We start from the raw sequence: 461,373 nt of genomic DNA, 5'->3' as shown, positions 1-461,373 counted from the left end.
CGCGATGATCCGCGCCCTGCACCGCGCCAGCGGCAGCGACGACGCGTGAGCGACCAACCGGAGAACCCGCAATGAACTACATCGGCAAGGAAATGCGCCGCGTCGACGGCTACGCCAAGGTCACCGGCAAGGCGCGCTACGCGGCGGAATTCCAGATCCCGCACCTGACCCACGGCTACATCCTCACCAGCACCATCGCCAAGGGCCGCATCGTGCGCATCGACACCCGCGCCGCCGAGGCCGCGCCGGGCGTGATCAAGGTGCTGACCCACCTGAACGCGGTCAAGCCGGTGTCCGACGCGGTCAAGAAGAAAGGCGAAGACCTGTCGTTCCGCGCGCTGGTCGACGACCGCATCCATTTCAGCGCGCAGCCGATCGCGGTGGTGGTCGCCACCACGTTCGAACAGGCGCGGCATGCGTCGCGGCTGATCCAGGTGGAGTACGCGGCGGAAACGCCAAGCACCGATGTCGAAGCGCTGCTCGGCCATGCGCACGATCCGACCCCGGACAAGTCGCCGAAGCCGCGCGGCAACCCGGCCGCGGCGTTCGCCGCGGCCAAGGTCAAGGTGCAGGCCGCGTACACGATGCCGATCGAGCACCACAACCCGATGGAACCGCACGGCGGCATCGGCTACTGGATCGGCGACACGCTGACCGTGATCAACAAGAGCCAGAACGTGCACCAGGATCGCGAGCAGCTGGCCGGCTATTTCGGCATCGCGCCCGAACAGGTCAACGTGGTGTCGCTGTTCGTCGGCGGCGCGTTCGGCTCGTGCCTGCGCCCGAACTACTACACCTTCCTGCTCGGCGCGGTGTCCAGGGCGGTCGGCCGCCCGGTCAAGATCGTCTACACGCGCCGGCAGATGTTCAGCGGCCACGGCTACCGCCCCTACTACCGGGTGGAGCTGGGCCTGGGCGCCGATGCCGCCGGCAAGCTGCAGGCGATCCGCTACCGGCACGTGCTCAACACCTCGCGCATCGAGGCGTTCAACGAGACCTTCTTCCGCAACGCACGCTCGCTGTACGCCTGCCCCAACGTCGAGGACCGTTTCGAAGTGGTCGAAACCGACCTGCCGACGCCGCAGGCGATGCGCGCGCCCGGCACCATCAGCCAGATGTTCGGCATCGAGTGCGCGATGGACGAACTGGCCTACGCGCTGAAGATGGACCCGCTGCAGCTGCGCCTGGCCAACTACGCCGAGACCGATCCGGAGACCGGCAAGCCGTTCTCGAGCAAGGCGCTGCGCGAATGCTACCGGCTCGCCGCCGACACCTTCGGCTGGAGCAAGCGCAATCCCGAACCGCGCTCGATGCGCGACGGCCGCCTGCTGGTCGGCTGGGGCATGGCCACCGGCACCTGGGCGGCGATGCAGATGCCGGCGCTGGCGCGGGTGGTGCTCAAGGCCGACGGCAGCGCCCAGGTCGGCAGCGCCACCGCCGACATCGGCCCCGGCACCTACACGGTGATGACCCTGATCGCCGCCGAGTACCTGGGCCTGGACGCCAGGCGCGTGCAGTTCGAACTCGGCGACACGCGCCTGCCCAAGGCGCCGTCGCAGGGCGGCTCGTGGACCACCGCCAGCGTCGGCAGCGCGATCCACGGCGCGGCGCGCGAGATCCGCGGCAAGCTGCTGGACCTGGCCAGGCAGGACGGGCAAGCCGCGTTCGCCGGGCTGGACGTGGACAAGGTGGAACTGGCCGAGGGCCGGCTGCAGCCGACCGGCAAGCCCGAGGCCGGCCTGGACGTGGCCAGGCTGATGCGCCAGCACGGCTTCCAGGAACTGGAGGTGGTGCACGAGTCCAAGCCCTCGGCCGAGCGCAAGAACTACGCCACCGCCGCGCACGGCGCGCAGTTCATCGAGGTCAAGGTCGATCCGGACACCGGCATGGTGCAGGTGACCCGGGTCATCGAGGCCACCGCCTGCGGCAAGATCATGAATCCGCTGACCTCGCACAGCCAGGAGATCGGCGGCGTGGTGATGGGCATCGGCATGGCGCTGAGCGAAGGCACCGAGGTCGACCATCGCTATGGACGCATGCTCAACGCCTCGCTGGCCGACTACCACGTGCCGGTCAACGCCGACGTGCACCAGATCGAGACCATGTTCGTCGAGGAAGACGACACCATCGTCAACCCGCTCGGGGTCAAGGGCATGGGCGAGCTGGGCATGGTCGGCATTCCCGCGGCCATCGCCAACGCCGTGTTCCATGCCACCGGCAAGCGCATCCGCGAACTGCCGATCACCCCGGACAAGCTGATCGGCTGAGCGCAAGAGCGGTCATCGCCGTGCCGCGCGGTGTCCGCTTATGCCATCGCGCCCACATGCCCTGCAGGAGCGGCTTCAGCCGCGACCGGTTGCCGGATACGCCGGGTCGCGGCTGAAGCCGCTCCTACAAATATCGATCGACCACGACGGCGCGCACAGGACAGTGGCGCTACGGATCCAGCCAGCCGCGCTCCACCGCCGCCAGCACGTCCTGCGGCGTATCCACGTCCAGCGCCAATGCCGGGGCGACGATGCAACCTAGGCTGTCCAGCGCCAGGCTCTCGAACAGCGCGCGCAGGCCTTGATCGCCGGACAGCGGCAGCTCGCGCCAACTGGCCTGCGCCACCACCGCCGGCATGCCGCGCACGCCGGCGTAGGCGCTGACCGCGCAGCCGGACGCGGCACGCGCCGCCGCCTCCAGCAGGTCCTGCAGATGCACGGCCTCCAGCGCCGGTTGGTCGCAGCCGAGCACCAGGCTGTGGCTGATCGACGCATCGTCGCGCACCGCCGCGCGCAGGCAGTCCAGGCTGCCGCCCATGCCGGTGGCCCAGTCCGGATTGCGCACGCATTCCACCGGCAATCCGTCCAGCGCCGGGCGCAGCGCCTCGGCCTGCGCGCCCAGCACCACCACGCAGCGCGCCGGCGCGGTGGCCAGCGCCAGGCGCGCGGCGCGGCGCAGCAGCGGCTCGCCATCGCGGGTCAGCGCCTGCTTGGCATGGCCGAGGCGGCGGCTGGCGCCGGCGGCCAGGATCAACGCGGCGTGGGCCTGGCTCATCGCGCACCACCCTCGGCATGCAAGGGCATCGGCGCCGGCGACACCGCGTCGTCGCTGCGCGGGCGTGGCGGCCTGCCGCGCGCCTGCGGCACGGCGCTGAGCCGGGGCTGCGCGGCGCGGGTGGACTGCAGCTGCGCGGCGATGCTCAGCGCGATCGCCTCCGCGCCGCTGCCGCCCAGCCGCAGCCCGATCGGCGAATGCAGCCGCGGCAGCAGTTGCGCCCGTTGTTGCGGCCCCAGCAGACGGAACAGATCCTCGCGGCGCCGCGCCGGCCCGAGCAGGCCGAGGAACGGGATCGCGCTCGCCGCCAGCGCATCCAGCGCCTCGCGGTCCAGTTCGAAATGGTGGTGCATCACCAGCGCCGCATCGCTGTCGGCGCAGTCGGCCAGCGCGCGGGTCGGCGTGCACGCCAGCGCCAGGTCGGCCAGCGCGGCCTGCGCCGCCCAGCGCGGCCGCTGCTCGACCAGCGTGGTCATCCAGCCCAGTTGCCGCAACAAGGGCAGCAGCAGCGCGGTTTCCGGGCCGGCGCCGAACACGCTGACCCGCGGCGGCGGCGGCACCTGCACCTGGCCGCTGCACGGCGCCGCGCCCGGCGCGGCCTGCCACGGCAAGCGCCACTGCAGCGCCTGCCCGGCGACCGCGGCGGCGATGCCGCCGTCGGCCTGCAGCGCCAGGGTCAGCGCGCCGCGCCGCTGCAGCCATGCCTGCGCCAGCGCCTCGATCCCGGGCAAGGCCAGCAACGGCAGCAGCGCCAGGTGCAGGCGGCCGCGGCAGCCCACCGCCGAACCGGACAGCAGGTCTTCGTCGTCGCGCGTGTCGATCTCCATCCATGCCGGCGTGCCGGTGGCGGCCACGTCCGCCGCGGAACGCGCGATCTCCGGTTCCAGGCAACCGCCGCTGAGCCAGCCCTGCTGCGCGCCGTCGGCGCCGAACAGCGCGACCGCGCCGGCCTGCGCGTAGGTGGAGCCCTCGCGGGCCATCACCACGGCCAGCACGGCAGGCGCGCCGCGCATGCATGCGTCGACGGCATCCTGGAAACAGTGTCTGGCTGCGGACATGCGGCGCCATGGGCTGGGTAGGGAATCCCAGCCTAAGCAGCGGCCTGTGGTGACGAGGTGACTTGGCCGCGCCACAGGCGGCATGCGCCGGCGCCGGCGACGCCGCGCGGTCGCCGCTGGCCGGCAAACCAGCAGGATTATGCAATCGGCGTTGCGCTGCGCCCCGCATCATCTGCGGCGCCGCTTTCGACGCAGGGACCGCAATGGACGCTCACACGACGCTTACCGGCATCGCCGATCCTGTCCGGCGGCGCCTGCTGCTCGGCGCCGCCGCGCTGACCGCCCTGCCCCTGGCAGGCATCGCCGCGCCGGCCCGAAGCGGCTCTTCCCCCACGCCTGCGGCCAGCCCGCGCGCCTCTCAGGACACAGCCATGCCATACATCACCACGCAAGACGGAACCGAGATCTTCTACAAGGACTGGGGCAGCGGCCAACCGGTCGTGTTCCACCACGGCTGGCCGCTCAGCGCCGACGACTGGGACGCGCAGATGCTGTTCTTCGCCGCCCAGGGCTACCGCGTCATCGCCCACGACCGCCGCGGCCATGGCCGTTCCACCCAGACCGCGACCGGCAACGACATGGACACCTACGCCGCCGACGTGGCCGCGCTGGCCAAGCACCTGGACCTGAAGCAGGCGATCCACGTCGGCCATTCCACCGGCGGCGGCGAAGTGGCGCGCTACGTCGCCAGGCACGGCGCCGGCCGCGTGGCCAAGGCGGTGCTGATCGGCGCGGTGCCGCCGATCATGCTCAAGACCGCGAACAACCCGGGCGGCCTGCCGATCGAGGTGTTCGACGGCTTCCGCGCGCAGCTCGCCGCCAACCGCGCGCAGTTCTACCAGGACGTGCCGGTGCCGTTCTACGGCTACAACCGCGACGGCGCCAAGGTCTCGCAGGGGATCAAGGACAACTGGTGGCGGCAGGGCATGATGGGCGGCGCCAAGGCCCACTACGACTGCATCAAGGCGTTCTCGGAAACCGACTTCACCGAGGACCTGAAGCAGATCGAGGTGCCGGTGCTGATCCTGCACGGCGACGACGACCAGATCGTGCCGATCGCCGACTCGGCGCTGCTGTCGGCCAAGCTGGTCAAGCACGCCACGCTGAAGGTCTACAAGGGCTACCCGCACGGCATGTGCACCACCCACCCCGACGAGATCAACCAGGACCTGCTGGCCTTCTTCAAGGCCTGACCCACCGGCCGGCGTGCGCGCAGCGCGTGCGCCGGCCAGCCGCGTACGCCGCTGCGCGCTGCCGTGCGCGGGAGCGGCCGCACCCGCGCTAGTGCAGGTGAAAGCGCTCGAAGCGCTGCAGCGCCGCGTCGATCGCCGTCTTCAGCGCGGGCCGCTGCGGCACCAGCCAGGTCCATTTCTGGATCAGCAGCCTGCCCGCCTGGCGGTCCATCTTCAGGTCGAGCGCGGCGACGATGCGGTCGCCGACCAGCACCGGCAGCGCGAAGTAGCCGAGCACCCGCTGCGCCGCCGGCACGTAGGCCTCGAAGCGATGCTCGTAGCCGAAGAACTGCTGCAGCCGCTTGCGCTGGATCACCAGCGGATCGAACGGGGACAGCAGATGCGCGACGGCGGCGTCCGGCACCGGCGGCGCGTGCTCCAGCAGCGCCGGTTCCGCCCACAGCGCGGCCTGCTCCTGCCCTTGCAGATGCACCGGCAGCAGGCGCCTGGCGGCGACCGCGGCGGCGATCAGCGCGCGTACCGCCGGCTTGGCGCCGGCATTGCCGTAGCAGATCGAATCCACGCCGACGAGGCCTTGTGAGCGCAGCGCGCGTCGCAACAGGTACTGCGCGTGCTGCATGTCGCTGGCCGGGCGCGGACGCCGTGTCCAGCCGAAATGGCGCGCGGCCAGTTCGTAGGTCTTGAGCATGCCGCTGCGCTGGCCGACCACCAGGTCGCCGCTGAAGAAACCGTAACGCAAGGCGGTGCGCGAGGGCTTGCGGCTGCCCCAGGGATGGGTCTTCTCGACCAGCACGTCGTCGTCGATATCGCGGATCGACAACGGCCCGTCGTTGCGGATGCGCCGCAGCAGCCTGGCGTAGTCGGCGGGATCCACCGTGCCGGCCGCATCCGCCTGCGCGCGGTAGCGCGCCATCTGCGCCACGTACATGCGGTAGTCGGCGACCGGCACATAGGCCAGCGCATGCGTCCAGTACTCGAACACCGACTTGTCCTGCGCCTGCGCCTGCTCCAGGTCCTGCCTGCGGTAGGCGGGGATGCGGCTGTACAGCACGTGGTGGTGGCTGCGCTCGATCACGTGGATGGTGTCGATCTGCACGTAGCCCAGGTGCGCGGTGGCCTGGCGTACCGCCTCGGCGCCCGCGCCGAACGGTTCCGGGGTGGTCAGCCGCTGCGCATCCAGCCACAGCGCGCGCGCCCGCGCGGCGGCGATCGGGAACGAGGCGGTGCGTGTGTTCGGCATCGGGACGGCACTCCGGCAAGCGCAAGGCGCCGCAGAGCATAGCAATGCCGGCGATACCCGATCGCGCCTGCGCGCCTTCGTGCGTCGCCGTGCCCGGGCGAGGCGCACCGTCGCTGCGACTGCACGCGCGCCGCGCCATGCGGCGGCAGGCCTTCGACCGATCGGGACATGCCTGCCCGCCTTGCCCGCGAACGCTGGCGACACGCCGCCCATCCCGGCCCACCCGGCGCTTGCCAATTACATGCATATGCACGTATTTTGCCGGGCATGGACGACACCGCTCCCTGCCGCTGCACCTGTTTCCTGCTGCGCCGCGCCGCGCGCCGCACCTCGCAGGTCTACGACCGCGAACTGGGCGCCGTGGGGCTGAGCCTGAACGAGTATTCGATCCTGCGCCGCGCCGGCACCGCGCAACAGCTCGGGGCACTGGCCGAGCGCCTGGGCATGGACCGCAGCACGCTGTCGCGCAATCTCAAGCCGATGCAGGCGGCCGGCTGGATCGAGCAACGCCGCGGCGACGATGCGCGGCAGAAGCTGGTGGTGGTCAGCGCCGCCGGCCGGCGCCTGCTCAAGCGTGCGCTGCCGCACTGGGAGCGCGCGCAGGCGCGGATCGACGCGCTGGCCGGCGATGCCGCCATCGGCGCCCTGCACCGCCAGCTGCGGCAGCTGGAACGCGCGCTGCGCACCGATCGCGAGGACGCCGCGGCATGAGCGCCGCCGCGCCGCACGCGCAGGCCGGCCGCCACTGGGGCCTGCTGATCGTCGCGTCGGCGACGCTGATGCTGACCATGGGCGCGCGCCAGACCACCGGCCTGTTCGTCGAGCCGATCCATCGCAGCAGCGGCGTCGGCATCGCCGCGATCAGCTTCGCGCTGGCGGTCGGCCAGTTCGTGTGGGGCGCGGTGCAGCCGGTGTTCGGCGCCATCGCCGACCAGCGCGGTCCGCTGCCGGTGCTGTGGCTGGGCGGCGTGTTGCTGGCGCTGGGCCTGGGCCTGGCGCCGTGGCTGCCGAGCGAATGGGGCCTGATCGTCAGCCTGGGCCTGCTCGCCGCGGCCGGCGCCGGTGCCGGCAGCTTCTCGGTGCTGATCGGCGCCACCGCGCATCGCCTCGCGCCGGAACAGCGCTCGTTCGCCGCCGGACTGATCAACGCCGGCGGTTCGCTCGGCCAGTTCCTGTTCGCACCGCTGGTGCAATGGATGATCGGCGCCGCCGGCTGGGCGATGGCCATGACCGGCATGGCGGCGCTGTCGCTGCTGACCCTGCCGCTGGCCTGGCCGCTGCGCCGCAAGGGCCAGGCGCAGGTCGCGACCACGACCGCGACGGCGGCCGCGCCCGACGGCGGGCTGCGCGCGCAGCTGCGCATCGCCCTGCGCGACCGCAGCTATTGGTGCCTGCACCTGGGTTTCTTCACCTGCGGCGTGCACATCGCCTTCCTGGTGACGCACCTGCCCGGGGAAATCGCGTTGTGCGGGCTGGCGCCCAGCGTCTCGGCCATCGCCATCGCGCTGATCGGCCTGTTCAATGTCGCCGGCAGCCTGATCGCCGGCAAGCTCGGCGAGCGCGTGCGCATGAAGTGGCTGCTGCTGGCGATGTACGCCAGCCGCGCGGTGCTGATCGCCCTGTACCTGCTCGCGCCGCCGACGCCGCTGACCTTCTACCTGTTCGCTGCCGCGCTCGGCTTCACCTGGTTGGCGACGGTCCCGCCCACCGCCGGCCTGATCGGCAAGCTGTTCGGGCCGCGCTACCTGGGCACGCTGTTCGGCCTGACCCTGCTGTCGCACCAGATCGGCGGCTTCTTCGGCGCCTGGCTCGGCGGCGTGGCGCTGGAGCGCTTCGGCAACTACCAGTGGATGTGGTACGCCGACATGGCCCTGGCCGTGGCCGCAGCGCTGGTCAACCTGCCGATCCGGGAACCGCGGCCGCTGGTGGCCGCGCGGCCCGCCTAAGCCCTGCCGGCGGCAATGCGCCTGCGCGGTGCCGGCGCCGGGTTCGCCTCCGCGCGATAGCCGCGCACGAACAGCGCGACCGCGCTTTCCACGCACTCCGCGCCCGGCCGCTGCGGCACGAACGGCGCGCCGGTCAGCAAGCCGCGCAACACCGACGCGCTGGCGATCAAGCCGAAGAACTGCGCGGACGCCTGCGCCACGTCGGCGATCGCCAGGCTGCCCTGCCGGATCTCGGCGCGCAGGAATCGCTGCATGGCGCGATCGTAGCGCTCGAAACACAGGTCCCAATACGTATCGGCACGCTGCAGCGACAACTGCGTGGACAGCGCGAGCATGCGATGGATCGCCTGCAGCATCGGCGCGGCCGTCATCTGCATGAGGTCGTGCGCCACCGCGGTCAGCCGCAGCTGCAGCGGCCCGCCGCTGGCGAGCAGCGCATCCCAGCGGTCCGGCATCTCGCCCACCATCGCGTCCACGGTGGCACGGAACAACGCGTCCTTGTTGGCGAAATGCGCATAGACGGTGGCCTTGGATACGTCCGCGCAGGCGGCGATGGCGTCCATGTTGGTGTTGTCGAAGCCGTTGCGGGAAAACAGTTGCCGCGCCGCGTGCAGGATCGCGGCGCGCTTCTCGCGCGCGGCGCCGTGGGCGCGCCGCCGCGCCCGCGCGGGCACGGCCGTCTGCGGCGGCATCGCTAGCGGTCCACCGATGCCGTCGCATCCGCGGACGTGGCCATCTCCACCCAGCCGCCGCCCAGCGCCTTGTAGAAGGTCACCAGGTTGGTGAAGCGCGACAGCCGCGTGTTGATCAGGGTCTGCTCGGCGCTGTACAGCGTGCGCTGCGCGTCCAGCGCGCCGAGGTAGCTGTCCACGCCGCGCTCGAAGCGCGCCTGCGACAGCCGGTAGCTGTCGGCGGACGCGTCCACCAGCGCCTGTTGCGCCTGCAGCTGGCGGCCCAGCGTGTTGCGCTCGGCCAGCGCATCGGAGACCTCGCGGAACGCGGTCTGGATCGCCTTCTCGTAGTTGGCCACGTCGATGTCGCGCTGCACCTTGGCCACGTCGAGGTTGGCGCGGTTGCGGCCGCCGTCGAAGATCGGCAGCGAGATGCTGGGCGCGAAGCTCCAGCTGCCGGAGCCGCCCTTGAACAGGCCGGACAGGCCGGCGCTGGCGCTGCCCGCCGACGCGGTGAGGCTGATGCTCGGATAGAACGCGGCGCGCGCGGCGCCGATGTTGGCGTTCGCCGCCTGCAGGGTGCGCTCGGCCTCCAGGATGTCCGGGCGCCGTTGCAGCAGTTCCGACGGCAACCCGGCCGGAATGCCGGCCAACACGTTGGCGTCGGCGCTGGCGCTGTCCGGCAGCGCGGTCGGCAGCAGTTCGCCCGGCACCTCGGTGCCGGCCAGCAGGCGCAGCGCATTGCGGTCCTGCGCCACCTGCGCGGTGTAGCGCTCCACGTCCACCCGCGCGCTTTCCACCGTGGTCTGCGCCTGCCGCAAGGTCAGCGCCGAGGCCGCACCGAGTTCGAAACTGCGCTGCTGCAGCCGATAGCTCTCGCCCTGGCTGGTCAGCGTGTCCTGCGCCAGGCGCAGCAGGTCCTGGTCGGCGGCCAGGGTCAGGTAGGCGGTGGCCACCTGCGCGACCAGGCTGATGTGGGTGCTGCGCTGCGCCTCGGTGGTGGACAGGAACTGCTGCAGCGCCTGTTCCTTGAGGCTGCGCACGCGGCCGAACAGGTCCAGCTCGTAGGCGCTGATGCCGAGCGTGGCGCTGTAGCTGTGCGCCACCAGCGGTTGCCCGGTGCCGGACAGGTCGCCCGGGGTGCGCGAGCCGCTGCCGCTGCCGCCCAGGTCCACGCCCGGCGCCAGGTCGGCGCGCTGCACCCGGTACTGCGCCCAGGCCTGGTCGATATTGAGCGCGGCCACGCGCAGGTCGCGGTTGTTGTCCAGCGCCAGCTCGATCACCTGCTGCAGCTTGGGATCGGTGAACACCGCGCGCCAGCCGATGTCGGCGACGGGCACGCTGCCGGCCTGCGCATCGGCCGGCGCGGCGCCGTCGAACTGCGCCGGCACCGGCGCCGCCGGGCGTTCGTAGGCCGGCATCAGGCTGCAGCCGGCGAGCGCGGCGGACACCGCCAGCGCCAGTGCGGAAGACAGGGAACGGGACATGTCAGGCTCCTTCCGCGACGCGCGCGGCGGACGGGTCGTCGGGCGTGCCGGCGCGGCGCTTGAACAGGCCGCACACCAGCACGAAGAACAGCGGCACGAAGAAGATCGCCAGGACCGTGCCCGACAGCATGCCGCCGATCACCGCGGTGCCCAGCGCATGCTGCGCGCCGGCGCCGGCGCCGCTGCCCAAGACCAGCGGCACCACGCCGAGGATGAACGCCAGCGAGGTCATCAGGATCGGCCGCAGGCGCATCCGCGCCGCTTCCAGCGCCGACTCCACCAGGCTCTTGCCGCTCTCGTGCAGTTCGCGGGCGAATTCCACGATCAGGATCGCGTTCTTCGACGCCAGGCCGATCGTGGTCAGCAGGCCCACCTGGAAGTACACGTCGTTCATCTTCCAGGTCAGCACCGCGCCGAGCAGCGCGCCGAGCACGCCCAGCGGCACCACCAGGATCACCGCGAACGGGATCGCCCAGCTTTCGTACAGCGCGGCCAGGCACAGGAACACGATCAGGATCGACAGGCCGTACAGCAGGCCGGTCTGGCCGCTGGACGCCTTCTCCTGCCGCGACAGGCCGGTCCACTCGTAGCCGATGCCCGGCGGCAGCTTGGCCGCCGCGGCCTCGACGATGGCCAGGGCTTCGCCGCTGGACGCCGCGCCCGGCATCGCCATGCCCAGGATCTCCACCGACGGCACGCTGTTGTAGCGCTCCAGCCGCGGCGAACCCATGCTCCAGCTGGCGTTGGCGAAGGAATTGAACGCGACCATGGTGCCGGCGCTGTTGCGCACGTACCAGCGGTCGATGTCCTCCGGCAGCATGCGGTACGGCGCATCGGCCTGCAGCATCACCTTCTTGACCCGGCCCTTGTCGATGAAGTCGTTGACGTAGGTGCTGCCCCAGGCGCTGGAGAACGTGCTGTTGATGTCGGAGATCGACAGGCCCAGCGTCTCCGCCTTGTGCGGATCGATGTCCAGCTTGAACTCGGGCGTGTCCTCCTGCCCGTTCGGGCGCACCGCGACCAGCCGCTTGTCCTGCGACAGCTCGGCCAGCAACTGGTTGCGCGCCTGCATCAGCGCGGCGTGGCCGAGGTTGGCGCGGTCCTGCAGCATCAGGTCGAAGCCGGTGGCGTTGCCCAGTTCCGACACCGCCGGCGGCGCGAACGCGAACACCTTGGCGTCGCGGATGCCGGCGAAGAACTTGCCGGCCTTGGCCGCCACCTCGGTCACGCTCTGGCCCTTGCCGGTGCGTTCGTCCCACGGCCGCAGCTTGACGAAGGCGAAGCCCACGTTCTGCCCGCTGCCGGCGAAGCTGAAGCCGGACACGGCGAAGATGCCGGCGACCGAATCCTTCTGCTCGACCAGGAAATGCTGCTCGACCTGGCGGATCACCGCGTCGGTGCGCGCCGCGGTGGCGCCCGGCGGCAACTGCACCAGGGCGAACAGCGTGCCCTGGTCCTCGTCGGGCAGGAACCCGACCGGCAGCTTCATGAAGCCGACCACCACCAGCGCCAGCAGCACCGCATAGGCGATCATGTAGCGCCAGCCCTTGCCCAGCATGTGCCGCACGATGCCCTGGTAGCGGCCGTTGCCGCGGTCGAACACGCGGTTGAACCAGCCGAAGAAACCGGTGGTGGCCATGCCGTGCTGCTTGGCCGGCTTGAGCAAGGTGGCGCACAGCGCCGGGGTCAGCACCATCGCCACCAGCACCGACAGCGTCATCGCCGCGACGATGGTGATCGAGAACTGCCGGTAGATCACCCCGGTGGAACCGCCGAAGAACGCCATCGGCACGAACACCGCGGCCAGCACCAGGGCCACGCCGACCAGCGCGCCGGTGATCTGCCCCATCGACTTGCGCGTGGCCTCCTTGGGCGGCAGCTGTTCCTCGTTCATCACTCGCTCGACGTTCTCCACCACCACGATGGCGTCGTCCACCAGCAGGCCGATCGCCAGCACCATCGCGAACAGGGTCAGCGTGTTGATGGTGAAGCCGAACACGGCCAGCACGCCGAAGGTGCCCAGCAGCACCACCGGCACGGCGATGGTCGGGATCAGCGTGGCGCGGAAGTTCTGCAGGAACAGGTACATCACCAGGAACACCAGCACCACCGCCTCGATCAGGGTGCGCACCACCTCTTCGATCGAGATGCGCACGAACGGCGTGGTGTCGTACGGCTTCTGCACCTTCATGCCGGGCGGGAAGAACTTCTCCTGCTCGGCCATGCTGGCGTCGATCGCCTTGACCGTGTCCAGCGCGTTGGCGCCGGTGGCGAGCTTGATCGCCAGGCCGGCGGCGGGCTTGCCGTTGTAGCGGCCGACGGTGTTGTAGCTCTCGCTGCCCAGCTCGATCCGGGCCACGTCGCGCAGGCGCACCTGCGAGCCGTCGGACTGCGTGCGCAGCAGGATGTCCTCGAACTCGGCGGCGGTCTTCAGCCGCGTCTGCGCGGTGATGGTGGCGTTGAGCTGCTGGTTGGCGGCGGCCGGCAAGGCGCCGAGCTGGCCTGCCGAGACCTGCGCGTTCTGCGCCTGGATCGCGGTCTTCACATCCAGCGGGGTCAGGCTGAAATTGCTCAGCTTGTTCGGGTCCAGCCAGATCCGCATCGCGTACTGCGAGCCGAACAGGGTGGTGTCGCCGACGCCTTCGACGCGGCTGATCGCTTCCTGCACGTTGGCGGCCACGTAGTCGGACAGGTCCGAGTCGCTCATGCTGCCGTCTTCGGAGGTGAAGGCCAGCACGTTGAGGAAGTTGGTCGCCGACTTGGTCACGGTCACGCCCTGCTGCTGCACTTCTTGCGGCAGCAGCGGCGTGGCCAGCGACAGCTTGTTCTGCACCTGCACCTGCGCGGTGTCCGGATCGGTGCCGTTGTCGAAGGTCAGGGTGATGGTGACCTGGCCACTGGACTCGCTGGTGGAGGCCATGTAGCTCAGGTGGTCCAGGCCCTTCATCTTCTGCTCGATGACCTGGGTGACGGTGTCCTCGAGGGTCTTGGCCGAGGCGCCGGGGTAGTTGGCGGTGATCGCCACGGCCGGCGGGGCGATGCTCGGGTATTGCGCGATGGGCAGGGTGACGACGGAGAGGATGCCGGCCAGCATCACGATGATGGCCAGCACCCAGGCGAAGATCGGGCGATCGATGAAGAAGCGTGCCATGACGGTGGACGCCCTCAGTTCGCCGCGCGCGGCGTGGCCGCGGCGGCAGCGGGCGCGGCAGCCGCGGGCGCCGCGTTCGCGGCCTTGGGCTGCCACGGCACGGTCTTGACCGTCGCCCCGGGCTGCGCCCGCGACAGGCCGTCGACCACCAGCTGCTCGCCGGGCTTGAGCCCGCTGCGCACCAGCCACTGGTCGCCGACCGTGCGATCGGTCTCCAGCACCCGCAGCTGCAGCTTGTGGTCGGCGCCGACCACGTACGCGGTCGGCTTGCCCGCGCCGTTGCGCGACACCGCCTGCTGCGGCACCAGGATCGCCTGGTCCTTGGTCCCCTCCTGCAGCACCGCGCGCACGTACATGCCGGGCAACAGGTCAGCGTTGGGATTGGGGAACACCGCGCGCACGGTGATGGAGCCGGTGTTCTGGTCGACGGTGACGTCGGAGAACTCCAGCCGTCCCTGCAACGGATACGGGCTGCCGTCCTCCAGCAGCAGCGACACCTTGGCCGCGGTGGCGTCGGCCTTTTCCAGCTCGCCGCTGGCCAGCGCCTGCTTGAGCCGCAGCAGCGAGGCGCTGGGCTGGGTGACGTCGACGTAGATCGGGTCCAGCTGCTGGATCGTGGCCAGCGCCGTGGACTGGCTGGCGGTGACGAGCGCGCCGGCGGTCACGCTGGACTTGCCGATGCGCCCGGAAATCGGCGCATCCACCCGCGCATAGGCCAGGTTGATGCGCGCGCTCTCCACGTTGGCCTTGGCCGCGGCGACGTCGGCCTCGGCCTGGCCCAGCGCGGCGTCGGCATCGTCGTTGTCCTGCTTGCTGATCGCCGAGACCTTGACCAGTTCGCGGTAGCGCTCGGCCTTCAGCCGCGCGGTGCGCAGCGTGGCCTGGGCCTTGCCCAGCGCGGCCACGTAGCTGTCGTAGGTGGCGCGATAGGTGGCCGGATCGATCTGGTACAGCGTCTCGCCGGCCTTGACCTCGCCGCCTTCGCGGAACTTGCGCGCCTGGATGATGCCGTTCACCTGCGGCCGCACGTCGGCGATCAGGTACGGCAGCGTGCGCCCGGGCAGTTCGGTGGTCAGCGCGACCGGCCGGGTGGCGACGGTGAGCACGCCCATCTCCGGCGTGCCCTCCTGCGGCGGCGGGCCGCCCGGGGGCGAACCGCACGCGCTCAGCAGCAGGGTGGCCGCCACGGCCAGGGCCAGCGGTAGACGAGAGGACAGGACAGGGCGCACGGGAGGATCTCCGGATGGGAACGCAGGCAGGCGGGAGGAAAGGTAAACGGTACGGTTCGGTATACTATTCCTGCGATCTGGCGTCGTCAATCATTTCTGCCCTCCCGGTATACTTAAGCGCCCTTGCCCACGGCAGAGCGATGCGCGTCAGGACCGAAGCCAAACGCGAGGCGATCGTCGAGGCGGCCGCCGAGGTGTTCCTGGAGGCCGGCTTCGAGGGCGCCTCGATGACCCAGATCGCCACCCGCGCCGGCAGCTCCAAACGCACCCTGTACGGCTATTTCCCGTCCAAGGAGGAGCTGTTCGTGGCGGTGGCGCACAGCGTGGCGATCCAGTTCATGGATCCGATCCTGGCCGCGCTGACCCAGTCCACGGACGATCTGCCGACCGCGTTGCAGCGCATGGGCGAGGACACCCTGGCGTTCCTGTGCTCGGCGCAGTCGGTGCAGGTGTGGCAGACCATCATCGGCGTGTCCGGCCGCTCGGACATCGGCCTGCTGTTCTTCGAGAGCGGCCCGGACCACGGCATGCACCGCCTGGGCGTGTTCCTGCAGACGCAGATGGACCTGGGCCGCCTGCGCCGCGCCGACCCGACCATCGCCGCCCGCCACCTGGCCGGGCTGCTCGAAGCGGAAACGCTGATGCCGTGCCTGTTCGGCGCACTGAAGAACCCTTCGCCGGGCTACCTGCGCGAGGCGACGCGCCGCGCGCTGCAGGTGTTCTTCGGGGGCTATGGGGCTTAGCTGGGAATTCGCAGCCAGAGGTGCACGGGTAGGAGCGGCTTCAGCCGCGACAGGCTCCATCGGCAATACCTGTCGCGGCTGAAGCCGCTCCTACAGGTCGATCGCAATCGCACACCCTCTCCCCCGCAACTGCACCACTCACTCCCCGCGGTACTGGCTCTCCGACACAGGCTCCAGCCAGGTCACCGGCGAGCCGTCCACCGCTTCGGCGATGGCGATGTGGGTCATCGCCACCTGCGCGCTGGCGCCGTGCCAGTGCTTGACCCCCGGCGGGATCCACACGATGTCGCCGGGGCGGATCTCCTGCGCCGGCTTGCCCCATTCCTGCACGCGGCCGACGCCGGCGGTGACGATCAGGGTCTGGCCCAGCGGATGGGTGTGCCAGGCAGTGCGCGCGCCCGGTTCGAAAGTGACCGTGGCGCCACCGATCCGCGCTGGCGCCTCGCCCTGGAACGGCGCATCGATGCGCACCGTGCCGGTGAAATAGGCCGCCGGCCCCACAGCCGACGCGGTGCTGCCGGCACGGCTGACCCTGATCGGCCTGGCCTCGGCGTCGGGAACCGCAGCGGCCATCATCGACAGCGACATGGCGGTGGCGAACAGGTCCATCGGCGTCTCCTTGCGTGGAAGTCTGCAACGACTGTAGGCGCGCTACGCCGGCGGCACCAGCCGCCCAGACGCATGCCGTCAGAAGCAGCGCTCATCAATCGCGTGCCGGCGTTGAAGCCGACGCAGGCGATCGCCCATGATGGCCGCGCATGAATGGCATGCCCTGCTCCGGCACCCGCGACCATGGCCCGCGAAACCCTCAACGACCTGCTGGCCTTCGTCACCGTCGCGCGCGAAGCCAGCTTCACCCGCGCGGCGGCGCAGCTGGGCCTGTCGCAGTCGGCGCTCAGCCACAGCGTGCGCGGGCTGGAAGCGCGGCTGGGGGTGCGCCTGCTGACCCGCACCACCCGCAGCGTGGCGATGACCGAGGCCGGCGAACGCCTGTTCGACACGCTGGCGCCGCGGCTGGAGGAGATCGACGCCGAGCTGGCGGCGATCGCCGAATTCCGCGACCGCCCCGCCGGCACCATCCGCATCACCACCGCCGGCCACGCGGCCGACGCCTATGTCTGGCCCAAGCTGGCGCGGGTGCTGCCGGCCTATCCGGACCTGAAGGTGGAACTGACCGTGGACTACGGCCTGGCCGACATCGTCGCGCAGCGCTACGACATCGGCATCCGCCTCGGCGACCAGGTCGCCAAGGACATGATCGCGGTGCCGATCAGCCCGCCGCTGCGCATGGCGGTGGTGGCGGTGCCGGACTACTTCGTGCACCGCACCGCGCCGCAGGCGCCGGCCGAGCTGGCGCAGCACGACTGCATCGGCTTGCGCCTGCCCACCCACGGCGGGCTGCTGCCATGGGACTTCGCCAAGGACGGCCGCGACGTGAAGGTGCGCGTGGACGGGCAATGGACCTTCAACGCCAGCGCGCCGATCCTGCGCGCGGCGCTGGCCGGCGCGGGCATGGCGTTCCTGCCGGAAACGATGGTCCTCGAGCACCTCGCCGCAGGACGGCTGCGCCGCGTGCTGGACGACTGGTGCGATACCTTCGACGGCTACTACGCCTACTACCCGAGCCGCCGCCAGTCGTCGAGCGCGTTGAAGGTGGTGATCGACGCATTGCGCCACCGGCAAGCCGATCGCCCGGCGACTGCCGCGCGCAGCTGAGCGCGCGAACGCAGGCGCAGCGCGCTGCACGCCGCGCGTGCACGCTGCAGCGGGTCTGCGTGGACGCATGAAGACCGTTTCCGGCCTGCGGCCCATCGTTCGCCGTTCGCGGTTCGCGGTTCTCGGCGACACTCAGCACAGCGCGCTCCGCTCGCGGCGTGCGCCACCACCGGCACCGCAGCGCCGCGCGACCGACGCCAGCCTCAGCGGCCGACCAGCTTCTGCCGCTCCGGGCTGTAGCGATCGCCGACGATGGCCACTGCATCCAGCGCCTCCTGGATCCGCGCCAAGTCCGCCGCTTCGAGCTGCAGTTCGACCGCGTCCAGGTTCTCCTGCAGCCGATGCAACTTGGTGGTGCCCGGGATCGGCACGATCCACGGCTTGCGCCCCAGCAGCCAGGCCAGCGCCACCTGCGCCGGCGTGGCGCCCTTGTCGGCCGCGATCGCCTCGATGCGCGCCACCAGCGCCTGGTTCGCGCGCCGCGCCTCGGCGGCGAAGCGCGGCACGGTGTTGCGGAAATCATCGGCGGCGAAGCGGGTGTCGGCGCCGATCGCGCCGGTCAGGAAGCCCTTGCCGAGCGGACTGAACGGCACCAAGCCGATTCCCAGTTCCTCCAGCACCGGCAGCACGGCGTTCTCCGGCTCGCGCCACCACAACGAATACTCGCTCTGCAGCGCCGCCACCGGCTGCACCGCATGCGCGCGGCGGATCGTGTCGACCCCGGCCTCGGACAGGCCGAAGTGACTGACCTTGCCCTCGGCGATCAGCGCCTGCACGGTGCCGGCGACGTCCTCGATCGGCACCGCCGGATCGACCCGGTGCTGGTAGAACAGGTCGATGCGGTCGGTGTTCAGCCGCCGCAGGCTGGCCTCGGCGACCGCGCGGATCCGCTGCGGACTGCTGTCCAGGCCGGCGTTGGCATCGCCGTCCCTGAAGCCGAACTTGGTCGCGATCACCACCTTTTCGCGGTAGGGCGCCAGCGCCTCGCCCAGCAGTTCCTCGTTGGCGAACGGACCGTAGGCCTCGGCGCTGTCGAAGAAGCTCACGCCCCGCTCCACCGCCGCGTGCAGCAGCTGCACCGCCTGCTTGCGCTCGGTGGCCGGGCCATAGCCGTAGCTCAAGCCCATGCAGCCCAATCCCAGCGCGGAGACCTGCAATCCGCTGCGACCCAACTGACGCGTTTTCATTTTTTGCTCCTCCGGCAAGGCCGGTGTTGATCGATAGGCGTGTCGGTGCACAGCGCCGTATCCGCCACACACGGTACTGCGCCGGCAACGTCGGATTGGAGAGCCGCGCTTGCAATCGGTCATGAACCACGCTCATCAGTGCTACGAACGCGTCGCGCCAGGTGCCGGAGTCAGCCCGCGCATGGAGCCTGTCCGGTCTGCAGCGCAACTCGCGTCACTGATACGACACCCACCGCAAAGGAGTTGCGCCATGTCCGTTCGTGTCTTTCTCGCCATCCTGCTGTGCGCCACGCTGGCCGTACCGGCCCATGCACAACCCAGCCAGGGCAATGGCCGTCCACCACCGCAGCCAACCAAGCCGATCCAACTCGGCGGCACTGTGACCTACGGCCCGGAATCGTTCGAACTGATCGCACCCAAGGCGCCGGTCCAGGCATGCAGTTCTCCGGCCTTCACCGCAGCCGAGATCGAACGTGCGGCGCCACGCAGCATGGTCGATTTCGTCGTCGCCGCGCCCGGCAAATCGGCAACGTCCACCCGCTCGGTCAAGCTGCCGGCGCGAAACGGACGCACGGCACAGACCATCCCGCTGACCACCTATGTGCAACAGCTCAACGACGTGGAGCGTTTCTACAACCAGCACGGGCTGACCCTGCGCCACGGAGCGCTGGCCGCACCCAAGCGCGCTATCGGCGGGCTGAGCCGGCAGCTGCCGGCATGCAAATCGCGCGACGACTTCCCGCGCTTGCAGAGCCAGGCCGCCCTGATCCGCTATCGGCTGATCGATGCGCCCGAGCACGGCACGCCCGGCGGCGGCGGCGTGGGCAATGTTCCCGAACTGAAACCGAATCCGCGCGGCCCTGGCGACGTGATGCACGGCGGGATCGACCTCGGGATCGGCCGCGTGTTCGACCCGGCGACACTGACCTTGGAAGGAAAGCTGCGCTATCGCGCCTTCGGCGCTGCGCTGCCGGCATTGGACGGCGGCGCGCCCTTGGGCGTGACCCAGCCGATGTCCGGCTCGGCCTGCCCCGTCGCCTGCACTTACAAACTGGACGAAACCGCCTTCCTGACCCAGGCCGCGAAGGATCTGATCGAGCGCCCGAACGAAGTGGTCGCGACCAAGTACGGCTGCAAGGTGCTGACCTGGTCGATGAACAACGCCCAGGATTGCCCGAAGGATCTGAAGTTCAAGATCTCCGACACGACGCGCCGGCAATCCTGGGAAGCGCAGGGCCTGGACGTGGGTTTCTTCCTGGCCCACTACACCGACGTGTGCGCGGCTTTGAAGAAGATCGGCCCGGCACAGGCCGCGAGCCTGTACAAGCTCAACCAGAGCAGCAAGGGCAACGAGAGCGTACAGACCGGCGCCGCCGCTGCCAGTTTCTTCGACGGTAGCCTTGCCTACAGCAACACCGGCATCGCCGATTGCGTGCTGCAGATGGGATCGTCCAACAGCCTGTTCGGCGCCCGTTTCTGCCTGCGCTACGGCACCGAGGACACGTACAGCCCGCCCAAGGGCTACCACGTGCGCAACAGCGCCGGCATGGTCACCGGCGTGACCCTGTTCGGCAGCGATTTCGATCTGGTCAATGGCGATGCCGTGGTGCTGTGGAACCAGCCGGCGCCGCTGCCGAGCATGGCCAATGTCGTCCCGCCGACCACCAGTTCGACGCTGCCGGAGAAGGACGAGGTCAAGACCTTCGAAGGACCCGGCGCGCATTTCGCGATCGGCCCGGTGCCGGTGTCGATCCGCAGCTTCGCCCAAGCCAGCCTGCAGATCGGCAAGCCGACCTCGCAGTTCGTCGCGCCGCCGATGGCCAAAGGACAGCCCGGCACCGGCCTGATTCCGATGCGGGTCGGCGGCACGGCCGACGTTTCGGTAGGCATGGAGGCCGGCATCGACGCCTTCGTCCTGTCCGCCGGCGTCAGCGGCAAGCTGTCGGTACTCAACAACGCGGTCACCGGCGGCATCACCTCGGCCATCACCCCGAGCAAGAACGAGCTGCTGGTCAGCAAGGACTACACGTTCCAGTCCACCGCGCTGAAAGGCAGCATTTCCGCCTACGTGGAAGTGGACCTGTTGCTCTACAGTGAGCGCTACGAGATCGAGATCGTGTCGTTCCCGGGGATCACCAAGACCTGGCCGCTACAGAGCGAAAGCTGGGGACCGATCCGTGCGGTGATCCCGTCCAGCGCAGTCACGTCCAAGCCCTGCGCGAACTAGAGGCGCAACGCGCCCGGCAGCATTGGCCCCGCTGCCGGGCGCGGCCGCGACGACGTTGGCTCCATGCCGCGCTGGCGGCGCCAATGGTGTACCGCAGTGCCACCAGCCGATTGCCGACCGCATCCGTCCGCGCGCCGCTGCGCATGCCGCCAGGATGACCGTGACCGCATGCGCGGGGTATCCCGCTTGCATCGGCGAAGGCGACAAGCGCGCACCGGCCAACGATTCTCTGTGCGCAGCGCCGCCGGTGCAGCCGGACGTCGCAATGCGGCATCGCCGCAACCGGCATGGCGACCGCAGCGGATCGCAGCGTTTTCCGCGGCGCCGCCATGCACGCGGGACGCTTCATCGGCGCCTGGCGCAGTTCGTCCGATCCTGCCGTCGCCGGTCGGGCCGACCACGCCTGTCCGCCGGCGCCGCCGCAACAATGCGCTCACCGCCCCGATGCCGCTGCCCCATGTCCACGACTGCCGCCCACCACGTCTCCGCTGGCGCTTGCGCCGCGTCCGCAACCGCGGCATCGCCGCAATCGGCTGCCGCTACAGCCGCGAACAGGTCCCTGCGCCGGGCGGCGGCGGCATGGGTGTGCATCGCGGTCGCCAGCCAGATGGTGTTCGCCACCTACGTCGCCATGTTCTACGGGCGCGCGGCGCTGGCCGGCGCCCCGGAGCGCTGGAACCGGGTGCTGCCGCACGGCTATGTCGCCGGCGACCACCTGTTCAACGGCGTGCTCGCCTTGCACCTGCTGCTGGCGGTGGCGATCGTGCTGGCCGGCACCGCACAGTTGCTGCCGGCGCTGCGCAGGCACGTGCCGGCCGTGCATCGCTGGAACGGACGGCTCTACCTGCTGTGCGCGCTGGCCCTGAGCCTGGGCGGACTGGCGATGATCTGGGTGCGTGGCGGCGCGGCGGGCGACATCGGCCAGCACCTCGGCACCAGCGTCAATGCGCTGTTGATCGTCGCGTTCGTGGCCATGGCCTGGCGCGACGCCCGTGCCGGACGCATCGCCGCGCACCGGCGTTGGGCGCTGCGCCTGTTCCTGGCGGTCGGCGGCGTCTGGTTCTTCCGGATCGGCCTGATGTTCTGGCTGGCGATCAATCGGGGACCCGCAGGATTCGATCCGGACAGCTTCGTCGGTCCGGCGCTGACCACGCTCGCGTTCGCGCAGACATTGCTGCCGCTCGCGGTGCTGGAACTGTACCTGCATGCGCTCGACAGCCGCCGCCGCGCGCTGCAGTGGCTGGCGACCTGCACGCTGGCGCTGATGAGCCTGGTCACCGTGATCGGCACCGCCGCCGCGACGGTCGGGATGTGGTGGCCGATGCTGCGGCCGGCCTAGAGCGTGTCGGTGCGCTGCACCGGTACGCTCGGCTATGCTCCCGCCCATGCCTGGTTCCGTTCCGATCTCCGCGCCGCAGCGCCGCCCCGCGCTGCTGACATGGGCACGCATCGTGCCGGTGTTCGTCCTGTCCGGCGGGCTCGGGCTGCTGCTGAGCCTGAGCTGGGACTCCACGCTCTCGGCGCTGAGCCGCGCCTTCGCGCTCGGTGCCGCCGCGCTGCTGGCCTACGCCGTGCTCGAGCGATGGCCGCGGCGGCTGCCGGCCTGGCTGGCGCGCTGGACGCTGCAGGTACTGGGCGTGGCGCTCGCGATTCCGCTGACCACGCTGCTGATCTACGTCGGCCTGACCAGGCATGGCGCGCCGCCGTTCTGGCAGGACCAGGAGCGGCTGTCCGGCTTTCTCATGCTGACCGTGACCGGCGTGCTGATCGCACCGTGGACGGCGCTGGCCGCCCTGGTCAGGCAGAAGGACGCGCTGGCCCGCCATCAGGCGCTGGCCTTCGAACTGGAACGCAGCGAACTGGAACGCGAGGCGCTGGATGCGCGCCTGCACCTGTTGCAGCGCCAGGTCGCGCCGCATTTCCTGTTCAACACCCTGGCCAACGTGCAGGCACTGATCGACATCGGCTCGCCCAAGGCAGCGGAGCTGATGCGCAGCCTGATCGCCTACCTGCACGCCGCGGTGCCGCGGCTGCACGAACCGACCACCACCCTGGGCGAGGAGCTGGCGCTGGTCCGCGCCTACCTGGAATTGATGTACATGCGCATGCCGGATCGGCTGCAGTACGCGATCGAGACGGACGCGTCGCTGCACGCCGTCCGCTGCCCGACCCTGACCCTGCTGACCCTGGTGGAGAACGCGGTCAAGCACGGCATCGATCCGGCGGAGGACGGCGGCCGCATCGTCATCCGCATCTGGCGCGACGGCGGCCGCTGCCATCTGCGGGTGGAGGACAGCGGCGCCGGACTCGGCGCGAGCGGGCAAGGCCTGGGCACCGGCCTGGCCACCTTGCGCGACCGGCTCGCGCTCAGCTTCGGCGCCGGCGCGGACCTGCAGGTGGCGGCGCATCTGCCGCACGGCACGCGCGCCGACATCGGTTTCCCGCTGGCGGCGGACGCCTGATGCCCACCCCGCCGAGCGCACTGATCGCCGACGACGAGCCGTTGCTGCGCGAAGCGCTGAAACGGCAACTGGCGCGCCTGTGGCCGGAGTTGCAGATCGCCGCCGAGGCGCGCAACGGCAGGGACGCGGTACGCCTGTTCGAGGAGCGGCAGCCGCAGATCTGTTTCCTCGACATCCAGATGCCCGGGCTGTCCGGGGTCCAGGCCGCGCAGCAGATCGGCCGCCGTGCGCACATCGTGTTCGTCACCGCCTACGACGACTACGCGGTGCAGGCGTTCACCGAGGGCGCACTGGACTACCTGGTCAAGCCGGTGCAGGACGCGCGCCTGTCGGCCACCGTCGAACGCCTGCAGCAACGGCTGCAGGCCGCGCAACCGGCCGCCGATATCGCCGAACAGCTGCGCCGGCTGGCGCTGCAACTGGCGGTGCCGGAACCGCGCGCGCCGCTGCGCTGGCTGCATGCCCAGGCCGGCAACACCTTGCGCCTGATCGCGGTGGAGTCGATCGACTACCTGCGCTCGGACAGCAAGTACACCTGCGTGGCATGGCGCAACGAGAGCGGCCAGGCATGCGAGGCGATCGTCGCCACGCCGCTCAAGGAACTGGCGGCGCAACTGGATCCTGCGTGCTTCCAGCAGGTGCACCGCTCGGTGGTGGTCAACCTGCATGCGATCGGGCACGTGGTCCGCCACGACAACGAAACCGCGCAGATCCATCTGCGCGGCCGGCCGGAAACCCTGCCCGTCAGCCGCAGCTATCTGCCGCTGTTCCGGGCGATGTAGCGGCCGCAGGCAACGCGCGGCGGGCTAAGCAACCGCATTGCAAACGCGTGCCGCGGCGGCGGCAGCGCGCGGGTTCGACCGGCACGGCCTGGCGCATCGCCGTGCCTCGCTACCAGTCCATGAACACCAACCGATTGCCGGACGGATCGGCGAAGAACAGCGCCTGCCCGCCGGGATACTCCAGCGGCCCTTGGTAGCAGTCGGTCGCGTTGCCGCCGACGATGTCGCCCTGGCGCAACTGCGTACCGATCCGCGACACCAGCGCGGCGATGTCGGCCTGGCCGATCTCCAACTGCGGCGACTGCGCGCGCAGGTAGCGCAGCACCGCGGGATCGTCGCAGCGCTGCAGGCGCAGGCCCGGCCCGGCCGCCAGCTGCAGCAGCGCGCGCCGCGGATCCGCCTCGTCGCTCAACGCCACCGCATCCGCGGCGCACAGGCCGGCCGCCACATAGAACGCGGCGGCCTGGCGTACATCGGCAACCAACAGCGGCACGACGAGGTGGTGCATGGGAGTCCGGTGGCTGGCGAGGTCAGGCAACACGCGTAGCGTACCGGCAAGGCGTGCGGAGCGCTGCGTGCCATCGTGTGCGCGCCGGCCGCTTCCGTCCGCGCACGGCGATGCGCGCCGCCAGGATAAACCGTGGCCGCATGCGCGCGGCATTCCGCTTCCATCGGCGAAGGCGACGACGGCATACCTGCCACCGGATACCTGGTCGCAGAGCGCCGCCAGCGCAGCCGACGTTGCAGCGCAGCATTGCAATAATCGTATGGCCGCCGCGATTTAAATCATTGGTCGCCCGCCGACGGCGCCGCCTATCCTCGGCCCTGCGCCGGCGCCGCGGCCTCGTTGGATGGCGCTGCGCCAAACGCGGCAACGCGCACGACGGCTGCGCCGCGCTGCCGCGGCAAGGCACGCCAACGCAGGCTTGCGCGCCCACCGACACACGCACCGCACCACCGCTGAGGAAGCACGCACAATGGCAGGACCGATGGGGCCGGCGGCTCCGCTCTCCCACTCCGCGCCGATCGCCGGCAATGCGCCGTCCTACCGCGCCGCGCTGTCGCTGCTGGCCTCGCTGTTCTTCATGTGGGGCTTCATCACCGTCATCAACAACACGCTGCTGCCGCACCTGCGCAGCGTGTTCGAGCTGAGCTACACCCAGGCCACGCTGATCGAGTCGGTCTGGTTCATCGCCTACTTCTTCGCCTCGCTGCCGTCGGCCAAGCTGATCGAGCGCATCGGCTACCAGCGCGCGCTGGTGATCGGCCTGGGCATCATGGCGCTTGGCGCGCTGGGCATGATCGCGGCCGCGCGGCTGGTCTCGTACGGCATCACCCTCGGCTCGCTGTTCGTGATCGCCAGCGGCATCACCTTGCTGCAGGTCGCGGCCAATCCGTATGTCGCCGTCATCGGCAGCCCGGACACCGCCTCGGCGCGGCTCAACCTGGTGCAGGCGTTCAACTCGGTCGGCACCACGCTGGCGCCGCTGTTCGGCGGCTACCTGATCCTGGGCCGTTCGGCCTCGGGCACCGCCAAGGGCGAGGCGGTGCTGACCCAGGCCGAACGCCTGGCCGACGCGCAGTCGGTGCAGCTGCCCTACCTGATCGTCGCCGTGGTCCTGGTGCTGCTGGCGGTGGTCATCGCCCGCTTCAAGCTGCCCGCGCTCGGCCAGGCCACCCAACGCGCCACCGGCGCGCAGCGCGCCAGCCATTCGCTGTGGCGGCACCGCAACCTGGTGCTCGGCATCCCGGCCATCTTCATCTACCTGATCGCCGAGATCGGCGTGTCCAACCTGTTCATCAACTTCGTGTCGCAGCCGCACATCGGCAACCTCACCCACGAACAGGCGTCGCATTACCTGTTTTTGCTGTGGGGCGGGATGATGGTGGGCCGTTTCGCCGGCAGCGCGCTGATGCGCCGCATTGCGCCGGAAACGGTGCTGGCGCTGTTCTCGGTCGGCGCGTTCGCGGTGATTCTGCTGACCGTGTTCAGCACCGGCCACGTCGCGATGTGGTCGCTGATCGCGGTGGGCCTGTTCCACTCGATCATGTTCCCGACCATCTTCACCCTCGGCATCAAGGGCCTGGGCCCGCTCACCGAGGAAGGTTCCGGCCTGCTGATCATGGCCATCGCCGGTGGCGCGCTGGTGGTGGTGCAAGGCTGGCTGGCCGACCACGTCGGCCTGCAGCAGGCCTTCCTGCTCACCGCGGTGTGCGAGCTGTACGTGCTGTTCTATGCGCTGTGGGGCGCGAAGACGCCGCCGCAGGCACGCGCCTAGCGGCGGCGGTCGGCCCCAGCGACAGGACGCGGCGCCACCAGGCGCGCTGCGGCGCGCCGGCGCTGCCCCCGATGACGCCGCTCCCCCAAATCGAAGGACAAGCTAGGCGCAGCCTGGCGCCGCTGTGCAGGAGAATGGCAGCGCGCCGCCACTGCCTGTTGCCGTGGCGATGCGGCTCTCGCGGCGCCGCCGCGACGCCCGCGCGCCAGCCCCAAGCCAAGGGATGCCGTTGCCATCGTGCGCGCAAGCACAGCGAGCGAGGTTGCATGCACGTGGTGGCGGCGTGGCTGTGCGGCGCGCGCCTCGACGCCAGCACGCGGGCGATCGCGCCGGCGCGTGCCGGCCCGGCAGCGGCAACATCGGCGCGACCGGCCCTTGGCGGACAGGCCCCTCGGCGCCCGGATTGCTCACACATCTCCTTCAAAAACAATAGTTTGAAATGAAAAAAAGCGCTTGTCGCGGCACCACGGAATGGGTACGCTGCGGCGGTCGAAAGAGAGCAGGCCGGATGGTAGCCCGGCCGTCGCCGCACCCCGCGGCGGCATCTCAGCCAATCGGGCACCCGCGACACCAGCCACCGGCAACGCCGGTCGACGCAGGTGTGTCCGATGGGGTCTCGCATGTCTCCCGGCACGCCTTCTCGGACACAGAAGGAGCGAACATGCACAAGACCACCGACCCGATCCGCTCCACGCACGCGGCCCCCGCCACGCCGCTGGCGTGCGCGCGACTGCAGCCGCGGCCGCGCTGGCAGCGCGATGCGCTGGCGGACCTGCCGATCTGGCGCTGCGACGTGGCCACCGGCAAGCCGGAGCTGCCTGCGCTGCTGCTCGCGGTGTGGCTGCCCAACAGAGCGCGGACCTGGGAATGGGAAGTCATCGATCCGCGCGGCGATACCAGCATGGCCGAGGGCGGCAGCGAGTCGCAGGCGCTGGCGCGGGCGGCGGCCGAAGCGTGGACACGGCTCCGCTTCGGCGATGTGCTGGATCGTGGCTGATGCGGGCGGCGCAAGCTCCGCGTACCGGTGCAACGGATCGAACGCGCCGGCACGACAAGGGTCCGGCGCTACACCAAGGCGTAGCGCCCTAGCCGGCGCAGCGCGCGCATAGCCCGTGCACTTCCAGGGTCTGCGCCTGCGGCTGGAAGCCCAGCGCCTTGGCGCGCTGTTCCAGTTGCGCGACCACGTCGCGGTCCTCCAGCTCGACCGCGCTGTGGCAGCGGTCGCAGATCAGGAACGGCACCGAGTGCTGCGCGCTGCTGGGATGGTGGCAGGCGACGAAGGCGTTGACCGACTCGAGCTTGTGCACGAAGCCGTTGGCCATCAGGAAATCCAGCGCGCGGTACACGGTGGGCGGCGCGTCGGCGCCCACGCTCTTGCCCTCGCGCACCCATTCCAGCAGGTCGTAGGCCTTCACCGGGCGCCCCGCCTCGGCGATCAGGCGCAGCACGTTGGCGCGGATCGGGGTCAGCCGCAGCCCGCGTTCGCGGCTCACCCGCTCCACCACCTTGACGAAGTCGTCGGCGTCGTGGACGTGGTGGTGCGGCTCGGTGCAGGCGGTCTTCTTGCTGGACATGGCGGTTCTCCGGGGAATCAGCTTCCCGCTGGGATCTTGATGAGCGCGGCGTCGATGCGTTTCAAGGCCTGCTCGCGGCCGGCCAGGTACACCGTGTAGGAGATGTCCGGGCTGACCTGGGTGCCGGTGATGGCCACGCGCAGCGGCTGCGCCACCTTGCCCATGCCGATCTCCAGCGCGGCGGCGGCATCGTGCAGCGCGGCGGACACGCCGTCCACGCTCCACTGCCCCAGCGCGGCCAGCAGTTCGCGCGCCTTGCCCAGCGCCAGCTCGGCGCCCGGCTTCAGGTGCTTGGCCACCGCGGCCTCGTCGTAGATCTCCAGCGGCCGGTACCAGACCACCGCCTTCTCGGCCATGTCCTTCAGCGTCTGCACGCGCTCGCGCAGCGCCAGCACCACGTCGGCGGCGGCCGGGCCGGTCGCCGGGTCGATGCCGAGCTTGGCCAGCTGGTACTCCAGCTGCGGCGCGATCGTGGCCGGGTCGTCGGTCTTCAGGTAGTGCTGGTTGACCCAGCCGAGCTTGGCCATGTCCAGCCGCGCGGCCTTGGAATTGACGTCCTTGACGTCGAACAGGTCGATCAGCTCCTGGCGGCCGAACAGTTCCTGGTCGCCGTGCGACCAGCCCAGCCGCGCCAGGTAGTTGATCAGCGCGTGCGGCAGGTAGCCGGCGTCCCTGTACTGCATCACGTCGGCCGCGCCGGTGCGCTTGGACAGCTTGGCGCCCTGCTCGTCCAGGATCATCGGCATGTGCGCGAACTTCGGCACCGGCGCGCCCAGCGCTTGGTAGATGTTGATCTGGCGCGGGGTATTGTTGATGTGGTCGTCGCCGCGGATGACCTCGGTGATGCCCATGTCCCAGTCGTCCACCACCACCGCGAAGTTGTAGGTGGGGTAGCCGTCGGGGCGGAAGATCACCATGTCGTCGAGCTCGCTGTTGGCGATCTCGATGCGGCCCTTGATCAGGTCGTCGAACACCACGCTGCCGCCGTCCGGGTTCTTGAAACGGATCACCCGGTTCGGATCGTCGCGGTACGGCAGGTTCTGCTCGCGCGCGGCGCCGTTGTAGCGCGGCTTTTCCTGCTTGGCCATGGCCGCCTCGCGCATCGCGTCGAGCTCCTCGCGGGTCTCGTAGGCGTAATAGGCCTTGCCGGCGGCGAGCAGCTGCTCGGCCACTTCCTGGTAGCGGGCGATGCGCTGGGTCTGGTAGACCGGGCCTTCGTCGTAGTCCAGGCCGAGCCAGTCCATCGCTTCCAGGATGGCGTCGATCGCCGCCTGGGTGCTGCGCTCGCGGTCGGTGTCCTCGATGCGCAGCACGAACTCGCCGCCGCGGTGGCGCGCCTCCAGCCAGCAGTACAGCGCGGTGCGCGCGCCGCCGATGTGCAGGTAACCGGTGGGACTGGGGGCGAAACGGGTACGGCAGGCCATGGAACGCTCGGAGCAAACGGGAATCGGGCGATTTTACCCCGCCAGGCCTTGTGTTGCCCGGAGGCGGTGCGGTGCCGGCTCCGACATCGCATGGACACCTTTCGCTGTGGGAGCGACTTCAGTCGCGACGGGCGTTACCGGAAAAGCCCCGTCGCGACTGAAGTCGCTCCCACACACGATCCATCGATGGCCGTGATCTGCGCTAGCGCAGCAGATCGCCATGCACCACGCATTCGCCGTCGCTGCGCGCCGGCCCCGGCGCGTCGTACAGCACCAGCCACGTCGGCACGCCGCCGGCCAGCGCCGGCGGCAGGTTGCACAGCGCTTCGGCGCGGTCGCTGTCCTCGCCATGCGGCAGCTCCAGCGATTTGACCAGTTCGCGCTGGAACCGTACCGGCGCGCGGTTGGCGGCCAGCGCCGCGCGCGCGCCGGGCCAGCGGAACAGGCGGATCTCGCCGTTCAGCACCATGGTCGGGCCGGCCAGCAGGTACAGGTCCTCGCCGTGGAAATGCAGGTCGCGCACGCCGAGTCCGCCCAGTTGCAGGAAATGCTTGCGCAGCAGGGTGCCCGCCTCGTCCAGCGGCACCAGCCGCAGGTGGTCGTGGTGGGCTTCGACCGCGATCTCCAGCAGCCCGGCCCAGCCGCGCAGCACCGGGCCGCGCAGGCCCAGCAGCAGGCGCTGGCCGTCCACCGCCATGCCTTCGATATCGAAGCCGTTGTCCTTGCCGGGGATCTTCAGATAGGCGCCGAAGTGCGGATCGTCCTCCAGCAGCTCGGTGAGCTGGTTGTGCCTGGCGTCGCCCTTCAGCCGCAGCGCGCGGCGGCCGTCGGCGGCGTCGCGCACCAGCTGCGGCGCGCCGTCGGCGGCGCGCTCGATCGGCAGGCAGGCGAGCAGGCGCCGGTTGGCGTCGAGCTTGAGCTTGGCCAGGCGCTTGCCGTTGTCGGCGTCGTCGCGATCGGGCTTGGCGTTCTTGCGCTTCATGCCGTGCGAGCCGACCACCCACAGGTAGCCGGGCGACAGCGCCATGCCTTCCAGGTCGGCCTCCTCGTCGTGGTCACCGGGCAGGTCGAGCAGGTCGCCGAGGGCGAAACTGCGGCCATCGCCGAAGCGCAGCGCCTCGTCGCCGACCGGCGCCAGGGCGTGCAGGCGATCGACCGCGCAGGCTTCGTCGCCGGCCACCCACAGCCAGTCGTCGGTGAAGGCGGCGCCGGACAGGTTGGCGTGGACCAGCGCGCCGGGCGCGAATTCCAGGCGCACGGCATGCGGCAGCAGGGTCTTGGGCATCGAGGGAGTGCACCGGTTGGGTCGGAAGCGCAGCAAAGCGCATCGCGCGTTCGCATGGCGTGTGCTGCCCGGGCTGGCCGCGGCGCCTTGCGTTCGCGGCGGCGGTTCGAGGCCGTGCGCGCAGCGGCGGCTGACGGACCTGCCTGGGCCTACTCCGGGACGGACGGCCCGCCGACTTGGTCGAACCCGGCCAGCTCCGCGCGCACGATGGCCGGGGCCAGCTGGCCGCGCCAGTCGCGGTCGTTGGCGACCTGGGCGCGGGCGCGGCTGGCCTCGAACGCGGCGAAGTCCAGGTCGGCCAGCGCCCAGACCTGCTCGCCCTGGGTCTGCGCGACGATGCCGTCGGCCGGGAAACCGGCGTCCATCGGCGCGTAGATCGCCGCCTCGCCGGTGTTCACGTCCAGCGCCGGGCTCCATTCGGCCAGGCCGGCGGTCACCGACTGGGCGACGAAGATGCGGTTCTCCAGCGCACGCGCCAGGCAGCCGATGCGCACGCGGGTGGCGCCGGCCTCGGTGTCGGTGCAGCTGGGCACCACCAGCAGGCGCGCGCCGGCCTCGTACTGGGCGCGCACCGGCAGCGGGAACTCGCTGTCGTAGCAGACCGCCACGCCGGCGCGCACGTCGTCGCCCGCCGCGAACACCTTCAGCGCGTCGCCGCCGTCGATCAGGCCGGTGGCCTTCTCGAAGCCGGTCAGCTGCAGCTTGTCCTGCCAGCCGTGGCGGCCGTCGGGCGCGAACCAGTAGGCGCGGTTGCGGTAGCGGCCCTCGCCGCTGGCCAGCAGGAAACTGCCGGCGACCAGGTGCAGGCGATGCCGCTGCGCCAGCTGCGCGAACAGCGCCAGGTACTGCGGGTGCAGCGCCTGGATCGCCGCCAGCGAGGCCGGCAGGTCCTCGGACACGGCGCTGGCGAAGGTCGCGGCCAGTTCCAGCGACAGGTATTCCGGCAGCACCGCCAGCTGCGCGCCGGCCTGCGCGGCCTGGCCGATCAGGGCCGCCTGCTTGTCGGCGAAGGCGGCGAAATCGACCGGCGCGCCGATCGGGTACTTGGCGACGGCGATCTTCATGCGGCGGGCTCCAGTGGCCGGGTCCAGAAACTCAGGGTGTGCAGGATCTCGCCGCGCTCCAGTTCGTCCCACGCCAGCTGCATGCGCAGCGACGGCTGCCGCAGGTAGCCGCGCTTGTGCCAGAACGCGTCGTTGCCGCGGTAGCCGGGCGGACGCCGCGGATCGTCGGAGTCGCGGTCCACCGCGCAGAACGCGGTCAGGGCGAAGCGGCCGAGCGCGCGCGCATGCGCTTCGCGATGATCGAAGAAGGCGTGGCCGACGCCGCGGCCGCGATAGGCCGGCAACAGCACCGATTCGCCGAAATAGAACACGTCCGACACCGCGATGGGGCTGCCGGCGAAGGCCGCGCCGAACGCCTCGGCATCGTCGGCGAGCGGCAGCCCGGTGGAGGCGCCGATCACGCGGTCGCCGTCGCGCGCCAGCACGAACACGCTGTCGGGCGACGCGGCGTAGGCGGACAGATACTCGCGCTCGTAGTCCAGGTCGCCGGCGTACAGGTACGGCCAGTCGCGGAACACGGCGATGCGCAACCGCGCGACGTCGTCCAGGAACGGAGCGATCTGCGCGCCGCGCAGGCGCTGGATGGGGAGCGGAGAGTCCATCCGTGGACTCTACCGCAGGCGTTTCCCTGGCGCTGCCGGCTTGGCGCTGCCCTGCTCGATTCACTCCTGCCGCCATCCCTGGCGCGGGGCCTCCTTGCCCGGTCCTGCGTGGTGCCGCGGCGTCCATGGCCGCGATGGCTTGCGCCGTCCATGGCGCCCTCCCTGGCGTCGGGCCTCTTGCCCGCTATTGCGTCCTGCGGCGGCATCCGTAGCCGCGATCGCCTCATGCGATCGGATTTGCCCGTTCCCTCCATGGCGCCGTCCCTGGCGTCGGGCCTCCTGCCCGGTGGTGCGTCCTGCGACGGCATCCGTGGCCGCGATCGCCTCGTGCGATCGGGTTTGCCCACTCGCTCCCTCCATGGCGCCGTCCCTGGCGCCGGGCCTCCTGCCCGGTGGTGCGTCCTGCGGCGGCATCCGTGGCCGCGATCGCCTCGTGCGATCGGGTTTGCCCACTCGCTCCCTCCATGGCGCGGTCCCTGGCGTTGGGCCTCCTGCCCGCTGTTGCGGCGGCGGCGTCCGTGGCCGCGATTGCGTCGCGCTATCGCCCTTGCCGGTCCATGTCGGGTGCCGGTGCGTGACCGCGACCGGCGATCACGCTGGCCGGCAGCGCGCACGCCAGGCGAAACGGCGCTCGTGCCAACGCCGTCGCGCGCTCATCTCCACCATCGGCACAGCAGCGCCGCCTGTGCCGGCAGCACCAGCAACCGCGCGCGTCCTTGCGCTTCCCAGGTCACGAACCCGGGGCCGTGGCTTGCCTGCGCGTCCTGCGCGGCGGCCTGCGCCCAGGCCGAGTCGCGGCGCAGCGCGCGCCAGGCGCAGTAGCGCCACGGCTCGGCCTCGCCCGGCAAGGCGGCGCGGGCCTGCAGCGCCGCCGCCAGGAACGCCAGGCCGTGCGCGGCCAGCGCGTCGCGGCTGCGTTCGCTCAGCCGCAGCCACAGCGCGCCGCCGCGGTCGGCGGCGGTGACCAGCGCCGCCTGCGCGCTGCGCGCCAGCGCGGCGCCGGCATTGCCGCGGTGCAGGCCGCGGGTGTCCAAGGCGTCCGGCAACAGGGTCTGGACGCGACGATGCAGATGGGTGTGCGCCGACATGGCGGGGTCCTGGTCGCGTGCCGGCTCAGCGCAAGGCCGCGCCGAGTTCGTACCAGTCGATCCTGCGGGTGATCCACATGATCGCGGCGAGGATGCCGAACAGCAGCAGCGAGCCCATCAGCAGGGCGTTGTCTTCCGACGCCAGCAATCCGTACAGCGCGCCGTACAGCACGGTGAGCATGCTGGCGAAGGCGGCGGCGCGGCCGCGGCTGCGCAACACCCCGGACAGGTAGAAGAACTGCAGGCCGATGCAGGCCACCGCCGAGACCAGGTAGGCCTGCCAGAACGGGATGTGTTCGGACAGGCTGAGCAGCAGCAGGAAGAAGATCGCCAGCGCCAGGCCGACCAGCAGGTATTGCAGCGGATGGATCGGCAGGCGCTTGATCAGCTCGAACAGGGCGAAGGCGACGAAGGTCAGCACCACGAACAGGATGCCGTACTTGCTGGCGCGATCGGCCTGGGTGTAGACGTCGACCGGATCGACCAGGTCCACGCGCAGCGCATCGATGTCGCCGCCCGAGAACAGCTGCGCCTGCGCGCCGGTGGCCAGCGACGACAGCGCCCAGCTGGCCTGGAAGCCCTTCTCGCCGATGCTGCGCTCGTTGGGCAGGAAGCGGCCGCCGAACAGCGGATGCGGCCACGGCGAGCTCAGCGCGATCTGGTTGTCGTCGCCGACCGGCACGATCGACAGCCCCTGGGTGCCGTCCAGAACGAACTCCATCTCCACGCTGTGCAGGTCGGTGAGCCGGCCCTGCTGCGTATCGGCCAGCGCCGGCAGCAGCGCATGCACGCCCTTGGACAGGCCGGCCAGCGCCCGCGACCCCGGCTGCAGCGCCAGCGCCTTGCCGTCGGTACGCAGATTGGGCGTACCGACCAGGCCGCGCACGTCCTGGATGCCGATCACCAGATAGGGCTGGCCGTAGCTGCGGCCCTCGACCGCGTCGTAGTCCAGGTCGTCGAACTGCGCCTTGAGCCGCGCATGCCAGCTGTACACCTGCACCTTGAACAGCCCGATGCTGCGTTGCGAGGGCTTGAGTTCGCCGTCGATCGCCAGATGCCGCGGCGTCTGCAGGTCGTAGCCGGTCTCGGTTTCGCGCTTGACGCTGCGCTTGCCGTCGGCGTCGACCACCGCGACATCGCGCACCTGGGTCCACGGGATCACCCGCAGCGGGCCGAGCAGGCGCTGCTCGCCGGCCTTGCTTTGCGATACGCGCTCCACCGCCTGGTCGCGGTAGCGCTGGCGGTCTTGCACGGTGCCGCGGATCATCAGCAGCGGGATCAGCAGCAACAGGATCAATCCGCCGATGGTGGCGAATCGCAGGACGAGCTTGAGGGATTTCATCGACGGTCCTCGGTGATGGAGGACGCCAGGGTGCCGCGCCCGCGTGTGCGGGGTTTGAGGCGAATTTGAAGCGAGTGTGAAGTGGGTGGCGTGCGCGCTGGATGCCGGACTGCACAGCCCATCCGCCGATGCGGCCGCTTTCGCGCCCGAGGTCGGGGCGAACGCTTGGTGATCGACCTTGTCGGGGCTGAAGCCCCTCCTACAGTGCACCCATCAGGCCGCGAAGGCCCTTGTAGGAGCGGCTTCAGCCGCGACGAGCGAAGCCAGGAACCGCAACGCCATCATGTCCCTGCCGGGGCCAAAGCCCCTCCTACAGCGCACTCCCGAGTACCGAAGCCCCCCCCCTGTGGGAGCGACTTCAGTCGCGACGAGCAAAGTCGCGAACCACAACGTCGTCAGTCCCCTGTCGGGGCCGAAGCCCCTCCTGCAGCACACTCCCGAGTACCGAAGCCCCCCCCTGTGGGAGCGACTTCAGTCGCGACGAGCGAAGTCGCGAACCGCAACGTCGTCAGTCCCCTGCCGAGGCCGAAACCCCTCCTGCAGGGAGACCGGATACGCAACGCCGCCACTCACCCCGCCGGCAGCGACAGCCGCGCCACCGCGCCGCCCTCCTCGCGGTTGCGCAGGCTCGCCTCGCCGCCGTGCAGCCGCGCCACCTCGCGCACGAACGGCAGGCCCAGGCCGGAGCTGCGCTGCCCGCTCGCCGGCCGCGCCAGCGAATAGAAGCGCTCGAAGACCCGCTCCAGCGCGTAATCGGGAACGCCCGGACCGGCGTCCTCCACCAGCAAGGCGATGCGCGCGTCCGCGGCGCGCTCGGCGCGCAACACGACCGTGCCGCCGGCGGGCGAGAACGCGACCGCGTTGTCGAGCAGGTTGTGCAAGGCCTGGCGCAGCAGGTAGGGATCGCCGGCCAATGCCAGTTCCGGCTCCGGCGTGCCTACCTGCAGCCGCACGCCGCTGGCGCGCAATGGCGGCGCCAGCGCCTCGGCCAACTGCGCGAACAGCGGCGCCAGCGCGATGCGCTCGCGCCGCTGCAGCCAGCCGTGCTGCTCCACCTCGGCCAGCGCCAGCAGCTTGTCGATGGTCTCGGTGAGGCGCTGCTGCTGCTCGGCGATGTTGCGCACGAAGCGTTGCCGCTCCGCGTCCGGCAGCGGCTCCTGCAGCAGTTCGGCGGCGCCGCGGATCGCCGCCAGCGGGCTCTTCATCTCGTGGGTCAGCGACTGCACGTACTGCTCGACATAGGCCTTGCCCTCGAGCTTGCGCCGCATCGTCTCCAGCGCGCGGCCGAGGTCGCCGATCTCGTCGCGGCGCGGCGGCGGCGGCGGCACCGGCTCGCCGGCGCTGACCGCCTGCGCGTAGCGGTTGAGCCGGCCGATGCCGCGCAGCAGGCCCCAGGTCATCAGCAGCCCGATCAGCGCGGAGATGCCGATCAGCCAGGCGCCGCGCAGCAGGATGCTGCGCTGGCTGGCGACGATGAACGGCTCGATGCTGCGGTTGGGCTGCGACAGGGTCAGCACGCCGATCAGGCGCCGGCCGTCGGCCGGATCGTAGATCGGCGCGGCCACGTGCATCACCGTGTGGTTGGGGTCGCCGTCGCCCTCGGCGCTGGAGCGTGCGCCGTACTCGCCGCGCAAGGTGCGGTAGACGTCGTTCCAGCGCGAGTTGTCGCGGCCCAGGTCCTGTCCGCGCGAATCGAACACCACCACGCCGGCCGCATCGGTGATGGTGACCCGGTAGTCGACGCTGCGCTTGGGGAAGCGCCACACCATCGCGCGCGGATTGCGCCGCTGCGCCGCGCCGAGGTCGCGGGCGAAGGCGCCGCTGTCGATGCGCCCGGCCTTCAGGTCGCTGGCGGCCATCTGCGCCAGCACGTTGGCCGCGTCCACCAGGGTCGACTCCATCGCCTGGCGCACGCCGGGCTTGACCTCGTTGACGAACACCCGCATCACGAAGAACGCGGCGACGCCGACGATCAGGAAGAAGCCCAGGAACAGCTTCAGCCCCAGCCGCATCTCATTGCTCCAGCGCGTAGCCGAGGCCGCGATGGGTGCGGATCGGATCGTGCGCGGCGCCGGCCGCGCGCAGCTTGGCGCGCAGGGTCTTGATGTGGGTGTCCACGGTGCGGTCGGCGCTGTCGGCGCTGCTGTCCCAGCCGCGGTCCATCAGTTGCGCGCGGCTGAGGATGGCGCCGGGCCGCTGCAGCAGCGCGGCCAGCAGCGCGTATTCGTAACGGGTCAGGTCCAGGGCGACCGCGTCGTAGTGGATGCGGCGGCCGTCGCGGTCGATCGCGAACGCGCCGTGGCGCTGCCAGCCCGGCGCCGCCTCCGCGCTCGCCGCAGGCGCCGGCCGCCGCAGCCGCGCACGCACCCGCGCCACCAGTTCGCGCGGCGAGAACGGTTTGGCCATGTAGTCATCGGCACCCAGCTCCAGGCCGAGCACGCGGTCGATCTCGTCGTTGCGCGCGGTCAGGAAGATCACCGGCACCTGGCTGAAGCTGCGCAGTTCGCGGCACACCTCGAAGCCGCCGATATCCGGCAGGCCGACGTCGAGCACCACCACGTCGATGCCGCCGGCGCGCGCCTGCGCCAGCGCCTCGCGCCCGAGCAGGCAGTGCCGCACCTGGTAGCCCTCGCTGCGCAAGGCGTACAGCACGGTATCGGCGATGGCGGATTCGTCCTCGACGACGAGGACACAGGGGGCGGCGGGCGCGGACATGGCGCGCAGCATAGCCGCAACCCCCGCCCGCCCGTACACTGCCGCGATGAACTATCGCCACGCCTACCACGCCGGCAACCATGCCGACGCGCTCAAGCACACCGTACTGCTCGCGCTGATCGATGCGCTCAAGCGCAAGGACAGCCCGTTCTTCGTGCTCGACACCCATGCCGGGCGCGGCCGCTACCTGTTCGCCGCCAGCGAGGCGCGCAAGACCGGCGAGGCCGCGGCCGGGGTGCTCAAACTGATGGGCCAGCCGACCCTGCCGGAGGTGCTGGAACGCTACCTGCGCGCGGTGCAGGCCGACAATCCGGTCGGCGCCCTGGTCGCCTATCCCGGCTCGCCGCTGCTGGTCGCCCAGGCGATGCGCGAGCAGGACCGGCTCGCCGCCTGCGAGCTGCAGGCCGAGGAAGCGGCCGAGCTGAAGGCGCTGTTCGGCAACGACCGCCGCGTGCAGGTGCATGCCGGCGACGGCTATGCGGCGATCAAGGCGTTCGTGCCGCCCAAGGCCGGCGCGACCAAGATCGGCCGTGGCCTGGTGCTGATCGATCCGCCCTACGAATCGCAGGACGCCGAATACCCGCTGATCGCCGCGGCCCTGCGCGAGACCCTGACCCGTTGGCCGCAGGCGATGTGCGCGGTTTGGTACCCGATCAAGCAGCGCCGCAGCCTGCAGCCGTTCTTCCGCAAGGCCGCGGCGATGCCGGCCAAGTCGGTGCTGCTGGCCGAATTGCAGGTGCGCCAGGACGATTCGCCGCTGCGGCTCAACGGCAGCGGCATGCTGCTGCTGAATCCGCCATGGCAGTTCGAGCAGGCCCTGGCGAGCGCGTTGCCGGCACTGAAGACGCATCTGGGCGAAGCCGGCGCATCGACGCGCCTGGAGTGGCTCAAGCGCGAGGAGTGAGGCGGCGCGTGGGGCGCCCGCCACCTCGCAACCGCGCACGGTGCCGGGTCAATAGCAATCCCAGTTGTAGGCGACCCGGCTGAAATCGGCGCGCTGCAGGTCGGCCGGATCGATGAAGAAGTTGGCGATGCCGCTGTCGCCCCACATCATCTCCTCGTCGCTGTCCAGCTGCAGCAGCAGGACCTGCGCGTCCTGCGCCTTGCGCGGATCCTCCTGGGTGAACTCGGGATAGCCGCCGAGCTTGTGCCCGCTGCGATTCAAGGCCTCGTACAGCGCCTCGTCCACGTCATCCTGCGCCAGCGCATGGCGGCCAGCGTAGGCAGCGGCGATCTCGTCCAATGGCCGCCCCAGCGCCTGCTCGACGTGCACGTCGCTGCTGCCGATGGTTTCCTCGCCGGCCGTGAACTGCATCGCCCGCGGATGCGCCGGATCGAACGGCAGCGTGTCGGCGGCCGGCAACGGCACCTCGGCCTGCCGCGCCGAGGCCTCCGGCCGCGGCCAGTACACCACGCGGAAATTGCGTTGCGCGCTCAAGGCGGCCAGGTCGTTGCCGTCGTCCAGGTTGGCGCCATAGAAGTCGTCGCCGCCGATGAAGAACTGCAGCATGCCGTGCGTGGGATAGCCGCGCAGCGGCGGCAGCTTCGCCAGGTCCACCTGCGCCAGCAGCGCCAGCGGCTGGCCGCGGGCGTCGCGCGGGTACGGCTTGTCCGCGGTCCAGTACGGCCGCCCGCCGACCTTGCTGGCCAGGCGATCGTCCTGCGCCATCGGCTGCAGGCGCACCTGCGCCACCGGCCTGCGCGTGGCCTCCAGGCGTTGCCGGTACGGCGCCAGTACCGCGTCGGCCTGCACCTGCGCCTTCGCGGCGGGCGCCGCGTGGGGCGATGGCGCGAGCGGCGGCGACACCTGCATGGTGCGCTTGAGCCACCAGCCGCCGCCCAGCACCAGCCCGCCCAGTGCCGCGACCAACCCCAGGGTGATCACGGTGGACAGCAGCACAGCGTTCGAGGTCTTCATTCCGTTGTCGCCCGCGATGGACCGGGCGCCACTGTAGCAATGCCGCTCAAGTGCCGGAAGCGACCGCGGCGGCGCCCGCCTCCGGTTCGAAGAAGCTCCAGCGCACCGTCGGGAACTGCTGTTTCAACTCGCGCTCGATGCGGGTGATGTCGGCGAGCAGCGCCGCCGCATCGTGCTTCTGCCGCAGCGTGGCCTGCACCGACACCATCACGTCCTCGCCCAGTTGCATCGCGATCAGGTGGATCACCCGCTCGATCTCCGGCTGCGCCTGGAAGAACGCATGCAATTGCCGCTGCAGGGCCGGGTCCACGCTCTGCCCGATCAGCATCGCCTTGATCTCGATCGCCACCAGCACCGCGACCACGACCAGCAACGCGCCGATGGCGATGGTGCCCAGCGCATCCCACAACGGATTGCCGGTCAGCACCGTCAGCAGCACCGCGGCCAGCGCCAGCGCCAGGCCGAGCAGCGCCGCCATGTCCTCGCCGAAGATCACGATCAGCTCGGCCTGGCGGCTCTCGCGGAACCAGGTCCACAGCGAGCGCTCGCCGCGCACCTTGGCGATCTCCTGCAGGCAGGTGCGCAGCGACACGCCCTCGGCGACCAGCGCGAACCCCAGCACGCCCACCGCCCAGCCCCAACTGCTCAGCGGCTCGGGTTGCAGCAGCTTGTGCACGCCCTCGTACACCGAAAACATGCCGCCGATGCAGAACAGCATCACCGCCACCAGGAACGACCAGAAGTAGATCGCGCGGCCGTAGCCCAGCGGATACTCGGCGCTGGCCGGGCGCTTGGCCTGGCGCATGCCCAGCAGCAACAGCAGCTGGTTGCCGCAGTCGGCCAGCGAATGCACGGTCTCGGCCAGCATCGCGCCCGAGCCGGTGGCCAGCGCCGCCGCGCCCTTGGCCAGGGCGATGGCCAGGTTGGCACCGAGCGCGAAGAAAATGGCGCGCCGCGAATCGCCGCTGCCGGACATGGCCTATCCTTATCGAAAATCCCCGCATAGGGTAGGCAAACGCGGTGAGCGCAGCGTTCACGGCGCCCGCCCCGGGTAATGCGAGAATCCAGGATTCGTCGAGGAGCATCCGGCCATGGCTACCCGCAACCGCATGCCTCCGTGGCATGAAAACTTCACCTTGCCCAGCGGCCGCGAGCTGCTGATCCGGCCGATCCGGCCGGAAGACAGCGCACCGCTGCAGGGCGCCTTCAGCCTGCTCGGGCCGACCGAGATCCGCGAGCGCTTCCTGCATTCGGTGCAGGAACTGACCGAGGACATGGCGCAGCGGCTGACCCATCCCAATCCGAAGACCGAGCTGACCCTGGTCGCGGCCGAACCGCTGCCGCCGGGCGAAGCGGTGGTCGGCGCGGTGGCGCGCGCGGCGATCACGCCCGGCACCCGCGAGGCCGAGTACGCGATCCTGGTCAGCAGCTTCGTCGCCGGCCAGGGCCTGGGCCGGCAGCTGATGCGCAAGCTGGTCAAGTGGGCGCGGCGCAAGTACCTGGACCGGCTCTACGGCGACGTGCTGGAGAGCAACCTGCCGATGCTGCAACTGGCCGAGTCGCTGGGCTTCCAGCCGATGCCGCACCCCGACACCCCGGGCCTGGTCCGCGTGGTGCTGGAACTGGGCAATTGAAAGCCCGGGACCCGGGACTCGGGACCGGGGACCCGGAAGAGCAGGAGCCAAAGCCGCATATGGCGCTCTGCTTTTCCGGGTCCCGAGTCCCGAGTCCCCGGTCCCGAGCTTGCTAAACTAGTCGGTCCATGGCGCCTCTTTCCTTCCCCGTTCCGCCGCTGCCCAAATCCGGCCAGCTCCGCGCCTTCTGGCGCGCCCCTGCGTCCTCGACCGCACTGGCCTGGCATATCGCCTGCGCCGCCGCGGCGCATCGCGGGCCGCTGCTGGTGGTCGCGCGCGACAACCAGAGCGCGCACCAGATCGAAGCCGACCTGCATACGCTGCTGGCCGGCGACCAGCAGCTGCCGGTGGTGCCGTTCCCGGATTGGGAAACCCTGCCCTACGACCAGTTCAGCCCGCACCCGGACATCATCAGCCAGCGCCTGTCGGCGCTGCACCGGCTGCCGACGCTGCAGCAAGGCATCGTGGTGGTGCCGGTGCAGACGCTGATGCAGCGCGTGGCGCCGTTGCGCTACATCGTCGGCGGCAGCTTCGACCTGCGCGTGGGCCAGCGCCTGGACCTGGAGGCGGAAAAGCGCCGCCTTGAGAGCGCCGGCTACCGCAACGTGCCGCAGGTGATGGACCCGGGCGATTTCGCGGTGCGTGGCGGCCTGCTCGACGTGTACCCGATGGGCGCGGAGACCCCGTTGCGGGTCGAACTGCTGGACGAGGACATCGACTCGATCCGCGCCTTCGACCCGGAATCGCAGCGCTCGCTGGACCACGTGCAGGCGGTGAAGATGCTGCCGGGCCGCGAAGTGCCGATGGACGATGCCAGCGTCGAGCGGGTGCTGGCCACGCTGCGCGAACGCTTCGACGTGGACACGCGGCGCAGCGCGCTGTACCAGGACCTGAAGGCGCGGCTGGCGCCGTCGGGCATCGAGTACTACCTGCCGCTGTTCTTCCAGGAACCACGCAGCGCCGGCGCGCCGGCGCGCGATGCCACCGCCACCCTGTTCGACTACCTGGGCGAGACGGCGCTGCCGCTGCTCGCGCCGGGCGTGGGCGCCGCCGCCGACGCGTTCTGGGCGCAGACCCAGAACCGCTACGAGCAGCGCCGCCACGACGTGGAGCGCCCGCTGCTGGCGCCCGAGGAGCTGTACCAGGCGCCGGACACGCTGCGCGAAAAGCTCAACGGCCTGCCGCGCATCGAGGTGTGGGCCGCCGACCACCCGCGCATCGGCGACGCGCAGGCGCTGGGCGACCAGCCGTTGCCGCCGCTGCCGGTGGCGGCCAAGGACGCGGCGCCGGCCGAAGCGCTGAAGAGCTTCCTCGGCAGCTACGCGGGCCGCGTGCTGATCGCCGCCGACTCGCCGGGCCGCCGCGAAGCGCTGCTGGAAGTGCTGGCCGCGGCGGACCTGAAACCCGAGGTGATCCCCAATTTCGCCGCATTCCTCCCTTCTCCCACCGGGAGAAGGTGGCGCGAAGCGCCGGATGAGGGTACGCCGCCCGCGCGGTCCTCGTCGAAGCAGGCGGCTGCTTCGTCCGCGTCCTCCACCGCCGCGCGGAAGCAGACCGCGAGCGGGCATACCCTCACCCCAACCCCTCTCTCCCACGGGGACTCCCTTCGGTCGCCGCAGGGAGAGGGGCTCGGCGGCTCCGGTGGACTCGATGTTGCGCCGGCAGCATTCGCCATCGCGGTGGCGCCGCTGGACGACGGCTTCGCGCTCGACGATCCGCGCATCGCGGTGCTCACCGAACGCCAGCTGTTCCCCGAACGCGCCGGCCAGCCGCGGCGCACGCGCCGCGCCGGGCGCGAGCCGGAAGCGATCATCCGCGACCTCGGCGAGCTGACCGAAGGCGCACCGATCGTGCACGAGGACCACGGCGTCGGCCGCTACCGCGGGCTGATCGTGCTCGATGCCGGCGGCATGCCCGGCGAGTTCCTGGAGATCGAATACGCCAAGGGCGACCGCCTGTACGTGCCGGTCGCGCAGCTGCACCTGATCAGCCGCTACTCCGGCGCCTCGGCCGAGACCGCGCCGCTGCATTCGCTGGGCGGCGAGCAGTGGAGCAAGGCCAAGCGCCGCGCCGCCGAGAAGGTGCGCGACGTGGCCGCCGAACTGCTGGAGATCCAGGCGCGGCGCCGCGCCCGCGCCGGCCTGGCGCTGCAGGTGGACCGGGCCATGTACGAACCGTTCGCCGCCGGCTTCCCGTTCGAGGAGACCGGCGACCAGCTGGCCGCGATCGAGGCCACCCTGCGCGACCTGGGCAGCAGCCAGCCGATGGACCGCGTGGTCTGCGGCGACGTGGGCTTCGGCAAGACCGAGGTCGCGGTGCGCGCCGCGTTCGCCGCGGCCAGCGCCGGCAAGCAGGTGGCGGTGCTGGTGCCGACCACGCTGCTGGCCGAACAGCACTACCGCAACTTCCGCGACCGCTTCGCCGACTGGCCGCTGCGGGTGGAGGTGCTGTCGCGCTTCAAGAGCGCCAAGGAGATCAAGGCCGAGCTGGAGAAGGTCGCCGACGGCGGCATCGACGTCATCATCGGCACCCACCGGCTGCTGCAGCCGGACGTCAAGTTCAAGGACCTGGGCCTGGTCGTGGTCGACGAGGAACAGCGCTTCGGCGTGCGCCAGAAGGAAGCGCTGAAGGCGCTGCGCGCCAACGTGCACCTGCTGACCCTGACCGCCACGCCGATCCCGCGCACGCTGAACATGGCCATGGCCGGGCTGCGCGACCTGTCGATCATCGCCACCGCGCCGCCGAACCGGCTGGCGGTGCAGACCTTCGTCACCGCCTGGGACAACGCGCTGCTGCGCGAGGCGTTCCAGCGCGAGCTGGCGCGCGGCGGCCAGCTGTATTTCCTGCACAACGACGTGGAAAGCATCGGCCGCATGCAGCGCGAACTGAGCGAGCTGGTGCCCGAGGCGCGCATCGGCATCGCCCACGGGCAGATGCCCGAGCGCGAGCTGGAACGGGTGATGCTGGATTTCCAGAAGCAGCGCTTCAACGTGCTGCTGTCGACCACGATCATCGAATCGGGCATCGACATCCCCAACGCCAACACCATCGTCATCAACCGCGCCGACCGCTTCGGCCTGGCCCAGCTGCACCAGCTGCGCGGCCGCGTCGGCCGCTCGCACCACCGCGCCTACGCCTACCTGCTGGTGCCGGACCGGCGCAGCATCACCGGCGACGCGCAGAAGCGGCTGGACGCGATCGCCTCGATGGACGAGCTCGGCGCCGGCTTCACCCTGGCCACCCACGACCTGGAGATCCGCGGCGCCGGCGAACTGCTCGGCGAGGACCAGAGCGGGCAGATGGCCGAGGTCGGGTTCAGCCTGTACACCGAGCTGCTGGAACGCGCGGTGCGCAGCATCCGCCAGGGCAAGCTGCCGGACCTGGACGCCGGCGAGGAAGCGCGCGGCGCCGAAGTGGAACTGCACGTGCCGGCGCTGATCCCGGACGACTACCTGCCCGACGTGCACACCCGCCTGACCCTGTACAAGCGCGTCTCCAGCGCCCGCGACAGCGAGCAGCTGCGCGAGCTGCAGGTGGAGATGATCGACCGCTTCGGCCTGCTGCCGGATCCGGTCAAGCACCTGTTCGCGATCGCCGAGCTCAAGCTGCAGGCCAACGCGCTCGGCATCCGCAAGCTGGAACTGGGCGAGAACGGCGGCCGCATCGTGTTCGAGGCCAAGCCCCACGTCGATCCGATGACCATCATCCAGATGATCCAGAAGCAGCCCAAGCTGTACGCGATGGACGGGCCGGACAAACTGAAGCTGAAACTGCCGCTGCCGGAAGCCGCGGACCGCTTCAACGCCGCGCGCGGCCTGCTGGCGGCGCTGTCGCCGCGCTGAGGCGGCAGGGGCTGGCCGGCGAACGCGCGCCGATCAAGGCCGGCAGCCAGCGCCTGCTCGGCCATCCGGCGCCGGACGATGCCGGCGACCTGCAGCGCAGGTTGGGCCACTGCGCGAACGAGGTCGACACGTTGTTCGCCACGCTCGAACGGATCGCCGCCCTGCCCGACGATGTGCAGACCGCCGCGTTCGCGCCGCTGGCCCAGACGCTGCAGCGGCTGGCGACCGACCTGGACAAACGCACCCAGGCCCTGGGCGAGGCCCGGCACGCCTACGCGAAGAAGCACGCCATCCAGTTGCGCAAGCACTGAGCCCCACACACGCCAGTGCAACACCCGAAAACGGCCGGTCTCCCCGGCCGTTTTCTTTTGGCGCGCGCGTCGACGCTGCACTGGCACGGCGCATGCATCCGTTCCCCGGTGGCGGAGCCGCACACCCATGCAACTGGAATGGGTTGCCGCTCATTAGCCTGAACAACTCAGCCTTGTCAAGGTTTTGCGAGACAAATGCGCCGTTCGGCCTAAATATTCCGAAAAGGCGCCGATATCTGCTTACAGCAAGCCCCGACCGGCTTGTCCGCACCCGCGCCGCGGCCCGGGATTTCGACGTACCCACTGCCGAATCGGAGACATGCCATGCGCTCGAAACTCCCGGACTCCCCGCCCCTGCCGCTGCAACTGAGCGTGGAAGGCGACATGACCATCCGCCGCGCCGGCGAACTGAAACCCCTGCTGCTGCCGGCGCTGGAGCATCCCGGCGGCCTGCAGCTGCAGTTGCAGGCGGTCACCGAAATCGACGCCACCGGCATCCAGCTGCTGCTCGCCACCCAGGCCGCGCTGCGCGCGCTGGGGCGGCCGTTCCAGCTCGACGGCTGCAGCGCGCCGGTCAACGACGCGCTCGACCTGCTCGGCCTGCGCGACACGCTCGCGCCCGGCGCCAGCGACACCTTCCACTGATCGGCGCCAGCTCATGAATCTCGCTCAACTGCTGCAGACCTTCATCGCCGAGAGCCGCGACCTGCTCGAGGACATGGAACGCAACCTGCTGGAAGCCGAACGCGGCGAAGCCGGCCCGGACGCGGTCAACGCCATCTTCCGCGCCGCGCACACCATCAAGGGCTCCGGCGGCCTGTTCGACCTGGCGCAACTGGTGGGCTTCACCCACGTGGTGGAGAGCGTGCTCGACCTGGTGCGCGAGAACGCGGTGGCGCTGGACTCGGAGCTGATCCAGTTGATGCTGGCCTGCTGCGACCACATCCGCGCGCTGGTGGAAGCGGCGGCCGGCGCCGAGGCCGACGAAGCGGTGCTCGCCGCCGAGGGCGAGCCGCTGCTGGCGCGCCTGCACACCTACCTGCAACCGACCGCCGCGGCGCCGGCCGCCGCCACCGCGGCCGCGGCCGCCGTCCCGGCGCAGACCGGCTACTGGCGGATCTCGCTGCAGCTGTTCACCGATGCGCTGCGCTTCGGCAACTCGCCGCTGCACCTGATCCGCTGCCTGCGCAGCCTGGGCACGCTGGAGGCGGTCCGCACCCGCCACGAGCGCGTGCCGGCGCTGCCGGACCTGGACCCGGAAGCCTGCTACCTGGGCTTCGACATCCTGCTGCGCTCGGACGCGCAACAGGCCGCGATCGAGGACATCTTCGAATTCGTCCGCGACGACTGCGAGCTGCAGGTGCTGGCGGTGGATCCGCACGGCGACGCCGCCAACCTGGAACTGCCGCTGCTGGTCGCCGAGGCCGGCAACCACGCCCACGCCGACGACTTCGCCAATTTCGGCAGCCCCGCCGCAGCCGCCGCGCCTGCCGCGCCCACGCCCGCACCAACCGCCGCCGCCACGCCGGCGGCGCCGGCCAAGGCCGCCACGGCCGCCGCGGCACCCGCCGCCGCGCGCAGCGAAGGCGGCTCGATCCGCGTCGATGCCGACAAGCTCGACCGCATGATCGACCTGGTCGGCGAGCTGATCATCGCCGTCGCCAGCACCGGCGCCAACGCGCAGCGCACCGGCGACGCGCAACTGCTCGAATCCACCTCGATCCTGGCCGGGCTGGTCGAGGACGTGCGCGAGAGCGCGTTGCAGCTGCGCATGGTCAAGATCGGCGGCACCTTCAGCCGCTTCCACCGCGTGGTCCACGACGTGGCGCGCGAACTGGGCAAGGACATCGTGCTGGTGGTCAACGGCGAGGACACCGAGCTGGACAAGTCGGTGGTGGAAAAGATCGCCGATCCGCTGACCCACCTGGTGCGCAACGCCATGGACCACGGCATCGAGCCGGCCGAGCTGCGCCAGGCGCGCGGCAAGCCGGTGCGCGGCACGGTGCGGCTGAACGCGTTCCACGATTCGGGCAGCATCGTCATCCAGATCAGCGACGACGGCGGCGGCCTGAACCGCGAGCGGATCCTGGCCAAGGCGCTGGAGCGCGGCCTGATCGAGCCGGGCCGCAGCCTGTCCGACCGCGAGGTGTTCGCGCTGATCTTCGAGCCGGGCTTCTCCACCGCCGAGAAGGTCACCAACCTGTCCGGCCGCGGCGTCGGCATGGACGTGGTCAAGCGCAACATCACCGCGCTGCGCGGCAGCGTGGACATCGCCAGCCAGCAGGACGTGGGCACCACCATCTCGGTGCGGCTGCCGCTGACCCTGGCAATCATCAACGGTTTCCAGGTCGGGGTCGGCAAGTCGGTGTTCGTGGTGCCGCTGGACGTGGTCGAGGAATGCGTGGAATTCGCCCCGAACTACCAGAGCGACTACATCGACCTGCGCGGCGGGGTGCTGCCGTACGTGCGCCTGCGCTCGCTGTTCGGCATCGCCGGCGCGCCGCCGGCGCGCGAGAGCATCGTGGTGATCCGGCAGGGCGCGCAGCGCTTCGGCCTGGTCGTGGACACGCTGCTGGGCGAATGGCAGACCGTGATCAAGCCATTGGCCAAGGTATTCGCCGGGGTCAAGGGCATCAGCGGTTCGAGCATCCTCGGCAGCGGCGGCGTCGCCCTGATCCTGGACGTGCCTTCGCTGCTGACCCAGGTGGAACCCGCGACAGATTCGCTGGCGGCCTGACGCCGCCCCGCACGCCGGTGCCGCCGCGCACCGCATCACTCCCAGACGCTAGCCAGGAACCGCTGCCATGTCCTATCGCTCAAGGATCGCGACCACGTTGTTGACCACGACGGCGATCGCCGTCGCCCTGCCCGCCGCCGCGGCAGTCGCCGCGCTGCTGCTGCCGCTCGCGCAGGGAACGGCGCTGGCCCTGGTCGCGGCCGCGACGCTGGCCTGTGCCGGCCTGCTGGGCTGGGCCGCGCTCGCCGCGGCGCGCACGCTGAACCTGGCCACCGCCGGGCTGGACGCGCTGGTGCGCGGCGACCTGGAGCGGATCGTGCCGGCAGCCGCCGCAGCCGACAACGAGGTGGCGCAGCTGCTGCGCACGGCGCAGGCCGACCTGCGCCAGTTCCATGCCGACGTCGTGCACATGGCCGGCGCGCATGCGGCCGGCGCATGCGATGTGGCGCTGGACGCGACGCGCTGGCCCGGCACCCACCGCGACCTGGCCGACAACATCAACAAGATGGTCGCCGGGCACATCAGCGTGAACAAGCAGGCGATCGACTGCGTGGCCGAATTCGGCCGCGGCAACTTCGCCGCGCCGCTGGCCGCGTTCCCCGGCCAGAAGGCGTTCATCAACGAGGTGGTCGAGCAGGTGCGGCGCAACCTGCTCGGGCTGATCGCGGAAATGCGGCGCATGTCCGACCAGCACGAGGCCGGCGAGATCGACGCGGTCATCGACAGCGCGCAGTTCCAGGGCGATTTCCGCGGCATGGCCGACGGCATCAACCGCATGGTCGGCGGGCATATCGCGGTCAAGAAACTGGCGCTGGGCGTGGTCGCCGAGTTCGGCCGCGGCAACTTCGACGCGCCGCTGGCGCAGCTGCCCGGCAAGAAGGCCTTCATCAACGACACCGTCGAGCATGTGCGCGGCAACTTCAAGCAGCTGATCGCCGAGATCAACCGCATGTCCACCGAGCACGACAAGGGCGACATCGACGTGGTCATCGACACCGCCAGGTTCGAGGGCGACTTCGCCACGATGGGCGACGGCATCAACAAGATGGTGGCCGCGCACATCGCGGTCAAGAAGCTGGCGCTGGGCGTGGTCGCCGAATTCGGCCGCGGCAACTTCGACGCGCCGCTGGCGCAGCTGCCTGGCAAGAAGGCCTTCATCAACGACACCGTCGAGCACGTGCGCGGCAACTTCAAGCACCTGATCGCCGAGATCAACCGCATGTCCGCCGAGCACGACAAGGGCGACATCGACGTGGTCATCGACACCAGCAAGTTCGAAGGCGACTTCGGCGCGATGGGCGACGGCATCAACAAGATGGTGGCCGCGCACATCGCGGTCAAGAAACTGGCGATGGGCGTGGTCGCCGAGTTCGGCCGCGGCAACTTCGATGCGCCGCTGGCGCAGCTGCCGGGCAAGAAGGCCTTCATCAACGACACCATCGAGCAGGCGCGCGGCAACCTGCGCAGCGTCGGCGACGTGATCAAGGTCATGGGCGCGGTCGCCGAGGGCGATCTCAGCTGCAAGGTGCAGGGCCGCTACGAGGGCGCGTTCGCCGACATGCAGCGCTACGTCAACGCCACCATCGACAAGCTCACCGGCATCGTCAACGAGGTCAACGGCAATGCCGCGACCCTGGCCAGCGCCTCCGAGCAGCTGTCGGCCACCGCGCAGTCGCTGAGCCAGGCGGCCAGCGAGCAGGCCGCCGGGGTCGAGGAGACCAGCGCCTCGCTGGAGCAGATGACCGGTTCGATCTCGCAGAATTCCGAGAACGCCAAGGTCACCGACGGCATGGCCGCCAAGGCCTCGCGCGAAGCCGCCGAGAGCGGCGAGGCGGTCCGCGCCACGGTCGCGGCGATGAAGGAGATCGCCAGGAAGATCGGCATCATCGACGACATCGCCTACCAGACCAACCTGCTGGCGCTGAACGCCGCGATCGAGGCGGCGCGCGCCGGCGAGCACGGCAAGGGCTTCGCGGTGGTCGCCGCGGAGGTGCGCAAGCTGGCCGAACGCAGCCAGGTGGCCGCGCACGAGATCGGCGACGTGGCCGGCTCCAGCGTCGACCTGGCCGAGAGCGCCGGGCGCCTGCTGGACGGGATGGTGCCGTCGATCCGTCGCACCTCCGACCTGGTGCAGGAGATCAGCGCCGCCTCCGAGGAACAGACCTCCGGGGTCGGCCAGATCAACTGCGCGGTGGTCCAGCTCAGCCAGACCACCCAACAATCTGCAGCCAACGCTGAAGAATTGGCCGCCACGGCCGAAGAAGTGAGTAGCCAGGCCGAACAACTGCAGACGCTCATGAACTTCTTCAAGACCAACCCCGCCAGCGCCGCGTCCGCCCCGACCCCGTTGCCGCGCCGCGCGCCGGCAGCGGCAGCGCGGGCGCCGCGCCTGCGCGCCTTCGCCGGCAGCGCCCCGGCGGCGGCGCGGCTGGACGAAGCCGCCTTCGAGACCTTCTGAACCCCGCACCAACCCACCCGGAACCGGCCGCGACACGGCCGGGACGCGCCACCCCATCACCCACCAGGTACACCGTCATGTCCAACGCCACCTCACTCTCCTCCAAGCTATGGACTGGCTCCTGCATCGCGGTACTGCTGCCATTGGCAACCAGCGCGGCCGGCTTCGCGCTCGCGCTGCCGCCGGGCCAGGTACTGGCGCTGGCCGTCGCCGCCGCGGTCCTGGGCGGCGCGGTGCTCGCCTATGTGGCCTACACGGTCTCGCGCTCGCTGCGGATCGCCACCACCACCCTGACCCGCTTCGCCCGCGGCAATTTCGAGGTGGTGATGCCGACGGTGCGCAACGACCAGGCCTGCGAGATCCTGCTGGCGCTGCGCGAGGTGCAGTCCGGCGTGCGCCAGATCGGCGACGAGGTCGGGCGCATGTCGCGCGAGCACGATGCCGGCGACATCGACGTGGTCATCGACGGCCAGCGCTTCGAAGGCGACTTCCGCAGCATCGCCGAGGGCATCAACCGCATGGTCGCCGGCCATATCGCGGTCAAGAAGAAGGCCATGGCCTGCATCGCCGAGTTCGGCCGCGGCAACTTCCAGGCGCCGCTGGAGAGCTTCCCCGGCAAGAAGGCGTTCATCAACGACACCATCGAGCAGGTGCGCCGCAACCTGCTGGGGCTGATCGCGCAGATGAACCAGATGTCCGCCGAACACGACGCCGGCGACATCGACGTGGTCATCGACAGCCAGCGCTTCGAAGGCGATTTCCGCACCATGGCCGACGGCATCAACCGCATGGTCGTGGGCCACATCGCGATCAAGAAGCTGGCGATGGGCGTGGTCGCCGAATTCGGCCGCGGCAACTTCGATGCGCCGCTGGCGCAGTTGCCCGGCAAGAAGGCGTTCATCAACGACACCATCGAACAGGTGCGCGCCAACCTGCGCGCGCTGATCCGCGACACCAACCTGCTGGCCGAGGCCGCCGGCGCCGGGCGCCTGGACGTGCGCGCCGACGCCGGCCTGCACCACGGCGACTTCCGCCGCATCGTCGACGGCATCAACCAGACCCTGGACGCGGTGATCGGCCCGCTCAACGAAGCGCGCCAGGTGCTCAAGGCGATCGAGGAAGGCGACCTGACCCGCACCGCCGGCATCGCCTGCCAGGGCCAGCTGAAGGAGCTGTGCGACAGCATCAACGCCACCGTCGCGCGCCTGGCGCAGGTGGTCGGCGAGGTCAACATCAATGCCGAGGCGCTGGCCAGCGCCTCGGAGGAAGTCAGCGCCACCGCACAGTCGCTGAGCCAGGCGGCCAGCGAGCAGGCCGCGGGCGTGGAGGAAACCAGCGCCTCGCTGGAGCAGATGACCGCCTCGATCGCGCAGAACACCGAGAACGCCAAGATCACCGACGGCATGGCCGGCAAGGCCGCGCGCGAAGCCATCGAGGGCGGCGAAGCGGTGCGCTCCACGGTCGCGGCGATGAAGCAGATCGCGCAGAAGATCGGCATCATCGACGACATCGCCTACCAGACCAACCTGCTCGCGCTCAACGCCGCGATCGAGGCGGCGCGCGCCGGCGAACACGGCAAGGGCTTCGCCGTGGTCGCCGCGGAAGTGCGCAAGCTGGCCGAGCGCAGCCAGGTCGCCGCGCAGGAGATCGGCGACGTCGCCACCTCCAGCGTCGAACTGGCCGAGAACGCCGGCAAGCTGCTCGACCAGATGGTGCCGTCGATCAAGCGCACCTCCGACCTGGTGCAGGAGATCACCGCCGCCTCCGAGGAACAGACCTCCGGCGTCGGCCAGATCAATGCCGCGGTCGGCCAGCTCAACCAGACCACCCAGCAGGCCGCGTCCAATTCCGAGGAACTGGCCGCCACCGCCGAGGAAATGAGCGGCCAGGCCGAGCAGTTGCAGCAGCTGATGAGTTTCTTCCGCACCACCCAGACGGCGGCGCCGCGGCGCCCGGTCGCGGTAGCGCGCGCCAGCAAGAAGGCGGCGCCCGCGCGGACACGCGGCTACGGCGAGGCCGGGCTGGCGCTGGTGACGACGACCCCGGACGAACTCCATTTCGACAGCTTCTGAACGAACGCGACGCCCTGCCTTCGGTTCCCAACAGATCCCGCCCGCGGTCCGGACGGCTCCCACATTCCACATTCAAGAGATCGCGCTTGTGTTCGCCAACATGAAAATCGGTACAAGAATCGGCCTGGGCTTCGCCTCGGTCCTGCTGTTGATGCTCGGCATGGGCCTGTTCGCCACCGACAAGCTGGCCCAGGTCAACCAGTCCTCGACCGACATGGCCGAGAACTGGATGCCCAGCATCCGCTACGTCCAGCAGATGAACACCAACACCTCCGACCTGCGCGTGGCCGAGCTGCAGCACGTGATCAGCGAAAACCCGCAGGACATGGCCAGGCTCGAGCAGGTGATGGACGGGGTATTGGCCCAGTACGCGAGCAATCGCGACCACTACGTCAAGCTGATCTCCTCGCCCGAGGAAAAGGCCGACTACGAGGAATTCGCGCGCACGTTCGACCAGTATCTGGTCCTGCACAATCGCGTGCTGGAGCTGTCGCGCGGCCTGAAGACCAGCGAGGCGATGGCCCTGCTCAACGGCGAGCAGCAGAAACTGTTCGACGACTCCTCCAACGTGCTGGACAAGCTGGTGGAGATCAACGTCAAGGGCGGCGAAGCCGCCAGCGCGCAGGGCGATGCGCTGTACGCCAGCGCGCGCGGCTGGATCATCGCGGTGATCGCGGTGTGCGTGCTGCTCGGCGCCGGCATCTCGGTGTTCATCGTGCGCGGACTGATGCGCCTGCTCGGCGGCGAGCCGGCCTATGTGGCCGAGATCGCCAACAAGGTGGCGCAGGGCGACCTGGCGCTGGACGTGAGGATCCGCGCCAACGACACCGGCAGCGCGCTGTACGCGATGCGCAGCATGGTCGAGCGGCTGAAGCTGGTCATCGACGGCCAGCGCCGCGTGGTCCAGGCCGCCAACCGCGGCGATTTCTCCGAGCAGGTCGCCCTCGACGGGCTGGCCGGCTTCCAGCGCGAAATGGGCCAGGGCCTGAACGACCTGATGCAGACCACCGGCAACAGCATCCAGGACGTGGTGCGGGTGATGGGCGCGATGGCCCAGGGCGACCTGACCCAGAGCATCGACAAGCCCTACGACGGCGCCTACGCGGAGATGAAGAACTACGTCAACGACACCATCGCGCGCCTGTCGCAGGTGGTCAGCGAGGTCAACGGCAATGCCGAGGCGCTGGCCAGCGCCTCGGAGGAAGTCAGCTCCACCGCACAATCGCTGAGCCAGGCCGCCAGCGAGCAGGCCGCCGGGGTGGAAGAGACCAGCGCCGCGATCGAGCAGATGACCGCCTCGATCGGGCAGAACACCGAGAACGCCAAGGTCACCGACGGCATGGCCAGCAAGGCCTCCAGCCAGGCCATGGACGGCGGCGAGTCGGTCCGCGCCACGGTGCAGGCGATGAAGCAGATCGCGCAGAAGATCGGCATCATCGACGACATCGCCTACCAGACCAACCTGCTCGCGCTCAACGCCGCGATCGAGGCCGCGCGCGCCGGCGAGCACGGCAAGGGCTTCGCCGTGGTCGCCGCGGAAGTGCGCAAGCTGGCCGAACGCGCGCAAGTGGCGGCGCAGGAGATCGGCGACGTGGCCGGCTCCAGCGTCGAGCTGGCCGAGAACGCCGGCAAGCTGCTCGACCAGATGGTGCCGTCGATCAAGCGCACCTCCGACCTGGTGCAGGAAATCACCGCGGCCTCCGAAGAACAGGCCTCGGGGGTCAACCAGATCAACACCGCGATCGGCCAGCTCAACCAGACCACGCAGCAGGCGGCCTCCAATTCCGAGGAACTGGCCGCCACCGCCGAGGAGATGAGCGGCCAGGCCGAACAGCTGCAGCAGCTGATGAGCTTCTTCAAGCTCGACACCGCGCAGCGGCCGGCACGCCGCGCCGCGCCGGCCGGCGCGCGCAAGCCGCTGCAGCCGGCGCGCGCGCCGGCGCGCAAGCCGGCCGTGCGCTTCGCCGAGAGCCAGCTCGCGCTGGCCGGCGACGCGCCGGACGAAACCCACTTCGACACGTTCTGAGGACAGGCCATGACCGCACACGAATCGTCGGTGCCGTTCGGCGGCGCCGATCTTGCTCCCAACCAGTTCCTGACCTTCCTGCTCGGCAAGGAGATGTTCGGGGTCGGCATCCTCGGCATCAAGGAAATCATCGAATACCGCACGCCGACCGACGTGCCGATGATGCCGCCGGCCTTGCGCGGGGTGATCAACCTGCGCGGCGCGGTGGTGCCGGTGGTGGACCTGCAGCAACGCTTCGGCCGTCCCGCCAGCGACGTGACCAAGCGCACCTGCATCGTCATCGTCGAGGTCGCCAACGGCAACGAGCGCCAGGTGCTGGGGCTGCTGGTGGATGCGGTCAGCGAAGTGCTGGAGATCGCCGCCGCCGACATCGCCCCGGCCCCGGCCTTCGGCGCCGGCATCCGCCGCGATTTCATCCACGGCATGGGCAAGGTCGGCGAGCGCTTCGTGATCCTGCTCGATGCCGACGCCGCGCTGTCCACCCAGGAGTTCGTCGCCATGGCCGGCATCGAGTCGGGTGTCGAGGAAGGCATGGCCGCCTGAGTTCCCCGCGCGGCGCGGTGCATCGCGCCGCGCCCAGCCCTTGTCCACCGACGGAATCCGCATGCCGCTCGTCCACGAAATCGCCACGCTCAGCCAGTTCGGCACGGTCCTGGTCGTCGACGACAGCCACGTCCAGCGCGAACACGCGCTGGCGCTGTGCCTGCGGCTGGGCGCGGCGGCGGTGGAAGGCGTGCCCGACGGCCATGCCGCACTGGCGCGGGTCAGCCAGGGGCCGGCGCCGGGGCTGCTGATCGTGGACCTGGAAATGCCCGGCATGGACGGCGTGCAGTTGCTCGACGCGCTGGCCCGCTGCAACGTGCGCGTGCCGATCGTGGTCGCCTCGCAGCGCGGCGCGGCGCTGATCGACTCGGTGCTGCAGGTCGGCCGCGCCAACGGCCTGCAGGTGCTGGCCGGCCTGGAGAAGCCGCTGCGCGCCGCCGAACTCGACGCGGCGCTGCAGACCCACCCGCAACCGGCCCCGGCGACCCGCACCGACGCCACCCTGGACGGCGGCACCGACGCGGCGATGCTGCACGAGGCCGTGCGCCGCGGCGACATCGAAGTGGCGTACCAGCCCAAGGTGGACATGCGCAGCGGCCAGGTCAGCGGCGTGGAAGCGCTGGCGCGCTGGCGGCATCCGCAGAACGGGCAGATCGCGCCGGACCGGTTCATCGCCCTGGCCGAACGCGAAGGCCTGATCCACGCGCTGACCGCCAGCGTCGCCGACCAGGCGATGGCGCGGCTGGCGACCTGGAAGCAATCCGGCTTCCGCCTGACCCTGGCGATCAACCTGTCGCCGTGCCTGCTGCAGGAGCCGGGACTGCTCGACGAACTGCACGGCCAGCTGCGCCGCCACGGGCTGGTGCCGGCCGACGTGATCCTGGAGATCACCGAAAGCTCGCTGGTCGAAGCCAGCGCGCTGGGCATGCTGGCGCGGCTGCGGCTGCAGGGCTTCGGCCTGTCGCTGGACGACTACGGCACCGGCTTCTCCTCGTTGCAGCAGCTGACCCGCATTCCCTTCACCGAACTGAAGATCGACCGCATCTTCGTGCACGACGCGCACCGCAGCCGCAACCTGCGCACCGTGCTCGAATCGGCGCTGGGCATGGCCCAGCGGCTGGGCCTGAGCACCGTCGCCGAAGGCATCGAAACGGTGGAGGACTGGCAGCTGCTGCAGGAACTGGGCTGCGACCTGGGCCAGGGCTATCTGCTGGCGCGGCCGATGGGCGGCGGCGCGCTGACCAACTGGCTGCTCGAGCACCAGGCGCGGCTGCAGGACCACGGCCCCACTTCGGCGCAAGCGCCGCATCACTGACTCCCGGACCATCATGACCAGCACCGACACCATCACCGAGCAGGAATTCGGCAAGTTCCAGCGCTTCATCTTCGACGCCGCCGGCATCACCATTTCCCCGGCCAAGAAGGCGATGCTGTGCGGGCGCCTGGGCAAGCGCCTGAAGGCGCACTCGCTGCAGACCTATACCCAGTACCTGAAGCTGCTGGAAAGCCGCGAAGGCAGCGGCGAGGTGCAGACCGCGATCGACCTGCTGACCACCAACGAGACCTATTTCTTCCGCGAGCCCAAGCACTTCGAGCTGCTGCGCAAGCTGGCCCTGGAGCACAAGGGCGGCGCGCCGTTCCGCTGCTGGAGCGCGGCCAGTTCCAGCGGCGAGGAGGCCTACAGCATGGCGATGGTGCTGGACGACGCGCTGCAGGGCCGCGCCTACGAAGTGGTCGGCACCGACATCAGCACCCGCGTGCTGGCCAAGGCGCGCACCGGCCACTATCCGCTGCAGCGCATCGAGCACATGCCGCCGGCGCTGCTCAAGCGCTACTGCCTGAAGGGCCGCGGCGAGTACGAGGGCAGCCTGCTGATCGACCGCCGGATCCGCGACAACGTGCGCTTCCTGCACGCCAACCTCAACGCGTCGCTGCCCAACCTCGGCCAGTTCGACGTGATCTTCCTGCGCAACGTGATGATCTACTTCAACGGCCAGACCAAGCGCGAAGTGGTCGCGCGGGTGCTGTCGGTGCTCAAGCGCGGCGGCATCTTCTGCATCGGCCACTCCGAAAGCCTCAACGACATCAACAACGACGTCGTGCAGGTGGCGCCGTCGGTGTTCCGCAAGCCATGAGCGCCACTGCTGTCTCTACAAGGAACGACCGATGACGACGACGATCAAGGCCATGGTGGTCGACGATTCGGCGGTGGTGCGCCAGGTCCTGGTGGCGGTGCTCAACGACGCCCCCGGCATCGAGGTGATCGCCTCGGCCGCCGACCCGCTGCTGGCGATCGACAAGATGCGCCAGCAATGGCCGGACGTGATCGTGCTGGACGTGGAAATGCCGAAGATGGACGGCATCACCTTCCTGCGCAAGATCATGAGCGAGCGCCCCACCCCGGTGGTGATCTGCTCCACGCTCACCGAAAAGGGCGCGCGGGTGACCATGGACGCGCTGGCCGCCGGCGCGGTGGCGGTGGTGACCAAGCCCAAGCTCGGCCTGAAGCAGTTCCTCACCGACTCGGCCGAGGAACTGGTGGCCACGGTGCGCAGCGCCGCGCGCGCCAACGTCAAGCGCCTGGCCACGCGCAGCGCCGCGCCGCCGGTGGAAGCGGAGGTCAAGCACACCGCCGACGTGATCCTGCCGGCGCAGGGCGGACGCCCACTGGCGCAGACCACCGAACGGGTGATCGCGATCGGCACCTCCACCGGCGGCACCCAGGCGCTGGAGGAAGTGCTGACCGCGCTGCCGCGGGTCAGCCCGGGCATCGTCATCGTCCAGCACATGCCGGAGAAGTTCACCGCCGCGTTCGCCGCGCGCCTGGACACGCTGTGCCAGATCTCGGTGAAGGAAGCGGCCAACAACGACCGCGTGGTCCCCGGCCGCGCGCTGATCGCGCCCGGCGGCAAGCACATGCTGCTGCGCCGCAGCGGCGCGCAGTATTTCGTCGAAGTGGTGGACGGGCCGCCGGTGAACCGGCACCGGCCGTCGGTGGACGTGCTGTTCCGCTCCGCCGCGCGCGCCGCCGGCGGCAATGCGCTGGGCATCATCATGACCGGCATGGGCGACGACGGCGCGGTCGGCCTGCTGGAGATGCGCCAGGCCGGCGCGCGCACCGTGGCCCAGGACGAACAGAGCAGCGTGGTGTTCGGCATGCCCAAGGAAGCGATCAAGCGCGGCGGCGCGGAGAAGATCCTGCCGCTGGGATCGATGGCGCGCGAGATCGTGCAGCAGCTGACCTAGCCTGGTCTCGGATCAGGATGCGGTTGCTTGTGGGAGCGACTTCAGTCGCGACGGGCTTTCCTGGTAACGCCCGTCGCGACTGAAGTCGCTCCCACAATGATTCCCAGCCTGCGTCGCTACAACTGCGACTCCAGCGGCAACCAGCCGATGACCCGCGCCGCGGCGCGCCGCCACACGCCCGCTTCCGGCTCGTGCGTCCAGGTCCGCGGCGGCCGCGCCGCCCCATCCTGCCAACGCAGTTCCCCGTCCTGCAGTGCCAGCCGGTAGCTGACCGGCGCCGACACCTTGGCCCGGTACAGCCGCTGCAGTTCGGCCGCCGCGGCGCGGTCGCGGAACAGCAGGCCCATCTCGGTATTGAGATTCATCGAGCGCGGATCGAGGTTGAACGAACCGATGAAGCCTTCGCTTGCGTCGACCACGAACGCCTTGGTATGCAGGCTGGCGCCGCTGGAGCCGAACAGGCTGCCGCCCGGGTCGCCCTGCGGCTTGAGCTCGAACAGCGTCACGCCCTGGCGCAGCAGCGGCACCCGGTAGCCGGCATAGCCGCCGTGCACCGCGACCACGTCGTTGGCCGCCAGCGAATTGGTCAGCACGCCGACCGCCACGCCGCGCTCGCGCAGCTGGCCGATCCAGCGCAGGCCGTCGTCGCCCGGCACGAAGTACGGCGAGATCAGCGCCAGTTCGCGCTGCGCGCGCGCCATCTCGCCGACCAGCCGCGGCGTCATCCAGTCCGCGCGCGGCGGCGCGCCTTCGGCCTTCTCCGGCGGGTCGAACACGATCGCGGCCTCGGCGCTCCAGTGCAGCGGGCGCTCGCCCTCGACCAGATTGCGCACGCTGGGCGCCTGCCGCAGGCGCTGCGCATAGGGATGCGCGCGCGCCGAGCCCAGGCCCGCGTCGATGCTGGCGCGCAGCCTCGACAGCGCCTCAGGCTCGGCCTGCACCAGCGCGCCGAGCGGCACCGCGCTGCGGCTGTTCCAGTAGGCGTCGAAGATCTGCGCGGCCTGCGCCACCGCCGGCCCGACCACCGCCACATCGGTGTCCATGAAGTTGGTGTCGCGCGCCGCATCGAAGTATTCGTCGCCGACGTTGCGCCCGCCCACCACCGCCACGCGCCCGTCGGCGATCCAGGCCTTGTTGTGCATGCGCCGGTTGACGCTGAAGAAGCGCAGCACCAGCTCCACCCCGCGCATCAGCGTGCCTTCGCGGGCGCGGGTCGGGTTGAACAGCCGCACCTCGATCGCCGGATGGCTGTCCAGCGCGGCCAGCACCGAATTGCTGCCGTGCACGTTCATGTCGTCCAGCAGCAGGCGCACGCGCACGCCGCGGTCGGCGGCGCGCAGCAGCTCGTTGTAGAGCAGGTTGCCGGTGAAATCCGCATGCCAGATGTAGTACTGCAGGTCCAGGCTGCGCCCGGCCGCGCGCGCGGCCGCCGCGCGCACCGCGAACGCCTCGACGTTGTCGGGCAGGATCACCATGCCGCTGTGCCCGGGATGGGCCGCGGTCAGCGGCGCCACCACCCGGTCGATCGGGGTCTGCAGCGCGGTCGCGGGCAAGGCATGGCTGGCCGGGCCCTGCGCGCGCTCGGCGAAGCGGCCGTAGCCGTACAGCGTCGCCATCGAGGCCAGCACGCATGCCGCCAGGGCGATGCCGCTCCATTTCAGCGCCTTCTTCATCTGCGGGCTCCCCGGGGAATCGGCGCAGTGTAGGCAAGGCGCCGTGCACGCCGCTGCATGCTGGCGCGCTCAGCCCGAGTTGATGTGCTCCTTGCAGTACAGCCGCCGGTAGGCGCTCGGGGTCATGCCCAGGCGCTGGCGGAAGATGCGGCGGAAGTAGCCGCCGTCGCTGAAGCCGGCACGCAGCGCCACCTCGTCGACACTGCAGGTGTTCACCAGCAGCAGCTTCTCGGCGAAGGCGATGCGCTGGCGATGGATCGCCTCGGTCAGCGTGGTGCCGAACGCGCGGCGGTAGATGCGGCCCAGGTAGTCCGGGTTGCAATGCAGTTGCGCGGCCAGCGCGGACGCGGTCAGCGCGGTGTGGAACTGGGTGCCGATCAGCTGCTTGGCACGGTAGGCCAGCGCCACGCCGGCGCGGTCGCTGTCGTGCGGATCGGGCCAGGCGCCGGCCACGCATTGCAGCATCGACAGCACGATCGGCTCCAGCATCGGCAAGGTGCGCCGTTCCTCCTGCTCGCTGAGGAACCAGCGGAACAGGCCGACGAAGCGCTCCGGATCGCGGATCGCGGTGCGTTGCGGCATCGACAGCAGCGTCGCGCCGGCCGTGTCCGCCGCCGCCGGCTCCAGTTCGAAATGCACCCAGTAGAAGCGCAGCTCGTCGGAGAAGCGGCCCAGGCCGGCGTGTTCGCGTCCCGGCCACAGGATCAGCGTCTCGCCGGGACCGATGTGGAAATCGCTGTCCTGCTCGCGGATCGACAAGGTGCCGCGCTCGACGAAGATCAGCTCGTAGGACTGGATCACCCGCGCCGGATGCGCGCCGATGCCGCGGGAAATGAACAGGCCGCCGTTCTGGACCCGGATCGGATAGGCCACTGCGAGTTCGAGCATGTCGGAAGCGTCTCCCCAGCGAGAATGGCACGCTGCACTGCAGCAAATAATGCGCGGTATCGCCGCGTGCGCCGCCACGATCGCGCAGGTCGGAATCGTACCGTTTTTATACCGCGCCGGCTCTTGTCCCGGCCCTGGCGGCATGCGACTTTGGCGTGGCGCCGGCACCGGCGCCTGCCAGGAACCGACCCGTTGAATGCGACCGCCGTTGGCCCCGTTGCCGCAGGCGCCGACCAGGCCGCCGCCACGCACCGACTCTCGCGCCTGGAAAAGTTCGGCTACGGCCTGGGCGATGCCGGCGGCACCATCGTCACCTGCCTGATCGCCAATTTCCTCACGTTCTTCTACACCGACGTGTTCGGCCTCACCCCTGCGCTGGTCGGCACCCTGTTCACCGTGCTGCGCATCGCCGATGCGGTATCCGACCCGCTGATGGGCGTGCTCGCCGACCGCACCCGCAGCCGCTGGGGCCGCTTCCGCGGCTGGCAGCTGTGGATCGCGCTGCCGATCGGCATCGCCTGCGTGCTCACCTTCAGCACCCCGCAGCTGAGCTACGCGGGCAAGGTCGCCTATGCCTTCGCCAGCTATTTCCTGCTGTCGCTGTGCTACACCGCGATCAACGTGCCGTACTGCGCGCTGATCAACAGCATGACCGGCGACCACCGCGAAGTGGTGTCGGCGCAATCGTGGCGCTTCGTGCTGTGCGGCATCGCCGGCTTCCTGGTCTCGGTCGGGCTGCCATGGCTGGTGCGCGCGCTCGGCGATGGCGATGCCGCGCGCGGCTACCAGCTCGGCGTGGGCCTGCTCAGCCTGCTGGCGGTGGCGATGTTCCTGTGCTGCTTCTTCGCCGTGCGCGAGCGCGTGCCGGTCAGCCTGCTGGGCGAGGCCGGCATCGGCCAGCACCTGCGCGGGCTGCTGCGCAACGACCAGATGCGGCTGGTGCTGCTGATGTCGTTCCTGCTGATCAACGTGTTCAACATCCGCGGCGGCGGCTATCTCTATTTCATCACCTACGTGCTCGGCGGCGGCGCCGGCTACACCTCGCTGTTCTTCGCGATGGTGGCGCTGGCCACGGTGCTCGGCGCGATCGTGGTCAACGCGCTGTGCCGCCGCTTCGATCCGCTGGCGCTGTACCTGCACACCAACCTGGCGCTGGCCGCGCTGGGCGTGCTGCAGTGGTGCATGCCCACCGGCCCGGCGCAGCAGACGCTGTGGCTGGGGCTGATCTTCGTCAACTGCCTGGTGCTCGGCTTCGCGCTGCCGCTGCACTTCTCGATCATGGCCTTCGCCGACGACTACGGCGCATGGAAGAACCGCATCCGTTCCTCCGGCATCAACTTCGCCTTCAACCTGTTCTGCATCAAGCTGGCCTGGGCCTCGAGCGCGGTGGTGATCAGCTACCTGTTCGTGCGCGTGGGCTACCGTGCCGGCGCCGAGCACCAGACCGCCGCCTCGCTGCAGGCGATCACCCTGCTGGAAACGCTGATCCCCGCCGCCATCCACCTGCTGCTGGCGGCGGTGATCTACCGCAGCCGCCTGCGCCGGCCGCTGCTGGCCGAGGTCGCCGCCGACCTGGCCGCACGCCCGGTGCACTGATGCCCTCCCCTCTCTCCCTCCCCAGGATCGCCGCCTCCATGCCGCTTTCGCTCGCCCCGCCGCCCGAACTCCCGCTCGACCGCCTGCGCATCGCCGATCCGTTCTGGCAGCGCTACCAGCGCCTGGTGCAGGAGGTGGTGCTGCCCTACCAGTGGGACGCGCTCAACGACAACGTCGCCGATGCCGAGCCCAGCCACGCGATCGAGAACTTCCGCATCGCCGCCGGGCGCAGCGACGGCGCGTTCTACGGCATGGTGTTCCAGGACAGCGACGTGGCCAAGTGGCTGGAAGCGGTGGCCTACCTGCTCGCGCAGCATCCCGATCCGGCGCTGGAGCGCGATGCCGACGCCACCATCGAGCTGATCGGCGCCGCGCAGCAGCCCGACGGCTACCTCAACACCTATTTCACGGTGAAGGCGCCGGAGCAGCGCTGGAGCAACCTGGCCGAATGCCACGAGCTGTACTGCGCCGGGCACATGATCGAGGCCGGCGTCGCCTACCACCAGGCCACCGGCAAGCGCGCGCTGCTGGACATCGTGTGCCGGCTCGCCGACCACATCGACGCCACCTTCGGCCCCGGCCCGCAGCAACTGCACGGCTATCCCGGGCATCCGGAGATCGAGCTGGCGCTGATGCGCCTGTACGAGGCCACCGGCGAGCCGCGCTACCTGGCGCTGGCCCGCTACTTCGTCGAGCAGCGCGGCACCGCGCCGCACTACTACGACGAGGAATACGAAAAGCGCGGGCGCAGCTACTTCTGGGGCGGGCACGGGCCGGCGTGGATGATCCAGGACAAGGCCTACAGCCAGGCGCACGTGCCGGTGGCGCTGCAGACCACTGCGGTCGGCCACGCGGTGCGCTTCGTCTACCTGTACGCAGGCGTGGCGCACCTGGCGCGGCACAGCGGCGATGCCGCATTGCGCGCGACCTGCGAGCGGCTGTGGGAGAACACCACGCAGCGGCAGTTGTACCTCACCGGCGCGATCGGCGCGCAGAGCTACGGCGAAGCCTTCAGCGTCGACTACGACCTGCCCAACGACACCGCCTACAACGAGAGCTGCGCCTCGATCGGGCTGATGATGTTCGCCAACCGCATGCTGCAGCTGGCGCCGGACAGCCGCTACGCCGACGTGATGGAGCGTGCGCTGTACAACACGGTGCTGGCCGGCATGGCGCTGGACGGGCGCCACTTCTTCTACGTCAATCCGTTGGAAGTGCATCCGCCCACGGTGCACGGCAACCACGGCTTCGACCACGTCAAGCCGGTGCGCCAGCGCTGGTTCGGCTGCGCCTGCTGCCCGCCGAACATCGCCCGCGTGCTGACCTCGCTCGGCCACTACATCTACACCCGCTGCGACGACACCCTGTACGTGAACCTGTACGTCGGCAGCGATGCCGCCTTCGAGGTGGACGGGCACACGCTGACCCTGCGCCAGCGCGGCGACTATCCGTGGCAGGAACAGGTGGAACTGAGCGTGGACTGCGACGCGCCCATCGACGCCGCGCTGGCGCTGCGCCTGCCGGACTGGTGCCGCGCGCCGCAGCTGCGGCTCAACGGCGAAGCGGTCGCGATCCAGGCGCACCTGCAGCACGGCTACTGCGTGCTGCGCCGGCACTGGCAGCGCGGCGACACGCTGCAACTGCACTTGCCGATGCCGGTGATGCGGGTCAGCGGGCATCCGCGCGTGCGCCATCTGGCCGGCAAGGTCGCGCTGCAACGCGGGCCGCTGGTGTACTGCCTGGAGCAGGCCGACAACGGCGCGCAGCTGCACCAGCTGCGCCTGCCCGCCGATGCGGCGATCCGCAGCGCACCCGGCAGCGGCACGCTGGCCGGGCAGGTACTGCTGCTGGCCGAGGGCGAACGCCTGCACGGCCACGACGACGCGCAGGCCGACGCCCTGCCGCTGTACCGCTACGACGCGCCGCCGCCGTCGCGGCAGGCGCAGACCCTGACCTTCGTGCCCTACTTCGCCTGGGCCAACCGCGGCGAAGGCGAGATGCGGGTGTGGGTGGACGCGGGCGGCGACGGCTGAGGCCTGCCACCGCCGCGCTGCGCGCTCACAGATCCGCGAGGATCTGCTGACGCCGGCGCTCGTATTCCGCCTGGTCGACCAGGCCTTGCGCGCGCAAGGCCTCGAGCGCGCGCAGCCGCGCTTCCACCGATGCCGCGGGCGGCAGCGGCGGCGGCGCAGCGGCCTGGCGCGCCGCCTGCGCACGCCGGTCGGCGCGCATCGCCAGCCATACCGCCGCGAAGACCAGCACCGGCAGCGCCAGCAGGACCAACAGAATCACGAAGTGCCAGACGCTGAAGCCGAACATCCCATCCTCCTTGATGCGGCACGCGCTGCGTGCGGACTACTTGGCCTTGCCCTGGTTGGCCACCGCCTCGGCCGCCTTCTTCGCCGCTTCCGGATCGCCGAGGTAGCGGTACGACTGCACCTTCAACGCGTCGTCCAGTTCGAACAGCAGCGGGATGCCGGTGGGGATGTTGAGTTCCAGGATTTCCTCGCGCGAGACCCCGTTCAAGTACTTGTACAGCGCGCGCAGCGAGTTGCCGTGGGCGGTGACCAGCACGGTCTGCCCGGCCTTGAGCTGCGGCGCGATCGCGTCGTGCCAGTACGGCAGCACGCGTTCGAGCGTGGTCGCCAGCGACTCGGTGGCCGGCAGCGCGTTGCGGTCGAGGGTGGCGTAGCGGCGGTCGTGCAGCGGATGGCCCGGATCGTCCGCGTCCATCGGCGGCGGCGGGATGTCGTAGGAACGGCGCCAGATCTTGACCTGCTCCTCGCCGTGCTTGGCCGCGGTTTCGGCCTTGTCCAGGCCCTGCAGGCCGCCGTAGTGGCGCTCGTTGAGACGCCAGCTCTTGTGCACCGGCAGCCAGTCCTGGTCCAGTTCCTTCAGCGCGCCCTGCAGGGTGTGGATGGCGCGCTTGAGCACCGAGGTGTGCGCCACGTCGAACTGCAGCCCCTCCTCGCGCAGCAGGCGGCCGGCGGCGGCGGCTTCCTGGCGGCCTTGCTCGGTGAGATCCACGTCCACCCAGCCGGTGAAACGGTTATCCAGGTTCCACTGGCTCTGGCCATGGCGCAACAGTACGAGTTTGCGGGTCACTGCGACGGTCTCCGTTGGGGGAATGCGTGGGTCGTGCGGCCCTGGATTGTAGCGGGATGTGACGGCTGGGAATGGGGAAATGGGAATGGGGAATGGGAAACGGCTTGGCGTTCCAGCGCGCCTTGCCGTCTGGCGATCTGTCGCGGCTGGAGCAACTCCTACAAGGGCGCGCCGGGCCGCGCTACGCCGGAACGCAAGCGGATCGGCGCTGACGACCGTCACCCTCTTGTCGAGACCGCGACCTCTCGTCGCCAGACATCGATCAGGAGCATGCTTCGACGATTCCCCATTCCCGTTTCCCCATTCCCAGCTCCTCCACGCCACGGCCACGATCGCGGCGCGATCATCGGCGCATGGGCACTTCTTCGCACAAGGTCTTCGGCGACTGGGACGGCAGCATCGTGCAGGCGCGGGCGCTGCAGGCCACGCTGGCCAGGCAGGTGCGGCTGCAGGACGAGGTGACGGACCCGCCGCGCTGGCTGGCCGGGTTCGATGTCGGTTTCGAGGACGAAGGCCAGACCACCCGCGCCGCGGCCGTGCTGATCGATGCCGAGACCTTGCAGCCGCAGCAGGCCGAGATCGCCCGCGTGCCGACCTCGATGCCCTACGTGCCGGGCCTGCTGAGCTTTCGCGAACTGCCGGCGCTGCTGGCCGCGCTGGCCTTGCTGCGGCAGCGTCCGGACCTGGTGTTCGTGGACGGCCAGGGCATCGCCCATCCGCGCCGGCTCGGCATCGCCGCGCATTTCGGCGTGGTCAGCGGCCTGCCCAGCATCGGCGTGGCGAAGAAGCTGCTGGCCGGGCGCTACGACGAACCCGGGCCGCAGGCCGGCGACCGCAGCCCCATCGTGCACCGCGGCGAGACCGTCGGCTGGGCGCTGCGCAGCAAGCCGCGCTGCAATCCGCTGATCGTCTCGCCGGGCCACCGCGTCGCGGTGGACAGCGCGCTGCACTGGACCCTGCGCTACCTGCGCGGCTACCGGCTGCCGGAGCCGACCCGCCTGGCCGACCGGCTGGCCTCGCGCCGCGACGAGGTGGCGCTGCAGGCGGCCGCGAGCGGGCAGCTGTTCTGAATCGGGCTGCTGCGCAGAAAATGCGTCGAGCGCCGCCTGCAAGGCGCGCCGCGCAGCGGCGACTACGCGTATCGATCCTGAGCAGAGCGACGCGGTGCGCCGCCGGCCATGCGCCGATCGCGCACGGCCGGCGGCAGGCGTCAGCGGCGGCTTACCGGTTGCCGATGTTGATCCCGCCGTTGACGATCTGGATGTACATGCCGGCCGGGCGCGGGCGCGCGAAGAACTGCAGGTTGACGCTGGCCAGGCCGGTGCCGCCGGCGCAGTTGGCCGAGGCCATGCCGATCACGGTGTAACGGAGATTGGTGCGCAGCGTCGGGCCGGCGACGCGGCCGCCGTTGTTGACCGCATAGCATCCGCTGCCCTGCCCTCCCGACACCAGCAACGCCTTGGCGTTCCACAGGTTGTTGATGATGACGGTGGGGACATTCATATCGGGAATGCCTTGCGCCTGCGCCGGGACGGCGACCAACGACGCCAACGCCATCGCGATCGACAGCACGGCGTTGAAGGTGTTGCTGGATTTCGACGAATGGATCATCAGGGGGTTCTCGCTTGTTGGGGGACGGATGCAGCGAGCGCGCTGCCACGCTGCGGCCGGGGCGGCCCCGGCCGGCAGCGCCCGATTATTCCCGTTCGCCGCCGATAATTTCACTCAAAGTTACAAATTTGCAGACAAAAAATGCGCGCCCTCCCGCACTATGCGATTTCGCCCGTCCGGCATGCCGGCCACGCATGCCGTCTGCGGCGCGGCGGCATCGCCGTCCTGCGCGGCATCGCCCCGGACGCGGTGCAGTAGACACGACGGCCCGGGACAGTCCGTCTTGCCGCCACGCTCCCACCTCGGCCACCGCGCATGCGAAGCTCTTGCCCCTTGTTCCCAGCTCCGCGAGGCCGCGCATGCCCACCCTGATCGCTCCCCGCGTCCACGACATCGGCGGCTTCGAAGTGCGCCGCGCGGTGCCCAGCCTGCAGGCGCGCAGCGTCGGCCCGTTCGTGTTCATCGACCACATGGGCCCGGCGATCTTCGAACCCGGCCGCGGCGTGGACGTGCGCCCGCATCCGCATATCGGCCTGGCCACGGTGACCTTCCTGTGGTCCGGCGAGATCGGCCACCGCGACACGCTCGGCTCGGACCAGGTGATCCGCGCCGGCGACGTCAACTGGATGACCGCCGGCCGCGGCATCGCCCATTCCGAGCGCACGCCCGCGCCGCTGCGCGCGCAGCCGCATCCGCTGCACGGCATGCAGACCTGGGTGGCGCTGCCGAAATCGGCCGAGGAGACCGCGCCGGCGTTCTACCACCACGCCGCCGCCAGCCTGCCGCAGCAGCGCCGCGACGGGGTGTGGCTGCGGGTGATCGCCGGCCGCGCCTACGGCGAGGAATCGCCGGTCAAGGTGTTCGCCGACACGCTCAACGTGGCGCTGGACCTGGACGCGGATGCGGAACTCGACCTGGACACCGGCCACGTGCAGCGCTCGCTGTACGTGCTGGAAGGCGAGGCGCAGCTGGACGGCGTGGACATCCCCGCACGCTACCTGGTGCTGCCCGAACCCGGCGCGCGCGGCCGGCTGCGCGCCAAGACCCCGCTGAAGGCGATGCTGATGGGCGGCGAGCCGCTGGATGGGCCGCGCCACCTGTGGTGGAACTTCGTGTCCAGCTCCACCGAGCGCATCGAGCAGGCCAAGCAGGACTGGCGCGACGGCCGCTTCGGGCTGATCCCCGGCGACGACCAGGAATTCATCCCCCTGCCCGAGCCGGGCAAGTGACGCCGGCCGGCGCGGTCGCACGCGATTGGGTCGCGTTGCCGCGCGGCCAGGCACTGCGACGGGGATGCCGCGGCTTGCGGGAGCGGCTCCGGGCCGCCCAGGACCGCCCGGAGTCGCACCCTCGGCGCACGACGCACGGAGTGGAAACGCGCTAGCTCGCCGTCTTGGCCGCGACGCGCCCCTTCACCTGCACCACGTCGTCGGCCAGGTCCAGCGCCAGCTGCTGCAGTTGCTTGGCCAGGGCCTTGTTGGCGACGCCTTCGCTGGCCTCGAGCAGCGTGTAGACCGCCTGCAGCTGGCGCAGGCCTTTGGGCGGCACCTTGATCACTTTGCCGCCGACGAAGACGAAACCGCCGCCATCGACACCGACGCCGGGCGACTGGTAGCTGGCGACGAGGACGACCTTGTTGTGCAGATCGATGATGCTGGGCATGGGCTGTACTCCTTTACAGGGATGGGAAGGACGACGTCGCCGATCACCGGCTGGCGCGACGGCGTCCCCTGCTCCAACGCAGTGCGCGCGCCGCGGCGGCCATTGGCCGCTGACCGCATTCAGGCGGCGTCCCCTGGGCCGCCGCCGGATCGCGCGCGCTTCGATCCGCATCCCAATTGTCAAGTGCCGCCAGCTGGGCTATGGTTCGGCCAGCGGCCGGGACTGCAGCCGCGCACCGGGACACGCATTGCGTAGGGGTATGCACTGCACGCGGATCCCGCAATGGACTGAGGGTGACGTGCCGTGCCGGCCTGCGTCGGCGTGCGCTGAAGATCGATGCCGCCGCATTGCGGCGGCACATGGGGACATCGCGAATGAGGGTTGCAAACTGGCTCACCGGCCTGTCGGTCCTGCCTGCCATGCTGGCGGCGGCCACGGCCATGGCGCAGCAGGCGCAGAACTGCCCGCAACTGCCGCCGCAGGCCAACCTGCAGTGGAACGAGCGCAGCGACAAGGGCTTCATCGTATGCCGGGCGACGGGCGCCGACGGCCGCCAGGTGCTGGGCATGATGCTGACCTCGCGCGACCCGAACATCCCGCTGGCGCGCAACCTGCGCGAAGAGAAAGGCAGCATCGCCGGCGAGAGCGTGCACTGGTACCGGCCCGATCTGGGCGGAGTCGACGCGCCGGGCCTGGCCTCGCGCCGGGTCACCGTGGTCGAGCTGAGCAAGGACCACTACGCGCAGGTCTGGATCGACGCCAGCGACGCGCAGGAACTGCAATCGCTGCAGTCGCTGGTGCAGGGCCTGGACATGCGCCCGACCAGCCTGGCACTGGATCGCTGAGGCAGGCCGGCGTTCGGCGCATGGCCCCTTGTGGGAGCGACTTCAGTCGCGACGGGCTTTACCGGGAAGGCCCGTCGCGACTGAAGTCGCTCCCACACTGTACTGCCCGCCACAGCTCAGAAAAAGCTAGAACCGCCCCTCCTGGAAATCGACGAAGGCCTGCATCAGCTCCTCGCGGGTGTTCATCACGAACGGCCCGTGCCGCGCCACCGGCTCGCGCAGCGGCCGGCCGGCGACCAGGATCAGCCGCGCGGCGTCCGCCCCGGCCTGCAGCTGCAGCAGGTCGCCGCCGCCGAGCACGGCCAGGGTCTGCGCCGGCAACGCGCACGCGGCCTCGCCCTCGCCCAGCGTTACCTCGCCTTCGTAGGCGTAGGCGAACGCGTTGTGCCCGGCCGGCAGCAGCTCGTCCCAGCGCGCGCCGGCGTCCAGCGCGATGTCCAGATACAGCGGATCGGTGGCCGGCTGCGCGATCGGCCCGCGCACCGCGCCGACCTGGCCGGCGATCACTTTGACCGTCACCCCCGGCGCCAGCTGCGCCAGCGGGATGCGCTCGGGCGCGAACTCCTGGTAGCGCGGCGCGGTCATCTTGTCGCGCGCCGGCAGGTTCACCCACAGCTGGAAGCCGCGCATGCGCCCGGACTCCTGCTCCGGCATCTCCGAATGCACCAGGCCGCGGCCGGCGGTCATCCACTGCACGCTGCCCGGGGTCAGCAGGCCTTCGTTGCCGTGGTTGTCCTTGTGCCGCATGCGCCCGTCGAGCATGTAGGTGACGGTCTCGAAACCGCGGTGCGGATGGCTGGGAAAACCGCCGATGTAGTCCTCGGCGCGATCGGTGCCGAATTCGTCGAGCAGCAGGAACGGGTCCAGCTCGGGCAGGTCGGCGCCGCCGATGACGCGGGTCAGCCTGACCCCGTCGCCATCGGCGGTGGCGCGGCCACGGATCGTGCGCGCGATGCGCGCGGGGGCGGCGGTGAGGGTGTCGGTCATGGCAGGCGATCTCCTGGTGAAGCACCGAATATGGGCGTGCCGCGGCCGGCGGCCAATCGCGATCGGCGCAACCCATCGTTCCACCGCGGCGCCGCCGGCCGTCCGCGCCCGGCCGCGCCCGGCCGCGTCGAGTGCGTCGAGTGCGTCGGGTGCGCCGGCGTGGCGCGTTGCGGAGCGATGCGCGTGCCGATGCCGATGCCGATGCCGATGCCGGCGCATGTGCCGGCGATACCCGCTCTCGTGCGAGGGACTCCGGGTGGCCTTGGGCCATCAGTCCCGACTGCAGCCAGGCCCGGCGATCCCATCGCCATGCGCTTGCACCCGATGCCCCGCAGCCGATGCCGATCACGATCAGGCAGGACCGTCTCGACTCGCCGCCGCCTGCCCGTCGCCATGGCCGCGGCAGGCGCCGCCGCCAGCGCATGCCGTGCCGCGACGCAATGGTCGAACGCCGCGGCCTACGACCAAAGTACTAGGGCCAGGGCCTGTCCCGGCATTGACCCCCCAGGCCATCGGGGCGACCCTTGCTGGAATCTTGTGGGGGAGCGATCTGCATGAAAGGGTTTTCCAAACTGGCCTGGGCCGCGCTCGCGGTGCTGGCGGCGTTCTGCCTGGGCACCATCGCCCTGCGCCGCGGCGAACACATCAACGCGCTGTGGATCGTAGTCGCCGCGGTCTCGATCTACCTGATCGCCTATCGCTTCTACAGCCTGTTCATCGCCACCAAGGTGATGCAGCTGGACACCACCCGGGCCACCCCGGCGGTGCTCAACAACGACGGCCTGGACTACGTGCCGACCAACAAGCACGTGCTGTTCGGCCACCACTTCGCCGCCATCGCCGGCGCCGGCCCCCTGGTCGGCCCGGTGCTCGCCGCGCAGATGGGCTACCTGCCCGGCCTGCTGTGGCTGGTGGTCGGCGTGGTGTTCGCCGGCGCGGTGCAGGACTTCGTGGTGCTGTTCCTGTCCAGCCGCCGCAACGGCCGCTCGCTCGGCGACCTGGTGCGCGAGGAGATGGGCCAGGTCCCCGGCACCATCGCCCTGTTCGGCGCGTTCCTGATCATGATCATCATCCTGGCGGTGCTGGCGATGGTGGTGGTCAAGGCGCTGGCGGAGAGTCCCTGGGGCATGTTCACGGTGATCGCGACGATGCCGATCGCGATCCTGATGGGCGTGTACATGCGCTACATCCGCCCCGGCAAGATCGGCGAGATCTCGATCGTCGGCCTGATCCTGCTGCTGGCCGCGATCTGGTTCGGCGGCAAGGTCGCCGCCGATCCGACCTGGGGCCCGGCCTTCACCTTCACCGACGTGCAGATCACCTGGATGCTGATCGGCTACGGCTTCGTCGCCTCGGTGCTGCCGGTGTGGCTGCTGCTGGCGCCGCGCGACTACCTGTCCACCTTCCTCAAGATCGGCACCATCGTCGCCCTGGCCATCGGCATCCTGGTGGTCATGCCCGACCTGAAGATGCCGGCGCTGACCCAGTACGCGCACAACGGCATGGGCCCGGTGTGGACCGGCGGCATCTTCCCGTTCCTGTTCATCACCATCGCCTGCGGCGCGGTGTCCGGCTTCCATGCGCTGATCGCCTCCGGCACCACGCCCAAGCTGCTCGCCAACGAAGGCCACATGCGCTACATCGGCTACGGCGGCATGCTGATGGAATCCTTCGTCGCGGTGATGGCGCTGGTCGCCGCCTCGATCATCGAGCCGGGCGTGTACTTCGCGATGAACGCGCCGGCCTCGATGGTCGGCAGCGATGTCGTCGCGGTCGCGGCCAAGGTCAGCGAATGGGGCTTCGCCATCACCCCCGAGGTGCTCGAGGCCACGGCGCGCGACATCGGCGAGACCACCATCCTGGCCCGCGCCGGCGGCGCTCCGACCCTGGCGGTGGGCATCGCGCAGATCCTGCACCAGCTGTTGCCGGGCGAGGACATGATGGCGTTCTGGTACCACTTCGCGATCCTGTTCGAAGCGCTGTTCATCCTCACCGCGGTCGACGCCGGCACCCGCGCCGGGCGCTTCATGCTGCAGGACCTGCTCGGCAACTTCGTGCCCGCGCTGAAGCGGACCGAGTCGTGGGGCGCCAACATCGTCGCCACCGGCGGCTGCGTGGCGCTGTGGGGCTACCTGCTGTACACCGGGGTCAAGGATCCCTACGGCGGCATCCGCACGCTGTGGCCGCTGTTCGGCATCTCCAACCAGATGCTCGCCGGCATCGCGCTGATGCTGGGCACGGTGGTGCTGTTCAAGATGAAGCGCGACCGCTACGCCTGGGTCACCATCGTGCCGGCGCTGTGGCTGCTGATCTGCACCACCTACGCCGGGCTGATCAAGATCTTCGATCCCAATCCGGCGCAGGGCTTCCTGGCGCAGGCGCACAAGTTCCAGGACGCGATCGCCAGCGGCACCGTCACCGCACCGGCCAAGACGGTGGCGCAGATGCAGCAGATCGTCACCAACGCCTACGTCAACACCGGCCTGACCGCGCTGTTCCTGTTCGTGGTGTTCTCGATCCTGATCTACGCGGTCAGGACCATCCTCGCCGCGCGCCGCACCCCGCAGCGCAGCGACAAGGAAACCGCGTACGTGGCGCTGCAGCCGCACCAGATGGCGGACCTGTGATGCGCAACGACCTGGTCCCGGTCGGGCAATACCAGGCGCACCGCCGGCTGTGGCGGCGCCTGGTGCAGACCGCGCGGCTGTGCTGCGGCATCCCCGACTACGACAACTACGTGCGCCACGTGCTGGAGAAGCATCCCGACCGGCAGCCGATGGACTACAAGACCTTCTTCCGCGAGCGCCAGGAAGCGCGGTATGGCGGCAAGAGCGGGTTTCGGTGCTGTTGAGTGAGATGCCGGGATTTGTGATTCGAGATTCGGGATTGGTGACAGCGGGAGTCCGGTGTCTGCGAGCATCACGGCCTCGGAAGCACGTCATGACGCTTCGGTGCGTGAACATGCGCTGCGACTTACGTTGAACACGGACCACTACGCAGGCAGGAGCGACTTCAGTCGCGCCAGGCAGCACGGAGAAGAGGCTCACGACTAATGAGGAGAAGCGGTCCATAGCCGCTCTCGCCATCCACCACGCTCCACGGCGAAACGCCAGCGAGCGGCGCAGCCAGGGCATGTCGTCACCACCCGGCAGCACGTTCGTCGCGACTGAAGTCGCTCCCACAAGAACATGCGGCCAGCTGGCTGGGTGCACTGTGGGAGGGACTTCAGTCCCGACTGCTTCCTGCTCGACGCTACGCCGCCGCCGCGCGCACCAGCTCGGCGTAGACCTGCGGCAGCTGCCGCATATGCTCCATCACCGCGGCTACGCCGAGTTGGCGCAACGTGTCGGCGTGGCCCGCGGGGATGTGCGCGGCGCCGGTGAAGCCGATCACGGTCATGCCGGCGGCCAGCGCCGCGCTGGCGCCGGTGGCGCTGTCCTCGATCACCAGGCAGCGCGACGGCGTCGCGCCCAGGGTGTGCGCGGCCAGCAGGTAGACCTCCGGCGCCGGCTTCGGCCGCGCCACCATGTCGGCGCTGAAGATATTGCCGCCGACGCGCTCGGCCAGCCCCGCGCGCGCCACCGACGACACCACGCTGTGGCGCAGGCTGTTGGAGGCGACCGCCAGCGGCAGCGGCAGCGCCAGCAGCGCCTCGCGGACGCCGTCGATCGGCTGCACCTCGGCGGCGATCAACGCTTCCGAACGTTCCCGGATTTCCTCGAACAGGCCCGGCGGCAGGGTCACCGCGAAATGCCGCTGCACCCGTTCCACGATCTCGTGCGCGGTCTGGCCGAAACTGCCGGCGAGGTAGGCCTCCAGCTCGGCGCGCGGCACGTACGCGCCCAGCGCATCGAGCATGACCCGGTCGGCCAGCACCTCGCTGTCGACGAGCACGCCGTCGCAATCGCTGATCAACAGGTCGAAGGGTGTGGCCGTCATCGCAGGCTCCTCGGCGAAACCCGCATTATGCCAAGCTGCGCATGTACGCCGCCTGCGCGCGCACGCGCAAGCGCCAGCCGCGGCTGGCGCGGGCTGGTGCCAGGCGACAGCGCACGTGTGGCGCCTTGCGCAAGCAGGCCACCGCCACGCTGCCGGCGCAAACATTAGTTTCGGGTTAAACGGCGCCTCGCCGTGCCCGACCGCGCCCCCGTTCTGCCTGCACGGTCACAAAACCTTACCGAAACGGCGCCGGGCAGCTGCTAGCATCGGCCACGGTGGCAAGGATCGTCGCCACCGGCAACAGGAACGCGAACAGGAAAGGAGCCATCCATGCGCAAGCAGTTCCCCGCCCTGATCGCTCTTGCGACCTCGATGTTCTTCTCGGTCTCATGCGCCGCCCCGCCCGGCGCCAAGGAGCAATCTGCCATGTCAGCCACGCTGCAGGATCACTCGGTCGCGTTCCGCGATCCCCACCTCGCCGACATCGCCGCCGCCGTCGCGCGCGGCGATGCCGCCCGTATCGCCGCGCTCGCGCCGGGCGTGGACCTGGCCGCGCACGGCGACCAGAACGTCACCCTGCTCGAATACGCGATCTGGAACGAGCAACCGCGCGCGCTGAGCGCGCTGCTGGATGCCGGCGCGAACCCGGCCGAACCGGGCATGGACCAGGAGACCGTCGTGCACATGGCGGCCATGGCCAAGGACCCGCAATACCTGAAGATCCTGCTGCAGCACGGCGCGCCGGCGGACCCGGTCAGCGCGCGCGGCAACTGGACGCCGCTGTTCCGCGCGGTGCAGAGCAAGCGCGACGAGCAGATCCAGTTGCTGCTGCAGGCCGGTGCCGACCCGCGCCGGGTCGACGCCAGCGGCAACTCGCTGCTGCACCTGGCCGCGCAGAGCAGCGCCGGCAATCCGTGGGTGCTGAAACTGCTGCAGGCCGGGGTCGATCCGGGCCTGCGCAACGCGCAGCAGAAGACCTTCCAGGCGTATTTCTTCAACACGCCCGAGCGCCTGCTCAACAGCACCGCGCAGCAGACCCGCGCGGCGGTGCGCGACTGGTTGAGCGCCCACGACATCCCCCTGGAAGCGGCCCGCTGAGGCGGCGTTCGCAGCACACGCAAGGAACCGCGCATGAGCCAGAACGATCTCTCCGACAACGCCGCGTCCGCCCCCTTCGCCGAGGCCGTTCGCGGCCAGCAGCCGCAGGCGGTGGACACGCAACTTCCCACCTTGCTGCAGGACCTCTACGGCACCGCCGCCCAGCGCCGCGCCGGCGGCGCGGAAAGCTTCGCGCCGCTGCCCGGCGGCTGGAGCCGCCTGGACGATGGCGCCGTGCAGCGCGCCGGCATCGACCCGGGCATGCTGCACGATGCCAAGAGCGGCTTCGACGCGGCCTTCTACCGCAACGACCAAGGCAACGTGGTGCTGGCGTTCTGCGGCACCGACGAAGGCAAGGACTGGAAGCACAACATCGGCCAGGGCCTGGGCTTCGCCGACGCGCAGTACGCCTCGGCGATCCAGCTCGGCAGCCAGGCCAAGCAGGCCTTCGGCGAAAACCTGATGATCTCCGGGCATTCGCTCGGCGGCGGCCTGGCCGCGGCCTCGGCGATGGTCAACGACGTGCCGGCGGTCACCTACAACGCCGCCGGGGTCAACGACCGCACCCTGGAGCGCGAAGGCCTGGATGCGTCCGCGGCCAAGGCCTATGCCGCCGATGGCCTGATCCGCGGCTACCACGTCAAGAACGAACTGCTGACCCACCTGCAGGAAGACAGCATCCCGTTGAAGTGGGCGATGCCCGACGCCGCCGGGCACCAGATCCAGCTGCCGGACCCGGACCCGCTGTCGTTCGGCCAGCGCCTGGTGCCGGGGATGATGCTCAAGCATCGCCTGGACCTGCACGGCATCGACTCGGTGATCAAGGCGCAGGAACTGGACTCGCAGAACCACGCGCAGACCCAGGAACACGCGCTGCCGACCGGCAGCCGCCTGTTCAACGACGCGGTGGTGCAACTGGACGGGCAACGCGAGCGACTCGGCCTGCGCGACGACGCGCAGTTCCTCAACACCGCCGCCAGCGTCGCCGCACAGGCCGGCCACGATGGCCTGAAACAGATCGACCAACTGGTGCCGAGCCGCGACGGCGACCGCCTGTTCGCGGTGCAGGGCCGCGCCGACGACCCGGCGCATCTGCGCAGCCAGGTGCAGACCGCGGCGGCGGCCAACGAACCGGCGCAGGCCAACGTCGGCCAGTTGCAGCAGCAGAACCTGCAGGCGAACGTGCCGCAGCAGGAAGAGCAGCAGCGCCGGGTCGCGCTGCAGCAGTAGGCCGCACGCAATCCCCTGTAGGAGCGGCTTCAGCCGCGACCGGATCTATCGGTAAAGCCTGTCGCGGCTGAAGCCGCTCCTACAGGGTTGGTGACGGTGCGCTATCCCGCGCCCGCCATCGCGCGCAAGGTGATCCCGACCAGGTACGCCAGATAGGTGCCGGTGGCATAGCCCATCGTGCCCAGCAGCACGCCGACCGGCGCCAGCGCCGGGTGGAACGCCGCGGCCACCACCGGCGCCGAGGCCGGGCCGCCGACGTTGCTCTGCGAGCCGATCGCGAAATAGAAGAACGGCACCCGCAGCAGCTTGCCCAGCGCCAGCAACAGCAGGATGTGCACGCACAGCCAGATCAGCCCGAGCAGGAAGATCCACGGTCGGTCGAACAGCGCCAGCAGGTCCATCTGCATGCCGATGCAGGCGATCAGGAAGTACAGCAGCAGCGAGCCGATGCGCGAGGCGCCGGCGCCTTCCAGCGTGCGCGCGCGGGTGAAACTCAGCAGCAGGCCGATGGTGGTGGACAGCACCACCACCCACACGAACGGCGAGCCGAGGCTGAACTGCTTGGCCCAGCCGACGTTGGCGTCGAACCACGCCGCAGTCGGCGCCGCGATCGCATGCGCCAGGCCGACCGCGCCGAACGCGATGCCGACGATCAGCATCAGGTCGGTCAGGCTGGCCACGCGTTCATGCTGCGCCTGGAACTGCGCGATGCGCTGTTTCAGGTCGTCGATGCCGCTGGTGTCGGCGCCGCTGCGCGCGTCGATCGCCGCCGCGCGCGGGGCGAGGAAGATCAGCAGCGCCATCCACACGTAGCCGACGCCGACATCGACCACCGCGAACTGGCCGAAGGTGGTGGCATCGACGTCGAACACCTCGCGCATCGCCAGCATGTTGGCGCCGCCGCCGATCCAGCTGCCGGCCAGCGCGGCCATGCCGGCCCAGGTATCGCCGGCCACCGTGGCCGGGTGCAGCCACTTCATCAGCTGGAACGCGACCACCGCGCCTAGCATGATGCTGAAGGAGGCGCCCAGGTACATCGCCACCAGCTTCGGGCCCAGGCGCAGGATGCCCTTCAGGTCGATGGTGAGGGTCAGCAGCACCAGCGCCGCCGGCAGCAGCACGTCGCGCGCGACCGGGTCGTACAGGCGGTTGTGCTGCCCGTCGATCAGGCCGACGGTGTTGTAGATGCCGGGAATCAGGTAGCACAGCAGCAGCGCCGGCACCACGCCATAGAAGCGCTTCCAGAACCCGCGCGGCCGCGCCGCGGTCCAGAACACCGCGCCGAGCGTGGCGGCGATCAGGCCGAAGATGACGATGTCGTTGTGGATCATGAGGAGGCCGGGACTCGGGACGGGGGACTCGGGACGCGCAAGAGCAACGCCGGATGGCGCGGACGCGAGCGCCGCGCCATCGATCGACGCAGCGGATGGAATGGCTCACTCATCCGTGAGACCCGTCCCGAGTCCCGAGTCCCGAGTCCCGAGTCCCGAGTCCCGAGTCCCGAGTCCCGAGTCCCGAGTCCCAATCCCGAGTCCCAATCCCGAATCCCGAATCCCGAATCCCCAATCCCCGCCTCATCACTGCCCGATATGCTGCTTCAACCACCCATTCACCGTGTCGTGCCACAGGATGCTGTTCTGCGACTTCAGCACCCAGTGGTTCTCGTCCGGGAAGTACAGGAACTTCGACTCGATGCCCTTGCGCTGCAGCGCGCTGAACGCGGCCAGGCCCTGCTCCACCGGGATGCGGAAATCCTGCTGGCCGTGGATCACCAGCATCGGCACCTTCCACTTGTCCACGTGCAGCACCGGGTTGAACTTCTCGTAGCCGGCCGGGTTCTGCCACGGCGTGCCGCCGTTCTCCCACTCGCTGAACCACAGTTCCTCGGTGGCGTAGCCCATGGTGCGGTTGTCGAACACGCCGTCGTGGTCGACCAGGCACTTCCACGGCTGGTTCCAGTTGCCGGCCATCCAGTACACCATGTAGCCGCCGTAGCTGGCGCCGAGCGCGCAGGCCTTGTCGCCGTCGAGGAACTTGAACTGCTGCTGCGCCGCGGCCCAGCCCTTCTGCAGGTCTTCCAGCGGGCGGTCGCCCCAGTGCTGGCTGATCGCGTCGGTGAACGCCTGGCCGTAGCCGGTGGAGCCGTGGAAATCGATCATCACCACCGCGTAGCCCTGGCCGGCGTAGGTCTGCGGATTCCAGCGATAGCTCCAGCCGTTGCCGAAGCTGCCCTGCGGGCCGCCATGGATCAGGAACGCCACCGGATAGGTCTTGCCTTCCTGGTAGTTCCACGGCTTGACCACGTAGCCGTGCACGGTCTCGTCGTTCCAGCCCTTGAACGAGAACTGCTCGTAGTCGCCGAACTTCACGTCGGGCAGCATCTCGCCGGCGCTGGGGGTGATCGCGCGCATCTCGGTGGCGCCGGCTTCATGCATGATCGGCGCGGTGAACAGCTGGTTGCCGGTCTGCAGCGAATTGGTCATCACCGCCAGGGTGTCGCCCTTGATGTCGAACTCGGCCACGCTGTTGCCGCCGACCATCTGCGACACGCCGCCGTCGGCGACGTCGATCTCGAACAGCGGATGCAGGCCCATCTCCTGCGCCGGCACGTACAGGGTCTTGCCGTCGGCCGATACCTGGATGCTGTCGGCCGAGCGGTCCCAGGTCGGCGCGATCTCGCGGGTCTTGCCGCTGGCCAGGTCCATCGCCATCAGCCCGAAGCGGTCGGCCTCGAAACCGGGGCGCTTCATCGCGCGGTAGTACAGGGTCTTGCCGTCGGGGGAGAACACCGGGCCGGCGTCCCAGGCCGGGTTGGACGCGGTCAGGTTGACCGGTGCCGCCCTGCCCGCCGCGTCCAGCCGGTACAGGTCGAAGTTGGTCGACCACGGCTCCTCGCGCCCGGCCACGCGCACGCTGGCCACCAGCGACTGCCCGTCCGGCGCCCAGGTGTAGTCCTCGCTGCCGCCGAACGGCTTGGACGGAATGTCGCCGGCCAGGGTGACGCTGATCGCCGACGCGCCGACCACCGGCTTGGCTTTCGCGTCGCCGGGCAGCGGCGCGACGAACAGGCTGTTGCGGCGGCCGTCGTTCCAGGTGTCCCAGTGGCGCACGAACAACTGGTCGAACACCACGCCGCTGGCCTTGGCGTTCTTCTTCGCGTCCAGGCGCTTCTGCGTGCAGCCCAGGTCCGATCCGCAGTCCTGGAACACGCCGGCGCTGAAGGCGACGCGGTCGCCCTGCGGGGCGATGCGGTAGCTGTCCACGTCCAGCGCGAAATCGGTGAGCTGGCGCGGCGTGCCGCCGGCCAGCGGCAGCGCGTACAGCTGCTGGCGGCCGGACTTGGCGCTGAGGAAATACACGGTCTTGCCGTCGGCCGACAGTTCCGGCGAATTGACGTTCCAGCCGTCCGGGGTCAGCCGCTTCGGCGGCGCCGCATCGCGGGTGCGCAGGTTGCGCAGCCACAGCCCGGTGCTGGACTTGTCGCTGGCCTTGTCCACCTGCCGCTTGGCGAAGATCACGGTGCCGCCGTCCGGGGTCAGCAACGGCGAGGACACCCGGTCCAGCGCCACCATGTCGCGGACGTCGAAACCGCGGGTCGCCGCCAGCGCAGGCAGCGCGGTCAGCAGGCACAGGGGCAGCAAGGCGTAGCGCAAGGTCATCGGGCGTCTCCGGAATACGGCAAAACGTCGATGGTAGGCGGGTGGATGGGCGCGGTGCAAAGGCATGAAGTCATGGAGGGGCCGGGAGTGGGGATTCGGGATTGGGGATTGGCAGGAGCGCGGCGCCGCTGCCTTTCCGTACAGGGCTGCTGCGGCAGCGGATTGGAGGCGGTGCTGCACCGTGCCGCAGCGCCTGTGTGCGGCCGCGACGGATGCGGCTTTTTTGTGCGCAAGCCGGCAAACACATGGAGGGGCCGGGATTGGGGATTCGGGATTGGAGATTGGCAGGAGCGCGGCGCCGCTGTCTTTCCGTGCAGGGCTGCTGCGGCAGCGGATTGGAGGCGGTGCTGCACCTTGCCGCAGCGGCTGTGTGCAGCCGCGACCGACGCAGCTTTTTTTGCGCGCAGGCCGGCAAACAAACGCATCGCACGCCACGTGCCGCCGCCATAAAAACGAAGCCCGGCGCGTGGCCGGGCTCCGTGCATTGCTGGGCTGTGTGTGCGCGTGCTTACGCGGACGGCGGTGCCGTCGGTTCGCCCTTGTAGCCGGTGCGGTACAGCAGCCAGCCGACGAAGGCGAGCAGGACCAGGCCGTACCACTGATTCAGATGGAACGCTTCCGGCAGCGCCAGCACGTCGGCGTGGCCGGAGACCACGATCGGCACGGCGATGGCGATGCCCATCAGCGCCTCGCCGGTGATCAGGCCGGCGGCGAACAGCGTGCCCGGACGGTGCACGCGGTCGCGGCCTTCCTCGTCGTCGGCGCGGATCTTGTGGACGCGCTCGACCAGATAGGTGATCAGGCCGCCGATGAAGATCGGCACCATCAGTTCCAGCGGCAGGTAGATGCCGATCGCCGCGGCCAGCACCGGCACGCGGAAGCGCTTGCCGCTGCGCTTGAGCCATTCGTCCAGGGCGATGATCGCCGCGCCGACGCCGGCGCCGATGGCGATCATCGTCCACGGCAGCTCGCCGCCGAACAGGCCCTTGGCCACCGAGGCCATCAGCGTCGCCTGCGGCGCCGCCAGCGAGTTCGGATGCTCCGGCGTCGCCGCGCCGATGCCGTAGGCCTGGGCCAGCAGGTTCAGCACCGGCGCCATGATCAGCGCGCAGGAGAACGCGCCGATGGCCAGCATCAGCTGCTGCTTCCACGGCGTGGCGCCGACCAGGTAGCCGGCCTTCAGATCCTGCAGGTTGTCGCCGCCCACCGCTGCAGCGCAGCACACCACTGCGCCGATCATGATCGCGGCGACCGCGCCGATCGGCGCACCGCCGATGCCTACCGGCGCCAGTCCGCTCTTGCCCAGCAGCAGCACCAGCACCGCCGAGGCGAACAGGATGGTGGAGATGGTGATGCCCGACACCGGGTTGTTCGACGAGCCGATCAGGCCGGCCAGATAGCCGGACACCGACACGAACAGGAACCCGGCGACGATCATGATGATGGTCATCGGGATGCTGACGTGCCACTGGCCGACGATCGCCTGGTACAGGCCCAGCAGCGGCAGCGTGCACAGCAGCAGCGCCACCAGCATCCACTTCATCGGCAGGTCGCGGTCGGTCTCGGCGACCACCGTGCCGGCGGTGCTCTTGCGCGCGGCGGCGAAACCGCTCCTGACCCCGGACAGCAGCGACTTGCGCAGCGAGAACAGCGTCCACACGCCGCCGATCAGCATCGCGCCCACGCCCAGGTAGCGCACCTTGGCCGCCCAGATGCCGAATGCGGCCTCGGCCGCCGGCGCGGTGGCCAGGCTCTGCGCCAGCGCCGGGTCCGAGCCCATGAAGAACTGCTGGTACAGCGGGATGGCGATGTGCCAGGACAGGATCGAGCCGGACAGCACCACGATGCCGACGTTGAGCCCGACGATGTAGCCCACGCCGAGCAGCGCCGGCGACAGGTTGGTGCCGACGTAGCCGACCAGCTTGCTGCTGCCCAGGTAGGTGGCCTGCGCCCAGGTATCGGGGATCACCCGCAGGCCGCTGGCCGCGGCCAGCTTGACCAGGCCGCCGATGGTCGCCGACAACGCCAGGATCTTCAGCCCCGGCCCCGGGTTGTCGCCGGCCTTGAGCACTTCGGCCGCGGCCTTGCCCTCGGGGAACGGCAGCGGATCCTCGACGATCATCGAACGCCGCAGCGGCACCGAGAACAGCACCCCGAGCAGGCCGCCCATGCCGGCGATGCCGAGCACCCACCAGTACTTGAAGTCCGGCCAGTAGCCCATGATCACCAGCGCCGGGATGGTGAAGATCACCCCCGCCGCGATCGACGAACCGGCCGAGGCGCCGGTCTGCACGATGTTGTTTTCCAGGATGGTGCCGCCGCCGAGCAGGCGCAGCACGCCCATCGACACCACCGCCGCCGGGATCGCGGTGGCGATGGTCAGGCCGGCGAACAGCCCCAGGTAGGCATTGGCGGCCGACAGCACGACGGCCAGCACGATCGCCAGCACGACCGCGCGGAAAGTGAGCTGACGCGGCGCAGCAGCGTTGTTCATGGTTACCCCTGAAACGACAAAAACGTTTTCCACGCTAGCGTCTGGGGCTGGGCAAGTCCAGCATCCTGGCGCCCAGCTTGTGGCACATGCCTGGGAGGCGGGGATTGGGGATTGGGGATTGGGGATTCGCAAATGCAGCGGCGCCCCGGCGGCCGGTGGTCAGCCCCTCTCCCACCGGGAGAGGGGTTGGGGTGAGGGGACGGGGCGAAGCCTCGCACTGCTTCCCCCCCATGAGGCTGCGCCCGCACCCTCATCCGCCCCTACGGGGCATCTTCCCCCGAAAAGGGGGCCATGGTCCCGGTGGGAGAAGGAACCGCGATAGCCCCTCTCCCATCGGGAGAGGGGTTGGGGTGAGGGTACGGGCGAAGCCTCGCACTCTGCTTCGCCCCCATGAGGCTGCGCCCGCACCCTCATCCGCCCCGGCGGGGCACCTTCTCCCCAAAAAGGGCCATGGTCCCGAAGGAGGAAATATCGCCACGCTGCCGTGACTCAGCCAAGCGCCTCCGGCACGCCTATACTCCGCCGCTGCCCTTCCCGCCCCAGGCCAGCCGTGTCCGCCACCGCCCTCTCCGCCCGCGACGCGCGCGACGATTTCCTCGGCCATCCCAAGGGCGTGTACATCTGTTTCTTCACCGAGATGTGGGAGCGCTTCTCCTTCTACGGGATGAAGGCGCTGTTGCTGCTGTACCTGACCAAGTACCACCTGTTCGGCGACAAGGCCGGACTCGACCTGCTCGGTGCCTACGGCGGCCTGGTGTACTGCGTGCCGGTGATCGGCGGCCTGCTCGCCGACCGCTGGCTGGGCATGCGCAAGGCGGTGGTGTTCGGCGGCATCCTGCTGGTGCTCGGCCACGTCGGCATGGCCTTCGAAGGCCATGCCGCCACCCGGGTCGGTGGCGACGTGGTGCGCGATACCGCGTCGCTGGGCGTGACCTACCTGTCGCTGGCGCTGATCATCATGGGCGTGGGCTTCCTCAAGCCGAACATCTCCACCATCGTCGGCAAGCTGTACGCGCCCGACGATCCGCGCCGCGATTCCGGCTTCTCGCTGTTCTACGCCGGCATCAACCTCGGCGCGCTGTTCGCCTCGCTGGTGTGCGGCTTCCTCGGCGAGGCCTACGGCTGGCGCTACGGCTTCGGCGCCGCCGGCATCGGCATGCTGCTCGGCCTGGGCATGTTCCTGTGGGGCCAGAAATACCTGCACGGCCATGCCGAGCCGGCGCAACCGGCGCTGCTGCGCCAGCGCGTGGCCGGGCTGCCGCGCGAGTGGACGATCTACCTGGTCGCGGTGCTCGGCGTGCTGCCGGTGGCGTGGCTGATGTGGGCGGCGGCCAACGGCGCCTTCAGCCTGGGCGGCGAGATCTCGCTGGCCTTGCTGCTGATGCTGGTGGTGCTCGGCGGCGTGCTGCTGTGGTTCGCCTGGTTCACCGGCACCCAGTGCACGCCGGTGCAGCGCCAGCAGATGATCGCGTTGATGGTGCTGATCGCGATGGCGCTGGTGTACTTCACCCTGTACGAGCAGACCTATGGCTCCTGGGTCACCTTCACCGACCGGCTGATGACCAAGGACATCGTGCCGTCGCTGGTGATCCGTGGCGGCACCCCGCTGCCGTGGTCGATCGCCTCGCTGCTGCTGGCGCCCCTGGGCTTCGTCGCCGCGGCGTCGCTGTCCGACCGCAACCCGGAGTCGGCCGCGCCGCGCCTGCTGTTCATCGCGGTCAGCGTGCTGATGCTGCTGTTCCTGGTCCGCGACTGCCTGGTGCTGCCGCAGACCGCCGGTTCGCTGACCTACCTGGGCGCGCTGTTCCTGGTGCTGCTGGCGCCGCTGTTCGCGGCGCTGTGGGCGTGGCTGGCGCGACGCGGGCTGGAGCCGTCCAAGCCGGCCAAGTCGGCCATGGGCCTGCTGCTGGCCGGGCTGTCGTTCGTGCCGCTGGCGCTGGCCGCGCAGCAGGTCGGCGCCAGCGGGCAGATGGCCAGCGTGTGGTGGCTGGTGCTGGCCTATCTGGTGCTGGAAGCCGGCGAGATGTGCCTGTCGCCGGTCGGCCTGTCGGCGGTGACCCAGCTCGCCGTGCCGCGCGTGGTCAGCCTGATGATGGGCACCTGGTTCCTGGCCACCGCCTTCTCCGAGGCGCTGGCCGCGCTGTTCGGCAAGCTCGCGGCGATCGACGTGCCGGAAGGCGAAACCCTGCACATCGCCGACGCCGCCGCCAAGTACGCGCACCTGTTCTGGCTGATGCTGTGGATCGGCCTGGGCTGCGCGCTGCTCGCCTTCCTCGCCGCGCCGCTGCTGCGGCGGATGATGCACGGGGTGCGCTGAGCGCATCCCGGCGCGGGCGCCGCCATGCGCCGGCGTTTCACAACGCGGCCGCGCGTACGTCATGCAGATTGCAGGCACCGCCTGCGCAGGCGCCCGGTACCGAGCCGGGCGCCCAGACCACATCCATCGCATGGGAGCACTGCAATGAAGAGCACGAAGTGGAAGATGTTCGCCGCGCAGGCCGTGGCCTGTCTGGCCCTGTGCCTGGGCACCACGGCGGCGCAGGCCGCCTGCCCGTATCCGTTCCGCCTGAGCGGCAACATCGATCAACAGTGGAAGCAGGTGACCAATTCGGCGTGGAACAAGATGCTGCCGCGGCAGTGGGCCGACAACGGCTTCCACTTCTACAGCCGCGTGCGCGATCGCGGCCCTGCCGACGGCATCAACACGCCGTCGGACCTGGAATCGGAAATCCTGAAGAAGGTGCGCGAGGAACCGGAAGGCACGCCCAATCGCTGGCAGATCGTGCTGCCCATCCTCAACTCGAAGGGCGCCAACCTGCGCGTCATCTACGACTACGATGGCGGCAAGACCTCCAAGTGCCAGCTGGTGACGCTGAGCTACTGAGGTGATGCGATCCGCGGCCCGACGATGAAGTCGGGCCACGGGTCGGTCTTCGTGGCTTGCGGGTGTCCGCGCGCCGAGTGCGTCAGCGGCGCGGACACCGGCAGCGGCTAGCGCGCAGGCGCCGGTGCGGCTTGCGCACCGCCCAGCGAGCGGCTCAGGAACGCCAGCAACCGGGTGTAGAACTCACGGCGGTGTTCCTCGGTGTAGAAGCCGTGGCCCTCGGTCGGGACATACAGCGTCTCCACCGGCACGCCAGCCTTCTTCAGCGCCGCTTCCATCTTCTTCGAGTGCTGGATCGGCGCACGTTCGTCCTCGCCGCCGGCCGCCAGGAACACCGGCACCTTGATCTTGTCGGCGAGATTGACCGGCGACACCGCGGCCAGTTCGGCGCTCGATCCGACCCATTCGCGCAGGAACGTCTGATCGGAGTCGCGCTGGTAGGTGTCGCCCCTGACGTACATCATCGGCAAATCGTAGACGCCGACATAGCCGGCCGCGCAGCGGTACAGCGACGGTTCCTTGGCCACGCCCATCAGCGAGGCATAGGCGCCGTAGCTGGCACCGTACATGCAGATGCGCGCGGGATCGGCGATGCCCTGGGCGATCGCCCAACGCGTGGCGTCGGTCACGTCGTCCTGCATCGCACCGCCCCATTGCCCGCCGCCAGCCTGGTGGAAGGCGCGTCCGTAGTTGCCCGACCCGCGGTAGTTGACCTGCAGCACCGCGTAGCCGGCGCTGGCGAGGATCTGCGCGTCCTCATCGAAAAGGCCACTGTCGAACACGCCGAACGGGCCGCCGTGCGGCATCACCACCATCGGCACCTTGCCGGCCGCGGCCGCCGCGGGCAGGGTCACGAAGCCGTGCAGCGGCAGGCCGTCGCGCGCCTGCAAGGCGATCGGCCGCACCTCGGCCAGCTTCGGCGGCTGCAACGCGGCACGGCTGGCGAACGCGAAATCCGCCTTCTTCGCCACGGTGTCGAACAGGTAGAACTCGCCGGGATTGCGCCCGGACTGCACCTGCACCAGGTTGAGCCGGCCATCGCGGGTGCTGGAGGTCACGTAGACCGCCTGTCCGGGGAACGCCGCTTCCAGCGAGCGCTGGGTCTTGGCCTCGGGCGAGGTCGGGTCGAAGAACAGGCTGCGCGGCTTGTCGGCCAGCACCTGGATCCCCACCGGGATACGGGTGCCGTGGCGGTACATGATCCGGTACCGATCGACCAGGGCATCGCGCGCCACTTCCTTGCGCTCGTTGCTGTCCACGTTCCAGGCCACGATCGCGTCGCTGCCCTTGTCCTGCTGGACCTGCAGATACGCGATATGCCCGTCTTCGGAAAAGCCGATCGGAAATTCGGCGTGGTGGCTCAGGTTCTCGTCGTTGAGCAGGCGCCAGTCGCCGCCTTGCGCGTCGCGGTAGAACAGCTTGTTGGCATTGTCCGCATCGGCACCCCAGGCAAAACGCACCTTGCCTTGCTCGTCGCTGTAGAAGTTGGCCCCACGCACCTTCGGCGAGCCGACCAGCGGCCGCCGGCGGCCGCTGTACACGTCCAAGATTTCGGTACGGCTGTACGGATCCTGGGTGACACTGAACGGACGTACCTGGATCACGACATTGCGGTCGTCGCCGGGCAGCGGGCCGACCCAATCCGCGATGACCTTCTCCACCTTCTTGGTCTGGATCAGCGTGCCCGGGCCGTTGCCGGTGACGCGCTGGCCCACCAGCAGTTCGGCCGCGCTGCCATCGACATTGATCGCGAACAGTTCCCCGGTCCCCCAAGGCCGATCCCGCGCGCCCATCTTCTGGGCCATGCTGAAAAGCACGCGCGTATCGTTGACCCACTCGAAGTCGGAGACGTGGGTGTTCTTCTCCATCGAGAAACTGCCGACGATCTTGCTGTCGGAGCGGCGCATCACCGCCAGCGCGGTGCGGTCCGCCAGCGGCACGGTGGCCGCGTAAAACTCGCCCGTCGGCGACAGCTTCAGCTCGCCGACCTGCTCCTTCATCAGGAACGGCGCCAGATCCACCTGCGCCTGCGCGCTCCCCGTTCCGATCCCCAGCCCCAGCAAACAGCACAACGCGACTGCCCCCAGTCTCCCGCTCATCCCTATCCCCTGTATCCATGTGTTGGTTTGGCTTGCGGGCGAAGTGTAATACGCCGCAATGGCGGCGGAAGCGGCCGACGCGGCCATCGCGATAAAAACGCCGCCGAGCGCTACGCGCGCCCGGCCAGGATCAGGCTTCTGGCCGCGTCGATCAGGCTGTCGCGCGCCGGACGCGCCGACCAGCCAAGCACACGCGCCGCCTTGCTCGCGTCGTAATCGCGGTAGCGGCACAGCTCCGGCGCCAAGCGCTGCAGTCCGGTGCCGAACAGCCGGTCCAGGCATGCGCCCAGGCCCGATGCCATGCGCGTGGGCATGCGTGCGGCGTACTGCGGGAACCGCGCGCGCAGCAGGGTCGCGATCTCGTCGACTTCCAGGAACTCGCCGGCCGCCAGGAAGCGCTGGCCAGCGGCGTCCGGATGCAGCATCGCGCGCAGGTGCAGCGCGGCCAGGTCGCGCACGTCGGCCACGTTGAAACCCAGCCGCGGCAGCCGCCGCACCCGGCCGTGCAGCAGGCACTCGAGCAGGTGCGCCGACGCCGGACAGTCGGCGCCCAGCAGCGGACCGTGCACCGAACCGGCCAGCAGCGTGGTCACGTCCATGCGCCCGCGTCTGCGTTCGGCGAACGTCCACGCCGCGCGCTCGGCCAGGATCCGTAGCTGCGCCCGCGGGTCCAGGCGCACCGCCTCCAGGTCGGTCCAGCAACGCTCGTCGGCGCAACGCGGCGCCCCCCGCGACGGCAGCGCCGCCAACGCCGGCGCGGTCATCACCACGCGTTGCGCACCGGCGCGATCGGCCGCGTCCAGCACGCGCCGCGTCGCCTGCTGCGCGAGGTGCGCCAGCTCGCGGCGCCGCGGTTGGCCAACCACGCTCGGCGCGGCGTTGTGCAGCACGAACGCGCAGCCGGCGCTGGCGCGATCCCAGCCGGCATCGCGCAGCGCATCGGCGGCGACGATCTCGAGCCGGTCGGCGGCGCTGGCATGCAGCGCGATCGCGGCGCGGATCTCCGCCTCCCAGCGCGGATCGGCTACCGCGGCATGCACGCGGTAGCCCTCGCGCAACAGCGCGACGACGAGCCAGCGTCCCAGATAGCCGAAGCCGTCGGTCACCAACACCCGCGGCGACGGCTGGCCGCGCCCCCGCGCCGCTTCATGCCAGGACGCGGCCATGCTAGAACGCACGACTCAGGCTGAGGCTGCCGAACACCGCCGGCTCGCGCTGCTGGTCGAATTCGCGGGTGCGCCGGTACTGCGCCAGCGTCGCCCGCCAACGGCCGCGCATCAGCACCGCGCCGACGGCGAGATCGCCCACCCAGGGGCGCGCGTCGATGCGCTGCCCGGACTGCCCTTGCAGGGTCAGGTCGTGCGCCATCCAACGCGCATCGACACCGACGAACAGATGCCAGGCCCATGGTCGCGTCACCCATCCGGGCCCGGCCGGCGCGCTGTGCTCGCCGGCCGGACGCAACGGATTGCTGCCGAAATCGTCCGGCAGCCGCTTGCCGAAGCGCCATTCGAACCCGGCGTTGGCATAGCGGGCGAAATTGCCGACGCTGCCGCCGGCATGGCCGATGCCGTCCCAGCCCCATGCGTCGCCGTGGACCGATCCCGGCCAGCGCCGCAGGCGTTCGTGCACCAGTTGCAGCACCGGCCGGTCGCGCAGTTGCCGGTCCCAGCCCTGGAAGCGCTGCAGCCCGAACAGGCCATGCACCGCGTCCTGCACCTCGCGCCCGCGCGCCGACGGACCGACCATGCCGATGCGCAATTGCGTACTGCGCAGGCTGCGCGCATCGCCGAGGTTGTAGCCAAGACCGAACATCGCCACCGCCGCGTACGGGCGATCGTCGAGGATCGGATCGGAGCGTTTGCCGTCGCTCGGCGTGAACAGGCCCTGGCCGAGGCTGACGCTGAGCTGCTGCCGGGTGAACCGGCCGGGGAACCACCGCTCGGTGCGCGCATTGAGCCAGCGCGCGACGCGAGCGCGACACGGATCCTGCGCCGCGCCGGCCAGGTCCGGCAGCACCACGCTGGCCACCGCGCCATTGGTATAGCCCTGGTCCTGCTGCGCCATGCCGAGGAAATCGTTGTCCAGGCGCAGGTCGAACACCGCCGCTCCACGTTCCGCCGCAGGCGTCGCGCACGCCTGCGCCGCGGCCAAATCCGGTGCGGCCAAGACCACAGCCAACCACAGCCACTGCGGGCCAAGGCGCCGCCACCGACCTCCCCGCGCATGCGCCGCACGCGGTGCACGGCAGTGCAGCGCGCGCTCAGAACACATGCACATAGCCCAGCACGATGCGCGACTGCAGCGCGCTGCCGACCAGGGGACTGGCGCGGACCTGCGCACCGAGCCGATCCACGCCCACGTCCAGGAACAGCGAATCGCGGTGCGCCACGCGATACGCCACGCGCAGCCCGGCCTCGACATCGAGGCTCGCGCCGGGGCGATACGCCGGGCGCTGCGCACGCGCTTCCTGCGCACGCACGCCGTAGTAGTAGTCCACGTAGCGACGATCCAGCCACACCGCGCCCAGGCGCGGGACCAGTTCGAACAGGCCCAGGTCGAACACGCGCTCGACCGAAATCCCGACGCGCTGTCCGCGGCTGTAGCCGGACACGTCGTGCATCCATTCCAGCGTGGCGTCGGCGATACCGGTCCGCCACGTGCCCGAGCCGCCCAGCCACAGCCGATCCTTGCGCCGCTGCATGCCATCCAGAAACGGCGAGTCGGATGCGGCGTAACCGTCGTGCGACAGCCGCGCGGTCAGCGACAACGCCACCGGCCCCAGCGACGGCGGATTGAAGCTGAGCGCCGGGCCGTACAGGCTCCACCACTTGCTCTCGTAGACCGGCAGCGGCAGCGCGATCGTCTGCGCGCCGATCCCGCGATACGGCTTTTGCACCGTCATCGCGGCCATGCCCAGGCCCCAGCGCGCGCCATGCGCCGGCACGCTGTCGTCGTCGTCGGCCGCCGCGGCCCACGCTGCGCGCACCGGCAACACCAGCAATGCCGCGAGCACGATCGCCGCGGCCACGCCGCGCCACACCAGCATCGCCAGCGACGCGCGCCGCCGCGGCGGAATGTCGGGAAGATCGTACAGTGCCTGCAATCCAGGACGCAGGCGATGCGGCAGCTGGGGCGGAGTCGGTCGACGCGGGCGCATGGGGATGTCCTGATCGAGGGAAAACGAAGCGGAAAGCAGGCCTGCACCGCGCGGCGCGCGCAGCTGTCGCAGCGGCAGACATCGGCGCGCGTGCGTGGCCGTCGTACTGCACGCTTGCGCTGGCGACCTGGCGCTGCGCCCGCCGCATGCCGCGGCGGCATCAGTCCAGGCGCGCGACCAGGTCCTCGGCGCCCTTGCGGATGCCCGCCTTCGCCGCGCCCAGGCCGCCGATGCTGGCCTTGACGTTCATCGCGTTCGGATACTGCTTGGACACGTAGGCGCTGAGCAGGCGATTGCTGGTGGCGTCGTAGACCTCCACCGCGTAGCTGACCGAGCCGGACAGGGCGCCTTCCTTGCCGCGGATCGACTGCACCACGTTGTAGGGGCCGCCGGCCAGATCGAACTTGGTCACCGTGCCGGCCACCTGCGGCGTCTTCTTCGCGCCGGTCAGGGTCAGCGCCACGCGCAGCGAACCCGGCCGCGGCCGGTTCGCCAACGGAAAGCGCGCCTGCAGCGCCTCGCCGAACGCGGTGCGCATGAACTGCGCCAACTCCGCCTTGTCCTGCTCGCTCACCTTCTCGTCGAACTGGTTGTCAGGCCCGCGATAGATCGCCACCGACTCGAGTACCGCACTGTCGTAGTCGCGCCAGTCGGCCCCGGCCGAATAGTCGTAGGGAACCCGGCCGGAACGGTCGCCCAGGTTCGGCCGCAACTGCTGCGACGAAGCGAGCCCGGAATAGACGACCGGGCGCGTGCTGGCGCAACCGGCCGATCCCAGGCAAAGCGCCAGCGCCAACGGGCACAGCAAGGAGGAAGTTTTCATGGACAGACCCTTTTCGTGGATGCGACGAGACAACCGCGCCGGCGGCGCATGGACGTGGCAGTGCGGCATCGCGGCCGCCGGCGGCGGCCAGCCGCAGTGGGCAGGCGCATCGGGCGAAGGCAAAATTAAACCGTACTGTACGGTTCAATATTGGGAGTGAATTTCCTTGCTGTCAAGAAAAATGTACAGTCGGGTTCACTTTAGGAGGTGCAATGAAAGTTCGAACCGAGGCCAGGCGCGAGGCCATCGTCGAGGCGGCGACGAAACTGTTCCAGGAATTGGGCTACGAGCGCGCCTCGATGAACGAACTGGCCAAGCGGCTGGGCGGCTCCAAGGCCACCCTGTACGGCTATTTCGCGTCCAAGGAGGAATTGTTCAGCGCCGTGGTCCGCGCCGCCGCGACCGCGCATCTGTCCGACGCGATCCGGCGGCTGCAGGCGCCGCTCGCCGGCCAGACCGACCTGCAGTCGATGTTGCTGCACTTCGGCGAATGCATGCTGCAGGTGGTGACCAACGATGCCGTGGCCATGGCGGTCTACCGCATGGTGGTGGCCGAAGCCGGCCGCTCCGAGGTCGGACAGCTGTTCTACCAGGCCGGCCCCAGCGAATCGGTGGTGGCGGTGGCCGCGGTACTGGAGGCGGCCATGGCGCGCGGCGAACTGCGCCAGACCGACCCGACCATCGCCGCCCTGCACTTCCTGGCACTGCTCACCGCGGAAGTGGAAGTGCGCATCTACCAGCGCGATCCGCCGCCGCTGTCGCCCTCGGCCGTGCGCAAGATGGTGGAACGCGCGGTCGAGCTGTTCCTGCTCGGCGCCGCCCCGCGGCAGGCCGCCAGCGCCGCGTCGCGCAAGGCCGGCAAACCTGCGGCACGCAAGCAGGGCCGCAGCTGATCGTTGCGCGGCGGCGCGCCCACCCGGCCGTGGCCGGCACGGCTACAGCGCGCGGTAACGGAAATCGCGCAGCCGGACCTGGCCGCTGCCGGCGCTGTAGATGCCCAGCTTCAGGCTGAGGAAGCCACCGAACACGTTGTGATGCAGGCCGGACACCTCCATGCGCGTGGGATGCAGCGCCCAGCTGCGGCCGTCGTCGCGCGAGGTGTGGAAGGTGATCACGTTGCGATCGTTGCTCACCCGCAGCCGCAGGGTGCGCGCGGCATTGGGCAGGCGCGCCCAGCGCAGCTCCTCGGCATACTGGTAGGTCCGCAGGTCCTGCGGCGTGAATCCCACGCCGACGAAGGCCTTGTGGTTGTAGAACAGCAGCAGCCCGCCTTCGGCGTCGCCCAGCAAATCCAGGGCGATGTCCGCGCGATAGGCGCGGTCGCCGACCGTGCAGGTCAACGGCGCGCTGTCGAGCGGCGAGTGGCCCGCCGCCGCCAACAGCAACGCCTGGTCGGCATAGCGCAGACGCGCCATCTTCTCCGCCCGCGGCGCATGGAACGCCCATTGCACGCCGATCCTGTCGGTCGAGAAATCGTCCGACAGCGGCATCCCGGCCGGTCCGGCGCGGCCACCGGCCGGCTTGGCGAGCGGCACGGACAGGTCGCCGCCGCGGGCACGGAACCAGCCATCGTCGGTCCACTCGATCGGCTCCAGCAGGGTCTGCCGGCCCAGGGTGCGGAAGCCGTTCTCGTAGGCGTGATAGATCATCCACCAGTCGCCTGCCGGGCCTTCGACCAGCGAGGCATGGCCGCGCGACCACCAGGGCTCGGCGTCCGATCGCGTGCGCACCAGCGGGTTGTGCGGGCAGTGCTCCCACGGACCATGGATGGATCGGGAGCGCGCGGCGATCACCATGTGCCCGGTCGCCGGCCCTGCCGTTCCGCCCACCGCGGTGACCAGATAGAACCACGGCCCGCGGCGCAGCAGCTTCGGCCCCTCCGGCGCGAAGTTCTCCGTCACCCACTCGTCCGGATAGCGCCAGGGCTTGTAGGCCTCTTCGAGCGGGCCGTCGGTGGCCAGCCCGTCGTCGCGCAAGCGGATCCTGCGGATGCCGTTGAAGAACAGGTAGCGCTTGCCGTCCTCGCCGACCACGTGGCCCGGATCGATGCAACCGGCGATCTGCAGATCGATCGGCGCGCTCCACGGCCCCTCGATGCGGTCGGCCCAGATCACATGGATCGACCAGCCGGCACCGTCGCGGTCGGCCGGCAGATAGATGAAGTAGCGTCCGGCGTGCTTGCACAGGTCCACCGCCCAGATCGTGCCCAGCGCCTCGTGCAGGGCCGGACCGACCGGCGTCCAGTTGACCAGGTCGGTGGAGTGCCAGATGACCAGGCCCGGATAGGACTGGAACGACGAAAACGTCATGTAGTAATCGGCGCCATCCTTGAGCACGGTCGGATCGGGATGGTCGCCGGCCACGACGGGATTGAGATAGGTGCCGTCGCCCAGGTCGGCCTTGCGCTGCCCTTCGACGCCGCGGGCCCAGGTCGCCGCAGGCGCGCCGTCCGCGCATGGCGCCTGCCGCGCGAACGACGGCAACGGCGCCGTGGCCGCGCCGGCGACGCAGGCCTTGAACAGGGTTCGACGGGTGAGGCTGGGCATGGGCGCGATCCGGGCAAGGACAGGACTCCAGGCGATGCTGGCACACCTGGGCGACGTCCTGCGCACCGGCATGGCCTGCGTGGTTCTGCGTCGGACCAGCGCAATGGTCCGGCGCGCCGCGCAAACATCGCCAGGACCGGTGCTGGCCGGGCGCTTGGCCGCATGCGCCCAGCCAATCGCGTCCCCGGCGGCCTGGGCGCACCGCCGGCCGCCAGCGTTCGCCGCGCGCCACATGCATAACCGCGCCATGGCCGGGCGTCGTCGCCACGCGCCCCGGACGCGGCGCGGCAGCCCAACCCCACTCCCCCGGCTAACCCGACAAATCATGTGCATATTGCACATTTAATGCGAAGCGCATATGCTGCCGCCCAATTGAGTGCATTTTGCACATATGACGAGGCATCATGAACGAACGAAACGAAGAAGTGGATGTGCTGATCTGCGGCGCCGGCGCCGCGGGCCTCACCCTGGCCCTGGAGCTGGCGCGGCGCGGGGTCGGCTTTTGCCTGATCGACAAGATCGACAAGCCGTTCGGCGGGTCGCGCGGCAAGGGCATCCAGCCGCGGACGCTGGAGATCTTCGAGGACCTGGGCATCGCCAATCGGCTTGCCGCGGTGGGCGGTCCCTACCCGCCCGAGCGCGAGTACGGCGAGGACGGCGGCGACCATGCCGCGGCTGCCGAAACATCGCCGCCGGTACGAGCCTCCGAGCCGTACGCAGCGCCGTTGATGGTGCCGCAGTTCCTGACCGAGCGCGTGCTGCGCGAGCGGCTGGCCGAATTCGGGCATGCCCCCCGCTACGGATGCGAACTGGTGGATCTGCAGCAGGACGCCGAGGGCGTCACCGCCCGGGTGGTCGATGCGGCGGGCACGCACAGCATCCGCGCGCGCTTCCTGGTCGCCACCGACGGCGGGCGCAGCTTCGTGCGGCACGCGCTGGCAGTCGAGTTTCCCGGCAAGACCCTCGGAGTTCGCGCCATCGTCGCCGACGTCGCCCTGCGCGGACTGGACCGCGCGTATTGGCATCGCTTCAACGAGGCGTCCATGCAGCGCCGCGTCTCGCTGTGCCCGCTTGCCGGCACCGATCTGTTCCAGGTGCAGGCGCCGATTCCGCTGGAGGGCGAGGTCGACCTGTCCGCCGCCGGGCTCGATGCGATGATCGCGGAACGCACCGGGCGCACGGACATCCGCATCGACCAGGTGTTCTGGGCGTCCGCCTACGTCATGAATGCCCGCCTGGCCGACCGCTATCGCGTCGGCCGCGTCTTCCTGGCCGGCGATGCCGCGCACATCCATCCGCCGACCGGCGGACAGGGCCTCAACACCAGCGTGCAGGACGCCTACAACCTGGGCTGGAAGCTGGCCGCGGTGATCGCCGGTGCCGCCGACGCGTTGCTTGACAGCTACGAACAGGAGCGGCGTCCGATCGCCGCGGGCATGCTCGGCCTGTCGGTCAAACTGCTGGACGCGGCCAGGCAAGGCGACATGCGCCGCGGCCGCCAGACCCAACAACTGGATCTGTACTACGCCGATTCGGCGCTGGTGCAGCCGGCCACGCCTTCCGCCAGGATCGCCGCGGGCGCGCGCGCGCCCGATGCGCCGGTGCTCGGTGCGGCAGGCCAGGCGACCCGACTGTTCGAGCTGTTCAAGGGGCCGCACTGGACGCTGCTGGGCTACGAGGTCGAACACGCGGCGCTGCCTGCCCATCGCGGTGTGCAGGCGTATACCGTTGGCGAGCGAGGCGACCTGCGCGATGCCGGCGGGCACGTCGCCGACGCCTATGGCATGGCGCCGGGCGACATGGTGCTGGTGCGGCCCGATGGCTACATCGGGATGACCGCGCAGCTGGGCGAACCCGCTGCGCTCACCCGCTATCTGGCAGCCGCCGGCGTCTCCTAGCCACGCCCGTCGGCAGGCCATTGGCAAAACGCCAATCGTCCGCACCGCGTCACCGCGCCTACGGGACGATCGTGACCACGCCGTTCCTCAATCGCGACTGGCTGTCTGCGTCATGCGCGAACAGCGTCACCACCGGACGGCGACGGCAGAGCTCGCGCAATCGGGCGGTGCTTTGCCGATGCTGCGCCGCGTCCTGCGCCACGCCATCCAAGGTCCCGTCCAGCAACGCCTGCTCGCTGTAGGCGGCGTCGCCGGCAACGAGCACGACATGCGTCTTCAGATCGACCGCGACGCACAGGTGGCCCCTGGTATGGCCGGGCGTCGGCAGCAGCCGCACGCGGCCATCCCGGGTAAGACAGCTGCTGCGCTCGAAGTTCTCCCATGGGCCATCGTCGAACTCCACCGTGCGCGGAAGCAGCCAAGCCGGATAGTGCATGTTGAGATAGCCGCTCAAGGGCCCGGTCGCCGCCAGACTGGCGTCGGCTTCCACTGCGGACATCACGATGTCGCTGTGCGGGAAATGGTGCAGGCCACCGGCATGGTCGCCATGCATATGCGTCATCACCACCCAGCGGACATCGCTCGGCGCGAATCCGAGCGCCTGCAGGCGCGGACCCACTTCCTCTTCCGGCTCCACCCAGCGACGCTCGCAGAAGCGCATGAACGGATGCCACCAAGGCTGATATCCCGGATCGTTGGCATGCGAGCTTTCGCCGGTATCGACCATGATCAGGCCCTCGGGGTGCTCGATCAGGGTGCAGCCGATCGGCAGACGCGGCGACCACTGCCGGTCCAGTAGCACGCTGGCGACCCGCCGCGGCCGGACATTGCCATGCGCGCGCTGGTGCGCCGCCTTGATCTGGACATCGCCGGTCTGAATGCAATGAATTTTCACCACCAACTCCTCTGCCTGTCGCGACGACCTGGATCTAGCGGCTGGACGGGTCGGCTGCGCCCGGCGCAGTGGATGCGCGCGCGCTCGGCGCCGCACCGCCACCCCCATCCGCGGCCGCTTCGGAGGGCGGCGTGCCCAGCGCGCGGAACAAGCGCGCGCTGTCGCTCAACCTGGAGGCCTGCGCTCGGATCTGGTCCAACTGCATGCTGCGGTACTGCAGCTCGCTGGCGCGCGTGGCGTACTCGCTGACCGCCCCCAATTGCGCCCGCCTGGCCATGTCCTCGTAGCCACTGCGCGCGGCCGCGGTGGCGCGCGTCGCGGCGTCCAGCACGCCGGCGTCGGCCTCGAGCGCGACCAACGCGTCGGCGACATCCTGGAATGCCGCCAACACGGTCTTGCGATACTGTTCGGCCGCCGCGGCGAATGCGTCCTGCGCCCCGCGGCGTTGCGCACGCAGCGCACCGCCATGGAAGATCGGCGCGGTCAGCGAGGCGCCGAGGCGCCAGATGTTCGGCGTCGCGCCCAGCGCGTCCCAGTCGTAGGCGCCGCGGCCGAACTGCGCCGACAGGGTCAGCTGCGGAAACATGCGCGCCGTGGCCGCACCGACGTCGGCCGACGCAGCGCCGAACAAGGCTTCCGCGGCCTGGATGTCGGGACGCGCGTGCAGCAGATCGGACGGAACCAGCACCGGAATTTGCTGCGGCACGGCCAGCGCGGCCAGCGCAATCGGGGTAGGCGCCTGATCCGGCGTGCGTCCCAGCAGCACCGCGAGCGCATGCCGGGCCGATGCTTCCTGCTGGCGCAACATCGGCAGATTGATCGCCGTTGCCGCAGCGCTGCGTTCGGCCTCCAGCGCTTCGTCGTGACCGACGGCGCCGAGCGCATCGCGGCGGCGGGCGTCGCCGGCCTGGCTCTCGGACAACGCCACCAGGCGCTGCGTCGCCACGATCTGTTCGTGCAACGAGGCGATGGTGATGGCCGCGGTCACGATGTTGGCCGCCAGCGCTCGCCGGCTCTGCGCCAACTGATACGCCTGGGCGTCCACGCGATACGCGGACGCGCGATTGGCATACCGATTGGCATGGAAAAGGTCGAGCGTGTAGCCGACCTGCAACTGCCCGACGAAGCTGTCGTAAAGCGAGGTCGGGGGACTGATTCCGGGCAAGCCGAGCTGGCGCTGGCGCGCCCCCGACGCGCCGGCATCGATCGACGGCAGCGTGGAACCGCCCACCTGTGCGCGCAGTTGCTGCCTGGCCGCGTCCAGGTTGTGCTGCAGCGTCGCCAGGTCGGGGCTACGCTGCAGTCCCTCCTGCACCAGCGCGTCGAGTGCGGGAGACCCGTAGCGCATCCACCAGGTCGGCACCCGCTCGCTCTGCGCGGCTACGGACGGCGGAGCCGCCGCCGAGGTCGCAGCAGCGGCATCGGCATCGGCATCGGGGACCGCATAACGCGCGGGTATCGCGACAGCGGGCGGGGATACGCTGGGCGCGAACGAAGCGCAGCCGACCATCAACAGGAAGCTGGAACCGCAGATCGTCCTGGCGACGGCAGCGGACTTGCGTACGAAGGGCATGGTCAGGCTCCCGACAGCGTGGATGCCGGGGCGACGGATGGCGTCGCCACCTCGACCCTGAACCAAGCCGCGTACAAGGCCGGCAGGAAGAAGAGCGTCAGCACGGTGGCGATGGTGATGCCTCCCATCAGCGACGTCGCCATCGGCCCGAAGAAATTGGAACGCAGCAACGGAATCAGCGCCAGTACCGCGGCCGCGGCAGTCAGCAGGATCGGCCGGAAGCGGTGCATCGTCGCCGCCATGATCGCGTCGGCCCGGCTCTGCCCCGCGCGCACGTTCTGCTCGATCTGATCGACCAGGATCACCGAATTGCGCATGATGATGCCGAACATCGCGATGACGCCCAGCAGCGCCACGAAGCCGAACGGCTGATGGAACAGCAGCAGCGATGCCACCACGCCGATCAGACCCAACGGCGCGGTGAGCACGACCATCAGTACGCGCGAAACGCTTTGCAGCTGGATCATCAGCAGGGTGAAAACCGCCACGATCATCAACGGGACCTGCGCACCGATCGAATCCTGGGCTTTCGCGCTTGCTTCCACCGACCCGCCTATTTCCACCGTATAGCCGACCGGAAGCCCGGAGCGCAGGCTCGCCAGCGACGCATCTATCGCGTTGGTCACATCGATGCCCTGCGCGCCGGCGACCACGTCGGCCTGGACGGTGACCGTGGGCAGCCGATCGCGCTCCCAGATCACGCCATATTCGAGATCGGCATGGAATCGGCCGATGCTGGACAACGGAACCGCGCCATGCGGCGTTGCGATGGCCAACGACGCCAACCGCGAGGGATCCAGCCGCTGATGGCGTGGCGCACGCATGTCCACCGCGATCAGGCGGTCGCCCTCCCGGAACTGGGTCACCGTGGCGCCGGTCGAGGACAGTGCCAGGAAGCTGGAGACGTCCTGCGACGTGATCCCGAGTTCGCGGGCGCGCTTCTGGTCGATGTCGAAGCGCAGCGAACGCTCGGAAGGTTCGTCCCAGTCCAGTTGCACCGTCTGCGTTCGCGGTTCGGCGCGGATGACCGCCATCACCCGATCGGCGATCTGGCGCACCTTGCCGATGTCGCCGCCGCTCACGCGGAACTGCACCGGAAACCCGACAGGCGGGCCGCTTTCCAGGCGTGCCACGCGCGAGCGCACCGCGGAAAAGTCCCTTTCCAGCAGGCCGTCGAGCCAGGACGCGAGCGCGTCGCGCTGCTCGGTCGACTTGGCGGTGATGACGAACTGGGCGAAGTTGGGCTGTGCGAGCTGCTGGTCCAGCGACAGATAGAAACGTGGCGCGCCTGCGCCGACGTAACTGACCGAGTGAGCGATTTCCGGGCGCTTGGCGAGCGCGGCTTCCAGCCGCTGCACCTGCCGAGTCGTCGCGTCGATGGATGCGCCTTCCGGCAAGCGCAGGTCGACCAGCAGTTCGGGCCGCTCCGATGTGGGGAAGAATTGCTTCGGCACCAGCGAGAACGCCGCCATCGACGCAGCGAACAGCAGCGCGGTGACACCCAGCACCACGAAACGGCGCTCGATGCACCAGCCGACCCATCCGCGCAAGCGCCGATAGAACGCGGTGTCGTACAGCGCGTGCGCGTGATCCGTCTCCTGGTGGGGCGTGTCCGCGCGCTTGCGCTGCGGCAACATGTGATAGCCCAGCACCGGAATGAGGATGACCGCGGCCACCCACGACACCACCAGCGCGATCGCCGAGACCTCGAAGATCGAGCGGGTGTACTCGCCGGTGCTGGACTTCGCCAATGCGATCGGAAGAAACCCCATCACCGTGACCAGGGTGCCGGTGAGCATCGGGAAGGCCGTGCTGGTGTAGGCGAAGGCCGCCGCGCGCATGCGATCGAAGCCCTGCTCGAGCTTCACCACCATCATCTCGATGGCGATGATGGCGTCGTCGACCAGCAACCCCAATGCGAGCACCAGGGTGCCCAGCGATACCTTGTCGAGCCCGATGTCGAAGACATGCATGAAGAATGCGGTGATCGCCAGCACGATCGGAATCGAGATCACCACGACCATGCCGGTGCGAAACCCCAGCGTCACCAGGCTGACCAGGAGGACGATCACCACCGCCTCGGCGACCGAGCGCAAGAACTCGTCCACGGACGCGGACACGGTGCTGGGCATGCTCGATACCTCCGCCAGCGCCAGCCCGGCCGGAAGTTTTTCGGCGAGTCCATGTGTTGCGGAGGCCAGCGCCTTGCCCAACTGCACCACGTCGCCACCCGGCTGCATGGTGATGCCGATACCCAGCGCCGGCTTGCCGTTCAGGCGCATCTGGCTCTGCACCGGATCGTCGTAGTCGCGCCATACCCGCGCGATGTCGCCCAGGCGAAAGCTGCGCCCGTTCACCTGCAGCAAGGTCGCGGCGATGTCGTCCACCGTGCGGTACTGGCCGCTCGGCCTGACGAAGACACGGTCGTCGGCGGTATTGAGCATGCCGGACGCGGCCAGGTCGTTTTGCGCAGCCACGCTTTGCGCGAGCTGAGTCGGCGTGATGCCCAGCGTGGCGAGGCGCGCGTTGTCGATCTCGATGTAGATGCGCTCGGAAGGATCGCCGAAGTAGTCGACCTTGGCCACGCCAGGCACGCGCAGCAGGACCGTGCGCATTTGATCGGCGTAACGATGCAGCTGCGCCGGGGTGAATCCGTCCCCGGTCAAGGTGTAGATGTTGGTGTAGACATCGCCGAACTCGTCGTCGAAAAAGAGGCCCTGCACCCCATGCGGCAGGGTCGTGGCGATGTCGCCCACCTTCTTGCGCACCTGATACCAGGTCGGCTCCACCGCTTTGGCCGGTGCCGATTCCTTCATGTTGAAGAACATCAGCGACTCGCCCGGCCGCGAATAGCTGCGCAGGAAATCCACGCCTGGCGTTTCCTGCAGCTTGCGCGCGATGCGATCGCTTACCTGGTCCTGCACCTGCTTGGCGGTGGCGCCCGGCCAGAAGCTGCGGATCACCATCACCCGGAACGTGAACGGAGGATCCTCCGACTGCGCGAGCTTGCTGTAGCTGAAGATGCCGGCGATGGTCGCCATCGCAATGAAATAGATCACCAGCGCACGATGGCGGAGCGCCCAACTGGAGAGGTTGAACCGGTCGCGGTCCGGGGACGCCGTGCTCATGCGCCGGATTCCGGTGCATCGATCGCCTTCACCGGGCGGACCTTTTCTCCGGCGCTGACCGCATGCACGCCTTGCTGGACGATGCGCTCGCCGGGCGCCAGGCCGGCCGACAGGATGACGCTGCGCTCCTCGTAGCGCGCGACGGTGACCTCGCGCAGTCCGAGCACATCGCCTTTGTCGATCACCCACACCGCCGGGCGCGGCCCCTTGTGGAACAGCGCCGTGGCCGGGATCTTGATGGCGGTGCCGGCCGCCGCCGGCGCCGCGGGAGCGAACGCCACCTCTGCCGACATGCCGAGCCGAACGTCCGCATGCTCCGGCAAGCCGAGTTTGATGCGGTAGGTGCGGCTTTGCGGATCGGCAGCCACCGCGATCTCGCGGACCACGCCGTTCAACTGCTGTCCCGGAAGCGAGGGCAGCGTCACACGGGCGATCGCCCCGGTTCGGATCCGGGCGACATCGCGGTCGGCCACCTCCGTCACCGCATCCATCGCGCCCGACCAGGCCAGCTGATACACCGCTTGCCCGGCGCCGACGTTCTGCCCTGTGGCCGCGTCTTCGGAGGTGATGCACCCGTCGTGCTCGGCCTTCAACGAGGCATAGCGCGCTTGATTGTGTGCCAGCTCCAGCTGCTGCCCGGACTGCCGCTGCTGCGCCAGCGCGGACGCGTAGGCGTCTTCGGACTGGTCCAGCTGCGCCTGCGCGATCAGCGCTTCGGCCGCCTGTGCCCGATCGCGCTCGACCTGCGTGGCGGCAAAGGCAAGACGGTGCTGGGCCGCGGCCGCCTGCGCCTGCGCGATCTCGACGTTGCGGTCGAAATCGGTGGCATCCAGCAGCGCCAGGACTTGCCCGCCGCGCACGCAGTCGCCCAGACGGACCTTGCGCTCGAGGATCTTCCCGGCCACCCGGAACGAGGTCGGGGTGCTGTAGCGCGGCTGGATCTCCGCAGGCAATGGCCCGATGGCGGCCCCATGCCCGACCTCGACCACCCCCATGACCACCGCTTTGGGCGCGGCCGCGGGCGGATCGGCGCTGTGACACCCGGCCGAGACGGCCGCGCACAGGCAAAGCGTGGTCCAACGGAGGAACTCTGGGAGGCTTTTCATGTCACGGATGCCTGGATGCGCCGATTGATCCGCTGCGGATCCTAATGCACAACAAATTCAAATACAACGTGTATTTTAAAAGGCATGCATCCGTTGACCGACGCTGTCGGTTGGGGCGGCTGACATGTGCCGCGAGCGAGCTTCCGGCCAACCGCTGCACCGAAAGGTCGCCGGGCCGAGGGGGGGCCGTTAAGCTAAACGCTCCTGCCAAGCCGTTGCGCGCGTATCCGGTGCGGGCCCTTCCAGGCCGCCATTGCCACGAGGACACCCAGACCACACATGCAAAAGCAGCACGCCATCAAACCCAAGCGGTTGACGCGACAAGAGAGCAAGGACCTCACCCGCGAGCGGTTGCTGGAAACCGCGCACACCCTGTTCCTGGAGCAGGGCTACGCCGGCGCGACGATCGAGGACATCACCGCCGCCGCGGGCTTCACGCGCGGCGCCTTCTATTCGAACTTCGATGGCAAGCCGCAGATTCTGCTTGAACTGCTGTTGCGCAGCTACGCGTCGATGATGAGCGAGGCCCATGAGATCGCCGCGAGCGGCAGCGACGGTGAGCAGATGCGTTCGGCGCTGCTCGCCTACTACGGCAAGCTGCTCGATCAACGCGAGTACTTCCTGCTTTGCGCCGAGGCCAGGCTGCTGTCGATGCGCGACGCCGATTTCCGCCAACGCTTCAACGAGTTGATGGAGCATGAGCATGGCCAGATCGTCCAGCTGATGGATGCCTTTCGAGCGCACCCCGGCATCCGCACCGGGATGCCCTCGAACGTCCTCGCGATCGGTTTCGCCGCCCTTCTGCAAGGGGTTCAGGCCTTCACCACGTCGACGCCGGACTTTCTCAGCAACCCACTCGCACAGGCCACCCTGAGCGGATTCATGGATCAGATCCTGTTCGATCGCCAGTGACGTCTGCGGACAGCCGCCCGGTTCTTCGCCAGCGTCCAGGCGCGCCGCAGCGCACTGAACTCCGAAACGCGCAAGCCATCGCATGGCGCGTCGGGCCAGCCCGTGTCGGCGGCATCGGGATTTCGGGATCAGGGCACGATCAGACGCGCACGCTGCGATCGGCCCGACGCTGGGCAAGGCCGATGCCACGGGCTTCGATCGATTCGGGAGGCCATCCCCGCGGGCGCCGGCATGCCTCCATGTGGCACGCCGAAACGGCCGCGTCCCGTCGTCGGGCACTGCCTGCTCCGATCGCCGGAACCGGCACCCTGCAAGGTCGACGGGTGCAGCGCACGCGTCACTTCTGACGATCTGCCGGGACGGCGTCCTTGATGCCGTCCGCGAACTTGCAGATCAGACGTACCAGTTCCTCGACGTCGCGCTCTTCCCAGTCGGCAAACACCGCAAGGCCCATCCGCTGACGCGCCTCATCCACGCGATCGGTCATCGCCTTGCCTTTCTTGGTGACGACAGCCTCGCGAACGCGCCGGTCCACCTCGTTTTCCCGGCGATTCACCAGGCCATGTTCTTCCAGCTTCGCAACCTGCCGGCTGACGGTGGTGTAGTCGCGCCCAACGCGATCTGCCAGTTCAACGACGCCGATCGGGCCAAGCCGCTCGACCAGCACCAGCAGGGGAAACAGCGCCCTTTCCAGGGCGATCCCCGCCTCGCGGATCATCGCCTCGTCGCGCTGAGGCCGGTTCATGACGCCGACGATCTCCAGCAGCGCCCCGTGCAGGGCGCGGAGCCGATCCGCCTTCTGGGTGTTTTCTACCTTCTTCATCGATCTTAAGTCGGCCTTCATGTATTAGGTGCAATATACACACATTCCGCACTGGACGCCGAGCCGGCTGGCAGACGCCACCTTACACATCCTGCGGTCCATCGACTCGGCAAGCGTGTCGGTGGGCCGGCTGCCCTCAAGGTTGATGGCAGATTGCGGATCGACGCGCGCCCTTGCGGGCCGCTCGGAAAAGGCGTGCCAGCCAGCTCTCCATGGTGCGCGAATGGTTAGTCCCGTCCATTGCCAACGCTGCAGCGCCCTCCGTCACCCGCTTCCCAGAATTGGACTCGCCACGGCCCGCAGCCACCGGGGTCGACAACCACCGACCGCTCGCTTTTCCGAGGCATCCCCATGGACATCGATGTGAACAATCAAGCAGCACCACAGCGCTGGGTCGAATTCCAGGCCACGAACCGTTTCCGCCGCGCAATCCGCGACTTCGACTCCAAGACCATCCCGGAGGAAGACGTCCGCGCGTTGCTGGGCGAAGCGGTATTCGCGCCGTCGAGCGGGAATCTACAGCCGTACCAGTTCCACTGGATCCGGAGCGCGCAGGCCAGGTCCGACGTTGCAGCGGCATGCGATGGCCAGAAAGCGGCCAGTTCCGCTACGGATCTCATCGTTGTCGTCGCCAGCCCCGACATCGCAAGGCGCACGGCGCATGCCCAGCTTTCCCATGTCGAACGCTCCGCAACGCTCGAGCTCAAATCCAAGGCGTACCACCGCAAGCAGGCGGGGAAATTCCTGAAGATCCTTGGCATTGGCGGGCTGCCCGTGTGGTCGCCCATTCTGGCGGTCGCCGCATTGATTCGTCCGGCACTGTCGCTGCTGCCGGTCGGCCATATCGGCAGTCGCCATTGGACCGCACGCAATGCGGCCTTTGCCGCACATACGCTCATGCTTGCAGCGGCTGCGAGAGGAATCGACTCCTGTCCGATGGAAGGGTTTTCCGCGAGCAACGTCGCCAAGGCCCTGAATCTTCCGCGCGGAACCGTCATTCCGCTCATCATCGCGCTGGGATATCGCGCAGACCATGCCAGGATCGAGGAACGCTGGCGTCGCCCGATGGACGAGGTCGTGGTGACGCATTAGCCGGATGCCACAAGGAGCTTGGCGCTCGGCCACGCCGGGCGCCTGCACGAGGGCCGGAACCCACTGCTGGCCAGCGACATGGCCATCGACTGGGACAATTGCGCCAACAATCCCGATTGCCCCCCCTGCCGTCCCCTACCCCCGTGGCGCAGCAGTGGAGCCACGCAACATCAAGCTGAAATCCAGCGTCTGCTGCAGCGGCACGTCCACCCTTTCGATGATGGCGAGCAGCAGGTTGACCGCGCGGACACCGATCTCGCGCATGGGTTGCCTGACGGTCGTCAATGGCGGCGTGAGGTAACTGGACGATGCCAGGTCGTCGAAGCCGACGATGGACAGGTCGTCCGGCACGCGGATGCCAAGGTCCCGGCAGGCCGCCAGGGCGCCCAGCGCCATCTGATCGCTGAAGCAGAAGATCGCGGTCGGCGCGGGCGCACGGGCCAATAGCGCCATCGCAGCCGCATGGCCGGATTCCACGGAGAAGTCGCCCGGCACGACGGTCAGGTTGCGCACACGGCCGCGCGCCTTGCCGCAGGCCCGTGCCCCTTGCAGCCGTTGCTGGTGCAGGGGGTTGTCGGGCGGGCCGCCCACCACGGCGATCCGCTCGTGCCCCAGTCCATACAGGTGTTCCATCACCGCGCGCGCGGCGGCCGCGTTGTCGATGTGGACGCTGGGAATGCCCAGCGCCGGGTCGAACTCGCATCCGTTGACCACCGGCGCGGCGGCGCCCAGCTGCTTGACGATCGCGCGCGCCGTCGGCGGGAGGCGGTGCCCCAGCACGATCAGGCCGTCCGCCTCGTTGCGCCGGAGCATCTGCGCGTAGCGCTCCTCGCGGTCGGGCTGGTGCTGGGTATCGCCCAGCAGGACCGCGTAGCCGACAGCCTGCGCTGCATCCTCCGCGCCCTGCAGGATCTGGGCAAAGAAGGGATTGGCGATGTCCGGGACGGTGACCAGGAGCTTGCCGCTGCGCTGGGTCTTGAGCGTCCTGGCCACCGTGTTGGGGACATAGCCCAGCGCGGCGGCGGCCTGCTCGATGCGCGTGCGCGTGGCCGGCAGGACTTTTTCCGGCCGGGAGAGCGCCCGCGACACGGTGCCGGCGGTGACGCCGACGTGCTTTGCGATGTCGTAGATGGTTGTTGCCATGACCTTGCTTCTTGTTTCTGCTGTGCAGTGCACAACGGGTCTTGCGGGAAGCCCATGCTAGGATGATTCAATCGATTGCATGAGGGCGAATCACGTTGAAGACGCTCAAAGGTCCGGCACTGTTCCTGGCACAGTTCATCGCCGACACACCTCCCTTCGATCGCTTGGACACGCTGGCCGAATGGGCCGCGGGCCTGGGTTATTCTGGCGTACAAGTACCCACCAGCGCGCCCCACCTGTTCGATCTGGCCCAGGCCGCGCAGAGCCAAGCTTACTGCGACGACGTCGCCGGCATGCTGGCCGGGCATGGCCTGCAGATCACCGAGCTGTCCACCCACCTGCAGGGGCAGCTGGTCGCCGTCCACCCCGCCTACGACCACCTGTTCGACGGATTCGCCCCGCCGGACAAACGCGGCGATCCCGCCGCCCGCCAGGCCTGGGCGGTGGAGCAGCTGCTGCTGGCCGCCAAGGCCAGCAAGCGCCTGGGGCTGACGGCGCATGCCACGTTCTCCGGCGCGCTGGCCTGGCCTTACTTCTACCCCTGGCCGCAACGCCCGCCCGGGCTGGTGGAAGCAGCGTTCGCCGAACTCGGCCGCCGCTGGCGCCCCATCCTGGATGCCTTCGACGCCTGCGGCGTGGACCTGTGCTTCGAGATCCACCCGGGCGAGGACCTGCACGACGGCGCGACCTTCGAGCGCTTCCTCGATGTGGTCGACCACCACCCGCGCGCCAGGATCCTGTACGACCCCAGCCACCTGCTGCTGCAGCAGATGGACTACCTGGGCTTCATCGACCGGTATCACGCGCGCATCGGCATCTTCCACGTCAAGGACGCGGAGTATCGCGCCAGTGCGCGCAGCGGCGTCTATGGCGGTTATCAGGACTGGATCGATCGTCCGGGGCGGTTCCGCTCGCTCGGCGACGGCCAGATCGACTTCAAGGCGATCTTCTCGAAGTTCGCGCAATACGATTTCCCGGGCTGGGCGGTGCTGGAGTGGGAGTGCTGCCTGAAGCATCCGGAAGACGGCGCACGCGAGGGTGCCGCGTTCATCCGCGACCACATCATCCGCGTGACCGAACGCGCCTTCGACGACTTTGCCGACAGCGGCGCCGATCCGGAATCGCTGCGCCGCATGCTGGGGACCTGAGCCAATACCGCCTGGGAGGGCAAGCCATGACGCACACCATGTCGCGCTTGGGCGCGATGATGTTTCTGCAGTTCTTCATCTGGGGGGCATGGTTCGTGACCCTGGGCACGTACCTGGTGCAGGGCCCCATGCAGGCCAGCGCGAGCCAGGTGGCGACGGCCTTCCTCAGCCAGTCCATCGGCGCCATCCTGGCGCCATTCCTGGTCGGTCTGATCGCCGATCGCTACTTCGCGGCGCAGCGCATCCTCGCGGTGCTGCACCTCGCCGGCGCGGTGCTCATGTGGCTGGCGTCCACCGCGACGAGCTTCGGCATGTTCTTCGGCTGCGTCATGGGCTACATGCTGCTGTTCATGCCGACGCTGGCGCTGGCCAACAGCGTGGCGATGCGGCACATGCAATCGCCCGAAAAGCAGTTCCCGCCGGTGCGGGTGGCCGGCAGCGTCGGCTGGATCGTGGCGGGCGTGCTGATCGGCTGGCTGGGCTGGGAACAGGCGCACCGGCTCGAGCTGACGTTCCGGATGGCGGCGATGGCATCGCTGGCGCTGGGCCTGTATGCCTTCACCCTGCCGCACACGCCGCCGCTGGCGCGACAGCGCGACGCCGGGCTGGGGCAGATCCTGGGGCTGGACTCGCTGCGGCTGCTGAAGTCGCGCTCCTATCTGGTGTTCTTCCTTGCGTCCATCGCCATCTGCATCCCGCTGGCGTTCTACTACAACTTCACCAACCCGTATCTCAACGATCTGGGCGTGCGCGGCGCGGCCGGGCTGCAATCGCTGGGCCAGGTGTCCGAAGTGCTGCTGATGCTGGCCATGCCGTTCCTGTTCGTGCGGCTGGGGGTCAAGACGATGCTGGCGGTGGGCATGGCGGCGTGGGTGCTGCGCTACGCCATGTTCGCCTTCGGCGATGCGGGCGGCGGCTTCTCGCTGCTGGTGATCGGCATCGTGCTGCACGGCATCTGCTACGACTTCTTCTTCGTCACCGGCCAGATCTACACCGATGCGCATGCCGGCCCCGCCGCGCGCAGCAGCGCGCAGGGGTTCATCACCCTGGCCACGTACGGCGTGGGCATGTTGATCGGCACGTTCCTGTCCGGCGCGGTCGTGGAGCACTACACCACGGCGGCGGGTCCGGACTGGCAGCGGATCTGGCTGTTCCCGGCAGGCGTGGCGTTGGTGGTGCTGGTCGCCTTCCTGTTGCTGTTCCGCGACCGGCCGGCCGCCGCCGTGCCCTCCACGCACTGAGACCCCATCCGATGAGCAAGCTTGGAATCGCCATTGTCGGCACGGGCATGATCGGCGCCGTGCATCGTCGCGCGGCGCTGCTGGCCGGTGCCCAGGTGCGCGGCATCGCCGCCTCTTCCCCGCAACGCGCACGCGACGTGGCCCAGTCATGGGATGTGCCGCGCGCTTATCGCGACATCGAGGACGTGGTGGCAGATCCGCAGGTGCAGGTCGTGCACGTCTGCACGCCCAACCATCTGCACCGCGCCATGGCGCAGGCGGCGCTGGAAGCCGGCAAGCACGTGATCTGCGAAAAGCCGCTGGCCACGACGCTGGAAGACGCCCAGGCATTGGCGGCATTGGCCGCCGCGACCGGGCTGGTCGCCACGGTCCCCTTCGTCTACCGCTACCACCCGGTGGTCCGCGAGGCGCGCGCACGCATCGCGCAGGGCGAGCTGGGGCCATTGCGCCTGATCCACGGCAGCTACCTGCAGGACTGGCTGCTGGACCCCGCCAGCAACAACTGGCGCGTGGACCCGGCGCTGGGCGGCGCCTCGCGCGTGTTCGCCGACATCGGCTCGCACTGGTGCGACCTGGTGGAATGGGTCGGCGGCGAGCGTTTCGTCGAGGTCAGCGCGGCGTTCGCGACCGTGATCGCCGAGCGCGGCGCCCTCACCGGGCAGAGCTTCAGCACGCCGACGGCGGGTGGCGCGATGCAGGCGGTCTCGAGCGAGGACGTGGCCGCGGCGATGTTCAGAACCGGCGCAGGCACGCTGGCGTCGTTGACAGTCAGCCAGGTCTCGGCGGGACGCCGCAATCGCCTCTGGTTCGAGATCGACGGCGCCAGGGCCAGCGTGGCGTTCGACCAGGAGGACGCCGAACGGCTGTGGATCGGCCTGCCCGACCAGCGCGAGGAAACCTTCGTGCGCGGGCCGGGTGCCGGCAGTGCCGAACAACGCCGGCTGTCGGTGTTGCCGGCCGGGCACGCGCAGGGCTACGGCAATTGCTTCGAGGCGTTCGTCGCCGACACCTATCGCGCCATCCAAGGCGAGCGGCCGGAAGGCCTGCCCACCTTCGACGACGGGGTGCGCTCGGCGCTGATCGTCGATCGCGTCATCACATCGGCCAGAACGCGCGGCTGGACATCCATCGATTGAATCCCGGGAGGACTTCTTGATGAACACACCGACACGCAGGACCGCGACCCTCGCCCTGCTCTTCCTCGTCGCCCTGCCCGCCTTCGCACGCGACGCCGCCGGCCCGCAAAAGCCCATCGCGGTGCAGATGTACACGCTGCGCAACGCCGGCTCGCTCGACCAACAGCTGAAGATCGTCCACGACGCGGGCGTGGGCGCGGTGGAAACGGTCGGCACGCAGGACGTCAGCGCCGTGGAACTCAAGCGGCTACTGGACAAGTATTCGATCAAGGCGATCTCGTCGCACGTGCAACTGGCGGATCTGCGCAAGGACCTGGACGCCGCAGTCGCCTTCAACCGATCGATCGGCAACACCACGCTGGTAGTGCCTTACCTGGACCAGAAGGATCGGCCAACCGATGCAGCGGGCTGGACCGCATTGGGCAAGGAACTGGGCCAACTCTCGAAGCGGGTGCGGGCCAAGGGCATGCGCCTGGCCTACCACAACCACGACTTCGAGCTGGTCGACTTCGATGGCAAGACGGGCCTGGAGCTGCTGTTCGCAGCGGCCGGCCCCGATCTCGAGACCGAGTTGGACCTGGCCTGGGTTGCGCGCGCAGGCTACGACCCGGCGGTGATGCTGGGCAAGTTCAAGGGCCGCATGTTCGCGGTACACGCCAAGGACAATGCCCCGAAAGGCCAGGCCGAGGACGAGGGCGGCTTCGCCGCCGTGGGCCGCGGCGTACTGGACTGGAACGCGATCCTGCCTGCCGCGGCGGGTGCCGGCGTGCGCTGGTACATCATCGAGCACGACCGTCCGCGCGATCCGGCCACGGTCATCCAGACCGGTGCCGACTACCTGCGTGCACACCTGCCCGCCAGCCTGCCCGCCGGCACGCATCGCTAGCGCGCAAAGGAGTCCCGCTTGAAAACGATCCTGACGATGGCCGCGGCGCTGCTGGGGGCGACGCTTGCGACCACGGCGTGGTCCAAGGACGAGCCGACGGCCGGCGCGCAGCTCTACGCAACACACTGCACGGCCTGCCACGGCGCCAATCGCGCGGGCGTCCCGCCCACGTTCCCCGCGCTCACCGACGTGGGCAAGCGGCTGCAGCCCGCGCAGATCAAGGAGAAGATCAGCAAGGGCGGCGGGTTGATGCCGCCCTTTCCCCAGCTGTCGCAACAGGAGGTCGACGACCTCGCCAGCTTCCTGGCGCAATAGGATGCCGGCGCCAACTGCGCGCCGGCGCTACAGCTCGCGCACCCAGATGTTGCGGTAGCTGACCTTGGAATCGTGCTCCTGCAGGGAGATCGGCGCGCACGCATGCGGCGAGTACGAAGGCGCGCCGATGTACTCGGTCTTGCCCGACAGCACGGTGTCGTCCTGCACCAGCACGCCGTTATGGAGGACGGTGATGCGGGCGGGTGAGGTGAGCCCGCCCCCCTGCGAGAAGCGGGGCGCCTTCCAGATGATGTCGTAGGCCTGCCACTGGCCTGGCGCACGCGACGCGTTCACCAGCGGAATGGCCTGCTTGTAGATTGCGCCGGCCTGGCCATTGGCATAGGTCGGATTGTTGTAACTGTCGAGCACCTGCAGCTCGTACAGCTCCTGCAGGAAGATGCCGCTGTTGCCTCGCTGCTGGCCTTCGAACCCCCGGGTCGCGGTGGGCGTGCGCCACTCGACATGCAGTTGGATGTCGCAGAAGCGCTGCCTGGTGCGGATGCCCTTGCTCCCCGGGACCACGGTCAGCGCGCCGTCGGCGACGCTCCAGGGCACACGTCCGCCCTGCTCCGACTCCCAGGCGGAGAGATCCTTGCCGTCGAACAGCACGATCGCGTCGGAGGGCGCGCCGCCCGGGGGCGTGGCCACCATCGCGGGCACGGGTTTCCACACCTCGGTCTTCTTCGGATCGCGCGCGGGGTCGTCGCTGGCCTGCGCGAACGCAGGCGCCGCGGCCAGCAGGCAGGCCGCCATCAGGAGGGGTCTGGTCATCGTGTTCCCGGGAAAGTGGCGCATGGGCGAATCGTTGCGGTCCATCAGTTGGTCGCCCAGGCGGGCGTACCGGGCGCATAGGCCATGTCGCCGTCGTAGCGGCCCGGCACGGCGACGTAGCGCAGCACTTCGGTCGCGGCGACCTTCGAGGTGAAGAAGCTGAAGATGGCCAGCTGCTTGATCATCGTGAAGTAATGCGGCATCGCTTCCGCCATTTCGGCGGTGCCGGTATCGGTCGTTTCGACGACATGTTTCCTGGCTTCTGCATCCAGGGCGCGCAGCAGCTTGGTGCGCGCCTGCGGCGCCAGCGACACGAAGCGGCCGCCGGCGCGTTTGTCGATCTCGAGCAGGCCGGCGCGGAACGCCGCCTGCTGCCGGGCGGTGTAGCAGTCGCTGACGAATTGCGCCATGAACGGGCCGGCGCCGGCTTCCTTCGCCCCGGGCGTTGCGGTCCGCGGCAGGATGGTCTCGGCGATCTCGTCCAGCGTGCCGACATCGGCGGCGGAGAAGAGCGTCTTCGCCCCCGCGGCCGGCGCCTGTCCATGGACGAGCGCGGGCAGGCCGACCATGGCCGCGCCCGTGGCGGCGACGATCATCTTCAGCAGTTCGCGGCGTTCCATCACAGGTTCCCCGCTTTCAGTTCGCGCACCGCATGGTCCGCTGCCCGTGCGGTCAGCGCCATGTAGGTCAGCGAGGGATTCACGCAGGCGCTGGAGGTCATGCAGGCGCCGTCGGTCACGTAGACGTTCGGCGCATCCCAGACCTGGTTGTGCTGGTTCAGCACCGAGTTGCTGCGGTCGCGGCCCATGCGGGCGGTGCCCATCTCGTGGATGCCCTTGCCCGGGGCGTAGTCGTCGTCGTGCATCTGCACGTCCTTGACGCCGGCGGCCTCGAACATCTCCGCGGCATCGGCGGCCATGTCCTTGCGCATGGCCTTTTCGTTCGCGCGCAGGGACACATCCATCGCCAGCACCGGCAACCCCCATTTGTCCTTGCGCTGCGGGTCCAGGCGAATCGTATTGTCGTGGTGAGGCAGCATTTCGCCGAATCCGGTCATGCCGATGCGCCATTCGCCCGGCAGGGTCAGCGCGTCCTTCAGGTCGGCGCCGATGTTCAGCTCGGCGATCTCGCGCGACCACCCGGTGCGGCTGGCGCCGCCCTGGTAGCCGAACCCGCGCAGGTAGCCGCGCCTGTCCGCGGCGACGTTGCGGAAACGCGGAATGTAGAAGCCGCAGGGCCGACGGCCGAAGTAGTACTTGTCGTCGTAGCCCTCGACCCGGCCGGAGGCGCCGGCGCCGAAATGATGGTCCATCACGTTGTGCCCCAACTCGCCGGACGAGGAGCCCAGCCCGCCGTCCCAGACGTCGGTGGCCGAGTTCATCAGCAGCCAGGTCGAGTTGAAGGAGGATGCGTTGAGGAAGATGACGTTGGCCGTGTACTGATAGGTCTGTCCGCTCTCGGCATCGATGATCTCCACGCCCCGCGCACGCTTGCGGTCCTTGTCGTAGAGCACTTCCTTGACGATCGAGAAGGGCCGCAAGGTCAGGTTGCCCGTCTTCATGGCCGCCGGCAGCGTCGCCGACTGGGTCGAGAAATAGGCGCCGTAGGGACAGCCCAAAATGCACTTGTTGCGATACTGGCAGTTGACGCGGCCCTGCTCGACCTTGGGCTCGGTGATGTTCGCGGTGCGCGAGTGGATCAGGTGCCTGGTCCCGCCGAAGGCCTTCTTGATCCGCGCGGCCACGTCCTTTTCGACGATGTTCAACGGGATCGGCGGCAGGAACTCGCCGTCGGGCAACACGTCCAGGCCCTCGCGCGTGCCGGCGATGCCGGCGAACTTCTCCACGTAGTCGTACCAGGGCGCGATGTCGGCGTAACGGATCGGCCAATCGGTGGCGATGCCGTCCTTGAGGTTGGCCTGGAAATCCAGGTCCGACAGGCGATAGCTCTGCCGTCCCCACAGCAGCGAACGGCCGCCGACGTGATAGCCGCGGTACCAGTCGAATCGCTTGATCTCGGTGTAGGGCGATTCCTTTTCGTTGGCCCACATGCCCTGCAGGTTCTCGACCAGGCCGTAGTCGCGCTTCAACACCGGATAGTCGGCCTTCATCGCCTGGGTCGGCCGGTTGTGGTGCGGAAAATCCCACACCTCCTTCATCGCGTTGACATAGTCCTTGACGTGCTCGATGTTGCGTCCGCGTTCCAGCATCAGGACCTTGAGGCCTTTCTCGGTCAGTTCCTTCGCCGCCCAACCGCCACTGATTCCGGAGCCGACGACGATGGCGTCGTAGTGATTGTCTGCCATGGGTTCTACTTCACCTGGGTGGATAGCGTTTCAGACGTCGCAGAGGCGGATCGCCTCGCGCAGCGAGCCGACGGGATCCGGCGCCGCAGGCATGAATTCCTGCGCCAGATAGCCATCGAAACCGGTATCGCGGATCGCGCGACAGATGGCGGGATAGTGGAGTTCCTGATCGTCTCCGATCTCGTGCCGGCCAGGCACGCCCGCGGTGTGGTAATGCTTGAAGCACGCGTGATGCTTGCCGATGGTGGCGATGATGTCGCCCTCCATGATCTGCATGTGGTAGATGTCGTACAGCAGGCCGAAATGGTCCGAGCCGATCCGCCGGCACAGCTCCACGCCCCATGCCGAGTGGTCGCACAGGTAGTCGGGATGATCGACCCTGGAGTTCAGCAGTTCCATCACCAGCACGACGCCGCGCTTCTCGGCATGCCCAAGGATGCGCTTGAGTCCCGCTTCGGCGTGGGCCATGCCTTCCTGGGGGTCCATGCCGTTGCGATTGCCGGAAAAACAGATGAGGTTGCGATAGCCGGCATCGGCCACCAGGTCGATGTGCCGCGTGTAGCGCTCGACCAGCTGGTCGTGGAACTGGCTGCCGGCGAAGCCCTTGTCCAGGCCCATCTCCGCGCCGTTACACATCGCGCTGTACACGCCATTCGCCTTCAGCGTGGGCCAATCCGCCGGGCCGACCAGATCGATGGCGGCGAACCCAATGTCCTTCACCGTCTGGCAAAGCTGGGCGATCGACTGCTGCGGAAACGTCCAGCGGGCCACGGAATGCTTCAGGCTGCCCTTGCGCGGCATGGCCGCGGCAAACGCAGGCAGCATGCCCGCAGCGCCGAGGCCAAGGCTCCCGGCGACAGCAACGCGCAGCGCATCCCGCCGCGTGAACCCCGGGGCCGGCGCCGGCCCGCTCGATTGGATAGACATCCGTTTTCCGGCCTCCCAACCGGTATCAAATGCTGAGGATTCGCCGCGATTCAATCGATTGCACCATAGAGTAGGGAATCGCTTTTTTGCAAGCCGCAGTGCACTAAACCCATGCTGCAGGGCACAACGCCTGTCGCGCCAGTCGCTGCATGACGGTGATGGAATATCGGGCGACGCAGGAGATGTGCTGCTAGGTATGCAGCGGAAAGAGGGCATCCGTGAACCATGGCCCGCTACGCAGGCGAAGCATGGCGAGAACCCGGTGCAACCGTCGTTCCTCCTTGAGGCGATGGCACTGGATTGCCTGGATGATGGTTGGGGTGGCCGGTTCAACGACGAGTTTCAGGCCGGTTCGCCACGCCGGCCACGCGCATTCACGACACTCGACCCGTTCCGGCCGGGCTGGCCCCGCCCGTGAGCGACAGCATGGAACTCGGCACGAAAGACCGCGCCAAGTCGTTGCTCGAGCCGGCCGCTCGTGAAGCCACGCTGGCGATCAACCTGCCCGCGAAGGCAAGGACAGAGAGGCACTCGCCGCTTGCGGGCACGCTTCGGCCCGACATTCCCCAAGCCTGGGAAGGACGATGCCCATGACCACCCCGATCGACCGATACCGCCTGGCTTCGACCTTCGTCGGGGTACAGGACGCGAACTCGCGCTGCAGATTCGCCGCGCCGTTCAGTCGATCGATCCTCCTGGCACGCGAGGCAATGTCAACAAAGCCCACTGGATCGAGGCCTTCCGCGCTTGCTCGCCCGATCGCGACAAGGTCGAGACGGGCTTTGCGATCGAGGGCGCCGGCGGCCGCAGCGAACAGATCGAGATCATCGTCTTCGATCGACATTGCATGCCGACGTCGCTCGACCGACAGCCGCATCGCTACGCCCCCCGCCGAAGCGGCGTACGCCGTAGCCGTCCCAGCGACACTTCGACAAGAACGACTTCACAGCTGTGGGCAAGCCCCATTAAGCAAAAGAAAAGCCCCTTGAAAAGGGGCTCTTCTCGGACCTCTAGCAACACTTACCGCTGAGTGTTCGTCAGAACGGAATATCGTCGTCTGCGAAATCGTCCATCGGCGCGGCCTGCTGCGGCGCCGGCTGCTGCCGGCGCGGGGCGTAGTCCTGGCCGCCGCCGCCCTGGTTCGGGCGCTCCTGGCGCGGTGGTGCCGAGCGCTGCGGACGGTCGCCGCCGCCCATGCCGCCGCCACCGCCGCCTTCGCGGCCGCCGAGCATCTGCATCTCGTCGGCGACGATGTCGGTGGAGTACTTCTCCACGCCGTCCTGGCCGGTGTACTTGTCGTAACGGATCGAGCCTTCGACGTAGACCGAGCTGCCCTTGCGCAGGTACTCGCCGGCGATCTCGCCGAGCTTGCCGAAGAACACCACGCGGTGCCATTCGGTGCGCTCCTGCTGGTTGCCGTCCTTGTCCTTGCGCACGCTGGTGGTGGCCAGGCTGATGCGGGTGATCGCCATGCCGGCCTGGGTGTACTTGGTGTCGGGATCGTTGCCGAGGTTGCCGACGAGGATGACTTTGTTGATGCCGCGGGCCATGGAATTCTTCCGTTTCGGGATGGTGAACCCGCTCGGGCGCGGGCAGGTCGGATAGGGGTCGTCCGCGGGGGGAGCGGACGCAGACAGTGAATTATACCGGGCTCTCGACGGATATCAGCCTTCACCCGGTTCAGGCGTCGGGCTTGTCCTCGCCGGGGTGGCCTATAATCCCCGCATTCCCCCTAGTCCGACCGCATGAGCCTCGCCGAAGACCTCCGCCCCGCCCTGGGGCTGCCTCAGATCCAGGCGCTGGCCGCGCCCGACATGAGCGCCGCCGATGCCCTGATCCGCCGCCGTCTGGCCTCGGACGTGGTGCTGATCAACCAGATCGCCGAGCACATCGTCTCCGCCGGCGGCAAGCGCCTGCGGCCGATGCTGGTGATGCTGGCCGGGCGCGCCTGCGGCGGCGACGGGCCGATGCACCACCAACTGGCGGTGATCGTCGAGTTCATCCATACCTCCACCCTGCTGCACGACGACGTGGTCGACGAATCGGACCTGCGCCGCGGCCGCAGCACCGCCAACGCGCTGTGGGGCAACGCGCCCAGCGTGCTGGTCGGCGACTTCCTGTACTCGCGCAGCTTCCAGCTGATGGTCGAGCTGGACAGCATGGCGGTGATGCGGCTGCTCGCCGACACCACCAACCGCATCGCCGAGGGCGAGGTGCTGCAGCTGCTGCACGTGCACAACCCGGATACCGACGAGGCCGCCTACCTGCGCGTGATCGAGCGCAAGACCGCGGTGCTGTTCGCCGCCGGCACCCGGCTCGGGGCGATGGCCTCGGGTGCGTCCGAAGACGTGCAGCAGCGCCTGTACGACTACGGCATGCACCTGGGCTACGCGTTCCAGATCGCCGACGACGTGCTCGACTACACCGCCGATGCCGCCGACCTGGGCAAGAACCTGGGCGACGACCTGGCCGAAGGCAAGGCCACGCTGCCGCTGATCCATGCGATGGCGCACGCCGACGACGCCACCCGCCAGCGCCTGCGCCACATCGTCGAACAAGGCGATGCGGAGGCGATGCCGGAAGTGCTGGCGGCGATCCAGGCCAGCGGCGGGCTCGACTACAGCCGGCGCCGCGCCGCCGAATACGCCGCCGCCGCCGAACGCGCGCTGGACGGCCTGCCGGAAAGCGAGGCCGTGGCCGCACTGCGCGGGCTGGCCCGCTACGCGGTCGAACGCAAGCATTGATCCGGCGCGCTGTGCGCGCCGGACGGGATGTGGGAGTGGGAATTTGGGATTCGCAAAGGCGCGATCCTGCCGCTTTTGCGAATCCCCAATCCCGAATCCCTAATCCCATCGCTCTTCGAAGAAATCGTGCAGCATGCGATAGGCACGCTTCGCCGCGCGCGGGTTGTACTGGCAACCCGGCGGGCTGTTGGCGTCGGCCTCGGCGAAGCAATGCACCGCGCCGCTGAAGTTGACGAACTGCCAGTCGGCGCCGGCGCCGTTCATTTCCTGCTCGAAGGCGGCGATGTCGTCGCGGCTCACGCTCTTGTCGTCGGCGCCGTTGAGCACCAGCAGCGGCGTCCTGGCGCTGCCCGCGGCCGCCGGCGCCGGCGTGGACAGGCCGCCATGCAGGCTGACTGCGCCGGCCAGCGGCGCGCCGGCACGGACCAGTTCCAGCACGGTGCTGCCGCCGAAACAGAAGCCGACCGCGCCGATCCGCGACGCGTCCAGCGGCGCCGATCCGGCCTGCGCCTTCAGCACCTCGACCGCCTTCAGCGCACGCGCGCGCAGCGTCGGCGGATCCTTCTTCAACACACCGGCGAACTGCCCGGCCTCGGTATCGTTGGCCGGACGCTTGCCCTTGCCGTAGACGTCGGCCACCAGCACCACGTAGTCGTCGCCGGCCAGCTGCTTGGCCTTGTCGATCGCCGAGGCGTTGACCCCGCGCCAGTTCGGCACCATCACCAGGCCCGGGCGCTTATCCTTGTCTGCATCGTCGTAGACCAGCACGCCGCTGAAGCTGTCCTTGCCGACCTTCCATTCCACCGGCTTGGCCTGCATCGCGGCCCAGACCGGGGCCGCCGCCAGGCCCAACATCACCGCCGCACCCCACTGCCATCGCTTGTTCATGCGCCTGCTCCATCGGGGAAAGAACCCGCAGTGTGGCAAAAGATGGCCGCCGGCGGGTCGCGCCATCGCCGGAACGAGGGTTCAGCTTTCCAACTGCCGGCCGATAGCGCCTAGCGGCGAGGCGCCGCTTCGTCACCCCACCCACTGCACAAGGATGTACCTCCGCATGAAGGCCCTGCTGCACATCGCGCTGCTCGCTTCGACCCTGCTGCCAACCCAGTACGCACAGGCCGCCAACACCCCGCTGGACGACACTTTCACTGCCTTTGCGCGATGCGATGCCAGCTTCTTCGGCAGCCTGCACAGCAATGCCGAAGCCTGGAAGGCCTATGCTCCCCTGAGCAGCGCCAACGGCATCAGCTGGATTGCGGTCGGCAATCGCGCCGGTCTGGTCGACAATACGGTGGCCCTGCGCGGCGCGCCGACCCTGGGCGGGCTGAAAGTGGATGCCTACTTCGACAAGGCCTCGGAAATGGGCGACTTGGGCTATTACCTGTACTGGGGCTTCATCGTCGATGCGCCGCTGGAAACCAGCCTGAAACAGCTGCTGCCGCTGATCGAACACCCGGAAACGGTGCGCGCCACGCGCGGGCTGCATGCGCGCAGCGAAGTGCGGGTGGGCGACGCATGGCGTGCCACCTATGACCAGGGCGGCGTGGCCTCGGGCAAGCGCCTGCTGGAGCGCGTGCTGATCCTGGAATCCGAGGCACCGGGGAAAACCACGGTGAGCTGCTCGCTGCAGGGCGCAGTGGACGCCACCGTGCTGGAACAGCTGCGACCGGACATTCCGCGGGCGGACTACCCGCAGCCGCCCGCCACGGCGCGCATCGAAGACGTGCCCTTGCCTGCCGGCGTGCGCGATGGGCTGGACGTGCCGCTGCTGGCCCCCAGATTCACCTCGCTCAGCTACAGCTACGTCTCGACAAGGGACGGCAAGCCGGACAGCCTGCCGCCCACCGTCGTGGAAATGACGGTCGCAGATGGACTGATGAACCGCACCGAGATCTACAGCCCGCGCTTCCGCGTGCAGCGCCAGATGAAGGCCGCACTGTTCCAGCTCAAGTCGCTGATGAGTGGCGGCGATGGCCGCGTATTGCTGACCCAGTCCTTCAAGCTCGACATTCCCAAGTCATGGGAGCCCGGCGCCACGATCAGCGCCAAGGCGGTGATGACCCACGTGCCGGCACGCCGCGGCGACGAACCGTCGGAGGTGACCGTGTCGTGCCGCATCGGCGAGCGCTACCCGGCCTCGCGCGTGTTCGCTTCGCTGCAGGGCGATGCCATCGCCCTGGACTGTTCGGACGAGAAGTCGCGCAGCATCCGCGCCTTCCTCGAAGACCTGGGGATCGCGGTGACCCTGGAAGGGTCGTCCGGCAAGAGCCAGTACGCCAACACCATTTCCGACTTCAACGTCGTCCGCTGAAGGCTGCCGGGATCGGGCGGTTCACTCGATCCCGATGCCGGCAATCGCCGTGATCGCCTCCGGGTCGAAGCCGGCCAGCTCGGCGAAATGGCGGCCGCGCGCCACGTAGTCGCGGTAAGCGCCGAAACTGGGCGCGCCCGGCGACAGCAGCACCACGCCGCCTTCGGCGCCCAGCGCCGCGCGCGCCAGCGCCACCGCTTCCGGCAGGTCCGCGGCGGCATGCAGGCCGAAGCCGCCGGCCGCGGCCAGCGGCGCCAGCAGCGCGTGGATGCGCGGACCGTTGCCGCCCATGGTGACGATCTCCAGCGGCGCGCCGTGGCGCATCGCCGCGGCGAACGCCTGCCAGTCCAGGCCGCGGTCGTGGCCGCCGACCAGCAGCGCGATGCGGCGCCCGCGGAAGCACTCCAGCGCCGCCAGCGTGGCATGCGGCGTGGTGCTGATCGAATCGTTGACGTAGGCCACGCCGTCGCGCTCGCCCAGCGTCTGCAGCCGGTTCGGCAGCGGCCGGAACTGCGCCGCGGCCGGCGCCAGCGCCGCCGCGTCCAGGCCCAGCGCCTCGATCGCCGCCAGCACCGCGCACAGGTTGCCGCGATTGTGCCGGCCCGGCAGCGGCACCCGCGCACTGTCGAACACCGCCACCTCACCGCGATGCACGACATCGCCGCGCATATGCCAGCCGTCTTCGCGATTGAACCAGCGCACCTCGCTGTCGGGCAGCGACAAGGCCGCCAGCTGCGGATCGGCGGCGTTGAGCAGCGCGATGCGCGGCCGCGCCTGGGTCACCAGGGACAGCTTGTCGGCGACGTAGCGCGCCTGGCTGCCATGCCAGTCCAGATGTTCCGGGAACAGGTTCAGCACCAGCGCCAGCTGCGGCCGCGCGCCGCTGCGCGCCACCTCGCCGGTCTGGTAGCTGGACAGTTCGATCGCCCAGTAGTCCGGCGGCTGCGGCGGCGCCAGCACTTCCAGCAGCGGCAGGCCGATGTTGCCGACCAGGCCGGTGCGGTGGCCGCCGGCGCGCAGCAGGTGCGCCAGCAGCGCAGTGCTGGTGCTCTTGCCCTTGGTGCCGGTGATGCAGACGCTGCCCGGCACCACGCCGTCGGCGCCCGCGCGCTCGGCGAACCACAGCGCGGTGCCGCCGAGAAAGCGCGTGCCTTGCGCCGCGGCGGCTTGCGCCTCGGGCCGATACGGGCTGATCCCGGGCGACTTGATCACCACATCGAACGCGGCCAGCCGCTCGGCACTGGCCTCGGTTTCCACACGTAGCGCTGGATCGCCGAGCGCGACGAGTGCCGGCACTTCATCGGCCGAGCAGAACACGGTCAGCGGCTGCAGCGAATCCCCAATCCCGAATCCCGACTCCCGATCGCGCAAAGCGCGATACGCCGCCCGGCCCTCGCGGCCCCAGCCCCACAGCGCGACCCGCAACCCCTCAAGCTGCGAAATTCGCACGCACGCGTTCCCACAGCTCGGCCGGAATGCGGTGCTGCGCGTCCAGCGCCAGCAGCGGCTCCACGCGCAGGTCGCCGGCCTCCAGCTGCGGCTGGATCTCGCGGATGAAGCGCGCCACCAGCGCGTCTTCCTTCCATTCCGCGCGCGCCGCCAGCGTGGCCATCGCCGCGCGCGATTCGCGGCCCTCGCCGACGCATTCGAACGGCTTGTGGTCCTGGAATTCCAGCAGCGCATCGAAGCCCGGCGCCTGCGCCGCATCGTCGAGCAGATTGCGGCCGAAGATCCGCACCAGCCGCGTCTTCGGCATGAACGGGGCCAGCGCCAGGAACACGAAATGGCACTTCGGGCACACCCCGCACCAGCGGTGCGCCGGGCGCTCGCCGAGGATGTGGAAGTTGCGGTTGCAGCTGGAGAAATGCGCGTCGTAGTGGTCGTTCCTGGCGAACTGGCGCGCCACCGCCAGTTCCGACAGCGGACGCAGCAGCGAGTAGTAGTGCAGGTCCGCGGCCACGTAGCGCTGCACGTGCGCGCCGAATGCCTGTTCGAACGCCCAGCCCTTGGACCACTGGTGGTTGACCTCGCCGGTGCCGGCGATCTGGCTGCCGTAGCTGGCCGAATGCTCGTTGGAGAACACCACCTGGCCGGCGTCGTGCAGCAGCGCGGCGAACACCAGGATCGCCGAGTTCACCGCGGTCACCGGGATATGCCCGTTCCACGCGCCCTGCCGGTTCAGTTCGAACAGCTCCGGCGCCAGCGCGCGGCCGATGTTCAAGGTCGGCAGCGCGGTGCGCTCGGCGCAGGCGCGGATCAGCTGCGAACCGCCGATCCAGGCCACGGTCTGTTCCACCCCGGCCGCGCGCAAGGCCTCGATGCTGACCAGCGAATCCTTGCCGCCGCCGATCGCGACCAGGGCGTGCGGGCGCAGGCCCAGCGCCGCGGCGCCCTGCCCGTCCGTCGCCGTCGCCGTCGCCGGAAAGCGGATCCGCTCGCGCAGGTCCAGGCCGTTGCGGTAGGCGAACTCGCCCAGCCCGTGCAGGTACACGCTGTCCAGCAGCGCGGCGGTGTCGGCGTCGATCGCGTAGCCGTCGATGGCGATCCGCGGCGGCACCGCGGCCTTGTAGTAGCTGACCCCGGCGATCAGGTGCAGCAGGCGCAGCGCGTGCTGCACCGCCTGCGCGCGCGCCGCGTCGAGCACGAACGGCGCGCCGGGCACGGTGATCGTCTCCACCAGCTCCGGGCCCTGGTCGAAGGCATAGACCAGGCGCGCGACGCCGCTGTCGGCGTCGAATTCGCAACGCACGAAGCGGAACGTGGTGATCTGCTGTTTGTCGAAAGCGGTCATGGCATATCCGGAAGCGGGCGCACCGGCATTCGCGCCGAAGCGCGGCGGGCCGGTCGCGGTGCGCGCGGCGGCGCGAGAAGGCGGGTCTCAGGCGGCAGGCGCATCGATCACGTCCTCCCGCGGCAGCTCGCGCTGGTTGTAGGTGCTGGCCATCGCGTAGCCGTAGGCGCCGGCGTCGTCGATCAGCATCACGTCGTCCGCCGCGGTGGCGGCCGGCAGGCGGCGGCGCTTGCCGAACACGTCGCTGGACTCGCAGATCGGCCCGACCACGTCGAACACCGCATCGGCGTCGCGGTCCAGCCGGCTCAGGTTGGCCACGTCGTGCCAGGCGTCGTACAGCGCCGGGCGGATCAACGCGTTCATGCCCGCGTCCAGGCCGACGCGGCGGATGCCGTCCTTCTCGACCACCTGGGTGGCGCGGGTCAGCAGCACGCCGCATTCGGCGACCAGGTAGCGGCCCGGCTCGATCGCCAGGCGGAACGCCGGATGCACCGACTTGACCTCGGCCAGGCCCTGCGCCCACGCGTCCAGGTCGAACGGCTCGTCGTCGGCGCTGTACGGGATCGGCAGGCCGCCGCCGATGTCGATGACCTCCACGCTGCCGATGCGGCGCGCGAAGCCGGCCAGTTCGTCGCACATCCGCCGCCAGTGCTGCGCGGTCTCCACGCCGCTGCCCAGGTGCGCGTGCAGGCCGACGATGCGGATGTCCAGCGCGCGCGCGGCCTCGACGAATTCGTCCACCCGCGTCGCCGACAGGCCGAACTTGGAGGCCTTGCCGCCGGTGTTGACCTTCTCGTGGTGGCCGTCGCCATGGCCCAGGTCGATGCGCAGCCACAGGCTGCGGCCGCGGAACAGCTCCGGCCAGCGCTGCAGCAGCTCGACGTTGTCCACGGTGACGGTCACGCCCAGCGCGAACGCGGCTTCGTATTCGGCCTTCGGCGCGAAGCTGGGGGTGAACAGCACGCGCCGCGGCGACAGCTCCGGCAAGGTGTTGAACACCCGCTGCAGTTCGCCGTGCGACACGCATTCCAGGCCGAAATCCTCGGCGACCAGCGCCTCCAGGATCGCCGGGTGCGAATTGGCCTTGATCGCGTAGTAGCGCTGGTCGATCGGCGCGATCGCCTTGAGCGCGCGGGCGCGCGCGCGCAGCGTCGGCAGGTGGTAGACGTAGCGCGGCGTGCCGGCGTCGGCCAGGCGCAGCAGGTGCTCGCGCTGCGCATGCCACCACGGCGTCGACCGCGCGCGCACGCTGCCGGTGATCTCGCGCCAGCGCGGGCCGAACACCTCGGTCTCCTCTACCGGCATCGCGCCGCTGTCGATCAGCTCGGCGTGCAGGATCGGCAACAGGCCATCGGCGTCGGCCTCGTCGATGACGAAGGTCAGGTTCAGGTCGTTGGACGACTGCGAGATCATGTGCACGCGCTCCTTGCCGAACGTGGCCCACACGTCCGAGAGCTTGTGCAGCAGCGAGCGCATGCCGCGCCCGACCAGGGTGATCGCCGCGCACGGCACGATGATCTTGACCCGGCAGATCTCCGCCAGGTCGGCCGACAGCGCCGCCAGCACGTCGGTGTTGACCAGGTTCTCGCTCGGGTCCAGCGACACGGTGACGTTGGTCTCGGCCGAACCGATCAGGTCCACCGACAGGCCGTGCTTGGCGAAGCGCGCGAACACGTCGGCCAGGAAGCCGACCTGCTGCCACATGCCGATGCCTTCCATCGACACCAGCACGATGCCGTTGCGGCGGCTGATCGCCTTGACCCCGGGTACGGTGCGCGCATTGCCGTCGATGCTGGTGCCGGGCAGCTCGGGGCGCTCGGTGTCCAGGATCGCCATCGGCACGCCGCCGTCGCGGCACGGCTTGATCGAGCGCGGGTGCAGCACCTTGGCGCCGGTGGTGGCGATTTCCTGCGCCTCGTAATAGTCCAGCCGGGTCAGCAGGCGCGCGTCCGGCACTTCGCGCGGGTTGGCGCTGAACATGCCCGGCACGTCGGTCCAGATCTCCACCCGGCTGGCGCCGAGCAGCGCGCCGAAGTACGCGGCCGAGGTGTCCGAGCCGCCGCGGCCGAGGATCGCGGTGCCGCCGTCCTGGTGCCGCGAGATGAAGCCCTGGGTGATCAGCATCCGCGCCGGCTGGGCGACGAAGCGCTCGCGCCAGGCGCCGTCGGATTGCCACTGGCACGACACCGACAGGCGCTTGGACCATTCGCTCTGGTTCGGCTGCGGCGGCAGCGCGTCCAGCCACTGGCGCGCGTCCATCCAGCCGAAATCCAGGCCGCTGGCGCGCAGGTAGGCCGCGCCCAGCGTCGAGGACAGCAATTCGCCCTGGCCCAGCACCTCGGCCTGCCAGTCCAGCGTGCGGCTGGCCGCGCGCGGGTCTTCGAGCAATCCGCGCAGCGCCGCCAGGCGCTCGCCGAGCACGCTGTCCGCGTCCAGTTCCAGTTCGCCCAGGAAGTCGCGATGGCGCTGCTCCAGCGCGGCCACGCGCTGCGCGCTGTCGGCGCTGCCGTCGGCGATCGCGGTCAGCTCGTTGGTCACCCCCGACAGCGCCGACACCACCACCAGCACCCGCGCGCCGGTCTCGTCGGCGCGTTTTTTCGCCAGCTTCCCGATCGTGTCCCAGCGATGACGACGCGACACCGAGGTGCCGCCGAACTTGAGGACGATCCAACGATCGACGTGGGGGGAAGAGGACATTTCGTGTGTGGGGTCTGGTGGAGGGAAAGAGGCCCGGAACGCCGGGCGGAACCTGCGATTCTATGCCAAGCGCGGCGTCCCTGGCGCTTGCCGGGAAAGCCCGCGTGCGCCGGCGCGTCGTGCGTGCGCGCCGCGGTTGCTAAGCTGCGCGCCCCCACTTGCGAGTGCCCTGCCATGACCCTGCGCCGTTTCCTGCAACTGGATGTGTTCTCCCCGCGCCCCGGCGCCGGCAACCCGCTGGCCGTGGTGCTGGACGCGCAGGGGCTGGACGCCGCCGCCATGCAGGCGATCGCGCGCTGGACGCGGCTGCCGGAAACCACCTTCGTGGTCCCGGCCACCCAGCCCGGCGCCAGCTACGGCATCCGCATATTCAGTCCGCAGAAGGAGGTGCCTTTCGCCGGCCACCCCAGCGTCGGCACCGCGCACGCGGTGCTGCACGCCGGCGTCGCCGCGCCCAGGGACGGCCTGCTGGTGCAGGAAGGCATCGCCGGGCTGCTGCCGCTGCGGGTGGACGTGGATGCCGGCGTGCGCAGCATCGCGATCCGCACCCCGCGCGCGCAGGTGGCGGAAATCGCCGACGCCGCCGATCCGCGCCTGGCCGCCGCGCTGGCCGGCTGGACGCTGGGCGCGCAGCCGCCGGTGCGCATGGACGGCGGCCGCTGCTGGTGGCTGGTCGAAATCGCCGACGAGGCCACGCTGCGCGGCCTGGCGCCGGACTGGGAGGCGATCGCCGCGCTGGCCGAAAGCACCGCCAGCATGGGCGTGTTCGCCTATGCGCGGGCCAGCGGCCAGGCCTACGACCTGGCGGTGCGCGCATTCGTCGGCAACGGCCGCCGCTTCGAGGACGCGGCCTCGGGCGCGGCCAACGCGGTGCTCGCGGCGTGGCTGGACCATCGCGCCGCCCTGCCCGGCCGCGACGGCCGCTACGTGGTCAGCCAGGGCCGCGAGGTCGGCCACGACGCCTTGCTGACCCTGAGCGTGGACAGCGCCGGCGAGGTCTGGTCCGGCGGCCAGGTGCAGACGGTGATCGACGGATCCATCGACTGGCGCTGAGCTGCGGACCGAGCGCCGGTCCGTCTCGGCAGCGACAGGCGCCCTTGGTGGTCATTGACCGGCCGCGGCCGTCAAGGCGACCGCGGCCGGTTGTCGCGGACGCCTCACCCGAGGCGCCCAGTGCCGATCAGTCGGGCAGCACGTCCACTCGGACGCGGATGCGGTCGCCCGGAGGCTGCGCGCTGCGGGTGTGGTAATAGCGGCCGCCGTACTCGTAGGTCACGTCATAGCCGTCCACCCGGTCGTAGCTGTCGTTGCGGTAGGCGACCGGTTCGCAGACGCTGACCGAGCCGGTCTGCACCGTGGTCCGCGCATTGCTGTCGTAGATCGAGCGCCCTGCCAGGCCGCCGACCATGGTGCCGACCGCGGTGCCGACGAAGCGCCCGCTGCCGCCGCCGACGCGGCTGCCCAGCAGCGCACCGGCGATGCCGCCGACCACCGTGGCCGCGCTGCGTCCGCCATCGGTGCCGCGGTAGCCGTCGCTGCCGTTGTAGTAGCCGCCGCCGTAGCCGTTCTCCACATATCCGCCGGAGGCCGGATGTTCGTAGCAGCGCTCGGTGGTCTCGCGCGGGCCGCGCACGTGCACCAGGATCGGATCGGCGCGGACCACGCGCGCGTACTCGTAGCTGCCGCTGCTCGGGTAGCCGCGGTCGCGATAGTCGTCGTAGCGGCCGTAGTCCTGCGCAGCGGCGGAACCGACCACGCCCACGGCGAGCGCGGCGGTCAGAAGACGGGTCGAGAGCTTGTTCATGTCGAAGGTTCCAGGCGCGTGGATCGCGCAACCGCATGCTCGGTCCGCGCCGGTGAAACAAGACTGAATTGGGACCGCTCGGCGGAGACTGTTTAGCGCGGCGACAGCTGTTGCCGGAGGCGGGCGAACATCTGGCCCGGCAGGCGACGCAGCTGAAACCGCTCCCAACGCACTGCGCAAAAAAAGCCGCGCCTGCCACTGGTGCAGGCGCGGCTCGATGCGGTGTTGCGCCGCGAGCCTGGCGACACGCGCCAGGCGGCGCGCTCAGCCCAGTTCCGCTTCCAGGCTGATCGGCACCGCGCTCAGCGCCTTGGACACCGGGCAATTCTGCTTGGCGTCGTCCGCCAGCGCGCGGAACTGCGCGGCCTCGATGTTCGGGACCACGGCCTTGACCTTGAGCCGGATCTGCGACAGCTGCGGACCGCCTTCCATCGACAGGTCGACCTCGGCGCGCGTGTCCAGCGCGGTCGGCGGGAAACCCGCCTCGCTGAGCTTGGCCGACAACGCCATGGTGAAGCAGCCGGCATGCGCGGCGGCGATCAGCTCTTCCGGGTTGGTGCCCTTCTCGTCGCCGAAGCGGCTGCTGAAGGCATAGCGGGTGTTCTCCAGCAGCCCGCTCTGCGGCGTGCTCAGCTGGCCCTTGCCGGTCTTGAGATCGCCTTCCCAATGTGCGGTGGCGTGACGCGAAATGCCCATGCTGTGCTCCTGTCGGTGGATGAGGCGGGCACCATAGACCAGGATCCGTTACGGACTTGTGCGGCGCAGCGCGCGCCGTTGCCGCCGTGCGCGCTACAGTGGCGCTCCGCCATGCGCCCCGGCCGCTCCAGCGGCAGCTCCATGGGACCTCCGTGACGGCCTTCGATCCGGCGTCATGGAGAACGGCCTCATGCGCTACCGCACCCAGGACATCCGCAACCTGGCCCTGGCCGGCCACCCCGGCAGCGGCAAGACCACGCTGTTCGAAGCGTTGCTGCATGCCGGCGGCGCGCTGCAGGCGCCCGGCAGCATCGAACGCGGCAACACCGTGTCCGACCACGACCCGCTGGAACGCAGCCGTGGCCATTCGATCGACAGCGCGATCGCCGCGATCGACCGCGACGGTCTGCACCTGAACCTGATCGACACCCCCGGCTATCCGGAATTCCGCGGCGCCGCGCTGTCGGCGCTGGCGGTGGTGGAGACCGCGCTGATCGTGGTCGACGCCGCGCGCGGGATCGAGCACGGCACCCGGCGCCTGCTGCAGCGCGCCGGCGAGCGCCGGCTGTGCCGGGCGATCGTGGTCAACAAGATCGACCAGGACGGGGTGGACTGCGCAGCGCTGCTGGACCAGCTGCGCCGCGAGATCGGCAGCGAAGTGCTGCCGGTGAACCTGCCGGCCGGCGGCGCCGCGCGCGTGGTCGACTGTTTCGCCGGGCACGACGAGGACAGCGACCTGGGCCCGGTCGCCGACTGGCACCAGCGCATCATCGACCAGGTGGTGGAGATCGACGCCAGCACGATGGAGCGCTATCTGGAGCGCGGCGAGGCCGGCGTGCGCGCCGAGGAACTGCATGCGGCGTTCGAGCAGTGCCTGCGCGAGGGCCACCTGATCCCGGTGCTGTTCGTGTCCGCGCGCAGCGGGGTCGGCGTGGACGCGCTGCTGGAGGTCGCCGCGCGGCTGCTGCCCAGCCCCATCGAAGGCAATCCGCCAGCGTTCGTGGCCGCCGGCACCGACACGCCGCAACCGATTGCGCTCGCGCCCGACCCGGACGCGGCGCTGGTCGCGGATGTCTTCAAGATCGTCAACGATCCTTTCGTCGGCAAGCTCGGCGTGCTGCGCGTCTACCAGGGCACGCTGCGGCGCGAGATGCCGCTGCTGGTCGACGACGCGCGCAAGCCGGTCAAGGCCAGCCACCTGTACCGCCTGCACGGCAAGGAGCATCTGCCGGTGGAGCAGTTGCCGGCCGGCGACATCGGCGCCATCGGCAAGGTCGAGGCGGTGCATTTCGACGCGGTGCTGCACGACCACCCCGCGCCCGACGGCCTGCACCTGGCGCCGATCGATTTTCCGCGCGCCATGTTCGCCCTGGCGATCGCCCCGGCCAGCCGCGGCCAGGAACAGAAGCTCGCGCTGGCGCTGGACAAGCTCGCGCAGGAGGATCCGGCATTCCGCGTCGAACACGCGCAGGAGCTGAACGAGACGCTGATCCACGGACTGTCCGAGCTGCACCTGCGGGTGATGCTGGAACGCCTGCGCGAGCGCCACGGGGTGGAGGTCGTCACCCACCCGCCGCGCATCGCCTACCGCGAGACCATCGCCGCCAGCGCCGACGGCCACCATCGGCACAAGAAGCAGAGCGGCGGCGCCGGGCAGTTCGGCGAGGTGTTCCTGCAGGTCGCGCCGCTGCCGCGCGGTGCCGGCTTCGCCTTCGTCGACGCGGTCAAGGGCGGCGCCATTCCCGGGCAGTTCCTGCCGGCGGTGGAAAAAGGCGTGCGCCAGGTGCTGGCCAGCGGCGCGCTGGCCGGTTTCCCGCTGCAGGACCTGCAGGTCACGGTGGTGGATGGCCGCCACCATGCGGTCGACAGCAAGGAAGCGGCCTTCGTCAGCGCCGGCCGCAAGGCCTTCCTGGACGCGATCGGCAAGGCGTCGCCGCAGCTGCTGGAACCCATCGCCGCGCTGGACATCAGCGTTCCCGAGGCGCAGGCCGGCGACGTCACCGGCGCGCTCGCCGCCAAGCGCGCGCGCATCCACGGCACCGACCGGGTCGGCAGCGACGTGGTGATCCGCGCGCAGGTCCCGCTGTCGGAGCTGGACGGCTATGCGGCGGAACTGAAATCGCTGACCGCCGGACAGGGGCGTTACGCGCTGGATTTCAGCCACTACGACGCCGCACCGGCGGCGCTGCAGCAGCGCCTGGTCGCGGCGTGGCAGGGCCGCGCCGAGGAGGAATGAGCCGGCCGCGCCCGACGCTTTCCCGCCGCGAGCCGCCCCGGCGCCTCGAAAAAACCGATGCAGGAGGCTTTTTCCGCGTCTTTTTGCGATTTACCTATTGGCGCGGCGTAGCACATGCCCTACATTTCGCCATGCCGACGGGGTCGGCGCGACCCAACCACCTATCGTTTACGGAATCAGGACATCATGGCAAAGACCGCGAAAAAGGCTGCCCCGAAAAAGGCAGCGAAGAAAGTAGCCACCAAGACCGCCGCCAAGCCGGCCGCTCCCAAGCCGATCAAGGAAGCACTGAGCAAGTCGGCGCTCGTCGCCCACATCGTCGAAGCCAGCGGCGTCGTCGCCAAGGACGTGCGTTCGGTCCTCGCCTCGCTCGAGCACGCCGTGGCCGGCTCGGTCAGCAAGAAGGGCGCCGGTTCGTTCACCCTGCCGGGCCTGCTCAAGATCACCGCCGTCAGCGTGCCGGCCAAGCCGAAGCGCAAGGGCATCAACCCGTTCACCAAGGAAGAGCAGTGGTTCGCCGCCAAGCCGGCCACCACCAAGCTGAAGGTGCGCCCGCTGAAGAAGCTCAAGGACGCCGCGCTCTGAGCAGCGACGCCTGATCCAGGCAAGCACACCCGACGAGACGGCCCACGCCGTCTCGTTTTTTTTGCGCGCTCGCCGCCGCCTGCGGCCGGATTGACAGGCCGCTAAGGCGAGGCCCGCTATACCTGTGCCTCCACTCGACAGGAATGCGTGCATGAAGCTACAGGGCTTTCTCGACCAACTGCTGCAATCGGCGCAGGGCGCCGCCGGACAGGCCATGGCCAAGACCGGCACGCCCGCCTCCGCGGGATCCTCCGCCAAGAGCGGCGGCCTCGGCGGCATGCTCAACGCCGACTTCGGCAAGGGCGCCCTGAGCGGCGGCGCGCTCGGCCTGCTGCTGGGCAAGAACCGCACCACGCGCAAGCTGGCGACCTACGGCGGCCTGGCCGCGCTCGGGGTCATGGCCTACCGCGCCTACGGCGACTACAAGCGCCAGCAGCTCGGTGCCGCCGCGCCGGAGGAACCGCAGACCCTGGATCGCTTGCCGCCGCTGGAAGTGGAACAGCACAGCCAGGCCATCCTGCGCGCGCTGGTCGCCGCGGCCAAGGCCGACGGCCATATCGACGCCCGCGAACGCGAGCTGATCGAAGGCGAATTCACCCGCCTCGACGGCGACGCCGACGTGCAACGCTGGCTGCACGCGGAACTGGAGAAGCCGCTGGACCCGGCCGAAGTGGCGAAGGCCGCGACCACGCCGGAAATCGCCTCGGAGATGTACCTGGCCAGCCTGCTCGCCGCCGACGAGCAGAGCTTCATGGAACGCAGCTACCTGGACGAACTGGCGCGCCAGCTCGGCATCGACGACGCATTGAAGCAGCACCTGCAGCAGCAGGCCGCGGCACACGGCAACTAGCCGCAGATGACCGCGCCAGCCTCGCCCGCGCGGCGGCTGCGCCGTTGGATGCTGCGCGTGGCGCTGCTGGCCAGCACCGGCCTGGCGCTGGCGTGGGCCTGGCAGCAGCCGTGGGCGCTGCGTGCGCGGGTCGGCTGGGAACTGGCGCGGCAACCGCCGCCGACCGCGTTGCGCATGCCGGTGCAGGGCGTGGACCCGCGCCGCGTCGCCGCCACCTTCGGCGCGCCGCGCGGGCGCGATCGCCAGCACGCCGGCGTGGACATCTTCGCCAAACGCGGCACGCCGGTGCTGTCGGCGACCCGCGGCATCGTCGTCGCGGTCGCCGACCGCGGCCTCGGCGGCCGCCAGGTCTGGGTCATGGGTCCGGCCCGGCAACGCCATTACTACGCGCATCTGCAGGACTGGGCGCCCGGCCTGCAGGTCGGCGACCTGGTCGAGGCCGGCGACCCGCTGGGCGAAGTCGGCGACAGCGGCAATGCCCGCGGCACGCCGCCGCACCTGCACTACGGGGTCTACGCCGAAGGCGGCGCCTACGATCCGCTGCCGCTGCTGCGCGCGGCGCGCTGAACGGAACAGAGCGTCGCGGCCACCCCTATCGTGGTCGCGGCGCACGGAGCCTATCTTGGGATCACCCACTTGCCGTGCGCACGCCCATGACCGCCACCCAACGCTACCGCATCACCGTCACGCCGATCGAGGCCGACGGGCTGCAATGCCAAGGCCGCTGCACCATCGAATTCGAGGCCCGCTGCCGGCAGGACTGGATGCGCCTGCTCGAAGCCGCGCAGCGCCATCCCGGCCTGCGTGGCGACGAACGCGCCGCGCTGACCATCGGCACGCAGCTGCTGCGCGGGCTCAGCGAGCGCAGCGACAGCGAGGCGCAGGCGCTGCTGGCGCCGCTGCGTCCGTCGCTGGATGCGATCCTGGCGCGGCTGGCGCCGCCAGCCGCGTGAGCCGATCGGCCCCCGCATGCGTGGGCGGATCGCCACCACCGCCCTTTTCCGCTAATCGCGCATTCACCCGCTGCGGTTATGTTGACCCCCTGACTCCGCCAAGGCATCACTCCTCATGAAGCTCCGCCTGCCGACCTTGCGCGCCGCCGCGCTGCTGCTTCTCGCTGCCGCATCCCAACTGCAGGCCGAGCCGACGATCCAGGGCAGGCAGGTCAGCGTCGGCGCCGCCGACGTGCAGCACTACCTGGACGGCAGCTTCCCGCAGACGCACAAGGCGCTCGGCGGCCTGGTCAAGATGACCATCCGCGATCCCAAGCTGTCGCTGCCGCCGGGCGACCGCCTGAAGATGCAGTTCGACCTGAGCATGGCCACCGGCGGTGGCGCACCGACGCCGCTGGGCACGGTGCTGCTGACCAGCGGCTTGCGCTACGAACAGCAGACCCAGGGCTTCCACCTGCAATCGCCGACCATCGACGACTTCCGCCCGGCCGCCAACGGCGGCAAGCTCGACGCCAACACCCGCGAGCTGCTCAATGCCTGGCTGGGCGACTACGCGCGCAAGGAACCGATCTACAAGCTGGATCCGGCGCTGGCCGCGGTGATGGGCAACGTGCAGATCGAATCGGCGGCGGTGGAGAACGGCAAGCTTGTGGTGCATTTCAATCAGGACATCGGCCAGCTGGTGCCGGCCGGCGCGCTGTCGGGGCAGTGAGGCTGCGCCGCTGCAGGTGATGCGGTGACGCTGCGCCCCGCGGACCGGTGCGGAGAAGGAGCTTGAGCATCGGCCTCGGTGCGAGTCGCAAGGCGTCTTCGCCGCGACGATCGACAGGGAGCGCTGCCGGAACCGAATCGGTAGCGGACGGCGTCTGGCTTCGGATGCCGTCCGTCGCGGCTGAAGCCGCTCCTACAGGGAATGCGGCCAGCCGACTGGGTGCACCGTAGGAACGGCTTCAGCCGCGACACGTTGCTCGACTCGATCGATTCTCGGCTCGAGCGACCCGACTGTTCATTCCCGGTCGGGGGCTGAAGCCCCTCCTACATAAAAGCGGCGGCCCGCAGGCCGCCGTCTATCGTTGCGGACGCTGGCGCCGGCTCAGCCCAGCGCCTTGGCCACCGCCGCGGCGAAGGCCGGGATGTCGTCCGGCTTGCGACTGGTGATGAGATTGCCGTCCACCACCACTTCCGCGTCCTGCCAGCGTCCGCCGGCATTGCTCAGGTCGGTCTTCACCGACGGCCACGACGTCACCTGCCTGTCGCGGACCAGGCCGCTCTCGGCCAGCAGCCAGGGGCCGTGGCAGATCGCCGCGACCGGCTTGCCGGCGCTGGCAAAGGACTGGATGAAGCGGATCGCGGAAGCCTCGGTGCGCAGGTTGTCCGGATTGATCACCCCGCCGGGCAGCACCAGCGCGTCGTAGTCGCCGGCATCGGCCTGCGCCAGGCGCTTGTCGACCGGCACGCTGTCGCCCCAGTCCTTCTTGCTCCAGCCGCGGATGCTGGCGCCGTCGCCGGGCGCGATCACATCGACCTGCGCGCCCCACGATTCCAGCAGGCGCTTGGGTTCCTGCAGTTCGGACTGCTCGAAGCCGTCGGTGGCCAGGACCGCGACGTGCTTGCCGGCCAGGGAAGGTGCTGCGCTCATGGGAAACTCCTCTACAGGGGGAGCCTCACCGTAGGAGCGCCGCGGTTGCCGCCTCGTGAACCGGGCGTCTAGGCGACGTGCATAGGCCCGCTCAGCGCTTGGGCTGCAGCATGGTGCCGGTGCAGTTCTTCGACCCGCAGCGGCATTCCCAGATCTTCTTCAGCCGCGGCGTATGCCGTTCGCCCAGGGTGATGCCGTAGTTGTAGGTCAGCTCCTCGCCCGGCTTGATCGCGCGCAGCGCCTCGATCACCACCTTGTCCTGGCGCCGGTCGTCGCCCTCGGCCTCGATGATCACCGCCTCGCAGTTCGGCGCGCAGCTGTGGTTGATCCAGCGCGCGTCGTTGCCTTCGTAGTTGGCGTCGATGACGTAGTCGTCGCTGAGCGTGAACAGGAAGGTGTGCCCGGTCTCGACGTCGCCGGCCTCGTCGCGGTCCACTTCGGCATGGGTGCGGCGGCGGCCCTTGTACTCGATGACCCGCTCGCCTTTCTTGAGCGGCAGCACGGCGAACACGCCGTTGCCATGGATACGGGACTTGCGGGCGGCGATCTTGCGGGGCATGCGGCGGTCCGGAACGGGAAAGCGGTGATTCTGGCGCACATCGGCGGCGATCCCAAGCCCCGCGGATCGCGCCAGGCCGCGGCGCCGGGGCCGCTGGCGGCGCCGATCGCCGCGATAGGGAAAAACATGAACACGCGGCTTGGACGCCGGCGGCGTAAAAGCGTACAATTTCGGTCCGCATTGAAATCCGGCTGTTGTCCCCATGCTCCGCGTCACCAAGCTGACCGATTACGCCACCGTCGTGCTGACCGTGCTTGCCGCGCGTCCCGGCGAGGTGCTGAGCGCGACCGAACTGGCCGAGCAGTCCGGGCTGGAGCCGCCCACGGTCAGCAAGCTGCTCAAGCCGCTGGCCCAGGCCGGGCTGGTCGAAGGCCTGCGCGGCGTGCACGGCGGCTACCGGCTGGCGCGCCCGGCCGACGCGATCAGCCTGATCCAGATCGTCGAGGCGATGGAAGGCCCGCTGGCGATCACCGAATGCAGCCACCACGAAAGCCAGTGCAGCATCGCCCAGAAATGCGGCGTGCGTTCCAACTGGCGGCTGATCAACGACGTGGTCGCCGATGCGCTGCGCGGCGTGACCCTGGCGCAGATGCTGCACCCGCTTCCCTCTTCCGGCGAAACCAAACGGCGCCCGATCGCCGTGCGTTTCGCGACCACCTGACCTGTAGGCAGCCCCCATGGCCACCGAAAACGCTGAAATCCTGGAACGGCTGGGACGTCGCTACGACGCCGGCTTCATTACCGACATCGAATCCGATTCGTTCCTGCCCGGCTTGAACGAAGACGTCGTGCGCGCCCTGTCCGTGAAGAAGGACGAGCCGGAGTGGATGACCGAATGGCGCCTGGCCGCCTACCGGCACTGGCTGAAGATGCCGATGCCGCACTGGGCCAAGCTGCAGATCGCGCCGATCGATTTCCAGGCGCTGAGCTACTACTCCGCGCCGAAGGGCCCCAAGTACGCCTCGCTGGACGACGTGCCGAAGGAACTGCTGGACACCTACGACAAGCTCGGCGTGCCGCTGCACGAGCGCGCCAAGCTGGCCGGCGTGGCGGTGGACGCGGTGTTCGACTCGGTCTCGGTCGGCACCACCTTCCGCAAGGAACTGGCCGAGAAGGGCGTGATCTTCTGCTCGATGTCCGAGGCGATCAAGGAGCATCCGGAGATCGTCAAGCAGTACCTGGGCAGCGTGGTGCCGGTCGGCGACAACTACTTCGCCGCGCTCAACTCGGCGGTGTTCTCCGACGGCAGCTTCGTGTTCATCCCCAAGGGCGTGCGCTGCCCGATGGAGCTGAGCACCTATTTCCGCATCAACGCCGGCCATACCGGCCAGTTCGAGCGCACCTTGATCGTGTGCGAGGACAAGGCCTACGTGTCCTACCTGGAAGGCTGCACCGCGCCGATGCGCGACGAGAACCAGCTGCATGCGGCGGTGGTCGAGCTGGTCGCGCTGGAAGACGCGGAGATCAAGTATTCGACCGTGCAGAACTGGTACCCGGGCGACGAGAACGGCGTCGGCGGCATCTACAACTTCGTGACCAAGCGCGGCGAGTGCCGCGGCGCGCGCAGCAAGATCACCTGGACCCAGGTCGAGACCGGCTCGGCGATCACCTGGAAGTACCCCTCGTGCGTGCTGATCGGCGACGACTCGGTCGGCGAGTTCCACTCGGTGGCGCTGACCCACCACCGCCAGCAGGCCGATACCGGCACCAAGATGATCCACATCGGCAAGCGCACCAAGAGCAAGATCGTCAGCAAGGGCATCAGCGCCGGGCGCGGCCAGAACACCTACCGCGGCCTGGTCAAGGTGGAGCGCAGCGCCGAGGGCGCGCGCAACTACACCCAGTGCGATTCGCTGCTGATCGGCAAGCAGTGCGGCGCGCACACCTTCCCGTACATCGAGGTCAAGCACCCCACCGCCACGGTCGAGCACGAGGCCACCACCTCCAAGATCAGCGACGACCAGCTGTTCTACTGTCGCGCCCGCGGCATCGACCAGGAGAACGCGGTGTCGATGATCGTCGACGGCTTCTGCAAGCAGGTGTTCCGCGAACTGCCGATGGAGTTCGCGGTGGAAGCCAAGAAGCTGCTGGAAGTGTCGCTGGAAGGCTCGGTGGGCTGACGCCCACCGGGCAGGGAATCGGGAATGGAGAATCGGGAATCGGTTCTCTTCCCGATTCTCCCGCACTGCGGCCCCCCTGCTTTTCCCCTATTCCCCATTCTCGATTTCCAATTCCCATGCTCAACATCGAAAACCTCCACGCTTCCGTCGCCGGCAAGCACATCCTCAAGGGTCTGTCGCTGCAGGTGCAGCCCGGCCAGGTGCACGCCATCATGGGCCCCAACGGCGCCGGCAAGTCCACCCTGGGCAACATCCTCGCCGGCCGCGACGGCTACGAGGTGACCCAGGGCAGCGTGCGCTTCGAGGAGCGCGACCTGCTCGAACTGGAACCGGAGGAGCGCGCCGCCGCCGGCCTGTTCCTGGCCTTCCAGTACCCGGTGGAGATCCCCGGGGTCAACAACACCTACTTCCTGCGCGCCGCGCTCAACGCGCAGCGCAAGGCGCGCGGGCAGGACGAACTGGATTCGATGCAGTTCCTGAAGCTGGTGCGGCAGAAGCTCGCCGTGCTGCACCTGAAGGACGAACTGCTGCACCGCGGCGTCAACGAGGGCTTCTCCGGCGGCGAGAAGAAGCGCAACGAGATCTTCCAGCTGGCGGTGCTGGAGCCGAAGCTGGCGATCCTCGACGAGACCGACAGCGGCCTGGACATCGACGCGCTGAAGACCGTCGCCGAAGGCGTCAACGCGCTGCGCTCGCCCGAGCGCGCGTTCCTGGTCATCACCCACTACCAGCGCCTGCTCGACTACATCAAGCCGGACGTGGTGCACGTGCTGGCCGACGGCCGCATCGTGCAGAGCGGCGGCCCGGAACTGGCGCTGGAACTGGAAGCGCACGGCTACGCATGGTTGAAGGACCGTGTGGCGCCGGAGGCGGCGGTCCGATGAGCGCCCTGCTCGACTCCCTGGCCGCCGCCTTCCACGGCGACGGCGCGCGCCGCGCACCGCTGGAGCAGGCGCTGCGCGACGGCCTGCCCGGCCCGCGCAGCGAGGCGTGGAAGTACACCTCGCTGCGCGCGCTGGAGCGGCGCAGCTTCAGTCCCGCACCGGCCGCGGCGCCGGCCGTGGATGCGGCCATCGTCGACGGCATTCCCGCGCCGCGGCTGGCGTTCGTCAACGGCCGCGCCAGCGAGGCGCTGTCCGACCTGGCCGGCCTGCCGGCCGGCGTCGAACTGCAGCGCCTGTCCACGATCCTGCGCAGCGGCGACGACGCGATGCGCTTCCTCGGCCGCCGCTTCGAGCGCAGCGACGAGGTGTTCGCCCAGCTCAATGCCGCGCTGGCCGACGAAGGCAGCGTGCTGCGCGTGGATGCCGGCGTGCAGGTCGCGGTGCCGCTGCACCTGGTGTTCGTCTCCACCGCCGGCGCCGGCGACCATGCCTGGCACCACCGGCATCTGGTCGAACTGCGCCAGGACGCGTCGCTGTCGCTGGTCGAGCATCACCTGCACCTGGGCGACGCCGCGCACCTGAGCAACACCCTGGCGCACGTGCACCTGGCCGCCGGCGCGCAGCTGGCGCACGCGCGGGTGCAGGCGGACGCGTCCGGCGTCACCGCGCTGCTGCGCACCGATGCGGTGCTGGCACGCGACGCGCAGTACCGGCGCATCGACCTGGAACTGGGCGGCGCGCTGTCGCGGCACGAGCTCAACGTGCGCCTGGAAGGCGACAACGCGCGGCTGGTCGCCAACGGCGTGCTGCTCGGCAACGGCCGCCGCCAGATCGACACCCGCCTGGGCATCGAGCACATCGCCCGCGACACCGCCTGCGAACTGCTGTGGCGCGGCGTGGCCGCGGCGCGCAGCCGGGTGGTGTTCCATGGCGGCATCCACATCCGCCAGGGCGCCGACGGCAGCGATGCCAACCTGTCGAACAAGAACCTGCTGCTGTCCGCCGATGCCGAGATCGACACCCAGCCGGTGCTGGTGATCGACGCCGACGAAGTCAAGGCCGCGCACGGCGCCACGGTCGGCCAGCTCGACGCCAATGCGCTGTTCTACCTGCGTTCGCGCGGGCTGCCGCGCGAGCGCGCGCAACAGTTGCTGACCGCCGCGTTCTGCCGCGAACCGCTGCGCGTGCTGGATGCACCGCTGGCCGAGTTCCTGGTCGCGCGCCTGGACCAGGCGCTGGCCGCCGCGGGCGTGGCATGAGCAGCGTGGCCCCGCACAAGACGGCGCCGGACCAGGCCCCGGACTGGGACAAGGTGCGCAGCGACTTCCCGCTGCTGATGCGGCAGGTGCACGGCAAGCCGCTGATCTATTTCGACAACGCCAACACCGGGCAGAAGCCGCTGCAGGTGATCGCGGCGCTGGACGAGTTCTACCGGCGCTACAACGCCAACGTCAGCCGCGCGGTGCACGCGCTCGGCACCGAGGCCACCGACGCCTACGAGGGCGCGCGCGGCAAGCTGGCGCGCTTCCTCAACGTGCGCGCCGACGAACTGGTGCTGTGCAGCGGCACCACCTTCGCGATCAACCTGGTGGCCTATTCGTGGGCGCTGCCGCGGCTCAAGGCCGGCGACAGCATCCTGGTGTCGCGGATGGAGCACCACGCCAACATCGTGCCGTGGCAGCTGGTCGCGCAGCGCACCGGCGCCACCATCAAGGTCGCCGAGATCACCGCCGACGGCGCACTGGACCTGGACGCGCTGCGCAAGGCGATGACGCCGGACGTGAAGCTGCTGGCGCTGACCCACGTCTCCAACGTGCTGGGCACGGTCAATCCGGTGCGCGAGATCTGCCGTGAGGCGCGCAAGCGCGGCATCGTCAGCGTCATCGACGGCTCGCAGGCGGCGCCGCACCGCGCCCTGGACGTGGCCGCGATCGGCTGCGACTTCTACGCCATCACCGGGCACAAGATGTGCGGCCCCACCGGCACCGGGGCGCTGTGGGCGCGGCGCGAGCACCTGCAGGCGATGCCGCCGTTCATCGGCGGCGGCGAGATGATCAAGGAAGTCAGCTTCGACGGCACCGTGTTCAACGATCCGCCGCACAAGTTCGAGGCCGGCACCCCGAACATCGCCGGCTTCGTCGGCCTGGGCGCGGCGGTGGACTACCTGACCGCCCTGGGCCTGGAGCACGTGGAAGCGCGCGAGGCCGAGCTGCTGGCGCACTTCACCGAGGAACTGCAGCGGATCGACGGGCTGCGCATCTTCGGCACCGCGCCGGGCAAGGCCGCGGTGGTGTCGTTCCTGGTCGAAGGCGCGCACGCCCACGACCTGGCCACGCTGCTGGACCTGGAAGGCGTGGCGATCCGCTCCGGGCAGCACTGCGCGCATCCGCTGCTGCAGTTCTACGGCGTCGCCGCCACCTGCCGCGCCTCGCTGGCGTTCTACAACACCCACGCCGAGATCGAGCGCTTCGTGGCGGCGTTGCTGAAGGTGCGCAAGCTGTTGGGCTGATGCGAGCGGGGATTGGGCATTCGGGAGTGGGGATTGGCAAAAGCACCGCCTTGGCGAATCCCCACTCCCCACTCCCGAATCCCGGCCGCCAGGCTTAAAATCGGCCCATGCACACCATCACCTTCCGCACCGCCACCGTCGACGATCTCGACGCCATCGCCGCCCTGGTCACCTCGGCCTATCGCGGCGACAGCAGCCGCGTCGGCTGGACCACCGAGGCCGACCTGCTCGACGGCAACCGCATCGATCGCGAGGTATTGCGCGCCGACATCCTGCGCCCGCGCAGCCTGGTGCTGCTGGCCGAGCGCGACGGCGCGCTGATCGCCTGCGCGCACATCGCCGACGACGATGGCGCCGGCTACTTCGGCATGTTCTCGGTGCAGCCGCAGGCGCAGGGCGGCGGCCTGGGCAAGACCGTGCTGGCCGAGGCCGAGCGCATCGCCTGGCAGGAATGGCGGTTGCCGGTGATGCAGATGACGGTGATCGACGTGCGCGACGAGCTGATCGCGTTCTACGAGCGCCGCGGCTACCGCCGCACCGGGATCAAGAAGCCCTTCCCCTACGGCGACGCGCGCTTCGGCACGCCCAAGCGCGGCGACCTGCGCTTCGAACTGCTGGAGAAGCCGCTGGGCGGCGCCGCATGAGCGAGACCTGGACCTTCGTCTGCGCCGACGGCGCGCTGCTGCCGGGCGAAACCGCCACGGTGTGGGACGAGGTCACCGCCACGCCGATCGTGGTGTTCAATCTCGACGGCACCTTCTACGCGCTGGAAGACCGCTGCAGCCACGAGGACTACGAACTGTCCCCCGGCACCTTCGATGCCGCCGAAGGCAGCATCGAATGCGTGCTGCACGGCGCCCGCTTCGACATCCGCGACGGCCGCCCATTGTGCGCGCCGGCCTACAGTCCGGTCGCCAAATTCCCGGTGAAGTCCGAACACGGCGGACTCTGGACCCGCGACGACCGCGATTGAGCGCGCCGCCTTCGTTGCAAATAAATCCTTTATTTTTCAAAAATATATAGCGAAAGATGGTCTCTGTCGGCGCCCCCTGGCAAGCACTGCCGCGTGCCGTCGTGTAACGCAATGTAACGAAAGATATTGCAAATAATTCGCATTTGCGCGGAAATAGGCGTGATGACCGCGTTAAGCGGCCAGCGGCAGCCAGTCATCTGGCCACCCTCCGACCATCGCACGCGGTCTGCCCTTCCCGGGCATGGCCCGGTGCGCTGCGGACTGCCCTTTCCATCCTGCATAGCCGAATCGTCCATGACCTCCCCGATCAAGAGCCGCAAGCACGCCGTTTCCCGCCAGGTGTCCGCGCAGACCCTCACCGCCGCCGCGCTGCTCAGCGGCCTGAGCCTGCTGTCCTCCCCCGCGCTCGCCGCCGATGCCGATGCCACCGCCGTCGACCAGCCCACCACCCTGGGCAAGGTCGACGTGGAAGCGCAGCGCGCCAAGCGCTACCTGGTGGAGGCGCCGGCCTCGCCCAAGTTCACCCAGCCGCTGATCGACACCCCGCAGACGATCAACGTGATCAGCAAGGACCTGTTCACCGAGCAGGGCGCCACCACGCTCACCGAGGCGCTGCGCAACAGCCCGGGCGTGGGCACCTTCTACGTCGGCGAGAACGGCAACACCACCACCGGCGATGCGATCTACATGCGCGGCTTCGACAGCTCCAGCAGCATCTTCGTCGACGGCGTGCGCGACCTGGGCTCGATCTCGCGCGACGTGTTCAACATCGAGCAGATCGAGGTCGAGAAGGGCCCGGCCGGCACCGACAACGGCCGCAGCGCGCCGACCGGCGCGATCAACCTGGTGACCAAGCAGGCGACCCTGACCGACGCGGTCAGCGGCGCGCTGTCCGGCGGCAGCGACGACCAGCGCCGCCTCACCGCGGACTGGAACCAGACGCTGGGCGCAAGCAGCGCGCTGCGGGTCAACGTCATGGGCCAGGACAGCGACGCGCTCGGCCGCGACCACGTCAACAACAAGCGCTGGGGCCTGGCCTCCTCGCTGGTCTTCGGCCTCGGCAGCGACACCCGCTACTACCTCGACCTGCTGTACGTGAAGCAGGACAACGTGCCCGACGGCGGCGTGGCGACAATCGGCCTGCCCGGCTACACCTCGCCCGATCCGGCGCGTCCGTGGCTGAGCGCGGCCCCGCGCGTGGACAGCGAGAACTTCTACGGCACCCGCTACGACCACGACGACGTGACCGCGAAGATGGCGACGTTCCGCTTCGAGCACGACTTCTCCGACACGGTCAAGCTGACCAACACCGCGCGCTGGGGCCGCAACGAACAGGACTACCTGCTGTTCGCGTTCATGCCCAACACCGCCAACCTGCGCACGCCGAACCCGGCCGACACCTCGACCTGGACGGTGGCGCGCAGCCTGCCCACCTTCAAGGACCAGCAATACACGATCGTCACCGACCAGCTGAACCTGCGCGTGGACTTCGCCACCGGCGCGGTGCAGCACAACCTCAGCACCGGCGTGGAAGCCGCGCGCGAGGAACTGCTCAGCTGGGGCCACAACATCGTCGACCGCGCCGCCTGGCTGGCCGCCAACCCGGCCAACCTGTACGACCCGGACTGGAACACCACGCCGCTGGTCACCGCGCGCAACGGCGCGCACAGCAAGGGCACCACCACCACGTTCTCGGCCTACGCCTTCGACACGCTGAAGTTCGGCGACAGCTTCCTGGTCACCGCCGGCGTGCGCGCCGACCACTACAAGACCGACTTCGACAGCCTGACCTGCACCACCGCCACCTCCACCGCCGTGCCCTGCACCACCGCGGTCGGCGTGGACGCGGACATCTCCGATACGCTGTTCAGCTGGAAGCTCGGCGCGGTCTACAAGGCGGCCGAGAACGTCAGCCTGTACGCCAACTACGCGATCTCGCAGCAGCCTCCGGGCGGCAGCGCGCTGGAACTGAGCGCGTCGGCCAACAACGCCAACAATCCCCGCTTCGACCCGCAGAAGGCCAAGACCGCCGAAGTCGGCACCAAGTGGAACTTCCTGGGCGAGGACCTGTTCGTGACCATGGCGCTGTTCCGCACCGACGTCAGCAACGAGATCGCGCAGGGCAGCGACGGGCTCTACTACCAGACCGGCGAGAAGCAGGTGCAGGGCGTGGAGCTGTCGGCGGTCGGCAAGCTCAGCGACAACTGGTCGATCTCCACCGGCTACACCAAGCTGGACGCGCAGGTGAAGGAAGGCGCCAAGGTGTCGCAGGATGGCAGCATGGACCTGGCCTACACGCCGGACAGCGCGTTCACCGTGTGGACCACCTACACCCTGCCGTTCGGCCTGACCGTCGGCGGCGGCGCCCGCTACTCCGGCGAAATGAAGCGCGGCACCGACGGCGCGGTCGGCACGCCGGCGCTGGTGAAGTCGTATACCGTATGGGACGCGGTCGTGACCTACCCGATCAACGACCACTTCGACCTGCGCCTGAACGTGTACAACGTGTTCGACAAGGACTACGTCGCGGCCATCAACAAGAGCGGCTTCCGCTACACGCCCGGCGCGCCGCGCTCGGCGATGCTGACGGCCGAAATCAAGTTCTGACCGCGGCTTCGCCCACCGACGCGCGGCGGCCGCCTTCCACCTGAAGGCGGCCGCTGCCGGAGCGCTCCATGCTGCTGCACATCCCCGACATCCTCAGCGCCGACGAAGTCGCGCGCTTCCGCCAGGCGCTAGCCGGCGCCGACTGGACCGACGGCCGCGAGACGGTCGGCGCGCAGGGCGCGCAGGTCAAGCGCAACCGGCAACTGCCCGATGCCTCGCCGCTCAAGCACGAACTCGGCCAGGCGGTGCTCAATGCGCTGGCGTGCAGCCCGCTGTATTTCGCCGCGGCGCTGCCGCTGCGCACGATCCCGCCGCGCTTCAACCGCTACGAAGGCGGCGGCGAGTACGGCTTCCACGTCGACGGCTCGGTGATGACCCTCGCCGCCAGCGCCACGCAGCCGGCGCTGACCCTGCGCACCGACCTGTCCTGCACCTTGTTCCTGTCCGCGCCGGAGGAGTACGACGGCGGCGAACTGGTCATCAGCGACACCTACGGCGAGCACGAGGTGAAGCTGCCGGCCGGCGACCTGATCCTATATCCGTCCAGCAGCCTGCACCGCGTGCTGCCGGTGACCCGCGGCGCGCGCCTGGCCTCGTTCTTCTGGGTGCAGAGCCTGGTGCGCGACGCCAGCCGCCGGCAATTGCTGTTCGAGCTGGACACCTCGATCCAGGCGCTGACCGCGGCCAAGGCCGACGCCGCGGCGCTGCTGCGGCTGAGCAACGTCTACCACAACCTGCTGCGCGACTGGTCCGAGACCTGACCCGGGCGGTCAACGCCGGGGGCGGCGCTGCGTTGACGGTGTGGCCCCCCGGCATTGCCCGGCCACGCACGCGGCAGCCGCATCGCCGCAATTGCGAATAATTCTCATCTATGTAGAATGCATCGCCCCACCCACTCGACTGCCGCGTTGTCCGACTCCTCCTCTCCCGATCTGGCCACGGCGCAGCAGCGCCGCGGTTTCTGGCTGCGCACGCTGCACCAGTGGCACTGGATCAGCTCGGCGCTGTGCCTGATCGGCATGCTGGTGTTCGCCGGCACCGGGCTCACCCTCAACCACGCCGCGCGCATCGAGGCCAAGCCGCAGGTGCTCAACCGCACTGCGCAGTTGCCGGCGCCGCTGCTGCAGCGGCTCGGCGGCCATGCCGATGGCGATGCGCCGCTGCCGCGGCCGGTGGCGGCCTGGCTGGAGCGCGAACTGGCGCTGAGCCTGGGCCGGCGAGCGGCCGAATGGTCGGCCGACGAGGTGTACCTGGCGCTGCCCGGCCCCGGCAGCGATGCCTGGCTGAGCATCGACCGCGGCAGCGGCGCGGTCGAGTACGAACGCACCGACCGCGGCTGGATCTCCTACTTCAACGACCTGCACAAGGGCCGCAACACCGGTCCGGCCTGGGGCTGGTTCATCGACCTGTTCGCGGTGGCCTGCCTGGTGTTCTGCATCACCGGCCTGTTCCTGCTGCAACTGCATGCGCGGCAGCGGCGCATGACCTGGCCGCTGGTCGGCCTGGGCCTACTGATCCCGCTGCTGATCGCGCTGCTGCTGATCCACTGACCCGATCCACCGACCTTCCGACCCACCTCTTTCACCACATGGAGCCTCGCATGCGCGTCACCCTGACCATCGCCCTGAGCGGCCTGCTGACGATGCCCGCGTATGCGGCCACGCTGGAACTGGACGTGGAGATTCCCAAGCTCAACGTCGCCGAATACCACCGTCCCTACGTCGCGATCTGGGTGGAAGGCGCCGACCAGCAGGTCGCGCGCAACCTGGCGGTCTGGTACCAGTCCAAGGACACCGCCGAAGGCCACGGCACCAAGTGGCTGCCGGACCTGCGCCAGTGGTGGCGACGCAGCGGCCGCACCCTGCAGATGCCGGTGGACGGGGTCAGCGGCCCGACCCGCCCGGCCGGCAAGCACGCGCTGGCGTTCACCGACGCGCAGCAGCTCAAGGGCCTGGCGCCGGGCCAGTACACGCTGGTGGTCGAGGCCGCGCGCGAGGTCGGCGGCCGCGAGTTGCTGAAGATCCCGTTCGCCTGGCCGGCCAAGGCCGGCGAGATCGGCAGCGCGCAGGGCGGCAGCGAACTGGGCGCGGTGCGCCTGAGCGCCAAGCCGTGAGCGATCCCGCGCAGTTCCCTTTCGTCGCAAGGAGCAATCCCATGAAGCGTTCCCTCGTGCTGGCGCTGGCCGTCGCCGCGGTCCTGCCGTTCTCCGCCCTCGCCCACAAGGCCTGGCTGCAACCCTCGCAGACCGTGATCGCCGGCGAGCGGCCGTGGATCACCGTCGATGCGGCGGTGTCCAACGACCTGTTCTACTTCAACCACGTGCCGCTGCGCCTGGACACCCTGGCCATCACCGCGCCCGACGGCAGCGCGGTGCAGCCGCAGAACCCGGCCACCGGCAAGTACCGCAGCGTGTTCGACGTGGAACTGGCGCAGACCGGCACCTACCGCCTGGCCCTGGTCAACGACGGCCTGTTCGCCAACTGGAACGAGAACGGCCAGCGCAAGCGCTGGCGCGGCAACGCCGCCAGCTTCGCCAGCGAGGTGCCGAAGGACGCCAAGGATCTGCAGGTGTCGCAATCGCTGGGCCGGGTGGAAACCTTCGTCACCAACGGCGCGCCCAACCAGACCGCGCTCAAGCCCAGCGGCAAGGGCCTGGAGCTGGTGCCGGTGACCCATCCCAACGACCTGTTCGCCGGCGAGAAGGCCACCTTCAAGCTGCAGATCGACGGCAAGCCGGCACCGGGGCTGGAAGTGGAGATCGTGCGCGGCGGCACCCGCTACCGCAACGCGCAGGACGAACTGAAGCTCACCACCGACGCGCAGGGCAGCTTCAGCGTGACCTGGCCGGAAGCGGGCATGTACTGGCTGGAGACCACCAGCGAGGACGCCAAGACCTCGCTGCCGCAGGCCAAGCAGCGCCGGCTCAGCTACGTGGCGACGCTGGAAGTGCTGCCGCAGTGAATGCGGTAGCGCCCCTGCCCTGCGCATGGCGGTACGTGGCGGCATGAACACGCCGCGCGCGCCCCAGGCCGACACCGAGACCGAGATCGCCACGCTCGGCGGGCAGAGCATGGGCACCACCTGGAGCGCGAAGCTGGTGCTGCGCCGCCGCCGCGACCTGCATCCGCTGCACGCGGCGATCCAGGCGCAGTTGGACCGGGTGGTTGCGCAGATGAGCACCTGGCAAGCGGACTCGGACATCAGCCGCTACAACCGCGCCACCGCCGGCAGCGTGCACGTGTTGCCCGCGGCGTTCGCCGAGGTGCTGCGCTGCGCGGTGGAGATCGCCCGGCGCAGCGACGGCGCGTTCGACCCCAGCATCGGCGCGGTGCTGGGGCTGTGGGGCTTCGGCGCCGACGCCGGGCGCCAGCACGTGCCCGATGCGGATGCGTTGCGCCAGGCGCGCGCCGCCGGCGACTGGCGGCAGTTGGTCGTGGATGAAGCCGATGGCCGCTTGCGCCAGCCCGGCGGGCTGCGCCTGGACCTGTCGGCGATCGCCAAGGGCTACGGCGTGGACCTGGCGGTGCGCGAGCTGCGGGCGCAGGGCGTGGCCAGCGCGCTGGTCGAGGTCGGCGGCGAACTCTACGGCTACGGCCGCAAGCCCGACGGGCAGCCGTGGCGGGTGCTGGTCGAGTCGGCGCCGGACGAGGACGCGCAGGCGCCGACGCCGCCGCGGGTGCTGGCGCTGGACGGCCACGCGGTCGCCACCTCCGGCGATCGCTGGCACCGCTTCGAGCAGGACGGCCAGCGCTACAGCCATACCCTGGATCCGCGCAGCGGCATGCCGATCGCGGCGACGCTGGCGGCGGTCAGCGTGGTCGCCGCAGATGCGATGCAGGCCGATGCCTGGGCCACCGCGCTGAGCGTGCTCGGCGCCGACGCCGGCCTGGCCTGCGCCGAACGCGAACGGCTGGCCGCACGCTTCCTGCTGCGCGACGGCGAGCGCGTGCAGGAGCGGCTCAGCAGCGCCTTCGCCACCTTGCTCGACGCATGAGCCGGCCGCGGTCCCCACGCGACTGGAACCGCGTCGGCCACGTGGCGACGTTCGCGCTGCTGGGCGCGATCGGCTACGCGCTGCTGCGGCTGCACCCGCACCCCTGGTGGAGCGGCATGCCGTCGCGGCAGCGCATCGTCTGCGCGGCGCTGGCGACGGCGGCATACGCGGCGGCCTGCCTGTGGCTGTGGTGGCGCGGCCGCCGCGGCGTGCAGCGCGGCGGCAGGCAGGCCGACGCGCCGCTGCTGCTGGCCTGGGCCAGCCAGACCGGCTTTGCCCAGCAACTGGCGCTGCGCAGCGCGGCGGCATTGCGCGCGGCCGGCCAGGCGGTGCGCGTGTTGCCGCTGCAGAAGGTCGGCGCGGCCGAGCTGGCCGGCGCCAGCCAGGCGCTGTTCGTGGTCAGCACCACCGGCGAAGGCGACCCGCCCGATCACGCGCTGCCGTTCCTGCGCCAGACGATGGCGCAGCCACACGCGCTGCCGCAGCTGCGCTACGCGGTGCTGGCGCTGGGCGATCGCGGCTACGACCACTTCTGCGCGTTCGGCCGCCAGCTCGACGCCTGGCTGCGCCAGCACGGCGCGCATCCGCTGTTCGACCGCATCGACGTGGACAACGCCGACGCCGACGCGCTGCGCCACTGGCAGCAATTGCTCGGGCAACTGGCCGGCGCCAGCGAGCAACCCGACTGGAGCCCGCCGGCCTACCAGCGCTGGCAGCTGCAGCAGCGGCGCCTGTGCAATCCCGGCAGCGTCGGCGGCGCGGTGTTCGAGCTGGCGCTGCTGCCCGCCGACGACGCACTGCCTGCGTGGCAGGCCGGCGACCTGGCCGAGATCGGCCCCTGCCATGGCGAGGCCGCGGTGCAGGCCTGGCTGCAGGCCAGCGGCATCGACGGCACGGCGACGCTGCAACGCCCCGGACACGCGCCGACCACGCTGGCCGCATTGCTGGCGCGCAGCCACCTGCCTGAGCCGGACCAGGCCGCCGGCACCGCGCCTGCGGCGCTGGCCGCGCGCCTGCAGCCGTTGCCGCACCGCGAATACTCGATCGCCTCGATGCCCAGCGACGGCACATTGCGCCTGTTGCTGCGCCGCGTCCTGCGCGCCGACGGCACGCCCGGCCTGGGCAGCGGCTGGCTGTGCGACGACGCGCCGATCGGCGCAGAGATCGCCCTGCGGCTGCGCCCGAATCCGAACTTCCACCCGCCAGCCGATCCGGCGCGGCCGCTGATCCTGATCGGCAACGGCACCGGCATCGCCGGGCTGCGCGCGCACCTGCGCGCGCGCATCGACGCCGGCGCGACCCGCACCTGGCTGCTGTACGGCGAACGCCATGCCGCGCACGACGACCACTACGGCGACGAGCTGCGCGCCTGGCTGGCGGACGGCGCAGTGCAGCGGCTGGATGCGGTGTTCTCGCGCGACGCCGGCGCGCACCGCTACGTGCAGGACGCCCTGCGCGCGGCCGCGCCGGAGCTGCGTGACTGGGTCGCGCAAGGCGCGGCGATCTACGTCTGCGGCAGCCTGCGCGGCATGGCCCCCGGCGTGGACGCGGTGCTCGAAGAGGTGCTGGGGCGGCTGGGCAAGGAAACCCTGTTGCTGGAAGGACGCTACCGGCGCGACGTGTACTGAGCCCGTGTCGCCACGACGCCGCCACGCGGCGCCTTGCCCACGACCTTGCCATGCGCATCCGCAACGCGACGTCGCGGATGCCCGTCGCTGCCGGAAGCGATCGGCCGTGCAAGACCGACGCTCCCGTCATTGGCACGGCCTGCAGCGCTTGCTCGATCCGGTGACAGGCACAGGACGCGCAGAGCGAGATCGCGTGGTCGAGCCAGCGCTCCCGGCGGGTTCTGTCGGGACGGCCTGCCGCGACTGATGACGCCAGGCCACCCTGAGTCGCTCCCACGCTCTTGTCGGCACCACGTCATGCGTCCCGCGCAGGCCCTGCCGGCGACACGCACGATGCGCAGACTGCACGCGGCGTCATGCAGAGGATCCTGAGGCCGCGGTGGCGCCAGGCGACGCATGCTCACCGCAGCATCGGCGGAAAACGCAGCGAACGGTCCGCCGCGAAGGCGGACCGTCGCGGTCAGGCGGCGACGGAGAACGAGGTCGACGCGCTGACGCCGCTGGCGAAGCTGCGGTATTGGTTCGACGCCAGTTGCGCCAGCAGGGCGTAGGCATCCTGCGCGCTGCTGGAACTGGAATCCGAACTGGCGCTGGAACTGCCGGTAGCGGCACTGGCGCTGGCCGCGTCGCTGCCCTCGGCACCGCGCGGCGGCGGCGGCCCCATCGGACGCGTGCCGTCCTTGAGTTCCTGCAGGCTGATCGCCCCGTCCTGGTCGCTGTCGAGCGTGGCGAACAGGTCGCTGCTGTCGCTGTCCTTGCTCGCGGCGCTCAACTCGTCGCTGCTGATGGTGCCGTCGCCATCGGTATCCAGGCTGTTGAGCAGCGATTCGGCGTCCACCTTGTCGCCACCGCCATCGCCACGCGGCGGCGGCGGCTGCAAGGCCTGGGCGAACTCGCTTTCGCTGACGGTGCCGCCGCCATCCTGGTCGAGCAGGCCGAGCAAGCCGTCGATATCGATGCTGGAATCGGTGTCGCTGTCGCTCGACTTCAGCGCAGTGCTCAGCTCCGAACTGCTGAGGCTGCCGTCGCCGTCGCTGTCGATGCTCTTGAACAATTGCTGGAGCGGATTCTGCTTTTCGGCCTGCGTCGTCTGCGCTGCCGCACTGCTGGCCGTGCTGGTGCGGCTGACGGCATAGGCCGAACTGCCACTGCTGATGCTGCTGATCATGCTGACCCCCTGTGGTCACGAAATGCAGGCGTGGAATGCAGCCATCGCTGCGGTCATGGCTGCGCCGACGCGGCAACCCGACGCATGCAGTGTCGATGCAGGGTTTGTCAGCCAGATATCGGCTTTGTATCGATCCTGAAACACGCGACACGAATCACATGGCAGCGGCTGCCGACGATGCGGCGCGCAGCGGCGCGAGGCATTCGCTTGTCGAACGCGCGCCGCGCGCGCGGACAGGCACTGCCATGGCGCCGGCCGCATGGGCGCGGCCATGAGCGCTGCACCGCAAGCGGTGCCGACAGACGATGCGGCCGGGCGATGCACCGCGTGCAGGCCCGGCTATACCGACATCGAAGCCGTCAGCCACGCGGCACGGGATCAGCGTGCGGCGGGCATTCCCAGCTTATGCGGCTCGAACAGATAGCCCTTGCCGCGCACGGTGCGGATCCATTGCGGCACCAGCGGATCGTCGCCCAGCTTCTGCCGCAGCCGCGACACCTGCAGGTCGATGCCGCGCCCGCCCTGCGGCACGCTGCCGTCGCTGTCGCCGATCGCCGCGCGCAGGTCCTCGCGGCTGAGCACGTTGCCCGGCTGCTCGAGGAACACCGCCATCAGCCGCAGCTCGCTGGGCGACAGCGGGATCGCGCGGCCGTCCGGCGTCACCGCCTGGTGCCGATAGGCATCGACCTGCCAGGCGCCGTCCTGCGGCGGCGTCGGCGCCGGCGCTGCGCGGGTACGCCGCAAGACCGCGTTGAGCCGCGCCACCAGTTCGCGCAAGTCCAGCGGCCGGCTCAGGTAGTCGTCCGCGCCCAGGTCCAGGCCGATCACGCGATCCACCGGCTCGGCCTGGTCGGCCATCATCACGATCGCGATGCCGCCACGGTCGCGCAGTTGCCGGCACAGGTTCAGCCCTTCGCCGCCGCCGAGGCCGGCATTGAGCAGCACCGCGTCGTAGCGATCGGCCGCCAGTTGCGCATACAGCTGCGCGCCGTTTTCGGCGTCGTGCGCCTGCAAGTTGAAACGGGCCAGATAATCGCGAATCCGGTCGCGCAAGGCCGCGTCGTCGTCCACCACCACTACTTTCGCCAACCACCTGCTGTTATCCGAGGCCACCTGTTCGTTCCGGTCCACGGCTCCGGGATAGCCGCGTTCGCGCATTGGACGCGGTCGGCGGCAACGCTGCAAGCGCCGTGCGCGCGGCGCCTGCGGCTCAGTCGGCGGGCGCCGGCAGCGGCTCGATGCGGATCGCCAGCAGCTCGCCGCCACCGCTCAAAGCGAAGCGCTGCCTGGCGTTGGCGCTCAGCCAGGCGCTGTCGCCGGCGGCCAGCGGCGGCAATCCGCAGTCCGCATCGAACCGCGCCTGCCCTGCCAGAAGATGAACGACCCAATGGATTCCGGGTTCGGCGAAGAACAGCATCGGCCCGACCAGCGGCCGGTGCAGCAGTTGGGTGGCCAGCCGGTCGCGGCGCCACATCAGGTTGAAGTCGTGGGTCGGGCCGTCGAGCAATTCGCCGCGCAGCGGCCGCTCGCCGGCGAAGCGCAGCCGCGCGTACGGCGGCTCCAGCAGGTGCTCGGCGCCGTCGTCGAAGCGCAGGCGCAGGCCGGCGCCGCGCAGCAGCACCAGTTCCCGGTCGATGCCGGGGAAGCTGGAAAAGGCCGCGTCCTGCTCGATCTCGGCGATCGACAGGCGCAGCAGCCAGTCGTCGCTGCCGGGCTGCGGCAGGCGCAGGATCTCCCGGGTCCAGCCCAGTCCGTTGCGCCAGCGCTCGCGGCGATAGTCGTTGGCGGGGATCACCCGCGAAGGCATGTTGCACCAGTCCATCGGCGCATTCTGCACGATCGGCCGGCATCGGACGCACCGCTGCCGGCCGGCGTCCGCCTGCCGCGGCCCGCAGCGGCGATCGGCGCCGGCAGCGCGCCATTCGTCGGCCTTGAGAGAATCGCAGTTCGCCAGCGGGCGCGTGCGACACGGCGTCGCGGCAGCTAGGCGGCGCCGGCAGGCGACGATGGCAGGCCGACGTCGCCGGGCAACCAGAAAGGGCAATAGGGCCGGGCAACCGCCCAGGACAGCCGACACAAAACCATCGCCCATAAAAAACGTCGCCCGGCTGCACGTCACTGTGCAACACCGGGCGACGATGTACGTCCATGTCGGCTTCCTGCCTCCCCCCTGGGCATCCTGCTCAGTGAGGTCGCGACCGCGCGTCCTGCGCCAGCCGTATCTGTCCTTTCAAATCCCTTTAATGCCGTAAATCCCTTTACCTCTCAAATCCCTTTAACGCCTTTCCACCGGCTTGGCGGCAGCCGTCCTGGCTGCCGTCGGCGTGGTCGCCTTCGTGGCTCCCACTTCGATCCGGTCGTGGTTCCGTTCGACCGTCTTGAGTCCGATTCCCTTCACCAGCGCCAGGTCCTCGACGCTTTTGAAGGGCCCGTGTGCCTGTCGGTAGTCGACGATCGCCTGTGCCTTGGAGGCACCCACGTTCAGCAACACCCGGTCGATTTCCGCTGCGCTAGCGGAGTTGACGTTGACCTTGTCCGCGGCAAGCGCGGAACCGGTCAGCAGCAACGCCAGGACCAGAGACTTCAGGACCACGATAAAAGACTGCATGGCAACACTCCTTGTGACTTGGATGGGGACGTCACCGGCCTCTCCTGCCGGTGTCGAAAGCATCCCTCGCCACATGGGTACAGCCTATCGCCAACGCCCTTTCCAAACAGCAGGTAAACGGCGCGTCAACGTGTAGGAAAAACCCTACACGGGGGTCGCGGCGTAGAATGGCCGCCTTCTCTTTATTGCAACAATTTCGGAGCGTTCCATGGACAGTGCCAAGATCGACCGTTTCCTCAGCGAGAAGTGGGACGACGACATCGTCCCGCAGCTGGTCGATTACATCCGCATCCCCAACAAATCGCCGATGTTCGACGCCGATTGGGTCGCCCATGGCTATATGGACGATGCGGTGCGGCTGATGGAGCGCTGGGCGCGGGCGCAGGCGATCCCCGGCCTGCAGGTCGAGGTGGTGCAGCTGGAAGGACGCACCCCGCTGATCTATCTGGAAGTGCCGGCCACCGGCGCCGAGACCGGGGCCGACACGGTGCTGCTGTACGGGCACCTGGACAAGCAGCCGGAGATGACCGGCTGGGACGCCGACCTGGGCCCGTGGACGCCGGTGCTCAAGGGCGACCGCCTGTACGGCCGCGGCGGCGCCGACGACGGCTACGCGCTGTTCGGTTCGCTGGCCGCGATCCTGGCGCTGCAGGACCAGGGCATCCCGCACGCGCGCTGCGTGATCCTGATCGAGGCCTGCGAGGAATCGGGCAGCTACGACCTGCCCGCCTACGTCGACCACCTGGCCGAACGCATCGGCAAGCCGTCGCTGGTGGTGTGCCTGGATTCGGGCTGCGGCAACTACGAGCAGCTGTGGTGCACCACCTCGCTGCGCGGCCTGGCCGGCGGCAACTTCAGCGTCAAGGTGCTCAGCGAAGGCGTGCATTCGGGCGACGCCTCCGGCGTGGTGCCGTCCAGCTTCCGCGTGCTGCGCGAGCTGCTGTCGCGGCTGGAGGACGAGGCCACCGGCAAGATCAAGGTCGAGGGCCTGTACGCGGAGATTCCGGACGAACGCCTGGCGCAGGCGCGCAAGGTCGCCGAGGTGCTGGGCGACGAGGTCTACAGCAAGTTCCCGTTCCTGCCCGGGATGCGCCCGATGCACGAAGACCTGGCCGAGCTGGTGCTCAACCGCACCTGGCGCCCGGCGCTGTCGGTGACCGGCGCCGACGGCCTGCCGCCGCTGGCCTCGGCCGGCAACGTGCTGCGCCCGCAGACCGCGGTGAAGCTGTCGCTGCGCCTGCCGCCGACGCTGGACGGCAAGCGCGCCGGCGAGCTGCTGAAGGACGTGCTGCTGCGCGATCCGCCGTGCGGCGCGCAGGTGGCGCTGGCGCTGGAGAAGTCGTCCTCGGGCTGGAACGCGCCGGCGCAGTCGCCGTGGCTGACCGGGGCGATCGAGGCCGCGTCGCAGGCGGCATTCGGCAAGCCGGCGATGTACATGGGCGAAGGCGGCTCGATCCCGTTCATGGGCATGCTCGGCGAGAAGTTCCCCGGCGCGCAGTTCATGATCACCGGCGTGCTCGGTCCGCATTCCAACGCGCACGGACCGAACGAGTTCCTGCACATCCCGATGGGCAAGCGGGTCACCGCCTGCGTGTCGAAGGTGATCGCCGAGCACCATGCGGCCAGCGTGCGCGGCGAGACCACCGGCAGCGCCGCGGTTGCCGGCGGCGAGCAGCACGGCGCGCACGGCTGCTGCTGAGCGCACGACCGCCGCGCGCCGGCCCGGTGCGCGGCGGATGCGAGGAGTGAATGGCGCGTGCGCGCGCCGCGCCTGCACGGCCGCTTAAAGGCGGTCGCCGGCCGCTGCGTCGTGCACGCCGCAGCGCGGCCGAATCTGGCACGATCCGCTTCACTTCCACGTTCCGGTACGCCTCCATGCACAACCTGTTCGGCAGCGACAGCTGGCTGTACGTCATCCTGGTGGGATTCGTGGTCGGCCTGCTGGCGCGCTTCCTGGGTCCGAGCGGCGGACGCTCCGGCTGCCTGTTCACCGTGCTGCTCGGCATCGCCGGCGCGCTGGTGGCCGGCTGGTTCGGCCACTACATGGGCTGGTACAGCCGCGGCGAGCCGGCCGGTTTCCTCGGCGCGCTGCTCGGCGCCATCGCCCTGCTCGCGCTGCTGCGGCTGTTCCTCGGCAAGCGCTGAGGTCGCGCCACGGCTCGCCACGCCGGCGCCGCGCGTTTACGCTGTGCGGCCAATGTCCGCCGCGGCGCGCCGATGAGTTCCAGTCCCGATCTTCCCGATGCGCAGGACCTGCGCGCAGCGCAACGCCTGCACTGGGCGCACGCCGCGCTGGGCGACGCGCAGGCGACGCTGCAGCGCGCGTCCATCGACGCCGGCTGGCGCAGCTACTGGCGCAGCCACGGCATCGGCGCCAGCCGCGTGCTGATGGATTCCCCGCCCGGCCTGGAGGACGTGCGGCCGTGGTTGCGCATGCACGCACTGCTGCAGGATGGCGGCGTGCGCGTGCCGGCGATCCTGGCGCAGGACGCGGATGCCGGCTTTTTGCTGCTGGAAGACCTGGGCGGACCGACCCTGGCGCAGACCCTGGACCCGGCCTCGGCCGATGTCCAGTTCGATGCCGCGCTCGGGCAGCTGCTGCGGCTGCAGGCGATCGCGCCGCCGCCGGAGCTGGGCGTGTTCGGCGAGGCGCTGCTGCAACGCGACGCCGGGCTGTTCGAGGAATGGTTCCTGCAGCGCCATCTGGGGCTGACCCTGGACGCCGCCGAACGCGAGGCGCTGCATGCGGTGCAACGCCAGCTGATGGACAACGCGCTGGCGCAGCCGCGGGTGCTGGTGCACCGCGACTTCATGCCGCGCAACCTGATGCCGGTGGCCGACGGCCCGGCGGTGCTGGATTTCCAGGACTGCGTGCTCGGCCCGGTGGCCTACGATCCGGTCAGCCTGTTCAAGGACACCACGGTGAGCTGGCCGCTGGCGCGGGTCGACGCGTGGCTGGCGCGCTACCACGCGCGGGCGCTGCAGGCCGGGATCGCGCTGCCGCCGCTGGCGCAGTTCCTGCGCGACGCGGACTGGATGGGGGTGCAGCGGCACCTGAAGAACCTGGGCATCTTCGCGCGGCTGAACTACCGCGACGGCAAGGCCTGGTACCTGGACAACGTGCCGCGCTTCATCGGCTACCTCGACGAGGTGTTGCCGCGGCACCCCGCCCTGCAACCGCTGGCGCAGTTGCTGCAGGCGCGGATCAAGCCGACGCTGGCGCAGCGCGCGGCGGCTGGCGCATGAAGGCGCTGATCTTCGCCGCCGGCTTCGGCGAGCGCATGCGGCCGCTGACCGAACGCACGCCCAAGCCGCTGCTGAGCGTGGGCGGCACGCCGTTGATCGTCTGGCACCTGCGCAAACTCGCCGCACTCGGCGTGCGCGAGGTGGTGATCAACACCTCGTGGCTGGCCGAGCAGTTCCCGCAGGCGCTCGGCGACGGCAGCGCGTTCGGCCTGCGCATCGCCTATTCCCACGAAGGCGCCACGCCGCTGGAGACCGGCGGCGGCATGCTGCACGCCTTGCCGCTGCTCGGGCCGGCGCCGTTCCTGCTGGTCAACGGCGACATCTGGACCGATTTCGATTTCGCGCAGCTGGCGCCGGAACCGGCCGGACTGGCGCAGCTGGTGCTGGTGGATCCGCCGGCCTACGCCGCGCGCGGCGATTTCGCCCTGCACGCCGACGCCAGCGTGCGCAGCGACGGCGCCGCGCTGCTGACCTATGCCGGCATCGGCGTCTATCGCCCGGAGCTGCTGCGCGACTGGCAGGCGGCGTTCGCCACGCCGCCCGCGGAACACGCGACCCCGCCGCGCTTCGCGCTGGCGCCGATCCTGCGCGCGCACATGGCCGCCGGCCGCATCCACGGCCTGCACCACCGCGGCCGCTGGACCGACGTGGGGACGCCGCAGCGGTTGGCGGAGCTGGATGGAGAGCTGGGAATCGGGAATGGGGAATCGGGAATGGGGAAAAGCTGAGGTTCCCACGGGGTTGTCCGCGTCACGGTGGCGCGCAACCCCCTCTAAGAACGTCGATTCCGAGAACGGCACGCCAGGCACGGCTGATGAAACGCGAGTGCGTGCGTCGAGTTTTTGGGAGATCGGGGATGCCGTGCATCGCCCAAGCAGGGAAAATCGCTTACCGAGTTCGCAGCGCGGCTTCTGGTTGCGGCGGTGTCAGCTTTTCCCCATTCCCGATTCCCCACTCCCCATTCCCGATTCCCCACTCCCCATTCCCAGCCTGCGCAAGAACGGCACCGTGACCCGCCGCTGCGCCGCCAGCGATTCGCGGTCCAGCCGTTCCAGCAGCGCGACCAGGCCGGCCAGGTCGCGGCCGGCATGGGTCAGCAGCCAGTCGATCGCCGCATCCTCGAGCACCAGGCCGCGCCGCTGCGCGCGCTCGCGCAGCACCGCGGCGCGGCCGGCGTCGTCCAGCGGCGACAGCGCGATGCGCGTGCACTGCGCCAGCCGCGAGCGCAGGTCGGGCAGGCACAGCGCCAGGCCGTCGGGCATCGCCTGCGCGGTGTACAGCAGGGTGCCCCCGGCGCTGCGCGCACGATTGTGGAAATCGAACAGCGCCACTTCGTCCTCGCGCTGGCCGGCGATCGCCTCCAGTCCGTCCAGCGCGACCAGGTCGCGCCCTTCCAGCGCTTCCAGCGCGTCGCGCAGGCGCCCCGCCGCGGCCTGCAGCGGCAGGTAGGCGGCGCTGCGCCCGGCCTGCTCGGCCGCCGCGCACAGCGCCAGCGCCAGGTGGGTCTTGCCGGTGCCGGCGGGGCCGGACAGGTAGATCCAGTCCAGGTCGCGGCCGTCGGCGACGGCCTGCAATTGCGCCAGCAGCCCCGCCGGCGCGCCGACATAGCGGTCGAAGCGCTGCTCCGGCGGATAGCGCAACGCCAGCGGCAGCTGCGGCACGCTCACGGCTGGTCGGGGCTACGCGGCGGCAGTTCGATCAACGGCGCGCGCTCGGCGCTGCCATCGAGCAGGATCGCCGACTTGTCGCCGGCGTACAGCTCGCTCTGCCGGTACTGCTCGTGCAGGTAGTGCAGCAGCACGTTGGCCACCGCCGCCACCGGCAGCGCCAGCAGCATGCCGAGGAAACCGAACAGCTGGCCGCCGGCCATCACCGCGAAGATCACCGCCACCGGGTGCAGGCCGATCTTGTCGCCGACGATGCGCGGGGTCAGCACGTAGCTCTCCAGCAGCTGGCCGACGGTGAACACCACGCCGACCAGGATCAGCAGCTGCAGGTCGAAGCCCTTGGCCTGGACCAGCGCGGCCAGCACCGCGAGCAGGATGCCGGTGGTCGCGCCCAGGTACGGGATGAAGCTGATCAGGCCGGCGATGATGCCGATCAACAGGCCCAGGTTGAGTCCGACCAGGCTCAGCCCGCCGGCGTAGATCACGCCCAGCGCCAGCATCACCAGGAACTGGCCGCGGATGAACGCGCCCAGCACGTCGTTGGACTCCCGCGCCAGGCGGCCGACGGTGGCGACGTGGTTGCGCGGGATGGTCGCAGCCACGCGCTCGACCAGGATGTCCCAGTCGCGCAGGAAGTAGAAGGTCAGGATCGGCAGCAGCACCAGGTTCACCACCCAGGTGACCATCGCGAAGCCCGAGCGCGACAGGTAGCCGAAGAAGGTCGCGGCGACGCCGCCGGCCTGCTGCCAGTGGCCGCGGATCCACTCGATCAGCCGCTCCGGATCCAGCCAGGCCATCAGCTGCAGCCCGGTCTTCTGCTCGGCCCACGGGATCGCGGTGCCGGTGAACCAGTCGCGCGCCTGCGGCAGCACGTTGATGAAGGTGACGATCTGCCGTTCCAGCATCGGCACCAGGATCAGCAGCGCCAGCACCAGCAACAGCAGCATCAGCACGAACACCAGGCTCACCGCCATGTTGCGCGAACGGCCGGCGCGCTCCAGGCGGTCGACCAGCGGGTCGCCGAGCCAGCCCAGCAGCAGCGCCAGCACGAACGGGGTCAGGATCGGCGCCAGCAGCGCCACCACCCACAGCACGCCCAGGATCACCGCGGCCCATTTCAGGCGGCGCAGGAACTGCGCGATTTCCGCTTCGGGGGACAGCGTCATTTGAGCCGGTACTCCGTGCGCTCGGTATTGAGAATGATCGGACCGCCCTCGGTCGGCACCGTCACCGGCTGCAACGGACTGTCGGCGCCGAGCATGCGGTTCAGCCCGGACACGCCGCTGAGCAGGTCCAGGTCCAGTTCCAGGCGGTCGCCGCTGGCCTGGATCGGCACGATGCGCCGCACCACCGAGGTGTTCTGCAGCGCCGCGGACACGCGCAGGTAGTCGTCGGCGCTGCTGATGCCGCTGATCAGGACCCGGTAGACGCCGGCCGGGCCGGTGCTGGCGGCCTTGGCGTAGCGCTTGACCAGCGCGTCGGCGGCGCCGTCGGCGCCACCGGCCATGGCCCGGCGCGCGTCGGCGTCGCTGACCGACCAGCTGGACAGCGTCTTGCCGCTGTCGACGAACACCCAGTCGGCGGTCCAGCCGCCGGACTTGCCGCGGTACAGCTTGCCGATCAGCTGCATCGGCGGGCTGTAGCGCGACGAGGCGCTGGCGACCGCGGCGGTGTCCTGGCGCCAGATCGCGCCGACCAGCGCCTGTTCGGCGGCACTGCCGGTGGGCAAGCCGAGCCGGTAGCCGCGCTCGATCGCCCGGTCCAGCACGCTGCGCGCGGCATTGGACTGCTGCACGCCGACCAGGCGCGGGCCGCTGCCGTCGTCGATCGCCAGCCACAGCACCGGCTTGGGCCGCGGCTGCGGCCACAGCGGCAGGCCCAGCGCCGCGGCCAGGCCGTCCACGTCGCTCTGGCGGAAGCGCGCGACCAGGGTGGTACGGAAGGTCGGCGCGCCGCTCGGCGAGGTGCCCTGGTCCTGCCGGTAGTCGTAGCTGTCGACGAAGTTCTTGGCGTTGCGCAGCGCCTGGGTCACCCCGGGGCGCGACATCACCGCGCGGTCGCCGGAGATCTTGCCCAGCACCACGCCCAGCGCGCGCGCCACCGCGCCGTTGCGGTCGGCCTCGCTCTGGCTGTTGACCGGCACCTCGGCATCGTAGGGGCTCTGCGCGCCGGCGACGTCGCCTTCGGTGCGCAGACCGGCCTGGGCCAGGGCGGCCGCGGCAGGCAGGCACAGCGCGAAAGACAGGAGTAAGGCAAGGCTGCGGCGCATCGAAGGTTCCATTGCTCGGCGTATCCGGGGCGAATTGTTGCCCGAATGCGGGCGTAGCGCCAATGCGGCCTGTTAAAATCGCCGTCTTTCCGCCGACGCCGCCGCCCGTGACCACTTCCCAGCCCCCCGCCGCCGCCCCGTTGACCTACCGCGACGCCGGCGTCGACATCGATGCCGGCAATGCCGTCGTCGAACGCATCAAACCCCTGGTCAAGCGCAGTTTCCGCCCCGAGGTGATGGGCGGGCTGGGCGGTTTCGGCGCGCTGTTCGACCTGTCCGGCAAGTACCGCGAACCGGTGCTGGTGTCCGGCACCGACGGCGTCGGCACCAAGCTGAAGCTGGCGCAACAGCTGGGCCGCCACGACAGCATCGGCATCGATCTGGTCGGCATGTGCGTCAACGACGTGCTGGTGCAGGGTGCCGAGCCGCTGTTCTTCCTGGACTACTTCGCCACCGGCAAGCTGGACGTGGAGACCACCGTGGCGGTGGTCGGCGGCATCGCCCGCGGCTGCGAACTGGCCGGCTGCGCGCTGATCGGCGGCGAGACCGCGGAAATGCCCGACATGTACCCGCCGGGCGAGTACGACCTGGCCGGCTTCACCGTCGGCGCGGTGGAGAAGTCGCAGCTGCTCGACGGCGCCAAGGTGCGCCAGGGCGACGTGCTGATCGGCATCGCCTCCTCCGGCCCGCACTCCAACGGCTATTCGCTGGTCCGCCGCATCTACGACCGCGCCGGGCGCCCGGCCGAGCTGCAGGTCGGCGGCATCTCCCTGGCCGACGCGCTGATGGCGCCGACCGCGCTGTACGTCAAGCCGATCCTGTCGCTGCTGCGCGGTGAGCACGCCGACGGCATCCACGCGATGGCGCACATCACCGGCGGCGGCCTGACCGAGAACATCATCCGCGTGATCCCTGACGGCCTGGGCCTGGACATCCGCGCCAGCGCCTGGACCCTGCCGCCGGTGTTCGAGTGGCTGCAGCGCGAAGGCGCGGTCGCCGACAGCGAGATGTGGCGCACCTTCAACTGCGGCATCGGCTTCGTGCTGGTGGCCGCGTCCGACCAGGTCGCCGCGCTGGAGCGCAGCCTGGACACGCTGGGCCTGGCGCATTGGCAGATCGGCGCAGTGGTGGCGGCCGGCGCCGGCGAACGCGTGCACATCGGCTGAGCCGCATGGCGGCGGCCAAGCGCGCCTGGCTGGCGCTGACCCTGGCGGTGTTCGCCGCCAGCTGGGTGCATCCGTTGTGGCCGGCGGAACAGGCGATGCACAGCTCGCTGGCGGTGCTGGGCATCGCCTGGCTGGTCTGGCACGACCGCCGCTGGCCGCTGCGCAGCGCGCACTTCGCCGCGATCTGCCTGTTCATCGGCGTGCACAACATCGCCGCGCACTGGCTGTATTCCAACGTGCCCTACGACCAGTGGCTGCGCACGCTGAGCGGCGGCTGGTCGCCGAACGCCGCGTTCGGCTGGCAGCGCAACCACACCGACCGGCTGATCCACCTGCTGTTCGGGCTGTGCTTCGCGCCGGCGCTGCGCGACTACGCGCGGCAGCGCTGGCCGGCGCTGTCGCCGCGCCAGGCGTTCACGCTGGCGACGATGGCGATCATGTGCGCCAGCCTGCTCTACGAATGGCTGGAATGGCTGATCGCGCTGCTGCTGTCGCCCGAGCAGGCCGAGTCCTACAACGGCCAGCAGGGCGACCCGTGGGACGCGCACATGGACATGCTGCTGGCCACGCTGGGCTGCGCCAGCGCCTGGCCGTGGCGGCGCGCCGGGCGTCTGCCCCCTTCCCCGCACTAGAAGACCGACGATGGCACTGCCCCCACCCCTTCCCGTTGCGGACATCGCCCACGCCGAGACCCTGCGTGCCGAGTCCGAGCTGAGCACCCTGGCGATGCTGTATGCCGTGATGGCGGGGCTGCAGTGCCTGATGCTGCTGCTGGTCGGCGGCCTCCTGGCCTACGGCGTGCATCGCGAGGCCGAGCTCAACGCCGTCGGCCAGAGCCCCGACCAGGCCCAGGCCGGGGTGGTCGCGATCGTGCTGCTGTCGACGATGCTGGCGTTCGGGCTGGTCTCGCTGATCCTGAAGGTGCTGACCGCGCGCGCGCTGCGCCAGCGCCGCCGCCTGCTGCTGTGCAACGCCACCGCCGTGGTGACCTGCCTGGGTTTCCCGCTGGGCACGGCACTGGGCGTGTGGACCCTGCTGGTGCTGCAGCGCCCGGCCGCCATCGCCCTGTTCCGGAAGGCGTAGCCGATGACGATCCGTCTTGCGGTGCTGGTCTCCGGCCGCGGCTCCAACCTGCAGGCGCTGCTCGACGCGATCGCCGCCGGCGCGCTGGACGCGCAGGTGGCGGGCGTGTTCAGCGACCGCGCGCAGGCGCCGGCGCTGGCCAAGGTGGCGCCGGCGCAGCGCTGGTCGGCGGCGCCGGGCCGCTTCCCCGACCGCGCCGCCTTCGATCAGGCGCTGGGCGACGCGGTCGCGGCCGTGCAGCCGGACTGGATCGTCTGCGCCGGCTACATGCGCATCCTCGGCGCCGGCTTCGTGCAGCGCTTCGCCGGCCGCCTGCTCAACATCCACCCGTCGCTGCTGCCCAAGTACCGCGGCCTGCACACGCATGCGCAGGCGCTGGCGGCCGGCGATGCCGAGCATGGCGCCAGCGTGCACTTCGTGGTTCCGGAACTGGATGCCGGCGCGGTGGTCGCGCAGGTGCGGGTGCCGGTGCAGCCCGGCGACCGCCCGGAGGACCTGGCGCAACGCCTGTTGCCGCGCGAGCACCAGCTGCTGTGCGCGGCGCTGCAGCTGGCCGCGTCCGGGCGCCTGGCTGAACGGGATGGCAGGGTCTGGCTCGACGGTCAGTGCCGGTTTAGTCCGCTGCGCCTAGATTGCCAGGGCATGCTGATTCCCTGAATACGTCGCAGCGCGAAGCGCGCTGGTCGTGTTCGCGCCCAACTCCCCTCCCTCGCAGCCATCCCATGAAGCTCCTTCCGCGTCAGTTCGCTGTTCTCGCCGTGGCCAGCCTCGGCCTGCTGGCGCCAGCCGTCGGCGTGCTCGCGCAGGCGCCGCCGCCTGCGCCATCCGCGCCGGCACCGGCGCCGGCCCAGGCCGCACCGGCCACGGCCGCCGCACCCGGCGCGCCTGCCGCGGCGGCGCCGGGCCTGCCGGCCGAAGCCTGGACGCCGCCGCCGCTGCAGCCGTTCGTGGCCACCTACCAGGCGCTGTACAAGGGCAAGCAGGCCGGCGACGCGCGCATGGAAGTCAGCCATACCGGCGGCGACCAGTGGCGCGTGGACCTGGGCGTGCAGGGCCGCAGCGGCTTCGCCAGCATCCTCGGCCTGAACATCGAGCAGAGCACGGTGTTCCGCACCCAGGACGGGCGCTACGTGCCGCAGAGCCAGAGCACGGTGAAGAAGGCGGTGTTCTTCGGCAAGAAGGTCACCGGCGTGTACGACTGGGGCCAGGGCGTGGCGCGCTGGGACGGCGACCTGAAGAAGGACCGCCAGCAGCCGATCCCGCTGCAGCCCGGCGACCAGAGCGCACTGCTGATCAACCTGTCGATCATGCGCGACGCGCAGCCGGGCAAGACCATGAGCTACCGCTTCGTCGACGTCGGCCGGGTGCGCGAACACGTCTACCACGCCGCCGAGCAGACCGAGACGGTGCAGGTCGGCGACATCAGCTACGACGCGCTGCGCGTGTCGCGCACCAATGGCGGCAAGAATGAGACCATTCTGTGGATCGCCAACGGCGTGCCGACGCCGGTGCGCATCCTGCAGCGCGAAGACGGCGAAGACCGCATCGACCTGCGCCTGACCGAATACCAAGGAGTCTGACCATGACACGCATCGCCCGCCCGCTGTCCGCCCTGGCCGCCGCCCTGCTGGCCATGGCCAGCCTGCCCGCCCTGGCGCTGGAGCCGTTCAAGGCGGACTACCAGGCCAGCTACATGGGCATGCAGGCCAACGGCCTGATGACCCTGGCCAGCGAAGGCGCCAACCGCTGGCGCTACAGCCTGTCGATCAAGAACCAGGTCGCCGACCTGAGCCAGAGCACCGTGTTCGAGGAAAAGGGCGGGCAACTGCGCCCGCTCAGCAGCGACGACCGCTCGCTGTTCCTGATCAAGAAGAAGGCGGTGACCGCCAACTACGACTGGGGCACCTCGCAGGCGACCTGGGCCGGCGACGTCAAGCCCGACCGCCGCGGCCCGGTGAAGCTGCAGCCCGGCGACATGGACGCGCTGCTGATCAACCTGGCGATCGCGCGCGACGTCAACGCCGGCAAGACCCCCAGCTACCGCATGGTCGACGAAGGCCGCGCCAAGCCGATGACCTACAAGGTGGCCGGCAAGGAAGCCATCACCGTCAACGGCAAGACCGAGCAGGCGACCAAGGTCAGCCGCAGCGATGGCTCCAAGGAGATCATCGCCTGGGTGGTGCCGGACATGCCGGTGCCGGTGCGCATCCTGCAGCGCGAGAACGGCCAGGACGCGCTGGACCTGACCATCAAGACGCTGCGCTGAGGCCGGGAGTGGGGAATCGGGATTGGGGAATCGCAACAGCGGTTCCCCACTGATCATGTTTCCTATGTGGGAGCGGCTTCAGCCGCGACGCGGCGAGCTTGATTCGCGCTTGAAGATGGGATGCTTGAATGGCACTTGAGTGTCTTTGCGCCTGCTGCGACGTGCAAGCGCGCGAGAGCCACGTTCTCCACACCGAGTCTGCGCGTCGCGGCTGAAGCCGCTCCCACAACAGCACCGCCGCACTCCCGAGGCGGGCGCCGCCCAGACAGCGCCCTGTCCCACGCCGTTACTTCTTCTCCGCCGGCGCGGCCTTGAAGGTGGTGCGGCAATCCACGCGGATCTGCACGCCGCTGTCGCGCCAGTAGAAGGTGCTGCACTGGCGCGGGCCGTCCTGGGTACGGGTCACGCCCACCGCGTAGAACGCCTGCGCGATCTCGCCGCGGCTGACCTGGCCATCGCCGTTCCAGTCCATGTCGCGCTGCTCGACGCCCTGGGTGATGGCGATGCCGGCATGCCAGGCGTAGCCGACCCAGGCCAGCACCAGGATCACCACCGCCAGCAGCACCTTGCGCCGGCGGCTGAAGCGGCCGCTGAGGATCATGCGATGCGCCGGATGGACGCGCCCAGCGCCCCCAGCTTCTCCTCGATGTTCTCGTAGCCACGGTCCAGGTGGTAGATGCGGTCGATGGTGGTGTCGCCGTCGGCGACCAGCCCGGCCAGGATCAGCGACGCCGAGGCGCGCAGGTCGGTGGCCATCACCGGCGCGCCGCTGAGCCGCTCGCTGCCGCGCACGATCGCGGTATGGCCTTCGACCTGAATGTCCGCGCCCAGGCGCAGCAGTTCGTTGACGTGCATGAAACGGTTCTCGAAGATCGTCTCGTTGATCACGCCGACGCCGTCGGCCACGCAGTTGAGCGCCATGAACTGCGCCTGCATGTCGGTCGGGAACGCCGGGTACGGCGCGGTGGTCAGGCTGACCGCGCGCGGGCGCTTGCCGTGCATGTCCAGGCGGATCCAGTCCGGCCCGGTCTCGATCGTGGCGCCGGCCTCGGCCAGCTTGTCCAGCACCGCGTCAAGGGTGTCGGCGCGCGCGCGGCGCACGGTGACGCTGCCGCCGGTCATCGCCGCGGCGACCAGGAAGGTGCCGGTCTCGATGCGGTCGGGCAGCACCGCGTGGCGGCCGCCGGACAGGCGTTCCACGCCCTGCACCACGATGCGCGAGGTGCCGGCGCCTTCGATCCTGGCACCGAGCGCGATCAGGCAGTCGGCCAGGTCGGTAACCTCCGGCTCCATCGCCGCGTTCTCCAGCACCGTGGTGCCCTCGGCCAGGGTCGCGGCCATCAGCACGTTCTCGGTGCCGGTGACGCTGACCATGTCGAACACGTAGCGGCCGCCCTTGAGCCGGCCGTTGCTGGTGGCCTTGATGTAGCCGTTCTCGACGCTGATCTCCGCGCCCAGCGCCTGCAGGCCCTTGATGTGCTGGTCCACCGGCCGCGAGCCGATCGCGCAGCCGCCGGGCAGCGACACTTCGGCGGCGCCGAACTTGGCCAGCAGCGGCCCCAGCACCAGGATCGAGGCGCGCATGGTGCGCACCAGCTCGTACGGCGCGATGTGCTGGTCGACCTTGCGCGGATCGACGGTGATCGCGCTGCCGCGCGCCAGGGTGCCTTCGTCGATGGTGACCTCCGCGCCCAGTTCGCCGAGCAGCTTCACCGTGGTGATCACGTCGTGCAGCTGCGGCACGTTGGTGATCTCCACCGGCGCGTCGGCCAGCAGGGTCGCGCACAGGATCGGCAGCACCGCGTTCTTGGCGCCGGAAATGTTCACTTCACCGTGCAGCGCGTTGCCGCCGGTCACTACGATTTTGGCCATGGGTCTCGGGGGATTCGGAAAAAGAGGAACGGAACGCGCGGCTCAGCCGGCCTGCTCGGGGGTCAGCGTGGTCAGCGCCAGCGCGTGGATCGCCCCGCCCATCAGCTCGCCGAGCGTGGCGTACACCATGCGGTGGCGGGCCAGCGGCAGCTTGCCCGCGAAGGCGGCGCTGACCACGGTGGCCTCGAAGTGCACGCCGTCGTCGCCCTGCACCTGCACGCGCGCGCCAGGCAGGCCGGCCTCGATCAGTTTACGGATGGTTTCGGCGTCCAACGGGCTTTCCTAATAAAATGATCGGCCATTCTACCCTCCGACCGGCATCCGCATGGCTGTATCGCCCCTGTCCCCCGCTGCGATCGACGACGCCGGCCTGGTCGCCAGCGGCCGCCGCGTGGTCGAGATCGAGCAGGCCGCGCTGGGCGCGGTCGGCGCGCGCATCGGCGCCGAGTTCGCCGCCGCCTGCCGGCTGATCCTGGCCTCGCGCGGGCGCGTGGTCGCCACCGGCATGGGCAAGTCCGGGCACGTGGCGCGCAAGATCGCCGCCACCCTCGCCTCCACCGGCACCCCGGCGTTCTACGTGCATCCCGGCGAGGCCGGGCATGGCGACCTGGGCATGATCACCGACGCCGACGTGGTCCTGGCGCTGTCCTATTCCGGCGAATCCGACGAGATCCTGATGCTGCTGCCGGTGCTCAAGCGCCAGGGCAACGCGGTGATCGCGATGACCGGCCGCGCCCAGTCCACGCTGGCCCGCGAGGCCGACCTGCACCTGGACGTCAGCGTGCCGGCCGAGGCCTGCCCGCTGGACCTGGCGCCGACCTCCAGCACCACCGCCTCGCTGGCGCTGGGCGATGCGCTGGCGGTGGCGCTGCTGGACGCGCGCGGCTTCACCGCCGACGATTTCGCCCGCTCGCACCCGGCCGGCAGCCTCGGCCGGCGCCTGCTGCTGCACATCACCGACGTGATGCACGGCGGCGACGAGCTGCCGCAGGTGCGCGAGGACGCCAGCCTCAGCGAGGCGCTGGTGGAGATGAGCCGCAAGCGCCTGGGCATGACCGCGGTGGTCGATGGCGACGGGCGCCTGCTCGGCCTGTTCACCGACGGCGACCTGCGCCGCACCCTGGACAGCGCGCTGGACGTGCGCCAGACCCGCATCGCCGACGTGATGACCCGGCAGCCGCGCACGATCGGCGCCGACCAGCTCGCCGCCGAGGCCGCGCGGCTGATGGAAACCCACAAGATCAACGGCTTGATCGTGGTCGATGGCGACGGCCGCGCGGTCGGCGCGCTCAACATTCACGACCTGTTGCGCGCCAGGGTGGTTTAACAGCCTGAACTTGTTCACCGCCCGCCGGCGCCCTGCGCCGCTGGCCCTGGCCGCTGGAAAGCCGGCCTTCCCGCCCCGATATAGCGAACCATGCCCTATTCCCCGCTGGCCGACCTCCCCGCCGACCTGATCGAACGTGCCGCGAAGATCCGCCTGGCCTGCTTCGACGTGGACGGCACCCTGACCGACGGCCGCCTGTACTACGACCGCGACGGCAACGAGAGCAAGGCGTTCAACGTGCTCGACGGCCAGGGCCTGGTGCAGCTGCGCCGGCACGGCATCGAGGTCGCGCTGATCACCGCGCGGCCCAGCCTGGCCGCGGAGAAGCGCGGCCAGGAACTGGGCCTGCTGGTGCAGATCGGGGTCAAGGACAAGCGCGCCGGGGTGCAGGCGCTGTGCGACGCCCGCGGGCTGAGCCTGGAGCAGGTGTGCTTCATGGGCGACGACCTGCCCGACCTGGCGCCGCTGCGCGTGGTCGGCCTGGCGGTGGCCCCGGCCAATGCGCATCCGTGGACCGCCGAGCACGTGCACTGGCTGACCCGCGCCCGCGGCGGCGAAGGCGCCGCGCGCGAGCTGTGCGACGTGCTGCTGGCCGCGCAAGGCCACGTCCCCTCGCTGCTGCAGGAGCATGGCGCATGAACTGGCGTACCGTGCTCGGCGGCCTGCTGCTGGTCGCGGCCGTGGTCAGCGGCTGGTCGGCCTGGCACCAGCGCAGCAAGCCGGCGCCGACCTCGGACGAGGAGGCCCGCTCGGACTACATCGCGCACGATTTCCAGATCGTCGCGCTGGACAAGCAAGGCAAGGAGTCCATGACCCTGCGCGCGCCGCAGATGGAACGCAGCCGCGCCGACCAGACCATGGCGATCGAAACCCCGCTGTTCCTGATGCCGGACGCCAATGGCCAGCACTGGGAAATGCGCAGCAAGACCGGCTGGGTCAGCGCAGACGGCACCGAACTGCGCCTGCGCGGCGACGTCGCCGGCGACAGCCCCAAGGTGCCCAGCATCCCGCCCACCACCTTCCGCACCCAGAGCCTGGACGTCTTCCCGCAGACCAGCACCGCGCGCACCGCCGAACCGGTCACCATGACCCGGCCCGGTATGATGCAGTCCGGCGTCGGCTTCGAGGTCGACTTGAAGTCCCGGCAGTACAAGCTCCTTTCACAGGTCAAGACCCGCTATGAACCCAACGCTGCCCGCTAAGCTCGCGCTGCTCGCCCTGCTGCTGCCCGCCGTGGCGATGGCCAAGTCGACCGATCGCAACCAGCCGATGACGATCGAATCCAACGACCAGAGCGGCAATATGCTCGACGACGACGGCAAGATCCGTTACTCGGGGAATGTCGTCATCGTCCAGGGCACACTGGAGATCCATGCAAGTACTGCCGACGTCTTCCGCAAGAGCGGCGACATCGACCGCGTCGTGCTGACCGGCAAGCAAGCCACGCTGAAGCAGGAACTGGACGATGGTTCGCCGATGGACGCTGTGGCCGACAACATCGACTACAAGGTCGGCACCGACACGGTGGTGCTGACCGGCAACTACCGCATGACCTCGCCCAAGGGCACCAACGCCGGCCAGCGCATGGTCTACAACACCAAGACCGGCGACATGCAGGGCGGCGGCGACGGCACCCGCGTGCACACGGTGATCCAGCCGAAGAACGCGGCGCCGGCCGGCGCCCCGGCCACCGGCGCCAAGCCGGCGGCCAAGCCGGCCACGACCACGCCGGCCAACCCCAAGCAAGGGGGCCAGTGATGCTGCTCGCCGAAGGCCTGCGCAAGCGCTACAAGCAGCGCGAGGTCGTGCGCGAGTTCGGCCTGACCCTGGACGCGGGCGAAGTGGTCGGCCTGCTCGGCCCCAACGGCGCCGGCAAGACCACCTGCTTCTACATGATCGTCGGCCTGGTCGAGGCCGACGCCGGGCGCATCGTGCTCGACGGCAACGACATCACCGCGCTGCCGATGTACAAGCGCGCCAAGCTCGGCGTCGGCTACCTGCCGCAGGAGCCGTCGGTGTTCCGCAAGCTCAGCGTGGCCGACAACATCCGCCTGGTGCTGGAACTGCGCGAGGACCTGGACGACGCCGGGCGCGAGCGCGAACTGTCCTCGCTGCTGGACGAACTGCAGATCGGCCACGTCGCCGAGCAGCTCGGCGCCAGCCTGTCCGGCGGCGAGCGCCGCCGCTGCGAGATCGCCCGCGCGCTGGCGGCCAAGCCGCGGCTGATGCTGCTCGACGAACCCTTCGCCGGCGTCGACCCGATCTCGGTCGGCGAGATCCAGCGCATCGTCACCCACCTCAAGCAGCGCGGCATCGGCGTGCTCATCACCGACCACAACGTGCGCGAAACCTTGGGAATCTGCGACCGGGCGTATATCCTCAACGAGGGCAGCGTGTTGGCGCAGGGGGCGCCGGAAGCACTGCTGGCCAACAGCGACGTGCGCCGCGTCTACCTCGGGGAAACCTTCAGGCTGTGACCGCGCGGGCGTTGCGCCACGCCCTCTTCCGTCCGGCACAGGCATGAAAGCACGGCTGCAGACATCGCTGGGACAGCATCTGGTCATGACGCCGCAGTTGCGGCAGGCGATCAAGCTGTTGCAGATGTCCAGCGCCGAGCTGGAAGTGGAGATCGCCGAGGCGGTGGAGAGCAATCCGCTGCTGGAATGGGCCGAAGACGCCGCACCCACCCTGGAGATCGGCGCCGCCGGCAGCGCCGAGGGCGACAGCGAGGTCGCACCGCCGGCCGGCGATACGCTGGACAACGTCCCGCAACACGATGGCGACGACTGGTCCGACGCCGAACCGGCCTGGAGCAGCGGCAGCGGCGGCTCCTTCGACGACGACGACGACATGGGCAGCGCCGCCGAGCGCGTCGCCGAACCCGATACGCTGATCGACCACCTGCTGTGGCAGCTGCACCTGTCGCACCTGTCGCCGCGCGACCGCAGCATCGGCGCGGCGCTGATCGACGCGCTCGACGACGATGGCTACCTGCGCGAACCGCTGGCCACGATCGCCGAGACGCTGCAGCCGGACATCGTCGCCGACGAGGAGGAAATCCTCACCGTGCTGCACCAGATCCAGCGCTTCGACCCGGTCGGCATCGCCGCGCGCACGCTGGGCGAATGCCTGAACCTGCAGCTGGACGTGCTGCCCGCGGACACCCCCGGGCTGGAGCTGGCGCGCACCATCGCCAACGGCCCGCTGGAGAAGCTGCCGCGCAGCGGCATCGCCGGCATCGCCCACGAACTCAAGCGCCCGGCCTCGGCGGTGGAGACCGCGGTCGCCCTGCTGCGCTCGCTGGACCCGCGCCCGGGCAAGCAGGTCGGCGAACTCAGTGCCGACACCTACGTGGTGCCCGATTGCGTGGTCTGGCGCCAGCGCGGCGTCTGGCACGCGGCGCTGGCCGGCCACGCGCGGCCCAAGGTCACCATCCACCGCGGCTACGAGCGGATGATCCGCCAATGCGGCGAGAGCGACGCCGGCTACCTGCGCGGCCAGCTGCAGGAGGCGCGCTGGCTGCTGAAGAGCCTGGAAGCGCGCGGCGAGACCCTGCTCAAGGTGACCCGCTGCCTGCTGCGCCAGCAGGCCGGCTTCCTCGAGTTCGGCGAACAGGCGCTGCGCCCGCTGACCCTGCGCGAGATCGCCGGCGAACTGGGCCTGCACGAGAGCACCATCTCCCGCGCCATCGCCCGCAAATACGTGCGCACCCCGCGCGGCACCATCCCGCTGCGCGCCTTCTTCGCCTCCGGCATCGACACCGACAGCGGCGGCGAAGCCTCCAGCACCGCCATTCAGGCGATGATCCGGCGCCTGATCGACGCCGAGAACCCGCGCAAGCCGCTTTCTGACGCCAAGCTGGCCGACCTGCTGAAAAGCGCCGGCGTGCCGGTGGCGCGACGCACCGTAGCGAAGTATCGTGAGGCCATGAACATTTCCGCTTCCCACGAACGCGTCCGTATCGGTTGAGCGTCGGCGGCGGCGGCAATGGTTCATAGGTGAATCCCGAACCAAGGAGTATCCGATGCGTATCGAGACCTACGGCCAGCAGATCGAAGTCACCCCCGCCTTGCGCGAGTACGTGGAGACCAAGCTGCAGCGGCTGAAGCGGCATTACGAGGAAACCATCGAGGTCCGCGCCCAGCTGGCGCTGCGCAAGCCCGACCATCACGTCGAGGCCACCGTCAACGTTCCCGGCCGCACCCTGCATGCCGATGCCAGCGCGCAGACCATGTACGCGGCGATCGACCTGCTCGCCGACAAGCTCGACCGGCTCATCATCAAGCACAAGGAAAAGAAACAGGACCACCACGCCGCCGAGGTGCGCGACAATATCGTGTGATCCTGCACACGTTGGTCCCGCCATGCCTTTGACCGATCTGATGGCGGCCGTCCGCACCCAGGTGCTGCCGGCCGCCGATCGCGACACCCTGCTGCGAACCGCCGCCGGCCTGCTGGCCTGCCCGCAGGCCGGTTTCGACGAACTCTTCGCCAGCCTGCGCGAGCGCGAGCAGCTCGGCAGCACCGCCATCGGCCATGGCATCGCCATCCCGCACGGCCGCGCCCCGCACCTCGACGCCCCGCGCGGCGCCCTGCTGCGGCTGGACCAGCCGATCGACTTCGACGGCCACGGCGCGCAGGTCGACCTGATCTTCGCGATGGCCGTGCCGGCGCACTACACCCACCAACACCTGATGCTGTTGTCGGAACTGGCCGAACAGTTCTCCGACGAGGGCTTCCGCGACGCGCTGCGACGCGCCCCCGACGCCGCCGCGCTGCACGATCTGCTCGGCGGCGCCCCCCAGGCCAGCGCCGCATGAATACCAGCATCACCGCCCGCGAGCTGTTCGACCAGCAACGCGACCGGCTCGGCCTGCGCTGGCTGGCCGGGCAGAAGGGCGAGCACCGCGAGCTGGAAGCCGGCAACGCGGTGTCGCGGCGCCCGTCGCTGGCCGGCTATCTCAATACCATCTACCCGAACAAGGTGCAGATCCTCGGCACCGAGGAACTGGCCTGGCTGGATTCGCTGGATTCGCGCCAGCGCTGGGAGACCATCGAGAAGATCGTGCAGGTGCGGCCGCTGGCGCTGGTGATCACCAAGAACCAGTCGTGCCCGGAAGACCTGCGCGCGGCCGCCGACGAATCCGACACGCCGCTGTGGGTGTCGCCCAAGCGCGGCCACGAACTGCTCAACCACCTCTCCTATCACCTGGCGCGCACGCTGGCGCCGCGGGTGATCCTGCACGGGGTGTTCATGGAGATCTACTCGATCGGCGTGCTGATCACCGGCGAAGCCGGCTCCGGCAAGAGCGAGCTGGCGCTGGAACTGCTCAGCCGCGGCCATCGCCTGGTCGCCGACGACGCCCCGGAATTCACCCAGATCGCGCCCGACGTGCTCGACGGCACCTGCCCGGAACTGCTGCAGGACCTGCTGGAAGTGCGCGGCCTGGGCGTGCTCAACGTGCGCGACATGTTCGGCGACACCGCTGTAAAGAAGAACAAGTACCTTCGCCTGATCGTGCACCTGACCCGGCCCATGACCGAACCGACCCCGCATGGCTACGAGCGCCTGACCGGCGATTCCGGCACCCGCCACGTGCTGGACCTGGACGTGCCGCTGATCACCCTGCCGGTGATGCCCGGGCGCAACCTGGCGGTGCTGACCGAGGCCGCCACGCGCCTGCACATCCTGCGCACCAAGGGCATCGATCCGGCGGCGATGTTCATCGCCCGCCACAGCAACCTGCTCGAGCGGCGCAGCCCATGAGCACGGTGGCGAACACCTCCACCCTGGTGATCGTCAGCGGCCTGTCCGGCTCCGGCAAATCGGTGGCGCTGAAGACCTTCGAGGATCTGGACTACTACTGCGTCGACAACCTGCCGGTGGAATTGCTGCCGGCCTTCGTCAAGAGCCTGGTGCGCGACGACGTCGGCCCCGGCAAGCTGGCGGTGGGCATCGACGTGCGCAGCCGCCACAGCGACCTGGCGCAGCTGTCGCGCTGGCGCGAGGCGGTGGCGCAGTTCGGCCTGGACGCGCGGCTGCTGTTCTTCGACGCCACCGACGAGGCGCTGATCAAGCGCTACGCCGACACCCGCCGCCGGCACCCGCTGTCGCACCTGGGCCTGTCGTTGCCCGAGGCGATCGAGCGCGAACGCGCGCTCACCGAACCGCTGCGGCGCGAGGCCGACGCGGTGATCGACACCAGCGCGCTCAACGTGCACCAGTTGCGCCGACGGGTGACCACCGAGTTCGCGCTGACCAACGAGAACACCTTGTCGCTGCTGTTCGAGTCCTTCGCCTACAAGCGCGGCGTGCCGGCCGAAGCCGACTTCGTGTTCGACGCGCGGGTGCTGCCCAATCCGCATTGGGATCCGCAGCTGCGCCCGCTGACCGGCCGCGACAGCGGCGTGCGCGACTACCTGGACGCGCAGCCGGACGTGCAGCGGTACACCGCGCAGATCGTCGACCTGCTCGACACCTGGCTGCCGCGGCTGCGCAACGACACCCGCAGCTACGTCACCATCGCCTTCGGCTGCACCGGCGGCAAGCACCGCTCGGTGTACCTGGCCGAACGCCTGGCCCGCCACGCCCGCGAGCAGGGCTGGCCGGAGGTGGCGACGTTCCATCGGGAGCAGGACTGAAGGGCCGGGATTGGGGATTGGGGATTGGGGATTGGAGATTCGGGATTGGCAAAAGCGGGAGCGGCTGCGGCCGTTGCTCTGGCGTTTGCGAATCCCCATTCCCGAATCCCCAATCCCGGCCTTCCAGCCATTCCCTGCGCCCTGCCCGACCTGTTAACGTTCGCCCATGGCCTGTGGCATTCTCCTGATTACTCATCCCGATGTGGGCGCGGCGCTGTTGCGCGTGGCCACCGGATTGTTGCGGCAACTGCCGCTGAAGACCGAAGCGTTCGAAGTGCCGCTCGATGCCGACCTGGACGCGCTGCTGCCGCAGGCGTCGGCGGCGTTGCGGCGGGTCGACGATGGCGACGGCGTGCTGGTGGTCACCGACCTGTACGGCGCCAGCCCGAGCAACCTGGCGACGAAACTCGCACGCCTGGGCACGCCGGTGCGGCGCGTGTCCGCGCTGAGCCTGCCGATGCTGCTGCGGATCATGAACTACCCCGAACAGGGGCTGGACCAGCTGCCCGGCATCGCAGCCGCTGGCTCGCGCAACGGAGTGGTGATCGACGATGCTTGAACGCGAACTCATCGTATCCAACCGCCTGGGCCTGCATGCGCGCGCGACCGCCAAGCTGGTGCAGACGCTGTCCTCGTTCCGCTGCAACGCCACGCTGGCGGCGAAGGGCCGCGAGGTCAACGCCAAGAGCATCATGGGGGTGATGCTGCTGGCCGCCGCGCAAGGCACGCCGGTGACGGTGCGCGTGGACGGCGCCGACGAAGCGCAGGCGCTGGAGGCCGTGGTCGGCCTGTTCGAGCGGCGCTTCGACGAGGACAGCTGAGCATGCGGCGCCGGCTGTGGCAGGCGACCACCCCGCCCCGCCGCCGCGGGTGCGTGCGGTGAGCCTGCGCATCGCCGGCCATGGCGCCTCGCGCGGCAATGCGCTGGGCCGCGCGCGCGTGCGCCTGCCGCATGCGCTGGAGGTGGCCGAACAACGCATCGGCGCCGCGCAGGTCCCGGCCGAACTGGAACGCCTGCACCTGGCGGTGAATGCCGCGCGCGAGGAAATGCACGCCCTGCGCCAGCGCCTGCACGGCGCCCTGGCCAAGGAAGTCGGCGAGTTCCTGGACCTGCACGCGCTGCTGCTCGACGACCCGGAACTGCTGCACGGCCTGGACGAACTGATCCGTACCGGCCGCTACAGCGCCGACTACGCCCTGCGCCTGCAGCGCGACCGGCTGGCGACCGTGTTCGACGACATGGAAGACGCCTACCTGAAAAGCCGCATGGACGACCTGGACCATGTGATCGGGCGCATCCACGCCTTCCTGCAGAAGCGCCAGCCCGACAGTGCCGGCCTGGCCGGCGAGATCCTGGTGTGCGAGAACGTGGCGCCGTCGGAACTGGCGCAGCTGCAGGCGCAGGGCGTGGTCGGCATCGTCACCAGCGCCGGCAGCGCGCTGTCGCACAGCGCGATCCTGGCGCGCAGCCTGCACCTGCCGCTGGTAGTCGGCGTCGCCGATGCGCTGCAGAAGATCAACGACGGCGATGTGCTGATCGTGGACGGCGTGCAGGGCGCGGTGATCGTCGAACCCACGCCCGACGACCTGCGCGACTACCGCGCCCGGGTGCGCGACCAGGCCAAGCTGCAGCGCGGCCTCGGCAAGCTGCGTTCCAAGCCCAGCCGCACCCGCGACGGCGTGGACATCGTGCTGCTGGCCAACGCCGAGTCGCGCGACGACGTGGCCCGCGCGCATGCGCTGGGCGCCGACGGCCTGGGCCTGTACCGCACCGAATTCCTGTTCCTGCAGCGCGACGCGCTGCCCGACGAGGAAGAACAGTTCCGCACCTACCGCGACGCGGTGCTCGGCATGAGCGGGCGCCCGGTGACCATCCGCACCCTGGACCTGGGCGCGGACAAGGCCGACCGCACCGGCCTGACCCTCGGCAACGAGCAGAACCCGGCACTGGGCCTGCGCGGCGTGCGCCTGTCGCTGGCCCGGCCCAAGGTCTCGGACACGCAGCTGCGCGCGATCCTGCGCGCCTCCGGCTACGGCCCGGTGCGCGTGCTGGTACCGATGATCAGCGCGCGCGAGGAGATCATGGCGATGCGCCGGCACCTCAAGCGCGTCGCCGCGCAGCTGCGCCGCGAGGGCCATGCCATCGCCGAGCAGGTGCAGATCGGCGCGATGATCGAGGTCCCGGCCGCGGCGATCGCGCTGGACACCTTCATCGACGACATCGACTTCCTGTCGATCGGCACCAACGACCTGGTGCAGTACCTGCTCGCCGCCGATCGCAACAACGAAGCGCTGGGCGAGCTGTATTCGCCGCTGCACCCGGCGGTGCTGCGCCTGATCGCGCAGGTGATCGCCACCGGCCAGGCCCACGCCAAGCCGGTGGCGGTGTGCGGCGAGATCGCCGGCGACCCGGCGCTGACGCCGATCCTGCTGGCGCTGGGCCTGCGCGAGTTCAGCCTGCACCCGGCGACGATGCTGGAAGTGCGCCGGGTGATCCGCGACACCGACCTGCAGGCGCTGCGCCTGCGCGGCGCCAAGCTGCTGCAGGCGCGGGACCGGAAGGGGATCGAGCGCTGGCTGGCTTGAGAGCCGGGATTGGGGATTGGGGATTGGGGATTCGCAAGAACAAGAGCGTGTGTGGCCGCCGGTGCTGGCGCAGTGGTGCCCTGCCCTGACTCCCCGACGCTTTGACGGCAAGGGCACGGGATGGGAGCCCCTCCTGCAGGGAACAGACGCCGATTTCGGGCATGGCGCTTTTTTCGCCAACCCGCCGGTCACGATTTCGCCGGACCGCGCCGCGCCGCTGCAAATCCCCAATCCCCAATCCCCAATCCCCAATCCCCGCCCGCTGTGCTTCCCGCAACATGCAAGCGATAATGTTGCGATGAACATCTGACCGACCGCGAGCCTTCGGCGCGCGGCCTTCCACTTTCAGGAGCAGCGCATGGCCGATGCCGTTCGCCACGACAAGACCGCGCGGCAGCTGCGTTTGCTGTCCGATGCGCTGGACAGCGGGCGCCTGGGCCCGGTGCGCCGGCTGGTCAATACGCTGGCGCCGGCCGAGATCGGCAACCTGCTGGAGTCGCTGCCGCCCGGCAAGCGCGTGGTGGTGTGGGGCCTGGTCGATCCGGAAGACGACGGCGAGGTGCTGCTGCACGTCGGCGAGGAAGTGCGCGAAAGCCTGCTCGCGGACATGGACCCGGACGAGATCATCGCCGCGGTCGAAGACCTCGACATCGACGACCTGGCCAACCTGGTCGAGGATCTGCCCGACACGGTCATCGACGAAGTGCTCAAGTCGATGGACCGCGAGAACCGCGAGCGCCTGGAACAGGTGCTGTCCTATCCCGAGGACAGCGCCGGGCGCCTGATGAACCCGGACGTGGTCACCGTGCGCGCCGACGTCAACGTCGACGTGGTGCTGCGCTACCTGCGCCTGCGCGGCGAACTGCCCGACCACACCGACCACCTGTTCGTGGTCAGCCGCCGCCACCAGTACCTGGGCCGGGTGTCGCTGGCCGCGCTGGTCACCCACGAGGATTCCACCCCGATCAACCGGCTGATCGACGACGAGCAGCCGGCCATCGACGTGGGCGAAGGCGCCGACGAGGTCGCCCGGCAGTTCTCCGACCACGACTGGATCTCCGCGCCGGTGGTGGACGACAACAACATCCTGCTCGGCCGCATCACCATCGACGACGTGGTCGACATCATCCGCGACCAGGCCGAGCACCAGGCGTTCAGCGCCGCCGGCCTGGACGAGGACGAGGACATGTTCAGCCCGGTGCGGCGCGCGTTCCGGCGCCGCCTGCTGTGGCTGACCATCAACCTGGGTACCGCGTTCATCGCCTCCAGCGTGGTCAGCCAGTTCGAGGGCACCATCTCCAAGCTGGTGGCGCTGGCCGCGCTGATGCCGATCGTGGCCGGCATGGGCGGCAACGCCGGCACCCAGGTGCTGGCGCTGATGGTGCGCGGCCTGGCGCTGGGCCAGATCGGCGCCTCCAACTTCACCGTGCTGCTGCGCAAGGAACTGGCGGTGGCGCTGATCAACGGCCTGGCGCTGGGCATCGGCCTGGGCCTGATCGTGCTGGCGTGGTTCAAGCAGCCGCTGCTGTCGCTGGTGATCGGCTCGGCGCTGACCATCAACCTGCTCACCGCCGCGCTCGGCGGCGTGCTGGTGCCGCTGACGCTCAAGCGCCTGGGCTTCGATCCGGCGCTGGCCGGCGGCGTGATCCTGACCACCCTGACCGACGTGATGGGCTTCCTCAGCTTCCTCGGCCTGGCCACGCTGGTGCTGCTGTAGGCCGAAGCGCATAGCCTCCAGCACATGGCCAATCAGGCGGCGGCGCACGCGCGCGCACATGTGTCGGCTTTCCCGCAGGCGCTTGCCGGGCCGGCGCCGCCCCGCCGGACCGCACGCGGCCTGCGCCTGACTGGCGCATGTCCGGCCCCAGGCCCTGGCGGCACGGCGCTCTGTCGCCGGAGCGCCGGGACGCCGATACTGGAGGCTCCCACCGCCGAGGGCCGCCCATGTCCATGCGTTCGTTGCTGATCCTGCTGTGCCTGTCGATGGTCGGTTGCAGCAGCCTGCCCAGCGACCCGGCCACCGGCCACTTCGTGTCCCGCCAGCTCACCGTGGACGGGCGCCTGTACCGTTACCAGGTGTTCGTGCCGGCGCCGTCGCAGCGCCAGGGCGCGGTGCCGGTGGTGCTGTTCCTGCACGGTTCCGGCGAGCGCGGCAGCGACGGCAAGCAGCAGGCCGATGCCGGCGTGGGCCCGTACCTGCGCCGCCACCTGGGCGACTTCCCCGCATTGGTGGTGATGCCGCAGGTGCCGGACGATGAGGAATGGAACGGGGTCAACGCGACCATGGCGCTGCAGGCGCTGGACGCGGCCAGCGCGGAATTCAACGGCGATCCGCAGCGCACCTACCTGACCGGCATGTCGATGGGCGGCTACGGCACCTGGGAAATCGCCCTGCAGCAGCCGCAGCGCTTCGCCGCGCTGGTGCCGGTCTGCGGCGCGATCCTGTCCCCGCACGAGGACCGCGAATACCTGGTGGTCACCCCGGTGGCGGAACTGTCCGACCCCTACACCGCGCTGGCCGAGCGCCTGCAGCAGATCCCGGTGTGGATCTTCCACGGCGCCGAGGACGACGTGGTGCTGCCGCACGACGACCGCAAGATCTACCGCGCCTTCAAGAACCTGGATGCCGACGTGCAGTACACCGAGTACCCGGAAGGCAACCACAACGCCTGGGACGCCACCTACCGCGATCCGAAGATGTGGCAATGGCTGTTCGCGCAGAAGCGCGACGACGCCACCGCCGAGACGGCGGCCAGCAACGACTGAGCGTGCTTCGGCGGCAACAGGCCCGCGCGCGCCGGATCGCGCGCTTGACAGACCGGTGCGGGTCGGGGCCATGATCCGCCGCAGCAAGGTCGCGCGGGGGGCGCATGCGGCACCATCGGACACTTCGCGTCGCCGTCTGGGCATTGTTCGCCTGCGCCAGCTACGGCGCCGCGGCGCAGGTGACGACCTATCTGGACGGCACGGCCGCCGCGCGTCCCGGCGTCGAGTACCGCAAGGAGCTGCTCGCCCTGCAGAAGCGGATGGATCGGCTGGACGCGGCGGACATCGCCCTGCTGGATCGGGTCGTCGGCTATTGCCGTGCCCAGCAGCGCCCCGGGCTGCGCGCGGTCAGCGTCGCCGATGTGCGCGAGTACGAGGACTACCTGGCCGCGCACGGCGACGGCCAACCGACCGAATGGATCGACATCAGTTGCGCCACGGCGCTGCAGATCCGCGGCTATGCCGCCGCCGCGCACCAGCAATGGCCGCAGGCGCTGGACTGGCTGGACCAGGCGGTCGCGCTCGGGCCGTATCTGCTGCCGGCCTATACCGAGCGCGGCTACGTGCTGCGCAACATGGGCCGGATCGACGAGGCGCTGTCCACCTACCGCCAGGCGCTGGCGTTGGCCGAGACCTATCCGTTCGCGCGGCCGGGCCGCGCCCTGGCGCTGCGCGGCCTGGGCTCGGTGCTGATCGACACGCCGGACAAGGCCGGCGCGCGCGCCGCCCTGCAGCGGTCGCTCGAGCTGGAACCCGGCAATGCCACCGCGCTGCACGAACTGAAGTACCTCGACGACCTGGAAGCGGCAACGCGCAGCGCGCACTGACAACGCCGCGCTGGGCGACCGCGGACCGGCGCCAGCGCAGTCGCGGCTGCCGTGCACGCCCTGCCCCGCTACGCGCCTTGGCGCAGCGGCGTGCCAAACCGCGTACAGTCCGCGATTTCGCGCACCGGCCGAACATGAGCACCGCCCCGCCCTTTCCCCAGGCCGAGTTTCTCGCCCGGCTACGCGCCCGCGATCCGGGCGTCGCGGCGCTGGCCGGCGCTGCGACGCCGCTGCTGCTGCCCGGAGCCGAGGGCGACCCCTGCTGGCACCTGAGCGACAGCGGACGCTGGCTGCTGCAGCTGCTGGAGGCCAGGCAGGCGCTGCTGCAGGCGACGCACGCGACCAGGCTGTCGGCCGATGCCCTGCGCCGCGACCAGAAGTTCGCGCCGCCGGGGCGGCCGTCGCTGCACCTGGTGCAATTGCGCCAGCGGCAGGCGGCGGCGCAACAGGCGCTGCGGCGCGCGAAACAGGACTTCGCGCAGGCCGCGGCCGGCTTCGCGCGCAGCGCCGCGCTGGCGCCGCCGGCCAGGCTGGGCCTGAGCGAGTTTCTGCAGCGCTGGATCGACAGGCATGTGCTTTAGTTGCGGGGATTCGGGATTGGGGATTGGGGATTGGTGAAAGCTCGGCGGTGGCGATCGTTGGGGCGACGTCCACTTGCAGCGCATCCATGACAGCGGTGCCCACTTCTTCCTAGTTCCGGGCCCGCACCGCCGCTGAACGCCAGCGCGCGCAGGCCATGCAGCGCTGGATCGACAGGCATGTGCCTTAGTTGCGGGGATTGGGGATTCGGGATTGGGGATTGGTGAAAGCGCGGCGGTGGCGATCGTCGGGGCGACGTCCACTCGCAGCGCATCCATGACAGCGGTGCCCACTTCTTCCTAGTTCCGGGCCCGCACCGCCGCTGAACGCGACCGCGCGCAGGCCATGTAGCGCTGGATCGGCAGGCATGTGCCTTAGTTGCGGGGATTGGGGATTCGGGATTGGGGATTGGTGAAAGCGCGGCGGTGGCGATCGTTGGGGCGACGTCCACTTGCAGCGCATCCATGACAGCGGTGCCCGCTTCTTCCTAGTTCCGGGCCCGCACCGCCGCTGAACGCGAGCGCGCGCAGGCGCGGCGCGCTGCGCCCGAGTCGCAGCCGGCGGCGAGCGGCTTGCTATCCTTGCCGGCCCGTTCTTCCCCGCCGATACGCGTGCCGATCGCCGCCATGTCCGTCCTTCCCCACGCCTACGCCGCGGACCGCAGCACCGCACCGATCAACCGCCAGCGGCGCGGCGTGCACGCACCCTGCCCCGCCGCCGCGGCGGCATGCGCATGCTGAGCGGACACGCGGCGAATCTCGCCACCTGGAGCATCTGCGCACTGGCCACCGCCGGGGTGATCGCGCGGCCGTTCAAGCTGCCCGAGGCGCTGTGGGCGGTGGGCGGCGCGCTGCTGCTGATGCTGCTCGGGCTGATGCCCGGCGTCGAGGCCTGGCATGCGGTACTGAAGGGCTACGACGTCTACCTGTTCCTGATCGGGATGATGCTGCTGTCGGAAACCGCGCGCGCCGAAGGCCTGTTCGACTGGGTGGCGATGCATGCGGTGAACCTGGCCAAGGGCTCGCCGCGGCGGCTGTTCGCGCTGGTGTTCGGGGTCGGCATCGTGGTCACCGCGTTCCTGTCCAACGACGCCACCGCGGTGGTGCTGACCCCGGCGGTGTACGCGGCGGCGCGCAAGGCCGGGGCCAGGCCGCTGCCGATGCTGTTCGCCTGCGCGCTGATCGCCAACGCCGCCAGCTTCGTGCTGCCGATCTCCAATCCCGCCAACCTGGTGCTGTACGGCGGCACCATGCCGACGCTGGGCGCGTGGATGGCCGCCTTCGCGCTGCCCTCGCTGCTGGCGATCGCCGTCACCTTCGGCATGCTGTATTGGGCCGAGCGCAAGGACCTGACCGGGCGCTGCGCCGAGCGCGTGGACACGGTGCCGCTCAGCCGCGGCGGCGCGTTCGCGCTGGCCGGCATCCTGGCCACAGCGGCGCTGCTGGTCGGCGTCTCCGCGCTGGGCCGCGACCTGGGCCTGCCGACCTGCCTGGCCGGCCTGGCCACGCTGGCCGCGGTATGCCTGGGCGGACGGCAATCGCCGCTGCCGCTGGCGCGGGCGGTGTCGTGGGCGGTGCTGCCGCTGGTGGCCGGACTGTTCGTGCTGGTCGAGGCCCTGTCGCGCACCGGGGTCATCGCCTGGCTCGCGCAGGAACTGGCCGGCGCCGCCGCGCAGTCGCCGGTGGCCACCGCCGGTACCGCAGGCGCGTTGCTGGCGTTCGCGTCCAACCTGATGAACAACCTGCCGGCCGGCCTGATCGCCAGCACCACCATCGCCCAGGCGCATCCGCCGCAACTGGTGGTCGACGCCCTGCTGATCGGGGTGGACCTGGGGCCGAACCTGTCGATCACCGGCTCGCTGGCCACCATCCTGTGGCTGACCGCGATCCGCCGCGAAGGCGAGGACGTGGGCTTCTGGCGCTTCCTGAAGGTCGGCGCGCTGGTGATGCCGCCGGCCCTGCTGTGCGCGCTGGGCGCGCGGCTGCTGCTGGGCTGAGCATCGCCGCTTTATCGCCGCGTTTCTGTAGGAGCGGCTTCAGCCGCGACGAACGCGAGCACGGCGCTTTCCGTCCATCGCAACAGACACAGCGCTCTCCACGGCCTCATCGCAGTGCCCGGCATCGGGTCGCGGCTGAAGCCGCTCCTACAGGAAGCGCGGCGCCCTACCCTGCGCGCCCCGCGCGCAGCCGCCGCGCCAGGCCGCTGAGCAGCGCGATCGCCGCGGTCAGCGCGGCCATCGACAGGAACTGCGCGCGGGTGTCGGCCGAGGCCACCAGCAGGCCGAAGATCAGCGCCAGGATCGCCAGCGCCAGCACGGTCAGCACCGGATAGCCACGCATGCGGAACGGCAGGCGGGTGCCGGCGCGATCGGCGCGCGCGCGCAGGATCAGTTGCGACAGCAGCGAGATCGTCCACACCAGCAGGCAGGTCGCGCCGACGATGTTCAGCAGCACCGGCAGCACCCGGTTCGGATACAGCAGCTCCAGCACCGCGGCGGCGAAGCCGAACAGCACGCTCGCCAGCACCGCCAGCAGCGGCACCTGCTGGCCGCTGGTGAAGGCCAGTGCGCGCGGCGCCTCGCCGCGCTGCGCCAGCGAAAAGATCATCCGCGAGGCGCCGTACAGATTGGCGTTGAGCGCCGACAGCAGCGCGATCACCGCGATCAGGGTGATGCCGGTGGCCGCGCCCGGGATCCTGGCCGCCTGCAGCACCGCGGCGAACGGCGAACTCAGCGCCTCGCTCTGCCACGGCACCACCGCGATGATCACGCTCAGCGAGCCGATGTAGAACACCAGGATGCGCCAGGCCACGGTGCGGATCGCGCGCGCGATGCTGCGCTCCGGGTCGGCGGTCTCGGCCGCCGCCACCGCCACGATCTCGGTGCCGCCGAAGGCGAACACCACCACCAGCAGCGCCGCGCCGATGCCGGCCAGCCCCTTGGGCGCGAAACCGCCGTTGCCGGTGACGTTGGACCAGCCCGGCGAGGCCACGTTCGGCAGCCAGCCGGCCAGCAGCGCCACGCCGATCAGGATGAAGGCGACGATCGCCACCACCTTGAGGATCGCGAACCAGAATTCGAACTCGCCGAAATTGCGCACGCCCAGCAGATTGATCGCGGTGAACGCGGCCATGAACACCACCGCGACCAGCGGCACCGGCAACGCCGGCCACACCGTGGCCAGCAGCCCGGCCGCGCCCACCGCCTCGGCGGCGATCACGATCACCAGTTGCAGCCACCACAGCCAGCCCACCGTCGCCCCGGCGGTGGCGCCCATCGCATCGGCGGCATACACCGAGAACGCGCCGCTGGCCGGCTTGGCCGCCGCCATCTCGCCCAGCGCGTTCATCACGATGATCACCAGCGCGCCGGCGACCAGGTAGGAGATCAGCACCGCCGGCCCGGCCGCATGCACGCCGACGCCGGAACCCAGGAACAGGCCGGCGCCGATCGCGCTGCCCAGTCCCATCATGATCAGTTGCCGCGGCTTCAGCGCATGGCGCAAGGCAGGCGCGGCGGACGGGGCGGCGGGACCGGGAGGCATGGACGGATGCGGCATCGGGTTCGTCGATTGGCAGGAATCCCGACACGATACCGCGTCGCGATGGCGCCGTGCTCGCCTGCGCACGCCTTCGGATCCTCCGCAGGGCGTGCCGGGTCTGGCCGGCGGGCAACCGGCGCTCCAGCCGACCGGCTGCGGCGCATCGCGACATCGGCAGTGCGCGCGTGGCAGCGCCGCGCCGGTGGCTGCGACCGCCACGTCCGAACCGCGAGGCCGCCGCCACGCGCGTTCGAAGCGCGCCGCGTCGCCCGGATGCGGCCGCATGCCCCGCTGCCGCCCTGCCCTGCGCCGCTGCCCTGCCCTTCGCTGCCCCGCCCCGCACACGCGCAAGCCGGACGGCACCTGCCGAGGCCCCGGGCGGCACCGCAAGTACGGATATACAAGACCTGCGCATTCCACCCCGGCGCGCTGCATGTCGTTGATTCCAGCTATTGACAGCGATACTAACGTCAGAAATACTGAACAAAGCGTCGGGTTGGAAGCCTGCCTCGATCGACTCTCGCACCGCCGTGCAAGGCGCTGCGCCGGTCGCCAGGTACGGCCTGCCCGCACGCGTGATGGCAGGCCAGGAGACGGCCTGCACCGAGCGGCCTGGCCGGAAAGGACCACGGCTGCCGCCCGGCCCATGCGCAACGGTCCGCTGCATCAAGACAAGGAGAGACACCATGATCAAACCCCTGTTGACCCTGGCCGTCCTGGCGGTCGCATTCACGGCGGCGCAGACGCAGGCCGCCGGGCAGAAGCTGCTCCCCAACGACGCGATCCAGGGCCTGGGCGACCGCGTCCCGGCAGGCAAGAAGAACGTCAGCCTGTCGCCGCTGTTCAAGGTCTACACGTTCGAGAAGTCCGGCCTGAGCTTCGCGCAGATCAACTCGTTGCAGGACGAGGTGATCACGGTGATCGCGGTCACCCCGGGCGCCGAATCGCGCCTGCCGATCGGCTCGGCCGCCGAAGAGCAGCTGATCGCCGTCAACGACGAGAAGGACCGCCCGCTCGGCATGGTCACCGCCGCCGCGAGCTGCCCGTGCAGCGCCACGGTGGTCTACCAGGACGCCAACAACACCATCGTCGTGGTCTACGGCTCCAACGGCGAATACATCACCTCGTACGTGATCCCGCGCACCAAGTCGCCGGCGGCACCGAAATGAGCCGATAGCGAGCGCTGTTCCTGCTTGGCCGAAGCCGCCCGAATGGGCGGCTTCTGCTCGACCGCCAGGGCGATGCCCGCCGCCGGTGCACCGCACGGCGGGCATCGCTCCCACGCACAGGCGCAGATGCCGGCAGAAGCGGCGGATACTCCGGCGCTTGCGATCAATCCAAGCCGGTCTTGCCCGGCGCCCAGTAGGCCCGGGTCATCAGCCTGGAGGCAGGCACGCCCTGTGCCCGCAGCGCGTGACGCAGGCGCTGGATGGAAGACGCCTTGCCGGTCAGCACGAAGGTCGCGCCGTCGGCGACGAGCGGCGGCAGCCGCTGTTCCATTTCCTGCAGATGCGCGTCGTTCTCCGCCCGCTCGAACAGCGCGACCCGCGTGAGGCCGAAGTGCGCCAGCACAGACGTCGCCGTGGCGACGGAATCCACTTCGAGCAAGCAGTGCGCAGGTTCGCCCGGCGCGTGGCGGGCGAGCGCGCCAAACAGTCCGATCGACGTCTCGTCGCCGAGCAGCACACGCTTGCCGGCAGCCTGGCCGAGGTCGAGCGACGCCCGTGGCCCAAACACATCGCACTCGTCCTCCGGGCTCAGGTTGCGCAGCCAGTTGCTCGCGGGTCCGGTGCCATGCGCGTACCCCAGGAAGCGCGTTCGGCCTGCCACCGGATCCCATTCCATGGGGGTGAAGGTCCGCGCGACGAACGCCGACCCCATCAGAACCTGCAGCTTCTGTCCCGGCGTCCAGACCACGCCTTTGAACGCCGCGCTTTCCAGTGCGATCGATCTGAAGCCTGCGGCGACGGTCTCGACCTGGGTCACCCGCGCGTGCTTCACGAACATGCGGATCAGGGTCTGCGTCAATCGTCCGGGCTTCGTGTCCGGCTTGTTCATCGGGTCGGCACCTTGCATAGGGGAGGCGGCCATCTGCGGCCGCGGCATCCGGGAAATTTCCACATGGCGCCGACAGACGCCATGAACCTCGCGACACGCAGCGGCGGCATGTCCGGCTGGCAACGGGCCAGGCGCCTCGACGTCGGCAAACCGATCGTCGGCGGTTCCATCCTGTTTGCTGCGCCTTCGCGAACGGCCGCTGCGCGGTCCTGGCGCCGAGTCCTGCGTTCGCTGGACTCATGCCGCGACCTGCTGCTGGCAGGGATGGCGATCTGGCTCCTGTCGTGGCGCAGGATAGAGCGCCCTGCGCTTGATGGCATTGCGCAACAAGGCCAAGATGTTTCGATTTCCTGCCAAGCCTGCCGGACGGCGACGGGGTTGCATGCCTATCCTGAACGATCTATCGGCTGCGGCGGATCGAGGCGACACCGGCTGGGTCGAGCCCGACGATGTGCCGCGCCCCATCGTGACGTTTGGTTTCCTGAGCGACGACCTCGGTCGCGTGGAAATGGATTTTCACCGTCACCGCAAGAGCCAGCTGATGCTGTTGCTGCGCGGGACGCTCAGCTGCGAGCTGGAAAGCGGGCTGTGGATGGTGCCGCCGCAAAGCGCGCTCTGGGTGCCTGGCGATGTCCTGCACAACGTCACCGCTGCGGGGACGATCGAAGGCTACATCGTCTTCGTCGATGGCAGCCTCGCCGCCACTCTGCCGCAGCGCTGCTGCGCAATCGCGATCACGCCGTTGCTGCGCGAACTGCTGATCCGCTCCGCCGGCTTTCCACTGCTGTATCCGGAGGGCGGGATGGAATCGCATCTGGCGACGCTGCTGCTGGATGAAATCGCCGCCATGCCGACGGGCAACCTGCACCTGCCCATGCCGCAGGACACCAGGCTGCGCACATTGGCCCGGATGATCATGCAGGCACCCGCAGACCGCGGCACTGTGCAGACCTGGGCCAGGCGCGTGGGCCTCAGTGAACGGACCATGGCGCGGCTTCTGACCAGCGAAACCGGGATGAGCTTCGGGCGCTGGCGCCAGCAGATTCACCTCATGCTTGCGCTGAAGTGGCTGGACAGCGGCTCTCCGGTGCAACAGGTGGCGGACAGGCTCGGCTACGAAAGCGCCAGCAGCTTCGTCACCATGTTCCGCAAATCGCTGGGGACCTCGCCGGGACGCTACATGCAGGAGCGGCGCTTCGCGCAAGCCTGAGCGGCGCGTCGTCACGCCTTCGCGGCGCCGGCGTTGGTTGCGGGCACAGGCGCGGCGGTGCGAAGGCGGTGCGCTGGATCCGTTGCCGCAGCGCCATGCACGGCGCGAGGGCGGGCCACCGCTGCGAACCCCGCTCCACATGCGTGCGGCGCCAGCGTTGCGCTGCAGGCCGCCGCACCCGCGGCCGCCGCAGGCTCAGTGCAGCTGGTTTCCCGACAGGACCTGCTGCACCACCAGCAGCGCCGGATCCCGCGCATCCACCTGCTGCAGGCGCTGCTCCAGTTCCTCGTCGCTCAATACGCCTTCGCGATGCAACCACTTGAAGCGGTTGCGGCGCTGCTCGGGATGTTCCTCGGCGAGCATGACGTCGTATTCGCGCCGCAGATAGTTGGCGCGGCGCTGTTCGATCTGCGCGAGGATCCGCTCGCCGTCGGCGTTGCGGATGATCAGCAGATTGCCCTTCTCGGTCGGAAGGATCAGGTAGTGGGTCACCACCAGGTGATAGGCGGCGTAGCAGATGATGCCGATCCACAGCCAGAACGAGGGCGCGAACGCATGATATTTCAGCGAGGACGTCACGGTCAGCACCAACCCCAGCACGCCCCACAGCAAACCGGCATTGCGCAGCCACTGATTGCGCTCGGTCAGGGTCTGGCGGTCGCGACCGATATCGCCGTAGCCCACCGAGAAGCTGCGGCTGCCGGAGCCGTCCTGCACCGAATAGTGCAGCTCGTCGTCGCCGAAGACGTAGCGGATATGGTTCGAAAAACGGCGCTGCTGGATTTCCACGATCGTCCCCTGATCAACGACACCCGCCCCCTGCCGGTGCCCGCCTGGCAAATATAGCCAAAATCGCGGCGATATGCTGTCGACCGGGCGCCACGTTCGCCTGCGGCCTGCACCGGCAGCGTTTCCGCCATCAGAGGCGATGCGCGCGCCAGTGGGACCTCATCCGCCGCACGCCGCCGGCAACGCCCGCACCTCGCGCTAGGGTCCGGCAGGGGCCGACGGTTGCGGGGCCTGCGCCGGGGCGCGGTTCTGCTCGTCGTAGGCACGGACCAGATTGTGCTGGTCGGTCTGGTACACGGTCTCGCGCATGTCCGGCGCCGGCGCATTGGCGTCGACCTGGGCGCGGAATCCGGGGGTCTTGCCGCTGACGAAGATCTGATCGTTGTGCAGCGTCGCCGCGCCGAGCTGGTCGACACGCTCGATGCCTTCGGCCTTGGCCGCCAGCAGCGCCTGCGCGACCTTGGTGTCGGAGACCTGCGCCGGCAGTTGCGCGCGCAAGGCATCGAAATAGGCGCGGTCGGGATGGCCCGGCGGGAATCGATCCTGGGCTTGGTCCTGCAGCCGCGAGACGTCGCGGTTGATGCGGTCCACATCGTCGCCGCTGACCAGTTCGCGTTGCGGGTCGCCCTGCGCCAGGCGCAGGCGCGGATCGTCGGGATACAGCTGGCGCAGGCGTGGATCGGACAGGCCGGTGGCCAGTTCGCCATTGCGCAGCGCCGCATACGTGCGCCGCGCCAGGTCCGGCGCATCGGCGGCGGCATCGCCCAGGCGGCGGCCGGTCTCGTTGTTCCACAGGTCCATGCGATGTTCGTACGGATCGTTGGGATGCGCCGCGCCGATCTCCGCGTCGTTGCCGAAATGGCGTGCGACCCATTGCATGCCGCCGGCGACCTGAGTGACGCGGCCACTGGTGTAGGCATGGCGAAATGCATCGAGCTCGTCGTTGTGACCCTGCGCGGCGAAGCTGCCGTCGGGCCGCCTGGCCAGCGGCGTGCCGCTCAACTGTTCGTAGTACCGATAAGCCTCCTGCTCGATCTCCCGCTTGGCGCCTTTCGGGTCGGTGATGTCCACCATGGCTAGCCTCCCTGGCCGCTCTTCTGGAATTCCACCGGGCCGGCGTACCCCGGATATTTCTTCTTGACCAGGATCCTGTCGCCCGGAGCCAGGCAGGCATCCTCCAGCGAGCCCCGTACGTGGCCTTCGTCGACGAAGAACTCCTCGTAGGGCAGCGCCAGCACGCGTTCGTGGCCATCCACGGTGAACTTCAGCAACAGCGCATCGTCGCGTTCGAAACACAGTCGCTGCCACGCGAACGCGGTCAGTGCCGAGGCCGGCACCTCCACCGCATCGCGGCCGCCCAGCAGCGCATCGACCTGGTGCGCGAATTGTTCTTTTGAAAGCGGAGAATCGGCCATCGTGCATCCTGCAATCGAGACGAAAGAGAAGACCAGCAAGGCGAGACGGCGTGGTACCCGCATCCGCAGACGCGTGCGGGCATCGCCAACGGCACGCTGCGGCGCGGACAGCGCCGCGGTGGTGGCGTCGAACATGGGACGTGGCTCCTTCCGCCGTCGATGCCGCATTCTGGGGCAATCCGGCACACGGCTCAACAGCGCGCCGCCCCAGGAAGGCAGCGAATCCGACGGCACGCGGCGCATCGGACGCCTGGGCATTGCGCGACTGGCGACGGCGCATTGGCCGCGGCTGGATGCCGTGGCAGCCGCCCCTGCAGCGGCCGCGCGGCACGCGGTCCGTGTGCCGCGACGACAGGCCGCCCTCCAGCTGGAGGGCGGCGAACGCCATGACTTGCCGATCAGAACTCCTGCCAATCCTTGTCCGTGGCCAAGGCGACGGACTGCAGGCGCCGCGCCGGCATCGCCGGCACGGTGGCCGGGCGGGCGCCGCTGCCGGGCTTCGACGCCGCTGCGGCGAGCGCCTTGCGCACCGCCGGCGCTGCGCCATCCTCCAGCTTGAACAGGGCCACCGCCTGGGTCAGCTCGTCCGCTTGCTGCTCCATCGAGCGCGCCGCGGCGCTGGCCTCTTCCACCAGGGCCGCATTCTGCTGCGTGCTCTCGTCCATCTGGGTCACGGTCTGGTTGACCTGCTCGATGCCGGCGTACTGCTCCTGCGACGCGGCGGAGATCTCGCTCATGATGTCGGTGACGCGCTGCACCGAAGACACGATCTCCTGCATGGTCTTGCCGGCCTGGCCGACCAGCGCCGAGCCTTCGGCCACCCGGCTGACCGAGTCGTCGATCAGTTCCTTGATCTCCTTGGCCGCGCTGGCCGAGCGCTGCGCCAGGGTGCGCACTTCCGAGGCGACCACGGCGAAGCCGCGGCCCTGCTCGCCGGCGCGCGCCGCTTCCACCGCCGCGTTGAGCGCGAGGATGTTGGTCTGGAAGGCGATGCCGTCGATGACGCTGATGATGTCGGCGATCTTCTTCGACGAGGCTTCGATGCCGCTCATCGTGGTGACCACCTGGCCGACCACGTCGCCGCCTTCGGAGGCGACCGCGGCGGCGCCGACCGCGAGCTGGTTGGCCTGGCGCGCGTGTTCGGCGTTCTGCTTGACGGTGGAGGTCAGCTCCTCCATCGAGGCGGCGGTTTCCTCCAGGCTCGCGGCCTGCTGTTCGGTGCGCCGCGACAGGTCGTCGTTGCCGGTCGCGATCTCGCTGGCCGCGGCGTTGATCGATACGGCCGAGTGCTTGATCCGGCCGACGATCTCCGACAGCTGCTCGGCAGTGGCGTTGGCGTCGTCGCGCATCTGCGCGAACACGCCGCGGAACTCGCCGTGCATGCGTGCGGTCAGGTCGCCGTTGGCGATGGATTGCAGCAAGGCCGACAGGGATTGCAGGTTGCCGTCGGCGGTGGTCATCAGCTGGTTGAGGCTTTCCACCATGACCCGGAAGTCGAACTGGAAGCGCTCGGCGTCGCCGCGGGCGCTGAAGTCGCCGTTGGCGGCGGACTGCGCCAGCTGCTTGATCTGGCCGTTCATCGCCGACAGGTTGGCCTTCACTTCGTCCATGGTCTGGGTCAGCACCGCCTTCTCGCCGGGCAGCCGGTCCATGTCCTGGCTGAGGTCGCCGATCGCGTAGCGGCCCATGATCTGCGCCAGCTTCAGCTTGACCTCGATGTGCGAGCCGACCACGGCATTGGTTTCCGCCGCCATGCGGCCGTAGTCGCCGGGGAACGCGGAGGCATCCATGCGGAAGCTGATCTGGCCCGCGTCGTGGCGCTTGGCCATGTCCAGCTGCGCGGCGATCAGGCTGCGCAACTGGTGCTGCATGCCGTGCATCGCGCTGAGCAGACGCCCGGTTTCGTCGGTGGCCTGGGTCTGCACGTCGTTGTCCAGCTTGCCGTCGGCGATCGCCTCGGCGGCGCGCGTGGCGCGGCTCAGCGGCACGGTGAGGCTGCGCGTGATCAGCCAGGCCAGCAGGCTGCTGACCAGCACCACCGCCACGCCACCGCTGATCAGCAAGGCGCGGCCACGGTCCATCGCCGCGTTCGCCGCGGCATAGGCCTCGTCGGTGCGCTTGCGCTGCAGGGTCGCGTAGGCGGAGATGGCGTCCTGCCATTTCTGCGTCTCCGGCGCCGCCCGCTTCATCAGCGCGGCAAGCGCTTCGTCGGGCTTGTAGTTCATTCCCAGGTCGAGCACCTCCTGGTTGCTCGCGCGCGACAGTTCGCGCGCCTGATCGATCTGCTCGCGCATCGCAGCGCCCTCGGCGCTGGCTGGAAGCGCATAGAGCTTATCGCGCACCTCGGCGTAGCGCTTGCGCTGTTGCTCGATGATTTTGGCGAACTGGACATTCTCCTCCTGCGTGGTCGGCAGGACGATGTTGCGCAGATTGATGGCGATGACCGAGCTGGCCTCGAGCATGTCGCCGGTGTACTGGATGATGATCATGTTGCGATTGACGATGGTGTCCAAGCGCTCGCGCGCCTGCGCCAGGGTCACCACTCCCGCCACGACGAGGCCGCAGGAAAGCAGGATGAGCAGGCCGAACGCAAAGGAGAGACGCGTGCCGACGTTGTAGCGCTGAAGAAATCCGATCATGGGGAGTACCAAGGCTGGGGGAATGGAAGTGCGCCACGGCCTGGCAACGCCGCAGGACCGGGCACGAAACGGAACAGACCGCGAAGGCATGGCATGGCGCCTGCGGCAGGCCGGAAAATCGCAAGACCGAGGCCCACCGCGCGCGACGCCAGCGCCGATGCTTGGGCGAGGTAACGGCGACCGTCGTGGATTCTTGATGCGCATTCGCGGACGTTTTATTGAACGTACTCACACACATGATCGGCGCGTGGAGAACGGCCAAAAAAACGGTCCGAACGTATCCGAATCGGTGAAATTCCAGTGAAGAACTTCGCTCGCGCGCAGCAGCGCGGCACGCGCCGTGCGGATCGTCGCGCCGCGCACCGGCATGGTGGTCGCGAGCAACCGACTGCGTCATCGAACGCGTTGTGCCGTCGCCGATCGCGGCGAGTCGAAACGGAAGATCGGCAGAACGATATGGCCTGGCGCGCTCCGGCATGCGCCGCCGGGCGTGGCCCACGGGACGGCGCGCGCCGCATCGCGCAGATGGCATCGGGCATCGGACCTGGCGCCTTGCGCAGTCGACGCCGCCCTCCGCCCTCCGCGGCATCCTGGCGCACGGCGCGACGCCGCGCCGGCACGCGCTGCGTGGATCGCGCGCGTGCAGACGCGTCGCCCGACCGGCGCTGCGAGCAGCCTCGCCACAGCCGAACGCATGCGACGCGATCGCGCCCACTTGCCGGAAGGGCCCGCCACGGCGCCTGGTCCCTGCCGCGGCGCTCCCGCGATCGGCCTGGAGGAGGCCATCCGTCTCGGCCAATGGTTCCCTATTTAATTTTGTAAAGACTGCGTGATGGCGGCCGCTATAGAGGGAGAGCGCCCAGGTCTCGAATGCGACGAAGGCTGCCGCCGGCAAACGGAAGGCCGACCCGGACAGGGCAGGCATGCCCAGCATGGGCGCTCGATTGCCGCTGGTACGCACGCTGACGTTGCACGCTTTCGAGGTTCTGCTTCATGCGCGGCAGACGCCGCCAGGTCGGTCCGGCCAGCGGGTTTCACTCACTTGGCCGGCTTTTTCGCCCCGCACCCCTCCTTCCCTGAGGCCGTACATGCTCTCCACCATCAAAAACAAGTTCCTGCTGGCATTGGTGGGAACCTTGATCCCCTGCATCCTGCTGTGTCTGTTCCTGCTGAACAGCCTGCACACCTCCAAGGAAAGCGTGGGCACCCTCTACCAGCGGGACTTCGTCGGCTCCGCACTGGCCAGCGATGTCGACGGCCATCTGACCCGGGTCGACATCAACATCCTGCGCATGATCGCCATCGGCACGCCCGAGCTGATCGCGCAGTGGAAGCACGAGAACGACGAACACTTCAGCCAGGTCGAAGCCAGCATCGCAGACCTCACCCGCTTGCTGACGAGCGAGCAGGAGCACAAGGCGCAACTGCAGAAAATCAAGGCCAGCTATGGCCGGATGCGCTTGGGCATGCAGCGCCAGGTCGCGTTGATCGAAGCCGGCGACATCGCCGGCGGCGCCGAAGTGAACCGGACCCAGGTCAAGGACAACGCCAACGCCACGTTTGCCGGGCTTGCCGCGTTGCGGTCCGACCTGAGCGCCTCCGCCAAGACCCGCTATCAACAGCAGCAGGCGGCGGATGCACGGGCCATGACGCTGTCCGCGGTCGCACTGGTGCTGACGGTGCTAGCCGGCATCGCCATTGCGCTGTTGCTGGGCAACGCCATCTCCCGCTCGATTCGACAGGCAGTCACGGCGGTACAGCAGCTGTCGCGCGGAGTGCTCGACGTCGAGGTCAAGGTGACCGGCAAAGACGAGACCGTGCAGTTGGCCAGCGCCGTGTATCTGATCCGCGACCGCCTGCAGGGCGTCATCGCCGCGCAGTTGGACATGGGCCGCCGCCACGACGCGGGCGAGATCGGCTACCGCATGGACGAAAGCGCGTTCCCCGGCGAGTACGCGCGCATGGTGCGCGGCGTCAACGCACTGGCAGGCTCGCATATCGCGGTGACGATGCGCCTGGCGCAGATCATGGGCCGTTACGCGGTCGGCGATCTTTCCGAAGACATGGAGCGGCTGCCGGGCGAGAAGGCCGTGCTCACCGAGACGATGGAGACGGTCAAGCACAACCTGATCGCGATGAATCGCGAGATCGGCCAGTTGGCCGCGGCCGCGGCGGCCGGCGACTTCAGCGTGCGCGGCGACGCGCAGCGCTTCCAGTACGACTTCCGCGCCATGGTCGAAAGCCTCAACACCTTGATGTCCACCGCAGACGGCAACCTGCAGGCGCTGTCCACCCTGCTGCAGGCCATCGCCGCCGGCGACCTGACCGTGCGCATGCAGGGCGACTTCCACGGCGTGTTCGCGCGGATGCGCGACGACGCCAACGCCACCACCGAGCAGTTGGCCGATATCGTCGGCCGCATCCAGCTGGCCGCCGGCAACATCAATACCGCCTCCAGCGAGATCGCCAACGGCAATGACGACCTGTCGCGGCGCACCGAACAGCAGGCCGCGAGCCTGGAGGAAACCGCCGCCTCGATGGAGGAACTGACCTCCACCGTGAAGCAGAACGCCGAACATGCGCGCCAGGCCAACCAGCTCGCGGTCGGCGCCGCCGCGGTCGCCTCGCAGGGCGGCGACGTCGTGAGCCAGGTGGTGACCACGATGAGCGGCATCGAGACCTCCTCGAAGAAGATCGCCGACATCATCAGCGTCATCGACGGCATCGCCTTCCAGACCAATATCCTGGCCTTGAACGCTGCGGTGGAAGCGGCGCGCGCCGGCGAGCAGGGCCGCGGCTTCGCCGTCGTCGCCTCGGAAGTGCGCACCCTGGCGCAGCGCTCGGCCAGCGCGGCCAAGGAGATCAAGGGCCTGATCGACGAGTCGGTCACCCAGGTCAGCAAGGGCTCGAGCCTGGTCGGCCAGGCCGGTCAGACCATGCAGGAAATCGTGTCCTCGGTGCAGCGCGTCACCGACATCATGGGCGAGATCTCCGCCGCGTCGCAGGAACAGTCCGCCGGTATCGAGCAGGTCAACCAGACCGTGACCCAGATGGACGAAGCCACCCAGCAGAACGCGGCGCTGGTCGAAGAAGCCACTGCGGCGGCGCGCTCGATGGAGCAGCAGGCCGCACAGCTGACCGACGCGGTGTCGGCATTCAAGGTCCGCGCGGACCTGGCACAACCGCTTCGTCCCACCGCGCCCACAAAGCTGACGTCGGTCGGTTCCGGCACGGTCGGCGCGCTGGCGGCACGCCGCTCAAATCCCGGCCCACACGCGATCGCGTGACATCGGGCGAGCCCGCGGATTCGCGGCATCGCCACGGCAACAGCCGATCCCGGCAACTCGCGGGGATCGGCTGGGCCGATCGGCGCCCGCCGGCGCACCTACTCGGCCAGGTTGGTGCCCGCGCCGGCGGTGGCGATGACCTTGGCCTTGACCTGCGCCGCCGGGATCGCGGTGTACACGTAGCCCAGCGGCTGCGGGAACGTCTTCGACGAGATCCAGGTGGTGGCGTTGGCGTAGGGCTTGCTCGTGCTGTCCGGCACGCTCCAGGTGATGCCGCTGCCGACGTAGTTGTTGACCAGGTCCCAGTAGCCGATTTCGCTGCTGTCGCGCGAGGTGACCGGGTTCTTTACGTTCTCGAAGTAGTTGGCCTCGATCAGCGCGATCCCGCCCATGCGCACGTTGATGCCGGAGGTGAGCACGTTGTTGAAGTAGTTGTTGTAGATGTGGCTCAGGCCGCGGCGTTGCAGCGGCAGCCGCGATTCCACGTTCTCGAAGCGGTTGTGGTGGTAGGTGGTGCGCGCGGCGGCGTTCTTGGTGTCGTTGTCGCTGTAGCCGTTGAGCGCGACCTTCTGGTAGTCGTGCACGTAGTTGTAGGACACGGTGACGTGGTGGGCGCCCTTCTTCATGTCGATGCCGCCGTCGAAGGAGGCATCGCCGGCGCCGGAACACTTGGTCAGCGACGCGAACAGGGTGTTGTGGTCGATCCAGATGTTGGACGGCTCGCCGGTGGAGTTGCCTTCCAGCGAGATCGAGTCGGCGTCCTCGCCGCCGGGCAGCAGGCCGATGGTCATGTTGCGGATGATGATGTTGTGCGCATTGCCCACCACCCACAGGCCGAAGTTCGCCGACGAGCCGTTGGCGCCCTTGATGGTGATGTTGCTCTTGTTCTTGATCTGCACGGTCTTGGCCGGCAGCTGCCACTGCGTGCAGACATTGCCGATGCTGGCGAAGTTGAACTGGCCGGTGTAGTTCAACACCAGGCCGCCGCTGCCGGAATAGCCGTCGATCGCGGCCTGCATCGCCTCCATCGTGGCGACGTTGATCGGGGTCGCGTTGCCGCCGCCGGTGGTGGCGGCGCCATAGCCGACCGGGCCGGCGATGGCCGGCGGCGCGCAGAGAAGCAGGACCAGCGCGAGCGTGCGCGTGAGCGGTTGGGTGTTCATCGGACTCTCCCATCTTGCAGCGATGAGTGCGTGGCGCCTGGCGCGGATGCGACGGGCGATGGCACGGGGCGTGGGGGCCGGGCGCAGTCTTCGCCCGGCCCCGCGCACGTGCAATCGCGCGAATCGCGAAGCTAGATCGGCACCTACGATCGGCGCGCGGGACACGCGAAGCGGACACGAACGGACAGAGGGGGACAGACAACGACAGCCGCAGACAGGCGCCCGCAACGCGATCGCGCGCGACGCCGCAGGCATGCCGGACGCCACGAAGAACCGCGACGCAGCGCCATCGGCACGCCGCGCGGCGCCACCTGCCGAGCGCGCGCGCTTGGCGATGGAGACAATCGCGCGTCATTGCCGCGCCTGCGCTGCGTGCAGCCGATGTTGCGCGTGCAGCATGGATGGGCGCAGGCGACGTCGGCCGGCCGTCGTCGCCGACTGGCGCCGGGACGATCGCGACGCTACGGATCGGCGGGCGCGGGCGTGACCTTGCCGCGCTCGCGCGCCGCCCACGCCGCGCGCTTCTGCGCGGATCCGAGCAGCGTGGTGGCGCGGCTGTTGTGCGGCCGCGCGGTGTAGAGGATCCACTTGGGCAATCCGGGCAGGCGCGCATCGGCGTACACCGCGCGCCCGTGTTCGAAACGCAACAGGCGGTAGACCCAGAACAGATGCGGCTTGCGGTCGCCGGTCAGCGCCGGGTCGGCCCAGACCGGCACCAGTTGCAGCAGTCCGCAGCCGGCGCGCTGCGGCAGCAGGCGGTAGTCGTCGGCGCTGGGTTCGTGGGTCTCCACCTCGATCGGCCGATAGCGGTCGCCATCGGACAGCATCACCCGGCGCCAGGCGTCGCCGCCGGCCAGGCCGACCCCGCCGCTGCCGAGGGTGACGACGAAATCCGGCCGCCGGTCGTGGTTGAGATCCAGCGTTTCCACGCCGTGGAATCCCAACCGCGCGCCGTTCGCTGCGACCGGCTCAGCCAGGGCACGCCCGTGCGCATCGAACAGCCGCAGCGTCGGCGTGTCGCTGAAATCGAGCTCCAGGCGGATCCCGGCATGGCGATAGGTCGCGATGCCGTCCCAGCTCACCGTGCCGCCATCGGCCGGCTGCAGCGCCTGGACCTTGCATGCCGCGCCCGGCGGCGCGCCGGCCCAGGGCGGGTACTGCGGATGCCAGGCGCTGGCCAGCGGTGCGGCCGCCAGCAGGCACAGCGCCGCGGCGATGCGCTGCGCGCGCGTACGCCAACGCAGCGACACGCCGGTGCGCGACGGCGTGGCTGCGTGCGAGCGCGGCGTGCGCAGCGCGAACGCGGCAGTCGCCGCCGCTGGCACGACACTGCTGGACGGGACGGTCGCGGCGGCGATGCCGGCAATGGCTGGCAAGCTCCTTCTCCCTGGATGCAGGCGCACGCGGACGCGTGCGGCGCGGCACTATCGCCGCGCTGGCACGGCGACGCAAGCGGCATGCGGCCGCCACGCGCCGCCGATCCCGCGCGGCTCAGCTCACCGCATCGAACTGGTTGTCGCCGCGATCGGCGTCGGGCAGTTTGTGCTCGGGGTCCAGGGTCACGTGCAGCACCTTGCGCGTGCTCGGCACGCGGATCTGCGGCTGGGTCTGCTGGATCCAGGTCTCCACCGGCACGCGCTGGTCGAGGTGGCTGCCGTCGGCGAAGTCGATGCGCAAGGTCGCCGGCATCACCAGCTTCTGCCTGCTCTGCAGGGTCACCAGCAGGCCCTTGGCCGGGTCGTGCTCGACATAGCTGGCCGCGCGCACGCCCATGTCCAGCTGCCAGTTGTTGAGGTACCAGCCGCGCCACCACCACGACAGGTCTTCGCCGGACTCGCTTTCCATCAGCCGGAAGAAATCCGACGGGGTCGGGTGCCTGTACGCCCAGGTGGCGATGTACTTGCGGAACGCCGGATCGAAGCGCGCCGGGCCGAGGATCTGTTCGCGCAGCAGCACCAGGCCCAGCGCACCCTTGAAGTAGGTCAGCGGATGCCGGTAGGTCTCGCTGGTGGCGTCGGCGCGGTCGAGCAGGTTCGGCGCCTGCGCATCGGCCAGCAGCGGCAGGATCTCGTCGACCGGGTTGCCGCCTTTCGGCGCGTACTCGCTGTCGCGCTTGGGCGCGAATTCGCCGTGGTTGACCGCATCGGAGGCGTAGACGTCGATGAAGGTGTTGAAGCCCTCGTCCATGAACGCGTAGCGGCGCTCGTTGGAGCCGACGATCATCGGGAACCAGCCGTGGCCCAGTTCGTGCGCGGTGATCCAGAACAGGTCCTTGCCGCCGTCGTGCATGTCGTCGAACACGATGCCGGGATACTCCATGCCGGCGCCGTGGCCGCCCAGGTTCACCGCCGCCGGCCACGGGTACGGGTACCACTGCGAGAAATGCTCGATCGACGCCTTGACGAACTCGGTGGAGCGGTCCCACTTGTCGGCGCCGACGCCTTCGCGCGGATACACCGACATCGCCAGCGCATGCTTGCCCTCGGGCAGGTTGATGCGCGCGGCGTCCCAGACGAAGGCCGGCGAGGCGGCGAAGGCCACGTCGCGGCTATGCGCCATGTGGAAGCGCCAGGTCTGGGTGCCGCTGGCGGTCGGCCGGCTGGCCGCATCGCCGATTTCGGCGGCGCTGCGGATCGCCACGGTGCGGTCGCTGGCCGCGGCCTGGGCCAGGCGCTGGCGTTGCGTGGCGGTGAGCACCTGCGCCGGGTTGACCAGTTCGCCGGACCCGGCGACCAGGTAGTTCCACGGCACCGTCACCGCGTAGTCGAAGTCGCCGTATTCCAGGTAGAACTCCGCGCCCAGGTAGGGCTGCGTGTCCCAGCCGCGCTGGTCGTCGTACACCGCCATGCGCGGATACCACTGCGCGATCTCGTAGATGTCGCCGTCGCCGGTCGGGGTGATCGCGGTGCGCCCGCCCCAGGTGCCGGGCACCGTGTAGGCGTAGTCGATATGCAGCTTCAGCGCCTTGCCGCCGCCGGCCAGCGGCTGCGGCAGGTCCACGCGCATGCGCGTGTCGTCGACCAGGAAAGTCACTGGCACGCGCTTGCCGCCCTGCTCCACTTCCACCTTGGCGATGCGGTAGCCGTCGCTGGACGGCGACGGCGGGCGCTCCGCCCGCGCCGGGCGCACGCCGCGGGCACGCGCATCGGCGCGGTAGATGTTCTGGTCCAGTTGCAGCCACAGCACGTCCAGCGTGTCCGGGCTGCGGTTGCTGTAGGTGATGGTCTCCTGGCCGCTGAGCGTGTGCGTGGCCGGATCGATGCTGGCGTGCAGGTCGTAGTCGGCGCGGTTCTGCCAGTACAGCGGGCCGGGCACGCCGCCGCCGCTGCGATAGGCGGTGGCCGGCTGCGGCAGCTGCAGGGGCGCGAACAGGGCCAGCGGATCGTAGCCGCTGGCGGGGGCGGCGGCGGCCGGCGCGGCGGCAGCGGCCTGGGCGACGCCGACGAGGGAAACGCAAGCCGCGGCGAAACCGGCGCGGCGCAAGGGATGGATCATGTGGGGCGTCCGTGGGGAGGATCGCCCCCGATGGTAGGCCGAAACGGCGTGGCGCGGATGTGCCGGTCGGCCATCCGCAGCGCCGAAGTTTCGTGTGGGAGCGACTTCAGTCGCGACGGGCCTTATCAAGAAAGCCCGTCGCGACTGAAGCCGCTCCCACAAGCTCCAGCGCGGTCACCCGCTCGCGCTCACCCCAACAGGGTCTCCAGCACCGCCATGCGCACCGCCACGCCGTTGGCGACCTGGCGCAGGATGCACGACTGCGCGCCGTCGGCGACCTCGTCGGTGATCTCCACGCCGCGGTTGATCGGGCCCGGGTGCAGCACCACCGCGCCCGGCGCGGCGCGGCGCAGGCGTTCGGCGGTGAGGCCGTACTGCGCGTGGTAGCCCTCCAGCGAGGACACCAGGCCTTCCTCCATGCGCTCGCGCTGCAGGCGCAGCATCATCACCGCGTCCACGCCGTCGAGCATGGCGTCGAAGTCGTCGCCGACCACGCAGCCGTCCAGGGTGCCGTCGTCGGGCAACAGCGCCTGCGGCCCGCACACGCGCACTTCGCCGGCGCCGAGCGTGCGCAGCGCGTGCAGGTCCGAGCGCGCCACGCGCGAGTGCTTGACGTCGCCGACGATGACCAGCTTGAGCCTGGAGAAGTCGCCGCCCTTGGCGTGGCGCAGGGTCAGCATGTCGAGCAGGCCCTGGGTGGGATGCGCGCTGCGGCCGTCGCCGGCGTTGATCAGCGCGGTGCCCTCGCCGGCCGCTTCGGCCAGGCGCTCGACCGCGCCGTCCTCGGGATGGCGCACGACGAAGCCGCGCACGCCCATCGCTTCCAGGTTCTTCAGCGTGTCGCGCGCGGTCTCGCCCTTGCGCGTGGACGAGGTCGAGGCGTCGAAGTTCAGCACGTCCGCGCCGAGCCGCTGCGCGGCCAGCTGGAACGAGCTGCGGGTGCGCGTGGACGGCTCGAAGAACAGCGTGCACACCGCGGTGCCGGCCAGCACGTTGCGCTTGCCGACCCGGCCCACCGCCGCGTCGCGGATCTGCCCGGCGCGGTCCAGCAGTTGCAGCAAGGTCGCGCGCGGCAGGCCTTCCAGGGTCAGCAGGTGGCGCAGGCGCCCGTTCGAATCGAGTTGCGAGTCAGTCATGGCGGGTCCGGGAAGGGAATCAGGAAATGGGGGTGGCGTCGTCGGGCGCGGCCAGCCAGCGCTCGATGATCACCGCGGCGGCGACCGCGTCCAGCGCGGCGGCGTCGCGGCGGCGCTTGCGCCCGGCGGCGCGGTCCACGGCGAAACGCTTGGCCGCCTCGACCGAACTGGAACGCTCGTCGACCAGCACCACCGGCAACCGGTAGCGTGCGCCGAGTTCGCGGGCGAAGGCATGCGCGCGCTTGCGGTTGGGTTGGTCGGCGCCGTCGAGGGTCAGCGGATCGCCGACCACCAGGCCGTGCGGGCGCCACTCGGCATGCAGCCGGTCCAGCGCCGGCCAGTCCGGCCCCTGCGCATGCACGTCGACCACCGCCAGCGCGCGCGCGCCGCTGCCGAAGCTGCTGCCCACGGCCACGCCGATGCGGCGGTTGCCGACGTCGAAGCCGAGCACGGTGCCGTCGCGGCGGATCGTGCCGGCAGTGGCGGTGTCCGCAGCGGGTGCGCCGGGCTCAGGCATGCCCGCTGTAGTCGGTGAGGCGGAACAGGTCCACGCCGATGCGGCCGGCCGCGGTCTGCCAGCGCCGTTCCAGCGGCAGCTCGAACAGCAGTTCGGCATCGGCCGGCGCGGTCAGCCAGCTGTTCTCGCCCAGCTCGTATTCGAGCTGGCCGGCGCCCCAGCCGGCGCAGCCCAGCGCGACCACCGCGTTGCGCGGGCCGTCGCCGCGCGCCATCGCTTCGAGCACGTCGCGCGAGGTGGTCAGGAACAGGCCATCGCCGAACGCCAGGCTCGAATCCCAGGCGCGCTCGCCGTCGTGGATCACGAAGCCGCGCTCCGGGTGCACCGGGCCGCCGCTGAGCACCACCTGCTCGCGCAGCGTGGCGTCAATGGTGTCGATGCCCATCTGCTCGAGCACTTCGCCGAGCGTGTATTCGGAGGCGCGGTTGACCAGCACGCCCATCGCGCCGTTCTCGTCGTGCTGGCAGATCAGGGCCACGCCGCGCGCGAAGTTGGGATCGGACAGCGCCGGCAGCGCGATCAGCAGTTGGTTGGCCAGGGGGGTAGGCAAAGCGGACATGGCCCCATTCTATCGTCCCTCCCGCGCCGGCGCTGCGCCCGGCCGGACCGGGCTGCCATAATCGGCCCGATCGCGCGCTGCCGCGCCGCCAAGGATGCTGTCCCGCATGGAAACCGCCCCCGACCTGCCGCGCCGCACCCGCGCCTTCATCGTCCTGGTGGCGCTGCTGCAGGGCGCGCTGATGTACCTGGCCCAGCGTGGCGCCGAGACCGGCCTGTGGCCGTTCGCGGCGCTGGGCGGCCGGGTGTGCTGGTACACCCTGGTGCTGACCGTGCCGACGCTGACCCTGCTGTCGGTGCGGCGCCTGAACGATCTGCGCCTGTGGCAGCACGTGATCGCGCTGGCGATGCTGGTGGCGGCGCTGTCGGCCTGGGCGGCGTGGAGCGCCACCGGCGCGCCCGGGTTGCGCAGCGCGGAGGTGCTGGCCCCGTTCGGCATGGCCGTCGCGCTGGGCATGTTCGTGCTGCTGCCGTGGCTGCAGTGCCGGCTGCAGCACGGGCAGTGGCAGGCGCCGTATCGCGAGCTGTTCGAGCATGCCTGGCAGAACGCGCTGACCCTGGCGCTGGCCGGGCTGTTCGTCGGCATCTGCTGGCTGGTGCTGTGGCTGTGGGGCGCGCTGTTCGCGCTGGTGAAGCTGGATTTCTTCCGCGAGCTGTTCCGCCAGACCGCCTTCGCCTACCTCGCCACCGGCACCATGTTCGGCCTGGGCCTGCTGATCGGCCGCACCCAGCAGCGCGCGGTGCAGGTGATGCGGCAGATCCTGTTCGCGATCTGCACCGGGCTGCTGCCGCTGCTGGCGTTCGTGGCGGTGCTGTTCGCGCTGAGCCTGCCGTTCACCGGGCTGCAGCCGCTGTGGGAGACCCGCGCCGCGGCCAAGATCCTGATCGTGCTGGTGGCGACGCTGGTGGTGTTCGTCAATGCCGTGTACCAGGACGGCGCCGCCACCGCGCCCTATCCGCAATGGCTGCGGCGGCTGATCGACGCCGGCCTGCTGAGCCTGCCGCTGTACGCGCTGCTGGCGCTGTACGCGCTGTGGCTGCGCATCGGCCAGTACGGCTGGAGCGCGGAGCGCTTCAACGGCGTGCTGGTGGCGGTAGTCGCCTGCGGCTACGCGTTCGGCTACGCGTGGGCGGTGCTGCGCCCGGACGGGCGCTGGCTGCGGCCGCTGGCGCCGGTCAACCGCGCCATGTCCTGGGTGGTGATCGCGCTGGCGCTGGCGACCTGTTCGCCGCTGCTGGACCCGTACCGCATCGTCGTCGGCAACCAGTTGCAGCGCCTGGCCGACAGCCGCAGCACGGCCGAGCAGATGGACCTGTACTACCTGCGCTTCGACAGCGGCCGCCGCGGTTACCGGGCCGTGCAATCGCTGCGCGAGACGCCGGCCTTCGCCGGCGACGCGGCGCAACTGGAACGGCTGCAGCGCGTCCTGCAACGCACGCAGCGCTGGGGCGGCGGCGAGGACGACGGCGAGAAGCGCGACCAGGAGCGCATCGCCGACGCGGCCGGGTTGCGCCAGCACATCCCGCTCGCCGCCGGCAGCGCCGATCCCGGCGACGGCTGGTGGCAGGCGCTGCTGGCCGGCACCCTGCACGATGGCGGCTGCCGCCAGCGCGACGGCCACTGCGTGCTGCTGCTGCGCGACCTGGACAGCGACGGCAGCGACGAGGCGCTGCTGTGCAACGACGCCGACAATTACGGCATGGAGTGCCGCATCCATGCGCGCCGCCAGGACCGCTGGCAGGATGCGGCGCGGGTGCACTTCTCGCCCAGCGCCCCCGATCGCGCCGATGCGCCGTTCGACGCGCTGCGCGCCGGCAAGCTGGAACTGGCGCCGCGACGCTGGCCGGACCTGCGCTTGCCGGATGCGCAGCGTGCCGAGATCTCCCCCGAAGACCACGACCAGGACGACTGACGGAGTCCACCCCGCATGAGCAGCTATTGCGACATCGCCCCCGGCCACGCCTTGCACGGCCCCTACCACGACGAGGAATACGGCTTCCCGCAGCGCGCCGAATCCGACCTGTTCGAACGGCTGGTACTGGAGATCAACCAGGCCGGGCTGAGCTGGGAACTGATGCTGAAGAAGCGCGCCGGCTTCCGCGCCGCCTACGCCGGGTTCGACGTGGACACGGTCGCCGCCTACGGCGAGGCCGACGTGCTGCGCCTGCTCGCCGATCCGGGCATCGTCCGCAACCGGCTCAAGGTGCAGGCGGCGATCCACAACGCGCAGGTGATCCAGGGCCTGCGCGCATCGCACGGCGGCTTCGCCGCCTGGCTGGACGCGCACCATCCGCGCGACAAGGCCGAGTGGATCAAGCTGTTCAAGCGCACCTTCCGTTTCACCGGCGGCGAGATCACCGGCGAGTTCCTGATGAGCCTGGGCTACCTGCGCGGCGCGCACCGCGAAGACTGCCCGGCATTCGCGCGCATCGCGCGGCGCGACCCGGCGTGGATGCGCGGCACGTGAGCTGCCCGCCCGCAGCACGGCGGCGACGTGGCGCTCCTGCGCCGATGCGCACGCCGAACCCGGGCCGGTCCCCTGTGGCGCCATTCCGGCGCGGATGACGCGGTGCCGCCGCCGGTCGACAAGCGAGCGAAAAAGCGCCCCATCTCAACGCTCCTGCCGCGCATGCAGTCCCGTCACCGCGACAGGCGCGCCTGCCAGAACGGCGACTGCGGCCAGCGCCGCTCGCGCCCATACAGCGAGCGGCGCACGCGCAGGTGCTCGGTGAAGCGCGCGAACACGCGATCCTGGTAGCTCGCCAATGCCGCCGGCCCCGCGCCGTGCAGGTGCTGCGCCAGCGCCTGCCCCGCGGCCTCGCCGTCCTGCAGGGCCTTGACGATGCCCTGCGCGGCGAGCGGATCGTAGGCGCTGGCCGCGTCGCCCACCGCCAGCCAGCCCTCGCCGACCACGCGGCTCAGGATCGCCGCCGGCGCCAACGCCGCCAGCAGGCCGCCGCTCTCCGGCAGCACGGCAGCGCCCTGCTGCAGCCAGCGCGCGACATGCCGGGTGGCGCCGGCCGCGGCCGACCACAGCGCGGCATCGCGGTAGTGGCGTTGCCGCGCAGGCTCCACCGCCAACGCCACCACCATGCGCTTGCCCGGCAGCTTGGCCGCGTACCACCAGCCGTCGTGGCAGGCCTCCAGCAAGGCCTGCGACGGGATCGCCTCGGGGCGCTGCAGTGCGACCACGGCCGCGACGAAGCCCAGGCAATCGACCTCGTTGCGGGCCACGCCCAGCCGTCGCACCGCGGCCGCGGCGATGCCGCTGGCATCGACCAGGAATCCGGCCGCCAGCTGGCGACGGCGGCCGTCCTCGCCGCGCAGTTCCAGCAGATAGCCGCCGTCCGCGCAGCGGCCGATGCCGCACAGGCGCAGGCCGCGCAGCGACGTGCCGCCGCGCGCCGGTACCGCCGCGGCCAGCATCGCGTCGAAGGCGCCGCGGTCCACGTGCCAGCCCTTGCCCTGGCCGGCGACGATGAAATCGTTGTAGCCCAGCTCGGGCTTGCCCCAGCTCGCGCAACTGCCGGCCGAGGGCAAGGGCGCCTGCGCCAGGAACGCGTCCCACACGCCGAGCCGCTGCAGCACCGCCGCGCTGGTCGGCGGCATGGCCTCGCCCAGCCGCCAACCGGGCGCGCGGCCGAGGTCGATGACCACCGCATCCTCGACCCCGTGCGCGGCCAGCGCCAGCGCAGTGGCGCAGCCGGCGGCGCCGCCGCCGACGATCGCCACCGCGTGGCGGTCGCTCGCCGCGCGGCCGCTTGCCAACGTGCGCGCCGCCATGCGCAGGGTCAGTTGCCGGGCGGCGTGTACTTGGGGATGTCCGCCATCGGCCACGGCGCCACGTAGTCGCTGCCGATGTCGAAGAGGCTCTGCACTTCCAGGAAGATATCCGCGGGATAGGCGGACTTGCCGGATTCGGTTGGGATCTGCGCGCCGCTGATGACGAACCCGACCTTGGCCCAGTGATCCACGAAATCGTGGTACTGCTGGAAACGCCCGGCCTGCGCCGGGTAGTCGGTATCGGTGCCGGTACCGCGGACCGAATACACCTGCTGGCCCACGCTCCAGGTCAGGTCCTCCGGATCGAAGGTGCACAGCGAGACCGGATACACCGCGAACGGCCGTTCGGCCGGCCACGACCAGAACAAGGTGTTGTTCACGTCCGGATTGGGATCGGGCAGATGCGTGGCACAGGAGTTGTAGTCGGTATGCCAGGGCACCGACATGAACTTGGAGATGTCGCCCGGCTCCACCGGCTGGGTTTGCAGCGGCACGTAGCCGAAGCTCAGGAACGGCGTGCCGGGCGTCGCCTTGCTGTAGTCCAGCGGCGCCTGGCGCACCCGGAACGGCCCGCAGTCCTGCGCCTGCCAGTCCTGCACGTAGAGGTTGACGTCGCGGATCGGGAACGACACTTCGATGCCCGGGCTGTAGCGGCCGCCCAGGCAGTTCTCCAGCGTGATGCGGTCCAGCGCCTCGCCCGGCCCCAGCGCCGGCCCGGGGCCTTGCGCATAGGTCCTGGCGTGCCATTGGCCGAGCAGGAAATACTGGGTCGGGCTGACGGTCAGGAAGCTCTTAGCCGCGTCGCCGAGCGACAGCGGCATCATCGGCGAGCCGGTCTTGATGTCGGCCGTCGAATCCGGATCGCGGATCAGCGTCTTCAGGTTGGGAATCTTGGCGGTGGGATCGTCGCTGGGGGTGATCGCGCCGATCATGTCGTGGCCGCGGACCGCGCCGGACGGCAGGTTGGTATTCCAGCGCTGCAGCATCGCCGCATGGAAGATCGGCTGGATGTCGTCGCTGAAGGACGGCTGGTAGCTGGCGACGAAGCCGTTGCCGGCGTAGAGCGAGGGCACCAGTCCGAGCTGGCGCACCCACACGTCGTAGACATCGTCCCAGGTCGAGACCACGTTGCGGGTCTGCGGCGCATAGCCCGGATCGCCGGTGACGTACCACGCGCCCTGCACGCTCGCGGTGGTGCCGTCGCCGAAGATCAGCACCGCGTTGACCGGGCCGTCGGCCGCGTCGTCGAACCACAGGCCGTTCTCGGTCGCGTCGTTCAACGGCGGCCACTGTCCGTTCTGCACCACCGCCACCGTCCTGGCGAAACCGCCGGCGACGATCAGCCCGCCGTCCTGCTCCACGTGCAGCTCGCCCAGCGAGTCGATCGGACCGAGCGGTTCGTGCAACTGATGGAAATCGTCGGGAAAGCTCTTCGGATAGTCCACCGTCTGGATGCTGCCGGACGCATCGGCGTAGCTGGCCGCGGTGGGCTTGTCGAAGTCGACGAGCTTGCCGGCCCCGCCGGCGGCGCTGATCGCGCGCGGGCCGGGGTCGATGACCAGCTGGCGCAGGCGGACCGGATCGTTGGGATCGCTGGTGCCTGCGTAGTCGGGATTGCGCAGCAGCAGCGGGCTCTGCGGCGAGGGTGGATACGCCTCGATGCCGATGAAGCCGTCCTTGCTCACCGTCGAATAGTTGTTGAGCTTCTTGTTGGCCAGGTGCACGGTCCAGACGATGTCCTTGACCGTCTTGCCGTCGACCGTGCTGCCCACGTCCACGCGCACGCCGCCGCCGTTGGGATAGACCCCGGAGCTGCCGCTGGGATAGGCATAGATGCGGAACCGCGCGGCCTGGCGCTTGACGTTGCCGTCGGCATCGCGGAAATCCTCCGCGGTGATCGGCGTGTCCTCGGTTCCCGGCTGTACCGGCAAGCCGCCCATCAGGCCGTCGGCGCCGCGCGTGCCGGCCGCGGTCACCGGGGCCAGATAGAACTCCTGGCTGTCGCCGACCCTGCCGATGCCGATGGCCGGATGCACTCGAAAAATGCTGCTGGACATGATCCTCGCTCCTCGTCCGGATGAGATGGCGTGCCGTCAGCGCTTCGGCGCCGACTTGGCCTGCGACGTCGCCTGCGCTTTCAGGTAGTCGTTGATCAGCACGTGGCTCAGGTTGACGTTCAGGCCAGGCAGGGATTTCACCTTGGGGTCCGGCGAAATCACCTGGGTGGTGTTGTGGCAGGCGAAGCAGTTGTCCTGCGTGCTCTGCACCTGGGTGAAGGTCTCGATGGTGGAATTGGACAGGCGGATCGAGCCGGTCAGCAGCGGCGGCGCGCCCTGCGGGGTCGGCGACGGAATGCATTCCAGCGCCGAATTGGGCTGGAACGTGCAATTGGGCTGCAACGCGTTCTCGGCCACGAACCACACCGCACCGACTTCGAAATAGTTCTTCCACACATCGGCCAGCTGGCTCTGCGCCGATGCGTTCATCGACTTGATGTTGTCGATGTTGCAGTCCTTGCCCGACGGGCACGGCTTCTGCCCGCCGTACGGCACCATGCGGCACACCTGGGTGACCGGGCTCAGGGTCTGCGCCTGCGCGTTCAAGGTCAGCGCGCCGGCGCCGGCGGCATTGACGTTGCAACGCTTGAACGGGGTGTCGGCCTGGTAGAAGGTCCAGTCCTGGTCGGAGACGACGTCGTTGGGCTGCATCTGCTCCATCGGGCGCGGCAGGTCCGGGGCGTTGCGCTGGTGCTCGAACGTGGCCCAGATCATCTCCGGATGTCCCTGCACCGTGCCGCCGATATGGAACCCGACCAGCGCCACCGTCTGCGTGGTGGTCTGGCCGGTGGCGACGATCTTGCCCTTGCGCGTGGCCAGCGACACGATCTGCGCCTGGCGGGTGTAGAAGGTCGACACATCCTCGCCCGGCTGCACCACTTTCCAGGCCGCCTTCAGGGTCAGGCTTCCCACCGGAAACGCGGTGTTCGGATCGAAGGCGCGCAGCGCGTCGGGATTCAACAGATCGTTGCTCTGGATGAAATCGCCGAACGTGGCATCGGAGTGGATCGAGTAATAGATCGCGCGGCCGTTGCGGTCCACCATCACCCCATCGGGACCGGCCTGGTCGATCAGGTCCAGCGTACGCGCCTGCTGCGAGCGGCCGATCAAGGGATCCAGCACGCCGGGCGCGGCCTCGATGCCCTCGGGCGTCATGGTCTGGAAGCGCGGCTGCCCCTGCACGTCCTGGGTCAGCCACAGGAAGGCGTTCCACGACCAGACATGGAACGCGCAGTTGCTGTCGGAAACGAAGCCCGCCGAATTCGGCGGCGGCGTGTTCGCGTGCGGGAACCAGCTGGCCGGCGCGACGCACGGCACCGCAGGCGCGGCCGCGTGCGCGGCGGAGGCCGGCGACGGCGGTGCGGGCACGGAGCCGCGGTCGGGACCGGTGGGAGTGTGGGTCACGGCCGAACACGCCATGACCAGGATGCTGACAACGGCCGCGAACCCTATCGCACGCTTCATCGCATTCTCCTTCGGTGCTCGAAAGACAGCTGAAAACGCCATTCCCATGATCGCGCGCGGCCATGCGGCAGCTCACCATGCCGGACCGGCAAGCGCTGGAAATCTGTTGGTTTTCCCCTTCGCAGGCGCGATGACTCCCGTGGATCGCGTCATGTCATTCGCGCGTATTTGCTTCGCCTGCGCAGCCAGCATGCCCCGCCGGCGATCGTGCCGACAAGGCCATTTCGTAGACACGCGGGATATCCCGTAGACAGTTGCACGCCGGGCCGATTCCTTCACGCCGGCCATGCCGATGCGGCTCTCTCGCCTGCGCTGGCCGCGCGATCGCGAGGCATGGAATGCGCATCATGGAATATGCGCAGCGTGCGCACTTGGGCAAAGGCTTTGCGCCGCGCGACAGCGCATGCCGCTTCATGGCGGCATCGAAACGGCCATCGCCGTTGGACACGGACCGATTCCACACGAACGCGCCGCGCGCGACAGGCACGCGGCAACGTGCCGCTCACACGCCCATGTAGCGCCCGGAGCGGTGGTTGAACATCAGCACCAGGCTCAGCACCACCGCACCGATCGCCGAATACAGCACCTGTTGCGGCGCCAGTACGAAGAACGCGATCAGCATCAGCGCCCCGTCGAAACTCATCTGCACCTTGCCCGCGCTCCAGCCGCGGCTGCGCTGCAGGTAGACCGCCAGGATGCCGACGCCGCCGAGGCTGGCGCGGTGGCGGATGAAGAACAGGATCGCCAGTCCGACCAGCGCGCCGCCGACCAGCGCCGAATACAGCGGCGTCATCGCCGAATACTGCGCCCAGCGCGGCAGCAGGTCGGTCAGCACCCCGCAGGCGGCCACCGCCACGAAGGTCTTCAAGGTGAATTCCCAGCCCATGCGCCGCACCGACAGCCAGTAGAACGGCAGGTTCACCAGCACGAACATCAGGCCGAAGTTCCAGCCCAGCGCGTAGTGCAGCAGGAACGCCACCCCGGCCATGCCGCCGATCATCAGCCCGCCCTTGGCGAACACCGCCAGGCCCAGCGAGGCCACCAGCGTCGCCAGCAGCATGCCCTGGACGTCCTCGGCCACGCTGTGCCGCAGCGCCTGCGCATCCTGCACGGTGCCGGCCGAATCCGCCGGCGGGGTCAACGGACCAGCGGTGACGACGGTGCCGTCATCGGGCAAAGGGTCCAGGTCCGGACGCAGATCGGAATCGGGGAGGCTCACGGGAATCGGCACGACGCGGGGGTGCGGTATTAGACACCAAGCGGGGTGGTGGTTGCAGGTGAAACTTCATGCGCGGATCACGACCGCATGCCGGACCGGCGATGCGTCGGAACCCCCGCGACGCCGGCTCAGCGGGGTGCGGGCAAGTTCACCTGGATCGGTTGCTGCAGCAGCACGTTCACCACCAGCATGAAGATCGCCAGCGAAAAGAACGGTGCGACGATCGCCAGCCACACCCACGTCCACGCGGTGAATCGCTCCTGCGGGCGTTCGCGCAAGCCGCGCGCCCGCTTGAAGCGGACCAGGCGCTGGTTGATCGCGAGCAGCGGCGTCCAGGACAGCAGCGCCAGGAACGACAGTCGGGTCGGCCACGCCGCCAGCAGGCTCAATCCGACATAGGCCAGGGCCGGTCCCCACCAGCCCAGTACGCTGCGGCGGTGCGCGCCGATCAAGCGATCCAGGGCGCGGAAGCAGGGGAAGATCCAGATCAGCGAGAACACCGAGCGCCACACCGGCGAGATGCGCCGGCGCCCGGAGATCAGGCGGATCGCCTGCCAGTTGCGATAGAACCAGTACAGCGCATACCAGCCGAACGTGGTCGCGCACAGCAGGGCCAGCTTGATGCCCGACGGCGCGAACAACGACGCCAGCAGATCGGTGGGCGCCGTGTCGGGCGCGGCCTCCGGCAGCGCGGCGTCGGGTGCGGCGTAGGGGTTACGTGAGTGCATGCAGCGCCGCGCCGCTGCGCGACAGCACCTGCCACGCGGCCTGATTCGCCGCGATCCCGAAGTCCCAGGTCGAAATCACCCGCGCCGCGCCGCGCGGCAACGGTGCGACGCCGCTACTGGCCGCGGCTCGTGCGCGCGGCAACGCAGCGGCCAGGCCGGTGGCGAGGGCGCCGAAGGCGGCGGTCTTGAGGAAGTGGCGGCGTTGGTGCATGGGTGGCTCCGGCACGAGGAAATAACAGGCGCAGGGGCGGGACCGTGCGCGGCTAGCTTCGCATCATGCGGCAGAGCAGGATGAGATTGAAGGTAGACCACTTGGTGGGGGCATCATGAACCAAGGACTTTGCCAAAAAGCGCTAAAGTGCAACTTCCCTGATCCGAACTTCCAACGAACACCCAATAATAATCAAACCTCAACCACACAAGATAATTCGACCCTTAAGATTGAGGTCGAAAATTTAACCGAGGCTTAAAATATATCAATGCAGCCACTATTGCCGTCAATAGCCCATCCAGCACAAGCAGCCAGGCGTCATGAATGGGAGTTCCACATACATACATCAATTCGCAATCAGCATTCCAGACAAACAACCAATCAACGGAGGCATAAACAACGGCCCGTATTTTATTTTTAACAAAAAGAATAACGTAAAAAATCCAATAATTAAAATAAATGGAAGCGAAAAAATATACAAAATACCAAAAACAACGGCAGCGGTTAGAAAACTTGACGCCCCCACAGAAGTTATCAAAATTGCGACCACACCTGGCATAAGCGCGGCAACCAAAAGTGCGCTGACCGCCCTACTTATATTCATGACTAGGGACACCCGCAGCCGCCAAAGGCGGCGATTTTCAGGAAGTGGCGACGTCGCGACATAGGGTGGCTCCGGCATTTGGGTGCCCAGAATGACGCTCCGTGCGCTTCGCAGCGCCGATAAAGCAAGCCGAGCAAATAGTCAAATACAAAAGTGCCTACCAAGAATTACAAATTATTAATATCCACCAAATTTTTCATGGTCAATTGTCGCCACGACCATTCCAGCCACGTCAAAAAATAGCACCACTGAAAATAATTATCAAAAATCTCTTGTAGAGTGCAGTTACAGCCCATCTTAATTCACCTATTTCGATGAACAAGGCAGTTCGCCAAAATCGATATCACCTTTTGTGACGCTCAATCGCTCCCTAGCAACGACGACTCCAGCGCAAACTATTTCAATATCTTTCTCAGCAAGTACCGACACAGCGTATATCTCTTTAAATTTCCCAGCCACAGGGAAAGTTTCCACAAGCCTCCCATCAGAATATCTATTAAAAATGCACGCCACTCCATTCTTGGCGCTGCCAGAAACAGTTATCTTTGCATCTCCAACACAACCAGATATTAGCAACAGCAAACTCACCGCAGCCGCCTTAAGCGCCTTCACTCGCACCCCCCACTCATGCATCTATCAAACACTTGCTTATTTTTATCAGCAAATGCGTCCGCCTGGGCCTCTACATTTTTCCATTCATATAAATACGATGCGATTGACATGCCGTTACCCCACTGTCTAAATACATGAAAATACTCATGAAGCATGAAGTGGGCACCATTGAAATCCCGACATGGACCAGTGTAATTAATTTCATTTGGCAATGTTGTGGCTCCGCTCGCGGCCCAGAACATTGGAAATGAACTTGCATATAGGCTATTACCCTTGAGGGCTACCGCATCCACGTCTTGCTCTGTGACACCGAATGCTTTCGCCATGCACTTCCGTGCTCTAGGCTTCAACCTGCATCGATCAAATGGCGAAGGGGTGACCATGCGATAAGCAGGATCGGTGTAAAAAATAGCACTTTCCAGCCCATGGCGATCCAGCAAAGTCAAAGGATTCGACAATACGTAACCATACGTTGCCATCCCACCCTGCAAACCAATCGGGTCACTCTGCCCATACCGCCCAGTGCCAGGCTCATAGTCCCGGAAGTAGTTCTGGTTGAACCCAGTGGCAGAGTCGTAGCGCTGCCCCGGGAAGCGCATATCGAATACGAACGCGGTGCCGTCCTTGTCCGGGTCCTGGTCCGGCGGGGTGTTGCCGAAGGCTTCGCCCTTCAGGTCCCAGGTCCAGATCGCCACGTCGCGCACCGGGTCGATAACCGCGCGCGGGCTGCCCAGGTGGTCCGGCTGCACGTAGCGCAGGCTGTTCTTGGCCAATACGCCCACCGGCAGGTCGTCCAGCCAGATCGCCTGCTGCAGCGAGGCGCCGTTGGCGTCGTAGTTGCCCAGCCAGTGCCCGCTCTCGTCGTACAGCGTGTAGGTGTTGGTCTTGTCCACCCGCCGCACCTGCTCGCCGCGGCCGTTGTAGCCGTACTTCATCACCACCGTGCCCGCGCGCTTGGCCTGGCTCATCCGGCCCGTGGCGTCGTAGGCGAATTCCTGTGCCGTGCCGCCGATGGACAGCGTGTTGCCGATCGCGTCGTAGGTGCGGGCGGTGCCGGCCACTGCGCTCAGGCGGTGGCTGGTGGTCGGGTACGTGTAGCTCTGGGTGACGGTGTTGACCTTGGCGTTGAGCCGGTTGCCGGTGGCGTCGTAGCCGTAGCCGTCGATCACCGTACCGGTCGGGCCGTCCTTGAACGCGGTCAGCCGGCCCAGGGCGTCGTAGTCCAGGCTGACCACCGGGGCGGTGTTGCCGGCCGCGGTCAGCGCGCTGAGGTTGCCGGCCGGGTCGAAGGCGAAGCCGGTGCTCAGGCCGTCGCTGCGGGTGTCGCTGACCGCCAGCGGGCGGTAGTCCTGGTCCAGCACGCGTTGCATCGGGCGGCCGTTGCCGTAGGACCAGCTCGCCACCGGGCCGAACGGGTAATAGGTCGCGTTGCCCAGCAGCACCTGCCGCGTGCCGCCGGCCGGGGTCACGCCCACTTCCGTGGTCTGGCCCTGGGCGCTGCGCACGTAGTCCACTGCCGCGCCGTCGGGATAGGTCAGGCGGCTGAGCTGGCCGGCCTTGGTATAGGCATAGCGCAGCACGAACACCTTGCCGTTGGTGGTCTGCACCTTGCGCACCAGGTCGCCGAAACGGTCGTAGCAGTAGTCGGTGCTGCCGCTGCTGTCCTGCATGCGCGCCAGGCGGCCGATGGCGTAGGTCTCGCCGCTGGCGCAGGTGGTCTGGCTGACGTCGTAGGTATAGGTGACGTTGAGGCTGGTGGTCGGATAGGCGACCTTGGTCAGCCGGTTCAGCGCGTCGTAGCTGTAGGTGGTCTTGATGTTGCGCGCATCGGTCTGCGTGGCGCGGTTGCCGGCGCTGTCGTAGGTGTACGTGGTGACGCCGGTGTCCGGGCTGGTGAGCTTGGTCAGGTCGCCCAGGCCGTTGTAGGCGTAGGTGGTGTCCAGGCCCTTGGGGTCGGTGACCTTGGTCAGGTTGTCCAGCGCGTCGTAGCCGAACTTGGTCTCGGCCGCGATGCCGCCCACGTCCTGGAGCGTGCGCGCCAGGCGGTTGAGCGGGTCGTAGTCGTTCTGGGTCTTGTGCCCCAGCGCATCGGTGACCGCCGTGGTGTTGCCGTTGGCGTCGTAGCCGAAGTCGGTCGGGTCGCCGCTGGCGGTGGCCTGCGTGGCCAGCTGGCCGAGCTGGTTGTAGACCCGCGACAGCGTGCGCTTGAGCGTACCCGCCGCGTCCTTGGTGTCCTCCTTGACCCGGTTGCCGGCGTTGTCCAGGGTGTAGTGCAGCGTGTTGCCGGCGTTGTCGGCGATATCGGTCAGGCGGTGCGCCGCGTCGTAGGTGAAGGCGGTAAACGCACCGTCCAGCTGGGTCACCTGCTTGACCAGCCCGGTCGGCCAGTAGTCGATCCGGGTGATGCGGTCGTCGCTCTCGCTGCTGTCGTCGGTGCCGCGGACCTTGCTGGCCGTGAGCCAGCCGCGCGCGTGGTAGGTAAAGTCGGTAATGAGGCCGTTGGCGTCCTTCACCGACAGCACGCGGCCGGCGCCGTCGTAGGCCAGGTACTCCGTCACCTGGCCCAGGGCGTTGGTGACTTTCCACAGGTCGCCCTTGCGGTGCGGGCAGGTGGCTGGAGTGCTGGCGCAGGTGCTGTCGTCGGAGGCGTAGTAGGTGTAGTTGGCGGTGTCACTGACATCAGTGCGCGGGCCATTGACCGAGGTCACCAAACCCAGCAAAGGACAAGAGCCTGCATCGAGATCGGCCTGTTCGCAGTACGTCGTGGTGGACGTGCGGATAGTGCCAGCGGCCGGATCGGTGCGGGACGCCGTCAGCGCTTGGCCGCGAACGTTGTAGGTCCATGTTGACCTCTCGGTCAACGCACCTGCCGCATTGTAGATTCGGCGCTCTAGCGGGACGGCGAAATCCGGATTCCAATCGGTCTGAGTGGTCCGTTTCTTGCCCGTTTCATCATTGGACGCCTCTACACGAGAGTCCAACAAACCCCTAGTGTTATAGACATAACTCGTGATGACTCCTGATTTCGTGATGCTAGAAACCTGACCATCGGCAGCATATTCATAAGACACGTCTTGCGGCGTACAGCTATCGCACGATTGCACGATCGAGACCGGCGACACGATACCGTCGACCAACGCAAAATCGATCGTCTTGACACTACCCAGGCTAGAAGTGATGGCCGCAGTGGTGGTATAGGTTTCGCCATCGGCGAAGGTGTAGTCCGCCATGTGTCGATCCACGGCATCGCCAAGATAGGTTCCCAGTGCCTTCGCATCGCTCCCATAGAGCGACTTTGCATAAATTGTCGTCGAGTAACGCTGCTGCTGCTCGTCGATGAATCCCGTATACATTCCAGCCGGCGCATAGCCACTGATATGGTCGGGTTCGTCGTACAGATACTTCACTTCGTGCCCATCCGGATAACTTACCCGCTCCAGATCTTTGCTCGCCGTGTAGTAAAAGCGTAGCTGCTGCCCATCAGGCAACCACACGCCATTAACCAGCCCGTCGGCACCGTATTCGAATCGCATTGCTCGACCGACCGCATCCCTCACAGAAGCAAGGCGTCCCGCATCGTCGTAAGCGAGCACTTGCCTGAATCCGGACACATCCTGGATTTCAGACAATTGCCCTTTTGCATCAAAAATCTCCACACCCCCCTTGTTTTCACGCAACTGCCAACCCGCGATGGCTCCTCCGCCATCTACCGACATGGAAAGCTGCCCATCGCCCGGTACATCCGGCACCCAGCCCGAGCCAGACTGAGTGAAGCGCAGCGCCTCGCCACCGGGGCGCGAAACATAGACGACAGGGCCAGAAGACGTATCGAAATAGTTGATGCGGCGCAAATAGCTATGTGTACGATTTCGACCGAACACCTTCAACTCTTCAGGGTAATAGCTAATCCCGCGCGAGCTGTTATAGGTCACCGCCAAGGACAGCGGGAAAACCCCTTCTCCCCGGTACTCGACATGCGCCTCGAACTTATTGCCGATACCTGCATTGATCGGATCGCCGAAGCACTGCTCCCGGCAGCGAGGCACACCCAGGACAGCCCCAGGATTGAGCGGCGCCGCTCCTGCCACATAGGCGAATCCATTCTGATAGTCGTTAAGGCCCGCATCGAGCCCCAACGGATCCGAATAGACAATATTGTAAGAATTACGCCCATGGCCGTTATAGCAGATCAAACCCTGCACCCAGGGTTGCAGTCCTGGATCCTTCTTGGCCAGGGAGAGTTCGTCGCTGCATTCCGCATACGCAGAAGCTTCATCGCATGAGTTGTAGCCACACGCAGGATTCTGCTGACGCGCCGATCCCGCCGCCAAGGCGACATTGTCCAGCGTCAAACATGCCAAACAAAACAATCCGAACAAATAGCACAGGGACCTTGCGATCCCAGCCGAGGCAAAGAGACGTTCCATTCATTCTTCCCGATGAATAACCCGTCGATGCCTAGACGCAGCGACTGGATAAAAAGCAACGCATCGATGCGCTCAGCGCACCTCCGCGATCTCCACCCCGTCCATGCCCTGCGCCAGCGTCCTGGCGTCGCCGCCCTGGGCGAGCTTGATGCGCAGGCGCACTTCGTTCTGCGAATCGGCGTGGCGCAGCGCGTCCTCGTAGCTGATCTCGCCGGCCTGGTACAGCTCGAACAGGCTCTGGTCGAAGGTCTTCATGCCCAGGTTGGTGGACTCCTTCATCACGTCCTTGAGCTTGTGGATCTCGCCCTCGCGGATGTAGTCCTGCACCAGCGGCGTGCCGAGCATGATCTCCATCGCCACGCGCCGGCCCTTGCCGTCGGGGGTCGGGATCAGCTGCTGCGCGACCACGCCGCGCAGGTTCAGCGACAGGTCCATCAGCAGCTGGCTGCGGCGGTCTTCGGGGAAGAAGTTGATGATGCGGTCCATCGCCTGGTTGGCGTTGTTGGCATGCAGGGTGCACAGCACCAGGTGGCCGGTTTCGGCGAAGGAGATGGCGTGGTCCATGCCTTCGCGGGTGCGCACCTCGCCGATCATGATCACGTCCGGCGCCTGGCGCAGCGTGTTCTTCAGCGCGTTCTCCCAGCTGTCGGTGTCGATGCCGACCTCGCGCTGGGTGATGATGCAGCCTTCGTGCTTGTGCACGAATTCGATCGGGTCTTCGATGGTGATGATGTGGCCGGTGGAATTCTGGTTGCGGTAGCCGATCATCGCCGCCAGCGAGGTCGACTTGCCGGTGCCGGTGGCGCCGACGAAGATGATGATGCCGCGCTTGGTCATCGCCAGGGTCTTGATCACCGGCGGCAGGTTCAGCTCGTCGACGGTGGGGATGCGCGTCTCGATCCGGCGCAGCACCATGCCGACCTGGTTGCGCTGGTAGAAGCAGCTGACGCGGAAGCGCCCCACACCGGCCACGCCGATGGCGAAGTTGCACTCGTGGGTCTTCTCGAACTCCTCGCGCTGCGCCGGGGTCATCACGTTCAGCACCAGGTCGCGGCTCTGCTGCGAGGTCAGCGGCGTCTGCGTGATCGGGGTGATCTTGCCGTGCACCTTGATCGCCGGCGGCATGCCCGAGGTGATGAACAGGTCCGACGCCTTCTGGTGCGCCATCAGTTTCAGGAACGAGGTGAAGTCGATGGTGCTCATGGCGGGCTCCTTCGGAGCAGGGATTCGGGATTGGAGATTCGGGATTCGCTAGAGCGGGGTCCGGACCGGAAACCCGCCGTTGCGAATCCCCAATCCCGGATCCCCAATCCCGGCTACTCGAACACGCGCTTGTCCTTGGCGTACTCGCGCGCCTGGTTGCGGGTGATCAGGCTGCGCTTGACCAGGTCCTGCAGGTGCTGGTCCAGGGTCTGCATGCCGTTCTGCTGGCCGGTCTGGATCGCCGAGTACATCTGCGCCACCTTGTCCTCGCGGATCAGGTTGCGGATCGCCGGGGTGCCGACCATGATCTCCCACGCCGCGGTGCGGCCGCCGCCGACCTTCTTCAGCAGCGCCTGCGAGATCACCGCGCGCAGCGATTCGGACAGCATCGAGCGCACCATCGGCTTCTCGCCGGCCGGGAACACGTCGATGATGCGGTCGATGGTCTTGGCCGCCGAGCTGGTGTGCAGGGTGCCGAACACCAGGTGGCCGGTTTCCGCGGCGGTCAGCGCCAGGCGGATGGTTTCCAGGTCGCGCAACTCGCCGACCAGGATGATGTCCGGGTCTTCGCGCAGCGCCGAGCGCAGCGCCTCGTTGAAGCCGTGCGTGTCGCGGTGCACCTCGCGCTGGTTGATCAGGCACTTCTGCGAGGTGTGCACGAATTCGATCGGATCCTCGACGGTGAGGATGTGGCCGTATTCGTTCTTGTTGATGTAGTCGATCATGCCGGCGAGCGTGGTCGACTTGCCCGAGCCGGTCGGCCCGGTGACCAGGATCAGGCCCTGCGGCTGGTCGATCAGCTGGCGGAAGATCGGCGGGCAGCCCAGGTCCTCCAGGGTCAGCACTTCCGAGGGAATGGTGCGGAACACCGCGCCGGCGCCGCGGTTCTGGTTGAACGCGTTGACGCGGAAGCGCGCCAGGCTGGGAATCTCGAAGGAGAAGTCGACCTCGAGGAACTCTTCGTAGTCGCGGCGCTGCTTGTCCGACATGATGTCGTACACCAGCGCATGCACCTGCTTGTGGTCCAGCGCCGGGATGTTGATGCGGCGCACGTCGCCATCGACCCGGATCATCGGCGGCAGGCCGGCGGACAGGTGCAGGTCGGATGCTTTGTTCTTGACCGAGAACGCCAATAGTTCAGCGATATCCATACGCTGCTTTTCCCCTTGGGCTGCGACTGGAAGGATGATTCCCCGGGCGGCAGTATAGCGCCCTTCCCCGTTGCCAGAAGCCCGCCCCGTGCCCCTCTCCCCCCTGCAGCAGATCCGCCTGGACATGGACCGCGCCGCGGCCGCCGCGCAGCGCCCGCCGGCGCGCCTGCTGGCCGTGTCCAAGACCCGGCCGGCCGCGGCGATCGCCGCGCTCGCCACCCAGGGACAGCACGCGTTCGGCGAGAACTACGTGCAGGAGGCGGCGGGAAAGATCGCCGAGCTGGCGGCACTGCCGCTGGAATGGCACCTGATCGGCCACCTGCAGTCGAACAAGGCCGAACAGGCCGCGCTGCTGTTCGACTGGGTGCAGACGCTGGACCGGGCCAAGCTGGTCGGTGCCCTGGCCAGGTACCGGCCCGCGTCGCGGCCGCCGCTGAACGTGTTGATCCAGGTCAACATCGACGACGAGGCCAGCAAGCATGGCTGCGCGCCCGGCGAGGTGGATGCGCTGGCCGCGGCCATCGCCGCGCAGCCGGCACTGGCGCTGCGCGGGCTGATGGCCATTCCCGCGCCATGGCCGGAGGCCGAACGCCGTGGCGCCGCCTTCGCGCGCATGGCCACGCTGTTCGCGCGGTTGCGCCAGGCCCATCCGCAGGTCGATACGCTGTCGATGGGCATGAGCGGCGATTTCGCCGAGGCGATCGCCGCAGGCGCCAACCTGGTGCGCATCGGCACCGCGCTGTTCGGCGAGCGCGCGGCGCGCTGAAAACGCGCACCGCGGCCGGCGATGTTGCAAGGGCAAGCACGGGCGCATGCTTGTCTACGAAATATTCAAATGCGATTAAGCGATGTCGGAAAGATGTCGTAGGTCAAGCGGTTGAAAAACATCGCTTTTCCTGGCGAGCGGAGATCCGGCCGCAGACCGGGTCAACAACCGTTAAGTCGGTCAAAGTCCTGCCTCGAACAACTCCGCTTCCATGGCGCCGGCCGCGGGCTTTCCGCGACCCATCGCCGAATGAGATCGGCTCGTACGAGGTCAACCAAATGGATGCATCGACCAGATTCCTGCTTGCTTCGTGTGTCGTCGGCTTGCTGCAGGTCCCCGCCGCCGTGGCCGCGCCAGTGGCGACTGCGGCGTCGGCCACCGACGAATCGCTGATGACGCCCGCCGAGGTCCGCGCGCACGGCGCCTGGCGCGACACGATGGCGCACCTGCCGGCGCCGGCCGAAGGCTGCTTCCACGCCACCTACCCCAGCACCGACTGGCAAGCGGAAACCTGCAAGACCCTGACCCGGCATGTCCATCCCATCCCGCACCGCGTGCATTGGGGCGCCACCGAAACCACCGGCAACGGCTACGACTACGCGTTGCAGTCCAGCACCCTGATCAGCAAGACCGTGGGCAGCTTTCCGCAGGTCAGCGGCGTGACCTCCGAAACCGGCGTCGGCGTGGCCGCCTTCGGCGGCGGCGGCATCCTCGGCCCCAACGAATACTCGCTGCAGATCAACTCCAACTTCGACGGCACCACCAGCGTCTGCAACGGCCACTCCGGCTGCACCGTGTGGCAGCAGTTCGTCTACGCCACCGACTACGAGACCCAGGGCGAGGCGGCGGTGTTCATCCAGTACTGGCTGATCGGCTACGGCTCCAGTTGCCCCAGCGGCTGGCTCAGCGACGGCGGTACCGACTGCTACCGCAACAGCAATGCGGTCAGCGCCCCCGACGTGCCGGCGACGCAGCTGGCCAACGTCAAGCTGACCGGCACGGCAACCGCCAACGGCAACGACAGCATCACCTTCACCAACGGCAGCACGGCCTACAGCATCAGCGCCAAGGACAGCGTGGTGAAACTGGCGACGGTGTGGAAGTCGTCCGAGTTCAATGTGGTGGGCAATGCCGGCGGCTCGCGCGCGAACTTCAATTCCGGTTCGTCGATCACGGTCAAGGTGGCGGCGACCAACGGTTCCACCGCCGCGCCGACCTGCGCCGCCAATGCCGGCACCACCGGCGAGACCAACAATCTGAACCTGGGCAGCTGCACCGCATCGGGCGGCTCCACGCCCTCGATCGCCTTCACCGAGGCCAACTGAGCCACCCCGCGCTGGCGATGCGGGCTGTCGCCAGCGCGGGCCATCGGAACGCGAGCGCCGGGCGCTCGCCGCGCCAGTGCCACGCTGGCCAAGGGACAAGGGCCACCGGGCTGCCCATCGGCATCGCAGCCGCTACCATAGGCGCACTCGCGTCCTCGGTGCCCTCGCCATGCCTCCTGCCCACTCCAGCGCCGACATCGCCTTCATCGGCGGCGGCAACATGGCACGCAGCCTGATCGCCGGGCTGGTCCGGCAGGGCATCGCGCCGGACAGGATCCGCGTCGCCGAGCCGGTCCCGGCGCTGCGCGAGGCCCTGGCCGCCGACTACGCGGTGCACGCGGTCGCCGAAGCGGCCGAGGCGGCCGACGGCGCGCCGCTGTGGGTGTTCGCGGTCAAGCCGCAGGTATTGCGCAGCGTCTGCAACGAACTGGCCACGCTGGCCCAGGCGCAGCGGCCGCTGCTGCTGTCCATCGCCGCCGGGATCACCGCGCGGCAGATCGACCGCTGGCTGGGCGGCGCGCATGCGGTGGTGCGGGCGATGCCGAACACGCCGGCGCTGCTCGGCGCCGGCGTCACCGGCCTGTTCGCCAACGCGCAGGCCAGCGCCGCGCACAAGCGCCAGGCCGAACAGCTGCTGGCCGCCGCCGGGGTCACCGTGTGGGTCGAGGACGAGGCGCTGATCGATGCGGTCACCGCGGTCTCCGGCAGCGGCCCGGCCTATGTGTTCCTGCTCGCCGAGGCGATGGAAGCGGCCGGCATCGCGCAAGGCCTGCCGGCCGCGGCGGCGCGCACGCTGGTGCTGCAGACCGTGCTCGGCGCGGCGCGCATGCTCACCGAATCCGGCGAGGCGCCGAGCGAACTGCGGCGGCGGGTGACCTCGCCCAACGGCACCACCCAGGCCGCGATCGAAACCTTCCAGGCCGGCGGCTTCGAAGCGCTGACCGCCACCGCCATCGCCGCCGCGGCCGCGCGCGGCCGTGCCTTGTCCGCCGCCAACGACTGACCCGGAGCCGCCGATGCGCCGCCTGCCTGCCGCCGTGCTGTTGTGCCTGGCCCTGGCCGCCTGCTCGGCGCAGGAAACCCCGCGCCCGGCCACGCTGCTCGCGGCCACGCCCGCGCAGGCCGACCTGGGCGCGCTGCGCGTGCACTACAACGCGCTGCCGACGCTGGCGATGAGCGACAGCGTGGCGCGCCGCTACGGCATCGCGCGCAGCGCCGATACCGCGCTGGTGATGGTCGCGCTGCGCCGCGTGCAAGGCGGCGAGGAACTGCCGGCCAGCGGCCAGGTGAGCGCGGTGGCCACCGACCTGAGCGGGCGCCGGCAACCCATCGCCCTGCGCGAAGCGGTCACCGACGCCTATACCGACTATGTCGGCACGGTGCGCATCAGCGACCACGACCAGTTGACGTTCGTCGTGGACGTGCGCAGCGCCGACGGCGCCGGCACGGTGCGCTTCGCCCGCAATTTCTAGCGCGGTTTCGCCTCAGGCGACGCCGTTCGCAGCGCCAAGCGGCGGCGGCAGCGGAATGGGATTCGGCAGCGGCGCGCCGCGCTCGAACGCGCTGATGTTGTCCAGCGTCGCGGCCATGATCTGGCCGATCGCCTCTTCGGTGAAGAACGCCTGGTGGCCGGTGACGATGACGTTGGGGAACGACACCAGGCGCTGGATCACGTCGTCGGTGATGACCGTGGCCGACAGGTCGTGGAAGAACAGGTCCGCTTCCTGTTCGTAGACGTCGATCGCCAGGCCGCTCAGCCGCGCCGACTTCAGCGCGGCGATCGCCGCCTCGGTATCGACCAGGCCGCCGCGGCTGGTGTTGACCAGCAGCGCGCCGGGCTTGATCCGCTGCAGCGCGGCCGCATCGATCAGGTGCCGGGTCTGCGCCGTCAGCGGACAGTGCAGCGAGACCACGTCGCTCTCCGCCAGCAGGGTCGGCAGGTCCGCGTAGGTGCCGCCGTGGGCCTGGAACTCTGGGTGCGGGAAGGGATCGAAGCCGAGGATGCGGCAGCCGAAGCCGGCCATGATGCGGCCGAAGATGCGCCCGATCTTGCCGGTGCCGACCACGCCGACGGTGCGTCCGTGCAGGTCGAAGCCCATCAGCCCGTCCAGTTCGAAATTGCCGTCGCGGGTGCGCTGGCTGGCGCGGGCGATGCGCCGGTTGACCGCGATCAGCAGCCCCACCGCGAATTCGGCCACCGAGTACGGCGAGTAGTCGCCGACCCGCGCCACGGCGATGCCATGGCGCTGCGCGGCGAGCGCGTCGATGTGGTTGAAGCCGGTGGAACGGGTGGTGACCAGGCCCACGCCCAGTGCCGCCAGCAGCGCCAGCACGGCGTCGTCGACCAGGTCGTTGACGAACACGCAGACTGCGCCGCAGCCGGCGGCCAGCGGCACCGTCGCCACGCTCAGCGCATCCTGCACGAACACCAGTTCGTGGCCATGCGCGGCATTGGCCTGCGCCAGCAGCCGCACGTCGTAGCGCCGCGCGCTGTACACCGCCACCTTCATCGCACCGCTCCGGCCGTCATGCCGCGTCCAGCATCGGTGCCGCTCACGGCGATGTCCAGCGCTGCGGCCCGTCGCCGTGCGCGCCCAGCGTATCGGCGGGATTGCTCAGGCGGCAGCGGCGCAGCGACAGGCAACCGCAGCCGATGCAATCGGTGAGCTGGTGGCGCAGCTGGGTCAGCTGCAGGATGCGCGCGTCCAGCTCCTGGCGCCAGGCCGCGGACATCCGCGCCCACTCCGCGCGCGTGGGCGTGCGCGCATCGGGCAGCTGCGCGAACGCGGCCTTGACGCTCTCCAGCGGCACGCCGACGCGCTGCGCGACGCGGATCACCGCCAGCCGGCGCAGCACGTCGCGCGCATAGCGGCGCTGGTTGCCGGCGGTGCGCAGGCTGTGGATCAGGCCCTTCTTCTCGTAGAAATGCAGCGCGGACACCGCCACGCCGCTGCGTGCGGCCACCTGCCCCACGCTCAACTCCTCATGCATCGCTTGACCTCGAGTGCGGTTGAGGTTGCATGCTGCGCGCCCATCGCCTGCCGCGCAATACCGCGCCATGGCGCGCGCATGCCAGCCATGAGGTTGCACCGATGAACCATCCCGCTTCACCCGCCGGCAACCGCCGCGACGGCATGCTGCCGGCGATGCCACGCCCCGCCCTCGCTGCCGCCCCTGCCGATTCGCTGCTCGCTCCGCGCTACCGCGCCACCACCTTGGGCATGGTCGCGCTGGTCTCGCTGATCGCGTTCGAGGCGCTGGCGGTGGCCGCGGCGATGCCGACCGTGGCGCGCGAACTGGATGGCCTGCGCCTGTACGCGCTGGCGTTCGGCGGCACCCTGGCGACCAGCGTGATCGGCATGACCGTGGCCGGCCGTTGCAGCGATGCGCGCGGCCCGGCGCTGCCGCTGTGGGGCGGCCTGGCGTGCTTCGTCTGCGGGCTGCTGCTGGCCGGGTTCGCCACCCGCATGCCGATGCTGCTCGCCGGGCGCCTGGTGCAGGGCCTGGGCGCCGGCGCGATCTCGGTGGCGCTGTACGTGCTGGTGGCGCGGCTGTATCCGGATGCGCTGCGCCCGCGCATCTTCGCCGCGTTCTCGGCCGGCTGGGTGGTGCCGTCGCTGATCGGCCCCAGCATCAGCGGCGCGATCGTCGAGCATGTCGGCTGGCGCTGGGTGTTCCTGGCGGTGCCGCTGCTGGCGCTGCCGGCCGCGCTGCTGCTGCGGCCGGCCCTGCGCCGCCTGCCTGCGCTAGCCGCGGCGCCGGCGCGCAGCGCCGCGCCGATCCTGTGGTCGGTGGGCGCGGCGGCCGGCGTATGCCTGCTGTACCTGGCCGGGCAGCAACGCGGGCTGTGGCTGCTGGCCGGGGTGCTGCCGGCACTGGGCGTATTGCTGCTGTGCGCGTGGCGGTTGTTGCCGGACGGCACCTTGCGCGGCGCGCGCGGCCTGCCCAGCGTGATCGCCTTGCGCGGCGTCGCGGCGTCGGCGTTCTTCGGCTGCGAGGCGTTCCTGCCGTTGCTGCTGTCGCGCGAACGCGGCCTGTCGCCGACCTGGGCCGGGGTCGCGCTGAGCATCGGCGCGCTGGGCTGGTTCGCCGGCTCCTGGTACCAGGGCCACTACGGCCAGCGCGGGTCGCGCCTGCGCCGCCTGCGCAGCGGCTGCACGCTGATGCTGCTGGGCATCGCCGGCACCGCGCTGGCCTTGCTGCCCGCGCTGCCGGCGCCGCTGGCGATGCTCGGCTGGGCCGCCACCGGCCTGGGCATGGGCCTGATCTATCCGACCCTGGCGGTGCTGACCCTGACCCTGTCGCCGCCGGCGCAGCAGGGCGCGAACAGTTCGGCGCTGCAGTTGAGCGAGGCGATCGCGGTGGCGACCACGCTGGCGGTGGGCGGCTCGCTGTTCGCGGCGTTGCTGGCGCAGTCGGTGGCGGCCGCCTACCTGTCCACCTTCGCGGTGGCCGCGGTGCTGGCGCTGCTCGGGCTGGGCATCGCCGGCCGCACCCAGCCCGCGCCGCACTGAACAGCGTTGCCGCGGCAGCTACTGGCGCTGCGCCCAGGCCTGCACGATGGCGGCGATCGCGCGCACGCCGTCGGTCAACGCGGCCGGGCCGGGCTGCAGGATCAGCGGCGACTTGATCTCGAACAGCTGGCCGTCGCGCACCGCCGGGATCGCCGCCCAGCCCGGCCGCGCGGCCACGCGCTCGGGGCGGAAGCGCTTGCCGCACCACGAGCCGAGGATGATGTCCGGTGCGCGCCGCACCACCTCGTCGCCATTGGCCAGGATCCGCGCCTTGGCCAGCGGCTCGGCCGACAGCTCCGGGAACACGTCGTCGCCGCCGGCGATGCGCACCAGTTCGGCGACCCAGCGGATGCCGGTGATGATCGGCTCGTCCCATTCCTCGAAATACACCTTCGGCCGCCGCGGCAGCGCCGCCGCCTGCGCGGCGATGGCGTCCAGCCCGCGCTGCAGTGCGTCGGCGTAGGCCTCGGCGCGCGCGCCGGCGCCGACCAGCGCGCCGAGCCGGCGCACGTAGTCGAGGATGCCGTCGACGCTGCGGTGGTTGGCGATCCACACCTCCACCCCGTTGCGCACCAGCTCGGCGGCGATCTCGGCCTGGATGTCGGAGAAGCCGATCGCCAGGTCCGGCTGCAGCGCGAGGATCGCGTCGATCCTGGCGCTGGTGAAGGCGCTGACCTTGGGCTTGTCGCGGCGCGCCTGCGCAGGACGCACGGTGAAGCCGCTGATGCCGACGATGCGTGCCTGCTCGCCGAGCGCGTACAGCGTCTCGGTGGGTTCCTCGGTCAGGCAGACGATGCGCTGCGGGCCCATCTCAGTCCGCCACCGGCATGCGGAAATACACCACGCGCTCGGTTTCCTCGAAGCCGCAGGCGCGATGCGCGGCCTGCGCCGCGGCGTCGTCGATCAGCGCATCGGAGGCCAGCTCGCTGCAGCCCTGCGCGCGGGTCCAGTCCTGCACCTGCCGCAGCAATGCGCGGCCGACGCCGCGGCCGCGCCATTCCGGCGCCACGTACCAGCCTTCCAGGAAGCCCACCGGCGAGCTGTCGGTGCCGTTGACGTAGTCCTGGCGCAGGGTGACGTCGGCGAAGCCGATCGCGTGGCCGTCGCCGGCGAAGGCCAGGAAATTGGCCCCGTCCTCGCGCTGCAGCGCTTCGGCCACGCCGCCGAAGGCATCGCTCTCGTCCGGCCACAGCGCCACCCGCAGCGCCGCCCAGGCGCGCAGGTCGGCGGCGGCGGCGGCGCGGACCGAAAACCCATCGGTCACGGGAACAGCATCCGCTTGGACCAGTGGCCGGCGGCATCGGCGGCGTAGTGCCAGCGCTCGTGCAGGCGGTACTTGCCGCCGTACCAGAACTCGAAGCTGCGCGGCACCACGCGGAACCCGCCCCAGCCGTCCGGGCGCGGCACCTCGCGGCCTTCGAAGCTGGCCTCGGCCTTGGCCACGCGCTGCTCGAACTCCTCGCGCGACTGCAGGGTGCGCGACTGCGCCGACGCCCACGCACCGATCTGGCTCATGCGCGGACGCGAGGCGAAGTAGGCATCGGCCTCGGCCGCGGCGACCAGCTGCACCTCGCCGTCGATGCGCACCTGCACCCCGTCCTCGCGCATGCGCCGCCACAGGAACAGCAGCGAGGCCTGCGGGTTGGCCTGCAGCTCGCGGCCCTTCTGGCTGTCCAGGTGGGTGTAGAACACGAAGCCGCGCGCGTCGTAGGCCTTCAGCAGCACCACCCGCGAGGACGGGCGCGCTTCCAGCGTGGCCGAGGCCACCACCATGGCGTTGTATTCGGCCTCGTCGCTGCTGCGCGCCTCCGCGAACAGGTCGGCGAACGTGGACAGGGCTTCGGCGTAGAGATCGGGCATGGCGGCAAGGCACTCGGCGGACGATGCGCCATTGTCGCGCCATGCACGGCGCGACGCACGCGGCGCTGCACGGCGCCGGCCGCGCCGGGCCGGCGGGAGCGTCGCGTCGCACCACGATCCAGCGTGCGCAGGCATCGCGGCCGGCCTGCACGCACGGCGTCTCTGCTAGCATCGGCGGATGAATCCCGCCCCCAATCTCGTGCTGGTCGGCCCGATGGGAGCAGGCAAGAGCGTCATCGGCCGCCGCCTGGCCGAGCGCTTCAGCCTCGTCTTCGTCGATAGCGACCAGGCCATCGTCGAACGCACCGGCGCGAGCATCGCCTCGCTGTTCGAGCATTCCGGCGAAGCCGGCTTCCGCGAACACGAACGCGCGGTGCTGGAGAGCGTGCTCGGCACTCCCGGCCACCTGATTTCCACCGGCGGCGGCGCCGTGCTCAATGCCGACAGCCGCCGCGAGATGCGCGAACACGGCTTCGTGGTGTACCTGCGGGTCAGCGTGGCCTCGCAGCTGCAGCGCCTGCAACGCGACCGCAGCCGCCCGCTGCTGCAGCGCGGCGACCGCGAACGGGTGCTGCACGACCTGCACGCGGTGCGCGAGCCGCTGTACCGCGAAGTCGCCGACCTGATCCTGGACACCGACCACCTCAATCCCGCCGAGGCCACCGCGCAGCTGGTCGTGCGCCTGGCCGCGTCGTGGAAGCTTCCGGAACCCATTGCATGACTGTTTCCCTGCGCAGCGTCGCGGTCGAAGGCGACCCGGCCTACACCATCCACATCGGCCCCGGCCTGCTCGACGACGGCGCGCGCCTGGCCGGGCACGTGCGCGGCCGCCACGTGCTGCTGCTCAGCGACAGCCATGTCGCCCCGCTGTACGCCGCGCAGGTGCGCCAGGCGCTGCTGGCCGCGCGCCCGGAGCTGCAGATCGGCGCCTTCACCATCCCCGCCGGCGAGGCCTCCAAGACCCTGGACAGCTTCGGCGCGGCGATCGCGGCGCTGGCCGAACTCGGCGCCACCCGCGACGCCTGCGTGCTGGCGCTGGGCGGCGGCGTGGTCGGCGACCTGGCCGGCTTCGCCGCCGCGTGCTGGATGCGCGGGGTCGACTGCGTGCAGTTGCCGACCACGCTGCTGGCGATGGTCGATTCCTCGGTCGGCGGCAAGACCGCGGTGGACATCGCCCAGGGCAAGAACCTGGTCGGCGCGTTCCATCCGCCGCGCGCGGTGCTGGCCGACACCGCCACGCTGCGCAGCCTGCCGCCGCGCGAACTGCGCGCCGGCCTGGCCGAGGTGATCAAGTACGGCGCGATCCGCGACCCGCTGTTCTTCGAATGGCTGCACGCCGAACGCCGCGCGCTGCTGGACGCCGAGCCGGCGGCGCTGGCGCAGGCGATCGCGCGCAGCTGCGAGCACAAGGCCGAGATCGTGGCACGCGACCCGCTGGAGAAGGGCGAGCGCGCCCTGCTCAACCTCGGCCACACCTTCGGCCACGCGATCGAGACCGAACAGGGCTACGGCGCGCCCGGCAACGACAACCTCAACCACGGCGAAGCGGTGGCGGTGGGCATGGTGCTGGCGGCCAAGCTGTCGGCGCAGCTGGGCATGGCCAGCGCGCAGGACAGCGCGCGGCTGCGCGCGCTGCTGGCCGACTTCGGCCTGCCCACCGCGCTGCCGGCCGGGCTGGCGCCGCAGGCGCTGCTGGCGCGGATGCGGCTGGACAAGAAGAACCTCGCCGGGTGCCTGCGGCTGGTGCTGTGGCGCGGCATCGGCCGCGCCGAGATCGTGCCCGACGTGGACGAGGCGCAGGTGCTGAAGGTGCTGTCCGCCGCCTGAGCCGGCGCAGCGCGCGGCTGCGGCCGTCCCTCAGCGGCTGCCCGCGCGCTCCACCACCAGCACGCGCGCCTGGCCCTGCGGCCAGGCGACGTGCTCGGTGCCTTCCGGCGCATGGAACACGTCGCCGGCCGCCAGCAACGCGCTGCGTTCGCGGCCCTGCGAGCGCCAGCGCATCCGCACCTGCCCGTCCAGCACCACGAACACTTCCTGCCCGTCGTTGACGTGCCAGACATAGGGCTGGTCGGTCCAGTGCAGGCGCACGCCCACGCCGTCGAACACCGCGATCGGCAGCGCGTCCCAGGCACGCGCGCCGGTGTAGTCGCGCGCACGCACCAGGGTCGGCGCCGCGCCGCTCACGCCAGGCCCCGCGCACGCCGGCTGGACTGCAGCACGTTGTCGCGCGGCAGCGCCGCGCCGGCGCGCAGCGCCTCGATCCATTGCGCGGTATCGGCGAGCGCGGCGAAGTTGCTGTGGAACACCACGCCGAACACGCGGTGGATCTCCTCGGCGCTGGCCTGGCCGGCCGCATTGGCGTAAGGCAGCGCACCACTGGCATCGCCCAGCACCTCCACCTGCAGGCCGCGGTGGAACGCGTCGTAGATGCTGGAGGCGTTGCAGTTGTGGGTCATGTAGCCGGCCACGGTCAGCGTGTCGATCGCGCGCGCGTCCAGCCATCCGGCCAGCTCGGTGCCGGCGAACGCGCTGGGCCGGGACTTGGACAGCAGCAGGTCGTGCGGACGCGCGGCCACCTGCGGGTGCAGTTGCCAGCCGGCGCTGCCGTCGGCGAACACCGGCGCCTGCGCCGGCGCACTGTGCTGCACCACCACCACCGGCACGCCATGCGCCCGCGCCGCGTCCATCGCGCGGACGATCTTGGGCAGCGAGTCGGCCACCGGCGGATACGCGATCGGCAACTGGCCGCCGAAGTAGTCGTTCTGGACGTCGATGACCAGCAGGGCGCGGCGCGGAGAGGACATGGGGCGGTCTCGGGGGCAAGGAAGGGCCAGTGTCGGCCGGCGCGGACGCGCCGACGAGTGGCCCGATGCCGCATTTCCGCTAAAATCGGGCCATGACGCCGCATCGCATCGCCGTGGTCGCCTTCGACCGCATCAGCCCGTTCCACCTGTCGGTGCCGTGCCTGGTGTTCGAGCCGGGCCCGGGGCTGCCGTCCTTCGAACTGCGGGTCTGCGCGGCCGACCCCGGGCCGCTGCGCACCGATGCCGGCTTCGCCGTGCAGGCCGAGCACGGACTGGACGGACTGGACGGCGCCGACACGGTGATCGTGCCGTCCTGGCGCGACGCCGAGGAGCCGGCGCCGGCGGCGCTGTGCCAGGCGCTGCGCCGCGCCCATGCCGCCGGCGCGCAACTGGTGGGCCTGTGCCTGGGCACCTTCGTGCTGGCCGATGCCGGCCTGCTCGACGGCCGCCCCGCCACCACCCACTGGGCCGCGCTGGACCGCTTCGCGCGCCGCCACCCGCGCGTGCGGCTGCAGCCGGACGTGCTGTACGTGGACGACGGCGACGTGCTGACCTCGGCCGGCACCGTGGCCGGCATCGACTGCTGCCTGCACCTGGTGCGCCGGCGCCATGGCGCCCAGGTCGCCAACCGCATCGCGCGGCGGCTGGTGGTGGCCCCGCACCGCCAGGGCGGCCAGGCGCAATACGTCGAGCAGCCCTTGCCGGCCACGCGCCGCGATGCGCTGCTGGGCCCGACCCTGGACTGGATGCTGGAGCGGCTGGAGCGGCCGCACCGGCTCGATGCGCTGGCCGCGCACGCGCACATGAGCCGGCGCAGCTTCACCCGGCAGTTCCGCCAGGCCACCGGGACCACGGTGGTGCGATGGCTGACCCACCAGCGCCTGGGCCGGGCGCAGCTGTTGCTGGAAACCACCGACATGGCCCTGGAGCGGATCGCCGCCGACACCGGCTTCGGCAGCGCCGGCGCGCTGCGCCAGCAGTTCGCGCGTGCGCTGGGGGTGCCGCCGTCGGCCTACCGCCGCGGCTTCCGCGCCGGCTGAGCAGCGGATCTTTCGCCGGCAGCGGCTACAATCTGGTCATGCGCGTCTTCCTCCAGCAACGCCCCGGCGGCAACGAGTCGCCCCGCTACATCCAGCTGACCCTGCAACCGGACCTGTTCGGCGGCTGGGAGCTGCTGCGCGAAAGCGGCCAGATCGGCGGCCGCGCGCAGCTCAAGCGCGAGCAATACCTGCTGCAGGACGAGGCCCACGCCGCCTTCGAGAAAGCCCGCGATGCGCAACTCAAGCGCGGCTTCCAGGTCATGTTCACCCGCGGCGCCGACGCCCCGCGCTAAGGAATCCCCATGCTCAAGAACGACCGTCTGCTGCGCGCCCTGCGCCGCGAGCCCGTGGACCAGACCCCCGTGTGGCTGATGCGCCAGGCCGGGCGCTACCTGCCCGAGTACCGCGCCACCCGCGCCCGCGCCGGCAGCTTCCTGGCCATGGCCAAGACCCCGGAACTGGCCTGCGAAGTGACCCTGCAGCCGCTGGCGCGGTTCCCGCTGGACGCGGCGATCCTGTTCTCCGACATCCTCACCATCCCCGATGCGATGGGCCTGGAACTGTATTTCGTCGAAGGCGAAGGCCCCAAGTTCCGCCACCCGGTGCGCGACGCGGCGGCGATCGCCCGGCTCGGCGTGCCGGACATGGAAACCGAGCTGCGCTACGTGATGGACGCGGTGCGGGTGATCCGCCGCGAACTGGACGGCAGCGTGCCGCTGATCGGCTTCTCCGGCAGCCCGTGGACGCTGGCCTGCTACATGGTCGAGGGCGGCGGCAGCGACAACTACGCGCGGATCAAGGCGATGGCGCTGAACGAGCCGGCGGCGCTGCACCAGCTGCTGTCGGTCAACACCGACGCGGTGATCGCCTACCTGGCCGCGCAGCGCGCGGCCGGCGCGCAGGCGCTGCAGGTGTTCGACACCTGGGGCGGCGTGCTCAGCCCGGCGATGTACCGCGAGTTCTCGCTGCCCTACCTGCAGCGCATCGCCCGCGAACTGCCGCGCGGCGACGGCGCCGAGCGCACCCCGCTGATCCTGTTCGGCAAGGGCAACGCACCCTACCTGGAGGAACTGGCCGCCTCCGGCGCCGAAGGCCTGGGCGTGGACTGGACCATCGACCTGGCCGATGCCGCGCGCCGCACCGGCGGCCGCGTCGCGCTGCAGGGCAACCTGGACCCGGCCACGCTGTACGGCTCGCCGGCGGCGATCGAACGCGAGGTGCAGCGCGTGCTGCGCAGCTATGCCGACGGCAACGGCTCGGCGGACGGGCACGTGTTCAACCTCGGCCACGGCCTGTCGCCGGACATGCAGCCCGAGCACGTCGGCGCCCTGGTCGCCGCAGTGCAGCGGCACAGCCGCCGCGCGCAGGCATAGCCGCGCGCAGCAAGTCGTCGCATCCGATATGGGCGCCTTGCGCCCATATCGGATGCGCGGATCGACGCAACCCGCGCTTCCGCCATCCTGCAGTCGGGACTGAAGTCCCTCCCACAGTGCACCCGGCAGACTCGCCCCACGCTTTCTGTAGGAGCGGCTTCAGCCGCGACAAGCGAAGTGGTGGACCCGATGGCCTCGGACACCGTCGGGGCTGAGCCCGTCCCACAATGCACCCGGCCGGCTCACCGCACGCTTTCTGTAGGAGCGGCTTCAGCCGCGACAAACGAAGTGGTAGACCCGATGGCGTCGGACACTGTCGGGGCTGAAGCCCCTCCTACAGTGCACCCAGCCGGCTTGCCGCAAGCTCTTTGTAGGAGCGGTTTTAACCACGACACACGAAGCGGTAGGCCTGACGGCGTCGGACACCGTCGGGGCTGAAGCCCCTCCTACAGTGCACCCAGCCGGCTTTCCGCAAGCTCTTTGTAGGAGCGGTTTCAACCGCGACACATGAAGCGGTAAGCCTGACGGCGTCGGACACCGTCGGGACTGAAGTCCCTCCCGCAGTGCACCCAGCAAGCCCGCCGCAAATCCCTGTGGGAGCGACTTCAGTCGCGACGAACGAAGCCATGAACCCGACGGCATCGGACAGCCACGCGCCGCCGCGACGCTGCCCGATCCGCCATCGCCACCAGACCGCAGCGTGCAGCATGCGCCACAACCGCCCGCTGCTGCACGACACCGCGACGCGATCTGCGCGATCCTATGCGCCCCTCGCGTTGCCGTGCGTGCCGATGTCCGCGCCCTCCCCCGATCCGCTTTCGGTTCCGAATGACCGCAGTTTCCGGCCGCTGCTGTGGCTGGTGTCGCTGGCCATCTTCATGCAGATGCTGGACGCGACCATCGTCAACACCGCACTGCCGGCGATGGCGCGCAGCCTGGGCGAGAGTCCGCTGCAGATGCAGTCGGTGGTGTTCAGCTATGCGCTGGCGGTGGCGATGTTCATCCCCGCCTCGGGCTGGATCGCCGACCGCTACGGCACGCGCCGCACCTTCCTGGCCGCGATCGTGCTGTTCACCCTCGGCTCGCTGCTGTGCGCCGCCGCGCCGCGCCTGCCCTACCTGGTCGCCGCGCGGGTGCTGCAGGGCATCGGCGGGGCGATGCTGCTGCCGGTCGGGCGCCTGGCGGTGATGCGCTCGGTGTCGCGCGAGCAGTTCCTCAGCGCGATGAGCTTCATCGCGATCCCGGCGCTGATCGGGCCGCTGGTCGGGCCGACCCTGGGCGGCTGGCTGGTGCAGGTGGCCTCGTGGCACTGGGTGTTCCTGATCAACCTGCCGATCGGCGCGATCGGCTTCGCCGCGGCGCTGAAGGTGATGCCCGATTTCCACGGCGAGCAACGCACCCGCTTCGACCTGATCGGCTACGCGATGCTGGCCTTCGGCATGATCGCGCTGTCGCTGGCGCTGGACGGGATCTCCGAGCTGGGCCTGCGCCATGCGTTCGTGATGCTGCTGGCCATCGCCGGCCTGGCCGCGCTGATCGGCTACTGGCTGCACGCGGCCAACGCGCCGGCGGCGCTGTTCCCGCTGCACCTGTTCAAGGTGGTCAGTTTCCGCATCGGCATCCTCGGCAACCTGTTCGCGCGCGTGGGCAGCGGCAGCATGCCGTTCCTGATCCCGCTGCTGCTGCAGGTCGGCCTGGGCATGAGCCCGATGCGCGCGGGCCTGATGATGATCCCGGTGGCGCTGGCCGGCATGGCCGCCAAGCGCGCGGCGGTGAAGCTGGTGCAGGGCTACGGCTATCGCCGGGTGCTGATGACCAACACCGTGCTGGTCGGCGTCGCCATGGCCAGCTTCATGCTGTTCGACGCCGGCCAGCCGCTGGGCTGGCGGCTGCTGCAGCTGGCGCTGTTCGGCGCGGTCAATTCGCTGCAGTTCACCGTGATGAACACGGTGACGCTGCGCGACCTGGACCGCGACCAGGCCAGCGCCGGCAACAGCCTGCTGTCGATGGTGATGATGCTGGCCACCGGCTTCGGCGCCGCCGCGGCCGGCAGCCTGCTGGCCGCGTTCAACGACCACCTCGGCGACACCCACGGCGCCACCGCCGCGCTGCACGCCACCTTCGTCTGCGTCGGCGCGATCACCCTGACCTCGACCCTGATCTTCTGGCAGCTGCCGGACACGCGGCCGCATCCGGACAAGAAGGTGGAGGAAGTGGCGGAGTAGCCGGGATTGGGGAGTCGGGATTGGGGAGTCGTAAAAGCGCATCGTGACCGCTGCCGCTTTTGCGAATCCCGAATGCCCAATCCCTAATCCCGGCCCTCAAGCACCGCCTCGATCGCCTCGGCCAGCATGTCGCCCGTCACCGGCTTGCGCAGGAAGCCGTCGAAGCCGGCCGCGCGGGCCTGCGGTTCGGCATCGGCGTCGGCGCGGGCGGTGACCGCGATCAGCGGCATCTCGTAGCCGAACACGCGCAGTTGCCGCGCCAGCGCCAGGCCGTCCAGGCCGGGCAGGTCCAGGTCCAGCAAGGCCACGTCGAAGCTGCTCCCCGCCACCTCGGTCAAGGCCGCCAGGGCGTGCGCGGAATGGGTGATGTGGTGCCCGCGCGCGCTCAGCAGGCCGCTGACCACTTCGGCGACGGTAGGGTCGTCCTCGACCAGCAGGATGCGCAGCGGCCGCGTCGCCGCCTGCGCCTCGCGCTCGCCGCGCGTGCCGGAATGCAGCGGCTCGGCGATCCACGGCAGCGGCAGGTCGACGATGAAGCGGGTGCCGACGCCGAGCTTGCTGTGCAGCTCCACGCGCCCGCCCATTGCCACCGCCAGTTCCTGGCAGATCGCCAGGCCCAGGCCGCTGCCGCCGTAGCGGGCGGCGGTGCGCGGCCCATCGGCCTGCTCGAAACGCTGGAACAGCCGCGCCTGTTGCTCGGCGTTGATGCCCGGGCCGGTGTCGGCGACCTCGAAGCGCACGCCCTGGCGCTCGTGCAGCGGCGCCACGCGCAGGGTCACGCCGCCGCGGTCGGTGAACTTGATTGCGTTGTTGAGCAGGTTGAGCAGGATCTGCCGCACCCGCGTCGCATCGCCGTTGGCGGTCACGTCGGCCGGCATCGCGTTGTCCAGCGCGAAGTCCAGGCCGCGGCTGTGCGCCATCGGCGCCATCATCGCCTCCAGCTCGGCGATCAGCTGGCCCAGGTCGAACGGCTGCCGGTCCAGCTCCAGGCGCCCGGCCTCGATCCGCGCCAGGTCCAGCGCATCGTTGACCAGGCGCAGCAGGTGCGCGCCGGCACGGCGGATCGACTCGGTATAGCCGCGCTGCTTGGGATCCAGCGGCGTGGCCAGCAGCAGTTCGCTCATGCCCAGCACGCCGGTCATCGGCGTGCGCACCTCGTGCCCCAGCGTGGCCAGGAAACGGGTCTTGGCCAGCGATGCCTGCTCGGCCAGCTCCTGCTTGTGCAAGGCCAGTTGCCAGGCGTTGCGCCGGCGCAGGCGGCGCCGGTACAGGTGCGCGACCAGCCACAGCGCCAGCAGCGCCAACAGCGCCAGCCCGGCCAGGCCCCAGGGGCTGCGCCACCACGGCGGCAGCACGCGGAAGCGCAGCGTGGTCACCTTCGACCACACCTTGTCGGCGGTGCGCGCCTGCATCTCCAGGGTGTAGTGGCCGGACGGCAGGCGCGAGAACAGGCGCTCGCCGCTGGCGCCGACATCCACCCAGTCCGGGTCGTAGCCGCTGAGCCGGAACCTGTAGGTGTTGGCGTCGGTATCGGAGAACGACAGCAGGCGGGCGACCACGTGCAGGTCGCGGTCGCCTTCCTGCAGCACGATGCTGCCGGCATGCAGCAGGTCCAGCGCGCGCTCGCCGCGGCGCACGCCGATGCGCTCGATCACCAGCGGCGGCTGCCGCCGCGACGGCACCACCTGCGCCGGCTCGAACAGCACCACGCCGTCCGGGGTGCCGCCGAGGATCTGCCCGCTGCGCGCCTGGGTCAGGGTCTGGGTGCGGAACTCCTGGTTGGGCAGGCCGTCGTGCACGCTGTAGGAGCGGATCGCCTTGCTCGCCGGATCGACCCGGATCAGGCCGCGCACGCTGCTCAACCAGGCCACGCCGCTGGCATCGACCACCAGCCCGTTCGGCGCCAGCGACGGGAACTCCTGCTCGGCGTCGATGCGGTCGAGCAGGCTCAGGCGCGCGCCGTCCCACAGGTAGCGTTCCAGGCGGCCGACGCTGGCCAGCCAGACCACGTTGTCGTCGGTGATGGTGAAGGCGCTCAGCGCCCGCGCCGGCGCGCCGGGCACCTGCTCGAAGCGCTCGCTGGCCGGGTCCCAGGCCAGCACGCCGTGCTGGCCGAGCAGCCAGGGCTGGCCCAGCGGGCCGGGCCGGGCGTCGTCCACGGTCAGCTCCGGCGGCAGCCCGTCCGCGCCCAGGGCGATGTTGCGCAGCACGTGCCCATCCAGGTCGCGCACCTGCGCACCGCCGACCTCGCCGAACAGCCACACGCGGCCGTCGCTGCCGACCGTCATCCGGTCCACCTCGCCGGGCATCGGCGCATCGGCGCCGTCCTGCCTGCCCCAGCGCCGCACCTCGCCGCTGGCCGGGTCGTAGCGCAGCACCGCCCCCAGCGCCGCCGCCCACACCCGGCCCTGGCCGTCCTCGACGATGGCGCGCGGCCAGGTGCGTTCGAACATGGCCAGGATGTGGTGGCGCACCACGCCGGTGGCCGGATCCAGTTTGTCCAGCACCCCGCGGGTGCCCGCCAGCCACACATCGCCGTCGCGCGAGGGAGCGGTCGCGATGACGTAGGGATTGCCCATCGAGTCCGGGTCGTCGACCCGGTGCGACAGCACCGAGAACTGCCGCCAGTTGGCCGGCAGGTACCACAGGCCGGCGTTGAAGCTGGCGAACCACAGATCGCCCTCGCGGTCCTCGAACGCCAGCGACCAGTTGGGCTTGACCAGGCCGTGCGCGGAATTGCTGTACAGCGGCACGTTGCGGATCTGCCCGGCCTCGCTCTCGCGGCCGAGGCCGTCCAGCGTATCGAACCAGCGATTGCCGTGGCGGTCGTGGACCAGCATGCCCAGCACGCTCTCGCTGGGCATGTTGCGCCAGTACGGCACCACCGCGCTGCCGTCGCCGCGCAGCAGGCGCGCCCCGCCCTGGGTGGCCACCCACACGCTGCCGTCGCGCTCGGGGGTCAGCCCCTGCACCTCCGGCCGCGGCAGCGCCGAGGCCGGCAAGCGCTCGAAATCGCGGCCGGTCCAGCGCGCCAGGCCGCCGCGCGTGCCCACCCACAGCGTGCCGTCGGGCGTGGTCGCCAGGAACGTCACCGTCGGCGACGGCAGGCTGCGCTCGTCGCCCGGCATCGGCATGTAGCGGCTCAGCTTGCCGTCCGGCTGCAGCCGGTCCAGGCCGCCGTTGGCGGTGCCGAACCAGATGCTGCCGTCGGGGGTGGAGGCGATCGCCCAGACCGTGGCGCCGCCGATCTGCGGGTAGTTGCTGCGGTCGTAGTAGCGGAACGTGCGCCGGTCCGCCGAAAGCATGCCCATGCCGGCGTTCTGGGTGCCGAACCAGACCCGGTTCTGCGCATCGACATGCACGGTCCATATCTTGTTGTCGCGCAGCCCGTCCTCGATCCGCCAGATGCGGTAGCCGCGGCCGTCGAAGCGCGCCAGGCCGTCGCTGCTGGCCAGCCACAGGTAGCCGAGCTGGTCTTCGGCGAAGCCGTTGATGCTGTTGGACGGCAGTCCGTCGGCCACGGTCAGCTGGCGCGGCTGCGGCGTCGGCGGCACCGCCGCGGCGACGGCCGTCGACCACAGCAGCAGTAGCCATCCCAAGATCCTTCTGGACCGCATCGTCATCTCCCTGAGCATGGGCAGCGTTTCCCCGCGATGCCCGCCGCCATCGTCGGCGATAAGCGCCGTTGCTGGCAACAGACGGGATTCGGGATTCGGGATTCGGGACTCGGGACTGGGGACTCGGAATGCAGAGGGCGTAGCCTGCGACTCCACTGCGCCGTCCGGCTAGAAGACGCGCTTTCCGAGTCCCGAGTCCCTAGTCCCTAGTCCCGAGTCCCTAGTCCTGCGTCCCGCCCCCCGACTCCATCGCGCCCCTGATCGCCTCGGCCAACATGTCGCCGGTGACCGGCTTACGCACGAAGCGGGCGAAACCGGCCGCCTTGGCCGCGGCCTCGGCCTCGCCGTCGGAACGCGCGGTGACCGCGATCAATGGGAACGCGTAGCCGAGCGCGCGCAGCTGTCGCGCCAACGCCAGGCCGTCGAGCGCCGGCAGGTCCAGGTCCAGCAGGCCCAGGTCGAAGCTGGCCTGGGTCACTTCGGTCAGCGCCTCCAGCCCGTGCGCGGCGCAGACCACGTGGTGGCCGCGGCCGCGCAGCAGTTCGGCCATCACCTGGGCCACGGTGGGTTCGTCCTCGACCAGCAGGATCCGCAACGGCGCCTGCACCCGCGTCGGCAGCGGCACCACGGTGACCGCCTCGGCGGGCCGCGGCTGCCAGCGCAGCGGCAGCGTCACCCGGAAGCGCGCGCCATGCCCGAGCCGGCTGTCGACCTGGATGCGCCCACCCATCGCCATCGCCAGTTCCTGGCTGATCGCCAGGCCCAGCCCGCTGCCGCCGTAGCGGGCGGCGGTGCGCGGGCCTTCGCCCTGTTCGAAGCGCTGGAACAGCCGCGCCTGCTGCTCGGCGCTGATGCCCGGGCCGGTGTCGGCGACCTCCACGCACAGCCCGTGCCCGCTCTGCAGCGGCGACACGTGCAGGGTCACCGAGCCGCTGGCGGTGAACTTGATCGCGTTGCCGATCAGGTTGAGCAGGATCTGCCGCACCCGCACCGCATCGCCATTGACGGTCACCGCGCCCGGCAAGGTGTCGTGGCATTCGAAGCGTAGCCCGCGCGCCTGCGCCAGCGGCGCCATCAGGTTCACCACGTCGGTGATCAGCGCCTGCAGCGCGAACGGCTGCAGATCCAGCTGCAGGCGCCCGGCCTCGATCCGCGCCAGGTCCAGCGCGTCGTTGACCAGGTGCAGCAGATGCGTGCCGGCACGGCGGATCGATTCGGTGTAGCCGCGCTGCCTGGGATCCAGCGGCGTGGCCAGCAGCAGTTCGCTCATGCCGAGCACGCCGGTCATCGGCGTACGCACCTCGTGCCCCAGCGTGGCCAGGAAACGGGTCTTGGCCAGCGACGCCTGCTCGGCCACCTCCTGCTTGTGCAGCGCCAGTTGCCAGGCATGCTGGCGGCGCAGGCGGCGGCGGTAGGCGCGCAGCGAGACCAGCAGCAGCAGCGCGGCGGCGGCGAGCAGCCCGGCGATGCCCCACACGCTGCGCCACCACGGCGGATAGACCCGGAACGGCAGCCGCAGGGTCGGCGACCAGGCGCCGTCGCGGGTGCGCGCCTGCACCTCGAGCACGTGCTCGCCGGCCGGCAGCTGCGGCAGCGTGCGCTCGCCGGCGGCGCCGACCGCGACCCAGTCGCGGTCGTAGCCGGACAGGCGGAAGCGGTAGCCGATCCCCTCCGGATCGACGAACGACAGCAGCCGCGCCACCACCCGCAGGTCGCGGTCGTCCGGCTGCAGGGCGAAACCGCCGTTCACCGGCAGCGCCAGCAGCCGCTCGCCGCGGCGCACCTGCACGCTCTCCATGCTCAGCGTCAACGACACCGGCGGCGGATCCGGCAACCGCGTGTCCAGCAGCGCCACGCTGCCATCGGCCGCGGCGGCCACCAGCACCCCGTTGGCGGCCATCAACAGCCCGCGCTTGACCATTTCCTGGCTGCTCAAACCGTTGCGGGTGCCGAACGCGCGCACGGCGGGCGCGTGCCGCGGATCGACCCGGAACAGGCCGCGGCGCGTGCCCAGCCAGGCGCGGCCCTGCTGGTCGACGACCAGGCCCTGCGACTCGGTCGCCGGCACGCCCTCGGCCGCCGCATAGCGATGCACCTGCCGCCAGTGGCCGCCCTCGCGGCGCCACAGCTCGAGCCCGGCCAGGCGGTGCACCCACAAGGTCTGCGCATCGGCGAAGGCGAACGACTGCACCCGCTCGCCGGCGAACTCCGGCGGCGTGCGGAATTGCCCGGCGGCGGCATCCCAGTAATGCAGGCGTTCGGCGGCCAGCCACGGCGTGCCGTCCGGCGCCAGATCGAACGCGGCGATATCGGCGGCGGCGGCCAGGCCGCGCTGCGGGCCGTGGATGTTGTCCAGCACGTGGCCGTCGGCGAGCGCGCGCACCTGCACCCCGAACCCGGGCGCGGCCATCCACAAGGTGCCGTCGGCACGCTCGCGCAGCCAGCTGTTGACGCCCAGCTCGGGGGTGGCATCGGCCGCCGACGTGCGTCCCCAGCCCTGCAGCGCGCCGCCGCCGGCCGGAGCGCGCAGCAACATGGCGCTGCTGCCCAGCCACAGCTCGCCGGCCGTGTCCTCCAGCACCGACAGCACGCGCACGCCGGGCAGGCCCGGCGTCCACAGCGGCTTGCCCAACTCGCCGCTGGACGGCTGCAGCCGGTACACGTTGCCGCCGGTGCCGGCCAGCCACACGCCGCCGTCGCGGGCCGGCGCCAGGCTGGCGTACAGGTCCGGCGCCAGGCCGTGCGCCGGCCCCAGCACCGCCAGCCGCCGCCAGCCCGGACGCAGATACCCCAGGCCGCGGGTCGGCAGGGACACCCACAGCCCGCCCTCCTTGTCGCGCAACATGCTCACCACCACGTTGGCGCCGGCCACCGCCGCTTCGCCCTCGCCGATGTGGCGCAACGCGCCGGCGGCCGGCTTGTGCCACAGCCCCTGGCCGTTGCCGAGCCAATAGCCGCCGTTGCCGTCCTCGGCCATGCACAGCACCCCGCGCTGCAGCGCGCCGGTCCAGTCGGCGCGCTGCCAGCGGCCATCGTGGCCGAGCTGGTACAGCTCGCCGCCGGCGCTGACCCACAGGCCGTCCGCAAGCGCCATCACCGCCGCGACCTTCTGCTGCGCGTCCGCTGGACCGGGCAACCGGTAGGCGCTGGCGCGCGTGCCGTCGTAACGCACCATGCCCTTGAAGGTGCCGACCCACAGCACCCCGGCGTCGTCGAACCCCAGGCCCACGATCGCGCCGTCGAGCATCGCGTCGATCTCGCCGTCGCCGGCCTGGATGCGCTGCACGCGCCCGTCCGCGGGCACCCGATACAGGCCGCCGGCATAGGTGCCGAACACCACCTCGTCGCCGCGGCTGGCGATGGCGAACACCTCGTCGCTGCGCATCGCCGGTTGCGTGGCCATGTTGAAATGACGGAACCCGCGGCGCCGGCCATCGAGCATGCTCAGGCCGCCGCCTTCGCAGGCGACCCAGACCCGGTTGCGCGCATCGATGTGCAGCTCCTGCACGTAGTTGCAGCGCAGCGACTGCGGATCGGCCGGATCGTGGCGCCAGAGGCGGAACTCGCGCCCGTCGTAGCGGGCCAGGCCGTCGCCGCTGGCGATCCACAGGTAGCCGTCGCGATCCAGGGCCAGGCGCGAGATCTCGGTGGACGGCAGCCCCTGTTCGGCGCCCAGCACCCGGAACCGCGGCAGTTCCGGCACCGCCGCCAGCGCGCTGGCGCAGCAGCAACCGGCCAGCAGCAGCCAGACGAGCAGCCAGCCGCGGCGCAGGCGTCGAGGACAGGGGATTTGCATCGACATCGGCTCCAACGGCAGTGAACGATCGACGGCGGATGAACACCGGCGCACTGCCGGGGCCGGCCGCCCACACGCGGCCGCTCCGTGCCGCCTGCATGCGGCAGCGTTCTTATACCGCGGGGGGCCGCAAAAGCCCACCCGCCGCGGGACGCAACGAACCATTGCAGCAGGCAGCGGCGCAGGCGGCGCGGACTGCGCCTAGAATCCCGGCTACTCCCGTTGCCTGGCCCGCCCATGTTCCAGCGCTGCCTCATCGCCCTGCTGCTGACCCTGCCCACCGCCGCGCTGGCGGCCCCGGCGCAGTACGCGCTGGACCCGGTGCACACCCGCGTGCTGTTCGCGATCGAGCACGCCGGCTTCTCCAAGGCGCTGGGCACCGTGTCCGGCAGCACCGGCAGCCTGCTGTTCGACCCCGACGACTGGCGCAGCGCGCGGCTGGACGCGCGGGTGCCGCTGCAGCGGCTGGACCTGGGCGACGACAAGTGGAACCGCGCCGCGCTGGCGCGCAACCTGGTCGACGGCGAGCATTTTCCCGAGGCGCACTTCGTCTCCACCCGGATCGAACCGGTCGACGCCACCCACGCCAAGGTGTTCGGCACGCTGACCCTGCACGGGGTCAGCCGCGAGATCGCGCTGGACGTGACCCTCAACGCGTTGAAGCGGCATCCGCTGCCGCCGTTCCGCCGCACCGTGGGGTTCTCCGCCACCACCACGCTGCAGCGCGCCGACTTCGGCATCGCCGCCTGGCCGTCGGTGATCGGCGGCACCGTCGAACTGCGCATCGAGGCCGAAGCCACCCGCGAGGGCCGCGCCGACACCGACCCGGCGCCAGCGGCCACGCCCGCCGCCGACACCCCCACCCCATCGCCCAGCCCCAGCCAGGAACCCACGCCATGACCGCCAAGAACACCGCCGACCGTTGGGGCGGCGTCAGCCAGACCCTGCATTGGCTGATCGCCGCGCTGATCCTGTTGCTGGGCGTGGTCGGGCTGACCATGGGCGAATTGCCGAAGACGCCCAAGTACTTCTGGGTCTACACCGCGCACAAGTCGCTCGGCCTGACCGTGCTGGCGCTGGTGATCGCACGCCTGGGCTGGCGCCTGTACGCCGGCGCGCCCAAGCCGGTGCCGGGCACGCCGGGCTGGCAGGAACGCATCGCCAGCGCCACCCATGCGCTGCTGTACGTGCTGATCTTCGCCATGCCGCTGTCCGGCTGGCTGTACGACTCCAGCAGCGGCCTGCGTCCGTTCCGCTGGTTCGGCCTGGTCGCCGTGCCCAAGCTCAGCGCCCCGAACGAACAGCTGCGCGACCTGTCGCACGCCACCCACGAATGGGGCTTCTGGATCCTGATCGCGGTGGTGCTGGCGCATGCCGGCGCCGCCTTCTACCACCACCTGTTCCAACGCGATGCCACCCTGGCGCGGATGTTGCCGCGCGGCTGGCTGACCCCCAAGTCCTGAGGAGTTCCACCATGTCGTCCCGTTTCGCCTCCCCCGCCGCCGTCGCCGCCAGCCTGGTGGCGATGCTCGCCGCCGCCCCCGCCTTCGCCGCCGACTACGTGCAGGCGCCGGGCTCGAGCCTGGTGTTCGCCAGCAAGTACGACGGCGAAGTGTTCACCGGCCAGTTCCCCGGCTTCGACACCAAGCTCAGCTTCGACCCGGCCAACCTGGCCGGCGCCAAGCTCGACGTGGCGATCCCGCTGGCCGGCGCCAAGAGCGGCAATGCCGACCGCGACTCCACCCTGCAGGGCGCGGATTTCTTCGATGTCGCCAAGTTCGCCACCGCCCACTACCGCGCCGACAAGTTCCGTTCGCTGGGCAACAACCAGTACGCTGCCGACGGCACCCTGGAACTGCGCGGCGTGTCCAAGCCGGTGACCCTGACCTTCACCTGGACCCCCGGCGCACAGCCGGTGCTGGCCGGCAGGGCCACCGTCAAGCGCCTGGACTTCGGCGTCGGCGGCGGCGACTGGGCCGACACCAAGACCATCCCCAACGAAACCGCGATCAGCACCAAGGTCGTGTTCAAGGCGAAGTGATTCGCCACAGGCCGTCGCGGCAGGCGGCCACTGGGCGGCGGATTCCCTCGTCGGGTCCGCCGCTTTTTTTGTGCCTGGACGGGCGCGGCGCGGCGAGGCGCATGCCTTGCCGGCGGCATCGCCGATGACCGCGAGGCCGGCGGTTTCGTGCGCTCGCGCATGTCGCGACGAGGCCGGGCGACGTCGCGCGCGCCTGCCGCGCATGCCACACTCGGGCCATGCAACAGGAACTCTTCAGGACCGCGCGCCTGATCGGGCGCCACCTGCGCCTGTCCGACGTCGCTGCCTTGTTCGCGGTCTACGGCGACGCCGAGGCCATGCGCTGGGTCGGCGATGGCGAGCCGCTGACGCGCGCGCAATGCGTGGAATGGGTGGCCGTGTCCGAGCGCAACTACCACGCGCGCGGTTACGGCATGTCTGCGTTGGTGGAGCGCGGCAGTGGCCAGATCCTCGGCTTTTGCGGGCTGGTGCATCCGGCAGGCCAGGTGCAGGCCGAGCTGAAATATGCCTTCATGCGCGCGCACTGGGGACGCGGACTGGCCACCGAAGCGGCGCGGGCGATGCTGGCGTATGCGCGGCAGGAATTGGGCCTGCAGCACGCGATCGCCACGGCGTATCCGCAGAACCTGGCGTCGTTGCGCGTGCTGCGCAAGGCCGGCATGCAGCCGGCACCGGCACGCACGGAAGCGGACGGCACGGTGATCTGCTGCTTCGCATGGCATGCGGCCGCGGCACCGGCGAGCGAGGACCGGCACGCCATCGCGCCGGCCGTCCGCACGGCAGGAGAATGAGCACGCGAGCCTCGCCACGACGGGCGCATTGAGCGCGGCAGCACCGCGGTCGAGCGGCCGGACCTTGGCCGACGACGCGATCGACCAGACGCGACCGCTTGCCGCCGCTCGGCAGCGGATTGCCGCAATGGATCCGCCTTGCGCTCGTCCGTGCGCAAGGCGGACGGGTCGCCCGCCATCGGCACGCTCAGTTAGTTAGTTGGTGCAACTCAACGCGGTTTCCGCAACCGGATAGATCGCGAGCGCGCCGATCCTGTCGTCCCGGTACTCGGCCTGGAAGCGGAATGGCTTGCCCTCGCGCGAACTCACCAGCATGCCGCGCTTGAAGCAGCTGAAGGAGGCGGCCGATCCCTTGAGCATGCTGATCACGACCCCCTTCGGCACATGCGCCGGGTCGCGCAGCGACACCGTCGCAAGAAAGGACGAGTCGATCGCCAGCGCGACGTCGTCCTGCAGCACCTTGGCCAGCGTGGCGTCGGCGGCTGGCGCCTTGTCGGCGCAGTCGGGCCCTGCCGCATCCATCATCCAACAACCGAACGCGAACAGATGTTCGGGCGGAACGACGCTGGCCGGCGCCTGTGCGACCGGCGGCGGCGCAATGCCATTGGCCTGGGCCAGCACCGCCCTCTCGCCGGAATCGAAACAGTCGTCGAACCAATCGAGCCGGTTGGCGCTCGATGCGAAGCCCGCTTCGGCCATGACCGCATAGGTGACGTAGGTGCTGTCGACCAGGGTCAGCCCGTTGCGCATCACCAGTTCCTCGCGAGCGGCACGGCAAAAGCTGCGCAATGTCGTGCCCGATGGCGCCCTGATCAGCTCGGTGTAATCGGGCAAGGCACGCAGCACCGAGGTGAAGCTGCGCTTCACCCCGGCCAGTTCGGCGTTCAGCCGCGACGGCGAATCCGCTGGCCCCCGCACCATGGCCTGCTGGCCGAACTGGAACACGTCCACCGGCGTTTGCAGCAGCGTGGGAGTCGCGCGCAGGGACAGCGTCACCGTGCCGAACGGCTCCCCACCGCGCCCGGACAAGGCGATGACGATGGTCTTGGCATCCGCGGCGTAGGGCGACAGTTCTTCCCTGAACGCCTGATCCGTCGCCTGGCTGGACATGGCGTTCCAGGTTGCGTCGGTCAGCTCGAAAACATGCTGGATCGCCGGCTTGGCGACTTCGCTGACGATCGAGGAACCCGGCAGCAACGCAGTGACCGCCGTTGCGATCGCACCGGTATCGTAGTGGGCGGAGGTGGTGTCGCGGTACACCGCTTCGACCTGGATCTTTTCGTTCGCCTCGAGCCGCTTGAGCGGGAAGGAATGGCCGCCATCGGTCACGACCGAAGGGTTTCCGGTATCCGGATCGAATCGGTAGGTGAGCAGCGGATACTCGGGAAGCGCCACCGCGCCGATCTTGACCCGGATGCCGACGTTGATTTCGCGGGTGGCCTTGCCGCCGCCCATCGCCTTGAGCAGGATGCCGAAGAACTTCTTCTTCTGCTTCGGATCCTGCGGCAGCGCCGGCGGCGACATCGCGGCATGGAGCTGCGTATAGGCCTCGCTCGTGACCTTGGTCGGGCCGTTCTGGCGGGTGACGGTCGCACTGGGCGGCGTCGCCGACGCAGCCTGGCCCGCCGCATGGCAGGCGCCCACCCCACCCAGCAAACACCCAAAGAGCAGACATAGGCTCCTGACCATGGCGTTCCCCTGCGCGTTGCATCTCCCCGCAGGCACACTGCCCCAGCCCCGGGCACAATTCAACAGACAAATGACGCCGCGCAACCGCGACGCAACGCTGCGCTAGGCGACCGCCAGCCAGTCCGCCACCCGGCGCGCATCGAACGGCCACCCCAGCTCGCGCCCGTCGCCGTCGCGCAGCACCGGCACGCGCTCCCCGTAGCGCGCCTCCAGCGCCGGGTCGCCATCGATGAAAACGCTTTCCAGGTCGGCCGCGCGCGCCTGCGCCAGGACCAGCAGCGCCTGGTCGCACAGGTGGCAGTCGTCGCGCTGGTACAGGGTCAGGGAGATGGCGGCGGCTCCGATGCTGCGCTGCGGACGTCCGCGGCGGGCCAGAGGCATAGAATAGACGGTCTTTGGCCTTCCACCTCTCCGGCACGTATGGCTGTCAGCACCTTCGACCTGTTCAAGATCGGCATCGGGCCGAGTTCCTCGCATACCGTGGGGCCGATGCGTGCGGCCGAGCGCTTCGTGCACCGCTGGCTGCTGGATCCGGGCCGGCTCGGCGAGGTGGTGCGGATCCGCGCCGAGGTGTTCGGCTCGCTGGCGCTGACCGGGCGCGGCCACGGCACCGACAAGGCGGTACTGCTGGGCCTGGAGGGCCAGCGCCCGAACCTGATCGATCCGGACATCATTCCCAGCACGCTGGAGCGCATCCGCAGCAGCAAGCGCATCAACCTGATGGGCCGGCACAGCATCGCCTTCGACGAGAAGCGCGACCTGGCCATGAACAAGCGCCAGAAGCTGCCGTACCACACCAACGGCATGCGCTTCACCGCCTACGCCGCCGACGAGGAAGTGATCGCCACGCGCGATTACTACTCGGTCGGCGGCGGCTTCGTGGTCAACCAGGACGACGCCGCCGACGACCGCATCGTCGCCGACGAAACCCCGCTGCCCTATCCGTTCAGGAGCGGCGACGAACTGCTGGCGCAGGCCGCGCGCAGCGGCCTGAGCATCGCCGCGCTGATGTTCGAGAACGAGAAGTGCTGGCGCAGCGAGGACGAGATCCGCGCCGGCCTGCGCGAACTGTGGAACGCGATGCAGGCCTGCGTGGCGCGCGGCATCCGCGAGGAAGGCACCCTGCCCGGCGGCCTGCACGTGTCGCGGCGCGCGCCGGCGCTGTACCGCGAGCTGTCGTCCAAGCCGGAAGCGGCGATGCGCGATCCGCTGACCACGCTGGACTGGGTCAACCTGTACGCGCTGGCGGTCAACGAGGAGAACGCCGCCGGCGGCCGCGTGGTCACCGCGCCGACCAACGGCGCGGCCGGGATCATCCCGGCGGTGCTGCACTACTTCGATCGGTTCTGCCCGGGCAGCGACGAGCAGCGCATCTTCGACTTCCTGCTGACCGCCGCGGCGATCGGCATCCTGTACAAGGAAAACGCCTCCATCTCCGGCGCCGAGGTCGGCTGCCAGGGCGAGGTCGGCGTGGCCTGCTCGATGGCCGCCGGCGGCCTGGTCGCCGCGCTCGGCGGCAAGCCGGGGCAGATCGAGAACGCCGCCGAGATCGGCATGGAACACAACCTCGGCCTGACCTGCGACCCGATCGGCGGGCTGGTGCAGATCCCGTGCATCGAGCGCAACGCGATGGGCGCGGTGAAGGCGATCAACGCCAGCCGCATGGCCATGCGCGGCGACGGCAAGCACAAGGTCTCGCTGGACAAGGTGATCAAGACCATGCGCGACACCGGCCGCGACATGCAGGACAAGTACAAGGAAACCAGCCGCGGCGGGCTGGCGGTGAACGTGATCGAGTGCTGAGATGAGGCGCCGGGCGTGTCCTGCATGCCCGAACCCATCGCGCCGCCGCTGCACGCACACGCGTGCGCGTGCGCCGGCGCCGCCCAGGCAGAATCCGCCGGGATGAAGCGCGCCGCGGCGGCCACCGCGATCGCCACCGCTGCGCAGGCGTTTGTTGCAGTACGGATAAAGATCGGCGGATCGGCGCCGATAGCGTCTTCGACGATACGCCGACACCGAACCGGCACTGGAATGCCCTTGCAGTCCCACCCCGCTTCCTGGTGCACCCGTGCGCTGACGCTGGCCATGCTCCTGGCAGCATGGGCCTCGCTCGCGCCGACGGCGGCCGCCTTGCAGCCGGACAAGCAGTTCAACCATTACGAACGCCAGCGCTGGGGCCTGGAACAGGGATTGCCGCAGCTGAGCGTGCAGGCCTTCGCGCAGGACCGGCAGGGCTATCTGTGGATCGGCACGATGGGCGGCCTGGCGCGCTTCGACGGCGTGCGCATGACCACCTTCGGCGAGAACGCCCCGGCCAACCTGCCCGGCCCGTTGATCAAGGCCTTGCAGGTGGACCCCAGCGGCGACCTGTGGATCGGCACCTACCGCGGCCTGGCGCGCTACCGCGACGGGCGCTTCGCCAACCTGCTGCCGCAGGATCCGCAGGCGCCGCTGCTGAACATCGAAGCGATCGCGGTCGACGCGCGCGGCACGGTGCTGGTCGCGGCGCAGGATGGCGTCTATGCCGTGGTCGGCGACAGCCTGCGCCTGCAGCACCGCGTCGCCGACGGCGCCTACGCGCTGCTGCCGCGCGGCCGCGAGCTGTGGGTCGGCACGCGCGGCGCGGTGCTGCGCTTCGAAGAGGGCGAGAGCGAGCCGCTGCCGTTGCCGCAGGACGCGCGCGAGGCGCCGGTGCGGCAGTTGCTGGATGCGCAGGGGCGGCTGTGGGCCGGCAGCCGCGACGGCCTGCTGTTCCGCCGCGACGGCCGCTGGCAGCGGCTGCCCGGCGACCCGGCGGTGACCCGGCGTTCGGTGGAGGCGCTGTACCAGGACAGCGACGGCAACCTGTGGGTCGGCCTGCCCGGCTATCTGCTGCGCGTGCGCGACGGCGGCATCGTCGAGCAATCCCTGGAAAGCGACCAGGACGCCGGCGCCAGCGCGGTCTTCGAGGACCGCGAGCGCAACCTGTGGCTGGGCAGCCGCTGGAAGGGCGCGACCCGCCTGTGGAACGGCTGGACGCGCCGCTACAGCAGCTACGAAGGGTTGTCCGACCCGCTGGTGTGGACCCTGGCGCGCGATCCCGACGGCTCGCTGTGGGTCGGCACCGGCAGCGGCCTGGCGCGGCTGCGCGCCGGCCGCTACCAGCAGGTCCTGAGCCGCGCGCAACTGCCCGCCGACGTGCCCTATACCCTGCTCGCCGAACCCGGCCAGCTGTGGATCGGCACCCGCCGCGGCGCCGTGCTGTACCGCGACGGGCGCGCCACGCTGCCGCCGCTACTGGCGCCGCTGCGCGAACTGCAGGTCAGCGGCATCGTCCGCGATCGCGCGCAGCGGCTGTGGTTCGCCAGCAGCGACGGCCTGTTCCGCAGCGACGGCAACCGCCTGCATCGCTACGGCAGCAGCGAGGGCCTGCGCGACACGCGCATCCGCCTGATCCACGAAACCCGCGCCGGGCGCCTGCTGATCGGCTCCCAGGCCGGCCTGTACGAACTGCGCGGCGAGCGCCTGTTGCCGCTCGCCGAACCCGGCTCGGCGCTGGCCGACGCCGACATCACCGCCGTGCACGAACTGCCCGGCGGACAGTGGCTGGTCGGCACGCTGTCGGAACAGCTGTGGGTGTTCGACGGCACGCGCTGGACCGAATTCGACGAACACGACGGGCTGCCGGCGAACGCGGCGTTCTTCATCACCGACGACGGCCACGGCAGCCTGTGGGTGGCCGGCCTGCGCGGCGTGTACCGGATGCCGCTGGCGAGCCTGCTCAAGCGCATCGAGGAACCGAGCACGCCGCTGCAGGCCGAACTGCTGCTCAACGAGCGCGGCCAGCGCCATGGCGGCGTGCAGGGCCTGTGCTGCAACGGCGCCGGCAACGGCAAGGGCTTCATCGACAACGGCACGCTTTGGCTGCCCAGCCGCGACGGCGTGGTGAGCATGGACACCGCCGGCATCGTCAAGAACCCGGTCGCGCCGCAGCCGGTGGTGGAGCGGATCCGCGCGCAGGGCCGCTGGATGGCGCCGCAGGCGCTGCGCGACACGCCGTTGCCGGCGCAGGCGCGCGACCTGGATTTCGAGTTCACCGCGCCCTCGTTCCAGGCGCCGGAGAACGTGGAACTGCGCTACCGCCTGGTCGGCTACGACACCCAGTGGCGCAGCCTGGACGACATCCGCCAGCGCGTGGCCAGCTATACCAACCTGCCCGGCGGCGACTACGTGTTCGAGGTCACCGGCAGCAACAACGCCGGCGTCTGGGCGCAGGCGCCGGCCCGGCTGCCGCTGCGGATCCGGCTGCGCTTCCAGGAAACGCTGTTCTACAAGCTGCTGCTGGGGCTGGGCGTGCTGGCGCTGGCGCTGCTCGGCATCGGCATGGCGCGGATGGTCAACCAGCGCCAGCGCGAGGCGCTGGAGCGGCAGGTGCGGCAGCGCACCGAGGCGCTGCAGGCGGCCAACCAGCGCCTGCAGGAAGCCAGCTTCACCGACGACCTGACCCAGCTGCGCAACCGCCGCTACCTGTCGCTGCACATCCCCAGCGACATCGCGCTGTACCGGCGCATGGCCGCCAACGACCAGGACATGCTGTCCTCGGGCATGCTGTTCGCGCTGATCGACATCGACCATTTCAAGTCGATCAACGACAGCGGCGGCCACCACACCGGCGACGCGGTGCTGCAGCAGATGGCGCAGCTGCTGGTCAGGCTGACCCGCGAAAGCGACTACGTGGTGCGCTGGGGCGGCGAGGAATTCCTGCTGGTGCTGCGCTCGGCGCCGCGCGAGAACCTGACCGTGGCCGCCGAACGCCTGTGCCGGGCGATCGCCGCGCACAGCTTCGCGCTCGATCACGGCCGCCACAGCCAGGTCACCTGCTCGATCGGCCTGGCCGAATTCCCGTTCGTGCACGATCCCGACAGCCGCCTGGGCTGGGAGCAGTTGCTGATCCTGGCCGACCGCGCGCTGTACCAGGCCAAGGCCAAGGGCCGCAACGGCTGGGCCGCGTACCGGCCGGTGCTCGGCACCCAGGCCGAGCAGGTGCTGGCGGCGCTGCAGGAGCCGGCCGAGCGCATGCAGCACCACGCCTGCCTGAGCCTGGTGCACTCGCGCTGCTGAGGCGCGTTGACGCCGCCGCCGCATGGCCCGGGCTAGAGTCGCGGCATCCCCGCACGTCCTCCAGCCCGCATGCGCCGATCCTCGCTCCTCGCCGCGCTCGCCGCCGCGCTCCTGCTGCCGCCCTGCCTCGCCGCCACGCCCGCGCCCGCGCCGCGCTACGGCGCGCAGCTGGAAGGCTTCGACTACCCGTATCCGCTCGCCCGCTACGACTTCGCCTCGCAACGCCAGTCGCTGCAGATGGCCTATCTGGACGTGGCCCCGACCGGCACGCCCAATGGCCGCACCGTCGTGCTGCTGCACGGCAAGAACTTCTGCGCGGCGACCTGGGAGTCGGCGATCGCCGCGCTCGCCGGCGCAGGCTACCGGGTGATCGCGCCGGACCAGGTCGGCTTCTGCAAGTCGAGCAAGCCGCAGGCCTACCAGTTCTCCTTCGCGCAACTGGCGGCCAATACCCATGCCTTGCTGCGCCACGCCGGGGTGACCCAGGCGGCGTTCGTCGGCCACTCGATGGGCGGCATGCTCGCCGCGCACTACGCCCTGCAGTATCCGCAGGACGTGCGCCAGTTGCTGCTGGTGAACCCGATCGGGCTGGAGGACTGGAAGGCCGCCGGCGTGCCGTGGCGCAGCGTCGACGACTGGTACGCGAAGGAGCTCAAGACCGATGCCGCCTCGATCAGGCAGTATCAACAGACCGTCTACTACGGCGGGCAGTGGAAACCCGAGTACGACCGCTGGGTGGCGATGCAGGCCGGGCTGTACGCCGGCCCCGGCCACGCGCAGGTGGCCTGGAACCAGGCGCTGACCTCGGACATGGTGTTCAACCAGCCGGTGGTGCAGCAGTTCGCGCAACTGCGCGTGCCGACCACGCTGTTCATCGGCCAGCGCGACCGCACCGCGATCGGCAAGGACCTGGCGCCGCCGGCGCTGGCCAGGACCCTGGGCGACTATCCGGCGCTGGGCAAGCGCGCGGCGGCGGCGATTCCCGGCGCGAAACTGGTCGAGTTCGCCGACCTGGGCCACGCGCCGCAGGTCGAAGCGCCGCAGCGCTTCAACGCCGCGCTGCTGCAGGCGCTGGCCGCACCGAGCACTGCGCCGTAGCGGCGCAGCGGATGCCCGCGCATCAGCGCACCGCGATCCGCAGCACGTCGTCGAGCAGGGCCGCCGCCGTCACCTCGGCGCCGGCGCCCGGGCCCTGGATCAGCAGTGGCTGCTGCAGGTAGCGATCACTGTGGATGGCGACGCGGTTGTCGGTGCCGGCGCCGCTGGCCAGCGGATGCGCCAGCGGCAGTTCGCGCAGTCCCACCGACGCGCCGTGCGCATCGAAGCGGCCGACGAAGCGCAGGCAGGCGCCGTTCGCACGCGCCTGCGCCAGGCGTTGCGCCAGCGGCGCATCCAGCGCCGACAGCGCGGCATCCACGTCCTGCGGCGCCGCCGCGGCCAGGGCCGCCGGCAGCAGCGAATCGACCTGCACCTGCTCGGCGCGCAGCGGCAGCCCGGCGGCGCGCGCCAGGATCAGCAGCTTGCGGCGCACGTCCTCGCCGGACAGGTCCTCGCGCGGATCCGGTTCGGTATAACCGGCGGCGGCGGCCTCGCGCACGCACTCGGAGAACGCGCGGCTGCCGTCGTAGCGATGCAGCAGCCACGCCAGCGAGCCGGACAGCACGCCCTCCACCGCGTGGATGTGGTCGCCGCCGGCGGCCAGCGCGCGCAGGCTGCTCAGCAACGGCAGGCCGGCGCCGACCGTGGCGCCGTCGCCGTAATGGGTGCCGGCGGCATGCCGCGCGGCATGGATCCGTTCGGCGCGGTCCAGCGCCGCGCCCTGCCCGAGCTTGTTCGCGGTGACCACGTGCACCCCGCGCGCCAGCCACTCGGCATGCCGCTGCGCCACCGCATCGCTGGCGGTGGCGTCGACCACGATGTCGCCACCGCGCAGGTCGGCGGGCAGATGCACGATGCCGCCCGCGCCGCGTGCGGCGGCATTGGCCGTGCCCAGCGCCTGCTCCGGCGCGCGCCGGCACTCCTGAAGGGTGCGCGAATTGGCCAGCCAGGCGAACGCCGGCAAGCCCGGGCGGCGCTGCTGCAGCGCCTGGTAGCGCGCGACGAACGCGCGCCCGACCGTGCCGGTGCCGAGCAGGCCAAGCCGCGGCGCCAGCGCCTCGGCCGCCCGTGCCTGGGCCGGCGGGATTGCGTCGGCGACGCTGCTGCTCACGCGTCCACCCGTTTGCGCGCCACCGCCTCGCCGGCCTGCTGCGCGCGCAGCAGGCCCGCCTGCAGGTCGGCGATCAGGTCCTCGCTGGATTCGATGCCCACCGACAGGCGCAGCAGGCCGTCGCTGATGCCGGCGTTGGCGCGCGCTTCGGCGGTCATCGCCGCATGCGTCATCGACGCCGGATGCGCGACCAGGCTCTCGACCCCGCCCAGCGACTCGGCCAGGGTGAAATAGCGCAGGCCATCGACGAAGGCTCGCACTTCGGCCTCGCCGCCGGCCAGCTCGAAGCTGATCATCGCGCCGAAGCCCTGCTGCTGCCGCGCCGCCACCGCATGCCCCGGATGCGTGGCCAGGCCCGGGTAATAGACCTGGTTGACCGCGGCATGCCCGTCGAGCAGCGCCACCACCGCCTGCGCGTTCTCCTGGTGCACGCGCAGCCGCGCATCCAGCGTGCGCAGGCCGCGCAGGGTCAGGAACGCATCGAACGGCGAACCGGTCAGGCCCAGCGCGTTCGCCCACCACACCAGTTGCTGGTGCAGCTCGGCGCTGGCGGCGATCACCGCGCCGCCGACCACGTCGCTGTGGCCGTTGACGTACTTGGTGGTGGAATGGATCACCAGGTCGGCGCCGAACGCGATCGGCTTCTGCAGCGCCGGCGACAGGAAGGTGTTGTCGACCACCGCCAGCGCGCCGGCCTTGTGCGTGGCGTCGATGACGAAGCGCAGGTCGGTGATGCGCAGCAGCGGATTGGACGGGGTCTCGATCAGCACCAGCTGCGGCGACTGCGCCAGCGCCTCGGCCAGCGAGCGCGGATCGGTCAGGTCGGCGGTGATCAGTTCGAAATGGCCCTTCTTGGCCAGCGCGTTGAACAGGCGCCAGCTGCCGCCGTAGGCATCGTGCGGCACCACCAGCTTGTCGCCCGGCTGCAGCAGCGCGTTGAGCACCAGGTTGATCGCGCCCATGCCGGTGGCGGTGATCACGCCGCCGGCGCCGCCTTCCAGCTCCGCCAGCGCTTCGCCGAGCAGGTCGCGGGTCGGGTTGCCGCTGCGGGTGTAGTCGTACTGGCGCTTGTTGCCGAAGCCGTCGAAGCTGAAGTTCGACGACAGCACGATCGGCGGGGTCACCGCGCCGTAGGCGGTATCGCGGTCGATGCCGGCGCGCACCGCGGCGGTGGCGGCGCTACAGGGCAGATCGTTGTCGTGGGCAGTGCTCATGCGGTAGCTCCGGTGGGGCGAAGGGCGGTGGCGAGGATCGCGTCGATGCGGTCGGTTTCTTTCAGGAAGGCGTCGTGGCCGTACGGCGAACGCAGCACGCGCAGGCTGCCGCGCGGACCCAGGCCTTCGACCAGGGTGACCAGGTCGGCCAGCGGCACCAGGCGGTCGCCTTCGACCGCGACCACCACGGTGGGCACGGCGACGGCAGCCGGGTCGATGCGGTGCAGGTCGATGGATTCGGACAGGCGCAGGTAGGCGTTGACCTGGGTGCGCGCCACGTACTGCGCGCCGGCGGCATCCAGGTAGTCCTCGGCGGCGACGCGGACGCGGCCGTTGATCACTTCCGGCGGCGCGTCGAAGCGCTCGCCGAATTCCTCCGGGGTGCGATAGCTGAGCATCGCGAACTGCCGCGCCAGCGACAGCCCGTGGCTCTCGGCGCATTGCAGCTGGCCCAGCGCCACCGCGCGGCGCTGCAGCGCGCGCCACGCCGCGGCGTACGGATGCGCGCGGTGCGCGCCGCTGACCGCGACCAGCTTCTGCAAGCGCTGCGGATGCCGCACCGCCAGCTGCAGGCCGACCAGCGCGCCATAGGAGTAGCCGACGAAGCCGTGCAACTGGGCGATGCCCAGCGCATCCAGCAGCGCGGCGATGGCATCGGCCTGGTCGGCGCTGTCGATCGGCGCGTCCAGGCTGCCGTCGGCGCCGACGAAGTCGAACGCCAGCAGCCGCCGCTGGCCCGGGTCCAGCGCCCGGCCCGGCCCGACCAGGCCTTCGGCCCAGCCCTTGTCCGGGAAACTGGCGTTGGCGGCGAGATGGCGATGCGCGGAGATGCCGCCGGCGACGAACACCACCGGCGCCTCCGCCGGGCCGCTCAGTTCGTAGCGCAGGCGCAGCAGCTGCACGCCGGCATGGCGCAGCGGCAGCGCCACCGCCACCTCGCCACGCATCGCGATCACGCCATCGGCGGCCGGCGCGACGGCGGCGGCAAGGCGATCGAGCGGCACATTCACAGCAAGGGGGCGGTTTGGCGTATTCACGAGGCTCATGGCGATATCCGGGGAGGAACGGCCATCGAGCTTCGCGGAGCTCGCGTTCGACGTGCGGAAGGCACGGATCGAACCATCTTTCGGCGGACGCGGTGGTCCCCGCAGGATTTGGCACCTACACGGTCGCTTGCGCGTCCGCTGGCTGCCCCGGCATCAAAGGGCCTGTCCCTCCGCCGGTCTCGATGGTGCGGACACGATGCCAGCGTTTTTTCGCGTTGTCAAATCTCTTTATTCGGATGGAGCGATATAAGGAAGCCACGGCCGCCGCTGCCGCATACTGCGCGCCGCCCCCGGCATTCCCCCACGCCGGCGCCAGGAGCCCCGATGCCCGGCCAGTGCCCGGCCCCCGCCGCTGTCCGCCATGCCGCCGCCGCGCTGCGGCAGCGGCCCCGCGCCGCACCGCGCTGGCTGCTGCTGGCCGCCTGCGGGTTGGGCCTGGCGTCCGGCGCCGGCGCGGCGGCCACGCGGTATGCCTGGAAGGACGCCAACGGCGTCGCCCACTACGGCGACCATGCCGTGGACCCACAGCGCGATGCACCGCCCGCGCCCGCGCCGGCACCGCGCCCGGCGACCGCCGAGCTGCCGCTGGCCTACCTGCGCGTGGATGGCCAGGCCCCGCGCCAGCAGGCCTGGGCCGACAACCGCCTGGACGGGCCGCTGCAGGTGCAGTTGCGCTTCCGCCGCGCCGACAACCTCGCCGCGGTCCCGGCGCTGCCGCTGCGCGCGGTGCTGCCCGCCCGCGGCAGCGCGCTGCTGTCGCGGCTGTACGCCAGCGACCCGCGCTACGCCAGCCCGTTCGACCTGGTCCTGGACGCGGTGCCCGGCGACCCCGCGGCCAAGCCGCAGGACGCGCTGTACCGGCTGCCGTTCGATGCCGCCCCGGTGCGCGTGGACCAGGGTGTGGGCGGCCGCTTCAGCCACCAGGACGCGCCGAACTACTACGCGCTGGATTTCGCCCTGGCCGAAGGCACGCCGGTGCTGGCCGCGCGCGACGGCACGGTGATGCAGGTCGAAGCGGGCTTCGCCGAGGCCGGGCTGGACCGCGAGACCTTCGGCGGCCGCGCCAACTTCGTGCGCATCCTGCACGCCGACGGCAGCATGGCGCTGTACGCGCACCTGGCCCCGCACGGCGTGGCGGTGCGGCCGGGCCAGCGCGTCGCCGCCGGGCAACGGCTGGCGCTGTCCGGCAACACCGGCCTGAGCACCGCGCCGCACCTGCACTTCGCGGTGCAGGTCAACCGCGGCATGCGCCTGGAGTCGATCCCGTTCCGCATGGCCGGCGCGCTCGGCGAGCTCAAGCTGCCGCGCGGCGAGGACGCCACGGACGCCGCGCAACCCGTGGCCGGCGCCGCGGCGCTATAATTCCGCCCTTCCCTGTAGCCGTGATCGCCCAGTGGGCGCCGTTGCCATGTCCGATGTTGCCCAGGAAGCTGCGCGCCGCCGCACCTTCGCCATCATTTCCCACCCCGACGCCGGCAAGACCACGCTGACCGAAAAGCTGCTGCTGTTCGGCGGCGCGATCCAGATGGCCGGTTCGGTCAAGGGCCGCAAGGCCGCGCGCCACGCCACCGCCGACTGGATGGCGCTGGAGAAGGAGCGCGGCATCTCGGTGACCTCGTCGGTGATGCAGTTCCCGTACGAAGGCAAGATCATCAACCTGCTCGACACCCCCGGCCACGCCGACTTCGGCGAGGACACCTACCGCGTGCTGACCGCGGTGGACTCGGCGCTGATGGTGATCGACGTGGCCAAGGGCGTGGAAGAGCGCACCATCAAGCTGATGGAAGTGTGCCGGCTGCGCGACACGCCGATCATGACCTTCATCAACAAGCTCGACCGCGAAGGCAAGGACCCGATCGACCTGCTCGACGAAGTGGAGACCGTGCTCGGCATCCAGTGCGCGCCGGTGACCTGGCCGATCGGCATGGGCCAGCGCCTGAAGGGCGTGGTGCACCTGATCAGCGGCGAAGTGCACCTGTACGAGCAGGGCCGCAACTTCACCCGCCAGGACTCGACCATCTTCCCGTCGCTGGACGCGCCCGGCCTGGCCGAGCGCATCGGCGAGCAGATGCTGGCCGAACTGCGCGACGAGCTGGAACTGGTGCAGGGCGCCAGCCATCCGTTCGACCTGGACGCCTACCGCGCCGGCAAGCAGACCCCGGTGTTCTTCGGCTCCGGCGTCAACAACTTCGGCGTGCAGCCGCTGCTGGACTTCTTCGCCGAGCACGCGCCGCCGCCGCAGGCGCACGCCACCACCGGCCGCCCGGTGCAGCCGACCGAGGAGAAGCTGACCGGCTTCGTGTTCAAGATCCAGGCCAACATGGACCCGCAGCACCGCGACCGGGTCGCGTTCATGCGCATCTGCTCCGGCCGCTTCAGCGCCGGCATGAAGACCCTGCACGTGCGCACCGGCAAGGACACCAAGCTGGCCAACGCGCTGACCTTCATGGCCAGCGACCGCGAGATCGCCGCCGAGGCCTACCCCGGCGACGTCATCGGCATCCACAACCACGGCACCATCTCCATCGGCGACACCTTCACCGAAGGCGAGGCGCTGTCGTTCACCGGCATCCCCAACTTCGCCCCGGAACTGTTCCGCCGCGCGCGGCTGCGCGACCCGCTCAAGCTCAAGCAGCTGCAGAAGGGCCTGGCGCAGCTGTCCGAGGAAGGCGCCACCCAGTTCTTCCGCCCGCTGATGAGCAACGACCTGATCCTGGGCGCGGTCGGCACCCTGCAGTTCGACGTGGTCGCCTACCGGCTCAAGGACGAATACGGCGTGGACGCCAGCTTCGAACCGGTCGGCGTGGTCACCGCGCGCTGGGTGCATTGCGACAACCCGAAGAAGCTGGAGGAGTTCCGCGAGAAGAACGCGATGAACCTGGGCATCGACGCGGCCGGCGAACTGGTCTACCTGGCGCCGACCCGGGTCAATCTGCAGCTGGCGCAGGAACGCGCGCCGGACGTGCGCTTCGCCGCGACCCGCGAGCACGCGCACAGCGTCGCGCTGGACTAGGCCCCGACGAGGCGCGCGGGCGTGAACCGCGCGCGAATTGCTGCGCCGCAACGGATGCGAACCGCTCGCAATTGGGGTACCGTCTCCGGCCATGCAAGCAGATCCGCCGTCCTCGCCCATGCACGCAGACGCGCCGCCTTCTGCGGACTGGCGCGATGAGCTGGCCAGCGCCCTGACCCACGGCCTGGGGGCGATCGCCGCCCTGGCCGGCAGCTCGGTGCTGATCACCCTCGCCGCGATCTACGGCGACGGCTGGCAGCTGGCCGGCGCGATCGTGTTCGGGGTCGCCCTGCTGCTGTTGTACACCGCTTCCACGCTGTACCACGCCATCCCGCACCCCGGCGCCAAGGCGCGGCTGCAGGTGCTGGACCATTGCGCGATCTACGTGCTGATCGCCGGCACCTACACGCCGTTCACCCTGATCGGCCTGCGCGGCCCCTGGGGCTGGGGCCTGTTCGCGGCGATCTGGACCATCGCCCTGGCCGGGGTGATCTTCAAGCTGTTCTTCACCGGCCGCTTCCGGCTGCTGTCGACGATCCTGTACCTGGCGATGGGCTGGCTGATCGTGGTGGCGATCGAACCGCTGCTGCGCTCGGTCGATGTGCGCACCCTGTGCTGGCTGCTGGCCGGCGGCCTGTTCTACACCTTGGGCACCTACTTCTACCAGCGCGACACGGTGCGCTACTTCCACGCGATCTGGCACCTGTTCGTGCTCGGCGGCAGCGTCTGCCACTTCGTCGCGGTGACCGGGCAAGTGCTCTAGCGAAACCTCGCGCGGCCCGCGCTTTCGCACCCCGTGCACGCACGCCGCCTAGTATGCACGGATGCATCGCGAACCCACTTCTGCATCGCGCGACCGGCGCCGCTCCTGGCCCTGGCGCCGCAGCGACGGCCGCCTGCGGCGTTGGCCGTTCGTACGCGGCGGGCTGGTGCTGATCCTGCTGATCGTGATCCTGGTGTTCGACTGGAACTGGTTCAAAGGACCGGTGGAACGCGCAGTGCAGAGCAGGACCGGCCGCGAATTCCATATCGACGGCGACCTCGACGTCGACCTCGGCGGCACCACCACGATCCGCGGCGACGGCCTGCGCTTCGCCAATGCAGGCTGGTCGAAGCAAGCGCAGATGGCCAGCGCGCAACGCGCCGAGATCGATCTGTCGATCTGGCCGCTGCTGCGCGGCAAGGTGCGCATCCCCGAGATCCGCCTGACCCAGCCGAACCTGCTGCTCGAGACCGGGCCGGACGGGCAACCCGGCAACTGGAGCTTCGGTAGCAGCGACGGCGGCATGCAGGTGATCCTGGGCCGCCTGCTGGTGCAGCAGGGCCGCTTGAAGTTCCAGGACCTCCCCGGCCGCACCGACATCGACGTCAGCGTCGACAGCCTGACCTCGCAACGCAGCCGCAGCGACGCCGCGCCGCCGATCGCGGTCGCCGGCGACGGGCGCTGGCGCGGCAACCCGTTCACGCTCAAGGGCAGCACCGCCTCGCCGCTGGAACTGAGCGAGAGCGACCATCCGTTCAAGATCGACCTGCGCGGCAGCGCCGGCAGCACCCGCGCGCACATGCGCGGCACCCTGACCAATCCGTTCCAGCTGCGCGTGTTCGACCTGCAGCTGAGCCTGGCCGGCACCGACATGGCGCACCTGTACCCGCTGCTGGGCATCGCCATTCCGTCCACGCCGCCCTACCAACTGGACGGCCGGCTCAAGCGCAACGGCGAGATCTGGCGCTACGAGGATTTCAGCGGCCGCGCCGGCGACAGCGACCTGGCCGGCAGCGTGCAGATCGACACCGCCGGGCAGCGTCCGTTCCTGCGCGCGGACCTGCGCTCGCGGCGCCTGGACTTCGACGACCTGGCCGGCTTCGTCGGCGCACCGCCGCGCACCGGCGCCGGCGAGACCGCCAACAGCGAGCAGAAGGCGCAGGCCGCCAAGCTCGCCGCCGACGCCAAGGTGCTGCCGGACACGCCGTACAACCTCGGCAAGCTGCGCGCGATGGATGCCGACGTGCGCTGGAAGGCGCAGCGTATCAACGCGCAGACACTGCCGCTGGACGACATGGATGCGCACCTGAAGCTCAACGACGGCGTGCTGCTGCTGCAGCCGCTCGACTTCGGCGTGGCCGGCGGCAACATCCGTTCGGACATCCGCATGGATGCGCGCAAGCCGACCATCGCCACCCGCGCGCAGATCTCGGTGCGCGGCATGCAACTGGGCAAGCTGTTCCCCGACGGGCAACTGGCCAAGGAAGCCTCCGGCGCGATCGGCGGCGAGATCGCGCTCGCCGGCACCGGCAACTCGATCGCGCAGATGCTCGGCAGCGCCGACGGCAGCGTCGCCATCGGCATGGGCAAGGGCCATATCAGCAACCTGATCATGGAACTGGCCGGACTGGACATCGCCGAATCGCTGAAGTTCCTGGTCACCAAGGACCGCGAGATTCCGGTGCGCTGCGCGTTCGGCGATTTCGCGGTCAGGGACGGGGTGATGGACGTGCGCGCGCTGGCCTTCGACAGCACCGACACGCTGCTCGTCGGCAGCGGCAACATCGACCTCGGCGAAGAGAAACTGGACCTGCTGCTGAAGGCGCGCCCGAAGGACCGCAGCATCCTGTCGCTGCGCTCGCCGCTGCGCGTCGGCGGCACCTTCAAGGACCCGAGCTTCCGCCCCGACTTCAAGGCCCTGGGCATGCGCGGCGCGATCGCCCTGGCGCTGGGCAGCATCGCCCCGCCTGCCGCCTTGCTGGCGACGCTGGAAACCGGCCCGGGCAAGGACGCCGATTGCGGCGGGCATTATGCCAAGTAGCCGGGATTGGGGATTCGGGATTGGGGATTCGTAGAAGCAAAAGCGGGCTGATGCGCTTTTGACTTTTACCAATCCCGAATCCCCAATCCCGCGTCAGCTACTGATATACCGCTGCAACTGATCCAGTTCCTGCTGCTGTTCCTCGATCACCGCCTTGACCAGGTCGCCGATCGAGATCACTCCGACCACCGCGCCGGCCTGCACCACCGGCAGGTGGCGGATGCGCTGGCCGGTCATCAGTTCCATGCATTGCTGCACGCTCTGCGACGGGTCCACCGTATAGACCTTCGCGCTCATGATGTCGCGCACCGGCGTGGTCGCCGAGGAGCGGTCCTGCAGCACCACCTTGCGCGCGTAGTCGCGCTCGGAAAGGATCCCGGCCAGACGCCCGTCCTGCATCACCAGGACCGCGCCGATGCCCTTGTCGGCCATCAGCCGCAGCGCATCGACCACCGCCGCATCCGGCGACACCGCGTGGATCTCACCGCCCTTGTCGCCCAACAACTGTCGTACCGTACGCATCGCTGCCTCCCGGTTCGCTGGATCGCACGGCCGAGGATACTCCTCCGGCCGGTGCGCGCCAGGTATCGACCAGATACAGCGGCCGCTGCTTGGATTCCTCGTACAGCCGGCCCAGGTATTCGCCGATCAGGCCCAGCGCGATCAGCTGCGCGCCGCCCAGGAACAGGATCACCGCCATCATCGTCGGCCAGCCGGCGACCGGATCGCCCCACAGCGCCGCCTTGACCACGATCCAGGTGCCGAACAGGAACGCGCCGGCCGCGGTCAGCAGGCCCAGATAGGTCGCCACCCGCAGCGGCGCGGTGGAAAAGCCGGTGATGCCTTCCAGCGCGAAGTTCCACAGCCGCCACAGGCCGAACTTGCTGCGCCCGGCCAGGCGCGGCGCACGCCGGTACGGCAACGCCAGCTGGCGGAAACCGACCCAGCCGAACAGGCCCTTCATGAACCGGTGGCGCTCGCGCAACTGCGCCAGCGCCGCCAGCGCGCGCGGCGACAACAGGCGGAAATCGCCGGTGTCGGCCGGGATCGGGGTCTTCGACAGGCGCCCGATCACCCGGTAGAACAGCGACGCGGTGCCGCGCTTGAGCCAGCTCTCGCCATCGCGGGCGATGCGGGTGCCGTAGATGTCGTCGTAGCCGGCGCGCCAGTGCGCGACGAACTGCGCGATCAGCTCCGGCGGATCCTGGCCGTCGGCGTCCAGCAGCATCGCCGCGCCATGCTCGACGAAATCCAGGCCCGCGGTCAGCGCCAGCTCCTTGCCGAAATTGCGCGACAGGCGCAGCGCCCCGACCCGCGGATCGGCCGCGGCCAGCGCCAGGATCACCTCCCAGGTCGCGTCGCGGCTGCCGTCGTCCACGTACAGCACCCGCCCCTCCAGGCCGTCCACGCCATCGAGCGCGGCAAGGATGCGCGGATGCAGCAACGGCAGGGTCTGCGCCTCGTTGAAGGCGGTGACGACGACGGTCAGGCGCTCGGGTTCCATGCACGGATGGTACGGAGCCGCCTGCGCGTTCACCAGCGGCGGGGCAGCACCTGACGAGAATCCGCAGTCACTCCCTGCTCCCACCGGGAGCATGGGTCCCTTTTCGGGGGAAGGTGCCCCGACGGGGCGGATGAGGGTACGTCTGCCGCCGAACACCCTGGTTCATGGACGGCCGCACCCTCGCCCCAACCCCTCTCCCGATGGGAGAGGGGCCAAAACGCAGCGCCGCCGCAGCGCCATGCCGAAACCCTCGACCACTTCCCGGCAGACAGTGTCCGCCTTGCGCACGGACGGCTCAGGCAGGCCCATGGGCTGGTGCCAGGCGCTCACGTCGCTACGCACATCCGCAAAAGCGGCCAACGTCGCACGCGCCATGGCTCAAATGTTTTCAGGGCGCCTGTTTTCAGGGCGCCTGCAGATAGGCCGGTCCGCCCAGTTGCCGGGTCTGCCGCTGGATCCAGTTGGCGCGACGCTGCACGTACGGCCCCGGGCGCCTGGCGTCGTAGCGCTGCGGCGCCGGCAGCACCGCCGCCAGCAGCGCGCTCTGCGCCGGACTCAGCTGCGCCGCATCCTTGCCCCAGAAGCTGCGCGCCGCCGCCTGCGCGCCGTAGACCCCGTCGCCGAACTCGGCGACGTTGGCATAGACCTCCAGGATCCGCTGCTTCGACCACAGCGCCTCGATCAGCACCGTGTACCAGGCCTCCAGCCCCTTGCGCAGCCAACTGCGGCCCTGCCACAGGAACACGTTCTTGGCGACCTGCTGGCTGATCGTGCTGGCGCCGCGCAGGCGGCCGCCGCGCGCATTGTGGTCGCGCGCCTTCTCGATCGCCTCCAGGTCGAAGCCATGGTGGCTGGGGAAGCGCTGGTCCTCGGCCGCCACCAGCGAAATCGGCAGGCTCGGCGCGATCCGCGCGCTGTCGCGCCAGTCGTAGGCGACGCGGAACGACCAGTCGCCTTCGCCCCAGGCGCCGAGCTGGCGCTCGAGCATCATCGCCGAGAACGGCGGATCGACGAAGCGCAGCATGATCACCTGCGAGATGCTCGCCAGCGCGAACAGCAGCGGCGCCGCCAGCAACCAGCGCAGCCAACGCCTGCGCCGCGGCGGCACGCCCACGCCACTTGCAACGCCCTGCGGCGCCCCCATTGCTATGCGTTCTTCGACTTTGTCCACTCGAGATGACCCACTATCCTGCGGTCGCCATCTTCCCATGCGCAGCGAGGCCGCGATGAGTTCTTCCGATCACGATCACCTGACCCGCTTCCTGCTGCCCAGCGCCGGCGTGCGCGGCGTGCACGTGCGCCTGGAGTCGGCCTGGCGCGAGATCCTGGCGCCGGCCAGCTATCCGGCCGCGGCCACCGAGTTGCTGGGCGAGGCCTGCGTGGCCGCGGCGCTGTTCACCGGCCACACCAAGGTCGACGGGCGCCTGTCGGTGCAACTGCGCAGCCAGGGCGCGCTGCGCACCCTGTTCGCCGAATGCACCGCGGCCGGTACCCTGCGCGGCATCGTCCAGCTGACCGAGGGCAGCGACGCGCCGCGCGACCTGCGCACGCTCGGCGCCGGCGCGCTGCTGGCCATCACCATCGAGAACCCCGGCCTGGACCCGCGCCAACCGCAGCGCTACCAGAGCCTGGTGACGCTGTCGGCGGCCGAACTGGGCGAGGCCTTCGAAGACTATTTCCGCCAGTCCGAGCAGTTGCCGACCCGCCTGATCCTGGCGGCCGACGGCCGTCAGGCGGCCGGCCTGCTGCTGCAGAAGCTGCCCGGCGACGCCGGCGACGAGGACGGCTGGAACCGTGCCGGCGCCCTGTTCGAGACCGTCAGCGAAGCCGAATTGCTGGCGCTGCCGGCCGAGACCCTGCTGCACCGGCTGTTCCACGAGGAAGCGCCGGAGCTGCTGGGCACCAGGCCGCTGCGCTTCGGCTGCTCCTGCTCGCGCGAGCGGGTGGCGGCGATGTTGCGCTCGCTGGGCGAGGAGGAAGCCCGCGCCGCCGCCGAGGCAACCGGCCAAGTTGAGATACGCTGCGAGTTCTGCGGCCGGCACTATGACTTCCCCTTGACGGAATTCGGCGTATTGTTCGCTGTAACACCGGCTGAACCGGCGCCCTCGGAGCGCTTGCAATAGTCGGGAACGGGCAGTAGGACCGGGGAGCCTGGCTTGTTAAAGAAACATAAACCCACTAGCATCATCCACCCTGCCCGGCGGGAACTTTAGTTCCTGCCCGAGAGTCATAGACCGCTGATGCGAGCCTTCCTGCGCCTGCCACTTGCCCTGCTGATCGCCCTTGCGGCGACCACGGGCGCGCATGCGCAGAGCAAGCCCGCCACCAGCACCGGCCACGACCGGACCGTGCTGCCGATCTGGAACAAGGGCAGCGGCAAGGTCGAAGCCTTGCTGTACCTGGAGCCGACCGGCGAACAGGCCGTCGGCGCGCGCTGGCATTTCGGCCGCAATTCGCTCGATGCCGCCTTCGGCCTGTCCTCCGGCGACTCGCTCGGCCTGCTGTGCAACAGCGCCAGCGGCAGCAGCATCAGCGGGCTGGCCAGCCATTGCATGCTCGCCAGCCTCGGCGACGACGACGGCGATGTCGGCCACCACGTCGCCGCGACCACCACCTTCAACCGTCCCGGCGGGCGCGTGTCGCTGTCGGCCGGCACCGGCCGCGAGAACATGCCGGCGTGGCTGGCGGGCGCCAGCAAGACCCCGTCGCTGCGCATGGAGCAAAACGACCTGACCGTGTTCGCGCAGCAGAACATCGGCCGCGAGGGCTTCGTCTCGATCGGCGGCACCTATGCCCGCGCGCGCCTGGTCCCGATCGCCGACGCCTCGCAGGCGCTGGTCGACCAGTGGGACAGCAAGAGCCTGAGCATCGGCGGCGGCTACGGCTCGTTCAGCGCCAACGTCATCGGCCGCGTGGTCGACGCGCCGGGCCAGCCCGGCAAGTGGTCAGGCCTCGGCGTGGGCCTGACCTGGCGCACGCCGTGGAGCGGACAGCTGACCGTCGGCGCCGAAAACGTGATCACCCGCGGCAAGAACCCGTTCGCCCCGAACAACATCAGCACCGAGGAAGGCACCATCCCCTACGTGCGCTACGAGCAGGACTTGTAAACCCCAAGCCCCTGTTCGCAAAGGAATTTCCGCGGAAAAACGCCCCTTCGAGGGGCTTTTTTTTGTCCGGCGCAACCAAATTAACGATAAATCCATCACACTTTTACGGATCTTATTAACAACTCTTTAATTTCTCCGAAGACGAAGTTACTATCGGTTCACCCTGCGGATTTTGGCGTCGCCTTTCGACGCCACCGCCGGACAACCTTCAGTTGACACCACATCTCATTCGGAGAGAGAGCCAATGAATTGCAAGACCCATCGCCTGCGCGACGCCATCACGTTCGCGCTCGCCGCTGGCACTACCGCCCTGCTCAGCACGGGTGCGGCCGTTGCCCAGGACAGCTCTTCCAGCGACCCCTCCAAAACCCTGGATACGATCCAGGTCACCGGTTCGCGCGTTGCCCGCGTCGAGACCGAAACCGCCAGCCCGGTGGTGGTGATCGATCGCGCCGCGATCGAGCAGACCGGCAAGCTGACCCTGGGCGACCTGGTGCAGGAGCTGCCGGCGATGTCCGGCGCGCCGTCCACCCCGGCGGTCAACAACGGCGGCGGCGACGGCAAGTCCTCGGTCGACCTGCGCGGCCTGGGCGATGAGCGCACGCTGCTGCTGGTCAACGGCCGCCGCGTCGCCAACAACGACGTCAACTCGATCCCCGCCACCGCGGTGGAGCGCATCGAAGTGCTGACCAGCGGCGCCTCGGCCGTGTACGGCTCCGACGCCGTCGCCGGCGTGGTCAACTTCATCCTGCGCAAGGACTTCGAAGGCCTCGCGGTCAGCGTCGACTACGGTCAGGCGACCCACCTGAGCGATGGCGCGCGCAATGGCGGCTCGGTCACCTTCGGCCAGGTCGGCGACCGCGGCAACATCATGGCCGGCCTGAACTACAACAAGTTCGACGGCATCTCCTCGGCCGACCGCAAGTACTCCAAGGACGCGACCTACCTGTACAGCGGATCGGTGACCATCCTCGGCTCCAGCCGCAACCCGGGCGGCCGCATCTACCTGCCGACCGCGCTGCAGGGCCAGTACGGCGGCTGCCCCACCGTCACCCTGACCCCGGGCGCCACCGGCGCTGCGCAGGGCGACTACCGCTGCTACTCCGGCTCGCGCGACTCGTTCAACTATCAGGCCACCAACCTGATCATGACCCCGCAGGAGCGCACCAACGCGTTCTTCCTGGCCAACTACCAGATCACCGACAGCATCAACGCGTTCGCCCAGGTCTACCACAACAAGACCAGCTCGAACTTCGCCATCGCGGCGCTGCCGTTCGATGCCCGCGGCGACAAGGTGGTGATCTCCGCCGACAACTACTACAACCCGTTCGGCGTCGATTTCGGTGCCGACACCGCCGGCAACCAGTACAACCAGTTCCTGAGCCGCTTCACCTCGCTGGGCCAGCGCCGTTCGTACTACAGCACCGTCACCGACCAGGTCGTCGCCGGCCTGGAAGGCTTCGTCGGCGACACGTCCTGGAAGTGGGACGCGGCGATGAACTACGGCCACTACACCCGCGAGAACACCAGCTACGGCTACGTGTACTACGCCGGCCTGCGCGACGCGCTGGGCCCGTCGTTCCAGGACACCGATGGCGTGGTCAAGTGCGGCAGCGCCGGCAACGTGATCGCCGGCTGCACCCCGCTCAACATCTTCAACATCAACGATCCGCAGACGATCTCGACGCTGAAGGATTACGAAGCGCGTCCGACCTACTCCACCACCTACCAGATGCGCAGCTTCGAAGCCAATGCCAACGGCGAGCTGTTCTCGCTGCCGGCCGGCGCCGCGCAGCTGGCGGTGGGCGTGTCCTGGCGCGAGGAGTACCAGAAGAGCGAGGTGGACTACATCGCCATCGCCGATGCCAACGGCAACTGCTTCATCTCGCAGGAAGCCTGCGGCACCCCGCTGAGCGGCAAGTACAACGTCAAGGAAGTCTACGGCGAGCTGTACGTCCCGCTGCTGTCGGAAGTGCCGTTTGCGCACCTGCTGGCGCTGACCCTGGGTACGCGCTACTCGGACTACAACACCTTCGGCAACACCACCAACAGCAAGATCCAGCTGGAATGGCGTCCGATCGAGAACCTGCTGCTGCGCGGCACGGTCGCCGAAGTGTTCCGTGCGCCGACCATCGACAACCTGTACGCCGGTGCCAGCGGCGATGCGCCGAACTTCAACGACCCGTGTATCGGTTACGGCGCCACCGGCACCGCCCGCAATCACGAAGCCGCGTGCGGCGCCGGTTCGGGCGCGACCGCCATTCCCGGCACCGGCATCGTCCCCAGCGGCCTGTCGCAGACCACCGGCGTGTGGTCGGGTTCGGTCGCCGCCGGTTTCGACCTGAAGCCGGAACAGGGCAAGTCGTTCGACTGGGGCGTGGTGTACGACCCGGATTGGCTGCCGGGCTTCTCGGCCAGCCTGGACTACTGGCGCCTGTACCTGAACGACACGATCAACCGCGCCGATGCGCAGACCGTGGCCAACATCTGCTACAATGACGAAAGCAGCCCGTTCTGCGGCTTCATCAGCCGCTACTCGGATGGCCAGGTCAACTTCATCCGCGAGCCGATCGTCAACCTGGGCCGCCTGGACACCAAGGGCTGGGATCTGGCGCTGCGCTACCGCCTGCCGGATACCGCCTGGGGCAGCTACACCTTCGGCCTGGACGGCACCTACATCGCGCGTTACGACAACAACACCAACCCGGCCGATCCGGATGGCGTCGTGACCCACGTGGCAGGTACCTACAACAAGACCTACGGCCTGTACTCGCGCGTTCGCGGCCGCTTGTTCGTCAACTGGCAGAAGGGCGACCTGGGCGCCAGCTGGCGCATCCGCTACATCGGTCCGTTCGACGTGGGCAGCGCCGATCCGTCGCAGAACTTCAGCTCCGACGCCGGCTTCCCGAACGTGGTCACCTCGTACGGCTCCTACTTCCTGCACAGCGTCAGCGTGAACTACGCGCTGCCGTGGTTCAATTCGAAGGTGGAAGTCGGCCTGGACAACGTGTTCGACAAGCAGCCGCCGCTGCTGTACCAGAACAACGTGCTCAACGCGAACACGGACGTGAACAGCTTCGACACCGTGGGCCGCTACCTGTGGGCTCGCTACAGCATGAACTTCTGATCCAATTGATCACGCTGTTGGTTTGAAACACAGGGCCGCGCGAAGGATTCGCGCGGCCCTTTTCATTGGCAGATCCGAATGAACGCTCCGCAACTGCAATACGCCATCCAACTGATCGACCAAGGCCAGGCCGGCGCGGCCGCCGACCTGTGCCGCCAGGCGCTGGCCGGCGCTCCCGACGACCCGTCCTGGAACACGCTGCTGGCGATGTCGCTGCAGCATGCCGGCGATACCGCGGGCGCTGCCGCCATCTACCGGCGCTTGGCCGACCTGCAGCCGCACGAATCGGCGCACTGGGCCAACCTCGGCCTGACCCTGCGCACGCTCGGCGAGCACGCCGCGGCCGAGCACGCCTATCAGCAAGCCCTGGCGCTCGCGCCACAGACTTACCACTACCTGGTCGATTACGGCCTGGTATTGCTGGACAAGGGCGACATCGCCCGTGCCCGCCACCGTTTTCTGGATGCCGTGGACCTGGATCCCGCCCAGGCCGAGGCGCGCATCTATGCGTCCATCGCCTGCTTCGAGTGCGGCGACGCCCAGCGCGCGGCGGCGTTGCTGCCGCCACCGGCGATCTGGCCGCAGTTGCCGGACAACCTTCGCGAGGAGCTGGCCACCGCGCTGATCCAGGTCGGCCGCACCGAGGAGGCCGAAGCGCTGCTCACGCAGAGTCGGCCCGGGCAGGCCCCCTCGCTGTCCAACGTCATCCGCCTGGCCCAGCTGCACGAACGCACCAACCGCGTCGAGCAGGCCGGTGCCCTGCTGGCGCAGGCGGCCTCCATGCCGCAGCAGCAGCACGACCGGCAAACCCGCGTGGAGATCCTGCAACTGGAAGCGTCGCTGGCGCAGCGTCGCAAGGACTATGCCGCCGCACGTGCCGCGGTCGAGAGCCTGCTCGCGCTGCAGCCGCAGATCCAGGCGCAGGCCATCGCCTATTTCGCGCTTGCCGGCATCGAGGACAAGCAAGGCCATCCCGCGGCCGCGATGGCCATGCTGGAGCAAGCGCATGCCATCCATTTCAAGCTTGCGGCCGACACCGTGCCGGAGATCGCCTACTCCGACGAAGAACCGCTGAAGGTCTCCAGCCTGTGGCTGGACGAGACGCAGGCCCGCTATGCCGACGCGCGCCGCGCGGCGCCCGGCAGCGACGCCTCGCCGGTATTCATCGTCGGTTTCCCGCGTTCGGGCACCACCATGCTCGAGCAGATGCTCGACGCGCATCCCGGCTACGCGTCGATGGACGAACGCGCCACCTTGCAGCGCTGCATCGAGTGGATGGAAGCGCAGGGCAAGCAGTATCCCTACGATCTGGGCGCGCTGGACGAGACCCAGGTGGAGGCGATGCGCCAGGTGTACTGGTCGGAGATCGCCAAGGTCATCGCCCTGGCCCCGGGCCAGCAGCTGGTCGACAAGAATCCGCTGAACATGCTGCGCCTGCCGATGATCATGCGCCTGTTCCCGAATGCGAGGATCATCCTGGCCCTGCGCCATCCCTGCGACGTGCTGCTGAGCTGCTACATGCAGAACTTCCGCTCGCCGGCGTTCATGGTGCTGTGCTCCAGCCTGGAGCGGCTGGCCAAGAGCTACGTCAACGCGATGCGGTTCTGGATCCATCACCAGGCGCTGCTGCAGCCGGACCTGCTGATCCTCAAGTACGAGGAGACGGTGGCCGATTTCCCGACCCAGGTGCAGCGCATCGGCGGCTTCCTCGGTATCGCGCAGCCCGAATTCCTGGCCGGCTTCAGCCAGCATGCCGCGCGCAAGGGCTATATCAGCACCCCCAGCTACTCGCAGGTGGTGGAACCGGTGAACCGGCGCGCGGTCGATCGCTGGCATGCCTACGCGCCATGGCTCGCCGGCGCGCTGCCGATCCTGCAACCGGTGGCCGCGCACTGGGGCTACGACCTGGAGATGCCCGCGCCATGAAAGCGCTCAGCGACTACATCCGCAGTTACGACGACGCATTGCCGGAGGCGTTCTGCCGCCAGCTGATCGACGGCTTCGAGGCCTCGCGCGCGCATCACCAGCGCAACGGCAGCAACAGCCGCGCGGTGCTCAGCGACAGCAACTGGACCGAACTGGACGTCGGCAAGCTCGCCGACCCCGCGTTCCTTGGCTTCTTCCTGGACAAGATCGAGCACTACCTGGCGCGCTACAACCAGGACCTCGGGCTGACCCTGCCGATCCCCTACCGCCCCACCATCGACCGGCTGATCCTGAAGAAGTACCAGGTCGGCGGCGGCGACCGCTTCCAGCCGCACTTCGACTCGGTCGACGAGGTGTCCGAGCGCTACCTGGTGTTCCTGTGGTACCTCAACGACGTCGCCGAGGGCGGCACCACGCGCTTCTGCGACCTGGACGTGGAAACCGTGCCGCGCGCCGGCAGGCTGCTGATGTTCCCGCCGTACTGGATGTACCAGCACGTCGGCAATCCGCCGGTCTCCAACGACAAGTACATCCTGTCCACCTACCTGATGTTCAAGCGCTGAGCGGCGCGTGCCGGCCCGCTGCCGCTGCCGCGTGCGGCGGCCGCGCGGCCGCGCCCGCTACAGGCCCGCGCGCAGGTTGAACGCGCCGATCGTCTCGATCAGTTGCCGCAGCGCCAGCGTCTCGGCTTCTTCCAGGTCCGGATGCCAGGTGTCCAGGATCATCACCACTCGCACCTGGTCGCTGTGGTTCCAGGCCTGGTGCAGGCAGGTGTCGTTGAAGGTGACCAGTTGCCCGACCTGCCAGGCATGGGCGATGCCGGCCACCTCCAGCGCGCAGTCCGGCGGCACGATCAGCGGCAGGTGGGTGACCACGCGCGAGTTGCTGACCCCGTAGTGCGGCTTGATCGTGGTGCCGGGCGCCAGGATCGAGAACAGCACCTCCGGCGCGTGCAGGTCGATCCGGGTCAACGGCACATGCGCCAGCGCCGCCGCGGTGACCGGGCAACGCTGCAGGTTCTCGGCATGCGCGACGCCGTGCCGGTAGAAGAAATAGGCGTCCCAGGCACCATCGCCCTGCCTGGCGCTGAGATAGTCCTGCGGGGTGGCGCCGTTGCTGAAATCCAGGAACGGCTGCACCGCCTGGCGCGAGGCCAGCACCTGCCGCGCTTCCTCGCGGATGCCCTCGGTGGCGCCCTGCAGCCGCGCATACCAGGGGAAACGCGCCGCGCCCAGATACGGCGCAGGATCCAGGTCGGGCACATACAGGAAGGTGGGACGCTGGCCATCGTCGGCAGGACGCGGCTGCAGCCCCAGATAGATGCGCAGCGCCGCCATCACCCGTTGCAGCGCGGCTTCGCCGAAACGCTCGATCAGCGGCTGCACCGCCGCCGCGAACAAGGCGTGCCGGCCCTGGTCGATGCGCGCCATCGCCGCGATCACCCGCGGCTGCAATTCCGGCGCGGTGCTGTGCTGGTCGAGCCAGCGGCCCTTGGCCTGCGCGGCATGCACCGCGGCGAAGTACATCGGCAAGGCATCGTCGCCACGCCCCAGCGCATCCAGGCTCTCGGCGTAGCACAGGCGGACCAGGAACGCCTCGGCCGACAGCTGCAGGGCCTGCTCGAACGCCGGCAGCGCCTGCGCATGCTCGCCCAGGCGGGCCAGGCACATGCCCAGCCGGCTGCAGGCCTCCAGGGTCGGCTCGGCGGCGGCCAGCAAGGCCCAGGCCTGCGCCGCCCGCGCGATCTGCCCGCTCTCGGTCAACAGGGCCGCGTGCATGCGGCGCAGCGTCGTATCGTCCGCCGCCGTGGCCAGCACCTGTTCGCACAGCGCATCGGCGCGGCGGTAGTCGCCCTGGGCGAGATGACGGCGGACTTCCTCGTGTACGCCGGCGCGGGTCAGTTCCTGGAACATCGGATCAACCGGGGATCAGGGTCACGATGACGTGTTCGACGTAGGCCTCGAATTCCTCGCGCGCCTGCTTGGGCTGGTGCAGCTGCAGCGACAGCTGCAGGAACCCGACATAGGCCGCATAGGCCAGGCGCGCGCGGTGCTGGGCATCGGTGCGGCTGAGCCCGGCCTGGCGGAACGAGGCGATCAGGTACTCCATGCGCCGCTGCGAGACCCGGTCGATGACCGGGCGCACCGCCGGATGGTCCAGCGCCTTCAGCAACTCGCTGTAGATGATGTGCGGCTTGACCTCGTGCGCGACCAGCTGGAACAGCGCGCGCAACCGGGTGCGCGGATCCGGCACCTCTTCCAGGCTGCCGAACACCTGTTGCTGCTCGACCAGTTCCCAGCGCTCCAGCGCCGCCTGCAGCAAGGCGTCGCGCGAGGGGAAATGCCAGTAGAAGCTGCCCTTGGTCACGCCCAGGCGCCGCGCCAACGGTTCCACCGCCACCGCGTTGACGCCTTGCTCGGCGATCAGGTCCAGCGCGGCCTGCGCCCAATCCTCGGCGCTCAGTCGGTTGTTGCGGCCACCGCCCGGAGCGGCGGCATCGTCGGTGGAAGACACGGAAGCATTGTTCATCCGTCGATTTAACCATACGGGGCAGTCGATTGCAGTATGTGCCCTCCATGAATCGCACGCAAATGCCCGGCAGCATTGGCTTTTCGACTCCATACTGCATCGTATTGACATCGCTGCCGACTCATCCATACTAGCTCGTATGGTTTCCTCTCCCTCCAGCATGCCGACTGCCGCCTCCGCCCTGCTCGCTGGCGCGGACGAGATGCGGCTGGCCGCGACCGTCATGGACAGCGGCGAGGCGGGCAGCGTGCTGTTCGCGCATGGCTTCGGGCAGACCCGGCATGCCTGGATGGCCAGCGCTGCGGCGTTGCAGGCGCACGGCTATCGCAGCGTCGCCTACGACGCGCGCGGCCATGGCGATTCCACGCGCAACCCCGCCGGCCTGGCGTACCGCGGCGAGCAGTTCACCGACGACCTGATCGTGGTCGCCGGCGAGATGGCGCCGGCGCCGGTGCTGGTGGCCGCCTCGATGGGCGGGCTGTTCGGGCTGATGGCCGAGGCGCGCTGGCCGGGCCTGTTCCGCGCGATGGTGCTGGTCGACATCACCCCGCGCTGGCAGCCGGCCGGGGTCGAGCGCATCCTCGCCTTCATGACCGCGCATCCGCGCGGCTTCGCCAGCCTGGACGAGGCCGGCGATGCCATCGCCGCCTATCTGCCGCAACGCGCGCGCAAGTCGCCCGAGGCGCTGCGCAGCGTCCTGCGCCGGCACGACGACGGCCGCTGGTACTGGCACTGGGACCCGCGCCTGGTGGAAGAACTGGCGCGCGACAGCGACCAGCACCAGGCCGCGATCGCGCAGGCGGCCAGCAAGGTGCATTGCCCGGTGCTGCTGGTCAGCGGCGGGCGCAGCGATCTGGTCACGCCGCAGACCATCGAAGAATTCCTGTCGTTGGTGCCGCATGCGCAGCATGCGCACCTGCCCGACGCCACGCATATGCTGGCCGGCGACGACAACGCCGCGTTTACCGCCACTGTGTTGCATTATCTGGACGCACTGCCACCGGCTAGCGCCGGCGCACCGTCCGCCGTCACCGAGCATGTCCCCGGAGCAAGCCCATGAGCATCGTCGCACCCTTCCTCGTGTTGTTGCTGGCAGGCGCCTTCGCCGCCTATCACCGCATGCGGCTCGCCGTCTGGGCCGCGCTGAGCGCCACGCTGCTGGTCGCGTGCTGGCTGCTCGGCGCCAGCCATACCGCCACCATCGTCGCCGCGGTGCTGTTGGCGCTGGTCGCGGTGCCGTTGCTGCTGCCGTTCGTGCGCAAGCCGCTGCTCACCGCGCCGATGCTGAAGGTGTTCCGCAAGGTGCTGCCGCCGCTGTCGCAGACAGAACGCATCGCGCTGGAGACCGGCTCGGTCGGGTTCGAGGGCGAGCTGTTCACCGGCGATCCGGACTGGCAGAAGCTGCTCAACTATCCCAAGCCGCAGCTGACCGCGGAAGAACAGGCGTTCCTCGACGGCCCGGTGGAAGAGCTGTGCCGGATGACCAACGACTGGGAAATCACCCACGTCCACGCCGACCTGCCGCCGGAGCTGTGGAGCTTCGTCAAGAAGCACAAGTTCTTTGGCATGATCATCCCGAAGGAATACGGCGGCCTGGGCTTCTCGGCGCTGGCCCATCACAAGGTGATCCAGAAGATCGCCTCGGTGTCGAGCGTGGTCAGCTCCACCGTCGGCGTGCCGAACTCGCTGGGCCCGGGCGAACTGCTGCTGCACTACGGCTCCAAGGAGCAGAAGGACTACTACCTGCCGCGCCTGGCGGTGGGCCAGGAAGTGCCGTGCTTCGGCCTGACCGGCCCGTTCGCCGGCTCCGACGCGACCTCGATCCCCGACTACGGCATCGTCTGCAAGGGCGAGTGGAACGGCGCCAACGTGCTCGGCGTCAAGCTGACCTTCGACAAGCGCTACATCACCCTGGCGCCGGTGGCGACCCTGGTCGGCCTGGCGTTCCGCATGTACGACCCGGACGGCCTGATCGGCGACACCAAGGACATCGGCATCACCCTGGCGCTGCTGCCGCGCGAAACCCCCGGCGTGGAAATCGGCCGCCGCCACTTCCCGCTGAACTCGCCGTTCCAGAACGGCCCGATCCACGGCCGCGAGGTGTTCATCCCGCTCAGCCAGCTGATCGGCGGCGTGGACATGGTCGGCAAGGGCTGGAACATGCTCAACGAGTGCCTGGCCGTGGGCCGCTCGATCACCCTGCCCTCCACCGCCAGCGGCGGCGCCAAGTACGGCGCGATCGTCACCGGCGCCTATGCGCGCATCCGCAAGCAGTTCGGCCTGTCGGTCGGCCGCTTCGAGGGCGTGGAAGAGGCGCTGGCGCGGATCGGCGGCAAGGCCTACGCGATCAGCGCGCTGTCGCAGGCCACCGCCGCGGCGGTGGACCGCGGCGACGTGCCGTCGGTGCCGTCGGCGATCGCCAAGTACCACTGCACCACGATGAGCCGCGAAGTCATCAGCGACGTGATGGACGTGGTCGGCGGCAAGGGCATCATCCTCGGGCCGCGCAACTTCGCCGGCCGCAGCTGGCAGGCGGCGCCGATCGCGATCACCGTGGAAGGCGCCAACATCATGACCCGCAGCCTGCTGATCTTCGGCCAGGGCGCGATCCTGTGCCATCCGTGGGTGATGAAGGAGATGAAGGCCGCCGGCAATCCGGACCACAAGGCCGGCGTCGACGAGTTCGACCGCAACCTGTTCGGCCATATCGGCTTCGCGATCTCCAACGCGGTGCGCTCGCTGTGGTTCGGCCTGACCGCCGCGCGCATCGGCGCCGCCCCCGGCGACGCCTACACCCGCCGCTTCTTCCGCAAGCTGGACCGCTACTCGGCGAACCTGGCGCTGATGGCCGACGTGTCGATGCTGATGCTCGGCGGCAAGCTGAAGTTCAAGGAATCGCTGTCCGGGCGCCTGGGCGACGTGCTGAGCCACATCTACATGACCAGCGCGATGCTCAAGCGCTACCACGACGACGGCGCGCCGGCGACCGACCAGCCGCTGCTGGCCTGGGCGTTCCACGACAGCGTGCACAAGATCGAGCTGGCGCTGTCGGCGGCGCTGCGCAACTTCCCGATCCGCCCGGTGGGCTGGCTGATGTGGGCGCTGATCTTCCCGTGGGGCCGCCGCGCCGAAGCCCCGGGCGACCGCCTGGGCCACCGCGTCGCCGCGCTGCTGATGACCCCGAACGAAGCCCGCGACCGTCTCGGCCAGGGCGTGTTCCTGACCCCGTGCGAGAACAACCCGGGCGGGCGCATCGCCAGCTACCTGACCAAGGCGGTGCTGGCCGAGCCGGTCGAGCGCAAGTTCCTGAAGGCGCTCAAGAGCAAGGGCATCGAGGCGCTGGACTTCGCCTCGCAGCTGGACGAGGCGGTGCGCGAAGGCGTGCTGTCGGCCGACGAGCGCCGCCAGCTGGAGGAACTGCGCGAGATCACCATGGACACGATCAGCGTGGACGACTTCGACGCCGACGAGCTGCGTTCGGCCAGCTACTACCACCGCGCCACGGCCGGCGACGACCATTCGCGCGAAGCGGCCTGAGACCCACTCGGCAATACGCTCATCACGACGGCGGACTTCGGTCCGCCGTCTTCATTTGAGGCACGCACCATGAGCAAACTGCTGTCGCTCTATCGACGCATGCAGCGCTGGCCGGCCGGGCAATGGCTGTTTTCCCGCGCCGTGTGCTTCAAGGCGCCCTATTTCGCCAGCATCGCCCCGCGCATCACCGTGCTGCAGCCGGGCCGCTGCGAGGCGCGCATCGCGCACCGGCGGCGGGTCAGCAACCACCTCGGCACCGTGCATGCGATCGCGCTGTGCAACCTGGCCGAGCTGGCTGGCGGGGTCATGGTCGATGCCAGCCTGCCGCCGTCGATGCGCTGGATTCCCAAAGGCATGCGCGTCGAATACCGCAGCAAGGCCAGCGGCACGATGCACGCGGTGGCGACGCCGGACGTGGCGATCGTGGCCGCCGACAGCGGCTACGAGCTGCCGGTCAGCGTGGAGATCCGCGACGCGCGCGAACAGGTGGTGTTCTTCGCCAGCATCGCCATGTGGGTGTCGCCGCGCGCGAAGGCGGCGAACGGCTGACGCGGCACCGCGATGCCGGCGTGCAGCCGGCTCAATACGCCAGCAGCAGCGCCGCGCTCGCCAGCGCCGCCGGCAGCGCCTGCACGAACAGGATCCGGCGGCTGACGCTCCACGCGCCGTACAGGCCGGCCACGAACACGCAACCCAGGAAGAACAGCATCACGTCCACGCGCTGCGCCACCACGCCCCAGCCCAGGCCGGCGGCGAGGAAGCCGTTGTACAGGCCCTGGTTGGCCGCCAGCACCTTGGTCAGCTGCGCCTTGTCCGGCGTGTTGCGGAACACCTTCATGCCCAGCGGCTGCGTCCACAGGAACATCTCCAGCACCAGGATGTAGACGTGCAGCAACGCCACCAGGCATACCAGGATCGAGGCCAGCAGGGTCATGCGCGCGTCCGTCGGCAAAGGAGGCGCACAGCATAGCCGTTGCCGCAGCGGCCGGCACCGTGGCTGCGCGGCCGGCGCGGGCTCAGCGCGTCGGCGTCGTCTCCGCCGCGGGCGCGGCGCTTTCGGCCGCACGCGCCAGGCGCCAGCCGATGACGCCGGAGAGCGTCGCCGCCAGCGCCGCCAGCGCGGCGAAACCGGGCACGCCCATGCCCAGCGCGCGCAGGCCGTTCATCGCCGAGGCCACGGCCACGTCGCCGGCACGCCACACCGCCGTATCCACCGCGTTCTTGCCCTGGTAGCGCAGTTGCCGCGGCACGCGCGTGTACAGCGATTCGCGCGCCGGGCCGACCATGCCGTAGGTCAGCGAACGGGTGATGACCAGCGGCAGCACCACCCATGGCACGATCCACACCGCCAGCGCATAGGGATCGGGCGACAGCGCGGTGGCCACCAGCGTGCCCACGCTGATCAGCGCCCACAGCGCGATCACCGCGCCGGCGCCCTTCTTCATCAACAGCCAGCGGGTGACGGTGATCTGCACGGCGACCTGCAGCACGTTGGTCAGCGTGTCGATGTTGGCGGCGAACTGGGTGCGCTCGACCGCGTTGTGGAAGGTGGCGCCGGAATAATCGGTCATCAGCGCATAGCCGACCGTGCCGATGCAATCGCCCAGCAGCATCAGCAATGCCATGCCGCGCATGAACGGATTGGCCAGGATCTGCTTGAGGCCGTCGAACATGCCGCCGCCGACCGCGGCCTCGTGGCCGGCATCGTGGCGGCGTGCGCCATGCACCCGCGCCCAGCGCCCGAGCAGGATCACGCACGCCAGCGCCACGCCGAGCAGCGCCGCCGACACCACCAGCAGCGGCGCCACGCCGATCACCCCGACCAACCCGCGGGTCAGCAGCGGCCCGGCCACCGCGCCGGCGGTGCCGCCCAGGCCGATCAGCGGGAACAGCCGACGCGCCTGTTCGTTGCTCCAGATGTCGGCCATGAAGCTCCAGAACACCGACACCACGAACAGGTTGAACACGCTGACCCAGACGAAGAACACGATGCCCAGCGCGCGCGGGCTGAGCCCGCCCTGGCCGCTGAACAGCGGCACGAAGCCGAGCAGGCACAGCGCGAAGAACACGTACACCGCCGGCACCACGATCCGCCGCGGCCAGCGCGCCGCCATCCACGCGAACAGCGGGGTCAGCAGCAAGGTGGCGACGAAGGTGGCCATGAAGAACCAGGGCAGCTGGGTCGAGCCGACCGCCGCCGACAGCTGCTCGCGCACCGGCCGGATCACGTAGTACGCCGACAGCACGCAGAAGAAGTAGACGAAGGACAGCAGCACCGCGCGCAGCTCGCCGGTCTGGACGCGCTTGTTTTCCGCTTGCATCGGCCTGCCATTCGCCGTGTGGTTGCGCGCACGGTAGCCGATGCACTGCAACATCGCCAGCGCCGCCCCCGCACGCGGACCCAGGCCTGCCGCGGCGCACGCATGCGGCGGCGCGCGCCGAGCATATGCTCTATCCACGGCGACTAGCGTCGGCGCCACGAACGGGGGGAACGGCGGGTGTACGACTACATCATCATCGGCGCAGGCTCGGCGGGCTGCGTGCTGGCCAACCGGCTCAGCGAGGATCGCGATTGCAAGGTGCTGCTGATCGAGGCCGGGCCGCGCGACCGCAATCCCTTCATCCACATGCCGGCGGGCCTGGCGCGGCTGACCGGCAACCGCCGCATCAACTGGAATTACCTGACCGCGCCGGAGCCGGCCTTGAACGATCGGCGCCTGTGGTGGCCGCGCGGCAAGGTGCTGGGCGGCTCCAGTTCGATCAACGCGATGTGCTACGTGCGCGGCGTGCCCGCCGACTACGACGACTGGGCGACCGACGGCGCCGAGGGCTGGGACTGGCGCGGCGTGCTGCCGTATTTCCGGCGCAGCGAACGCAACAGCCGCGGCGGCGATGCGCTGCACGGCGGCGACGGGCCGCTGCACGTGTCCGACCTGCGCTATCACAACCCGCTGTCCGACGTGTTCATCGCCGCCGGACAGCAGGCCGGCTTCGCCCACAACCGCGATTTCAACGGCCCGCAGCAGCAGGGCGTGGGCCTGTACCAGGTCACCCAGAAGGACGGCGCGCGCTGCTCGGCGGCGGTCGCCTACCTGGCGCCGGCGCTGGCGCGCGCCAACCTGCAGGTGGTCACCGATGCGCTGGTGCTGCGCCTGCTGCTCGAAGGCGAGCGCGTGGTCGGCGTGGCCTACGCGCAGCGCGGCGCCGAAGTGCAGGCGCGGGCCGCGCGCGAGGTGCTGCTCAGCGCCGGCGCGGTGAACTCGCCGCAGCTGCTGATGCTCTCGGGCATCGGTCCGGCCGACGAACTGCAGCGCCACGGCATCGCGGTGCGCCTGGACCAGCCGCAGATCGGCGCCAACCTGCAGGACCACCTGGACGTGTGCACGCTGTACCGCACCCGCCCCGGCGTCAGCTACGACCGCCGCAACCAGCTGAAGATCGCCTTCGACTATTTCCTGCGCGGCCACCGCGGCGCCGGCAGCAGCAACATCGCCGAGGCCGGCGGCTTCATCCGCTCGCCGCTGGCGCCGGACGCGCGCGCCGACATCCAGCTGCATTTCGTGCCGGCGATGCTCGACGACCACGGCCGCAACCGGCTGCCCGGCGACGGCTTCACCCTGCATGCCTGCCACCTGCAGCCGCGCAGCCGCGGCCGCCTGGCGCTCAACGATGCCGACCCGCGCACGCCGGCGCGGATCCAGGCGAACTATCTCAGCGATCCCGACGGCTTCGATCTGCGCATGCTGGTGGAATGCGCGCGCCTGGCGCGGCGCATCCTGCAGCAGCCGGCGTTCGACCCCTGGCGCGCCGCGCCGCTGCTGCCGGCGCGCGAGGACCTGGACGACGCCGGCCTGGCCGCCTACATCCGCGCCAAGGCCGAGACCATCTACCACCCGATCGGCACCTGCCGGATGGGCAGCGATGCGCAGGCAGTGGTCGATCCGCAGCTGCGCCTGCGCGGGCTGCAGGGCCTGCGCGTGGTCGATGCGTCGGTGATGCCGCGCCTGGTCAGCGGCAACACCAACGGCCCGACGATGATGATCGCCGAACGCGCCGCCGACCTGATCCGCGGCCATCGCGTGCTGCGCGACGGCTGAGCCGCGGCCGGCGCAGCGGCACGCGCCGGCCGCGCGTCAGCGCGCGCGCCCGGCCAGCCACACGCCCAGCGCCGCCAGCGCGAAACCGCACAGCTTCAGCGCGGTCAGGTGCTCGCCGAGCAGCACGTGGCCGAACACCGCGGTCACCGGCGGCATCAGGAAGAACAGGCTCGCCACCCGGGTGGCGGCGCCGCGCCGCAACAGCAGGAACAGCAGCGCGAAGCCGCCGATCGAGTTGACCACGACCAGCCACGCCATCGCCGCGGCGAAGCCGACGCCGGGCTGGAAACGGAAGCCTTCCCACGCCGCCAGCGGCAGCAGCACCAGCGTCGCCGCCGCGTTCTGCACCGCCAGCCCCACGCGCAGGTCGAGCTGCGCGGCATGCCGCTTCTGGTACAGGGTGCCGGCGGCGATGCCGAACAGGCCCACCAGCAACGCCAGCCAGCCGCCCCAGGGCGTGGCGCCGTCGATGCGGTCGGCCGCGACCGTGGCGACGCCGGCGAAGCCCAGTGCCATGCCCAGCCATTGCGCCGCGCGCAGGCGTTCGCCGCCCCACCACGGGCTGGCCCAGGCCACCAGCAACGGCATCGCCCCGATCACCAGCGCGGCCACGCCGGAGCCGGTGCCCAGCGCGAATGCGGCGTACACCCCGCCGAACTGCAAGGCCAGCATCAGCACCCCGGCCACGGCGCTGCGCGCCAGTTCCTGCCGCGGCAGCGCCTTCAGGCGCGAGGGACCGGCGGCCAGCGCGAAGCACAGCGCGGTCAGGCCGAAGCGCCACAGCAGCGCGGTGAACGGCGCGGCATGCGCCACCACCTGCTTGCCGGCGATATAGCCGGTACACCAGACCAGCACGAAGGCCAGCCCCAGCCAGGTCGCGGCGGCAGGCGCCGCGCGGGCGGGGATCGGGGCGAGATCGGGATCGGGCATGCGCCATGATCCCGCAGCGGCGCAGCGCCGTCACCGCATCGGCCGGCGGCGGCGTGGCCGAAGGCCGCCCGCGCAGGCTTCGGCACACCGGTTGCATGCATCTGCACGACCGCCGCGCGCTTGCGGCACCGGCATGCGGACAGCGCATCGCCGGCCTTGCCGGCCCGGCAAAATCACCAGCAGGATCAAGACGATGCCCATTCATCTTCTCCCGGTTTGTGCAATCGCGAAAAGCGGCGCTAGAATCGGTCTCGGCAGCACCTCACAGGCCACACGCGCGATGAAACAGAACAGCAGGCACCGGCTCCTTCGACCGGTGGCAACCGGGTTGCTCGGGGCATTGCTGCCCTTTGCGATGTCCTCCACCGCGCAGACGCCGGCGCCTTCGCAGCCGTTGCCGCCGCCGATCTACACCGAGGCGACGCGCTACACCTCGCCGACCCAACCGCTGCCGTATCGCGCCTCGCTGCCGGACAGCAAGGTGCTGCCGCTGGCCAGGGACTTCGACGTCGCCAGCCTGGAAGCGATGGCCGAGCAGCTCACCTACGGCGAGCGCGTGCCCGGCCTGGCGGTGGCGATCGTCCACAACGGCCAGGTGATCAGCGCGCGCGGCTACGGCGTCACCGACGTCAACCGCCCCGAGCCGGTCGATGCGCACACCGTGTTCCGCCTGGCCTCGCTGTCCAAGGCCTTCGCCGGCACCATGGCCGGCCTGCTGGTCAACGACGGCACCCTGCGCTGGGACAGCAAGGTCACCGACTACGTACCCGGCTTCCAGCTCAGCGACCCGGTCGCCACCCGCCAGTTGAACGTGGCCGACCTGCTCAGCCATCGCGTGGGCCTGACCTACAACGCCTACGACCGCGACGTGGAGTCCAACGCCGACTACTACACGCTCAGCCACAAGCTCGCCTACGCCCCGCTCAAGTGCGCGCCGGGCGAGTGCTACGCCTACCAGAACGTCGCCTTCAGCCTGATCGGCGACGTGGTGTTCGCCGCCTCCGGCAGCTTCTACGAGCAGTCGGTGGAACGCCGCATCTTCAAGCCGCTGGGCATGAACGACGCCAGCATGGGCCTGGCCGGCATCCAGGCCAGCCCGCGCTGGGCGCGTCCGCACGTGCGCAGCCGCAACGGCTGGGTGTCGCTGATGCCCAAGCCCACCTACTACCGGCTGGCCCCGGCGGCCGGCGTCAACGCCAGCATCAGCGACATGGCGCAATGGCTGATCGCGCAGACCGGGCACCGTCCGGACGTGCTGCCGGCGCCGCTGCTGGCGACCCTGCATGCGCCGCTGATCCTCACCCCCGGCGAAATGCGCTCGGGCTGGCGCCGCGAGCGGGTCAACTCGGCCAGCTACGCGCTGGGCTGGCGCATCTTCGATTATTCGGGCCACCAGGTGGTGTTCCATGCCGGCGCGGTGCAGGGCTATCGCGGCCTGGTCGCGCTGGTGCCGGAACGCGACCTGGGCGTGGCGATCCTGTGGAACGGCGAGAGCGGCCTGCCCTCCGGCCTGCTGCCGACCATCCTGGACCGCGCGATCGGCCTGCCGGCGCAGCGCTGGCTGGACGTGGACACCGACTTCGGCGGCGACAACATGATGGCCGAGCGTCCGGACCCGAAGGACAAGAAGGGCGCCTCCGCGTCCAAGTCGGTCGCCTCGCCGCACTGAGGCGGGGTGGTCCCCTGGCGATTCGACGGAAGGCGGCGCAAGCCGCCTTTCTGTTGTCTGCGCGCTGCCTTCGCGAGACCTGCCCTGCAGGCGGCTCCATCGCGACAAGCGCTGGCAGCGCCATGCAAGCCGGCGACTGCGCTCGATCCGACGTTGACGAAACCCCGGGGGCATACGGTCGCGGCTGAAGCCGCTCCTACCGGGGAGCAGCGCGCGCTAGCGGCATCGACACCGCCCGCGCGGAAGCGCTGCTTGAAGCCGCTGGCCGAAACGCCCTGGCCGAATCGGCCGTCGTCCAGCACCGCCAGCGTCCGCCGGATCAGCCGAATATTCGCGCAGACGTCCCATCGAGCGAACGAAGCCCCTCTCCCGTCGGGATAGGGATTGGGGTGAGGGTCCGGGCGAAGCCTCGCGGCAAGAGGTTGCGGTGAGGGTCCAGGCGAAGCCCCGCGGCAAGAGGTTGCGGTGAAGGTCCGAGCGAAACCTCGCAGCAAGAGGTTGGGGTGAGGGTCCGGGCGAAGCCTCGCGGCAAGAGGTTGGGGTGAGAGTCCGGGCGAAGCCTCACGGCAATTAAGTGCGCATGGCGATGCACGTCGCCTCTGCACATGACGCGTCGCTGCGCGCGCACCCTCGTCCGGTGCTGTACGCCACCCCGCCCCGAAAAGGGGGCCATGGTCGCGGTGGGAGAAGGACGATCCGCAAACCGAGCGGAGTCGGCGACCACGTCGTCTGCGCCAGCGAGGCGGGCGCTTGGCGAACGCGCAGCGGCAGCAGCTGGCATTGCGGGTTGGAGATTCGGACGGATCCGGCACGCGCGAGGCGGCGGTAGAAGGCGATGGCGGCGGCAGCGCTACCGGGATGCCAGCCAGCGTAAAGGCGGCGCATCGGCACATCGGCGCCATGACGAACGGGTTGGCGCGGCGAGGGCGACAGACCGCCCATAAAAAAGCTCCCTCCCCGCTGGGCACCGGGGAGAGAGCTTAGGTACGGCTATCGGGATGGATCAGATCAGATCAGCGGCGCGGGCGTTGCCGGCAGCGCGACCGGAGCGGCCTTCTTCTTGCGAGCGGCCGGCTTCTTCTTCGCGACGGCCTTCTTGGCGACGGCCTTCTTCGCGGCCGGCTTCTTGGCAGCCGACTTCTTCACGGCCTTCTTCGCCGTGGCCTTCTTCGCGGTCTTCTTTACCGCCTTCTTCGGGGCGGCCTTCTTGACGGTCTTCTTGGCGGCTGCCTTCTTCGCAGTCTTCTTTACCGCCTTCTTCGCGGTGGTCTTCTTGGCGGTGGCCTTCTTGATGGCCTTCTTCACCTTGGCGACCTTCTTGGCGACTTTCTTGGCGACCTTCTTGACCGCCTTCTTTACCGAGACCTTCTTCGCTGCCGGCTTCTTGGCGGCAGTCTTCTTGACCGCTTTCTTAGCGGCCGGCTTCTTTTTCGCAGCTTTTTTCGTGGCCATGGGATGGCTCCTCGTCAGTGAACTATGGATTGAAAACGCCCAGTTAAAGCAAACCCGCGGCGATGGTCCGCCTGCAGGATCCGCCGGCGCGCGCTGCGGGCCGGGTCGGATACAGAAACACCCGTATCGAAGCTCGATACGGGTGCCGTGCCAGGGGAGACGTTGCGTTTCTCGGAGGGAAGCGACACCTGATCCACCATCATCAGGTTCCTGGTGGATGTCCAAGTTGTGCTTCGCGTTTCAATGTCGATCCGATTCACTCGCTTTCGCAGCAACGTCTGCTGGGCGAAACCTAATCACGGTTTTTTTTACTGTCAACAGTTCTTCGCAATTTTTTTTCAGGCATCGCGTGCCGCGGCGCCGGCGAGCGCCGCGATCGGCACCGCTCGGAGCTCGGCGGCAGCGCCCGCGGAACCCGCGGCGAATCTTCGACGCAAACAAAAACAGCGGTAATTCCCGTGCTTTTTTGCAATAGGCCAACGCGACCGGCGATTCCGCGCGCTGCCGAGGGCGACGCCGGCGGCTGCGCAGCGCGCGCGCGCGAGCCTGTCCGCAAGCTGAAAAAAACTTTTCGCGGCATGCGCCGTTCCGGCATCGCACAAGAGCAAATGCGCAAAACTGCGCAAACTTTTTCGCGCCGTTCGGCGCTTGGCGGCGCACGCATGCGCGCGCTCGCACTGCATCGCGGAGGCGGCGATGTCGCCGCCGCGACGTCCGTCCGCCTCGCGCTCCTCACCATCGCGTCACGCGCATGCGACGGGCGCGTCGCATCGCGTTGCATCGCCACGGCCGCTGCCGACACACGTTCGCATCGGTCGTGGCGGCTGCACGCTGCATGCGCGCAGCGTGCAGCGAACGCGTCCGCACCGGAGCGGGCATGGCGCCACGCTCGCGGCGACGCCCGGCCCGCGCCAAGCGCTGCTGCCACTCGGCAGGCGCTTGCGCGCATGCCGCTCGATTGCGATGCGCATCACCATCGCCGCCAAAAATCCGACGCGGCGTTCGCGCCGCATCCGCATGGCCATGCGCCGCCGCCCTGCACCGGGGCGCGCGGCGCATGCGCATCGAAGCCTGCGCCGCGATGCGCATGCAGACGCGCATGCCGCGAGCACTGTCCGCCGTCCGCGGCATGCCCCACCGTCGCTATCCGCCGCCGCCCATGCCACCCATGCCGCCGTTCCATCGCCTCGCCGGAGCGCGCCGCGTTCCGTCGTGCGCCGCCTCGCACCGCGGCGACCCGGCCCCAAACGAAAACCGGCCGCACAAGGCGGCCGGTTCGGCTGTCGCAACGCGGCGGCTCGGCTCAGTGGCCGTCTTCCTCGAGCAGCTCGGCGTAGTCGTCCGGCGTCAGCAGGTCGTTCAACTGTTCCGGCTCGGCGATCTCCAGCACGAAGATCCAGCCTTCGCCGTACGCGTCCTCGTTGATCGTCTCCGGCTTGTCGCTGAGCGCGGCGTTGACCTCGACCACCTTGCCGCTGAGCGGGCTGTACACGTCCGATGCGGCCTTGACCGACTCGACCACGGCCACGCCGTTGCCGGCGACGACGTCGTCGCCGACGTTGGGCAGCTCGACGTAGACCAGGTCGCCGAGCAGGCCCTGGGCGTGATCGGAGATGCCGACGGTGACGCGTCCGTTGCCTTCGACGCGCGCCCATTCATGGGACTTGAGGAATTTGAGGTCGCCAGGGATCTCGCTCATGCTGCTGCTCCGGAAGAGGACGATGTCGGGGATGGACGGCTAGTGTAGCGAACCGGATGCTCCGGGAAGAAGCGCCGGCGCATCGCGGCGATCGGCGGCTCAGTCGAGCACGCCGGGCTGGACCTGGCCTTCGCGCACGAACGGGAACTTGACCACCCGCACCGGCACGTCCTTGCCGCGGATGTCCACCCGCACCGCGCCCGGCTCGCCGGCCGGCACGCGCGCGAACGCGATCGCCTTGCCCAGCGTCGGCGAGAACGTGCCGGACAGGATCTCGCCCTCGCCCTGCGCGGTCAGCACCTTCTGGCCGTGGCGCAGCACGCCCTTCTCGTCCATCACCAGGCCGATCATCTGCCGCGGCGCGCCGTTGGCCTTCTGCGTCTCCAGCACGTCGCGGCCGACGAACACGCGGCCCTCGTCCAGCGCCACGGTCCAGGCCAGCGCGGCCTCGTACGGCGACACGCTGTCGTCCATGTCCTGCCCGTACAGGTTCATGCCGGCCTCCAGGCGCAGCGTATCGCGCGCGCCCAGCCCGGCCGGCTTGACCCCCGCCTGCAGCAGCGCATTCCAGAACGCCACCGCCTGCTCCTGCGGCAGCACGATCTCGAAGCCGTCCTCGCCGGTGTAGCCGGTACGCGCGACGAACAGCGGCACGCCGTCGGCCGAGGTCGCCTCGAACGCGGCGAAGCGGCCCAGCTTCTGCACCGCGGCGCGATCGTCCTCGCGCAGCAGGCCGATCGCCTTGGCGCGCGCGTTGGGACCCTGCACCGCGATCATCGCGAAGTCCTCGCGCTCGCGCACCTCCACCGCGAACGCCTGCGCCTGCTCGCCGATCCAGGCCAGGTCCTTGCTGCGCGTGGCGGCGTTGACCACCAGGCGGAAGAACGTGTCGGACATGTAATAGACGATCAGGTCGTCGATCACCCCGCCCTGCGGGTTGAGCATGCAGGTGTACAGCGCCTTGCCCGGCAGCTTCAGCTTGTCCACCGAGTTGGCCAGCAGGCGGCGCAGGAACGCGCGCACCTGCGCGCCGTGCAGGTCGACCACGGTCATGTGGCTGACGTCGAACATGCCCGCGTCGCGGCGCACCTGGTGGTGCTCGTCGATCTGCGAGCCGTAGTGGATCGGCATGTCCCAGCCGCCGAAGTCGACCATCTTGGCGCCGAGGGCGCGATGGCTGTCGTTGAGGATGGTCTTTTGGGTCATGGCACGGGTCCGTGGGTAAAGTCGCCCATTATCGCCGGCCGTGCGGGGGAGAAGGAATGGGACTTTCGGGACTCGGGACTCGGGACTCGGGACTCGGGATTCGGGATTCGGGATTCGGGATTCGGGATTCGGGATTCGGGATTCGGGATGCTGCCTCGAGGCACATCGCTGTCAAGCGACTTGACGAAGAAAGTGTCGATCTTCTTAGAGAAAAGAAGCGGCTTTTTTGCACTCCCGGCCCAGCCGTTTTTCTGTAGGAGGGCCGCCATCCCCAGCGCTTGCGAAATCCCAATCCCCAATCCCGCATCCCCAATCCCGGCCTAAAGCCTCACTCCGCCTGCACCAGCAACGTCATCCCGTCCACCCCGACGATGCGCACCGCGCTGCCGGCCGGCAGGTCGGGGCCGCCGACCACCCAGAACGCGTCGTCGACCTTGGCGCGGCCGCGGCCGGCCTGGATCGGCTGGTCCAGGGTCACCACCCGGCCGATCAGCTGCTCGGCGCGGCGGTTGAGCAACGGCCGGTCGCTGACCCGGTCGCGGCCGCGGAACCAGGTGCGGTACACCTGGATCGAGACGAAGCTGAGCACCACGAAGGCGCCGATCTGCCACAGCAGGCCGATGTCAGGGATCAGCAGCACGGCGACGAACACCACCGCGGCGGCGAAGCCCATCCACAGCATGAATGCGCCCGGCGCCAGCGCCTCGGCCGCGAACAGCAGCAAGGTCAGCGCGCCCCACGCCACCACCTCGGCGCGCATGGCTCAGAGCCCGCTGCGCGGCGGCATGCCGCGCGGCACCGCCGGCGGCGCGGCCTGCTGCTTGCCCAGCGCCTCGCGCGCCAGTTCGGCGATGCCGGCGATCGAGCCGATGATGCCGCTGGACTCCATCGGCATCAGCACGAACTTCTGGTTCGGCGCGGTGGCCAGTTCCTTGAACGCTTCCACGTACTTCTGCGCGACGAAGTAGTTGATCGCCTGCACGTCGCCCTCGGCGATCGCCTTGGACACCATCGCCGTCGCCCGCGCCTCGGCCTCGGCCAGGCGCTCGCGCGCCTCGGCGTCGCGGAACGCGGCTTCCTTGCGGCCCTCGGCCTCCAGCACCGCGGCCTGCTTCTCGCCCTCGGCGCGCAGGATCTCCGACTGCCGCGAACCCTCCGCCTCGAGGATCTGCGCGCGCTTCTCGCGCTCGGCCTTCATCTGCCGCGCCATCGAATCGATCAGGTCGCGCGGCGGCTGGATGTCGCGGATCTCGATGCGGGTGACCTTGATGCCCCAGGGATTGGTCGCATGGTCGACCACGCTGAGCAGCTGCGCGTTGATCGTCTCGCGCTGGCTCAGCGATTCGTCCAGGTCCATCGAGCCGATCACGGTGCGGATGTTGGTCTGCACCAGGGCGATGGTGGCGATTTCCAGGTTGGACACTTCATAGGCGGCCTTGGCCGCGTCCAGCACCTGGAAGAACACCACCCCGTCCACGCGCACCACCGCGTTGTCCTTGGTGATGACGTCCTGGCTGGGCACGTCCAGCACCTGCTCCATCATGTTGACCTTGCGGCCCACGCCGTAGACCACTGGGATCAGGAAGTGCAGGCCGGGCGACAAGGTATGGGTGTAGCGGCCGAAGCGCTCCACTGTCCACTGGAACCCCTGCGGCACCATGCGCACGGTCTTGAACAGGACGATCACGCCCGCGACCAGGATCACCAGCGCGAGGAAATAGGTGGACGGCATCAGGTTGCTCCATTAACCAAGGGATGACTACGCCGCGAGTATAGCGAGCGCCGGCACGCCGCCAGCGCTACCAGCGGATGCGCCCGAGCAGCATGTCCTTGAACATCACCCAGTCGCCGACGAAGGAGTACAGCGGGTGGCGAAAGGTCGCCGGGCGGTTCTTCTCGAAGAAGAAATGCCCGGCCCAGGCGCAGCCGTAGCCGCACAGCGGCGCCGCCCACAGCCAGCGCGGCTGGCCGCTGCAGATCGCCAGCAGCAGCGACAGCAGGACCGCGACGCTGCCGACGAAATGCAGCCGCCGCGACAGCCGATGCCGGTGCTCGCTCAGGTAGAACGGATAGAACGCGCGGAAACTGGCGAAGCGACGCATGCGATGGCCCTCCCAGGCAGCGCAGGCGCACAGCATACGCCGCCGCGCGGGCGCCTACATTAAAGAGGATGGACGCGCAGACGCGGATCCGGCGCGCCGGACGTACTGCAAGGAGCCACCGCCTCCGAGCGGCGCCCCGGCGCGCCGCTCAGCCCTGCCGCGGCGCGAACATGATCACCGCCATGCCCAGCAGGCACAGGCCGGCGCCGAGCAGGTCCCAGCGCGTGGGCCGGATCGATTGCACCGCCCACAGCCACAGCAGCGCCACCGCGATGTAGACGCCGCCGTACGCGGCGTAGACGCGGCCGCTGGCCTCCGGATGCAGGCTCAACAACCACACGAACGCGGCCAGGCTGGCGCCCGCCGGCAGCAGCAGCCACGCGCTGCGCTGCTCGCGCAGCCACAGGTACGGCAGGTAGCAGCCGACGATCTCGGCCACCGCGGTCAGCACGAACAGCAGCAGCGTCTTCACTGCGCCGCGTCGCGTTCCTGGCGCTTGGCGCGCTGCCAGTAGGCTTCCTGCTGGTCCAGCGACAGGCCGTCCAGCGCGCCGCCGTCGTGCTGCGCCAGCTGCTCCATCGCGCGGAAGCGGCGTTCGAATTTCTGGTTGGCATGGCGCAGCGCGGCACCGACATCGACCTGGGCGTGGCGCGCGAGGTTCGCGCAGACGAACAGCAGGTCGCCGATCTCGTCCTGCAGCCGCGCCTGATTGTCCTGCACCACGCCGCGCGCGAACTCCGCACGCACCTCCTCCAGTTCTTCCTGCAGCTTGTCCAGCACCGGCCCCGGCTGCGGCCAGTCGAAGCCGACCCGCGCCGCGCGCGCCTGCAGCTTCACCGCACGCTGCCATTCCGGCAGGCCGCGGGCGATCCCGGCCAGCGCCGAGCCGTCGGTCTTGCCGGCCGCCGCACGTTCGTTGCGCTTGATCTCTTCCCATTTCAGGGTCTGCTGCTCGGCATCGGCGACCTGGCTGTCGCCGAACACGTGCGGATGCCGGCGCACCATCTTGTCGCAGATCGCGGCCACCACGTCGTCGAAGCCGAAGGCGCCCTGCTCGCGCGCCATCTGCGCATGGAACACCACCTGCAGCAGCAGGTCGCCGAGTTCGTCCTTCAGCTCGCCCAGGTCGTTGCGGTCGATCGCGTCGGCCACCTCGTACGCCTCCTCGATCGTGTAGGCGGCGATGCTGGCGAAATCCTGCTCTAGGTCCCAGGGGCAGCCGTGCTCGCGATCGCGCAGGCGCGCCATGATCTCGAGCAGGGCGGGAAGGTCGTAGCGGGCTGCGGTCACGAGCGGGTTCCGATGCGACGGCAACGGCGCCGCCTGTCCGCTAGTTTGGCAGAGCGGCCCGCGTGGCGGGCGATGCAGGCCGTGCGGGAACGCGCCGCGGCGCAGACGGCTCACGCAGCGCTCGGCAGCCCAGTCCCGCAGTTCCGCTGCCGCGCACGACCGCGCCGAAACGCGGCGCAGCGGCGTCAGCGGCGGCGTCCAGGCAGCCGCCGGTGCCGGCGGCGGCGGTCGCGCATCAGCCCAACCAGCTGCGCCACGGCAGCGCCGGGTCGCCCAGCGCGATGAAATCGCCGTTGAGCAGCGATGCGCGCCGGTTGTAGCGGAACGGCTTGCCGGTATCGGCGGCGAGCAGCGTGCCGCCGGCGGCCTGCAGCACGCACTGGCCGGCCGCGGTGTCCCATTCGGAGGTCGGGCCGAAGCGCGGGTACACGTCCAGCTCGCCGTCGGCGATGCGGCAGAACTTCAGCGACGAGCCCTGCGCGATCACTTCGGTCTCGCCCATGCGCTGCAGCAGCGCGTCGGTGCGCGGATCGCGGTGCGAGCGGCTGGCCGCCACCCGCAGCGGCGCGGTGGCCGGCCTGCGCGTGTTCAGCGCGGTGTCGCGGAAACCGTCGCGGCGGTACGCCTGCTCGCCGCGCACCGCGTGCCACAGGCGGCCGTCGACCGGCGCCTGGACCACGCCGAACACCGGCGCGCCCTGGTGGATCAGCGCGATGTTGACGCTGAACTCGCCGTTGCGCTTGACGAACTCGCGGGTGCCGTCGAGCGGGTCCACCAGCCAGTAGCTGGTCCAGTGCTCGCGTACCTCCCACGGAATCTGCGCCGATTCCTCGGACAGCACCGGCAGGTCCGGGGTCAGCCGCTCCAGGCCCTCGACGATGATCCGGTGCGCGGCCAGGTCGGCCTGGGTCAGCGGGCTGGCGTCGGCCTTGTGCTCGACTTCGAAGCCGGTGGCGTAGACCGCCATGATCGCCGCGGCGGCGTCGATGGCGATGGCGATGACGGTTTCACGCAGGTCTGCGGTGATGCGGATCATCCGGCACGACCCAGCCACTCGCGGGCGATGAACAGCGCCGCCAGCGAACGCCCTTCGGAAAAATCCTCGCGCAACATCAATTGATCCAGTTCAGCCAGTTTCCAGGGCACCACTTCAAGTTCCTCCGGCTCGTCGCCGGCCAGTTTTTCGGGATAGAGGTCTTGCGCCAGCACCAGCCACGACTGGTGGCTCATGTAGGTGGGCGCCAGGGTCATCGCGCGCAGCACCTGCAGCTGCCGCGCGCCGTAGCCGGCCTCTTCCTTGAGTTCGCGGTCGGCCGCCTGCAGCGGCGTCTCGCCCGCGTCGATCCGGCCCTTGACCAGGCCCAGTTCGTAGCGGTGCACGCCGGCGGCGTACTCGCGCACCAGCAGCACGGTCTGCGCGTCCAGCATCGGCACCACCACCACCGCGCCGTGGCCCGGGGACTTGAGCCGGTGGAACACGCGCCGTTCGCCGTTGCTGAACTCCAGGTCCAGCTCCTCGACCCTGCGCTCCATCGCGGACTCGCCGCGCTCGCGCAAGGCATGGATGATCGGCAACGGACGGCTCACGCCGGCACCCCGCGGCGCTGCGCAGCGTCGGCCGATAGAATGCACGGAGCGAAGAACCTGTTCATGAGCGCGAAATGCTAACAGACCTGACCGCATCACAGACTGCCGGCGCCTGGCGGCAACGCGACCTGGCGGTGTTGTGGCACCCGTGCACGCAGATGCGCGAGCACCCGGACACCCTGCCGCTGCTGCCGATCGCCCGCGGCGAGGGCGCCTGGCTGATCGACCACGAGGGCAACCGCTACCTGGATGCGGTGAGCAGCTGGTGGACCAATCTGTTCGGCCACAGCGAGCCGCGCATCGCCGCGGCCATCGCCGCGCAGGCCACCCAGCTGGAACAGGTGATGCTGGCCGGCTTCAGCCACGCGCCAGCGGTGGAGCTGGCCGAGCAGCTGCTGGCGCTGGCGCCGCGCCAGGACGGGCGCGCGCCGCTGGCCAAGGTGTTCTACGCCGACAACGGCTCGGCCGGGGTCGAAGTGGCGCTGAAGATGGCCTTCCACTACTTCCACAACCGCGGCGAGACCCGCCGCACCCGCTTCGTGGCGCTGGAGAACGGCTACCACGGCGAGACCATCGGCGCGCTGGCGGTCGGCGACATCCCGTTGTACCGGCGGGTGTACGCGCCGCTGCTGTGCGAAGCGCTGTTCGCGCCCTCGCCCGATGCCTACCTGGCCGCGCCGGGGCAGACCGCCCGGCAGCGCGCCGATGCCGCCGCCGATGCGCTGGCCGACCTGTTCGACCGCCATCCGGGCGAGATCTGCGCGGTGATCCTGGAACCGCGCCTGCAGTGCGCCGGCGGCATGCGCATGCACGATCCGGCCTACCTGCGCCGCGCGCGCGAACTGTGCGACGCCAACGGCGCGTTCCTGATCGCCGACGAGATCGCCACCGGCTTCGGCCGCACCGGCACCCTGTTCGCCTGCGAACAGGCCGGGGTGATGCCGGACCTGCTGTGCCTGTCCAAGGGCCTGACCGGCGGCTTCCTGCCGCTGTCGGCGGTGCTGGCCACGCAACACTTATATGACGCCTTCCTCGACGACAGCCGCGAGCGCGCCTTCCTGCATTCGCACAGCTACACCGGCAACCCGCTGGCCTGCGCCGCCGCGCTGGCCTGCCTGCGGATCTTCCGCGAGGACGACGTGATCGCGCGCAACCGCAGCACCGCCGAGACCATGCGCGCGCTGTCGGCGCCGTTCAACGACCATCCGCACGTGGCCGACGTGCGCCAGGCCGGGATGGTGGTGGCGTTCGAGCTGACCCGCGACGGCGACAGGCGCACCCCGTTCGCCGCGTCCGCGCGGGTCGGCCTGCATGCCTATCGCGCCGCGCTGCAGCGCGGCGTGGTGCTGCGCCCGCTGGGCGACGTGCTGTACTGGATGCCGCCGTACTGCGTGGACGATGCGCAGCTGACCCTGCTCGCCGAGACCACCCTGGCCGCGATCGACGAGGCCGTCGCATGCGCCTGACCCGCTGCCATGTCGAGCTGCCGCTGCGCGAAGGCGACGACCTGGTCCTGCCCGAGGACGTCGCCGGGCACCTGCTGCGCGTGCTGCGGCTGCGCGAGGGCGACCGCTGCGTGCTGTTCAACGGCGACGGCTGCGACTACGACGCCGAGCTGCGGCAGGCCGGCAAGCGCGGCGCCAGCGCGCGCATCGGCGCGGCGCGGCCGGCGCACAACGAATCGCCGCTGGCGATCACCCTGCTGCAGGGCGTGGCGCGCGGCGAGAAGATGGACCTGATCCTGCAGAAGGCGACCGAACTGGGCGTGGCCGCGATCGTGCCGGTGTGGGCCGAACGCACCGAGGTGAAGCTGGATGCGGCGCGCGTGGACAAGCGCGTGGCGCACTGGCGCAGCGTCGTCGTCGCGGCCTGCGAGCAGTCCGGCCGCGCGCGCGTGCCCAGCCTGGCCGCGCCGCTGGCGCTGGCCGATGCCGCGGCGGCCGTGGCCGGCGAACAACTCAAGCTCACCCTCGATCCGCAGGGCGAACACCGGCTGCGCACGTTGCAGATCGCCGGCAACGCCGCGACGATCGCGATCGGCCCGGAGGGCGGCTGGTCGCCGCGCGATCGTGCCGCACTGCAGGCCGCAGGCTTCGCCGGCCTGCGCCTGGGCCCGCGCATCCTGCGCACCGAAACCGCCGGGCTGGCCGCGATCGCGGCGTTGCAGGCGCATGGCGGCGACCTGTGAACCGGCGCACGCAATCGCGTAGACATCGATGACCGCAGGCCGCCACGGCTGCGCCGCCGAAGCTGCGCGAATCGTCGATTTCCCCTGTAAAACAGCGTTTTTCTTAGCGATTCTTTAACTGCAATCCGCGTTGACAACGAAAGACAGGCGCGACACAGTCAGCGCTCCTGAGCCACCGCGCGGGGTGCATCCGGTTTGAACCGGCGCAAGCAACGACGCCTGCGATCGCCGCAAGATCGCCCGTCCGCACGACTCATCCCTGCGACGCCGCGCGCGCCATCTGCCGCCGCCGTCGCGACGCACGGCGCACGCCTGTCGCCACGGCGCACTGGCGCTTGGCGCTTGCAGCCTCCGCCGCCTGGCGGCATGCATCCGTCCCCGACATTCCAATTCGTTCGCCGCGCCGCATCCGGGCCGGCGGCGTCACTTGCGCGCCCCGACGGCGCGCCTTTCGCGCTCTGCGCGCTTTTCGGAGACCGTCCGCTTGAACAGCATCCGCCTCGCTCCATTGGCCTTCGCCGTCGCCGGCATTCTGGCCGCTCCCGCCAGCGTCCTCGCCCAGCAAGCTCCCGTGCAACAGGGCGACGCCGCGCCACCGCCGCCCGCCACCGACGCCACTGATGCCGCCGCCAGCGCCCAGGCCTCGCCGGCGGTGCAGGAACTGGATGCAGTGAAGGTCACCGGCTACCGCGCCAGCCTGCAGAAATCACTCAACATCAAGCGCAATGCCGACGCCATCGTCGATGCGATCTCGGCCGAGGACGTCGGCAAGTTTCCGGCGGCGAACGTCGCCGAATCGCTGTCGCACCTTCCCGGGGTCAGCGTCGATCGCCAGTTCGGCGAAGGCGAGAAGGTCTCGATCCTGGGCACCGACCCGGCCCTGAACCGGGTCCTGCTCAACGGCCAGAGCATCGCCTCTACCAGTTGGGGCGGCGATCCGAACAACCCGGACAGCCGCTCGTTCAACTATTCGCTGCTGGCGCCGGAAGTGATCGGCAGCGCCGAGGTGTACAAGAGCCCGCAGGCCAGCATCGACGAAGGCAGCCTCGGCGGCACCGTGATCCTGCACACGCGCAAGCCGCTGGAACTGGAGCGGAACCTGCTGACCGGCAGCGTCAGCTACGGCTACAACGACCGCTCCGAGGACGGCAAGCCCAACGCCTCGCTGCTGTACAACTGGAAGAACGACGCCGGCACGCTCGGCGTGCTCGGTTCGGTGATGCATTCGGAACGCTCGCTGCGCCGCGACGGCGTGGAGATCTTCGGTTACAGCGATATCCAGGGCGCCGGCTTTCCCGACACGGTGGCCGCCGGCAAGCAGAGCGTCTACCCGACCGCGATCAACAGCGCGCTGTTCACCCAGACCCGCAAGCGCGATGGCGTCACCGGTTCGCTGCAATGGAAGCCCAACGACGCCTTCGAGCTGACCTACACCGGCCTGTACGTGGAGGAGACGTTCGACAACGTCAACCAGAGCCGCTACGCCAACTTCGTCCCCGCCAACGCCACCGCGCTGGACGTGGTCGACGGCGTCGCCACCTCCGGCGCCTACAGCGACAACGCCGAGACCATCCTCGATTCGTACGTGCGCAACACCACGGTCAAGACCAGCAGCAACACCCTGCGCGGCGACTGGCATGGCGACGGCTGGAACGTCTCCGGCCAGGTCGGTGCGACCCGCTCGGCCGGCGGCGCCGACCGCATCTACGGCCTCACCTTCCGCGGCAACGGCGCCTACGACTACGCCATCGACCATCGCAACGTCGGCGTCGACTACGCGGTGCCGCCGTCCGCGCTGGACACGATGTCGGTGCTCGGCGCCACCGTCAATCGCTACCCGAACCTGGACAAGGAGCGCTACGCGCAGCTGGATTTCGACCACGACGTGGCCTGGGGACCGATCACCAAGCTGCGCCTGGGGGTCAAGGCCACGCGCCACAGCACCTCGCAGGACATGTACTACGACAGCTTCCCGGCCGATCCTGGCACCACGCTGGCCTCGGTCTACGGCGGCAGCACGCCCGGCGGCTACCTGGACGGCCTGTCGGTCAGCGACGACATGCGTCGCTGGCCGCGGCAGAGCCCGGGCGCGCTGGTCGACTACGTCAGCGGCCTGCCCGGCAGCGACACCCTCGCCCCCAGCTACGGCAGCACCTTCGACGTGGTCGAGCGCAACCGCGCCGCCTACCTGCAGGCGGATTTTTCCGGCTACAACTACCGCGGCAACATCGGCGTGCGCTACGTCAACACGCGCGACGCGATCGGCGGCTACCAGTACGACGGCAGCGCCTATGCGCCGGTGCGCTACAACAAGTCCTACGGCGAGTGGCTGCCGTCGCTGAATTTCGCCTACGATCTGTCCGATGCGCTGATCCTGCGCGTGGCCGCGGCCAAGGTGATCGCACGTCCGCGCTACGCCGACCTCACCCCGTACGTCAACGCCGACGACAACAAGCTCACCGCCAGCAGCGGCAACCCGGCATTGGACCCGTATCGCTCCACCAACTACGGCGCCTCGCTGGAATGGTATTTCGCGCCCAACAGCGTGCTGGCCGGGGAACTGTTCTACCGCGACATCTCCAACTACATCCTGCAGACCCTGGTGCAGCAGCCGTTGCATAACAACACCTACGACCGCGAGGACATCTACGAGGTGACGCTGCCGCAGAATTCCGGCGCGGCCAAGGTCAAGGGCGTGTCGCTGAGCTACCAGAAGGAACTGGGCGGCGGCTTCGGCGTCGCCGCCAACTACACCTACTCCAAGGCCGATACCCAGGGCGACTACAACCTGCCCTACAACTCCAAGAACAGCTACAACCTCAGCCCCTATTTCGAGAAGGGGCCATGGGAGGCGCGGCTGACCCTGGGCTGGCGTTCGGCCTACTTCACCCAGATCGGACGCCTCGGCGCGAACCAGATGACCGATGCCTTCACCCAGCTCGATGCATCGGTGTCCTATGCGATCACCGACAAGGTCAAGCTGCAGCTGGAAGGCACCAATCTGCTCGACGAGACCTACTACAGCTACGTGGGCCAGGAGAGCCAGCCCTACTATCTATACAAGAACGGGCGCGGCTACATGCTCAGCGTGCACTTCACGCTGTAGCCGCGACAACGGCGGCGGCCGCGCAGGCCGCCGCGGAGTCCGGTGGCGGCATCGCGCCGCCAACCGGGCGAACCCGTATCAGCGTTGCTGCTGCAGGAACCAGTTCGCCGCGCCGATCACGCCGAGCTGGCCGTGCTCCACCAGCTTGACCGGAATCTGCTCCAGCGCCGGCCGCATCGCGCCCTTGTTCAGATAGCGCTCGACGAAGCTGCTCGCGGCCAGGAACTGGCCGATCTGCGGCAGGAAGCCGCCGGCCAGGTAGATTCCGCTCTGGATGCCGTACAGCAAGGCCATGTCGCCGACCATGCTGCCGAGAAGGCCGCAGAACACCGACAGGCTTTCGTGCGCGAGCGCGTCGTCGCCCGCCAGCGCCGCCGCGGTGACCGCGCTGGGCGCCGCATGCACCGGCACTGCGCCGCGCAATGCGCACAGCGCTCCATATAGATTGAGCAGACCCGGGCCGGACAGCAGATGCTCCACCGGCACGTAGTCCTTGCCGTTGAGCACGTGCCGCACCAGGTCCATCTCCAGCGCGGTGCAGGCGGTCAGCGCGGCATGCCCGGCTTCGGTCGCCAGCACCACCGCACCGTCGCCGGTGGGGATCCACACCGCCGCACCGAGCCCGGTGCCCGGGCCGATGATCAACGCCGGCCCGTTCTGCGCGCTGCGCGGACCGGTCAGGTGCAGCACTTCGCTGGCCCCCATGTAGCTGGCGGCGTATGCCACCGCTTCGAAGTCGTTGACCAGATGCAGCGCGCTCAGGCCGAGCCGCTCGCGGATGTCCGGCGGCGACAGCTTCCACGGCAAGTTGGTGGTGATGACGCTGCCGTCCTCCAGCGCATAGCCGGCGCTGGCGATGACGCCGCGGGTGACCGGCGCGCCATCCACCTCGGCCAGGAACTCGCCGATGATCTCGGCCAGGCCCGGATAGTCGGCGCAGCGATACTTGCGATAGTCGAGCACGGTGACCGGATGGGCGAGATCGCCATCCTCGCGCATCAGCCCGATGCGGACATGCGTGCCGCCGACATCAGCGGCGATGAAGGGTTCGGCGCGCGGAGATGCCGCCACCATTGGGGAACTGCTTGCGGACACGCTTTCTCCCTGAGGGACGCCGGGAACGGACTATACGCTGAGTGTTAAGCACACTTGACAACGTTGTCAAATATATATGTAGACAGCCCCTGCACGCACGAAAAAACCTCGCCACCCGCCTCGTTCCGGCATCGTCCGCCGGCAAGATCCGGCGCCCGCTTCAGGGCAGGCCATTGTCGCAGGAGAGGCGCCACGCCGCGGCACGCAAGCGCCCCAACCGGCACTTGCCAATCCCGCCACTTTGCGACGCACGCCGCATTTTAAAGGCATTAATTCTTCGCGCGGGCAAACCAAGCATTTTTTTGACCACACCGCGCACCACATGTCAAGCAAAACATAAAAATTCCGTTGACATCGCTGTCATGCGGATTACATTCAATCCACCGCATGTTCAGGGGATGGGCAACGCATGTTAGGCCAACTCGACACGACCATCGCCGCCGCCGGCATCCCTTGCGCCCAGGGAACCGGCAGCAGCGTCGATCGCATGCCGCTGTCGGTGCGCGCCAGCCACCGCTCGCATTCCATCCGGCAGACGCACGCGGCGACACCGCACCCCGGCGACGCGCTTTCGGGCCAGGCCATGCGCGGTCCGGCCGCCGCTTAGGACACAGGAAACAGGGAACGTCCGGCGACATCGGTGCCGCCGGACGGCGATCACCACGTCAGCCTACGGACGACAGGCACCGAACCACTTGCTGAGCGGATATCCCGCTTTGTTGCTCCTGCGCTTGTACAGCCCGGGCGGCGGCCCTGTGCACCGGCCTTTCGGTGGCCGCCGCGTGCCCGCGTCACCACTTATAAGGTTTCCCGCCAATGAAAAGCCGCAACACCACACTCGCCCTCAGCATCATGGCCACCTTGCACCTGTCCGCAAACGCCGCCGCACAGACCATCCCGACCGACGACGCGACGGCCAGCGCCGACAGCGACTCGCAAAGCGGCAAGCAAACGGTACAGCAGCTGGACACCATCAACGTCACCGGCTACCGCGCCTCGCTGGAGAAGAGCCAGGCGGTCAAGCGCTCGGCCAACGCCATCGTCGATGCGATCAGCGCCGAGGACATCGGCAAGTTCCCGGACACCAACGCCGCCGAATCGCTGTCGCACCTGCCCGGCATCAGCGTCGACCGCCAGTTCGGCGAAGGCGAGAAGGTCAGCATCAACGGCACCGATCCGGCGCTCAACCGCGTGCTGATCAATGGCCAGACCATCGCCTCGGGCGACTGGGGCGGCAATCCGACCGACACCAGCGGCCGCACCTTCAACTACACCCTGCTGTCGCCGGAGATCATCGGCCTGATGCAGGTGTACAAGTCGCCCGAAGCGCGTATCGACGAAGGCTCGATCGGCGGCACCGTGATCATCAATACGCGCAAGCCGCTGGAGCTGCCCAAGAACGCCATCCGCGGCTCGCTCGGCTACTCCTACAACGATCGTTCCGGCAAGGCCAATCCACGCGGCTCGGCCCTGTGGAGCTGGAAGAACGACGACGAAACCTTCGGTTTCCTGGTCGCCGCCACCCACGACAAGGAGGAGATCGATCGCGCCGGCATCGAGTTCTTCGGCTACACCACCGGCGCGAGCATTCCCGACACCGCCAGCATCAGCGGCAGCGGCGATGTCTCCACCGCCAAGGTCCCGTCCGGCATCAACAGCTCCTATTTCGAACAGACTCGCCAGCGCGACGGCGTGCAAGCCGCGCTGCAGTGGAAGCCGAACGAGCAGAACGAATTCAACCTGACCGGCGTCTACATCCGCGGCGTGTACAACAACTACAGCCAGTCGCGCTATGTGTGTCCGGGCTGCAACAACGACCTGGCCAAAGTCACCTCGGCCACGGTGGACAACGGCTACATCACGTCCGCCTCGGTCTCCGACGATACCGGCAACGGCCAGCCGTATGCGCAGCTGGACACCAACTACCGCAAGACCACGGTCACCACCAAGAGCCTGAACCTGCGCCACGACTTCTACGGCGAGAACTGGGTGCTGACCTCTCAAGCGGGCACCACCAGCGCGCGCGGCGGCAAGGATCCGGAGTACCTGATGAAGTTCCTGCTGCAGGACGGCGGCTACGACTTCTCCTACGACGGCAGCAACACCGCGGTCAACTACGACGACAACAGCGCCAGCAACTGGGGCCTGAAAGAAGGCCAACAGGCCGGCGGCATCTACTACTCGGTCAGCCACGACAAGGAGAAGTACTTCCAGTTCGATGCCACCCGCGACGTGAGTTGGGGCCCGATCACGCAACTGCTGGTCGGCGCCAAGTACATCGACCACGACAACAGCAATTCGGCATGGGGCAGCTCGCTGTACGCCACCTCGGACATCTCGCTCACCGACTTCGGCCTGACCAGCACGCCCAGCGGGCTGTACGACGGGCTGGGCGCCAGCGGCGACCTGGTCAGCTGGTCCAGCGCCAGCCTGAATTCGGTGATCGCCTACCTGAAGTCGCTCGGCGACCAAGGCCACAACTACTACGACTACGGCTCCTCGTTCGACGTCAAGGAAATCACCAAGGACGCCTACGTCCAGGCCAATTACGAGTGGGGCAAGCTGCGCGGCAACGTCGGCGTGCGCGTGGCCGACACCACCGACAAGTCCACCTATTGGAAAAGCTACGACGGCGGCAGCACCTATACCCAGGAAACCACCAGCAACAGCTATTTCAAGCCGCTGCCCAGCTTCAACCTGGCCTATGAGCTGACCGACGATTCGGTGGTGCGGTTCTCGGCGGCGAAGGTGATCGCGCGTCCGCGCTACGGCGACCTGGCCGGCTCGATTTCGCTCAGCGAGAGCAGCAGCCAAAACTACACCGCCAGCGGCGGCAACCCGGACCTCAAGCCGTACGAGTCCACCAACTACGACCTGGCCGCGGAGTGGTATTTCAACCCGAGCAGCATGCTGGGCATGGAGGTGTTCTACCGCGACATCGGCACCTACATCATCACCACCACCACCGAGCAGGACCTGAAGGATGCGTCGGGCACGACGCACACCTACTCGGTCAGCTCCCCGATCAACGCCGCCAACGCGACCGTCACCGGCATTTCGGCGATGTACCAGCAGAGCTTCGGCCTGGGCTTCGGCCTGCAGGCGAACTACACCTACGCCACCGCCGACACCAGCAATGGCCTGAACATGCCGTACCTGTCGCGCGATACCTACAACGTGATCCCGTACTGGGAACATGGACCGTGGATGGTGCGGGTCAACTACAGCTGGCGCTCGGAGTACTTCACCCAGATCGGCCGCCTGAACTCCACCTACTTTGCCGACGCCTACAAGGAGCTGGACCTGTCGGCGTCGTACAACGTGAACAAGTGGCTGAGCATCAACTTCAGCGCCAGCAACCTGCTGGACTCGACCTATTATTGGTACAACAAGGTCAAGTACGCACCGATCGGCGAGTACAAGAACGGCCGCTCCTACCAGGCGACACTGAACTTCAAGTTCTAAGCCCGCGCCAGCGCAATCCCATCAAAAGCCCCCGTCCACCGACGGGGGCTTTTTCGTGGGCGCGCCCCTGCCGGCGTTGACGCCAATGCCCACCGGCTTCGCGCGGCGGCTCCGTCCGCGCAACGACATGCGTCCGCAAAGCCAGAGAACGCAGGGGAACGCGCTCCCGGACTGCTCCTGATAACGTTGTCAGACACATTGCGGCACATGCAGGGCCACCGCCGCCTTCGCCTGGCGCCTGTCATTTCATCCGAACCGCCGCATCCAAAGCGCCGTACGGCACGTAGACCGTTACCGACCAGGTCCGCCGACAACAGCCATGCGATCTCCACCCAGTCCCGCCAAACCTGCTGCGCCGCAGCAATGCCAGCCTCCCGCACAGGCCTGTCGAGACCCCTGGAACCCTTGCCACAAGGCCGTTTGCCGGCATCGGCACAGATAGTCAAAAATATGTGAAGGAAGTATTGACAACGCTGTCAGCGGTGTTACAGACTCGAGACACAGAAGGTTATGGAATGTGGAAATGCCAGTCCCGGTCAGACGCGCGTGCGATTGCGTCAGGCGGCGACCGGAATGACACATCCACGCGCGGTTCGGCACTGCCGGATGGCGCCAAGACCTTCCATCGACGAATTGATGGCATTCCACGGGAGCGGACCGATGTCGCCACACAGCCAATGCACGCTTCGCAGTCGTCCCACCGCGCTTTCTCCTGCTCCTGCACCTCGCATTAGGTAAGACGCAGCCGGGATGCCTCGCTTACCGGCTGCCGCGCTTTCGCAATCGCTCTTCAGCAGTACCAGGAATATGCAGACCGGCGCGTCGGTGCCGCCGGTCCCAGGCGCCACGTCATTAGAGATGCCGGACGACACGCACCGAAGCAGCACCAGGGACACCAAGCCGACCTCACAGGTCAGCAAGGCCGGCAGCGGCCTGCACACCGCGTGACGGGTGGTGCTTCTTGCCCAACGCACTCATCAAACAGCAGGGGTTTAGCCAACATGAATAGCCGCACCACCACTTTAGCCGTCAGCATCATGGCTGCGTTGTACCTGTCCGGCACCGGCATCGCCGCCGCCCAGGAAGCGCCCGCTTCCGGCAGCGATTCCAAGAACGTGCAAGAACTCGACACCATCACCGTCACCGGCTATCGCGCCTCGCTGGAGAAGAGCCAGGCGGTCAAGCGTTCGGCCAACTCCATCGTCGACGCGATCAGCGCCGAGGACATCGGCAAGTTCCCGGACACCAACGCCGCCGAGTCGCTGGCGCACCTGCCCGGCATCAGCGTCGACCGCCAGTTCGGCGAAGGCGAGAAGGTGAGCATCAACGGCACCGACCCGGCGCTGAACCGCGTGCTGCTCAACGGCCAGACCATCGCCTCGGGCGACTGGGGCGGCAACCCGACCGACACCAGCGGCCGTACCTTCAACTACACCCTGCTGTCGCCGGAAATCATCGGCCTGATGGAGGTCTACAAGACCCCGGAAGCGCGCATCGACGAAGGCTCGATCGGCGGCACCGTGATCGTGCACACCCGCAAGCCGCTGGACCTGCCGAAGAACACCATCCGCGGCTCGGTCGGCTACAACTACAACGACCGCTCGGAAGAAGGCAACCCGCGCGGCTCGGCGCTGTGGAGCTGGAAGAACGACGACGAAACCTTCGGCGCGTTGATCTCCGCCACCCACGACAAGCAGGACCTGGCGCGCGCCGGCATCGAGTTCTTCGGCTACAACACCGGCTCCGGAATTCCCGCCACCGCTGCCATTTCGGGCGACGGTGGTAACGTTGCTACCGCCAAGATCCCGGTCGGCATCAACAGCGCCTTCTTCCAGCAGACCCGCGAGCGCAACGGCCTGCAGGGCGCGCTGCAGTGGAAGCCGAACGAGCAGAACGAGTTCAACCTGACCGGCATCTACATCAAGGGCAAGTACAACAACTTCAGCGAATCGCGCTACGTCTGTCCGGGCTGCGGCGACCAGGACAAGATCACCAGCGCGACGGTGAACAACGGCTACATCACCCAGGCCACGGTCACCGACGGCGCCGGCAACGGCAACCAGCCCTACGCGCAGCTGGACACCAACTATCGCGAGAGCACGGTCACCACCAAGAGCCTGAACCTGCGCCACGACTGGTACGGCGACAAGTGGGTGTTCACCTCGCAGGTCGGTACCACCGAGGCGACCGGCGGCAAGAACCCCGAGTACCTGATGAAGTTCCTGCTGCAGAACGGCGGCTACAACTTCGGGTACGACGGCAGCCACACCGACGTCAACTACGACAACGGCAGCGCCGCCAACTGGGGCTTGGCCGCGACGCCGTCCAACCTGCCGGCCGGCTCCACCGATTCTTCCGCCACGCAGGCGGGCGGCATCTACTACGCCAAGAGCACGGACAAGGAGAAGTACTTCCAGTTCGACGCCTCGCGCGACCTCGACTGGGGCCCGCTGAACAAGCTGCAGCTCGGCTACAAGTACATCAACCACGACAACGGCGTGGATGCGCGCGGCAACCGCATCAACACCACCGATGCGGTGTCCCTGACCGACTTCAGCCCCGGCACCACGCCGAGCGGCCTGTACGACGGCCTGGGCGCCAGCGGCGACCTGACCAACTGGTCCACCGCCAACCTGAACTCGGTGATCAAGTATCTGCGCTCGCTGCCGCAGGGCCCGTACAAGATCGACTACGGCTCCTCGTTCGACGTCAAGGAAATCACCAGCAACCTGTACGCACAGCTGAACTTCGAGTCCGGCAAGTGGCGCGGCAACCTGGGCGTTCGCTACGTGGACACCAAGGACAAGTCGCTGTACTGGCAGAGCAACGATGGCGGCGCCAACTACAACCAGACGCAGGTGACCAAGCAGTACTACAAGCCGCTGCCGAGCTTCAACATCGCCTACGACCTGGACGACACCAAGGTGCTGCGCTTCTCGGCAGCCAAGGTCATGGCACGCCCGCGCTACGGTGACCTGGCCGGTTCGTTCACCATCAACAGCAGCAACGGCAACCTGACCGCGAGCGGCGGCAATCCGGACCTGAAGCCGTACGAATCGACCAACTACGACCTGGCCGCGGAATGGTACTTCGCCCCGTCCAGCATGCTGTCGACGGAACTGTTCTACCGCGACATCGGTTCGTACATCGTCACCACCACCACCGACCAGCAGCTGACCGACGCGGTGTCGGGCGTGAGCGGCGTCTACTCGGTGAGCTCGCCGATCAACGCGTCCAACGCCAAGGTCAAGGGCGCGTCGCTGAACTACCAGCAGGCGTTCGGCTACGGTTTCGGCCTGCAGGCGAACTATACCTACGCCGAGGCCAATGCCAGCAGCGGCCTGAACCTGCCGTACCTGTCGAAGAACACCTACAACGTGATCCCCTACTGGGAAAACGGTCCGTGGATGGTGCGCGTGAACTACAGCTACCGCTCCAAGTACTTCACCCAGGTCGGCCGCCTGAACTCGCAGGTGTTCACCGACGAGTACAAGCAGCTCGACCTGACCGCCTCGTACGAGATCAACGACTGGATGAGCGTCAGCGTCAGCGCCACCAACCTGCTCGATTCCACGTACTACTGGTACAACGAGGTCAAGTACGCGCCGATCGGCATGTACAAGAACGGCCGCGGCTACCAGGCGCAGCTGAACTTCAAGTTCTGATGCACGTTGCGTGCGACCGCTGCATGGTCGCACGCGTTTCGGGGGGCGGGCGATGTTGCTTATCGCCCGCCCCTTTTCGTTTGCGCGTCGCGGCATCGACACGCTGCGCCATGCGCAGCCGCCGCGCCCGCATGCCAGTGCGCGACATCGATCGACACGCCTGCCGATTTGACGAAAACCACTTGATTTACGCCATGAAAAGCGACTCATCGCACTGCGAGCTGTTGCATAATCGGACGCGTGATCCGTGCAAGACCGTACCGCCCCCTCACGTCTCCGATACCTGCCAGCAGCGCTCGATGCCGCGGCATGTATCGCCGGTCGCCTACTGGCAGCCAATGACCGCCTTTGCCAAAGGAGCGTAGTTCCCATGCCGTTCGACCGCCGCCTTCGTCCGCGCCGCAGCCGCCGCCTGCGCTCCTTTTCGCTCGTCCTGTCCGCCCTGCTGTGCACCGGCGCCTTCGGCGCCGCGGCGGACGATGCCACGTCGCCGACCGCACCCACCGCCACCACCCTCAGCCCCGAACAGATCGACCAGCAGTGGCTGCAGGCCACCGCCAAGTACGCGCCCGAACGCGCGCGGCTGGTGCGCGAAGCCGCTGCCGGCGCGCGCAAGGGACCGTTCCGCCCGGACTGGACCTCGCTGAAGAACTACCGTTCGCCCAGTTGGTACGACAACGCCAAGTTCGGCATCTTCATCCACTGGGGCGTGTTCTCGGTGCCGGCCTTCGGCAACGAGTGGTACTCGCGCAACATGTACCAACCCGACAGCAAGGACAGCCAGGACTACGCGCACCACCGCGAGAAATACGGTCCGCAGTCCACGTTCGGCTACAAGGACCTGATCCCGCTGTTCACCGCGCCGAAGTTCGACCCGCAGGGCTGGGCCAAGCTGTTCCGCGACGCCGGCGCGCGCTACGTGGTGCCGGTGGCCGAGCACCACGACGGCTTCGCGATGTACGACTCGCAGCTGTCGGAGTGGACCGCGACCAAGATGGGCCCCAAGCGCGACGTGATCGGCGAGCTGTCCAAGGCGATCCGCGCGCAGGGCATGCACTTCGGCCTGTCCTCGCACCGCGCCGAGCACAACTGGTTCTTCGACGGCGGCCGCACGTTCGAGTCGGACGTCAACGACCCGCTCTACGCCGGCCTGTACGGCCCGGCGCAACTCCGCCTGCGCGGCAAGGACGACGCCGACGTCGCCAACGACTGGACGCCGGTGTCGCAGGCGTGGCTGGACGACTGGCTGGCGCGCACCACCGAGTTGATCGACCGCTACGACCCGGAGCTGATCTACTTCGACTGGTGGATCGCGCACCCGACCTTCCGCAGCACCCTGCCGACCATGCTGTCGTACTACTACAACCACGGCGCCGCGCGCGGCGACGGGGTGGTGGTGAACTACAAGCTCGGCGCGTTCCCGGAAGGCGCCGGCACGCTGGACATCGAGCGCGGCCAGCTCACCGGCATCCACCCGACCCACTGGCAGACCGACACCTCGGTCAGCAACGCCTCGTGGGGCTACGTGGAGAACGACACCTACAAGACCCCGACCTTCATCGTGCACATGCTGGTGGACGTGGTCAGCAAGAACGGCAACCTGATGCTCAACATCGGCCCGCGCGCCGATGGCTCGATCCCCGACACCGAACGCGACATCCTGCTGTCGATCGGCAAGTGGCTGAAGACCAACGGCGAAGCGATCTACGACAGCCAGCCGTGGCGCACCTACGGCGAAGGCCCGACCGAAGTGGTCGGCGGCACCTTCCAGGACACCAAGACCAAGCCCTACACCGCCGAGGACTTCCGCTTCACCACCGGCCACGGCGCGCTGTACGCGATCGAGCTGGGCTGGCCGGCCGACGGCAAGGCGGTGATCCGCTCGCTCACCGCCGCCGACGGCGTGCGCGGCGTGACCCTGCTGGCCACCGGCAAGAAAGTGCCGTTCGAACAGCGTGCCGACGGCCTGCACCTGACCCTGCCGGCCAAGCCCGCCGGCGAACACGCCTACGTGTTCCGCATCGACCTGCCCTCCCCCACCCGCTAACGGATATCTCCCCGATGATGAAGCGATTCGCCGGGCTGCTGCTTGCCCTGTCCATGGTCTGCGCTCCGGCCATGGCCAAGAACCCGACCGCGCTGTTCTATCTGATGAGCACGCAGAAATCGACCAACTCGTTCCTGGCCAACGTCGACAAGATCGACGTGGTGGTGCCGACCTGGTACGGCGTGGACCAGAACGGCCTGGTCAACGGCACCCCCAACGCCTACATCTACGACATCGCCAAGCAAAAGAAGCTGCGGGTGATGCCGATCCTGTCGATGACCACCGGCCGCGACGGCTTCCACAAGCTGATGCACGACGAGGATGCGAAGAAGCGCATGATCGCCTCGTTGCTGATCCACGGCAAAAAGAACGGCTATTACGGCTTCCAGTTCGATTTCGAGAACATCGCCTGGACTGACCGTGACGCCTACACGCTGATGGTCAAGCAGACCGCCGACGCGCTGCACAAGGCCGGCTTCAAGATGTCGGTGGCGGTGGTGCCGAACGCGCCGGGCTACGCCGAGGGCGGGCAGTTCTCCAAGTGGATGTGGGAGTACTGGCGCGGCGCCTACGACCTGAAGGCGCTGGGCCAGGCGGTGGACCTGGTCAGCCTGATGACCTACGACCAGCACACCCGCTGGACCACGCCGGGCCCGGTCGACGGCATGGTGTGGATGAAGAAGCACCTGGACTACGCACTGACCCAGGTGCCGAAGGAGAAGCTGTCGCTGGGCATCGCCACCTACGGCTACCGCTGGTATACCGGCAACCCGGTGAAGGAGGACGGCACCGAGGCGTCGAACATCTCGGCGACCTACATCGACGCCGACGAATCCTTCCCGCTGGCGATCGAGCAGAACGCCACCGTGCAGTGGGATGCGCAGGAGCAGGAGTCGTGGTTCTACTTCTACCGCGACGACATGCGCGAGTGGGTGTTCCGCCCGGACGCGCGCAGCTTCCGCGCCCGCTACGACCTGGTGAAGCAATACGGCCTGGAAGGCTTCAGCTGCTGGGTGCTGGGCGCCGAAGATCCGAAGGTGTGGGACGAGCTGCCGGCCGCGTCGCGCTGATCCGTTACGCGCCGATCCACTAGGATATGCGTTCAGACAGCACGAGGTAGACCGAATGACTGCAGTGGGTGCACGCCCCCGTACGCCGCACCGCCCGACGACCGCCCCGGCGGGCGTCGCGGCGGCTTCCCGCATCACGTGGCTGGGGCTTGCCCTGTTCGCACTGGTCGCCATGCTGGGCGGCTGCGACCGCGACGCCGCCGCTCCCGCGCAGGCCGCCAAGCCTGCCGCGCCCCCCGCCGCCCCCGCGCCGAAGCCGGCGGCGGAGGACACCGCGCCGCTGCCGCTGATTCCGGCGCCGGCGCAGGTCAAGCGCGGCAGCGCCACGCTGACCGTCGGCACCGGCAGCACGCTGTCGGTGCCGACCGACGACGAACCCGCCATGCGCGTGGCCCGGCAACTGGCGGCGCTGCTGGAAAGCACCCGCGGCCTGTCGCTGGACGTGCGCGCCGAGACCATCCCGGCCAACGGCAGCATCCGCCTGCAGATGAACCCCAATGCCCCGGTGGAAGCGGCGGAGGGCTATGCGCTGGACGTGGACGGCAACACCATGCTGATCCAGGCGCGCGACGAGCGCGGCCTGTTCTACGGCGCGATGAGCGCCTGGCAGCTGCTCACCCCCGATGCCGGCAAGGGCGAGGTGGACGTGCCGGAGGTCAAGATCCGCGACTGGCCGCGCTTCGGCTGGCGCGGTCTGCTGCTCGACGTGGCCCGCCATTTCCACGGCCCGGACACGGTCAAGCACGTCATCGACGCGATGGCCGAGCACAAGCTCAACGTGCTGCACCTGCACCTGACCGACGACCAGGGCTGGCGCATCGAGATCAAGCGCTATCCCAAGCTCACCGAGATCGGCGCCTGGCGCACCCCGCCCGGCGCCGGCAGCCATGACGTGCCCGACCGCTACGGCGGCTTCTACACCCAGGACCAGATCCGCGACCTGGTCGCCTACGCCGCCGCGCGGCACATCACCATCGTGCCGGAACTGGACATGCCCGGGCATGCGCAGGCGGCGGTGGCGGCGTATCCGGAACTGGTCGGCGTGACCAAGCAGCGGCCGAAGGTGTCGGTGGACTGGGGCGTCAATCCCTACCTGTTCGATACCGACGAAAAGAGCATGACCTTCATCCAGGGCGTGCTCGACGAAGTGCTGCAGCTGTTCCCCTCGCCGTACATCCACATCGGCGGCGACGAAGCGGTCAAGGACCAGTGGGAGCGTTCGCCGGCGGTGCGCGCGCAGATGCGCAAGCTCGGGGTCAAGGACGCGCACGCGATGCAGGGCTGGTTCAACCAGCAGCTGTCCGACTACCTGAGCAAGCACCAGCGGCGCCTGATCGGCTGGGACGAGATCCTGGAAGGCGGCCTGCCGGCGAGCGCGTCGGTGATGTCCTGGCGCGGCGTCGACGGCGCGGTGACCGCGGCCAAGCAGGGCCACGACGTGGTGCTGGTGCCGGCCGGCTGGCTGTACCTGGACAACCTGCAGAGCGCGCGCAGCGACGAGCCCAACGGGCGCCTGGCGGTGCTGCCGCTGCAGAAGGTCTACGAGTTCGATCCGGTGCCGGCCGCGCTCAGCGCCGAGGAAGCCAAGCACGTGCTCGGCGCGCAGGCCGCGCTGTGGGCCGAGTACATTCCCTCGGCCTGGCACATCGACCACGCGCTGTTCCCGCGCCTGGGCGCGCTGGCCGAAGCGGCGTGGTCGCCGATGGCGGTGCGCAGCTGGGACGGCTTCCTGCAGCGCCTGCCGGCGCAGCTCAACCGCTACCGCGCGCTCGGCATCGACTACGGCGACGGCGCGTTCGCGCCGGACATCGCCATCCAGGGCGGCGACAACGCCGCGCTGGACAGCGGCAAGGCCAGCATCGTGCTCGGCAACCAGGCCAGGTTCGGCAGCTTCCGCTACACCACCGACGGCAGCGAACCCAAGGCCGATTCGCCGCGCTACGCCAAGCCGTTCGAGGTGACCCTGCCGGTCACCGTGCGCGCGGCCACCTTCGCCGACGACGGCAGCCTGCTGGCCGCCGCGCGCACCCGCATCCTGGACCGCCCCGGCCTGCTCAGCCGCGACACCCAGGGCCTGGGGTCCTGCGCCGACGGCAACCTGGGCCTGCGCGTGCCGCTGCTGCCGGACATGCCGGGCAAGGACACGCCGGTGTTCAACATCGACCTGTTCGGCAGCTGCTGGCGCTACGCCGACGCGCGCCTGGACGGCATCGCCAGCATCCGCATCGATGCGGCGCGGCTGGCGCGCAACTACGGGCTGGCGCATGAACAGGCCAAGGTCAAGCAGTACCCGGCCAAGACCGCGCACGGCGAACTGGAAGTGCGCCTGGGCGACTGCAAGGGCAAGCTGCTGGCGCGGATCCCGCTGCCGGGCGGCAAGGCGCTGGGCGAGCAGTTCTCGCTGGAAGCGCCGCTGCCGGCGCAATCGGGCACGCACGACCTGTGCCTGCGCTCCACCGCACGCATCAACGGCCCGTACTACGCCATCGGCGCCGTCCACCTGATCGAAACCACCGCGCAGGCGCCCCCCGCCGCCGCGCGTTGACCCTGGAGACCCACGCATGACCCAGCCGCATCGCCGTTCCCGTTCCGCGCCGCGCGCGCGCTTCCCCGCCCGGCTCGGGCTGCTGCTGGCGTTGGGCCTGCCGGCGCTGGCCCAGGCGGCGGCACCGGCGACGCTGTCGCTGCAGCAGGGCTGGCAGGTGCGGCTGGCGCCGGGCGAGACCCACGCCAAGGAGTTCCCGAAGGCGGCGCAATGGCTGCCGGCGCAGGTACCTGGCACGGTGCAGACCGACCTGATCGCGGCCGGGGTGGTGCCCGATCCGTTCTATCGCGACAACGAAGCCAGGATCCAGTGGGCCGGGCTCAGCGACTGGCAGTACCAGACCCGCTTCAAGGCCGACGCCGCGCTGCTCGCGCGCGAGCACGTGGAACTGGTGTTCGACGGCCTGGACACCTTCGCCGAGGTCTACCTCAACGGCAAGAAGCTGCTCGCCGCCGACAACATGTTCCGGCAGTGGCGGGTCGACGCCAAGCCGCTGCTCAAGCGCGGCGACAACGTGCTGGAAGTGCGGCTGTATTCGCCGATCAAGAAACTGCAGCCGTGGCTGGCCAAGCAGCCGTACGCGCTGCCCGGCGCCTACGACTCCGCGTTCGGCGACGAGCCGGTGGCGCGGCACAGTTCCACCTACGTGCGCAAGGCGCCGTACACCTTCGGCTGGGACTGGGGTCCGCGCATCGTCACCGCCGGCATCTGGCAGGACGTGCGCGTGGAAGCCTGGGACGCGCTGCGCGTGGAAGGCCTGCACATCGCCCAGCAACGCGTCGATGCCGACGCGGCGCAACTGCTCGCGCAGCTGGAAGTCCAGGCCGGCCGCGGCGGCGAGGTGCAACTGGACCTGGACGTGCTCGGCCCCGACGGCCAGCGCGTGGCGCAGCTGAGCCAGAAGGCGGTGCTCGACCCCGGCAGCAACACGCTGACCGTGCCGGTGCGCATCGCCAAGCCGCAGCGCTGGTTCCCCGCCGGCTATGGCAGGCAGGACCTGTACACGTTCAAGGCGCGCATCCGCGACGCCGCCGGCGACAGCATCGACACCCAGCGCGTCACCGGCCTGCGCAGCGTCGAGCTGCGCCGCGACAAGGACCAGTGGGGCAAGGGCTTCGCGATCGTGGTCAACGGCATCCCGGTGTTCGCCAAGGGCGCCAACCTGATCCCATTCGACAGCTTCCCCAGCCGGGTCGATGCGGCGCGCATGCGCGGCATCCTGCAATCGGCGCGCGACGCCAACATGAACATGCTGCGCATGTGGGGTGGCGGCCACTACCAGCCGGACAGCTTCTACGAGGACGCCGACCGCCTGGGCATCATGATCTGGCAGGACTTCATGTTCGGCGGCGCGATCCCGCCCTACGACGTGGCGTTCCGCGAGAACACCCGCGCCGAGGCCGAGGCGCAGGTCAAGCGCCTGGGCGACCACCCCAGCATCGTGATCTGGTGCGGCAACAACGAAGTGCAGACCGGCTGGGAAAACTGGGGCGACCGGGTCAAGTTCAAGCAGTCGATCGACCCGGAGGAACGCAGCCGCATCGAGCGCGGCATGACCACCTTGTTCGGCACCGTGCTGCGCGAGGCGGTGAGCAAGTACGACAGCGACACCCCGTACTGGGCGACCTCGCCCGGCACCGACTTCGACGGCGCCGCCGACCAGCCCGACGACGGCGACATGCACTACTGGAAGGTGTGGGGCGGCCCGGCGCTGCCGGTCACCGAATACCTCAACGTGACCCCGCGCTTCATGTCCGAATACGGCCTGCAGTCGTTCCCGGAAATGCGCACGATCCGCGCCTTCGCCGAACCCGGCGACCTGCAGCCGGAATCGCCGGTGATGCGCGCGCACCAGAAGTTCGACAAGGGCAACGGCAACCAGCGCCTGCTGCTGTACATCCGCCGCGAATTCGGCGAGCCGAAGGACTTCGAGAGCTTCGTCTACCTGAGCCAGCTGATGCAGGCCGAGGGCATCGCCCTGGCCGCCGAGCACCTGCGCGCATCGCGGCCGCAGTCGATGGGCTCGCTGTACTGGCAGCTCAACGACGTGTGGCCGGGCGCGTCCTGGTCGAGCCTGGACTACTTCGGCCGCTGGAAGGCGCTGCACTACCACGCCAAGCGCTTCTATGCGCCGGAACTGATCGCCGCGCTGCGCAACGACAAGGGCCAGACCGAGGTGACGCTGGTGTCCGACCGCACCGTGCCGCTGGCCGCGCGCTGGCGCATGCGGGTGATGGACGTGTCCGGCAAGGTGCTGAGCAAGAGCGAGAAGCCGGTGACCCTGGCGCCGCTGTCCAGCGTGCGCGTGGGCAGCTTCAGCGATGCGCAGCTGCTGCGCCGCGCCGATCCGATGCGCAGCTTCGCGGTGTTCGAACTGCTCGACGGCGCGCGCGTGCTGTCGCGCAACCTGGTGTTCTTCGATGCGGCCAAGAATCTGCACCTGCCCAGCCCCGACATCCGCAGCGAGCTGCGTGCCGACGGCGACGGCTACGCACTGACCCTGACCAGCAACACCCTGGCGCGCGAAGTGTGGCTGGCGTTCGGCGACCTGGACGCCACGCTGTCCGACAACGCCTTCGACCTGCTGCCGGGCGAGCCGCTGACCGTGCACGTGCGCAGCGCCGCCACGCTGGAACAGCTGCGCGGCGCCCTGCAGGTGCGCGACCTGGCCGACACGCTGGCCGGTTCGCCGCCCGAGCCGGCGGAGGCGAAGTGATGCGGATGCGGAACACAGGCCGGCCCGCGCGCCGGCGCGAGGACATCCGGCTCACCGCGAGCGTTTGCGCGTGGCGCGAGGCGGACAGCGCACGGTCGCGGCTGAAGCCGCTCCTACAGGGGATTTCGCGGGGACTGTGTGTGCTTGGGTTGGCCGCTGCGCCGCTCGCGCACGCCGACGACGCCGAGGACCGCGCCGCCGCGCTGGTGGCGAAGATGACCCGCGAGGAAAAGATCGCGCAGGCGATGAACGACGCGCCGGCGATCCCGCGCCTGGGCGTGCCGGCCTACGAATGGTGGAGCGAGGGCCTGCACGGCATCGCCCGCAACGGCTACGCCACCGTGTTCCCGCAGGCGATCGGCCTGGCCGCGACCTGGAACGCGGACCTGCTCGAGCAGGTCGGCACGGTGACCTCCACCGAAGCGCGCGCCAAGTTCAATCTCGCCGGCGGCCCCGGCAAGGACCACCCGCGCTACGCCGGGCTGACCATCTGGTCGCCGAACATCAACATCTTCCGCGACCCGCGCTGGGGCCGCGGCATGGAGACCTACGGCGAGGATCCCTACCTCACCGGGCAACTGGCGGTGGGCTTCATCCACGGCCTGCAGGGCGACGATCCCGCGCACCCGCGCACCATCGCCACGCCCAAGCACCTGGCCGTGCACAGCGGCCCGGAACCCGGCCGCCACGGCTTCGACGTGGACGTGTCGCCGCGCGACGTGGAGGCGACCTATACCCCGGCGTTCCGCGCCGCCATCGTCGACGGCCGCGCCGGCTCGGTGATGTGCGCCTACAACTCGCTGCACGGCACACCGGCCTGCGCCGCCGACTGGCTGCTCAACGGCCGCCTGCGCGGCGACTGGGGCTTCAAGGGCTTCGTCGTCTCCGACTGCGACGCGGTCGACGACATGACCCAGTTCCATTATTTCCGCGCCGACAACGCCGGCTCCTCCGCCGCCGCGCTCAAGGCCGGCCACGACCTCAACTGCGGCCACGCCTATGCCGAACTGGGCCAGGCGATCGAGCGCGGCGAGGCCGACGAAGCCCTGCTCGACCAGTCTCTGGTGCGGCTGTTCGCCGCGCGCTACCGGCTCGGCGAACTGCAGCCGCAGCGCAAGGATCCGTATGCGCGGCTGGGCGCCAGGGACGTGGACAGCGCAAAGCACCGCGCGCTGGCGCTGCAGGCCGCGCAGCAATCGCTCGTGCTGCTGCAGAACCGCAACGCCACCTTGCCGCTGAAACCGGGCCTGCGCCTGGCGGTGCTAGGCCCCAACGCCGACGCGCTGGCCGCGCTGGAAGCCAACTACCAGGGCACCTCGGCCGCGCCGGTGACGCCGCTGCTGGGCCTGCGCGAGCGCTTCGGCGCCGCGAACGTGAGCTACGCGCAAGGCGCTCCGCTCGCCGCCGGCGTGCCCGGCATGATCCCCGAGACCGCCTTGCGCAGCGACGGCGAACCCGGCTTGCGTGGCGAATATTTCGACAACGTCGATCTGGCCGGCAGCCCGCGCACGCAGCGCCAGGACCGCGTGGTCAGCTTCAACTGGGACCACGTGGCGCCGGCCAAGGGCGTGGACAAGGACCGCTACTCGGTGCGCTGGAGCGGCGAGCTGCTGCCGCCCGGGCCGGGCGACTACACCCTGGCGGTGCGCGTGGCGCGCTGCTTCGATTGCGCCGGCCACGATCCGGTGCGGCTGTACATCGACGACCAGTTGGTCGTCGCCGGCAACGCCGAGGACAAGCACGTGCCGGCCGGCATGCACAACGCCGACGGCCGCAACGTCGAGACCGTGCTGCACTTCGACGATGCGCGCCCGCGCCGCATCCGCCTGGAACTGGAGCACCGCGGCCAGGACCAGGGCCTGCGCCTGGAATGGCTGGCGCCGCCGGCATTGCAGCTGGCCGAGGCCGAGCGCGCGGTCGCGCAGGCCGACGCGGTGGTCGCCTTCGTCGGCCTGTCGCCGGACGTGGAAGGCGAGGAACTGCGCATCGACGTGCCCGGCTTCGACGGCGGCGATCGCAACGACCTCGCCCTGCCCGCGCCGCAGCAGGCGCTGCTGGAACGCGCCAAGGCCAGCGGCAAGCCGCTCGTGGTGGTGCTGATGAGCGGCAGCGCGGTGGCGCTGAACTGGGCCAGGCAGCATGCCGACGCGATCGTCGCGGCGTGGTATCCGGGGCAATCCGGCGGCACCGCGATCGCGCAGGCGCTGGCCGGCGACGTCAACCCGGGCGGCCGCCTGCCGGTGACCTTCTACCGCTCCACCAAGGACCTGCCGGCCTACGTCAGCTACGACATGAAGGGCCGCACCTACCGCTACTTCAAGGGCGAGCCGCTGTTCGCGTTCGGCAGCGGGCTGAGCTACACCAGCTTCGCCTACGCCGCGCCGCAGCTGTCGGCGACGACGCTGCAGGCGGGCGCGACCCTGCAGGTGCGCACGCAGGTACGCAACAGCGGCACGCGCGCCGGCGACGAGGTGGTGCAGGTGTACCTGCAGTATCCGCAACGCCCGCAGTCGCCGCTGCGCAGCCTGGTCGGCTTCCAGCGGGTGACGCTGCAGCCGGGCGAATCGCGCGAGCTGACGTTCGAGCTGGAACCGCGGCAGCTGAGCGATGTCGATCGCGCCGGCCAGCGCGCGGTGCAGCCCGGCGACTACCGCGTGTTCGTCGGCGGCGGCCAGCCCGGCACCGACGCGCCCGGCGGCGAGGCCGCGTTCTCGATCCAGGGCACGGCGCCCATTCCGCGGTGACGCGGGACTCGGGACTCGGGACTCGGGACTCGGGAAAGCACAGCACGTCGCAACGCATATTGCAGGAGTTCGTTTACGCCATGACCCAAGATTCCACGCCCATGCTTCCCTGCAGTGACTCGGCGAGTCCCGAGTCCCCAGTCCCGAGTCCCGGCGTCACCCGCCGCGACGTCCTCCACCTGCTAGGCAGCGCCGCCGGCGCCAGCCTGCTCGCCAGCGCCGTGCCCGGCTTCGCCGCCGCTGCCGGCGCGCCGGCGACGGCGCTGCCCAGCAAGCGCCCGCCGCCGGCAAAGCGGCGCTTCGTCAGCGCCGCGGTGGAGAAGCACCTGCGCACGGTCAAGGCCGGCATCGCCGATCCGCGCCTGGCCTGGCTGTTCGAGAACTGCTACCCGAACACGCTCGACACCACCGTGGAAATCGGCACCCGCAACGGCAAGCCGGACACCTTCGTCATCACCGGCGACATCGAGGCGCTGTGGCTGCGCGATTCCTCGGCGCAGGTGCATCCGTACGTCCCGCTGGCCAAACGCGACCCGGCGCTGCGGCGCATGTTCCATGGCCTGATCCAGCGCCAGGCCGCCTGCATCCAGCTCGACCCCTACGCCAACGCGTTCCTGCCGGACGGCAAGAGCCAGCGCCTGAAGTGGTCGGTGGACGACATCACCGAGATGAAGCCCGGCGTCGGCGAGCGCAAGTGGGAAGTGGATTCGCTGTGCTACCCGATCCGGCTGGCGCACGAGTACTGGCGCGCCAGCGGCGACACCGCGCCGTTCGACGACGACTGGCGCGCGGCGATGCACGTGGTGGTCAGGACCTTCCGCGAGCAGCAGCGCCTGCAAGACCGCGGCCCCTACAGCTTCCAGCGCCCCTCGCCGCTGGCCACCGAGACCCTGGTGCTGGAGGGCTACGGCCAGCCGACCAAGCCCAACGGCATGATCCACTCGATGTTCCGCCCGTCCGACGACGCCTGCCTGTACCCGCTGTTCGTGCCGGCCAACCTGTTCGCGGTGACCTCGCTGCGCCAGCTGGCGACGATGAGCGAGGCGCTGCACCGCGATGCCGCCTTCGCCGGCGAATGCCGCGCGCTGGCCGACGAAGTGGAGACCGCCACGCGCCGGTTCGGGCAGATGCGCGATGCCGACGGGCAGGCGTTCTGGGCCTACGAAGTGGACGGCTACGGCAACCAGCTGTTCATCGACGACGCCAACGCGCCGGGCCTGCTGAGCCTGGCCTACCTGGGCTGCTGCGACCGCCGCGACCCGCTGTTCCTGCGTACCCGCCAGCTGGCGTGGAGCGAGCGCAACCCGTACTTCTACCGCGGCCGCGCCGCCGAAGGCGTGGGCAGCCCGCACAGCGGCATGGGCACGATCTGGCCGATGTCGATCATGCAGTACGCGCTGGCCAGCGACGACGACGCGCAGATCCGCCAATGCCTGGCCTGGCTGAAGAGTACCGACGCCGGCAGCGGCTTCATGCACGAAGCCTTCCACAAGGACGACCCGAGCACCTTCACCCGCGACTGGTTCGCCTGGGCCAACACCCTGTTCGGCGAACTGATCATCGACCTGCACCAACGCAAGCCGCACCTGCTGAAAGCCTGAGCCCACCCGCCCCCTGTAGGAGCGGCTTCAGCCGCGACCGAGTCTTACCGGCAGCGCCACGGTCGCGGCTAAAGCCGCTCCTACAAAAACACCACCACCTCTCCGCTGCACACCCGAGGACAGCACCATGGCCACACGACGCGGTTTCCTGCAGGGCGCCATCGCCCTGGCCCTGTTCGGCAGCAGCGGCATCGCCCGCTTGGCGCAGGCGCGCGCGGGCAGCTACGCGCTGCCCGCCGACGCGCGCGCCAAGGCCGAGCTCACCCGCCACGTCGACGTGTTCATCGGCACCGGCGGCCACGGCCACACCTTCCCCGGCGCCACGCTGCCGTTCGGCATGGTGCAGCTGAGCCCGGACACCTACAACGCGGTGTGGGATTCGTGCTCCGGCTACCACGAGTCCGACGGCTCGATCATGGGCTTCTCGCACACCCACCTGTCCGGCACCGGCGTCGGCGACCTGCTCGATTTCCTGGTGGTGCCGGCCACCGGCGAGGTCAAGCTTGTCCCCGGCACGCTGGAAGATCCCGACGCCGGCTACCGCTCGCGCTACGACCACGCCGACGAAGCCGCCTCGCCCGGCTACTACCGGGTGCGACTGAAGGACAGCGGCGTACACGCCGAGCTGACCGCCACCGCGCGCGCCGGCCTGCACCGCTACCACTTCCCCAAGGGCAAGCCCGCGCACCTGCTGCTGGACCTGTGCCACGGCATGCAGGACAAGCCGGAGATCGCGACCCGGGTCAGCGACGCGCAACTGCGCATCGTCGATGCGCGCACCCTGACCGGCGGGCGCCGCGTGTACCAGTGGGCGCCGGGCCGCTACATCTACTTCGCCATGCGCCTGTCGCGGCCGTTCGCCAAGGCCCAGCTCTACTCCGAAGACCAGCCCCTGGCCGCCGGCGCGGGCCAGGCCGACGGCACCCAACTGAAGGTGGCGCTGCACTACCCCGACGCGGCCGACGCGCCGCTGCTGGTCAAGGTCGGCATCTCTGCGGTCAGCGCCGAGAACGCCCTGGCCAACCTCGACGCCGAACTGCCCGACTTCGATTTCGCGCGCGTGCACGCCGCCGCGGTGGCCGCGTGGGAGAAGGAACTGGCGCGGGTGCGCATCGACAGCGACGACGACGCGCAGCAGCGCATCTTCTACACCGGCCTGTACCACAGCCTGCTCGCGCCCACCCTGTTCAGCGACACCGACGGCCGCTATCGCGGCATGGACCTGCAGGTGCACCAGGCGCCCGCCGGCTACCACAACTACAGCACCTACTCGCTGTGGGACACCTACCGCGCCCTGCACCCCTTGCTGACCCTGATGCAGCCCGAACGCGTGCCCGACCTGGTGCAGTGCCTGGTGCGCGGCGCCAACGAATGCCCGGACGGCGTCGGCATCTGGCCGCTGCAGGGCGTGGAGACCGGCTGCATGATCGGCTACCACTCCGCCGTGGTACTGGCCGAAGCGCACGCCAAGGGCTTCACCGGCATCGACTACGCCGCCGCCTGGCCGGCCTACCGCAAGCGCGCGATGGACGACACCACGCACGGTTTGGACGAATACCGCAAGCGCGGCTACATCCCCAGCGACACCGTCGACGAAGCGGTCAGCCGCACCCTGGAATACGCCTACGACGACTGGGCGGTGGCGCACCTGGCGCAGGCCGCCGGCGCCACCAAGGAGGCGCGCGCCCTGCGCGAACGCTCGCGCAACTACCGCAACGTCTTCAATCGCAAGAGCGGCTTCGTGCAGCCGCGGCTGAGCAACGGCGACTGGGCCGCTCCGTTCGATCCGCGTGCGATGGGCCACCTGACCAAGTGGCGCGATTTCACCGAGTCCAACGCCTGGCAGGCCACCTTCCTCAACCAGCACGACCTGTACGGCTACATGGAGCTGTTCGGCGGCCGCGGCGGCTTCGTCGCCAAGCTCGACGAACTGTTCTCCACCAGCTCCGAACTGCCGGCCGACGCGCCGCCGGACATCGACGGCATGGTCGGCCAGTACGCGCACGGCAACGAACCCAGCCACCACGTGGCCTACCTGTTCGCCTACGCCGGGCAACCGTACAAGACCCAGGCGATGGTGCGGCGGCTGCTGCGCGAGCAATATCACGACGCGCGCAACGGCCTGTCCGGCAACGAGGACTGCGGGCAGATGAGCGCCTGGTTCGTGCTCAGCGCATTGGGCTTCTACGCCGTGGACCCGGTCAGCGCCACCTACGTGCTCGGCAGCCCGCTGTTCAAGCGCGCCGACGTCGATGTCGGCAACGGCCGCACGCTCAGCGTCGTCGCCCACGGCAACAGCGCCGCCAACGTCTACATCCAGCGCGCCCGCTGGAACGGCAAGCCGTACACGCGCAGCTGGCTGCGCCACGCCGACCTCGCCGCCGGCGGCACCCTGGAACTGGAGATGGGCCCCAAGCCGAATCCCGCCTTCGGCGCAGCCAAGGAAGATCTGCCGCCCTCGTTTGTGTAAGACGCCCCCCCTGTAGGAGCGGCTTCAGCCGCGACCGAAACTCACCGCCAGCACTCGGTCGCGGCTAAAGCCGCTCCTACAAAAAAGCACAAGCCCAACCTCACCACCGCCAGAGACCCCCACATGCTGCGTCGCTCCCTGTCCGCCCTTGCCCTGTCGCTCCTGCTGTCCCTACCGGCATCCGCACAGCCGACGCATGCCGCCACGCCCTGGCCCGCCTTCGCCACCCAGGGCGAACACTTCACCCGCGACGGCAAGCCGTACCAGATCATCTCCGGTGCCATCCACTTCCAGCGCATCCCGCGCGCCTACTGGAAGGATCGCCTGCAGAAAGCGCGCGCCATGGGCCTGAACACCGTGGAGACCTACGTGTTCTGGAACCTGGTCGAACCGCGCCAGGGCCAGTTCGACTTCAGCGGCAACAACGACCTGGCCGCCTTCATCGACGAAGCCGCCGCCCAGGGCCTCAACGTCATCCTGCGCCCCGGCCCCTACGTGTGCGCCGAATGGGAAGCCGGCGGCTACCCGGCCTGGCTGTTCGCCGAACCGGGCATGCGCGTGCGCAGCCAGGACCCGCGCTTCCTCGCCGCCAGCCAGGCCTACCTCGACGCCGTCGCCGCGCAGGTCAAGCCGAAACTCAACCGCAACGGCGGCCCCATCATCGCCGTGCAGGTCGAGAACGAATACGGCTCCTACGACGACGACCACGTCTACATGCAGGCCAACCGCGCCATGTTCGTCAAGGCCGGCTTCGACCAGGCCCTGCTGTTCACCTCCGACGGCGCCGACGTGCTCGCCAACGGCACCCTGCCCGATACCCTCGCCGTGGTGAACTTCGCCCCGGGCGACGCCAAGAGCGCCTTCGACACCCTGGCCAAGTTCCGCCCCGGCCAACCGCAGATGGTGGGCGAATACTGGGCCGGCTGGTTCGACCAGTGGGGCGAGAAGCATGCGGCCACCGACGCCGCCAAGCAGGCCAGCGAATTCGAATGGATCCTGCGCCAGGGCCATTCCGCCAACCTCTACATGTTCGTCGGCGGCACCAGCTTCGGCTTCATGAACGGCGCCAACTTCCAGAAGAACGCCAGCGACCACTACGCCCCGCAGACCACCAGCTACGACTACGACGCCGTGCTGGACGAAGCCGGCCGGCCCACGCCCAAGTTCGCCCTGTTCCGCGACGCCATCGCCCGCGTCACCGGTGTACAGCCGCCCGCCCTGCCCAAGCCGATCCGCTTCGCCGAATTGCCCCCCACCCCGCTGCGCGAATCCGCCTCGCTGTGGGACAACCTGCCCGCGCCGGCCGCCACCACCGACAGCCCGCAGCCGATGGAGCGCTACGGCCAGGCCTACGGCTACATCCTCTACCGCACCACCGTCACCGGCCCGCGCAAGGGCAGCCTGTACCTGGGCGAGGTGCGCGACTACGCCCGCGTCTACGTCGATCGCCAGTTGGCCGGCAGCGCCGAACGCCGCCTGCAGCAAGTGGCCGTGGACGTGGACATCCCCGCCGGCACCCACACCCTCGACGTGCTGGTGGAAAACGGCGGCCGCATCAACTACGGCGCCCACCTGGCCGACGGCCGCACCGGGCTGATCGACCCCGTCCTGCTCGACGGCAAGCCGCTGACCGGCTGGCAGACCTTCCCCCTGCCGATGGACGACCCGAGCAAGCTCACCGGCTGGACCACCGCCAAGGTCGACGGCCCCGCCTTCCACCGCGGCACCGTCAAGATCGGCACGCCCACCGACACCTTCCTGGACATGCAGACCTTCGGCAAAGGCTTCGCCTGGGCCAACGGCCATAACCTGGGGCGGCATTGGAACATCGGACCACAGCGGGCGTTGTATTTCCCGGCGCCGATGCAGCGCAAAGGCGAGAACAGCGTGATCGTGTTCGATCTGGATAGCGCGGCTGAGGCGAGCGTGCGTGGGGTGAAGGCGCAGGTTTGGGGTAACCCGAGCGGCTGAGCCATCACGCGTCCGCGCCATCCGGTAAATTCGGATAGCGCGTGTCTCTGCTATCCCCTCACTGAGGATGACCGCCGGCGGCTCCACCGATCGGTCCAAGCTTGTGGCCGCGTTCCACCGGTGGTAGCGTCGGCTCTGTGCGGGGATGCGCTGAATAATTGCGGCAGTATCAGACGCAGAGATTGTGCAACGGCAGGGCTGGGGAAAGGCCGAGATTATAAGTACTGCGCCAGGAGGCGGTGGCAACCATGAGCTATACGTCTGGCCACCCATCATTATGGCGTCCAATGCTATTTGGACCTAAATTAAATTTGGGCCAAGAATAATGAAAACCAAGAAGCGCACCCTCATCGCAGCATTTTTGGCACTGGCCCTCCTCTTACTGATATTCTCAATATTCTCGTTCTTGTTCTTTAGTGCAAGTACTGACAGGCCTCCGCCGTCGACACGCTTACCCCACGTAATTGAACAAGAAATCGACCGACTCAACTGGGGGAATATCGCATTCAACAGCCCAGAATTCGTTGGGTACGGGGAAACAACCGTGGTTCAGCTGCTCCTCTCTGAGAGCAAGACTGGAAAACAACTTATATCTTTAATTGACGAAAGAGGAAACAAAGAAACTTATCGAATTCAATTCTCCAACGACATGGACGCCAGGCTAGCAGGCAAGGCATTCGACGTAAGTCCGATTACTCCGGAGCATCAAGCTGTCAGTGGCTCTGGCGTTGCTGAATGGAAATGGGAGATAAGGGCAAAAGAGCTAGGAGAGCAAAGGATATTCTTAACCTTAAATGCTCATTTATCGGCAAATGGCCAGCATTTTCACCATACCGTCAAGACATTCAGCAAAAATTTGAACGTCAAGGTTGCATGGCCCCAAAGCATGGTGTTTTTCTTATTTAGTTACTGGCAATGGATCTGTACTGCAATAGCGATCCCCCTTATCGGATGGATTGCATCACACCTGGTCCACGACAAAGGCCCAACAAGTGCCTCCAATCGACGGCCACGCCTTCGACGTGGCCGTGGCCGCGGCTGAACCTTTACAGAGGCATCGGCCCGCAGTGCACGCTGTGCTTCTCTGCCACGTGACAGTGCAAGCGTCGAAAACAGGGGTCAGCGAAACAGGGGCAGTGTGTACTTTCCTCCAAGATGCTGGGCGGTACCGGAGAGATCCCGTCGGGGACGGCGTGGCATGTGCGATCCTTCGCTCTGCGGCGGGACCAAGGTCGTGCATCCAAACGAGCCGCCCTATCGGGTAACATCAAGGGCCTGTGTAGGGGAAGTGCACTCTGACCCCCAGTTTCGCTCCAGTTTCGCTGCAATTCATTCAATCGCACCCGCTTCGCGGGCCCGCTTAATTCAGGCGTCAGACCCCATGACCGATTCTCACGTTGATCTCATTAAGCAAGCGATCCCACTCTGGTACGCGAATGTCGCCTGGGCTAAAGAGCTGCTTGTTCATGCGTTTGGTTTAGCGGACCCTCAAGACATTCTTGCCCGGGAGCATCGCCACTTTCGGGCCATTCCAAACACGTGCTGGTTTGTCCGTCCGCACGGAATTGGTGTTGATATTTTCAAATCGCCGGGTGTCGGCGGCATCGATTTTGACTTTGATAAGCCTGACCCGGATGAGTGGCGACTCGAACTTTTTATTGAGCGGCAAGTCAATGACGGCCAACTATCGTATGCCGCCTACCGTGAGTTGATAGACGATGAGCAGATACTCAAGCAGGCGGTTTCGGCGGCCCTCAATGGGGCCTAACAATTCATTCAAGCCTAAGCCGCTTCGCGGCTCGGCTTAATGCAAAGATCAGGAATCATGCTGCCACCATCAAAGCTCTCCAAAGACGACAGGCTGCTGGTCGAGTTCCCACTCTGCACCATCCAGACTTCAATCTTTGAACTCTCTGAACGACTACAGATTCCCTTGGACAGTTGGGATGAGCCAGGCATGGGCGACGCCCACGGCTTTGGCTGCCGCCTTGCCTCTGGCGCCATCGTAGTCCTTGTGGAGCTCGATCATGCACGCAAGCATTTTGGATCAGGGCCTACCGTCTACGTCGAAGCGTCTCAGCTCATCGAGTATGGGATTGAAGTCACCCTGAACGAAACTATCGCTAGCCTATTGTTGTCACGCGAAAGCGTAACCTGGTTGCAAACTGAAGAGGGCCGCCAGGCTGCCGAGGAGGTCGTTCAAGCTGCAATAGAGAGAATGGCAAAGCGAAAGGATGGCGCCTGACAGTGGATAGCGGTGTCAGATTCACTTAAAAGCCCATCTCTCTCGTTATAGCCAAACCAGTTGACACCCCTAAAAACCAGTAGCACCATCCCTCCAAGGAGCGTAGAAACTCCTCACACAGCGGCACCCACCTCCGTCAAACCGGTGGGTTTTTTGTGCCTGTTCGCAGGCACACTCCGACGCGCTGTCTGCGTCGGGAGGGCGGCGAATACAACACCCTTCGGGGAAATAAGCCCGCCGGCTGTGTGCGGTTTCTAACCTCCCGACATCCCGTCGCCCTTCGGCGCGGGTTCCTGTCTGCCAAGGAGGCTGTGCCATGCGTCAACCGTCACCCCGCCCCAACACTCCGCGCACCCCGTCTGCCCGCAAACGTGCAACGCGCCAACCGAAGCCCGGTCCCGCGCCAGAGCCGGCCGGCTTCCTGCGTTACATCGAGCCACCGTGCACGCCGATGATGTCGGTTGAAGACGCCGCAGCCGCCATCGCCGCCGAGCTGGCCCGCCCGCCACGCGCGCCCCGCCGCCCACGTCCGCCGCAGACCTGCACCGTGGGTTGCGGCCACTCCGCCAGCGGCAAGCGCACGCCCGCGCTGCGCCTGGGCGGCCGCTGGATGGAGGCACTGGGCTTCACCATCGGCAGCACGCTGCGCGTACAGGTGCGCGACGGCGAACTGGTGGTGAGCGTAGCCAGCAAGGACTGACGCGGCCATCGCCCACCACGCAACGGAGGGTCGCTGAGATGGCGTCCAACCGCTTTGTCTTCAAAAACAGGGGGCAGAGTGCACTTGCCCCCGTCCCTTGCTAAATCGACAAGCACAGCTTCCCAAAATGCTTGCCCGCCGCCTGGTGCGCAAATGCATCGGCGATGTCTTCCAGCGCGAATGTCTGGTCGACCACTGGCTTGATGCCGGTTGCGTCGATGGCGCGGACCATGTCGCGCTGGTGGCTGCGGCTCCCAACGATCAATCCCTGCAGGGTCTGGTGGCGTTGCATCAGCGCCACCGTCGGCACCGGGCCGGCAATGCCGGTCAGCACGCCGATCAAGGCGATATGGCCGCCGATGCGGCAGGCCTGAATGGATTGCCCCAGCGTGTCGGGGCCGCCCACTTCGATCACGTTGTCGACGCCACGGCCGCTCGTGTACTCGAGCACCTTGGCCGCCCAGTCGGTATCGCGCCGGTAGTTGATCGTGAAGTCGGCGCCCAGCGCCTGCGCACGCGCCAGCTTCTCGTCGGAGGACGACGTTGCGATCACGGTGGCGCCCATCTGCTTGGCGAACTGCAGCGCAAAGATCGACACGCCACCCGTGCCGAGCACCAGGACCGTGTCGCCGGCCTTCAGGCGCGCGTCCACCACCAGCGCCCGCCACGCGGTGAGCCCGGCGGTCGTCAGCGTCGCCGCTTCGGCGTGGCTGTAGCCCCGCGGCGCATGCGTGAACCAATGCGCTGGGCGAACGACGTATTCGCGCGCATAGCCGTCGACACCGTCGCCGGGCACGGTCGCGAAATCGGCGATCGTCGGCCCGCCATCCAGCCATGTCGGGAAGAACGTCGAGACGACGGCATCGCCCACGGCGAACTCGTCCACGCCCTCACCCACCGCCTCCACCACGCCGGCGCCGTCGGACATCGGGATGCGGCCGTCGGCGCTGGGCATGCGGCCGGTCACCACGCCCAGATCGTGGAAGTTGAGCGAGCTGGCATGCACGCGCACGCGGATTTCGCCGGCGCCCGGTTGGCCGGGGTCGGGCAGATCGACGAGGCGGAGGTTGTCCAGGCCAGCGGGCTGGCGCAGGGTGATGGCTTTCATGAGCACGGCATCCTTGGTGGAAAGGTGGCGAGGGGCGGCGCTGCACCATTGCAGCGCTGCCGCGTTGCAGGCATTGTCAGCAGGTACCTCCTGCATCGCAAGAACGTACAATTTCCACTGGTACTATCAATTTTGTAGGTACAAACCATGCGTCTGAAACGTCAGGACGGCAAGAGCGGCTGCGCGGTCGAAGTCACGCTTTCCGTGATCGGCGGCGTCTGGAAGCCCGTGATCCTGTTCCACCTGCTCTCCGGAAAGAAGCGCTTCATGGAACTGACGCGCCTGATTCCGAATGCCACGCAGCGCATGCTGACGTTGCAATTGCGCGAGCTCGAGGAGGACGGCGTCATCGTGCGGCACGTCTATCCGCAGGTGCCGCCCAAGGTCGAATACGCGCTCACCCCGCTTGGAAAATCCCTCGCGCCGGTCCTGATCAGCCTGCGCGAATGGGGCGAGTCGTATCGCACCGGGGAGATGTCGCGTGCGCCGGCCAACGCTCCGGAATGCGCGCGTGGTGCGGCAACGGCGCCGTGACGTAACGCGGGATTTCAGGAAAAAACCGGGAAGACAGCGGCCGGAGTGCACTTTCCTCACCTGTCGGTCTGACCTTCGGCAGCCTACCTATTCGAGCAGCGGATCCGACATAACGGCCGGGCTGGCGCTCGATAGCCACACGGAAGCGGTTATTGCCCAGCGCACGCGATTTGGTCACCCACACGTAAACATGTACGGCGATGGCCAGCCTGTCGGTGCCCGGCTATACGATATGCTGAGCAACACCGGGGATATCCAGCCGGTGCGGCGCGGCACGTGCAATCCCTCGCCATGGGGTCGGATCAGGATCGACGCATTCAAACGATCTACCCATCAGGCAACATCGAGAACCTGCGTAAGGGAAGTGTGGCCGCACCCGGCTTAGCTTCAGATAAAACGGTAAAAATGGCGAACTATGAGGTGACATATGAATGCGTCGAAAGCGCAAGATCAGACCGACCTCAAGAACCTGCTTGATTCGTTCATCAAGACATTGACGATTCCACTGCCAATTTTGCTTACGCTCATTGCTGCTGCCACTGTTGTCTCCGAAGACATTCCCCTGGCAGGCGCAAAGCTTCCGAGAATAGCAGGTGTCTATCTATTGCTCATGTTCAATGGACTATTGATGTGGCACGTATGCCGCCTGGCGTTGGTCATCGATAAAAAAATCAAAGCCAGCCAAGAACCAAGCAATCTGATTGCGACACTAACTGAAGACGCTAGCCTATTGAATCCATTCTTTCTCGCCAAGACCGATGGCGATTGGCTCAGCAGGCTTGTTTCACAGACAATTTTCTCCTTACCCAGAGTTTCAGTGGGCGTCCTGCTCGGCTTTCAACTCCTAATGATATTCCCACCCGCACAGCATATTCCGGAGAGCTTGCTGGCGCTCGGCGTTCTAGCAGCAATCCTCCATTTGGGAAATTTATTTGCCATGCTCAACATAGCCGGAGTACTTTGGACTCATATCGGGAGAATAAAATCCATATCGTTCGTAATTAGCTATCTCGTCGGCGGTTATGCAGCATACAAAGTCGCAATAACTCTTGGCTACTAAGCGGAAGCCGATCTCTCGCCATGAAAACAGGGACACCGTGAACTTTCCTCCAGCGGCGAACGCATGCCCGCGCTGCGCCTGGGCGGCCGCTGGATGGAGGAACTGGGTTTCGCCATCAGCAGGAAGCTGCGCCTGCAGGTGCGTGACGGCAAGAAAAAGAACGCCATTACAAGTCCCCAGGCCAGGTAGACCAGTGTGCAGGGGATGGGCGCTCTATCTACGGCCTGCATCATGCGGGCATGCTCTGCAGCACACGTTGAAGCACCGTCGCTGCCGACTGGGGCTTGCCGAGCGCAAGGCTGCATGCAGCCATGGTTCGCAATTTCGGCCGATCGGCCATCAGCCGTTCGACCTTGTAGTCAAGGCCAATGGCGTCGTAGGCCAGCCATGCTGCGCCCTCTTCCATCAGGAAGCCGGCGTTGTGTTCTTCCTGGCCAGGGATCGGCGAGATCAGCAGCATCGGCTTGCCCAGCGCCAGGCATTCGGACACGGTGAGGCCGCCGGGCTTGGTGACGACCAGATCGGCAGCTGCCATGAGCTTGTGCATCTCGTCGGTGAAGCCCACCGCAATCATCCGGCCCGGATGGCGAAGCGCCAGCGCCCCCAGTCTGGCGTGTGTGTCGGCATTGCGGCCCGCCACGGCGATTACCTGGAAATCGCTTGCCATGCCCAGGGCACGTTCGACCATGCTCGCAAGATCGCCAACGCCAGCGCCGCCTGACGCCATCAGAAGCGTGGAGCGCGATGGATCCAGACCCAGGGCTGCAGCGCACGCATCGCGGTCCAGCGTCGGCGCGTCGGGCTTCGAGAATGCTGGCATCACCGGAATTCCTGTGACGTGCACACGGTCGGCCGGAATGCCGCGTGCGCGAAGCCGGAACGCGACCTCTTCGTTCGCCGCCAGGTAGCCGGTCATCTCGGGAACGAGCCACATGTTGTGCAGGTCGTAGTCGGTGATCTGCAACCAGACGGGGTAGTCGAGACGAGCGTTTCTGCGTTCGCGCATCAGCAACTCGGCCGGCAGGAAGTGGGTGCAAATCACAGCATCGGGCTTCGCGTTTCGAATCTCGCGCAGCAGCGCGCCGGTGCTCAGTCGCTCGATGCCGCGGCGCAAGCGCTGCGACGCCGCGTGGTGCGGCGTGACGTCGCTGCGCTGATGCAGATACGACCACAGTTCGGGCGCGCGATTCACCAGCTGGATGTACCAATCGGTGTAGATCCTGCGGAATGCCCCTGACACATGGGCCATGGTGTCGATATGTACAGCCGTGCACGGGGGAGCGAGAGAGGGTGCGGCGGCAGCAAGCGCCTGTGCTGCGCGCACGTGGCCATTGCCGGCGCTTACACTGAGGATCAGAACTTTGGTCATGGCTGGAGGTCGGCGTGGTCGGTGTGGGGTATGAAACTGGAGACAGGGCGCAGATCCTGACGTTTCCCAGCCTTAGTTCTTATCAATCAACATTGTGCGATGGCTTTTGTCTGCAAAAGCACGCGCATGGCGCATCCTCACGGTTACCGCACCGATAGGGATCGCTAACAACGGGGCCAGAGGAAATATCAATTTAAATCGCATATTTCCTACGCCCCACCGTCGAGTCCCGCTGTTGCCCTTACCGTCGGGTCGACCTACGGCGCCAGATACCCGCTCACATCCTCGGCAGTGCGCTGCATGTCGATCGCCAACAGGTCCTTGAGGATCGCCGTGTGGCCGGATCCAGCGATCACCAGCACGCGGTGGCCGGGTTGCGCGGCCTTCTGCACGTTGGCATACATGCGGAAGTTGCGGTGCCACCAACTGGCCGCGGCGTCGGCACCGGCAAAGCTGCCGCCGGCATCCACCGCATTGGTGCTGATGTAGAGATTCTTGTTTTCGCGGTCGCGCGCGGGATCGTTGGTCAGGCGCAGCAGTTCGGCCAGCGGCAGCGTCGATTGCTCGCGGTCGGCGCGCGCGGAAAGCGTCTTGAACGTGGCATCCATCGTCGCCTGCATTGCCGGGTCGTTCGCCTTGATGTAATCGAACATCGGCTCGGACTCCCAGCCGACCTGGCCCTCGTCGAAGCACGTCACTCCCGCAATCCCTGAGGCTTTGGCGACGCGGAAGCCGATTTGGTGGATTTCGTTGTTCGGCAGGGCCGACTGACCGTCGCGGTAGCGGGCAAACGCGGCGTCGTATTTCGCCTGCTCGGATGGCTCGCATTCCACCAGGACGTCGGTGGGGCGGAACGCGGCGAGCCGCGCGGCAAGGCCCGCGAGATAGGCCTGATTGTCTTTCGACATGACGTCGGAGACCTTGAACTTCACCATGTCCCGCCCCGGATTTTCGAAGTGGAACGAGCCAAGCATCATCACCTTTGCCGGAGCTGCGGGCGTCTGCGTCGCGGCGGTAGCGAGCGCGGGCAACGTGGTCAGGCAAGCGGACAACGCGGCGACAAGAAAACGGTGGGCGTTCAAGGTGTTTGCTCCAGGACGGTAAGCCGATGGCGGCTCCGGCATTAGAGCACTCGTTCGCGCGTTGGGCATAGGGGTTGCCGATCGCCGGCTTGGGCAGACAAAAGGCCGGCACACGACCTCGCCATTGTGTCGTTGCTTCTGCGACCACGCCCAAAGGACGCGGGCGCGTTGCCGGCTGCCATCCCGTGCAGCGCATCCGCAAGGCGACAGAACACGCGCTCGCCGTGGCTCAGGTCGATGCCGGTACGCTTGTAGTCCGGGGAACAACGGGGGCCAGAGGAAATATCAGCTCAGTAACGGGATCCAGTGACGGTATCAGGTTCACTTAAAAACCCCACTTTCGTTTTGCAGCCCAAAGCAATTGACATCCCCAAAAACCAGTAGCACCATTCCTCCAAGGAGCGTAGAAACTCCTCACGTAGCGGCACCCACCTCCGTCAAACCGGTGGGTTTTTTGTGCCTGTTCGCAGGCACACTCCGACGCGCTGTCTGCGTCGGGAGGGCGGCGAATACAACACCCTTCGGGGAAATAAGCCCGCCGGCTACGTGCGGTTTCTAACCTCCCGACATCCCGTCGCCGGTCGGCGCGGGTTCCTGTCTGCCAAGGAGGCTGTGCCATGCGTCAACCGTCCCCCCGCCCCGCCACTCCCCGCAAGCGCGCACCGCACCAGCATCGCCACTGCCCACAGTGGACGATCGCCGAGTCGACGCTCATCCCCATGCTGACGCCCGAGCAGATCGTCGCCGCCGATGCCGCAGAGCTTGCCCGCGCCGCGCGCCCGCCCCGCCGCACACGCCCGCCGCAGACCTGCACCGTCCGCTGCGGCCACTCCGCCAGCGGCAAGCGCACGCCCGCCTTGCGCCTGGGCGGCCGCTGGATGGAGGAACTGGGCTTCACCATCGGCAGCACGCTGTGTGACGGCGAACTGGTGGTGAGCGTGGCCCGCTAGGACTGACGCGGCCACCGCCCACCCCGCACCGGAGGATCGCTGCGATGGCGTCCAACCGCTTCGTCTTCGGCATCACGCTCGAGCAGGCCGATGCGCTCGACCGCCTGATCCGCACCATCACCGCACATGGCGACATCCTCGCCGCCGGCACGCCGCCCTATCTGGATCCCCGCACGCTGCCCACGCTGGGAGAGGCCACCCACACCGCCGCCCGCGCCGCGCGCGGCATCCTGGACCAGGTGGGCACGCAAGCGCTCGAGGACATCACCACTCGGTAGGCGCCGAACCACGCGGCCAACGGAAGCGGACCCTTGTGCCGCGGGGTCCGCTCCCTCGCGGCACGCGCAGCACCACGCTGAAAGCCGCCCATCACAGAGACCGGGTTGGGATCGAATTCTTGAAGATCGGTTTTGCCTGGAGCACAAAGACCGGTAGCGAAGCGCTCCTTCGCACAAAGGCTGCTGCCTAGCAATTCTTCCAAGCCGACGCCGCGTTGTAGCGACTCAACTCAGGTGTCAGGCTGCATACTCGCTTCAGTCACCCGCGGGGAATGCACGTGAAGCGCCTCCTCGCCGTTTTCCTTTGCTCTTCGCATTCACTCCTGACACAAAAGCAAGGTGGCTAGCTTGATGCACATGCAAAAGCTGCAAGATGGTTCAGCGTCATTCGACGTGTCGGTTCGGCAGGCTCAAGAACGTTCTCCACTGGTACTTTTCGCGGTGGGTGCAGGTGGCAACCCCGAGCGTCACGTCACGCTTCTGGATACATTGGCCGAATCAGGCTGCACGGTCGTTGCACCACATTTCCAACGACTCGCTTCGCACGTGCCCTCGGAGGCGGAACTGACGCTCCGAGCCAGGCGGTTGTCCCTGGCGATCGATGCTTTCGCCGAACCGGGCGCAACTGTATCAGGCGTGGGTCATTCCATCGGCGCAGCCACACTTGTCGCGTTAGCCGGAGGGCAAATGTGGTTGGGGCCCGGTCAGCGTGTCCATATCGCAGCGGATGCGCGGTTAGGTCGCCTCGGCCTGCTTGCGCCGCCTACTGGATTCTTCCAAGCGCCAGGCGCACTTGATGCGGTACATCTCCCAATCCTGGCCTGGGTGGGTACGGAGGACAGCATCACGCCTCCCGCGCAAAGCGAGTGGCTGGCTCAGGCCATGTCTGGTTGGCAAACTGTGGACGTTCGGGTCACTGTCGGCGCAGGCCATTTTTCGTTCATGGACCAGCCGTCACCACAAAGCATCGAGCCGCTACAAGACAAACAAGCGTTTCTTCGCGAGCATTCGAGTGAACTTTGCAGGTTCGTCTGCAAATAGCGCTGTCTGCGATAGCAGGCCTGAGAGAAGCGGCCTGCGCCAGTCGCACGCTGGCGCTACGCCTGGGCGGCCGCCGGACGGAGCATTGGGCTTCATCATCGGCAGTTCGCTGCGCCCCACTGTCGGTGATGGCGAGTTGGCGATCACGGCGGCCGGCGAAGCCTGAATTGACCGTCGCCCGCCGAGGTACCCGTCGTTTGCATCAACCCGCTCCCAGCGTATAACGGCTTTCCAGAGACAATACCGGGTCGGCTGCACGCAGTGCGTTCGCCCGCCGCCAAGATTGCGTGACCTGGCATCGCTGCTGGACAATCTGATGCAGGACGTCGGATTTCCGATCGCCCGACAGGAGCAATAAGCATGGACTTACATGACCACCCGACCTTCGCGTGGGTGCAGTTCGCAGAGGGGCGCGCCAGATTTTCTGGCTTGGTCCGCGGCGTTGACGAGCTTGGACACGAGACATTCGCTGTTGAGGTAGATGGCAACGAATTCTTTGGAGAAATCCGAACGTCTTTCTTACCCAATGGCAATGACTACAACATTGAGGTGGTCTCTTTTGGCTACGGCAGCGAAAAATATCTGGGAATGCCGATACATGATGGATGCCAGATCTTCTCGCAAGCTCAGATCAACACCATTCGAACACTGATTGTTCAACTGATCGCCGCCGGCACTCGATTTTCCGACAGGCTGTCTCTGTTGACTGAATACCCAAGTGCTCACTTCAAGGGCGACGTCAACTTCAGGGATGGATGGGCGTTAGCCGCGGATGAGGGGATCACCCCTGATCGCAGTCGCCAGCGTCTTTCTTGAAATCCCCGCTGCGATGGCAGAAGCTATCCGTGAGCCGCATGGCAGGACTTCGTCGGCTGGGCAAAGCAAATTGCGTGATCGGGCTTGGCAACTAAAACCCCTCTTGCAAGGCTGTAATTTCCAATGACCCAATATGGATTACTAGGCATGGACTTATCCAACCACCCCACCTTCGATTGGCTGCAATTCCCGGAGGGGCGCGCCAGATTTTCAGGCGGCGTGCGCGGCATCATGGATGAACAGCGTCATGAGACGTTCGCCGTCGAGGTAGATGGCGAAGAGTACTTCGGCGAAATCCAGAATGCGTTCCTGCCCAATGGCAATGACTACAACGTTGAAATAGTGTCATTTGGCTATGGCCGCGATGGCGACATCGGAATGCCGATGCGAGGCAGGACATGCCGGGTCTTCACGGCAACCGAAGCAAGCACCATTCAGGCACTGATAACTCAACTGATCGCTGCCCGCATGCATTACCCGGATAGGCCGTCCATTCTCAAGGAGTATCCGGATGCCCATTTCATGGGCCAGATCCTCTACAGGGATGGGTGGATTCTCGTCGCGGACGACGGAACCGCGGCATGAGCGGCGACTATCCCAAACAGATCGAGCAAATCAAAAACGCCCAGTCGCTCGAAGAAATCCAGGCGATCGCGCGTCAATATCCCGCCAAGGCCATCGGCGAAGGAGGCATCCTCTACAGCCGCCCGGTCGGCGAAGTATCGTCCGAGGTGATCGCCAAGGAGCTTGCGAGCAAGACTGGCGAACCCATCATCAACAACACGCCACGGGCGCAATTTCTTGGCAACAAGCAAGTCGAGGAAGTCATCAATGATGCGGCGGTGCGCATATTCAAAGCGCAGGGCCAAGACTTGGTGCAAGCCAAGGCGTCCGCTGGAGACTTCCTGTATGGCAATCCCAAGGCTGTCGCCAATAGCGCCACTTCGCTAGAAGGCTCGCTCTGGGGCGAAGCCTCCAACGAATTCGCAGGCTCGCTGCGCGGCGACATCAAGGTGGTCGCCACCAATGCCAACATCGAGCGTGTTTTCGGCAAGGTGGAGCTGCCCGCCGTGTTGGAGAACCCCAATGTCAGGACTCTGGGCGGGCAACCGGTCAGCGAGCTGAAAGCGCTCTATGCCCAGGGTGGCGCCGATGCCGTGTTGCCCAAGGTGCAGGCGCAGTTCATCGAGGCGGTGCCCAAGGGCATTTTTGTGTCGCCCGACAACGTGGGACCGAAGGTCACCAAGGTCTCGCTCTCGCAGGAAGCGGCTGCAACCCTCGGCGCAGATGCCGCCAAGTTCCCCCCTGCCGCTGAACTCGCAAATGCGGGCCTGACCCGTGCGCCTACCGGATTCAGCGCGCCTACTGCGGCGGTAGGAGAAGCCGCCATCACAGGTGAAGCGGTGGCGGCATCCAAGGGCTTGCGCCCTGGCATGCTGGCGAAAGGCGGGACCGTGGTGGCGGTGGCCGCGCTGGCATACGACTTCACCACCACCGGCCACCAAGTGGTGAAGCTGGAAGCGCAGGGCAATACGACAGGCGCCGAGTCGGCAAAGACCCATTTCATCGGCCGCAATGTCGGCGGCATTGGTGGCGGTATCGCTGTCGGCTTTCTGGCTGGCGCCGGCTATGGGCTGGCGGGAGGCTCCCCGAGCGGCCCAGGAGCCCTGGTCACCTCGGGGATCGGTGGCGTGGTGGGCGGCGTCGGCGGAGCATTCCTCGGAGAAAAGTGGGCTCAGCAAAAGGACATCGACCGGGTCTTCACCCAGAAGGACCGGGACGGCAACGAATGGAGCCGCGATCCCAGCGACCCGAAAGGCACCTGGTCGCGGGTGGCGGAAACGCAACAGGTCAAGGCCACCACGACCGCATCGCCGGAAAGCGGCGCCCCAACCTACAGCAAGGTCAGGTACGTGGCCGGAGACGTGCTGGCGAACCAACTGAACTACAAATCCGCCAACGCGTCCTACGAATTGGGGTTGGCGAACCTGTCGGAACCGCAGAACCCCTATTCGATCCCCTCCGGCAAAGGCGAGGCCCGAAGCCTGGACGGGGAAGGAAACTGGACCCGCGACCCGCAGACCCATGCCTGGTCTCGCACGGTCGTCGATCAATACATCGAGCACGGCATGAAGGTCACCCATGCCGAGACCGCCACGCCACAGCGGGCGGCCGAACTGGACCAGGCCGCGAAATTGATCATCGCCCAGAATGCGGCCAACACGCCGGCTGCGATCGCCGGCCGCTACCAGGTGGCCTACAACCAATTCGGCTGGCATCAACACGGCGAAGTACCCGCCGCCGTGAAAGACGCCAGCACGCAGACAGAAACGCTGAAGGCGTCCGATGGCCACACCTACACGCGTGGCGCCAATGGCGAGTGGAGCACGCCGGGCATGATCTACGGTACCAACCAGGCCCAGGGCAACGTCCGCGACGAATTGAACGAGGTGCACCGAAGCCAGCAGGCCGGCTTGCAGGAGTACTCCGCCATGGCGGCGGAAGCGCTGGCCAATCCGACCCTGCCGAAAGCCATGCCGATGCGGGGCATGGTGGCCGCGGCCTATGCCGGTGCCGGTATCGCGCGTACCGAAGCGGAGATCGACGCCGCCACGGCCGCCGTCGCTCACACCCACACCCGTGAGGGCCTGGATGCCGGCAAGCCGTATTCCCTGATGCTGCAGCCCGATCCGAAGACCGGCCGTCCAGGGCCGAACAGCGCGATCGTGACGATGATGGACGATGGCCGCGACGGCTTCCTGTCCGAAAGCAGGATGGTGCCCAAAGCGATCACTACCGCGGAAGAGATCAAGCTCGGGGAGAGGCCGGCGCTGCAGGGCCAAGGCCAGGCACCCCAGAGCGAAGCCAAGCCACCAGAGCGTGCGCCGCACGCGTCCCTGTCGAAAGACGATTCACCGGTCGCGGGCGCTGCCAGTACCGCAGTGGCGGCCGGGCAAGGCGACGAAAAGGCCTCGACCCTCGGGCAACTGCCACCCAACGATCAGGCGATCTTCGCGAAGCTTAGAGGTGGCACCCCGCTCGAGATCTCTGATGATCATGTGGCGCATGCCATGCTGCTGAGCAAGAAGGAGGGCATGACAGACGCCAGCAAGATCGATGGCGTTCGACTGGCAGGGGACACGTTATGGGTGACGGGGACCACGCCGGGATTCAGGGCTTCGGTCAACACCAGCGAACCCGCCCCCTCACTGCAAGAAACGTCGCAGCAATCGCTGGCGTTCAACAAGCACCAAGAACAGCAGCTTGCGCAGGAAGCGACGCAGCGAAATCAAGACGGCCTCGGTCGTGGAGGACCGGTGGTCTAACTACCAGACAGGTGCCGAGCAGCGGTGCACACTGTCCACCATGAGCGAACGAACATGCCAATCACCCTCACCGCCGAAAGCGAGTTGATCGTCGGCACCGCCCTGGTCGTCGAGGCGCAAGCGCCCCAGGGGCCCTTCGTTGCCGTGTTCGAGGACGACGGCGACACCGGCTATTTCTATGCGCTCGATCCGTCTGCGGACGACAATCCCATCCAGGACGCGCTGCACATCTACAACGCTGCCGACGTCGCCGACAAAGAGGCGCCTTCCGAAGTGAAGATCGGCTGGTCCCAGGACAGCAAAAAGGTCGTGCTGCTGATCAACGGCTATCCGCATGCGATCTTCGATTTCGACGCGAAGCGCGGTTATTGCCGCACCGGGTTCCCGCCGGCGCCGGAAGACAGTGCCTGGGGACTGCACGGGCATGCGTGGAGCGATGCCGCGGTGGACGTGTTTGCCTGACGCAAGCCTCGACCAACGCCCCAACCGCTCGAGCCACATCCGCCCCGCGGCGTGGCCCAACCCAGGCATTCTATGCGCATGAAAACCATCGCAACGTCGGCATTGCTCGTCGCGTTACTGATCCCTACCGCGAAAGCATCGGCGGGCGACACCTGTGATTTCGACCAAGGAGCCGTGTTGCGGGAGCTGGTTTCCATGGCAAATGCCAATCCTGGCGGTGTTCTGGACCGAAACAACCACCACGTCACCTGGAAGGACGCCTCAGGCAAGATCGTCCGAATTTCGCATGCTGGATGTGCGGATCTCGGCAGCAGCGTCGGCGTGTTCTTTCCTGAGCGGGTCGATACTCGCACAGCGGTTGCAGCGCTGATTCTTGCCACGTCGAACTACTGGTCGCCCATCCAGGCAAATGAGGTTTCCCGCATTCTCAGTGCCGGGCAGTTCACCACCAACCGCCCCGCTCCGGAGAGCGTGGAGTTCGAAGTGGACAAGGAGGCAAGCCAAGCCTTCCCTTTTGGCTTCACGCTTGATGTGAAACCGGACACGGCCTTGTTGTCATGGCAACAGCTCTAGATACTGCCAGCAATTCATCCAAGCCGAAGCCGAGGGTTGGCAAGGCCAAACTCAGGTGTCGGGCAATGCATCGCGCTATCGCAGTGCTCTTGATTCTTGGCTGTGGAGACGCTGCAGCCCAGACCGGCAAGACCAAGGTTCCCCAGGCGGCGACTCGCTTGGTCGCTGCCGTGCATGGCGCTGCCGCCTCCGGAGCGCCGGAAACGCTGCGCAAGTCCATGTCGCCCGACTTTGTTTCGAGCTTCGGCGGAGATGGAGGACCCGACGAGGCGATCGCGCTCTGGACCCGGGAGCCCGCGTACCTTCGCCATTTGGCGCAAAGCACCGCCGGCCATCGCCAACGTCTTGCGACCGACTACCTGGAGTGCCCACCACACGCCGGCAGCGGTTACCGTGCCGGCTTCAAGCTCATCGACGGGAAATGGATATTTTCCAGTTTCGTCGCCGGCGATTAGCCTTCTTCCTCACGCCAGCATCGGCTACCGCCTCCGCCCTCCACCGAACAACCCGCCGGGTTCACGCCCTACCGATCGTGCTCGGCCAGGAATGCCCCCACCACTTGCATGCAAGCCTCCCGCTCCTCCACATGCGGCATATGGCTGGAGTGCTCGAACAGGTGCCAGCGCGCATCCGGGATCATGTCCGCGTAGGGCTGCACGGTCTCCGGCGTGGCTTCGTCGTGGCGACCGGACAGCAGCAGGGTCGGCACGTCGATCGCCGGCAGGCGCTCGACGATGCTCCACTCGCGCAGGCTGCCGATGACGTGGAACTCGGTGGGGCCGTTCATGGCGTGGTAGACGGTCGGGTCGGCGTCGATCGCGGCGAAGGTGCGCGCCACCGCTTCCGGCATCGGCTGCACGCGGCACACGTGGCGCGCGTAGAACACGTCGGAGGCGGCGCGGTAGTCGGGATGGTCGAGGTCGCCGTCGGCCTCGTGGCGGTCCAGGGCCGCGCGCACCGGCTCGGGCAGTGCGGCACGCAGGCGCAGCGCGGCGGCACGCCACAACGGCATCGAGGCCGGCGAGTTGGCGATGACCAGCGCACGCAACCCCGCCGGACGGCGCACCGCATGCTCGGCGCCGAGCATGCCGCCCCAGGACTGGCCGAGCAGCGCGTAGTCGGCGATGCCCAGGTGGTACAGCAGGTTGTCCAGTTCGGCCAGGAACAGCTGCACGGTCCAGAAGCCGGGATCGGTCTCGGGCAGATGGGTGGAACGGCCATTGCCCAGTTGGTCGTAATGCACCACCGCGCGTCCGCCGGCCGCCAGATCCTTGAAGCTGTCCACGTAGTCGTGGGTGCAACCCGGGCCGCCGTGGACGACCACCAGCGGCAGCCGGCCGCTGTCCAGCGCGCCGGTGACGCGGTACCAGGTGCGGTGCCCCTGGAAGTCGGCGTAGCCCTCTCGAACCTGCATGGCGTGCTCTTCGCTGCGTGCGGAGCCGCAGCCTAGCCGGTCGCCGGCATGCGCGGCACTGGCAGAAATGCGAGGTTTTCGCCCGCTCGCGACCGACCTGTGCCCGCTGCGCGCACGCAGGCCGCCGCGGCATGCAGCGGGACACGCAACCCCGGCGCCTAAGGCTCCAGCAGCCGGTAGTGCAGGCCGCGCACCACCGCATCCACCCGATTGCGTGCGCCCAGCTTGCGCGCCGCCGAATTCAGATGCAGGTTGACGGTGGCCACCGAGCGGTTGAGCGCGGCGGCGATGGCCTTGGCGGTGAGGCCGCGCGCGGAGTGCTGCAGGCATTCGCGTTCGCGCCGGGTCAGCACGATCTGCGCACAGCGGCGCTGGCGGGCGTCGAGCAGGTCCTGGGCGCGCGCCTGGAAGGCATGCGCCAGGAGCAGGAAGGCGCCCTGGCTGCGCTCGGCCTGCTGCAGCGCGGTCTCCGGCGGCAGGTCGCCATCGACCACGCCGGTGAAGGTGGCCAGCGCGCCACCGGGCAGATGCAGCGGCACGGTCAGGCCGGCGCCCATGCCGCGCTCGCACAGATAGCGGGTGACCGGGCGGTGCAGGTCGCCCAGGTATTCGCGACGCGGACCCGGCGGCAGTGGCCGGTACGACCACAGGAACGGCGCGCTGCGGCGGCAGGCCCGCTGCTGCACCGGGTCGTGCTGGTAGTAGCCGTGTTCGCACCACACCTGCTGCATGTCGGCCGGCGCATTGCGCTGGACGAAGACCGAGGGCGTGATCAGTTCCCCGTCCAGGCCCAGCGGCACCGGTGCGTAGTCGTAGACCAGCGCGCGCACGCCGAGCGCGCGCGCGGCATCCAGGACGCGGTCCAGGCAGGCGTCCAGGGTCGGCAATCCTTGCAGGTCGGCGTCCAGCAGGGCCAGGTCGTCGCGCATGGCCATCGTCCGGGGAGAGGGGCGCCGTCGTCGGCGCGACGGCAGATCGAAACCTAGCATTTTTGCCACTGGATCGGAGCCGACGGCGGCGCCTAAGGTCGAAGGTCGCCGATCCGCTCCGCTGCCAGCCCGCGCGCTGGCGGACAATCCGTTGCGCCGCCCTCCCCTCTCCCGCCAGCGTGGCTCCCCATGACCGACACCCGCCCCACCGACGCCAACACCCTGGAAGGCCTGGGCTACACCCAGGAACTGCAGCGCCGCCTGGACATGAAGGACCTGCTGATCTACGGGCTGGTGTTCATGGTGCCGACCGCGCCGTTCTCGATCTTCGGCGGCGTCTTCGACATCAGCCACGGCATGGTGCCGCTGACCTATCTGCTGGGCTTCGTGGCGATGCTGTTCACCGCCTCCAGCTACCAGCAGATGTCGCAGGCGTTCCCGGTGGCCGGTTCGGTCTATGCCTACGTGGGGCGCGGGCTGAACGGCTCGCTGGGGTTCCTGGCCGGCTGGGCGATCCTGCTGGACTATATGCTGATCCCGACGCTGCTGTACGTGGTCGGCGCCAACGCGATGGCCGCGGTGGTCCCGGCGCTGCCGCAGCAGGTGTGGATCGTGTTCTTCGTGGCGCTCAACACGGTCATCAACCTGCGCGGGATCCAGGTCACCGCCCATGCCAACCGGCTGTTCCTGTATGCGCAGCTGGTGGTGCTGGCGCTGTTCGTGGTGCTGGCGGTGGTGGCGATCCAGCGCGGCAACAACGGCGCCAGCTGGAACCTGCGGCCGTTCTACAACCCCGAGGTGTTCTCGGTGCCGATGATCTTCAGCGCGCTGTCGGTGGCGGTGATGTCGTTCCTGGGCTTCGACGCCATCTCCACCCTGGCCGAGGAAAGCCGCGGCGGCGCGCGGGCGGTGGGCCAGGCCACGCTGCTGTCGCTGGCGCTGGTGGCGGCGCTGTTCGTGCTGCAGACCTGGCTGGCGGCGCTGCTGCTGCCGAACCTGGTGCGCTTCCCCGACGAGGCGGCCTCCAACAACGCCTTCTTCGAAGTGGGCCGGCTGGTGGCCGGCCCCTGGCTGCAGATCGTCATCGCGCTGACCCTGGCGATCAGCGCTGCGGTGGCCAATTCGCTGGTGGCGCAGGCGGCCACGTCGCGGCTGCTGTTCGCGATGGCGCGCGACGGCCAGTTGCCGCGCTTCCTGCGCAGCATCCATCCGGTCACGCGGGTGCCGCAGCGCGCGATCGTGCTGGTGGCCGCGCTGAGCCTGGTGCTGGGGCTGGCGTTCCTGGGCAAGATCGCGCTGCTGACCTCGGTGTGCAACTTCGGCGCGCTGTTCGCCTTCCTGCTGCTGCACGTGGCGGTGGCCTGGCATTTCCGCCGCCAGGGTCGGTTCGTGCTGCATGGGCTGGTGCCGCTGGTGGGCTTCGTGATCCTGGCCTACGTGCTGTACAGCGCCGACCGCTACGCCAAGTACGGCGGCCTGGTCTGGCTGGCGCTGGGTGGCTGCGTGGCGATCGGCTTGAAACTGCGCGGCCGCTCGCTGCGTGTTGCGGCTGGCGAGGCGCTGGAATAGATCCACCGCTGAGGGGCGACCCGGCACCACCGGCACGACCATATCCAAGCCGATGCAGATCCGCACGGCGATGCGGTCGAACCGCCTGCACGGGAGCGGTCGCGACGAACGGTGCGCGCATGCCGTGATGCGACAGACCTGGCGCCAGGACAGCGCGCAGGCGGCGAAGCTGGATACCGGCCAACGGGGCTTGGCGCCCGCTATCGGCCCTTTCGCCCCTCGCAGGTCCCGCTTGCCCCACACGCCACGCCCACGTGCATTGGCGTGGGTACACTTGCCCATCATGAACCCGCCATCTCGTCCACCACGGGCAGGCGTCCTCGCGGCCAGCGGTGCGATGTCCACTCCGAACGCGTTGATCGTGTTGTGGACGGCGTTCTGTCTGCTCATGATCGGCGTGTCCGTGCAGGAGGGCCTACGCAATCCGCTCACCCGCTGGTGGGAACCGGTGCTGTGGGAGGGAAGTTCCGCGTTTGTTGCAACCGGCTGGATGTGGCTTGCGGTCCGGGTGCGCGGACGTCATGCGCCCGATCTGGCCAGGCCCCTGGCCTGGTTCGGCAGCTACCTGCGCTGGTTGCCGGTGGTCGCCGTCACCTTCTTCGTAGCGGTGTATGCGATACGGCATGGCGTCTACGCCGCAGTGGGCCTCACCTACGCGCATCCGAGCTGGCGCTACCTGTTCGTGTACGAGACCGCCAAGCTGAGCGTCTTCGTGGGCCTATGGCTGGGGATCCTGTTTGGACTCGAGTCCCATGACCAGTGGCAACTGCAGCGCAATCGCCTGCTGCAAACGCAGAAGGCGCTGGCCGAGGCGCAGCTCGCGCACCTTCAGGGGCAGCTGCGGCCGCATTTCCTGTTCAACGCGCTCAATACCGTCTCGTCGGTGATGCACATAGACGTGGCGCGGGCCGACCGCCTGCTGGCGGCACTCGGCGACCTGCTGCGCACCAGCCTTGGAACAGTCGAGAACGAGATGACACCGCTGGCTGCGGAGCTGCGCACGCTCGAACTGTACGCGGACATCATGCGCGAGCGGTTCCGGGATCGGGTGACACTGAGGTGGCAGGTGGATCCGGCGCTGCTCGACGCCAGCGTCCCTGCACTCCTGCTGCAGCCCTTGCTGGAGAACGTGTTCAAACATGCCGTCGAGCCGACGTTGGCGCGCATCGACATCACGGTCGGTGCACGGCATGCAGGCGGCTCGCTGGAAATCGTGGTGCACAATTCCTGCTCCACGCTGCCCGCGCCGGAGATGCAGGACGGACTGGGATTGCGCAACTGCCGGGAGCGCCTGAGCATCATCTACGGCCATGCTGCATCCTTGACCGTCCGCAACGAGGGCGACGGCGTTGCCGCACGCGTCTCGATCCCGCTGGCGGAGACCACGCGATGATCCGCGCCGTGATCGCCGACGACGAGGCGCCCGCTCGCGAGAAGCTCGAGCGCTGGTTGGCGGAGCAACCCGGCATCGCCGTGGTCGGATCGGCCGAGGACGGCTTGTCCGCTGCCCTGTGCATCAAGCAGTTGCGCCCGCACGTGGCCTTTCTCGACGTCCAAATGCCCACGCTATCGGGACTGCAGGTCGCGGCGCAACTGGAGCCGTCGAGCGCGCCGCTGATCGTGTTCGTGACCGCCTTCGATGCGCATGCAGTGAAGGCGTTCGACCTCGATGCGATCGACTACCTGCTCAAGCCCTACGACCGCGATCGGCTCGCGCGTACCGTGCAACGCGTGCGCGAGCGGCTGGACGCGCACGAGTCCGGCGCCGCAGCGGTGGCGATGGGACGGGCGCGCACCCCGGGATGCGAGCGTCTGCTCGTGCCCGATGGCGAGCGTCTGCAGTTGATCGATGCGACATCGATCGAATGGCTGGAAGCCGACGACAACTACGTGCATGTGCATACCGCCGCGCGCACCTACCTGATGCGCAGGACCTTGCAGGATCTGCTGGCCCAGCTGGGCGAACAGCGTTTCGTCCGCATCCATCGGTCGGCCGCGGCGAACCTCGCCTGCATCGGATCGCTCACGCCGCTGTTCAAGGGCGACTACGAACTGCACCTTCGCAACGGCCGCACCCTGCGGCTCAGCCGGCGGTACCGCGAAGCGGTGTTCGCCCGCATGGGCTGGTAGCGTCCGGCTTGCCACGCCTGAGTCTCCGTCCGCCCCGAATCTGCTGCCGGCCAACGCCCGATCGCTCAGGCTCCCAGGTATCGCGGATACGGGAGACCCACCTGATGCTTGCCACCAAACAACCGCAGGAACGCTACGACTTCCTGGACTGGTTGCGCGTCATCGCCATCTTCGTGCTGTTCTTCTTCCATACGGGCATGATCTTCGTCGGCTGGGGCTGGCATGTCGTCAACAGCCAGACCATCCCCTCCCTGCAGTGGCCGATGGACATCGCCCACCGTTTGCGCATGCCGTTGCTGTTCGTCATTGCCGGGGCCGGCATGTGGTTCGCGCTGCAGCGGCGCAACACAGGGCAGTTCCTGCAGGAACGCACGAAAAAACTGCTCCTGCCGTTGATCGTCGGCATGTTCCTGGTCGTCCCGCCGCAGATCTACTACGAGCGGCGGCTGCATGGACAATGGAGTGGAGGCTATCTGGATTTCTACCTGACACGCGTTCTGCAATTCCATTTCTACCCGGCCGGGGATTTCAGCTGGCACCACCTGTGGTTCATCCTTTACCTTTACCTGTACGTGCTGTTGCTGCTGCCCGCGATGCTGTGGTGGAAGCGAACCGCGGCCCAGGTCGCGCCAGGAAAGTGGCTCTTCCTGCTGGGCATCCCGCTCGGCATCAACGAAGCCCTTCTGAAACTGCGCTTCCCGGAGACGCACAATCTGGTCAGCGATTGGTACATCTTCAACCACTACCTGCTGCTGACGGCGTATGGCTACGTCATGGCGTCCATGCCCGGGGTCTGGAGATGGCTCTCCGATTTCCGCAGGTGGTCGCTCTTCATGGGCCTCGCGGCGTTCTTCCTGCTGATCTCGCTGTTCACCACGGGGATCATCCAGCACGACTCCTTGATCGACAGGGTCGGTTCCAATCTCTTCACCTGGCTGTGGCTCATGGTGTTTCTCGGTTACGGCTACCGCTATCTTTCGCGCACACACCGGGTGCTTGCCTGGGCGAAAGAGGCCAGCTATCCCTTTTACATCATGCACCAGACGGTCATCGTCATGATCGGCTACTACGTCATCCAATGTTCGTGGAGCCCATGGATCAAATACTTCGCCATCCTGCTTCTCAGCATGGGGGCATGCCTTGCGCTTTACGAAGGATGCCTGCGCAGGTTTGCACTATTGCGCCTTGCTTTCGGAATGAGGGAGAAGCCTGCGCGCCCAGGTCGCCGTTTGAAATGACGGTTCCCTTTGACACCTTGGCCCACACACGCCTCAGACGGTTGTACGAAGCTGCCGCCGAGCGGCACCCACCTTGTCCAACGCATTTACATGTCACGGGCACAGGATCGATTGCGATCCCAGCTCCGGGCAAATCCCGTCGCGGCTGACGCCGCTCCTGCAGGGGCTTGGTGGAACCGGCGATGCGCTAGCCGGCGCTGCAAGGCAGCAACGGCAGGCACGGCGCCGGCCGCAGTCCGTCCTCGCCGTGCCAGGCCAGCGTGCGCAGCGGCGCGTTGGCGTGGAGGTAGGCCTTGGCGCACAGCGCGTCGAGGTCGTGGATGCGCAGCAGGTTGCCGCGGCGGCTGACCAGGCCGCTGCGCTTCCACTGTTGCAGTTGCGCATTGAGCTTGGAACGGCTGACGTTGAGCATCGCCGCCAGGATGCTCTGGTTGGGCGGCAACGCGATCGCGCAGCTGCCGCCGCGCTGCCATTCGTGCAGTTCCAGCTGGCGCAGCACGTAGCGCGCCAGGCGCACTTCCAGGCGGTGCAGGCACATGCTTTCCAGGCTGTCGAGCGTCTGCCGCAAGCGCAGGCGCAGCAGCGCGTCGATGCGCTGGCGCAACAGCGGCGCGGCCAGCAGCGTGGCGAAATGGCGGCGCGAGAGCTTCAGCACGGTGCTGGCGCCGAAGGCGATGGCGGTGAAGCTGCGCCCGTGCGGCTCGAGCAGCGCGGCCTCGTCCACCAGCCCGCCGGGTTCGATGGTGCCGACGATCAGCTCCTGGCCGTCGGGGCCGTACAGCACCTTGTACAGGCGCCCGCGCACCAGCACGCCAAGGAAGCTGCTCGGATCGTGCTTGAAGAACAGCACGCTGCCCGGCGCCAGGTCGCATTCGCTGGCATGCGCGAGCAGATGGTCGAGCACCGCGGCGGGCACTTCGTGGAACAGCGCCGAGCGCTCCAGCAGCTGCCGATGGCCGTCGCGTGCCATGCGCGTGTGCGGCTCGTCGCCGGCATGGGCGGCCGCGACGATGTCTCCGGCCTGCGGGTCGGCCAGTGCAGGAAAGTCCATACTCCCCCTTCTGCGGCGACGCCTGACGACGCCTGGCGTCGAACGCATCCTGCCGCGGCAGGCAGCCAGGGCGCGTGCCGGTCGAGGGCAGGTCGTGATTGGATGCGGCGCGGTGGGCCGCGGCGGGATCGCCGCTCCGGTCCGCACGCCTGCGGCCGGAGTGGACGAGACCGGCAAGAAGAACGGCGCGACCGGGCCGGTCCGCCGTTCTGGAGACGCTGGCTCAGGGGTTGGTCAGGCCCGGGACGCCGCCGCCCTTGAACGCCTGCAGCACGGTCATCAGGCTGGTGAGGTTGTCCGACACGCCGGTCTGCGCGATCTTTTCCGACGCCCCCGCCGCGGCAGTGGTGTCCAGGCTGTAGATCTGCATGACGCCCTGGTTGTTGGCCGCCTGCGCCAGCGTGTTCTGCTGCTGCTGGGACGCGACCGCGTTCTCGTACAGGATGCCGCTGGAGTGCGCCAGGCTCTGGTAGATCGAGCCCATGGCGAAGGCCGGCGCCTCGCCGATGACCTTGACGTTGGACTGGGTGACGGCGTCGGTGATCTGGTTGTTGACTGCGGTGGGATAAGCCATGAATCGGTCCTCGATAGGAAAGGAACAGCAGGGGCCAGCCCCGCGCTACCGTCGCCGCGCCGCGGTGACGGCAAGCGGGCCTGCGCTTACTTGAACGCGTTGAGCACGGTCAGCAGGCTGGTGAGGTTGTCGGAGACACCGGTCTGCGCGACCTTCTCGGTGGCGCCGGCGGCAGCGGTGGTGTCCAGGCTGTAGATCTGCATCACGCCCTGGTTGGCAGCGGCCTGCGCCAGCGTGTTCTGCTGCTGCTGCGCGGAGACGGCGTTCTCGAACAGGATGCCGGTCGAGTGCGCCATGCTCTGGTAGATCGACGCCATCGCGAAGGCCGGCGCTTCGCCGATGACCTTGACGTTGGACTGGGTGACCGCATCGGTGATTTGGTCGTTGACGGCGGTTGGAAATGCCATGTGTTCGCTCCTGGGTTGGCGTACGGCCCACGCCGTACGATCACTGAAAACGGCGCAGTGCACGGACTGTGAAACCGTGCGCACCACTTGTCTCGCGACCCGGCGTCGCCTCGCGCGCATGGCGGTTGTGCAGCCATCGCGCCACGACTGCCTTGGCGTCAGGCGCCGGCACTGCGTGCGGCGCGGTATGCGGATGCTGCGGCAGCGGTGGCGCCTCCGCGACGCGGCACCGCTGCGGCGTCGCGCTCAGGCTCAGGCACACGACACGCCGCATGGGGCTCGCCGCATCGGCGCACTACGTATTCCGACGCGCCACGCCTGGCATCTGCCCGCGCGCGCAACGCCATCCGCGTCTGCGGTGGCGCCGCGCGCAGACGACCGTCACGGGGCTGCCACGCCGCCGAGCGGCGGCGACAGGCCACGCCGGATCAGCCGGGCATCGGCGTCGCGCCCAAACGGCGCGCACGCGAACGCCTCCACGTGCACACGCAGAGGCGCGAAACTGGTCATGCAGCAGGTCAGGTCGCCGGCGGCGGCGGCGTGTCCTGCTCGGCCGGCGGCGGCGCGCCGATCAGGCCCTGCGCACGCGCCGCATCGACCACCGCCTGCATCTGCTGCGCGAGGCTACCGAACTGGCGATCGAAACAGTCCTGCACCTCGCGCTGCACCAGGTTGGCCAGGCGGTCGGCGATCTGCGCCATCACCAGCTGGTTGCCGCCGCTCTCGCCGTTCTGCGGCGGACGCAGTTGGCCCGGCCGCAGGTTGTCCAGCGAGGGGGCGGAGGAGAGGGCCCTGAGCACCGCGGCCTCGTTGGCCTGGGTGGCGCCCGTGACGCCGCCGCGGGAGTCCTGCATCTTCTGCATCATCTGCGCGATCAGGCCCTGGACGCGCTGGCGCTCGGCGTCGATCAGCGAGGTGGACGCTTCGTCGGCCGCGCCAGCGGCCGGTTTCTGCGCCGCGGTGGCGATCGCGAAGGCCCGCAGCTGCTCCCGCTCCACTTCCATGAGCGGGCGCTTCAGCCATGCCTCGGCGAATTGGTACAGCGTGTTGAGATCGGATGTCTGGCTGTCCTGCATGATGCTTCTCTTCGAGCGTGGTGGAATCGGTGGCGCGTAGCGCTCAGCTGGAGGCCGACGTGCGTCCGCGCATCAGGTCGGCGTACTTGGCGATGCTCTGGTCGATCTTGTCGATGGCGAAACTGGCCGACTCCGCTTCCAGCGCACCGGCCGCGGCCGCCACCGCCGCCGCCGCGCCGACCAGCACGTCGGTCGCCAGCACGCCCAGCGCATCCTCGGCGGCCTGCTCCAGTTTGTTCTCGGCCAGGTTCTCGGTCATCTGCTTGATCAGCACGCCCTGGCTGGCCAGCGCCATCTTGCTGACGCCGTCGAAGTACACCGCCGCCGATTGCGCGATCAGGCCGGCCGCCTGGCTGACCAGCATGTTCGAGCCGACCACGATCTGCGAGGGTGCGTACGCCATCGTCTCGGCATTGCTGAGCTGCACCGCCTGCACGATCTTGCTGTTGAGCGCATCGCTGGCCGGCGTCGCCGCGGAGGCCTGCTCCAGCATGCGTGCGTTGAGGGTCTTGAGCATGGATGGCGGTGGCGGTGGCGGCGGCGGCGAGGTCGGAGTCGCCGGCGACGTGGGCGGCGGAGATGGCGGTGACGTTGACGCTGCTGGCGCCGGTGACGCGCCAGCGCCGGCCTGAGCGGTCGCAGCGGTCGAAGCGCTGTCGGCAGCGGCCGGCGCGGCAGCGGCAGCCGGCGCCGCGCTGGGGCTGCTGCCCGCCTCCGTGTCGCCCGCATCGCCCGTCGGCGTGGCCGCTGCCGGGATGGCGCTGGAGGTCGACGCGGCGGCGGGGGCAGCGGGATTGGGCACAGATGGCGCCGCGCCGTCCTCCGTCGCTGCTGGCGCAGCTACCGCCGTGGCGCTCGCCGCAGGCGCATCGCTGGACGCCGTTGCCACCGTCGTCGCAACCGTGGCGGGCGCAGCCGCGCCAGGCGCAACTGGTGCCGCGCCGTCCGCTGCCGGCGATGGCGCAGCTGCCGCCGCAGCGCCCGCTGCAGGCGCCGCGTCAGCTGCCGCCTGCGCCGTCGCAGCAGGCGCAGGCGCCGCCGCGGCGGCGGGCGGCGGATTGGTCTTGCTGTTGAAAGGCCACATGCCACATCTCCTGAAGGATGGATCGACGCCGCGGCATCACCCGGCGCTACGCGTACCGCGGCGCCGCGTCACTTCTCGCCGATCGCCATGATCAGCGCCACCGCCTTGGACACCACCGCGTTGGAGACCTGGTTGAGCGCCTGCTGGCTGTGCACCGCGTTCTGCAACGCCAGCCCGGTGGAATGGCTGGAGACCTGGTACAGCGAGGCGATCGCCTGGGCGGGCGCCTCGGCCACCACCTTGACGTTGGTCTGGGTGACCGCATCGGTGATCTGCGAATTGACGAGCGTGTTGTCTGCCATGAACCTGTTCCTTCGTAAGTCGCCTGCCGGGAGGCGGCGCGGTCGCCACGGACGGAGCCGTGGGTCAGCCGCAGCGCCCGCGATGCCGCGGCCTGCGCCGGCCCGGCGTTGAATGAAAACGCCGCCGTGGGCGGCTTGTGAAGCCTTGGCCGGCCGCCCTCACTCCGCCACCAATGCGTGGCGCAGGCGCTTGCGCAACAGCTCCACGCGCTTGCGCACCAGCGGCTGGTTGATGCTGAGCAGATTGGCGATCACCGGGTACGGCAACTCCTCGACGAAGCGGTAGGCGAACAGGCGCCGCTGTTCGCGGGTCAGCGCGGCCACCGCGACCACCACGCGCTCCATCTGATCGTCCAGTTCGGCGCGCTGCAACGCGGTCATCCCTTGATCGGCCACCGTGTCCATTTCCTTAGCCTCGTGCTGCCGGTCCAGCGGCTCGCCGCCGCGGCGGCGCCTGACCGCATCCAGGAACACGTGGCGCAGCACCACGAACAGGAATCCCTGCGGATCGGTCATCGCCTCCGGCGAGCGGCGCATGAACAGCAGCGCCTTCACCGCGGTATCCGACATCAGGTCCTCGGCCGCATCCAGGCGTCCGTTCGCCAGCCGCAACGCACGCCTGCGCAGATCCGGCAAGGCATTGCGCCATGCATGCGTGAACATCTCGTCGGCCTTGGCGAAACGGCCGGCTTCCCCATTCTCCTTCCCCGTTGCCACATCCATCCGCACACTCCCGAAAGCCCCTTGTGCAACGAGTCTCAGCGGGGCCTGCAGGCAATAGCTGTTCCCTGGGTGACAACGCCACGCGGCATCGGCGGCCGAGCGCGCCACAGGCGGCATGCAGGATGGCTTTGTCTACGAATGCATACGCGCGCGTCCTGCGGGGAAGGCTTTTTTACGCGCGTACGCAAAAAAGAACGGGCCCGCTGCGCATGCAGCCAGGCCCGCTCCGGAACGCACCGGCGTGGCTCAGTGCATTTTCAGCAGCTTGATCAAGGCTTCGAGCTGCTTGGGATCGCTCAGCGCACGCAGCCGTTCGTCCAGCTCGGACTGCGCCGGTCGCTCAGGCGCAGGTTCCGGCAGCACAGGGCCTTGCGCCGCGGCGTCTGCCTGCGACAGGTCCGTTGCGGTGGTCAGCGGGGTCGATGGCGCTTGCCGCCGGTCCTCGTCGCTCCCGTCCATCGCCGTTCCCGTTCCATCGGATGTCGCGGCTCGACTGGCCACAGACTTCGCCTCGTCGCCACCGGCGGCTGGACCGCCAACGCCCGCCGACGCTGCGTGGTGCGGCGGATCGGCCTCGTTCTGCAGGATACCGGGCTGGCCGATCGTCGCCTTCCAATAGCCCAGCGCGAGCTTGCGCAACAGCGCCGCCACCGCGTTCAGCGCTTCCTCCTGCACCACGCCGTGGTCGTCCGGCCGCAGCGTGTGGATCAGCAGCGCCTGCATGCGCAGATAGCCATGCTGCGCAGTCGTCCCCGACACGCCCTGGCCATCGCTGCCAAGCAGGCAGGAGCGCCAGTTCTGGAAGGGCAGGAACGCGCGCACCAGCGCCTGGTAGCGCAAGGCAGCGGCAGGCTTGTCCCCGGCGCAGTACAGGACCAGCTTGCAATAGAGATCGAACAGGACATCGTCCTGCGCCGGATCGTGGATCGGCGCCAGCGCATCGGTCAGCTGCTGCTGCAGGAAGGCCCGGTGCTGCTGCAGCGTCGCGGCCAGGGCGTCCGCCCAGGCGAGCTCGACGAACTTGGCGACCTTCGCCTGGCTCAAGCCCTGCGCCTTCGCGCCCAGCACCGCATCGCCGACCACGTCGAGCACATCGCTCTCGACGTCGTTGCGCGGACGGCGGTCGCCGCGATCGAGCCGGTTGTCCTGCGCCGGCTGCAACAGCGCCGATGCGCCGGCGATCGCGTCGCCCCCCAGCGTGGTGTCGAAGGCCAGCCATGGATAGCGCGACATCAGGTAGCTGCGATGGTGGTGGTCGTGGCCGACGCGGAAGGCGTACACCGGATTGCCCAGTGCCAAGGCGTGGTAGCGATCGGTGGCGGGCGTCGCCGATGGCTGGTCCAGCGCCTCGACCAGCGCCATCGCGTTGCGCTTGGCGCGTGCACCGGCACACGCGCGCGACAGCGGCGCATCGATGTCGAAGCGACGCAATTCGATCCCGGCATGCGCGAACGCGGTATGCCCGAACACGGCTTCGAACAGTCCCCGCGGCGTGGCGATGCCGGGGGACGCCTGCTCTTGCGTGGCCTGCGCCGCGCTCCAGGCGTCGCGCACGCGCGCGGACAGCGCCGCATGGAACGCCGGGTCGGGCTCGCCCGCCTGCTGGATGCAGCCGCCGATGAGCGAGCGGTTCTCCGCCCCGACGCCACTGCCCTCGGCGCAATCGATGCGCACGATCGCGCGCAGCGCACGCGCGCCATCGCTGCCGCCGAAGTTGCCGCGCAGCGCCGGGGCCTTGGCCTGCAGCCACGCGAGCAGTTCAGCGTAGTCGCTGGCCTTGTTCTGCGTGCCGGACATGGCCAGCCCGACGATGCTCGCATAGCCCTCGCCCTGTCCGGCCAACAGCGGCTCGACCTTGTCCGCCAGGTAGGTCGTCAGCGCGCCGGCAGGCAGGCCGCGCTGCGGCGTGTGCACCAGCAGCCGATAGTCGGTGCCGTAGCGCGCGTTGTAGTGCTGGGCGAATTTGGCCAGCGGCCGGATCTGTTCCGCGGTGGCGACGCTCTGGGCCAGCAGCACGCCGTCTTCGCGCAGGGCGTCGAACGTCGCCATCGCCCATTGCCGGTAGCCGGCTTTCTGGGCCTCGCTCCAGCCGGCGTAACTGGCCGGATCGCCCTGGCACAGCCGCTGCACGAAATGGCGACGCAGCACGCAGGCGTCGTCGGACGGTGCGTGCCTGCTGGCACTGTAGAGCGCGTCGTTGAAGTAGCGTACCGATGCGCGCAAGCGGGCATCGGGCGCGGACGCGGACGCGAGCGCCGGCGCGACGATCTCGCGGCCCACCAGCGCATACAACGCCGGCGACTGCGGCGGCAGCGCCGACGCTTGCGCTGCGTAGCCCGCGTCCGCCGCCATCGCCTGGCAGGCGATGTACAGGTTCTCCGCCACGCATTCGGCGGGTTCGTACTCGGCCCGATTGGCCTTGCGCAGCAGGCGCACGAACGGATTGCTGGCCGGGTCGATCATCAGCGACAACGCATAGTCGAACAGCAACAGCTCGCCCTTGGCCGATGCCTGCGCATCGTCGGCGTAGAAGCGCTGCGCCAGCAGCCGCGCCAGCGATGGCGCGGCATCGTCGGGATGCCTGCGCTGCGTCGGCAGGATGGCGCTGAAGTCGCTGTGGAAATCGAAGACGTAGCGGGCAGGCGGGGTCGGTTCGGCGAACGTGGCATGGGCCATGGCGATTCCTTTGGCAAGAAGACGACGGCAGGCGGCATCCGCGCGGGGTGGCAGCGTCTGCACCGCCGTTCGAGTCGGCGCCGCCGCGCAACGGCAGGCTCCGGCCGCGGCCAGCGACCAGCGACCAGCCGATGGTACCGCCGCATCGCAGCGGCGGCAGCGGCGTGCGCTCAGCCGCTTGCGCCGGCCATCAGCGCCACGTCTGCAGCGGCACGGCGCAAGTATCGGCCATGGCCGGCAATGCCTGCGCGCGCGCATCCCACGCTGGCGCCAGTACGACCGCGATGCACGCCAGGGCCACGTACCATGCCTGGCGCAGGCGCGCGCGCCGCACGACCCTGCGCCGCGTCCAGGCCGAGCGGGCATGGGATTTTTTTCTCGCTGTGGCATCGGCCATGGCGTTGCTCCGTTCGGGAACGCGGCGCCGCCGCGTCGTCTCCCCCCATCGGTCCACGCAGCGTGCGACGTGCGACGCGCGTGCTCGGCGACCTTGTCCTAAACGCGGCATCCGCCGCCCTGTGAAAGAAGGGACGCGCCCGGTCGTCTGTTGGGTGCGGCCTGTGCGTGTGGCGGGCGTGGCGGTTCAACGCGCAGCGGCGGCGCCCACATTGCACAGCTGGAACTCGCGATATGCGCCGCGTCGGCGCGGGAGTCGCCATATTCGAACAGGGCGGTGTCGGCGAAGACCATCGCGTTGGCCCGACAGGCCCGCAACTCTTCCACGTCCTTGTCGAAGTTGTAGACATGCCCGGCGCTGCCGGCGCCGTCCAGCTGCCGCTCGGTCAGCGGGCCATAGTGCGAGGCCGGTTCGATCCGCTGCGAGACGCAGTGCTCGCGTAGGCCATGAAGTCGGCGTACTCGGGTTCACGGCGGTCCCACGGCGACAGGGAGATGCCCAGGTCCATGCTTTCCTTGAGCACCGCCTCACTGTTCGTCTTCACCAGGTCGCCCTGGCCGACCAGCCACAGGCTTTTCTTCACCGACTACCCGTTCTCGGCGATGGGTACAGCGAGAAGCCGCCGTGGTGCTTGGCGACCAGGAGCAGAGACTTGCCGCCGGCCGCCTTGGAGGCGCGCGCCCAGTGCGCGGGATCCACTGGCCCGTGTTGAACACCTTCGGGCTGGCGATGCCGTTGCCCCACTCGCGGTCCAGAAAGGTATTGGTGCCAAAATGCACGATCACGCCGAATTCCAGATCCTGCCGGGCGACCTGCCGCGGCGACGGTTTCACCTCGGGAACGCTGTCCGCCAGCGCATGCGGCACGGTCAGCGCGATCGTGCCAGGAGCGGCCAGCCAGCGGATCGGACAGGGAGAGGGGGCGGTTCGGCATCGCAGGTTCCCGCAGTCGGGACAGCCGTACGCTTCCGGCACGGCCCGCATATGGTATTTAATTGATGATAAATAGGTATCCCCCGAACCGGCACAGGACCGGACCACCATGATGCGCCCCTCCCTACTCCCCCTGCTGTCGCTGTTCGCCGTGCGCGCGATCGCCGCCCCTGCGCCGACCGCGCCGGCCCCCGGCCTGCCGTCGCCGGTCGTCTACAGCGAATTCGTCAACGCCGACGCGCCGACCGCGCAGTGCCACGCCTCGACCCTGCTGGAAACCCGCGATGGGCTGCTCGCCGCCTGGTTCGGCGGCCGCCACGAGGGCGCCGACGACGTCGGCATCTGGCTCGCGCGGCGCGACGCGCAGGGCTGGCAGCCGGCGCAGCGCGTGGCCGACGGCGCGCAGCCGCAGGGCACGCCGCTGCCGGCATGGAACCCGGTGCTGTTCCAGCCGGCGCACGGGCCGTTGCGGCTGTTCTACAAGGTCGGCCCGGACCCGAAGCGCTGGTGGGGCATGCAGGCCACCTCCCGCGATGGCGGTGTGCACTGGTCAGCGCCCGAGCGCCTGCCCGACGGCATCCTCGGCCCGATCAAGAACAAGCCGGTGCAACTGGCCGACGGCCGCATCCTCAGCCCCAGCAGCAGCGAGGACGCCGGCTGGGTCGCGCACATGGAGTGGTCCGACGACGACGGCGCGCACTGGACCCGCGGCCCGGCGCTGAACGACCCGAAGCGGATCGGCGCGATCCAGCCCAGCGTGCTGGTGCACAGCGACGGCAGCGTACAGGCGATCGGCCGCAGCCAGCAGAACCACGTGTTCAGCACCTGGTCGCGCGACCACGGCCGCAGCTGGGAACCGATGACCCTGCTCGACCTGGCCAACCCCAATTCCGGCACCGACGCGGTGGTGCTGGCCGACGGCCGCTCGCTGCTGGTCTACAACCCCACCGAAGCCGGCAAGGACTGGTGGGACGGCCGCGGCACCCTGGCGGTGGCGCTGTCCGACGACGGCATCCACTGGACCCGCGTACTGACCCTGGAAGACAGCGCCAAGGACGAATTCTCGTATCCGGCCGTGATCCAGACCCGCGATGGCCTGGTGCACATCAGCTACACCTGGAAACGCACCCGCATCAAACACGTGGCACTGGACCCGAAGCGGCTGCGCGCTGACGCGACGCCTGCCGGCAAGGAGTGAAACCGCGCGCCGGCACCCGATGCGGCGCCATGCGGCATTCGCGCCGGACACGCATGCCGAATCAAACGCCGCAGATGTCAACCAGTGCAGCACGGCTGCCGTTGTAGGAGCGGTTTCAACCGCGACACCGACAACGACGCGATGGCAGGCTTCGGCAGCCGTCGGGGCTGAAGCCCCTCCCACAGTGCACCCAGCCAATCCATCGCAAGCCTCCCTGTAGGAGCGGTTTCAACCGCGACACGGACAACGACACGATGGCTGGCTTCGGCAACCGTCGGGGCTGAAGCCCCCCTACAGCGCACCCAGCCAGCCCATCGCAAGCCTCCCTGCAGGAGCGGTTTCAACCGCGACACGGACAACGACACGATGGCGGACTTCGGCAACCGTCGGGGCTGAAGTCCCTCCTACAACGCCCCAGCGGCTGGCCGCAAGCCCCTGTGGGAGCGACTTCAGTCGCGACGAACGGAGCCCGTCACCATACCGACTTGGAGTTCTGTCGAAGCTGAAGCTCCCCGGGCAAACACTCCCCACCCCCAAACCACCGCCCCCACTACTCCGCCAACAACGCCACCATCCGCCGCACCCGCGCCTCATCGGTCTGCATGCGATCCCCGCCCAGGCTGCGCACATGCGGATGCGGCGCCAACGCCCGCGACGCCAGCGGTCCGCGCGCCGATCCATGGAACTCGCGCGCACCGGTCAGTGCACGCAACCGCGCCAGATTGGTATCGGAAACTCCCGACCCCGGCATTACGCTCAAGCGCGTCCCCGCCTGCTGGACCAACTCGGCGATCAACGCCGCGCCCTCCTCCGCGGTCTCGCGCGCGCCGGAGGTCAGCACCCGCTCGCACCCCAGCGCGATCGCATCCTCCAACGCACGCCGCGGATCGGCGCTGACATCGATGGCGCGGTGGAAAGTGACGCCGAGCGATCCGGCCGCCGCGATCAGCACCCGCATCGTGTCCATATCGACCTCGCCCGCCGGATCCAGCGCGCCCAGCACCACCCCGTCGCAGCCCAGCCGCACGCACTGCTCCACGTCGCGGCGCATCGCCTCCACGTCCGCCGCGTCGAACACGAAATCGCCGACCCGCGGGCGGATCAGCACGTACAGCGGAATGGTCAGGCGATCGCGCAACACCGCCAGCGTGCCGAACGACGGCGTCAGCCCGCCACCGTCCAGGCCGCCGCACAGCTCCACCCGCATCGCCCCGCCGGCCTGCGCCGCCAGCGCCGACCCGATCGAATCGGCCGCCACTTCCAAGCCCATCCGCACGACCTGGCTCATGCGGCCGGCTTCGCGAAATGGCTCTGCCCGGGCAGCAACAGATCCTGCTGCTGCGCATCGCAGACCGCGTAGCTGAAACCGGGCTGGATCGCGAACGCGCCGACCTCGCCGCGCTTGTTCATCGCCAGGAAGCCGACCTGCAGGTCGCGGGTCAGCTGCGGCTTGCGTCTTACGATGCGCATCACCACCTCGCGGCAGGCCTCGGCCGGACTCTTGCCCTGGCGCATCATCTCCACCACCGCGAAACTGCCGACATTGCGGATGACCTCCTCGCCGACGCCGGTGGAGGTCGCACCACCGACCTCGTTGTCCACGTACAGGCCCGCGCCGATGATCGGACTGTCGCCGACCCGGCCGTGCATCTTCCACGCCATGCCGCTGGTGGTACACGCCCCGGACAGATTGCCGTGCGCGTCCAGCGCCAGCATGCCGATGGTGTCGTGGTTGTCCTTGCCGCCGGGCAGCGTGCCCTTCTGGTAGGCGCGGTTCTCGATGTTCGCTTCCGGCTTGTACTCGGAGGTCTTCAGCCACTCCTTCCACGCCTTCTCCGACGACGGCGTCAGCAGCTTGGTGCGCTCGAAGCCCTGCGCCAGCGCGAACTGGAGCGCGCCGTCGCCGACCAGCATCACGTGCGGCGTCTTCTCCATCACCCGCCGCGCCACCGAGATCGCATGCACGATGTCCTCCAGCGCCGCCACCGACCCGCAGCCGCCGGTGTGGTCCATGATGCAGGCATCCAGCGTGACCCGCCCATCGCGATCGGGATAGCCGCCGAGTCCGACGGTGGGATTGTTCGGGTCGGCCTCCGGCACCTTCACCCCGGCCTCCACCGCGTCCAGCGCCACGCCCCCGCGCGACAGCACCTGCCACGCCGCCTGATTCGCCGCGATGCCGAAGTCCCAGGTCGAGATCACCCGCGCCGCGCCACGCGGCAGCGGTGCGACGCCGTTGCTGGTGGCCGCCCGTGCACGCGGCAGCACAGAGGCCAGGCCGGTGGCGAGGGCGCCGAAGGCGGCGGTCTTAAGGAAATGGCGGCGTTCGTGCATGGCGTGTGCTCCGGCGCGGGGGAAGGATGGGCGCCGCGCGAGGTGGCGCGCGGTTGGCCTTGCATCATGCAGCAGAGCGGGGATGAAATTGAAGGCAAACTATTTGATGGTACATCTGTCGGATGTATCGCCGAATGCCTCAGGGGCATCGCTCTTTCGATTCAGCCTCCCCCCGGCACTGGCTCAGGCAGCCTCTAAAGCATCACGCGCAAAACCCAAAGACGCTACAAAAAAACCACAAATCACCGCTTCTTGCCATCTCCCACAAGATCGAAAATTACTGCGCTCGACGGCTTTTCAACATCCGGGAAAGCCGCCAGTTTATTTCCAGGCTGATGAAAAATCATCACCCCGTATGGAGTAGAACATTTCTGATTCGTCATACTAGAAAACTTAAGAAATACACGATCATCTTGCGCCTCATATTCCCACGTACCAGTGCCATCGACATCGCCGACCGCCGTGGAATCAGAACAGGCTATAGCGGACGGAAATCCTTTAACCTCAAACCCTCCATCGACATCAAGCTTTAATTCCCTAGTCTTCATGTTTGATTCCTTGCTGACCCAGATTCCAGAAAAATTATTTTCCGAACCAGACATTCCGCAGCCAGAAACCAAAGTAACAGCAGCAAAAGCAACTAAGATCTTCATTTCTCACATCCGCATTGAGACAAGTCGAAATTCAGGTCGAACGTCTGCGTCACTTCAGACATTGGCCCTGACGATCTCCAGCGATTCAATGGGTCTCCAATATTTTCGGACCACCATTTTGTATAGCCTATTACTGGCGGATGTGTCGCCGACTGTAGCGACGATGAGTTCTTAGCTTGCACATGAAGATACCTTCCTTCGATCTGATAGCGAACGTTGTAGCTCCCCATAAATGTCACAGCGATATTTCCAGTATGACCAGCCGTAAGCAGATTCGAATAGTCATGCAAATAAAGCGGTATTCCTTTCCACCCACTTACTGAATAGTCCCACTTACCCTGCTGTGGAATTGAACCCTCACAAGCTCGCTTCCTAAGGCGCTGGATGTTTGAGTGCTGCCTCAAGGTTTCCGCAAACGGATCGCCGTCAGTGAAATCATGATGGCGAGGCCCAATGCCAGTGAGCCACTCCCAGCCTACAGACCAAGGGGATGAGGTATCTGCTAGTCCGAACGGATCAACTGCACCTAACGTATTCCCACCAACGTATCCAAATGTACTAATCCCGCCAGCCAATCCAATCGGATCACTCTGCCCATACCGTCCTGTGCCAGGGTCGTAATCCCGGAAGTAGTTCTGGTTGAGCCCGGTCGCTGAGTCGTAGCGCTGCCCCGGGAAACGCATGTCGAACACGAACGCGGTGCCATCCTTGTCCGGGTCCTGGTCCGGTGAGGTGTTGCCGAACGCTTCGCCCTTCAGGTCCCAGGTCCAGATCGCCACGTCGCGCACCGGGTCGATCACCGCGCGCGGGCTGCCCAGGTGGTCCGGCTGCACGTAGCGCAGGCTGTTCTTGGCCAATACGCCCACCGGCAGGTCGTCCAGCCAGATCGCCTGCTGCAGCGACGCGCCGTTGGCGTCGTAGTTGCCCAGCCAGTGCCCGCTCTCGTCGTACAGCGTGTAGGTGTTGGTCTTGTCCACCCGACGCACCTGCTCGCCGCGGCCGTTGTAGCCGTACTTCATCACCACCGTGCCCGCGCGCTTGGCCTGGCTCATCCGGCCCGTGGCGTCGTAGGCGAACTCTTGCGCGGTGCCGCCGATGGACAGCGTGTTGCCGATCGCGTCGTAGGTGCGGGCGGTGCCGGCCACCGCGCTCAGGCGGTGATTGGTGGTCGGGTAGGTGTAGCTCTGCGTGACGGTGTTGACCTTGGCGCTGAGCCGGTTGCCGGTGGCGTCGTAGCTGTAGCCATCGATTACCGTGCCGGTCGGGCCGTCCTTGAACGCGGTCAGCCGGCCCAGGGCGTCGTAGTCCAGGCTCACCACCGGGGCGGTGTTGCCCACCGCGGTCAGGGCGCTGAGGTTGCCGGCCGGGTCGAAGGCGAAGCCGGTGCTCAGGCCGTCGCTGCGGGTGTCGCTGACCGCCAGCGGGCGGTAGTCCTGGTCCAGCACGCGCTGCATCGGGCGGCCGTTGCCGTAGGACCAACTCGCCACCGGGCCGAACGGGTAGTAGGTCGCGTTGCCCAGCAGGACCTGCCGCGTGCCGCCGGCCGGGGTCACGCCCACTTCCGTGGTCTGGCCCTGGGCGTTGCGCACGTAATCCACGGCTGCGCCGTCGGGATAGGTCAGGCGGCTGAGCTGGCCGGCCTTGGTGTAGGCATAGCGCAGCACGAACACCTTGCCGTTGGTGGTCTGCACCTTGCGCACCAGGTCGCCGAAGCGGTCGTAGCAGTAGTCGGTGGTGCCGGTTGTGTCCTGCATCCGGGACAGGCGGCCGATGGCGTAGGTCTCGCCGCTGGCGCAGGTGGTCTGGCTGACGTCGTAGGTGTAGGAGACGTTGAGGCTGGTGGTTGGATAGGCGACCTTGGTCAGCCGGTTCAGCGCGTCGTAGCTGTAGGTGGTCTTGATGTTGCGCGCATCGGTCTGCGTGGCGCGGTTGCCGGCGCTGTCGTAGGTGTACGTGGTGACGCCGGTGTCCGGGCTGGTGAGCTTGGTCAGGTCGCCCAGGCCGTTGTAGGCGTAGGTGGTGTCCAGGCCCTTGGGGTCGGTGACCTTGGTCAGGTTGTCCAGCGCGTCGTAGCCGAACTTGGTCTCGGCCGCGATGCCGCCCACGTCCTGGAGCGTGCGCGCCAGGCGGTTGAGCGGGTCGTAGTCGTTCTGGGTCTTGTGCCCCAGCGCGTCGGTGACCGCCGTGGTGTTGCCGTTGGCGTCGTAGCCGAAGTCGGTCGGGTCGCCGCTGGCGGTGGCCTGCGTGGCCAGCTGGCCGAGCTGGTTGTAGACCCGCGACAGCGTACGCTTGAGCGTGCCCGCCGCGTCCTTGGTGTCTTCCTTGACCCGGTTGCCGGCGTTGTCCAGCGTGTAGTGCAGCGTGTTGCCGGCGTTGTCGACGATATCGGTCAGGCGGTGCGCCGCGTCGTAGGTGAAGGCGGTGAACGCGCCGTCCGGCTGGGTGACCTGCTTGACCAGGCCGGTCGGCCAGTAATCGATGCGGGTGATGCGGTCGTCGCTCTCGCTGCTGTCATCGGCGCCGCGAACCTTGCTGGCGGTGAGCCAGCCGCGCGCGTGGTAGGTGAAGTCGGTGATGAGGCCGTTGGCGTCCTTCACCGACAGCACGCGGCCGGCGCCGTCGTAGGCCAGGTACTCCGTCACCTGGCCCAGGGCGTTGGTGACTTTCCACAGGTCGCCCTTGCGGTGCGGGCAGGTGGCTGGAGTGCTGGCACAGGTCGCATCATCGGATGGGTAATAACTGTAAAAGACGACATCAGAATAAGCTACAGACGGCCCATCAATACTTTTCAAGAGCCCAGCAAGAGGGCACGGATCGGTCGTGTTTGTGACATCCGACTCAGTGCAGTATCCGTAGCTCGTCTGCCGCACACCCGCAGGCGCAGAGGCTTGGGATCCGCACTGATACGAAAGCGATGAAGACTCGCCCGGAGCGTATTCACAATAAGAAGAAATCAATCCCGCCGAATTATATGCAAACCTCGTTAACGAAACGACACCCTGCGATGTGCCGACTTGCTTTTCCGTAACCTGATTTTTACCGTCGCGCGTAACCTTGACAGAACGCTCCTGCGGAGTTTGAACGGCTACGGTAGAAACCCTGACCGCATCGGAAGCGGATGTGACCGCATCGGAGTAGCTATAACTTGTGGCCACCCCTCGTCTATCAACCGAAGAAGTGAGCCTTCCATTCTGATCGTAGCCATCCACTTTTGTGCCCGCACTGCCGGAAATACCGGTAACCTGCTTGAAAGCGCCATTGGATAACGCATACGAAAGGGACTCTCCTAATGGTGTAGTGACTAGCGCACTTTCGTCATCGGCATAGCTAATTCTTGTCTCTGCGACCTTGGTGCCGGCCGCGTGTAGCGCACTACCTTCAACAAAGCCACGGGAATCATAAGAAAATGTCGCATAACGCTCAGCATCATCCGCAATACCTGTCAGCAGATGACGGATATTAGCCGGGCCAAATCCCTCCTCGTTGTAATAATAGGAACGAACTGATCCATCAGCATACCTGGCAGCAACCAGATTTCTTTCCGAATCGTAGTCGTAATCAACATAGCCACCATCGCCTTGGCTTACGCGCTTCAAGACGCCATTGACATAACTGAAACTCAGCGTGCGTCCTAACCCATCGGTTGCCAGAGCCAGCTGGCCGCGCTGGTATGTCAATGTCACATTGTAAGCGACGCCTTTTTCCGAAACAATACTGAGCAATCTTCCATCTGCAGAATAAGATCGCTTTTCGCCATTGGCTTTAGTTAGAAGATAGGATCCATCATCCAGAACAACCAAAATATCTCCGCTGTTCTGAGCCCCTCGATAAATGTGATAATCGGTCTGAATGAAAAATTGATAAAACCCATCTTCTGTCGTGATGGATGGTCTGGTAAGGCCAGTTACTTTCTCCAAAAATGTGTGCCCCCAGCCGACTCCAGTAGCCTCACCCTGCTGAATCTCTTGCAACGAGTGGTAATAGCGAGAAAATGGCCTTCCAGCGAACCAAAGGTCTGGCTCGTTACGCATTTTATCCCCTGTTGCGGGGAAGCATGGATTTTCATTAGCCGGACAAGAAGGCGTCTGGCTTGGGCCACCCACATCTCGTTTGACTATACGTTGCTCAGGTTTTCCGGCCGTACAAAGGTAAGGCCAAATCGCGATGTAATCCGGATTTCCAGTGTTATTATATGCCGGATTGTAGCCCCAAATTGGCCAAAACCCGGCAGGACAATCATAAGTCTGCACTTTTACAAGCTGAAACTGCCATGGGTCGGGATAGTCCTGCCCCCAGCCTGGGCACCAAGTATCATTCTTAAGCCACCTATCCTGTGGCGTCATGAAATCCAAATAACCAGCCCCGTAATAATCGCGACTATATACGAATGGCTCACCATACGACCCTTCAACACGTATATTAGAGAAAGTGCAATCCGGATAGACCCCTTGGAAATAGGCCATCATGTTATGGACTATCTCCGCCTCATCCGCACAACGCCCAGGAAAATTGGGATCCTCTGCCTGCTTGCAGAATCCTGGAATAGTTTCATAACCCCACCCACCAATCGAGTAGCTTGGGGGATTGAAGTGGGTCGGCGCTTGATCAGGAGCCACATAGACCAGACTCACTATTGGAGTCGCGCCCTGATCGCTGACTTCAGTCCTGGAACGAATCAGCTGATTACCATAGGCGAAATAGGTCCGCATTTCGGACTCAGCCTCCTGGAGGGAAGCAAAGCAAGCGCTCTCATAACAATACTGGCTGGACTGGGCGGCAGCTGCATTCCCACATAGAAACGTGGAAGCAAGAGCAAGCACAGCCGTACAAACACCTAAAAACAGTTTTGGCATACAAACTCCCTTTCATAGCCTTGTGAATTCACGCACGCATCAGCGCTACAGCGATATTTTCATTTAAGCCGCAGCCGAAAACCGCTCCGAAATCATCCCCTCGATCGCCTCCATGTCCGGCAGCAGCGCGCTCTGCTCGCCCAGCAGCACGCGCATGTGCACGCCGGCGGGCAAGGTTTCTTCGGAGGCGTCGGCAAGCAGGCCGTCGCGCGGGACCGAGATCAGTTGCGGGAAGGATTGGGTGATCAGGGCGAAATACGGCAGGTCGGGATTGCCGCCCAGGGCCTTGAGCACGACGATCTTGTTGTTGGAGGCGACGGTCTCGCTGCCCAGGCCGGTCAGCCGGGCGAACGACAGCAACGGGACCTTCCAGCCGTACCAGGCGATCTGGCCGAGCAGCCAGTGCGGGGCGTCGGCCAGCGGTTCGACCGGGACGCGCGACATCACTTCGGCGACGGTGGCGTTGGGCAGCAGCGCCCGCTCGCTGCCGGCCTGGATCAGGACACCGCGGATTTCGTCGTTGCTGGCGTAGCTGCTCATGGATTACGTCGTCCTGGAACCGGGGAAAACGCGCGGGCGGCGGCTCAGCCGCCCCATCGCGCGGACAGGGCCTGCGCCAGCTGCACGGGGTCGCCGCCGGGATGGCCGTGGCCGATCAGTTGCACGGCCGCGGCAGGGTCGTAGCAGCCGTCGCCGGTCTGGCCGGCGACCCAGGCGCCCTGCGCGGCCAGGGCCACGACATCGTCGACCTGCTGGATGTCGCTGCCGCTGAGCAGCAGCACGGCGCTGTGCGCGGCCGGCAGGCCGCCGACCACCGAAGCGCCGGCGTCGTGGGCGACGAAACGCAGGCCAGCGCCTTGGCCAGCGCGCACGCCGACGTCGTCGGGCAGGATGTAGACGTTGCCGACGGCGACCGGTTCGCCGGCTTCGGCCAGCAGCACCGGCAACGCGGAGACGCGCGCGATCTGCTTGACCAGGTTGCCGTAGCGGCCGCCGTCCAGGCGCAGCTGCACCAGCAGCGGTTGCGGGAAGTCCGGCGGCAATGCGGCGAGCAGGCGGCGGATGGCGTCGGGACCGCCGATGCCGGCCATCACCAGCACCGCGCCCTGCGCGGCGGCGCCAGCCGGGGTGGCCGCGTCCTCGGACTCCAGTGCGACCAGCGACAGGCCCTCGGTGGAAATCTGCATCTGGCTCAGCGGCGCGCGCGCCTGCACGACCAGCGGCGCGTCGTCGTCCACCAACGACCAGGCACTGGCCGGCAGCGGTGGCGGCAGGCTGGGCGGCGCATCGGTGGACGCCGCCGCGAGCGGTGCCGCCGCGTCCGGCGCCGGCGCCGGCGCGGCCACGTCGCCGGCAGCGGCCTGGTCGCGCGCGAACTGCAGGTCTTCGAAGCCGGGCGCGGCATCGGCCGGCGGCTGCCAGGCATAGAAGCTGTCGCCGGGCACGGTGCTGGCGAAGCTGGCCGCTTCCTCGACGTGGAAGCCGATCGGCGCGCCCTCGTGCAGTTGCGCCGGGGTCGCCGGCAGGCCCGGTTCGGGCTGCAGGCTGGCGTCGGTTTCGCGGCCCGGCGGCAGCACGTCCTGGTGGCCCTGCAGCTTGGCCGCCAGGTGCCGCGCCCAGCGCTGCGCTTCCCAGCCCTCGCGGCGCGCGGCCAGTTCGGCCTCGTCGAAGATCACGGTGACGCCGGGCAGGTCCAGCGCCGCATCCAGCCGCTCCAGCGCGTCCTCGATCGCCGGTTCCAGCGCGATCAGCACCGCGCCGGGGGCGGCGTCGGCCAGGGTCTGCGCGTCGATCGCGCCGGGGTCGTCCTCGAGCACGATCGACGCGCCGACCTGGTGCAGCGCCTCGCGCAGGCGCTCGCGCGCCTGGCCGGGGCGCGCCAGCAGCGCGACCGGGGTGCCGCTGCCTGCGCCGTCATTCGCGAACACGGGCGATCCCCAGCAGGTCGTACACGTTGCGCATCAGATCCAACTCTTGGTAAGGCTTGCCCAGGTAGCGCTGCACGCCGATCTCGAAGGCGCGCTGGCGGTGTTTCTCGCCGCTGCGCGAGGTGATCATCACGATCGGCACCGACTTGTAGCGGGGGTCGGCGCGCATCGCGGTCGCCAGTTCGTAGCCATCCATGCGCGGCATCTCGATATCCAGGAGCATCAGGTCGGGGACGCGTTCCTCGAGGCGCTCCAGCGCCTCGATGCCGTCGCGCGCGGCGATCACGTCGAAGTTGTGGCGTTCCAGCACGCGGCCGGTGACCTTGCGCATGGTCAGCGAATCGTCGACCACCATCACCAGCGGCACGCGCCGCTGTTCGGTCGGCGCCGCTTCCACCACCGGCCGCGCCGGCTGCGCCAGGTAGCGGCGCACCAGCGGGGCGACGTCCAGGATCACCACCACGCGGCCATCGCCGGTGATGGTGGCGCCGTAGATGCCGGGCACCGAGGCGATCTGCAGGCCGACCGGCTTGACCACGATTTCGCGGTTGCCGAGCACCTGGTCGATCGCCACCGCGGCGCGCAGGTCGCCGGCGCGCACCAGCAGCAGCGGCACCTGCATCTGCCCTTCGGCCCGCGCCGGCGCCTGGCCGACCAGCGAGCCGAGGTCGTGCAGCGCGAATTCCTCGCCGCTGTAGTGGTAGCCGCCGTCGGCCGCTTCGAAACGCTCGCGGCTGATGCGGCCGATGCCGCTGACCGAGGCCACCGGCACGGCGAAGGTGGTGTCGCCGATCTGCACGAACACCGCCTGGGTCACCGCCAGCGTCTGCGGCAGGCGCAGGGTGAAGGTGACGCCCTGGCCCCACACCGAGTGGATGTCCACCGAGCCGCCGAGCTGGCGCACTTCGTTGCGCACCACGTCCATGCCCACGCCGCGGCCGGCCAGCTGGCTGACCTGGTCGTAGGTGCTGAAGCCGGGGGCGAAGATCAGCGAATCCAGCTCTTCGTCGGACAGCGCGGCGCCGATCGCGATCAGCCCGCGCTGCTCGGCGCGGTGGCGGATCGCGTCGCGGTTGAGGCCGGCGCCGTCGTCGGCCACTTCCAGCACGATTTCCGAACCTTCGCGGCGCAGGCGGATGGCGATGCTGCCCTCCTCCGGCTTGCCGGCGGCGCGGCGCTGCTCCGGCGTTTCCAGGCCGTGCGCGACCGAATTGCGCAGCATGTGCTCCAGCGGCGCGATCATGCGGTCGAGCACGTTGCGGTCGAGTTCGCCGTGGGTGCCTTCCAGGGTCAGGTGCACCTGCTTGCCGGTTTCGCTGGCGGCCTGGCGCACCACGCGGCGCAGCCGCGGCACCAGGCCGTCGAACGGCACCATGCGCGCGCGCATCAGCCCGTCCTGCAGTTCCGAGCTCACCCGCGACTGCTGTTGCAGCAGGCCGTCGTACTGCCGCGCCAGGTCGTCGAGCACGCCCTGCAGGCCGCCCAGATCGGCCGCCGATTCGTTCAGCGCGCGGCTGAGCTGCTGCAGCGTGGAGAAGCGGTCCAGTTCCAGCGGATCGAAACTCTGCTCGGTCTGGTCCTGCTCGCGCTGGTAGCGGGCGACGATCTGCGCTTCGGTTTCCAGGTCCAGGCGCCGCAGCTGGTCGCGCAGACGCGCGTTGGTGCGGTCCAGTTCCGACATCGCGCCACGGAACGCGCCGAGCTGCTGTTCCAGCCGCGAGCGGTAGATCGCCACTTCGCCGGCGTGGTTGACCAGGCGGTCGAGCAGGTCGGCGCGCACGCGCACCTGTTCCTGCATCGGCCGCGCGATCATCGACTCCTCGTCGAGCGTGCCGTCCACCGGCAACGGCGCCGACAGCGGCGCCGGCGCCGGGGCGGGCACCGAGGCCGGATCGACCGCGGCCTGGATCATCGCCGCCACGTCGGCATCGGCATGGGCCTCGACGCCGGCATCGACATCGGCCGGCACGCTGCGGCCGTGGGTGCGCGCGTCGAAGCGGCCGATCAGGTCGACCGGCATCGCCACCGCGCGGTGGTTACCGGTGAGGGTGAGCAGCTGGTGCAGGCGGTCGAATCCGCGCTCGAGCAGTTGCACGTCGCCGCGGTCGAGTTCGGTGCGGTTGGCGGCCACCGCCTCCAGCAGCGATTCGATGCCGTGGCCAAGGTCGCCGATCGGGTTGACCCCGGCCATGCGCGCGCCGCCCTTGAGCGTGTGCAGGTCGCGCTGCAGGCCGCCGAGCACGTCGCGGTCCTGCGGTGCCGCGCGCAGTTCGGCGATCAGGCGGTCGCAATGGTCGAGCAGGTCCTTGCCTTCCTCGACGAAGATGTCGACCAGCTCGCGGTCCAGGTCGGCGAAGTCCAGCGGACCGAGATCGACCGCGGCCAGGTCGGCCGCTGCGGTGTCGTGCTGGGTGGATTCGGCGGAGGCCGGTTCGACGTCTGCGTCTGCAGGCTGTGCATCGCTGGTTGCGGCGTCGGCCGGCGTGGTGCTGTCGGCGGGCACGGACTCGGCATCCGAATCCGCGTGCGCATCGGCGTGGTGCCCGGCAGCGTCCGGTGCTGCATCGGCGAGGTCGTCGGCCTGCGTTTCGTCGGCGTACGTCCCGTGGTCATGCGGCGCGTCGACCGGTGCTGCGCCGGCATCTGCATCGCCTTCGGGCGCGGCATCGGGCGCGGTCGCTTCGACCGTGTCGTGCGGATGCGTGTGTCCGGCATCGACGGTCGCGGCCTGCGCTGCGTCGGGATCGGCGGATTCGGGCGCGGCATGCACGGCGTCTTCGGCGTGCGGCGTCGGCGCGTGGTCGTCAACCCCGGTCGCATCGGCGTCCGCCGGGTGCGCGTCGGCCTCGTCCTGTGCGGCGTGGCCGTCGCTGTCCCGATCCGCGGCATCGTGCGGCGATTCCGCTGTGGCGTCCACGTCGTGCGCTGCATGGTCGGCAGGCGCGGCAACGTCGTCCGCCGCCGACAGCGGCTCGGCATCGTCGTTCGCCGACACCGGCTCGTTGCCGTGCCAGTGCGCGGACGGCTGCACGGGTTCGGCCGTGAACGCATAGCCGTGCGGATCGCGCTCCTGGTCGTGTTCGCTGTGGTCCTGCTCGCCCTGATCGTGCCCGCTCTCGGCGTGCTCGTCCCCGTCGTGCGCGCTCTGATCGTGCGTGGTCTGGCGCGATTCTTCTCCGTGCTCGCCCCGATCCGGTGCGTCGTGCGCTTCACCATCGGCGGCAACCGCATCCGGCTCCTGCGTCTCGACCACCTCTTCGGCAGGCGGCGGCAGTTCGCTGTCCGTGGGCGCGCGCTCGTCGACCAGCGGCGCGTCGACGGTCAATTCGTCGAGCTTGCCGTCCTGGGCCAGCAGTGCCTGCCGGTCGGCATCGATCGCAGCAGTTTCGCTGTCGCCATCGGCCGGCGGCACGGCGAGCGCGCTCGCGTCGGCTGCATCGCCGTCGCCCTGCGCGACGCCGGCATCGGCGCCGCTGTCTTCCGCATTGAAGGATGCATCGCCGTCGTCGCGCGCATGCGTCGCCTCGGCGACGTCGTCGGCAGAGGTCTCGCTCGGCGCGGACACGTGCGCCTCATCGGCTACCGGCTGCTGCGCCAGCGGCGCATCGGCCGCCTGCGCCGCGGATGCGTCGATCTCGGCAGTGTCGGCAACAGATCCTGCCTCGGCATGGTCCGCATCGGCGCCGGCCGCGTCGAGATGCCTGGCATCGCCCAGGTACGCCGACAGGTCGTCGGCCGCGGTGAGTTCGACCGCCTGCAGCAACTGCGGGTCCAGCGCCGCATCGCCCTGCGCTTGCGGCGCATCCTCGTCGTCTTCGTCGTCGTGCACGACCGACGACCACTGCACTTCCGGCAGCGTGGCCACCAGCGCCTGCAGGCGCTGCGCCAGTTCGGTGAACGGCGGGATCACCGGCGACGGCGCCTGCAGTTCCTCGATGGTGCCGGCGATGGCGTGCACGGCATCGTCGAGCGCGCGCACGCCTTCGGCGCTGGGCACCACGGCGGCGGCCAGCAAGCGCTTGACGTAGCTCTCCGCCGGGCCGGTGACCTCGGTGATTTCCGGCACGTCGGTCATCGCGAACGCGCCGCTCATCGTGTGCACCGCGCGCAACAGCGCTTCGGTGGCCGGCTGCGGTGCCTGCTGCAGCCAGTCGCGGACGGTCTCCAGGTGGGTGCCGACCTCGGCTTCGAGGATCTCGCGCAGCACGCTGTCCACCGATGCCGGCGTGCCGGCACGCGGCGCGGCAGCGGCGGGCGCCGCGGCGGCGGCGAAGTAGTAGGCGTCCTCGCCAGCGGCGATGCGGTCGGCGACCGCCTGCATCGCGTCCAGGTCGGCATGGATGACGCCGTGCCCGCGCAAGGCGGCGTTGAGCTGCGGCAGCACCTCGTAGGCCAGTTCGACCATCGTCACCACCGCCGGACTGGCCGGACGGCTGCCGTCGAGCACGCGGTTGAGCATGCCCTCGATCTTCCAGCTGAACTCGCCGAGCACGCGCGCACCGACCAGCCGGCCGCTGCCCTTCAGGGTGTGGAACACGCGGCGGATCGGGCGCAGGCTTTCCAGGTGATTCGGCGCGGCGCGCCATGCCGGCAGCAGGTTGCCGAGGTTGACCAGTTCCTCGTCGAATTCCTCGAGGAACACGTCGCGGATGTCGGCGTCGATCTCGCCGCCGTCGTCGACGAAACCGCCGTCGATGGTGGCGGGCGCGGGCGTCACGGCGGCATCGACTGCGTCGCTTGCCGGTGGCGCGTGGTCGGCGGCGGCCTCGGTGGTGCCTGCGGCGTCGGCCGCGGCCGGTGCGGCGTCCACGTCGAACTGCGCGGCGGCGGCGTCGAGTTCGGCGAGGAACGCGGCCGAGGCGGCGTCCAGCTCGATCGGCTGGATGCTGGCCTTGTGCACGCCGGGCGCCGGCGCTTCCGGCTCCGGGGTCGGCTCCGGCCAGGCCAGGTCGACGAACGGGCTTTGCTCGGCGTCGGCGTCGGCATGCTCCGCGTCGCCGGCATGCGCACGCGGCGCTTGGTCGCTGTCGGCCTCGGTCGCGAACACGGTGTCGCTCGCCGACAGGTCGATGCTGGGCGTGGTGTGCGCGGCGGCGACATCGCTGTCGTCGTCGGCCAGTGTCGCCGGCGTGTCGCTCCAGACGATGCTGTGGACGTCGTCGACGCCGGCCAGCGGCGCGTCGGCGAAGGCCGGGGCATCCTCCAGCTCGATCACCAGCACGTCGTCGTGGTTGCCGTCGGCGGGCGCGGCGGCCGGCAGGTCGACGATGACCAGGGTCGCGTCGTCGTCGGTCGCGTCGCCGGCCACAGGTTCGGGCTCGGCGTATTCGGCGGCCACCGGATCGAAGCCGTAGGCGGCCGGCGCTGCGGCGTTGGCCGCAGCATCGGCATCGGCGTGTGACGCGGCCTGCTCCGGCGCCGTGTCGGCGTCCGGCGCGCGGAACGCATCGCCTTCCAATGCCAGCGTGTCCACGCTGATGTGCAGCGGCTCGGTAGCTGCCGACCATTCTTCCTGCTCGGCGGCGACCGGATCGAAACTGATCGGCGCCGGCGCGACGCTGGAGGCGGCGTCGTCCGGCGCGCTCACGACCGCATCGGATGGCGCGTCGGCGGCGGCGGGGTCGATATTCTCGGCAGCCGCGGTGTGAGCGGCGGCCTCGGTGTCTTCGTCCAGCGTCCACTGCGGCGCCTGCGGCGCGGCGCCCGGCAACGGCGGCGGCGTGCTGGCGGCGAGCGGCGCGTCCGCGACCGGCGCCAGATCCCAGGACGGCACCGGCGGCGGTGCGGCAACCGCGCTCGGCGCTTCGGCGACGTCGGCGGCCGGCACGGGCTCCGGCTCCGCCACGGAGGCAGGCAGCGACGCATCGGCGCCGCTCGGCACCACGTCTTGCGGCGCCGGCGCATCGCTGGGCAGCGGCCAGTAGCGCAGCGTTTCCAGGCTGCTGCGGGTGATGTCGAGGATTTCCTCGCGGCCCGGGCGGCGCTCGCGCAGCGCTTCCAGGTAGTACTCCAGGCTGGCCATCGCATCGGCCAGGGTGTCGAGCTGGCGCCCGCTGGGCACGCGGCGCTTGCCGATCAACTCGGTGGCGACATAGCGGCGCACGCCCTCCAGGTAATCGGCCGGCTGCGGCAGTTCCAGCATGCGCAGCGCACCGGCGACCTCGCCGAGCAGGCGCGGTACCTCGCCCAGGCGCTCGTGGTCCCAGTTGGTCTCGATGAAGGCGACGAAATGCTCGCGCGCCGCGGCGAAATTGGCGATCGCCTCGTGCGCCAGCACTTCCACCGTGCGCCGCGCCTCGGCGGCGCTGGCATCGTCCTGGATCCCGGCGCTGGCGCCGAGATAGGCGACCTGGTCGTCGAGCGAGGCATCCACGTACAGCAGCGCGCCGGCGATATCCAGCAACAGGCCTTCGTCGGCCTGGCGCTCGCCGTCGACGATGCTGCGCAGCGAATCGCGCTGCTGCACCACCACGCCGCGGGCCACGCCCAGGCCCATCACGCCGAGGGTGTCGGCGACGCTGCCGAGTTCGTCCACCTGGGTCTGCAGCGCGGCGACGTCGCCGCCGGTGCGCAGGTGCAGGTCGAGCGCGTCCTTGACCCGCAGCAGTTCTTCCTTGATCGCGGTGCCGACGGTGTCGAGCAGTTCGCGGTTGCGGCCGCTGAGGCTGCCGCGGGCATGGTCCAGTTCGGCCTCGGTGGCGGCGCCGGCATCGGGCGACAGCGCGAACAGCGCGCCTTCGCTCAGGCCCGGCTCGCCGCGCGCGGCGCGGATCTCGTTGAGCAGCGGCAGCAGCACGATCGGGATGTCGCGATGGCCGTCCTGCAGGCGCTCCAGGTAGTCGGGCAACAGCACCGTGCCGCGCATCAGCGTGGCGCAGGCCTCGTCGCGGTCGGGCACCTGGCCGTTCTGCACGGCGACGGCCAGCAGTTCCAGTTCCTCGGCGACCATCGCCGGCGCGTACAGCTCGACCATGCGCAAGGTGCCCTGCACCTGGTGCAGGTAGCCGGCGCAGAAACGCATGCGGCTGGTGTCGGCCGGCTCCTCGACGAAGTATTCGATCTCCCCGCGCACCTGGCGCAGGGTCTCGTCCAGCTCCGGCTTGACCCAGCCCAGGGCGGCGTGGCTCATCGCATCGCGCAGCGCGCTCATCGCCGCGTCTCCGCGGACGGCCGCGCGCCGTGCCGCGTCAGCGCGGCGGCGGGATGCAGGGAGTTTTCGCGGTACGTCATGTGCACTGTCCTTCCACCCTGTTCCGATCCGCTCACGCCGGCAGCTTGAAGTCGGCGACCGAGCGCCGCAGGTCCGCTGCCAGTTGCGCCAGCCGCCCGATCGAGTCGGCGGTCTGGCCGGCGCCTTGCGAGGTCTGTCCGGTGATGCGACGGATCACGTCCATCGTCTGGGTGATGTCCGTCGCCGCCGCGGACTGCTGGTGCGCGGCGATGGAGATGTTCTTGATGAGGTTGTTGAGCGCGTTGGAGACGCGTTCGATCTCGGTCAGCGCGGTGCCGGCGTCCTCGGCCAGGCGCGCGCCGGACACCACTTCGGAGGTGGTCTGCTCCATCGAGCTGACCGCTTCGTTGGTATCGGCCTGAATGGTCTGCACCAGGCCCTCGATCCGGCGCGTGGCGCCGGAGGTGCGTTCGGCCAGGCGCTGCACTTCGTCGGCGACCAGCGCGAAACCGCGGCCGGCCTCGCCCGCCGAGGCGGCCTGCACCGCGGCGTTGAGCGCCAGGATGTTGGTCTGCTCGGAAATGTCGTTGATCAGTTCGACGATCGAGCCGATCTCCTGGGTCGATTCGCCCAGGCGCTTGATGCGCTTGGAGGTTTCCTGGATCTGGTCGCGGATCTGGTCCATGCCCTGGATGGTCTCGCGGACCACGCCGGCGCCCTCGGCGGCGATCACCACCGAGCGCTGCGCCACCTCGGCCGACTCGCTGGAGTTGCGCGAGACCTGTTCGATGCTGGCGGCGATTTCGTTGATGCGCTCGGACGCCGAGCCGATCTGCTCGGCCTGGTGGCCGGCGGCCTCGGCCAGCTGCAGCGCGGTGGCCTGGGTCTCCTCGGTGGAGATGGCGACCTTGGCCGAGGTGTCGTTGATCGTGGTGACCAGGTGGCGCAGTTCGTCGACCGCGTAGTTGATCGCGTCGGCGATGGCGCCGGTCATGTCCTCGGTGACCGAGGCCTTGACGGTCAGGTCGCCTTCGCCGAGCGAGCTGATTTCGTCGAGCAGGCGCATGATCGCCTGCTGGTTGCGGCTGTTGTATTCGACCTGGGTCTGGTAGCGGATTTCCTGGTCGCGGGTGCGGCTGCGCACCGAGGTCCAGACGAAGCCGATGATCGACAGCAGCGCCAGCAGGCCGGACACCACGCCCAGCCAGAAGTTCGGGAACAGGCGGGTGTCGCGGGTGGAACCGAATGCGGAGAACGCGTCGAACAGCTTCTTGCTGTCGTCGAGCATCTGGTCCGAGCCGGCGGTCAGCGCCGCGGCCGAGGACTGCGCGGCGAACAGGCTGCGCGAGCTGGCCAGCAACGCGTCCAGGTCCTTCTTCATTTCCGCCCACTGCGCCTGCGACTGCTCCAGCGCGGCCAGCGCGGCGGCGTTGCGCACCGGCGCGATGCCCAGTTCCTCGTTGCCGTTGCGCAGGCCCTCGAGCATCTGCCCGAACACCACCGAGTCGCGCGCCAGCGCATCGCCGGCGCTGGCCGCGCCGCTGCCGCCGGCGCGCATCTCGGTGACGCGGCGGGCCATGGTGCCGGCCACCACCACCTGCTGCAGGGTGTTGTAGATCTGTGCGGCGGGGGCGCCGCCGACGGTCATCGCGCGCACCACCTCGTTGAGCTGCGCCTGCAGCTGCGGCACGCCGCCGACGAAGCGCTCGGCGTTGCCGGCCAGCGCCAGCACCGCCGGTTCGCTGTCCACCACCTGCTGCGCGTTCTTGCCCAGCGGGGTCCAGGTGCGGTTGAGCTGGGCCAGCGGGCCGGCGATGCCGGTCTCGTTGGCGTAGCGCGCGTTGAGTCCGGCGACGGTGGTCTCCACCCGCGCCTTGGTCTGCTTGAATTCCTTGTACGTGGCCGCGTTGCCGGAAACCGCGTCGCGCGCCTGGTTGGCGAGCTGCTGCGACAGCACCTGCAGGTCGGCCGCGCCGGTGCTGGCGCCGGCCAGGCGATTGCCCTGCCAGGTGGCCACGCCGGTGTTGGCGCCGAACACGATCAGCGACAGCGCCAGCAGGCCCAGCCAGAAACTCGTCCCCACACTGCCAAGCTTGCTCGCCTTGGGGGCGTCCGGTGCAGTACTCATGATTCGACCTCGATCTTCGATGCGAAGGCAGGCCGCGCGCTCAGGCGGCGGCTTGACGGAATTCGGGTGTGCGCGACAGCAGCGACAGCGAGAACACGCCCCAGTCGTGGGTGTCGCCGCGGAACGCGCGGTCCACGAAGTGCGCGTAGCGGCCCTGCGCCAGGTCGCCGGGTTCCACCGCCTGCGACTCGGTGAAGCTGCGCTGGCCGAACAGCTCGTCGATGGTCAGCGCCACGTCGCCGCCGCTCTGGCGCATGATCAGCACGCGCTGGCCTTCCAGCAGCGAGGTGCGCTGGCCTTCCATGAACTGTTTCAGGTCGACCACCGGGAACAGGTTGCCGCGCAGGTTGCCCACGCCCAGCAGCCACGGCTGCGCGCCCGGCACCGGGGTGATCGGCGGCATGCGCACGATTTCCACCACCTCGCGGAAGTCGGAGACCAGGTGGCGGTTGCCGACGCGGAAGCCGACCCCGCGCCAGATGTTCTCGTCGAACTCGCGCTCGGGCATCTGCACCGCGTGCGCCAGGCTGCGCCGCTCGTAGGCCTCGAGGATGTCGAAGGGCGAACGCACGTCAGCCGACCAATTGGTTGATGCGGGCGATCAGGTCGTCTTCGCGCGGCGGCTTGACGATGTAGTCGGTGGCGCCCTGGCGCATGCCCCAGACCTTGTCGGTCTCCATGCTCTTGGTGCTGATGATCAGCACCGGGATGTGCCGGGTGGCCTCGTCGCGCGACAGCGCGCGGGTGGCCTGGAAGCCGCTCATTCCCGGCAGCACCACGTCCATCAGCACCAGGCTGGGCGCCTGCTCGCGCACGAGCTTCAGCCCGTCCTCGGCGTTGTCGGTGGCGAGCACCTCGTGGCCGGCTTTTTCCAGCCACTGCGTGAACACCGCCCGGTCGGTCGGTGAGTCCTCGATCAACAAGATTCGAGCCATGGTGCCTTTCCCCCTGGTCAGGCGTTGACGTATGTACGGATCGCGCCCAGCAGTTCTTCGCGTGTGAAGGGTTTGGTGAGGTACTGCTCGGACCCGACGATGCGGCCGCGCGCCTTGTCGAACAGGCCGTCCTTGGAGGACAGCATGATCACCGGCGTCGCCTTGAACAGCTGGTTGCCCTTGATCAGCGCGCAGGTCTGATAGCCGTCCAGCCGCGGCATCATGATGTCCACGAAGATGATCTGCGGCTGCTGGTCGGCGATCTTGGCCAGGGCCTCGAAGCCGTCGGTGGCGGTGACCACCTCGCACCCCTCGCGCTTCAACAGCGTTTCGGCGGTGCGGCGGATCGTCTTCGAGTCATCGATCACCATGACCCTCAGTCCTGCGAGTTCCCCACCCGCAGTCGTGTTTTCACTCATTCACTTGCCCCCAGGCGCGCGACGCTTCATCGGATCCGACGTCGCTGCGAAACGACATGTATCCCAAGACCCGCTCAGACTGTCAAGGCCGTCGCCACGGCTCTGCTTCGGATCACTTTCTAGCGCTAACTATGTCACAGTTTGATTGCCGGCGCCGGGTGCCGCGCGGCCCCGTGCCGGCGCCGCTGCGCACCCCTGCCGCCGACCCGCTACCATCTTCCGCTCAGCCCCCCAGGTACCGCCATGTCGTTCGATGTCATCGTGGTGATGGATCCCATCGCCAGCATCAAGATTGCCAAAGACACTACCTTCGCCATGTTGCTGGAAGCGCAGCGTCGCGGGCACCGTTTGCACTATGTGCGGCCCGGCGGACTGTCGCTGCGCGACGGCGCCGCGCTGGCGCAGGTGGCGCCGCTGCAGGTACGCGACGACACCGCCGGCTGGTTCGAGCTGGGCGCGTTCGCCGAGCTGGCGTTCGGCCCCGGCCAGGTGGTGCTGATGCGCAAGGACCCGCCGTTCGATTCGGAGTTCCTGTACGACACCCACGTGCTGAGCGTGGCCCAGCGCGCCGGCGCGCAGGTGGTCAACGACCCGCAGGGCCTGCGCGACTTCAACGAGAAGCTGGCCGCGCTGCTGTTCCCGCAGTGCTGCCCGCCGACCCTGGTCGGCCGCGACGCGGCCGCACTGAAGGCGTTCGTGCTCGAGCACGGCCAGGCGGTGCTGAAACCGCTGGACGGGATGGGCGGGCGCTCGATCTTCCGCAGCGGCAACGGCGACCCCAACCTCAACGTGATCCTGGAGACGCTGACCGACGGCGGCCGCAAGCTGGCCCTGGCGCAGCGCTTCATTCCCGACATCAGCGCCGGCGACAAGCGCATCCTGCTGGTCGATGGCGTGCCGGTGGACTACTGCCTGGCGCGGATTCCGCAGGGCGACGAATTCCGCGGCAACCTGGCCGCCGGCGGCCGCGGCGAAGGCCGCCCGCTGAGCGAGCGCGACCGCTGGATCGCCGGCCAGGTCGGCCCGGAAATGAAACGGCGCGGCATGCGCTTCGTCGGCCTGGACGTGATCGGCGACTACCTGACCGAGGTCAACGTGACCAGCCCCACCTGCGTGCGCGAACTGGACGCGCAGTTCGGGCTGAACATCGCCGGGCTGCTGTTCGACGCGATCGAGGCCTACCCGGCACGATGAGCGCGGCCGCCGCGACGCCCGCGCCGCGCATCGGCGAGCGCGAACGGCTCAGCGCCACCCTGGTGCTGTCGCTGATCGTGCACGGCCTGCTGATCCTGGGGGTCGGCTTCGCGATCGACGACGACGCGCCGCTGGTGCCGACCCTGGACGTGATCTTCAGCCAGACCAGCACCCCGCTGACGCCGAAGCAGGCCGACTTCCTGGCCCAGGCCAACCAGCAGGGCGGCGGCGACCACGACAGACCGCAGCGCCCGCGCGACAGCCAGCCCGGGGTGGTGCCGCAGCAGCGCGACGGCCTGGCGCCGCAGGCGCTGCGCGCGCAGACCGCGGCGGCGGCGCCGGAGCCGACCCCGCGCGTGGTCAGCAGCGCGCGCGGCGAACAGCCGCAGCCGGCGCCGCAGACCCAGCCGCGCACCGACGCGCCCACCCAACCGGTGGACGCGCAGCGCGAGCAGCGCGACGCGGAGATGGCGCGCCTGGCCGCCGAGGTGCACCTGCGCTCGGAGCAGTACGCCAAGCGGCCGAACCGCAAGTTCGTCTCCGCCAGCACCCGCGAATACGCCTACGCCAATTATCTGCGCGCCTGGGTCGACCGCGCCGAGCGCGTCGGCAACCTCAACTACCCCGACGAGGCGCGCCGGCAGCGGCTGGGCGGCCAGGTGGTGATCAGCGTCGGCGTGCGCCGCGACGGCAGCGTCGAGAGCAGCCGCATCCTGCGCTCCAGCGGCGTGCCGATGCTCGACGCCGCGGCCATGCGGGTGGTGCAGCTGGCGCAGCCGTTCCCGCCGCTGCCGCATACCGACGACAACATCGACATCCTGCAGGTGACCCGCACCTGGGTGTTCCTGCCCGGCGGCACCCTGCGCGACGACCGCTGAGCCGCGCGCCGCGGCCGAAGCCTGGCAGCCCCTCTCCCACCGGGGAGAGGCTGGGGTGAGGGTGCGTCCAGCAAGGATCGCCTGACGGCACCGAACGTTCCGAGGCTTCGCCCGTCCCCTCATCCGCCCCTGCGGGGCACCTTCTCCCGATGGGAGAAGGAACTGCCGGCTAGCCCCTCTCCCACCGGGAAAGGGGTTGGGGCGAGGGTACGGCCGGCATGGATCGCCTGACGGCACCGAACGTTCCGAGACTTCGCCCGTCCCCTCCTCCGCGCCTTCGGGGCACCTTCTCCCGATGGGAGAAGGAACTGCCGGCTAGCCCCTCTCCCATCGGGAGAGGGGTTGGGGTGAGGGTACGGCCGGCACGGATCGCCTGACGGCACCGAACGTTCCGAGACTTCGCCCGTCCCCTCATCCGCCCCTTCAGGGCACCGTCTCCGGCAAGAAGAAGGATTTGCCGGCTTGCACCGCGTGGCGGCGCGTGCGCGCCCATGGCAACGACCGAGATAACGATTGGTGTCGCCGACATAACGATGCGGTATTTCTGAATAGGCGTCACATTAAGGTTAATGGGGGCGGGGAACGTTACCGCGCACCGCATCACCAAGGACGAGTGGATCGGAGGCCGGCGCGGCGTGTCCCTGCCCCCACCACCCGAGCCGTCTCCTCACATGAAAAAGAACCACCTTCTCCGCAGGCCCGCCTTGCTCGCGCTGGCGCTGAGCGCCGCACTCGCCGCGCCGTCCGCCCTGGCCCAGTCCACCACCGGCGCCGTCGCCGGCCAGGCGCCGCTCAACGCGCAACGCGTGCTGGTGCGCAGCGACAGCGGCCTCAGCCGCGAAGTCGCGGTCGATGCGCGCGGCCGCTTCAGCATCGGCCAACTGCCGCTGGGGACCTACACCATCATCGCCAAGGGCGCCGACGACAGCGTGCTCGGCAGCCGCGAGGGCGTGGGCCTCACCGTCGGCGCGGTCACCGACGTGTCCTTCGCCGCGGTCACCAGCCTGACCGGGGTCACCGTCAGCGCCGACCGCGCTGCCGCGGCGATCGACGTGAGCAGCGTGGACTCGCGCACCGTGATCGATGCCGAACAGCTGCAGCGCCTGCCGCTGGGACGCTCGGCGGAGGCGATCGCGCAGCTGGCGCCAGGCGTGGCCGGCAACAGCGGCAGCGGCACCTACATCGGTCCGACCGGCGCGCAGCTGCTCAGCTTCGGCGGCTCCTCGGCCGCGGAGAACGCCTATTACATCAACGGCTTCAACACCACCGACCCGTTGCGCGGACTGGGCGGACTGACCCTGCCCTACGGCAGCATCGACCAGTTGGAGGTCTACACCGGCGGCTACAGCGCCAAGTACGGCCGCTCCGATGGCGGCGTGATCAATGCGGTCGGCAAGCGCGGCAGCAACGAATGGCATTTCGGCGGCCAGGCCACATGGGAACCCGATGGCCTGCGCTCCTCGCAGAAGGACGTGTACGCGCCCGGCAACGGCGCGCTGTACCGGCCGGACAGCAAGAGCGGTTCGACGCTCAGCACCCAGAGCCTCTATGCGGGCGGCCCGCTCATCCAGGACAAGCTGTTCTTCTTCGGCTCCTACGAACTGCAGCGCCAGGATGGCGACAGGTTCTATGGTGCGCGCGAAACCACCCCGGGCGAGTACTACTACGACTACCACTACCGCCGGCCGAGCTGGTACGCCAAGCTCGACTGGAACATCAGCGACAACCAGCTGTTGGAGATCACCGGCGCCTCCAGCCGCTACATCACCCGTGGCAAGTACTACGACTACAGCGGCTACGACATCGGCGACCTGCGCGGCGACGCCAACACCACCAAGACCGGCGGCGACCTGTGGACCGCCAAGTACACCGGCTACCTCACCGACCGCCTGACCTTCAGCGCCCAGTACGGCAAGCAGCGCACCGACGACTACACCGGCAACCCCACCTACAACGGCGCGCTGACCTATCTCAGCGGCACCTCGTTCCAGAACCCGGCCTACACCGGCGGCACCCCGATCACCAACGCGCAGACCACCTCGCTGCTGGTCGATCCCGACCGCGGCAACCGCACGGACAACCTGCGGCTGGACCTGAACTACGTCATCGGCGAGCACAGCATCACCGTCGGCATCGACAACCAGAACGCACGCGCGCTCAACCGCGGCTCGGTGGCCTCGGGCGACGGCTATTACTGGATCTATGGCCAGTCCAACCCGAGCGTGCCGATCAACACCGGCCTCGGCGTGCCGGCCACCGGTGGCTACGCCAACGGCGAAGACGGCTACTACGTGCGCCGGTACGTCTACAGCGCGCTGGCCTCGGTGCGCGCGGCGCAGCGCGCACAGTACATCGAGGACAACTGGCAGATCAGCGACCGCTTCCTGCTCAGCCTCGGCCTGCGCCTGGACCAGTTCACCAACTACAACCGCGACGGCGACGCGTACATCAAGCAGACCAGCGGGCAGTGGGCGCCGCGCCTGGGCTTCAGCTGGGACGTCGACGGCGATGCGCGCTTCAAGGTCTACGGCAACGCCGGACGCTACTACCTGGCGCTGCCGCTGAATCCGGCCTTCAATGCCGCCGGCGCGACCCTGGCGACCTCGACCTACTACACCTACGGCGGCATCGACGCCAACGGCTACCCCACCGACCTGACCCAGATCTCCGGCGCAGTCTCCTCCAACAACAACTACGGCATCCTGCCCGACCCCAAGACCGTGGCCACGCAGGGCATCAAGCCCTCGTTCCAGGACGAGTTCATCCTCGGCTTCACCAAGGCCTGGGGCGACAGCTGGGTCTACGGCGCCAAGGGCACCTACCGCGTGCTGCGCAGCGGCGTGGACGACTACTGCGACAGCGACACGGTGTTCGCCGCGGCAGCCGCGCAAGGACATACGGTGACGCTGGACAGCAATCCGGTCAGCTGCTGGCTGATCAATCCGGGCAAGTCCAACACCTTCACCCTGGTGGATACCTCGGGCAACTACGTCAGCGTGCCGCTGACCAATGCCCAGCTCGGCTTCCCCAAGTTCAAGCGCAACTACTACGGGCTCAATCTGTCGCTGGAGCACCCGTTCGACCAGCGCTGGTACGGCCGCTTCGACTACACCTGGTCGCGCAGCTACGGCACCACCGAAGGCCAGCTGCTGTCGGGCATCGGCCAGACCGCGGTGTCCACCACCCAGGCCTGGGACTTCGCGCAGCTGATGGAACACACCAACGGCCCGCAGAGCAACGACCATACCCATCAGTTCAAGTTCTACGGCTACTACCAGTTCACCCCCGAATGGCTGGTGTCGGCCAATCTCAAGCTGGTGTCCGGCACGCCGTTCAGCGCGCTGGGTTCCTACGGCGCCGACCAGAGCGACCCGTCCGGCTACGGCATCGCCTACCACTACTACCAGGGCGAAGCGGCGCCTCCGGGCAGCCAGGGCCGGCTGCCGTGGCTGAAGCAGCTCGACCTGGGCGTGTCGTGGCGGCCGGCGTACGCCGACCACAAGCTGGCCTTCAACCTGGACGTGTTCAACGTCTTCAACGGCCAGGCCACACTGTGGAAGTACCCGTATTCGGAAACCGACCCGGGCAACAGCGACCCGGTGTATGGCGCGGCGTTCCTGAGCCAGGCGCCGCGCTCGCTGCGGCTGAGCGTCAGCTACGACTACTGACCGCCGCTGCGGTCTTCGCGGGCGCCGACCAGGGACGGTCGGCCGGCCTGCCCACCTTCACCCGGCGACGCTGGCCGCATGCAGGCGATCGGCCAGCGCGACGATGTCCGCCGCATCCTGCACCCGTGCACGCCAGGCGGCGGGAATGCCGTCGATGCCGTAGAAGGCACCGGCCAGCTGTCCGCAGATCGCCGCGGTGGTATCGGCATCGTCGCCGAGATTGGCCGCGCGCAGCACCGCGTCGGCGAAGCAATCGGTGCTGGCAAAACACCACAGCGCCGCCGACAGCGCATCGACCACGTAGCCGGTGCCGCGGATCTGCGTCGCCGGCACCGCAGCGTGGTCGCGGACGGCCAGCGCGCGCAGCGCCGGCGTGTCCAGGGCCAGGCCGGGCGCCTGCAGCACCTGCGCGCGATCGCCGCCGAGCAGGGCCGCGCGCAACTGCGACGCGAACAGCCGGCAGGCATCCAGCGCCTCGGCGGCGGCATGCGTGGTGCGCGAACTGTCCGCCGCGCGCTCGGCCAGCACGTCGGGGCGATGCGCGTAATACATCGCCACCGGCGCCAGCCGCATCAGCGAGCCGTTGCCGGCCGCGCGCGGATCGTCGCTGCCGCTGAAAGCCGGGCCGCCATCCAGATAGCGCTCCAGCGCCTGGCGCACGGTGTTGCCGATGTCGAAACACGTGCCCGTGCTGCTGAGGTAGCCGTGGCGATACCAGTTGCAGTAGCGGTTCATCTGGTCCGTGGCGTCGAAGCCCTCGCGGTACAGCAGGCTGTGCGCCAGGCACAAGGCCATCGAGGTGTCGTCGGTCCACTGCCCGGGGCGCAGGTCGAACGGACCGCCACCGACCATGTCGTCGATCGGGGCGAAGCTGCCGGGCGCCTTGAATTCCAGGGTTGTCCCGAGCGCATCGCCGACCGCCAGGCCCAGCAGGCAACCGCGGAAGCGTGCGCGCTCGGTCCCGGCCGCCGTCATCGTGCGGCCCGCTGCGCCTGCTGCTCGGCCAGGGTCAGGGCGACGTTGTCGCGCAGGTAGGCCGGTTCGGCGCGTTCCGGCGCGATCGCTTCGCCGCGCGCATGGGCCGCCAATGCCAGGGTCAGCACGTCGGCGGCATGCGGCAAGGCCTGCGCATCGACGCTGCGCAACTGCGCGCCCAGGCGCCGCTGCAGCGCGTTGTCGAGCGCCGCCAGCCCGGTGCCGACGCCATGCCAGGGCGCATCCGTCTGCGGCAGCACGAACGCGTCCGGGACCAGCACCTGCTCGGGCGTCAGCGCATGCAATCCCTCGGCATCGCGCACGAAGGCCGCCGCGTAGATCTCGCCCATGCGCGCATCGATGGTTGCCAGCACCTGCGGCGCCTCGGCCGGCGCGCGCAGGGCCAGCGCGTGCAGGGTGGAGACCGGCAGCACCGGCAGGTCCAGCGCCAGGGCGATGCCCTGCGCCAGCGCGATCGCCAGGCGCACGCCGGTGAACGCGCCGGGGCCGCGCCCGAACGCGATCGCATCGAGCTGGCTGCGGGCGATACCGGCCTCGGCCAGCAACTGCTCGGCCCACGGCAGCGCCAGCTCGGCATGCCGCCGCGGCGCGAGTTCGAACCGCTCGCGCACCGCGCCATCGACATGCACGGCGACGGACAGGGCTTCTGTGGCGGTTTCGAAGGCGAGAATTTTCATTGGGGGCCGGGACTGGGGACTCGGGACTGGGGACCCGGAAAGGCGCAAAGCCTAGCATCCATGGCTCAACGCCCGGGACAAGAAGCGCAGCGCCACGTGGCAGGCGGTCAGCGACCGAGATCGTCAGGCCACGCTTCGTGCGCCTGCGCTTCTTCGAGTCCCGAGTCCCCAGTCCCGGGTCCCGACGCAAAAAACGCCCGCACGTCCTCCACATCGCGGGTGCGCGCGAACGGCGGCAGCGACTCCAGGAAGGTGCGGCCGTAGGACTTGGACAGCAGGCGCGGATCGCACAGCACCAGCACGCCGCGGTCGCTCTCGCTGCGGATCAGCCGGCCCACGCCCTGCTTGAGTGCGATCACCGCCTGCGGCAGCTGTTCGTCGCGGAACGGGTTGCCGCCGTCGCGGCGGATCGCGTCCAGCCGCGCCTCGAACACCGGGTCGTCCGGCGCGGCGAACGGCAGCTTGTCGATCACCACCACGCTCAGCGCATCGCCGACCACGTCCACGCCCTCGCGGAAACTGGCCGAGCCGAGCAGCACGCCGTTGCCGGACTCGCGGAAGCGCTGCAGCAGGGTCGCGCGCGGCGCCTCGCCCTGCACGAACAGCGGCCACGGCCCGTCGCGCAGCGCCTCGGCCGCCTCGCGCAAGGCGCGGTGCGAGGCGAACAGCAGGAAGGCGCGGCCCTGCGAGGCCTGCAGCACCGGATGCAGCGCGGCGATCAGCGCGGTGCCGAAGCCGCGCGCGTTCGGGTCCGGCAACGCCGGCAGATAGCACAGCGCCTGCCGCGCCCAGTCGAACGGACTGGGCTGCAGCAGGGTCATCGGATCGCTCAGCCCCAGGCGGGTGGCGATGTGCTCGAAATCGCCCTTCACCGCCAGCGTCGCCGAGGTGAACACCCACGCCGCGTGCGACTTCTCGCGGTGCATGCGCAGCGGGCCGGACACGTCCAGCGGCGTGCGCTGGCAGCGGAAGCCGCGCGCGCTCAGTTCGTACCACAGCACGTCGTTGGACGGCGGCGCCGGCTCGGCGTCGAAATCGGGGATCGGCGCATCGTCGCCGAGCCAGTGGCCCAGGCGCGTGCGCATGTCCTGCGCGCGCGCGGCGCAGGCGTCGAAGCCGGGCGAGGCGTCGCGCAGCGCCGCCAGGCTGTCCTGCAGGCGCGCCAGTTCCGCCAGCAGCGCATCGAAGCCGTCGCGCACCTGCGGCTTGGCCAGCAGCCGCCATTGGGTGCCGCGGGTGGGCAACCCTTCCATGGCCGCGCGCAGTTCGCGCAAGGCCTGCTCCAGCGCCTGCACCGGCGCCTGCAGGCTGGCCAGCGCGCCGGCGACGTGGCGGCTCTCGGCCAGGCAATCGCGCGCCAGTTCCTGCAGCGGCCGCATGCCGAAGCTCTCGCCGAAGAAGTTCGCCGCCAGTTCCGGCAACTGGTGCGCCTCGTCGATGACGAAGGCCTGCGCACCGGGCAGGATCTCGCCGAAGCCCTCCTGCTTCAGCGCCAGGTCGGCCAGCAGCAGATGGTGGTTGACCACCACCACGTCGGCGGCCTGCGCGCGCTGCCGCGCCTGCACCACGAAGCACTCGCCCCAGAACGGGCACTCGGTACCGAGGCAGTTGTCCATGGTCGAGGTGACCATCGGCAGCAGCGGCGAATCGTCGGGCAGCGCGTCCAGCTCGGCGATGTCGCCGAAGCGGGTGCGTCCGCCCCAGGCGACGATGCGCTGGAACTGCGCGATCTGCTCGCGCGAGGTGAAGCGCGGCTCGCCCTTGGCCTGCTCCAGCCGGTACTTGCACAGGTAGTTGGCGCGGCCCTTCAGCAGTGCGCTGTTCAGGCCAACACCCAGCGCCGCGCGCACCCGCGGCAGGTCGCGGTGGTAGAGCTGGTCCTGCAGCGCGCGGGTGCCGGTGGAGACGATGGTCTTCAGCCCCGACAGCAGCGCCGGGACCAGGTACGCATAGGTCTTGCCGGTGCCGGTGCCGGCCTCGGCGAGCAGCACGTCGCGCTGCTCGAACGCCTCGGCGATCGCCGCGGTCAGCCGCAGCTGCGCCGCGCGCGGCACGAACGCATCGAGCTGGCGGGCAAGCGCACCGCCTTCGCTCAGGGCTTCGGTGCTGGCGTGGCTGAGGGACATGGAGGGCCGGGATTGGGGATTCGGGATTCGGGATTCGCAAAAGCGGCACGTCGGTTTCGCTATTTAGTGCGCCCACCGACGCGGCGATATCGGCCTGCCACAAACAACCGAACAACCGTCGCTTCTACCAATCCCGAATCCCCAATCTCCAATCCCGGCTCCCGATCAATACCGCTTGATCCCCGCCACCGTGCAGCCCTCGATATGCGCATGCGCGGACGCCGCGTTCTCCTTCTGCCCGCGCGCCAGCCGCGACTGCTCGATCGTCGCCCAGTGGCGCCGGCACAGCGGGCCGGTCTGCGAACCCAGGTCGATGGCGCGCTTGGCGAAGGCCTCGGCCTGCGCATCGTCCTTCAGCAGCAAGGCCACTTCGGCGCGGTCCTGCAGCAGCGCCGGGTCTTCCGGCACCAGTTGCAGGGCCTGGTCCAGCGCCGCCGCCGCGCCGGCCAGGTCGCCGGCCGCGCGCTTGCGCTTGGCGCTGTCGCGCAGATCCTCGACCTGCGGATCGCGCAGCGGCTGCACGCTCAGTTCGGTGTCGTCGGCGCCGCCGCTGGCCTCGATCGCGGCCAGCCGCTGCGCCGGGGTGGTGGTGTCCACCGGCGGCGGCGGGGGCGGCGGCGGCGCGCTGACGCAGGAGGCCAGCAGCAGGCTGAGCGCGGCGATGGCGAGGGCGGGGCTAGGTCGGGTCATGGCAGGCATCCGTGGATCATTGCGCCGGGGGAGTGGACGCCGCGTCGGCAGGCGGCGTTTCTTTCTTCTTGTCCAGGCCGAACCAGCTGCGCCAGCCGCCGCCCTGGCTCTCGCCCTCGGCAGGCTGCCCTTCCTCGGGCAGCGCCTGCGGCGGCGCGCACGGCGCGTACGCCGGGGCGAAACCGACCACGAACGGGAACTGCCGCGCGCCGGGACAGCTGGCGTCGGTGCTGTTGCTGCCGGCCGGGTCCATCCACTGCCAGTCGATGCCCTTGCCCTGCACCTTCAGCGGCGAACTCGGCAGCCGCGCGAAGATGCCCGACCACACCCGCATCGCGCCGGTGGCGCCGTACAGGCCGGTCTGCTTGTTCTGGTCGTTGCCGATCCAGATCACCGCCAGATGATCGCCGGTGTAGCCGGCATACCAGCTGTCCACGCCATCGTTGCTGGTGCCGGTCTTGCCGGCCGGGGACAGCCTGCCCAGGCCGTCGCCGAGCAGCTGCCGCGCGGTGCCGTTGCTGACCACCTGCTGCAGCGCCAGCCCGACCAGGTTGGCCGCGACCGAATCGCCTTCCTGCGCCGGCGCCGGGGCCTTGTCGTAGCGCTTGAGCAGCTTGCCCTGCGGGTCGAGCACGCCGCGCACCGCGTGCAGCGGCTGGATCTCGCCGCCGGAGGCGAGGAACTGGTACAGCTGGGTCATCGCGTACGGACTCTGGTCGGTCGCGCCCAGGATCAGCGAGGGATTGTTCTCGGCCTCGAGCCCGGCCAGCACCTTGATCAGCTGCGCCACCCGCTCCGGCCCGACCTGCATGCCGATCCGCACCGTGGCCTGGTTGTACGAATGCGCCAGCGCATCGACCAGGCGCACCGTGCCGTGGCTGCGGTTGTCGGAATTGCCCGGGGTCCAGCGCTTGCCGCGGCTGAGCTGCACCGTCACCGGCGAATCGTCGACCCAGCTGGCCAGCGAATAGTGGTCCGGCTGCGCCAGCGCCAGCAGGTACACGAACGGCTTGAGCAGCGAGCCGACCTGGCGCTGCGCCTCGATCGCGCGGTTGAAGCCGGGCTGCGACACGTCGCGACTGCCGACCACCGCCAGCACGTCGCCGTTGTGGGTGTCGGTCAGCACCAGCCCGGCCTGCAGCGGCGGCCGCTTCTTGTTGGTCTCCAGCGCGGTGAGGGTGCGGGTCACCGCGCCCTCGGCATAGGCCTGCGCCGACGGCGACATGCCGGTCAGCACGCTCAGCCCGGCGCCCTGCAGCGCGCTTTCCGGGTAGTCGCGCGCCAGCTGGCGGCGCACCAGGTCCACATAGGCCGGAAAGCGGTTGGCCGCGACCAGGCCCGGATTGGCCGGCACCCCCAACGGCGCGGACAGCGCCTTGCGGTAGGTGGGCTCGTCGATCAGCTCGCTCTCGCGCAGCTTGCCGAGCACGAAGTTGCGCCGGTCCAGCGCGCGCTCGGGGAAGCGTCGCGGATCGTAGTAGGACGGCCCCTTGACCAGGCCGATCAGCAGCGCCACCTGTTCCGGCGGCAGCGAATCCAGCTCGCGCCCGAACCAGAACTCCGCGCCCGAGGCCACGCCGTGGATCGCCTGGCTGCCGCGCTGGCCCAGGTACACCTGGTTCAGATAGGCCTCCAGGATGGTGCGCTTGTCGTAGCGCGCCTCCATGATCAGCGCGTAGAGGATCTCGTTGAACTTGCGGGTGAGGGTCTGTTCCTTGCCGATGCCGAGCAGGCCGCTGCGCGCCAGCTGCTGGGTCAGGGTGCTGGCGCCCTGCCGGCTCTTGCCGCCGGAACGCACCATCACCCACGCCGCGCGCACCATGCCGCTGAGGTCGATGCCGTGGTGGTAGTTGAAGTCGCGGTCTTCCACCGCCTGCAGGCCGGTGACCAGCAGCTCGGGCACTTCGTCCACCCGCACCAGCCGCCGCTCTTCCTGCTTCTGCCCGTACAAGGTGGCGATGCGCGCCGGATCCAGCCGTGCGGCATTCAGCGACTTGCGCGTCTGCGCATCGCGCAGCGCCGCCACGCGGCCGCCGGACAGGCTCACTTCCACCCGCCTGGGCGCGACCCGGCCATCCACGTCGACGTAGCCGCGGCTGGCGATGACGAAGCGGCTGCCGTCCTGCTGGTAGGTGCCGGGGCGTTGCGCGCCGGCGTCCTCGCGGTAGCTGGCCGCGTCCAGCTCGGTCTTCAGCGTCTGCGCGTCCATCGCCGTGTCCGGCGCCAGCCCCAGCGGGCGGGCGTAGACCCGGGTCGGAATCTGCCAGCGCAGCTCGCCGAAGCGCTGCGTCACCTGCTTGTTCAGATAGACCGTGTACGGGATCAGGAAGCCCAGGCCCAGCGCGGCCGCGGCCAGGCCCCAGGTGAGCAGGCGCCGGCGCCAGGGCGAGGCGCCGCTGTCGAGATCGTCGGTGTCCTGATCGTCGGTGTCGTTGTCGTCGTAGCGTCGTGGCACGGGGATGCGAGAATGTAAATTCCGGCGAGTCTAGCGCAGGCCAGCAGGCAGCGCGGCGCGGGAGCCCCTTTGTTTCAGCTGGAGTTGCAACGGATGTCGATGTCCTGGGCGAACGCACGCTACGCCCTGAACCGCTTGAGCGGCCTGCTCCGGCGCGGCCTGGCCAGCCTGCGCACGCGCGGCTGGCGCAGCACCTGGCAGCGGCTGCGCGTGCACGCGCAACCGCTGCCGCCGCCGCGGCGCACGCTGTTCGCGGTGGCGCCGCAGCCGTTCGCCGCCTTCGCCGTGCCGGCCAGCGACGCGCCACAGGCGAGCATCGTGATCCCGGTCTACAACCACGTCGCGCACACCCTCGCCTGCCTGCGCGCGCTGGCCGCGCACCCGCCGGCGACGGCCTGCGAGATCCTGGTGATCGACGACGGCAGCAGCGACCAGACCGCGCAATGGCTGCCGCAGATCCAGGGCCTGCATTACCACGTCCGGGCGCAGAACGGCGGCTTCATCGCCACCTGCAACGACGGCGCGGCGCGCGCGCGCGGACGCTACCTGGTGTTCCTCAACAACGACACGGTGCCGCAACCGGGCTGGCTGGACGCGCTGCTGGACACCTTCGCGCAGGTGCCGCAGGCCGGGCTGGTCACCGCCCAATTGCTGTATCCGGACGGGCGCCTGCAGGAAGCCGGCGGCGTGGTCTTCGCCGACGGCAGCGCCTGGAGCTACGGCCGCTTCGAATCGCCGGACGACCCGCGCTACGCCTACCTGCGCGACATCGACTACGGCGCCGGTGCGGCGCTGGCGATCGAGCGCGAACGTTTCCTGGCGCTGGGCGGCTTCGACACGCGCTACATGCCGGCCTACTACGAAGACACCGATCTGGCCTTCGCGGTGCGCAACGCCGGACTGCGCACGCTGCTGCAACCGGCCAGCCAGGTGGTGCACGACGAGGGCACCAGCAACGGCACCGACACCAGCACCGGCATCAAGGCCTACCAGGTGCGCAACCGCGGCGTGTTCGCGGCCAAGTGGGCCGGCGTGCTGGCGCGGCAGTTGCCGCCGGGCACCACGCCGACCCCGGCGCAGCTGCACCGGCAACAGCGCCAGGTGCTGATCGTCGACGAAGCGCTGCCGCAGCCGGACCGCGACTCGGCCTCGCTGCGCCAGCTCAACCTGATCCGCCTGCTGCTGCAGGAAGGCGCGCACGTGGTGTTCGTGCCAAGCGGCCGCGAGTACGCCAGCCGCCACAGCGAGGCGCTGCAGCGGCTCGGCGTGGAGGTGTGGTATGCGCCCTACCTGAAGAGCGTAAGCGGCTTCCTGCAGCAGCACGGCGCGCGCTTCCACGCGGTGCTGCTGGTGCGCCACCACGTCGCCCACGCCTGCCTGCCGCTGCTGCGCCGCTACGCGCCGCAGGCGCGGCGGCTGTTCGATACCGTGGACCTGCACTACCTGCGCGAGCGCCGCGGCGCCGAACTGGCCGGCGACGCGCGCCTGCTGCGCGAGGCCGAGCGCACCCGTGCGCGCGAGCTGGAGGTGATGGCCCAGGTCGATGTCACCGTGCTGGTCAGCGACGTCGAACGCGAGCAACTGCAACGCGAAGCGCCGCAGGTGCGCACCGCGCTGATCTCCAACCTGCACGAGGTCGCGGGGCCGGGCCGGCCATGGGCGCAGCGCCGCGACCTGGTGTTCGTCGGCGGCTTCCGCCACGCGCCCAACGTGGATGCGGTGCGCTGGTTCCTGCAGGAGGTGTTCCCGCCGCTGCGCGCGCTGCTGCCAACGCTGCGCTTCCACTGCATCGGCGCCGATCTGCCGGACGACATCCGCCGCCTCGGCGAGGCCACGCCCGGGGTGGAGTTGCTCGGGCACGTGCCGGACATCGTCGCCTACATGGAGGAGATGCGCATCGCGGTGGCGCCGCTGCGCTTCGGCGCCGGGGTCAAGGGCAAGGTCAACCTGAGCATGGCGCACGGCCAGCCGGTGGTGGCCACGCCGTGCGCGGTGGAAGGCATGCACCTGCGCCACGGCGAGGATGTGCTGATCGCCGACAGCGCGCCGCAGTTCGTCGCGGCGCTGGCGCAGCTGTACACCGACGAGGCGCTGTGGAACACCCTGGCCGGCAACGGCCTGCGCAACATCGCCACCCACTTCTCGCTGGACGCGGCGCGCGCCACGGTGCGCCAGGTGTTTCTGGATTAGGGCGGCTGCGACCCGTGGACGCCCGGCATGGGCGGACATAAGCGGCTCTGGCCGGCGTCGAGCCATCGACCCGATGCGCCACCGGTAAAGCGTCGCGGCTGAAGCCGCTCCTACAGTGCACCCGGCAAGCGCGCGGAAAGCTCCTGCAGGAACGGCTTCAGCCGCGACAAACGAAGTCGGACACCACGACGGTTTCGGCCATCGTCGGGGCTGTAGCCCCTCCCACAATGCATCCCGCAGGCGACCGACAAACCGCTGTGGGAGCGACTTCAGTCGCGACGAACGAAGCGGTGGACCCGACGGCTTCGGATCGCGCCGGAAGAAGCATCAGCAGTGCGCCGGCCAACCCTGCAGGAGCGGTTCCGTGCGGCCTCGGCCCATCGACCGCGACAGAAGCAGCGGCGAAACAGCAGGCTTAGGCAGCCACCGAGGCTGCAAACCTTCCTGCAAGGCCGGAATACCGCGCAGACACACTCAGCCCCCAGGCGACAAGCTGCGCAGGCGGCGCGCGAACGCCGCCAGTTCCGGCGTGGCCGGGTCGATCGCGCGGGCGCGGCGCAGCGCCTCGCGCGCGAAATCGGCATCGCCGGCGCTCAGGCGTTCGTCGCCGACCGCGAGCCAGCGCTGCGCCAGGCGCCGGCGTGCCGCGGCCACGCCGTTGCCGCCCGGCGCCAGCGCACGCCAGGCGTCGTAGCACGCGCTCGCCGCCAGCACCCGGTTGCCGCGTAGTTCGTCGTCGAAGCAGCGCCGCAGCGCCGCCAGCACGCGCTGTTCGGCGCTGCGCACCCGCGCATCGCGCGGCGCCAGCACCTGTGCCGCGAGCAAGGTGTCGTAGGCGCTGGCGCCGGGCGGGGTCAACCAGTCGCCGCGCGCCTCGGCCGCCTGCAACGCCGCCAGCAGGGCCTGCAGGCGCTGCCCGCGCTCGGCCGGCGACAGCCGCGAGTGCAGTGTGGCCTGGCTTTGCCGCGCACGCGCCAGCGCCTGCCGCGCGTCGGCCAGCGCACGGCTGTCCGCGGCCAGGGCCTGTCCGCGCTGCAGCGCACGCTCGGCCTCGGCGAAACGGAAATCCGCGGCCGCGCGCGTGGCCTGCGCCGCATACGCCGTGGCCACGCGCTCCTCGCCGTCGCGCGCAGCGGCCGCCTCCGGCGCAGCGGCGCGCAGCTTGGCGAAGGCGCGCGCCGCCGCGTCCAGCCGCTGCCGGCGCAACGCCGTCTCGGCCTCGCGCTGCAGGGCGTCCAGCGCGCGATTCAGCGCCGCCTGCGCCGCCGGCAGGTCGACGTGCCCGGGATCGTAGCCGCGCGCGCTGTCCACCAGCGCCGCGGCCGCCGCCACGTCGCCGCGCGCCAGCGCCGCCTGCGCGCGCTGCAGCAGTTCCGACAGCGCATCCTCGCGGCCTTCCAGCGCTTCGGTGCGTTCCGGGGCGAACTCCAGCACCTGCCGGTACAGCGGCAGCGCCGCATCGGGCGCGCCGTCCAGGCGGCCCTCCACGCGGGCCTGCGCCGCCCGTTGCAGCAGTTGGTCGAGCCCGGCGTGCGCCGCCTCGCGCTGGCGCAGGGCGGCGTCGATGCGGTCGGCCTCGGCGCGCGGCACCTGCAGCGCGCGCGCCAGCGCCAGCGCCGAACGCACCTGCGCATAGCGCCCGGCGGCCAGCGCCGCGCGCGCCTGGCCGAGCGCGGCGCGGCCGGTCGCGGCCAGCCCGGCCCGCGCCTGCACGCGGTCGCCATCCAGGGCCAGCGCCGCCTCGAAGCGCTCGCGCGCGCCGCTGCCGTCGGCGGCGCTGAGGCGGCCGGCACGCAATGCGGCATTGCCCTGGTCGAGCAGTTGCTGGATGCGCGTCTCCGGCCACAGCAGATCGGCCAGCGGGCGGCGGAACATCACCAGGGCCATCGCCGCCAACAGCAAGGCCGCCAACGCCCAGCGCCAGACACGGCGATCGCGCCACAGCGGCACCGGACGCGGCGTGCGCCGGCGTTCGTCCCTGACCTGATCTGGCGGCTTGCTCACCGCACAAGCTTAGCGCGCGTGCATGGCAAGACCATGCATGCGCCAGGCCCGCGCGGCCGGCGTTCAACCCAGGCGCCGCGCCTCGTCCACGCCGGGCAGCGCATCGAGCTTGCCTAGCAGGGTCGACAGCTGGCCGTAGTCGCCGACCTTCAGCCGCAGCCGCAGCTGGGTGCGGCCGCTGTCGCGCACGTTGTCGCTGTTGATCTCCAGCACGTGCGCGTCCTCCTGCGCGATCAGGTTGGTGATGTCCTTGAGCAGCCAGCGCCGGTCCATCGCCCGCACCAGCACGTCGACCTCGTAGCCGCCGCCGGCCTGGCCCCACTCCACCGGCAGCACCCGTTGCGGGTTGCCGGCGGCGAGCCGGGCGAAGGCGGCGCAGTCGCTGCGGTGCACGGTGACGCCGCGGGTGCGGGTCAGGTAGCCGGCGATCGGTTCGCCGGCGACCGGCTGGCAGCAGCGCGCCAGCTGCACCAGCAGGTTGCCCACGCCCTGCACGGTGAACTTGGACTTGGCCAGCCCGCCGCGGCGCGCGGTCGGCCGCGGCAGCGCCGGCGCGGCCGGCTGCGCCGCGGCGCGTTCGGCCTCGTGCAGGGCGCGCCCGACCTGGCTGGGGCCGACGTCGCCCAGCGCGACCTGGATGTACAGCTCCTCGATGCCGTCGGCATGGAACTTCTTCGCCGCCGGCAGCAGGTCGGCGTGCTGCAGGCCCAGGCGCTTGAGTTCGCGCTCGAGCAGGTCCTTGCCGGCCTGCACGTTGCGCGCGCGGTCGAGCTTGTGGAACCAGGCGCGCACCTTGTCGCGCGAGCGGCCGCTGGCCAGGTAGCCGTTGGCCGGCAGCAGCCAGTCGCGGCGCGGCTCGGCCTCCTTGCCGGTCAGGATCTCGACGCGGTCGCCGCTGCGCAGCTTGTGGGTCAGCGGCACGATGCGGTTGTTGACCTTGGCGCCGCGGCAGCGGTGCCCGACCATGGTGTGCACGTGGTAGGCGAAATCCAGCGGCGTGGCGCCCTGCGGCAGGTCGATCACCTCGCCCATCGGGGTCAGCGCATAGACCCGGTCCTCGACCAGCTCGGCGTCGAGCGCGCCGGCCAGCCCGCCCTGCTCGCCGTCCTGCGACTGCTCCAGCAGCTGCCGCATCCAGGTGATCTTGCGGTCGAACGCCTTCTCCGCGCCCTTGCCGCCTTCCTTGTACTTCCAGTGCGCGGCCACGCCCAGCTCGGCCTGCGCGTGCATCTCGTGGGTGCGGATCTGCACCTCGATCGTGCGCCCTTCCGGGCCGACCACCGCGGTGTGCAGCGAGCGGTAGTCGTTGGCCTTGGGCCGCGCGATGTAGTCGTCGAACTCGCTCGGCACCGGCGCCCACAGCGCATGCACCACGCCCAGCGCGGCATAGCAGGCGGCGACGTCGTCGACCATCACCCGCACCGCGCGCAGGTCGTACAGCTGGTCGAAGGCCAGCCGCTTCTTCTGCATCTTCCGCCAGATGCTGTAGATGTGCTTGGGCCGGCCGCTGATCTCCGCGCGCAGGCCCTGCTCGCCCAGCGCCTTGGACAGGATCTTCTTGACCGCCTCGATGTAGCGCTCGCGCGCCACCCGGCTCTCGTCCACCTCGCGCGCGATGCGCCGGTAGGTGTCCGGTTCCAGGTGGCGGAACGCCAGGTCCTCCAGTTCCCACTTCAGCTGCCAGATGCCCAGGCGGTTGGCCAGCGGCGCGTGGATGTCGCGGGTCAGCTGCGCCAGCGCGCGGCGCTGCGCCTCGGGCAGCTTGTCGGCCACCCGCATCTTCGCCAGTTGCCGCGCCAGCAGGATCGGCACCACGCGCAGGTCCTGCACGATCGACAGCAGCAGCCGGCGCAGGCCCTCGCTGTTGCGCCCGGCCTCGCGCCCGGCGTGCAGCGCCCAGACCTGGTCGGCCGCGTCCTGTCCGTCGAGCAGGCCGCCGACCGCCTGCGCCCGTGCCGGCGGCGCGACCGGCAGCTGCGCCAGCTGCGCGCGCAGGCCCGGCAGGTCGAACAGCAGCGCGGCCAGCAGCGCCGCTTCGTCGGCCGACAGCAGCGCCAGCGCGTCCAGCGTATCGGCCAGCACCGGCCACGGCGCGCGCGCGGCCTGTTCCGGCTGCGCGTGCCAGGCCTGCAGCAGCGCCTCGCGCAGCGCAGGCGCCAGCGCTGCCGCGGCCGGGCGCTGCAGCAGCGCCTCCAGGCCGGAATGGGAAGAGTGGGTCAAGGACGGACGGTCATGGCGAAACGGTGCCGCCTACACTAGCGCGCTTGCGCGCCTGCCCACAATTGCGCGGCGCGGCCGGCGCATGCGCCCGGTCGGCGGATACGCACCAGGACCTCATTGTGACCGGCTTGCGACTTGCCCCGGCTTCACCGGAATTTCACACCCCTGCCGGGGGGCAGGCCTATTCTCGAAACCGATGCCGTCGCGCTCCGCCGCACGCGGATGCCGCCGCCGTCGCCCCGTCGTCTCACTCGAAGAGGAACGCTCATGAAGAAGTGGAACAAGCCCGTGATCCGCGAGATCTGTGTCGGCGCGGAAATCAACTGCTACGCCTCCGGCGAGCTTTGACCGCGCGCAACACACCTTTCCCGAGACGATGCGTGACCGGCCAGGCGCCGTAGACGGAGACCGGATGCACCTCATCGTATTGGGATCGGCAGCCGGCGGGGGGCACCCGCAGTGGAACTGCCATACGCCCGCGAGCCAGCGGGCATGGCAACACCACCCGGGTGCCCAACGTCGGACCCAGGCCAGCATCGCAGTCAGCGCCGACAACCAGCGCTGGCTGCTCATCAACGCTTCCCCCGATTTCCGCCAGCAGCTGCTGGCCACCCCCGCGCTGTGGCCGCAACGCGACCTGCGCCATTCCCCGATCGAGGCGGTGCTGCTGACCAGCGGCGAGATCGACCATATCGCCGGCCTGCTGTCGATGCGCGAGAGCCAGCGCTTCGACCTGTACGCCAGCGGCCGGGTGCTCGACCTGTTGGCGCAGAATCCGGTGTTCGACGCGCTGCACCCGGCCTACGTGCATCGCCATGCCTTCGCCCTGGACACGCCGCTGTCGCTGCTCGGCCTGCAGGTCACGCCGTTCGCGGTGCCGGGCAAGGTGCCGCTGTTCATGGAGAGCCGCCACAGCGGCGACCTGGCCGGCGCCGACGACGAAACCCTGGGCCTGACCATCGACGACGGCCGCCATCGCCTCCACTACATCCCCGGCTGCGCGGCGATGACCGACGCGCTGCGCGCGCGCCTGCGCGGCGCCGAACTGGTGTTCTTCGACGGCACCCTGTGGCGCGACGACGAACTGGTGCAGCTCGGGGTCAGCGCCAAGACCGGCCAGCGCATGGGCCACCTGAGCATCGACGGCGACGCCGGCACCCTGCGCGCGTTCGCCGACCTGGACGTGGCGCGCAAGGTCTTCATCCACATCAACACCACCAACCCGATCCTCGACGCCGGCTCGGCCGAACGCGCGACGGTGAGCGCGCACGGCTGGGACGTCGCCCACGACGGCATGGACATCACCCTGTGAACAACCCGCCTGGGAACATCGACCCGTGAGCGCACTGCTGAGCCCCGACCAGCTGGAGGCGGAACTGCGCGCGATCGGCGCGCGCCTGTACCACGACCAGCATCCGTTCCACGCGCTGCTGCACAGCGGCCGGCTCGAGCGCGGCCAGGTCCAGGCCTGGGCGCTGAACCGCTACGAATACCAGCGCTGCATCCCGCTGAAGGACGCCGCGATCCTGGCGCGGATGGACGATCCGGCGCTGCGCCGGATCTGGCGCCAGCGCATCGTCGACCACGACGGCAGCGCCGACGGCGAAGGCGGCATCGCGCGCTGGCTGCACCTGACCGACGCGCTGGGCCTGGACCGCGAACTGGTGCAGTCCGGCCGCGCCCTGCTGCCCGGCACCCGCTTCGCGGTGCAGGCCTACCTGCACTTCGTGCGCGAGAAGAGCCTGCTGGAGGCGATCGCCTCGTCGCTGACCGAACTGTTCGCGCCGGGCATCATCGGCCGCCGCGTCGCCGGCATGCTGCAGCACTACGATTTCGTCTCGCGCGAGGCGCTGGCGTATTTCGAGCACCGCCTGCACGAGGCGCCGCGCGATTCGGACTTCGCCCTGGACTACGTCAAGCGCCACGCCGACACGGTGGAGAAGCAGCGACTGGTGCAGGACGCGCTGCGCTTCAAGTGCGGCGTGCTGTGGTCGCAGCTGGACGCGCTGCACTTCGCCTACGTGCAGCCCGGCGTGGCCTGGCCGGAGGCGTTCGCCGCCGGCGCGCCGGCGCCGGCGCAGGCCGTGGCATGAGCGCGATGGCGCCCGCCAGTTGCCCGCGTCTGGCCGCCGGCGTGCGCCTGCAGCACGACCGCACCCGCGCGCAATGGGTGCTGCTGGCGCCGGAACGGGTGATCGAACTGGACGAGATCGCGCATGCGATCGTGTCGCGCTGCGACGGCGTGCGCTCGCTGGCGGCCATCGCCGCGGACCTGGCCGCGCAGTTCGACGCCGACCCGGCCGAGGTCGAAGGCGACGTGCTCGAGCTGGCCGCGCAACTGCACGACAAGCGCCTGCTGCGCGCATGAACGCCAGCGTGCCGCCGCCGCTGTCGCTGCTGCTCGAGCTGACCCACCGCTGCCCGCTGGCCTGCCCGTACTGCTCCAACCCGATCGCCCTGGCCGGCCTGCGCGAGGAGATGGACACCGCCGGCTGGCGCTCGGCGCTGGATCAGGCCGCGGCGATGGGCGTGCTGCAGGCGCACTTCTCCGGCGGCGAACCGATGCTGCGCAAGGACCTGCCCGAGCTGGTCGCGCATGCGCGCGGGCTGGGCCTGTACAGCAACCTGATCACCTCCGGCGTGGCCGGCGGCGCAGCGATGCTGGCGCAGCTCGCCGAGGCCGGGCTGGAGCACGTGCAGCTGAGCGTGCAGGACGCCGATGCCGCCGGCGCCGACCGCATCGCCGGCTACCGCGGCAGCCTGGACAAGAAGCGCGCCTTCGCCGCGGCGGTGCGCGCACTCGAGCTGCCGCTGACGATCAACGCGGTGATCCACCGCCACAACGCCGAACGGGTGCCGGCGATGATCGAGCTGGCGCTGGAACTGGGCGCCGAGCGCCTGGAAGTGGCGCACACCCAGTACTACGGCTGGGGCCTGCGCAACCGCGCCGCGCTGATGCCCAGCCGCGCGCAGATCGACGCCACCGTGGTCGCGGTGACCGCGGCGCGCGAACGGCTGGGCGAGCGCCTGAGCATCGACTTCGTCACCCCCGACTACTACGCGCACCGGCCCAAGGCGTGCATGGGCGGCTGGGGCCAGCGCTTCGTCAACATCTCCCCGCGCGGCGACGTGCTGCCCTGCCATGCCGCCGAGACCTTGCCGGACATGGTGTTCGAGAACCTCCGTGACCGTCCGCTGGCGGCGATCTGGCGCGACGGCGAGGCGTTCGCCCGCTACCGCGGCACCGCGTGGATGCCGGAGGTCTGCCAGGGCTGCCCGAAACGCGAGATCGACTGGGGCGGCTGCCGCTGCCAGGCGCTGGCGCTGAGCGGCGACGCGGCCACGCTGGACCCGGTCTGCGAGCGCGCGCCCGAGCATGCGGACCTGCAGGCGCTGGCGCAGCGCGAGGCCGCCGACGCGGCGCCGGCGTTCGTGTACCGGCGCCCGCCACGCACGCCGTCGGCGACGGAACCCGGCGCCGGCTGAGCGGCCGCCGCGGCGCCGCCCGGCCCTGCCCCGGCGGCGTGCCGGTGCCATCCGCACAGCGCCGGCGCCGCGCGCTTGCGACTACACTACGCCGCATCCCACTGCCCGGATCCCGCCATGCTCCTTGCGCGCCTCACTCCCCTGGTCCTGTGCGCGGCGCTCGCCGTGTCCGCCGCCGCTCCCGCCGCCGCCCAGCGCGCCGTGTCCGGCGATCTGCAGACGCAGATGTCGGCGCAGGAGTTCAAGGCCGCCGGGCTGGACAAGCTGTCGCCGCAGGAGCTGAGCGCGCTCAACGACTGGCTGCAGGGCAAGGTCGCCAAGGAGACCGCGGTGGCGCTGGAGAAGGCCAAGGAGGAAGGCCGCCAGGAAGTGATCGTGAAGAACCGCGGCTTCTTCGACTTCGGCAGCCAGGAGCCGATCGAGAGCACCCTGGTCGGCGAGTTCACCGGTTTCTCCAAGGGCCGCCGCTACGTGCTGGCCAACGGCCAGGAATGGGAACAGACCGAATCGGCCAGCCTGAGCAGCGTGCACCGCAGCGCGCCCAAGGTGCGGATCAAGCCGGGCATCGCCGGCGTGTGGTACATGCAGGTCGACACCTACAACACCCAGGCCAAGGTCCGCCGCGTCAAGTAAGGCGCAGGCCGTGAACGTGCGCCAGCACCCGCGGCTGGGCCTGGCCGACGCCTCGCACAGCCTCGCCGACGCGCTGCGCCGGCGCTTCCGCGCCAGCGACGTCTGGTTCATCGCGCTGGCGCTGCTGGTCGGCCTGGTCGCCGGCCTGCTGACCCTGCTGCAGAGCGGCCTGGCGCATGGCGCGCAGGCCTGGCTGTACGGCCTGGACGTCGATGCCCGGCTCAGCGCGATGCCGGAACTGGGCCTGGGCCAGCTGTGGGTGCTGCCGCTGGGCGGGCTGCTGGTCGGCCTGCTCGGCATGGCTGCCCGCGCGCGCAAGCGCCAGCTGATCGATGCGGTGGAGGCCAATGCGCTGTACGGCGGGCGCATGTCGATGCGCGACAACCTCATCGTCTCCGCGCAGACCCTGCTGTCCAACGGCTGCGGCGCCTCGGTCGGGCTGGAGGCGGCGTACACGCAGATGGGCGCGGGCAGCGGCTCGCACCTGGGGCGGATCCTGCGCCTGCGCCGCGCCGACATCCGCACCCTGGTCGGCGCCGGCGCCGGCGCGGCCATCGCCGCCGCGTTCGGCGCGCCGCTGGCCGGCGCGTTCTACGCGTTCGAGATCGTGATCGGCGCGTACTCGCCCTCGGCGCTGGCGCCGGTGGCGGTGGCCTCGCTGGGCGCGGTGTTCGTGGCCCAGGCCGCCGGCGTGCAGCCGTACCTGTTGCCGGCCTCGGCGGCGTCCGCGCTGGAAGCGCGCGACTACCTGCTGTACGCCTTGCTGGGCGCGATCTGCGCGCTGTTGGCGGTGGCGGTGATGCGCCTGGTCGGTTCGATCGAGCAGGCGGTCAACCGCAGCCCGCTGCCGCGCTGGGCGCGGCCGGTGGCCGGCGGCCTGATGCTGATCCCGCTGGCGCTGATCACCCCGCAGGTGCTGTCCTCCGGGCACGGCGCGCTGCACCTGGACCTGACCAGCCCGACCTCGCTGCGCTGGCTGGGCGTGCTGTTGCTGCTCAAGTGCCTGGCCTCGGGCATCTCGCTGGGCTTCGGCTTCCGCGGCGGCCTGTTCTTCGCCTCGCTGTTCATGGGCTCGCTGGTCGGCGGCCTGTTCGCCGGGCTGTTGAACCTGGGTACCGGCATGGCCCTGGTCGACGGCACCGCCGCCTCGCTGGCCGGCATGGCCGCGCTGGCCGCGGCGGTGGTCGGCGCGCCGATGACGATGGCGATGCTGGTGCTCGAGGGCACCCACGATTTCGTGCTGGCCAGCGCGGTGATGGTGGCGGTGCTGGTGGCCAACACCATCGTGCGCCAGGTGTTCGGCTATTCGTTCTCGACCTGGCGCCTGCACCTGCGCGGCGAGACCATCAAGAGCGCGCGCGACGTGGGCTGGGTCAAGCACCTGAGCGCTGGGCGGATGATGCGCAAGGACGTGCAGCCGCTCGCCGCGGCCACCCCGGTGGCCGAGTTCCGCCGCCGTTTCCCGCTCGGCTCGGGCGTGCGCGTGGTGCTGGAGGACGAACACGGCCACTACGCCGGGCTGGTGACGCTGGCCGCGGCCTACGCCGACGGCGTCGATGCCGACGCGGCGATCGTCGCCTACGCCGGCAACCGCGACGTGGCGCTGCGTGCCGAGACCGACGTGGTCACCGCGATGCGCCAGTTCGACCTGACCCAGAGCGACGAACTGGCGGTGGTCGACGAACACGGCAAGGTGCTCGGCGTGCTGACCGAAGGCTTCGTGCGCAAGCGCTACGCCGAGGAACTGGACAAGCGCCAGCGCGAGCTGATGGGCGAGCGGGTGGACGATTGAGCGAGGGGCCGGGATTCGGGATTCGGGATTGGGGATTCGTAGAAGCCACTACGGATGCTTGATCGCACACTTTGCGCTTTTACGAATCCCCAATCCCGAATCCCGAATCACCGCACTCCAACCACCCGCTGCGCCAGTTTCTTGGCCGAGATGCCGGGCTTGGCGCCCAGCTCCTGCGCGAACAGGGATACGCGCAGTTCCTCCAGGTCCCAGCGCAGCGCCTGCCACTGCGGGTCGGCGCTGCGCCCGGCCGCGGCGGCGTCCGCAAGAGCATCGGCGAAGGGCTTGAGTTCCAGCATCCGCGCCTGGTCGCGCGCCGGATCGCGCTTGGCGCGTTCGGCGCGCAGGATCATCGCGCGCAGGTAGCGCGGGAACTGCGCCAGCGCCGTGGCCGGGGTTTCGCGCAGGAAGCCCGGATGCACCAGCGCCGCCAGCTGCGCGCGCAGATCGTCGAGGTTGCCGCTGGCCCAGCCCATCAGCGGCGACTCCAGCTGCGGCTTCAGTTCCGCCGCCGCGCCCATGATCGCCTCGGCCAGTTTCAGCCGCTCCATCGCCTCGCCGAACAGTTGCTTGCCGGCCGCGTCGCGGCGCTGGGCGAAGCTGCCCGGGTCGCGGATCGCGTCCAGCCCGTCCTCGAGCAGCGCGTTCAACGCCGCGTCCACCAGGTCGCCGCGCAGCCGCTCCTGCGACTCGATCGCCGCGTACAGCAGCCCGGTCTTCGGCGACACCGGCAATTGCTTGCGCGCCTGCTTGACCTTGTCGGCCAGCGCGATCTCCAGCAAGCGGCGCACGCCGCGCGGATGCGCGGCCTCGGCCTGCGCGCGGTCGGCGAAGATGCGCAGCGCCGCCGCCTCGCCTTCGTCGACCAGCGCCGGATACGCCGGCACCCCGGCCTCGCCCGGCACCTGCAGCGGGATCGGCACGGACGGGAACTCGCGCAGCCCGGCCGCGGCCATCTCGCGCCCGGCGCGCGCGGCGAAGGCCTGCCCGGCGCGATCGCCGAAACGCGCGCGCAGCGCGTCCAGGTCGCGCGACTCGGCCAGCACCTTGCCGGCGTCGTCGCGCACGCGCAGGTTCATGCGCAGGTGCGGCTCCAGCGCGCTGTCGTCGAAATCCAGCGCGGCCAGCGCCGCGCCGGTGGCGCGTTGCAGGAAGCGCGCCAGCTCGCCGCGGATGTCGTCGGCGCCGGGCTGCGGGAAGGCTTCATAGAACGCGCGGGCGAAGTCCGGCGCCGGCACGTAGTTGCGGCGCAGCGCCTTGGGCAGGCTGCGGATCAGCGCCGCCGCCTTGTCGGCGACGAAGCCCGGCGCCAGCCACGACAGCCGCGCCGGGTCCAGCGCGTTGAGCAGGTGCAGCGGCACCTCCAGGGTCACGCCGTCGTCGGCGGCGCCCGGCTCGAACCTGTAGTGCAGCGCCAGCCGTGCGTCGCCGAGCGCGAAATACTTCGGATAGCGGTCGGCCTCGCTGCCTTCGCCGGGCAGCAGGTCGGTCAGCGTCCACTGCAGCGTGCGCCGCTGCTCCGGCGGCAACGCCTTCCACCACGCGTCCAGGCCCGCCGCCGAATGGATCTCGCCGGGAATGCGGTCCAGGTACCAGCGCGCCTGCCAGTCCTCGTCGGCGACGATGCCGGCGCGGCGCAGCTTGGCCTCTTCCTCGTGCGCCTGCGCCAGCACCTTCTGGTTGTCGGCGACGAAGCTGGCGCGGGTGTTGATCTCGCCCGGCACCAGGCCCTGGCGCACGAACAGTTCATGCGCGCCGGGCGGGTCGATGCGGCCGTAGTGCACCGGCTTCTTCGGCGCCAGCACCAGCCCGAACAGGCTGATCTGCTCAGACGCCAGCACCTGGCCCTGCGCGCGCGACCAGTGCGGATCGAAGTGCTTGCGCGCCAGCAGGTGCGGCAGCTCGGCGATGACCCAGTCCGGCTCGACCGCGGCATTGGTCAGGCCCCACACCTTCTGCGTGTCCAGCAGCGTCGCCGGCAGCACCCACGGCGGCGGCTTGCGCGCCAGCGTCGAGCCGGGGAACAGCAGGAAGCGGCGCTGCCGCGGGGCCAGGAAATCGCCCTTCTCGGTGCGGTGGCCGACCTGCGTCGGCAGGCCGGCGAGCAGCGCGCGATGCAGCGCCTGGTAGGCCGCGGCGCGTTCGCGCTCGCTGGCGCGCGGCGCATCGTCGGCCGGGTCGGCCGGCGCTGCAGGCCTGGGTTCGGTGGGCGCTGGCGCCGACGCGGGTTCGCTGCGCCCTTCGCGCGCCAGCCGCGCGGCGCGGTGCAGTTGCCCGCGCGTGGCGCGCGCGCTGGTCTCGGCATCGCGCGCCGGCGGCGGCGACGCCGCACCGGCCAGCAGCGGCAACAGCGAGGCCGCTGCCGGCTCTTCGCTCCAGCCCAGCTCTTCGCACAGCAGGTGCAGCTGGCGGTGCAGTTCGCGCCACTCGCGCATGCGCAGGAAGCCGAGGAAGTGGCGCCCGCACCAGTCGCGCAGCTTGGACTGGGTCAGCTCCTCGTGCGCCTGCCGGTAGCCGTCCCACAGGCGCAGGATGCCGACGAATTCCGAGCGCGCATCGGCGAACTTGGCGTGCGCGTTGTCGGCCGCCTCGCGCGCCTCCGGCGGGCGTTCGCGCGGGTCCTGGATGCCCAGGAACGCGGCGATCACCAGCATCGGCCGCAGGCAGCCGTGCTGCTGCGCGGCCACCAGCATCCGCGCCAGCTTCACGTCCACCGGCAGCCGCGCCATCTTGCGGCCGATCTCGGTGAGCTTGCGCAGGCCGTGGCGGTCGGCCTCGCCGACCGCGCCCAGTTCCACCAGCTGCTGCCAGCCATCGGCGACCGCGCGCTCGTCCGGCGGCTCCAGGAACGGGAAGTCCTCGATCCGCCCCAGGCCCAGCTGCAGCATGCGCAGGATCACCCCGGCCAGGCTGGAGCGGCGGATCTCCGGATCGGTGAATTCCGGCCGCGCCTGGAAATCGGCCTCGGCGTACAGCCGGTAGCAGATGCCTTCGGCCACGCGCCCGCAGCGGCCCTTGCGCTGGTTGGCGCTGGCCTGCGAGATCGGCTCGATGTGCAGCCGGTCCAGCTTCTGCCGCGGGCTGTAGCGCTTGACCCGCGCATAGCCCGGATCGACCACGTAGCGGATCCGCGGCACCGTCAGCGAGGTCTCGGCGACGTTGGTGGCCAGCACCAGGCGCCGCCGCGGGCCGGGATTGAACACCCGGTCCTGGTCGCTGTTGGACAGCCGCGCGTACAGCGGCAGCACCTCGGTCTCGCGGTACTTGCGCCGCTCCAGCGCCTGGTGCGCGTCGCGGATCTCGCGCTCGCCGGGCAGGAACAGCAGCACGTCGCCGCGCGGGTCCAGCCGGGTGATCTCGTCCACCGCGGCCACGATCGCGTCGTTGACTGTGAGGCCGGGATTGGGGATTGGGGATTGGGGATTCGCAACGGCCGTTCGCGGCGAGCGCTGGCCTTCTCGCGCTTCTGCCAATCCCGAATCCCCACTCTCCAATCCCGGCTCTTCCAGCGGCCGGTAGCGCACTTCCACCGGATAGGTGCGGCCCTCGACGCTGATCACCGGCGCGCCGTCGAAATGCTCGGCGAAGCGCGCGGTGTCGATCGTCGCCGAGGTCACGATCACCTTCAGCTCCGGGCGCTTGCGCAGCAACTGCTTGAGGTAGCCGAGCAGGAAATCGATGTTGAGGCTGCGCTCGTGCGCCTCGTCGACGATGATCGTGTCGTAGCTGGACAGCCAGCGGTCGCTGGCGATCTCGGCCAGCAGGATGCCGTCGGTCATGAACTTGATCCGGGTCTCCTCGCCGACCCGGTCGTTGAAGCGCACCTGGAAGCCCACCGCGCCGCCCACCGGCGTGCGCAGTTCCTCGGCCACGCGTGCGGCCACCGCGCGCGCGGCCAGGCGCCGCGGCTGGGTGCAGCCGATCATGCCGGCGGCGCCGCGGCCGGCGGCCAGGCACAGCTTCGGCAGCTGCGTGGTCTTGCCCGAGCCGGTCTCGCCGGCGATGACCACCACCTGGTGCGCGCGGATCAGCGCCACGATGCGCTCGGCCTCGCGCGCGATCGGCAGCTGGTCGTCCAGGGTGATCGCCGGCTGCGCCGCCGCGCGCGCCTCGCAGCGCGCGCGCGACTGGCCCAGCGCCTGCTCGAACGCTGCCTCCAATGCGGGATTGCCGGGCGCGGCCTGCCAGCGCGACCATAGGCCCATCAGGCGGCCGCGGTCGCGGGTCAGCGCCCCGTCGATCGCGGCGCGGCGCTCGCGCAGCCGGGTGGCCAGGTGTTTTTCGATAGTGCTCATCAATCAGGGGCCGTTGAACTTTGAATAACAGCGCATGCTTTAGTCTGTCTATTGTGACGCCATATCGTTCCCAACCCCTCAAGAGGATTTCCTGATGGCCAAGAGCAAGACCCCCGGCAAGAGCAAGAGCCCCGCCAAGCAGGCCGCGTCCACCACGCCGCTGGCGGCGCTGGCGCCGTCCGCGCCCAACATCGATATCGGGATCAGCGGCAGCGACCGCAAGAAGATCGCCGACGGCCTGTCGCACTTCATGGCCGACGCGTTCACCCTGTACCTGAAGACCCACAACTTCCACTGGAACGTGACCGGGTCCATGTTCAACTCGCTGCACCTCATGTTCGAGACCCAGTACACCGAGCAGTGGGCGGCGCTGGACGACGTCGCCGAGCGTATCCGCGCGCTGGGCTTCAACGCGCCGGGCTCGTACAAGGAATACGCCGCGCTGACCTCGATCCCGGAAGAGCCGGGCCTGAGCGACAGCGCCGACTGGCGCGAGATGGTGCGCCAGCTGGTGGTCGGCAACGAGGCGCTGTGCCGCACCGCGCGCAAGGCGCTCAAGACCGCCGACGATGCCGGCGACGACCCGTCCGTGGACATGCTGACCCAGCGCCTGCAGACCCACGAGAAGTACGCGTGGATGCTGCGGTCGCTGCTGCAGTAAGGGTACGACCACGCCTGCGCAGCAGGCATGGCCTCCCAGAGTTTGCGTTGCAAACTCTGGGCCCCAGCTTCGCGGCTTCCAATCCCCGCGCCTTCGGCGCGCCCCCTTGCCAAGGGGGGCTTGCACGCTGGCGGCTTCACGCAAGGGACTGCGTGCTTCGCACGCGTCATGCATGCTGGCGGGTTGACGGCCATTCCGCCACATGGATGTTCGATGATTGCTCCGTTTGCGTCTCCCTCGCTGCGTCGCCCGCTGCTGGCCATCGTGCTGGGATGCGTCCTTGGCGTCGCGGCTGGCCTGGCTGCCGGCTTGCATGCGTGGTGGCAGCTGGGCGACTCGGGCGTGCCCAGCAATGGCGGGCATGGCCTGGTCGCGTTGCTGCTCGCGGTGCTGACCGCGATCGGCTACAGCGTCGGTTTTCTGGTGCCCGCGCTGAACTGGTTCGCCGGGGTATGGGCCGCGTGTCTCGCCCTGGCCCTGGCCGTGGACAGCTGCCAGCCACGCCAGCGCAGCGTGCCCAAGCTCGCCGCGTTGGCGGCATTGGTGCTGCTCAGCGGCCTGGGCCTGGCCGCGGTGTCGGCATGGGCGCGCGGCTACGACCCTGGCCATCCGGCGCACCTGGTGGCGTCGGTCGCACCGGCACTGGCGTGTTCGGCGGCGCTGCTGGTCGCGCTGCCGGTGCTGCTGATCGGCCACTTCGTCGGCAGGCGCCGCGCGCGTCGGGCAATGCCTACGCAGGTCGCAGCGCCCGCCTGACGCCACGCCGCGCGCCGGCGCGCCGCTGCCGCGCTTGACCTACGCGGTATCCTAGGCGCATGCAATCTCCCGCCCATTCCGTACTCGGCCGCGTGTTCGGCTACGACCAGTTCCGCGGCCCGCAGCAGGACATCGTCGAGCACGTCGCCGCCGGCCAGGACGCGCTGGTGCTGATGCCCACCGGCGGCGGCAAGTCGCTGTGCTACCAGATCCCCTCGCTGCTGCGCGACGGCACCGGCATCGTCATCTCGCCGCTGATCGCGCTGATGCAGGACCAGGTCGAAGCGCTGCGCCAGCTCGGCGTGCGCGCCGAATACCTCAATTCCACCCTGGACGGCGAGACCGCGCAGCGGGTCGAGCGCGAGCTGCTGGCCGGCGAGCTGGACCTGCTGTACGTGGCCCCCGAGCGCCTGTTGACGCCGCGCTTCCTGTCGCTGATCGAGCGCAGCCGCATCGCCCTGTTCGCGATCGACGAGGCGCACTGCGTGTCGCAATGGGGCCACGATTTCCGCCCCGAATACCGCCAGCTCACCGTGCTGCACGAGCGCTGGCCGCAGACCCCGCGCATCGCCCTGACCGCCACCGCCGATCCGCCGACCCAGCGCGAGATCGCCGAACGCCTGGACCTGACCCAGGCGCGCCACTTCGTCAGCTCCTTCGACCGCCCCAACATCCGCTACACCGTGGTGCAGAAGGACAACAGCCGCCGCCAGCTGCTGGAGTTCCTGCGCGCGCACCGCGGCAGCGCCGGCATCGTCTACTGCCTGTCGCGGCGCAAGGTCGAGGAAACCGCCGAGTTCCTGGCCAAGGAAGGGCTCAACGCCCTGCCCTACCACGCCGGCCTGCCGGCCGAGGTGCGCGCCGGCAACCAGCGCCGCTTCCTGCGCGAGGACGGCATCGTGATGTGCGCCACCATCGCCTTCGGCATGGGCATCGACAAGCCCGACGTGCGTTTCGTCGCGCATACCGACCTGCCCAAGTCGCTGGAAGGCTACTACCAGGAAACCGGCCGCGCCGGCCGCGACGGCGAAGCCGCCGAGGCCTGGCTGTGCTACGGCCTGGGCGACGTGGTGCTGCTCAAGCAGATGATCGAACAGGGCGAGGCCGGCGAGGACCGCAAGCGGGTGGAGCGGCGCAAGCTCGACCAGCTGCTCGGCTATTGCGAGTCCATGCAGTGCCGGCGCCAGGTGCTGCTGGCCGGCTTCGGCGAGACCTATCCGCAGCCCTGCGGCAACTGCGACAACTGCCTGACCCCGGCCGCGGCCTGGGATGCCACCGTGGCCGTGCAGAAGGCGCTGAGCTGCGTCTACCGCAGCGGCCAGCGCTTCGGCGTCGGCCACCTGATCGACATCCTGCGCGGCAGCGACGGCGAGAAGATCAAGCAGTTCGGCCACGACCGGCTCAGCACCTACGGCATCGGCAAGGACCTGGACGCGCGCGCCTGGCGCGGCGTGTTCCGCCAGCTGGTCGCCACCGGTCTGCTGGAGGTGGACAGCGACGCCTACGGCGGCCTGCGCCTGACCGACGCCAGCCGCCAGGTGCTCAAGGGCGAGCGCCAGATCATGATGCGCCGCGAGGCGCCCAGCCGCGGCCGCGAACGCGGCGACCGCAGCGGCAGCCCGCGCACCGGCGTGCCGGTGCAGCCGCAGGACCTGAACCTGTTCAACGCGCTGCGCGACCTGCGCGCCGGCCTGGCCAAGGAACAGAACGTGCCGGCGTTCGTGATCTTCCACGACAGCACCCTGCGCAACATCGCCGAACAGCGCCCGACCAGCCTGGACGAGCTGGCCCACGTCGGCGGCATCGGCGGCACCAAGCTGGCCCGCTACGGCCAGCAGTTGATCGATATCGTCCTGCAACAGGGCTAGCGGAACCGGCCCGGCGACGGCCGTTTGCCGCCACGTCGCGGTCCGTGCCCGGCACCGGCAAGAAAATCCCCGGCCGCCGACAGGCCGGGTTCAACGTGGTATTGATAGCGTCGCTGCATGGTGGCGCGCAGCTGCGGCTGCAGCCACCCAGCCCTTCTTTCCTTGGCGTACGTCCGATGAAACGATCCTTCCTGCTAGCCTGCGCCCTGCTCGCCGGCCCGGCCATGGCGCAAACCTCCGCCGACGGCGGCAACAGCGACAGCGAAGCGGCCAAGCGCGCGCTGGACCTGAGCGTGCCGCAGCAACCGATCACCTACGGCACCGACCCGGTGTACAAGGCCGACCCGCCCGGCGCCTATTACGGCGACACCAGCGGCACCTCGGCCTCGGCACAGAAGGCCGCGGCCACCCAGGCCCTGGCCGAGGCCGAACAGGCGCGCGCCGACCGCTGCAAGGGCGACGTGCACGGCAGCGTCTCCACCGGGTTCGGTTATTCCTCGCGCGGCGGCAACAGCAACTACCAGGCCGCCAACCTCAACCTGTGCAAGACCTACTACAACGACGACGGCAAGCCGCGCGAAGTCGGCATCAGCATCAGCGTCGGCCAGAGCGAAGGCCACGGCGGCTATTACGGCCGCGGCGGCTACGGCTATCCCTACGGCTGGTAACGGTCGCCAGCGCAGGCGGCAGCGTGCTTGCGCCGGCGCCGCGCAAGCAGGCAGCCGCAGCGTACAGGTCGTCCAGTTCGTTCGCGGCTAACGTCTAGGCATGCAGGTCGGGTAGGCACGCTGGTCGGGCGCAAGCCCGGCTCCAGCGGATGGCGCAGCCGTCACTCCCGCCACACTCGCCTCCATCGCCAAACGACACAGCGTGGCGACGCGTGCACGGCCGCGCACGGCCAGGACACGGACGCGCGCGCGTCACGCCCGCGCCGCGCCAGGCGGCGGCTCAGAAATCCAGGCTGTAGCCCACCGTCAGCGTGCGCCCGCGCCCGGCGAAGTAGCGGTCCGGTTCGACCAGCGCGCTCTGCGAGTAGTAGGTGATGTACTGGCGATCCAGCAGGTTGGCGACGGCCAGGCGCAGTTCGCCCTGGCGCAACCTGTAGTTCAGCGCCGCATCGACCAGCGCGTAGCCGCTGAACCGCTTCTGCGGATCGTCGAAGCTGCGGCTGAACGCGTATTGCGCCTGCACGAAACTCGACAGCCGCGGAGTCCACTGCGCCGACCAGGTGCCGATGACGCGGTTGGGCGCGATGTTCAGCCCGTCCAGATGGGCGTCCAGGCTGCCGTTGCCGTCGCTGTCGTAGCGCCCGCGCGTATACGCATAGGCCAGGCCGACGCGCTGCCGCTCGCTGATCCGGTACTTGGCGCTGGCATCCACGCCTTCGATGCGGGTCTTCTCCCGCGCCATCTGGAACGCGCCGTCCACCGCGATCACCCGGGTGCCGTAATCCGAGCGCGACTGGAACACGCCGACATCCACATCCCACGCCTCGCCGCGCATGCGCGTGCCCAGTTCGACGTTGCGGGTCAGCACCGGCTGCAGCGCGCTCAGGCTGGCGACCGTGGTCCCCGGAGTATTGATCGAGCGCAGCACGCGGCCCACGTCGGGCATGCCGAAGCCTTCGGAATAGCTGGCGAAGACGTTGAAGCGCTCGCTCGGCGCGAACACCGCGCCGGCGTTGTACAGCGTCTCGGCGAACGACAGCGTGCCGCCCTGCACCTGCACGCGGTTGTAGCGCGCCAGGGTCTGGTAGCTGTCGATGCGCAGCTTCGCGTCCTCGTGGCGCACGCCGCCATGCACGGTCAGCTGCGGCAGCAGCCGGTACTCGCCCTGCAGGAACGCCGCCAGGTCGCGGTACTGCGATTCGGGCACATAGGTGCGGCCGGTGCCGTACAGGTCCTGCTTGCCGCTGTCCCACAGGGTGTCGAAGCCGCCGGTGAGCTTGAGCCGGCCATCGAGCAGGCCGTCCTTGCCGAGGCTGGTCTTGGAGCCCCACTTCGACGCCACCGAGCGCGACTGGTCGTACAGCGTGCCGTTGGGCGCGATCCGCGGATCCTGGAAGGTGGCCGAATTGTCGGCGCCGAACAGGCCTTCGAACTCCTGGTTGAACACCATCGCCTTCAGTTCCATGCCGGCCAGATCGTGGTGGGCATAGGACAGGCCGGTGGTCCATACGTCGTTCCACGGCGGCGTGCCTTCGGGCCGCCCGCGCACCGAGGTGGTCGGGATGCCGAGCTCGCGATCGCCGGCCACGCCCAGGTACTCGGCCTTGGACTTGATGCGGTAGCGGTTGGAACTGAACTGCAGTTCCTGGCGGTCGTCGATCCAGTAGCCCAGCTTGGCATGCAGGTCGTAGGCGCGCGTGGCCATCAGGTCGCCCTGGGTCACGTCGGTGCCGATCGCGCGCCCATCGCCGTCCAGGTACAGGCCCTGGTCCTCGTAGCCGACGGCGAACAGGTAGTCGAGCTTGTCCTGGCGGCCGTCGACGCGGTAGCTGGTCTTGTAGCTCAGGGTCTCGGCATCGACGTCGGTGCTCGGCGCGGTGGCCTGCACCTCGAGGTGCTGGTTGAGCGCGCCCGGCTGCGGACGGCGCGTGACCAGGTTGATGGTGCCGCCGGTCGCGCCCAGGCCGTTCATCGCGTTGGCGCCCTGGATCACCTCGATGCGCTCGACCATCGCGTAGTCGATCGTATGCGCCTCGCGCCCGGTCGGGCGCAGCGGGTTGGACTGCGGGATGCCGTCGACCAGGATCAGCGGCGTGCGCCCGCGCAAGGTCTCGCCGCTGCCGTTCATCTTGCCGCGGCTGGGGGTATACGACGGCAGCAGGCTGGACAGCAGGTCCGACGAATTGCTGCTGATGGTCAGCTGCTGCGCGATCTCCTGCTGGTCGATCACCACCACCGTCTGCGGCGCGGTCTCCGCGGGCTGGTCGGTGCGCGAGGCGCTGACGACCACGGTATCCAAGGTTTGCGGGGAGGGCGACTGCGCCCGGGCGACAGTGACGGCAGCCGCCAGCGGAAGCACCGCGACGGACAGGGAACACAGCAAACGCATCAACGGATCCTTGTGACAGGGACGGCGCCAATCGCAGATATGCCGGCGCCGTCCGATAACGAGAATGATTATTATACGCACAAGCGCACGTTCGACCGCCGTCTCGCCGCAGCGCTCGTCCGTCTCCGCTTCGCGCCGCAAGCGAGTGGCGCGACCTGCACCGCGTTCGAGCGCAATCCCCCGTGCGGACGCGGCGTGGCAAAAACCCTGCGAAGCGCGGCGCAACCGCCGCAGATTCGCTGCCCGCAGGCCTGGCCTTGCGGCGGGAAGAGCGTCCTGGCGGGCCACCGTCTGCGTGCCCGGGAAGCAGCGCTCCATCGGCGATTGCGGATGAAACGGCGCGTTGAACATACCGCGCATGCGGCGCGTGCGCGTCGCCGGCTCGGAAACAGCCCGACCGAGGCAGTCAGCCGAGTGGCCGCAGCAGCAGCAACAGGCACAGCGCCAGCATGAAAACGGCGATGCAGGCATCCAGTACCCGCCATGCGCGGGGATTGCGGAACACCGGCTGCAGCAGCCGCGCGCCATACCCCAGGCCGCAGAACCACACCACGCTCGCCAGGCAGGCGCCGAATGCGAACGCCCAACGCAGCGTCCCCGGATAGCGGGTGGACAGGCTGCCGAGCAGGACCATCGTGTCGAGATACACGTGCGGATTGAGAAACGTGAAGGCCAGGCAGGTCAGCAACACGCGGCGCCAGCTCGCCGGCTGCTCGCCCTGCGCCTGCAGTGCGCCGGCACCGCGCCACGCGCGCCGTGCCGCCATCAGCCCATAGACGCCGAGGAAGGCCGCACCGGCGTAGCGCAGCACCTGCAGCAGTCCGGGCCACTGCTGCACCAGCGCGCCGATGCCGGCGACCCCGAGCACGATCAGGGCGATATCCCCGAATGCGCAGACCGCGACCACCAGCGCCACATGCTGCCGCTTCAAGCCCTGACGCAACACGAAGGCGTTCTGCGCGCCGATCGCGATGATCAGGCCGGCACTGGCGATGAAACCGGCAAGCGTCGCTTCGAGCAACATGGGGATGGCCAGGACTGCGGGATGCGCATCCTGGCCTTGGCCGCGCCATTAGCCAAGCTAAATATTCTGTAGGCTATGAAGCAAATCTAATCGCCTCCACGCCATGGATCTGCTTCATCCGCAACTGGCCGCGTTCTCCGCCGTGCTCGAAGAGGGCAGCTTCGAGGCGGCCGCGCGCCGCCTGGCGGTGACCGCCTCGGCGGTATCGCAGCGGATCAAGGCGCTGGAAGACCGGCTCGGGCAGGTGCTGGTCGTACGCCAGGCGCCGTGCCGGCCGACCTCGGCAGGCGAAAGGCTGCTGCGCCGGGTGCGGCCGATGCAGGCGCTGGAGGCCGAGGCGATGGCCGACTTCCTGCCGGGCGCGGCCGACGCCGGACGCGTCCGCAGCATCGCGATCGCGGTCAACGACGACTCGTTGCAGACCTGGTTCCTCGCCGCACTGTCGTCCCTGCACCATGCGCACGGCTTCCTGTTCGACGTGCACGTGGACGACCAGGACCACACCTTGGAACTGCTGCGCAACGGCACCGTGCTTGGCGCAGTCACATCCGCGAGCAAGCCGCTGCAGGGCTGCAACGTCCATCCCCTGGGCGCCATGCGCTACTACGCGATCGCCTCGCCGGCATTCGTCGCCCGCCACTTCGCCGCAGGATTCAGCGCGGCGGCGCTGGCGCATGCGCCGATGATGGTGTTCAACCGCAAGGACGATCTGCAGGCGCGCTTCGTGCGGCGCATCACCCGCACCTACCTCGCCCCTCCCATCCACTACCTGCCGACCTCCACCGGCTTCGTCGAAGCCGCCGCACGCGGTCTCGGATGGTGCCTCGCCCCCGAGCAACTGGTCATGCCGGCGTTGCGGGAGAAGAAGATCGTCATCGTCGACCCGCAACGCTGGCTGGACGTGCCGCTCTATTGGCAGCACGCGGCAGTGCGCTCAAGCGTCCTGCAGCAGATCGGCCAGGCGCTGAGAGACGCGGCGGCGGGCATGCAGGCTGCGCGGCAACGCGCGTAAGCCGGAGCGCCCGGCGCGATCGCGAATTGGTGCGGCGGCCAGGCAGCCACGCTGTCCTCGCCATGCCCACGGCAGCCATGTTCGACGCCATGCCGTCACCATCATTGCCGGAGGATGTCTCAGGCATTTGCGACGAAATCGCCTGAAGAAGCGAGTCGACGCAGCGACTCGAATGGTGGGCCGTGATGGATTCGAACCATCGACCAAAAGATTAAAAGTCTTCTGCTCTACCGACTGAGCTAACGGCCCAAAACAATGCCCCGGCCTTGCGCCGGGGTGCGTATTCTACCCCACCCCCGCGCCAACGCGAAATCAGGCGTAGCGGGTGGGGTCGGCCACGCCGGCGTCGGCGAAGCCGGCCGCGCGCAGGCGGCAGGCGTCGCAGTGGCCGCAGGCGCGGCCGTCGGCATCGGCGCGGTAGCAGGACACGGTCAAGCCGAAATCCACGCCCAGGCGCACGCCCTCGCGCACGATGTCGGCCTTGCTCATGCGCTGCAGCGGCGCGTGCACGCGCAGCCCGGCGCCTTCCACGCCGGCCTTGGTGGCCAGGTTGGCCAGCGTCTGGAACGCGTCGATGAACTCGGGGCGGCAGTCGGGGTAGCCGGAATAGTCCACGGCGTTGACCCCGCAGAAGATGTCCGCCGCGCCCAGCACTTCGGCCCAGCCCAGCGCCACCGACAGCATGATGGTGTTGCGCGCCGGCACATAGGTGACCGGGATGCCCTCGCCGCCGGCGTCCGGCACCTCGATGTCGTCGGTCAGCGCGGAGCCGCCGATGCTGCGCAGGTCGACGTTGACCGTCTTGTGCGCCACCGCGCCGAGCGCGCCGGCGACACGCGTGGCCGCGTCCAGTTCGGACGTATGCCGCTGCCCGTAGCTGACGCTCAGCGCATGCACGGCATAGCCCTGCTCGCGGGCGATGGCGACGACGACGGCGGAATCCATGCCACCGGAGAGTAGGACGACGGCGTTTTTCATTGAAGGGCCGGGATTTGGGATTGGAGATTGGGGATTCGCAAAAGCTACAGCACGCCATTGGACATCGGAGGGGAGCTTCTACGAATCCCCAATCCCGAATGCCCAATCCCGGCTTCTCACCGGCCCGGCTCGTCGTTCCACAGCAGCTTGTGCAGCTGCATCTGGAAGCGCACCGGCAGGCGGTCGGCGACGATCCAGTCGGCCAGGTCGCGCGGCGCCAGTTCGCTCTTGCTCGGCGAGAACCAGACGGTGCAGCGCTCGTGCAGGCGGTGTTCGGCGACGATCGCGCGCGCCCAGTCGTAGTCGGCGCGGCCGCACAGCACGAACTTGATCTGGTCGCGCGCGGTCAGCAGCGGCAGGTTTTCCCAGCGGTTGCGCGACGCTTCCTGCGAGGCCGGGGTCTTGATGTCGAGCACCCGCGACACGCGCGGGTCGACCTCGGCGATGTCGAGCGCGCCGGAGGTCTCCAGCGACACGTCGTAGCCGGCGTCGCACAGTTGCTCGAGCAGGCGCAGGCAGCGCTTCTGCGCCAGCGGCTCGCCGCCGGTCACGCAGACGTGGCGCACGCCGTGGCGCGCCACTTCGGCCAGGATCGCGTCGATGTCCCGCCACTGCCCGCCGTGGAAGGCGTAGGCGGTGTCGCAGTAGCTGCAGCGCAGCGGGCAGCCGGTCAGGCGCACGAACACGGTCGGCCAGCCGGCGCTGTCGGCCTCGCCCTGCAGCGACAGGAAGATCTCCGTCAGCTTCAGGCGCGGCAGCGGGCTTTGTACGATTTCGCTGGGAACGGCGGCCATGGCGGGAAAGTATGCCCCCGCGACGATGGCGGCAGCGTTCGGGGGCTCAGCGCAGCTGCTGGCCGATGCGGATCGACTGCAGGCGGTCCTGCGCGGTGCGCGCGGCATCCGATCCCGGATACTGGCTGATCACCTGCTGCAGGGTCTGCTCGGCGTCCTGGGTGCGGCCTTCGCCGTACTGGGACAGGCCCAGCTTGAGCAGGCCGCCGGATGCCTTGTCGTGGGTCGGGTAGCGGCCGATCAGGTCGCGGAACTGCGCCTCGGCCAACGGGAAATTCTTGGTGGCGTAATAGCTCTCGCCCAGCCAATACAGGGCATTCGGGGCGTAGACGCCGTTCGGGTACAGCTCGAGGAAGCTCTGGAACAGGTTGGCCGAGTCGGCGTACTTGCCGGCCTTCAGCGCATCGAAGGCGACGTTGTAGCTGGTGCGCTCGTCGCCGCTAGCGGCGAGCGTGCCGGCATCGCCATGCACCGACGGCGGCCGTTCGGAAACGGCGGCAGCCGGCTTGGCGGCAGATGCGGGCGCGGCGGCCGGTGCGGCAGCGCCAGCCGCCGGCAACGGCGGCGTGGCGCCACCCTCGATCCGGTTCAGGCGGCCGTCCAGGTCCAGGTACTGGTCCTTGGCGCGTTGCTTGAGCTGCTCGTTGTCGTGCTGCAACTGCTCGATCGTGGCCTCCAGCGACTGCATCTGCGTCCGCAGCTGGTTGAGCTGGTTCAGCATGTCGGTGTTGGCCTGGGTATTCATTGCCTGCTGCTCGAGCGCGGACACGCGGTCGGCCAGGCTTGCGCGCTGCGCATATGCCGGCGCGGCGGCCACCAGGGCCGCCGCGACGATCATCGATGTGAGGACACCGATACGCATCTATTACTGCGCCGTGTACACGATCTCGACGCGACGGTTCTGCGACCAGCAGGACTCGTTCGACTCGGTGCACACCGGACGCTCTTCGCCGTAGCTGACCACGGTCAGCTGCGCAGCCGAACCGCCGGCAGCCTGCAGCGCCGAAGACACGGCATTGCCACGACGCTCGCCCAGGCCCATGTTGTACTCGCGCGAACCGCGCTCGTCGGCATTGCCCTGCAGGGTGATGCGCGAGGACGGACGGTCACGCAGGTACTTGGCGTGGCAGGCCATGATCGCCTGGAACTCCGGCTTCAGCGAGTCCTGGTCCAGATCGAAGTAGACCACGCGCTGGCGCAGGCAGGCATCGGTATCCAGGTCGCCCGGGCCGTACAGGCCGGAGGTCGACGGGCCGGTCGGGGTGGTGGAGCCGGTGGTGCCGGTGGTGTCGGTCGGGGGAACTTCCTTGACCTTCTTGGAGCAGCCGGCCAGAGCTGCGACGGACAACAGCGAAACAAGCAGAACGCGGGTGGTCTTGTTCATGGGGATACCTTTGTGGCTCCTGAGCCGATGAGGGGTTCAACGCAGCGAAATATTAACATCAAACATTCATGTCAACGCGCAGTCCGATACGGCGACCACGACGGCTCGCGCACGTCGCCGTCGGCCAGGACCAGGCGCTGGCGGACCCGGGCGTCGGCCGACACCGCGTACAGCACCCCTCGCCCGCCCTCGCGGGCGGCATACAGGACCATGCTGGCGTTGGGCGCGAAGCTCGGCGACTCGTCCAACGACCCCGTAGACAATGTGCTCCAGCGCGGCGAACCCAGGCTGCGGTCCATCATCGCGATCTTGTAGGTATTGCCGCTGCCCTGGGCGACGGCGATCTTGTTGCCGTCGAAGGACACGCTGGCGGTGGCGTTGTAGTTGCCCTGGAAGGTCACCCGGCTGGCGCTGCCGCCGGTCGCCGCCACCTGGTAGATCTGCGGGCGGCCGCCGCGGTCGGAGGTGAAGTAGATGGTGCTGCCGTCCGGCGCCCAGGTCGGCTCGGTGTCGATGCCGAAGTGGTTGGTCAGCTGGGTCAGCTGCTTGCTGCCCAGGTCCATCACGTAGATCTCCGGGTTGCCGCTGCGCGACAGCGCCAGGGCCAGCTTGCGGCCGTCCGGCGAGAACGAGGGCGCGCCGTTGATGCCGCGGAAGCTGGACACCAGCTGGCGGGCGCCGGTGGCGATGTCCTGGATGTAGATCGAGGAGTTGCCGCGCTCGAAGCTCACGTAGGCGAGCTTCTTGCCGTCCGGGCTCCAGTTCGGCGACAGCAGCGGCTCGGCCGAGCGCACGATGGTCTGCGGGTTGTAGCCGTCGGAGTCGGCGACCATCAGCGCATAGCGCATCGCCCCGCCCTTGCCGCTGGCGGTGACGTAGGCGATGCGGGTCCAGAACGCGCCGCGCACGCCGGTGATCTTCTCGTAGATGGCATCGGCCATCTGGTGCGCCACGTCGCGCATCGCGCTGGCGCGGGCGGTCATCGCCAGGCCGAGCATGCGCTCGCCCTTGGCCACGTCGAACAGTTCGTACTCGACCCGGTAGGTGCCTTCGCCGGCGTCCATCACCCGGCCGGCGACCAGGTAGTCCTGCTTCAGCGCGCGCCAGGTGGCGTACTGGACTTCGCTGCCGCGGGTCGGGCGCTCGACGATCTGCGCCTCGGGCAGGTTGCGGAACTGGCCGGAACGGTCCAGGTCGGCGCGGACCACCGCGGCCACGTCGGTGGACGGCGCGGCGGCCGAACCCTGGTAGGGCATCGGCACCACGGTGATCGGGGTCGCCGACGCGTTGCCGCCGACGATGTCGATTTCCAGGCCCTTGTCCTGCGCGGACGCGGCCAAGGGGAGCAACAGGGCAGTCAGGACGGCAAGCCAGCGCGGCAGTTTCTTCATGGGTCGCTCAGCGGTACTCGGGAAGGCGCAAGAGATAGCAATGCGCGGGTGAACGTATTCGCAATCATGAACCATCGATATGTGAAGCCGATGGCAGGAAGCCCGGATTATCGCCTATCGCACCGCCGCCCGGGGCGTTCGCCGGGCCTCTTCAGGCCGGGAAGCAAGCTTTTTGGACCCTGGACAGGGAGCGTGCGCATCCCCAATCCCGAATCCCCAATCCCGGCCGCTCAGCGATCCTGCGCAGTGAAGTTGAAGGTCAGGTCGCGCGCGAACACCGATTCGAAGCCCCGGTACGGCAGCGGCTGCGCCCGCAGCACCGCGGCCTCGATCGAGCGCCGCCCGGCTTCGTCGTAGGGGCAATCGGGGCTGACCCGGGCCTCGATCACCTGCCCGCCGACGATCTGCTTGATCGCGATCTTGCACTTCTGCCCCAGCGGCACCGAATCCGGCCGCACCCACTGGCTCAGCACCGCCTGCTGGATCGCCGCGGCGTACTTGGCCGACAGGTCGGTATTGGTGCCGTTCTGCCCGGGCGCGGCCTGCGGCGTGGACGCGGCGGTGGCCGAGGCCTGCTTGGCGCGCACGTCGGCCAGCTGGCGCAGCTTCTGCTCGGCCAGCTTGGCCTCGCGGTCGGCCTGCTCGCGCTGCTTGCGGATCTCGGCGATCTTCTTCTGCCGCTCCTCCTCCTGCTGCGCGGCCAGGCGCTGCTTCTGCTCGGCCTCCTGCTGGCGCTTCTGCTCGGTCAGGTCGATCTGCTCCTGGCGGCGCTTGGCTTCCTGCTCCTGCTTCTCCTTTTCCTGGGAGATGGCGGTGCGGCTGGCGCGGTCCTGGTCGGTCTTGTCCGGCACCGGGATGAAATCCTGCGCCTTCTGCTGCTGCTCGGTCGGCGCCTGCTGCGGCTTGGGCACCGGCACCGGTTGCGGCGGCGGCACCGTGTCGTCCTCGGCGACTTCCTTGACCGGTTCGGGCAGCGGCTCGGGCAGCGGCTTGGGCGCGTCCTGCACCGCCTTCTGCGCCGAACGCACGTCCGCGGCCGACACCACCAGCGAGGCCTCGACCATCGGCGAGCCGGCCGCCGGCTCCACCTCGCGCACCGGCGACCACCACCAGGCAAGGAAGAACAGCAGCCCGAGCAGCACGTGCACGGCCAGCGCGAGGAGCACGCCGACGATCAGGCCCTGGTCGCTGTCCTGTGCGCGGGGCGGACGGGAATCGGCTTCAGCGTGCATTGGTACCGGGCTGGCTCATCAGGCCCACCTTGGGAACGCCGGCCTGCTGCAGCATGACCATGGTGTCCATGACCAGCTGGTAGTTGGAACTGCCGGGCGCGGCGACGAACACCGGCACGTCCTTGTTCTGGCTGACGAAGGCCTGCATCTTCGCCTTCAGCTCGGGCGCGCCGATCTTCTCCGGCTTGCCGTCCTGCAGGGTCAGCGTGTAGCGGCCCTCGCCGTTGACGGTGACGATGACCGGATCCTTCTTGCTCTCCACCGAGCGCGCGGTGGAATCGGGCAGGTCCACGTCCACGCTCAGGCTGAGCAGCGGCGCGGTGACCATGAAGATGATCAGCAGCACCAGCATCACGTCGATGTACGGCACGACGTTGATCTCGGACTTGAGCTTGCGGCGCTTGCGGCGGGAAATGGCGGCAGTCATGCGGGAATCCTGGGGTCTTGGGCGGAGCGCGCGGCGGCGCTCAGTCGCCGCTGGCCTGGCGCTGCAGGATGGAGCTGAACTCTTCGGAGAAGGTCTCGAAGCGCACCGCGATCCGCTCGACCCGGGTGGTGAAGCGGTTGTACGCCCACACCGCCGGGATCGCCACGAACAGGCCGATGGCGGTGGCGAACAGCGCCTCGGAGATGCCCGGCGCGACCGCGGCGATGCCCGCCTGCTGGCCGCTGTTGAGCATGTCGTGCATGGTCACCATGATGCCGAACACGGTGCCGACCAGGCCCACGTAGGGCGCGGTGGAGCCGATGTTGGCGAGCAGTTCCAGGTTGCGCTCCAGGCGGTCCACTTCACGGGCGTAGGTCGCGCGCATCGCCCGCTGCGCGCCTTCCAGCTGGATGCGCGCGTCGAGCTTGCGCTTGTCGCGCAGGCGGGTGAACTCGCGGAAGCCGGCCTCGAAGATCGCCTCCAGCCCGCCGACCACGCGGTTGCGGTCGGCCGCGCCGGCGTAGAGCTTGGTCAGGTCGGTACCGGACCAGAAGCGGTTCTCGAAGTCGTCCGCCTCGCGGTTGGCCTGCTTGAACACCCGCGCCTTGCGGAAGATGATCACCCAGCTGATCAGCGAGCCGAGCAGCAGCAGCAGCACGATCACCTTGACCGGCAGGCTGGCCTTCATCAGCAGGTCCAGGTAGTTGATGCCGCCATGGGCGGCCGTGCTGGCGACGGCCTGCGCGGCGGTCTGGGTCACGTCCTGCGGTAGCGCCTCCGCCACCGTGTCCTGCAGGGCCAGGAGCAATGCGATCATCCGTCGTTCCTCAGTAATGCTGCTTCAGTGATTTCGAGAGCTTTCAATCGGTCGTACAGCGCGTCGTCCATGCCGCGCGGGCGGAAACTGCCGGCGCCCAGCGCCGCCACCTTCACCTGCGCGCGCAACAGCAGCTCGCCGTCGCGGTGGATCGACTGCGCGAACAGCAGGCTGGCGCGCTTGCACTGCGTCAGCGCGACGCCGACCTGCAACGTATCGTCCAGGTGTGCCGGGCGCAGGAAGTCGAGTTGCATCGCGCGCACCGCGAACACCAGATCGTGCTGCAGGCGCAGGCGCTCCTGTCCGTAGCCCAGCGCGCGCAGCCACTCCGTGCGCGCCCGCTCCAGAAAGGCGACGTAGCGTGCATGGTAGACCACGCCACCGGCGTCGGTATCTTCCCAGTAGATGCGTGTCGGCCAACTGAATAGCTGCCGGGATTGGGGATTCGGGATTGGGGATTCGCCGGGCGACGGCGTGTCCTGGTGGCTCGCGGTCAAAACAGCCCTCCCGAATCCCCAATCCCCATTCCCGAATCCCGCTTGGGCGGAAGGCCCAGGTGCAGATAGGCCTTGTTGGTCGCCATGCGCCCGCGCGCGGTGCGGATCAGGTAGCCCTGCTGGATCAGGTAGGGCTCGATCACGTCTTCCAGGGTGCCGCGCTCTTCCGACAGCGAGGCGGCCAGCGACTCGACCCCGACCGGGCCGCCGTCGAAGTAGTCGATGATGGTGCGCAGCAGGCGCCGGTCGAGCTCGTCGAAGCCTTCCGGGTCGACCTTGAGCATCTGCATCGCCGCCTGCGCCACGTCCAGGTCGATGTGCCCGCCGGCGCGGACCTGGGCGAAGTCGCGAACCCGCCGCAGCAGCCGGTTGGCGATGCGCGGGGTGCCGCGCGCGCGCCGCGCGATCTCCGCGCAGCCGTCGGCGTCGCAGGCGATGCCGAGGATGCCGGCGGAGCGGCGCACGATCTTGCCCAGTTCCTCGGGGGTGTAGAACGCCAGGCGCTGCACGATGCCGAAGCGGTCGCGCAGCGGCGCGGTCAGCAGGCCGGCGCGGGTGGTGGCGCCGATCAGGGTGAACGGCGGCAGGTCGATCTTGATCGAGCGCGCAGCCGGGCCCTCGCCGATCATGATGTCGATCTGGAAGTCTTCCATCGCCGGGTACAGCACTTCCTCGACCACCGGCGACAGGCGGTGGATCTCGTCCACGAACAGCACGTCGTGCGGCTGCAGGTTGGTCAGCAGCGCCGCCAGGTCGCCGGCCTTCTCGATCACCGGGCCGGAAGTGGTGCGCAGGTTGACCCCCAGCTCGTTGGCGATGACATGGCTGAGCGTGGTCTTGCCCAGGCCCGGCGGGCCGAAGATCAGCACATGGTCCATCGCCTCGCCGCGCGCCTTGGCCGCCTCGATATAGATCGACAGCTGCTCGCGCACCGGCTGCTGGCCGAGGTAGTCGGCCAGGCGCTTGGGGCGGATGCTGGCCTCGACCGCGTCGTCTTCGCGGGTGGCGCTGCTGGCGATGAGGCGGTCCATTTAGAGCAGGGATCGGGGAGTCGAGATTCGGGATTGGTAGCGCAATAGTATCGACTGCGGGACGGCTTCGGCGCTATGGCCTCGACCAATCCCGAATCCCCAATCCCCGATCCCGGCCCCCGCAGGCGGCTTCAGATCTCCACCTGCGCGCCCAGCTCCACCAGCCGGTTGCCGGGGATGCGGAAGAAGCCGGTGGCCGGCGCGGCGTTGCGGTGCATGACCGCGAACAGCTTGTCGCGCCAGATCGGCATGCCGCGGTTGGCGCTGGCGACGATGGTCTCGCGGCTGGCGAAATAGGTGGTGTCCATCGGGTCGAAGTAGATGCCGCCCTGGTCGCAGGAGCGCATCAGCGCCAGCGGCACGTCGGGGGTCTCCATGAAGCCGAAGCGCACGATCACCCGGTAGAACTCGTCGCCGATGGCGTCCATCTTCAGCCGCTGCTTGGCCGAAGCGTACGGCACCGGCAGGGTCTCCACGGTCAGGAACACGTTGCGCTCGTGCAGCACCTTGTTGTGCTTGAGGTTGTGCATCAGCGCATGCGGCACCACGGTCGCGTCGGCGGTCAGGAACACCGCGGTGCCGGGCACGCGCACCGGCGGCGCCAGCATCAGCCCGGGCAGGAAGCTGTCGATCTGGATGCCGTCCTTGCGGATCTCCTCGCGCAGCAGTTCGCGGCCGCGGCGCCAGGTGCGCATCATGGTGAACATCACGATGCCCAGCGCCACCGGGAACCAGGCGCCCTGCAGCAGCTTGGCGCCGTTGGCGACCAGGAACGCGGCGTCGATGACGAAGAACACCACGCACAGCGGCAGCACCCAGTTGCGCCAGCGCGGCCACAGCGCGCGCGCCACCAGCGCCAGCAGCAGGGTGTCGATCAGCATCGTCGCCGACACCGAGATGCCGTAGGCCACCGCCAGGTTGGTGGAACTGCGGAAGATCAGCACCAGCGCGATCACCATCACCATCAGCAGCCAGTTGATGCCCGGGATGTAGATCTGGCCGATGGTGTCGTGCGAGGTGTGCTTGATCAGCATGCGCGGGATGTAGCCCAGCTGCATCGCCTGGCGCGCGATCGAGAACGCGCCGGTGATCACCGCCTGCGAGGCGATCACCGCCGCCAGCGTGGCCAGCACGATCATCGGGTACAGCGCCCAGCCCGGCACCGCCTCGAAGAACGGGTTCTTCAGCGCCGAGGGATGCTTGAGCACCAGCGCGCCCTGCCCCAGGTAGTTCAGCACCAGGCACGGCAGCACGAAGAAGTACCAGGCGTGGCGGATCGGGCGCGCGCCGAAGTGGCCCATGTCCGCGTACAGCGCCTCGCCGCCGGTCACCGCCAGCACCACCGCGCCGAGGATCCACACCCCGTGCCAACCGTGGTCGAGGAAGAAGCGGATCGCCCACCACGGGTTGAACGCCTTCAGCACTTCCGGCGCATCGACGATGTTCCAGATGCCGATCGCCGCCAGCGACAGGAACCACAGGCAGGTGATCGGGCCGAACACCTTGCCGACCTTCTCGGTGCCGAAGCGCTGGCCCAGGAACAGGATCACCAGCACCACCACGGTGATCGGCACGATGAAGGCGTGCAGGCCCGGCGCGGCCACCTCCAGGCCCTCGACCGCGCCCAGCACCGAGATCGCCGGGGTGATCACGCCGTCGCCGAAGAACAGCGAGGCGCCGAAGATACCGAGGATGCCGACCACGTAGGCCGAGCGCGAGCCCTTGCGCATGGTGCGCTGGGTCAGCGCCATCAGCGCCATGATGCCGCCCTCGCCCTCGTTGTCGGCGCGCATGATGATGGTGACGTACTTCAGCGTGACCACGATCATCAGCGACCAGAACGCAAGCGACAGCACCCCGAGCACGGTGTCGTGGTCGCTGCTCAGGCCATAGTGCGGCGAGAACGCCTCCTTCAGCGTGTACAGCGGGCTGGTGCCGATGTCGCCGAACACCACGCCGATGGCGCCGATGATCAGCGCGAAGCCGGCCTTGCCATGCGAGGCGTCGGCCGAATGGCCGGAGCCGGGGGACGGAGCGGGAGTGGTGGACATGTGGGGATCAGGTTAGCGCCGCGAGGCGTGAAGAAGGAGCTACGGCGCGGGGTCAGCGCAACGCGGCCTGCAGGGCCTTGCGGATCACGGTGGCGACCTCGTCGCCGTCGGCGGCGGCATCGCGCGCCATCTTCGCCGCCTCGGCCGGCTTGTAGCCGAGCTGTTGCAGCGCCACGGTGGCCTCGGAAACCGCATCGGTGCCGAGCTGGCCGGTGACCGGCGCGCCGCCGCTGAAGTCCGCGGCGCGGTCGCGCAGTTCCACCACCATGCGCTCGGCGGTCTTCTTGCCGATGCCCGGGATGCGGGTCAGCGCGGTGACGTCGGCGGCGGTGACCATCCGCGCGAACTCGTCCACGCTGACCCCGGACAGCACCGCCAGCGCGATCTTGGCGCCGATCCCGGTGACCCGCTGCACGTCGCGGAACAGGCGCCGCTCGCCCTCGCGCAGGAAGCCGTACAGCGACACGCTGTCCTCCTTCTGCGCGTAGTGGGTGAACAGGATCACGTCGCGGCCGACGTCGGGCAGGTCGTAGAAGGTGCTCATCGGCGCCTCCAGCTCATAGCCGACCCCGCCCACGTCGATCACCAGCCACGGCGGCTGCTTGTAGGCGAGGATGCCGCGCAGACGGCCGATCATTGGGCGCCTCGTGCGAGGCGCCGGGATTGGGGATTGGGGATTGGGGATTGGCAACAGCCTCGCGCAAGCGCGCCGGCCCCGCTTTGACGAATCCCCAATCCCGAATCACGAATCCCGGCTCCACTCATTTCCTGCTCCAAGCCTGTTGCGTACTGACGCCCAGGCGCTGCGCGGTCGCGCGCACGTGGGCATGGGTGATGGCCACCGCCAGCGCGTCGGCGGCGTCGGCCTGCAGTTTGCCGGTCAGGCTCAGCATCAGACCGACCATATGTTGCACCTGCTGCTTCTCCGCCGCGCCCTTGCCGACGATGGCCAGCTTGATCTCCTTGGCCGCGTACTCGTGCACCGGCAACTCTCGCAACACCACCGCGCAGATCGCCGCGCCGCGCGCGTGGCCGAGCTTCAGCGCCGCGTCGGCGCTCTTGCCCATGAACACCCGCTCGATCGCCACTTCCTGCGGCTGGTAGGCGTCGATCAACGCGCCCAGCCCGTGCAGCAAACGCTTGAGCCGCTGCGAGAAGTCGCCCTCGCCGAGCAGCAGCAGCGGCGCATGGTGCACATGGGTGGTGCGGCCGCTGCCATCGACGTCGATGATGCCCACGCCGGTGCGCTGCGAGCCCGGATCGATGCCGAGGATGCGGACGTTGCCGGGACTCGGGACGCGGGACGCGGGACTCGAGGGGCCGGCCACTGGACTGGTTCGCGCGGGTACGGCCCGGGGCGACGGCGATCCGCCCGGCCCCGTCGACGCAACGTTCCGGGTCCCGGGTCCCGGGTCCCGGGTCCCGGCACCGTCCCGAGTCCCGGCCGTCGCCATCTCAGCCGCCACTCAACGCGGACTGATCGGCATTGGAATAGACCGCCTGCACGTCGTCCAGGTCTTCCAGCATGTCCAGCAGCTTGCGCACCTGCAGCGCGGTGTCGCCTTCCACGGCGATGTCGTTGTCGGCGCGGAAGCTGATTTCGGCATGGTCGGCGACCAGGCCGGCCGCCTGCATCGCGTCCTTTACCGCCTGGAACGCGTCCGGCGAGGTCAGCACGTCGATCGCGCCGTCTTCCGGGTAGACCACGATGTCGTCGGCGCCGGCGTCGATCGCGGCCTCGGTGATCTTCTCTTCGTCGGCGCCGGCAGCGAAGCTGAGCACGCCCAGGCGCTTGAACATGAACGCCACCGAGCCTTCGGTGCCCATGTTGCCGCCGCACTTGCTGAAGGCGTGGCGCACGTCGGCCACGGTACGCACGCGGTTGTCGGTCAGGCAATCGACGATCACCGCCACCCCGCCCGGGGCGTAGCCCTCGTAGCGGATTTCCTCGTACTCCACCCCTTCCAGCTCGCCGGTGGCCTTCTTGATCGCGCGCTCGATCACGTCCTTGGACATGTTCGAGGCCAGGCCCTTGTCCATGGCCACGCGCAGGCGCGGGTTGTTGGACGGGTCGCCGCCGCCGGCGCGCGCGGCGACGCCGATCTCGCGGATGATCTTGGTGAAAATCTTGCCGCGCTTCGCATCGGATGCGTTCTTGCGGGCTTCGATCGAGGGGCCTCTACCCATGGGGCGTTCCGGACATCAGTAAGGACAAGCGGCGGATTTTACTCGATTGCGCCGCCGCGCCCCATCGGCGATGCACGCGCTCAGCCGGCGAAGCGGCCATGGCGCAGGAACGCCGCGGTCTGGCGCGCGGCCAGCGGCGAGAACAACAGGCCGCTGTGGCTGGCGCGCACCAGGCAATGGTCGCGCAGCCCCGGCAGGCGGGTCTCGGCCAGGGCCACGGTGCCGTCCGATTCCGGCCCCAGTGCGGCGATGCGGCTGCCCAGCCCCAGCGCGACGCTGCCGGCCACCATGCCCACCGCGGCACGACCGTCCCACTGCCCGAGGCCGTGCTGCAGCAGGCCCGCGCTGCGCCCCAGGGCGACGCCGAGGCCGCGTCGCAGCAGCGCCTGCGCCACCGCACTGCCGGCCAGCGGGCTGCCCAGGCACACCACCCGGGTCACCGGCAGCTGCGGCGCATCGCGCAGGGCATGCAGGGCGATCAGCCCGCCCAGGCTGTGCCCGACCAGCGCCACCGGTCCTCGCTCCGCCAACTGCGCGATCCGCTGCTGCAGGCGCGGCAGCGCCGCCTCGGCGCCGCCGAACGCGGTCGAATAGCCGAAGGTGGCGACGCGGAAACCGTCGCGGCGCAACCGCCAGGCCAGCGGGCCGAGCCAGGCACGGGCGTTCCAGATCCCATGCAGCAGCAGGACCTGCGGCAGGGAGTCGGCAGTGGCGCCCGCCGCGGCCGGGCGCGCGGCCTCAGCCGCAGCTGACCCGGACGATGACATTGGACGCATCCAGGAACAGGTTCAGCCGGTCCGGGCGCAGGTCCCGGGTCACCGCCTGGCCCGGGGCGATCGGTCGCAGCTGGCCGGCGCCGCTGGCCTTGCGGGCCCGTTCCAGGGTCGCCTCGGTCGCGGCCTGGCCGACCGCCCACGCCACCGGCCCGGCCTGGCAACGGCCATCGCCCTGCAGCGCCGCCCCGTCGCCGGCCGTCGGCAACGGGGCCTGCGCCGCGCATGCGGCCAGCAGCGGCAACACGGCGGCGGCCCATCTCAGTGGTCGCGACATGGCGATGTCCTTGTCGAAAAGAAGTCACTCCCGAGTTTACGGCGTGCCGCTGCGCAGGACATGGGCAAGCTGGCGGACCATGGGTGTTCGCGACGAGAAGGGCCACCCGGAGCGGGACAGCTCCGCGCCTGCCGCCAGATTGCGTCCCGCGTCGGTTGGCGATGAAGCGGCAACCACATGCACCGAGGCGCCATGACAACCAGTCCCTTTGCAAACCATGGCTGGCGCTGGACAGGTGCAACTGATATGCCACCACGACATCAGGCACTCCGGGTCCAGACATCAGGTCCGGACAGCCTGAACATGAAGCTGTCACCCTCATGAACCGAACGAAGACGCTCGCGCCGCCATCTCAAGAAAGCTAGATTCAGGTCGATAAAAATCTGCAGCAGGACGCGCAGGTGTCCGGGGGGAAATTTGAAATGACCACCTGACATGCTGGCGATGAAGCACTCGCGGTTCTTGAAGCGGTGGAAGGCCGGGCTTGCTGCCAGGCAGATAGAACACTCTCCCTGCGGATCAGGTAACCGCTCGATCCAGGTCCTTGCCCGCGCACAAGGGCAATGACACAACACCATCGCGCAGATAAACGCAGCCAACCGGGAACCTCGTTGCATGCATAACAAAGGCATCATTTGGGCATCGTGCGTTGCCATTGCGGCCGGGATCTGGCTTGGCGGTTGCGTGTCCAAAGCCGGAGCGCCTCCGTCTTCGTCGACAGATGGCCAGGCCACCGCGCAGGGATCAGTGCCTGCCGCGACCCCACTCGTTCGCGGCCCCGCCCTTGGCGTATCGGCACCGGTTGCAGGCGTCTCGGCGAACTTCGATGCGCCAGACAACGGCACGCTGGTCACCTATGACAGCCACGCCGCGCCGCGCCGAGACGGGCCATTCGCACTCTATCCTGCACGCATCAGCGAACGTTATGCGTTGAGAGCCACGATGGAGGGCGCGATGACGATCATCGCGCCGGACGGCACCCGGCTGCAGATGGATTACGTCCGTCACACCGAAGGCAAGAACGGCAACTGGACCTGGGTAGGCCGCCTGCCGGGCTCCCAGGTAGGCGAGGAATCGGTCATCACCTTCGGCAAGAACGCGGTGTTCGGTTCGCTCGGCAGCAGCGGCGGCAAGGTCTACCGGATTTCCACCGTTGATGGCCAGCCCTATGTCATGGCCGCATCCGAAGTCGAATTGCGATCGGCGGCACCCAGCAGGCGCGGCGACGCACGGCAGATGCTGCCGACTGCCGACGCGACGCCGCTGGCGGCCGGAACCGGCGCCATCGCCGACTATGCGAGCCTGGCACAGGTGAATGCCGCAGCCGGCACCACCTCGACCAATACGATCGACGTCGTATTGGGTTACACGCCGGACTACAAAGCATATCGGGGCGGCGAGTCGGCCATAGAAACGGTGCTGACCAATCTCGTCGAGGTCGCCAACCAGGCCTTCGCCAATGCCAACGTGCAGGCGCGCTATCGCCTGGTCGGCATCATAGAAGTCGGCTACACCAACAACAACGACAATGGCCAGGCGCTGGACGAACTGACCTGGATCCAGGCGTCCAACGACGCATTCCGCCCGATTCGCCAGGTGCGCGAGAACTACGGCGCCGACCTGGTCGGCCTGGTCCGCCGCTTCAATAATGCCAGCCAAAATAATTGTGGCATCGCATGGGTGAACGGAGGAACCGATTCGCGTTACGCGTACGCGGTTGTTTCCGACGGCACCGATGGGAACTACTACTGTCCACCAACCACATTGGGGCATGAACTGGGACACCTGCTCGGATCGAATCACCAACGGGAAACCGGCCAAGAAACCGGATTCAACTACGGACATCGTAGCGACGTGGGCAGCTTCCATACGGTGATGGCATACGCCGTCAATGGTCAACGCGAGGTCAACATCTACTCGTCGCCGGTCATCCAGGGATGCTACGGACAGTCCTGCGGTATTGCCTCCCAAGCCGATAACGCGACGGCATTCCTAACCACCGTACCCAACATCGTTCAGTTCCGGGCAACTGTGGTGCCGTTCGACGACTCTAGTTCGCCCGGACAGATTGTCGGCCCTTCTGGCAAGTGCTTGGACGTGACGAATGGCCGGACCGATAATACCGCTCCAATCCAGGTCTGGGGATGCAATGGCTTACGGCAGCAAAAGTGGCATTGGCAGAGCCAGGGCCGATCGCTGCGCAGTTACGGCACCGACAAAGTCCTTGATATCGAGGGAGTGAATGCCAACGTTGGCGCGCGGATCCAGCTTTATCAGTTCCTCAACTCCCCCAACCAGCGCTGGAGTTTTCGGACCTCCTCGATTATCGCCAGCGGCGGCAAGGTATTGGACGTGACCAACAGGGGCACGGGCAACGGCGCGCACCTCCAGACCTGGGACAACCTGGGCGGCGCCAATCAGATATGGCAATTTGATCCTGCAACCGGGGCAATTCAGGTCTCCACCGGCAGGTGCCTGGACGTCGCCAACTACAGCGTTTACAGCGGCACCCCGGTGCAGTTATGGGACTGCTCAGGAACCAAGAACCAAAAATGGGCGTTGGGCCCGAATGGTTCGCTCATCGGCTATGGCGGAAACTGTCTTGAAGCCAGTGGCGGCTATGGCACGAACGGCAGCCCGATCGTCATGGCGACCTGCAATGGAAGCCAGGCGCAAACCTGGCGCATCCGTGGACAGATTCGCAGCGATTTGAACAACAGGTGCCTTGACGACTCTGCCGGCGGCACTGCCAATGGCGCGCGCGTACAGATGTGGGACTGCCTTGGCAATCCAAACCAGACGTGGGAAGTACAGTCCAACTAGCACCGTTGCCGAGACGGATACCTGCGTGTCTGCGTGAGAGAGAGTACAGCTGCATCTCCGAACAAATCGCTGCGTTCTTGCGTATGCATCCGATGGGGACAAAGCGAGTGAGGGATTAGGGAGCATCGCACTGCCTGCATGATCGGCCTGCAATCGGCGAGCAGGCCACGCAAATACTCTACAGCCCCGCCGATGCATCCCTTAACGGGCTATATCACGGCGCGCGGCGCAGGATGAACTCCAGGTCGCGGGTCTGCCCGACCGGGAACTCGTAGGTGCCGACCTGCTCGAAGCCGTAGCGCGCGTAGAAGCGCTGCGCGCCGAAGTTCTCCGACCACACGCCGATCCACAGCGTGCGCGGGCCTTCGCGCTCCAGCCAGGCCAGCGCGGTCTCGAACAGGCGGCTGCCCCAGCCGCTGTTCTGGTGCGAACGCAGCAGGTACAGCCGCTTCAGTTCGCCGTCGCCGGGGCGCACGTCCGCGTGCGGCAGGCCGCAGGGGCCGGCCGCGGCGTGGCCCACCGCCACGCCGTCGTCCTCCAGCAGCCAGACCGCGTAGTCCGGGTGCTGCAGGATGGTGCGCTGGCGCTCGGCGGTGTAGGTCTCGGCGAGGAAGCCATGCAGGTCCTGCGGCGAGTACAGGTGGCCGAAGGTCTCGGTGAAGGTGGCCGCGGCCAGCGCCGCCAGCGTGGCGGCGTCGTCCGGCGTGGCCTGGCGGATCGCCAATGCCATCGCTCAGCCCTGCACCGGCTTGGCGCGCACCTGCACGTGCACTTCGGCCAGCTGCGCGTCGGCGATCGGCGACGGCGCGTCGGTCATCAGGTCCTGCGCGCCGGTGGTCTTGGGGAACGGGATCACGTCGCGGATCGATTCGGTGCCGGCCATCAGCGCGGCGATGCGGTCGATGCCGAAGGCGATGCCGCCGTGCGGCGGCGCGCCGTAGTTCAGCGCGTCGAGCAGGAAGCCGAACTTGGCGCGCGCTTCCTCGGCGCCGATGCCGAGCAGTTCGAACACCGCGCTCTGCATCTCCGGGCGGTGGATACGGATCGAGCCGCCGCCGATCTCGTTGCCGTTGAGCACCATGTCGTAGCCGCGCGACACCGCGGTCCTGGCATGCGTGCGCAGCTCGCCGATGTCGTCCACCGCCGGCGCGGTGAAGGGGTGATGCAGGGCGACATAGCGCTGCGCTTCCTCGTCCCATTCGAACATCGGGAAGTCGGTGACCCACAGCGGCGCCCAGCCCTCGGCGACCAGGCCGAAGTCCTTGCCGGCCTTCAGCCGCAGCGCGCCCATGAAGTCGGAGACCTTGTTGTAGCCGCCGGCGCCGAAGAACACGATGTCGCCGTTGCCGGCGCCGATGTGCTTGACCAGCGCGGCGAAGGCGTCTTCGCCGAAGAACTTGGCGATCGGCGAACTGACCTCGCCGTTGTCGGCGATCTTAATGTAGGCCAGGCCCTTGGCGCCGTACTTGGCCGCGTGCGCGGCGTAGTCGTCGATCTGCTTGCGCGACAGGCTGGCGCCGCCGGGGATGCGCAGCGCGGCGACGCGGCCGTCGGCATCGGCGGAGGCATCGGCGAACACCTTGAATTCGCTGCCCTTGACCAGGTCGGCCACGTCGACCAGCTCCAGGCCGATGCGCAGGTCCGGCTTGTCCGAACCGAAGCGGCGCATTGCCTCGGCCCAGGTCATGCGCGGGAACTCGGCGGCCAGCTCCACGTCCACCACTTCCTTGAAGATGTGGCGGATCATCTGCTCGACCGCGTCCTGCACGTCGCGCTCGCGCACGAAGGCGAACTCCATGTCCAGCTGGGTGAACTCGAGCTGGCGGTCGGCGCGCAGCGCCTCGTCGCGGAAGCAGCGCGCGATCTGGTAGTAGCGGTCGAAGCCGGCCACCATCAGGATCTGCTTGAACAGCTGCGGCGACTGCGGCAGCGCGTAGAACTCGCCCGGATGCATGCGCGCCGGCACCAGGAAGTCGCGCGCGCCTTCCGGGGTGGCCTTGGTCAGGATCGGGGTCTCGATGTCCTGGAAGCCGCGCTCGTCCAGGTAGCGGCGCAGCGCCTGCACCAGCTTGATGCGGGTGCGCTGCATGCGCTGCATCTCCGGGCGGCGCAGGTCCAGGTAACGGTACTTCAGGCGGGTTTCCTCGCCCGGGTTCTCGTGCGCGTGGAACGGCAGCGGCGCGGCCTTGTTGAGCACGCTGATGCGGGTGGCGATCACCTCGACCTTGCCGCTGCGCAGCTTGTCGTTGACCGCGTGCCGCGCGCGCACCACGCCTTCGACCTGCAGCACGTCCTCGTAGCCCAGCGAGGCGGCGACCGCGAACACCTCCGCGCTCTCCGGCTCCACCGTCACCTGCACGATGCCCTCGTGGTCGCGCAGGTCGATGAAGCAGACGCCGCCGAGATTGCGGGCGACATCGGTCCAGCCGGCCAGGGTGACGGTTTGGCCGATCAGGGTCTCGTCGACCAGGCCGCAGAAGTGGGTACGCATCGCAAACTCCAAGGAGGGACCGCCGGCGCAGAACGCGCCGGCAAGCCGGATATTCTGCGGCGCGGCGCCGGCTCGGGCAAATCGCGCCCCGGCTCACCCGGCCTTAAGTGAGCGTGAGGCTATAGTCCGCCCACATTCACGGGCATCGGAGGGGACCCATGTTGAAGCGATTGAGCGGTTGGTTATTGGTGGCCGGGCTGGCCGTGGCCAGCGGGCCGGCGGCCGCGCAAAGCGCGCGCGCCTATGCGCCGGAGGACCTGCGGCAGCTGTCGGTGCCGAGCCGGGTGCGGGTGATCGAGCGCGAGTACGCCGACCAGACGCGCGGCCGGCAGATCCCCGACGACCAGCTGGAGTTCTACCTGGACCAGATCGACCGCGGCTGGGGCTTCGGCCGCATCCAGCAGGACATCTCCACCTCGCTGCGCGGCAGCAACGGCCAGTGGCGGCCGCAGCCGGGGTTCAACGCGCAGACCATCGCCTGCTCCAGCAACGACCGCAAGCGCCGCCAGTGCGCGACCCCGTTCCGCGGCCGCGCGCGGCTGGTCGGCGCGCTGTCGGATTCGCCGTGCATCGAGGGCCAGACCTGGGGTTCCGGCCCCGGCGTGGTGTGGGTGGACCGCGGCTGCCGCGGCCGCTTCGCCGAAGGCCGCGGCGGCTGGGGCGATGGCGGCGGCCCTGGTCCCGGCCCCGGCCCCGGTCCCGGCGGCAGCATCCGCTGCGAGAGCCAGGACCAGCGCCAGCGCGTCTGCAACACCGGCTGGCGCAATGCGGTGCTGGTGCGGCAGCTGTCCGATACCCGCTGCATCGAGGGCCGCACCTGGGGCCAGCGCGACGGCGCGGTGTGGGTGGACGATGGCTGCCGCGGCGAATTCGCCGAGGGCCGGGGCGGCGGCGGTGGCGGCTGGGGTCCGGGCCGTCCGCCGTCCGGCGGCGACTACTCGGTGACCTGCAGCAGCGACGACAAGCGCCTGCGCAGTTGCGCCTGGGACCGTGGCCAGGGCCGCCCGGCGGTGATCCAGCAGCTGTCCGGCACCGCCTGCATCGAAGGCCGCAACTGGGGCTACGAGGGCAATGCGGTGTGGGTCAAGGAAGGCTGCCGGGCACGCTTCGGCGCCCGCTGACCCTTCCTGGCCAGAAACGCGAACGGCCCGGAGGCGACTCCGGGCCGTTCGCGTTTTCGGGTAATGGGTTTCAGGTCGCCGCGGGCTTGGCCGCCGGCGCCGGCGTGGCCGCGGTGGCCGCGGCCGCAGGCTTGGCCGCGCTGTCGGTGGAGGCCGCCGCGGCGGCCGGCTTGGTCTCGCCGGTACTGGCGCTGCTGCCGGACTCGGCCAGGTTGCGCTTCTTGTCGCCGTCCTTCTTGAAGTCGGTCTCGTACCAGCCGCTGCCGGACAAGCGGAACGACGGCGCGGTCAGCTGCCGCTTGACCGCGGGCGCGCCGCAGGACGGGCAGGTTTCCGGATCGGGATCGGACAGCTTCTGCAGGCGGTCGAAGCTGTGACCGCACTCGGCACATTGGAAGGCATAGATCGGCATGGCGGCAAAAACGCGAGAAGAACGAGGCAGCCAGTATGGGGCCCGGGCGCAGGCTTTCAAGCGATGCGGTCGGCTTGGCCGCCAGGCCGGCGCCTGCCGAGGCCATGGCGACGACGATGGTAGCGCTGGCTGGCAGGGGGATTGGGCTGCGCACCTACCCTCATCCGGCACTACGGGCCACCTTCCCCCCAAAAAGGGGCCATGGTCCCGATGGGGAGAAGGAACAACCGCAGCGCGCATAGCCCCTCTCCCACCGGGAGAGGGGTTGGGGTGAGGGTAAGGCGCGAAGCGTCTCGTGATTCGGGTGCACGAGGCTGCACCCTTACCCTCATCCGCCCCTTCGGGGCACCTTCCCCCCCCCAAAAGGGGCCATGGTCCCGACGGGAGAAGGAACAGCCGCGGTGCGCATAGCCCCCTCTCCCCTCGGGCGAGGGGTTGGGGTGAGAGTACGGCGCGCAGCGTCTCGCTGATTCGGGTGCACGAGGCTGCGCACGTACCCTCATCTGCCCTTTCGGGGCACCTTCCCCCCAAAGGGGGCCATGGTCCCGACGGGAGAAGGAACATCCACAGCACGTATCGCGCCGGCAAGCCGACACACCGCGCCATCTTGCGGATGCATGCGCACAGAGCCGCAAGCCGGCAGTCACACCCACGCAACCATGTGTCGACACCATCACGGTCCCCCACATGCAAGCGTTCACCTTTGATGAATTTTTCGAAAAGTTTCCGTGCCCCGCGGCGCACCACGCTGGCCTTGGTGCTGTCGGCCATGGTCGCCCACGCCCAGGCCGCCGGCGCTGCCGGCGCTGACGCGGCGCCGGTCGATACCGGCGAGCAGGTCTCCACCCTGGACCAGGTCCAGGTCGTCGGCCAGGCCACCACCTACGCCAAGACCAGCGTCAGCAAGGAGATGCTGGACCGCCAGTTCGCGATGGGCAGCGTCAACGACGTGCTCAACGAGCTGCCCGGGGTGATCGTGACCGAGGCCGATGCGTTCGGCTCCTCCGACTGGGGCACGCAGATCAGCATGCGCGGCTTCGTCAGCAACCGCGACACGCAGCAGATCGGCACCACCATCGACGGCCTGCCCAACGGCGGCTCGGCCTACGGCGGCGGCTCCAAGGCCAACCGCTTCATCGACCCGCTGGACCTGGAAACGGTGGAAGTCAGCCAGGGCACCGCCGACATCGCCTCGCGCTCCAACGAAGCGCTGGGCGGCACGCTCAACTACCTGACCGGCGAACCGCTCGACGCGCAGCGCGTGCGCGTGGCCGCGGGCATCGGCGACAACGATGCGCGCAAGTACTACGCGCGCTACGACACCGGCCTGATCGGCAGCAGCAAGGCCTGGCTCAGCGCCTCGCACAGCAGCAACGACGACTGGATCGACGGCAGCGGCCACACCACCCGCGACCACCTGGCCGGCAAGTTCGACAGCGACCTGGGCGCGTGGAAGCTCAGCGGCTACCTGTCCTACGACGACGCCGACGAATCGGAATACAGCAGCGTCACCCCCGAGCAGTTCGCGCGCGATCCCGAGCACGACCTGCTGACCGGCACCCTGACCGGCATCCCCTACCTGGACCAGAACTACCGCTCCGGCTCGCGCGCGCTGCGCAAGAACACCTTCGGCTACCTGCGCGGCGCGTTCGACGGCGGCAACGGCTTCAAGGCCACGCTCGCCGGCTACGCGCACCGCATGGAAGGGCGCGGCGACTGGATCCCGCCATACCTGGTGGACGTGACCGACGACGGCAGCGGCAAGCCGGAATCCGAATACACCGGCGGGCGCACCGTGTACGGCGGCAGCGACCTGGGCAAGATCTACTTCGTCACCCCCAGCGGCGCGGCGGCGACGATGCTCGCGGGCTGCAGCGGCAGCGCCACGGTGCCGGCCGAGTCCGATCCGGCCTGCTACCCGGCCGGCTCGCAGGCGGTGCAGTCCTACCGCCACAGCCACTACGACAACGACCGCGCCGGCGTCACCGCCGACGCCGAATGGCGCGCCGACCTGGGCCCGATCGACAACACCGTGCGCGCCGGCGTGTGGCTGGAGAAGTACCAGCGCAGCGTCACCCGCGACTGGCACCGGCTGCTCAACGTCGGCACCAACATCGCCTTCGACCATACCCCGTACTGGGTGCAGTTCAAGGACCGCTACGACACCGACGAGCGCATGTACTACGTGGAAGACGTGATGCGCTACGGCGACTTCGCCTGGCGCGTGGGCGTCAAGCAGTTCTTCGTCGACCAGACCCGCGACCGCCGCATCGGCGACAGCGAACACGTCGAATCGGATTCGCATTCCGATCCGCTGTTCTCCGCCGGCCTGACCTGGACCACCCCGGTGAAGGGCCTGGAAGCCTTCGCCGGCTACTCGCAGAACTTCGCCGCGATTCCTTCCGGCGTGCTCGGCGAGACCGATCCGGTGGCGCTGAGCCGGGTCAAGCCGGAGACCGCCGACAACATCGAGCTGGGCCTGCGCATGAGCCGCTGGCCGCTGACCGGCAGCGTCACCGTGTACGACATCCGCTTCGACAACCGCATCGTCTACGTGCCGGCCAATTTCGTCGACGGCATCGACTACCTGGGCGAGACCGACGGCGTCTACGAGAACTTCGGCGGCGTGCATGCGCGCGGCGTGGAAGCGGCGCTGGGCTATGGCTGGGACAACGGCTGGCGGGTCAACGGCGCCTACACCTTCAACAAGGCGACCTACCTGGGCAGCGGCGACGCCGCGCGCGACACGGCGCTGGAGATCACCCCCGGCTCGCAGGTGATCGGGCAGCCGCGCAACACCCTGGTGGCCTCGGCCGACTGGCAGGGCCAGGCGTGGGCGTTCGGCATCTCCGGGCGCTACCTGGGCAAGCGCTACCTGGATGCGTCCAACAGCAACAGCCTGGACGGCGTCACCACCTTCGGCGCGCACATCGGCCTGAGCCTGTCGCAGCTGTCGGCGCAGCTGCAGGGCGTGAAGCTGGACCTCAACGTCAGCAACCTCACCGACAAGCGCTACCTGGAAGGCGTGGACGGCAGCGACAGCGCGTTCATCGCCGCGCCGCGCACGGTCGGGCTGACCCTGACCCTGGATCTGTAACCGCGCAGCAAGCATGCTGCGTCCTCGCCGGCGGCCTGGCGCCGCCGGCGAGCCCTCTCCTCATGTCCTGCCGGTACCCGCGCCATGACCGACCTTCCCCGCCGCCGCCTGCTCCAGGCCGGCGTCGCCGGCGCCGCCGCCGCGCTGCTGCCGCCCAGCATCGCCCGCGCCGCCGCGATCGCCCCGGACGTGCGCAGCGGCACCCTGCAGGACCTGCAGCACGTAGTGATCCTGATGCAGGAGAACCGCGCCTTCGACCACTACTTCGGCAGCTTCGCCGGCGCGCGCGGCTTCGGCGACCGCTTCCCGATCCCGGCACCGCCACTGCCCGGCAGCGCCCCGCGCACGGTCTGGCTGCAACCCAGCGAAGACGGCAGCCGGCTGCTGACCCCGTTCCCGCTGCATACCGCGCGCGACTTCCGCGGCATGCGCGTGCAGGGCACCCCGCACACCTGGCCGAACGCGCAGCAGGCCTGGGACCACGGCCGCATGGGCCGCTGGGCCGCGGCCAAGCACGACCACGCGCTGGCCCACTACCAACGCGAGGACCTGCCGTTCCAGTTCGCGCTGGCCGAGGCCTTCACCCTTTGCGACGCCTACCACTGCGCGATCCAGGCCGGCACCAACCCGAACCGCGTGTTCCTGTGGACCGGGCACAACGATGCGCAGGCGCGCGCCGGCGGACCGGTGATCGCCAACTCGCACGACAACTTCCCGGAGCTGGGCGGGCATGCGGACGACTACCGCTGGCCCAGCTACGTGGAGGCGCTGCAGCAGGCCGGCGTGTCCTGGCAGATCTACCAGGACATGGCCGACAACTTCACCGACAACCCGCTGGCCGGCTTCGCCCCGTTCCGCGCCGCCTGGCGCGGCGCGCCCGGCCACGACCCGCAACTGCGCGAACGCGGGGTCGGCACGCGCACGCTGGCGCAGCTGCGCGAGGACGTGCTCGGCGCGCGGCTGCCGGCGGTGAGCTTCGTCATCGCCGACGCGGCCGGCAGCGAGCATCCCGATCCGTCCAGCCCCGCGCAGGGCGCGGCCTACACCGCGCGCGTGCTGGATGCGCTGACCGCCGATCCGAAGGTGTGGTCGCGCACCGCGCTGCTGCTGATGTTCGACGAGAACGACGGCTTCTTCGACCACGCGCCGCCGCCGGCGCCGCCCTCGCCCGACCCCGCCGCGGCGGGCGGCTGGGCCGGCGCCTCGACGGTGGACACCGAGGGCGAATACCACCTGCACCCGGCGCCAGGCGACGAGAAGGCCGACCTGCCCGAGTTGCGCGGCCGGCCCTACGGGCTGGGTCCGCGGGTGCCGATGTACGTGATCTCGCCGTGGAGCCGCGGCGGCTGGATCGACTCGCAGGTCTACGACCACACCTCGGTGCTGCGCCTGCTGGAACGCCGCTTCGGTGTCGCCGCCAGCGGGCTGACGCCGTGGCGCCGCGCGGTCTGCGGCGACCTGCTGGATGCCTTCGATTTCCGCCAGGCCGATACGCGTCCGTTCTTCGCCTCCCTGCCCGACGTCGGCGCCACCGCGGCGCGCGCGGCCGCGCTGCACGAGCATGCGTTGCCGCCGCTGCCGGCCACCGTGCAGGCGCCGCAGCAGCCGTTCGGCGTGCGCCGCTCGCGGGCATTGCCGTACCGCCCGACGGTGCAGCTGCAGCACGTGGACGCGCGCGGCGAAGTGCTGCTGCGCATGGCCAATCCCGGCGCGGCCGCGGTACTGCACGTCTACGACCGCTACGACCTGGCGGCGATCCCGCGGCGCTACACGGTCGGCGCCGGCGCGACGCTGGACGCCACCTGGACCACCTACGACGGCAGTTACGACCTGTGGCTGCTCGGCCCCAACGGCTTCCACCGCCACTACCGCGGCGACCTCGACGCGCCGCCGCTGCACGCCGAGATCGCCCAGGACGCGCACGATCCGCAGGCGCTGTGCCTGCTGCTGCGCAATCCCGGCAGCAGCGCGTTGCGCGTGGAACTGCAGCCCGGCGCGTATGCGCGGGCGCAACCGCACGACAGCGTGCTGCTGGCGCCCGGCGCCGAACAACGGCGCAGTTGGAGCGCGTCGCCGACTGGCGGCTGGTACGACCTGTGGCTGGTCCAGGACGGCGCGCGCCAGCGCCTGGCCGGACGCGTGGAAACCGGCAGGCACGGGGTCAGCGATCCGGCCATGGGCGGGCCGGCGCGGCTGTACCAGGACGATCCGATCGTGATGGGCGCGCTCGGCCCGCTCGGCTGAGCGTTGCCGCGTTCGCCTGGCGCGATGGCTGCGCGACGGCCACCGCGATCCTCAGCGCGCGTCGGCCGCGCCCAGCATGCCGATGCTCCCCAGCCAGGTTTCCACCAGGTGCGGCCACTGCGCGACCGGCAGCTTGCCCGCGCGCAGGCCGAAGGCATGGCCGCCCTGCGCGTACAGGTGCATTTCCGTCGGCACGCCGGCCTCTTTCAGCGCGACGTAGTAGGCCAGCGACTGCGACACGCCATCCACCTCGTCGTTCTCGGCCTGCAGCAGGAAGGTCGGCGGCGTATCGGCGCCGACGGTGATGTCAGGGCGCAGGTCCAGGCGGGTCGGATCGCGCGTGGCGTGGTCCTCGTCCTCGTGCGCCCACAGGTGGCCCGGATAGACGGCGATGGCGAAGTCGGGACGGCAACTTTCCGCGTCCGCCGCGTCCACCACCGGATACGTGCGCTTGGCGAAATGCGTGCTGGTCGCGGCCACCAGATGCCCGCCGGCGGAAAAACCCATCACTCCGACCTTGTGCGGATCGATCCCCCACTGCGCCGCATGCTGGCGCAACAGCCCCAGCGTGCGCTGCGCATCCTGCAGCGCGGTCTGTACCTTCGGGTAGTAGCGGCCGCCGTTGGTCCAGGTCGGCCCCGAGTTCGGCACGCGGTATTTCAGCAGCACGCAGGTGATGCCGCGCGCGGTCAGCCAGTCGCAGATCTCGGTTCCCTCCAGATCCATCGCCAGGATCTGGTAGCCGCCGCCGGGAAACACCACCACCGCCGCACCGGTGTTGCGGCCGGCGGGCGCATACACCGTCATCGTCGGCCGGCTGACGTCGTTGGCCCTGCCCGGGCCGGGACCGACCGATTCCGGCTTCGGATGCGGCAACGCATCGGGTACCGCGCCGGGCCAGATCGGCACCTGCACGTGACCGGGCGCTGGTTGCCAGATCTCCGCCTGCGCCGGTGCATGGGCGAGCAGAAGCGCGATCGCGGCAAACGAACAACGGAGAAGCCTGTGCATGGTCGAACTCCTGGATGGCGAGACGGGAAACGAAGGGGATGCGCGAAACCACGCCGCGTCTGGTCTTCAGGGACGAGGCCGGCGGCAATTCACGGGCACGGCGCGCCGCGGCTGCGCGCGCCGCGGGCGAAGAACAGCGCGGAACCGGATCGATGCGCGCACAGGCGGCGACACGAGCGCATGGCACGCCGCGGCCCCTGCGGCCTCAACGCGCACGGCACGACACTCAGCCGGCGAGCGTCTCGTGGACCGCGACCGCCACCGCCTTCAGCGCCGCGTCGCGTGCGGCGCTGTCGACCTTGGCGCCGTTGAGATAGGCGGTCAGCAGCAACGGCGTGCGCCCGCCCGGCGGCCACACGATGGCGATGTCGTTGCGGGTGTCGGTGCCGTTGCTGCCGGTCTTGTCGCCGATCTTCCAGCCGCGCGGCAGGCCGGCACGCAGGCAATCGTCGCCGGTGCGGTTGTCGATCATCCATTCGGTCAGGCGTTGCCGCGAGGCCGGCCGCAAGGCGTCGCCGAGCAGCAGCGCGCGCAGGGTCGCGGCCATCGCCGCCGGCGTGGTGGTGTCGCGTGGATCGCCCGCGGCGAACTGGTTCATCTCCGGTTCGTGGCGGTCGCTGCGGGTCACCGGATCGCCGAGCGAGCGCAGGAACCGGGTCAGTCCCGGCGGGTCGCCGACCAGCGGGAACAGCAGGTTGGCCGCCGGGTTGTCGCTGTAGAGCATCGTCGCCCGGCACAGCTCGGCCACGCTGAGCGCGCCGCCGACATGGCGCTCGGTGACCGGCGCATGCGCCACCATGTCCGCGGCGCGGATGTCGACCCGCTGTTCCAGGCTCAGCTCGCCGCGATCGACCCGCTGCAGCACCGCGGCCGCCAATACAAATTTGAAGGTACTGCACATCGGGAAGCGCTCGTCCTGGCGCTGCCCGCCGAGCACCCTGCCGCCGCCGTCGAGCAGCGTCACCCCCAGCCGCCCGGCCGCGCGCCGCTCGATCCCGGCGAGCCGCTGCGCCAGCGATTGCGCTCTGCTCTGCGGCACTTTTGCCTCCACCGCCGGCACCGCCAGCGCGGCCGCCGCCAGCCCCATGCCCTGCAGGAATCGTCGTCTCGCCAGCATCGTCCACCTCCGTCGGAAGCCACGATCATGCGCAGCTTGACCACGGCCCACCAGCGAGGTTATTCAATCGCAATCATGAAAATAATTGATGCCTTGCGATGATCCGCCCGCAGTTGCCGCTGAACGCCCTGCGCGCCTTCGAGGCCGCCGCACGGCACCAGAACCTGACCCGCGCCGCCGACGAACTGTGCGTGACCCAGGCCGCGCTGAGCCACCAGATCAAGCGGCTGGAGGCGCGCCTGGGCGTGGTGCTGTTCCAGCGCCTGCCGCGCGGGGTGGCGCTGACCGACGAAGGCCAGCGCCTGCACCCGGTGCTGACCGAGGCCTTCGACCGCATCGCCGCCACCCTGCAACGCTTCGCCGGCGGCCGCTACCGCGAGACGCTGAGCGTCGGCGTGGTCGGCACCTTCGCGGTGGGCTGGCTGCTGCCGCGCCTGGACGCCTTCCACGCCGCGCACCCGGACATCGAGTTGCGCGTGCACACCCACAACAACCGGGTCGACCTGGCCGGCGAGGGCCTGGACCTGGCGATCCGCTTCGGCGACGGCGACTGGCAAGGCCAGTGCGCCACGCCGATCCTGGATGCGCCGTTCGCGCCGGTGTGCGCGCCGGCGCTGGCGCGCGCGCTGCGCACCCCGGCCGACCTCGGCGGCGTGCCGCTGCTGCGCTCCTATCGGCTGGACGAATGGCCGCGCTGGCTGCAGGCGGCCGCGGCGCCGGAGGTGGTCGCCAGCGGGCCGATCTGCGACTCGTCGCTGACCCTGGCCAGCGCCGCGGCGGCCGGCGCGGGCGTGGCCCTGCTGCCGCTGCCCATGTTCGCCCAGGACCTGGACGCCGGGCGCCTGCTGGCGCCGTTCCCGGTCCGCATCGACGCCGGGCGCTACTGGCTCACCCGCCTGCGCTCGCGCGCGGAAAGCGATGCCGGGCGGCGCCTGCGCGAATGGCTGCTGGCCGAGCGGCAGCGCGCGGCAAGCTGAGCGCAGCGCGCGCCGCGGCTCGGCCTTGCGCCAGCGTGCGATCACGCCACGGCGCGCACGAGCACGGTCGATGGCGCGCGCGCCGCCGGCTCACCGGCAGGCGTCGCCCTTGGCGAATTCCATGCCGACCAGGCCGCGGATGAAATAGGCGAACTTGGGATCCCAGATCGCGTTGTGCTCCTGGATCAGCGCCTTGTCCACGCGCACGTTCAACAACGGCACCCAGGGTTGCGGTTGCGGGGCTTGCGCCGTGCCGGGCGCCAATTCGATCCCGCCCAGCGCGAACGCGCCGGTGCCGGCCCTGAAGCCGCCCCAGGTGCGTGCCGCCGCGGAGAACGCCGCCGGGGTCAACGCGGTCTGCACGGTCGCTCCGGGCAGCACGCGCAGCCGATAGCGCGAAAATGGCGCATACAAGCCGTACGGCGTGGTGATCAGTTCGGCCTCGTCCGCGCTCGCCGCCGCCAGCCGCTGCGGATAGAACAAGCGCATGCCGCGCGGAAATTCCCTGGACAGCGCGGTATCGGCTTCGGAGGTGAAGCTGGCCATCGCCAGCGGCTCGCACGCCGCGAACGCGGTCTGCGCGACGGCCTGGTGCAGCGCGACGAACTGTTCGGCCTCGATCGCCGGATTGAGCAGGATCACCAGATCGCCATACGCCTTCTGCCGACGCGCCTGCGGATCGCCGACGGCGGCGACGATGCGGTCCTTGACCGCGGTGAACAACACGCCGCCGCCGAAGCTGTGCCCGATCAGCACCAGGCGGCTCTCCGGCGCGGCCCGGCGCAGCTCGGCCAGGCGCGCCAGCACGCCGCGTACCCCCTCCACGCCGGTGGTCAGCCCCAACTCCTTCTTGTCCCGGTACGAGAGCAGTTCGAGCAGGCTGTTGTCCGAGGCCTTGGCCTGCCACCCCAGGTAGACGCCGACCACCGCACGCCGCTTGCCCACCGCCAGCACCTGCTCCTGCGCCTGCAGCTGGCGCAGGAAGGCCTTGAAGGCGATGACGTTGCCGTCGCCCTGCGCCGCGTTGTGGTTCCAGCCGTGGATGAACACGACCAGCAGCAGGCGTTGCGGCGGCAGCGCAGCGCTCGCGGCGATCTTGCCCATGACATCGTCGATCGATGCCGGATCGTAGGGCGCGCCGTTCTGGTCGAACTCGACGAAGGCCAGTGCCGGCGCCGGCACCGTGCCATCGCCGTCCAGCACGATGAACTCCGCCGCCTTGCACCCGCTGGACAGGGACGAGGCCTCGCGGCAGATCGCCCGCTGCGTCCGCTGCTGGCCATAGCTGGCGCAGCCGGCCAGCAGGGCCAAAAGCATCACGGTTGCCATGACTCGGTTCATGCCGCTCTCCTTGAGGTCGTCTCCAGAGCGGCCGCCGCCCGCGCGCCCGCATGCGGCGCCGACGCCTGTCGCCACCACATTCCATGTCCAACGCAGAGCGGGGCCGGTTCCGGCCATCGCACGCGCAGCCAGCCGCGGCCGCCGCACCTGGCCAGGCAGGGCACCGGCAAGGCCATCGCGAGGCCCCATAAGCCAAGCCATGTGAAAAATTTGTGCACTGCCGCTTGGCTGCCTCCAGAAGTGGAACTATGATCAGCGTCGCAGTCGTAACGTGCGCCTGGGGAAGGCGATCCTGTTTCGGGGGGAACACGCAATGAACCGTACCGTCATGGCCGCTCGTCCGGCCCTGGTTTCGCGCGACGTCGTCCTGGCCGCAGTGCTGGCCTGCCTGTGCGTGCTGCATCTGGCCTATTTCCTGCGCAGCGGCGCGAGCGAATGGCATTGGGCGCTCAGCGCGGCCGGACTGGCGTTGATGGGGCTCAAGGCCGGTTTGCGGCCGACGCCGACGGCGCGCCCGTCGCTGCGCAGCCTGCGCTCGCGCACGCCGCTGGACTGGGCCGCCATCGCCGGCGGTCTGCTGGTCGTGGCCAGCGCCGCCGCCTGAGCGAGCCACAGCACCCCGGCGCCGGGCCGGCAAGCGCCAGGGCGCTGCCGCGGCCATCCGCCCTGCCACTGCCGCAGGCATGGACCAGGCGTCGGCCACGCTCCTTCAGCGGTGCGCACGGATGCCGCAGGCACCTGGCCGGCGGTTCGCTACACGGCGCGGGCGGAATCGCTTCCCACGCGCGATGCCAGTCGCCGGAACGCCTCGCGTTGGGCCGCATCGGCGAACCAGGAGGTGGGCACCAGGTCGAACAGCATGTCGTTGTGATACAGCAGCAGTACCTGCGGGCTCTCTCGATAACGGACGAAGTCGGTCCAGGGACGGCGCGCCTGCCCGCCCGACCAGGTGACCTCCAGGCCGTTCTCGTCCCAGGCATAGGTGATGGCATGCCGCAGCGCCGCCTGTTGCGCATGCAGCCGCCGCAGCTTGCGCGGCAGTATCCACCCGTGCTGCAGGGCCAGGCCGATCAGGCCGCCGCCGCCGGCGCCGATCAGAACGAAGCCGATCAGCGGGACGCCGTCGCTGCTGCCGAACACCGCAAGCGGCATCCCGACAAGCACCAGCACCGCCATCAGCGTCAGCGCGCGCCGCAGCGGGCGTCGCTGGTGCAGGCGCTGCGCGGCGAGATAGTCGTCCGGGCTGATGATGCCGCTGATCATGGTAGGCCGGTCCTGTTGGCTGCTGTCGTCGGCAAAAGCTTATTGGCGTGCGCATGAACAGGCGTCCGCACGCGGCACCGGAAAAGACTGCGGCGGCGCGCGCGCGCGATGCGAGCGCAACGCGCTAGGCGCCCTCGATCAACTCCATCCACGCCTGCTCGGCCTGCGCCAGCTGCTGCGCGGTGGCTTCGCGATCGCGGCCCAGCACCGCCATCTTCTCCACGTCGGCGTAGTGCCTGGGGTCGGCGAGCTGGCGGTCGAGCTCGGCCAGCCCCGCCTCCAGCTCGCCCACGCGCTTCTCGGCGGCGGCCAGCTTGTGCGGGTTCGGCGGCTTCTTCGCCGGCAGCGGCTTGACCGGCGGCGGCGGGGTCGGCGCGACCTCGGCCATCTTCTGCTTGGTGCCTTGCGCGGCCGGACGGCTGCGCAGCCATGCCGCGTACTCGTCCAGGTCGCCGGCGAACGGCTCGACCACGCCGTCGGCCACGCGCCAGAACGTGTCGCAGACCAGGCCGATCAGGTGGCGGTCGTGCGAGACCATCACGATCGCGCCCTCGAAGTCGCTCAACGCCTCGGCCAGCGCCTCGCGCATCTCCAGGTCCAGGTGGTTGGTCGGCTCGTCGAGCAGCAGCACGTTGGGCTGCTGCCAGGCGATCAGCGCCAGCGCCAGGCGCGCGCGCTCGCCGCCGGAGAAGCCGTCCACCACCTCGAACGCGCGGTCGCCGGGGAAATTCCACTTGCCGAGGAAGTCGCGGAACGCCTGGATCGAGGCGTCCGGCGAGATCTCGCGGAAATGGTCGATCGGCGACTGCCCTTCGTGCAGCGACTCCACCGTGTGCTGGGCGAAGTAGCCGATGCGCAGGTCCGGATGCGCGCTGCGCTCGCCGCTCAGCAGCGGGATCTCGCCGACCAGGCTCTTGACCAGGGTCGACTTGCCGGCGCCGTTGGGGCCGAGCAGGCCGATGCGGTCGCCCGCCTCCAGGCCGAAACCGGCCTGGCGCAGGATCACCTCGCTGCCGTAGCCGCAGTCGGCGTGGTTGAGCCGGATCAGCGAATGCGGCAAGCGGTTGGGCTGCGCGAACTCGATGCGGAACTCGCGCTCGGCGCGCACCGCCTCGGTGCCGGCCATCTTCGCCAGCCGCTTCATCCGGCTCTGCGCCTGGCTGGCCTTGCTGGCCTGGGCCTTGAAGCGGTCGATGAAGCTCTGCAGGTGGGCGCGCTCGGCCTGTTCCTTCTCGTGCGCGATCTGCTGCTGGCGCAACTGCTCGGTGCGCTGGCGCTCGAAATCGGTGTAGCCGCCGACGTACAGCTTGGCGCCGCCGCCGTGCAGGTGCAGGGTGTGGGTGGCGACGTTGTCGAGGAATTCGCGGTCGTGGCTGATCAGCAGCAGCGTGCCCGGGTACTTCAGCAGCCACTGCTCCAGCCACAGCACCGCGTCCATGTCCAGGTGGTTGGTCGGCTCGTCGAGCAGCAGCAGGTCCGAGGGCATCATCAGCGCCCGCGCCAGGTTCAGCCGCACCCGCCAGCCGCCGGAAAAGTCCTTGACCGGGCGCGAATGCGTCGCCGCCGGGAAGCCCAGGCCATGCAGCAGCTTGCCGGCGCGCGCGGTGCCGTCGTAGCCGCCGACCTCTTCCAGGCGCACGTGCGCGGCGGCGACCGCCTCCCAGTCCTCGGCGGCCAGCGCGTCGGCCTCGGCCTGCAGCGCCGCGGCCACCTCGGTGTCGCCGCCGAGCACGAAGTCCAGCGCCGGATCGGGCAGCGACGGGGTTTCCTGGGCGACGCTGGCGGTGCGCAGCTTGCCCGGCAGCTCCACGTCGCCCTTGTCGGCCTCCAGCTCGCCGCGGATCGCCGCGAACAGGCTCGACTTGCCGGTGCCGTTGCGCCCGACCACGCCGACGCGGTAGCCGGCATGCAGAGTCAGATCCACGTTGGACAACAGCAGCCGCTCGCCGCGGCGCATGGCGAAGTTTCTAAGGGAAATCACGGACAGGGGGGCACTCGACGATCGAGGCGGCAGTGTATCCGCTTCGTCCCGGATGGCCCACCCCGGATCCCGGCCAGAACCACGCGCGTGCGCCCAGCGCGCGGGCCGCGAGCCGAGGCTGCCCGTCGCCCCGCTCCTGGACCCACTCCCGTTTTTGTATACGCGCCTTGGTTAAAAAAACATTTCAATCGGGAGGATTCATCGCCGCACCGCAGCACGCCGCACTGCCTCCGGGCACTCAGACCCACGCCATCCCCCAGCCACTGGAGTCTCCGTACGATGAAGCCCCGCCCCCTCCCCCTGGCCAGCGCCCTCCTGCTCGCCCTCGCCTCCGGCACCAGCGTCGCCCAGCAGGACCAGGCCCCCAAGACCCTGGACAACATCATCGTCACCGGCACCCGCATCGCCGACCGCACGGTGGCCGAGTCGCAATCGCCGATCGACATCATCGGCCCCGAATCGCTGCAGGCGACCGGCGCCAGCGACCTGGGCAGTGCGCTGGGCAAGCTGCTGCCGTCGCTGAACTTCCCGCGCCCGGCGATCAACGACGGCAACGACGCGCTGCGCCCGGCGACCCTGCGCGGCCTGTCCCCGGACGCGGTGCTGGTGCTGGTGGACGGCAAGCGCTACCACACCACCTCGCTGGTCAACTACAACCCGTCGGTCGGCCGCGGCTCGGCGCCGGCCGATCTCAATTCGATCCCGATGTCGGCGATCGCGCGCATCGAGGTGCTGCGCGACGGCGCCTCGGCGCAGTACGGCTCCGATGCGATCGCCGGGGTGATCAACATCGTGCTCAAGCACGGCGCCAAACCCGGCAGCAACAGCGTCTCGGTCAACGGCGGCATCATGGACAAGGGCGATGGCGCGCAGAACGGCGTGGACGGCTCGTACGGGCTGGCCTTCGGCGGCGCGAACGACGGCGAAGCACCCGGCTGGGTGCGGCTGTCCTGGAACTACCAGAACGCGATGAACACCAACCGCGCCGAGAACGCCGACAAGGCCACCACGCTGGCCGGCGCGGACAACCCCAGCGGCATTCCGTACCAGCGCTACGGCGATCCCGCGGTCAAGACCTACCAAGGCCTGCTCGGCTTCAGCTACGCGCTGACCCCGCGCGTCGAGCTGTACGGCTACGCCAACTTCAGCCGCCGCGAGGTGGTGTCCAACGGCTACTACCGCGCCTGGGACAACAGCGACCGCAACGTGCAGGCGATCTATCCCAACGGCTTCCTGCCGCAGATCTACAACCCCTCCAACGACCGCGCCGCGGTGCTCGGCCTCAAGGGCAGCACCGACAGCGACTGGACCTGGGACGTCTCCGCCGACTACGGCGAGAACGACGTGACCTTCAACCTGCGCAACACCATCAACACCAATCTGTACTGGACCACCGGCGCCTCGCCCACCCGCTTCAATGCCGGCGGCTTCCGCAACAGGCAGGGCGTGCTCAATGCCGATGCCAGCAAAGCCTTCGACTGGGGCCTGGCCTATCCGGTCAACCTCGCCTTCGGCGCCGAATACCGGCAGGACAAGTACGCGGTCAACGCCGGCTCGCCGGACTCGTACTTCTTCGACCCGGCCACGATCAACCCGGACACCGGCAGCGCCTATCCGGGCGGCTCGCAGGTGTTCCCGGGCCTGTCGCCGGCGGTGGCCGGCAACTTCGAGCGGCACAGCAAGGCGGTCTATGCCGACCTGGAGGCCGACCTGACCGAAAGACTCTCCGGCGGCCTGGCCGCGCGCTACGAGGACTACAGCGACGCCGGCTCCACCCGCTCCGGCAAGCTGTCGGCGCGCTACCAGCTCAGCGACGCCTTCGCCCTGCGCGGCACCGTCTCCAACGGCTTCCGCGCGCCCTCGCTGGCGCAGCAGAACTACGCCTCGGTGGTGACCCTGCTGCAGAACGGGCAGCTGACCCAGATCGGCACCTACCGCACCTCCGACCCGGTGGCCATCGCGCTCGGCGCCAAGCCGCTGACCCCGGAAAAATCCAGCAACTACAGCGTCGGCGCGGTGTGGCAGGCCGGCACCGGCTTCAGCTCGACCCTGGACCTGTACCAGATCCGCATCTGGGACCAGATCCTGTATTCGGACCAGCTCTCGCTGGCCGAGCCGATCGGGCAGGTCACCGCGGTGCAGTTCTTCGTCAACGGCGCGACCACCCGCACCCGCGGCGTCGACTGGGTGAACAACTATCCGGTCGATCTGGAGCAGGCCGGCACGCTCAACCTGAGCCTCAGCGCCAACTACAACAAGACCGAGATCCTGGAGGTCTCCGATCCCAACTTCCGGCGCGCCAGCCAGGGCCTGCTGACCGACGCCACCCCGCGCACCAAGTACGTGCTCAGCGCCGAATGGAACCGCGCCGGCTGGAGCGTGCGCGGCGACGCCACCCGCTACGGCGCGGTCACCCGCCGCGGCGACAACGCCGACGGCAGCCAGGACCAGAGCTTCGCCGCACGCTGGCTGTTGAACCTGTCCACCAGCTACACCTGGCGCGACCTCACCTTCAGCGTGGGCGCGGACAACCTCACCAACCAGTACCCGACCCGGTCGGCGCCGAACAACATCTACGAGGATCGCCCCAGCGGCCTGCAGTACTCGTCGCTGTCCCCGTTCGGCTTCAACGGACGCTACTGGTTCGGCCGGGTGAACTACCGCTTCTAGGGCAGCCTCCAGGCCAGCCGCACTGCCGCATCCGGCACAGGTCGCTACGTCGCAGGGCGTGGGCGGCCTGAGCCGATGCGGCCGACGACCACTCGACTTAGAACCGGAAAGCATAAGGACATGCTGAGGCATGCTGCGCTGCGGCGCGTTTGTTAAATAATAATAACGATCCCTGGGGCAGGCTCGCTGGCCGGCGTCGCGCAGCGACCGCCCCCTTTGCCGTTTTGGCATCTGCTGGAGTTTCCATGAACCGTCCGTTGTCCCTGTTGGCGAGCGCCGTGCTCGCCGCCCTCTCCGCCCCTCCGGTCCTGGCCCAGTCCACCACCGACACCCCGAACACGCTCGACACCGTCATCGTCACCGGCACCCGGGTCAGCGACCGTACCGTGGCCGAGTCGCAGTCGCCGATCGACATCATCAGCAGCGAAGCGCTGCAGTCCACCGGCACCTCCGAGCTGGCCACCGCGCTGTCGCGCGTGCTGCCCTCGCTGAACTTCCCGCGCCCGGCGCTGACCGACGGCACCAGCGGCATCCGCCCGGCGCAGTTGCGCGGGCTGTCGCCGGACCAGGTGCTGGTGCTGGTCAACGGCAAGCGCCGCCACACCTCCGCGCAGATCAACGTCAACGGCAGCATCGGCCGCGGCGCCTCCGCGGTGGACATCAACGCGATCCCGATCGCGGCGATCGAGCGCGTGGAAGTGCTGCGCGACGGCGCCTCGGCGCAGTACGGCTCCGACGCCATCGCCGGCGTCATCAACATCGTGCTCAAGGGCTCGAGCGAAGGCGGCAGCCTGGCCGTCGACCACGGCCAGTATTCGGCCGGCGACGGCGCCAAGTCGCAGCTCTCCGGCGATACCGGGATCGGCTTCGGCGACGGCCGCGGCAGCCTGCACGTGGCCGGGCAGATCAGCCAGCAGGACGAGACCAACCGCGCCGGCCCCTACCAGGGCACCGCGCCGAACACCGGCAACTATCCGGGCATCGGCGAGACCACCTTCGTCTACGGCGACCCGCAGGTCGACGCGACCGCGGTCTCGGCCAACGGCGAGTTCCGCTTCAGCGACCACGTCACCGGCTACGCCACCGCCATCGCCAGCAACCGCGACATCACCTCGTTCGCGTTCTACCGCTCGCGCAACCACAACGGGCAGAGCGCGCTGCTGGCGCAGACCTACCCCGACGGCTACGTGCCGGAGATCAACCAGTACTCCAAGGACCGCTCGCTGGTGGCCGGGCTCAAGGGCACCACCGAGGGCGGCTTCGGCTGGGACGTGAGCTACAACTACGGCTACAACAAGATCGACTTCAACACCCGCAACAGCATCAACTACAGCCTCGGCACCGACAGCCCGAGCAGCTTCTACGACGGCGCGCTGGAGTACACCCAGAACATCGTCAACGCCGACTTCACCCAGCCGCTGGAATGGGGCCTGGCGTACCCGGTGACGCTGTCCTTCGGCGCCGAGTACCGCCAGGAGAAGTGGAACCAGTCGCCGGGCGAACTGGCCTCCTACACCGGCACCACCGGCGGCGCGCAGGGCTTCGCCGGCTTCTCGCCGGCCAACGCGGTGCATTCGGACCGCCACAACTACGCGGTCTACGCCGGGCTGGAAGCCGACTTCACCGACAAGTTCTCCGCCGGCCTCACCGGCCGCTACGAGGACTACTCGGACTTCGGCAGCAAGAGCTCGGGCAAGCTGTCGGCGCGCTACGCGTTCACCGACAAGGTGGCGCTGCGCGGCACCGTGGCCAGCGGTTTCCGCGCGCCGTCGCTGGCGCAGCAGCAGTACCAGGCGGTGACCAGCAGCTACATCAACGGCAGCTTCTTCGAATCGGGCACCTTCCCGGTGGACAGCGCCGTGGCCCAGGCGCTGGGCGCCGCGCCGCTGAAGGCGGAGACCTCGCTGTCCTACAGCCTGGGCCTGGTGCTGCAGCCGGTCGAGCGCCTGTACGTGACCCTGGACGCGTACCAGATCAAGATCGACGACCGCATCCTGCTGTCCTCCAACCTCAACGACGCCGCGGTGCTGGCGCAGCTGCGCGGCCTGGGCTATTCCAACGTCACCAGCGTGCGCTACTTCAGCAACGCGGCCGACACCCGCACCCGCGGCGTGGACCTGGTCGGCACCTACACGATCCCGTTCGCGGCCAGTTCGCTGGACCTCACCGCCAGCTACGGCTACAGCAAGACCGAGATCACCCATGCGGTGCAGCAGCCGCAGGCGCTGGTGGACATCGGCTCGACCCAGACCACGCTGGGCCGCGACGAGATCGGCCGCCTGGAGGACAGCTTCCCGAAGGACAAGATCATCCTCAGCGGCACCTGGAAGCTGCAGCACTGGGACTTCAACCTGGCCGCCACGCGCTACGGCGATTTCACCGTGCGCAACTCGGCCAGCGCGGCCCGCGACCAGACCTACGACGCGAGCTGGGTGGTGGACGCCTCGGCCAGCTTCAAGCCCAGCGACAACTGGACCCTGACCCTGGGCGCGGACAACCTGCTCGACCAGTACCCGGACAAGACCGTCAACCTGGTCAATTCCACCTACGGCATGCTGCCGTACAGCAACTACTCGCCGTACGGCTTCAACGGCGCCTACGTGTACGGGCGGATCAACTACCGCTGGTGATCGGCACGATCGCGTCGCCCAGTGCGGCGCGATACGTGAACTGGACCACACCCGAAAGGCCCCGCAATGCGGGGCCTTTCGTTTTTGTCTACGAACGCGAAGAACGGCCGCATCGCCGCTGCCGCAAGTGACGCAGCGGTGGTTGCAAATGCAACCACGCGCACGGGTTTAACAGAACATTGACACACCCGACATATGCCGGTAACCCATGGCCGCAGCCGCAACATTCGCCATGCGCGCAACACCCGGGAGGGGGTGATGGCGAATGCGGCGGCGCCGACTCTTCCCCCGCCCTGGAGCCGTCCCGCCAATGACCCGCACGTTCAGCCCTCTCGCGACTGCCATCGCCCTTGCCCTTGTTGCCACCGCCGCTGCGCCCGCGTCCGCGCAAAGCACGTCCTCCAGCGCGCAGACGCTGGATACCGTGATCGTCACCGGCACCCGCGTGGCCGACCGCACCGTCGCCGAATCGGCGTCGCCGATCGACATCATCTCGCCGGAGATGCTGCAGTCCACCGGCACCACCGAACTGGCCACCGCGCTGTCGCGCGCGGTGCCGTCGCTGAACTTCCCGCGCCCGGCGATCACCGACGGCTCCGACGCGGTGCGCCCGGCGCAGCTGCGCGGCCTGTCGCCCGACCAGGTGCTGGTGCTGGTCAACGGCAAGCGCTACCACACCACCGCGCTGGTCAACCTCAACGGCGCGCAGGGCCGCGGCTCGTCGCCGGCCGACCTCAACACCATCCCGATCGCCGCGGTCGAGCGCATCGAGGTGCTGCGCGACGGCGCCTCGGCGCAATACGGCTCCGACGCCATCGCCGGGGTCATCAACATCGTGCTCAAGGGCAGCGGCGAAGGCGGCAGCATCGCCGCGCGCTACGGCAAGTACAGCGCCGGCGACGGCGAGCAGTACCAGTTGTCCGGCGACGCCGGGGTCAAGTTCGGCGAGAACGGCAGCGTGCATTTCGCCGCGCAGGCCGGCCACCAGGACCAGACCGACCGCGCCAAGCCGTACCAGGGCGAAGTGCAGCAGCGCTACGGCGACCCGGACATCGACCAGGGCGCGTTCTCCTACAACGGCCAGTACAGCCCGGCCGAATACCTGACCTTCTATTCCTACGGCATGCTCAGCCGCCGCGAGGTGCTGTCCAACGGCTACTTCCGCTGGTCCGGCGACAACCGCAACCGCCCGGAGATCTATCCCGACGGCTTCCTGCCGCAGATCTACAACGTCAGCAAGGACGTGTCCTGGGTCGGCGGCTTCAAGGCCAGCACCGAGGGCGGGCTGGGCATCGACATCAGCTACAACTACGGCCGCAACAACCTCAGCTTCGAGGTCAAGAACAGCCTCAACAACAGCCTCGGCACGACCAGCCCGACCGATTTCTATGCCGGCACCCTGGAAGTCACCCAGAACCTGCTCAATGCCGACTTCACCAAGTCGCTGGACGTCGGCCTGGCCTACCCGGTCACGCTGGCCTTCGGCGGCGAGTGGCGCGGCGAGAAGTTCAACGAGTCGCCGGGCGACGTGGCCTCCTACGTCAACGGCGGCGTGCCCTCGGCCAACGGCAGCCTGTTGCCGGGCGCGCAGGTGTTCGCCGGCTTCAAGCCCAGCGATTCGGGCCACTACGACCGCAACAGCTACTCGGCCTACGTCGACCTGGAAGGCGACATCACCGACAAGTTCTCCGCCGGCCTGGCCGGGCGCTACGAGAACTACAGCGATTTCGGCGATACCAGCACCGGCAAGCTGTCGCTGCGCTACGCGTTCACCGACAAGATCGCGCTGCGCGCCACCGCCTCCACCGGTTTCCGCGCGCCGTCGCTGCAGCAGCAGTATTTCCAGTCCATCGCCACCAACTTCATCAACGTCACCCAGCCCGACGGCAGCGTCACCGCCACGCCGTTCGAGATCGGCACCTTCCGCACCGACAATCCGGCCGCGGTCGCGCTCGGCGCCGAGCCGCTGAAGGCGGAGAAGTCGAAGAACTACGGCCTGGGCCTGGTGCTGCAGCCGGTCGATGCGCTGTACGTCACCGTCGACGCCTACCGCATCGACATCGACGACCGCATCGTGCTGTCGGAGAACCTGACCTCCACCGCGGTGCGCGACTACCTGCAGGCCAACGGCTATGCGGGCATCGGCGGCGGCCGCTACTTCACCAACGCGATCGACACCAAGACCCAGGGCGTGGACGCGGTCGGCACCTACAAGATCGCGCTGAGCAACAGCAACCTGGACCTGACCGCCGGCTACAACTACAACAAGACCGAGATCGAGAAGATCGCCGAGAACCCGGCGGTGCTGGAAGCGATCGACCCGACCGCGGTGCGCATCGGCCGCGCCGAGATCGGCCGCATCACCAAGGGCGCGCCGCGCGACAAGTTCTTCCTGAGCAGCGTGTGGGCGCCGGGCGACTGGGCGTTCACCGCCACCGCCACGCGCTGGGGCGAGTTCACCGACTTCGGCACCACCGCCGCGGCCGACCAGACCTACGCGGCGAAGTGGACGCTGGACCTGGCCGCCAGCTACAAGCTGGGCAACTGGGACTTCACCATCGGCGGCGACAACGTGCTCAACGAATATCCCGACCAGTCGCGCGCCGGCGCCGGCACCCGCACCTACCTGCCGTACAGCACCTCCTCGCCGTTCGGCTTCAACGGCGCATTCGCCTACGCCAACGTCAACTACAAATGGTGAGGCGCGCCTGCACCGCGTAGGCGCTGCGGCGCCCGGCGCCGAGCAAACGGAAGCCCCGGTTCGCCGGGGCTTTTCTGTTGCGCGCGCGGCGCGCAGGTGGCGATCGCGGGTGAATCTTCAGCCGTTGATTTTCGATTGATTCGAGCGCGCTAGCACAGCTCCGAAATCAAAGGAAGTCACTTCCGTAGACATCCATGCAATCCACAGACTTATCAATGATCTATGGTGGAACGCCATCTGTTTACCGCATATTTGTCAACAGCTGGCCGCTGCGACTCGCGTAAGGTGGAATCGCCTGAACGGCAGGCGCTAGACCCTTAGCAGGGGAAGGAAAAAGCTATGGAATGGAACATGTCGAAAATCGCGGCGCTCGCGTCGGGCGCCTTGCTGTGCTCGGCGCTCAGCATGAGTGCGCACGCGCAGAGCTGCTGCCCCACCGGCGGCGGCAGCCAGATCGCCAGGCAAGGGCTGGGCGAAAGCGCACCGGCCGCCACCGATCTGTCGGCCAACGCGACCGTGAGCATCTACCAGTTCGAGCGCAGCGGGGTGACCTATCTGCAGATCAACGACGCGAATGGGCAGGTGCGTGGCGCGATCGGTCGCATCGAGAACACCGCCTGGGTGACCCCGATGGGCAAGGACGTGGATCGGGTCAGCATCGTCGAGACGCTGGACTACAGCCGCGGCACCGTGGTCTACGATGCGCGCTACTTCACCGTGCAAAGAGCCAGCACCAACAGCGGCGACGCGTGGACCGTCACCATCAAGAAGTGAGGGGACGCCGCTCCACCGGTTCGGAGACGAGGAAGCTGATCTTCAGCTC

Annotated in this window: 382 protein-coding genes, 1 tRNA gene, 5 pseudogenes and 1 riboswitch (2 of these 389 only partly in view); of the genes and pseudogenes, 199 read left to right on the top strand and 189 right to left on the bottom strand. The window is 69.2% G+C overall.

Annotated elements, in window-relative coordinates:
* Positions 1-49, top strand: partial view of an FAD binding domain-containing protein gene (locus AB3X10_RS07955; protein WP_369980544.1) — the 3' portion only. The gene continues 953 nt to the left of window position 1, outside the view; the window shows 49 of its 1,002 coding nt (coding positions 954-1,002); its start codon lies beyond the left edge, outside the window; the stop codon is at positions 47-49.
* Positions 50-71: 22 nt separating this feature from the next.
* Positions 72-2,267, top strand: a complete 2,196-nt coding sequence (locus tag AB3X10_RS07950) for a xanthine dehydrogenase family protein molybdopterin-binding subunit (protein WP_369980542.1) — start codon at positions 72-74, stop codon at positions 2,265-2,267.
* A gap of 169 nt (positions 2,268-2,436) precedes the next feature.
* On the opposite strand, the gene AB3X10_RS07945 is transcribed toward AB3X10_RS07950, so the two are convergent.
* A complete protein-coding gene (locus AB3X10_RS07945) occupies positions 2,437-3,042 on the bottom strand; it encodes a nucleotidyltransferase family protein (protein ID WP_369980540.1) in 606 nt (201 codons plus the stop codon).
* The gene (locus AB3X10_RS07940) at positions 3,039-4,100 is read right to left on the bottom strand and encodes an XdhC family protein (RefSeq protein ID WP_369980539.1); all 1,062 of its coding nucleotides are present in this window, start codon (positions 4,098-4,100) and stop codon (positions 3,039-3,041) included. Before AB3X10_RS07940 ends, AB3X10_RS07945 begins: the two co-directional genes overlap by 4 nt.
* Positions 4,101-4,471: 371 nt before the next feature.
* On the opposite strand from AB3X10_RS07940, the gene AB3X10_RS07935 reads away from it, so the two are divergent.
* Positions 4,472-5,293 (top strand): alpha/beta fold hydrolase, encoded by an 822-nt coding sequence (locus AB3X10_RS07935; protein ID WP_369980537.1) that lies wholly within the window; start codon positions 4,472-4,474, stop codon positions 5,291-5,293.
* Between the two features lie 88 nt (positions 5,294-5,381).
* Here AB3X10_RS07935 and AB3X10_RS07930 read toward each other — a convergent pair whose 3' ends face one another.
* Positions 5,382-6,533, bottom strand: coding sequence for a winged helix-turn-helix domain-containing protein (locus AB3X10_RS07930; RefSeq protein ID WP_369980535.1), 1,152 nt, complete (start codon positions 6,531-6,533; stop codon positions 5,382-5,384).
* A gap of 267 nt (positions 6,534-6,800) precedes the next feature.
* On the opposite strand from AB3X10_RS07930, the gene AB3X10_RS07925 reads away from it, so the two are divergent.
* Complete coding sequence (locus tag AB3X10_RS07925; protein ID WP_369980533.1) at positions 6,801-7,244, top strand: MarR family winged helix-turn-helix transcriptional regulator; 444 nt, start codon at positions 6,801-6,803, stop codon at positions 7,242-7,244.
* Positions 7,241-8,479 (top strand): MFS transporter, encoded by a 1,239-nt coding sequence (locus AB3X10_RS07920; RefSeq protein WP_369980531.1) that lies wholly within the window; start codon positions 7,241-7,243, stop codon positions 8,477-8,479. Before AB3X10_RS07925 ends, AB3X10_RS07920 begins: the two co-directional genes overlap by 4 nt.
* On the opposite strand, the gene AB3X10_RS07915 is transcribed toward AB3X10_RS07920, so the two are convergent.
* Genes AB3X10_RS07915 through AB3X10_RS07900 form a run of 4 tightly spaced genes read right to left on the bottom strand, consistent with a single transcriptional unit; the run spans position 8,476 to position 15,017 of the window.
* Positions 8,476-9,171, bottom strand: coding sequence for a TetR/AcrR family transcriptional regulator (locus AB3X10_RS07915; RefSeq protein ID WP_369980529.1), 696 nt, complete (start codon positions 9,169-9,171; stop codon positions 8,476-8,478). The genes AB3X10_RS07920 and AB3X10_RS07915 overlap by 4 nt on opposite strands.
* A 2-nt stretch (positions 9,172-9,173) precedes the next feature.
* On the bottom strand, positions 9,174-10,637 hold the full coding sequence (gene adeC / locus AB3X10_RS07910) for an AdeC/AdeK/OprM family multidrug efflux complex outer membrane factor (RefSeq protein WP_369980527.1): 1,464 nt from the start codon (positions 10,635-10,637) through the stop codon (positions 9,174-9,176).
* 1 nt (position 10,638) lies between these two features.
* A complete protein-coding gene (locus AB3X10_RS07905) occupies positions 10,639-13,788 on the bottom strand; it encodes an efflux RND transporter permease subunit (RefSeq protein ID WP_369980525.1) in 3,150 nt (1,049 codons plus the stop codon).
* A gap of 14 nt (positions 13,789-13,802) precedes the next feature.
* On the bottom strand, positions 13,803-15,017 hold the full coding sequence (locus AB3X10_RS07900; RefSeq protein ID WP_369980523.1) for an efflux RND transporter periplasmic adaptor subunit: 1,215 nt from the start codon (positions 15,015-15,017) through the stop codon (positions 13,803-13,805).
* Positions 15,018-15,157: 140 nt separating this feature from the next.
* Here AB3X10_RS07900 and AB3X10_RS07895 point away from each other — a divergent pair, with 140 nt between their 5' ends.
* Positions 15,158-15,760 (top strand): TetR/AcrR family transcriptional regulator, encoded by a 603-nt coding sequence (locus AB3X10_RS07895; RefSeq protein ID WP_369980521.1) that lies wholly within the window; start codon positions 15,158-15,160, stop codon positions 15,758-15,760.
* A 138-nt stretch (positions 15,761-15,898) separates the two neighbouring features.
* Here AB3X10_RS07895 and AB3X10_RS07890 read toward each other — a convergent pair whose 3' ends face one another.
* Positions 15,899-16,369 carry a cupin domain-containing protein gene (locus AB3X10_RS07890; RefSeq protein ID WP_369980519.1) on the bottom strand — a complete coding sequence of 157 codons (471 nt, stop codon included), beginning with the start codon at positions 16,367-16,369 and terminating at the stop codon, positions 15,899-15,901.
* 183 nt (positions 16,370-16,552) lie between these two features.
* Here AB3X10_RS07890 and AB3X10_RS07885 point away from each other — a divergent pair, with 183 nt between their 5' ends.
* Entirely contained in the window at positions 16,553-17,476 is a 924-nt protein-coding gene (locus AB3X10_RS07885; protein WP_369980517.1) for a LysR family transcriptional regulator, read from the top strand.
* Positions 17,477-17,679: 203 nt separating this feature from the next.
* Here the strand turns inward: AB3X10_RS07885 and AB3X10_RS07880 are convergent, their stop codons facing one another.
* Complete coding sequence (locus AB3X10_RS07880; RefSeq protein WP_369980515.1) at positions 17,680-18,663, bottom strand: aldo/keto reductase; 984 nt, start codon at positions 18,661-18,663, stop codon at positions 17,680-17,682.
* A gap of 250 nt (positions 18,664-18,913) precedes the next feature.
* On the opposite strand from AB3X10_RS07880, the gene AB3X10_RS07875 reads away from it, so the two are divergent.
* The 4 genes from AB3X10_RS07875 (at position 18,914) to AB3X10_RS07860 (ending at position 24,134) form a co-directional block, all read left to right on the top strand.
* Positions 18,914-20,890: a hypothetical protein gene (locus AB3X10_RS07875; protein ID WP_369980513.1), complete on the top strand. Its 1,977-nt coding sequence runs from the start codon at positions 18,914-18,916 to the stop codon at positions 20,888-20,890.
* A 583-nt stretch (positions 20,891-21,473) separates the two neighbouring features.
* Positions 21,474-22,229, top strand: a complete 756-nt coding sequence (locus AB3X10_RS07870; RefSeq protein WP_369980511.1) for a DUF2306 domain-containing protein — start codon at positions 21,474-21,476, stop codon at positions 22,227-22,229.
* Positions 22,230-22,275: 46 nt separating this feature from the next.
* Positions 22,276-23,352 (top strand): sensor histidine kinase, encoded by a 1,077-nt coding sequence (locus AB3X10_RS07865; RefSeq protein WP_369980509.1) that lies wholly within the window; start codon positions 22,276-22,278, stop codon positions 23,350-23,352.
* A complete protein-coding gene (locus tag AB3X10_RS07860) occupies positions 23,352-24,134 on the top strand; it encodes a LytR/AlgR family response regulator transcription factor (RefSeq protein WP_369980507.1) in 783 nt (260 codons plus the stop codon). The genes AB3X10_RS07865 and AB3X10_RS07860 overlap by 1 nt, the downstream gene beginning before the upstream one ends.
* A gap of 109 nt (positions 24,135-24,243) precedes the next feature.
* On the opposite strand, the gene AB3X10_RS07855 is transcribed toward AB3X10_RS07860, so the two are convergent.
* Entirely contained in the window at positions 24,244-24,642 is a 399-nt protein-coding gene (locus AB3X10_RS07855; RefSeq protein WP_369980505.1) for a VOC family protein, read from the bottom strand.
* 469 nt (positions 24,643-25,111) lie between these two features.
* Here AB3X10_RS07855 and AB3X10_RS07850 point away from each other — a divergent pair, with 469 nt between their 5' ends.
* Both AB3X10_RS07850 and AB3X10_RS07845 read left to right on the top strand, forming a co-directional pair.
* Positions 25,112-26,413: a sugar MFS transporter gene (locus AB3X10_RS07850; protein ID WP_369980503.1), complete on the top strand. Its 1,302-nt coding sequence runs from the start codon at positions 25,112-25,114 to the stop codon at positions 26,411-26,413.
* 661 nt (positions 26,414-27,074) lie between these two features.
* On the top strand, positions 27,075-27,410 hold the full coding sequence (locus AB3X10_RS07845; RefSeq protein ID WP_369980501.1) for a hypothetical protein: 336 nt from the start codon (positions 27,075-27,077) through the stop codon (positions 27,408-27,410).
* An 88-nt stretch (positions 27,411-27,498) separates the two neighbouring features.
* Here AB3X10_RS07845 and AB3X10_RS07840 read toward each other — a convergent pair whose 3' ends face one another.
* The 9 genes from AB3X10_RS07840 to creB form a co-directional block, all read right to left on the bottom strand.
* Positions 27,499-27,987, bottom strand: coding sequence for a transcriptional repressor (locus AB3X10_RS07840; protein ID WP_003472952.1), 489 nt, complete (start codon positions 27,985-27,987; stop codon positions 27,499-27,501).
* 17 nt (positions 27,988-28,004) lie between these two features.
* A complete protein-coding gene (gene gltX, locus AB3X10_RS07835; protein ID WP_369980499.1) occupies positions 28,005-29,411 on the bottom strand; it encodes a glutamate--tRNA ligase in 1,407 nt (468 codons plus the stop codon).
* 202 nt (positions 29,412-29,613) lie between these two features.
* Positions 29,614-30,696 (bottom strand): DUF3616 domain-containing protein, encoded by a 1,083-nt coding sequence (locus AB3X10_RS07830; protein WP_369980497.1) that lies wholly within the window; start codon positions 30,694-30,696, stop codon positions 29,614-29,616.
* Between the two features lie 149 nt (positions 30,697-30,845).
* Entirely contained in the window at positions 30,846-31,760 is a 915-nt protein-coding gene (locus AB3X10_RS07825) for a carbon-nitrogen hydrolase family protein (protein ID WP_369980495.1), read from the bottom strand.
* A complete protein-coding gene (locus tag AB3X10_RS07820) occupies positions 31,757-32,362 on the bottom strand; it encodes a GNAT family N-acetyltransferase (protein WP_369980493.1) in 606 nt (201 codons plus the stop codon). Before AB3X10_RS07820 ends, AB3X10_RS07825 begins: the two co-directional genes overlap by 4 nt.
* Before the next feature lie 653 nt (positions 32,363-33,015).
* A complete protein-coding gene (locus tag AB3X10_RS07815) occupies positions 33,016-33,450 on the bottom strand; it encodes a hypothetical protein (protein WP_369980491.1) in 435 nt (144 codons plus the stop codon).
* 25 nt (positions 33,451-33,475) lie between these two features.
* Positions 33,476-34,792 (bottom strand): cell envelope integrity protein CreD, encoded by a 1,317-nt coding sequence (gene creD / locus AB3X10_RS07810; RefSeq protein WP_369980489.1) that lies wholly within the window; start codon positions 34,790-34,792, stop codon positions 33,476-33,478.
* Positions 34,793-35,361: 569 nt separating this feature from the next.
* Positions 35,362-36,804: a two-component system sensor histidine kinase CreC gene (gene creC, locus AB3X10_RS07805; protein ID WP_369980487.1), complete on the bottom strand. Its 1,443-nt coding sequence runs from the start codon at positions 36,802-36,804 to the stop codon at positions 35,362-35,364.
* A gap of 1 nt (position 36,805) precedes the next feature.
* A complete protein-coding gene (gene creB / locus AB3X10_RS07800) occupies positions 36,806-37,519 on the bottom strand; it encodes a two-component system response regulator CreB (RefSeq protein ID WP_369980485.1) in 714 nt (237 codons plus the stop codon).
* A gap of 34 nt (positions 37,520-37,553) precedes the next feature.
* On the opposite strand from creB, the gene AB3X10_RS07795 reads away from it, so the two are divergent.
* The gene (locus AB3X10_RS07795) at positions 37,554-38,411 is read left to right on the top strand and encodes a 23S rRNA (adenine(2030)-N(6))-methyltransferase RlmJ (RefSeq protein ID WP_369980483.1); all 858 of its coding nucleotides are present in this window, start codon (positions 37,554-37,556) and stop codon (positions 38,409-38,411) included.
* Between the two features lie 48 nt (positions 38,412-38,459).
* On the opposite strand, the gene AB3X10_RS07790 is transcribed toward AB3X10_RS07795, so the two are convergent.
* Together AB3X10_RS07790 and AB3X10_RS07785 are read right to left on the bottom strand one after the other, a co-directional pair.
* The gene (locus AB3X10_RS07790) at positions 38,460-39,425 is read right to left on the bottom strand and encodes a YwqG family protein (protein WP_369980481.1); all 966 of its coding nucleotides are present in this window, start codon (positions 39,423-39,425) and stop codon (positions 38,460-38,462) included.
* Positions 39,426-39,471: 46 nt separating this feature from the next.
* Positions 39,472-40,401 (bottom strand): cation diffusion facilitator family transporter, encoded by a 930-nt coding sequence (locus AB3X10_RS07785; protein ID WP_369980479.1) that lies wholly within the window; start codon positions 40,399-40,401, stop codon positions 39,472-39,474.
* Positions 40,402-40,516: 115 nt separating this feature from the next.
* On the opposite strand from AB3X10_RS07785, the gene AB3X10_RS07780 reads away from it, so the two are divergent.
* From AB3X10_RS07780 to AB3X10_RS07720, 13 genes and pseudogenes are all read left to right on the top strand, one after another.
* On the top strand, positions 40,517-41,059 hold the full coding sequence (locus AB3X10_RS07780; RefSeq protein ID WP_145707860.1) for a GNAT family N-acetyltransferase: 543 nt from the start codon (positions 40,517-40,519) through the stop codon (positions 41,057-41,059).
* Positions 41,060-41,187: 128 nt separating this feature from the next.
* Positions 41,188-42,495 (top strand): annotated as a pseudogene (locus tag AB3X10_RS07775) (transcription-repair coupling factor); the annotation flags it as partial.
* Positions 42,496-42,654: 159 nt separating this feature from the next.
* Positions 42,655-44,901: pseudogene (gene mfd, locus AB3X10_RS07770) on the top strand (transcription-repair coupling factor); the annotation flags it as partial.
* Positions 44,902-45,032: 131 nt separating this feature from the next.
* Positions 45,033-45,212 carry a hypothetical protein gene (locus tag AB3X10_RS07765; protein ID WP_369980476.1) on the top strand — a complete coding sequence of 60 codons (180 nt, stop codon included), beginning with the start codon at positions 45,033-45,035 and terminating at the stop codon, positions 45,210-45,212.
* Positions 45,213-45,536: 324 nt separating this feature from the next.
* Complete coding sequence (locus AB3X10_RS07760) at positions 45,537-45,857, top strand: STAS domain-containing protein (RefSeq protein ID WP_369980474.1); 321 nt, start codon at positions 45,537-45,539, stop codon at positions 45,855-45,857.
* 13 nt (positions 45,858-45,870) lie between these two features.
* Entirely contained in the window at positions 45,871-47,949 is a 2,079-nt protein-coding gene (locus AB3X10_RS07755) for a chemotaxis protein CheA (protein WP_369980472.1), read from the top strand.
* 559 nt (positions 47,950-48,508) lie between these two features.
* Positions 48,509-50,407: pseudogene (locus AB3X10_RS07750) on the top strand (methyl-accepting chemotaxis protein); the annotation flags it as partial.
* 77 nt (positions 50,408-50,484) lie between these two features.
* Complete coding sequence (locus AB3X10_RS07745) at positions 50,485-52,479, top strand: methyl-accepting chemotaxis protein (RefSeq protein ID WP_369980470.1); 1,995 nt, start codon at positions 50,485-50,487, stop codon at positions 52,477-52,479.
* A gap of 100 nt (positions 52,480-52,579) precedes the next feature.
* The gene (locus AB3X10_RS07740) at positions 52,580-54,505 is read left to right on the top strand and encodes a HAMP domain-containing methyl-accepting chemotaxis protein (RefSeq protein ID WP_369980468.1); all 1,926 of its coding nucleotides are present in this window, start codon (positions 52,580-52,582) and stop codon (positions 54,503-54,505) included.
* Positions 54,506-54,514: 9 nt separating this feature from the next.
* Entirely contained in the window at positions 54,515-55,048 is a 534-nt protein-coding gene (locus AB3X10_RS07735) for a chemotaxis protein CheW (RefSeq protein ID WP_369980466.1), read from the top strand.
* Positions 55,049-55,103: 55 nt separating this feature from the next.
* Positions 55,104-56,363 carry an EAL domain-containing protein gene (locus AB3X10_RS07730; RefSeq protein ID WP_369981722.1) on the top strand — a complete coding sequence of 420 codons (1,260 nt, stop codon included), beginning with the start codon at positions 55,104-55,106 and terminating at the stop codon, positions 56,361-56,363.
* 13 nt (positions 56,364-56,376) lie between these two features.
* The gene (locus AB3X10_RS07725) at positions 56,377-57,183 is read left to right on the top strand and encodes a CheR family methyltransferase (RefSeq protein ID WP_369980464.1); all 807 of its coding nucleotides are present in this window, start codon (positions 56,377-56,379) and stop codon (positions 57,181-57,183) included.
* Between the two features lie 31 nt (positions 57,184-57,214).
* Positions 57,215-58,294 carry a protein-glutamate methylesterase/protein-glutamine glutaminase gene (locus tag AB3X10_RS07720; RefSeq protein ID WP_369980462.1) on the top strand — a complete coding sequence of 360 codons (1,080 nt, stop codon included), beginning with the start codon at positions 57,215-57,217 and terminating at the stop codon, positions 58,292-58,294.
* Positions 58,295-58,410: 116 nt separating this feature from the next.
* On the opposite strand, the gene AB3X10_RS07715 is transcribed toward AB3X10_RS07720, so the two are convergent.
* Entirely contained in the window at positions 58,411-59,967 is a 1,557-nt protein-coding gene (locus tag AB3X10_RS07715) for a phospholipase D family protein (protein WP_369980460.1), read from the bottom strand.
* Positions 59,968-60,036: 69 nt separating this feature from the next.
* Positions 60,037-60,855 (bottom strand): helix-turn-helix transcriptional regulator, encoded by an 819-nt coding sequence (locus AB3X10_RS07710; protein ID WP_369980458.1) that lies wholly within the window; start codon positions 60,853-60,855, stop codon positions 60,037-60,039.
* Between the two features lie 192 nt (positions 60,856-61,047).
* Here AB3X10_RS07710 and AB3X10_RS07705 point away from each other — a divergent pair, with 192 nt between their 5' ends.
* Complete coding sequence (locus tag AB3X10_RS07705; RefSeq protein ID WP_369980456.1) at positions 61,048-62,451, top strand: MFS transporter; 1,404 nt, start codon at positions 61,048-61,050, stop codon at positions 62,449-62,451.
* Between the two features lie 38 nt (positions 62,452-62,489).
* On the top strand, positions 62,490-64,484 hold the full coding sequence (locus AB3X10_RS07700; protein ID WP_369980454.1) for a glycoside hydrolase family 127 protein: 1,995 nt from the start codon (positions 62,490-62,492) through the stop codon (positions 64,482-64,484).
* A gap of 25 nt (positions 64,485-64,509) precedes the next feature.
* Here the strand turns inward: AB3X10_RS07700 and AB3X10_RS07695 are convergent, their stop codons facing one another.
* Complete coding sequence (locus tag AB3X10_RS07695) at positions 64,510-64,770, bottom strand: SHOCT domain-containing protein (protein ID WP_369980452.1); 261 nt, start codon at positions 64,768-64,770, stop codon at positions 64,510-64,512.
* A 36-nt stretch (positions 64,771-64,806) separates the two neighbouring features.
* Entirely contained in the window at positions 64,807-65,556 is a 750-nt protein-coding gene (gpmA, locus tag AB3X10_RS07690) for a 2,3-diphosphoglycerate-dependent phosphoglycerate mutase (RefSeq protein ID WP_369980450.1), read from the bottom strand.
* A gap of 353 nt (positions 65,557-65,909) precedes the next feature.
* On the opposite strand from gpmA, the gene nfi reads away from it, so the two are divergent.
* Complete coding sequence (gene nfi, locus AB3X10_RS07685) at positions 65,910-66,626, top strand: deoxyribonuclease V (RefSeq protein WP_369980448.1); 717 nt, start codon at positions 65,910-65,912, stop codon at positions 66,624-66,626.
* A gap of 151 nt (positions 66,627-66,777) precedes the next feature.
* Here nfi and AB3X10_RS07680 read toward each other — a convergent pair whose 3' ends face one another.
* Positions 66,778-67,167 carry a hypothetical protein gene (locus AB3X10_RS07680; RefSeq protein WP_369980446.1) on the bottom strand — a complete coding sequence of 130 codons (390 nt, stop codon included), beginning with the start codon at positions 67,165-67,167 and terminating at the stop codon, positions 66,778-66,780.
* Between the two features lie 359 nt (positions 67,168-67,526).
* Here AB3X10_RS07680 and AB3X10_RS07675 point away from each other — a divergent pair, with 359 nt between their 5' ends.
* Positions 67,527-68,396 carry a pirin family protein gene (locus AB3X10_RS07675; protein WP_369980444.1) on the top strand — a complete coding sequence of 290 codons (870 nt, stop codon included), beginning with the start codon at positions 67,527-67,529 and terminating at the stop codon, positions 68,394-68,396.
* Between the two features lie 151 nt (positions 68,397-68,547).
* Here the strand turns inward: AB3X10_RS07675 and AB3X10_RS07670 are convergent, their stop codons facing one another.
* Entirely contained in the window at positions 68,548-68,829 is a 282-nt protein-coding gene (locus AB3X10_RS07670; protein ID WP_369980442.1) for a hypothetical protein, read from the bottom strand.
* A gap of 374 nt (positions 68,830-69,203) precedes the next feature.
* Here AB3X10_RS07670 and AB3X10_RS07665 point away from each other — a divergent pair, with 374 nt between their 5' ends.
* Entirely contained in the window at positions 69,204-69,674 is a 471-nt protein-coding gene (locus AB3X10_RS07665) for a hypothetical protein (protein WP_369980440.1), read from the top strand.
* A 126-nt stretch (positions 69,675-69,800) separates the two neighbouring features.
* On the opposite strand, the gene AB3X10_RS07660 is transcribed toward AB3X10_RS07665, so the two are convergent.
* The gene (locus tag AB3X10_RS07660; protein ID WP_369980438.1) at positions 69,801-70,661 is read right to left on the bottom strand and encodes a pirin family protein; all 861 of its coding nucleotides are present in this window, start codon (positions 70,659-70,661) and stop codon (positions 69,801-69,803) included.
* Positions 70,662-71,215: 554 nt separating this feature from the next.
* Between AB3X10_RS07660 and AB3X10_RS07655 the strand changes: the two genes are divergently transcribed.
* Together AB3X10_RS07655 and AB3X10_RS07650 are read left to right on the top strand one after the other, a co-directional pair.
* Positions 71,216-73,288 (top strand): carbon starvation CstA family protein, encoded by a 2,073-nt coding sequence (locus AB3X10_RS07655; RefSeq protein WP_369980436.1) that lies wholly within the window; start codon positions 71,216-71,218, stop codon positions 73,286-73,288.
* Positions 73,288-73,512 (top strand): YbdD/YjiX family protein, encoded by a 225-nt coding sequence (locus AB3X10_RS07650; RefSeq protein ID WP_228319595.1) that lies wholly within the window; start codon positions 73,288-73,290, stop codon positions 73,510-73,512. The genes AB3X10_RS07655 and AB3X10_RS07650 overlap by 1 nt, the downstream gene beginning before the upstream one ends.
* 401 nt (positions 73,513-73,913) lie before the next feature.
* Here AB3X10_RS07650 and AB3X10_RS07645 read toward each other — a convergent pair whose 3' ends face one another.
* Complete coding sequence (locus tag AB3X10_RS07645; RefSeq protein WP_369980434.1) at positions 73,914-74,600, bottom strand: HAD-IA family hydrolase; 687 nt, start codon at positions 74,598-74,600, stop codon at positions 73,914-73,916.
* A gap of 330 nt (positions 74,601-74,930) precedes the next feature.
* On the opposite strand from AB3X10_RS07645, the gene AB3X10_RS07640 reads away from it, so the two are divergent.
* Together AB3X10_RS07640 and AB3X10_RS07635 are read left to right on the top strand one after the other, a co-directional pair.
* Positions 74,931-75,698: an ankyrin repeat domain-containing protein gene (locus tag AB3X10_RS07640; RefSeq protein WP_369980432.1), complete on the top strand. Its 768-nt coding sequence runs from the start codon at positions 74,931-74,933 to the stop codon at positions 75,696-75,698.
* Between the two features lie 33 nt (positions 75,699-75,731).
* Positions 75,732-76,928: an XVIPCD domain-containing protein gene (locus AB3X10_RS07635; protein ID WP_369980430.1), complete on the top strand. Its 1,197-nt coding sequence runs from the start codon at positions 75,732-75,734 to the stop codon at positions 76,926-76,928.
* A 101-nt stretch (positions 76,929-77,029) separates the two neighbouring features.
* On the opposite strand, the gene AB3X10_RS07630 is transcribed toward AB3X10_RS07635, so the two are convergent.
* The 3 genes from AB3X10_RS07630 to AB3X10_RS07620 all read right to left on the bottom strand — a co-directional run bounded on the left by AB3X10_RS07630 (position 77,030) and on the right by AB3X10_RS07620 (position 83,081).
* Positions 77,030-78,259, bottom strand: a complete 1,230-nt coding sequence (locus AB3X10_RS07630; RefSeq protein ID WP_369980428.1) for a DUF819 domain-containing protein — start codon at positions 78,257-78,259, stop codon at positions 77,030-77,032.
* 246 nt (positions 78,260-78,505) lie between these two features.
* On the bottom strand, positions 78,506-80,587 hold the full coding sequence (locus AB3X10_RS07625) for a prolyl oligopeptidase family serine peptidase (RefSeq protein ID WP_369980426.1): 2,082 nt from the start codon (positions 80,585-80,587) through the stop codon (positions 78,506-78,508).
* Between the two features lie 508 nt (positions 80,588-81,095).
* Positions 81,096-83,081 (bottom strand): OPT family oligopeptide transporter, encoded by a 1,986-nt coding sequence (locus AB3X10_RS07620; protein ID WP_369980425.1) that lies wholly within the window; start codon positions 83,079-83,081, stop codon positions 81,096-81,098.
* Between the two features lie 550 nt (positions 83,082-83,631).
* Between AB3X10_RS07620 and AB3X10_RS07615 the strand changes: the two genes are divergently transcribed.
* Positions 83,632-85,398 carry a peptide MFS transporter gene (locus tag AB3X10_RS07615; RefSeq protein WP_369980423.1) on the top strand — a complete coding sequence of 589 codons (1,767 nt, stop codon included), beginning with the start codon at positions 83,632-83,634 and terminating at the stop codon, positions 85,396-85,398.
* 144 nt (positions 85,399-85,542) lie between these two features.
* Entirely contained in the window at positions 85,543-85,965 is a 423-nt protein-coding gene (locus AB3X10_RS07610) for a hypothetical protein (protein ID WP_369980421.1), read from the top strand.
* A gap of 107 nt (positions 85,966-86,072) precedes the next feature.
* Here AB3X10_RS07610 and AB3X10_RS07605 read toward each other — a convergent pair whose 3' ends face one another.
* The 5 genes from AB3X10_RS07605 to AB3X10_RS07585 all read right to left on the bottom strand — a co-directional run bounded on the left by AB3X10_RS07605 (position 86,073) and on the right by AB3X10_RS07585 (position 92,047).
* Positions 86,073-88,064 (bottom strand): alpha/beta hydrolase family protein, encoded by a 1,992-nt coding sequence (locus AB3X10_RS07605; protein ID WP_369980420.1) that lies wholly within the window; start codon positions 88,062-88,064, stop codon positions 86,073-86,075.
* Positions 88,065-88,174: 110 nt separating this feature from the next.
* Positions 88,175-89,230 (bottom strand): NAD-dependent epimerase/dehydratase family protein, encoded by a 1,056-nt coding sequence (locus AB3X10_RS07600; RefSeq protein WP_369980418.1) that lies wholly within the window; start codon positions 89,228-89,230, stop codon positions 88,175-88,177.
* 1 nt (position 89,231) lies between these two features.
* A complete protein-coding gene (locus AB3X10_RS07595; RefSeq protein ID WP_369981720.1) occupies positions 89,232-90,251 on the bottom strand; it encodes a lipid A deacylase LpxR family protein in 1,020 nt (339 codons plus the stop codon).
* A gap of 76 nt (positions 90,252-90,327) precedes the next feature.
* Positions 90,328-91,170: a MipA/OmpV family protein gene (locus AB3X10_RS07590; RefSeq protein ID WP_369980416.1), complete on the bottom strand. Its 843-nt coding sequence runs from the start codon at positions 91,168-91,170 to the stop codon at positions 90,328-90,330.
* A 214-nt stretch (positions 91,171-91,384) separates the two neighbouring features.
* Positions 91,385-92,047 (bottom strand): DUF3313 domain-containing protein, encoded by a 663-nt coding sequence (locus AB3X10_RS07585; protein ID WP_369980414.1) that lies wholly within the window; start codon positions 92,045-92,047, stop codon positions 91,385-91,387.
* On the opposite strand from AB3X10_RS07585, the gene AB3X10_RS07580 reads away from it, so the two are divergent.
* Together AB3X10_RS07580 and AB3X10_RS07575 are read left to right on the top strand one after the other, a co-directional pair.
* Positions 92,046-92,207, top strand: a complete 162-nt coding sequence (locus tag AB3X10_RS07580; protein WP_369980412.1) for a hypothetical protein — start codon at positions 92,046-92,048, stop codon at positions 92,205-92,207. The two genes, AB3X10_RS07585 and AB3X10_RS07580, sit on opposite strands and share 2 nt — an antisense overlap.
* Before the next feature lie 52 nt (positions 92,208-92,259).
* Positions 92,260-92,940 (top strand): TetR/AcrR family transcriptional regulator, encoded by a 681-nt coding sequence (locus AB3X10_RS07575; RefSeq protein WP_369980410.1) that lies wholly within the window; start codon positions 92,260-92,262, stop codon positions 92,938-92,940.
* A gap of 42 nt (positions 92,941-92,982) precedes the next feature.
* On the opposite strand, the gene AB3X10_RS07570 is transcribed toward AB3X10_RS07575, so the two are convergent.
* Positions 92,983-94,593: a family 43 glycosylhydrolase gene (locus AB3X10_RS07570; RefSeq protein ID WP_369980408.1), complete on the bottom strand. Its 1,611-nt coding sequence runs from the start codon at positions 94,591-94,593 to the stop codon at positions 92,983-92,985.
* A gap of 404 nt (positions 94,594-94,997) precedes the next feature.
* On the opposite strand from AB3X10_RS07570, the gene AB3X10_RS07565 reads away from it, so the two are divergent.
* Positions 94,998-96,491 carry an FAD-dependent oxidoreductase gene (locus AB3X10_RS07565; RefSeq protein ID WP_369980406.1) on the top strand — a complete coding sequence of 498 codons (1,494 nt, stop codon included), beginning with the start codon at positions 94,998-95,000 and terminating at the stop codon, positions 96,489-96,491.
* A 58-nt stretch (positions 96,492-96,549) separates the two neighbouring features.
* Here AB3X10_RS07565 and AB3X10_RS07560 read toward each other — a convergent pair whose 3' ends face one another.
* From AB3X10_RS07560 to AB3X10_RS07545, 4 genes are read right to left on the bottom strand one after another with little or no spacing between them, the layout of a single operon-like run.
* Positions 96,550-97,386, bottom strand: a complete 837-nt coding sequence (locus AB3X10_RS07560) for an N-acyl homoserine lactonase family protein (protein ID WP_369980404.1) — start codon at positions 97,384-97,386, stop codon at positions 96,550-96,552.
* A gap of 34 nt (positions 97,387-97,420) precedes the next feature.
* Positions 97,421-98,959: an efflux transporter outer membrane subunit gene (locus AB3X10_RS07555; RefSeq protein ID WP_369980402.1), complete on the bottom strand. Its 1,539-nt coding sequence runs from the start codon at positions 98,957-98,959 to the stop codon at positions 97,421-97,423.
* A gap of 2 nt (positions 98,960-98,961) precedes the next feature.
* Positions 98,962-102,087, bottom strand: coding sequence for an efflux RND transporter permease subunit (locus tag AB3X10_RS07550; RefSeq protein WP_369980400.1), 3,126 nt, complete (start codon positions 102,085-102,087; stop codon positions 98,962-98,964).
* Positions 102,084-103,193, bottom strand: a complete 1,110-nt coding sequence (locus AB3X10_RS07545) for an efflux RND transporter periplasmic adaptor subunit (protein WP_369980398.1) — start codon at positions 103,191-103,193, stop codon at positions 102,084-102,086. The genes AB3X10_RS07550 and AB3X10_RS07545 overlap by 4 nt, the downstream gene beginning before the upstream one ends.
* A 279-nt stretch (positions 103,194-103,472) precedes the next feature.
* Between AB3X10_RS07545 and AB3X10_RS07540 the strand changes: the two genes are divergently transcribed.
* The gene (locus AB3X10_RS07540; RefSeq protein ID WP_369980396.1) at positions 103,473-104,105 is read left to right on the top strand and encodes a TetR/AcrR family transcriptional regulator; all 633 of its coding nucleotides are present in this window, start codon (positions 103,473-103,475) and stop codon (positions 104,103-104,105) included.
* Positions 104,106-104,442: 337 nt separating this feature from the next.
* Here AB3X10_RS07540 and AB3X10_RS07535 read toward each other — a convergent pair whose 3' ends face one another.
* The gene (locus tag AB3X10_RS07535) at positions 104,443-104,928 is read right to left on the bottom strand and encodes a MarR family winged helix-turn-helix transcriptional regulator (protein ID WP_369980394.1); all 486 of its coding nucleotides are present in this window, start codon (positions 104,926-104,928) and stop codon (positions 104,443-104,445) included.
* Between the two features lie 351 nt (positions 104,929-105,279).
* Between AB3X10_RS07535 and AB3X10_RS07530 the strand changes: the two genes are divergently transcribed.
* Positions 105,280-106,020, top strand: coding sequence for a nitroreductase family protein (locus AB3X10_RS07530; RefSeq protein ID WP_369980392.1), 741 nt, complete (start codon positions 105,280-105,282; stop codon positions 106,018-106,020).
* A gap of 135 nt (positions 106,021-106,155) precedes the next feature.
* On the opposite strand, the gene AB3X10_RS07525 is transcribed toward AB3X10_RS07530, so the two are convergent.
* Complete coding sequence (locus AB3X10_RS07525) at positions 106,156-107,163, bottom strand: LacI family DNA-binding transcriptional regulator (protein WP_369980390.1); 1,008 nt, start codon at positions 107,161-107,163, stop codon at positions 106,156-106,158.
* A 95-nt stretch (positions 107,164-107,258) separates the two neighbouring features.
* Here AB3X10_RS07525 and AB3X10_RS07520 point away from each other — a divergent pair, with 95 nt between their 5' ends.
* From AB3X10_RS07520 to AB3X10_RS07500, 5 genes are read left to right on the top strand one after another with little or no spacing between them, the layout of a single operon-like run.
* Complete coding sequence (locus AB3X10_RS07520; protein WP_369980388.1) at positions 107,259-108,311, top strand: sugar phosphate isomerase/epimerase family protein; 1,053 nt, start codon at positions 107,259-107,261, stop codon at positions 108,309-108,311.
* Positions 108,312-108,337: 26 nt separating this feature from the next.
* The gene (locus AB3X10_RS07515) at positions 108,338-109,552 is read left to right on the top strand and encodes a nucleoside permease (protein WP_369980386.1); all 1,215 of its coding nucleotides are present in this window, start codon (positions 108,338-108,340) and stop codon (positions 109,550-109,552) included.
* 11 nt (positions 109,553-109,563) lie between these two features.
* The gene (locus AB3X10_RS07510; protein WP_369980384.1) at positions 109,564-110,688 is read left to right on the top strand and encodes a Gfo/Idh/MocA family protein; all 1,125 of its coding nucleotides are present in this window, start codon (positions 109,564-109,566) and stop codon (positions 110,686-110,688) included.
* Positions 110,689-110,707: 19 nt separating this feature from the next.
* Positions 110,708-111,574: a sugar phosphate isomerase/epimerase family protein gene (locus tag AB3X10_RS07505; protein ID WP_369981718.1), complete on the top strand. Its 867-nt coding sequence runs from the start codon at positions 110,708-110,710 to the stop codon at positions 111,572-111,574.
* Between the two features lie 18 nt (positions 111,575-111,592).
* A complete protein-coding gene (locus AB3X10_RS07500; RefSeq protein WP_369980382.1) occupies positions 111,593-111,889 on the top strand; it encodes a c-type cytochrome in 297 nt (98 codons plus the stop codon).
* Between the two features lie 27 nt (positions 111,890-111,916).
* Here AB3X10_RS07500 and AB3X10_RS07495 read toward each other — a convergent pair whose 3' ends face one another.
* The 5 genes from AB3X10_RS07495 to AB3X10_RS07475 all read right to left on the bottom strand — a co-directional run bounded on the left by AB3X10_RS07495 (position 111,917) and on the right by AB3X10_RS07475 (position 116,736).
* On the bottom strand, positions 111,917-112,660 hold the full coding sequence (locus AB3X10_RS07495) for a 3-keto-disaccharide hydrolase (RefSeq protein WP_369981716.1): 744 nt from the start codon (positions 112,658-112,660) through the stop codon (positions 111,917-111,919).
* Between the two features lie 44 nt (positions 112,661-112,704).
* A complete protein-coding gene (locus AB3X10_RS07490) occupies positions 112,705-113,280 on the bottom strand; it encodes a gluconate 2-dehydrogenase subunit 3 family protein (RefSeq protein WP_369980380.1) in 576 nt (191 codons plus the stop codon).
* Positions 113,280-114,965: a GMC oxidoreductase gene (locus AB3X10_RS07485; RefSeq protein ID WP_369980378.1), complete on the bottom strand. Its 1,686-nt coding sequence runs from the start codon at positions 114,963-114,965 to the stop codon at positions 113,280-113,282. Before AB3X10_RS07485 ends, AB3X10_RS07490 begins: the two co-directional genes overlap by 1 nt.
* 30 nt (positions 114,966-114,995) lie before the next feature.
* The gene (locus tag AB3X10_RS07480; protein WP_369980376.1) at positions 114,996-115,892 is read right to left on the bottom strand and encodes a hydroxypyruvate isomerase family protein; all 897 of its coding nucleotides are present in this window, start codon (positions 115,890-115,892) and stop codon (positions 114,996-114,998) included.
* A gap of 496 nt (positions 115,893-116,388) precedes the next feature.
* Positions 116,389-116,736 carry a hypothetical protein gene (locus AB3X10_RS07475; protein WP_369982000.1) on the bottom strand — a complete coding sequence of 116 codons (348 nt, stop codon included), beginning with the start codon at positions 116,734-116,736 and terminating at the stop codon, positions 116,389-116,391.
* Here AB3X10_RS07475 and AB3X10_RS07470 point away from each other — a divergent pair.
* Positions 116,623-116,922 (top strand): hypothetical protein, encoded by a 300-nt coding sequence (locus AB3X10_RS07470; protein WP_369981714.1) that lies wholly within the window; start codon positions 116,623-116,625, stop codon positions 116,920-116,922. The genes AB3X10_RS07475 and AB3X10_RS07470 overlap by 114 nt on opposite strands.
* Before the next feature lie 7 nt (positions 116,923-116,929).
* Here AB3X10_RS07470 and AB3X10_RS07465 read toward each other — a convergent pair whose 3' ends face one another.
* Positions 116,930-117,442, bottom strand: a complete 513-nt coding sequence (locus AB3X10_RS07465) for a single-stranded DNA-binding protein (RefSeq protein ID WP_369980374.1) — start codon at positions 117,440-117,442, stop codon at positions 116,930-116,932.
* 195 nt (positions 117,443-117,637) lie between these two features.
* Here AB3X10_RS07465 and AB3X10_RS07460 point away from each other — a divergent pair, with 195 nt between their 5' ends.
* The gene (locus AB3X10_RS07460; RefSeq protein ID WP_369980372.1) at positions 117,638-118,636 is read left to right on the top strand and encodes a polyprenyl synthetase family protein; all 999 of its coding nucleotides are present in this window, start codon (positions 117,638-117,640) and stop codon (positions 118,634-118,636) included.
* A gap of 99 nt (positions 118,637-118,735) precedes the next feature.
* On the opposite strand, the gene AB3X10_RS07455 is transcribed toward AB3X10_RS07460, so the two are convergent.
* Complete coding sequence (locus AB3X10_RS07455) at positions 118,736-119,524, bottom strand: dienelactone hydrolase family protein (RefSeq protein WP_369980370.1); 789 nt, start codon at positions 119,522-119,524, stop codon at positions 118,736-118,738.
* Positions 119,525-119,690: 166 nt separating this feature from the next.
* On the opposite strand from AB3X10_RS07455, the gene AB3X10_RS07450 reads away from it, so the two are divergent.
* Entirely contained in the window at positions 119,691-120,947 is a 1,257-nt protein-coding gene (locus AB3X10_RS07450; protein WP_369980368.1) for a hypothetical protein, read from the top strand.
* A 21-nt stretch (positions 120,948-120,968) separates the two neighbouring features.
* On the opposite strand, the gene murD is transcribed toward AB3X10_RS07450, so the two are convergent.
* From murD to AB3X10_RS07435, 3 genes are all read right to left on the bottom strand, one after another.
* Entirely contained in the window at positions 120,969-122,396 is a 1,428-nt protein-coding gene (murD, locus tag AB3X10_RS07445; RefSeq protein ID WP_369980366.1) for a UDP-N-acetylmuramoyl-L-alanine--D-glutamate ligase, read from the bottom strand.
* Positions 122,377-123,738 carry a UDP-N-acetyl-alpha-D-muramoyl-L-alanyl-L-glutamate epimerase gene (murL, locus tag AB3X10_RS07440; RefSeq protein WP_369980363.1) on the bottom strand — a complete coding sequence of 454 codons (1,362 nt, stop codon included), beginning with the start codon at positions 123,736-123,738 and terminating at the stop codon, positions 122,377-122,379. The genes murD and murL overlap by 20 nt, the downstream gene beginning before the upstream one ends.
* An 87-nt stretch (positions 123,739-123,825) precedes the next feature.
* A complete protein-coding gene (locus tag AB3X10_RS07435; RefSeq protein ID WP_369980361.1) occupies positions 123,826-126,435 on the bottom strand; it encodes a bifunctional aspartate kinase/diaminopimelate decarboxylase in 2,610 nt (869 codons plus the stop codon).
* A 174-nt stretch (positions 126,436-126,609) separates the two neighbouring features.
* Here AB3X10_RS07435 and AB3X10_RS07430 point away from each other — a divergent pair, with 174 nt between their 5' ends.
* Positions 126,610-127,488, top strand: coding sequence for a PhzF family phenazine biosynthesis protein (locus tag AB3X10_RS07430; RefSeq protein WP_369980360.1), 879 nt, complete (start codon positions 126,610-126,612; stop codon positions 127,486-127,488).
* Positions 127,489-127,615: 127 nt separating this feature from the next.
* Here the strand turns inward: AB3X10_RS07430 and AB3X10_RS07425 are convergent, their stop codons facing one another.
* Entirely contained in the window at positions 127,616-128,239 is a 624-nt protein-coding gene (locus tag AB3X10_RS07425) for a glycine zipper 2TM domain-containing protein (protein ID WP_369980358.1), read from the bottom strand.
* 264 nt (positions 128,240-128,503) lie between these two features.
* Positions 128,504-128,935, bottom strand: a complete 432-nt coding sequence (locus tag AB3X10_RS07420) for an OsmC family protein (RefSeq protein WP_369980356.1) — start codon at positions 128,933-128,935, stop codon at positions 128,504-128,506.
* A 190-nt stretch (positions 128,936-129,125) separates the two neighbouring features.
* Here AB3X10_RS07420 and fusA point away from each other — a divergent pair, with 190 nt between their 5' ends.
* The 6 genes from fusA to AB3X10_RS07390 all read left to right on the top strand — a co-directional run bounded on the left by fusA (position 129,126) and on the right by AB3X10_RS07390 (position 134,271).
* Positions 129,126-131,171, top strand: coding sequence for an elongation factor G (fusA, locus tag AB3X10_RS07415; protein WP_369981712.1), 2,046 nt, complete (start codon positions 129,126-129,128; stop codon positions 131,169-131,171).
* 186 nt (positions 131,172-131,357) lie between these two features.
* Positions 131,358-131,756 (top strand): HU family DNA-binding protein, encoded by a 399-nt coding sequence (locus AB3X10_RS07410; RefSeq protein ID WP_369980354.1) that lies wholly within the window; start codon positions 131,358-131,360, stop codon positions 131,754-131,756.
* 151 nt (positions 131,757-131,907) lie between these two features.
* Positions 131,908-132,606: a tellurite resistance TerB family protein gene (locus AB3X10_RS07405; RefSeq protein ID WP_369980352.1), complete on the top strand. Its 699-nt coding sequence runs from the start codon at positions 131,908-131,910 to the stop codon at positions 132,604-132,606.
* A 6-nt stretch (positions 132,607-132,612) separates the two neighbouring features.
* Positions 132,613-133,173, top strand: a complete 561-nt coding sequence (locus AB3X10_RS07400; protein ID WP_369980350.1) for a M23 family metallopeptidase — start codon at positions 132,613-132,615, stop codon at positions 133,171-133,173.
* An 86-nt stretch (positions 133,174-133,259) separates the two neighbouring features.
* Positions 133,260-133,559, top strand: coding sequence for a DUF3861 family protein (locus AB3X10_RS07395; protein WP_369980349.1), 300 nt, complete (start codon positions 133,260-133,262; stop codon positions 133,557-133,559).
* Between the two features lie 115 nt (positions 133,560-133,674).
* Positions 133,675-134,271 carry a DUF1439 domain-containing protein gene (locus AB3X10_RS07390; RefSeq protein ID WP_369980348.1) on the top strand — a complete coding sequence of 199 codons (597 nt, stop codon included), beginning with the start codon at positions 133,675-133,677 and terminating at the stop codon, positions 134,269-134,271.
* Positions 134,272-134,652: 381 nt separating this feature from the next.
* On the opposite strand, the gene AB3X10_RS07385 is transcribed toward AB3X10_RS07390, so the two are convergent.
* Positions 134,653-135,198, bottom strand: coding sequence for a type 1 glutamine amidotransferase domain-containing protein (locus tag AB3X10_RS07385; protein WP_369980347.1), 546 nt, complete (start codon positions 135,196-135,198; stop codon positions 134,653-134,655).
* A 91-nt stretch (positions 135,199-135,289) separates the two neighbouring features.
* Positions 135,290-135,757: an SET domain-containing protein gene (locus AB3X10_RS07380; RefSeq protein ID WP_184410629.1), complete on the bottom strand. Its 468-nt coding sequence runs from the start codon at positions 135,755-135,757 to the stop codon at positions 135,290-135,292.
* A gap of 202 nt (positions 135,758-135,959) precedes the next feature.
* Here AB3X10_RS07380 and AB3X10_RS07375 point away from each other — a divergent pair, with 202 nt between their 5' ends.
* The 14 genes from AB3X10_RS07375 to AB3X10_RS07310 all read left to right on the top strand — a co-directional run bounded on the left by AB3X10_RS07375 (position 135,960) and on the right by AB3X10_RS07310 (position 150,472).
* Positions 135,960-136,418 (top strand): SUF system Fe-S cluster assembly regulator, encoded by a 459-nt coding sequence (locus AB3X10_RS07375; protein ID WP_145701834.1) that lies wholly within the window; start codon positions 135,960-135,962, stop codon positions 136,416-136,418.
* Positions 136,419-136,434: 16 nt separating this feature from the next.
* Positions 136,435-137,877, top strand: coding sequence for a Fe-S cluster assembly protein SufB (sufB, locus tag AB3X10_RS07370; RefSeq protein ID WP_369980344.1), 1,443 nt, complete (start codon positions 136,435-136,437; stop codon positions 137,875-137,877).
* 116 nt (positions 137,878-137,993) lie between these two features.
* Positions 137,994-138,761: a Fe-S cluster assembly ATPase SufC gene (gene sufC, locus AB3X10_RS07365; protein ID WP_369980343.1), complete on the top strand. Its 768-nt coding sequence runs from the start codon at positions 137,994-137,996 to the stop codon at positions 138,759-138,761.
* Positions 138,758-140,020, top strand: a complete 1,263-nt coding sequence (gene sufD, locus AB3X10_RS07360) for a Fe-S cluster assembly protein SufD (RefSeq protein ID WP_369980342.1) — start codon at positions 138,758-138,760, stop codon at positions 140,018-140,020. Before sufC ends, sufD begins: the two co-directional genes overlap by 4 nt.
* On the top strand, positions 140,017-141,270 hold the full coding sequence (locus AB3X10_RS07355) for a cysteine desulfurase (RefSeq protein WP_369980340.1): 1,254 nt from the start codon (positions 140,017-140,019) through the stop codon (positions 141,268-141,270). Before sufD ends, AB3X10_RS07355 begins: the two co-directional genes overlap by 4 nt.
* 107 nt (positions 141,271-141,377) lie before the next feature.
* The gene (locus tag AB3X10_RS07350; protein ID WP_369980338.1) at positions 141,378-141,914 is read left to right on the top strand and encodes a GNAT family N-acetyltransferase; all 537 of its coding nucleotides are present in this window, start codon (positions 141,378-141,380) and stop codon (positions 141,912-141,914) included.
* The gene (locus AB3X10_RS07345) at positions 141,911-142,243 is read left to right on the top strand and encodes a non-heme iron oxygenase ferredoxin subunit (RefSeq protein WP_369980336.1); all 333 of its coding nucleotides are present in this window, start codon (positions 141,911-141,913) and stop codon (positions 142,241-142,243) included. Before AB3X10_RS07350 ends, AB3X10_RS07345 begins: the two co-directional genes overlap by 4 nt.
* Before the next feature lie 294 nt (positions 142,244-142,537).
* On the top strand, positions 142,538-144,850 hold the full coding sequence (locus AB3X10_RS07340) for a catecholate siderophore receptor Fiu (RefSeq protein ID WP_369980335.1): 2,313 nt from the start codon (positions 142,538-142,540) through the stop codon (positions 144,848-144,850).
* 68 nt (positions 144,851-144,918) lie between these two features.
* A complete protein-coding gene (locus AB3X10_RS07335) occupies positions 144,919-145,611 on the top strand; it encodes a Fe2+-dependent dioxygenase (RefSeq protein WP_369980334.1) in 693 nt (230 codons plus the stop codon).
* A gap of 147 nt (positions 145,612-145,758) precedes the next feature.
* Positions 145,759-146,400 (top strand): PepSY-associated TM helix domain-containing protein, encoded by a 642-nt coding sequence (locus AB3X10_RS07330; RefSeq protein WP_369980333.1) that lies wholly within the window; start codon positions 145,759-145,761, stop codon positions 146,398-146,400.
* 50 nt (positions 146,401-146,450) lie between these two features.
* On the top strand, positions 146,451-146,963 hold the full coding sequence (locus AB3X10_RS07325) for a DUF2271 domain-containing protein (protein ID WP_369980331.1): 513 nt from the start codon (positions 146,451-146,453) through the stop codon (positions 146,961-146,963).
* 41 nt (positions 146,964-147,004) lie between these two features.
* Complete coding sequence (locus AB3X10_RS07320) at positions 147,005-147,811, top strand: DUF4198 domain-containing protein (protein ID WP_369980330.1); 807 nt, start codon at positions 147,005-147,007, stop codon at positions 147,809-147,811.
* 43 nt (positions 147,812-147,854) lie between these two features.
* Positions 147,855-148,844, top strand: a complete 990-nt coding sequence (locus tag AB3X10_RS07315; protein ID WP_369980328.1) for an FAD:protein FMN transferase — start codon at positions 147,855-147,857, stop codon at positions 148,842-148,844.
* Complete coding sequence (locus AB3X10_RS07310) at positions 148,841-150,472, top strand: flavodoxin domain-containing protein (protein WP_369980326.1); 1,632 nt, start codon at positions 148,841-148,843, stop codon at positions 150,470-150,472. The genes AB3X10_RS07315 and AB3X10_RS07310 overlap by 4 nt, the downstream gene beginning before the upstream one ends.
* Before the next feature lie 460 nt (positions 150,473-150,932).
* On the opposite strand, the gene xopAW is transcribed toward AB3X10_RS07310, so the two are convergent.
* From xopAW to AB3X10_RS07290, 4 genes are all read right to left on the bottom strand, one after another.
* Positions 150,933-151,640, bottom strand: coding sequence for a XopAW family type III secretion system calcium-binding effector (gene xopAW / locus AB3X10_RS07305; RefSeq protein WP_369980324.1), 708 nt, complete (start codon positions 151,638-151,640; stop codon positions 150,933-150,935).
* Positions 151,641-152,018: 378 nt separating this feature from the next.
* Complete coding sequence (locus AB3X10_RS07300; protein ID WP_369980322.1) at positions 152,019-152,729, bottom strand: response regulator transcription factor; 711 nt, start codon at positions 152,727-152,729, stop codon at positions 152,019-152,021.
* 121 nt (positions 152,730-152,850) lie between these two features.
* Positions 152,851-153,447 (bottom strand): HutD family protein, encoded by a 597-nt coding sequence (locus AB3X10_RS07295; protein WP_369981710.1) that lies wholly within the window; start codon positions 153,445-153,447, stop codon positions 152,851-152,853.
* Between the two features lie 468 nt (positions 153,448-153,915).
* On the bottom strand, positions 153,916-154,323 hold the full coding sequence (locus AB3X10_RS07290; protein ID WP_369980320.1) for a ComEA family DNA-binding protein: 408 nt from the start codon (positions 154,321-154,323) through the stop codon (positions 153,916-153,918).
* 133 nt (positions 154,324-154,456) lie between these two features.
* Between AB3X10_RS07290 and AB3X10_RS07285 the strand changes: the two genes are divergently transcribed.
* The 4 genes from AB3X10_RS07285 to murU all read left to right on the top strand — a co-directional run bounded on the left by AB3X10_RS07285 (position 154,457) and on the right by murU (position 158,222).
* Positions 154,457-155,947: a M20 family metallopeptidase gene (locus tag AB3X10_RS07285; RefSeq protein WP_369980319.1), complete on the top strand. Its 1,491-nt coding sequence runs from the start codon at positions 154,457-154,459 to the stop codon at positions 155,945-155,947.
* A gap of 176 nt (positions 155,948-156,123) precedes the next feature.
* A complete protein-coding gene (locus tag AB3X10_RS07280; RefSeq protein WP_039956005.1) occupies positions 156,124-156,393 on the top strand; it encodes a GlsB/YeaQ/YmgE family stress response membrane protein in 270 nt (89 codons plus the stop codon).
* A gap of 72 nt (positions 156,394-156,465) precedes the next feature.
* A complete protein-coding gene (locus tag AB3X10_RS07275; RefSeq protein ID WP_369980318.1) occupies positions 156,466-157,494 on the top strand; it encodes an aminoglycoside phosphotransferase family protein in 1,029 nt (342 codons plus the stop codon).
* Positions 157,491-158,222 carry an N-acetylmuramate alpha-1-phosphate uridylyltransferase MurU gene (gene murU, locus AB3X10_RS07270; RefSeq protein ID WP_369980316.1) on the top strand — a complete coding sequence of 244 codons (732 nt, stop codon included), beginning with the start codon at positions 157,491-157,493 and terminating at the stop codon, positions 158,220-158,222. Before AB3X10_RS07275 ends, murU begins: the two co-directional genes overlap by 4 nt.
* Before the next feature lie 198 nt (positions 158,223-158,420).
* Here murU and hda read toward each other — a convergent pair whose 3' ends face one another.
* The 3 genes from hda to AB3X10_RS07255 are packed head-to-tail and all read right to left on the bottom strand — an operon-like array spanning position 158,421 to position 161,442.
* Positions 158,421-159,161 (bottom strand): DnaA regulatory inactivator Hda, encoded by a 741-nt coding sequence (hda, locus tag AB3X10_RS07265; protein ID WP_369980314.1) that lies wholly within the window; start codon positions 159,159-159,161, stop codon positions 158,421-158,423.
* Positions 159,158-160,327 (bottom strand): AI-2E family transporter, encoded by a 1,170-nt coding sequence (locus tag AB3X10_RS07260; RefSeq protein WP_369980313.1) that lies wholly within the window; start codon positions 160,325-160,327, stop codon positions 159,158-159,160. The genes hda and AB3X10_RS07260 overlap by 4 nt, the downstream gene beginning before the upstream one ends.
* The gene (locus tag AB3X10_RS07255) at positions 160,324-161,442 is read right to left on the bottom strand and encodes a DUF2066 domain-containing protein (protein ID WP_369980311.1); all 1,119 of its coding nucleotides are present in this window, start codon (positions 161,440-161,442) and stop codon (positions 160,324-160,326) included. The genes AB3X10_RS07260 and AB3X10_RS07255 overlap by 4 nt, the downstream gene beginning before the upstream one ends.
* A gap of 128 nt (positions 161,443-161,570) precedes the next feature.
* Between AB3X10_RS07255 and purM the strand changes: the two genes are divergently transcribed.
* From purM to AB3X10_RS07225, 6 genes are all read left to right on the top strand, one after another.
* Positions 161,571-162,596 (top strand): phosphoribosylformylglycinamidine cyclo-ligase, encoded by a 1,026-nt coding sequence (gene purM, locus AB3X10_RS07250; RefSeq protein WP_369981708.1) that lies wholly within the window; start codon positions 161,571-161,573, stop codon positions 162,594-162,596.
* Positions 162,597-162,601: 5 nt separating this feature from the next.
* Positions 162,602-163,228, top strand: a complete 627-nt coding sequence (locus tag AB3X10_RS07245) for a DUF2238 domain-containing protein (protein WP_369980309.1) — start codon at positions 162,602-162,604, stop codon at positions 163,226-163,228.
* A gap of 10 nt (positions 163,229-163,238) precedes the next feature.
* Positions 163,239-163,679, top strand: coding sequence for a hypothetical protein (locus tag AB3X10_RS07240; RefSeq protein WP_369980307.1), 441 nt, complete (start codon positions 163,239-163,241; stop codon positions 163,677-163,679).
* Between the two features lie 3 nt (positions 163,680-163,682).
* Positions 163,683-164,336, top strand: a complete 654-nt coding sequence (gene purN / locus AB3X10_RS07235; protein WP_369980306.1) for a phosphoribosylglycinamide formyltransferase — start codon at positions 163,683-163,685, stop codon at positions 164,334-164,336.
* Between the two features lie 65 nt (positions 164,337-164,401).
* Positions 164,402-165,259: a DUF3108 domain-containing protein gene (locus AB3X10_RS07230; protein WP_369980304.1), complete on the top strand. Its 858-nt coding sequence runs from the start codon at positions 164,402-164,404 to the stop codon at positions 165,257-165,259.
* A 2-nt stretch (positions 165,260-165,261) separates the two neighbouring features.
* The gene (locus AB3X10_RS07225; protein WP_369980302.1) at positions 165,262-165,945 is read left to right on the top strand and encodes a DUF3108 domain-containing protein; all 684 of its coding nucleotides are present in this window, start codon (positions 165,262-165,264) and stop codon (positions 165,943-165,945) included.
* 286 nt (positions 165,946-166,231) lie between these two features.
* Here AB3X10_RS07225 and AB3X10_RS07220 read toward each other — a convergent pair whose 3' ends face one another.
* The 3 genes from AB3X10_RS07220 to AB3X10_RS07210 are packed head-to-tail and all read right to left on the bottom strand — an operon-like array spanning position 166,232 to position 168,090.
* Complete coding sequence (locus tag AB3X10_RS07220) at positions 166,232-166,546, bottom strand: EF-hand domain-containing protein (protein WP_369980301.1); 315 nt, start codon at positions 166,544-166,546, stop codon at positions 166,232-166,234.
* Complete coding sequence (murA, locus tag AB3X10_RS07215; protein ID WP_369980299.1) at positions 166,543-167,817, bottom strand: UDP-N-acetylglucosamine 1-carboxyvinyltransferase; 1,275 nt, start codon at positions 167,815-167,817, stop codon at positions 166,543-166,545. The genes AB3X10_RS07220 and murA overlap by 4 nt, the downstream gene beginning before the upstream one ends.
* Positions 167,818-167,859: 42 nt before the next feature.
* Positions 167,860-168,090: a BolA family protein gene (locus AB3X10_RS07210; RefSeq protein WP_003478139.1), complete on the bottom strand. Its 231-nt coding sequence runs from the start codon at positions 168,088-168,090 to the stop codon at positions 167,860-167,862.
* Between the two features lie 52 nt (positions 168,091-168,142).
* On the opposite strand from AB3X10_RS07210, the gene AB3X10_RS07205 reads away from it, so the two are divergent.
* From AB3X10_RS07205 to AB3X10_RS07120, 18 genes are all read left to right on the top strand, one after another.
* Positions 168,143-169,144, top strand: a complete 1,002-nt coding sequence (locus AB3X10_RS07205) for a KpsF/GutQ family sugar-phosphate isomerase (protein WP_369980297.1) — start codon at positions 168,143-168,145, stop codon at positions 169,142-169,144.
* Positions 169,145-169,234: 90 nt separating this feature from the next.
* Entirely contained in the window at positions 169,235-169,783 is a 549-nt protein-coding gene (locus AB3X10_RS07200) for a KdsC family phosphatase (protein WP_369980295.1), read from the top strand.
* Positions 169,780-170,346: an LPS export ABC transporter periplasmic protein LptC gene (gene lptC / locus AB3X10_RS07195; protein ID WP_369980293.1), complete on the top strand. Its 567-nt coding sequence runs from the start codon at positions 169,780-169,782 to the stop codon at positions 170,344-170,346. The genes AB3X10_RS07200 and lptC overlap by 4 nt, the downstream gene beginning before the upstream one ends.
* Positions 170,324-170,902, top strand: coding sequence for a lipopolysaccharide transport periplasmic protein LptA (lptA, locus tag AB3X10_RS07190; RefSeq protein ID WP_369980291.1), 579 nt, complete (start codon positions 170,324-170,326; stop codon positions 170,900-170,902). Before lptC ends, lptA begins: the two co-directional genes overlap by 23 nt.
* Entirely contained in the window at positions 170,902-171,621 is a 720-nt protein-coding gene (gene lptB / locus AB3X10_RS07185; RefSeq protein WP_145701897.1) for an LPS export ABC transporter ATP-binding protein, read from the top strand. Before lptA ends, lptB begins: the two co-directional genes overlap by 1 nt.
* 43 nt (positions 171,622-171,664) lie before the next feature.
* Positions 171,665-173,113 (top strand): RNA polymerase factor sigma-54, encoded by a 1,449-nt coding sequence (locus tag AB3X10_RS07180; RefSeq protein WP_369980289.1) that lies wholly within the window; start codon positions 171,665-171,667, stop codon positions 173,111-173,113.
* Between the two features lie 55 nt (positions 173,114-173,168).
* Entirely contained in the window at positions 173,169-173,486 is a 318-nt protein-coding gene (gene hpf / locus AB3X10_RS07175) for a ribosome hibernation-promoting factor, HPF/YfiA family (protein ID WP_003478125.1), read from the top strand.
* A gap of 22 nt (positions 173,487-173,508) precedes the next feature.
* Positions 173,509-173,964 (top strand): PTS sugar transporter subunit IIA, encoded by a 456-nt coding sequence (locus tag AB3X10_RS07170; RefSeq protein ID WP_263112842.1) that lies wholly within the window; start codon positions 173,509-173,511, stop codon positions 173,962-173,964.
* Positions 173,961-174,911, top strand: a complete 951-nt coding sequence (hprK, locus tag AB3X10_RS07165; protein WP_145703465.1) for an HPr(Ser) kinase/phosphatase — start codon at positions 173,961-173,963, stop codon at positions 174,909-174,911. The genes AB3X10_RS07170 and hprK overlap by 4 nt, the downstream gene beginning before the upstream one ends.
* On the top strand, positions 174,908-175,786 hold the full coding sequence (rapZ, locus tag AB3X10_RS07160; protein ID WP_369980286.1) for an RNase adapter RapZ: 879 nt from the start codon (positions 174,908-174,910) through the stop codon (positions 175,784-175,786). The genes hprK and rapZ overlap by 4 nt, the downstream gene beginning before the upstream one ends.
* 166 nt (positions 175,787-175,952) lie before the next feature.
* Complete coding sequence (locus tag AB3X10_RS07155; protein ID WP_369980284.1) at positions 175,953-176,345, top strand: PTS sugar transporter subunit IIA; 393 nt, start codon at positions 175,953-175,955, stop codon at positions 176,343-176,345.
* On the top strand, positions 176,338-176,607 hold the full coding sequence (locus tag AB3X10_RS07150; RefSeq protein ID WP_145701907.1) for an HPr family phosphocarrier protein: 270 nt from the start codon (positions 176,338-176,340) through the stop codon (positions 176,605-176,607). Before AB3X10_RS07155 ends, AB3X10_RS07150 begins: the two co-directional genes overlap by 8 nt.
* A 58-nt stretch (positions 176,608-176,665) precedes the next feature.
* Positions 176,666-178,372 (top strand): phosphoenolpyruvate--protein phosphotransferase, encoded by a 1,707-nt coding sequence (ptsP, locus tag AB3X10_RS07145; RefSeq protein WP_369980282.1) that lies wholly within the window; start codon positions 176,666-176,668, stop codon positions 178,370-178,372.
* A gap of 358 nt (positions 178,373-178,730) precedes the next feature.
* A complete protein-coding gene (gene mgtE, locus AB3X10_RS07140; protein WP_145701911.1) occupies positions 178,731-180,089 on the top strand; it encodes a magnesium transporter in 1,359 nt (452 codons plus the stop codon).
* 227 nt (positions 180,090-180,316) lie between these two features.
* Positions 180,317-181,138, top strand: coding sequence for a prolyl oligopeptidase family serine peptidase (locus AB3X10_RS07135; protein WP_369980280.1), 822 nt, complete (start codon positions 180,317-180,319; stop codon positions 181,136-181,138).
* Positions 181,139-181,281: 143 nt separating this feature from the next.
* Positions 181,282-181,965, top strand: coding sequence for a tetratricopeptide repeat protein (locus tag AB3X10_RS07130; protein WP_369980278.1), 684 nt, complete (start codon positions 181,282-181,284; stop codon positions 181,963-181,965).
* Positions 181,966-182,099: 134 nt separating this feature from the next.
* The gene (locus tag AB3X10_RS07125) at positions 182,100-182,546 is read left to right on the top strand and encodes a hypothetical protein (protein WP_369980276.1); all 447 of its coding nucleotides are present in this window, start codon (positions 182,100-182,102) and stop codon (positions 182,544-182,546) included.
* Positions 182,547-183,277: 731 nt separating this feature from the next.
* Positions 183,278-184,540 carry an arsenic transporter gene (locus AB3X10_RS07120; RefSeq protein ID WP_369980274.1) on the top strand — a complete coding sequence of 421 codons (1,263 nt, stop codon included), beginning with the start codon at positions 183,278-183,280 and terminating at the stop codon, positions 184,538-184,540.
* Positions 184,541-184,706: 166 nt separating this feature from the next.
* Here the strand turns inward: AB3X10_RS07120 and AB3X10_RS07115 are convergent, their stop codons facing one another.
* Positions 184,707-186,101 carry an amino acid permease gene (locus tag AB3X10_RS07115; RefSeq protein WP_369980272.1) on the bottom strand — a complete coding sequence of 465 codons (1,395 nt, stop codon included), beginning with the start codon at positions 186,099-186,101 and terminating at the stop codon, positions 184,707-184,709.
* A 668-nt stretch (positions 186,102-186,769) separates the two neighbouring features.
* On the opposite strand from AB3X10_RS07115, the gene AB3X10_RS07110 reads away from it, so the two are divergent.
* On the top strand, positions 186,770-187,252 hold the full coding sequence (locus tag AB3X10_RS07110; protein WP_369980271.1) for a hypothetical protein: 483 nt from the start codon (positions 186,770-186,772) through the stop codon (positions 187,250-187,252).
* A 163-nt stretch (positions 187,253-187,415) separates the two neighbouring features.
* Here the strand turns inward: AB3X10_RS07110 and AB3X10_RS07105 are convergent, their stop codons facing one another.
* Positions 187,416-188,141 (bottom strand): siderophore-interacting protein, encoded by a 726-nt coding sequence (locus AB3X10_RS07105; protein WP_369980269.1) that lies wholly within the window; start codon positions 188,139-188,141, stop codon positions 187,416-187,418.
* Between the two features lie 382 nt (positions 188,142-188,523).
* Here AB3X10_RS07105 and AB3X10_RS07100 point away from each other — a divergent pair, with 382 nt between their 5' ends.
* Complete coding sequence (locus tag AB3X10_RS07100; protein WP_369980267.1) at positions 188,524-189,351, top strand: AraC family transcriptional regulator; 828 nt, start codon at positions 188,524-188,526, stop codon at positions 189,349-189,351.
* Between the two features lie 195 nt (positions 189,352-189,546).
* On the opposite strand, the gene AB3X10_RS07095 is transcribed toward AB3X10_RS07100, so the two are convergent.
* The 5 genes from AB3X10_RS07095 to AB3X10_RS07075 all read right to left on the bottom strand — a co-directional run bounded on the left by AB3X10_RS07095 (position 189,547) and on the right by AB3X10_RS07075 (position 194,578).
* The gene (locus AB3X10_RS07095; RefSeq protein WP_369980266.1) at positions 189,547-190,140 is read right to left on the bottom strand and encodes a hypothetical protein; all 594 of its coding nucleotides are present in this window, start codon (positions 190,138-190,140) and stop codon (positions 189,547-189,549) included.
* Positions 190,141-190,338: 198 nt separating this feature from the next.
* Positions 190,339-191,214 (bottom strand): DUF6973 domain-containing protein, encoded by an 876-nt coding sequence (locus AB3X10_RS07090; RefSeq protein ID WP_369980264.1) that lies wholly within the window; start codon positions 191,212-191,214, stop codon positions 190,339-190,341.
* A 2-nt stretch (positions 191,215-191,216) separates the two neighbouring features.
* Positions 191,217-191,690, bottom strand: coding sequence for a hypothetical protein (locus AB3X10_RS07085; protein WP_369980262.1), 474 nt, complete (start codon positions 191,688-191,690; stop codon positions 191,217-191,219).
* Between the two features lie 263 nt (positions 191,691-191,953).
* On the bottom strand, positions 191,954-194,194 hold the full coding sequence (locus AB3X10_RS07080) for a methyl-accepting chemotaxis protein (RefSeq protein ID WP_369980261.1): 2,241 nt from the start codon (positions 194,192-194,194) through the stop codon (positions 191,954-191,956).
* 228 nt (positions 194,195-194,422) lie between these two features.
* Positions 194,423-194,578, bottom strand: coding sequence for a hypothetical protein (locus tag AB3X10_RS07075; RefSeq protein WP_369980260.1), 156 nt, complete (start codon positions 194,576-194,578; stop codon positions 194,423-194,425).
* A gap of 704 nt (positions 194,579-195,282) precedes the next feature.
* Here AB3X10_RS07075 and AB3X10_RS07070 point away from each other — a divergent pair.
* Positions 195,283-197,481: a methyl-accepting chemotaxis protein gene (locus AB3X10_RS07070; protein ID WP_369980259.1), complete on the top strand. Its 2,199-nt coding sequence runs from the start codon at positions 195,283-195,285 to the stop codon at positions 197,479-197,481.
* A 98-nt stretch (positions 197,482-197,579) separates the two neighbouring features.
* On the opposite strand, the gene AB3X10_RS07065 is transcribed toward AB3X10_RS07070, so the two are convergent.
* The 6 genes from AB3X10_RS07065 to AB3X10_RS07040 all read right to left on the bottom strand — a co-directional run bounded on the left by AB3X10_RS07065 (position 197,580) and on the right by AB3X10_RS07040 (position 204,351).
* Positions 197,580-198,644: a pectate lyase family protein gene (locus AB3X10_RS07065; protein ID WP_369980257.1), complete on the bottom strand. Its 1,065-nt coding sequence runs from the start codon at positions 198,642-198,644 to the stop codon at positions 197,580-197,582.
* Between the two features lie 461 nt (positions 198,645-199,105).
* Entirely contained in the window at positions 199,106-200,020 is a 915-nt protein-coding gene (locus AB3X10_RS07060; protein WP_369980255.1) for a hypothetical protein, read from the bottom strand.
* Positions 200,021-200,135: 115 nt separating this feature from the next.
* Positions 200,136-202,139: a M1 family metallopeptidase gene (locus AB3X10_RS07055; RefSeq protein ID WP_369980253.1), complete on the bottom strand. Its 2,004-nt coding sequence runs from the start codon at positions 202,137-202,139 to the stop codon at positions 200,136-200,138.
* A gap of 188 nt (positions 202,140-202,327) precedes the next feature.
* Positions 202,328-203,275 (bottom strand): aspartate carbamoyltransferase catalytic subunit, encoded by a 948-nt coding sequence (locus AB3X10_RS07050; protein ID WP_369980251.1) that lies wholly within the window; start codon positions 203,273-203,275, stop codon positions 202,328-202,330.
* Positions 203,276-203,294: 19 nt separating this feature from the next.
* The gene (gene ruvX, locus AB3X10_RS07045; RefSeq protein WP_369980249.1) at positions 203,295-203,792 is read right to left on the bottom strand and encodes a Holliday junction resolvase RuvX; all 498 of its coding nucleotides are present in this window, start codon (positions 203,790-203,792) and stop codon (positions 203,295-203,297) included.
* A complete protein-coding gene (locus AB3X10_RS07040; protein ID WP_369980247.1) occupies positions 203,785-204,351 on the bottom strand; it encodes a YqgE/AlgH family protein in 567 nt (188 codons plus the stop codon). The genes ruvX and AB3X10_RS07040 overlap by 8 nt, the downstream gene beginning before the upstream one ends.
* A 106-nt stretch (positions 204,352-204,457) precedes the next feature.
* On the opposite strand from AB3X10_RS07040, the gene AB3X10_RS07035 reads away from it, so the two are divergent.
* The gene (locus AB3X10_RS07035) at positions 204,458-206,263 is read left to right on the top strand and encodes a DUF4153 domain-containing protein (RefSeq protein WP_369980245.1); all 1,806 of its coding nucleotides are present in this window, start codon (positions 204,458-204,460) and stop codon (positions 206,261-206,263) included.
* 15 nt (positions 206,264-206,278) lie between these two features.
* Positions 206,279-206,818, top strand: coding sequence for a DNA-3-methyladenine glycosylase I (locus AB3X10_RS07030; RefSeq protein ID WP_369980243.1), 540 nt, complete (start codon positions 206,279-206,281; stop codon positions 206,816-206,818).
* A gap of 173 nt (positions 206,819-206,991) precedes the next feature.
* On the opposite strand, the gene AB3X10_RS07025 is transcribed toward AB3X10_RS07030, so the two are convergent.
* The 11 genes and pseudogenes from AB3X10_RS07025 to AB3X10_RS06975 form a co-directional block, all read right to left on the bottom strand.
* Entirely contained in the window at positions 206,992-208,134 is a 1,143-nt protein-coding gene (locus tag AB3X10_RS07025) for an FAD-dependent monooxygenase (RefSeq protein WP_369980241.1), read from the bottom strand.
* Between the two features lie 8 nt (positions 208,135-208,142).
* Positions 208,143-210,191, bottom strand: a complete 2,049-nt coding sequence (locus AB3X10_RS07020; RefSeq protein ID WP_369980239.1) for a LodA/GoxA family CTQ-dependent oxidase — start codon at positions 210,189-210,191, stop codon at positions 208,143-208,145.
* 36 nt (positions 210,192-210,227) lie between these two features.
* A complete protein-coding gene (locus AB3X10_RS07015; protein WP_369980238.1) occupies positions 210,228-211,595 on the bottom strand; it encodes a hypothetical protein in 1,368 nt (455 codons plus the stop codon).
* A gap of 562 nt (positions 211,596-212,157) precedes the next feature.
* Entirely contained in the window at positions 212,158-212,832 is a 675-nt protein-coding gene (locus AB3X10_RS07010) for a YitT family protein (protein WP_369981706.1), read from the bottom strand.
* A 170-nt stretch (positions 212,833-213,002) separates the two neighbouring features.
* Positions 213,003-213,602: an MFS transporter permease gene (locus AB3X10_RS07005; protein WP_369980236.1), complete on the bottom strand. Its 600-nt coding sequence runs from the start codon at positions 213,600-213,602 to the stop codon at positions 213,003-213,005.
* Positions 213,595-213,813, bottom strand: a pseudogene (locus tag AB3X10_RS07000) (N(4)-(beta-N-acetylglucosaminyl)-L-asparaginase); the annotation flags it as partial. The gene AB3X10_RS07005 and the pseudogene AB3X10_RS07000, both read right to left, overlap by 8 nt.
* 346 nt (positions 213,814-214,159) lie before the next feature.
* The gene (locus AB3X10_RS06995) at positions 214,160-214,495 is read right to left on the bottom strand and encodes a hypothetical protein (protein WP_369980234.1); all 336 of its coding nucleotides are present in this window, start codon (positions 214,493-214,495) and stop codon (positions 214,160-214,162) included.
* 228 nt (positions 214,496-214,723) lie between these two features.
* The gene (locus tag AB3X10_RS06990; RefSeq protein ID WP_369980232.1) at positions 214,724-215,005 is read right to left on the bottom strand and encodes a hypothetical protein; all 282 of its coding nucleotides are present in this window, start codon (positions 215,003-215,005) and stop codon (positions 214,724-214,726) included.
* Between the two features lie 20 nt (positions 215,006-215,025).
* The gene (locus tag AB3X10_RS06985) at positions 215,026-219,456 is read right to left on the bottom strand and encodes an RHS repeat-associated core domain-containing protein (RefSeq protein ID WP_369980231.1); all 4,431 of its coding nucleotides are present in this window, start codon (positions 219,454-219,456) and stop codon (positions 215,026-215,028) included.
* A gap of 72 nt (positions 219,457-219,528) precedes the next feature.
* Positions 219,529-220,659: a PilT/PilU family type 4a pilus ATPase gene (locus tag AB3X10_RS06980; protein ID WP_145701956.1), complete on the bottom strand. Its 1,131-nt coding sequence runs from the start codon at positions 220,657-220,659 to the stop codon at positions 219,529-219,531.
* Between the two features lie 113 nt (positions 220,660-220,772).
* A complete protein-coding gene (locus tag AB3X10_RS06975; RefSeq protein WP_104557606.1) occupies positions 220,773-221,810 on the bottom strand; it encodes a type IV pilus twitching motility protein PilT in 1,038 nt (345 codons plus the stop codon).
* Between the two features lie 124 nt (positions 221,811-221,934).
* On the opposite strand from AB3X10_RS06975, the gene AB3X10_RS06970 reads away from it, so the two are divergent.
* The 4 genes from AB3X10_RS06970 (at position 221,935) to AB3X10_RS06955 (ending at position 225,373) form a co-directional block, all read left to right on the top strand.
* Positions 221,935-222,576 carry a YggS family pyridoxal phosphate-dependent enzyme gene (locus AB3X10_RS06970; RefSeq protein WP_369981704.1) on the top strand — a complete coding sequence of 214 codons (642 nt, stop codon included), beginning with the start codon at positions 221,935-221,937 and terminating at the stop codon, positions 222,574-222,576.
* Positions 222,577-222,854: 278 nt separating this feature from the next.
* On the top strand, positions 222,855-223,901 hold the full coding sequence (locus AB3X10_RS06965; RefSeq protein ID WP_369980229.1) for a hypothetical protein: 1,047 nt from the start codon (positions 222,855-222,857) through the stop codon (positions 223,899-223,901).
* A gap of 169 nt (positions 223,902-224,070) precedes the next feature.
* Positions 224,071-224,904, top strand: coding sequence for a pyrroline-5-carboxylate reductase (proC, locus tag AB3X10_RS06960; protein WP_369980227.1), 834 nt, complete (start codon positions 224,071-224,073; stop codon positions 224,902-224,904).
* A 13-nt stretch (positions 224,905-224,917) separates the two neighbouring features.
* Positions 224,918-225,373, top strand: a complete 456-nt coding sequence (locus AB3X10_RS06955; protein WP_369980225.1) for a DUF4426 domain-containing protein — start codon at positions 224,918-224,920, stop codon at positions 225,371-225,373.
* Between the two features lie 12 nt (positions 225,374-225,385).
* Here the strand turns inward: AB3X10_RS06955 and AB3X10_RS06950 are convergent, their stop codons facing one another.
* On the bottom strand, positions 225,386-226,411 hold the full coding sequence (locus AB3X10_RS06950; RefSeq protein ID WP_369980223.1) for a 2-hydroxyacid dehydrogenase: 1,026 nt from the start codon (positions 226,409-226,411) through the stop codon (positions 225,386-225,388).
* A 43-nt stretch (positions 226,412-226,454) separates the two neighbouring features.
* Positions 226,455-226,892, bottom strand: a complete 438-nt coding sequence (soxR, locus tag AB3X10_RS06945; RefSeq protein ID WP_369980221.1) for a redox-sensitive transcriptional activator SoxR — start codon at positions 226,890-226,892, stop codon at positions 226,455-226,457.
* A 155-nt stretch (positions 226,893-227,047) separates the two neighbouring features.
* On the opposite strand from soxR, the gene AB3X10_RS06940 reads away from it, so the two are divergent.
* Positions 227,048-228,415 (top strand): MFS transporter, encoded by a 1,368-nt coding sequence (locus AB3X10_RS06940; RefSeq protein WP_369981702.1) that lies wholly within the window; start codon positions 227,048-227,050, stop codon positions 228,413-228,415.
* A gap of 18 nt (positions 228,416-228,433) precedes the next feature.
* On the opposite strand, the gene AB3X10_RS06935 is transcribed toward AB3X10_RS06940, so the two are convergent.
* Genes AB3X10_RS06935 through pdxH form a run of 3 tightly spaced genes read right to left on the bottom strand, consistent with a single transcriptional unit; the run spans position 228,434 to position 230,275 of the window.
* Entirely contained in the window at positions 228,434-229,225 is a 792-nt protein-coding gene (locus AB3X10_RS06935) for an ABC transporter substrate-binding protein (protein ID WP_369980219.1), read from the bottom strand.
* Position 229,226: 1 nt separating this feature from the next.
* Positions 229,227-229,679 (bottom strand): aminoglycoside 6'-N-acetyltransferase, encoded by a 453-nt coding sequence (aac(6'), locus tag AB3X10_RS06930; protein WP_369980217.1) that lies wholly within the window; start codon positions 229,677-229,679, stop codon positions 229,227-229,229.
* A complete protein-coding gene (gene pdxH / locus AB3X10_RS06925; RefSeq protein ID WP_369980215.1) occupies positions 229,676-230,275 on the bottom strand; it encodes a pyridoxamine 5'-phosphate oxidase in 600 nt (199 codons plus the stop codon). Before pdxH ends, aac(6') begins: the two co-directional genes overlap by 4 nt.
* 178 nt (positions 230,276-230,453) lie before the next feature.
* Here pdxH and AB3X10_RS06920 point away from each other — a divergent pair, with 178 nt between their 5' ends.
* Together AB3X10_RS06920 and aroB are read left to right on the top strand one after the other, a co-directional pair.
* Entirely contained in the window at positions 230,454-230,996 is a 543-nt protein-coding gene (locus tag AB3X10_RS06920) for a shikimate kinase (protein ID WP_369980213.1), read from the top strand.
* A complete protein-coding gene (gene aroB, locus AB3X10_RS06915; RefSeq protein ID WP_369980211.1) occupies positions 230,993-232,102 on the top strand; it encodes a 3-dehydroquinate synthase in 1,110 nt (369 codons plus the stop codon). Before AB3X10_RS06920 ends, aroB begins: the two co-directional genes overlap by 4 nt.
* A gap of 30 nt (positions 232,103-232,132) precedes the next feature.
* On the opposite strand, the gene AB3X10_RS06910 is transcribed toward aroB, so the two are convergent.
* Both AB3X10_RS06910 and AB3X10_RS06905 read right to left on the bottom strand, forming a co-directional pair.
* Positions 232,133-232,459 (bottom strand): cupin domain-containing protein, encoded by a 327-nt coding sequence (locus AB3X10_RS06910; RefSeq protein WP_369980209.1) that lies wholly within the window; start codon positions 232,457-232,459, stop codon positions 232,133-232,135.
* Positions 232,456-233,079, bottom strand: a complete 624-nt coding sequence (locus AB3X10_RS06905) for a cysteine hydrolase family protein (RefSeq protein ID WP_369980207.1) — start codon at positions 233,077-233,079, stop codon at positions 232,456-232,458. The genes AB3X10_RS06910 and AB3X10_RS06905 overlap by 4 nt, the downstream gene beginning before the upstream one ends.
* A gap of 92 nt (positions 233,080-233,171) precedes the next feature.
* On the opposite strand from AB3X10_RS06905, the gene AB3X10_RS06900 reads away from it, so the two are divergent.
* From AB3X10_RS06900 to mdtD, 4 genes are all read left to right on the top strand, one after another.
* On the top strand, positions 233,172-234,119 hold the full coding sequence (locus AB3X10_RS06900; RefSeq protein WP_369980205.1) for a GlxA family transcriptional regulator: 948 nt from the start codon (positions 233,172-233,174) through the stop codon (positions 234,117-234,119).
* Positions 234,120-234,157: 38 nt separating this feature from the next.
* Positions 234,158-234,412 carry a WGR domain-containing protein gene (locus tag AB3X10_RS06895; RefSeq protein ID WP_369980203.1) on the top strand — a complete coding sequence of 85 codons (255 nt, stop codon included), beginning with the start codon at positions 234,158-234,160 and terminating at the stop codon, positions 234,410-234,412.
* Positions 234,413-234,421: 9 nt separating this feature from the next.
* Positions 234,422-235,492: a uroporphyrinogen decarboxylase gene (gene hemE, locus AB3X10_RS06890; protein WP_369980201.1), complete on the top strand. Its 1,071-nt coding sequence runs from the start codon at positions 234,422-234,424 to the stop codon at positions 235,490-235,492.
* Positions 235,493-236,283: 791 nt separating this feature from the next.
* A complete protein-coding gene (mdtD, locus tag AB3X10_RS06885; RefSeq protein WP_369980199.1) occupies positions 236,284-237,717 on the top strand; it encodes a multidrug transporter subunit MdtD in 1,434 nt (477 codons plus the stop codon).
* Between the two features lie 83 nt (positions 237,718-237,800).
* Here the strand turns inward: mdtD and AB3X10_RS06880 are convergent, their stop codons facing one another.
* Positions 237,801-241,358: an ATP-binding protein gene (locus tag AB3X10_RS06880; protein ID WP_369981700.1), complete on the bottom strand. Its 3,558-nt coding sequence runs from the start codon at positions 241,356-241,358 to the stop codon at positions 237,801-237,803.
* 196 nt (positions 241,359-241,554) lie between these two features.
* A complete protein-coding gene (locus tag AB3X10_RS06875) occupies positions 241,555-245,130 on the bottom strand; it encodes a hybrid sensor histidine kinase/response regulator (protein WP_369980197.1) in 3,576 nt (1,191 codons plus the stop codon).
* Positions 245,131-245,367: 237 nt separating this feature from the next.
* On the opposite strand from AB3X10_RS06875, the gene AB3X10_RS06870 reads away from it, so the two are divergent.
* The 4 genes from AB3X10_RS06870 to AB3X10_RS06855 all read left to right on the top strand — a co-directional run bounded on the left by AB3X10_RS06870 (position 245,368) and on the right by AB3X10_RS06855 (position 247,962).
* Positions 245,368-246,030 carry a YceI family protein gene (locus AB3X10_RS06870; RefSeq protein ID WP_369980195.1) on the top strand — a complete coding sequence of 221 codons (663 nt, stop codon included), beginning with the start codon at positions 245,368-245,370 and terminating at the stop codon, positions 246,028-246,030.
* Positions 246,027-246,593: a cytochrome b gene (locus tag AB3X10_RS06865; RefSeq protein WP_369980194.1), complete on the top strand. Its 567-nt coding sequence runs from the start codon at positions 246,027-246,029 to the stop codon at positions 246,591-246,593. Before AB3X10_RS06870 ends, AB3X10_RS06865 begins: the two co-directional genes overlap by 4 nt.
* Before the next feature lie 11 nt (positions 246,594-246,604).
* Positions 246,605-247,171 carry a YceI family protein gene (locus AB3X10_RS06860; RefSeq protein ID WP_369980193.1) on the top strand — a complete coding sequence of 189 codons (567 nt, stop codon included), beginning with the start codon at positions 246,605-246,607 and terminating at the stop codon, positions 247,169-247,171.
* Between the two features lie 218 nt (positions 247,172-247,389).
* Positions 247,390-247,962, top strand: a complete 573-nt coding sequence (locus tag AB3X10_RS06855; RefSeq protein ID WP_369980192.1) for a GNAT family N-acetyltransferase — start codon at positions 247,390-247,392, stop codon at positions 247,960-247,962.
* 195 nt (positions 247,963-248,157) lie between these two features.
* Here the strand turns inward: AB3X10_RS06855 and AB3X10_RS06850 are convergent, their stop codons facing one another.
* Together AB3X10_RS06850 and AB3X10_RS06845 are read right to left on the bottom strand one after the other, a co-directional pair.
* A complete protein-coding gene (locus AB3X10_RS06850) occupies positions 248,158-249,651 on the bottom strand; it encodes a hypothetical protein (protein ID WP_369980190.1) in 1,494 nt (497 codons plus the stop codon).
* 102 nt (positions 249,652-249,753) lie between these two features.
* Positions 249,754-249,981 (bottom strand): glutaredoxin family protein, encoded by a 228-nt coding sequence (locus AB3X10_RS06845; RefSeq protein ID WP_369981698.1) that lies wholly within the window; start codon positions 249,979-249,981, stop codon positions 249,754-249,756.
* Positions 249,982-250,071: 90 nt separating this feature from the next.
* Between AB3X10_RS06845 and AB3X10_RS06840 the strand changes: the two genes are divergently transcribed.
* The 3 genes from AB3X10_RS06840 to AB3X10_RS06830 all read left to right on the top strand — a co-directional run bounded on the left by AB3X10_RS06840 (position 250,072) and on the right by AB3X10_RS06830 (position 255,852).
* Entirely contained in the window at positions 250,072-251,454 is a 1,383-nt protein-coding gene (locus AB3X10_RS06840; RefSeq protein ID WP_369980188.1) for an L-serine ammonia-lyase, read from the top strand.
* 285 nt (positions 251,455-251,739) lie between these two features.
* On the top strand, positions 251,740-254,754 hold the full coding sequence (locus AB3X10_RS06835) for a diguanylate cyclase domain-containing protein (RefSeq protein ID WP_369980186.1): 3,015 nt from the start codon (positions 251,740-251,742) through the stop codon (positions 254,752-254,754).
* A gap of 69 nt (positions 254,755-254,823) precedes the next feature.
* Positions 254,824-255,852: an alpha/beta fold hydrolase gene (locus AB3X10_RS06830; protein WP_369980184.1), complete on the top strand. Its 1,029-nt coding sequence runs from the start codon at positions 254,824-254,826 to the stop codon at positions 255,850-255,852.
* A gap of 22 nt (positions 255,853-255,874) precedes the next feature.
* On the opposite strand, the gene AB3X10_RS06825 is transcribed toward AB3X10_RS06830, so the two are convergent.
* From AB3X10_RS06825 to metX, 3 genes are read right to left on the bottom strand one after another with little or no spacing between them, the layout of a single operon-like run.
* Positions 255,875-256,939 (bottom strand): homoserine dehydrogenase, encoded by a 1,065-nt coding sequence (locus AB3X10_RS06825; RefSeq protein ID WP_369981696.1) that lies wholly within the window; start codon positions 256,937-256,939, stop codon positions 255,875-255,877.
* A 20-nt stretch (positions 256,940-256,959) separates the two neighbouring features.
* Positions 256,960-258,177, bottom strand: a complete 1,218-nt coding sequence (locus tag AB3X10_RS06820; protein ID WP_369980182.1) for an O-succinylhomoserine (thiol)-lyase — start codon at positions 258,175-258,177, stop codon at positions 256,960-256,962.
* Positions 258,174-259,223 (bottom strand): homoserine O-succinyltransferase MetX, encoded by a 1,050-nt coding sequence (gene metX, locus AB3X10_RS06815; RefSeq protein WP_369980180.1) that lies wholly within the window; start codon positions 259,221-259,223, stop codon positions 258,174-258,176. Before metX ends, AB3X10_RS06820 begins: the two co-directional genes overlap by 4 nt.
* Positions 259,224-259,293: 70 nt before the next feature.
* A riboswitch (SAM riboswitch) is annotated at positions 259,294-259,412 on the bottom strand.
* Between the two features lie 186 nt (positions 259,413-259,598).
* Between metX and AB3X10_RS06810 the strand changes: the two genes are divergently transcribed.
* The 4 genes from AB3X10_RS06810 (at position 259,599) to AB3X10_RS06795 (ending at position 265,040) form a co-directional block, all read left to right on the top strand.
* The gene (locus AB3X10_RS06810) at positions 259,599-260,585 is read left to right on the top strand and encodes a M23 family metallopeptidase (RefSeq protein WP_369981694.1); all 987 of its coding nucleotides are present in this window, start codon (positions 259,599-259,601) and stop codon (positions 260,583-260,585) included.
* A 46-nt stretch (positions 260,586-260,631) separates the two neighbouring features.
* Entirely contained in the window at positions 260,632-262,236 is a 1,605-nt protein-coding gene (locus AB3X10_RS06805; RefSeq protein WP_369980178.1) for a peptide chain release factor 3, read from the top strand.
* 118 nt (positions 262,237-262,354) lie between these two features.
* On the top strand, positions 262,355-262,999 hold the full coding sequence (gene trhA / locus AB3X10_RS06800; protein ID WP_145702013.1) for a PAQR family membrane homeostasis protein TrhA: 645 nt from the start codon (positions 262,355-262,357) through the stop codon (positions 262,997-262,999).
* Positions 263,000-263,060: 61 nt separating this feature from the next.
* Complete coding sequence (locus AB3X10_RS06795; protein WP_369980177.1) at positions 263,061-265,040, top strand: AsmA family protein; 1,980 nt, start codon at positions 263,061-263,063, stop codon at positions 265,038-265,040.
* Between the two features lie 93 nt (positions 265,041-265,133).
* On the opposite strand, the gene AB3X10_RS06790 is transcribed toward AB3X10_RS06795, so the two are convergent.
* The 3 genes from AB3X10_RS06790 to mtgA all read right to left on the bottom strand — a co-directional run bounded on the left by AB3X10_RS06790 (position 265,134) and on the right by mtgA (position 267,688).
* Positions 265,134-265,562, bottom strand: a complete 429-nt coding sequence (locus AB3X10_RS06790) for a CBS domain-containing protein (protein WP_369980175.1) — start codon at positions 265,560-265,562, stop codon at positions 265,134-265,136.
* Positions 265,522-266,544 (bottom strand): glycosyltransferase family 2 protein, encoded by a 1,023-nt coding sequence (locus tag AB3X10_RS06785; RefSeq protein WP_369980173.1) that lies wholly within the window; start codon positions 266,542-266,544, stop codon positions 265,522-265,524. Before AB3X10_RS06785 ends, AB3X10_RS06790 begins: the two co-directional genes overlap by 41 nt.
* Before the next feature lie 403 nt (positions 266,545-266,947).
* Entirely contained in the window at positions 266,948-267,688 is a 741-nt protein-coding gene (mtgA, locus tag AB3X10_RS06780) for a monofunctional biosynthetic peptidoglycan transglycosylase (protein WP_369980171.1), read from the bottom strand.
* Between the two features lie 64 nt (positions 267,689-267,752).
* Here mtgA and AB3X10_RS06775 point away from each other — a divergent pair, with 64 nt between their 5' ends.
* The 5 genes from AB3X10_RS06775 (at position 267,753) to AB3X10_RS06755 (ending at position 275,267) form a co-directional block, all read left to right on the top strand.
* The gene (locus AB3X10_RS06775) at positions 267,753-268,667 is read left to right on the top strand and encodes an Hsp33 family molecular chaperone HslO (RefSeq protein WP_369980169.1); all 915 of its coding nucleotides are present in this window, start codon (positions 267,753-267,755) and stop codon (positions 268,665-268,667) included.
* Positions 268,668-268,784: 117 nt separating this feature from the next.
* Positions 268,785-269,651 (top strand): hypothetical protein, encoded by an 867-nt coding sequence (locus tag AB3X10_RS06770; protein WP_369980167.1) that lies wholly within the window; start codon positions 268,785-268,787, stop codon positions 269,649-269,651.
* A 244-nt stretch (positions 269,652-269,895) separates the two neighbouring features.
* Positions 269,896-272,778: a TonB-dependent receptor plug domain-containing protein gene (locus tag AB3X10_RS06765; protein WP_369980165.1), complete on the top strand. Its 2,883-nt coding sequence runs from the start codon at positions 269,896-269,898 to the stop codon at positions 272,776-272,778.
* Between the two features lie 78 nt (positions 272,779-272,856).
* Complete coding sequence (locus AB3X10_RS06760; RefSeq protein ID WP_369980163.1) at positions 272,857-274,704, top strand: tetratricopeptide repeat-containing sulfotransferase family protein; 1,848 nt, start codon at positions 272,857-272,859, stop codon at positions 274,702-274,704.
* Positions 274,701-275,267, top strand: coding sequence for a 2OG-Fe(II) oxygenase family protein (locus tag AB3X10_RS06755; protein ID WP_369980161.1), 567 nt, complete (start codon positions 274,701-274,703; stop codon positions 275,265-275,267). Before AB3X10_RS06760 ends, AB3X10_RS06755 begins: the two co-directional genes overlap by 4 nt.
* A gap of 57 nt (positions 275,268-275,324) precedes the next feature.
* Here the strand turns inward: AB3X10_RS06755 and AB3X10_RS06750 are convergent, their stop codons facing one another.
* Complete coding sequence (locus AB3X10_RS06750; RefSeq protein ID WP_369980159.1) at positions 275,325-276,617, bottom strand: aspartyl/asparaginyl beta-hydroxylase domain-containing protein; 1,293 nt, start codon at positions 276,615-276,617, stop codon at positions 275,325-275,327.
* 4 nt (positions 276,618-276,621) lie between these two features.
* Positions 276,622-277,233, bottom strand: coding sequence for a TetR/AcrR family transcriptional regulator (locus AB3X10_RS06745; RefSeq protein WP_145702034.1), 612 nt, complete (start codon positions 277,231-277,233; stop codon positions 276,622-276,624).
* 139 nt (positions 277,234-277,372) lie between these two features.
* On the opposite strand from AB3X10_RS06745, the gene AB3X10_RS06740 reads away from it, so the two are divergent.
* From AB3X10_RS06740 to AB3X10_RS06730, 3 genes are all read left to right on the top strand, one after another.
* Positions 277,373-278,293 carry an alpha/beta fold hydrolase gene (locus AB3X10_RS06740; protein ID WP_369980157.1) on the top strand — a complete coding sequence of 307 codons (921 nt, stop codon included), beginning with the start codon at positions 277,373-277,375 and terminating at the stop codon, positions 278,291-278,293.
* Entirely contained in the window at positions 278,290-280,770 is a 2,481-nt protein-coding gene (locus AB3X10_RS06735; RefSeq protein WP_369980155.1) for an acyl-CoA dehydrogenase, read from the top strand. Before AB3X10_RS06740 ends, AB3X10_RS06735 begins: the two co-directional genes overlap by 4 nt.
* Positions 280,771-280,839: 69 nt before the next feature.
* Positions 280,840-281,319: a hotdog fold domain-containing protein gene (locus AB3X10_RS06730; protein ID WP_369980153.1), complete on the top strand. Its 480-nt coding sequence runs from the start codon at positions 280,840-280,842 to the stop codon at positions 281,317-281,319.
* Positions 281,320-281,350: 31 nt separating this feature from the next.
* On the opposite strand, the gene AB3X10_RS06725 is transcribed toward AB3X10_RS06730, so the two are convergent.
* Positions 281,351-281,704: a DUF1304 domain-containing protein gene (locus AB3X10_RS06725; RefSeq protein WP_369980152.1), complete on the bottom strand. Its 354-nt coding sequence runs from the start codon at positions 281,702-281,704 to the stop codon at positions 281,351-281,353.
* A gap of 82 nt (positions 281,705-281,786) precedes the next feature.
* Positions 281,787-283,145 carry an NTP/NDP exchange transporter gene (locus AB3X10_RS06720; RefSeq protein WP_369980150.1) on the bottom strand — a complete coding sequence of 453 codons (1,359 nt, stop codon included), beginning with the start codon at positions 283,143-283,145 and terminating at the stop codon, positions 281,787-281,789.
* Positions 283,146-283,268: 123 nt separating this feature from the next.
* Between AB3X10_RS06720 and AB3X10_RS06715 the strand changes: the two genes are divergently transcribed.
* Positions 283,269-284,867: a GMC family oxidoreductase gene (locus AB3X10_RS06715; protein ID WP_369980148.1), complete on the top strand. Its 1,599-nt coding sequence runs from the start codon at positions 283,269-283,271 to the stop codon at positions 284,865-284,867.
* A 36-nt stretch (positions 284,868-284,903) separates the two neighbouring features.
* On the opposite strand, the gene AB3X10_RS06710 is transcribed toward AB3X10_RS06715, so the two are convergent.
* Complete coding sequence (locus tag AB3X10_RS06710; RefSeq protein WP_369980146.1) at positions 284,904-285,797, bottom strand: DMT family transporter; 894 nt, start codon at positions 285,795-285,797, stop codon at positions 284,904-284,906.
* 316 nt (positions 285,798-286,113) lie between these two features.
* On the opposite strand from AB3X10_RS06710, the gene AB3X10_RS06705 reads away from it, so the two are divergent.
* Positions 286,114-287,466: a serine hydrolase domain-containing protein gene (locus tag AB3X10_RS06705; RefSeq protein WP_369980144.1), complete on the top strand. Its 1,353-nt coding sequence runs from the start codon at positions 286,114-286,116 to the stop codon at positions 287,464-287,466.
* A 1,008-nt stretch (positions 287,467-288,474) separates the two neighbouring features.
* Here AB3X10_RS06705 and AB3X10_RS06700 read toward each other — a convergent pair.
* The 10 genes from AB3X10_RS06700 to nudE all read right to left on the bottom strand — a co-directional run bounded on the left by AB3X10_RS06700 (position 288,475) and on the right by nudE (position 296,802).
* The gene (locus AB3X10_RS06700) at positions 288,475-288,918 is read right to left on the bottom strand and encodes a histone H1-like repetitive region-containing protein (protein WP_145702052.1); all 444 of its coding nucleotides are present in this window, start codon (positions 288,916-288,918) and stop codon (positions 288,475-288,477) included.
* A 1,303-nt stretch (positions 288,919-290,221) separates the two neighbouring features.
* Entirely contained in the window at positions 290,222-290,617 is a 396-nt protein-coding gene (gcvH, locus tag AB3X10_RS06695) for a glycine cleavage system protein GcvH (protein WP_369980141.1), read from the bottom strand.
* 99 nt (positions 290,618-290,716) lie between these two features.
* Positions 290,717-291,823, bottom strand: a complete 1,107-nt coding sequence (gcvT, locus tag AB3X10_RS06690) for a glycine cleavage system aminomethyltransferase GcvT (RefSeq protein WP_369980139.1) — start codon at positions 291,821-291,823, stop codon at positions 290,717-290,719.
* A 328-nt stretch (positions 291,824-292,151) separates the two neighbouring features.
* Positions 292,152-292,583: an NfeD family protein gene (locus tag AB3X10_RS06685; RefSeq protein ID WP_369980137.1), complete on the bottom strand. Its 432-nt coding sequence runs from the start codon at positions 292,581-292,583 to the stop codon at positions 292,152-292,154.
* Positions 292,584-292,586: 3 nt separating this feature from the next.
* Positions 292,587-293,555, bottom strand: a complete 969-nt coding sequence (locus AB3X10_RS06680; protein WP_369980135.1) for an SPFH domain-containing protein — start codon at positions 293,553-293,555, stop codon at positions 292,587-292,589.
* A gap of 67 nt (positions 293,556-293,622) precedes the next feature.
* Positions 293,623-293,925 (bottom strand): Mpo1-like protein, encoded by a 303-nt coding sequence (locus tag AB3X10_RS06675; RefSeq protein ID WP_369980133.1) that lies wholly within the window; start codon positions 293,923-293,925, stop codon positions 293,623-293,625.
* Between the two features lie 148 nt (positions 293,926-294,073).
* A complete protein-coding gene (locus AB3X10_RS06670; protein ID WP_369980131.1) occupies positions 294,074-294,397 on the bottom strand; it encodes a YnfA family protein in 324 nt (107 codons plus the stop codon).
* The gene (gene mazG, locus AB3X10_RS06665; protein ID WP_369981692.1) at positions 294,394-295,173 is read right to left on the bottom strand and encodes a nucleoside triphosphate pyrophosphohydrolase; all 780 of its coding nucleotides are present in this window, start codon (positions 295,171-295,173) and stop codon (positions 294,394-294,396) included. The genes AB3X10_RS06670 and mazG overlap by 4 nt, the downstream gene beginning before the upstream one ends.
* A gap of 277 nt (positions 295,174-295,450) precedes the next feature.
* On the bottom strand, positions 295,451-296,251 hold the full coding sequence (gene cysQ, locus AB3X10_RS06660) for a 3'(2'),5'-bisphosphate nucleotidase CysQ (RefSeq protein WP_369980129.1): 801 nt from the start codon (positions 296,249-296,251) through the stop codon (positions 295,451-295,453).
* Complete coding sequence (gene nudE, locus AB3X10_RS06655) at positions 296,248-296,802, bottom strand: ADP compounds hydrolase NudE (protein ID WP_369980127.1); 555 nt, start codon at positions 296,800-296,802, stop codon at positions 296,248-296,250. Before nudE ends, cysQ begins: the two co-directional genes overlap by 4 nt.
* Positions 296,803-296,876: 74 nt before the next feature.
* Between nudE and bioA the strand changes: the two genes are divergently transcribed.
* The 3 genes from bioA to AB3X10_RS06640 all read left to right on the top strand — a co-directional run bounded on the left by bioA (position 296,877) and on the right by AB3X10_RS06640 (position 302,096).
* A complete protein-coding gene (bioA, locus tag AB3X10_RS06650; protein ID WP_369980125.1) occupies positions 296,877-298,268 on the top strand; it encodes an adenosylmethionine--8-amino-7-oxononanoate transaminase in 1,392 nt (463 codons plus the stop codon).
* Positions 298,259-298,990, top strand: coding sequence for a 16S rRNA (uracil(1498)-N(3))-methyltransferase (locus tag AB3X10_RS06645; protein WP_369980123.1), 732 nt, complete (start codon positions 298,259-298,261; stop codon positions 298,988-298,990). Before bioA ends, AB3X10_RS06645 begins: the two co-directional genes overlap by 10 nt.
* 484 nt (positions 298,991-299,474) lie before the next feature.
* Positions 299,475-302,096 (top strand): TonB-dependent receptor, encoded by a 2,622-nt coding sequence (locus tag AB3X10_RS06640; RefSeq protein ID WP_369980121.1) that lies wholly within the window; start codon positions 299,475-299,477, stop codon positions 302,094-302,096.
* Positions 302,097-302,174: 78 nt separating this feature from the next.
* On the opposite strand, the gene AB3X10_RS06635 is transcribed toward AB3X10_RS06640, so the two are convergent.
* A complete protein-coding gene (locus tag AB3X10_RS06635; RefSeq protein WP_369980119.1) occupies positions 302,175-303,191 on the bottom strand; it encodes a glucokinase family protein in 1,017 nt (338 codons plus the stop codon).
* Positions 303,192-303,600: 409 nt separating this feature from the next.
* On the opposite strand from AB3X10_RS06635, the gene AB3X10_RS06630 reads away from it, so the two are divergent.
* From AB3X10_RS06630 to AB3X10_RS06560, 15 genes are all read left to right on the top strand, one after another.
* Positions 303,601-303,798, top strand: a complete 198-nt coding sequence (locus tag AB3X10_RS06630) for a hypothetical protein (protein ID WP_369980117.1) — start codon at positions 303,601-303,603, stop codon at positions 303,796-303,798.
* A gap of 209 nt (positions 303,799-304,007) precedes the next feature.
* The gene (locus AB3X10_RS06625; RefSeq protein ID WP_369980115.1) at positions 304,008-306,656 is read left to right on the top strand and encodes a TonB-dependent receptor; all 2,649 of its coding nucleotides are present in this window, start codon (positions 304,008-304,010) and stop codon (positions 306,654-306,656) included.
* Positions 306,657-307,657: 1,001 nt separating this feature from the next.
* Positions 307,658-310,321, top strand: a complete 2,664-nt coding sequence (locus AB3X10_RS06620) for a TonB-dependent receptor (RefSeq protein WP_369980113.1) — start codon at positions 307,658-307,660, stop codon at positions 310,319-310,321.
* A gap of 370 nt (positions 310,322-310,691) precedes the next feature.
* Positions 310,692-312,368, top strand: a complete 1,677-nt coding sequence (locus AB3X10_RS06615) for an alpha-L-fucosidase (RefSeq protein ID WP_369980111.1) — start codon at positions 310,692-310,694, stop codon at positions 312,366-312,368.
* A 14-nt stretch (positions 312,369-312,382) separates the two neighbouring features.
* Positions 312,383-313,438, top strand: a complete 1,056-nt coding sequence (locus AB3X10_RS06610; RefSeq protein ID WP_369980110.1) for a glycosyl hydrolase family 18 protein — start codon at positions 312,383-312,385, stop codon at positions 313,436-313,438.
* Positions 313,439-313,493: 55 nt separating this feature from the next.
* Positions 313,494-315,983: a family 20 glycosylhydrolase gene (locus tag AB3X10_RS06605; RefSeq protein WP_369980109.1), complete on the top strand. Its 2,490-nt coding sequence runs from the start codon at positions 313,494-313,496 to the stop codon at positions 315,981-315,983.
* 16 nt (positions 315,984-315,999) lie between these two features.
* Positions 316,000-318,699: a beta-mannosidase gene (locus AB3X10_RS06600; protein WP_369980107.1), complete on the top strand. Its 2,700-nt coding sequence runs from the start codon at positions 316,000-316,002 to the stop codon at positions 318,697-318,699.
* 5 nt (positions 318,700-318,704) lie between these two features.
* Positions 318,705-321,443, top strand: a complete 2,739-nt coding sequence (locus AB3X10_RS06595; RefSeq protein WP_369980106.1) for a glycoside hydrolase family 3 C-terminal domain-containing protein — start codon at positions 318,705-318,707, stop codon at positions 321,441-321,443.
* A gap of 101 nt (positions 321,444-321,544) precedes the next feature.
* On the top strand, positions 321,545-323,044 hold the full coding sequence (locus AB3X10_RS06590; RefSeq protein ID WP_369980104.1) for a glycoside hydrolase family 125 protein: 1,500 nt from the start codon (positions 321,545-321,547) through the stop codon (positions 323,042-323,044).
* 127 nt (positions 323,045-323,171) lie between these two features.
* A complete protein-coding gene (locus AB3X10_RS06585) occupies positions 323,172-325,514 on the top strand; it encodes a GH92 family glycosyl hydrolase (protein ID WP_369980102.1) in 2,343 nt (780 codons plus the stop codon).
* 123 nt (positions 325,515-325,637) lie between these two features.
* Complete coding sequence (locus AB3X10_RS06580; RefSeq protein ID WP_369980100.1) at positions 325,638-327,485, top strand: glycoside hydrolase family 35 protein; 1,848 nt, start codon at positions 325,638-325,640, stop codon at positions 327,483-327,485.
* 325 nt (positions 327,486-327,810) lie between these two features.
* Positions 327,811-328,527 (top strand): hypothetical protein, encoded by a 717-nt coding sequence (locus AB3X10_RS06575; protein ID WP_369980098.1) that lies wholly within the window; start codon positions 327,811-327,813, stop codon positions 328,525-328,527.
* 339 nt (positions 328,528-328,866) lie between these two features.
* On the top strand, positions 328,867-329,253 hold the full coding sequence (locus AB3X10_RS06570; protein WP_369980096.1) for a DUF6896 domain-containing protein: 387 nt from the start codon (positions 328,867-328,869) through the stop codon (positions 329,251-329,253).
* A 57-nt stretch (positions 329,254-329,310) separates the two neighbouring features.
* Positions 329,311-329,730: a hypothetical protein gene (locus AB3X10_RS06565; RefSeq protein ID WP_369980094.1), complete on the top strand. Its 420-nt coding sequence runs from the start codon at positions 329,311-329,313 to the stop codon at positions 329,728-329,730.
* Between the two features lie 451 nt (positions 329,731-330,181).
* Positions 330,182-330,430 (top strand): SymE family type I addiction module toxin, encoded by a 249-nt coding sequence (locus AB3X10_RS06560; RefSeq protein ID WP_369980092.1) that lies wholly within the window; start codon positions 330,182-330,184, stop codon positions 330,428-330,430.
* Positions 330,431-330,530: 100 nt separating this feature from the next.
* On the opposite strand, the gene AB3X10_RS06555 is transcribed toward AB3X10_RS06560, so the two are convergent.
* Positions 330,531-331,538 (bottom strand): zinc-dependent alcohol dehydrogenase family protein, encoded by a 1,008-nt coding sequence (locus tag AB3X10_RS06555; protein WP_369980090.1) that lies wholly within the window; start codon positions 331,536-331,538, stop codon positions 330,531-330,533.
* Between the two features lie 147 nt (positions 331,539-331,685).
* Between AB3X10_RS06555 and AB3X10_RS06550 the strand changes: the two genes are divergently transcribed.
* From AB3X10_RS06550 to AB3X10_RS06540, 3 genes are all read left to right on the top strand, one after another.
* A complete protein-coding gene (locus AB3X10_RS06550; protein WP_369980088.1) occupies positions 331,686-332,072 on the top strand; it encodes a winged helix-turn-helix transcriptional regulator in 387 nt (128 codons plus the stop codon).
* A 427-nt stretch (positions 332,073-332,499) separates the two neighbouring features.
* The gene (locus AB3X10_RS06545; protein WP_369980086.1) at positions 332,500-333,132 is read left to right on the top strand and encodes a hypothetical protein; all 633 of its coding nucleotides are present in this window, start codon (positions 332,500-332,502) and stop codon (positions 333,130-333,132) included.
* A 63-nt stretch (positions 333,133-333,195) separates the two neighbouring features.
* Positions 333,196-333,321: a SymE family type I addiction module toxin gene (locus tag AB3X10_RS06540; protein WP_369980084.1), complete on the top strand. Its 126-nt coding sequence runs from the start codon at positions 333,196-333,198 to the stop codon at positions 333,319-333,321.
* Between the two features lie 40 nt (positions 333,322-333,361).
* On the opposite strand, the gene AB3X10_RS06535 is transcribed toward AB3X10_RS06540, so the two are convergent.
* Together AB3X10_RS06535 and AB3X10_RS06530 are read right to left on the bottom strand one after the other, a co-directional pair.
* Positions 333,362-334,501, bottom strand: coding sequence for an MGDG synthase family glycosyltransferase (locus AB3X10_RS06535; protein WP_369980081.1), 1,140 nt, complete (start codon positions 334,499-334,501; stop codon positions 333,362-333,364).
* Between the two features lie 257 nt (positions 334,502-334,758).
* Positions 334,759-335,583, bottom strand: a complete 825-nt coding sequence (locus tag AB3X10_RS06530; RefSeq protein ID WP_369980078.1) for a DUF5694 domain-containing protein — start codon at positions 335,581-335,583, stop codon at positions 334,759-334,761.
* A gap of 617 nt (positions 335,584-336,200) precedes the next feature.
* On the opposite strand from AB3X10_RS06530, the gene AB3X10_RS06525 reads away from it, so the two are divergent.
* The 9 genes from AB3X10_RS06525 to AB3X10_RS06485 all read left to right on the top strand — a co-directional run bounded on the left by AB3X10_RS06525 (position 336,201) and on the right by AB3X10_RS06485 (position 343,484).
* Positions 336,201-336,533 carry a SymE family type I addiction module toxin gene (locus AB3X10_RS06525; RefSeq protein WP_369980076.1) on the top strand — a complete coding sequence of 111 codons (333 nt, stop codon included), beginning with the start codon at positions 336,201-336,203 and terminating at the stop codon, positions 336,531-336,533.
* 44 nt (positions 336,534-336,577) lie between these two features.
* Positions 336,578-336,811 (top strand): hypothetical protein, encoded by a 234-nt coding sequence (locus AB3X10_RS06520; RefSeq protein ID WP_369980074.1) that lies wholly within the window; start codon positions 336,578-336,580, stop codon positions 336,809-336,811.
* A gap of 351 nt (positions 336,812-337,162) precedes the next feature.
* Complete coding sequence (locus tag AB3X10_RS06515) at positions 337,163-337,852, top strand: alpha/beta hydrolase family protein (RefSeq protein WP_369980073.1); 690 nt, start codon at positions 337,163-337,165, stop codon at positions 337,850-337,852.
* A 360-nt stretch (positions 337,853-338,212) separates the two neighbouring features.
* Positions 338,213-338,668: a hypothetical protein gene (locus AB3X10_RS06510; RefSeq protein ID WP_369980071.1), complete on the top strand. Its 456-nt coding sequence runs from the start codon at positions 338,213-338,215 to the stop codon at positions 338,666-338,668.
* A 147-nt stretch (positions 338,669-338,815) separates the two neighbouring features.
* Complete coding sequence (locus AB3X10_RS06505; RefSeq protein ID WP_369980070.1) at positions 338,816-339,253, top strand: hypothetical protein; 438 nt, start codon at positions 338,816-338,818, stop codon at positions 339,251-339,253.
* A complete protein-coding gene (locus AB3X10_RS06500) occupies positions 339,250-341,994 on the top strand; it encodes a hypothetical protein (protein WP_369980068.1) in 2,745 nt (914 codons plus the stop codon). The genes AB3X10_RS06505 and AB3X10_RS06500 overlap by 4 nt, the downstream gene beginning before the upstream one ends.
* Before the next feature lie 54 nt (positions 341,995-342,048).
* The gene (locus AB3X10_RS06495) at positions 342,049-342,456 is read left to right on the top strand and encodes a DUF2251 domain-containing protein (RefSeq protein WP_369980066.1); all 408 of its coding nucleotides are present in this window, start codon (positions 342,049-342,051) and stop codon (positions 342,454-342,456) included.
* A gap of 78 nt (positions 342,457-342,534) precedes the next feature.
* Positions 342,535-343,029, top strand: a complete 495-nt coding sequence (locus AB3X10_RS06490; protein WP_369980064.1) for a hypothetical protein — start codon at positions 342,535-342,537, stop codon at positions 343,027-343,029.
* A 65-nt stretch (positions 343,030-343,094) separates the two neighbouring features.
* A complete protein-coding gene (locus AB3X10_RS06485) occupies positions 343,095-343,484 on the top strand; it encodes a hypothetical protein (protein WP_369980062.1) in 390 nt (129 codons plus the stop codon).
* Between the two features lie 68 nt (positions 343,485-343,552).
* Here AB3X10_RS06485 and AB3X10_RS06480 read toward each other — a convergent pair whose 3' ends face one another.
* Together AB3X10_RS06480 and AB3X10_RS06475 are read right to left on the bottom strand one after the other, a co-directional pair.
* On the bottom strand, positions 343,553-344,443 hold the full coding sequence (locus AB3X10_RS06480; protein ID WP_369980060.1) for a proline iminopeptidase-family hydrolase: 891 nt from the start codon (positions 344,441-344,443) through the stop codon (positions 343,553-343,555).
* Positions 344,444-344,601: 158 nt separating this feature from the next.
* Positions 344,602-345,372, bottom strand: coding sequence for a LuxR family transcriptional regulator (locus AB3X10_RS06475; protein ID WP_206230745.1), 771 nt, complete (start codon positions 345,370-345,372; stop codon positions 344,602-344,604).
* 189 nt (positions 345,373-345,561) lie between these two features.
* On the opposite strand from AB3X10_RS06475, the gene AB3X10_RS06470 reads away from it, so the two are divergent.
* From AB3X10_RS06470 to AB3X10_RS06455, 4 genes are all read left to right on the top strand, one after another.
* A complete protein-coding gene (locus AB3X10_RS06470; protein WP_369980058.1) occupies positions 345,562-346,941 on the top strand; it encodes an APC family permease in 1,380 nt (459 codons plus the stop codon).
* A 337-nt stretch (positions 346,942-347,278) separates the two neighbouring features.
* A complete protein-coding gene (locus tag AB3X10_RS06465; RefSeq protein ID WP_369980056.1) occupies positions 347,279-348,334 on the top strand; it encodes a sensor histidine kinase in 1,056 nt (351 codons plus the stop codon).
* A complete protein-coding gene (locus tag AB3X10_RS06460) occupies positions 348,331-349,071 on the top strand; it encodes a LytR/AlgR family response regulator transcription factor (protein WP_369980054.1) in 741 nt (246 codons plus the stop codon). Before AB3X10_RS06465 ends, AB3X10_RS06460 begins: the two co-directional genes overlap by 4 nt.
* A 104-nt stretch (positions 349,072-349,175) precedes the next feature.
* The gene (locus tag AB3X10_RS06455) at positions 349,176-350,309 is read left to right on the top strand and encodes an acyltransferase family protein (RefSeq protein WP_369980052.1); all 1,134 of its coding nucleotides are present in this window, start codon (positions 349,176-349,178) and stop codon (positions 350,307-350,309) included.
* 187 nt (positions 350,310-350,496) lie between these two features.
* Here AB3X10_RS06455 and AB3X10_RS06450 read toward each other — a convergent pair whose 3' ends face one another.
* The 6 genes from AB3X10_RS06450 to AB3X10_RS06425 form a co-directional block, all read right to left on the bottom strand.
* Positions 350,497-351,360 carry a Crp/Fnr family transcriptional regulator gene (locus AB3X10_RS06450; protein ID WP_369980049.1) on the bottom strand — a complete coding sequence of 288 codons (864 nt, stop codon included), beginning with the start codon at positions 351,358-351,360 and terminating at the stop codon, positions 350,497-350,499.
* 223 nt (positions 351,361-351,583) lie between these two features.
* On the bottom strand, positions 351,584-351,934 hold the full coding sequence (locus tag AB3X10_RS06445; protein WP_369980047.1) for a RebB family R body protein: 351 nt from the start codon (positions 351,932-351,934) through the stop codon (positions 351,584-351,586).
* Between the two features lie 86 nt (positions 351,935-352,020).
* Entirely contained in the window at positions 352,021-352,341 is a 321-nt protein-coding gene (locus AB3X10_RS06440; RefSeq protein ID WP_145702141.1) for a RebB family R body protein, read from the bottom strand.
* Between the two features lie 381 nt (positions 352,342-352,722).
* Positions 352,723-352,851, bottom strand: coding sequence for a hypothetical protein (locus AB3X10_RS06435; RefSeq protein ID WP_369980045.1), 129 nt, complete (start codon positions 352,849-352,851; stop codon positions 352,723-352,725).
* Between the two features lie 8 nt (positions 352,852-352,859).
* The gene (locus AB3X10_RS06430; protein ID WP_369980043.1) at positions 352,860-353,417 is read right to left on the bottom strand and encodes a hypothetical protein; all 558 of its coding nucleotides are present in this window, start codon (positions 353,415-353,417) and stop codon (positions 352,860-352,862) included.
* A gap of 43 nt (positions 353,418-353,460) precedes the next feature.
* Positions 353,461-353,934: a hypothetical protein gene (locus AB3X10_RS06425; RefSeq protein ID WP_369980041.1), complete on the bottom strand. Its 474-nt coding sequence runs from the start codon at positions 353,932-353,934 to the stop codon at positions 353,461-353,463.
* 287 nt (positions 353,935-354,221) lie between these two features.
* Between AB3X10_RS06425 and AB3X10_RS06420 the strand changes: the two genes are divergently transcribed.
* Positions 354,222-354,491 carry a hypothetical protein gene (locus AB3X10_RS06420; protein ID WP_369980039.1) on the top strand — a complete coding sequence of 90 codons (270 nt, stop codon included), beginning with the start codon at positions 354,222-354,224 and terminating at the stop codon, positions 354,489-354,491.
* Between the two features lie 78 nt (positions 354,492-354,569).
* Here the strand turns inward: AB3X10_RS06420 and AB3X10_RS06415 are convergent, their stop codons facing one another.
* The 5 genes from AB3X10_RS06415 to AB3X10_RS06395 all read right to left on the bottom strand — a co-directional run bounded on the left by AB3X10_RS06415 (position 354,570) and on the right by AB3X10_RS06395 (position 359,532).
* Positions 354,570-354,803 carry a RebB family R body protein gene (locus AB3X10_RS06415; protein ID WP_010343225.1) on the bottom strand — a complete coding sequence of 78 codons (234 nt, stop codon included), beginning with the start codon at positions 354,801-354,803 and terminating at the stop codon, positions 354,570-354,572.
* 159 nt (positions 354,804-354,962) lie between these two features.
* On the bottom strand, positions 354,963-355,466 hold the full coding sequence (locus tag AB3X10_RS06410; RefSeq protein WP_222426045.1) for a sigma-70 family RNA polymerase sigma factor: 504 nt from the start codon (positions 355,464-355,466) through the stop codon (positions 354,963-354,965).
* A gap of 306 nt (positions 355,467-355,772) precedes the next feature.
* Positions 355,773-358,460 carry a hypothetical protein gene (locus AB3X10_RS06405; protein ID WP_369980036.1) on the bottom strand — a complete coding sequence of 896 codons (2,688 nt, stop codon included), beginning with the start codon at positions 358,458-358,460 and terminating at the stop codon, positions 355,773-355,775.
* 524 nt (positions 358,461-358,984) lie between these two features.
* Positions 358,985-359,182: a hypothetical protein gene (locus tag AB3X10_RS06400; protein WP_369980034.1), complete on the bottom strand. Its 198-nt coding sequence runs from the start codon at positions 359,180-359,182 to the stop codon at positions 358,985-358,987.
* Positions 359,179-359,532 carry an alpha-L-fucosidase gene (locus AB3X10_RS06395; protein ID WP_369980032.1) on the bottom strand — a complete coding sequence of 118 codons (354 nt, stop codon included), beginning with the start codon at positions 359,530-359,532 and terminating at the stop codon, positions 359,179-359,181. Before AB3X10_RS06395 ends, AB3X10_RS06400 begins: the two co-directional genes overlap by 4 nt.
* 108 nt (positions 359,533-359,640) lie before the next feature.
* On the opposite strand from AB3X10_RS06395, the gene AB3X10_RS06390 reads away from it, so the two are divergent.
* Complete coding sequence (locus tag AB3X10_RS06390) at positions 359,641-360,729, top strand: sialidase family protein (RefSeq protein ID WP_369980030.1); 1,089 nt, start codon at positions 359,641-359,643, stop codon at positions 360,727-360,729.
* Positions 360,730-361,279: 550 nt separating this feature from the next.
* On the opposite strand, the gene AB3X10_RS06385 is transcribed toward AB3X10_RS06390, so the two are convergent.
* From AB3X10_RS06385 to pilG, 11 genes are all read right to left on the bottom strand, one after another.
* Positions 361,280-361,999 carry a copper homeostasis protein CutC gene (locus AB3X10_RS06385; RefSeq protein ID WP_369981690.1) on the bottom strand — a complete coding sequence of 240 codons (720 nt, stop codon included), beginning with the start codon at positions 361,997-361,999 and terminating at the stop codon, positions 361,280-361,282.
* Positions 362,000-362,013: 14 nt separating this feature from the next.
* Complete coding sequence (locus AB3X10_RS06380) at positions 362,014-363,063, bottom strand: N(4)-(beta-N-acetylglucosaminyl)-L-asparaginase (protein ID WP_369980029.1); 1,050 nt, start codon at positions 363,061-363,063, stop codon at positions 362,014-362,016.
* 242 nt (positions 363,064-363,305) lie between these two features.
* A complete protein-coding gene (locus tag AB3X10_RS06375; protein WP_369980027.1) occupies positions 363,306-363,716 on the bottom strand; it encodes a hypothetical protein in 411 nt (136 codons plus the stop codon).
* Complete coding sequence (locus AB3X10_RS06370) at positions 363,713-367,399, bottom strand: RHS repeat-associated core domain-containing protein (RefSeq protein WP_369981688.1); 3,687 nt, start codon at positions 367,397-367,399, stop codon at positions 363,713-363,715. The genes AB3X10_RS06375 and AB3X10_RS06370 overlap by 4 nt, the downstream gene beginning before the upstream one ends.
* A gap of 1,233 nt (positions 367,400-368,632) precedes the next feature.
* Positions 368,633-369,109, bottom strand: coding sequence for a chemotaxis protein CheW (locus AB3X10_RS06365; RefSeq protein WP_369980025.1), 477 nt, complete (start codon positions 369,107-369,109; stop codon positions 368,633-368,635).
* 44 nt (positions 369,110-369,153) lie between these two features.
* Positions 369,154-370,497: a chemotaxis protein CheB gene (locus AB3X10_RS06360; protein ID WP_369980023.1), complete on the bottom strand. Its 1,344-nt coding sequence runs from the start codon at positions 370,495-370,497 to the stop codon at positions 369,154-369,156.
* The gene (locus tag AB3X10_RS06355; RefSeq protein ID WP_369980022.1) at positions 370,484-377,647 is read right to left on the bottom strand and encodes an Hpt domain-containing protein; all 7,164 of its coding nucleotides are present in this window, start codon (positions 377,645-377,647) and stop codon (positions 370,484-370,486) included. Before AB3X10_RS06355 ends, AB3X10_RS06360 begins: the two co-directional genes overlap by 14 nt.
* A gap of 112 nt (positions 377,648-377,759) precedes the next feature.
* Positions 377,760-379,796, bottom strand: a complete 2,037-nt coding sequence (locus AB3X10_RS06350; RefSeq protein WP_369980020.1) for a methyl-accepting chemotaxis protein — start codon at positions 379,794-379,796, stop codon at positions 377,760-377,762.
* 40 nt (positions 379,797-379,836) lie between these two features.
* Positions 379,837-380,367, bottom strand: coding sequence for a chemotaxis protein CheW (locus AB3X10_RS06345; RefSeq protein ID WP_145702161.1), 531 nt, complete (start codon positions 380,365-380,367; stop codon positions 379,837-379,839).
* A 1-nt stretch (position 380,368) separates the two neighbouring features.
* The gene (locus tag AB3X10_RS06340; RefSeq protein ID WP_145702163.1) at positions 380,369-380,731 is read right to left on the bottom strand and encodes a response regulator; all 363 of its coding nucleotides are present in this window, start codon (positions 380,729-380,731) and stop codon (positions 380,369-380,371) included.
* Positions 380,732-380,748: 17 nt separating this feature from the next.
* A complete protein-coding gene (gene pilG / locus AB3X10_RS06335; protein WP_003472648.1) occupies positions 380,749-381,150 on the bottom strand; it encodes a twitching motility response regulator PilG in 402 nt (133 codons plus the stop codon).
* A gap of 243 nt (positions 381,151-381,393) precedes the next feature.
* On the opposite strand from pilG, the gene gshB reads away from it, so the two are divergent.
* The 3 genes from gshB to AB3X10_RS06320 all read left to right on the top strand — a co-directional run bounded on the left by gshB (position 381,394) and on the right by AB3X10_RS06320 (position 386,890).
* Complete coding sequence (gshB, locus tag AB3X10_RS06330; RefSeq protein WP_369980017.1) at positions 381,394-382,344, top strand: glutathione synthase; 951 nt, start codon at positions 381,394-381,396, stop codon at positions 382,342-382,344.
* Complete coding sequence (locus AB3X10_RS06325; RefSeq protein ID WP_369980016.1) at positions 382,341-383,222, top strand: energy transducer TonB family protein; 882 nt, start codon at positions 382,341-382,343, stop codon at positions 383,220-383,222. The genes gshB and AB3X10_RS06325 overlap by 4 nt, the downstream gene beginning before the upstream one ends.
* Before the next feature lie 671 nt (positions 383,223-383,893).
* Positions 383,894-386,890 (top strand): TonB-dependent receptor, encoded by a 2,997-nt coding sequence (locus AB3X10_RS06320; RefSeq protein WP_369980014.1) that lies wholly within the window; start codon positions 383,894-383,896, stop codon positions 386,888-386,890.
* Positions 386,891-386,947: 57 nt separating this feature from the next.
* Here AB3X10_RS06320 and AB3X10_RS06315 read toward each other — a convergent pair whose 3' ends face one another.
* From AB3X10_RS06315 to mrcB, 5 genes are all read right to left on the bottom strand, one after another.
* Entirely contained in the window at positions 386,948-387,865 is a 918-nt protein-coding gene (locus AB3X10_RS06315; RefSeq protein ID WP_369980012.1) for an ADP-ribosylglycohydrolase family protein, read from the bottom strand.
* A complete protein-coding gene (tsaB, locus tag AB3X10_RS06310; protein WP_369980010.1) occupies positions 387,862-388,563 on the bottom strand; it encodes a tRNA (adenosine(37)-N6)-threonylcarbamoyltransferase complex dimerization subunit type 1 TsaB in 702 nt (233 codons plus the stop codon). Before tsaB ends, AB3X10_RS06315 begins: the two co-directional genes overlap by 4 nt.
* 107 nt (positions 388,564-388,670) lie before the next feature.
* Positions 388,671-390,689, bottom strand: a complete 2,019-nt coding sequence (locus AB3X10_RS06305) for an ATP-dependent DNA helicase (RefSeq protein ID WP_369980009.1) — start codon at positions 390,687-390,689, stop codon at positions 388,671-388,673.
* Positions 390,690-390,854: 165 nt separating this feature from the next.
* A complete protein-coding gene (locus tag AB3X10_RS06300; RefSeq protein WP_369980007.1) occupies positions 390,855-391,379 on the bottom strand; it encodes a tetratricopeptide repeat protein in 525 nt (174 codons plus the stop codon).
* 16 nt (positions 391,380-391,395) lie between these two features.
* Positions 391,396-393,834 carry a penicillin-binding protein 1B gene (gene mrcB / locus AB3X10_RS06295; protein ID WP_369980005.1) on the bottom strand — a complete coding sequence of 813 codons (2,439 nt, stop codon included), beginning with the start codon at positions 393,832-393,834 and terminating at the stop codon, positions 391,396-391,398.
* A gap of 93 nt (positions 393,835-393,927) precedes the next feature.
* On the opposite strand from mrcB, the gene AB3X10_RS06290 reads away from it, so the two are divergent.
* Entirely contained in the window at positions 393,928-396,024 is a 2,097-nt protein-coding gene (locus AB3X10_RS06290; RefSeq protein WP_369980004.1) for a glycosyltransferase, read from the top strand.
* A 474-nt stretch (positions 396,025-396,498) separates the two neighbouring features.
* Here AB3X10_RS06290 and AB3X10_RS06285 read toward each other — a convergent pair whose 3' ends face one another.
* Together AB3X10_RS06285 and AB3X10_RS06280 are read right to left on the bottom strand one after the other, a co-directional pair.
* Positions 396,499-398,028: a hypothetical protein gene (locus tag AB3X10_RS06285; RefSeq protein WP_420018513.1), complete on the bottom strand. Its 1,530-nt coding sequence runs from the start codon at positions 398,026-398,028 to the stop codon at positions 396,499-396,501.
* 63 nt (positions 398,029-398,091) lie between these two features.
* Complete coding sequence (locus AB3X10_RS06280) at positions 398,092-400,248, bottom strand: RelA/SpoT family protein (protein WP_369980002.1); 2,157 nt, start codon at positions 400,246-400,248, stop codon at positions 398,092-398,094.
* Between the two features lie 222 nt (positions 400,249-400,470).
* On the opposite strand from AB3X10_RS06280, the gene pqqA reads away from it, so the two are divergent.
* The 7 genes from pqqA to AB3X10_RS06245 all read left to right on the top strand — a co-directional run bounded on the left by pqqA (position 400,471) and on the right by AB3X10_RS06245 (position 406,159).
* Positions 400,471-400,596: a pyrroloquinoline quinone precursor peptide PqqA gene (gene pqqA, locus AB3X10_RS06275; protein ID WP_369981684.1), complete on the top strand. Its 126-nt coding sequence runs from the start codon at positions 400,471-400,473 to the stop codon at positions 400,594-400,596.
* Between the two features lie 64 nt (positions 400,597-400,660).
* Positions 400,661-401,560, top strand: a complete 900-nt coding sequence (gene pqqB, locus AB3X10_RS06270; RefSeq protein WP_369980000.1) for a pyrroloquinoline quinone biosynthesis protein PqqB — start codon at positions 400,661-400,663, stop codon at positions 401,558-401,560.
* A 25-nt stretch (positions 401,561-401,585) separates the two neighbouring features.
* On the top strand, positions 401,586-402,341 hold the full coding sequence (gene pqqC / locus AB3X10_RS06265) for a pyrroloquinoline-quinone synthase PqqC (RefSeq protein ID WP_369979998.1): 756 nt from the start codon (positions 401,586-401,588) through the stop codon (positions 402,339-402,341).
* Positions 402,338-402,616, top strand: coding sequence for a pyrroloquinoline quinone biosynthesis peptide chaperone PqqD (gene pqqD, locus AB3X10_RS06260; RefSeq protein ID WP_369979996.1), 279 nt, complete (start codon positions 402,338-402,340; stop codon positions 402,614-402,616). The genes pqqC and pqqD overlap by 4 nt, the downstream gene beginning before the upstream one ends.
* Positions 402,613-403,734: a pyrroloquinoline quinone biosynthesis protein PqqE gene (pqqE, locus tag AB3X10_RS06255; protein ID WP_369979994.1), complete on the top strand. Its 1,122-nt coding sequence runs from the start codon at positions 402,613-402,615 to the stop codon at positions 403,732-403,734. Before pqqD ends, pqqE begins: the two co-directional genes overlap by 4 nt.
* Positions 403,735-403,851: 117 nt before the next feature.
* Complete coding sequence (locus tag AB3X10_RS06250; RefSeq protein ID WP_369979992.1) at positions 403,852-404,367, top strand: hypothetical protein; 516 nt, start codon at positions 403,852-403,854, stop codon at positions 404,365-404,367.
* 16 nt (positions 404,368-404,383) lie between these two features.
* The gene (locus tag AB3X10_RS06245; RefSeq protein ID WP_369981682.1) at positions 404,384-406,159 is read left to right on the top strand and encodes a chloride channel protein; all 1,776 of its coding nucleotides are present in this window, start codon (positions 404,384-404,386) and stop codon (positions 406,157-406,159) included.
* A 107-nt stretch (positions 406,160-406,266) separates the two neighbouring features.
* Here the strand turns inward: AB3X10_RS06245 and hrpA are convergent, their stop codons facing one another.
* On the bottom strand, positions 406,267-410,454 hold the full coding sequence (hrpA, locus tag AB3X10_RS06240; protein WP_369979990.1) for an ATP-dependent RNA helicase HrpA: 4,188 nt from the start codon (positions 410,452-410,454) through the stop codon (positions 406,267-406,269).
* A gap of 94 nt (positions 410,455-410,548) precedes the next feature.
* Here hrpA and AB3X10_RS06235 point away from each other — a divergent pair, with 94 nt between their 5' ends.
* From AB3X10_RS06235 to AB3X10_RS06220, 4 genes are all read left to right on the top strand, one after another.
* Positions 410,549-411,115: a Dps family protein gene (locus AB3X10_RS06235; protein WP_369979988.1), complete on the top strand. Its 567-nt coding sequence runs from the start codon at positions 410,549-410,551 to the stop codon at positions 411,113-411,115.
* 213 nt (positions 411,116-411,328) lie between these two features.
* Positions 411,329-411,871 carry a hypothetical protein gene (locus AB3X10_RS06230; RefSeq protein WP_369979986.1) on the top strand — a complete coding sequence of 181 codons (543 nt, stop codon included), beginning with the start codon at positions 411,329-411,331 and terminating at the stop codon, positions 411,869-411,871.
* 59 nt (positions 411,872-411,930) lie between these two features.
* On the top strand, positions 411,931-413,739 hold the full coding sequence (recQ, locus tag AB3X10_RS06225) for a DNA helicase RecQ (protein WP_369979984.1): 1,809 nt from the start codon (positions 411,931-411,933) through the stop codon (positions 413,737-413,739).
* Between the two features lie 176 nt (positions 413,740-413,915).
* A complete protein-coding gene (locus AB3X10_RS06220; RefSeq protein WP_369979982.1) occupies positions 413,916-414,407 on the top strand; it encodes a hypothetical protein in 492 nt (163 codons plus the stop codon).
* Between the two features lie 280 nt (positions 414,408-414,687).
* Here AB3X10_RS06220 and AB3X10_RS06215 read toward each other — a convergent pair whose 3' ends face one another.
* Together AB3X10_RS06215 and AB3X10_RS06210 are read right to left on the bottom strand one after the other, a co-directional pair.
* On the bottom strand, positions 414,688-416,697 hold the full coding sequence (locus AB3X10_RS06215) for a TonB-dependent receptor (RefSeq protein ID WP_369981680.1): 2,010 nt from the start codon (positions 416,695-416,697) through the stop codon (positions 414,688-414,690).
* Between the two features lie 505 nt (positions 416,698-417,202).
* Positions 417,203-417,820, bottom strand: a complete 618-nt coding sequence (locus tag AB3X10_RS06210; RefSeq protein ID WP_369979980.1) for a LysE/ArgO family amino acid transporter — start codon at positions 417,818-417,820, stop codon at positions 417,203-417,205.
* A gap of 103 nt (positions 417,821-417,923) precedes the next feature.
* Here AB3X10_RS06210 and AB3X10_RS06205 point away from each other — a divergent pair, with 103 nt between their 5' ends.
* A complete protein-coding gene (locus AB3X10_RS06205; RefSeq protein WP_369979978.1) occupies positions 417,924-418,832 on the top strand; it encodes a LysR family transcriptional regulator ArgP in 909 nt (302 codons plus the stop codon).
* Between the two features lie 173 nt (positions 418,833-419,005).
* Here the strand turns inward: AB3X10_RS06205 and AB3X10_RS06200 are convergent.
* The 18 genes from AB3X10_RS06200 to AB3X10_RS06115 form a co-directional block, all read right to left on the bottom strand.
* Positions 419,006-419,081 (bottom strand) — tRNA-Lys (locus tag AB3X10_RS06200).
* A gap of 63 nt (positions 419,082-419,144) precedes the next feature.
* Positions 419,145-419,810, bottom strand: a complete 666-nt coding sequence (gene queC / locus AB3X10_RS06195; RefSeq protein ID WP_369979976.1) for a 7-cyano-7-deazaguanine synthase QueC — start codon at positions 419,808-419,810, stop codon at positions 419,145-419,147.
* A gap of 116 nt (positions 419,811-419,926) precedes the next feature.
* Complete coding sequence (gene queE, locus AB3X10_RS06190) at positions 419,927-420,604, bottom strand: 7-carboxy-7-deazaguanine synthase QueE (RefSeq protein WP_369979974.1); 678 nt, start codon at positions 420,602-420,604, stop codon at positions 419,927-419,929.
* A gap of 46 nt (positions 420,605-420,650) precedes the next feature.
* Complete coding sequence (ybgF, locus tag AB3X10_RS06185) at positions 420,651-421,466, bottom strand: tol-pal system protein YbgF (protein ID WP_369979972.1); 816 nt, start codon at positions 421,464-421,466, stop codon at positions 420,651-420,653.
* A gap of 3 nt (positions 421,467-421,469) precedes the next feature.
* Complete coding sequence (gene pal, locus AB3X10_RS06180) at positions 421,470-421,988, bottom strand: peptidoglycan-associated lipoprotein Pal (protein WP_179566532.1); 519 nt, start codon at positions 421,986-421,988, stop codon at positions 421,470-421,472.
* A 71-nt stretch (positions 421,989-422,059) separates the two neighbouring features.
* The gene (gene tolB / locus AB3X10_RS06175; protein WP_145702228.1) at positions 422,060-423,379 is read right to left on the bottom strand and encodes a Tol-Pal system beta propeller repeat protein TolB; all 1,320 of its coding nucleotides are present in this window, start codon (positions 423,377-423,379) and stop codon (positions 422,060-422,062) included.
* A 230-nt stretch (positions 423,380-423,609) separates the two neighbouring features.
* Entirely contained in the window at positions 423,610-424,611 is a 1,002-nt protein-coding gene (gene tolA / locus AB3X10_RS06170; protein WP_369979969.1) for a cell envelope integrity protein TolA, read from the bottom strand.
* Positions 424,601-425,038 carry a protein TolR gene (tolR, locus tag AB3X10_RS06165; protein ID WP_369979967.1) on the bottom strand — a complete coding sequence of 146 codons (438 nt, stop codon included), beginning with the start codon at positions 425,036-425,038 and terminating at the stop codon, positions 424,601-424,603. The genes tolA and tolR overlap by 11 nt, the downstream gene beginning before the upstream one ends.
* 40 nt (positions 425,039-425,078) lie before the next feature.
* On the bottom strand, positions 425,079-425,855 hold the full coding sequence (gene tolQ / locus AB3X10_RS06160) for a protein TolQ (protein WP_145702232.1): 777 nt from the start codon (positions 425,853-425,855) through the stop codon (positions 425,079-425,081).
* Positions 425,852-426,352 carry a tol-pal system-associated acyl-CoA thioesterase gene (gene ybgC, locus AB3X10_RS06155; RefSeq protein ID WP_369979965.1) on the bottom strand — a complete coding sequence of 167 codons (501 nt, stop codon included), beginning with the start codon at positions 426,350-426,352 and terminating at the stop codon, positions 425,852-425,854. The genes tolQ and ybgC overlap by 4 nt, the downstream gene beginning before the upstream one ends.
* Positions 426,349-427,383, bottom strand: coding sequence for a Holliday junction branch migration DNA helicase RuvB (gene ruvB / locus AB3X10_RS06150; protein ID WP_369979964.1), 1,035 nt, complete (start codon positions 427,381-427,383; stop codon positions 426,349-426,351). The genes ybgC and ruvB overlap by 4 nt, the downstream gene beginning before the upstream one ends.
* Before the next feature lie 131 nt (positions 427,384-427,514).
* Entirely contained in the window at positions 427,515-429,434 is a 1,920-nt protein-coding gene (locus AB3X10_RS06145; RefSeq protein WP_369979962.1) for a potassium transporter Kup, read from the bottom strand.
* A gap of 52 nt (positions 429,435-429,486) precedes the next feature.
* Positions 429,487-430,071 carry a Holliday junction branch migration protein RuvA gene (gene ruvA / locus AB3X10_RS06140; RefSeq protein ID WP_145702240.1) on the bottom strand — a complete coding sequence of 195 codons (585 nt, stop codon included), beginning with the start codon at positions 430,069-430,071 and terminating at the stop codon, positions 429,487-429,489.
* A 124-nt stretch (positions 430,072-430,195) separates the two neighbouring features.
* Entirely contained in the window at positions 430,196-430,762 is a 567-nt protein-coding gene (gene ruvC, locus AB3X10_RS06135) for a crossover junction endodeoxyribonuclease RuvC (protein ID WP_369979960.1), read from the bottom strand.
* A gap of 127 nt (positions 430,763-430,889) precedes the next feature.
* Positions 430,890-431,621, bottom strand: coding sequence for a YebC/PmpR family DNA-binding transcriptional regulator (locus AB3X10_RS06130; protein ID WP_369979958.1), 732 nt, complete (start codon positions 431,619-431,621; stop codon positions 430,890-430,892).
* Positions 431,622-431,701: 80 nt separating this feature from the next.
* The gene (locus AB3X10_RS06125) at positions 431,702-432,388 is read right to left on the bottom strand and encodes an esterase/lipase family protein (protein ID WP_369979956.1); all 687 of its coding nucleotides are present in this window, start codon (positions 432,386-432,388) and stop codon (positions 431,702-431,704) included.
* Complete coding sequence (locus tag AB3X10_RS06120; RefSeq protein WP_369979955.1) at positions 432,360-432,671, bottom strand: I78 family peptidase inhibitor; 312 nt, start codon at positions 432,669-432,671, stop codon at positions 432,360-432,362. Before AB3X10_RS06120 ends, AB3X10_RS06125 begins: the two co-directional genes overlap by 29 nt.
* A 260-nt stretch (positions 432,672-432,931) precedes the next feature.
* Positions 432,932-433,270 carry a hypothetical protein gene (locus tag AB3X10_RS06115; protein WP_369979953.1) on the bottom strand — a complete coding sequence of 113 codons (339 nt, stop codon included), beginning with the start codon at positions 433,268-433,270 and terminating at the stop codon, positions 432,932-432,934.
* Positions 433,271-433,286: 16 nt separating this feature from the next.
* On the opposite strand from AB3X10_RS06115, the gene AB3X10_RS06110 reads away from it, so the two are divergent.
* The gene (locus AB3X10_RS06110) at positions 433,287-435,494 is read left to right on the top strand and encodes a ricin-type beta-trefoil lectin domain protein (RefSeq protein ID WP_369979951.1); all 2,208 of its coding nucleotides are present in this window, start codon (positions 433,287-433,289) and stop codon (positions 435,492-435,494) included.
* Positions 435,495-435,708: 214 nt separating this feature from the next.
* Here AB3X10_RS06110 and AB3X10_RS06105 read toward each other — a convergent pair whose 3' ends face one another.
* The gene (locus tag AB3X10_RS06105; RefSeq protein WP_369979949.1) at positions 435,709-436,224 is read right to left on the bottom strand and encodes a GNAT family N-acetyltransferase; all 516 of its coding nucleotides are present in this window, start codon (positions 436,222-436,224) and stop codon (positions 435,709-435,711) included.
* Positions 436,225-436,227: 3 nt separating this feature from the next.
* On the bottom strand, positions 436,228-437,985 hold the full coding sequence (gene aspS, locus AB3X10_RS06100) for an aspartate--tRNA ligase (RefSeq protein ID WP_369979948.1): 1,758 nt from the start codon (positions 437,983-437,985) through the stop codon (positions 436,228-436,230).
* A 158-nt stretch (positions 437,986-438,143) separates the two neighbouring features.
* Between aspS and AB3X10_RS06095 the strand changes: the two genes are divergently transcribed.
* The gene (locus AB3X10_RS06095; RefSeq protein ID WP_369979947.1) at positions 438,144-439,106 is read left to right on the top strand and encodes a DUF3011 domain-containing protein; all 963 of its coding nucleotides are present in this window, start codon (positions 438,144-438,146) and stop codon (positions 439,104-439,106) included.
* Between the two features lie 70 nt (positions 439,107-439,176).
* Here AB3X10_RS06095 and AB3X10_RS06090 read toward each other — a convergent pair whose 3' ends face one another.
* The gene (locus AB3X10_RS06090) at positions 439,177-439,518 is read right to left on the bottom strand and encodes an FmdB family zinc ribbon protein (protein WP_369979946.1); all 342 of its coding nucleotides are present in this window, start codon (positions 439,516-439,518) and stop codon (positions 439,177-439,179) included.
* Between the two features lie 706 nt (positions 439,519-440,224).
* Here AB3X10_RS06090 and AB3X10_RS06085 point away from each other — a divergent pair.
* Positions 440,225-442,615 carry a TonB-dependent receptor domain-containing protein gene (locus tag AB3X10_RS06085; RefSeq protein WP_369979945.1) on the top strand — a complete coding sequence of 797 codons (2,391 nt, stop codon included), beginning with the start codon at positions 440,225-440,227 and terminating at the stop codon, positions 442,613-442,615.
* A gap of 84 nt (positions 442,616-442,699) precedes the next feature.
* On the top strand, positions 442,700-444,859 hold the full coding sequence (locus AB3X10_RS06080) for a phosphocholine-specific phospholipase C (RefSeq protein ID WP_369979944.1): 2,160 nt from the start codon (positions 442,700-442,702) through the stop codon (positions 444,857-444,859).
* A 51-nt stretch (positions 444,860-444,910) separates the two neighbouring features.
* On the opposite strand, the gene AB3X10_RS06075 is transcribed toward AB3X10_RS06080, so the two are convergent.
* Both AB3X10_RS06075 and bla read right to left on the bottom strand, forming a co-directional pair.
* Positions 444,911-445,870, bottom strand: coding sequence for an alpha/beta hydrolase (locus AB3X10_RS06075; protein WP_369979942.1), 960 nt, complete (start codon positions 445,868-445,870; stop codon positions 444,911-444,913).
* A gap of 226 nt (positions 445,871-446,096) precedes the next feature.
* Positions 446,097-446,873, bottom strand: a pseudogene (bla, locus tag AB3X10_RS06070) (class A beta-lactamase); the annotation flags it as partial.
* A gap of 212 nt (positions 446,874-447,085) precedes the next feature.
* Here bla and ampR point away from each other — a divergent pair.
* Positions 447,086-447,964 carry a LysR family transcriptional regulator AmpR gene (gene ampR / locus AB3X10_RS06065; RefSeq protein WP_369979940.1) on the top strand — a complete coding sequence of 293 codons (879 nt, stop codon included), beginning with the start codon at positions 447,086-447,088 and terminating at the stop codon, positions 447,962-447,964.
* Positions 447,965-448,054: 90 nt separating this feature from the next.
* Here ampR and AB3X10_RS06060 read toward each other — a convergent pair whose 3' ends face one another.
* Positions 448,055-449,305: an alpha/beta hydrolase gene (locus AB3X10_RS06060; protein WP_369979939.1), complete on the bottom strand. Its 1,251-nt coding sequence runs from the start codon at positions 449,303-449,305 to the stop codon at positions 448,055-448,057.
* Positions 449,306-449,576: 271 nt separating this feature from the next.
* Between AB3X10_RS06060 and AB3X10_RS06055 the strand changes: the two genes are divergently transcribed.
* Positions 449,577-449,909: a hypothetical protein gene (locus tag AB3X10_RS06055; protein WP_369979937.1), complete on the top strand. Its 333-nt coding sequence runs from the start codon at positions 449,577-449,579 to the stop codon at positions 449,907-449,909.
* 149 nt (positions 449,910-450,058) lie between these two features.
* On the opposite strand, the gene AB3X10_RS06050 is transcribed toward AB3X10_RS06055, so the two are convergent.
* On the bottom strand, positions 450,059-450,568 hold the full coding sequence (locus AB3X10_RS06050) for a YcxB family protein (protein WP_369979935.1): 510 nt from the start codon (positions 450,566-450,568) through the stop codon (positions 450,059-450,061).
* A gap of 124 nt (positions 450,569-450,692) precedes the next feature.
* On the bottom strand, positions 450,693-452,549 hold the full coding sequence (locus AB3X10_RS06045) for an ABC-F family ATP-binding cassette domain-containing protein (RefSeq protein ID WP_369979933.1): 1,857 nt from the start codon (positions 452,547-452,549) through the stop codon (positions 450,693-450,695).
* 279 nt (positions 452,550-452,828) lie between these two features.
* On the opposite strand from AB3X10_RS06045, the gene AB3X10_RS06040 reads away from it, so the two are divergent.
* The 4 genes from AB3X10_RS06040 to AB3X10_RS06025 all read left to right on the top strand — a co-directional run bounded on the left by AB3X10_RS06040 (position 452,829) and on the right by AB3X10_RS06025 (position 461,324).
* Positions 452,829-455,219 carry a TonB-dependent receptor plug domain-containing protein gene (locus AB3X10_RS06040; RefSeq protein WP_369979931.1) on the top strand — a complete coding sequence of 797 codons (2,391 nt, stop codon included), beginning with the start codon at positions 452,829-452,831 and terminating at the stop codon, positions 455,217-455,219.
* Positions 455,220-455,464: 245 nt separating this feature from the next.
* Positions 455,465-457,849: a TonB-dependent receptor plug domain-containing protein gene (locus AB3X10_RS06035; protein WP_369979929.1), complete on the top strand. Its 2,385-nt coding sequence runs from the start codon at positions 455,465-455,467 to the stop codon at positions 457,847-457,849.
* A 310-nt stretch (positions 457,850-458,159) separates the two neighbouring features.
* Positions 458,160-460,550: a TonB-dependent receptor plug domain-containing protein gene (locus AB3X10_RS06030; protein WP_369979928.1), complete on the top strand. Its 2,391-nt coding sequence runs from the start codon at positions 458,160-458,162 to the stop codon at positions 460,548-460,550.
* A 339-nt stretch (positions 460,551-460,889) separates the two neighbouring features.
* The gene (locus AB3X10_RS06025) at positions 460,890-461,324 is read left to right on the top strand and encodes a hypothetical protein (protein WP_369979926.1); all 435 of its coding nucleotides are present in this window, start codon (positions 460,890-460,892) and stop codon (positions 461,322-461,324) included.
* Here AB3X10_RS06025 and AB3X10_RS06020 read toward each other — a convergent pair.
* On the bottom strand, positions 461,314-461,373 hold the 3' end of the coding sequence (locus AB3X10_RS06020; RefSeq protein ID WP_369979924.1) for an MASE1 domain-containing protein. Its footprint extends 1,458 nt past the window's final position; 60 of the gene's 1,518 nt are visible here — the last part of the coding sequence; its start codon lies off the right edge, out of view; the stop codon is at positions 461,314-461,316. The genes AB3X10_RS06025 and AB3X10_RS06020 overlap by 11 nt on opposite strands.

Source organism: Xanthomonas sp. DAR 80977 (assembly GCF_041240605.1).
GTDB lineage: Bacteria > Pseudomonadota > Gammaproteobacteria > Xanthomonadales > Xanthomonadaceae > Xanthomonas_A > Xanthomonas_A bundabergensis.
Note: the sequence above shows the minus strand (reverse complement) of the source record. Positions and strands in the feature narration are given on the sequence as shown.

Bases quoted from the DNA above. Each gene is read 5' to 3' on its own strand.
- AB3X10_RS07950 (WP_369980542.1), top strand. From the start codon at position 72: ATGAACTACATCGGCAAGGAAATGCGCCGCGTCGACGGCTACGCCAAG.
- AB3X10_RS07945 (WP_369980540.1), bottom strand. From the start codon at position 3,042: ATGAGCCAGGCCCACGCCGCGTTGATCCTGGCCGCCGGCGCCAGCCGC.
- AB3X10_RS07940 (WP_369980539.1), bottom strand. From the start codon at position 4,100: ATGTCCGCAGCCAGACACTGTTTCCAGGATGCCGTCGACGCATGCATG.
- AB3X10_RS07935 (WP_369980537.1), top strand. From the start codon at position 4,472: ATGCCATACATCACCACGCAAGACGGAACCGAGATCTTCTACAAGGAC.
- AB3X10_RS07930 (WP_369980535.1), bottom strand. From the start codon at position 6,533: ATGCCGAACACACGCACCGCCTCGTTCCCGATCGCCGCCGCGCGGGCG.
- AB3X10_RS07925 (WP_369980533.1), top strand. From the start codon at position 6,801: ATGGACGACACCGCTCCCTGCCGCTGCACCTGTTTCCTGCTGCGCCGC.
- AB3X10_RS07920 (WP_369980531.1), top strand. From the start codon at position 7,241: ATGAGCGCCGCCGCGCCGCACGCGCAGGCCGGCCGCCACTGGGGCCTG.
- AB3X10_RS07915 (WP_369980529.1), bottom strand. From the start codon at position 9,171: ATGCCGCCGCAGACGGCCGTGCCCGCGCGGGCGCGGCGGCGCGCCCAC.
- adeC (WP_369980527.1), bottom strand. From the start codon at position 10,637: ATGTCCCGTTCCCTGTCTTCCGCACTGGCGCTGGCGGTGTCCGCCGCG.
- AB3X10_RS07905 (WP_369980525.1), bottom strand. From the start codon at position 13,788: ATGGCACGCTTCTTCATCGATCGCCCGATCTTCGCCTGGGTGCTGGCC.
- AB3X10_RS07895 (WP_369980521.1), top strand. From the start codon at position 15,158: ATGCGCGTCAGGACCGAAGCCAAACGCGAGGCGATCGTCGAGGCGGCC.
- AB3X10_RS07890 (WP_369980519.1), bottom strand. From the start codon at position 16,369: ATGGACCTGTTCGCCACCGCCATGTCGCTGTCGATGATGGCCGCTGCG.
- AB3X10_RS07885 (WP_369980517.1), top strand. From the start codon at position 16,553: ATGGCCCGCGAAACCCTCAACGACCTGCTGGCCTTCGTCACCGTCGCG.
- AB3X10_RS07880 (WP_369980515.1), bottom strand. From the start codon at position 18,663: ATGAAAACGCGTCAGTTGGGTCGCAGCGGATTGCAGGTCTCCGCGCTG.
- AB3X10_RS07875 (WP_369980513.1), top strand. From the start codon at position 18,914: ATGTCCGTTCGTGTCTTTCTCGCCATCCTGCTGTGCGCCACGCTGGCC.
- AB3X10_RS07865 (WP_369980509.1), top strand. From the start codon at position 22,276: ATGCCTGGTTCCGTTCCGATCTCCGCGCCGCAGCGCCGCCCCGCGCTG.
- AB3X10_RS07860 (WP_369980507.1), top strand. From the start codon at position 23,352: ATGCCCACCCCGCCGAGCGCACTGATCGCCGACGACGAGCCGTTGCTG.
- AB3X10_RS07855 (WP_369980505.1), bottom strand. From the start codon at position 24,642: ATGCACCACCTCGTCGTGCCGCTGTTGGTTGCCGATGTACGCCAGGCC.
- AB3X10_RS07850 (WP_369980503.1), top strand. From the start codon at position 25,112: ATGGCAGGACCGATGGGGCCGGCGGCTCCGCTCTCCCACTCCGCGCCG.
- AB3X10_RS07845 (WP_369980501.1), top strand. From the start codon at position 27,075: ATGCACAAGACCACCGACCCGATCCGCTCCACGCACGCGGCCCCCGCC.
- AB3X10_RS07840 (WP_003472952.1), bottom strand. From the start codon at position 27,987: ATGTCCAGCAAGAAGACCGCCTGCACCGAGCCGCACCACCACGTCCAC.
- gltX (WP_369980499.1), bottom strand. From the start codon at position 29,411: ATGGCCTGCCGTACCCGTTTCGCCCCCAGTCCCACCGGTTACCTGCAC.
- AB3X10_RS07830 (WP_369980497.1), bottom strand. From the start codon at position 30,696: ATGCCCAAGACCCTGCTGCCGCATGCCGTGCGCCTGGAATTCGCGCCC.
- AB3X10_RS07825 (WP_369980495.1), bottom strand. From the start codon at position 31,760: ATGAAGATCGCCGTCGCCAAGTACCCGATCGGCGCGCCGGTCGATTTC.
- AB3X10_RS07820 (WP_369980493.1), bottom strand. From the start codon at position 32,362: ATGGACTCTCCGCTCCCCATCCAGCGCCTGCGCGGCGCGCAGATCGCT.
- AB3X10_RS07815 (WP_369980491.1), bottom strand. From the start codon at position 33,450: ATGTCGGCGCACACCCATCTGCATCGTCGCGTCCAGACCCTGTTGCCG.
- creD (WP_369980489.1), bottom strand. From the start codon at position 34,792: ATGAAATCCCTCAAGCTCGTCCTGCGATTCGCCACCATCGGCGGATTG.
- creC (WP_369980487.1), bottom strand. From the start codon at position 36,804: ATGCGGCTGGGGCTGAAGCTGTTCCTGGGCTTCTTCCTGATCGTCGGC.
- creB (WP_369980485.1), bottom strand. From the start codon at position 37,519: ATGCTGCGCGCCATGTCCGCGCCCGCCGCCCCCTGTGTCCTCGTCGTC.
- AB3X10_RS07795 (WP_369980483.1), top strand. From the start codon at position 37,554: ATGAACTATCGCCACGCCTACCACGCCGGCAACCATGCCGACGCGCTC.
- AB3X10_RS07790 (WP_369980481.1), bottom strand. From the start codon at position 39,425: ATGAAGACCTCGAACGCTGTGCTGCTGTCCACCGTGATCACCCTGGGG.
- AB3X10_RS07785 (WP_369980479.1), bottom strand. From the start codon at position 40,401: ATGTCCGGCAGCGGCGATTCGCGGCGCGCCATTTTCTTCGCGCTCGGT.
- AB3X10_RS07780 (WP_145707860.1), top strand. From the start codon at position 40,517: ATGGCTACCCGCAACCGCATGCCTCCGTGGCATGAAAACTTCACCTTG.
- AB3X10_RS07760 (WP_369980474.1), top strand. From the start codon at position 45,537: ATGCGCTCGAAACTCCCGGACTCCCCGCCCCTGCCGCTGCAACTGAGC.
- AB3X10_RS07755 (WP_369980472.1), top strand. From the start codon at position 45,871: ATGAATCTCGCTCAACTGCTGCAGACCTTCATCGCCGAGAGCCGCGAC.
- AB3X10_RS07745 (WP_369980470.1), top strand. From the start codon at position 50,485: ATGTCCAACGCCACCTCACTCTCCTCCAAGCTATGGACTGGCTCCTGC.
- AB3X10_RS07740 (WP_369980468.1), top strand. From the start codon at position 52,580: ATGAAAATCGGTACAAGAATCGGCCTGGGCTTCGCCTCGGTCCTGCTG.
- AB3X10_RS07735 (WP_369980466.1), top strand. From the start codon at position 54,515: ATGACCGCACACGAATCGTCGGTGCCGTTCGGCGGCGCCGATCTTGCT.
- AB3X10_RS07725 (WP_369980464.1), top strand. From the start codon at position 56,377: ATGACCAGCACCGACACCATCACCGAGCAGGAATTCGGCAAGTTCCAG.
- AB3X10_RS07720 (WP_369980462.1), top strand. From the start codon at position 57,215: ATGACGACGACGATCAAGGCCATGGTGGTCGACGATTCGGCGGTGGTG.
- AB3X10_RS07715 (WP_369980460.1), bottom strand. From the start codon at position 59,967: ATGAAGAAGGCGCTGAAATGGAGCGGCATCGCCCTGGCGGCATGCGTG.
- AB3X10_RS07710 (WP_369980458.1), bottom strand. From the start codon at position 60,855: ATGCTCGAACTCGCAGTGGCCTATCCGATCCGGGTCCAGAACGGCGGC.
- AB3X10_RS07700 (WP_369980454.1), top strand. From the start codon at position 62,490: ATGCCGCTTTCGCTCGCCCCGCCGCCCGAACTCCCGCTCGACCGCCTG.
- AB3X10_RS07695 (WP_369980452.1), bottom strand. From the start codon at position 64,770: ATGTTCGGCTTCAGCGTCTGGCACTTCGTGATTCTGTTGGTCCTGCTG.
- nfi (WP_369980448.1), top strand. From the start codon at position 65,910: ATGGGCACTTCTTCGCACAAGGTCTTCGGCGACTGGGACGGCAGCATC.
- AB3X10_RS07680 (WP_369980446.1), bottom strand. From the start codon at position 67,167: ATGATCCATTCGTCGAAATCCAGCAACACCTTCAACGCCGTGCTGTCG.
- AB3X10_RS07675 (WP_369980444.1), top strand. From the start codon at position 67,527: ATGCCCACCCTGATCGCTCCCCGCGTCCACGACATCGGCGGCTTCGAA.
- AB3X10_RS07670 (WP_369980442.1), bottom strand. From the start codon at position 68,829: ATGCCCAGCATCATCGATCTGCACAACAAGGTCGTCCTCGTCGCCAGC.
- AB3X10_RS07665 (WP_369980440.1), top strand. From the start codon at position 69,204: ATGAGGGTTGCAAACTGGCTCACCGGCCTGTCGGTCCTGCCTGCCATG.
- AB3X10_RS07660 (WP_369980438.1), bottom strand. From the start codon at position 70,661: ATGACCGACACCCTCACCGCCGCCCCCGCGCGCATCGCGCGCACGATC.
- AB3X10_RS07655 (WP_369980436.1), top strand. From the start codon at position 71,216: ATGAAAGGGTTTTCCAAACTGGCCTGGGCCGCGCTCGCGGTGCTGGCG.
- AB3X10_RS07650 (WP_228319595.1), top strand. From the start codon at position 73,288: ATGCGCAACGACCTGGTCCCGGTCGGGCAATACCAGGCGCACCGCCGG.
- AB3X10_RS07645 (WP_369980434.1), bottom strand. From the start codon at position 74,600: ATGACGGCCACACCCTTCGACCTGTTGATCAGCGATTGCGACGGCGTG.
- AB3X10_RS07640 (WP_369980432.1), top strand. From the start codon at position 74,931: ATGCGCAAGCAGTTCCCCGCCCTGATCGCTCTTGCGACCTCGATGTTC.
- AB3X10_RS07635 (WP_369980430.1), top strand. From the start codon at position 75,732: ATGAGCCAGAACGATCTCTCCGACAACGCCGCGTCCGCCCCCTTCGCC.
- AB3X10_RS07630 (WP_369980428.1), bottom strand. From the start codon at position 78,259: ATGATCCACAACGACATCGTCATCTTCGGCCTGATCGCCGCCACGCTC.
- AB3X10_RS07625 (WP_369980426.1), bottom strand. From the start codon at position 80,587: ATGACCTTGCGCTACGCCTTGCTGCCCCTGTGCCTGCTGACCGCGCTG.
- AB3X10_RS07620 (WP_369980425.1), bottom strand. From the start codon at position 83,081: ATGAACAACGCTGCTGCGCCGCGTCAGCTCACTTTCCGCGCGGTCGTG.
- AB3X10_RS07610 (WP_369980421.1), top strand. From the start codon at position 85,543: ATGAAGAGCACGAAGTGGAAGATGTTCGCCGCGCAGGCCGTGGCCTGT.
- AB3X10_RS07605 (WP_369980420.1), bottom strand. From the start codon at position 88,064: ATGAGCGGGAGACTGGGGGCAGTCGCGTTGTGCTGTTTGCTGGGGCTG.
- AB3X10_RS07600 (WP_369980418.1), bottom strand. From the start codon at position 89,230: ATGGCCGCGTCCTGGCATGAAGCGGCGCGGGGGCGCGGCCAGCCGTCG.
- AB3X10_RS07580 (WP_369980412.1), top strand. From the start codon at position 92,046: ATGGACAGACCCTTTTCGTGGATGCGACGAGACAACCGCGCCGGCGGC.
- AB3X10_RS07585 (WP_369980414.1), bottom strand. From the start codon at position 92,047: ATGAAAACTTCCTCCTTGCTGTGCCCGTTGGCGCTGGCGCTTTGCCTG.
- AB3X10_RS07575 (WP_369980410.1), top strand. From the start codon at position 92,260: ATGAAAGTTCGAACCGAGGCCAGGCGCGAGGCCATCGTCGAGGCGGCG.
- AB3X10_RS07570 (WP_369980408.1), bottom strand. From the start codon at position 94,593: ATGCCCAGCCTCACCCGTCGAACCCTGTTCAAGGCCTGCGTCGCCGGC.
- AB3X10_RS07565 (WP_369980406.1), top strand. From the start codon at position 94,998: ATGAACGAACGAAACGAAGAAGTGGATGTGCTGATCTGCGGCGCCGGC.
- AB3X10_RS07555 (WP_369980402.1), bottom strand. From the start codon at position 98,959: ATGCCCTTCGTACGCAAGTCCGCTGCCGTCGCCAGGACGATCTGCGGT.
- AB3X10_RS07550 (WP_369980400.1), bottom strand. From the start codon at position 102,087: ATGAGCACGGCGTCCCCGGACCGCGACCGGTTCAACCTCTCCAGTTGG.
- AB3X10_RS07545 (WP_369980398.1), bottom strand. From the start codon at position 103,193: ATGAAAAGCCTCCCAGAGTTCCTCCGTTGGACCACGCTTTGCCTGTGC.
- AB3X10_RS07540 (WP_369980396.1), top strand. From the start codon at position 103,473: ATGCAAAAGCAGCACGCCATCAAACCCAAGCGGTTGACGCGACAAGAG.
- AB3X10_RS07535 (WP_369980394.1), bottom strand. From the start codon at position 104,928: ATGAAGAAGGTAGAAAACACCCAGAAGGCGGATCGGCTCCGCGCCCTG.
- AB3X10_RS07530 (WP_369980392.1), top strand. From the start codon at position 105,280: ATGGACATCGATGTGAACAATCAAGCAGCACCACAGCGCTGGGTCGAA.
- AB3X10_RS07525 (WP_369980390.1), bottom strand. From the start codon at position 107,163: ATGGCAACAACCATCTACGACATCGCAAAGCACGTCGGCGTCACCGCC.
- AB3X10_RS07515 (WP_369980386.1), top strand. From the start codon at position 108,338: ATGACGCACACCATGTCGCGCTTGGGCGCGATGATGTTTCTGCAGTTC.
- AB3X10_RS07510 (WP_369980384.1), top strand. From the start codon at position 109,564: ATGAGCAAGCTTGGAATCGCCATTGTCGGCACGGGCATGATCGGCGCC.
- AB3X10_RS07505 (WP_369981718.1), top strand. From the start codon at position 110,708: ATGAACACACCGACACGCAGGACCGCGACCCTCGCCCTGCTCTTCCTC.
- AB3X10_RS07495 (WP_369981716.1), bottom strand. From the start codon at position 112,660: ATGACCAGACCCCTCCTGATGGCGGCCTGCCTGCTGGCCGCGGCGCCT.
- AB3X10_RS07490 (WP_369980380.1), bottom strand. From the start codon at position 113,280: ATGGAACGCCGCGAACTGCTGAAGATGATCGTCGCCGCCACGGGCGCG.
- AB3X10_RS07485 (WP_369980378.1), bottom strand. From the start codon at position 114,965: ATGGCAGACAATCACTACGACGCCATCGTCGTCGGCTCCGGAATCAGT.
- AB3X10_RS07480 (WP_369980376.1), bottom strand. From the start codon at position 115,892: ATGTCTATCCAATCGAGCGGGCCGGCGCCGGCCCCGGGGTTCACGCGG.
- AB3X10_RS07475 (WP_369982000.1), bottom strand. From the start codon at position 116,736: ATGTCGATCGAAGACGATGATCTCGATCTGTTCGCTGCGGCCGCCGGC.
- AB3X10_RS07465 (WP_369980374.1), bottom strand. From the start codon at position 117,442: ATGGCCCGCGGCATCAACAAAGTCATCCTCGTCGGCAACCTCGGCAAC.
- AB3X10_RS07460 (WP_369980372.1), top strand. From the start codon at position 117,638: ATGAGCCTCGCCGAAGACCTCCGCCCCGCCCTGGGGCTGCCTCAGATC.
- AB3X10_RS07455 (WP_369980370.1), bottom strand. From the start codon at position 119,524: ATGAACAAGCGATGGCAGTGGGGTGCGGCGGTGATGTTGGGCCTGGCG.
- AB3X10_RS07450 (WP_369980368.1), top strand. From the start codon at position 119,691: ATGAAGGCCCTGCTGCACATCGCGCTGCTCGCTTCGACCCTGCTGCCA.
- murL (WP_369980363.1), bottom strand. From the start codon at position 123,738: ATGACCGCTTTCGACAAACAGCAGATCACCACGTTCCGCTTCGTGCGT.
- AB3X10_RS07435 (WP_369980361.1), bottom strand. From the start codon at position 126,435: ATGTCCTCTTCCCCCCACGTCGATCGTTGGATCGTCCTCAAGTTCGGC.
- AB3X10_RS07430 (WP_369980360.1), top strand. From the start codon at position 126,610: ATGACCCTGCGCCGTTTCCTGCAACTGGATGTGTTCTCCCCGCGCCCC.
- AB3X10_RS07425 (WP_369980358.1), bottom strand. From the start codon at position 128,239: ATGAACAAGCTCTCGACCCGTCTTCTGACCGCCGCGCTCGCCGTGGGC.
- AB3X10_RS07420 (WP_369980356.1), bottom strand. From the start codon at position 128,935: ATGGGCATTTCGCGTCACGCCACCGCACATTGGGAAGGCGATCTCAAG.
- fusA (WP_369981712.1), top strand. From the start codon at position 129,126: ATGCGCTACCGCACCCAGGACATCCGCAACCTGGCCCTGGCCGGCCAC.
- AB3X10_RS07410 (WP_369980354.1), top strand. From the start codon at position 131,358: ATGGCAAAGACCGCGAAAAAGGCTGCCCCGAAAAAGGCAGCGAAGAAA.
- AB3X10_RS07405 (WP_369980352.1), top strand. From the start codon at position 131,908: ATGAAGCTACAGGGCTTTCTCGACCAACTGCTGCAATCGGCGCAGGGC.
- AB3X10_RS07400 (WP_369980350.1), top strand. From the start codon at position 132,613: ATGACCGCGCCAGCCTCGCCCGCGCGGCGGCTGCGCCGTTGGATGCTG.
- AB3X10_RS07395 (WP_369980349.1), top strand. From the start codon at position 133,260: ATGACCGCCACCCAACGCTACCGCATCACCGTCACGCCGATCGAGGCC.
- AB3X10_RS07390 (WP_369980348.1), top strand. From the start codon at position 133,675: ATGAAGCTCCGCCTGCCGACCTTGCGCGCCGCCGCGCTGCTGCTTCTC.
- AB3X10_RS07385 (WP_369980347.1), bottom strand. From the start codon at position 135,198: ATGAGCGCAGCACCTTCCCTGGCCGGCAAGCACGTCGCGGTCCTGGCC.
- AB3X10_RS07380 (WP_184410629.1), bottom strand. From the start codon at position 135,757: ATGCCCCGCAAGATCGCCGCCCGCAAGTCCCGTATCCATGGCAACGGC.
- AB3X10_RS07375 (WP_145701834.1), top strand. From the start codon at position 135,960: ATGCTCCGCGTCACCAAGCTGACCGATTACGCCACCGTCGTGCTGACC.
- sufB (WP_369980344.1), top strand. From the start codon at position 136,435: ATGGCCACCGAAAACGCTGAAATCCTGGAACGGCTGGGACGTCGCTAC.
- sufC (WP_369980343.1), top strand. From the start codon at position 137,994: ATGCTCAACATCGAAAACCTCCACGCTTCCGTCGCCGGCAAGCACATC.
- sufD (WP_369980342.1), top strand. From the start codon at position 138,758: ATGAGCGCCCTGCTCGACTCCCTGGCCGCCGCCTTCCACGGCGACGGC.
- AB3X10_RS07355 (WP_369980340.1), top strand. From the start codon at position 140,017: ATGAGCAGCGTGGCCCCGCACAAGACGGCGCCGGACCAGGCCCCGGAC.
- AB3X10_RS07350 (WP_369980338.1), top strand. From the start codon at position 141,378: ATGCACACCATCACCTTCCGCACCGCCACCGTCGACGATCTCGACGCC.
- AB3X10_RS07345 (WP_369980336.1), top strand. From the start codon at position 141,911: ATGAGCGAGACCTGGACCTTCGTCTGCGCCGACGGCGCGCTGCTGCCG.
- AB3X10_RS07340 (WP_369980335.1), top strand. From the start codon at position 142,538: ATGACCTCCCCGATCAAGAGCCGCAAGCACGCCGTTTCCCGCCAGGTG.
- AB3X10_RS07335 (WP_369980334.1), top strand. From the start codon at position 144,919: ATGCTGCTGCACATCCCCGACATCCTCAGCGCCGACGAAGTCGCGCGC.
- AB3X10_RS07325 (WP_369980331.1), top strand. From the start codon at position 146,451: ATGCGCGTCACCCTGACCATCGCCCTGAGCGGCCTGCTGACGATGCCC.
- AB3X10_RS07320 (WP_369980330.1), top strand. From the start codon at position 147,005: ATGAAGCGTTCCCTCGTGCTGGCGCTGGCCGTCGCCGCGGTCCTGCCG.
- AB3X10_RS07315 (WP_369980328.1), top strand. From the start codon at position 147,855: ATGAACACGCCGCGCGCGCCCCAGGCCGACACCGAGACCGAGATCGCC.
- AB3X10_RS07310 (WP_369980326.1), top strand. From the start codon at position 148,841: ATGAGCCGGCCGCGGTCCCCACGCGACTGGAACCGCGTCGGCCACGTG.
- xopAW (WP_369980324.1), bottom strand. From the start codon at position 151,640: ATGATCAGCAGCATCAGCAGTGGCAGTTCGGCCTATGCCGTCAGCCGC.
- AB3X10_RS07295 (WP_369981710.1), bottom strand. From the start codon at position 153,447: ATGCCTTCGCGGGTGATCCCCGCCAACGACTATCGCCGCGAGCGCTGG.
- AB3X10_RS07290 (WP_369980320.1), bottom strand. From the start codon at position 154,323: ATGTGGCGAGGGATGCTTTCGACACCGGCAGGAGAGGCCGGTGACGTC.
- AB3X10_RS07285 (WP_369980319.1), top strand. From the start codon at position 154,457: ATGGACAGTGCCAAGATCGACCGTTTCCTCAGCGAGAAGTGGGACGAC.
- AB3X10_RS07280 (WP_039956005.1), top strand. From the start codon at position 156,124: ATGCACAACCTGTTCGGCAGCGACAGCTGGCTGTACGTCATCCTGGTG.
- AB3X10_RS07275 (WP_369980318.1), top strand. From the start codon at position 156,466: ATGAGTTCCAGTCCCGATCTTCCCGATGCGCAGGACCTGCGCGCAGCG.
- murU (WP_369980316.1), top strand. From the start codon at position 157,491: ATGAAGGCGCTGATCTTCGCCGCCGGCTTCGGCGAGCGCATGCGGCCG.
- AB3X10_RS07260 (WP_369980313.1), bottom strand. From the start codon at position 160,327: ATGACGCTGTCCCCCGAAGCGGAAATCGCGCAGTTCCTGCGCCGCCTG.
- AB3X10_RS07255 (WP_369980311.1), bottom strand. From the start codon at position 161,442: ATGGAACCTTCGATGCGCCGCAGCCTTGCCTTACTCCTGTCTTTCGCG.
- AB3X10_RS07245 (WP_369980309.1), top strand. From the start codon at position 162,602: ATGGCGGCGGCCAAGCGCGCCTGGCTGGCGCTGACCCTGGCGGTGTTC.
- AB3X10_RS07240 (WP_369980307.1), top strand. From the start codon at position 163,239: ATGGCACTGCCCCCACCCCTTCCCGTTGCGGACATCGCCCACGCCGAG.
- purN (WP_369980306.1), top strand. From the start codon at position 163,683: ATGACGATCCGTCTTGCGGTGCTGGTCTCCGGCCGCGGCTCCAACCTG.
- AB3X10_RS07230 (WP_369980304.1), top strand. From the start codon at position 164,402: ATGAAGCTCCTTCCGCGTCAGTTCGCTGTTCTCGCCGTGGCCAGCCTC.
- AB3X10_RS07225 (WP_369980302.1), top strand. From the start codon at position 165,262: ATGACACGCATCGCCCGCCCGCTGTCCGCCCTGGCCGCCGCCCTGCTG.
- AB3X10_RS07220 (WP_369980301.1), bottom strand. From the start codon at position 166,546: ATGATCCTCAGCGGCCGCTTCAGCCGCCGGCGCAAGGTGCTGCTGGCG.
- murA (WP_369980299.1), bottom strand. From the start codon at position 167,817: ATGGCCAAAATCGTAGTGACCGGCGGCAACGCGCTGCACGGTGAAGTG.
- AB3X10_RS07205 (WP_369980297.1), top strand. From the start codon at position 168,143: ATGGCTGTATCGCCCCTGTCCCCCGCTGCGATCGACGACGCCGGCCTG.
- AB3X10_RS07200 (WP_369980295.1), top strand. From the start codon at position 169,235: ATGCCCTATTCCCCGCTGGCCGACCTCCCCGCCGACCTGATCGAACGT.
- lptC (WP_369980293.1), top strand. From the start codon at position 169,780: ATGAACTGGCGTACCGTGCTCGGCGGCCTGCTGCTGGTCGCGGCCGTG.
- lptA (WP_369980291.1), top strand. From the start codon at position 170,324: ATGAACCCAACGCTGCCCGCTAAGCTCGCGCTGCTCGCCCTGCTGCTG.
- lptB (WP_145701897.1), top strand. From the start codon at position 170,902: ATGCTGCTCGCCGAAGGCCTGCGCAAGCGCTACAAGCAGCGCGAGGTC.
- AB3X10_RS07180 (WP_369980289.1), top strand. From the start codon at position 171,665: ATGAAAGCACGGCTGCAGACATCGCTGGGACAGCATCTGGTCATGACG.
- hpf (WP_003478125.1), top strand. From the start codon at position 173,169: ATGCGTATCGAGACCTACGGCCAGCAGATCGAAGTCACCCCCGCCTTG.
- AB3X10_RS07170 (WP_263112842.1), top strand. From the start codon at position 173,509: ATGCCTTTGACCGATCTGATGGCGGCCGTCCGCACCCAGGTGCTGCCG.
- hprK (WP_145703465.1), top strand. From the start codon at position 173,961: ATGAATACCAGCATCACCGCCCGCGAGCTGTTCGACCAGCAACGCGAC.
- rapZ (WP_369980286.1), top strand. From the start codon at position 174,908: ATGAGCACGGTGGCGAACACCTCCACCCTGGTGATCGTCAGCGGCCTG.
- AB3X10_RS07155 (WP_369980284.1), top strand. From the start codon at position 175,953: ATGGCCTGTGGCATTCTCCTGATTACTCATCCCGATGTGGGCGCGGCG.
- AB3X10_RS07150 (WP_145701907.1), top strand. From the start codon at position 176,338: ATGCTTGAACGCGAACTCATCGTATCCAACCGCCTGGGCCTGCATGCG.
- mgtE (WP_145701911.1), top strand. From the start codon at position 178,731: ATGGCCGATGCCGTTCGCCACGACAAGACCGCGCGGCAGCTGCGTTTG.
- AB3X10_RS07135 (WP_369980280.1), top strand. From the start codon at position 180,317: ATGTCCATGCGTTCGTTGCTGATCCTGCTGTGCCTGTCGATGGTCGGT.
- AB3X10_RS07125 (WP_369980276.1), top strand. From the start codon at position 182,100: ATGAGCACCGCCCCGCCCTTTCCCCAGGCCGAGTTTCTCGCCCGGCTA.
- AB3X10_RS07120 (WP_369980274.1), top strand. From the start codon at position 183,278: ATGCTGAGCGGACACGCGGCGAATCTCGCCACCTGGAGCATCTGCGCA.
- AB3X10_RS07115 (WP_369980272.1), bottom strand. From the start codon at position 186,101: ATGCCGCATCCGTCCATGCCTCCCGGTCCCGCCGCCCCGTCCGCCGCG.
- AB3X10_RS07110 (WP_369980271.1), top strand. From the start codon at position 186,770: ATGATCAAACCCCTGTTGACCCTGGCCGTCCTGGCGGTCGCATTCACG.
- AB3X10_RS07105 (WP_369980269.1), bottom strand. From the start codon at position 188,141: ATGAACAAGCCGGACACGAAGCCCGGACGATTGACGCAGACCCTGATC.
- AB3X10_RS07100 (WP_369980267.1), top strand. From the start codon at position 188,524: ATGCCTATCCTGAACGATCTATCGGCTGCGGCGGATCGAGGCGACACC.
- AB3X10_RS07090 (WP_369980264.1), bottom strand. From the start codon at position 191,214: ATGGTGGACATCACCGACCCGAAAGGCGCCAAGCGGGAGATCGAGCAG.
- AB3X10_RS07085 (WP_369980262.1), bottom strand. From the start codon at position 191,690: ATGTTCGACGCCACCACCGCGGCGCTGTCCGCGCCGCAGCGTGCCGTT.
- AB3X10_RS07080 (WP_369980261.1), bottom strand. From the start codon at position 194,194: ATGATCGGATTTCTTCAGCGCTACAACGTCGGCACGCGTCTCTCCTTT.
- AB3X10_RS07070 (WP_369980259.1), top strand. From the start codon at position 195,283: ATGCTCTCCACCATCAAAAACAAGTTCCTGCTGGCATTGGTGGGAACC.
- AB3X10_RS07065 (WP_369980257.1), bottom strand. From the start codon at position 198,644: ATGAACACCCAACCGCTCACGCGCACGCTCGCGCTGGTCCTGCTTCTC.
- AB3X10_RS07055 (WP_369980253.1), bottom strand. From the start codon at position 202,139: ATGATCCATCCCTTGCGCCGCGCCGGTTTCGCCGCGGCTTGCGTTTCC.
- AB3X10_RS07050 (WP_369980251.1), bottom strand. From the start codon at position 203,275: ATGACTGACTCGCAACTCGATTCGAACGGGCGCCTGCGCCACCTGCTG.
- ruvX (WP_369980249.1), bottom strand. From the start codon at position 203,792: ATGCCTGAGCCCGGCGCACCCGCTGCGGACACCGCCACTGCCGGCACG.
- AB3X10_RS07040 (WP_369980247.1), bottom strand. From the start codon at position 204,351: ATGTCCGCTTTGCCTACCCCCCTGGCCAACCAACTGCTGATCGCGCTG.
- AB3X10_RS07035 (WP_369980245.1), top strand. From the start codon at position 204,458: ATGGAAACCGCCCCCGACCTGCCGCGCCGCACCCGCGCCTTCATCGTC.
- AB3X10_RS07030 (WP_369980243.1), top strand. From the start codon at position 206,279: ATGAGCAGCTATTGCGACATCGCCCCCGGCCACGCCTTGCACGGCCCC.
- AB3X10_RS07025 (WP_369980241.1), bottom strand. From the start codon at position 208,134: ATGGCGGCGCGCACGTTGGCAAGCGGCCGCGCGGCGAGCGACCGCCAC.
- AB3X10_RS07020 (WP_369980239.1), bottom strand. From the start codon at position 210,191: ATGTCCAGCAGCATTTTTCGAGTGCATCCGGCCATCGGCATCGGCAGG.
- AB3X10_RS07005 (WP_369980236.1), bottom strand. From the start codon at position 213,602: ATGCACTCACGTAACCCCTACGCCGCACCCGACGCCGCGCTGCCGGAG.
- AB3X10_RS06995 (WP_369980234.1), bottom strand. From the start codon at position 214,495: ATGCCGGAGCCACCCTATGTCGCGACGTCGCCACTTCCTGAAAATCGC.
- AB3X10_RS06985 (WP_369980231.1), bottom strand. From the start codon at position 219,456: ATGGAACGTCTCTTTGCCTCGGCTGGGATCGCAAGGTCCCTGTGCTAT.
- AB3X10_RS06980 (WP_145701956.1), bottom strand. From the start codon at position 220,659: ATGAGCACCATCGACTTCACCTCGTTCCTGAAACTGATGGCGCACCAG.
- AB3X10_RS06975 (WP_104557606.1), bottom strand. From the start codon at position 221,810: ATGGATATCGCTGAACTATTGGCGTTCTCGGTCAAGAACAAAGCATCC.
- AB3X10_RS06970 (WP_369981704.1), top strand. From the start codon at position 221,935: ATGGACCGCGCCGCGGCCGCCGCGCAGCGCCCGCCGGCGCGCCTGCTG.
- AB3X10_RS06965 (WP_369980229.1), top strand. From the start codon at position 222,855: ATGGATGCATCGACCAGATTCCTGCTTGCTTCGTGTGTCGTCGGCTTG.
- proC (WP_369980227.1), top strand. From the start codon at position 224,071: ATGCCTCCTGCCCACTCCAGCGCCGACATCGCCTTCATCGGCGGCGGC.
- AB3X10_RS06955 (WP_369980225.1), top strand. From the start codon at position 224,918: ATGCGCCGCCTGCCTGCCGCCGTGCTGTTGTGCCTGGCCCTGGCCGCC.
- AB3X10_RS06950 (WP_369980223.1), bottom strand. From the start codon at position 226,411: ATGAAGGTGGCGGTGTACAGCGCGCGGCGCTACGACGTGCGGCTGCTG.
- soxR (WP_369980221.1), bottom strand. From the start codon at position 226,892: ATGCATGAGGAGTTGAGCGTGGGGCAGGTGGCCGCACGCAGCGGCGTG.
- AB3X10_RS06940 (WP_369981702.1), top strand. From the start codon at position 227,048: ATGCCACGCCCCGCCCTCGCTGCCGCCCCTGCCGATTCGCTGCTCGCT.
- AB3X10_RS06935 (WP_369980219.1), bottom strand. From the start codon at position 229,225: ATGGGCCCGCAGCGCATCGTCTGCCTGACCGAGGAACCCACCGAGACG.
- pdxH (WP_369980215.1), bottom strand. From the start codon at position 230,275: ATGCCCGATCTCTACGCCGAAGCCCTGTCCACGTTCGCCGACCTGTTC.
- AB3X10_RS06920 (WP_369980213.1), top strand. From the start codon at position 230,454: ATGAATCCCGCCCCCAATCTCGTGCTGGTCGGCCCGATGGGAGCAGGC.
- aroB (WP_369980211.1), top strand. From the start codon at position 230,993: ATGACTGTTTCCCTGCGCAGCGTCGCGGTCGAAGGCGACCCGGCCTAC.
- AB3X10_RS06905 (WP_369980207.1), bottom strand. From the start codon at position 233,079: ATGTCCTCTCCGCGCCGCGCCCTGCTGGTCATCGACGTCCAGAACGAC.
- AB3X10_RS06900 (WP_369980205.1), top strand. From the start codon at position 233,172: ATGACGCCGCATCGCATCGCCGTGGTCGCCTTCGACCGCATCAGCCCG.
- AB3X10_RS06895 (WP_369980203.1), top strand. From the start codon at position 234,158: ATGCGCGTCTTCCTCCAGCAACGCCCCGGCGGCAACGAGTCGCCCCGC.
- hemE (WP_369980201.1), top strand. From the start codon at position 234,422: ATGCTCAAGAACGACCGTCTGCTGCGCGCCCTGCGCCGCGAGCCCGTG.
- mdtD (WP_369980199.1), top strand. From the start codon at position 236,284: ATGTCCGCGCCCTCCCCCGATCCGCTTTCGGTTCCGAATGACCGCAGT.
- AB3X10_RS06875 (WP_369980197.1), bottom strand. From the start codon at position 245,130: ATGCAAATCCCCTGTCCTCGACGCCTGCGCCGCGGCTGGCTGCTCGTC.
- AB3X10_RS06870 (WP_369980195.1), top strand. From the start codon at position 245,368: ATGTTCCAGCGCTGCCTCATCGCCCTGCTGCTGACCCTGCCCACCGCC.
- AB3X10_RS06865 (WP_369980194.1), top strand. From the start codon at position 246,027: ATGACCGCCAAGAACACCGCCGACCGTTGGGGCGGCGTCAGCCAGACC.
- AB3X10_RS06860 (WP_369980193.1), top strand. From the start codon at position 246,605: ATGTCGTCCCGTTTCGCCTCCCCCGCCGCCGTCGCCGCCAGCCTGGTG.
- AB3X10_RS06855 (WP_369980192.1), top strand. From the start codon at position 247,390: ATGCAACAGGAACTCTTCAGGACCGCGCGCCTGATCGGGCGCCACCTG.
- AB3X10_RS06850 (WP_369980190.1), bottom strand. From the start codon at position 249,651: ATGGTCAGGAGCCTATGTCTGCTCTTTGGGTGTTTGCTGGGTGGGGTG.
- AB3X10_RS06840 (WP_369980188.1), top strand. From the start codon at position 250,072: ATGGCTGTCAGCACCTTCGACCTGTTCAAGATCGGCATCGGGCCGAGT.
- AB3X10_RS06835 (WP_369980186.1), top strand. From the start codon at position 251,740: ATGCTCCTGGCAGCATGGGCCTCGCTCGCGCCGACGGCGGCCGCCTTG.
- AB3X10_RS06830 (WP_369980184.1), top strand. From the start codon at position 254,824: ATGCGCCGATCCTCGCTCCTCGCCGCGCTCGCCGCCGCGCTCCTGCTG.
- AB3X10_RS06820 (WP_369980182.1), bottom strand. From the start codon at position 258,177: ATGAGCACTGCCCACGACAACGATCTGCCCTGTAGCGCCGCCACCGCC.
- metX (WP_369980180.1), bottom strand. From the start codon at position 259,223: ATGAGCCTCGTGAATACGCCAAACCGCCCCCTTGCTGTGAATGTGCCG.
- AB3X10_RS06805 (WP_369980178.1), top strand. From the start codon at position 260,632: ATGTCCGATGTTGCCCAGGAAGCTGCGCGCCGCCGCACCTTCGCCATC.
- trhA (WP_145702013.1), top strand. From the start codon at position 262,355: ATGCACGCAGACGCGCCGCCTTCTGCGGACTGGCGCGATGAGCTGGCC.
- AB3X10_RS06795 (WP_369980177.1), top strand. From the start codon at position 263,061: ATGCATCGCGAACCCACTTCTGCATCGCGCGACCGGCGCCGCTCCTGG.
- AB3X10_RS06790 (WP_369980175.1), bottom strand. From the start codon at position 265,562: ATGCGTACGGTACGACAGTTGTTGGGCGACAAGGGCGGTGAGATCCAC.
- AB3X10_RS06785 (WP_369980173.1), bottom strand. From the start codon at position 266,544: ATGGAACCCGAGCGCCTGACCGTCGTCGTCACCGCCTTCAACGAGGCG.
- mtgA (WP_369980171.1), bottom strand. From the start codon at position 267,688: ATGGGGGCGCCGCAGGGCGTTGCAAGTGGCGTGGGCGTGCCGCCGCGG.
- AB3X10_RS06775 (WP_369980169.1), top strand. From the start codon at position 267,753: ATGCGCAGCGAGGCCGCGATGAGTTCTTCCGATCACGATCACCTGACC.
- AB3X10_RS06770 (WP_369980167.1), top strand. From the start codon at position 268,785: ATGCGAGCCTTCCTGCGCCTGCCACTTGCCCTGCTGATCGCCCTTGCG.
- AB3X10_RS06765 (WP_369980165.1), top strand. From the start codon at position 269,896: ATGAATTGCAAGACCCATCGCCTGCGCGACGCCATCACGTTCGCGCTC.
- AB3X10_RS06760 (WP_369980163.1), top strand. From the start codon at position 272,857: ATGAACGCTCCGCAACTGCAATACGCCATCCAACTGATCGACCAAGGC.
- AB3X10_RS06755 (WP_369980161.1), top strand. From the start codon at position 274,701: ATGAAAGCGCTCAGCGACTACATCCGCAGTTACGACGACGCATTGCCG.
- AB3X10_RS06750 (WP_369980159.1), bottom strand. From the start codon at position 276,617: ATGTTCCAGGAACTGACCCGCGCCGGCGTACACGAGGAAGTCCGCCGT.
- AB3X10_RS06745 (WP_145702034.1), bottom strand. From the start codon at position 277,233: ATGAACAATGCTTCCGTGTCTTCCACCGACGATGCCGCCGCTCCGGGC.
- AB3X10_RS06740 (WP_369980157.1), top strand. From the start codon at position 277,373: ATGGTTTCCTCTCCCTCCAGCATGCCGACTGCCGCCTCCGCCCTGCTC.
- AB3X10_RS06735 (WP_369980155.1), top strand. From the start codon at position 278,290: ATGAGCATCGTCGCACCCTTCCTCGTGTTGTTGCTGGCAGGCGCCTTC.
- AB3X10_RS06730 (WP_369980153.1), top strand. From the start codon at position 280,840: ATGAGCAAACTGCTGTCGCTCTATCGACGCATGCAGCGCTGGCCGGCC.
- AB3X10_RS06725 (WP_369980152.1), bottom strand. From the start codon at position 281,704: ATGACCCTGCTGGCCTCGATCCTGGTATGCCTGGTGGCGTTGCTGCAC.
- AB3X10_RS06720 (WP_369980150.1), bottom strand. From the start codon at position 283,145: ATGTTGCAGTGCATCGGCTACCGTGCGCGCAACCACACGGCGAATGGC.
- AB3X10_RS06710 (WP_369980146.1), bottom strand. From the start codon at position 285,797: ATGCCCGATCCCGATCTCGCCCCGATCCCCGCCCGCGCGGCGCCTGCC.
- AB3X10_RS06700 (WP_145702052.1), bottom strand. From the start codon at position 288,918: ATGGCCACGAAAAAAGCTGCGAAAAAGAAGCCGGCCGCTAAGAAAGCG.
- gcvH (WP_369980141.1), bottom strand. From the start codon at position 290,617: ATGAGCGAGATCCCTGGCGACCTCAAATTCCTCAAGTCCCATGAATGG.
- gcvT (WP_369980139.1), bottom strand. From the start codon at position 291,823: ATGACCCAAAAGACCATCCTCAACGACAGCCATCGCGCCCTCGGCGCC.
- AB3X10_RS06685 (WP_369980137.1), bottom strand. From the start codon at position 292,583: ATGCGCGCCGAGGTGGTGGCGTGGGGCGCGCTGACCTTGCTGCTGTTC.
- AB3X10_RS06680 (WP_369980135.1), bottom strand. From the start codon at position 293,555: ATGCCGTCCACCTATTTCCTCGCGCTGGTGATCCTGGTCGCGGGCGTG.
- AB3X10_RS06675 (WP_369980133.1), bottom strand. From the start codon at position 293,925: ATGCGTCGCTTCGCCAGTTTCCGCGCGTTCTATCCGTTCTACCTGAGC.
- mazG (WP_369981692.1), bottom strand. From the start codon at position 295,173: ATGGCGCGCCTGCGCGATCGCGAGCACGGCTGCCCCTGGGACCTAGAG.
- cysQ (WP_369980129.1), bottom strand. From the start codon at position 296,251: ATGATCCGCATCACCGCAGACCTGCGTGAAACCGTCATCGCCATCGCC.
- bioA (WP_369980125.1), top strand. From the start codon at position 296,877: ATGCTAACAGACCTGACCGCATCACAGACTGCCGGCGCCTGGCGGCAA.
- AB3X10_RS06645 (WP_369980123.1), top strand. From the start codon at position 298,259: ATGCGCCTGACCCGCTGCCATGTCGAGCTGCCGCTGCGCGAAGGCGAC.
- AB3X10_RS06630 (WP_369980117.1), top strand. From the start codon at position 303,601: ATGTTAGGCCAACTCGACACGACCATCGCCGCCGCCGGCATCCCTTGC.
- AB3X10_RS06625 (WP_369980115.1), top strand. From the start codon at position 304,008: ATGAAAAGCCGCAACACCACACTCGCCCTCAGCATCATGGCCACCTTG.
- AB3X10_RS06620 (WP_369980113.1), top strand. From the start codon at position 307,658: ATGAATAGCCGCACCACCACTTTAGCCGTCAGCATCATGGCTGCGTTG.
- AB3X10_RS06615 (WP_369980111.1), top strand. From the start codon at position 310,692: ATGCCGTTCGACCGCCGCCTTCGTCCGCGCCGCAGCCGCCGCCTGCGC.
- AB3X10_RS06610 (WP_369980110.1), top strand. From the start codon at position 312,383: ATGATGAAGCGATTCGCCGGGCTGCTGCTTGCCCTGTCCATGGTCTGC.
- AB3X10_RS06605 (WP_369980109.1), top strand. From the start codon at position 313,494: ATGACTGCAGTGGGTGCACGCCCCCGTACGCCGCACCGCCCGACGACC.
- AB3X10_RS06600 (WP_369980107.1), top strand. From the start codon at position 316,000: ATGACCCAGCCGCATCGCCGTTCCCGTTCCGCGCCGCGCGCGCGCTTC.
- AB3X10_RS06595 (WP_369980106.1), top strand. From the start codon at position 318,705: ATGCGGAACACAGGCCGGCCCGCGCGCCGGCGCGAGGACATCCGGCTC.
- AB3X10_RS06590 (WP_369980104.1), top strand. From the start codon at position 321,545: ATGCTTCCCTGCAGTGACTCGGCGAGTCCCGAGTCCCCAGTCCCGAGT.
- AB3X10_RS06585 (WP_369980102.1), top strand. From the start codon at position 323,172: ATGGCCACACGACGCGGTTTCCTGCAGGGCGCCATCGCCCTGGCCCTG.
- AB3X10_RS06580 (WP_369980100.1), top strand. From the start codon at position 325,638: ATGCTGCGTCGCTCCCTGTCCGCCCTTGCCCTGTCGCTCCTGCTGTCC.
- AB3X10_RS06575 (WP_369980098.1), top strand. From the start codon at position 327,811: ATGAAAACCAAGAAGCGCACCCTCATCGCAGCATTTTTGGCACTGGCC.
- AB3X10_RS06570 (WP_369980096.1), top strand. From the start codon at position 328,867: ATGACCGATTCTCACGTTGATCTCATTAAGCAAGCGATCCCACTCTGG.
- AB3X10_RS06565 (WP_369980094.1), top strand. From the start codon at position 329,311: ATGCTGCCACCATCAAAGCTCTCCAAAGACGACAGGCTGCTGGTCGAG.
- AB3X10_RS06560 (WP_369980092.1), top strand. From the start codon at position 330,182: ATGATGTCGGTTGAAGACGCCGCAGCCGCCATCGCCGCCGAGCTGGCC.
- AB3X10_RS06555 (WP_369980090.1), bottom strand. From the start codon at position 331,538: ATGAAAGCCATCACCCTGCGCCAGCCCGCTGGCCTGGACAACCTCCGC.
- AB3X10_RS06550 (WP_369980088.1), top strand. From the start codon at position 331,686: ATGCGTCTGAAACGTCAGGACGGCAAGAGCGGCTGCGCGGTCGAAGTC.
- AB3X10_RS06545 (WP_369980086.1), top strand. From the start codon at position 332,500: ATGAATGCGTCGAAAGCGCAAGATCAGACCGACCTCAAGAACCTGCTT.
- AB3X10_RS06540 (WP_369980084.1), top strand. From the start codon at position 333,196: ATGCCCGCGCTGCGCCTGGGCGGCCGCTGGATGGAGGAACTGGGTTTC.
- AB3X10_RS06535 (WP_369980081.1), bottom strand. From the start codon at position 334,501: ATGACCAAAGTTCTGATCCTCAGTGTAAGCGCCGGCAATGGCCACGTG.
- AB3X10_RS06525 (WP_369980076.1), top strand. From the start codon at position 336,201: ATGCGTCAACCGTCCCCCCGCCCCGCCACTCCCCGCAAGCGCGCACCG.
- AB3X10_RS06520 (WP_369980074.1), top strand. From the start codon at position 336,578: ATGGCGTCCAACCGCTTCGTCTTCGGCATCACGCTCGAGCAGGCCGAT.
- AB3X10_RS06515 (WP_369980073.1), top strand. From the start codon at position 337,163: ATGCACATGCAAAAGCTGCAAGATGGTTCAGCGTCATTCGACGTGTCG.
- AB3X10_RS06510 (WP_369980071.1), top strand. From the start codon at position 338,213: ATGGACTTACATGACCACCCGACCTTCGCGTGGGTGCAGTTCGCAGAG.
- AB3X10_RS06505 (WP_369980070.1), top strand. From the start codon at position 338,816: ATGGACTTATCCAACCACCCCACCTTCGATTGGCTGCAATTCCCGGAG.
- AB3X10_RS06500 (WP_369980068.1), top strand. From the start codon at position 339,250: ATGAGCGGCGACTATCCCAAACAGATCGAGCAAATCAAAAACGCCCAG.
- AB3X10_RS06495 (WP_369980066.1), top strand. From the start codon at position 342,049: ATGCCAATCACCCTCACCGCCGAAAGCGAGTTGATCGTCGGCACCGCC.
- AB3X10_RS06490 (WP_369980064.1), top strand. From the start codon at position 342,535: ATGAAAACCATCGCAACGTCGGCATTGCTCGTCGCGTTACTGATCCCT.
- AB3X10_RS06485 (WP_369980062.1), top strand. From the start codon at position 343,095: ATGCATCGCGCTATCGCAGTGCTCTTGATTCTTGGCTGTGGAGACGCT.
- AB3X10_RS06480 (WP_369980060.1), bottom strand. From the start codon at position 344,443: ATGCAGGTTCGAGAGGGCTACGCCGACTTCCAGGGGCACCGCACCTGG.
- AB3X10_RS06475 (WP_206230745.1), bottom strand. From the start codon at position 345,372: ATGCGCGACGACCTGGCCCTGCTGGACGCCGACCTGCAAGGATTGCCG.
- AB3X10_RS06470 (WP_369980058.1), top strand. From the start codon at position 345,562: ATGACCGACACCCGCCCCACCGACGCCAACACCCTGGAAGGCCTGGGC.
- AB3X10_RS06465 (WP_369980056.1), top strand. From the start codon at position 347,279: ATGTCCACTCCGAACGCGTTGATCGTGTTGTGGACGGCGTTCTGTCTG.
- AB3X10_RS06460 (WP_369980054.1), top strand. From the start codon at position 348,331: ATGATCCGCGCCGTGATCGCCGACGACGAGGCGCCCGCTCGCGAGAAG.
- AB3X10_RS06455 (WP_369980052.1), top strand. From the start codon at position 349,176: ATGCTTGCCACCAAACAACCGCAGGAACGCTACGACTTCCTGGACTGG.
- AB3X10_RS06450 (WP_369980049.1), bottom strand. From the start codon at position 351,360: ATGGACTTTCCTGCACTGGCCGACCCGCAGGCCGGAGACATCGTCGCG.
- AB3X10_RS06445 (WP_369980047.1), bottom strand. From the start codon at position 351,934: ATGGCTTATCCCACCGCAGTCAACAACCAGATCACCGACGCCGTCACC.
- AB3X10_RS06440 (WP_145702141.1), bottom strand. From the start codon at position 352,341: ATGGCATTTCCAACCGCCGTCAACGACCAAATCACCGATGCGGTCACC.
- AB3X10_RS06435 (WP_369980045.1), bottom strand. From the start codon at position 352,851: ATGACCAGTTTCGCGCCTCTGCGTGTGCACGTGGAGGCGTTCGCGTGC.
- AB3X10_RS06430 (WP_369980043.1), bottom strand. From the start codon at position 353,417: ATGCAGGACAGCCAGACATCCGATCTCAACACGCTGTACCAATTCGCC.
- AB3X10_RS06425 (WP_369980041.1), bottom strand. From the start codon at position 353,934: ATGCTCAAGACCCTCAACGCACGCATGCTGGAGCAGGCCTCCGCGGCG.
- AB3X10_RS06420 (WP_369980039.1), top strand. From the start codon at position 354,222: ATGGCGCCGCGCCGTCCTCCGTCGCTGCTGGCGCAGCTACCGCCGTGG.
- AB3X10_RS06415 (WP_010343225.1), bottom strand. From the start codon at position 354,803: ATGGCAGACAACACGCTCGTCAATTCGCAGATCACCGATGCGGTCACC.
- AB3X10_RS06410 (WP_222426045.1), bottom strand. From the start codon at position 355,466: ATGTTCACGCATGCATGGCGCAATGCCTTGCCGGATCTGCGCAGGCGT.
- AB3X10_RS06405 (WP_369980036.1), bottom strand. From the start codon at position 358,460: ATGCGCGCGCGCAGGCATTGCCGGCCATGGCCGATACTTGCGCCGTGC.
- AB3X10_RS06395 (WP_369980032.1), bottom strand. From the start codon at position 359,532: ATGCCGAACCGCCCCCTCTCCCTGTCCGATCCGCTGGCTGGCCGCTCC.
- AB3X10_RS06390 (WP_369980030.1), top strand. From the start codon at position 359,641: ATGATGCGCCCCTCCCTACTCCCCCTGCTGTCGCTGTTCGCCGTGCGC.
- AB3X10_RS06385 (WP_369981690.1), bottom strand. From the start codon at position 361,999: ATGGGCTTGGAAGTGGCGGCCGATTCGATCGGGTCGGCGCTGGCGGCG.
- AB3X10_RS06380 (WP_369980029.1), bottom strand. From the start codon at position 363,063: ATGCACGAACGCCGCCATTTCCTTAAGACCGCCGCCTTCGGCGCCCTC.
- AB3X10_RS06375 (WP_369980027.1), bottom strand. From the start codon at position 363,716: ATGAAGATCTTAGTTGCTTTTGCTGCTGTTACTTTGGTTTCTGGCTGC.
- AB3X10_RS06365 (WP_369980025.1), bottom strand. From the start codon at position 369,109: ATGAGCAGCTACGCCAGCAACGACGAAATCCGCGGTGTCCTGATCCAG.
- AB3X10_RS06355 (WP_369980022.1), bottom strand. From the start codon at position 377,647: ATGAGCGCGCTGCGCGATGCGATGAGCCACGCCGCCCTGGGCTGGGTC.
- AB3X10_RS06350 (WP_369980020.1), bottom strand. From the start codon at position 379,796: ATGAGTACTGCACCGGACGCCCCCAAGGCGAGCAAGCTTGGCAGTGTG.
- AB3X10_RS06340 (WP_145702163.1), bottom strand. From the start codon at position 380,731: ATGGCTCGAATCTTGTTGATCGAGGACTCACCGACCGACCGGGCGGTG.
- pilG (WP_003472648.1), bottom strand. From the start codon at position 381,150: ATGAGTGAAAACACGACTGCGGGTGGGGAACTCGCAGGACTGAGGGTC.
- gshB (WP_369980017.1), top strand. From the start codon at position 381,394: ATGTCGTTCGATGTCATCGTGGTGATGGATCCCATCGCCAGCATCAAG.
- AB3X10_RS06325 (WP_369980016.1), top strand. From the start codon at position 382,341: ATGAGCGCGGCCGCCGCGACGCCCGCGCCGCGCATCGGCGAGCGCGAA.
- AB3X10_RS06320 (WP_369980014.1), top strand. From the start codon at position 383,894: ATGAAAAAGAACCACCTTCTCCGCAGGCCCGCCTTGCTCGCGCTGGCG.
- AB3X10_RS06315 (WP_369980012.1), bottom strand. From the start codon at position 387,865: ATGACGGCGGCCGGGACCGAGCGCGCACGCTTCCGCGGTTGCCTGCTG.
- tsaB (WP_369980010.1), bottom strand. From the start codon at position 388,563: ATGAAAATTCTCGCCTTCGAAACCGCCACAGAAGCCCTGTCCGTCGCC.
- AB3X10_RS06305 (WP_369980009.1), bottom strand. From the start codon at position 390,689: ATGTCCCTCAGCCACGCCAGCACCGAAGCCCTGAGCGAAGGCGGTGCG.
- AB3X10_RS06300 (WP_369980007.1), bottom strand. From the start codon at position 391,379: ATGACCCGACCTAGCCCCGCCCTCGCCATCGCCGCGCTCAGCCTGCTG.
- AB3X10_RS06290 (WP_369980004.1), top strand. From the start codon at position 393,928: ATGTCGATGTCCTGGGCGAACGCACGCTACGCCCTGAACCGCTTGAGC.
- pqqA (WP_369981684.1), top strand. From the start codon at position 400,471: ATGCCGCCGCCGTCGCCCCGTCGTCTCACTCGAAGAGGAACGCTCATG.
- pqqB (WP_369980000.1), top strand. From the start codon at position 400,661: ATGCACCTCATCGTATTGGGATCGGCAGCCGGCGGGGGGCACCCGCAG.
- pqqD (WP_369979996.1), top strand. From the start codon at position 402,338: ATGAGCGCGATGGCGCCCGCCAGTTGCCCGCGTCTGGCCGCCGGCGTG.
- pqqE (WP_369979994.1), top strand. From the start codon at position 402,613: ATGAACGCCAGCGTGCCGCCGCCGCTGTCGCTGCTGCTCGAGCTGACC.
- AB3X10_RS06250 (WP_369979992.1), top strand. From the start codon at position 403,852: ATGCTCCTTGCGCGCCTCACTCCCCTGGTCCTGTGCGCGGCGCTCGCC.
- hrpA (WP_369979990.1), bottom strand. From the start codon at position 410,454: ATGAGCACTATCGAAAAACACCTGGCCACCCGGCTGCGCGAGCGCCGC.
- AB3X10_RS06235 (WP_369979988.1), top strand. From the start codon at position 410,549: ATGGCCAAGAGCAAGACCCCCGGCAAGAGCAAGAGCCCCGCCAAGCAG.
- AB3X10_RS06230 (WP_369979986.1), top strand. From the start codon at position 411,329: ATGATTGCTCCGTTTGCGTCTCCCTCGCTGCGTCGCCCGCTGCTGGCC.
- recQ (WP_369979984.1), top strand. From the start codon at position 411,931: ATGCAATCTCCCGCCCATTCCGTACTCGGCCGCGTGTTCGGCTACGAC.
- AB3X10_RS06220 (WP_369979982.1), top strand. From the start codon at position 413,916: ATGAAACGATCCTTCCTGCTAGCCTGCGCCCTGCTCGCCGGCCCGGCC.
- AB3X10_RS06210 (WP_369979980.1), bottom strand. From the start codon at position 417,820: ATGTTGCTCGAAGCGACGCTTGCCGGTTTCATCGCCAGTGCCGGCCTG.
- AB3X10_RS06205 (WP_369979978.1), top strand. From the start codon at position 417,924: ATGGATCTGCTTCATCCGCAACTGGCCGCGTTCTCCGCCGTGCTCGAA.
- queC (WP_369979976.1), bottom strand. From the start codon at position 419,810: ATGAAAAACGCCGTCGTCCTACTCTCCGGTGGCATGGATTCCGCCGTC.
- queE (WP_369979974.1), bottom strand. From the start codon at position 420,604: ATGGCCGCCGTTCCCAGCGAAATCGTACAAAGCCCGCTGCCGCGCCTG.
- ybgF (WP_369979972.1), bottom strand. From the start codon at position 421,466: ATGCGTATCGGTGTCCTCACATCGATGATCGTCGCGGCGGCCCTGGTG.
- pal (WP_179566532.1), bottom strand. From the start codon at position 421,988: ATGAACAAGACCACCCGCGTTCTGCTTGTTTCGCTGTTGTCCGTCGCA.
- tolB (WP_145702228.1), bottom strand. From the start codon at position 423,379: ATGAAGAAACTGCCGCGCTGGCTTGCCGTCCTGACTGCCCTGTTGCTC.
- tolA (WP_369979969.1), bottom strand. From the start codon at position 424,611: ATGCACGCTGAAGCCGATTCCCGTCCGCCCCGCGCACAGGACAGCGAC.
- tolR (WP_369979967.1), bottom strand. From the start codon at position 425,038: ATGACTGCCGCCATTTCCCGCCGCAAGCGCCGCAAGCTCAAGTCCGAG.
- tolQ (WP_145702232.1), bottom strand. From the start codon at position 425,855: ATGATCGCATTGCTCCTGGCCCTGCAGGACACGGTGGCGGAGGCGCTA.
- ruvB (WP_369979964.1), bottom strand. From the start codon at position 427,383: ATGGACCGCCTCATCGCCAGCAGCGCCACCCGCGAAGACGACGCGGTC.
- AB3X10_RS06145 (WP_369979962.1), bottom strand. From the start codon at position 429,434: ATGTCCACCACTCCCGCTCCGTCCCCCGGCTCCGGCCATTCGGCCGAC.
- ruvA (WP_145702240.1), bottom strand. From the start codon at position 430,071: ATGATCGGCCGTCTGCGCGGCATCCTCGCCTACAAGCAGCCGCCGTGG.
- AB3X10_RS06130 (WP_369979958.1), bottom strand. From the start codon at position 431,621: ATGGGTAGAGGCCCCTCGATCGAAGCCCGCAAGAACGCATCCGATGCG.
- AB3X10_RS06125 (WP_369979956.1), bottom strand. From the start codon at position 432,388: ATGTCATCGTCCGGGTCAGCTGCGGCTGAGGCCGCGCGCCCGGCCGCG.
- AB3X10_RS06120 (WP_369979955.1), bottom strand. From the start codon at position 432,671: ATGTCGCGACCACTGAGATGGGCCGCCGCCGTGTTGCCGCTGCTGGCC.
- AB3X10_RS06110 (WP_369979951.1), top strand. From the start codon at position 433,287: ATGCATAACAAAGGCATCATTTGGGCATCGTGCGTTGCCATTGCGGCC.
- AB3X10_RS06105 (WP_369979949.1), bottom strand. From the start codon at position 436,224: ATGGCATTGGCGATCCGCCAGGCCACGCCGGACGACGCCGCCACGCTG.
- aspS (WP_369979948.1), bottom strand. From the start codon at position 437,985: ATGCGTACCCACTTCTGCGGCCTGGTCGACGAGACCCTGATCGGCCAA.
- AB3X10_RS06095 (WP_369979947.1), top strand. From the start codon at position 438,144: ATGTTGAAGCGATTGAGCGGTTGGTTATTGGTGGCCGGGCTGGCCGTG.
- AB3X10_RS06090 (WP_369979946.1), bottom strand. From the start codon at position 439,518: ATGCCGATCTATGCCTTCCAATGTGCCGAGTGCGGTCACAGCTTCGAC.
- AB3X10_RS06085 (WP_369979945.1), top strand. From the start codon at position 440,225: ATGAATTTTTCGAAAAGTTTCCGTGCCCCGCGGCGCACCACGCTGGCC.
- AB3X10_RS06080 (WP_369979944.1), top strand. From the start codon at position 442,700: ATGACCGACCTTCCCCGCCGCCGCCTGCTCCAGGCCGGCGTCGCCGGC.
- AB3X10_RS06075 (WP_369979942.1), bottom strand. From the start codon at position 445,870: ATGCACAGGCTTCTCCGTTGTTCGTTTGCCGCGATCGCGCTTCTGCTC.
- ampR (WP_369979940.1), top strand. From the start codon at position 447,086: ATGATCCGCCCGCAGTTGCCGCTGAACGCCCTGCGCGCCTTCGAGGCC.
- AB3X10_RS06060 (WP_369979939.1), bottom strand. From the start codon at position 449,305: ATGAACCGAGTCATGGCAACCGTGATGCTTTTGGCCCTGCTGGCCGGC.
- AB3X10_RS06050 (WP_369979935.1), bottom strand. From the start codon at position 450,568: ATGATCAGCGGCATCATCAGCCCGGACGACTATCTCGCCGCGCAGCGC.
- AB3X10_RS06040 (WP_369979931.1), top strand. From the start codon at position 452,829: ATGAAGCCCCGCCCCCTCCCCCTGGCCAGCGCCCTCCTGCTCGCCCTC.
- AB3X10_RS06035 (WP_369979929.1), top strand. From the start codon at position 455,465: ATGAACCGTCCGTTGTCCCTGTTGGCGAGCGCCGTGCTCGCCGCCCTC.
- AB3X10_RS06030 (WP_369979928.1), top strand. From the start codon at position 458,160: ATGACCCGCACGTTCAGCCCTCTCGCGACTGCCATCGCCCTTGCCCTT.
- AB3X10_RS06025 (WP_369979926.1), top strand. From the start codon at position 460,890: ATGGAATGGAACATGTCGAAAATCGCGGCGCTCGCGTCGGGCGCCTTG.